Origin of the sequence: Labrenzia sp. PHM005, assembly GCF_006517275.1 — a bacterium.
GTDB lineage: Bacteria > Pseudomonadota > Alphaproteobacteria > Rhizobiales > Stappiaceae > Roseibium.
Map to the genome: position 1 here is coordinate 3,904,059 of NZ_CP041191.1, position 461,373 is coordinate 4,365,431.

At 54.7% G+C, this 461,373-nt stretch carries 405 protein-coding genes, 3 tRNA genes and 3 pseudogenes (2 of these 411 running past the window's edge); 196 read left to right on the top strand and 215 right to left on the bottom strand.

All coding sequences use genetic code 11. The features are described from left to right. The 4 genes from FJ695_RS17680 to tenA all read left to right on the top strand — a co-directional run. Positions 1-223 carry the final stretch of a cysteine desulfurase gene (locus FJ695_RS17680; RefSeq protein ID WP_141186673.1) on the top strand. 1,034 nt of this gene lie to the left of the window's left edge, so only the last 223 of its 1,257 coding nucleotides appear in the window; its start codon lies off the left edge, out of view; it ends in the stop codon at positions 221-223. 12 nt (positions 224-235) lie between these two features. After that, positions 236-631, top strand: coding sequence for an SUF system Fe-S cluster assembly protein (locus FJ695_RS17685; RefSeq protein WP_141186674.1), 396 nt, complete (start codon positions 236-238; stop codon positions 629-631). Positions 632-730: 99 nt separating this feature from the next. Beyond that, complete coding sequence (gene sufA / locus FJ695_RS17690; RefSeq protein ID WP_247653674.1) at positions 731-1,084, top strand: Fe-S cluster assembly scaffold SufA; 354 nt, start codon at positions 731-733, stop codon at positions 1,082-1,084. Between the two features lie 30 nt (positions 1,085-1,114). Beyond that, positions 1,115-1,777 (top strand): thiaminase II, encoded by a 663-nt coding sequence (tenA, locus tag FJ695_RS17695; RefSeq protein ID WP_141186675.1) that lies wholly within the window; start codon positions 1,115-1,117, stop codon positions 1,775-1,777. 33 nt (positions 1,778-1,810) lie between these two features. Here tenA and FJ695_RS17700 read toward each other — a convergent pair whose 3' ends face one another. The 3 genes from FJ695_RS17700 to parE form a co-directional block, all read right to left on the bottom strand. Further along, positions 1,811-2,860 carry a GGDEF domain-containing protein gene (locus FJ695_RS17700; RefSeq protein ID WP_141186676.1) on the bottom strand — a complete coding sequence of 350 codons (1,050 nt, stop codon included), beginning with the start codon at positions 2,858-2,860 and terminating at the stop codon, positions 1,811-1,813. 127 nt (positions 2,861-2,987) lie between these two features. Then, on the bottom strand, positions 2,988-4,427 hold the full coding sequence (locus FJ695_RS17705; RefSeq protein WP_141186677.1) for a DEAD/DEAH box helicase: 1,440 nt from the start codon (positions 4,425-4,427) through the stop codon (positions 2,988-2,990). Positions 4,428-4,874: 447 nt separating this feature from the next. Further along, positions 4,875-6,950 (bottom strand): DNA topoisomerase IV subunit B, encoded by a 2,076-nt coding sequence (gene parE / locus FJ695_RS17710; protein ID WP_141186678.1) that lies wholly within the window; start codon positions 6,948-6,950, stop codon positions 4,875-4,877. Between the two features lie 601 nt (positions 6,951-7,551). Between parE and FJ695_RS17715 the strand changes: the two genes are divergently transcribed. Further along, a complete protein-coding gene (locus FJ695_RS17715; protein WP_209010706.1) occupies positions 7,552-8,409 on the top strand; it encodes a tetratricopeptide repeat protein in 858 nt (285 codons plus the stop codon). 856 nt (positions 8,410-9,265) lie between these two features. Here the strand turns inward: FJ695_RS17715 and xth are convergent. Both xth and FJ695_RS17725 read right to left on the bottom strand, forming a co-directional pair. Beyond that, complete coding sequence (gene xth, locus FJ695_RS17720; protein WP_141186679.1) at positions 9,266-10,048, bottom strand: exodeoxyribonuclease III; 783 nt, start codon at positions 10,046-10,048, stop codon at positions 9,266-9,268. Positions 10,049-10,177: 129 nt separating this feature from the next. After that, complete coding sequence (locus FJ695_RS17725; protein WP_141186680.1) at positions 10,178-10,519, bottom strand: iron-sulfur cluster assembly accessory protein; 342 nt, start codon at positions 10,517-10,519, stop codon at positions 10,178-10,180. A 131-nt stretch (positions 10,520-10,650) separates the two neighbouring features. Between FJ695_RS17725 and FJ695_RS17730 the strand changes: the two genes are divergently transcribed. The 3 genes from FJ695_RS17730 (at position 10,651) to FJ695_RS17740 (ending at position 16,257) form a co-directional block, all read left to right on the top strand. Next, on the top strand, positions 10,651-11,889 hold the full coding sequence (locus FJ695_RS17730; RefSeq protein WP_371708789.1) for a deoxyguanosinetriphosphate triphosphohydrolase: 1,239 nt from the start codon (positions 10,651-10,653) through the stop codon (positions 11,887-11,889). A 98-nt stretch (positions 11,890-11,987) separates the two neighbouring features. Further along, complete coding sequence (gene argS / locus FJ695_RS17735) at positions 11,988-13,757, top strand: arginine--tRNA ligase (RefSeq protein WP_141186681.1); 1,770 nt, start codon at positions 11,988-11,990, stop codon at positions 13,755-13,757. A 73-nt stretch (positions 13,758-13,830) separates the two neighbouring features. Next, the gene (locus tag FJ695_RS17740) at positions 13,831-16,257 is read left to right on the top strand and encodes an SPOR domain-containing protein (RefSeq protein ID WP_141186682.1); all 2,427 of its coding nucleotides are present in this window, start codon (positions 13,831-13,833) and stop codon (positions 16,255-16,257) included. A 55-nt stretch (positions 16,258-16,312) separates the two neighbouring features. Here FJ695_RS17740 and FJ695_RS17745 read toward each other — a convergent pair whose 3' ends face one another. Next, on the bottom strand, positions 16,313-17,230 hold the full coding sequence (locus FJ695_RS17745) for a LysR family transcriptional regulator (protein ID WP_141186683.1): 918 nt from the start codon (positions 17,228-17,230) through the stop codon (positions 16,313-16,315). A 138-nt stretch (positions 17,231-17,368) separates the two neighbouring features. Between FJ695_RS17745 and FJ695_RS17750 the strand changes: the two genes are divergently transcribed. Beyond that, entirely contained in the window at positions 17,369-18,271 is a 903-nt protein-coding gene (locus tag FJ695_RS17750) for a DMT family transporter (protein ID WP_141186684.1), read from the top strand. A gap of 4 nt (positions 18,272-18,275) precedes the next feature. Here FJ695_RS17750 and FJ695_RS17755 read toward each other — a convergent pair whose 3' ends face one another. After that, entirely contained in the window at positions 18,276-19,289 is a 1,014-nt protein-coding gene (locus tag FJ695_RS17755; protein WP_141186685.1) for an alpha/beta hydrolase family protein, read from the bottom strand. Between the two features lie 130 nt (positions 19,290-19,419). Between FJ695_RS17755 and nagZ the strand changes: the two genes are divergently transcribed. The 13 genes from nagZ to FJ695_RS17820 all read left to right on the top strand — a co-directional run bounded on the left by nagZ (position 19,420) and on the right by FJ695_RS17820 (position 30,412). Further along, on the top strand, positions 19,420-20,439 hold the full coding sequence (nagZ, locus tag FJ695_RS17760) for a beta-N-acetylhexosaminidase (protein ID WP_141186686.1): 1,020 nt from the start codon (positions 19,420-19,422) through the stop codon (positions 20,437-20,439). A gap of 11 nt (positions 20,440-20,450) precedes the next feature. Then, positions 20,451-21,290, top strand: a complete 840-nt coding sequence (locus FJ695_RS17765; protein ID WP_209010707.1) for a ScpA family protein — start codon at positions 20,451-20,453, stop codon at positions 21,288-21,290. After that, the gene (gene scpB / locus FJ695_RS17770) at positions 21,283-21,990 is read left to right on the top strand and encodes an SMC-Scp complex subunit ScpB (RefSeq protein ID WP_141186687.1); all 708 of its coding nucleotides are present in this window, start codon (positions 21,283-21,285) and stop codon (positions 21,988-21,990) included. Before FJ695_RS17765 ends, scpB begins: the two co-directional genes overlap by 8 nt. Then, positions 21,990-23,105 (top strand): ABC transporter ATP-binding protein, encoded by a 1,116-nt coding sequence (locus tag FJ695_RS17775; protein ID WP_141186688.1) that lies wholly within the window; start codon positions 21,990-21,992, stop codon positions 23,103-23,105. Before scpB ends, FJ695_RS17775 begins: the two co-directional genes overlap by 1 nt. A 144-nt stretch (positions 23,106-23,249) precedes the next feature. Beyond that, positions 23,250-23,474: a twin-arginine translocase TatA/TatE family subunit gene (locus tag FJ695_RS17780; protein WP_141186689.1), complete on the top strand. Its 225-nt coding sequence runs from the start codon at positions 23,250-23,252 to the stop codon at positions 23,472-23,474. A gap of 41 nt (positions 23,475-23,515) precedes the next feature. After that, the gene (gene tatB, locus FJ695_RS17785; protein ID WP_141186690.1) at positions 23,516-23,935 is read left to right on the top strand and encodes a Sec-independent protein translocase protein TatB; all 420 of its coding nucleotides are present in this window, start codon (positions 23,516-23,518) and stop codon (positions 23,933-23,935) included. Then, positions 23,932-24,732 carry a twin-arginine translocase subunit TatC gene (gene tatC / locus FJ695_RS17790; protein WP_141186691.1) on the top strand — a complete coding sequence of 267 codons (801 nt, stop codon included), beginning with the start codon at positions 23,932-23,934 and terminating at the stop codon, positions 24,730-24,732. Before tatB ends, tatC begins: the two co-directional genes overlap by 4 nt. A gap of 67 nt (positions 24,733-24,799) precedes the next feature. Then, complete coding sequence (serS, locus tag FJ695_RS17795) at positions 24,800-26,080, top strand: serine--tRNA ligase (RefSeq protein WP_141186692.1); 1,281 nt, start codon at positions 24,800-24,802, stop codon at positions 26,078-26,080. 49 nt (positions 26,081-26,129) lie between these two features. Then, entirely contained in the window at positions 26,130-26,888 is a 759-nt protein-coding gene (gene surE, locus FJ695_RS17800; protein ID WP_141186693.1) for a 5'/3'-nucleotidase SurE, read from the top strand. A gap of 22 nt (positions 26,889-26,910) precedes the next feature. After that, a complete protein-coding gene (locus FJ695_RS17805; protein WP_141186694.1) occupies positions 26,911-27,603 on the top strand; it encodes a protein-L-isoaspartate(D-aspartate) O-methyltransferase in 693 nt (230 codons plus the stop codon). A gap of 98 nt (positions 27,604-27,701) precedes the next feature. Next, positions 27,702-28,283 carry a hypothetical protein gene (locus FJ695_RS17810; protein WP_141186695.1) on the top strand — a complete coding sequence of 194 codons (582 nt, stop codon included), beginning with the start codon at positions 27,702-27,704 and terminating at the stop codon, positions 28,281-28,283. Between the two features lie 36 nt (positions 28,284-28,319). Continuing rightward, a complete protein-coding gene (locus FJ695_RS17815) occupies positions 28,320-28,778 on the top strand; it encodes a hypothetical protein (RefSeq protein WP_141186696.1) in 459 nt (152 codons plus the stop codon). A gap of 209 nt (positions 28,779-28,987) precedes the next feature. Next, a complete protein-coding gene (locus tag FJ695_RS17820) occupies positions 28,988-30,412 on the top strand; it encodes a M23 family metallopeptidase (protein WP_209010708.1) in 1,425 nt (474 codons plus the stop codon). A 68-nt stretch (positions 30,413-30,480) separates the two neighbouring features. On the opposite strand, the gene hisC is transcribed toward FJ695_RS17820, so the two are convergent. Further along, positions 30,481-31,536, bottom strand: a complete 1,056-nt coding sequence (hisC, locus tag FJ695_RS17825) for a histidinol-phosphate transaminase (protein ID WP_141186698.1) — start codon at positions 31,534-31,536, stop codon at positions 30,481-30,483. A 109-nt stretch (positions 31,537-31,645) separates the two neighbouring features. After that, the gene (locus tag FJ695_RS17830; RefSeq protein WP_371708790.1) at positions 31,646-32,197 is read right to left on the bottom strand and encodes a TetR/AcrR family transcriptional regulator; all 552 of its coding nucleotides are present in this window, start codon (positions 32,195-32,197) and stop codon (positions 31,646-31,648) included. A 106-nt stretch (positions 32,198-32,303) separates the two neighbouring features. Here FJ695_RS17830 and FJ695_RS17835 point away from each other — a divergent pair, with 106 nt between their 5' ends. The 4 genes from FJ695_RS17835 to FJ695_RS17850 all read left to right on the top strand — a co-directional run bounded on the left by FJ695_RS17835 (position 32,304) and on the right by FJ695_RS17850 (position 36,541). Then, a complete protein-coding gene (locus FJ695_RS17835; RefSeq protein WP_141186700.1) occupies positions 32,304-33,497 on the top strand; it encodes an acetyl-CoA C-acyltransferase in 1,194 nt (397 codons plus the stop codon). Between the two features lie 126 nt (positions 33,498-33,623). Further along, positions 33,624-34,793, top strand: a complete 1,170-nt coding sequence (locus FJ695_RS17840; protein ID WP_141186701.1) for an MFS transporter — start codon at positions 33,624-33,626, stop codon at positions 34,791-34,793. 1 nt (position 34,794) lies between these two features. After that, positions 34,795-35,664, top strand: a complete 870-nt coding sequence (locus FJ695_RS17845) for an alpha/beta fold hydrolase (RefSeq protein WP_141186702.1) — start codon at positions 34,795-34,797, stop codon at positions 35,662-35,664. A 118-nt stretch (positions 35,665-35,782) separates the two neighbouring features. Beyond that, entirely contained in the window at positions 35,783-36,541 is a 759-nt protein-coding gene (locus FJ695_RS17850; protein WP_141186703.1) for a S9 family peptidase, read from the top strand. Here FJ695_RS17850 and FJ695_RS17855 read toward each other — a convergent pair. Genes FJ695_RS17855 through iolD form a run of 4 tightly spaced genes read right to left on the bottom strand, consistent with a single transcriptional unit; the run spans position 36,535 to position 41,071 of the window. Next, positions 36,535-37,380 carry a class II fructose-bisphosphate aldolase gene (locus FJ695_RS17855; RefSeq protein ID WP_141186704.1) on the bottom strand — a complete coding sequence of 282 codons (846 nt, stop codon included), beginning with the start codon at positions 37,378-37,380 and terminating at the stop codon, positions 36,535-36,537. The two genes, FJ695_RS17850 and FJ695_RS17855, sit on opposite strands and share 7 nt — an antisense overlap. Further along, complete coding sequence (locus tag FJ695_RS17860) at positions 37,377-38,219, bottom strand: 5-deoxy-glucuronate isomerase (protein WP_141186705.1); 843 nt, start codon at positions 38,217-38,219, stop codon at positions 37,377-37,379. Before FJ695_RS17860 ends, FJ695_RS17855 begins: the two co-directional genes overlap by 4 nt. Positions 38,220-38,231: 12 nt before the next feature. Next, entirely contained in the window at positions 38,232-39,206 is a 975-nt protein-coding gene (gene iolC / locus FJ695_RS17865) for a 5-dehydro-2-deoxygluconokinase (RefSeq protein WP_141186706.1), read from the bottom strand. Then, positions 39,206-41,071: a 3D-(3,5/4)-trihydroxycyclohexane-1,2-dione acylhydrolase (decyclizing) gene (gene iolD, locus FJ695_RS17870; protein ID WP_141186707.1), complete on the bottom strand. Its 1,866-nt coding sequence runs from the start codon at positions 41,069-41,071 to the stop codon at positions 39,206-39,208. The genes iolC and iolD overlap by 1 nt, the downstream gene beginning before the upstream one ends. A 144-nt stretch (positions 41,072-41,215) precedes the next feature. On the opposite strand from iolD, the gene FJ695_RS17875 reads away from it, so the two are divergent. From FJ695_RS17875 to FJ695_RS17885, 3 genes are read left to right on the top strand one after another with little or no spacing between them, the layout of a single operon-like run. Further along, positions 41,216-42,319 carry a Gfo/Idh/MocA family protein gene (locus tag FJ695_RS17875; RefSeq protein ID WP_141186708.1) on the top strand — a complete coding sequence of 368 codons (1,104 nt, stop codon included), beginning with the start codon at positions 41,216-41,218 and terminating at the stop codon, positions 42,317-42,319. Between the two features lie 21 nt (positions 42,320-42,340). Continuing rightward, positions 42,341-43,234, top strand: a complete 894-nt coding sequence (locus tag FJ695_RS17880; protein WP_141186709.1) for a TIM barrel protein — start codon at positions 42,341-42,343, stop codon at positions 43,232-43,234. Positions 43,235-43,245: 11 nt separating this feature from the next. Then, positions 43,246-44,403 (top strand): Gfo/Idh/MocA family protein, encoded by a 1,158-nt coding sequence (locus FJ695_RS17885; RefSeq protein WP_141186710.1) that lies wholly within the window; start codon positions 43,246-43,248, stop codon positions 44,401-44,403. Between the two features lie 33 nt (positions 44,404-44,436). Here FJ695_RS17885 and FJ695_RS17890 read toward each other — a convergent pair whose 3' ends face one another. Further along, positions 44,437-45,438 carry a LacI family DNA-binding transcriptional regulator gene (locus FJ695_RS17890; RefSeq protein ID WP_141186711.1) on the bottom strand — a complete coding sequence of 334 codons (1,002 nt, stop codon included), beginning with the start codon at positions 45,436-45,438 and terminating at the stop codon, positions 44,437-44,439. A gap of 187 nt (positions 45,439-45,625) precedes the next feature. On the opposite strand from FJ695_RS17890, the gene FJ695_RS17895 reads away from it, so the two are divergent. The 3 genes from FJ695_RS17895 (at position 45,626) to FJ695_RS17905 (ending at position 48,569) form a co-directional block, all read left to right on the top strand. Continuing rightward, positions 45,626-46,576, top strand: coding sequence for a sugar ABC transporter substrate-binding protein (locus tag FJ695_RS17895; RefSeq protein WP_141186712.1), 951 nt, complete (start codon positions 45,626-45,628; stop codon positions 46,574-46,576). Positions 46,577-46,657: 81 nt separating this feature from the next. Further along, a complete protein-coding gene (locus FJ695_RS17900) occupies positions 46,658-47,779 on the top strand; it encodes an ABC transporter permease (RefSeq protein WP_141186713.1) in 1,122 nt (373 codons plus the stop codon). Positions 47,780-47,810: 31 nt separating this feature from the next. After that, a complete protein-coding gene (locus tag FJ695_RS17905; protein WP_371708995.1) occupies positions 47,811-48,569 on the top strand; it encodes an ATP-binding cassette domain-containing protein in 759 nt (252 codons plus the stop codon). 322 nt (positions 48,570-48,891) lie between these two features. Here the strand turns inward: FJ695_RS17905 and FJ695_RS17910 are convergent, their stop codons facing one another. Both FJ695_RS17910 and FJ695_RS17915 read right to left on the bottom strand, forming a co-directional pair. Continuing rightward, a complete protein-coding gene (locus FJ695_RS17910; RefSeq protein ID WP_141186715.1) occupies positions 48,892-50,583 on the bottom strand; it encodes a phosphoenolpyruvate hydrolase family protein in 1,692 nt (563 codons plus the stop codon). Then, positions 50,580-51,257, bottom strand: coding sequence for a phosphoenolpyruvate hydrolase family protein (locus FJ695_RS17915; protein WP_141186716.1), 678 nt, complete (start codon positions 51,255-51,257; stop codon positions 50,580-50,582). Before FJ695_RS17915 ends, FJ695_RS17910 begins: the two co-directional genes overlap by 4 nt. A 145-nt stretch (positions 51,258-51,402) precedes the next feature. Here FJ695_RS17915 and FJ695_RS17920 point away from each other — a divergent pair, with 145 nt between their 5' ends. The 8 genes from FJ695_RS17920 to FJ695_RS17955 are packed head-to-tail and all read left to right on the top strand — an operon-like array spanning position 51,403 to position 60,542. Continuing rightward, complete coding sequence (locus tag FJ695_RS17920) at positions 51,403-52,407, top strand: branched-chain amino acid ABC transporter permease (RefSeq protein ID WP_141186717.1); 1,005 nt, start codon at positions 51,403-51,405, stop codon at positions 52,405-52,407. After that, positions 52,404-53,429, top strand: a complete 1,026-nt coding sequence (locus tag FJ695_RS17925; RefSeq protein WP_141186718.1) for a branched-chain amino acid ABC transporter permease — start codon at positions 52,404-52,406, stop codon at positions 53,427-53,429. The genes FJ695_RS17920 and FJ695_RS17925 overlap by 4 nt, the downstream gene beginning before the upstream one ends. After that, positions 53,426-54,670, top strand: coding sequence for an ABC transporter substrate-binding protein (locus tag FJ695_RS17930; RefSeq protein ID WP_141186719.1), 1,245 nt, complete (start codon positions 53,426-53,428; stop codon positions 54,668-54,670). Before FJ695_RS17925 ends, FJ695_RS17930 begins: the two co-directional genes overlap by 4 nt. 8 nt (positions 54,671-54,678) lie before the next feature. Further along, a complete protein-coding gene (locus tag FJ695_RS17935; protein WP_141186720.1) occupies positions 54,679-55,464 on the top strand; it encodes an ABC transporter ATP-binding protein in 786 nt (261 codons plus the stop codon). Continuing rightward, positions 55,457-57,658 (top strand): ABC transporter permease, encoded by a 2,202-nt coding sequence (locus tag FJ695_RS17940; protein WP_141186721.1) that lies wholly within the window; start codon positions 55,457-55,459, stop codon positions 57,656-57,658. Before FJ695_RS17935 ends, FJ695_RS17940 begins: the two co-directional genes overlap by 8 nt. Further along, positions 57,645-58,481, top strand: coding sequence for a phosphoenolpyruvate hydrolase family protein (locus FJ695_RS17945; RefSeq protein WP_141186722.1), 837 nt, complete (start codon positions 57,645-57,647; stop codon positions 58,479-58,481). Before FJ695_RS17940 ends, FJ695_RS17945 begins: the two co-directional genes overlap by 14 nt. An 11-nt stretch (positions 58,482-58,492) precedes the next feature. Next, the gene (locus FJ695_RS17950) at positions 58,493-60,115 is read left to right on the top strand and encodes a flotillin family protein (protein WP_141186723.1); all 1,623 of its coding nucleotides are present in this window, start codon (positions 58,493-58,495) and stop codon (positions 60,113-60,115) included. Then, positions 60,108-60,542, top strand: coding sequence for an SRPBCC family protein (locus tag FJ695_RS17955; RefSeq protein ID WP_141188794.1), 435 nt, complete (start codon positions 60,108-60,110; stop codon positions 60,540-60,542). The genes FJ695_RS17950 and FJ695_RS17955 overlap by 8 nt, the downstream gene beginning before the upstream one ends. Positions 60,543-61,073: 531 nt before the next feature. Here the strand turns inward: FJ695_RS17955 and FJ695_RS17960 are convergent. The 7 genes from FJ695_RS17960 to FJ695_RS17990 all read right to left on the bottom strand — a co-directional run bounded on the left by FJ695_RS17960 (position 61,074) and on the right by FJ695_RS17990 (position 67,556). Then, on the bottom strand, positions 61,074-61,610 hold the full coding sequence (locus FJ695_RS17960; protein WP_141186724.1) for a regulatory protein RecX: 537 nt from the start codon (positions 61,608-61,610) through the stop codon (positions 61,074-61,076). Beyond that, on the bottom strand, positions 61,600-62,442 hold the full coding sequence (locus tag FJ695_RS17965) for an MBL fold metallo-hydrolase (protein WP_141186725.1): 843 nt from the start codon (positions 62,440-62,442) through the stop codon (positions 61,600-61,602). Before FJ695_RS17965 ends, FJ695_RS17960 begins: the two co-directional genes overlap by 11 nt. Next, positions 62,439-63,251: a TatD family hydrolase gene (locus FJ695_RS17970; protein WP_141186726.1), complete on the bottom strand. Its 813-nt coding sequence runs from the start codon at positions 63,249-63,251 to the stop codon at positions 62,439-62,441. The genes FJ695_RS17965 and FJ695_RS17970 overlap by 4 nt, the downstream gene beginning before the upstream one ends. 84 nt (positions 63,252-63,335) lie before the next feature. Continuing rightward, positions 63,336-64,406, bottom strand: coding sequence for a DNA polymerase III subunit delta' (locus FJ695_RS17975; protein WP_141186727.1), 1,071 nt, complete (start codon positions 64,404-64,406; stop codon positions 63,336-63,338). Positions 64,407-64,408: 2 nt separating this feature from the next. After that, positions 64,409-65,092 (bottom strand): dTMP kinase, encoded by a 684-nt coding sequence (gene tmk, locus FJ695_RS17980; protein WP_141188795.1) that lies wholly within the window; start codon positions 65,090-65,092, stop codon positions 64,409-64,411. Positions 65,093-65,180: 88 nt separating this feature from the next. Further along, complete coding sequence (locus FJ695_RS17985) at positions 65,181-66,302, bottom strand: D-alanyl-D-alanine carboxypeptidase family protein (protein ID WP_141186728.1); 1,122 nt, start codon at positions 66,300-66,302, stop codon at positions 65,181-65,183. 153 nt (positions 66,303-66,455) lie between these two features. Then, positions 66,456-67,556, bottom strand: coding sequence for a septal ring lytic transglycosylase RlpA family protein (locus FJ695_RS17990; RefSeq protein ID WP_141186729.1), 1,101 nt, complete (start codon positions 67,554-67,556; stop codon positions 66,456-66,458). 771 nt (positions 67,557-68,327) lie between these two features. Between FJ695_RS17990 and FJ695_RS18000 the strand changes: the two genes are divergently transcribed. Next, positions 68,328-68,417: transfer RNA gene (locus FJ695_RS18000), tRNA-Ser, on the top strand. Positions 68,418-68,547: 130 nt separating this feature from the next. Here the strand turns inward: FJ695_RS18000 and FJ695_RS18005 are convergent. The 5 genes from FJ695_RS18005 to gntH (FJ695_RS18025) form a co-directional block, all read right to left on the bottom strand. Beyond that, positions 68,548-69,324: a transporter substrate-binding domain-containing protein gene (locus tag FJ695_RS18005; RefSeq protein ID WP_141186730.1), complete on the bottom strand. Its 777-nt coding sequence runs from the start codon at positions 69,322-69,324 to the stop codon at positions 68,548-68,550. A gap of 348 nt (positions 69,325-69,672) precedes the next feature. Further along, the gene (locus tag FJ695_RS18010; protein WP_141186731.1) at positions 69,673-70,335 is read right to left on the bottom strand and encodes a tetratricopeptide repeat protein; all 663 of its coding nucleotides are present in this window, start codon (positions 70,333-70,335) and stop codon (positions 69,673-69,675) included. A 156-nt stretch (positions 70,336-70,491) separates the two neighbouring features. Beyond that, positions 70,492-71,427: an efflux RND transporter periplasmic adaptor subunit gene (locus FJ695_RS18015; RefSeq protein WP_141186732.1), complete on the bottom strand. Its 936-nt coding sequence runs from the start codon at positions 71,425-71,427 to the stop codon at positions 70,492-70,494. A 73-nt stretch (positions 71,428-71,500) separates the two neighbouring features. Then, positions 71,501-72,019: a hypothetical protein gene (locus FJ695_RS18020; protein ID WP_141186733.1), complete on the bottom strand. Its 519-nt coding sequence runs from the start codon at positions 72,017-72,019 to the stop codon at positions 71,501-71,503. A gap of 124 nt (positions 72,020-72,143) precedes the next feature. Next, positions 72,144-73,457: a guanitoxin biosynthesis MBL fold metallo-hydrolase GntH gene (gene gntH, locus FJ695_RS18025; RefSeq protein ID WP_141186734.1), complete on the bottom strand. Its 1,314-nt coding sequence runs from the start codon at positions 73,455-73,457 to the stop codon at positions 72,144-72,146. 549 nt (positions 73,458-74,006) lie between these two features. Between gntH (FJ695_RS18025) and FJ695_RS18030 the strand changes: the two genes are divergently transcribed. Further along, positions 74,007-75,743 carry a tetratricopeptide repeat protein gene (locus tag FJ695_RS18030; RefSeq protein WP_141186735.1) on the top strand — a complete coding sequence of 579 codons (1,737 nt, stop codon included), beginning with the start codon at positions 74,007-74,009 and terminating at the stop codon, positions 75,741-75,743. A gap of 221 nt (positions 75,744-75,964) precedes the next feature. Here FJ695_RS18030 and FJ695_RS18035 read toward each other — a convergent pair whose 3' ends face one another. The 7 genes from FJ695_RS18035 to FJ695_RS18065 all read right to left on the bottom strand — a co-directional run bounded on the left by FJ695_RS18035 (position 75,965) and on the right by FJ695_RS18065 (position 84,474). Then, positions 75,965-76,837 (bottom strand): metal ABC transporter substrate-binding protein, encoded by an 873-nt coding sequence (locus FJ695_RS18035; protein ID WP_168206407.1) that lies wholly within the window; start codon positions 76,835-76,837, stop codon positions 75,965-75,967. Beyond that, positions 76,834-78,027, bottom strand: coding sequence for an ABC transporter permease (locus FJ695_RS18040; RefSeq protein ID WP_141186737.1), 1,194 nt, complete (start codon positions 78,025-78,027; stop codon positions 76,834-76,836). The genes FJ695_RS18035 and FJ695_RS18040 overlap by 4 nt, the downstream gene beginning before the upstream one ends. After that, complete coding sequence (locus FJ695_RS18045; protein WP_141186738.1) at positions 78,027-78,716, bottom strand: ABC transporter ATP-binding protein; 690 nt, start codon at positions 78,714-78,716, stop codon at positions 78,027-78,029. Before FJ695_RS18045 ends, FJ695_RS18040 begins: the two co-directional genes overlap by 1 nt. A 10-nt stretch (positions 78,717-78,726) precedes the next feature. Further along, positions 78,727-80,535: a hypothetical protein gene (locus tag FJ695_RS18050; RefSeq protein WP_141186739.1), complete on the bottom strand. Its 1,809-nt coding sequence runs from the start codon at positions 80,533-80,535 to the stop codon at positions 78,727-78,729. Positions 80,536-81,019: 484 nt separating this feature from the next. After that, entirely contained in the window at positions 81,020-82,183 is a 1,164-nt protein-coding gene (gene gntH, locus FJ695_RS18055) for a guanitoxin biosynthesis MBL fold metallo-hydrolase GntH (protein WP_141186740.1), read from the bottom strand. 57 nt (positions 82,184-82,240) lie between these two features. After that, complete coding sequence (gene gntH / locus FJ695_RS18060) at positions 82,241-83,539, bottom strand: guanitoxin biosynthesis MBL fold metallo-hydrolase GntH (RefSeq protein ID WP_141186741.1); 1,299 nt, start codon at positions 83,537-83,539, stop codon at positions 82,241-82,243. A gap of 86 nt (positions 83,540-83,625) precedes the next feature. Further along, positions 83,626-84,474: an outer membrane protein gene (locus FJ695_RS18065; protein ID WP_168206409.1), complete on the bottom strand. Its 849-nt coding sequence runs from the start codon at positions 84,472-84,474 to the stop codon at positions 83,626-83,628. A gap of 475 nt (positions 84,475-84,949) precedes the next feature. On the opposite strand from FJ695_RS18065, the gene FJ695_RS18070 reads away from it, so the two are divergent. Beyond that, on the top strand, positions 84,950-85,732 hold the full coding sequence (locus FJ695_RS18070; protein ID WP_141186743.1) for an ABC transporter substrate-binding protein: 783 nt from the start codon (positions 84,950-84,952) through the stop codon (positions 85,730-85,732). 289 nt (positions 85,733-86,021) lie between these two features. Beyond that, positions 86,022-87,125: an alpha/beta hydrolase gene (locus FJ695_RS18075; protein WP_247653876.1), complete on the top strand. Its 1,104-nt coding sequence runs from the start codon at positions 86,022-86,024 to the stop codon at positions 87,123-87,125. 87 nt (positions 87,126-87,212) lie between these two features. Here FJ695_RS18075 and FJ695_RS18080 read toward each other — a convergent pair whose 3' ends face one another. Further along, entirely contained in the window at positions 87,213-88,172 is a 960-nt protein-coding gene (locus FJ695_RS18080) for a helix-turn-helix transcriptional regulator (RefSeq protein WP_141186745.1), read from the bottom strand. Between the two features lie 536 nt (positions 88,173-88,708). Between FJ695_RS18080 and FJ695_RS18085 the strand changes: the two genes are divergently transcribed. The 4 genes from FJ695_RS18085 (at position 88,709) to FJ695_RS18100 (ending at position 94,244) form a co-directional block, all read left to right on the top strand. Then, positions 88,709-90,304, top strand: coding sequence for an aconitase X (locus tag FJ695_RS18085; protein ID WP_168206410.1), 1,596 nt, complete (start codon positions 88,709-88,711; stop codon positions 90,302-90,304). Between the two features lie 72 nt (positions 90,305-90,376). Then, positions 90,377-90,820 (top strand): aconitase X swivel domain-containing protein, encoded by a 444-nt coding sequence (locus FJ695_RS18090; protein WP_141186747.1) that lies wholly within the window; start codon positions 90,377-90,379, stop codon positions 90,818-90,820. Between the two features lie 76 nt (positions 90,821-90,896). Continuing rightward, positions 90,897-92,243, top strand: coding sequence for a carbohydrate porin (locus FJ695_RS18095; RefSeq protein WP_168206411.1), 1,347 nt, complete (start codon positions 90,897-90,899; stop codon positions 92,241-92,243). Between the two features lie 108 nt (positions 92,244-92,351). Beyond that, on the top strand, positions 92,352-94,244 hold the full coding sequence (locus FJ695_RS18100) for a DUF3604 domain-containing protein (protein WP_141188796.1): 1,893 nt from the start codon (positions 92,352-92,354) through the stop codon (positions 94,242-94,244). A 93-nt stretch (positions 94,245-94,337) separates the two neighbouring features. Here FJ695_RS18100 and FJ695_RS18105 read toward each other — a convergent pair whose 3' ends face one another. The 3 genes from FJ695_RS18105 to FJ695_RS18115 form a co-directional block, all read right to left on the bottom strand. Further along, a complete protein-coding gene (locus FJ695_RS18105; RefSeq protein WP_247653677.1) occupies positions 94,338-95,189 on the bottom strand; it encodes a HupE/UreJ family protein in 852 nt (283 codons plus the stop codon). A 158-nt stretch (positions 95,190-95,347) separates the two neighbouring features. Next, entirely contained in the window at positions 95,348-96,193 is an 846-nt protein-coding gene (locus tag FJ695_RS18110; RefSeq protein WP_141186750.1) for a peptidyl-prolyl cis-trans isomerase, read from the bottom strand. Between the two features lie 31 nt (positions 96,194-96,224). After that, entirely contained in the window at positions 96,225-97,268 is a 1,044-nt protein-coding gene (locus tag FJ695_RS18115) for a hypothetical protein (protein ID WP_141186751.1), read from the bottom strand. 399 nt (positions 97,269-97,667) lie between these two features. On the opposite strand from FJ695_RS18115, the gene FJ695_RS18120 reads away from it, so the two are divergent. Further along, the gene (locus FJ695_RS18120; protein WP_141186752.1) at positions 97,668-99,593 is read left to right on the top strand and encodes a DUF3604 domain-containing protein; all 1,926 of its coding nucleotides are present in this window, start codon (positions 97,668-97,670) and stop codon (positions 99,591-99,593) included. 203 nt (positions 99,594-99,796) lie between these two features. On the opposite strand, the gene FJ695_RS18125 is transcribed toward FJ695_RS18120, so the two are convergent. The 4 genes from FJ695_RS18125 to FJ695_RS18140 form a co-directional block, all read right to left on the bottom strand. Continuing rightward, positions 99,797-100,561 (bottom strand): DUF3750 domain-containing protein, encoded by a 765-nt coding sequence (locus FJ695_RS18125; protein ID WP_141186753.1) that lies wholly within the window; start codon positions 100,559-100,561, stop codon positions 99,797-99,799. A gap of 347 nt (positions 100,562-100,908) precedes the next feature. Next, positions 100,909-101,649 carry a phosphate/phosphite/phosphonate ABC transporter substrate-binding protein gene (locus tag FJ695_RS18130; RefSeq protein WP_141186754.1) on the bottom strand — a complete coding sequence of 247 codons (741 nt, stop codon included), beginning with the start codon at positions 101,647-101,649 and terminating at the stop codon, positions 100,909-100,911. 15 nt (positions 101,650-101,664) lie between these two features. Then, on the bottom strand, positions 101,665-103,359 hold the full coding sequence (locus tag FJ695_RS18135; RefSeq protein WP_141186755.1) for a lipopolysaccharide assembly protein LapB: 1,695 nt from the start codon (positions 103,357-103,359) through the stop codon (positions 101,665-101,667). Between the two features lie 676 nt (positions 103,360-104,035). After that, a complete protein-coding gene (locus FJ695_RS18140) occupies positions 104,036-105,457 on the bottom strand; it encodes an amidase family protein (RefSeq protein ID WP_141186756.1) in 1,422 nt (473 codons plus the stop codon). Positions 105,458-106,106: 649 nt separating this feature from the next. On the opposite strand from FJ695_RS18140, the gene cpaB reads away from it, so the two are divergent. Beyond that, positions 106,107-106,877 carry a Flp pilus assembly protein CpaB gene (cpaB, locus tag FJ695_RS18145; RefSeq protein WP_141186757.1) on the top strand — a complete coding sequence of 257 codons (771 nt, stop codon included), beginning with the start codon at positions 106,107-106,109 and terminating at the stop codon, positions 106,875-106,877. A 196-nt stretch (positions 106,878-107,073) separates the two neighbouring features. Here cpaB and FJ695_RS18150 read toward each other — a convergent pair whose 3' ends face one another. The 5 genes from FJ695_RS18150 to FJ695_RS18170 form a co-directional block, all read right to left on the bottom strand. Further along, positions 107,074-107,364 carry a pilus assembly protein gene (locus FJ695_RS18150; RefSeq protein WP_141186758.1) on the bottom strand — a complete coding sequence of 97 codons (291 nt, stop codon included), beginning with the start codon at positions 107,362-107,364 and terminating at the stop codon, positions 107,074-107,076. After that, complete coding sequence (locus tag FJ695_RS18155; RefSeq protein WP_209010709.1) at positions 107,339-108,862, bottom strand: type II and III secretion system protein family protein; 1,524 nt, start codon at positions 108,860-108,862, stop codon at positions 107,339-107,341. The genes FJ695_RS18150 and FJ695_RS18155 overlap by 26 nt, the downstream gene beginning before the upstream one ends. Positions 108,863-109,132: 270 nt before the next feature. Beyond that, the gene (locus FJ695_RS18160; RefSeq protein ID WP_141186759.1) at positions 109,133-109,720 is read right to left on the bottom strand and encodes a hypothetical protein; all 588 of its coding nucleotides are present in this window, start codon (positions 109,718-109,720) and stop codon (positions 109,133-109,135) included. Between the two features lie 30 nt (positions 109,721-109,750). Further along, positions 109,751-110,263, bottom strand: a complete 513-nt coding sequence (locus FJ695_RS18165; RefSeq protein ID WP_141186760.1) for a tetratricopeptide repeat protein — start codon at positions 110,261-110,263, stop codon at positions 109,751-109,753. Positions 110,264-110,557: 294 nt separating this feature from the next. Beyond that, positions 110,558-112,516 carry a GGDEF domain-containing phosphodiesterase gene (locus tag FJ695_RS18170; RefSeq protein WP_141186761.1) on the bottom strand — a complete coding sequence of 653 codons (1,959 nt, stop codon included), beginning with the start codon at positions 112,514-112,516 and terminating at the stop codon, positions 110,558-110,560. A gap of 405 nt (positions 112,517-112,921) precedes the next feature. On the opposite strand from FJ695_RS18170, the gene FJ695_RS18175 reads away from it, so the two are divergent. After that, entirely contained in the window at positions 112,922-114,586 is a 1,665-nt protein-coding gene (locus tag FJ695_RS18175) for an alpha/beta-hydrolase family protein (protein ID WP_141186762.1), read from the top strand. A 16-nt stretch (positions 114,587-114,602) separates the two neighbouring features. On the opposite strand, the gene FJ695_RS18180 is transcribed toward FJ695_RS18175, so the two are convergent. Beyond that, positions 114,603-115,544, bottom strand: a complete 942-nt coding sequence (locus tag FJ695_RS18180) for a patatin-like phospholipase family protein (protein ID WP_141186763.1) — start codon at positions 115,542-115,544, stop codon at positions 114,603-114,605. A gap of 301 nt (positions 115,545-115,845) precedes the next feature. Then, a complete protein-coding gene (locus FJ695_RS18185) occupies positions 115,846-116,259 on the bottom strand; it encodes an Rrf2 family transcriptional regulator (protein ID WP_141186764.1) in 414 nt (137 codons plus the stop codon). A 209-nt stretch (positions 116,260-116,468) separates the two neighbouring features. On the opposite strand from FJ695_RS18185, the gene FJ695_RS18190 reads away from it, so the two are divergent. Continuing rightward, a complete protein-coding gene (locus tag FJ695_RS18190; RefSeq protein WP_141186765.1) occupies positions 116,469-116,951 on the top strand; it encodes a protoglobin family protein in 483 nt (160 codons plus the stop codon). A gap of 33 nt (positions 116,952-116,984) precedes the next feature. Here FJ695_RS18190 and FJ695_RS28320 read toward each other — a convergent pair whose 3' ends face one another. The 13 genes from FJ695_RS28320 to FJ695_RS18255 all read right to left on the bottom strand — a co-directional run bounded on the left by FJ695_RS28320 (position 116,985) and on the right by FJ695_RS18255 (position 132,783). Next, complete coding sequence (locus tag FJ695_RS28320; RefSeq protein ID WP_141186766.1) at positions 116,985-118,412, bottom strand: globin-coupled sensor protein; 1,428 nt, start codon at positions 118,410-118,412, stop codon at positions 116,985-116,987. Positions 118,413-118,716: 304 nt separating this feature from the next. Further along, a complete protein-coding gene (locus tag FJ695_RS18200) occupies positions 118,717-119,781 on the bottom strand; it encodes a BMP family ABC transporter substrate-binding protein (RefSeq protein WP_141186767.1) in 1,065 nt (354 codons plus the stop codon). Positions 119,782-119,883: 102 nt separating this feature from the next. Continuing rightward, complete coding sequence (locus tag FJ695_RS18205; protein ID WP_141186768.1) at positions 119,884-120,798, bottom strand: ABC transporter permease; 915 nt, start codon at positions 120,796-120,798, stop codon at positions 119,884-119,886. Continuing rightward, positions 120,791-121,885: an ABC transporter permease gene (locus FJ695_RS18210; RefSeq protein ID WP_141186769.1), complete on the bottom strand. Its 1,095-nt coding sequence runs from the start codon at positions 121,883-121,885 to the stop codon at positions 120,791-120,793. The genes FJ695_RS18205 and FJ695_RS18210 overlap by 8 nt, the downstream gene beginning before the upstream one ends. Next, the gene (locus tag FJ695_RS18215) at positions 121,885-123,444 is read right to left on the bottom strand and encodes an ABC transporter ATP-binding protein (RefSeq protein WP_141188798.1); all 1,560 of its coding nucleotides are present in this window, start codon (positions 123,442-123,444) and stop codon (positions 121,885-121,887) included. The genes FJ695_RS18210 and FJ695_RS18215 overlap by 1 nt, the downstream gene beginning before the upstream one ends. A gap of 62 nt (positions 123,445-123,506) precedes the next feature. Then, positions 123,507-124,502: a xanthine dehydrogenase accessory protein XdhC gene (gene xdhC, locus FJ695_RS18220; protein WP_141186770.1), complete on the bottom strand. Its 996-nt coding sequence runs from the start codon at positions 124,500-124,502 to the stop codon at positions 123,507-123,509. Beyond that, the gene (gene xdhB, locus FJ695_RS18225; RefSeq protein ID WP_141186771.1) at positions 124,499-126,838 is read right to left on the bottom strand and encodes a xanthine dehydrogenase molybdopterin binding subunit; all 2,340 of its coding nucleotides are present in this window, start codon (positions 126,836-126,838) and stop codon (positions 124,499-124,501) included. The genes xdhC and xdhB overlap by 4 nt, the downstream gene beginning before the upstream one ends. Beyond that, a complete protein-coding gene (gene xdhA, locus FJ695_RS18230) occupies positions 126,822-128,303 on the bottom strand; it encodes a xanthine dehydrogenase small subunit (RefSeq protein WP_141186772.1) in 1,482 nt (493 codons plus the stop codon). The genes xdhB and xdhA overlap by 17 nt, the downstream gene beginning before the upstream one ends. 3 nt (positions 128,304-128,306) lie before the next feature. Further along, positions 128,307-128,657 (bottom strand): hydroxyisourate hydrolase, encoded by a 351-nt coding sequence (uraH, locus tag FJ695_RS18235; RefSeq protein WP_141186773.1) that lies wholly within the window; start codon positions 128,655-128,657, stop codon positions 128,307-128,309. Positions 128,658-128,758: 101 nt separating this feature from the next. Then, positions 128,759-129,709, bottom strand: coding sequence for a LysR family transcriptional regulator (locus FJ695_RS18240; protein ID WP_141186774.1), 951 nt, complete (start codon positions 129,707-129,709; stop codon positions 128,759-128,761). Positions 129,710-129,724: 15 nt separating this feature from the next. Continuing rightward, a complete protein-coding gene (locus FJ695_RS18245) occupies positions 129,725-130,702 on the bottom strand; it encodes a quinone oxidoreductase (RefSeq protein ID WP_141186775.1) in 978 nt (325 codons plus the stop codon). A 172-nt stretch (positions 130,703-130,874) separates the two neighbouring features. Beyond that, complete coding sequence (locus FJ695_RS18250; RefSeq protein ID WP_141186776.1) at positions 130,875-131,591, bottom strand: phosphatidylcholine/phosphatidylserine synthase; 717 nt, start codon at positions 131,589-131,591, stop codon at positions 130,875-130,877. 175 nt (positions 131,592-131,766) lie between these two features. Further along, positions 131,767-132,783 carry a DUF2182 domain-containing protein gene (locus FJ695_RS18255; RefSeq protein ID WP_209010710.1) on the bottom strand — a complete coding sequence of 339 codons (1,017 nt, stop codon included), beginning with the start codon at positions 132,781-132,783 and terminating at the stop codon, positions 131,767-131,769. 131 nt (positions 132,784-132,914) lie between these two features. Here FJ695_RS18255 and FJ695_RS18260 point away from each other — a divergent pair, with 131 nt between their 5' ends. Further along, positions 132,915-134,117 carry a UbiH/UbiF family hydroxylase gene (locus FJ695_RS18260; protein WP_141186777.1) on the top strand — a complete coding sequence of 401 codons (1,203 nt, stop codon included), beginning with the start codon at positions 132,915-132,917 and terminating at the stop codon, positions 134,115-134,117. A 19-nt stretch (positions 134,118-134,136) separates the two neighbouring features. Here FJ695_RS18260 and FJ695_RS18265 read toward each other — a convergent pair whose 3' ends face one another. Next, complete coding sequence (locus tag FJ695_RS18265; RefSeq protein WP_168206413.1) at positions 134,137-134,547, bottom strand: DUF1801 domain-containing protein; 411 nt, start codon at positions 134,545-134,547, stop codon at positions 134,137-134,139. Position 134,548: 1 nt separating this feature from the next. Next, entirely contained in the window at positions 134,549-135,526 is a 978-nt protein-coding gene (locus FJ695_RS18270; protein WP_141186778.1) for an AEC family transporter, read from the bottom strand. 257 nt (positions 135,527-135,783) lie between these two features. Between FJ695_RS18270 and FJ695_RS18275 the strand changes: the two genes are divergently transcribed. The 3 genes from FJ695_RS18275 to hspQ all read left to right on the top strand — a co-directional run bounded on the left by FJ695_RS18275 (position 135,784) and on the right by hspQ (position 138,238). Next, positions 135,784-136,680: a lysophospholipid acyltransferase family protein gene (locus tag FJ695_RS18275; RefSeq protein WP_141186779.1), complete on the top strand. Its 897-nt coding sequence runs from the start codon at positions 135,784-135,786 to the stop codon at positions 136,678-136,680. A 54-nt stretch (positions 136,681-136,734) separates the two neighbouring features. Then, positions 136,735-137,811: a CoA ester lyase gene (locus tag FJ695_RS18280; protein WP_141186780.1), complete on the top strand. Its 1,077-nt coding sequence runs from the start codon at positions 136,735-136,737 to the stop codon at positions 137,809-137,811. Positions 137,812-137,914: 103 nt separating this feature from the next. Continuing rightward, positions 137,915-138,238, top strand: coding sequence for a heat shock protein HspQ (gene hspQ / locus FJ695_RS18285; RefSeq protein ID WP_141186781.1), 324 nt, complete (start codon positions 137,915-137,917; stop codon positions 138,236-138,238). Positions 138,239-138,375: 137 nt separating this feature from the next. Here hspQ and FJ695_RS18290 read toward each other — a convergent pair whose 3' ends face one another. Next, entirely contained in the window at positions 138,376-138,987 is a 612-nt protein-coding gene (locus tag FJ695_RS18290; RefSeq protein WP_209010711.1) for an invasion associated locus B family protein, read from the bottom strand. A gap of 265 nt (positions 138,988-139,252) precedes the next feature. On the opposite strand from FJ695_RS18290, the gene FJ695_RS18295 reads away from it, so the two are divergent. The 4 genes from FJ695_RS18295 (at position 139,253) to FJ695_RS18310 (ending at position 144,794) form a co-directional block, all read left to right on the top strand. Further along, positions 139,253-141,139 carry an extracellular solute-binding protein gene (locus FJ695_RS18295; RefSeq protein WP_141188802.1) on the top strand — a complete coding sequence of 629 codons (1,887 nt, stop codon included), beginning with the start codon at positions 139,253-139,255 and terminating at the stop codon, positions 141,137-141,139. A gap of 24 nt (positions 141,140-141,163) precedes the next feature. After that, positions 141,164-142,798 (top strand): class I adenylate-forming enzyme family protein, encoded by a 1,635-nt coding sequence (locus FJ695_RS18300; protein WP_141186782.1) that lies wholly within the window; start codon positions 141,164-141,166, stop codon positions 142,796-142,798. Positions 142,799-142,831: 33 nt separating this feature from the next. Continuing rightward, positions 142,832-144,034 (top strand): response regulator transcription factor, encoded by a 1,203-nt coding sequence (locus FJ695_RS18305; RefSeq protein ID WP_209010712.1) that lies wholly within the window; start codon positions 142,832-142,834, stop codon positions 144,032-144,034. 85 nt (positions 144,035-144,119) lie between these two features. After that, positions 144,120-144,794, top strand: coding sequence for a DsbA family oxidoreductase (locus tag FJ695_RS18310; RefSeq protein WP_141186783.1), 675 nt, complete (start codon positions 144,120-144,122; stop codon positions 144,792-144,794). A 74-nt stretch (positions 144,795-144,868) separates the two neighbouring features. Here the strand turns inward: FJ695_RS18310 and FJ695_RS18315 are convergent, their stop codons facing one another. The 3 genes from FJ695_RS18315 to kdsA form a co-directional block, all read right to left on the bottom strand. Continuing rightward, positions 144,869-145,816, bottom strand: coding sequence for a hypothetical protein (locus FJ695_RS18315; protein ID WP_209010713.1), 948 nt, complete (start codon positions 145,814-145,816; stop codon positions 144,869-144,871). 211 nt (positions 145,817-146,027) lie between these two features. Further along, on the bottom strand, positions 146,028-147,302 hold the full coding sequence (eno, locus tag FJ695_RS18320; RefSeq protein WP_141186785.1) for a phosphopyruvate hydratase: 1,275 nt from the start codon (positions 147,300-147,302) through the stop codon (positions 146,028-146,030). A 127-nt stretch (positions 147,303-147,429) separates the two neighbouring features. Beyond that, positions 147,430-148,281 (bottom strand): 3-deoxy-8-phosphooctulonate synthase, encoded by an 852-nt coding sequence (kdsA, locus tag FJ695_RS18325; protein ID WP_141186786.1) that lies wholly within the window; start codon positions 148,279-148,281, stop codon positions 147,430-147,432. 364 nt (positions 148,282-148,645) lie between these two features. On the opposite strand from kdsA, the gene galU reads away from it, so the two are divergent. The 4 genes from galU (at position 148,646) to FJ695_RS18345 (ending at position 152,276) form a co-directional block, all read left to right on the top strand. After that, on the top strand, positions 148,646-149,539 hold the full coding sequence (gene galU, locus FJ695_RS18330) for a UTP--glucose-1-phosphate uridylyltransferase GalU (RefSeq protein ID WP_141186787.1): 894 nt from the start codon (positions 148,646-148,648) through the stop codon (positions 149,537-149,539). Between the two features lie 208 nt (positions 149,540-149,747). Next, entirely contained in the window at positions 149,748-150,182 is a 435-nt protein-coding gene (locus FJ695_RS18335; RefSeq protein ID WP_141186788.1) for a DUF4864 domain-containing protein, read from the top strand. A 172-nt stretch (positions 150,183-150,354) separates the two neighbouring features. Then, positions 150,355-151,149: an ABC transporter substrate-binding protein gene (locus tag FJ695_RS18340; protein WP_141186789.1), complete on the top strand. Its 795-nt coding sequence runs from the start codon at positions 150,355-150,357 to the stop codon at positions 151,147-151,149. Between the two features lie 320 nt (positions 151,150-151,469). Then, positions 151,470-152,276 carry an ABC transporter substrate-binding protein gene (locus FJ695_RS18345; protein ID WP_141186790.1) on the top strand — a complete coding sequence of 269 codons (807 nt, stop codon included), beginning with the start codon at positions 151,470-151,472 and terminating at the stop codon, positions 152,274-152,276. Between the two features lie 20 nt (positions 152,277-152,296). On the opposite strand, the gene tgt is transcribed toward FJ695_RS18345, so the two are convergent. Further along, a complete protein-coding gene (gene tgt, locus FJ695_RS18350) occupies positions 152,297-153,448 on the bottom strand; it encodes a tRNA guanosine(34) transglycosylase Tgt (RefSeq protein WP_141186791.1) in 1,152 nt (383 codons plus the stop codon). Beyond that, a complete protein-coding gene (gene queA, locus FJ695_RS18355) occupies positions 153,445-154,533 on the bottom strand; it encodes a tRNA preQ1(34) S-adenosylmethionine ribosyltransferase-isomerase QueA (RefSeq protein WP_141186792.1) in 1,089 nt (362 codons plus the stop codon). Before queA ends, tgt begins: the two co-directional genes overlap by 4 nt. Before the next feature lie 207 nt (positions 154,534-154,740). Here queA and FJ695_RS18360 point away from each other — a divergent pair, with 207 nt between their 5' ends. Next, complete coding sequence (locus tag FJ695_RS18360; protein WP_141186793.1) at positions 154,741-155,511, top strand: hypothetical protein; 771 nt, start codon at positions 154,741-154,743, stop codon at positions 155,509-155,511. Here the strand turns inward: FJ695_RS18360 and FJ695_RS18365 are convergent. The 3 genes from FJ695_RS18365 to coaD form a co-directional block, all read right to left on the bottom strand. Continuing rightward, positions 155,508-155,981, bottom strand: coding sequence for a peptidylprolyl isomerase (locus FJ695_RS18365; RefSeq protein ID WP_141186794.1), 474 nt, complete (start codon positions 155,979-155,981; stop codon positions 155,508-155,510). The genes FJ695_RS18360 and FJ695_RS18365 overlap by 4 nt on opposite strands. 36 nt (positions 155,982-156,017) lie before the next feature. Beyond that, positions 156,018-156,509: a peptidylprolyl isomerase gene (locus FJ695_RS18370; RefSeq protein WP_141188804.1), complete on the bottom strand. Its 492-nt coding sequence runs from the start codon at positions 156,507-156,509 to the stop codon at positions 156,018-156,020. 84 nt (positions 156,510-156,593) lie between these two features. Continuing rightward, a complete protein-coding gene (coaD, locus tag FJ695_RS18375) occupies positions 156,594-157,103 on the bottom strand; it encodes a pantetheine-phosphate adenylyltransferase (RefSeq protein WP_141186795.1) in 510 nt (169 codons plus the stop codon). A gap of 164 nt (positions 157,104-157,267) precedes the next feature. Between coaD and FJ695_RS18380 the strand changes: the two genes are divergently transcribed. Beyond that, entirely contained in the window at positions 157,268-157,657 is a 390-nt protein-coding gene (locus FJ695_RS18380) for a phosphopantetheine adenylyltransferase (RefSeq protein ID WP_141186796.1), read from the top strand. 288 nt (positions 157,658-157,945) lie between these two features. After that, positions 157,946-158,155, top strand: a complete 210-nt coding sequence (locus tag FJ695_RS18385; protein ID WP_141186797.1) for a hypothetical protein — start codon at positions 157,946-157,948, stop codon at positions 158,153-158,155. Positions 158,156-158,234: 79 nt separating this feature from the next. Here FJ695_RS18385 and gyrA read toward each other — a convergent pair whose 3' ends face one another. Then, positions 158,235-161,066 carry a DNA gyrase subunit A gene (gyrA, locus tag FJ695_RS18390; protein WP_141186798.1) on the bottom strand — a complete coding sequence of 944 codons (2,832 nt, stop codon included), beginning with the start codon at positions 161,064-161,066 and terminating at the stop codon, positions 158,235-158,237. A 213-nt stretch (positions 161,067-161,279) separates the two neighbouring features. Here gyrA and FJ695_RS18395 point away from each other — a divergent pair, with 213 nt between their 5' ends. After that, a complete protein-coding gene (locus FJ695_RS18395; RefSeq protein ID WP_141186799.1) occupies positions 161,280-161,915 on the top strand; it encodes a MarC family protein in 636 nt (211 codons plus the stop codon). Between the two features lie 4 nt (positions 161,916-161,919). On the opposite strand, the gene FJ695_RS18400 is transcribed toward FJ695_RS18395, so the two are convergent. Next, entirely contained in the window at positions 161,920-162,297 is a 378-nt protein-coding gene (locus tag FJ695_RS18400) for a hypothetical protein (protein ID WP_141186800.1), read from the bottom strand. A gap of 181 nt (positions 162,298-162,478) precedes the next feature. On the opposite strand from FJ695_RS18400, the gene FJ695_RS18405 reads away from it, so the two are divergent. Then, positions 162,479-162,805, top strand: a complete 327-nt coding sequence (locus tag FJ695_RS18405) for a TraR/DksA family transcriptional regulator (RefSeq protein WP_141186801.1) — start codon at positions 162,479-162,481, stop codon at positions 162,803-162,805. A gap of 4 nt (positions 162,806-162,809) precedes the next feature. Here FJ695_RS18405 and FJ695_RS18410 read toward each other — a convergent pair whose 3' ends face one another. After that, a complete protein-coding gene (locus FJ695_RS18410; RefSeq protein WP_141186802.1) occupies positions 162,810-163,343 on the bottom strand; it encodes a hypothetical protein in 534 nt (177 codons plus the stop codon). Between the two features lie 64 nt (positions 163,344-163,407). Beyond that, entirely contained in the window at positions 163,408-164,982 is a 1,575-nt protein-coding gene (gene guaA, locus FJ695_RS18415) for a glutamine-hydrolyzing GMP synthase (protein WP_141186803.1), read from the bottom strand. Positions 164,983-165,244: 262 nt separating this feature from the next. Here guaA and FJ695_RS18420 point away from each other — a divergent pair, with 262 nt between their 5' ends. Further along, positions 165,245-166,477, top strand: a complete 1,233-nt coding sequence (locus FJ695_RS18420) for a lipopolysaccharide assembly protein LapB (protein WP_141186804.1) — start codon at positions 165,245-165,247, stop codon at positions 166,475-166,477. Between the two features lie 18 nt (positions 166,478-166,495). Here the strand turns inward: FJ695_RS18420 and FJ695_RS18425 are convergent, their stop codons facing one another. From FJ695_RS18425 to FJ695_RS28050, 4 genes are all read right to left on the bottom strand, one after another. Continuing rightward, the gene (locus FJ695_RS18425) at positions 166,496-167,788 is read right to left on the bottom strand and encodes an RsmB/NOP family class I SAM-dependent RNA methyltransferase (protein WP_141186805.1); all 1,293 of its coding nucleotides are present in this window, start codon (positions 167,786-167,788) and stop codon (positions 166,496-166,498) included. A gap of 56 nt (positions 167,789-167,844) precedes the next feature. Beyond that, a complete protein-coding gene (gene guaB, locus FJ695_RS18430) occupies positions 167,845-169,347 on the bottom strand; it encodes an IMP dehydrogenase (RefSeq protein ID WP_141186806.1) in 1,503 nt (500 codons plus the stop codon). Between the two features lie 189 nt (positions 169,348-169,536). Then, positions 169,537-170,247 carry an RlmE family RNA methyltransferase gene (locus tag FJ695_RS18435; RefSeq protein WP_141186807.1) on the bottom strand — a complete coding sequence of 237 codons (711 nt, stop codon included), beginning with the start codon at positions 170,245-170,247 and terminating at the stop codon, positions 169,537-169,539. Further along, a complete protein-coding gene (locus FJ695_RS28050; protein ID WP_371708791.1) occupies positions 170,244-171,818 on the bottom strand; it encodes an exopolyphosphatase in 1,575 nt (524 codons plus the stop codon). The genes FJ695_RS18435 and FJ695_RS28050 overlap by 4 nt, the downstream gene beginning before the upstream one ends. Positions 171,819-172,271: 453 nt before the next feature. Between FJ695_RS28050 and FJ695_RS18445 the strand changes: the two genes are divergently transcribed. The 3 genes and pseudogenes from FJ695_RS18445 to FJ695_RS28055 all read left to right on the top strand — a co-directional run bounded on the left by FJ695_RS18445 (position 172,272) and on the right by FJ695_RS28055 (position 174,586). After that, a tRNA-Gln gene (locus FJ695_RS18445) sits at positions 172,272-172,345 on the top strand. A 141-nt stretch (positions 172,346-172,486) separates the two neighbouring features. Then, a pseudogene (locus FJ695_RS28495) lies at positions 172,487-172,651 on the top strand (DUF6538 domain-containing protein); the annotation flags it as partial. Between the two features lie 42 nt (positions 172,652-172,693). Further along, on the top strand, positions 172,694-174,586 hold the full coding sequence (locus tag FJ695_RS28055) for a tyrosine-type recombinase/integrase (RefSeq protein WP_168206415.1): 1,893 nt from the start codon (positions 172,694-172,696) through the stop codon (positions 174,584-174,586). Positions 174,587-174,639: 53 nt separating this feature from the next. On the opposite strand, the pseudogene FJ695_RS28500 reads toward FJ695_RS28055, so the two are convergent. Next, positions 174,640-174,747 (bottom strand): annotated as a pseudogene (locus tag FJ695_RS28500) (topoisomerase DNA-binding C4 zinc finger domain-containing protein); the annotation flags it as partial. Between the two features lie 975 nt (positions 174,748-175,722). Here FJ695_RS28500 and FJ695_RS18460 point away from each other — a divergent pair. Together FJ695_RS18460 and FJ695_RS18465 are read left to right on the top strand one after the other, a co-directional pair. Further along, entirely contained in the window at positions 175,723-176,340 is a 618-nt protein-coding gene (locus FJ695_RS18460) for a thermonuclease family protein (RefSeq protein ID WP_168206416.1), read from the top strand. A 36-nt stretch (positions 176,341-176,376) separates the two neighbouring features. Next, a complete protein-coding gene (locus FJ695_RS18465; RefSeq protein ID WP_141186809.1) occupies positions 176,377-177,021 on the top strand; it encodes a thermonuclease family protein in 645 nt (214 codons plus the stop codon). Between the two features lie 900 nt (positions 177,022-177,921). Here the strand turns inward: FJ695_RS18465 and FJ695_RS18470 are convergent. Beyond that, positions 177,922-178,560: an ABC transporter substrate-binding protein gene (locus FJ695_RS18470; protein WP_168206417.1), complete on the bottom strand. Its 639-nt coding sequence runs from the start codon at positions 178,558-178,560 to the stop codon at positions 177,922-177,924. Positions 178,561-179,215: 655 nt separating this feature from the next. Between FJ695_RS18470 and FJ695_RS18475 the strand changes: the two genes are divergently transcribed. Then, positions 179,216-180,226 carry an AraC family transcriptional regulator gene (locus FJ695_RS18475; RefSeq protein WP_168206418.1) on the top strand — a complete coding sequence of 337 codons (1,011 nt, stop codon included), beginning with the start codon at positions 179,216-179,218 and terminating at the stop codon, positions 180,224-180,226. 36 nt (positions 180,227-180,262) lie between these two features. Here FJ695_RS18475 and FJ695_RS18480 read toward each other — a convergent pair whose 3' ends face one another. From FJ695_RS18480 to FJ695_RS18500, 5 genes are all read right to left on the bottom strand, one after another. Beyond that, positions 180,263-180,613: a hypothetical protein gene (locus tag FJ695_RS18480; RefSeq protein ID WP_141186812.1), complete on the bottom strand. Its 351-nt coding sequence runs from the start codon at positions 180,611-180,613 to the stop codon at positions 180,263-180,265. An 80-nt stretch (positions 180,614-180,693) separates the two neighbouring features. Continuing rightward, on the bottom strand, positions 180,694-181,629 hold the full coding sequence (locus FJ695_RS18485; protein WP_141186813.1) for a hypothetical protein: 936 nt from the start codon (positions 181,627-181,629) through the stop codon (positions 180,694-180,696). Positions 181,630-182,131: 502 nt separating this feature from the next. After that, positions 182,132-182,380 (bottom strand): hypothetical protein, encoded by a 249-nt coding sequence (locus FJ695_RS18490; protein WP_141186814.1) that lies wholly within the window; start codon positions 182,378-182,380, stop codon positions 182,132-182,134. Next, the gene (locus FJ695_RS18495; RefSeq protein WP_141186815.1) at positions 182,365-182,901 is read right to left on the bottom strand and encodes a hypothetical protein; all 537 of its coding nucleotides are present in this window, start codon (positions 182,899-182,901) and stop codon (positions 182,365-182,367) included. The genes FJ695_RS18490 and FJ695_RS18495 overlap by 16 nt, the downstream gene beginning before the upstream one ends. Positions 182,902-183,047: 146 nt before the next feature. Further along, positions 183,048-183,476, bottom strand: a complete 429-nt coding sequence (locus FJ695_RS18500) for a hypothetical protein (RefSeq protein WP_141186816.1) — start codon at positions 183,474-183,476, stop codon at positions 183,048-183,050. Between the two features lie 269 nt (positions 183,477-183,745). On the opposite strand from FJ695_RS18500, the gene FJ695_RS18505 reads away from it, so the two are divergent. The 3 genes and pseudogenes from FJ695_RS18505 to FJ695_RS18515 all read left to right on the top strand — a co-directional run bounded on the left by FJ695_RS18505 (position 183,746) and on the right by FJ695_RS18515 (position 186,416). Beyond that, the gene (locus FJ695_RS18505) at positions 183,746-184,174 is read left to right on the top strand and encodes a hypothetical protein (protein WP_141186817.1); all 429 of its coding nucleotides are present in this window, start codon (positions 183,746-183,748) and stop codon (positions 184,172-184,174) included. A gap of 600 nt (positions 184,175-184,774) precedes the next feature. Continuing rightward, positions 184,775-185,371, top strand: coding sequence for a hypothetical protein (locus tag FJ695_RS18510; protein WP_141186818.1), 597 nt, complete (start codon positions 184,775-184,777; stop codon positions 185,369-185,371). 333 nt (positions 185,372-185,704) lie between these two features. Beyond that, a pseudogene (locus tag FJ695_RS18515) lies at positions 185,705-186,416 on the top strand (IS5 family transposase). Between the two features lie 135 nt (positions 186,417-186,551). Here the strand turns inward: FJ695_RS18515 and FJ695_RS18520 are convergent. Beyond that, positions 186,552-187,499 carry a helix-turn-helix transcriptional regulator gene (locus FJ695_RS18520; protein WP_141186819.1) on the bottom strand — a complete coding sequence of 316 codons (948 nt, stop codon included), beginning with the start codon at positions 187,497-187,499 and terminating at the stop codon, positions 186,552-186,554. 138 nt (positions 187,500-187,637) lie between these two features. On the opposite strand from FJ695_RS18520, the gene FJ695_RS18525 reads away from it, so the two are divergent. The 7 genes from FJ695_RS18525 (at position 187,638) to FJ695_RS18555 (ending at position 194,832) form a co-directional block, all read left to right on the top strand. Then, positions 187,638-188,906 (top strand): agmatinase family protein, encoded by a 1,269-nt coding sequence (locus tag FJ695_RS18525; protein WP_141186820.1) that lies wholly within the window; start codon positions 187,638-187,640, stop codon positions 188,904-188,906. A 317-nt stretch (positions 188,907-189,223) separates the two neighbouring features. Continuing rightward, a complete protein-coding gene (locus FJ695_RS18530) occupies positions 189,224-190,492 on the top strand; it encodes an arginase family protein (protein WP_168206419.1) in 1,269 nt (422 codons plus the stop codon). A 297-nt stretch (positions 190,493-190,789) separates the two neighbouring features. Next, positions 190,790-191,476 (top strand): hypothetical protein, encoded by a 687-nt coding sequence (locus FJ695_RS18535; RefSeq protein WP_141186822.1) that lies wholly within the window; start codon positions 190,790-190,792, stop codon positions 191,474-191,476. 132 nt (positions 191,477-191,608) lie between these two features. Beyond that, positions 191,609-192,205 (top strand): HupE/UreJ family protein, encoded by a 597-nt coding sequence (locus FJ695_RS18540; RefSeq protein WP_141186823.1) that lies wholly within the window; start codon positions 191,609-191,611, stop codon positions 192,203-192,205. 2 nt (positions 192,206-192,207) lie between these two features. After that, the gene (locus FJ695_RS18545; protein ID WP_141186824.1) at positions 192,208-192,816 is read left to right on the top strand and encodes a HupE/UreJ family protein; all 609 of its coding nucleotides are present in this window, start codon (positions 192,208-192,210) and stop codon (positions 192,814-192,816) included. A 128-nt stretch (positions 192,817-192,944) separates the two neighbouring features. Continuing rightward, positions 192,945-193,823 (top strand): peptidyl-prolyl cis-trans isomerase, encoded by an 879-nt coding sequence (locus tag FJ695_RS18550; RefSeq protein WP_141186825.1) that lies wholly within the window; start codon positions 192,945-192,947, stop codon positions 193,821-193,823. After that, the gene (locus tag FJ695_RS18555; RefSeq protein ID WP_141186826.1) at positions 193,816-194,832 is read left to right on the top strand and encodes a HupE/UreJ family protein; all 1,017 of its coding nucleotides are present in this window, start codon (positions 193,816-193,818) and stop codon (positions 194,830-194,832) included. Before FJ695_RS18550 ends, FJ695_RS18555 begins: the two co-directional genes overlap by 8 nt. A 448-nt stretch (positions 194,833-195,280) precedes the next feature. Here the strand turns inward: FJ695_RS18555 and FJ695_RS18560 are convergent, their stop codons facing one another. After that, entirely contained in the window at positions 195,281-196,711 is a 1,431-nt protein-coding gene (locus FJ695_RS18560; RefSeq protein ID WP_168206420.1) for a lytic transglycosylase F, read from the bottom strand. A 185-nt stretch (positions 196,712-196,896) separates the two neighbouring features. On the opposite strand from FJ695_RS18560, the gene FJ695_RS18565 reads away from it, so the two are divergent. After that, on the top strand, positions 196,897-197,829 hold the full coding sequence (locus FJ695_RS18565; RefSeq protein ID WP_209010715.1) for a cation transporter: 933 nt from the start codon (positions 196,897-196,899) through the stop codon (positions 197,827-197,829). 21 nt (positions 197,830-197,850) lie between these two features. Here FJ695_RS18565 and FJ695_RS18570 read toward each other — a convergent pair whose 3' ends face one another. Continuing rightward, positions 197,851-198,174 carry a hypothetical protein gene (locus FJ695_RS18570; protein WP_141186828.1) on the bottom strand — a complete coding sequence of 108 codons (324 nt, stop codon included), beginning with the start codon at positions 198,172-198,174 and terminating at the stop codon, positions 197,851-197,853. 367 nt (positions 198,175-198,541) lie between these two features. On the opposite strand from FJ695_RS18570, the gene FJ695_RS18575 reads away from it, so the two are divergent. After that, positions 198,542-198,883: a hypothetical protein gene (locus FJ695_RS18575; protein WP_141186829.1), complete on the top strand. Its 342-nt coding sequence runs from the start codon at positions 198,542-198,544 to the stop codon at positions 198,881-198,883. A 94-nt stretch (positions 198,884-198,977) separates the two neighbouring features. Here FJ695_RS18575 and FJ695_RS18580 read toward each other — a convergent pair whose 3' ends face one another. The 3 genes from FJ695_RS18580 to FJ695_RS18590 all read right to left on the bottom strand — a co-directional run bounded on the left by FJ695_RS18580 (position 198,978) and on the right by FJ695_RS18590 (position 202,412). Beyond that, a complete protein-coding gene (locus tag FJ695_RS18580; protein ID WP_141186830.1) occupies positions 198,978-200,915 on the bottom strand; it encodes an AAA family ATPase in 1,938 nt (645 codons plus the stop codon). A 40-nt stretch (positions 200,916-200,955) separates the two neighbouring features. Beyond that, on the bottom strand, positions 200,956-201,285 hold the full coding sequence (locus tag FJ695_RS18585) for a DUF6634 family protein (protein WP_141186831.1): 330 nt from the start codon (positions 201,283-201,285) through the stop codon (positions 200,956-200,958). Between the two features lie 182 nt (positions 201,286-201,467). After that, the gene (locus tag FJ695_RS18590; protein WP_141186832.1) at positions 201,468-202,412 is read right to left on the bottom strand and encodes a hypothetical protein; all 945 of its coding nucleotides are present in this window, start codon (positions 202,410-202,412) and stop codon (positions 201,468-201,470) included. A gap of 87 nt (positions 202,413-202,499) precedes the next feature. On the opposite strand from FJ695_RS18590, the gene FJ695_RS18595 reads away from it, so the two are divergent. The 5 genes from FJ695_RS18595 to FJ695_RS18615 all read left to right on the top strand — a co-directional run bounded on the left by FJ695_RS18595 (position 202,500) and on the right by FJ695_RS18615 (position 206,757). Next, positions 202,500-202,766 (top strand): helix-turn-helix transcriptional regulator, encoded by a 267-nt coding sequence (locus FJ695_RS18595; protein ID WP_141186833.1) that lies wholly within the window; start codon positions 202,500-202,502, stop codon positions 202,764-202,766. A 663-nt stretch (positions 202,767-203,429) separates the two neighbouring features. Then, on the top strand, positions 203,430-204,470 hold the full coding sequence (locus tag FJ695_RS18600; protein ID WP_141186834.1) for a hypothetical protein: 1,041 nt from the start codon (positions 203,430-203,432) through the stop codon (positions 204,468-204,470). A gap of 118 nt (positions 204,471-204,588) precedes the next feature. Continuing rightward, positions 204,589-204,912 (top strand): hypothetical protein, encoded by a 324-nt coding sequence (locus FJ695_RS18605; RefSeq protein WP_141186835.1) that lies wholly within the window; start codon positions 204,589-204,591, stop codon positions 204,910-204,912. A 140-nt stretch (positions 204,913-205,052) separates the two neighbouring features. Beyond that, entirely contained in the window at positions 205,053-205,505 is a 453-nt protein-coding gene (locus FJ695_RS18610; protein ID WP_141186836.1) for a hypothetical protein, read from the top strand. A 346-nt stretch (positions 205,506-205,851) separates the two neighbouring features. Then, positions 205,852-206,757 carry a GGDEF domain-containing protein gene (locus tag FJ695_RS18615; RefSeq protein WP_141186837.1) on the top strand — a complete coding sequence of 302 codons (906 nt, stop codon included), beginning with the start codon at positions 205,852-205,854 and terminating at the stop codon, positions 206,755-206,757. 386 nt (positions 206,758-207,143) lie between these two features. Here the strand turns inward: FJ695_RS18615 and FJ695_RS18620 are convergent, their stop codons facing one another. The 10 genes from FJ695_RS18620 to FJ695_RS18665 form a co-directional block, all read right to left on the bottom strand. Further along, entirely contained in the window at positions 207,144-208,079 is a 936-nt protein-coding gene (locus FJ695_RS18620; protein ID WP_141186838.1) for a 3-keto-5-aminohexanoate cleavage protein, read from the bottom strand. A gap of 9 nt (positions 208,080-208,088) precedes the next feature. Further along, a complete protein-coding gene (locus tag FJ695_RS18625) occupies positions 208,089-209,108 on the bottom strand; it encodes a branched-chain amino acid ABC transporter permease (protein ID WP_141186839.1) in 1,020 nt (339 codons plus the stop codon). 2 nt (positions 209,109-209,110) lie between these two features. After that, a complete protein-coding gene (locus FJ695_RS18630; protein ID WP_141186840.1) occupies positions 209,111-209,974 on the bottom strand; it encodes a branched-chain amino acid ABC transporter permease in 864 nt (287 codons plus the stop codon). Between the two features lies 1 nt (position 209,975). After that, on the bottom strand, positions 209,976-210,686 hold the full coding sequence (locus tag FJ695_RS18635; RefSeq protein ID WP_141186841.1) for an ABC transporter ATP-binding protein: 711 nt from the start codon (positions 210,684-210,686) through the stop codon (positions 209,976-209,978). Further along, positions 210,673-211,401 (bottom strand): ABC transporter ATP-binding protein, encoded by a 729-nt coding sequence (locus FJ695_RS18640; protein WP_141186842.1) that lies wholly within the window; start codon positions 211,399-211,401, stop codon positions 210,673-210,675. The genes FJ695_RS18635 and FJ695_RS18640 overlap by 14 nt, the downstream gene beginning before the upstream one ends. A gap of 60 nt (positions 211,402-211,461) precedes the next feature. Beyond that, the gene (locus tag FJ695_RS18645; RefSeq protein ID WP_141186843.1) at positions 211,462-212,748 is read right to left on the bottom strand and encodes an ABC transporter substrate-binding protein; all 1,287 of its coding nucleotides are present in this window, start codon (positions 212,746-212,748) and stop codon (positions 211,462-211,464) included. 41 nt (positions 212,749-212,789) lie between these two features. Then, positions 212,790-213,716: a 3-hydroxyacyl-CoA dehydrogenase family protein gene (locus tag FJ695_RS18650; protein ID WP_209010717.1), complete on the bottom strand. Its 927-nt coding sequence runs from the start codon at positions 213,714-213,716 to the stop codon at positions 212,790-212,792. Beyond that, positions 213,717-214,517, bottom strand: a complete 801-nt coding sequence (locus tag FJ695_RS18655) for an SDR family NAD(P)-dependent oxidoreductase (protein WP_141186844.1) — start codon at positions 214,515-214,517, stop codon at positions 213,717-213,719. Next, complete coding sequence (locus tag FJ695_RS18660; protein WP_141186845.1) at positions 214,517-214,864, bottom strand: cupin domain-containing protein; 348 nt, start codon at positions 214,862-214,864, stop codon at positions 214,517-214,519. The genes FJ695_RS18655 and FJ695_RS18660 overlap by 1 nt, the downstream gene beginning before the upstream one ends. Before the next feature lie 62 nt (positions 214,865-214,926). Continuing rightward, the gene (locus FJ695_RS18665) at positions 214,927-215,766 is read right to left on the bottom strand and encodes a cyclase family protein (RefSeq protein WP_141186846.1); all 840 of its coding nucleotides are present in this window, start codon (positions 215,764-215,766) and stop codon (positions 214,927-214,929) included. 175 nt (positions 215,767-215,941) lie between these two features. Between FJ695_RS18665 and FJ695_RS18670 the strand changes: the two genes are divergently transcribed. After that, positions 215,942-216,697 carry an IclR family transcriptional regulator gene (locus FJ695_RS18670; RefSeq protein ID WP_168206421.1) on the top strand — a complete coding sequence of 252 codons (756 nt, stop codon included), beginning with the start codon at positions 215,942-215,944 and terminating at the stop codon, positions 216,695-216,697. A 187-nt stretch (positions 216,698-216,884) separates the two neighbouring features. Then, positions 216,885-217,787 (top strand): nuclease, encoded by a 903-nt coding sequence (locus FJ695_RS18675; RefSeq protein ID WP_141186848.1) that lies wholly within the window; start codon positions 216,885-216,887, stop codon positions 217,785-217,787. A gap of 14 nt (positions 217,788-217,801) precedes the next feature. On the opposite strand, the gene FJ695_RS18680 is transcribed toward FJ695_RS18675, so the two are convergent. Both FJ695_RS18680 and FJ695_RS18685 read right to left on the bottom strand, forming a co-directional pair. Further along, a complete protein-coding gene (locus FJ695_RS18680) occupies positions 217,802-220,024 on the bottom strand; it encodes a peptidase domain-containing ABC transporter (RefSeq protein WP_141186849.1) in 2,223 nt (740 codons plus the stop codon). Then, positions 220,021-221,769, bottom strand: coding sequence for a peptidase domain-containing ABC transporter (locus tag FJ695_RS18685; protein WP_141186850.1), 1,749 nt, complete (start codon positions 221,767-221,769; stop codon positions 220,021-220,023). The genes FJ695_RS18680 and FJ695_RS18685 overlap by 4 nt, the downstream gene beginning before the upstream one ends. Positions 221,770-221,958: 189 nt before the next feature. Between FJ695_RS18685 and FJ695_RS18690 the strand changes: the two genes are divergently transcribed. Next, on the top strand, positions 221,959-234,474 hold the full coding sequence (locus FJ695_RS18690; RefSeq protein WP_141186851.1) for a cadherin domain-containing protein: 12,516 nt from the start codon (positions 221,959-221,961) through the stop codon (positions 234,472-234,474). Between the two features lie 341 nt (positions 234,475-234,815). Here the strand turns inward: FJ695_RS18690 and FJ695_RS18695 are convergent, their stop codons facing one another. Beyond that, positions 234,816-236,120 (bottom strand): HlyD family type I secretion periplasmic adaptor subunit, encoded by a 1,305-nt coding sequence (locus FJ695_RS18695; protein ID WP_141186852.1) that lies wholly within the window; start codon positions 236,118-236,120, stop codon positions 234,816-234,818. A gap of 268 nt (positions 236,121-236,388) precedes the next feature. On the opposite strand from FJ695_RS18695, the gene paaG reads away from it, so the two are divergent. The 3 genes from paaG to paaK are packed head-to-tail and all read left to right on the top strand — an operon-like array spanning position 236,389 to position 238,958. Next, positions 236,389-237,183 carry a 2-(1,2-epoxy-1,2-dihydrophenyl)acetyl-CoA isomerase PaaG gene (gene paaG / locus FJ695_RS18700; RefSeq protein WP_141186853.1) on the top strand — a complete coding sequence of 265 codons (795 nt, stop codon included), beginning with the start codon at positions 236,389-236,391 and terminating at the stop codon, positions 237,181-237,183. Further along, positions 237,180-237,605 carry a hydroxyphenylacetyl-CoA thioesterase PaaI gene (paaI, locus tag FJ695_RS18705; RefSeq protein ID WP_141186854.1) on the top strand — a complete coding sequence of 142 codons (426 nt, stop codon included), beginning with the start codon at positions 237,180-237,182 and terminating at the stop codon, positions 237,603-237,605. The genes paaG and paaI overlap by 4 nt, the downstream gene beginning before the upstream one ends. Positions 237,606-237,650: 45 nt before the next feature. Beyond that, entirely contained in the window at positions 237,651-238,958 is a 1,308-nt protein-coding gene (gene paaK / locus FJ695_RS18710) for a phenylacetate--CoA ligase PaaK (RefSeq protein WP_141186855.1), read from the top strand. Positions 238,959-238,966: 8 nt separating this feature from the next. Here the strand turns inward: paaK and FJ695_RS18715 are convergent, their stop codons facing one another. After that, on the bottom strand, positions 238,967-239,818 hold the full coding sequence (locus FJ695_RS18715) for a PaaX family transcriptional regulator C-terminal domain-containing protein (RefSeq protein WP_141186856.1): 852 nt from the start codon (positions 239,816-239,818) through the stop codon (positions 238,967-238,969). Between the two features lie 179 nt (positions 239,819-239,997). Here FJ695_RS18715 and FJ695_RS18720 point away from each other — a divergent pair, with 179 nt between their 5' ends. Continuing rightward, a complete protein-coding gene (locus tag FJ695_RS18720; RefSeq protein ID WP_141186857.1) occupies positions 239,998-241,272 on the top strand; it encodes a zinc ABC transporter substrate-binding protein in 1,275 nt (424 codons plus the stop codon). A 223-nt stretch (positions 241,273-241,495) separates the two neighbouring features. On the opposite strand, the gene FJ695_RS18725 is transcribed toward FJ695_RS18720, so the two are convergent. Both FJ695_RS18725 and FJ695_RS18730 read right to left on the bottom strand, forming a co-directional pair. After that, positions 241,496-243,469 (bottom strand): murein L,D-transpeptidase, encoded by a 1,974-nt coding sequence (locus FJ695_RS18725; RefSeq protein WP_141186858.1) that lies wholly within the window; start codon positions 243,467-243,469, stop codon positions 241,496-241,498. A 337-nt stretch (positions 243,470-243,806) separates the two neighbouring features. After that, complete coding sequence (locus tag FJ695_RS18730) at positions 243,807-244,364, bottom strand: single-stranded DNA-binding protein (RefSeq protein ID WP_141186859.1); 558 nt, start codon at positions 244,362-244,364, stop codon at positions 243,807-243,809. 461 nt (positions 244,365-244,825) lie between these two features. Between FJ695_RS18730 and uvrA the strand changes: the two genes are divergently transcribed. The 4 genes from uvrA to FJ695_RS18750 all read left to right on the top strand — a co-directional run bounded on the left by uvrA (position 244,826) and on the right by FJ695_RS18750 (position 249,816). After that, complete coding sequence (gene uvrA, locus FJ695_RS18735) at positions 244,826-247,750, top strand: excinuclease ABC subunit UvrA (protein WP_141186860.1); 2,925 nt, start codon at positions 244,826-244,828, stop codon at positions 247,748-247,750. Between the two features lie 85 nt (positions 247,751-247,835). Continuing rightward, entirely contained in the window at positions 247,836-248,642 is an 807-nt protein-coding gene (locus FJ695_RS18740) for a sulfotransferase (protein WP_141186861.1), read from the top strand. 322 nt (positions 248,643-248,964) lie between these two features. After that, positions 248,965-249,117, top strand: coding sequence for a DUF1127 domain-containing protein (locus tag FJ695_RS18745; RefSeq protein WP_141186862.1), 153 nt, complete (start codon positions 248,965-248,967; stop codon positions 249,115-249,117). 552 nt (positions 249,118-249,669) lie between these two features. Further along, positions 249,670-249,816 (top strand): DUF1127 domain-containing protein, encoded by a 147-nt coding sequence (locus FJ695_RS18750; protein WP_247653682.1) that lies wholly within the window; start codon positions 249,670-249,672, stop codon positions 249,814-249,816. A 123-nt stretch (positions 249,817-249,939) separates the two neighbouring features. Here the strand turns inward: FJ695_RS18750 and FJ695_RS18755 are convergent, their stop codons facing one another. After that, positions 249,940-250,575: a hypothetical protein gene (locus tag FJ695_RS18755; protein ID WP_141186863.1), complete on the bottom strand. Its 636-nt coding sequence runs from the start codon at positions 250,573-250,575 to the stop codon at positions 249,940-249,942. Positions 250,576-250,741: 166 nt separating this feature from the next. On the opposite strand from FJ695_RS18755, the gene trmFO reads away from it, so the two are divergent. Next, a complete protein-coding gene (trmFO, locus tag FJ695_RS18760) occupies positions 250,742-252,160 on the top strand; it encodes a methylenetetrahydrofolate--tRNA-(uracil(54)-C(5))-methyltransferase (FADH(2)-oxidizing) TrmFO (RefSeq protein WP_141188809.1) in 1,419 nt (472 codons plus the stop codon). A 61-nt stretch (positions 252,161-252,221) separates the two neighbouring features. Beyond that, entirely contained in the window at positions 252,222-252,848 is a 627-nt protein-coding gene (locus FJ695_RS18765; RefSeq protein ID WP_141186864.1) for an HAD-IA family hydrolase, read from the top strand. Between the two features lie 84 nt (positions 252,849-252,932). Here FJ695_RS18765 and FJ695_RS18770 read toward each other — a convergent pair whose 3' ends face one another. The 6 genes from FJ695_RS18770 to yajC all read right to left on the bottom strand — a co-directional run bounded on the left by FJ695_RS18770 (position 252,933) and on the right by yajC (position 257,734). Further along, positions 252,933-253,454 carry a GrpB family protein gene (locus FJ695_RS18770; protein ID WP_141186865.1) on the bottom strand — a complete coding sequence of 174 codons (522 nt, stop codon included), beginning with the start codon at positions 253,452-253,454 and terminating at the stop codon, positions 252,933-252,935. A 30-nt stretch (positions 253,455-253,484) separates the two neighbouring features. Beyond that, positions 253,485-254,336 carry a phytoene/squalene synthase family protein gene (locus tag FJ695_RS18775; protein WP_141186866.1) on the bottom strand — a complete coding sequence of 284 codons (852 nt, stop codon included), beginning with the start codon at positions 254,334-254,336 and terminating at the stop codon, positions 253,485-253,487. Between the two features lie 27 nt (positions 254,337-254,363). Then, entirely contained in the window at positions 254,364-254,750 is a 387-nt protein-coding gene (locus FJ695_RS18780; RefSeq protein WP_141186867.1) for an Mth938-like domain-containing protein, read from the bottom strand. A 2-nt stretch (positions 254,751-254,752) separates the two neighbouring features. Next, complete coding sequence (secF, locus tag FJ695_RS28325; protein WP_141186868.1) at positions 254,753-255,703, bottom strand: protein translocase subunit SecF; 951 nt, start codon at positions 255,701-255,703, stop codon at positions 254,753-254,755. Between the two features lie 17 nt (positions 255,704-255,720). Further along, positions 255,721-257,331, bottom strand: coding sequence for a protein translocase subunit SecD (gene secD / locus FJ695_RS28330; RefSeq protein WP_141186869.1), 1,611 nt, complete (start codon positions 257,329-257,331; stop codon positions 255,721-255,723). Between the two features lie 70 nt (positions 257,332-257,401). Next, on the bottom strand, positions 257,402-257,734 hold the full coding sequence (gene yajC, locus FJ695_RS18795) for a preprotein translocase subunit YajC (RefSeq protein WP_141186870.1): 333 nt from the start codon (positions 257,732-257,734) through the stop codon (positions 257,402-257,404). A gap of 241 nt (positions 257,735-257,975) precedes the next feature. On the opposite strand from yajC, the gene FJ695_RS18800 reads away from it, so the two are divergent. Further along, on the top strand, positions 257,976-258,848 hold the full coding sequence (locus FJ695_RS18800; RefSeq protein ID WP_141186871.1) for an ATP-binding protein: 873 nt from the start codon (positions 257,976-257,978) through the stop codon (positions 258,846-258,848). A gap of 60 nt (positions 258,849-258,908) precedes the next feature. On the opposite strand, the gene arfB is transcribed toward FJ695_RS18800, so the two are convergent. Beyond that, positions 258,909-259,370 carry an alternative ribosome rescue aminoacyl-tRNA hydrolase ArfB gene (gene arfB, locus FJ695_RS18805; protein WP_141186872.1) on the bottom strand — a complete coding sequence of 154 codons (462 nt, stop codon included), beginning with the start codon at positions 259,368-259,370 and terminating at the stop codon, positions 258,909-258,911. Beyond that, the gene (locus tag FJ695_RS18810) at positions 259,367-259,999 is read right to left on the bottom strand and encodes a TetR family transcriptional regulator C-terminal domain-containing protein (protein WP_141188810.1); all 633 of its coding nucleotides are present in this window, start codon (positions 259,997-259,999) and stop codon (positions 259,367-259,369) included. The genes arfB and FJ695_RS18810 overlap by 4 nt, the downstream gene beginning before the upstream one ends. Before the next feature lie 542 nt (positions 260,000-260,541). On the opposite strand from FJ695_RS18810, the gene FJ695_RS18815 reads away from it, so the two are divergent. The 12 genes from FJ695_RS18815 to FJ695_RS18870 all read left to right on the top strand — a co-directional run bounded on the left by FJ695_RS18815 (position 260,542) and on the right by FJ695_RS18870 (position 272,151). After that, positions 260,542-261,885 (top strand): aspartate aminotransferase family protein, encoded by a 1,344-nt coding sequence (locus FJ695_RS18815; protein WP_141186873.1) that lies wholly within the window; start codon positions 260,542-260,544, stop codon positions 261,883-261,885. 13 nt (positions 261,886-261,898) lie between these two features. Further along, positions 261,899-262,186, top strand: coding sequence for a cupin domain-containing protein (locus tag FJ695_RS18820; protein ID WP_141186874.1), 288 nt, complete (start codon positions 261,899-261,901; stop codon positions 262,184-262,186). Between the two features lie 12 nt (positions 262,187-262,198). After that, positions 262,199-263,455: a Zn-dependent hydrolase gene (locus FJ695_RS18825; RefSeq protein ID WP_141186875.1), complete on the top strand. Its 1,257-nt coding sequence runs from the start codon at positions 262,199-262,201 to the stop codon at positions 263,453-263,455. A 90-nt stretch (positions 263,456-263,545) separates the two neighbouring features. After that, a complete protein-coding gene (locus tag FJ695_RS28505) occupies positions 263,546-263,833 on the top strand; it encodes a GIY-YIG nuclease family protein (protein WP_141186876.1) in 288 nt (95 codons plus the stop codon). A 160-nt stretch (positions 263,834-263,993) separates the two neighbouring features. Then, entirely contained in the window at positions 263,994-264,827 is an 834-nt protein-coding gene (locus FJ695_RS18835; RefSeq protein ID WP_168206422.1) for an endo alpha-1,4 polygalactosaminidase, read from the top strand. Positions 264,828-264,895: 68 nt separating this feature from the next. After that, positions 264,896-266,353 (top strand): dihydropyrimidinase, encoded by a 1,458-nt coding sequence (hydA, locus tag FJ695_RS18840; protein WP_141186878.1) that lies wholly within the window; start codon positions 264,896-264,898, stop codon positions 266,351-266,353. Between the two features lie 139 nt (positions 266,354-266,492). Beyond that, positions 266,493-267,284, top strand: a complete 792-nt coding sequence (locus FJ695_RS18845; RefSeq protein WP_141188811.1) for an ABC transporter ATP-binding protein — start codon at positions 266,493-266,495, stop codon at positions 267,282-267,284. Positions 267,285-267,297: 13 nt separating this feature from the next. Continuing rightward, complete coding sequence (locus FJ695_RS18850; protein ID WP_141186879.1) at positions 267,298-268,221, top strand: ABC transporter permease; 924 nt, start codon at positions 267,298-267,300, stop codon at positions 268,219-268,221. Continuing rightward, positions 268,218-269,363 carry an ABC transporter permease gene (locus tag FJ695_RS18855; RefSeq protein WP_141186880.1) on the top strand — a complete coding sequence of 382 codons (1,146 nt, stop codon included), beginning with the start codon at positions 268,218-268,220 and terminating at the stop codon, positions 269,361-269,363. Before FJ695_RS18850 ends, FJ695_RS18855 begins: the two co-directional genes overlap by 4 nt. Before the next feature lie 271 nt (positions 269,364-269,634). Beyond that, positions 269,635-270,468: a nucleoside triphosphate pyrophosphohydrolase gene (gene mazG / locus FJ695_RS18860; RefSeq protein WP_141188812.1), complete on the top strand. Its 834-nt coding sequence runs from the start codon at positions 269,635-269,637 to the stop codon at positions 270,466-270,468. Positions 270,469-270,680: 212 nt separating this feature from the next. After that, complete coding sequence (locus FJ695_RS18865; RefSeq protein ID WP_141186881.1) at positions 270,681-271,385, top strand: ABC transporter substrate-binding protein; 705 nt, start codon at positions 270,681-270,683, stop codon at positions 271,383-271,385. A 37-nt stretch (positions 271,386-271,422) separates the two neighbouring features. Beyond that, positions 271,423-272,151, top strand: coding sequence for an ABC transporter substrate-binding protein (locus FJ695_RS18870; RefSeq protein ID WP_141186882.1), 729 nt, complete (start codon positions 271,423-271,425; stop codon positions 272,149-272,151). A gap of 48 nt (positions 272,152-272,199) precedes the next feature. Here FJ695_RS18870 and hflX read toward each other — a convergent pair whose 3' ends face one another. The 9 genes from hflX to dusB all read right to left on the bottom strand — a co-directional run bounded on the left by hflX (position 272,200) and on the right by dusB (position 283,843). Then, positions 272,200-273,486 carry a GTPase HflX gene (gene hflX / locus FJ695_RS18875; protein ID WP_141188813.1) on the bottom strand — a complete coding sequence of 429 codons (1,287 nt, stop codon included), beginning with the start codon at positions 273,484-273,486 and terminating at the stop codon, positions 272,200-272,202. A gap of 120 nt (positions 273,487-273,606) precedes the next feature. Beyond that, positions 273,607-273,861: an RNA chaperone Hfq gene (hfq, locus tag FJ695_RS18880; protein ID WP_055676098.1), complete on the bottom strand. Its 255-nt coding sequence runs from the start codon at positions 273,859-273,861 to the stop codon at positions 273,607-273,609. Between the two features lie 186 nt (positions 273,862-274,047). Next, the gene (locus tag FJ695_RS18885) at positions 274,048-274,911 is read right to left on the bottom strand and encodes a D-amino-acid transaminase (RefSeq protein ID WP_141186883.1); all 864 of its coding nucleotides are present in this window, start codon (positions 274,909-274,911) and stop codon (positions 274,048-274,050) included. A gap of 102 nt (positions 274,912-275,013) precedes the next feature. Continuing rightward, positions 275,014-276,390 carry a Trk system potassium transporter TrkA gene (gene trkA, locus FJ695_RS18890; RefSeq protein ID WP_141186884.1) on the bottom strand — a complete coding sequence of 459 codons (1,377 nt, stop codon included), beginning with the start codon at positions 276,388-276,390 and terminating at the stop codon, positions 275,014-275,016. Between the two features lie 51 nt (positions 276,391-276,441). Further along, the gene (locus FJ695_RS18895; RefSeq protein ID WP_141186885.1) at positions 276,442-277,809 is read right to left on the bottom strand and encodes a sigma-54 dependent transcriptional regulator; all 1,368 of its coding nucleotides are present in this window, start codon (positions 277,807-277,809) and stop codon (positions 276,442-276,444) included. Then, the gene (locus tag FJ695_RS18900; RefSeq protein WP_141186886.1) at positions 277,799-280,063 is read right to left on the bottom strand and encodes a PAS domain-containing sensor histidine kinase; all 2,265 of its coding nucleotides are present in this window, start codon (positions 280,061-280,063) and stop codon (positions 277,799-277,801) included. The genes FJ695_RS18895 and FJ695_RS18900 overlap by 11 nt, the downstream gene beginning before the upstream one ends. Positions 280,064-280,216: 153 nt before the next feature. Next, positions 280,217-281,656, bottom strand: a complete 1,440-nt coding sequence (ntrC, locus tag FJ695_RS18905) for a nitrogen regulation protein NR(I) (RefSeq protein ID WP_141186887.1) — start codon at positions 281,654-281,656, stop codon at positions 280,217-280,219. Positions 281,657-281,669: 13 nt separating this feature from the next. Next, on the bottom strand, positions 281,670-282,809 hold the full coding sequence (locus FJ695_RS18910) for a nitrogen regulation protein NR(II) (RefSeq protein WP_141186888.1): 1,140 nt from the start codon (positions 282,807-282,809) through the stop codon (positions 281,670-281,672). Next, positions 282,806-283,843 (bottom strand): tRNA dihydrouridine synthase DusB, encoded by a 1,038-nt coding sequence (dusB, locus tag FJ695_RS18915; protein ID WP_371708792.1) that lies wholly within the window; start codon positions 283,841-283,843, stop codon positions 282,806-282,808. The genes FJ695_RS18910 and dusB overlap by 4 nt, the downstream gene beginning before the upstream one ends. Positions 283,844-283,979: 136 nt before the next feature. Here dusB and FJ695_RS18920 point away from each other — a divergent pair, with 136 nt between their 5' ends. The 5 genes from FJ695_RS18920 (at position 283,980) to FJ695_RS18940 (ending at position 287,609) form a co-directional block, all read left to right on the top strand. Continuing rightward, positions 283,980-285,233 (top strand): bifunctional 2-C-methyl-D-erythritol 4-phosphate cytidylyltransferase/2-C-methyl-D-erythritol 2,4-cyclodiphosphate synthase, encoded by a 1,254-nt coding sequence (locus tag FJ695_RS18920; RefSeq protein ID WP_141186889.1) that lies wholly within the window; start codon positions 283,980-283,982, stop codon positions 285,231-285,233. A gap of 7 nt (positions 285,234-285,240) precedes the next feature. Then, positions 285,241-285,750 (top strand): CinA family protein, encoded by a 510-nt coding sequence (locus FJ695_RS18925; RefSeq protein WP_141186890.1) that lies wholly within the window; start codon positions 285,241-285,243, stop codon positions 285,748-285,750. A gap of 210 nt (positions 285,751-285,960) precedes the next feature. Beyond that, a complete protein-coding gene (locus FJ695_RS18930; RefSeq protein ID WP_209010719.1) occupies positions 285,961-286,431 on the top strand; it encodes a hypothetical protein in 471 nt (156 codons plus the stop codon). 164 nt (positions 286,432-286,595) lie between these two features. Beyond that, positions 286,596-287,075 (top strand): hypothetical protein, encoded by a 480-nt coding sequence (locus FJ695_RS18935; protein WP_209010720.1) that lies wholly within the window; start codon positions 286,596-286,598, stop codon positions 287,073-287,075. Between the two features lie 99 nt (positions 287,076-287,174). Beyond that, on the top strand, positions 287,175-287,609 hold the full coding sequence (locus FJ695_RS18940; protein ID WP_141186891.1) for a hypothetical protein: 435 nt from the start codon (positions 287,175-287,177) through the stop codon (positions 287,607-287,609). Positions 287,610-287,643: 34 nt separating this feature from the next. On the opposite strand, the gene FJ695_RS18945 is transcribed toward FJ695_RS18940, so the two are convergent. The 11 genes from FJ695_RS18945 to FJ695_RS18995 all read right to left on the bottom strand — a co-directional run bounded on the left by FJ695_RS18945 (position 287,644) and on the right by FJ695_RS18995 (position 296,323). Beyond that, positions 287,644-288,096, bottom strand: a complete 453-nt coding sequence (locus tag FJ695_RS18945) for a type II toxin-antitoxin system RatA family toxin (RefSeq protein ID WP_141186892.1) — start codon at positions 288,094-288,096, stop codon at positions 287,644-287,646. Between the two features lie 48 nt (positions 288,097-288,144). Further along, a complete protein-coding gene (gene lipA, locus FJ695_RS18950) occupies positions 288,145-289,119 on the bottom strand; it encodes a lipoyl synthase (protein WP_141186893.1) in 975 nt (324 codons plus the stop codon). A gap of 56 nt (positions 289,120-289,175) precedes the next feature. Further along, on the bottom strand, positions 289,176-289,610 hold the full coding sequence (locus FJ695_RS18955) for a thioesterase family protein (protein WP_141186894.1): 435 nt from the start codon (positions 289,608-289,610) through the stop codon (positions 289,176-289,178). Further along, positions 289,607-289,963: a gamma-glutamylcyclotransferase gene (locus FJ695_RS18960; protein WP_141186895.1), complete on the bottom strand. Its 357-nt coding sequence runs from the start codon at positions 289,961-289,963 to the stop codon at positions 289,607-289,609. Before FJ695_RS18960 ends, FJ695_RS18955 begins: the two co-directional genes overlap by 4 nt. Continuing rightward, positions 289,960-290,199: a GlsB/YeaQ/YmgE family stress response membrane protein gene (locus FJ695_RS18965; protein WP_141186896.1), complete on the bottom strand. Its 240-nt coding sequence runs from the start codon at positions 290,197-290,199 to the stop codon at positions 289,960-289,962. The genes FJ695_RS18960 and FJ695_RS18965 overlap by 4 nt, the downstream gene beginning before the upstream one ends. 17 nt (positions 290,200-290,216) lie before the next feature. Then, the gene (locus tag FJ695_RS18970) at positions 290,217-290,465 is read right to left on the bottom strand and encodes a GlsB/YeaQ/YmgE family stress response membrane protein (protein WP_141186897.1); all 249 of its coding nucleotides are present in this window, start codon (positions 290,463-290,465) and stop codon (positions 290,217-290,219) included. An 88-nt stretch (positions 290,466-290,553) separates the two neighbouring features. After that, a complete protein-coding gene (gene lpdA, locus FJ695_RS18975) occupies positions 290,554-292,002 on the bottom strand; it encodes a dihydrolipoyl dehydrogenase (protein ID WP_141186898.1) in 1,449 nt (482 codons plus the stop codon). A 71-nt stretch (positions 292,003-292,073) separates the two neighbouring features. After that, positions 292,074-293,396, bottom strand: coding sequence for a pyruvate dehydrogenase complex dihydrolipoamide acetyltransferase (locus tag FJ695_RS18980; RefSeq protein WP_141186899.1), 1,323 nt, complete (start codon positions 293,394-293,396; stop codon positions 292,074-292,076). 16 nt (positions 293,397-293,412) lie between these two features. Further along, positions 293,413-294,795 carry a pyruvate dehydrogenase complex E1 component subunit beta gene (locus FJ695_RS18985; protein ID WP_141186900.1) on the bottom strand — a complete coding sequence of 461 codons (1,383 nt, stop codon included), beginning with the start codon at positions 294,793-294,795 and terminating at the stop codon, positions 293,413-293,415. Positions 294,796-294,809: 14 nt separating this feature from the next. Next, entirely contained in the window at positions 294,810-295,847 is a 1,038-nt protein-coding gene (gene pdhA / locus FJ695_RS18990) for a pyruvate dehydrogenase (acetyl-transferring) E1 component subunit alpha (RefSeq protein WP_141186901.1), read from the bottom strand. Between the two features lie 179 nt (positions 295,848-296,026). Further along, a complete protein-coding gene (locus tag FJ695_RS18995) occupies positions 296,027-296,323 on the bottom strand; it encodes a septum formation initiator family protein (RefSeq protein ID WP_247653683.1) in 297 nt (98 codons plus the stop codon). A gap of 133 nt (positions 296,324-296,456) precedes the next feature. On the opposite strand from FJ695_RS18995, the gene FJ695_RS19000 reads away from it, so the two are divergent. Continuing rightward, the gene (locus FJ695_RS19000; protein ID WP_209010721.1) at positions 296,457-297,146 is read left to right on the top strand and encodes a protein-L-isoaspartate(D-aspartate) O-methyltransferase; all 690 of its coding nucleotides are present in this window, start codon (positions 296,457-296,459) and stop codon (positions 297,144-297,146) included. Positions 297,147-297,327: 181 nt separating this feature from the next. Here FJ695_RS19000 and FJ695_RS19005 read toward each other — a convergent pair whose 3' ends face one another. The 3 genes from FJ695_RS19005 to FJ695_RS19015 all read right to left on the bottom strand — a co-directional run bounded on the left by FJ695_RS19005 (position 297,328) and on the right by FJ695_RS19015 (position 301,814). Further along, positions 297,328-297,858 carry a DUF2867 domain-containing protein gene (locus FJ695_RS19005; RefSeq protein ID WP_141186903.1) on the bottom strand — a complete coding sequence of 177 codons (531 nt, stop codon included), beginning with the start codon at positions 297,856-297,858 and terminating at the stop codon, positions 297,328-297,330. 133 nt (positions 297,859-297,991) lie between these two features. After that, positions 297,992-301,477: a transcription-repair coupling factor gene (gene mfd / locus FJ695_RS19010; protein ID WP_141186904.1), complete on the bottom strand. Its 3,486-nt coding sequence runs from the start codon at positions 301,475-301,477 to the stop codon at positions 297,992-297,994. A gap of 19 nt (positions 301,478-301,496) precedes the next feature. Then, complete coding sequence (locus FJ695_RS19015) at positions 301,497-301,814, bottom strand: succinate dehydrogenase assembly factor 2 (protein WP_141186905.1); 318 nt, start codon at positions 301,812-301,814, stop codon at positions 301,497-301,499. 218 nt (positions 301,815-302,032) lie between these two features. Between FJ695_RS19015 and recG the strand changes: the two genes are divergently transcribed. Further along, a complete protein-coding gene (gene recG / locus FJ695_RS19020) occupies positions 302,033-304,135 on the top strand; it encodes an ATP-dependent DNA helicase RecG (RefSeq protein WP_141186906.1) in 2,103 nt (700 codons plus the stop codon). 231 nt (positions 304,136-304,366) lie between these two features. Here recG and FJ695_RS19025 read toward each other — a convergent pair whose 3' ends face one another. Next, positions 304,367-305,680: an MmgE/PrpD family protein gene (locus FJ695_RS19025; protein WP_141186907.1), complete on the bottom strand. Its 1,314-nt coding sequence runs from the start codon at positions 305,678-305,680 to the stop codon at positions 304,367-304,369. A 96-nt stretch (positions 305,681-305,776) separates the two neighbouring features. Beyond that, positions 305,777-306,511 carry a DUF502 domain-containing protein gene (locus tag FJ695_RS19030; RefSeq protein ID WP_141186908.1) on the bottom strand — a complete coding sequence of 245 codons (735 nt, stop codon included), beginning with the start codon at positions 306,509-306,511 and terminating at the stop codon, positions 305,777-305,779. Between the two features lie 123 nt (positions 306,512-306,634). On the opposite strand from FJ695_RS19030, the gene FJ695_RS19035 reads away from it, so the two are divergent. Continuing rightward, positions 306,635-307,081, top strand: a complete 447-nt coding sequence (locus FJ695_RS19035) for a YbaN family protein (protein WP_141186909.1) — start codon at positions 306,635-306,637, stop codon at positions 307,079-307,081. On the opposite strand, the gene FJ695_RS19040 is transcribed toward FJ695_RS19035, so the two are convergent. From FJ695_RS19040 to glmU, 3 genes are all read right to left on the bottom strand, one after another. After that, positions 307,064-307,501, bottom strand: coding sequence for a GNAT family acetyltransferase (locus FJ695_RS19040; RefSeq protein WP_141186910.1), 438 nt, complete (start codon positions 307,499-307,501; stop codon positions 307,064-307,066). The two genes, FJ695_RS19035 and FJ695_RS19040, sit on opposite strands and share 18 nt — an antisense overlap. Positions 307,502-307,503: 2 nt before the next feature. Then, positions 307,504-309,330 (bottom strand): glutamine--fructose-6-phosphate transaminase (isomerizing), encoded by a 1,827-nt coding sequence (glmS, locus tag FJ695_RS19045; RefSeq protein WP_141186911.1) that lies wholly within the window; start codon positions 309,328-309,330, stop codon positions 307,504-307,506. A gap of 121 nt (positions 309,331-309,451) precedes the next feature. Then, positions 309,452-310,807 carry a bifunctional UDP-N-acetylglucosamine diphosphorylase/glucosamine-1-phosphate N-acetyltransferase GlmU gene (gene glmU, locus FJ695_RS19050; protein ID WP_141186912.1) on the bottom strand — a complete coding sequence of 452 codons (1,356 nt, stop codon included), beginning with the start codon at positions 310,805-310,807 and terminating at the stop codon, positions 309,452-309,454. 184 nt (positions 310,808-310,991) lie between these two features. On the opposite strand from glmU, the gene FJ695_RS19055 reads away from it, so the two are divergent. Next, positions 310,992-312,206 carry a hypothetical protein gene (locus FJ695_RS19055; RefSeq protein ID WP_141186913.1) on the top strand — a complete coding sequence of 405 codons (1,215 nt, stop codon included), beginning with the start codon at positions 310,992-310,994 and terminating at the stop codon, positions 312,204-312,206. Between the two features lie 103 nt (positions 312,207-312,309). On the opposite strand, the gene FJ695_RS19060 is transcribed toward FJ695_RS19055, so the two are convergent. The 3 genes from FJ695_RS19060 to FJ695_RS19070 form a co-directional block, all read right to left on the bottom strand. Next, a complete protein-coding gene (locus FJ695_RS19060; protein WP_141186914.1) occupies positions 312,310-313,050 on the bottom strand; it encodes a cytochrome c biogenesis CcdA family protein in 741 nt (246 codons plus the stop codon). 176 nt (positions 313,051-313,226) lie between these two features. Then, a complete protein-coding gene (locus tag FJ695_RS19065; RefSeq protein ID WP_168206423.1) occupies positions 313,227-314,198 on the bottom strand; it encodes a TAXI family TRAP transporter solute-binding subunit in 972 nt (323 codons plus the stop codon). Positions 314,199-314,506: 308 nt separating this feature from the next. Then, positions 314,507-314,800, bottom strand: a complete 294-nt coding sequence (locus FJ695_RS19070) for a hypothetical protein (RefSeq protein WP_209010723.1) — start codon at positions 314,798-314,800, stop codon at positions 314,507-314,509. Positions 314,801-315,168: 368 nt separating this feature from the next. Between FJ695_RS19070 and FJ695_RS19075 the strand changes: the two genes are divergently transcribed. Continuing rightward, a tRNA-Lys gene (locus FJ695_RS19075) sits at positions 315,169-315,244 on the top strand. A gap of 368 nt (positions 315,245-315,612) precedes the next feature. On the opposite strand, the gene FJ695_RS19080 is transcribed toward FJ695_RS19075, so the two are convergent. From FJ695_RS19080 to tpiA, 6 genes are all read right to left on the bottom strand, one after another. Further along, entirely contained in the window at positions 315,613-318,771 is a 3,159-nt protein-coding gene (locus FJ695_RS19080) for an efflux RND transporter permease subunit (RefSeq protein WP_141186916.1), read from the bottom strand. Continuing rightward, positions 318,772-319,932, bottom strand: a complete 1,161-nt coding sequence (locus tag FJ695_RS19085) for an efflux RND transporter periplasmic adaptor subunit (protein WP_141186917.1) — start codon at positions 319,930-319,932, stop codon at positions 318,772-318,774. A gap of 659 nt (positions 319,933-320,591) precedes the next feature. Beyond that, positions 320,592-321,416: a VOC family protein gene (locus FJ695_RS19090; RefSeq protein WP_141186918.1), complete on the bottom strand. Its 825-nt coding sequence runs from the start codon at positions 321,414-321,416 to the stop codon at positions 320,592-320,594. Between the two features lie 30 nt (positions 321,417-321,446). Further along, entirely contained in the window at positions 321,447-323,075 is a 1,629-nt protein-coding gene (locus FJ695_RS19095; protein WP_141186919.1) for a CTP synthase, read from the bottom strand. A 133-nt stretch (positions 323,076-323,208) separates the two neighbouring features. Beyond that, entirely contained in the window at positions 323,209-323,592 is a 384-nt protein-coding gene (secG, locus tag FJ695_RS19100) for a preprotein translocase subunit SecG (RefSeq protein ID WP_141186920.1), read from the bottom strand. Between the two features lie 110 nt (positions 323,593-323,702). Further along, positions 323,703-324,461, bottom strand: coding sequence for a triose-phosphate isomerase (gene tpiA, locus FJ695_RS19105; RefSeq protein ID WP_141186921.1), 759 nt, complete (start codon positions 324,459-324,461; stop codon positions 323,703-323,705). Between the two features lie 48 nt (positions 324,462-324,509). Here tpiA and FJ695_RS19110 point away from each other — a divergent pair, with 48 nt between their 5' ends. The 6 genes from FJ695_RS19110 (at position 324,510) to FJ695_RS19135 (ending at position 331,388) form a co-directional block, all read left to right on the top strand. After that, positions 324,510-326,570 (top strand): SurA N-terminal domain-containing protein, encoded by a 2,061-nt coding sequence (locus FJ695_RS19110; RefSeq protein ID WP_209010724.1) that lies wholly within the window; start codon positions 324,510-324,512, stop codon positions 326,568-326,570. A 1-nt stretch (position 326,571) separates the two neighbouring features. Beyond that, positions 326,572-327,585, top strand: a complete 1,014-nt coding sequence (gene trpD / locus FJ695_RS19115) for an anthranilate phosphoribosyltransferase (protein WP_141186922.1) — start codon at positions 326,572-326,574, stop codon at positions 327,583-327,585. A 4-nt stretch (positions 327,586-327,589) separates the two neighbouring features. After that, complete coding sequence (trpC, locus tag FJ695_RS19120; RefSeq protein ID WP_141186923.1) at positions 327,590-328,402, top strand: indole-3-glycerol phosphate synthase TrpC; 813 nt, start codon at positions 327,590-327,592, stop codon at positions 328,400-328,402. A 7-nt stretch (positions 328,403-328,409) separates the two neighbouring features. Next, positions 328,410-328,922: a cyclic pyranopterin monophosphate synthase MoaC gene (moaC, locus tag FJ695_RS19125; protein WP_141186924.1), complete on the top strand. Its 513-nt coding sequence runs from the start codon at positions 328,410-328,412 to the stop codon at positions 328,920-328,922. Further along, on the top strand, positions 328,922-330,127 hold the full coding sequence (glp, locus tag FJ695_RS19130) for a gephyrin-like molybdotransferase Glp (protein ID WP_141186925.1): 1,206 nt from the start codon (positions 328,922-328,924) through the stop codon (positions 330,125-330,127). Before moaC ends, glp (FJ695_RS19130) begins: the two co-directional genes overlap by 1 nt. A gap of 307 nt (positions 330,128-330,434) precedes the next feature. Further along, a complete protein-coding gene (locus FJ695_RS19135) occupies positions 330,435-331,388 on the top strand; it encodes an alpha/beta hydrolase (protein ID WP_141186926.1) in 954 nt (317 codons plus the stop codon). A gap of 98 nt (positions 331,389-331,486) precedes the next feature. Here the strand turns inward: FJ695_RS19135 and FJ695_RS19140 are convergent, their stop codons facing one another. The 7 genes from FJ695_RS19140 to FJ695_RS19170 all read right to left on the bottom strand — a co-directional run bounded on the left by FJ695_RS19140 (position 331,487) and on the right by FJ695_RS19170 (position 340,637). Beyond that, positions 331,487-333,724 carry an EAL domain-containing protein gene (locus FJ695_RS19140; RefSeq protein ID WP_209010725.1) on the bottom strand — a complete coding sequence of 746 codons (2,238 nt, stop codon included), beginning with the start codon at positions 333,722-333,724 and terminating at the stop codon, positions 331,487-331,489. A gap of 7 nt (positions 333,725-333,731) precedes the next feature. Continuing rightward, positions 333,732-335,243, bottom strand: a complete 1,512-nt coding sequence (locus tag FJ695_RS19145) for a sensor histidine kinase (protein WP_209010726.1) — start codon at positions 335,241-335,243, stop codon at positions 333,732-333,734. Positions 335,244-335,952: 709 nt separating this feature from the next. Further along, positions 335,953-336,747 carry a response regulator transcription factor gene (locus FJ695_RS19150; protein ID WP_141186928.1) on the bottom strand — a complete coding sequence of 265 codons (795 nt, stop codon included), beginning with the start codon at positions 336,745-336,747 and terminating at the stop codon, positions 335,953-335,955. A gap of 299 nt (positions 336,748-337,046) precedes the next feature. Continuing rightward, the gene (locus FJ695_RS19155; RefSeq protein WP_141186929.1) at positions 337,047-338,393 is read right to left on the bottom strand and encodes a FliI/YscN family ATPase; all 1,347 of its coding nucleotides are present in this window, start codon (positions 338,391-338,393) and stop codon (positions 337,047-337,049) included. Beyond that, positions 338,362-339,117, bottom strand: coding sequence for a hypothetical protein (locus FJ695_RS19160; RefSeq protein ID WP_141186930.1), 756 nt, complete (start codon positions 339,115-339,117; stop codon positions 338,362-338,364). The genes FJ695_RS19155 and FJ695_RS19160 overlap by 32 nt, the downstream gene beginning before the upstream one ends. Then, positions 339,114-339,845 (bottom strand): flagellar basal-body rod protein FlgF, encoded by a 732-nt coding sequence (flgF, locus tag FJ695_RS19165; RefSeq protein ID WP_141186931.1) that lies wholly within the window; start codon positions 339,843-339,845, stop codon positions 339,114-339,116. Before flgF ends, FJ695_RS19160 begins: the two co-directional genes overlap by 4 nt. A gap of 3 nt (positions 339,846-339,848) precedes the next feature. After that, positions 339,849-340,637: a DUF1217 domain-containing protein gene (locus tag FJ695_RS19170; protein WP_141186932.1), complete on the bottom strand. Its 789-nt coding sequence runs from the start codon at positions 340,635-340,637 to the stop codon at positions 339,849-339,851. 437 nt (positions 340,638-341,074) lie between these two features. Here FJ695_RS19170 and motA point away from each other — a divergent pair, with 437 nt between their 5' ends. The 8 genes from motA (at position 341,075) to FJ695_RS19210 (ending at position 347,069) form a co-directional block, all read left to right on the top strand. Then, positions 341,075-341,968 (top strand): flagellar motor stator protein MotA, encoded by an 894-nt coding sequence (motA, locus tag FJ695_RS19175; RefSeq protein ID WP_141186933.1) that lies wholly within the window; start codon positions 341,075-341,077, stop codon positions 341,966-341,968. A 3-nt stretch (positions 341,969-341,971) separates the two neighbouring features. Further along, positions 341,972-342,931, top strand: coding sequence for a flagellar motor switch protein FliM (locus FJ695_RS19180; protein ID WP_141186934.1), 960 nt, complete (start codon positions 341,972-341,974; stop codon positions 342,929-342,931). Then, on the top strand, positions 342,912-343,475 hold the full coding sequence (locus FJ695_RS19185; protein WP_168206424.1) for a hypothetical protein: 564 nt from the start codon (positions 342,912-342,914) through the stop codon (positions 343,473-343,475). Before FJ695_RS19180 ends, FJ695_RS19185 begins: the two co-directional genes overlap by 20 nt. Beyond that, positions 343,475-343,867 (top strand): flagellar motor switch protein FliN, encoded by a 393-nt coding sequence (gene fliN, locus FJ695_RS19190; RefSeq protein ID WP_141186935.1) that lies wholly within the window; start codon positions 343,475-343,477, stop codon positions 343,865-343,867. The genes FJ695_RS19185 and fliN overlap by 1 nt, the downstream gene beginning before the upstream one ends. Positions 343,868-343,934: 67 nt before the next feature. After that, positions 343,935-344,999, top strand: a complete 1,065-nt coding sequence (locus FJ695_RS19195) for a flagellar motor switch protein FliG (protein WP_141186936.1) — start codon at positions 343,935-343,937, stop codon at positions 344,997-344,999. Positions 345,000-345,054: 55 nt separating this feature from the next. Next, complete coding sequence (flhB, locus tag FJ695_RS19200; RefSeq protein ID WP_141186937.1) at positions 345,055-346,131, top strand: flagellar biosynthesis protein FlhB; 1,077 nt, start codon at positions 345,055-345,057, stop codon at positions 346,129-346,131. Between the two features lie 26 nt (positions 346,132-346,157). Beyond that, positions 346,158-346,604: a hypothetical protein gene (locus FJ695_RS19205; RefSeq protein ID WP_141186938.1), complete on the top strand. Its 447-nt coding sequence runs from the start codon at positions 346,158-346,160 to the stop codon at positions 346,602-346,604. Positions 346,605-346,667: 63 nt separating this feature from the next. Continuing rightward, positions 346,668-347,069, top strand: coding sequence for a DUF423 domain-containing protein (locus FJ695_RS19210; RefSeq protein ID WP_141186939.1), 402 nt, complete (start codon positions 346,668-346,670; stop codon positions 347,067-347,069). Between the two features lie 8 nt (positions 347,070-347,077). On the opposite strand, the gene fghA is transcribed toward FJ695_RS19210, so the two are convergent. Genes fghA through FJ695_RS19225 form a run of 3 tightly spaced genes read right to left on the bottom strand, consistent with a single transcriptional unit; the run spans position 347,078 to position 349,543 of the window. Beyond that, positions 347,078-347,905 (bottom strand): S-formylglutathione hydrolase, encoded by an 828-nt coding sequence (fghA, locus tag FJ695_RS19215; protein ID WP_141186940.1) that lies wholly within the window; start codon positions 347,903-347,905, stop codon positions 347,078-347,080. A 32-nt stretch (positions 347,906-347,937) separates the two neighbouring features. Then, complete coding sequence (locus FJ695_RS19220) at positions 347,938-348,417, bottom strand: GNAT family N-acetyltransferase (RefSeq protein WP_141188821.1); 480 nt, start codon at positions 348,415-348,417, stop codon at positions 347,938-347,940. Positions 348,418-348,430: 13 nt separating this feature from the next. Then, complete coding sequence (locus FJ695_RS19225) at positions 348,431-349,543, bottom strand: S-(hydroxymethyl)glutathione dehydrogenase/class III alcohol dehydrogenase (RefSeq protein ID WP_141186941.1); 1,113 nt, start codon at positions 349,541-349,543, stop codon at positions 348,431-348,433. 398 nt (positions 349,544-349,941) lie between these two features. Here FJ695_RS19225 and FJ695_RS19230 point away from each other — a divergent pair, with 398 nt between their 5' ends. The 6 genes from FJ695_RS19230 to FJ695_RS19255 all read left to right on the top strand — a co-directional run bounded on the left by FJ695_RS19230 (position 349,942) and on the right by FJ695_RS19255 (position 357,311). Beyond that, positions 349,942-351,195, top strand: a complete 1,254-nt coding sequence (locus tag FJ695_RS19230) for a sarcosine oxidase subunit beta family protein (RefSeq protein WP_141186942.1) — start codon at positions 349,942-349,944, stop codon at positions 351,193-351,195. 15 nt (positions 351,196-351,210) lie between these two features. Beyond that, positions 351,211-351,516 carry a sarcosine oxidase subunit delta gene (locus tag FJ695_RS19235; protein ID WP_141186943.1) on the top strand — a complete coding sequence of 102 codons (306 nt, stop codon included), beginning with the start codon at positions 351,211-351,213 and terminating at the stop codon, positions 351,514-351,516. Then, complete coding sequence (locus FJ695_RS19240; RefSeq protein ID WP_141186944.1) at positions 351,513-354,515, top strand: sarcosine oxidase subunit alpha family protein; 3,003 nt, start codon at positions 351,513-351,515, stop codon at positions 354,513-354,515. The genes FJ695_RS19235 and FJ695_RS19240 overlap by 4 nt, the downstream gene beginning before the upstream one ends. Then, the gene (locus FJ695_RS19245) at positions 354,508-355,083 is read left to right on the top strand and encodes a sarcosine oxidase subunit gamma (protein ID WP_141186945.1); all 576 of its coding nucleotides are present in this window, start codon (positions 354,508-354,510) and stop codon (positions 355,081-355,083) included. The genes FJ695_RS19240 and FJ695_RS19245 overlap by 8 nt, the downstream gene beginning before the upstream one ends. An 80-nt stretch (positions 355,084-355,163) precedes the next feature. Continuing rightward, the gene (locus FJ695_RS19250) at positions 355,164-356,531 is read left to right on the top strand and encodes an HD-GYP domain-containing protein (protein WP_141186946.1); all 1,368 of its coding nucleotides are present in this window, start codon (positions 355,164-355,166) and stop codon (positions 356,529-356,531) included. Positions 356,532-356,597: 66 nt separating this feature from the next. Then, positions 356,598-357,311 (top strand): endonuclease/exonuclease/phosphatase family protein, encoded by a 714-nt coding sequence (locus tag FJ695_RS19255; protein ID WP_141186947.1) that lies wholly within the window; start codon positions 356,598-356,600, stop codon positions 357,309-357,311. 29 nt (positions 357,312-357,340) lie between these two features. Here the strand turns inward: FJ695_RS19255 and FJ695_RS19260 are convergent, their stop codons facing one another. The 11 genes from FJ695_RS19260 to FJ695_RS19310 form a co-directional block, all read right to left on the bottom strand. After that, positions 357,341-358,834, bottom strand: a complete 1,494-nt coding sequence (locus tag FJ695_RS19260; RefSeq protein WP_141186948.1) for an inorganic phosphate transporter — start codon at positions 358,832-358,834, stop codon at positions 357,341-357,343. A 127-nt stretch (positions 358,835-358,961) separates the two neighbouring features. After that, the gene (locus tag FJ695_RS19265; protein WP_141186949.1) at positions 358,962-359,438 is read right to left on the bottom strand and encodes an NUDIX hydrolase; all 477 of its coding nucleotides are present in this window, start codon (positions 359,436-359,438) and stop codon (positions 358,962-358,964) included. Between the two features lie 122 nt (positions 359,439-359,560). Continuing rightward, the gene (locus FJ695_RS19270) at positions 359,561-360,460 is read right to left on the bottom strand and encodes a nitrilase-related carbon-nitrogen hydrolase (RefSeq protein ID WP_141186950.1); all 900 of its coding nucleotides are present in this window, start codon (positions 360,458-360,460) and stop codon (positions 359,561-359,563) included. 78 nt (positions 360,461-360,538) lie between these two features. Then, entirely contained in the window at positions 360,539-360,730 is a 192-nt protein-coding gene (locus FJ695_RS19275) for a hypothetical protein (RefSeq protein ID WP_141186951.1), read from the bottom strand. Between the two features lie 84 nt (positions 360,731-360,814). Further along, positions 360,815-362,635 (bottom strand): single-stranded-DNA-specific exonuclease RecJ, encoded by a 1,821-nt coding sequence (gene recJ, locus FJ695_RS19280; protein ID WP_141186952.1) that lies wholly within the window; start codon positions 362,633-362,635, stop codon positions 360,815-360,817. 9 nt (positions 362,636-362,644) lie between these two features. Continuing rightward, complete coding sequence (glpX, locus tag FJ695_RS19285) at positions 362,645-363,640, bottom strand: class II fructose-bisphosphatase (protein WP_209010728.1); 996 nt, start codon at positions 363,638-363,640, stop codon at positions 362,645-362,647. A 47-nt stretch (positions 363,641-363,687) separates the two neighbouring features. Then, positions 363,688-365,031: a homoserine dehydrogenase gene (locus FJ695_RS19290; RefSeq protein ID WP_141186954.1), complete on the bottom strand. Its 1,344-nt coding sequence runs from the start codon at positions 365,029-365,031 to the stop codon at positions 363,688-363,690. A gap of 22 nt (positions 365,032-365,053) precedes the next feature. Then, positions 365,054-366,271: an LL-diaminopimelate aminotransferase gene (locus FJ695_RS19295; protein WP_141186955.1), complete on the bottom strand. Its 1,218-nt coding sequence runs from the start codon at positions 366,269-366,271 to the stop codon at positions 365,054-365,056. A gap of 230 nt (positions 366,272-366,501) precedes the next feature. After that, positions 366,502-367,359 (bottom strand): GGDEF domain-containing protein, encoded by an 858-nt coding sequence (locus tag FJ695_RS19300; protein ID WP_168206425.1) that lies wholly within the window; start codon positions 367,357-367,359, stop codon positions 366,502-366,504. A gap of 487 nt (positions 367,360-367,846) precedes the next feature. After that, positions 367,847-369,082, bottom strand: a complete 1,236-nt coding sequence (locus tag FJ695_RS19305; RefSeq protein ID WP_141186957.1) for a GGDEF domain-containing protein — start codon at positions 369,080-369,082, stop codon at positions 367,847-367,849. Between the two features lie 92 nt (positions 369,083-369,174). Then, the gene (locus FJ695_RS19310; protein ID WP_141186958.1) at positions 369,175-369,480 is read right to left on the bottom strand and encodes a hypothetical protein; all 306 of its coding nucleotides are present in this window, start codon (positions 369,478-369,480) and stop codon (positions 369,175-369,177) included. Positions 369,481-369,722: 242 nt separating this feature from the next. On the opposite strand from FJ695_RS19310, the gene FJ695_RS19315 reads away from it, so the two are divergent. Continuing rightward, entirely contained in the window at positions 369,723-371,528 is a 1,806-nt protein-coding gene (locus FJ695_RS19315) for an alpha/beta hydrolase (protein WP_141186959.1), read from the top strand. Between the two features lie 97 nt (positions 371,529-371,625). Here the strand turns inward: FJ695_RS19315 and FJ695_RS19320 are convergent, their stop codons facing one another. Beyond that, on the bottom strand, positions 371,626-373,980 hold the full coding sequence (locus FJ695_RS19320) for an EAL domain-containing protein (protein WP_209010729.1): 2,355 nt from the start codon (positions 373,978-373,980) through the stop codon (positions 371,626-371,628). Between the two features lie 262 nt (positions 373,981-374,242). On the opposite strand from FJ695_RS19320, the gene FJ695_RS19325 reads away from it, so the two are divergent. After that, positions 374,243-374,890: a hypothetical protein gene (locus FJ695_RS19325; protein WP_141186960.1), complete on the top strand. Its 648-nt coding sequence runs from the start codon at positions 374,243-374,245 to the stop codon at positions 374,888-374,890. Here the strand turns inward: FJ695_RS19325 and speB are convergent. Continuing rightward, on the bottom strand, positions 374,869-375,840 hold the full coding sequence (gene speB / locus FJ695_RS19330; protein WP_141186961.1) for an agmatinase: 972 nt from the start codon (positions 375,838-375,840) through the stop codon (positions 374,869-374,871). The genes FJ695_RS19325 and speB overlap by 22 nt on opposite strands. Positions 375,841-376,094: 254 nt before the next feature. On the opposite strand from speB, the gene guaD reads away from it, so the two are divergent. The 3 genes from guaD to FJ695_RS19345 all read left to right on the top strand — a co-directional run bounded on the left by guaD (position 376,095) and on the right by FJ695_RS19345 (position 379,090). Then, positions 376,095-377,402: a guanine deaminase gene (gene guaD, locus FJ695_RS19335; RefSeq protein WP_141186962.1), complete on the top strand. Its 1,308-nt coding sequence runs from the start codon at positions 376,095-376,097 to the stop codon at positions 377,400-377,402. Positions 377,403-377,507: 105 nt separating this feature from the next. Next, the gene (locus FJ695_RS19340; protein ID WP_141186963.1) at positions 377,508-377,861 is read left to right on the top strand and encodes a hypothetical protein; all 354 of its coding nucleotides are present in this window, start codon (positions 377,508-377,510) and stop codon (positions 377,859-377,861) included. Further along, on the top strand, positions 377,861-379,090 hold the full coding sequence (locus FJ695_RS19345) for an HlyD family secretion protein (protein ID WP_141186964.1): 1,230 nt from the start codon (positions 377,861-377,863) through the stop codon (positions 379,088-379,090). The genes FJ695_RS19340 and FJ695_RS19345 overlap by 1 nt, the downstream gene beginning before the upstream one ends. A gap of 16 nt (positions 379,091-379,106) precedes the next feature. On the opposite strand, the gene FJ695_RS19350 is transcribed toward FJ695_RS19345, so the two are convergent. Further along, complete coding sequence (locus FJ695_RS19350) at positions 379,107-380,387, bottom strand: MFS transporter (protein ID WP_141186965.1); 1,281 nt, start codon at positions 380,385-380,387, stop codon at positions 379,107-379,109. A 71-nt stretch (positions 380,388-380,458) separates the two neighbouring features. Between FJ695_RS19350 and FJ695_RS19355 the strand changes: the two genes are divergently transcribed. After that, positions 380,459-380,875, top strand: coding sequence for a helix-turn-helix domain-containing protein (locus FJ695_RS19355; RefSeq protein ID WP_141186966.1), 417 nt, complete (start codon positions 380,459-380,461; stop codon positions 380,873-380,875). Positions 380,876-380,909: 34 nt separating this feature from the next. On the opposite strand, the gene FJ695_RS19360 is transcribed toward FJ695_RS19355, so the two are convergent. From FJ695_RS19360 to glyA, 3 genes are all read right to left on the bottom strand, one after another. Continuing rightward, complete coding sequence (locus tag FJ695_RS19360; RefSeq protein WP_209010730.1) at positions 380,910-382,307, bottom strand: MATE family efflux transporter; 1,398 nt, start codon at positions 382,305-382,307, stop codon at positions 380,910-380,912. Positions 382,308-382,386: 79 nt separating this feature from the next. Continuing rightward, on the bottom strand, positions 382,387-383,697 hold the full coding sequence (locus tag FJ695_RS19365; protein WP_168206426.1) for a serine hydrolase: 1,311 nt from the start codon (positions 383,695-383,697) through the stop codon (positions 382,387-382,389). Positions 383,698-383,922: 225 nt separating this feature from the next. Further along, positions 383,923-385,248 (bottom strand): serine hydroxymethyltransferase, encoded by a 1,326-nt coding sequence (gene glyA / locus FJ695_RS19370; RefSeq protein ID WP_141186969.1) that lies wholly within the window; start codon positions 385,246-385,248, stop codon positions 383,923-383,925. A 106-nt stretch (positions 385,249-385,354) separates the two neighbouring features. Between glyA and FJ695_RS19375 the strand changes: the two genes are divergently transcribed. Continuing rightward, complete coding sequence (locus FJ695_RS19375) at positions 385,355-386,242, top strand: LysR family transcriptional regulator (RefSeq protein WP_247653684.1); 888 nt, start codon at positions 385,355-385,357, stop codon at positions 386,240-386,242. 70 nt (positions 386,243-386,312) lie between these two features. Here FJ695_RS19375 and FJ695_RS19380 read toward each other — a convergent pair whose 3' ends face one another. Then, positions 386,313-386,690 (bottom strand): DUF4345 family protein, encoded by a 378-nt coding sequence (locus FJ695_RS19380; RefSeq protein WP_141186970.1) that lies wholly within the window; start codon positions 386,688-386,690, stop codon positions 386,313-386,315. A gap of 34 nt (positions 386,691-386,724) precedes the next feature. After that, positions 386,725-387,648: an SDR family NAD(P)-dependent oxidoreductase gene (locus FJ695_RS19385; protein WP_141186971.1), complete on the bottom strand. Its 924-nt coding sequence runs from the start codon at positions 387,646-387,648 to the stop codon at positions 386,725-386,727. Positions 387,649-387,763: 115 nt separating this feature from the next. On the opposite strand from FJ695_RS19385, the gene FJ695_RS19390 reads away from it, so the two are divergent. Then, positions 387,764-388,681 (top strand): LysR family transcriptional regulator, encoded by a 918-nt coding sequence (locus tag FJ695_RS19390; protein ID WP_141186972.1) that lies wholly within the window; start codon positions 387,764-387,766, stop codon positions 388,679-388,681. On the opposite strand, the gene FJ695_RS19395 is transcribed toward FJ695_RS19390, so the two are convergent. From FJ695_RS19395 to sigZ, 5 genes are all read right to left on the bottom strand, one after another. After that, positions 388,678-389,955 carry a carbohydrate porin gene (locus tag FJ695_RS19395; RefSeq protein WP_209010731.1) on the bottom strand — a complete coding sequence of 426 codons (1,278 nt, stop codon included), beginning with the start codon at positions 389,953-389,955 and terminating at the stop codon, positions 388,678-388,680. The genes FJ695_RS19390 and FJ695_RS19395 overlap by 4 nt on opposite strands. Beyond that, on the bottom strand, positions 389,901-390,668 hold the full coding sequence (locus FJ695_RS19400) for a DUF3299 domain-containing protein (RefSeq protein ID WP_168206427.1): 768 nt from the start codon (positions 390,666-390,668) through the stop codon (positions 389,901-389,903). Before FJ695_RS19400 ends, FJ695_RS19395 begins: the two co-directional genes overlap by 55 nt. A 29-nt stretch (positions 390,669-390,697) precedes the next feature. Continuing rightward, the gene (locus FJ695_RS19405; RefSeq protein WP_141186974.1) at positions 390,698-392,083 is read right to left on the bottom strand and encodes an amidohydrolase family protein; all 1,386 of its coding nucleotides are present in this window, start codon (positions 392,081-392,083) and stop codon (positions 390,698-390,700) included. Positions 392,084-392,250: 167 nt separating this feature from the next. After that, positions 392,251-392,961, bottom strand: a complete 711-nt coding sequence (locus FJ695_RS19410) for a glutathione S-transferase family protein (protein WP_141186975.1) — start codon at positions 392,959-392,961, stop codon at positions 392,251-392,253. A gap of 76 nt (positions 392,962-393,037) precedes the next feature. Continuing rightward, positions 393,038-393,583, bottom strand: coding sequence for an RNA polymerase sigma factor SigZ (gene sigZ, locus FJ695_RS19415; RefSeq protein ID WP_209010732.1), 546 nt, complete (start codon positions 393,581-393,583; stop codon positions 393,038-393,040). A gap of 164 nt (positions 393,584-393,747) precedes the next feature. Here sigZ and FJ695_RS19420 point away from each other — a divergent pair, with 164 nt between their 5' ends. The 3 genes from FJ695_RS19420 to FJ695_RS19430 all read left to right on the top strand — a co-directional run bounded on the left by FJ695_RS19420 (position 393,748) and on the right by FJ695_RS19430 (position 397,250). Beyond that, positions 393,748-394,239 carry a MarR family winged helix-turn-helix transcriptional regulator gene (locus tag FJ695_RS19420; protein WP_141186976.1) on the top strand — a complete coding sequence of 164 codons (492 nt, stop codon included), beginning with the start codon at positions 393,748-393,750 and terminating at the stop codon, positions 394,237-394,239. Next, the gene (locus tag FJ695_RS19425) at positions 394,232-395,116 is read left to right on the top strand and encodes a serine aminopeptidase domain-containing protein (protein WP_141186977.1); all 885 of its coding nucleotides are present in this window, start codon (positions 394,232-394,234) and stop codon (positions 395,114-395,116) included. Before FJ695_RS19420 ends, FJ695_RS19425 begins: the two co-directional genes overlap by 8 nt. 712 nt (positions 395,117-395,828) lie before the next feature. Then, positions 395,829-397,250: a hypothetical protein gene (locus tag FJ695_RS19430; protein ID WP_141186978.1), complete on the top strand. Its 1,422-nt coding sequence runs from the start codon at positions 395,829-395,831 to the stop codon at positions 397,248-397,250. Between the two features lie 76 nt (positions 397,251-397,326). On the opposite strand, the gene rpsI is transcribed toward FJ695_RS19430, so the two are convergent. Together rpsI and rplM are read right to left on the bottom strand one after the other, a co-directional pair. Then, entirely contained in the window at positions 397,327-397,803 is a 477-nt protein-coding gene (gene rpsI / locus FJ695_RS19435) for a 30S ribosomal protein S9 (protein WP_141186979.1), read from the bottom strand. Between the two features lie 2 nt (positions 397,804-397,805). Beyond that, positions 397,806-398,273 carry a 50S ribosomal protein L13 gene (rplM, locus tag FJ695_RS19440; RefSeq protein WP_141186980.1) on the bottom strand — a complete coding sequence of 156 codons (468 nt, stop codon included), beginning with the start codon at positions 398,271-398,273 and terminating at the stop codon, positions 397,806-397,808. 354 nt (positions 398,274-398,627) lie between these two features. Here rplM and FJ695_RS19445 point away from each other — a divergent pair, with 354 nt between their 5' ends. After that, complete coding sequence (locus FJ695_RS19445; protein WP_141186981.1) at positions 398,628-399,857, top strand: GGDEF domain-containing protein; 1,230 nt, start codon at positions 398,628-398,630, stop codon at positions 399,855-399,857. A 132-nt stretch (positions 399,858-399,989) separates the two neighbouring features. After that, positions 399,990-400,712, top strand: a complete 723-nt coding sequence (locus FJ695_RS19450) for a hypothetical protein (protein ID WP_141186982.1) — start codon at positions 399,990-399,992, stop codon at positions 400,710-400,712. A gap of 5 nt (positions 400,713-400,717) precedes the next feature. Here the strand turns inward: FJ695_RS19450 and FJ695_RS19455 are convergent, their stop codons facing one another. The 3 genes from FJ695_RS19455 to FJ695_RS19465 form a co-directional block, all read right to left on the bottom strand. Next, positions 400,718-401,146, bottom strand: a complete 429-nt coding sequence (locus tag FJ695_RS19455; protein ID WP_141186983.1) for a PaaI family thioesterase — start codon at positions 401,144-401,146, stop codon at positions 400,718-400,720. Between the two features lie 101 nt (positions 401,147-401,247). Next, positions 401,248-402,591: a ferric reductase-like transmembrane domain-containing protein gene (locus FJ695_RS19460; protein WP_168206428.1), complete on the bottom strand. Its 1,344-nt coding sequence runs from the start codon at positions 402,589-402,591 to the stop codon at positions 401,248-401,250. Between the two features lie 166 nt (positions 402,592-402,757). Further along, positions 402,758-403,606: a TIGR02285 family protein gene (locus tag FJ695_RS19465; RefSeq protein WP_141186985.1), complete on the bottom strand. Its 849-nt coding sequence runs from the start codon at positions 403,604-403,606 to the stop codon at positions 402,758-402,760. 120 nt (positions 403,607-403,726) lie between these two features. Here FJ695_RS19465 and FJ695_RS19470 point away from each other — a divergent pair, with 120 nt between their 5' ends. Beyond that, complete coding sequence (locus FJ695_RS19470; protein ID WP_141186986.1) at positions 403,727-404,119, top strand: GFA family protein; 393 nt, start codon at positions 403,727-403,729, stop codon at positions 404,117-404,119. A 63-nt stretch (positions 404,120-404,182) separates the two neighbouring features. On the opposite strand, the gene FJ695_RS19475 is transcribed toward FJ695_RS19470, so the two are convergent. The 3 genes from FJ695_RS19475 to FJ695_RS19485 form a co-directional block, all read right to left on the bottom strand. Then, on the bottom strand, positions 404,183-404,551 hold the full coding sequence (locus tag FJ695_RS19475; RefSeq protein ID WP_371708793.1) for a VOC family protein: 369 nt from the start codon (positions 404,549-404,551) through the stop codon (positions 404,183-404,185). A gap of 68 nt (positions 404,552-404,619) precedes the next feature. After that, positions 404,620-405,651, bottom strand: coding sequence for a betaine--homocysteine S-methyltransferase (gene bmt / locus FJ695_RS19480; protein ID WP_141186987.1), 1,032 nt, complete (start codon positions 405,649-405,651; stop codon positions 404,620-404,622). Positions 405,652-405,977: 326 nt separating this feature from the next. Continuing rightward, on the bottom strand, positions 405,978-408,539 hold the full coding sequence (locus FJ695_RS19485; protein WP_141186988.1) for an FAD-dependent oxidoreductase: 2,562 nt from the start codon (positions 408,537-408,539) through the stop codon (positions 405,978-405,980). A gap of 375 nt (positions 408,540-408,914) precedes the next feature. On the opposite strand from FJ695_RS19485, the gene FJ695_RS19490 reads away from it, so the two are divergent. From FJ695_RS19490 to FJ695_RS19525, 8 genes are all read left to right on the top strand, one after another. Next, positions 408,915-410,456: a trimethylamine methyltransferase family protein gene (locus FJ695_RS19490; protein WP_141186989.1), complete on the top strand. Its 1,542-nt coding sequence runs from the start codon at positions 408,915-408,917 to the stop codon at positions 410,454-410,456. An 18-nt stretch (positions 410,457-410,474) separates the two neighbouring features. Continuing rightward, positions 410,475-410,843 (top strand): GFA family protein, encoded by a 369-nt coding sequence (locus FJ695_RS19495; RefSeq protein WP_141186990.1) that lies wholly within the window; start codon positions 410,475-410,477, stop codon positions 410,841-410,843. A 177-nt stretch (positions 410,844-411,020) separates the two neighbouring features. Continuing rightward, positions 411,021-412,190 (top strand): AGE family epimerase/isomerase, encoded by a 1,170-nt coding sequence (locus tag FJ695_RS19500; protein ID WP_141186991.1) that lies wholly within the window; start codon positions 411,021-411,023, stop codon positions 412,188-412,190. A 132-nt stretch (positions 412,191-412,322) separates the two neighbouring features. Then, positions 412,323-413,234 carry a bifunctional methylenetetrahydrofolate dehydrogenase/methenyltetrahydrofolate cyclohydrolase FolD gene (folD, locus tag FJ695_RS19505; protein WP_141186992.1) on the top strand — a complete coding sequence of 304 codons (912 nt, stop codon included), beginning with the start codon at positions 412,323-412,325 and terminating at the stop codon, positions 413,232-413,234. 295 nt (positions 413,235-413,529) lie between these two features. Then, on the top strand, positions 413,530-415,416 hold the full coding sequence (locus FJ695_RS19510) for an autotransporter assembly complex family protein (RefSeq protein WP_209010733.1): 1,887 nt from the start codon (positions 413,530-413,532) through the stop codon (positions 415,414-415,416). A gap of 5 nt (positions 415,417-415,421) precedes the next feature. Further along, positions 415,422-419,768 (top strand): translocation/assembly module TamB domain-containing protein, encoded by a 4,347-nt coding sequence (locus FJ695_RS19515; protein WP_141186994.1) that lies wholly within the window; start codon positions 415,422-415,424, stop codon positions 419,766-419,768. A 263-nt stretch (positions 419,769-420,031) separates the two neighbouring features. Beyond that, the gene (locus FJ695_RS19520; RefSeq protein WP_209010734.1) at positions 420,032-420,382 is read left to right on the top strand and encodes a helix-turn-helix domain-containing protein; all 351 of its coding nucleotides are present in this window, start codon (positions 420,032-420,034) and stop codon (positions 420,380-420,382) included. Positions 420,383-420,736: 354 nt separating this feature from the next. After that, the gene (locus FJ695_RS19525) at positions 420,737-422,194 is read left to right on the top strand and encodes an NAD-dependent succinate-semialdehyde dehydrogenase (protein ID WP_141186996.1); all 1,458 of its coding nucleotides are present in this window, start codon (positions 420,737-420,739) and stop codon (positions 422,192-422,194) included. A 65-nt stretch (positions 422,195-422,259) separates the two neighbouring features. Here the strand turns inward: FJ695_RS19525 and FJ695_RS19530 are convergent, their stop codons facing one another. The 5 genes from FJ695_RS19530 to FJ695_RS19550 form a co-directional block, all read right to left on the bottom strand. Next, positions 422,260-423,414 (bottom strand): MFS transporter, encoded by a 1,155-nt coding sequence (locus FJ695_RS19530; protein ID WP_141186997.1) that lies wholly within the window; start codon positions 423,412-423,414, stop codon positions 422,260-422,262. Then, entirely contained in the window at positions 423,411-424,217 is an 807-nt protein-coding gene (locus FJ695_RS19535) for a DeoR/GlpR family DNA-binding transcription regulator (RefSeq protein WP_141186998.1), read from the bottom strand. The genes FJ695_RS19530 and FJ695_RS19535 overlap by 4 nt, the downstream gene beginning before the upstream one ends. 137 nt (positions 424,218-424,354) lie before the next feature. Next, positions 424,355-427,132 carry an EAL domain-containing protein gene (locus FJ695_RS19540; protein ID WP_209010735.1) on the bottom strand — a complete coding sequence of 926 codons (2,778 nt, stop codon included), beginning with the start codon at positions 427,130-427,132 and terminating at the stop codon, positions 424,355-424,357. An 8-nt stretch (positions 427,133-427,140) separates the two neighbouring features. Then, positions 427,141-428,478: a FecR family protein gene (locus FJ695_RS19545; RefSeq protein ID WP_209010736.1), complete on the bottom strand. Its 1,338-nt coding sequence runs from the start codon at positions 428,476-428,478 to the stop codon at positions 427,141-427,143. 195 nt (positions 428,479-428,673) lie between these two features. Next, positions 428,674-429,396: a glycerophosphodiester phosphodiesterase family protein gene (locus FJ695_RS19550; RefSeq protein WP_141187000.1), complete on the bottom strand. Its 723-nt coding sequence runs from the start codon at positions 429,394-429,396 to the stop codon at positions 428,674-428,676. Between the two features lie 661 nt (positions 429,397-430,057). Between FJ695_RS19550 and FJ695_RS19555 the strand changes: the two genes are divergently transcribed. The 3 genes from FJ695_RS19555 to FJ695_RS19565 are packed head-to-tail and all read left to right on the top strand — an operon-like array spanning position 430,058 to position 431,860. Beyond that, positions 430,058-430,642: a YceI family protein gene (locus FJ695_RS19555; RefSeq protein ID WP_141187001.1), complete on the top strand. Its 585-nt coding sequence runs from the start codon at positions 430,058-430,060 to the stop codon at positions 430,640-430,642. Between the two features lie 55 nt (positions 430,643-430,697). Further along, positions 430,698-431,309, top strand: a complete 612-nt coding sequence (locus FJ695_RS19560; RefSeq protein ID WP_141187002.1) for a cytochrome b — start codon at positions 430,698-430,700, stop codon at positions 431,307-431,309. Next, positions 431,306-431,860, top strand: a complete 555-nt coding sequence (locus FJ695_RS19565) for a YceI family protein (RefSeq protein ID WP_141187003.1) — start codon at positions 431,306-431,308, stop codon at positions 431,858-431,860. Before FJ695_RS19560 ends, FJ695_RS19565 begins: the two co-directional genes overlap by 4 nt. Before the next feature lie 26 nt (positions 431,861-431,886). Here FJ695_RS19565 and FJ695_RS19570 read toward each other — a convergent pair whose 3' ends face one another. Further along, positions 431,887-432,513 (bottom strand): LysE family translocator, encoded by a 627-nt coding sequence (locus tag FJ695_RS19570; protein ID WP_141187004.1) that lies wholly within the window; start codon positions 432,511-432,513, stop codon positions 431,887-431,889. Between the two features lie 235 nt (positions 432,514-432,748). Here FJ695_RS19570 and FJ695_RS19575 point away from each other — a divergent pair, with 235 nt between their 5' ends. The 4 genes from FJ695_RS19575 to FJ695_RS19590 all read left to right on the top strand — a co-directional run bounded on the left by FJ695_RS19575 (position 432,749) and on the right by FJ695_RS19590 (position 437,619). Continuing rightward, entirely contained in the window at positions 432,749-434,386 is a 1,638-nt protein-coding gene (locus tag FJ695_RS19575) for a fumarate hydratase (RefSeq protein WP_141187005.1), read from the top strand. A gap of 167 nt (positions 434,387-434,553) precedes the next feature. Continuing rightward, positions 434,554-435,372 (top strand): hypothetical protein, encoded by an 819-nt coding sequence (locus FJ695_RS19580; RefSeq protein WP_141187006.1) that lies wholly within the window; start codon positions 434,554-434,556, stop codon positions 435,370-435,372. A gap of 519 nt (positions 435,373-435,891) precedes the next feature. After that, entirely contained in the window at positions 435,892-436,734 is an 843-nt protein-coding gene (locus FJ695_RS19585) for a DUF1989 domain-containing protein (protein WP_141187007.1), read from the top strand. Positions 436,735-437,025: 291 nt separating this feature from the next. Further along, entirely contained in the window at positions 437,026-437,619 is a 594-nt protein-coding gene (locus FJ695_RS19590) for a L,D-transpeptidase (protein ID WP_141187008.1), read from the top strand. A gap of 85 nt (positions 437,620-437,704) precedes the next feature. On the opposite strand, the gene FJ695_RS19595 is transcribed toward FJ695_RS19590, so the two are convergent. Next, entirely contained in the window at positions 437,705-438,274 is a 570-nt protein-coding gene (locus tag FJ695_RS19595) for a TetR/AcrR family transcriptional regulator (protein WP_141187009.1), read from the bottom strand. A gap of 296 nt (positions 438,275-438,570) precedes the next feature. Between FJ695_RS19595 and FJ695_RS28060 the strand changes: the two genes are divergently transcribed. From FJ695_RS28060 to FJ695_RS19610, 4 genes are read left to right on the top strand one after another with little or no spacing between them, the layout of a single operon-like run. Next, positions 438,571-438,744 (top strand): hypothetical protein, encoded by a 174-nt coding sequence (locus FJ695_RS28060; protein ID WP_168206430.1) that lies wholly within the window; start codon positions 438,571-438,573, stop codon positions 438,742-438,744. Then, entirely contained in the window at positions 438,737-439,207 is a 471-nt protein-coding gene (locus tag FJ695_RS19600) for a nuclear transport factor 2 family protein (protein ID WP_141187010.1), read from the top strand. Before FJ695_RS28060 ends, FJ695_RS19600 begins: the two co-directional genes overlap by 8 nt. 22 nt (positions 439,208-439,229) lie before the next feature. Next, positions 439,230-439,871 carry a pyridoxamine 5'-phosphate oxidase family protein gene (locus tag FJ695_RS19605; RefSeq protein ID WP_141187011.1) on the top strand — a complete coding sequence of 214 codons (642 nt, stop codon included), beginning with the start codon at positions 439,230-439,232 and terminating at the stop codon, positions 439,869-439,871. A 44-nt stretch (positions 439,872-439,915) separates the two neighbouring features. Next, entirely contained in the window at positions 439,916-440,818 is a 903-nt protein-coding gene (locus FJ695_RS19610) for a hypothetical protein (protein WP_141187012.1), read from the top strand. An 8-nt stretch (positions 440,819-440,826) separates the two neighbouring features. Here the strand turns inward: FJ695_RS19610 and FJ695_RS19615 are convergent, their stop codons facing one another. Together FJ695_RS19615 and FJ695_RS19620 are read right to left on the bottom strand one after the other, a co-directional pair. Then, positions 440,827-441,189 (bottom strand): gamma-butyrobetaine hydroxylase-like domain-containing protein, encoded by a 363-nt coding sequence (locus tag FJ695_RS19615; protein WP_141187013.1) that lies wholly within the window; start codon positions 441,187-441,189, stop codon positions 440,827-440,829. Between the two features lie 63 nt (positions 441,190-441,252). Then, positions 441,253-442,689, bottom strand: coding sequence for a deoxyribodipyrimidine photo-lyase (locus FJ695_RS19620; RefSeq protein ID WP_141187014.1), 1,437 nt, complete (start codon positions 442,687-442,689; stop codon positions 441,253-441,255). 165 nt (positions 442,690-442,854) lie between these two features. Here FJ695_RS19620 and FJ695_RS19625 point away from each other — a divergent pair, with 165 nt between their 5' ends. Together FJ695_RS19625 and FJ695_RS19630 are read left to right on the top strand one after the other, a co-directional pair. Continuing rightward, positions 442,855-443,961: a twin-arginine translocation pathway signal protein gene (locus FJ695_RS19625; RefSeq protein ID WP_141187015.1), complete on the top strand. Its 1,107-nt coding sequence runs from the start codon at positions 442,855-442,857 to the stop codon at positions 443,959-443,961. Next, positions 443,954-444,400 carry a MarR family winged helix-turn-helix transcriptional regulator gene (locus tag FJ695_RS19630; protein WP_141187016.1) on the top strand — a complete coding sequence of 149 codons (447 nt, stop codon included), beginning with the start codon at positions 443,954-443,956 and terminating at the stop codon, positions 444,398-444,400. Before FJ695_RS19625 ends, FJ695_RS19630 begins: the two co-directional genes overlap by 8 nt. A gap of 127 nt (positions 444,401-444,527) precedes the next feature. Here the strand turns inward: FJ695_RS19630 and FJ695_RS19635 are convergent, their stop codons facing one another. Continuing rightward, positions 444,528-444,962, bottom strand: a complete 435-nt coding sequence (locus FJ695_RS19635) for an SRPBCC domain-containing protein (protein WP_141187017.1) — start codon at positions 444,960-444,962, stop codon at positions 444,528-444,530. Continuing rightward, positions 444,959-445,300: a helix-turn-helix transcriptional regulator gene (locus FJ695_RS19640; protein WP_141187018.1), complete on the bottom strand. Its 342-nt coding sequence runs from the start codon at positions 445,298-445,300 to the stop codon at positions 444,959-444,961. Before FJ695_RS19640 ends, FJ695_RS19635 begins: the two co-directional genes overlap by 4 nt. Before the next feature lie 350 nt (positions 445,301-445,650). Between FJ695_RS19640 and moaA the strand changes: the two genes are divergently transcribed. After that, positions 445,651-446,640: a GTP 3',8-cyclase MoaA gene (gene moaA, locus FJ695_RS19645; protein ID WP_247653878.1), complete on the top strand. Its 990-nt coding sequence runs from the start codon at positions 445,651-445,653 to the stop codon at positions 446,638-446,640. 59 nt (positions 446,641-446,699) lie between these two features. On the opposite strand, the gene FJ695_RS19650 is transcribed toward moaA, so the two are convergent. The 3 genes from FJ695_RS19650 to FJ695_RS19660 all read right to left on the bottom strand — a co-directional run bounded on the left by FJ695_RS19650 (position 446,700) and on the right by FJ695_RS19660 (position 450,134). Continuing rightward, positions 446,700-447,944 carry a multidrug effflux MFS transporter gene (locus FJ695_RS19650; RefSeq protein WP_141187019.1) on the bottom strand — a complete coding sequence of 415 codons (1,245 nt, stop codon included), beginning with the start codon at positions 447,942-447,944 and terminating at the stop codon, positions 446,700-446,702. A gap of 106 nt (positions 447,945-448,050) precedes the next feature. Next, positions 448,051-448,959 carry a DMT family transporter gene (locus FJ695_RS19655; RefSeq protein WP_247653686.1) on the bottom strand — a complete coding sequence of 303 codons (909 nt, stop codon included), beginning with the start codon at positions 448,957-448,959 and terminating at the stop codon, positions 448,051-448,053. A 26-nt stretch (positions 448,960-448,985) separates the two neighbouring features. After that, positions 448,986-450,134: an Mrp/NBP35 family ATP-binding protein gene (locus FJ695_RS19660; protein ID WP_141187020.1), complete on the bottom strand. Its 1,149-nt coding sequence runs from the start codon at positions 450,132-450,134 to the stop codon at positions 448,986-448,988. 230 nt (positions 450,135-450,364) lie between these two features. Here FJ695_RS19660 and FJ695_RS19665 point away from each other — a divergent pair, with 230 nt between their 5' ends. From FJ695_RS19665 to glp (FJ695_RS19700), 8 genes are all read left to right on the top strand, one after another. Continuing rightward, a complete protein-coding gene (locus tag FJ695_RS19665; protein ID WP_141187021.1) occupies positions 450,365-451,045 on the top strand; it encodes an SDR family oxidoreductase in 681 nt (226 codons plus the stop codon). 46 nt (positions 451,046-451,091) lie between these two features. Further along, the gene (locus FJ695_RS19670; protein WP_141187022.1) at positions 451,092-451,682 is read left to right on the top strand and encodes a GNAT family N-acetyltransferase; all 591 of its coding nucleotides are present in this window, start codon (positions 451,092-451,094) and stop codon (positions 451,680-451,682) included. A gap of 206 nt (positions 451,683-451,888) precedes the next feature. After that, positions 451,889-452,347 (top strand): BLUF domain-containing protein, encoded by a 459-nt coding sequence (locus FJ695_RS19675; RefSeq protein ID WP_141187023.1) that lies wholly within the window; start codon positions 451,889-451,891, stop codon positions 452,345-452,347. A 105-nt stretch (positions 452,348-452,452) separates the two neighbouring features. Continuing rightward, entirely contained in the window at positions 452,453-453,622 is a 1,170-nt protein-coding gene (locus FJ695_RS19680; RefSeq protein ID WP_141187024.1) for a benzoate/H(+) symporter BenE family transporter, read from the top strand. A 66-nt stretch (positions 453,623-453,688) separates the two neighbouring features. Next, positions 453,689-454,567 carry a formate dehydrogenase accessory sulfurtransferase FdhD gene (gene fdhD, locus FJ695_RS19685; RefSeq protein ID WP_141187025.1) on the top strand — a complete coding sequence of 293 codons (879 nt, stop codon included), beginning with the start codon at positions 453,689-453,691 and terminating at the stop codon, positions 454,565-454,567. Then, positions 454,564-455,217: a molybdenum cofactor guanylyltransferase MobA gene (gene mobA / locus FJ695_RS19690; protein WP_141187026.1), complete on the top strand. Its 654-nt coding sequence runs from the start codon at positions 454,564-454,566 to the stop codon at positions 455,215-455,217. The genes fdhD and mobA overlap by 4 nt, the downstream gene beginning before the upstream one ends. Next, a complete protein-coding gene (mobB, locus tag FJ695_RS19695; protein ID WP_141187027.1) occupies positions 455,214-455,735 on the top strand; it encodes a molybdopterin-guanine dinucleotide biosynthesis protein B in 522 nt (173 codons plus the stop codon). Before mobA ends, mobB begins: the two co-directional genes overlap by 4 nt. After that, the gene (glp, locus tag FJ695_RS19700) at positions 455,732-457,009 is read left to right on the top strand and encodes a gephyrin-like molybdotransferase Glp (protein ID WP_141187028.1); all 1,278 of its coding nucleotides are present in this window, start codon (positions 455,732-455,734) and stop codon (positions 457,007-457,009) included. The genes mobB and glp (FJ695_RS19700) overlap by 4 nt, the downstream gene beginning before the upstream one ends. 241 nt (positions 457,010-457,250) lie before the next feature. Here glp (FJ695_RS19700) and FJ695_RS19705 read toward each other — a convergent pair whose 3' ends face one another. Beyond that, a complete protein-coding gene (locus tag FJ695_RS19705) occupies positions 457,251-458,249 on the bottom strand; it encodes an MBL fold metallo-hydrolase (RefSeq protein WP_141187029.1) in 999 nt (332 codons plus the stop codon). A 154-nt stretch (positions 458,250-458,403) separates the two neighbouring features. Here FJ695_RS19705 and FJ695_RS19710 point away from each other — a divergent pair, with 154 nt between their 5' ends. Beyond that, complete coding sequence (locus FJ695_RS19710) at positions 458,404-459,330, top strand: LysR family transcriptional regulator (RefSeq protein WP_141187030.1); 927 nt, start codon at positions 458,404-458,406, stop codon at positions 459,328-459,330. A gap of 5 nt (positions 459,331-459,335) precedes the next feature. Here the strand turns inward: FJ695_RS19710 and FJ695_RS19715 are convergent, their stop codons facing one another. Continuing rightward, positions 459,336-459,989 carry a glutathione S-transferase family protein gene (locus FJ695_RS19715; RefSeq protein WP_141188830.1) on the bottom strand — a complete coding sequence of 218 codons (654 nt, stop codon included), beginning with the start codon at positions 459,987-459,989 and terminating at the stop codon, positions 459,336-459,338. 214 nt (positions 459,990-460,203) lie between these two features. On the opposite strand from FJ695_RS19715, the gene FJ695_RS19720 reads away from it, so the two are divergent. Further along, positions 460,204-460,620 (top strand): hypothetical protein, encoded by a 417-nt coding sequence (locus FJ695_RS19720; RefSeq protein WP_141187031.1) that lies wholly within the window; start codon positions 460,204-460,206, stop codon positions 460,618-460,620. A gap of 248 nt (positions 460,621-460,868) precedes the next feature. Then, on the top strand, positions 460,869-461,373 hold the 5' portion of the coding sequence (locus FJ695_RS19725; RefSeq protein ID WP_168206431.1) for an ABC transporter substrate-binding protein. The gene runs 272 nt beyond the window's last position; the window shows 505 of its 777 coding nt (coding positions 1-505); its start codon is at positions 460,869-460,871; the stop codon falls past the right edge of the window.

A 461,373-nucleotide genomic window follows, 5' to 3' on the forward strand; every position in this document is an offset into this window, starting at 1 on the left:
AATTATCTCCTTCGAGATTGAAGGCGCGCATGCCCATGATGTGTCGACGATCATCGACCGGTCGGGTGTCGCGGTGCGCGCGGGAACACATTGTGCCCAGCCCCTCTTGGCAAAATACGGTGTAACCTCTACATGCCGGGCAAGCTTTGGCATGTACAACACGCGCGATGAAGTCGACGCGCTTTATGAGGCCTTATTGAAGGCCCAGAGTTTTTTCGGGTAAGGACGGACGTCAATGGAAAACGCCAACACCATCGACACAGCTGCGGACAGCACGGAACTGAAGGCGGACGTTCCGTCTGCAAGTGCGATTCCCACGGCAGAGCTGGAGCAGCTGACCACTGACATCATCAGCGCGATCAAGACGGTCTATGATCCCGAAATTCCTTGCGATATCTATGAACTCGGCCTGATTTACAAGGTTGATATCGAGGACGACCGCTCGATCAACATCGACATGACGCTGACGGCTCCAGGATGTCCGGTCGCGGGCGAAATGCCGGGCTGGGTGGAAAACGCAGTCGCTTCCGTGGCCGGCGTTGGTCCTGTGAATGTCGATATGGTGTTTGATCCGCCGTGGACGCCGGACCGCATGTCCGATGAAGCCAAAGTTGCGCTCAACTGGTATTGAGTTCTTTACTTTGGAATCTTAAGCTGAGTTCCTATATCAAGTTCTCTGATCGCGAACAGCTGTGAGGATATGATGGCGTCTGCCGGAAAATTCCAGGTTATGACATTGACCGATGCCGCGGCTGAGCGGGTAAACGAGCTTGTCGATAATTCCGATAAGCCAGCGCTCGGCTTGCGCGTGGGAATCAAAAAAGGCGGCTGTGCCGGCATGGAATACGCCATGGATTTGGTGGAAGAAGCCAAGCCAGGCGACGATGTGATTGAGGACAAGGGCGCCAAGATCTTTGTCGATCCGTCTGCTGTTCTGTTTCTGCTCGGTACGGAAATGGATTTCGAAGTGACCAAATTCCGGTCCGGATTCGTCTTCAAAAATCCAAATGAAGTCTCCGCCTGCGGCTGTGGTGAATCGGTGTCTTTGCAGGCTGCCGACCTCAGTGTCCACGCGAGATCCTGACCCTCTATTATCTTTCCCGAAGGTGGCAACGTGAAACTTTTTGAGCGGCTGAAAGCCGACGCGGCTCCGCAATGGGCCGACTATGTCGATCATTCGTTTGTCCAGCAACTTGGCACAGGCGAATTGCCCCTAGAGGCTTTCAAACATTATCTGGTGCAGGATTACCTGTTTTTGATCCAATTTGCCCGAGCTTACGCGCTCGGCATCTACAAGAGCCCAACTGTTGACGACATGAGGCAATCGCTGGAAGGTGTCAAAGCCATCCTTGATGTGGAGCTGGATCTTCATTTGGAACTGTGCGGATCCTGGGGCATGTCGCGCTCGGACATAGAAAGCGCGCCGGAAGACACGCCGACAATGGCCTACACACGGTTTGTGTTGGATGCGGGCATGGCAGGGGATTTGCTGGATCTGCAAGCCGCGCTGGCGCCCTGCATTATTGGATATGCGGAAATTGGTGCAGCGCTGAAAAACAAAGGTTCAGAGACAGAAGACAATCCCTATACGCGCTGGATCAACGAATACGGCAGCGACGAGTACCAGGAATTGGCGCAAGGATTTGCTGAATGGATGGATAAGACCGCCGAGGTCTATCTGACCAAAGCCCGCTATCCGCGTTTGTCGTCTCTCTTTGAAAAAGCCAGCCGCCTAGAATCCGGTTTTTGGCAAATGGGGCTAGATGCCGTCAAATAGTCTGAAAGTATAAAAAAACAGCGTCGCTTCACATCAGGCGACGTTTTCCTGCTGAAGATCTTTTTCAGTACGGACAAGGTTGCGGCCGGCGTTTTTGGCTGCATACATCGCCTCATCCGCGCGGGCAATTATGGAATGGGCAGAATCGTTCTGACCAAAAGCGGCAACGCCTGCTGAGATGGTAACGCGTCCGAGATTCTCACCGGTTGAACGTTTGACCAACTCCTTGGCCATAACCGCTGCCCGGATTTTCTCAGCAATCTCGACCGCCTGATCCAATTCGGTGTGCGGCAGGATAATCGCGAATTCTTCACCACCATACCGGCAGGCTATGTCCTGGCTTTTGATATTCTGTTTGACCGACAAGGCAACAAGACGGAGAACCTGATCACCTGTTTGGTGGCCATAGGTGTCGTTGAACTTCTTGAAATGATCGATATCAGTCATCAGAAGGCAGAAACCGCGGCGGCTTTCTTCCGAATTGCGAATGACCTTTTCAAGCGAGTTGTCGAAATGCTTGCGGTTGTTCAGTGTGGTCAGTTCGTCAATCAAGGACTCGTACCGGATCGCTTCAAGCGACGACTGCAAGTTTTCGATGTGTTTCTTCGATTCAAGCAGCTGACTCTCCAGCTTGCGATTCGAAGCGACCGCATTTTGCGTCGACTTCACCAAATGCGTGACATAAAGTTTCAGCTTGTCTGGGTCTGTGATGCTGGAAATTTTTAGACCGGCCTGCTCAAGCGCACTGCCGTAGTCTGAGGTCGCATCCGCACTGAGTTTCAGAGTTTCGACGATTTCTTCAACTTCGCGGGAAACTTTGTTGCCGACGTCATCCAAACGGTCGCCGAGGCGGGTCGGTGACAGGAAACGGCCATAAAGTGACAGCATCTCGTCGGTGCTGATACGTCCGTTTTCCTTGATGGTTTCGTTGATAGCCCGGTTGAGACCTTGATTGTAGCCGGCAGCGTACGTGTACCAGAGTTCGTACGATCTCGGATAGGCAGGTAAGGTGTTTTTTCTGATATACCCCACCGCGGACTCACCATATCCGATGGTCCTGTTGTGATCGTCCTTGTCCGACATCAAATTACTCTCGCTCAGAAGCTGAATTGTTAACCGCCCCACACGGCCTCAATTCTTAGCCTCTAAGATCTGACGTAAGGTTTAAAGTCGGGTTAAATCTCCTGTTAAAGTCACCAATATCCCAGAGTTAGGATGCTTTTTTCGGCCGGGGTTCGCGCAGCAAGAATGCTGGGATGTGCACACCTTCGCTGAAAGCAGGGGCGGATTTATCGGACCGGGATTTCTTGGAAGTAGATTTCTGAGAAATGGTGGAAACTCCTGCAGTTGACGGCTTTACTTCAACCGCTTCTTCAGCGGAACTTGTCTCATTGCGGCGGCGGGATTGACCCCGTTTTTTGGCGGGTTTAGCCTCTGCCGCTTCGTTGTCGTTGCTCGAGGCCGTTTTTGACGTTTTGGAAGTGCGGCGCTTGGCTTTGCGTTCTTTGGCAGCGGCTTCGAAGTCAATTGATTCGCCAATCCAATCAATGGATTGCTTTGTGAGCTCTTCAATTGCTTTCAGATATTTTTGGTCGCTGTCAGTCACAAGCGTGTAGGCAGTGCCAGAACGGCCGGCGCGTCCGGTGCGGCCAATCCGGTGGACGTAATCTTCCGCATTGATCGGAATGTCGTAATTGAAGACGTGGCTGACTTCCGGAATGTCCAACCCGCGGGCCGCGACGTCACTGGCCACCAATAGCTTGATGTTCCCTTTACGGAAATTCTCAAGCATCATCATACGGGTTCGTTGATCCATGTCGCCATGAAGCGCACCAACATTGTATTCGTGGCGCTCCAGGGACCGGAACAGCGTCGAAACATCGCGTTTGCGGTTGCAGAATACGATCGCGTTCTTCAGATCTTCAGCATCTTCCAGAAGTTCGCGCAGCGTGGCGCGTTTATCGTAGTCTTTGGAGGCAGATGCTTTCAGCCGCTGAGCGACGTTCTCAGATGTTGAAGATGTTGGAGCAACTTCAATGCGGGCTGGGTTCTGCAGGAATGTTTCCGTCAAACGTTGAATTTCCGGCGGCATGGTTGCCGAGAAGAACAGAGTTTGGCGGGTAAACGGGATCAGTTTGCAGATCCGCTCAATGTCCGGAATGAAGCCCATGTCGAGCATCCGGTCGGCTTCATCGATCACCAGAATCTCGACGCCCTGCAGAAGCAGTTTTCCGCGTTCGAAATGGTCGAGCAGGCGACCAGGTGTAGCGATCAAGACATCGGTGCCCCGGTCAAGCTTCTTATCCTGGTCGGCAAAAGAGACGCCACCGATCAAAAGCGCAACGTTGAGCTTGTGGTTGGTGCCGTATTTCTCGAAATTCTCTTCGACCTGAGCAGCCAGCTCGCGGGTCGGCTCCAAGATCAGAGTGCGCGGCATCCGTGCACGGGCCCGGCCTTTTTCCAAGAGCGTCAACATCGGCAAAGTGAAACTCGCCGTCTTGCCGGTTCCCGTCTGGGCGATGCCAAGAACGTCCCTGCGTTCAAGAACTTGCGGGATCGCACCTGCTTGAATGGCTGTTGGATCTTTATAACCTGCCGCATCAACTGCAGCGAGGACCTTCTCGCTCAGACCGAGAGTATTAAATGACATGGAGCACTTTGCCCGAATGTTGTGATGTAAAGGCCGCAGCTCATCTCGAGCCACCCTACGCCGATGTGCGCACACACTACATTTGTTCGCTTCCAAGTCAATGCATTGGCGAGGTTAAATGTTAGAAATGTTCAGTATTTCTGCGCGTGTTTTGCCATCTCAGTTAATAGGCTTTCTTAATTTGCCTTAAAATGCGGCTTCCACGATCAGTGAAAGTACTCAAATGACTTAATATTAGCGTATTCACTAATTTCAAAACCCAAAGCGTGTGGAGGTCCGGCTAGTGTAAATGGCGTTTGATTGAAATCGGTTTCCGCATTTTGAAATCACAGATTTTAGCGCTAAGCGTGATGCTTCCGTTTCCCAGAAAACGGGACACGCTCTCAACAGTCAAGGGAGTAGCGGTCTTGTATGGGCCCATTTGTCGGTTGGTTTATTAGAACCTTCCTAAATGTCCAAATCGTCCGCAAATTCGGCATTGTCCTGAATAAAGCGGAAGCGGGCTTCTGGTTTGTTGCCCATGAGCCGTTCGACCGTGTCATTGGTATCAGCAATTGCGGTTTCATCGACGCTGACTTTCAAAAGCGAACGTTTGGACGGATCCATCGTCGTTTCTTTGAGCTGCGCCGGCAGCATTTCGCCCAGACCCTTGAAGCGGCCGATCTCAACCTTAGACTTGCCTTTGAAGGCCTTTGCCAGAAGCTCATCTTTATGCATGTCATCGCGGGCATACAGAGTTTTTCCACCTTGGCTCAGGCGGTAAAGTGGCGGAACGGCGAGGTATAGATGGCCGCCGCGGATCAGCTCGGGCATTTCACGATAGAAGAAGGTGATAAGGAGCGAGGCGATGTGGGCACCATCGACGTCCGCATCGGTCATGATGACGATTTTTTCGTAACGAAGATCCGGTTCTGCATATGCGGATCGTGTGCCGCAGCCGAGGGCCTGGATCAGATCCGCTAGCTGCTGATTGGCGGCGAGTTTGTCGCGGCCAGCGTTGGCAACGTTCAATATCTTCCCGCGCAAGGGAAGGACCGCTTGATTGGACCGGTTTCGCGCCTGTTTGGCAGATCCGCCCGCCGAATCGCCCTCCACGATGAAGAGCTCGGTGCCTTCGGATTGGTTGGTGGAACAATCGGCCAGTTTTCCCGGAAGGCGCAGCTTGCGGACAGCCGATTTACGCGCAACATCTTTTTCCTGACGGCGGCGCAGACGTTCCTCAGCCCGGTCGATCACCCATTCCAATAGCTTGTTGGCTTGGTTGGGGGAGGCGGTGAGCCAGTGATCGAAAGCATCGCGGACTGCCGTTTCAGCGATCCGGGTCGCTTCGTTGGTCGCGAGTTTGTCTTTGGTTTGGCCGACAAACTCAGGCTCGCGGATGAAGACCGACAACATGCCGCCAGCGGACGTCATGACATCATCGCCTGTGATGATGGACGCCTTCTTGTTGTTGACCAACTCACCATAGGCTTTGAGGCCGCGCAGCAGCGCATAGCGGAAACCGGCTTCATGGGTTCCGCCTTCCGGTGTGGTGACGGTATTACAATAAGAGCTGATGAACCCGTCGCCGGCAAACCAGCTGACGGCCCATTCGACAGACCCGTGTTTTCCGGTTTTGTTGGTACGTCCGGCAAAAACCTCGTCAACGACGCGGCGTTCCTTGCCAAGCCGTTCTGCCAAAAAGTCCTTTAGACCGCCGGGGAAGTGAAAGACGGCTTCGGCCGGGGTTTCGTCTTTTTCGGAAATGAGTTCAGGTGCGCAGTGCCAGCGGATTTCAACACCGCCGAACAAATACGCCTTGGACCGGGCCATTTTCAAAAGGCGGGCAGGCAGGAATTTTGCACCTTTGCCGAAAATTGTTTCATCCGGCTTGAAGCGGACCATAGTGCCGCGACGGTTCTGGGTATCGCCCACAAGCTCCAAAGGACCTTGCGGATGGCCGCGCCGGAAAACTTGGCGGTAGAGTTTGCGGCTACGGGCGACTTCGACAACCAGCTCTTCGGAGAGCGCATTGACCACTGACACGCCGACGCCGTGCAAGCCGCCGGAGGTCTCATACACCTTACTGTCGAATTTACCACCCGCGTGCAGGGTCGTCATAATGACTTCCAACGCGGACTTGTCTTTAAACTTTGGGTGCGGATCGACTGGGATGCCGCGGCCGTTGTCAGTAATGTTCAGATACCCATCAGCGCCCAAGGCGACATCAATCCAGGTCGCGTGGCCTGCAACGGCCTCATCCATCGAGTTGTCGATGACCTCGGCAAAGAGGTGGTGCAGCGCCTTTTCGTCGGTTCCGCCGATATACATGCCCGGCCGCCGCCGTACGGGCTCCAGGCCTTCCAGAACTTCAATGTCGGCGGCCGAATAGTCGCCGCTGTCGGCAACAGCTTCTGGCTTCTTGCGGGCCGAGGCGATGTCGGTCACGGGCGCGGGCGGGGCCACGTCTGCCGGTGCGGTGTTTTCTTCCACCGGAGTGGAGATGGCCGCGTTGCCTGCAAAAAGATCGTCTTTTCCGCTCATTGCGTATCGCCTGATGGGTTTCTTGGTTCTGGTTACTGGGGCTATATGCCGTATTTCAAGGCCGGTCCTACACCGAATCACATTCAAGTTTGAAGTACAAACGAAGAACAGCCAAGGATTTTGGCGAAAAGCCCCCGTTTTCCCCAACGTTGACTGTTTTTTCGGCCAATGCGGGCCTTTTGCCGGGACAGAAACTGATCGTCAACCAGGTTGTGTTTTGATCACCGCGTGCTGGGGGAGGGACGATTGTGCTCATTTGGCAACAGTTGCCAGCAAAGTGCCGCCGTGCCTTCGCGGAACCACTTGATGCCAATGTTCGGCCATGTTTGCGGTACACCAGTTGCGGTTAGACGGAAGCAAACATTGTTTCCGGCGTTGGGACTTGTGGGTCTTCAAGGTCTTAGACCGGTTTGAGCTGATCGGTGCCAAAAGCCCAACTTAGGCCAGAATGATTGGCCATATATGAGTGAAGCAGGATGCGCGTTCAAAAAAGAACCAGTCCCGGCTTCTAAACCTCAAGCGGGTGCTTGGGATAGATTGTAAATGGGACAGAAACGCCCGTTACGGCAGGGGCCGTCCGGCGGAGAATAGTGTAAACGGGATGTACAATAAGAAGACAAAACGTCAGCACTTGACCAAGGCCGGTGTCCTGATAGGCGCTGCGGCGCTGATGTTGGCTGCTGTGCCGGTCCAAGCCTTCGATGGCAAGCCTGCTGCACCCGGTCCGATTAATCCATCGACACTGTCTCCCAATGAGGCTTTGCGGGCAGGTGCACGCCAGTATTATTCCGGCGATAAGACAGCTGCGATATCTTCTCTGCAATACGCTGCGGAGAATGGACAGGCGATGGCAGCTTGGAAGCTCGGCGACATGTATGCAAAGGGCGATGGCGTTCAAGAGGACGACTACAAGGCGTATCAATATTACAGCCAGATCGTCCGCGCCCACGGTGATGACGGACCGGAATCCCCGGATGCGCCCTTTGTCTCCAGCGCATTTGTGGCGCTTGGCACCTACTATCTGAACGGAATTGAGGGGGCCGTCCCGAAAGATATCGGTCAAGCCCGGCGGATTTTCACCCACGCAGCGTCTTATTTCGGTGATGCAGCTGCCCAGTATCATCTCGGCCGCATCTATCAGGAGAGCAATCGGCGGATGGCTGTGCGCTGGTACAATCTGGCTGCTCTGAAAGGCCATGTCGGAGCTCAGGCCCGGCTGGGCGAAACATTGTTCTCGCTTGGCTCATCGGACAAGAAAAAGGCGCGCGGCCTGATGTGGCTGACCGTGGCCCGTGAACAGGCCAGTGGCCATGATGCCAATTGGATCAATGATCTGCACGAACAGTTTTTTGCAGTTTCTCCCGAACCTGTCAGGGAGAAGGCGCGTTCCATGGCCGACACTTGGATTGAGCGCAATCGGCCGGACACACTGACCGCCCAACAAGTGCCGACGCAGTAGTTTTCTGATTTTTTGGGATTTAGTTCGGAAGCCCGAATTGGTGTGCGGTGTATTCCGCACATCATACCAGCGGCAATTTCCTCAAAACACTGGCTCGCTCATCAACGGATCAGGCGAGGCCTGTTGAATGAGCTTTTGTTCCAGTGGCGTCAACAACGCTTGCGGGCAGGGGGACTGGCTCATTTGCCAGGATGTGTTGTTGAGTACCATGGAGCAGGTCGCAATCCGGGTGCTCGTCCCACTTCCCAAACATATTGAATCGCCAATGCTGTAGTCTTGGCCTTTGTAGCGGCAAGTGCAGGGAACGTCTGGATTGGTCGCCTGCTGGGCGTGGGCGGTAGACATCAGCAAGAGCATAGCACCAAGAGCGGCCGCGAGTGATATTGCAAAAGCATCAGAGATGGGGTGGAGCCGCACGCGGCGCCAGTAGAAATGCCCGCGGATCGCCGGTGCGGGCGGAAGGCGTTTGTCCGTTATCCCATTCCCTAAAGGGTAGCATGAGCACAGCGTTCCGCAAAAGGTATATATTTGCGCCTATTTTCAATTTCGTTTGAGGATAGGCCGTGCGGACGAGATGGAGATGTATTTCGCCGGGGTCTGCTGAGTTCAAGACCAAGAAAATTTGACGCAGGTGATGCTGGTGCATCATCAAGGTGGATTTTCGCAGAGGTTTGAGCGCTGCAGGACCGACCCTTCGGGTATGACAAAGGGCGTTAATCTAGCGCAGACAATCCCTTGACCGTATCACCGATACCTTCTGCAGGTCTTTCCACTCTATCTTTCGCCCTTTGTCACACGAAATGCGTCTCCAATTCGTCCACACGGCCTAGCGCTGCGTTGAAACGTAGGCGCCGGTCTATGCCGCCAACTGGACCCAAACAGGCACGTGGTCAGAGGGTTTTTCCCACCCGCGGACATGTTTGTCGATGCCGCAGCCGAGCAGTTTGTCGGTAGCTTGGGCGGACATCAAAATATGATCAATGCGGATGCCGTTGTTCTTTTGCCAGGCTCCAGCCTGATAATCCCAAAAGGTGTAAGTGGCTGGTTCTGCGGTACAAGCACGCACGGCTTCGGTCATGCCAAGATGGGTGAGTGCCCGGAATTTTTGGCGGCTTTCGGGCTGATAAAGCGCATCCTCTGTCCAGTTTTCCGGGTTTCTGGCGTCAATTGGATCCGGGATGACGTTGTAATCACCGAGCAATAGAAATGGTGTCTCTTCCGCCAGACGCTTTTCGGCATGCACCAGAAGGCGATCCATCCAGCCCAGTTTATAGGGAAACTTCTCCGTCCCCAGCGGATTGCCGTTCGGAAGATAAAGACAGCCGAATCGGACAACCCCTTCACCGAGGGTGACACTCGCCTCGATATAACGGGCTTGTTCGTCCTCATCATTGCCGGGCAGGCGGCGTTGAACATCCTCTAGAGGTGTTTTGGAAAGAATGGCGACGCCATTAAATCCTTTCTGGCCGTGGGTTTCGACGTTGTAGCCAAGGTCTTCAAACGGCTGACGTGGAAAGTTCTCGTCGACTGATTTGATTTCCTGAAGACAGGCAACGTCTGGCGATGATTCTTTCAGCCATTCCTGGACAGTTTCCAGACGGGCTTTAACCCCATTGATGTTCCAGGTGGCGATTTTCATGAGCAGTCCCCGTGCATTGCTGAGCCGCATCATAGGCAATTGCGTTCACTTGTCGCCAGTGAACTGAAACTATGCCCAGGGGTTTTTGGGTTTGTGCTCAGTGCGTCCGGCAGAAAGGACCGCAAAAAGTCAAATTGTAAAACTGGTTCCGCAACCGCAGCCAGCAACGGCGTGCGGATTGTTGATTTGAAAGGCCTGGCCCATCAGGTCATCTACAAAATCTATCTCCGCACCGCCCATATATTGCAGAGAAATGGAATCGATCAGAACAGTTGCGCCGGGGTTCTCGATCACCAGATCATCATCTTCGCGGGAATTGACCACATCGTACTTGTATTGAAGACCCGAACAGCCACCGCCTTCTACGCTTACCCGCAGCATGCTACCGGGCGCTTCGCCGGATAAAATCTTGGCAATACGCTTGGCAGCGCTTTCGCTGACTGTTACTCGATTTTCAAGCATTTCGGTCATGGTCTACTGACTCGCTGGGACAGCCCCTTTAAAGGGTGCGGCAAATTGGACTTAACCGGATAGTTAAGATCTCAAGGCACAAGCGTCAATGTGTGGAGCTGGAAACGGCACTCTCAACAGGGGACGGGGCGGTGAACGACAATTGGAAGCAGATCCAGGCCGATATTGGGTATGGAGCGCAAACACTCGCCAAATTTGCCCAGAATCCGACCAAAAGCCGTGGCCGGCTTTTCCCTGAACCGGAAAGCCCGACTCGAACCCCGTTTCAGCGGGACCGGGACAGGATCATCCATTCTTCCGCTTTCCGGCGTCTGAAACATAAGACCCAGGTGTTTGTCTATCACGAGGGCGATCATTTCAGAACACGGCTGACACACACGATTGAGGTTTCTCAGATCGCCCGCTCACTGGCCAGGGCTTTGAGGCTTGATGAGGACCTGGCTGAATGCTTGGCTCTTGCCCATGATCTCGGGCACACGCCTTTTGGCCATGAGGGCGAGGACGTCATGCACGAATGTATGGCGCCCTATGGCGGATTTGATCACAACGCTCAATCGCTGCGTGTCGTGAGCCATCTGGAACACCGTTATGCCGACTTCGATGGCTTGAACCTAGCCTGGGAAACCCTGGAGGGCCTTGTCAAACACAATGGACCTCTCGTGGATGGCAGCGGAGCGCCGCTTGGCAAGTTCAAGGACAGCGAGCTGCCATTTGCGATCCGCGAATACCAAAAACAGCAGGATCTGATGCTGGACACCTGGCCGAGTGCAGAAGCGCAGGCTGCGGCCATTGCCGATGACATTGCCTATGACGCCCATGATCTGGACGATGGGCTTCGGGCCGGGCTGTTTGCCATCGATGATATGCGTGACGTGCCGTTCCTGGCCGAAATCCTGGCTGAGGTCGATCACAAATATCCGGGTCTTGAAGAAACCCGCCGTATTCATGAGATTGTCCGGCGATCGATCACCCGGATGGTTGAGGATGTGATCCAGGAGGGGTTCCGCAACCTTGCTGAGGTTGCGCCGGAAAGCGTTGAGGATATCCGCAATGCCGGCAAGTGCCTGGTGGGTTTTTCATCGTCCATGACACCGGCGGAGCGGGATGTGAAAAAATTCCTGTTTGCCCGGGTGTACCGGCATGAAGATGTTTTGGCCGTTCGCCGGCTGGTGGCGCGTGTGGTGCGGGAGCTGTTTGCAAAGTTCTTGGCTGAGCCGGATTTAATGCCAAGCCCGTGGGATGCGGGGCTTGCAGACCTGGATGAAGAGGACCGGGCAAGGCGGGTATGCGACTATATTGCCGGCATGACGGACCGGTATGCGATAGAAGAACACCGCAGATTGTTTGACGACACACCGGATTTGGGGTAGGCGCAGGGGCAAATTTTGGATCCCTGCCGCGCCAAAGCCCAATTCTTCGGTGCGTGCGGGGCCTTTGTGTTTGAAGAAACAAACCTGACCGGTGCCTAATGAACATCTTTGCCGAGTTCACGAAACGCGTGAAAAAGTGTCTGGAAGCTCTTGATCTAAAAGGACCGGATGGTTCTTCGCCCGATTTATCGCGCGTTGTGGTCGAGGCGCCGCGCGACCCGGCTCACGGCGACTTTGCAACCAATGCTGCGATGGTTCTGGCCAAGCCGCTCGGGATGAAACCACGGGATTTGGCCGAAAAACTGGTCGCAGAACTTGCCAAAGATCCGGAGATTACAGAAACGACCGTGGCTGGCCCCGGATTTATCAATCTTCGTGTGACGCAAAGCGTTTGGCAGAAGATTCTGGGCAGTGTTTTGGCCGACGGTCTTGGGTTCGGCGGCACCAAGTGCGCAAACCCGGCCAAGGTCAACGTTGAATATGTCTCGGCCAATCCAACCGGTCCCATGCATGTCGGCCACATCCGCGGCGCGGTGGTGGGCGATGCGCTCGCCAATTTGCTGGCTTTTGCCGGCAATGACGTTGCCAAAGAATATTACATCAACGATGCCGGGTCGCAGATTGATACGCTCGCCCGCAGCGCCTTCTTGCGCTACCGAGAGGCGCTTGGCGAAGACATCGGAGAAATTCCGTCAGGTCTTTATCCTGGCGATTACTTGGTCCCGGTCGGAACTGCGTTAAAAGACGAGTTCGGTTCCGAGTTGCTCAGCCAAGAGGAAAGCGAGTGGCTGCCGAAGGTCAAAGAACGGGCGATTGCCGCCATGTTAGACCTGATCCGCTCTGATTTGGCCGCCCTAGGCGTTGAACACGAGGTTTTCTTTTCGGAAAAATCGCTGCATGAGCGGGCAAATGGTGCGGCTTCGAAAATCGATCAGATGCTGGATGGTTTGCGCAGCAAGGATCTGGTCTACGAAGGCACATTGCCACCACCGAAGGGCCAGGTGCCAGACGATTGGGAAGACCGGGAGCAAACCCTATTCCGCGCTGCCGATTTTGGGGATGACACGGATCGGGCTTTGAAAAAGTCCGATGGGTCCTACACCTATTTTGCAGCCGATGTTGCGTATTTCGAAGACAAGTTTCGCCGCGGGTTCCAAGAAGCAATTTACGTTCTGGGCGCCGACCATGGGGGCTATGCCAAACGCCTTCAGGCCGTTGGGCAGGCGGTCTCGGGTGGCGACACCGAAGTAATTGTCCGTTTTTGCCAGCTTGTGAAGCTGATGCGGGATGGCGCGCCGGTCAAAATGTCGAAGCGTTCCGGCGACTTCATTACACTGCGGGAAGTGGTTGACGAAGTTGGCCCGGATCCTGTCCGCTTCATGATGCTGTTCCGCAAGAACGACGCACCGCTTGATTTCGACTTCAAGAAGGTGACTGAGCAGTCGAAAGACAACCCGGTCTTTTATGTCCAATACGGACACGCGCGTTGCTGCTCTGTTATGCGGCAGGCAGCAGAAGAGGTTGCCGGGCAAGATTTCTCAGATTCTGTTCTAGCCAATGCCGACTATTCCTTGCTCGATGACAGCGGTGAATTGGAGCTGATCGGCAAGATGGCCGAATGGCCGAAAGTTGTCGAAGCAGCAGCCGATACACATGAACCGCATCGAATCGCGTTTTACCTGCATGAGCTGGCAAGTTGTCTGCATGGGCACTGGAATAGAGGCAAGGAATTGCCGCATTTACGCTTTATTGATTCTAGTAACACGAAATTAACGCTAGCGCGTGTTGCTTTGGTTCGTGCAGTATCCTTGGTACTTGCGTCAGGCTTGGCGATTCTCGGTGTGCAAGCACCCGAAGAAATGCGCTGATGTGCCTATAGACGGCAACCGGCTGTATACTGTTTGAATACGTTGCGTAACAAAACCGATTCTTAGAGCGCTCATGTCAGAAGACGACGACAAAAAGCGGCCAGACCCGATAAACGTTTCCGGACAGCCCGGAAACGAACGGCCATCTGGTGAAGATCCGCTGATCGAATTGGCGCGCATCGTCCACAACAACAAGCAAGTGGGGGCGCCGGTGAGCAGCGGCCGGGTTGGGAACACAGACTATTTTGCAGGCCTGGATGATTTTGCCAGCGATCCACAGTCAGACGTCAGCGATGCGCACCAGCGCACCGAACCGGAATTTGGCAGCCCAAGAGAAGCTCTCAGCGCAGTAGAACCGCAGGAGGTTCCTGGCCAGCGGTCGGAGCCGGAATTCGGTGGCCAACAAAATGCAGCAAGCAGTCCGTCATGGCCCGACGTTCCAAGGCTGGATACGATTGAAAATACTGCGGCTCAAGCAATTGCCAGGCCCGCTGTTAATGCATTTGGCGGCCAGCCTACCTCTGCAAACGAGCCACAGGCATTCGCACCTGAATTCGAGAATGCAGGCGTGACTAATTTGGCGCCGTCGGTTGCAATTGACCTGGAACAGAATCTGACCGCTGAGCTGGAAGACGAACTGAAAGGCGCATTGCGCCATACAGATGACCAACCTGCCGATACTGATATCGCACCAGCTCCGCCGGTGACCCAGCCAGTTGGACAGTTTCACATCAGTGGGCTTCAAACGCCGGTGGCCGGGTACAACCAATCCATCAGTGCCAACAACGATGCACGTTTCGAGCAGCCTCAGACGCATACGGACAGTGGCGATCGGTATGCGGACTTTGGTCGCCCGAGGCCTGTCGACCCGGAGCCTCAAGTCACTTCGGATTTTGATCCAGCTCCGGATCTTGCTCCCAGCGAGCCTGAGGCGGCCCCTGCGCAAAGCCGTCCGGCCATCAATGAAGATGATCTCTTTGCGGCCTTAACAACGCCTCCAGCAGCTGCGTCTGCGACAGAGGCTGCGCCCGCTGACAAAGACACGAAACCTGCAATTGCCGGCATCGATACTTTGCTAGCGGATCTGGATTTCCCGGAAAGGGAACAACGGCACCAGACGGCATCCGATCATTTGCAGGAGCCTCTGGGATCTGAACCAAGTCAGCAAGTCCCGGCCAGTCGTCCGGACACTACCAGCGCGCCGGCTGCAGACGATATAGATGATATGGCTTGGCCAGCGGCCGCTGACGCCGTTCCGGACGTGCGTGACGAAGATACGCCTCCACCGCCGGAAGGATATGATCTCGATGCGGTGGCCCGCGCCATGCAGGAAAGTGACCCAACGCTGAAGGGCAGTGGGGTTCTACCGCCGCATTCGGCCGCAGAGCAGGCTGCCGTCCCGCATGCCGAAGAACGGTCCCGGCGCGGCCTCTTTGTTGCCGGCGGTGTTCTAGCTGTCGCTGCAATTGGCGCCGCCGGGTTCTTCTTCATGGACAGTGGCGGCATAACCGTGCCGGACGGGCCTCCGCCCGTCATCAGCGGGCTTCAAGAACCTTTGAAAATTTTCCCGGAAGCACAAGATCCGGGCACCGGCAACAATCAGTCGGCGAAACTCATCTACGACCGGGTAGATGGCACGTCTGAAAATGCACCGGCGCAGCTCGCTCCGCAAGAAACGCCGGAACCGGCTTCTTTACCGCCTGCACCAGCTGGAGTGCAATCGGGCGCGGATCTGGTGCCAGGCGCGACCAAACGTGTTCGGACAGTTGTGGTCCGGCCTGACGGAACAATTGTCTCCGGAGAAGATGCAGCTCCTGCGCCCACACCGGCACAGCCGGCGCCCACAGCACCGAGCGAACCAAGGGCTGTTACGACCCAGCCAATCATCGCCAACCCGGAACCGGCGCCAGCTGAGCCTGCGGTTGCGCCGCAGCCTGCCACTCCGGCAATTGCTACACCAGCAGCACCTGCTCCAGCGACACCGGCGCCTGAAACACCGGCGATTGTGGCTGGAACAGAACCTGTAGCTGCTGAACCGGAGCCGGCTGCACCAGTGGCTGTCATTCCGAGCGTGTTGCCGCGGAAAAAACCGGCTGCGCCAGTGCGTGTCGCGCAGGCACCGGCCGCAGTGGTCGATCCTGTTCCAGCTGCGACCAACAACAACGGCCCACTTAATCTGTCCCAGCCGGCTCCGACACCTGTGGCGACAACACCTGCAACAGGCGGGACTGCTACCGGCACGATCCCATCCGGCACCAACATTGTGCAGGTCACATCTCAGCGGTCGGCTTCAGCAGCCCGGGATGCCTATTCCGGTTTGCAGCGGCGTTTCCCGTCAATCCTGGGCAACCGGAACGCTGTGATCGTTCCGGCCGACCTCGGCGACCGGGGCACGTTCTACCGGGCGCGCATTCCGACAGGATCCCGTGAAGAGGCGGTTCGGCTTTGCGAGCAGCTGCAAGGTGCGGGCGGTGATTGTTTCGTCCGCCGGATGCCGTAAGCGCTTGTAGTCTCAAAAAATTACTTTGAAGAAAAGGCCGGTTTTGCCGGCCTTTTTATTCAGCCGCGTCCACGACAGGTTTTCCAGAAAGGCCTGTGAGGCGTGGAGCCATGTGCCGGTAGACGTCAGCAATTGCATCAATGGCCTGGCGGACAGCTGGCTCACGGCGGACATCCCGGTGAACGATGATATGTTCCGGATTTGTCAATTCTTCAAGGGGACCCATGACGCGGATCAGATCCGGATGCTGGTCACCGATGAAGACCGGCAGCAGTCCGAGACCGGCTCCGCTGACAATCATGTTCATGAGGGTTGTCATGGTGTTGCTGCGGAGGCGGGGCGGAACAGGTAGCCGGTCGCTCAGCCAACGATTTTGCGATGGATACCAAAGGTCGTCCGGTGTGAATCCGAGCCAATCACATTTGTGATACCGGGTGTCCGTTAGTGCGTCTGGGTGCGCGGCAACATAAGACCGGCTGCCATAGACACCATAGGCAAGGTCCCCCAGTTTCCGGGCAATCAGCGTGTCGGTTTCCGGCAGGCAATTGCGGATTTGCAATTCAATGCTGCGGCTTTGGTGGTCTGCATGGTTGTGGCTGGAAATTAGCTCCAGCTCGATGTCCTTTAGCCGTGTATCCAGCACATGGAACATGTCTGTCAGGACTTTAGCCCGCACTTCATCCACTGCAATCCGGACAACCCGTAAAGATGTTCCGGCAAGGTCCGGCATCACTCGTGCTGCAGCCTCAGCTTTCTGGCGCATTTCTGCAGCCAGTGGGATCAACCGCAGGCCAGCTTCCGTTGGTTTTAGACCTGACGGCATTCGGTCGAACAAACGTGCGCCGACCCTGTCCTCAAACGCTTTTAATCGCCGGCTGAGTTGCGGCTGGCTGATATCCAAGGACTTGGCTGCACCGGACAAAGAGCGCATCCGGGCAGCGGCATCAACGAGTTTAAGGTCATCCCAATTCATGATTTCAATTATACGTATTTGCACAGCCGGCCGCAATGGCATGCGTATTTGAATAGCCCTTATGGGGATTTGGCAGCTGATGAAAAGCGATCCTTGGTGATAGGGAAGTTATGTCATCACGTTCTTGGAACCAAATTCATGTCCCTGCCAGCAGCTGTCTCTCAACGCGAAAACATCCCTGTTGCCCTCTTATTGGCTGTGGCAGGTATGGCGGCTTTCACGCCGATATTTGCGGCCGGAAAACTGGCTGGCGGCTTGGTGCCGATCGCAGCACTTGTTTGGTTGCGGTTTGCTGGCGGCGCCGCAACCATTCTCTGTGTTGCCGGAGTGCGCAAAGTCCCGCTTCACCGGCAAATAAGCCCGCTTTGGAAACTGCACCTGATGCGGGCGGTCTGCGGCGTCGGCAGTCTGGCAACGGCGGTTTATGCGGCATCAGTCATGCCGCTCGCCGACGCGACCGCGATTGGTTTGACCAAAGGCATTTTCGCCATCGCCCTAGCGGGGCTGATTTTGAAGGAACTCGTTACCGGCCGGCATTGGTTGGCCGGGATCCTGAGCTTGGTTGGGGCCTATCTTGTTGTACAATCGGCCAATAGCGGGATGGTTCCAACTGGAATCGCCACGACAGGCGTCGTTGCGGCACTCGCCAGTGCATTGTTCATGGCAACTGAAAGCCTGATTATGCGGTATATCGCCCAACGGGAAGATACGGTAACGATCCTGGCCTACGTCAATGTTTTTGCCGCCTGTCTGTTGGCCGGACCCGTTGTGTGGCTGATCGCCGCCGAAGGGGTTGGCGTTTCCGATCTGCTCGCCTTCGCTTGGCTCGGGCCGCTGGCAATTTTCGGGCAATCCTTGAATATCGCAGCCTACCGGCGGGCTGGTGCGGCGACCTTGGCTCCGGCGTTTTATGCCACTGTGATCCTGTCGGCGATCTTTGGTTATGCGGTGTGGGGCGAAGTGCCTGGCCAGGGTGCGGTCTTGGGAGCGGTCCTCATACTGGCTGGCGGCGCAGTTCTGACACTGCGCCGGCCGTCCTAAAACTCTACTTCATCAACGCATTTGCCAAGAACGGCAGGCTTTCATCGAGGCGATAGTCGATCGAAGAATGCGTGTCGTTGAACTCCTGATAAATATGCTCAACTCCGGCGTCAGTGAGTTTTTTGGTGAACCGCCGCGCACCATAAAGCAAGTTGTACTGATCGATATCGCCGCAATCGATCCAGAGCGCTTTCAAGGATTTCAACGCGTCTGTGTGAGTGTCGACCATATGCACCGGATCCCAAGACAACCAGGTATTCCAGCGCTCTTCGATCAGCTCGCAGGTTTCCAGGTCAACTGGCAGACGAATGCCGCAGAAGATTTCCGGCGCCGGATCGGGATCATAGGTTGCGGCCATGGCAAAGGTCATGAGGTCATGAAGGGCGCTACCGGGATATTTGGGACCGGCTTCATAGCCCCGAACAAACGCCTCGATAGACCCGGTTTTCTGAATTGCGCGCAGAGCGCTCGGCATTTCGGGCAAGTAACAAAGCTCAAACGCCATATCACCTGAATGGCAAGCTGCGGCCGACCAGACATCGGCATGTTTCATGGCATGAACGAGTGAGCCATAGCCGCCGGACGACTTACCAAAGAGACCGCGTTTGCCAGAGCCTCCGCAGCCGAATTTGCTTTCAACAGCTTGCAGCATGTCCGTGGTAAGCCAGGTCGCCCAAGGACCCATCGCAGCGCTGTCGATATACTGGTTGCCGCCAAGGCGCGTGAAACAATCCGGGAAGGCGACAACGACCGGTGGCAGTTCGCCGTCATGGATCAGCCGGTCGAGGCGCTCCGGGACATTTTCGCCGAAATTTTTCCAGCTGACATGCGCCGGACCGCCTGAAGTAAAGCCGACGAGATCGACCAGAAGCGGGAGCCGGTCACCAGAATGGCCATAAGGCGTATAGACTATCACATCGCGCGTTGACGGATCTCCAAGCCGGTTGTGTTTTAGGATGTCTGAAGTCACTGAAATCCGGTGTAAAGTGCCTGCCGGAATGTCGGGACGCGCGCGCATGTGGTTTTTGCTCCAATAAGGAAAAGTGAGAGGAGCTTTTGATCGCAAGTTCAGCCCGTGTGCGCAAGTGCGCTATCGGATGCATGGACGCTTTCTTGACGGCGAGAGATCAGGCCGATAAGCCAAGTTCATGATCAAGGCATTCATTTCCGGTTGCGCCGGATCCGTCTTAACGGACGACGAACGGGCGTTTTTCAAGGATACCAATCCCTGGGGATTGATCCTGTTTGCCCGTAATATTGAAACCCCCGAGCAGGTTTCCGGCCTGACGGAGAGTTTTCGTCAGGCCGTTGGGCGGCAGGATGCGCCGGTTCTGGTCGATCAAGAAGGCGGCCGGGTTCAACGTTTGCGGCCGCCGCATTGGCGCAAATATCCCGCGCCGAAACTGTTCGGCGATATTTATAACCAAGATCCAGCAGCCGGACAGCGGGCTGCCTTTCTCGGAGCGCAACTGATTGCTGCTGATTTGAGTGCGGTTGGAATTACGGTGGATTGTTTGCCGTGTTTGGATGTCCGTTTCACGGAAACCGTTGATGCCATTGGGGATCGCGCGATGTCGGAAGACCCCGAAACGGTTGCGCTGCTCGGCCGCGACATGGTCAATGGCGCGTTGGCAGGCGGTGTTTTGCCGGTAATCAAGCATATTCCTGGACACGGCCGGGCCATGGTCGACAGTCATTTGGAACTGCCGCGGGTCCTAGACGACAAAAAAACGCTGGAAACTGTGGATTTTCAACCTTTCAAGGCCCTGCGGGATGTGTCCTTGGGCATGACTGCGCACCTTCTTTATGAGAGCATTGATCCCGATAATCCGGGAACTCAAAGCCGGACAGTGATTGAAGAAATCATCCGCAAGGAAATCGGCTTTGATGGGTGTTTGATGAGCGATGATATCTCGATGAAGGCCCTTGGCGGCACCGTTGGGGACAGGTCCCGTAAGATCTGGGATGCCGGGTGTGACGTGGTGTTGCATTGCAATGGTGAGATGGATGAGATGCGGGTTGTCGCTGATGCTGCACCGGATCTGGCGGGACGATCGTTGGAACGGTGTGAGCAGGCGATGGCTGGTTTGAAACCCATCGATCCGGACTTTGATAACGTTGCAGCTTGGCAAGAGTTCCAGTCCTTAACCGGCTGGGCAGGGGTGTAACCGGAAGTTTGATGGCGGAACAGGAAACACAACCGGTCCCAGTGCAGGAGCAGTCCTATGATCTGCTGAGCGCTGTGCATTCGGCAGAGGAACGGGCAACCTCCGATCCGCAACTGGTTGTGGATGTAGACGGGTTCGAAGGTCCGCTCGACCTCCTGCTTGGACTGGCCCGGACCCAGAAGGTGGATCTCGCCAAAATTTCTATTCTGGCTCTTGTTGAGCAGTATCTGGATTTCGTCGCGGAAGCGCGCCGCATGCGTTTAGAGCTTGCTGCCGACTATCTGGTGATGGCCGCCTGGCTTGCCTATCTGAAATCACGGCTACTGCTGCCGGAACAAAAAGATGAAGACGAACCAACGGGGGAGGAACTCGCTGCTGCACTTGCCTTCCGCCTGCGACGTCTGGAAGCCATGCGCGAAGTCTCAGAAAAACTTCTGGCACGCAGCCGGGCCGGACGGGATGTGTTTTTCCGGGGTGAGCCGGAAACCATGTCCGTTGAACATAAAAGCATTTGGGACGCGTCGATCTATGATCTTTTGTCGGCCTATGCGACCCAGCGTCAGCGCCAATCGGTCACGTCTGTCCGCGTGTTAAGGCGGACAGTTTGGTCGCTGCAGGAAGCGCGTGAATTGCTGACGAAACTTGTTGGCCGGGTGAGCGAATGGGCGCCCTTGAACGCCTATCTGCGCGATTATCTTTACGACAATAAAGATTGGGCGACGATTGTTGCCAGCAGTTTCTCCGCCAGCCTGGAAATGGTGCGTGAAGGACAAGTCGAAATCCGTCAGGGCGAACCGTTTTCTCCGGTCTATATCCGCGCCATAGAACAGGAGCCGGAAGAAGATGTCTGAACCGGACCAGCTGGATCTGGAAGATGGCCCAGAAGGCACCGAAGCTCCCAAAAGTGTGGATGACCTGTCTGGCCTCCGGATGGTCGAAGCCTTGTTATTTGCTTCCTCCGAGCCGCTGTCTCTGGAAGAGCTGACCTTGCGCTTGCCCGAAGGCACTGATGTGGTCGGGCTTTTAGAAGAGCTGCAGACCCTATATGCCCCCCGCGGAGTCAATGTCATCAGGGTAGCCGGGAAATGGTGTTTCCGGACAGCCGAAGACTTAAGTTTCCTCATGCACCGCAATGTGGAAGAGCAGCGCAAACTGTCGCGCGCGGCTCTTGAGACACTCGCGATCATCGCCTATCACCAGCCGGTTACACGGGCGGAGATCGAAGAGATCCGCGGGGTTTCCACCTCAAAGGGCACGCTGGATGTTCTGCTGGAAACCACCTGGATCCGCATGCGCGGACGCCGGCGGACACCGGGGCGGCCGGTCACCTATGGTACGACGGAACATTTTCTAATTCACTTCGGATTGGAAAATGTCAAAGACTTGCCGGGCCTTGAGGAGCTAAAAGGGGCAGGGCTGCTCGACAGCGCCATTCCGGCATCCTTTATGGTGCCGACACCCAATGATGATACGGCGCTTGCCGAGGATGAAGATCCTTTGGAAGACGGCACGCTGTTTGATGATGAGACGGACGAGACCGCGCAAACCTGATGTCCAAGAATTTCACTCTCAACGGCAACGGCCATGGATTGAGCTGGGGTGCACCGGGAACGGCGAGCGCGACCATTGCGGCCGGGCTCGTTTATGAAAATGTTTCCCATGATTATGATGGGGTTCCGTCTGTCAAAAACCTGAGCCTGTCGGTTGCACCAGGGGAAATCCTGTGTCTGCTGGGACATTCGGGCTGTGGCAAGACAACGTTGATGCGCATTGCGGCCGGGGTTGAACGCCAAAGCGCAGGCACCGTCCTCATCAATGGCATGCCTGTCGCCGGGCCAGATACGTTCGTTCCGCCGGAAAAGCGCGGCGTTGGCCTGATGTTTCAGGATTATGCGCTGTTTCCGCATATGACGATCCTCGACAATGTCATGTTCGGATTGAAAAAACTCGGCGCAACGGAAAGCAAAGCGGCTGCGATGACAGCCTTGGGCCGTGTAGGTTTGGCTGATTACGCTGGGGATTATCCGCATGCCCTTTCGGGTGGTGAACAGCAACGGGTTGCGCTCGCAAGGGCATTGGTGCCGCGGCCCGGCATACTATTGATGGACGAACCGTTCTCCGGGCTCGACAAGCGGCTGCGCGACAGTGTGCGCGAGGAAACCTTGGCGGTGATCCGGGAAACCCGGGCGACCTGCATCATAGTCACCCATGATCCGGAAGAGGCGATGCGCATGGGCGATAGAATTGCTCTGATGCGCCGGGGCGAGCTGGTTCAACATGGAACAGCTGCTGATCTTTATAATCGGCCAGCAGATCTGTTTGCGGCCCGGTTCTTTTCCGAACTCAATCAGATCGAAGGCAAGGTGACGTCCAGCGGTGTTGAAACCGCCCTTGGTATTTTGCCGTCAAATGGCATGCCTGAAGGGGCCGCAGATGTTTGCATCCGGCCGCAGGGCATTGTTTTGAGCAAGTCTGGTCTGTGCGGCGTAAAGGGCCGCATCCGGTCGAAACGATTCGTCGGGGAAGTAGATTTGCTGACGATTATCGTCGACGGACTGGAGCGTCCGTTGCAGGCGCGGGTGCGCGCCGGCAGCGAATGGACAACCGGTATGGACGTCGCTGTGACGACAGATCCGAAGGATGTGCTTGTCTTTCCGCGGTCGTGACCCCAAATCCTAGAAGAATTTACCAGATTATCCTTCTGTCTAGGAGTACAGAAACATTCCGACTATGTATTGTTGCGGCGAGACAAGCAGTTTTGTACAAGGGCTCAAATGAGCTGTTGAAGCCATGTATCAGGAGTTTGGCGTATGGGCATTAGTATCTGGCAGATTTTGATCATCGCGGTTGTGGTGGTTCTGCTGTTCGGACGGGGCAAGATTTCCGAGTTGATGGGCGATGTAGCCAAGGGAATCAAAAGCTTCAAAAAGGGAATGGCTGAGGACGACGTCGCCGATTCCCCGAAGACAATTGATCATCAAGCCGGTGAGACCGTCGAATCCACCAAGGCAGAAGATCAGACCAAAGCAAGCTGATCTTCATCTGCGTAACGTCTCCCTAAGGGGCGAAGGGTTTTATGTTCGATATCGGTTGGACGGAACTTATGGTGATCGCCTGTGTTGCGATCATCGTCGTGGGGCCGAAGGACTTGCCGCGCATGCTGCGCACGCTTGGCCAGACTATGGGCAAAGTGCGCAAGATGTCGCGCGAGTTCCAATCCACGTTTAATGAGGCTTTGCGCGAAGCAGAGCAGCAGGCTGATATTGCCGACATGAAAAAGACGGTCGAAGAAGCGGCCAACTTCAATCCCCTTGGCGATTTGAAAAAATCGATTGAGGAAGACGCGGCGCAGATAAAAAAATCGGTCGAGGTCGACACCAAATCTCCAGCGGAAAAGCCCGCAGAGGAGAAAACGGCTGACGCTTCAGCCGAGAATCCGGCTGAACCCAAAGTTCCACCGAAAGACGCGCCCGTCACGGAAGAAGCCAAGGCATGAGCCAGGAAGATATCGACGCCTCAAAGGCGCCCTTGATCGAACATTTGATCGAATTGCGCCAGCGGCTGATGTGGTCCATCGCTGCAATTCTTGTGATGTTCGTCGCTTGCTTCTATTTCGCGACTGATATCTACAACATTTTGACCGTGCCTTACTTGCGCGCAGCACCGGATCCGGATGCGGTGAAGATGATCTTCACCGCACCGCAGGAATGGTTCTTCACCCAGCTGAAACTGGCTCTGTTCGGTGCGCTTTTCCTGGCGTTCCCGGTGATCGCCAGTCAGGTCTATATGTTTGTGGCTCCTGGGCTTTACAAACATGAGCGCGGTGCGTTCCTGCCGTTTCTGGTCGCAACCCCGATCCTGTTCCTGATCGGTGCCTGCCTGGTTTACTTCCTAGTCATGCCGATGGCGATGGGCTTTTTCCTGTCGATGGAACAGTCTGGCGGGGCCGGCCAGGTGGCCATCGAACACCTTGCTAAGGTCAGCGAATATCTCGGTCTGATCATGATCTTGATCTTCGCATTCGGCCTGGTTTTCCAGCTGCCGGTGGTTCTGACGTTGCTCGGCCGTGCCGGTCTGGTGACAGCTGATGGCCTCAAACAAAAACGCAAATACGCCATCGTTGGAGCGTTTGCAGCTGCGGCTATTTTGACACCACCCGACCCGATCTCGCAGATCGGTCTTGCGCTGCCCACGTTGCTTCTCTACGAAGTCTCCATTCTGTCCGTCCGGATGGTGGAGAAAAAGCGCGCGGAACGTGATGCCGAGCGTGAAGCTGAGGATGCTGCGGCTTAAGCCTTAGCCCTGCTTTTCTTCCCGCGGCGGACTGTTCTTAACAACGACCGCCGTTCGGGAAGCGAAGATGTTTGATATCAAATGGATCCGGGAAAACGCAGACGCCTTTGACCAGGCTTTGGCAAAGCGGGGCTATGAAGCTTCAGCTGCCAAGCTGATTGCATTGGACGATTCCCGCCGCTCCCACATCACCAAGCTTCAGGAAGCCCAGGAACGGCGCAATGCTGCGTCCAAGGAAATCGGCAAGGCCAAGGGCTCGGGCGATGACGCGCGCGCGCAAGAGCTGATCGACGAAGTCGCCCAAATCAAAGCGTTCATCCAGTCAGGTGAAGAGGAAGAGCGGACGCTGATCTCCGGCCTAGAAGCAGCAATGGCGGTTATTCCGAACCTGCCGCACGAGGATGTGCCGCAAGGTGCGGATGAAGCCGACAATGTTCTTTATCGCACCCATGGCGAAAAGCCGGAACTTCAACTCGAAGGCGCGCCGAAGGAACATTATGAGCTTGGTGAAGATCTCGCCGGGATGGATTTTTCGACCGCCGCCAATCTGTCCGGCTCGCGGTTTGTTGTCCTGAAAGGGCAGATTGCGCGTTTGGAGCGGGCGCTCGGCCAGTTCATGATCGATCTGCACACTCAGGAAAACGGCTATACGGAAGTGTCGCCACCGCTCCTGGTCAATTCTGATCCGCTCTATGGCACCGGCCAGCTGCCGAAGTTTGAGGAAGATCTCTTCAAGACAACAACGGATCACTATCTGATCCCGACCGCGGAGGTGCCGCTGACCAATCTGGTTGCGGGCGAAATCATGGCGGAAGACCAGCTTCCGCTGCGGGTCACGGCTTTGACCTATTGCTTCCGCTCCGAGGCTGGATCTGCTGGCCGCGATACCCGCGGTATGCTGCGCCAGCATCAGTTCCAGAAGTGTGAGTTGGTGTCGGTCACAACACCGGAAGAGTCGCTCAACGAGTTGGAGCGAATGCTCGGCTGCGCTGAGATGATCTTGCAGAAACTTGGGCTGCATTACCGTGTCATGACGCTGTGTACCGGCGACATGGGCTTTGGAGCGCGCAAAACCTACGACATTGAAGTCTGGCTGCCGGGGCAGAACACATATCGCGAGATTTCATCTTGCTCGGTCTGTGGTGATTTCCAGGCACGCCGCATGAACGCCCGCTATCGCCCAGTGGACGCCAAACAGCCGGTACATGTGCACACACTGAATGGATCCGGTATTGCCGTCGGCCGGGCCTTGATTGCGGTTCTGGAGAATTATCAAAACAGCGATGGCACCATCACTGTGCCGGACGTTTTGCGGCCGTATATGAATGGTCTAGAAAAAATCGGGTGAGGGCGGCTGCCCTCCCTTCTTTCCCTTTGAGATTTTGAACGGGTTTTTCATGCGCATCTTGATTACCAATGACGACGGCATTCATTCGCCAGGCCTTGACGCTTTGGAGCGGATTGCCCGTACTTTGTCCGATGATGTCTGGGTTGTGGCTCCGGAAACAGATCAAAGTGGTGTCGCACACTCCCTGACATTGAACGATCCTTTGCGGCTACGTCAGATCGACGACAGGCATTTTGCCGTCAAAGGGACCCCGACCGATTGTGTCATCATGGGGGTACGCAATATCCTGCCTGGTTTGCCGGATTTGGTGCTTTCCGGCATCAATCGCGGGCAGAACCTTGCTGAAGATGTGACCTACTCCGGTACCGTTGCCGGTGCGATGGAGGGCGCTATTCTGGGCATCCGGTCCATCGCCGTTTCCCAAGCCTACGGCTGGAATACCAAAGCGGAACCCGACTATAGAACCTCCGAAATTCACGCGCCGGAGCTGTTTAAAAAACTGGTGAACTTCGATCTGCCGCCGTATTCGCTTTTGAATGTCAATTTCCCAGCCTGCAAAGCAGAAGACGTCAAGGGCGTGAAAGTGACGGTGCAAGGCCACCATGAGCAAAGCGGATTGTACATCGAAGAGCGGACCGATGGCCGCGGGCACCCCTATTACTGGCTGCGTTTTCAAGACCGGGGCAAATCGGTTCTTGATAATTCAGACCTTCACGCAATTGCCGATGGATATGTCTCTGTTTCCCCGCTACGCATAGATTTGACGGCGCATGATCTGGTTGAGCATTTATCCGGAGCCCTGCGTTAAGTTTTGAACCGGGGAGCAGCGGATGACCGGTTATGGTCCCGGCGGAGACAGCGGGGCGCAACAACCGAATTTACCGGACGAGGCCGAAGCGCGCGCAGCGTTGGTGCTTGGTTTGCGCCAACGTGGTATCGCTCCTGTTGAGATTCTTTCCGCGATTGAAAGGCTTCCCCGGCGGCTGTTCTTAGCCGCGCGCCATCACAAGCTTGCCTATGAGGACATAGCACTTCCTATGGAATGCGGACAGACAATGTCCGCACCGTCCGATGTTGCATTTGCCCTTCAGGCTCTGGATGTGAAACCCGATCACTTGATTTTGGAGGTGGGCACCGGGTCGGGATACCAGACTGCCGTTTTGGCTCAGCTGGCGCGGCACGTTTACAGTCTGGAACGCTATCAGACGCTTTTGAAACTGGCAGACCAGCGGCTCGCCGCGATGAAACAAGACAATGTGACTTTGCTTCATGAAGATGGTTTGAGCGGATTGGAAAAGAAGGCGCCATTTGACCGGATTATCCTGAATGGAGCTGTCACTGAAATACCAGATCAGCTGATGGCCCAGCTCGCTCCGGAAGGAATTCTGATAGCCCCGCTTGGGCAACCGGGCAGCGTACAATCGCTTGTGCGGCTGATTAAGACCGAAAGCGTTGGTGCCACCAAGACCTTGGGTGAGGTGCGGATGATTTCCCTCATGCGCGGTGTTGCCCATCACCTTTAACGTCGCGCTGCAGATGCATTTTGCACCTTAACCTGGCCAGTCATTGCCCATACCCTTACGTCATGCTACCCAATAAGCAATTTTCCGGAGGGGGTTTTATGAGTTTTATCGGGTTTCTTGGTCGTGTTTGGACGTTTATTTGCCTTAAAGATACCAGCACTAAGATGGCGCTCGCCGGTGCGGCGATCCTCTCAAGCAGTGTAACTTCGGCGGCCGATGAATTGCCGCTGGAAGACTATTTCATGAGTTTTCCCAATTGTTACGGCCGTACCTATAGCCTTCAGCACCAAAAAGCGCATCCAGAACAAAAAACGGTCGACATCGCGATCAGTCACTTTCCTTCGCGCCAGCAATTGCTGGGGATGGAAAGCCCTTATCAGCCTTATCCCGATACCCCCCGGTTTATCCTCAAGCTTGATGTCTGGATCAAAGGGGAGAATGAAGGCTGGCAAACAGACGCTTATTGTGAACCGGAGGGCAATCGGATTGCCTGCGGCATCGAATGCGATGGCGGCCGGTTTTATCTGGAGGGCCGAAAGGACGACAAACTGCGTCTGACCGGCGGTACGGATCTCGATTTCAATCAGTGTGATGCCGGCAATCGGATCTTTAACCGCGCGCCCGACGACAAGACCTTCCTGCTCAGCCCGATTCCGTTGTCTCACTGCAGGCCGCACTAAGGTGTCAATTCACAGCACCAACGCAAAGGACCGCCAATGAGTGAGGCGCAAGAAACCTCCGGCGAGGGGTGGACCGGGAACAAACCGCTGGTCATTGCCTGGTTGCTGATTTTCTTTCCGGTTGGTTTTTATGGACTTTGGAAGGGAGATGTTTTTGAGCGCAATTGGAAAATCGGCATCACTGTTCTTGTGCTGATTGCCTTCTTTCCGCTCGGCGTCCGGTTTGTTCATCCGGCCTATGTGCTTCTGGCTTATCCAGTTGGGCTTTACCTGCTTTGGCAAGCCCCTTCTGTGCGCCGGGCGACGTTTTACAAGTTCGCCGCCGCGTGGTGCGCTGTCTTTGTCCTCTTTGCCGTCAACAACTTGGCCGGGCCATCTGGCGGTTTTGAGGATTTTGGAGAGGAAGGTGGCAGCTGCGCAGCGGTCATGACTCAGAACAATTGCACGTACTATAGAGATTCGGATTGTAACGTGATCGCCCGCGAATGCAGCTGACGTTACGGAGATTTGTCAGGCCGCTGCAATTGACTTAATGCAGATAAACCGCAGAAATGCGCGGCCTACACAATAAAATAGCTGGATCGAGAAACTGAAATAGCCACTGATTTGAAGCCTCTTCTTTAGTCTTTATAAACCTTACTCGTTTCTAATCTTAACCAAAGCAGCCATTGTCAGCAGTTTGGGTTGAGACGATGAAAAAGCGGATGCGTTTCCTCCGCAGGGAACTTCTGGGAAAAGTCGCGACAGTCACACTTGGTGCCGCCGCCCTTGCAGGGTGTTCGTCGGCGAGTGAGCGGTTCGGGCCGGATCCTTATTACACCGCCAGCACAAAAAATCAGCGCGAGATCATGAATGGATCTGCGCCTGCTCAGCCATCCTATCAGGATATTATCAATGGTCCCGGGGGTACTGCGGCCGGACTGCCGCAAACTGCGTCCGCACCGGTGTCTACCGGCTCTATTCCAAGCCAGCCACAGCCCGTTTATGCTCCGGTCCGGCCGGCGCCGGTTACAACGCCAGCCGTTGTAAGTGCGCCAAAGCCGCAGCGAATTACAACGCCGCAAGTCGCTGCGCTGCCAGCACCTGAAGTGGCTGCAGCCGGCAAAGATTGGAAGGGCTGGACCGCTGCTGGCGGAACCCGGGTCAAAACACGTCAGGGCGACACGCTCGCATCGGTTTCTCGCCGCTATGGCGTTCCGGTCAAGGCTGTAGCCTCTGTGAATGGACTCAAGACATCGTCTCATATCCGTCCTGGTCAATCACTTTTGATCCCAACCTATGTTTATGCGGATCATTACGGCACATCGAGCGCGAGCAAGGTCAAGCTGCCGCCCGTCGCAAGCCGCGAAACCCTCGTGACAGGATCTATTCCGACTGTCGCACGGGCTGCACCGCGTCCGGACCGCAAACCTTATGAGCAACCGACCTTTGCCCAGCTGACACAAAACACACCGCCTGCAACTGTAATGGCTGCTGTACCTGCGAGCACTTTGCCTAAGCGAAAGCCCGGTGAAGCCAGCCAGCCAATTGTAACGGCCTCGGTTCCGGCAACAGGTTCGTCCAGTTCGGTTCCAGCGCCGCGGCGCCAGCCGGTCCGGCAGATTGCAACGGGTCCAGATAAGCCAATTAAGGTCGAAACCACCGCGATCACCACACCGGAAATCCAACCGGAAGCTCCGGCGAAAACGGAAGCAGCACCAGAAAAACCGATTGAAGTCGCCGCTGTTCAGCCCAAGGCCGACCAGTCTTCAGCCAAATTCCGCTGGCCTGTGCGTGGCCGCATCATTTCGGATTTTGGGGCAAAGCCGGGTGGTGGGCGTAATGAAGGCGTCAACTTGGCTGTACCGGAAGGCACGCCGGTGAAAGCAGCCGGTGATGGCACGGTGATTTATTCTGGCAATGAACTGAAGGGTTACGGCAATTTGGTGCTTGTGCGCCATGATGAGGGATATGTATCTGCTTACGCTCACAACAGCGTCTTGAACGTGAAACGTGGCGATAAGGTCCGCCGCGGCGATGCTGTGGCGCTTGCCGGTGCGACCGGCTCAGTCAACCAGCCGCAGGTGCACTTCGAACTGCGCAAGGGCAACAAGCCAGTGGATCCTTTAAAATACCTGCCGCGCCGCTAAACGGCGGACATGCCTTAGGAAATTGCCCGGCCATCGTGCCGGGCTTTTTGTTGGCGGAAACCAATCTGCTAGAGAATGCGTTTGAGGGCGTCCACAAGCCGTTCCGATTGGTCCGATGTGCCGACAGTGATCCGAAGCCAGTTTTCAATGCGCGGCTGTTTGAAGTGGCGCACCAGAATGCCCACAGCCTTGAGCGCAGCGTGAAGGCTGGCCGCTGTTTCTTTGGGATGGCTGACAAAAACAAAGTTGGTCGCTGACGGCAGAACGGTAAATCCTAGCCCGGTCAATTGGGCGGTGAGAGTGTCGCGTCCAGCCATCACTTCATGGCGTGTTGTTTCAAACCAATCTTTATCATCCCAGGCGGCGAGGGCCGCTGCTTGAGACAGGCGTCCAAGCGGATAAGAATTGAAACTGTCCTTCACCCGGTTGAGCGCCTCAATCAGGTGCGTTTGGCCAAGGGCAAACCCGACCCGCATGCCAGCCAAGCCCCGGGATTTTGAGAAAGTCTGAATGACGAGCAGATTGTCGTGATCCGGGATCAGGCTAGCCGCGCTTTCTCCGCCAAAGTCGACATAAGCTTCATCGATGATCACCACGCAATCGGGGTTTTGTGTCAGCAGGGCTTCTATGTTTTTCAACGGAAGAGCTATGCCGGTCGGGGCATTCGGATTGGCCAGAATGATACCGCCGCGCTGGTTCTGGTAATCGGCCAGATCAACTTCGAACCTGTCGGTCAGCGGCACCTGGCGGCACTCAATGCCGAACAAGAGGCAATAGGTGGGATAGAAGGAATAGGTGATGTCGGGGAAAAGGATTGGGTCCTTGCCGGTGAAAAAAGCGCGGAAGGCATGTGCTAGGACTTCATCGGACCCATTGCCGACAAAAACATGATCCTTGTTCAACCGGTGCGACCCACCGATTGCCCGTTTCAGTTCGACCGCACCCGGGTCGGGATAAAGCCGCAGCCGGTCATCGGTTTCTTCCTGGATGGCTTTCAGGGCTTGAGGCGAAGGGCCATAGGGATGCTCATTGGTGTTGAGCTTGATGACATCGGACGTTTTCGGCAGTTCGCCGGGCGTATAGGGCACCAGACGATCGACAATCGGGCTCCAGAACCTGCTCATGATCTTGTCCTATGTCGGAAAAACATTCGCTTATAGAACAGTAGTGGCAGTTTAATTCTTGTGCCAGCACCGAATGACTGGTGTAGAGCCGAGGAGGGGTGGAGTTACGTCATTCTTCAGCTGCAGCTTCCAAAAAAGCCGTCTTCAGGTCTGGGTCTTCTGCGGCGCGGGAGAGAACCAAAGCCCCCACCATGAGCGACAATTGCCTAAGGGCAGCCTTTGAACTTGCTGACTCCTTGCCACCAGCTTCTTCGTCCAAAAGCGTAAGCGTTTCGCGAAGGCCTTTATCAAAAGCTTGGCGGACTTCTTTGCCCTGGCGCGGAGCGTCACCGCCAAGGGCCGCAAAGGTGCAGCCTGTCGCCCGTTTTTCCTCGTGAGTTTTGGTCAGATACCACTTGGCAACAGATTCGCCTGGGGCGCTGTTTGGGGTCGATTGAATGCTGTTGCGCCAACGGTCAAGGTTTTCCGACAGGGCATGGGCAGTTGCCTCCGCAATCAGCGCGTCCTTGCTGGCAAATTGTTTGTAAAAGGCGCCATTTGTAAGGCCGGATGCTTTCATCAGGCCGGCAATTCCAATCCCGTCATAGCCGTGTTCGCGGAACAATCGGCTTGCTGTTTCGACAACACGCTGGCGGTTTTCTTGGGCGTCTTCGCGGCTCACTCTCACCGGTTTCCTCCTGTTTCCGACTTGGATTATAATCATAATCTTTTTATTGACAACAAAGATTACATTCATAATCTATGCGCAAATTGAACGAGGTGACAGAATGCCGGACACACAAGACATGCCAATCGTGATCAGCGCCGCCCGCCGCACGCCTTTGGGGGCGTTCATGGGATCACTGGCGTCGGTGCTAACAACAAAGCTTGGGGCGACCGCCATCGCGGAAGCCATGTCAGATGCCGGAATTGCGGCAGACAGCGTTAGTGAGACTATCATGGGCTGTGTTTTGCCAGCAGGGCTTGGCCAGGCTCCCGCGCGTCAGGCGGCCAGGGCGTCGGGTCTACCGGATGCCTGCGGTGCAACAACCATCAACAAAGTCTGTGGATCCGGCATGAAGGCTGTGATGCTCGGACACGATCTGCTGAAAGCCGGCAATGGCCAAATCATTGTGGCAGGCGGCATGGAATCCATGTCCGGCGCGCCATTTCTATTGCCTGAGATGCGCGGCGGACGGAAAGCCGGATCTGCGGAAGTAATTGATCACATGATGCGCGATGGTCTGGAAGATGCCTATGAAACCGGCCGCCCGATGGGCGAATTCGGGGAGGCAACGGCCAAAAAATACCAATTCAACCGGGAAGATCAGGACGCCTATGCCGTAGAGACATTAAAGAGGGCGCAGAGCGCCGTCGCGGGCGGTGCTTTTACCGGAGAAATCGCCTCGGTCGCGGTTCAAACCCGCAAAGGTACGCTTGTTGTCGATGCCGATGAACGTCCGCCGCAAATCAACCCGGAGAAGATTCCCGGGCTAAGGGCAGCTTTTGGAACTGACGGCACAATAACGGCCGCGAGTTCTTCAGCGAATGCAGATGGGGCCGCGGCCTTGGTCTTAACCCGTGAAGATGTTGCCGTGAGCCAAAATATGCCTGTGCTGGCCCGGATCGTTGGGCACACAACACACAGTCAGGCGCCCGAGTGGTTTACAACGGCACCGATCCCGGCCATCCAAAAGTTGCTAGAACAAACTGGCTGGAGCGCCGGCGACGTTGATCTTTATGAAATCAATGAGGCGTTTGCCGTTGTCGCGATGGCCGCTGCAAAAGAACTCGGCATTCCGCGCGACAAACTGAACGTCAATGGCGGTGCCTGTGCACTTGGTCATCCGATTGGAGCAACGGGCGCGCGTATTCTCGTCACGCTCATTCACGCTTTGAAAGCGCGCGGCCTCAAGAAAGGCATTGCCGCGCTGTGTATCGGCGGCGGCGAGGCGACGGCCGTTGCAGTTCAATTGCCCTAACACCTTTCCGGAATGAGTTTTCCGAACGGCGAGGTTCGGCCGTTCGGGTGCCATGTCCTGCAGTCGCCGGTCCTCTGGCCGATTACTTCGGACAAGGCGTTTCCCTGAATAGGAAAAAAATCCCCAATGATGAGTGTTGCGCTTCTCTTATGCCCCTTCGCCTTTACGATGGGCGCCTTCGTGTTTTCTGGTGTGCTTGCGCCAATGGCAGAGGCGTTGGGTGTATCTGTCGGGGCGGCGGCCGCTCTTCAGTCCGGCTTTGCAATTGCCTGTGCGTTGAGCGGACCGCTCCTTGCCCGGCTGACGGCGGCCCTACCACGCAAATCCCTCCTGCTTGGTGTTCTCTTTATCCTGACGGTCCTGAATGCAGGGTCCGCGGTTGCGCCTGATTATCCAAGCCTCTTGGTGCTGCGCATTCTGGTTGGCGGGCTGGGAGCTCTGGCGTTCCCTTTGGCAACAGCGATTGCCGCCACCAACGCGAGCGAAGAAGGGCGTCCGGCAGCGATTGCCAAGGTCTATGCCGGTATTCCTTTGGCGATGATCGCCGGTATTCCGCTTGGGTCCGTTTTGGGCAACGCTTTCGGCTGGCAGGCCTGTTTTGCCGCCACGGCGTTGTTTTGTGCGCTGGCCTTTGCCATGGTGCTTGCCTGTGTTCCGTCAAATCAGCCAGATCCGCAAAAAACGGCCGTAACGAACGGTGCCTTGAACAAAGGAGTTCTGGCCCATCTCGGCATCATGCTTCTGGCGTCGACCGCGCTCTTCACCCTTGTTGGTCTTTTGGGGCCGGTCATTCGCGCTTTGACTGGATTTGGCGGTCCTGGCATCGCGGCACTCCAAGTTCTGGCAGGTGTTGGCAGTCTCGTCGGGATCAAGATGGGGGCGCGGCAAGCCGGTGGTGGGCGGTATCTGCTCAGCGGACTGTTTGCCATTTTGGCGGCCTCGCTCGCCGTCACAGTGCCCTCGCTCAGCCTGCAACACGCGGGGACAGCCGGGCTCATTGCGATAACACTGAGTGTTATTCTGGGGCCGATCGCGCAATTTGCCATTGGCGCCACGGTCCAAGCGCGCCTTGCACGTTTGGCAGGACCATCGGCGACGTTGGTTTTCGCCCTGAATGCATCCATGGTTTATTTGGGGCAGGGGCTTGGAATTGCGTTGGGTGCGCTGGCGCTGGATCTGGCCGGCATTGCAGGTGCTCCGGCCATAGGAACCGTCATTGCCTTGATCGGCTGTCTCTTTGCGCTGCGGCTCGGCCGGAGCGCCGCACAACAAAATCTCCAAACTGCAAGAGGATAAGATGTCTCCAATCAACAAAGAGGCCGACTTGGCAGCCTTCGAAGCCAAAGTTAGTCATCACTATACCGACAACAACGGCACCAAGATCCATTATGCCAGTATTGGCGATGGTCCCTTGGTGGTGTTTATCCATGGCTTCCCAGACCATTGGCTCACCTGGTGGGAACAGATGAATGCGCTCAGCGCCAATTACCGCACAGTGGCCATGGATTTGCGCGGTTATAATTTGAGCGATCAGCCGGAAGACGAAGCGTCCTATACACCTAACCGTCTAGCCGCTGATGTCTGTGCGGTGATTGAGGACTGCGGCGAGAAAGACGCGATCGTCATCGGGCACGATTGGGGCGGTTTTGTTGCCTGGCAGACGGCCTTGCTTCGGCCGGAAAAGGTCAGCCGCTTGGGCATCGTCAACCTGCCGCATCCCTGGGCGATTTCCCGCGAACTTGCCAACAACCCGGACCAGCAAAAGGCCAGCGGCTATGCCCGTGTGTTTCAGCAGCCGGGTTCTGAAAGCAAACTGGATTTCGACCGGCTATCAACCTGGATTCATGACCCGGCGTTCCGCTCGCGCCATATAGCAGCCATGGAGGCGTCCAACCGGACCGGCATGCTAAATTATTACCGGGTGTGTTTTCCCGCTGAGCCGTATCAGGAGCGTAAGGACACACCCCCTAAGATCACTGTACCGGTGCTGATTATTCACGGCATGGAGGACCCCTATGTCCTGACCGCCGGCCACAATGGCGTGTGGGAGTGGGTGGCAGGCAGCCTTACTATCCGCACCTGGCCGGGTGTCGGCCATTTTGTGCAACAGGACGCCCCGGATCGGTTGACCGCAGCCCTCAGCAGCTGGCTTGGTGAAACGATCTAGTCGGACGCAAAATGAAAAACAGTGGACCACCAATGAGCGGTCCACTCATGAAATTCCCGCTAGAAACGCTCTTCTCATTCACCTATTCTGGGTTGTGCTTCGCAAGCTGGGAGTTGGAATGGAGCCAATCACACGACACCTGATAGACCGGGGTGATGGCGCGTCTGTCGAACTGTTTCAGGCTCACCCCGCTGGCGCTGTACCGTGTGGTGCTGTTTTGTTCGTTCACGGCAATCAAGGCGGCCGCCTTATTGGCGCAAAGGAAATTGCCGAGAAGGGGGCGCTCACACGGTTCGCTTCCGGGTTGAACATAACTGCGGCCGCTGTGTCGCAACCGGGTTTCGGTTCTTCTTGCGGGCCGGCAGATTTCTGTGGTCCGATAACTCAGAAGGCGATCATTGCAGCCCTGAATTTCCTGAAAAAACAGCCGTCTGTTGATCCTGCGCAGCTGGTACTATACGGCCACAGCCGGGGCGCGATCGCGGCAGCCATTGTCGCTACTCAAGTCTTTGACTTGCGGGCGGTTATTCTTTCCAGCGGTGTTTATGATCTGAAAGAGGTTTATCACCAAAGTTCGAGAGGTATCCGGCGTGCCATAGAAATCGAAGCGGGATTGTCGGAAGAAGCATTCCTGGCGCGATCGGCTCGCTTTCATGCAGATAAGATCCGGGCAGAAACCCTTCTCTTACACGGACGCTATGATGACCGGGCGCCCTTATCCCAAGCAGAGGCCATGTCTGATGCGCTCATCGAAGCTGGTTCTAATGCGATGCTCAAGATCTTCGACAGTGGACATGAGTTGCCTCGAAAGGAAGTTCAGGCAGCGCTTCGGCCTTTCCTGCAAGATGTCTTTTTAAAGGAGCCAACGGTTCACTGAGCAGCCGGGACGGATCTCCCAAAATCACGCAAGACCACACGCGTTGCGGCCGCCAGTGGATCGTGGATTTCAGAGAGTATCGCTACCCGGTCAAACCGGTCTGGATTGCGATTGACCGCATCTCTCAGCGCGGTCCCAAAAACTTTCCGCAGTTCGGTCCCGATGTTGAACTTGCAGATTTTGGATCCGGTGGCGAGTTTGCGCCGTTGAGCGGACGGAACCCCGGAGCCGCCATGAATGACGAGCGGCACATCCGTGACAGCTTCAATGGCCCGGATGCGCTCCTCCTCCAAGCCGCCTTCCTTGTTTTCTTGAAGATGCACATTGCCGACGGAAATCGCCATGGCGTCGACCCCTGTCGCTTCGGCAAACTTTCGGGCTTCTTCCGGATCCGTCCCCTTTGAGGTTGCGCCTTCTGCATAGCCAACAAAGCCGATTTCACCTTCGCAGGAAATGCCCGCAGCGTGGGCCATTTCTGCGATCCGACCAGTTTCGTCAATGTTCTGCGAAAGCGGTTTTTGGGAACCGTCATACATCAGCGATGTAAAGCCGCTGTCGAGGGCCTCCTGGCAGTCTTCAAAGGTGTAGCCGTGATCGAGATGCGCAACGACCGGAACGCTGGCGGTGTCCGCCAGGTGGCGGAACATTTTACCCAGGATCGGCAGGGGCGTATGCGCGCGGCAAGAGGGGCCTGCCTGCAAAATGACCGGAACTCCTTCCGCGTCTGCTGCGGCCACATAAGCGCGCATATCCTCCCAGCCAAGTGTGACAAGGCCGGCAACCGCATAACCGTTTTTCAATGCCGGTTGCAGCACAGCTGCAAGCGTTGCCAGGGTCATTTGAACTTGGCCACCATGTCCTTGATGCCGGGGATGGTCTCAACCTGATAGGCATGGGTTGGCTGAAAATACTGCACAAGGGACCGCTGGCTGAGCCCGCCCAGGATGGTGAAATAGTACATTTCATATCCCGGCATGACGGCGCAGGGGTGATAGCCCTTGTCGATGACAAAGGTCGAGCGGTCCATGATGTGGAACGCTTCGCCGGGAACACCATCTTCACGCTGCAGGATCTGCACGCCGGAGCCGTGGTTCGGACGGAAACGGAAGTTGTAGGTTTCGTCGTGCCGGGTTTCGTCCGGCAACCGGTCGGTATCATGTTTGTGTGCCGGAAATCCGGACCAGCCGCCTTGGCCAACCGTATAGAGCTCACTCACCAGCAGGCGGCCGACCTTGCTATGTTGTTTTTGGCCCAGAATGTGTTTGATTTTGCGATGGGTTTTGGTGTCGTCAGAGCCGTATTGCACCAAGTCGATGCCGTCGGTTCGGACGTCGAATGGGTCCAGAACCTTGTCGTACTTGGCCCCGGCTATGAAGGTTTCGGTTTCCTCAGACAGACACTCCAAAGTGACTTTTGCCCCAGCCGGCACATAAACGCCTTCCGGTTCTCCATCCCAAACATCAACGCCGCGATTGCCGAGGTTCTCGAAGGTAACGCCTTCGACGTTGACTGTGACGGTGCCGGTTGCCGGAACAATGCAGGTCTCATACCCGGGAACCTGATACTGAAAGGCTTCGCCCCTTTTTAGTTTGACGATGTTGAAATAGTTAAGGGGAACCGTTGAATTGTCAGCGTCGACGATCGGCTTGTTCTGATTGTCATGCGGCGCGATATGCATGGGGTTTTCCTCTCAAACGGATGTCGGGCCGGGGTGGGAAGACAAAAATTTTTCGAGTTCGGACGGATTGGGCATGGCTGGAGCGCAGCCGGGTTTGGCAACGACAATGGACGCACATGCTGACCCGCGCAGTACGGAGTCCTTCAGGCTGTGGCCGTCGGCTATTGATGTCATGAGGCCGCTCATGAAACTGTCGCCCGCGCCGTTCGGTTTGAGCGCGTCGACGGGATAGATGCCGGTCTTGAATTCCTCCTCGCGAGAAATGGTGATCGCGCCGTGTTCGCCCATTTTATAGATGACCAAAGAAGCGGTTGTCCGGGCGAGGTCGCGGGCTTTGTCGAGACCCTTGTCATAGCTTCCTGCCATGAAACCGAATTCCTCGTCATTGCCGACAATCATGTCGCTTTGTGCAGCTGCCCTTGAGAGCACGTCAGCTGCAACCTCTGCCGACGGCCAGGAATAGGGCCGGTAATCGACATCGAAGATGATGGGCAGGCCTTGCTCTTTAGCAAGGTCAAATGCCTTGAAACTGGCGCTGCGCGACGGTTCGGCAGCAAAGACGGTGCCTGCGGTGATCAGTGCGCCGAACGCGCTGTAATCGACCTTGGAAACGTCCTCAGAATCCATTTGAAAATCTGCCGCGCCGTTGCGGTAAATCACATTGCGGTGGCCGTCGACAACGGATTCGTAAAAGGCGAGGGAGTTGCGGTATTCGCCGCCCACCGGGGTCACATGATCGGTGTTGACGCCGTAATGGTTTAGCTGACCGGTACAGTAGCTGCCGACGCTATCGTCAGACACCCGGGTGACCAGCGCGGCCTGGCCGCCAAGTTTGCAAATCCCGGCAGCAATATTGGCTGCGGACCCGCCAAGTCCGACACTGACCCGCTCCGCGTCTTCAGCCCGAACCCCGGCATCGGTGTAAAAATCGATCCCGGCACGCCCGACGACGACGAAGTTGTTTTGAGCAATTGCGTCCAGAAGCATCAGATCCCCCGGCGCTGTTTGGAACGGGAGGACTCCCAATCGACATGGGCATCCCGAACCCTGGCGCTTTGGGTGATGTGCGGTGTGCCGACTTCCCACCAGGTGTGCCCTTCGGCGGTCCATCCGTCGTAGGCATCGACCTTCATGCAGATGACATAAGTTTTGTCAGCTGCCTTGGCGCGTTTGAAGGCTTCGCCGAGTTCAGCCGGATTGGAGACCGTTTCCGCATCTGCGCCCATTGCGGCCGCATGGGCTTCAAAATCAACCGCAAAAGCTTCGGGTACCGTCGGACAGTCTTCAATCAGGTTGTTGAAGCTCTCGTTGCCGGTGTTGTTCTGCAATTTGTTGATGACGGCAAAACCGCCATTGTCGAGCACCAGAATGATGAGCTTTTTCTGGCTCAGCACCGATGAATAGATGTCCGAATTCATCAAGAGATACGAACCGTCACCGAGGAAAATGATGGTGTCCTTGTCCGGTTCCCGTTCGGATTGGGCAATGCGCGCGCCCCAGCCGCCGGCTATTTCATACCCCATGCAGGAATATCCGAATTCCACATCAACGGTGCCGATATCAAGGGTGCGCCAATTGGCTGTCACTTCGGCAGGTAGTCCGCCGGCAGCCGTGACCACGCGGTCGCGTTTGTCGCAGAGCGCGTTGACCACGCCGATGGCCTGCGCATAGGAGTTTGGCCGGTTCCCGTAGGCCACATTTTCCGCAACATAGGCATCCCACGCCTTGCGTTCATCGGCTGCCTTTTGCGTCCAGGCTGCAGGGGATTGATAACCCGATACTGCTTCTTCCAGCGCCAGAAGGCCCAATTTTGCATCCCCAACAATGGGCAATGACATGTGTTTGCCGGCATCGTGTCGTCCAGCATTAAGCGAGATGAACCGGGCGTCTTGAGAAAAGGCGGTCCATGAGCCGGTGGTGAAGTCCTGAAGGCGCGTGCCGACTGCCAAAATGACATCTGCCTCTTCTGCTAGAGAGTTGGCGCTGTTGGATCCCGTGACGCCAATCGGTCCGGCATTTAATGGATGAGTAGCCAGGAGGTTGGCCCGCCCGGCGATAGTTTCGACGACGGGGATCTGATGTTTTTCGGCAAACGCCGTCAGTTCGGCAACGGCCCGGCTGTATTGAACGCCGCCACCTGCAATGATCAGCGGGCGCTCAGCGGATTTTAGCAGGGCCGCAGCGTCTGCAATTTCGTTTGCGTCCGGAGACGTCCGGCGGATCCTGTGGACGCGGCGCTCAAAAAAGCTCTCCGGGTAGTCATAAGTCCATCCCTGAACATCTTGAGGCAGTCCCAGGAAAGCAGGGCCGCAGTCGGCCGGATCCAGCATGGTCGCAAGCGCGGCGGGCAGAGATTGAATAATCTGAGCCGGGTGTGTGATCCGGTCCCAATACCGGCAAACGGATTTAAAAGCGTCATTGACGCCCAATGTCGGATTGTTGAAGTGCTCCAATTGCTGCAGCACCGGATCGGGCAGGCGGGTGAGAAAGGTATCTCCGCACAGCATCAGCATTGGCAACCGGTTAGCATGCGCCAAAGCGGCTGACGTCAGGAGGTTGGAGGTTCCAGGTCCGGCACTGGCGGTACAAAACATGAAACGCTGACGCAGCCATTGTTTCGCATAGGCTGCAGCGGCAAACCCCATGCTTTGCTCGTTCTGGCCGCGATAAAGCGGCAGGTCGTCCCGGTGATTATAGAGCGCTTCCCCCAGGCACGTGACATTGCCGTGGCCAAAAATGCCAAACCCACCGCCGCAGACCCGGATCTCTTCGCCGTCAATCTCGATCAACTGATTTGCCAGGTAGCGGATAATCGCTTGAGCGGTCGTGAGTTTCACCGTTTGGGTGCTCATGCTCGCCTCTCCCAATGAATTGTTTTCGTGCAAGTGCAGCCGATTGCCGCTTGCGCCATGTTGGAACTCAAGATACAAAAATTGCAACCGGTTGCAAATCATTTTCGATAGTGCAAATCGCAAAGCCGGAGATGGGACAAAGAAATGCCTGAAATCGGGATCGGAATCCTGGGCGGCGGCTATATGGGTAAGGCTCATGCGGTTGCCATGTCCGCGGTTGGCGCGGTGTTCGGCACCACGCTTCGGCCACGCCTGGAGATGGTCAGCGCCAGTTCGCATGCATCAGCTGAAAAATATCGGGCTGCCTATGGGTTCCAGCGGGCAGCGCGCGATTGGCAGGAACTGGTCGCCGATCCCAAGGTCGAGGCCATCGTAATTGCATCGCCGCAATCTACCCATCGCGCCGTGGCGGAGGCCGCATTTGCGCTGAACAAACCAGTCCTGTGTGAAAAGCCCATGGGGGCAACGCTGGAAGATTCTGAGGCCATGGTTGCCGCCGCTGAAAAGAGCGGCTGCGTCAACATGGTGGCCTATAACTACATCCGCACACCGGCGAGCCAATATGCACGTAAACTCATCCAAGATGGGGTTATCGGCGACGTAACCTGGTTCCGCGGTGAACATACCGAAGATTTTTATGCCGACCCTCAAGCGCCTGCCACCTGGCGGACGGATGGCGATGCCAACGGGACGATGGGGGATTTGGCGCCGCATATGATCAATGCCGCTTTGGCGTTGATCGGCCCAGTCTCTTCTCTGATGGCCGAGGTGGAACGGGTCCACGAAAACCGCCCGGGCGGCATGGTCACCAATGACGACCATGCGCAGATGATGGTGCGGTTCCAGTCCGGGGCCATGGGGCATATGTATTTCAGCCGGATCGCGACCGGCCGGAAGATGGGCTATGCCTACGAGATATCCGGCACAAAGGGCGCGATCCGTTTCGATCAGGAAGATCAAAACGCTTTGTGGCTTTACCGGATGGAGGATGCGGAAGCTGAACGCGGTTTCCGGAAAATCCTGACGGGACCGGCGCATCCCGACTACTTGCCGTTTTGCCAGGGGCCGGGCCACGGGACGGGATATCAAGACCAAATCATCATCGAGGCCAAGGATTTTCTCGAGGCAATCGCCAAAGGCAAACCATCTTGGCCGACATTCCGCGATGGCCTGGATGTCAAGCGTGTTGTGGAAGCGGCCATGACATCGTCTCGTACCAAGTCCTGGCAATCCGTTTTATCAAAGTAACCTACTGAAAGGCTCAGTGATATGAGCATCCGTATCGGCAATGCACCCTGTTCCTGGGGTGTTGAGTTTCCTGATGATCTGCGCAATCCGCCTTGGAAGCAGGTGCTTAAAGAGTGCGCTGAGGCCGGCTACAAGGGGATAGAGCTGGGGCCTGTCGGCTACATGCCGGAAGATCCGGCGGTGCTGGCTGAGGCCCTGGCAGAACAGGACTTGGAGCTCATTGGCGGAGTGGTTTTCCGTCCGTTCCATGATCCGGAGGCCTGGGACAACGTCTTGGACGGGACCCACCGGACTGGCAAAGCGCTGAGGGCTCATGGGGCAAAGCATATGGTGCTGATCGATTCCATTTCCCCGCGCCGTGCGCCGACGGCTGGCCGTCCGGAAGAGGCAGAACAAATGGATGCGGCGGAATGGGCCGCCTACAAAGACCGAATTGCAGAAGCGGCCCGCATCGGTACCGAAGAATATGGACTGACTGTCGGTATTCACGCTCACGCAGCTGGTTTCATGGATTTCGAGCCGGAGTTGGAGCGGCTGCTTAATGAGGTCGATGAAAAACATCTAAAAATCTGTTTTGACACGGGTCATCACTCCTATGCCGGATTTGACCCTGTCGCGTTTATGGAGCGCCACATCAACCGCATTTCCTACATGCATTTCAAAGATATAGACCCCAGTGTGAAGGCGGGTGTCGTTGCCAACCGGACGGGGTTTTATGACGCTTGCGGACAGGGGATCTTCTGCAATCTCGGCGAAGGTGATGTTGATTTTCCAAAAGTCCGTCAGATCCTGCTGGATAATGGTTTTGAAGGCTGGTGCACGGTGGAACAGGACTGTGATCCGACACTCGATGTCTCTCCGATCGACGATGCGCGGGTGAACCGTGAATATCTGGAATCCATCGGATTCAAATAAGGACAAGAAAAATGACACGATTGAATTGGGGGATGATCGGTGGCGGTGAAGGCAGCCAGATCGGTCCAGCTCACAGGTTGGGTGCCGGACTTGACGGCGATTTTACCTTTGCTGCGGGCGCACTCGATCACCGGCCCGAAGCTGGACGGGACTACGGGCAGCGTCTTGGCCTTGCCGCAGACCGGGCCTATGGAGATTGGCGGGAGATGCTGGACGGCGAGCGGGGCCGGGAGGATCGGATAGATCTAGTCACCGTAGCGACCCCCAATGCGACCCACTTCGAAATCACCAAGGCATTTCTCGAAGCCGGATTTCATGTCCTTTGCGAAAAACCGATGACGATGACGGTCGATGAGGGCGAGGAAATCGTCAAGATCGCAAAAGCCACCGGAAACATCTGCGCAGTTAATTACGGCTACACAGGCTATTCGCTCGTCCGGCATATGAAGGCGATGGTCGCGCGGGGCGATCTTGGAAAGATCCGTTTGGTCAAAGCAGAGTTTGCTCATGGGCATCATGCAGATGCTGAAGATGCCGACAATCCGCGGGTGCGCTGGCGCTATGATCCGGCACAGGCCGGTGTTTCAGCGCAATTTGCCGACTGCGGCATTCATGCGCTTCATATGGCGTCCTTTGTGACGGGGCAAGAAGTTGAGCGGCTATCAGCGGACACTGTGTCCTGCATTTCCAGCCGCGAGTTGGAAGACGATGCGATGGTCAACTTCCGCATGGATGGCGGTGCTGTCGGCCGGCTCTGGACATCGTCGGTCGCGATCGGGCGTCAGCATGGATTGACGCTCCAGGTTTTTGGCGAAAAAGGCGGCCTTCGCTGGTCGCAGGAGCAGCCGAACCAGCTCTATTGGATGCCGCTCAATGGGCGCCTGGAAACAATAGAACGGGGTGAGGGGAGCTTGTCGCCGGAAGCCGACAGAACGTCCCGTGTCACCATCGGTCACGCCGAAGGCATGCCGCTCGCCTTTGCCAACATTTATAAGGATCTGGCTGAGGCGATCCGGGCGCGCAAAGAGGGGCGCGCGATGGATCCGGCTGCAGATCTTTACCCGCGCGCAGAAGATGGATTGCGATCCATGGCTGCGGTCTTTGCGGTGGCTGAAAGCGGCAAGACGGAGGGACGCTGGACGGACGCCCGCCCGCGGATGTTCCGCTAGCTTGTATAAATTACTCTGTGGCCGACAAGAGCCTTACGGAGCCGGCCGCAGTGTGCCCCGTTCAACGACGGAGCAGGGAAAAAGGCGCGCTTCCGGATAGCGGCTTGGATCTTCCAGCATAGAGACAATCAACTCGACCGAGGAGTTGATGATCTGCTGAACCGGTTGGCGGATCGTCGTCAGATTGATGTTCTGCCAGCCCGCCATTTCCATGTCATTGAGGCCGATGATACCGATATCGCCTGGAACTTTTTGTCCGGCATCCTGAATCGCGCTTAATGCACCGATCGACAAAACATCATCCCCGCAGAAATAAGCGTCTGCCGGCGTTCCGTCCGCCATCAGCCGCTGCATTTCTTCGCGGCCAGCTTCGAACGAATATGCCTTTGCATAACTGTAAGTCATCTCAACGGACGGATGGCGGGTCAATTCTTCCTGAAACCCTTTGAACCGGTCCTGGGTGGACGTTGCCGTTTCAGGGCCGCCCAAAAAGGCAACGCGCGTATAACCCCGCTTGACCAATTCCTTGGCGGCCATACGTCCGCACTCGACGTTGTCGATCCCAACGATATGAAACTCTGGGGCTGTCGAATACCGGCCAAAACTGTTGACCACAGGAACGCCAGCCTCCTTGAAAGCCTTGGTGAAACCCGGCGGCAGGGTTGAAGAAGCAACAATGACCCCGTCGACGGAATACTGGCGCATCATCTGCACGGATGCATCCGCATCGGTCTCATCGGAGAGATTTACCAGAAGTGGGCGCAAACCGGATTCCTGGAGCTGCCGGGTAAATTGATCAAACACTTCCAGGAAAATGGGATTGTGGAAGTTGTTGGAGATCAGGCCGATCAGCTTGGTCCGCCGGGTTGTCAGGCCGCGCGCCAAAATGTTTGGCGTATAGCCGAGTTTTGCGGCGGCCTTTTCAACTTTTCGCCGGGTTTTGTCAGATACGGAAGCGCCATCGGTATAGGTGCGTGAGACTGCTGAGCGTGAAACGCCTGCAAGTTCTGCAACTTCTTTTAACGTGACGGCCATAGGTCCTGATCTAATTCGTGCTTTTCAAACGTCGGTCTTATCGCAAGTTTCTCGTGCGGACAGTATGAAATTTCATTTTTCAAATTGCAACCGGTTGCAAAAACTATCTCTTCATGGTTTCTTAAACCCTGAGAGAGGCGAACAGCCGCTCTGTGACCATGAAAATGGCAATCCTTGGGAGGAAGGAATGAGATCTACTCTTAAGTCGCTGATGTTGGCCGCTGCTGTTGTGGCTGCACCGCTGATCAGCGCGTCCGTCGCCTCGGCGGAAGGCGAAAAATACATTCTTGTCAGCCACGCTCCGGACAGCGACAGCTGGTGGAATACAATTAAAAACGGCATTGCCCTCGCGGGTGAACAAATGAATGTCGACGTCGAATACCGCAATCCGCCGACGGGCGATTTGGCGGATATGGCCCGCATCATTGAACAAGCTGCTGCGTCCGGACCAAATGGCATTATCACCACCTTGTCAGATCCGAGCGTTTTGTCCGGACCGATCAAGGATGCTGTGGCGTCCGGTATCGACGTTATCATCATGAACTCAGGCACGCCTGAACAGGCGCGCGAAGTCGGTGCTTTGATGTATGTCGGGCAGCCGGAATATGACGCCGGGCATGCTGCTGGTCTTCGTGCAAAGGGCGATGGCGTAAAGAGCTTCTTGTGTGTGAACCACTACATCAGCTCTCCGTCTTCTTCAGAGCGCTGCCAGGGGTTTGCAGACGGTCTTGGCGTTGAACTGGGCAGCCAGATGATCGACAGCGGTCAGGATCCGGCCGAAATCAAGAACCGGGTACTGGCCTATCTCAATGCCAATCCGGACACCGATGCGATTTTGACACTCGGTCCGACCAGCGCCGATCCGACTCTGCTGGCGTTGGATGAAAACGGCATGGCCGGCGATATCTATTTCGGCACCTTCGATCTTGGCGAAAACATCGTTGAGGGCATCAAGGCTGGAACGATCAACTGGGGCATCGACCAACAACCGTTCCTTCAGGCCTACCTGCCGGTCGTCGTGATGACGAACTACCATCGTTTTGGGGTTCTGCCGGGCAACAACATCAACTCTGGTCCAGGGTTCGTCACCAAAGACGGCCTGACGCTGGTTGAAAAATTCGCCGGCGAATACCGCTAAGCGGCCGGTGATCGGAAAGGGCGGCCATCCATGCTGCCCTTTTCATTCCCTACATCATAGACAGAGCCGGGGAGGGGCCAAATGTCTGAGGCCAGTGCGGCAGCGATAGCCGACGAACGGGTTAAACAACAATCCAAAATGCAAAAAGCGTTGATCCGCCCAGAGCTGGGTGGGATCTGCGGGACTGTGATCGTTTTCACCCTGTTTGCGATCTTTGCTGGCGACAGCGGCATGTTCAATTCCCAAGGAATTTTGAACTGGTCGACCGTTTCCGCGCAATTCATGATCATCGCGGTGGGCGCCTGTCTTTTGATGATCGCCGGTGAATTCGATCTCTCCGTCGGGTCTATGATCGGCTTTTCCGGCATGATGATTGCCATCTTTACCGTCACCCTCGGCTGGCCGGTTTGGCAGGCGATCTTGGTGACTTTTGCCCTGGCCTTGGCGATTGGTGCACTAAACGGCTACATCGTTGTACGCACCGGATTGCCGAGTTTTATCGTAACGCTGGCCTTTCTGTTCATCCTGCGCGGGTTCACGATCTTCCTGCCGCAACTCATTGAACGTAAAACAATTATTGGCGGTGTAGATAGAGCCGCAGAAGGCGATTGGCTTGCGTTTTTGTTCGGCGGCAAAGTCCTGACCGGCTTGTTCAGCTGGATGGGAGAGGCGGGTTTGATCGCTGTCTTCGAACGTGGATCCCGGGCTGGTCAGCCGGTCGTGGAAGGTGTGCCGATGCTGATTGTCTGGGCGATTGGCCTCGTGATTGTCGGCCACATTCTTTTGACCCGGACCCAATTTGGAAACTGGATTTTTGCTGCAGGCGGGGACGCTCAGGCCGCGCGTTATGTCGGTGTTCCGGTAAACCGGGTGAAAATCATGATGTTCATGTTCACCGCCTTTTGTGCCACCGTGTTTGCTACGTGTCAGGTGATGGAGTTCGGCTCTGCCGGTGCAGACCGCGGCCTCTTGAAAGAGTTTGAAGCGATCATCGCCGTTGTCATCGGAGGCGCGCTTCTCACCGGCGGTTATGGCTCCGTTGTTGGGGCGGCTCTCGGGGCGCTGATCTTCGGCGTTGTGCAGCAGGGACTGTTTTTCGCTGGGGTGGAAAGTTCGCTATTCCGTGTGTTCCTCGGTGTAATCCTGCTCTTTGCGGTTATCCTCAACACCTACATCCGCCGCATTATTACTGGGGAGAGATAAGATGACGTCCATTCACGCTCCCATCATTCAAATGCGCAACATCGAAAAGCACTTTGGTTCGGTGATCGCGCTCGCCGGTGTCTCCGTTGATGTATATCCGGGCGAATGTCACTGTCTTTTGGGCGATAATGGTGCGGGTAAATCGACCTTCATCAAGACTATGTCCGGGGTTCACAAACCCACCAAAGGCGAAATCCTGTTTGAAGGAAAACCGTTGAGTTTCGCCGATCCACGTGATGCCATTTCAGCGGGAATTGCGACGGTATATCAAGATCTTGCCATGATCCCACTGATGTCCGTCAGCCGGAATTTCTTCATGGGCAACGAACCGATCCGCAAGATTGGACCGCTGAAGCTCTTCGACCATGACTACGCCAATCAGGTGACGATGGACGAAATGCGCAAGATGGGCATCAATCTGCGCGGCCCGGATCAAGCTGTCGGCACCTTGTCCGGCGGTGAACGTCAGACGGTGGCGATTGCCCGGGCGGTGCATTTTGGTGCCAAGGTTTTGATCCTGGACGAGCCGACATCAGCGCTCGGGGTCCGCCAAACTGCAAATGTGCTGGCGACCATCGACAAGGTCCGCAAGCAGGATATTGCTGTGGTGTTCATCACGCACAACGTCCGCCATGCAATGGCAGTCGGAGACCGGTTTACGGTGCTCAATCGCGGCCAGACACTTGGAACGGCGCAGCGCGGCCAGATCACACCTGAAGAGCTGCAAGACCTGATGGCCGGCGGCCAGGAACTGGTGGCGCTCGAAGGTTCGCTTGGCGGGACGGTCTGAAGACTAGAGATACTTCCGTGGTGAAAACATGGTGGGATAGTCCTCACCGACGTAGGACTTAAAAATGATCAACTGAAAGCCTGGTCAAATTATCCAATCAATCCTTTCAGGATACGTTGGTTGGGCTTTCAAAACAAAGGCGCTGCGGTGTGCATTGGCCAGACCATTTAAAGCATGCATGCGGTCGTGCCACCGGCCCGGCTTACAGTCCCTTTAAAGTTTAGATCAGTGGGTAGAATTTCTAATGCAACTTCTGTCAAGACCATATGCGCATCTTTAACTCTTGTTTTTCAAGGGTTCTGCGCTTCAACTTAAATCTAGACTAAATAAAACCGTATTTTTTCATGCGGTTGTAGAGTGTTTTGCGGCTGATATTCAAAACCCTGGCGGTCTCTGTCTTGCGAAAACCGTTTTGGGTGAGCGCTTCGAGAAGTTGCTGGCGCATGGCTTCTTGTGCGGTCGGCATAAGAGGCGGCGCGCTTTGATTTCCAAGGACTGCTCGCATGTCGTGGGCTTCAAAAATGGTTTTCGTTGAATGCTGAGACAAGGCGATCACAAGGGCCCGCAGTTCCGCATCATTCTCCGCCCAGTCGTGGGCTGACAAGACCCGGAAAGCGGCCGGACGGATTGTTGGCATGCGCCCCTCAAGACCGAGGGTATTGACCATAGCGTTGAAGATCAGCCGCATGTCCAGGTGCCGCTCGCGCAATGTCGGCATGCGCAAACGCAGCACAGTGCTGCCTAGCCGATCGAGCAAATCTCCACTGTCCGTTTCGGTTAAAAAAATAAGACGCGCGGTCAGAGGCCTGGTCTGATGTCCACCGACCAGTTGGACCCGCCCGGAGCGCAACGCAGACGCAAACTTGCCCTGGACCAGTCTTGGCATCAGCTGGCTGTTTTGCAGAACGACAATCTCTGCCCCTTCATTCAGAAGCCCTGTGACCTTGGTAAGGTCGCCGTGACGTCCGAATATTTCGTCATTTGCGCGATGGGATGAAACACTTTGTGAGAAATCGAATTGCGATACCCGGCGGCTGCGTCGAAGAGGATCGAGAATAATGTTAAGTGCGGATTGAAGATCGGAGCCGGGCGCGCCGTTTAGGACAACAGGAACAGAGCTTGCCCGCGCTCCCAATAACTCGGTGGCGAATTGGGTGAAAGCTGGAGATTGGCCGACCAAGCCATACCTAGCAGCATTGGCGCGCGCTTCTTGGGCCACCCTGCTTTTCGTTCCAGAGGCAGCAGCGGCGGATTGATATTCAGCGATCTGATTGGTCACTGAGTTTTGGACGGGAAAGCGGTCAATTGTCGAACCGCCGACATATCCGTCGATTTTGGCAAACTGGATTACGAAGTGCAGATCTTCTGCCGTCAAAATCGGACCGCCTTCAAGATAGACCTCCATGTTGGGATTGATCTTTCGGATGGTGTGAGTGACTTCACGTGCTTTTTGTGCGGCTTCCTCCAAACTGATATCCGCGACATGGCTTTTTCCGCCACCGACATTCCAGCCGTAATTAAAAACAATGGCATTGAGACCTGCCGCAGCCGCATCTCTGGCGTGTTCGCGCGTACCGCAATAAAACAACCCGCGACCACCAAGTTTCTGAACGGTTCGCAACAGCTGTATTTCTGAATGCACCCCATTCCCGCTGCGCTCAAGCAGACGTTTCATCCCTGGGGTATAGTGCATGACACTTGGAAAATTGACCGCACCGACAAAACCGAGCCGAAGGATATTGCGGGCCATGTCTTCAATATTGAGTGCCTGTGACCAGCTGTTTAATCCAACATAGACCGGCACGCGTGCATTGGGGAGGACTTCCCGTTCAGCAAACTGCAATGTGATGTCGTTGGCGTCATGGATAGGCAGCATGCACGCGATTGACGGTGCTCCCATGTTCCGTAGTCGGCCGGCATTGAGAGCGAGCAAGAAATCCGCGCCACCTTCTTCTGCAGCTCTGGCAACTATGCCGCTTCCCACTGCTGCGCCGATCTTAAAGCGGTGTGTCATTTGACCAACTGTACCTCCACTGGCCGGATGACACCGGCATCGATTCCTGCTGGCCAGGTCCGGGGGTGAACACTTTCAGCATCGGTTAGCAAGCCAAGGACGTAACCTTGATAGTCGGGTATGGCTTTCCTGACTTTGAGGATTTGTTCCTGACGCATCCCGACGGATGGAAAACCCGTTTCGAAATGATCCACTGGTGGCAGGACGAAGAGGGCGTCGACACCAGCCTCCGCTGCAACCACAGCTTCTTCGGGCCGTCCAATGCTGACAATTGATTTCGCTCGTGTGCCGCAAAGACTGATCAAAGTGTTCAGTTCATTGGCAAACCCGAGATTGACATCGCTGAGCTGCTGCACAAAAGCATCGTCATACTGAATGATGGCCGGGAGATTGCTCAGCCAAGAAACACTGTTCGCCGTCAATTGATGTGTCAACACTGTTTTGTTCAGAAATGGATTTGTCAAAAAGATCCCTGCAGCATCGCTTGCCCCCATTACGTCCGCAGGCGGCAAATGCGTTTCTGGTTTGCGGGTTGGCAAGAGTAAGGAGACTTCAACCGGTAGTGAGCTTGGGGCTTCCGGTGTGCCAGTGGTCAGAATGCTGCGGGGCAGCAACTGATTGGACGGCTCTTTCACGGCAATACGCCAACGAAGATAGTTTTCATTATGGATCATTGTTACCCATATTTACCCATTATCTGAGCAAAGACAAATTGCAATGACGAGAGGGCAGGTGTCACTCTAACCAAACAGAACGACCGTTTGGGAGGATGATCGTCTTGCAGTTTTGTATTCACCACCGCTTGTTTGCAGGCGCGTCATGACACTCTGGCGCGAACATCCCTGGCGTGTATCCTTCGCCATTTTGTCTGCTTGTGTACTGGTGTGGCTCGTGCTGGCAGTTTGGCCTGAGTGGGTCAAAGACGTCCTCGGGCATAAGAAAACCTTCGTCAATACACTTTTCAACGGGCTAACCCTCGCCGGACTTTATTTCCTCGTCGCCAGTGGATTTACGCTCATTTTCGGATTGATGCGGAACGTCAATCTCGCTCATGGGTCGATGTACTTGCTCGGAGGCTATCTCGGCTATGAGGTTGCTGAATATACCGGCAATTGGATTATGGGAGCCGTTGCGGCTTTCGCGGTATTGGCAGTACTCGGGGCGGTGTTGCAAGTCGCTGTGTTTCAGCGAATGCAGGGCGACGACCTACGCCAAACCCTTGTAACGATCGGCATCTCGATAATTGCTGCGGATTTAATGCTGGCGGCCTGGGGCGGGACCACTTATCAGTTTGCGCCGCCAGAAGCCCTCTTCGGGGCCGTAGAACTGCCGATTATTTCCACGATCCGCTCTTTCGGTCAGGAAGTCTATATCAAATACCCTTTTTACCGGCTGTTTGTTCTCATGGCTGCGATTGCCATCGGAATAGCGCTTTGGCTGTTTTTGAACCGGACCCGGACCGGAATGATGATCCGTGCTGGTGTAGATGACCGCAGCATGCTCGCGGCTACCGGGGTCAATGTTGATCTGGTGTTTGTCTTTGTTTTCGCCATAGGGGCAGGTCTCGCGGGGCTTGCCGGCGTCATCGGCGGCACAGCACTTTCGATCGCTCCCGGTGAGGACGTCCGGTATTTGCTGGCCTCGCTTGTCGTGGTCATCGTCGGCGGTATGGGTTCGATCACGGGTGCTGCAATCGGTGCCATGCTCATCGGCCTCGCCGAGCAATTTGGACTGGCCTATTTCCCGACCTATGGGGTCGTGCTGACCTTCATCATCATGATCGCTGTTCTTGCAATCCGGCCACAGGGGATCATGGGACGATGACACGCATTGGTCAAATTCCACCTGCCTGGCTTGGCCTTGCTGCTCTGTTGCTGCTGTTTCCTGTTCCGGCCAATGAGTTTTTCCTGGTGCAGATCGGCGGCTATAGCCTGGTCCTAGGTACGATTTCGTTGTCGCTGATGATCCTTGCCGGCTATGGAGGCATGGTTAGCCTTGCTCAACTGACCGCCGCAGGCCTTGCTGCCTACACCATCCCAATCCTTGGCAACAATACCCAGGATGTCATGGGGTTAGGGTTCGGCTGGTGGTTGACTATTCCCATTGCACTCATCGTCGGCGGTGTATTCAGCGCTCTGGTTGGGTTAATTGCTGTGCGCACCAGCGGGATCTATATGATCATGATCACGCTCGCGGTTGCCGTATCGGTGTTCTTTTTCACCAGGCAAAACTATGGCCTTTTCAACGGTTTTACAGGCTTTGCAGGAATTGGTGCGCCCGAGCTCTTCGGCATTGATATGCGCGCGCCGTTGCCATTTTATTATCTGTGCCTGACCGTCTCGGGCTCATTATTTTGCGCAACGGTTTATTTGTCCCGATCGCCTTTCGGCCTCAGCTTGCAAGCCGTTCGAGATAATCCCCGCAGGGTGGCAGCGCTCGGGTACTCGGTGGTTTTTGTACGGATTTATGCCTTTTTCCTGGCCGGAATTGTGGCTGCGGCTGGCGGCATACTGCTTGTGATTTTGAATGGCCGCATTTCACCGGGAACCATTGGCGTCGACGTTGCCATCGACATTCTGGTGATTGCGGTTGTCGGCGGCCTGCGCCATCCGCTCGGACCCTTCATTGGCGCACTTGCCTTTGTCCTTCTGGAAAGTTTCGCCATCGATCTGATCGACCGTGAGCGGTTCAACACCGTCATTGGCGCCGCATTTCTTGTGGTCGTCTTGTTCTCACCTGACGGAATTTTGGGGCTTTGGGAGAAGCTCAGGAAGCGAATAGGGGCCGAAACCGCGATGCCGCGGCGTGGAAGTTTAAGTTCAATTCAAAGGGAGGAAGTATCATGAGGAAGTCGAAGTTACTTATCAGCGCATCAATGGCCGTGTTCCTAAGTGCGGGCAGCGCCTGGGCCGCGGATTTAAAAATGGGGGCAGTTGCCGTTCTTGAAGGTGCGTTTGCTGTGCTTGGAGAAGACAGTATGCGCGGCGTCGAACTCGCCCTGAAGGAATTCAATTACTCCGCAGGCGGGAAGTCGATTGAGCTGATAACCGGATCAACAGACGCATCGCCGGACAGCGCTGTGCGGACAACGCGGAAAATTGTGGAACAAGATGGCGCAAAGATCGTTATCGGTCCATTGTCCGGATCGGAAGGACTGGCAATACGCGACTACGCCAAGACCCAGCCGAATGCAACGTTCATCAATGGGTCTTCGGGTGCTCAGGATACCACTCTTCGCGAAAGTGCTGAAAACTTCTTCCGTTTCAATACGGAAGGCGCACAGTGGATGGCTGGCCTCGGCGAGTACGTGTACAATACCAAGGGCTACCGGACGGTAGCTGTCCTCGCAGAAGACTATTCTTTCCCATACACTCAGGTGTTTGGTTTTCTTGAGCCATTTTGCGCCGCCGGGGGAAAGGCACCTCAAGAAGCGCGCTTTTTCGTGCCAATCGGCAACAAAGACTACAGCTCGGTTATTGCGGCTTTGCCGGACGATGTTGATGCGATTTTTGTGGCGCTCGGCGGTGCTGACGCCGTCAACTTCCTGACCCAATACGAACAGGCCGGTGGCGACCTGCCACTGATCGCTGGATCGATTACAGTGGATCAAACCGTGCTCGGTTCCAAAGGCCGAACCCGGGACTTCATCATCGGCACACCTTCTTCAGGTCCGATCTCAGACACTTGGGATGATCCGCGTTGGTCGGCATTCGTAAACACATACAAGGAAACTTACCCCAAAGGATTCCCGTCCCCATCATTGTTCGCCCACGCCTACTACATCAATACAAAGGCGGCATTGTTGGCGCTTGACGAAGTCGGCGGCGATTTATCCGATGGCGGCGTGAAATACCGGGAAGCCCTGTCAAATCTGTCGTTTGAAACGCCGACAGGCATGGTCAGGCTTGATGAGAGGCGCAATGCGATCGCCGATGTATTCCTAACCGAAGTTGTTGAAGGTCCAGACGGAAACCTCGTAAATGCGACATTGAGCATTACCCCGCAAGTTACGCAAACGCTGGGAGCTTCCTACGAGGACTTTTTGAAGCACGGCCCGGTCAGCCGCGAAAACCCGGCCTGCGAGTAAATCCGAGTATGGAACGCAGCGACGCTCTTTCCCGGCTACAGTCTTCAGGGCAATACGCTCTGGAGCTGGAGGCAGTCAGCCGCCATTTCGGTTCTTTGGTGGCTCTCGCGGATATCAATCTTGCAGTGCGAGCCGGAGAGCGCCGTGCCATCCTGGGCTCAAACGGGGCAGGGAAAACGACACTTTTCAATGCGGTGACCGGAGATTTTCCGGTCACTACCGGACGAATCCGGTTTTTTGGAGAAGATGTCACCAGTCTCCCCGCTCAAGAACGGATCCGGCGCGGTTTGCGCCGGACCTATCAGATCTCACTGTTGTTTGAAACCATGAGCGTGCGTGACAATCTCTTCGTCGCCTGCCGGGGCGTGGCGCCGAACAGGGCGTCCCTCAAACGCTCTGGTCCGTCAGACCCAGCCGGTGAGTCAGCACAGATCCTCGCAGAGGCGGTCCACTTGGCAGAAGTTCTCGACGCGCCAGTCGGCACACTCAGCTATGGCCAGCAGCGCCAGCTTGAGATCGGCATGGCACTCGCGGGTGCGCCACGGTTCATATTGTTCGACGAACCGGCTGCCGGGTTGTCTCCAACTGAGCGATCAGAGTTGGTTGAAATCCTAACCGCTCTACCTCCGCATATCGGTTACGTGATCATTGAACACGATATGGATGTGGCACTGAGGGTCACTGAAAGGGTTTCCATGATGCACAACGGCCGGGTCTTCAAGGAAGGAACGCCTGAGGAAATCGAAAGCGACCCGGAAGTGCAAGCGCTCTATCTGGGAGACAGTCATGGCTGATTCCGGTCCGGTCCTGTCTGTTCATGGGCTCAATGTCTATTACGGTTCTTCCCACGCGCTTCAAGGTGTTGATATTGCGCTTGATCAGGGGGTGCATGCCGTCCTTGGCCGCAACGGCATGGGAAAGACAACGCTGTGCAACGCAATCATGGGGCTTGTACCCGTTCAATCCGGGTCGATCCGCTTTGATGGCCGGGACATAACCGGTCTGGCGCCGAACCGAATTGCCTCAATGGGCATCGGATATACGCCGCAAGGACGGCGGCTCTGGCCATCCTTGAGCGTTGACGAACATCTCCGGCTCTGTGCAAAAGCAAAATCGGCCTGGTCTGTTGAGCGTATCTACGAAACGTTTCCAAGACTGGCGGAGCGGCGGAACAATGGCGGTGGACAGTTGTCCGGCGGCGAGCAGCAAATGCTGGCGATTGCCCGTGCTCTTTTGCCGGGGCCGCGTCTTCTGGTGATGGACGAGCCCACTGAAGGCCTCGCACCAGTGATTGTTGATCAGGTCGTCGAACTGCTTTGTCAGCTTGAAGCCGAGCGCGAAGTCTCCGTCCTTTTGATCGAACAGAACCTCGCCGTTGCAACGTCATGTGCCGAAGACGTTTCAATCATGGTCAACGGCCAAATCAAACACGTGCTTGGCACTGCGGAACTTGCAGCGGACCGGCAATTGCAGGAGCGCTTGTTAGGGGTAGGGCGGCATTCACATGATGGCGACAACGGCTCGTCCGAAACGTCGCAGATTACCCGGCAGCAAAGCCCTTCTCGCAAAACCCCCGCAGTTTCAAAAGCAAGCAACAGCGTGCCGGAAGCCCGTGCAGTCCCGCTTAACGATTACACACCTCCGCCACGATGGTCAGCTGACAGTTGGAAGGATCAAGAAGCTCCAGTGAAACATTCTCCAAATTCAAATGGCCAGATACCTGAAGCCGTAAAAACTGCCCCTAAACCAACATCTTTGGGGGACGTCATCATCGTTGCAGGCACGTTTGACACCAAGGCACCGGAACTAAATTTTCTGCGCGAACGCCTTCTCGCGCAACGCTTGCCGGTTCGCACCGTGGATCTGTCCACATCAGGAAAACCGTCTTCTGCCGACATTCCACCACATCATGTCGCTGCGTTTCATCCGCATGGTGCAGCAGGTGTATTCACCGGTGACCGGGGAACTGCTGTTGCTGCGATGGCCGACGCTTTCGAAGCCTGGGTTAAATCGGCACAGGGGATACGGGGGATGATTTCCGCAGCTGGTTCCGGCGGCACGTCTTTGGTGACACCGGCTATGCGCGCGATGGCTGTTGGTGTGCCCAAAATGATGATCTCTACCGTTGCTTCAGGCGATGTCGGGCAATACGTCGGTCCATCTGACATTATGATGATGTATTCGGTTACGGATGTTCAAGGCATAAACCGCATCTCGGCGCAGGTTCTAGCCAATGGGGCCAATGCCCTGGCCGGTGCAGTCAACTATGCGCGGTCCAGTCCCCTCGAAATTGAGAATTCCAAGCCGCCGATCGGCCTAACAATGTTCGGGGTAACCACTCAGTGCGTCCAGAGCATCGTTTCAGATCTGGAAGATTCTTACGAGTGCCTGGTGTTCCACGCGACCGGGACCGGTGGTCAGTCGATGGAAAAGCTCGCCGACAGCGGCATGCTGACAGGCGTACTTGATATTACGACGACCGAAGTCTGCGACATGATGATGGGCGGCGTGATGCCGGCGACCGAAGACAGGTTTGGCGCAGTCATCCGTTCCAGGATCCCTTACGTCGGCTCGGTCGGTGCACTCGACATGGTCAATTGGCATGCGCGGAGAACCGTACCTGACAAATACAGGGATCGTCTTTTCTACGAACACAATCCGCAAGTGACGCTCATGCGCACGACTGTGGAGGAAAATAGAAAGATGGGCCGCTGGATCGCAGAACGGCTCAATCAGATGACTGGCCCAGTCCGCTTTTTGCTGCCGCTCAAAGGTGTGTCCGCACTGGATGCTGCCGGGCAGCCCTTTGACGATGCATCCGCCCGTCAAGCTCTGTTTGATGCGATCCGGGGAACATTTGTTTCCGCATCGAACCGCAAACTCATTGAAATCGATAACAACATCAACGATCCGGAATTTAAAAGGGCCGCTGTGGCCGCCTTCGCCGAGATCGCAGAAGGGAGGACAGCGCCAAATGCCAAGATTTGAACGCGCCGAGTTACTGTCGAAATTCCAGAAGATGAAGGTGGACGGTATCCCGATCGTCGGGGGCGGCGCCGGGACGGGCCTATCAGCAAAATGTGAGGAAGCTGGCGGGATCGATCTGATCGTGATCTATAACTCCGGCCGTTATCGCATGGCAGGGCGGGGCTCTTTGTCAGGGTTGCTTGCCTATGGCAATGCGAATGAAATTGTCATGGAGATGGCGAGTGAAGTCTTGCCGGTTACCATGCATACGCCTGTGCTTGCCGGTGTCAACGGCACCGATCCCTTTTGCAACTTTGACACCTATCTGGACGATGTGAAACGCGTCGGCTTCTCCGGCATTCAGAACTTTCCAACCGTTGGTCTTATTGACGGTACCTTCCGGGCCAACCTTGAAGAGACCGGCATGTCATATGCCAATGAGGTCGATCTCATCTCCCGGGCCAGATCCAAGCAATTGTTGACGACACCATATGTGTTTTCAGCGAAGGACGCCGACGCCATGGCCCGCGCGGGTGCGGACCTAATCGTCTGCCATCTAGGTTTAACGACCGGCGGGGCCATTGGTGCTGAGACAGCGCTGAAACTTTCGGATTGTCCGGCCATGGTGGATGAATGGGCGGACGCCGCTCTTTCGGTAAATCCCGACGTCATTATCCTTGTTCATGGCGGCCCGGTCGCCATGCCAGAGGATGCGGAGTTTATTCTCAATAATACCATGAATTGCCACGGTTTTTACGGTGCTTCGTCCATGGAACGCCTGCCAGCCGAAGTGGCACTGACCGAACAAACGCGTGCTTTCAAGGCGATCCGCGCCACTGCTTGAGGAAATCAGTTATGCCCAGCACAGCTTTAACTCTGCTCATAGGCCTGTTCGTCGGGATCGTTGTAATCGTATGCCTTTTGAATTGGTTTTACCTGCGCGGCGTCTCCGGCCGCGCATATGTGCGCACCGGATTTGGTGGCCGGAAGGTGATGATTGATTCCGGAATGTTGGTTCTTCCAATCCTGCACCAGGTCACTCCCGTCAGCCTTGGCCTGTCAAAAATGGCGCTCAAGTCTGAAAGAGAGGAGGGGCTTATTACATCTGACCGTATGCGTGTTGATGTCGACGCCGAGTTTTTTGTTCAGGTCGCTGCCACGCCCGAAGCAGCCGCATTGGCGGCGGCGTCACTGGGGGATCTGACCAACCAACCGGACTTGCTCGCAGCCTTTTATGAAAGCGAATTTCTGGGTGCATTGCGCTCTGTTGCAGCCGAACACACTTTGAATGGTTTGCATGAAAATCGCGCTGGTTTTATCGACGCTGTTCAGGCGCGCATTGCGCCCGTTCTTGCAAATAACGGACTGGAGCTGTCCAGCATCGCGATCAGAAACCTCGACCAGACAGCCTTGGAGCATTTCAATCCAGCCAACAGTTTCGACGCTGAAGGTTTGACCCAGCTGATCGGCACCGTGGAGGAACGCCGGCAGCTACGCAACTCTATTGAACAGAAATCGGCTGTTGCTATTCGCGAGGCCAATCTGGCGGCAGAAAAAGAAACGCTGACCCTCGAACGAGAAAGCCAACTTGCCCGCCTGGAACAGGAACGCGACGTTGAAAAACGCCGTGCGGAGCAGGGTGCCGAAATAGCCCGCGAACAAGCGGAAAGGTCCGCAGAAGCCGAAGCGGCCCGCATCACCGGCACCCAGGCTACAAATCAGCATGAGATCGCTGCCAAGGAAGAAGTAGAACGGAGCCGTCTGGCTTCAGAACGCGCACTGGATGAAAGCCGAATCCTCCGCGAACAGGAGCGGCGGCGGCTTGAGATCGAGCGGGAGCGGTTCATAGAATTGACGAAAATCGAGAAGGCGATTGCTGTCCTTTCGAAATCCGTCGAGGAAGCTGGCGTTCGCATAGAAGCGGAAGCGCAGCTCACGGCGGCGGCAAAGGCAGACGAGAATGTTGCAATGGCACAAGACCTTTGTGCCGCTGAACGGAGCGCTGCTGTTTCGCGGATTGAGGCCGACCGTGATGCCAATGCGGAACAGGTTCTTTCAGCTGCGCACGCAGAGGCCGAGCGCCTGCGCAACGAAGCTGAGAATATTCTCACACAAGACGCCCGCGCCGGCCGGTTGCGGAGCCAGTTAATCGCCAAACTTGAAACGGTGATCGCCGAAACCGTCAAGCCCATTGAAAAGATCGACGGCATCAAATTGGTGCACATGAGCGGCGGTGAAGGCGGTGGCGGCCGCACGCCAACGGATGAAGTCATCGACAGTGCTCTGCGGTACCGTGTTCAGGCGCCAATGATTGATGAACTGATGAAGGAAATCGGTGTCGATGGCGCCAATGTTTCCAAAATGGGGGATGTTTTCCGCTCAGCAAAAGATGCTCAGAGCCTGGCCAAGGGCATCGGTGGAAATGGCAATGTGAACGGCGCTGAAAAACAACAGCAAAAGGGTCATGACAATGGTTGAAGTGTTTGTTTCATCGGTTATTCCGGCTGACGTGGATCGGGTCTGGGAAGCTGTCCGCGACTTCAACGCCATGCCGATTTGGCATCCGTTGATTGCCGACAGCCGGATTGAGACCGGCGCACCGTCCGACCAGATCGGTTGTGTCCGCAATTTCACATTGACTGATGGCAGCCGTATTCGTGAAAAACTGCTCGCTCAATCGGACCTTGAGCACAGTTTCACGTACTCCATCGTGGAGGCAGATATTCCATTGCAAAATTATGTCGCTGGAATGTCTCTCTTTCCGGTCACCGATGGCGGCGTAACCTATGCCACATGGACGGCCAAATTTACATGCCCAGAAGGTCAAGAAGACGAACTACATAAGATGGTTTCCAACGATGTGTTTCAAGCCGGTTTTGACACATTGAAACAAAGATTTAGCTGACTTTCTATTGGGAAACGAAATGCGCCTGACGCTCATTTAGAAAACTGGTCGCAACTAATAGCCGGTCTTCAGAATGGGTGCAGGTTCGGCGATCATGCGTCTTTGATGGGGAATCCGAAAAATCTGGCCTGCGTCTTCAGGATGCGCCGGTCGCGTTTTGGGACACAACAAAATATGACTTCTTAGCTGCCTGAAACCCGCCGGTGCGGTTAATCAATCAATCTAAGGAGTCACTATGCCGGCGGCTTCTTATTATCGGCGGTAACCTGACTCATAATCGATGCGCCATTGTGAATGCATAAGGGGGTACCGGGGGCGGGTATTGTCCAATCCTTATGAGGTGACGGAATTATAGGTATGGGGCGTACTGCCATTCAAAATGAGGAGAGTGCCTTATGGGCTTGCCTATCTGGCCGATTCGCATAATCAATATTATGGAACATTTTTTATTCGGTAAAACCACGGCGTTTTCTGCTGTTTGGATGATTTTCGTATCAAGCCGCTTCACTTTGCCCAGCTGACAAACCGAACTCAGGTCTCGTTGGTCAACTCATCAACATCACCGTCGATTACACGCCGTGCGGTCTCATAATCAAATCCAGCCCGGCACATGGCTGCGAGATCTTTTGTTCGGCGGTCCGCGCGTTTGGCCGGGTCTGCGAACGGTCCGAAGCGCCGGCGTTTGGCGTATCGAGCTGCGGCGTCCAATTCATCGGATGTGTCTTCCGCCAGAACCGTCTCCAAGATCTGCGGCGGAACGCCTTTGGCTCTGAGCTGCGCTTCGATCTTCTTTTTGGATTGACCTCTACGGCGCAGGCTTGCGAATTTCATTTCGGCGAAACCCAGGTCATTGACCATGCCGGTGCGCACGCATTTCTCAACGATGGTGTCGAGCATCTCTGCGAAATCGCCAGGATCCAAGTCTAGAGCCTGACAAGCCCGGTAAACCTTACGGTCCAGAACTTTTCGCAAATTGGCTTCGGTGGACGCAAATCGTTCCAGATAATGAACTGCGGCTCTGAGTAAGCGCTCTTCAGTTGGTTTTTTGTAATGCCGTTCAGCCGGCATGAATGGCCGTTTCCTTGGCGGTTTTGTCTTGCTCAGCGTTTATGGAAATCTGAAGGCCATCATAGGCAGGTTCAATGCCCGCCGGCAGTTCTTCTGATAAGGCCTTATAATCTAAGTCATTGTGCAGATTTGTAAAAATCGCTTTCTTCGGTGCTAATTCCGCAGTCCATTCCAGCGCATCATCGAGATTAAAATGGCTCGGATGGGGTCTGCGCCGCAAACAATCCAGAATGAGAAGATCTAGGCCTTGCAAAGCTTTGAAGCTGGCAGAGGAAATGTCAGAAACATCCGGTACATAGGCCGCATCGCCAATCCGGAATCCCAAAGCCGGGATTTCCCCGTGAACCACTTCGATCGGCAAAAACTCAATCGGTCCACCCGGGCCGTCGATCGCAACCTTTTCCCCGGCCGTCATGACATGCCGGTCCAGGATTGGCGGATAACTTGAGCCTGGCGGTGTTTCGAAACAATAGCCGAATGCAGCCATGGCCTTCTCAAACGTCGGCGCATCCATATAAACGGGAATGCGGCGCCGGTCGCGCACCATGAAGGCCCGAAGGTCGTCAATGCCGTGCAGATGGTCCGCATGGGCGTGGGTATAGAGCACCGCATCCATCCGCTGGACATCGGCTGTGAGCAACTGGTCGCGCAGATCGGGGCCAGTGTCTATCAACACTGTTGTGCACCCGTTATCCCCAAACTTTTCCACAAGCAGTGCACAGCGCCGGCGCCGGTTTTTCGGCTCGTTCGGGTCGCACAGTCCCCAGTCATTACCAATGCGTGGAACGCCGCCTGAGGACGCACAGCCCAAAATCGTCAATCGAACTGTCATGCTGCCCCAGCCTCCTTGAGACTGGTGGTTTGCGGCTTGGGTACTTTCTTGAAAAGACGGAAGAAATTGGCCGTCGTCTGGCGGGCAATTTCCTCTTTGGAAACACCTCTTGTCTCGGCCAGAACCTCTGCCGTCATCGCGGTGTAGGCCGGCTCATTGCGTTTGCCACGGCGCGGCTGCGGCGCCAAATAGGGCGCATCTGTTTCCACAAGCAACCGGTCGGCAGGCAATTCACGGGCGATTTCACGCAACTCTTCCGACTTCTTGAAGGTCAAGATTCCTGAAAACGAGACATAGAGCCCGAGTTCAATCCCAGTCATCGCGAGATCCCGGCCGGAGGAAAAACAATGGAGCAGGGCCGGGAATGCCCCCTTCCCCATTTCTTCCCGCAATATGGTGGCCATATCCACATCGGCATCGCGCGAATGGATCACCAGCGGCAGGCCGGTTTGACGTGCGGCTTCAATGTGAATGCGCAAGCCTTCCGTCTGAGCGTCCCTCGGCGCCTTGTCGTAAAAATAGTCGAGACCGGCTTCGCCAATGGCGACAACTTTCGGATGACCAGACAGCCGGACAATTTCATCAACCGGAATGCCGCGTTCAGTGCCTGCATTGTGCGGATGGGTGCCGACCGAACAATAAACTTCCGGATACGTCTCAGCGATGGCACGGATCTGATCGAATTTTCGGATATGGGTGCAAATGGTCACCATCATCTCGACCCCGGCTTCTTTGGCCCGGGCAATGAGATCATCGCGTTCGCCGTCAAAATCGGGAAAATCGAGATGGCAATGGCTGTCTACTAACATGAAGGTCGATCTGATCTTTGGTTGGTTATTCAGTCAAGCGTACATAAGGCTTAGTGCCGCTTCTGGCCAGCAGGTCACGGCATATTATCCTTGTTGAAGCTTCCTTAGGTTTAAGAAGAAGTCGAGAACGACCTGTTTTCGATCCAGGTTGAGCGCGTCGCTATCGGAGATGGCTTTTTGGGTTTTCTCCCACAAGGATACATAGCGGTAGGCGATCCCAGTTCCAGCGGTAAGCGAGCGGCGCATCTGACCGTGCAGCCAGTTTTCGGCAACATGCTGGAAACTCTCCCAGTTATCGGATTGCCCGCGCGCTGCGACAAGATCCGACAGGGTATGCAGCGCTTTCAGATCCATTTGGGACGCATTTTCTGCAAGCTTGCGCGTGCCCTGCGCGATCGCAAGGCCATCTCCGGCCAGAAGCGTCAACGCGGCGCGTAAACTCCCGTCCGCTGTTTCTGAGATTTCGTTTAATCCTGCAGCATCCGGTAGGCCGGCAGGAGACAGTTCCCGCAATCCGTTTGCGATGTCGGTTGCGGACAGCGGCACCATGTCCAGGCGCCGGCAGCGGGAGCGGATCGTTGGCAAAAGCCGGCCTGGAGCATGGCTTAGAACCAGGAACAAACACCGTTCAGGTGGTTCTTCAAGTATTTTCAATAAGGCATTGGCAGAACTGGAATTCATGTCATCTGCAGCATCAACAATACAGACACGCCAAGCCCGGGCGGACGCCGTTGTTCCGAAGAAATTGACCGTCCGGCGCACCTCATCCACAGGGAGATCCGCCTTGAAGCGTTTTCCCTTGTCATCCCATGGGCGGCGCAGGTGTAAGATGTTGGGATGTCCCCCGGCCGCGATCTGCCGGGCGACAGGGTGATCTTCGGGAATACTGAGATCCGTTGCCATCGCCGTTTGGCTGCCGAACCGGTCTGGATGGGCAAGGACAAATTTGGCAAACCGGAAGGCAAGTGTTGCCTTGCCGATGCCTTTTGGACCGCCAAGGATCCAGGCGTGATGCAAGCGCTCAGACCGATAGGCATCTAGCAAAGCTTGTTCAGTCTGGCCGTGACCAATCAACCGGCTGCGTTCGTGCGGCAAGGGAATGCCGGGCAGCGCATCAACTTCAGGCGTCTCAACGGGTTCTGCCTTGCGCGCCACGCCTACGCCTCCTCAGAAACTTTTGTTGTGCCGTTGGCGGGGTTCAATACGTGTTCGAACGCAGCCTCAACAGCCTCCCGGATGGCAGTTTCCACTGCTCCCAAATCCTTTGCACCATCAATCACCGCAAACCTGTGGGATTCTTCTTCCGCCAATTCCAGAAACCGTTGCCGCCGCCGTTCATGCACCTGCATTGCTTCGCCTTCAAACCGGTCAGGTCCGCCGCTCGCATCCGTCTTTGAACGCTCTTGGACCCGGGCCATGCCTATTTCTGCTGGAACATCGATCAGGAGCGTGAGTTCCGGCCGGATGCCGGCGACAGCAGCCGTTTCCAGGAGCTTTAGGTATTCGAGATCGACACCGCCCTCACCTTGATAGACACGTGTAGAATCGGCATAGCGGTCGCAAAGCACCCAATCCCCGCGCTCCAAAGCGGGTTTGATCAGCGTGTCGACGTGATCTGCACGGGCAGCGGCAAACAACATGGCTTCCCCGCGCGGCCCAAGGTCCTTGGCTTCTCCGGATAAAAGCATGTTCCGGATTTTTTCAGCACCCGGCGATCCACCCGGCTCACGGGTCACAACGACTGTTTTTCCTTTGTTTTCCAAGAAAGTTTTCAGCCGCGCGATCTGGGTTGATTTGCCGGCCCCCTCGCCGCCTTCAAAGCTGATGAAATGTCCTTGCACCTGGATCCGGTTCCTGTTGGTCGTAAAGCGCTTATGGTCGTCTGCCTGGACGCTGAAAATATTGTAAAGAGCAGATAGACCGAAACCGCTATCCAATCCAGCCAAATAGCAATTCTTGCACGCTGTCGAGTGCTTTGCCGACCAATCCGCCTTCGGGCACGGCGTTTCCGGTTTTTAAGGGGGCGCGATGGACGATCCCGTCCTTGCCGACAACGCGCAGTTCGCCGACCGTGACACCTTCTTTAACCGGAGCAACCAAAGGCCCCTGATACACAACCCGCAGCCGGTATTCTAGGGCGCCATCGCGCGGTAGAAACACATCGATGTTTTCGGCAGCGACAAGGGGAACAGACCCGCTGGTGCCGCCATATACACGGCCATCTATCACTGTCTCTCCGGCGGCAAACACTGTTTGGACCGCATAAAACTCCCAGGCGCCTTCAAAGATTTCCTTCAATGTCGCCAACCGGTGTTTGTCTGATTTTAAACCGGCGACAGAGGCGATGATCCGGCGGCCGTTCCGGTCGATCGAGCCCAATCCGGAAAACCCATCGGTTGAATGCCGGCCACCGCCAAGGCCATCGAGATTTCGGATTTCTCCGAGAAGCGGGTTTTTGTTGCGCTGGAAAATCTTGTTCCAGGTGAACTCCGGAATTGCGAACATTTTGTAGAGCTCTGCGTGCTCTTCGATCACATATTCAGCGAGCCAGGCCTGGTCCCGCACGGTCGTGGTGTTGACCGCTTCTTCATACCCGGTTGGATTGCCAAACTGGCTGCTTACCATACCAATGTCTGCAGCCAGTTTGTTCATCCGATCGGCAAAGGCTTCCTCTGACCCATCCAGGCATTCGGCGAGGATAATGGCAGCGTCATTGCCGTTGTGGACCAGAAGGCCTTTTAAGAGATCTTCGACGGCGATTTCAGATTTGATCGCGGCAAACATGGTTGCGCCCCGTCCGGATGGCGCTCCGCCGGTCCGCCAGGCGTGTTCGCTCACTCTGCACAGTTGATCCAAGGTCATATCGCCATCGGAAAGCGCCTTGAAAACTGTCGCTGCCGTCATGACCTTGACCAGCGCACCCGGAGAAAACGGTAGATCGGCATCTTTGGCGAATAAAACCGTGCCGGAGCCCGGCTCATAAAGAAATGCTTTCGGCGCTTTTGTTGTCAGTTCTTCAGCGTGGGCGCCTGTGCTCCAAATTGCGCCCATGAGACCGGCACTTACCGCCCCAGCAATGGCTGCAGTGCGCTGTGAGACTTGCCAAATTTTGAAAGATGACCAGAAGGGCATACCTGATTGCCGTACCTTTGCCGGGTTGCTGAAGTGCGGCAACCCGGTTCAGATTTTCAGCAGAGGCCTGCCTCAGTCTTCAGCCGTACGCCGCGCAAGTGCTGATAACGATAGGCCAGAATCAACCGTATAAGCCAGCACCGCATGAGCATCCGACACACGTTTGTTGGCTGTATAAGAAGAAATTGCGCTGCCCGGCGTGAGTGTTGTGGCTGCAGGAGCCGGAAGAGTTCCAAGAATGCCCGGTTGCGGCGCTGTCACAGGAGGTGTCGGTTCGAAGCGATTATTGGCGGCCAGCTGAACTGTGCGGCTGCCAGCTTCAAACACAATGGCTGGATCGACGGTGGCCGCAAACGTAGACCCCTGCCCGCCAAGCGCTGCAAGCGATCCGGTCGGACGGTAGGGGCGCGGTGCCGGTGCTGATGTCGGGCCGACAACCAGCCGCGGCGCGTTTTGGGCAATCAAAGTTCCTGGACGGCTGGTTCCAGGCTGAACGGCCCCTGGTCCGGTGTAGGACGCCATCAAATACTGTTCGTCCTGGCCATGGAGCGGCGCCCGGCCGACATATTCGACTTTAACCTTGCCAACACCCTTACTCTTGGTGTCGAGCATTGTCGCCACACGTTCCGACAGGTCAATGATCCGGTTGCCATGGAACGGCCCGCGGTCGTTGACCCGTACGATCATGGACCGGCCATTTGCAAGGTTTGTCACCCGGGCATAGGACGGCAGCGGCATGGTTGTGTGGGCTGCAGTCAGCGCGTAGCGGTCAAAGATCTCGCCATTGGCTGTCTTGCGGCCATGGAAGGTCGGCCCATACCAGGAAGCAAGACCAGACTTTTTATAGTTCGGATCGTTTTTCGGATAATACCACTTGCCGGCAATCTTGTATTTTTTACCAACGACGTAGCGTCCGCCGCCCTTCGGAACAGGTTTCCCGGCAGCGACCATTTTAGGGCTGCCTTTAACACCATATTTTTTCGGGCTGAATTTGGCTTTTTCCTGGGGTGCAGATCCGCAGGCCGCGACAAGGCCGGCTGCAGCTGCAACAAGCAGTGCGGAGCGCACCTGTCGATACACCAAGCGCACACGGTTTGTTTTGGACCTATCTATGCCAGTGTCATCGATAGACGTTCCCGCGACGCGGAAAGTCTGTCCGCCGATCCCTTGCATCCTGCCATCCTACTCGTTACGCGCTGGCAGCCCCACAGCTCACGCGATTTTACATCCGGGTCTTACTGATCACCGGTTTTAAGACTGTGTCCGGCTCGTTTGCCGGTTCGTTTGCAGATGCATGCCCCCGCATTGCATCCCACACCACCGCCCATTTAAACAAAATCGTCTTACTTCAAAGTAAACCCGCCGTCGACACAACAATCCGCTCCAAGAACGCGCGGGCACCGCTTTCCACCGGAAATTGATTTTTTGGGTTTCAAGGAATGAGTTGTAACTCTCTGAAAATCCGTCCAGTTTTCGGTCAGTCGACTGCAAAATGCGGCTGTTGCACAAAGGTCACGCGACGGCACTTATTGCTAAGCGCGCAGGATGTGACACAGGTCACATCGGCAGTCACGAGCCCGGCCTATTGTGACTGCATTGCTGGTGACCGCCCTGTCACAAGCAATGCTGGACCCCACCTCCAGCTAAAGGCCGCCGGCTCGACCCCTGCCCACGACACTGGGTCGGCGGCCACTTTGAACCTCCCGGGCCTATGCCGAGACTAGCGGCCTATCCTGCCCCCCTACTCTGGGTCGCAATATCAAGGAGCGTCCGGGAGGTTCAAACAAGGCGTCAAATCCGCGCCCAACACCCCAACACAATCAGCTTCCCACATGATTTTTCAAAAGACTTGCCTCATAACGCAGTCCGGCTCTTGACATTTTTTGTCAGACCGGAGAAACGGGGTCTCGACGGAGGCGCTTTGCAGCGCACTCTATCTGCGCCGGAGGGGTGGCAGAGTGGTCGATTGCACTGGTCTTGAAAACCAGCGAGCGTGCAAGCGTTCCGTGGGTTCGAATCCCACCCCCTCCGCCACTTTCCGCTTTCGGTAGATTTTTCTCAACTATATTGATTGCTCATCAATGGCCTGCTCGTGGAGCCTGACCGGTGAACGGCACGGCTTCAACTCGGCATGCCCGGGTTCAGTTAGATGATTTGTTGGACGCTATCGATTGAGATAATTTCTGGGCGCAATTTCCTTATGGAGTTCGCTCGGAATTTCATTGTCTTCCAAAATCGCGCGCATCTTGCCGGGATCCTGAAGAACAGTACTGATCTTTTCGACCGCAAGCCTAATGCTTCGGCTTGCGTCGGTTCGATAGAGAAGGCCGACAGGGTTTTCGAGATAAGTTCTTTTGTATTGTTTGATATGTTTCTGGTCAGCTCTGAACGCTTCATCGTTCAGTAGCAGTTTGATGGGCACCATACTCATATGAATAAAGGCAACGCGACCTGCGGTGAGCACCCGCATTGCCTGTTTGGGTGTTTCCACCTCCCAGACATCAAAACCGTCTTTCCTCAAGGCTTCGGCTTCAAACTGAACCCCTCGTATGACCGCCACCTTTAGATCGCTCTTACTACGGTCCATCAGCTTAGCATCGATGTCCGGCGTGTGACGCTTGTCGAAAAAAAGCGCTGTGTCTCCACTGAACATTCTCAAAAGGGTAGAAGACCTGAGACGAGCCGGTGTTTGAGAAATCTTGCTTACAAAGGCCAAGTCAATTTTGCCCGCATCAAAACTTAGGAACAATCTCTTGGGAGGCAATAAGGAAATCGCAATCTCCTCTTTAAGGTTCGCCTCCTCAATCACACTGACAATCAAGCCTTTCTGATCGTCAGTCACATATGGCGGGTACACCAGCAAACCGATCCTCACTTCGGAAAAGGCATGGCTATTCATGCTGAGCAAAACCGCAACTGCACAAATCCAGACTGATCTCATCTCCAGAACTTTCTTCTCGAGCGGTTGCTATTTAGGCAAATACTGGCGGGCCTCAATTGGCGGGAATTTGCCAATTTGCGAAGTATCGTTCCATTGGATGAACACTCCGTAGCTAAACCTCAGCGGCTCCTGAATTGGTATGGTCTACAATCGCCTCGATCCAAGTTGGCTATGCCTTATTTCTGAATTTATAGTTTGCGCTTACTGGTAGATCTATAGAATAAGCCGATGTTTATTGCTCGCAGACGCACCTTAGCGCTGAAGTGATACCTGCCCGTCAAATATTATTTTTTATATTTGCAGACGATCGACGGCTGTTTTTGGGTATTTCCGTTCCATTTGCGAGATCTATTCAAACAGCGAATAGTCCGTTGTACTGAGTTGCTGAATCAGTTCTTCCGCTTCCGTCAGTTCCGCAGTACTCATAGTTGCTTGAATTTCTGCAGCCAGCGCTTGAGCTTGGTCGAGCCCGTTGTTGCTGGCCAGCTGAGCCAAAGCATACGCTCTTGGAACATTTTTCTCGCCACCTTTGTCGGTCAAGAACAACAACGCCAGTCTATATTGCGAGAAGGACGCAGCGCGTTTCAGGCCTTCGGCTTCGGCAGCAAGCGCGGAATTCGTATACCAAAGACGTGCGGCTCGAAGGTCCTGGTCAACACCGATGCCGTCTTCGTAAAGCCGCGCCAGCTTGTGTTGGGCCACGATGCCGCCATTTCCGGCAGCCTTACGATACCAGTCATAAGCTTTCTTATCGTCTTTGCTGACAACCCGCCCGTGCTCGTAGAGTGTGCCCAAATGTGTTTGGGCGCCAATGTGTCCTGAGTTGGCGAGTTCTTTTAGCAAGACAAGCGCTGTCTCGCTGTCGCCGTTCTGATGAGCCTTGATCGCTGCTGCGTATTTTTCGTTGGCGTTTGCAGGAAAATGGAGCAGCGTTAAAGCAACTATGGTCACCACAGCCAGGATACTTGAAGGCCCTGGTTTCACATTTCGCTCAAAGCACTTCGGTCGCATTATGTCCCCCGCTCGCTCTCGTGAAAGCCGCCTCTTAAGAGACTGGCTTTTTGGTCACTCGATCAACAATCCAACAAACCGTTCCTAGGCTACACTCAGCGGCGATGGGCGTCCGAGCAATTTGTGCGGCTTTGGAATTCGTTCTTGAACCAAGCCTTACAGATACGTCCCCAACATCTTCAGGAACAACAGAACAGTAGCCAAGATCCCCATCGCGCCGGCATCCGGGCCGAAGGCGGTTGCGGTTCCAACGCTGCCGGCTATGGCAAGGGACCGGTCAAGATCTGCCGGCCAGGCAAGGATAATCAGGATCTCGCCGCTGCTGCCGATATCGGCTGCGCCAAGAAGATTGGAGCCAACCGGGAGTTGACCGGATGATGTGCCGGGTACGATTTCGACAACTTCGCTTTCAAAAATCCGACCGGGCGCAACATCAAAGGCGATATTCACGGGTGTTCCGACCGGCATGGCCGCGAGGCCGTTTTGCCGAAACACGCCAATCAAGGTTTCAGAGCCATTCTTGATAAAGGGCAATACCGGATTTAGCGGTCGGGCTTGATCGCCAACTGTGGCGCCGAGCGCGGTTACAACACCGGCTGAAGGCGCTTTCACCACGGTTTGGTCCAGGTTGTACTGGGCTTGTTGAAATGCTGCTTCCGCTGCCTTGAAGGTGGCCTTGGCTTCATCGCGCCTTTGTTCCGAAACCGCCTGGCTGCCGCGATCCAAGACAGTCTCGATGCGATTTAATGTGATTTCGGCAATGCGCAAATTGGCTTCGGCTTCATTGACCGCGTATTGGAAGGGATCTGGGTCGAGTTCCAGTAGAACATCCCCTTCCTTGAGAGGCTGGTTTGCTTGAACCGGAATGTTTTTGACAACTCCGCCGACGACAGGCGCGATTTCGGTGACTTTTGCAACGACTGTGACCCGTCCCGACGGTGTTTTGGTGTTTAAAAGCCCGATCACCACGAGCACAATCACAAGTCCAACCAGCGCAACCACCACCTGCGAGGCCCGGTTCCAAGGCAAGACCTTCAGCTGGAAAAACAGCAGCCAAATCAAGACGGCATATATTCCCAGCACGATCAGCATTGCGAAATTTTTCCTTTATCAGAAAACAGGTTGGTCTGGTGACTTGAGCACGAGCTTGCGTAGGCGAACCGACTTAGTCGCCGTCGCAGTAATACCAATAGCCTTCTGTCAAAGCGTCGTTGGTCCAGGTCCAGCAAAGGGAGGGATCCGGTGGTGGCGGCGGCGTGTTGGCCGCAACGACAATGATGGTCCCGAGGGTTACGCCAAAAACAATGGCCCCCCAATGCGCACCACGCCATCCGACCGGCCGTCTGACAACGCGGACATTTCTGTTCACGTTGACATTCACATTTTTGTTGACGTTCACGCCAACATTTTTGTTGCTCCGCTGAGCTCCCGCAGGAGCCGCAGGCCTTTGAGCAGCTGGCGGCCTGGTCTTTGCCGGGGCGGCCTTACGTCCGCCAGCCCTGGCGCCGCCGGCCCGCTTAGGTTGCGCCAGTTGCATTAAACCAGAACCATTCGTGAATGATTTACCCCCTTTGAACTGATCCTGCTCAACCGGGGTGACTGATGCGCTGGATGTTGTTGGCACACCGCCAACCGAGACCACCAGGGCCAGAAGAACAGCTTTGTGTTTCAAGGTGCCAGGCATAATCCTATCCTTCCGGACTTGAAGCAGTCTGTTGTGTTCGTTCGACGAGAAGCGGCAACTCTTAAGGTGATGGGACCACGGTTTATGTGTTTTGAGTCCCGCTCTGTTTCGTCAAACAGTTGAATTATTGATCGCCAGGATACGGGAATTCCTGTCCCAGAGCTTCTTCAGCTTCCTTGTAGACCCCGCGCAGAGCTTCATCGACACCGTCCCAGCGCTGGCTTGAAATGAAGTCGCTGTTGGTCATGTTTTCGACCGGAACGCCTGAAGCCTCACTATAGATCTTCTGGTCGTCTTCACCGGGCAGCGCCGCTTTGCCGGCCAACGGCGGTGCCCAGGTAGCTTCTTCAACGACTGCCATGCGCACGCGGATATCATCCTTGGTGATGTTCCAGACCATGAAGTCTTCAGCAAGACTGAGTGGGCCATCATATGTGGTTCTAATGCGATCATTCACCTGCCCAGTTGTGTCGAAATCCTTGAAGAAATGATATGCGACCGCCATCCGCGGTTTGATCTCGGACATGATTTTGCCAAAGGCTTCAGGTGCGGTATGGACCTGTGTTCCAACAAGTAGGGCTTGCTCCGGAGTGAAGCGCATTTTTGCGACCAGGTCGGGCACAGCAACAAAACATTCATGGATCGCCAGATCGGCATCCTTGGCATATTCATTGAACCACTTGTTGGGATAGGTATCTCCGCCGTAAACGAATTTCAGTCCGTTCCACTCGAGACTGAAGCTGACTGGGCCGTCAATCGCGTGGATCGCAGGCCAGGAGCGAATGACGACACCGTTATCGTCGTAAACGATTTCGTTCTCACCCCGATAGTCAAACTCGTTTGCCTCAAGCTTGAACCCCCTCGCATCGACTAAGCCAATTCGCCCTGCCAGGTCCCACTTGTACATTTGCTCCATGCCTTCCAAAGCATGTTTTGTTCCAAGTTCCTCAACTTGTCCGGTGGCCCCCCAAACGCGCAGTGGCACCTGCCGGCCCATAAGTGCGCCGCCGATAAACATCTCACCAAGCGCGCCGAAGTGATCTCCGTGGAGGTGCGATAGAAAGATCTTGTCGAGGTAGCTGTAGGGGATTTGAAGCGAGGAAATGCGCTCCGCACTGCCTGAGCCAGCATCAAAAACGAACTTGTCGCCATTGCCCAATTCAACCAGAAAACAGGCGGCCGCTTGGGCTGCGCGTGTCGTTGGCATTCCGGTACCACAGGCAATCACGCGCATTTCGTTCGGATCAAGGTCCTCGGTGTTTGGGAAATAGACCTCGCGGTGCTCTGGGGCCTTTGTCGGTGAAACTTCCGAAGCCTCGGCGCTAGCGACGAACGGTATTCCAATTGCAAGCAGACTAGCAGCAAGAATACTGACCAACCCAAGGTGGCTCTTGTTTGGTGTTCCAACACGCATTTCTGAATTGTTGACTTTAAACACAACTACCTCCGTTGAGAGCCGCTATATCTCTTGCAAGTTTTCCGGCACGTTGATCCATTTTTGGGGCACGCGTATTGTTCTGTTAGTTCCTTTTCCTCTGTGGTGGCGGTTGGATATAGTTTCTGATTTCGCGCTCAAGCTCCAATCGAAGCTGAATAAGATCTGTTAGGTCTTTTGCGCTTTTGCCAAATGCGATTTCATGCTCGCCGATTTCGGCGATCACGTCCGAATAATCACGGCAGATGCTCGCGAACTCCGTATTGTCAGCGAGAAGCTCTTTGATGCGCGCTTCGTTCTGAGGAAATCGCTTAACCGCTGGAATGTCGCATTTCGAAATCACACCGGTAGTATCCCGTTTGCAATTGCGATGATGTCTCACAATCAACGCAGACTTCTGCGCGCGAAGAAAGGTAACATACTGTGCTGTAACGTAGCGTGTAACGGTTACATTGGACGTCTTAAATCCCAGAAACTTATTGAAACAAAGATGATAATCGGCTTGACTATAACCTAACCGTCAATGACAAAATAATTTTGCTCCCAAGGGATATGGACGACCAAACAAATACAAAAAATGTCTGTATCTCAAAGGATCAAGTGCTGGATGCGCTCAGTCGGATTCTACGCAGCGAAGAGTTTCGTGATGCTGATCGCTTGTCAGACTTCTTGCAGTATGTCGTAGAACAAACACTTGCCGGTAAGTCGGCCTCCATCAAGGCAACCACCATAGCGCTCGATGTCTTCGATCGTGAACTGGATAAAGACACGGGATCGGATTCGATCGTCAGGGTAACGGCCGCCAGGCTGCGTCGGGCCCTTGGTCACTATTATTCTGAAGATGGTACAGAAGACCCAGTCCAGATAGAATGGAAAACCGGGTCCTATGTTCCGCAGTTCGTATTACGGGTCTCGCCAAAGCCGCCAGCTGTCCAAACAGGATCGAGGTCCGCAGGCGATAAAACAAAAAGACATCCGGTCACCTTTTTGGCTGTCGCAGCATTTGCTGTGATCATGGCAGTTATTGGATATTCCTTCACGACATCGGAAACGCCTGCTTCTAAGGTTGCGCCGGAGAACAAACCTTTCATCGCCGTCTTGCCGCTCAAGACCGCTGAAAACGATGACCAGTCTCAAGCAATTGCGGAGAGATACCTCGAAGCCGTGGTAACGAGTTTGGCTCGGCTTCCCGATGTTTCAGTGATGGCGGCTCGTTCTGCAATTTCTGCTGCAAAAACCAACACACCTTTGGAAGTCCTGAACCAGAACCATGGTATTTCCCATGTTTTGCGTGGCTCTCTCAATAGCCAGGCTGACAGTGTTCGAATGAATGTCCAATTGGTAGATACCATCACCGGGACAATACTCTTTGCAGAGCGTTTTGGCGGAACAACGGCAAATCTATTCGAATTGGAAGATAAGATCGCGAATAGGCTGGCAACGGCACTTTCCATAACCACAGACAAAGACATCGTCCAACGGGTTTACTTGCCATATTCGAACAACAGCGACGCGATTAATCTGGTGCGTGAGGCGATCGTGCGCATAAATCCGCCGAACGAAAAATCCCGCGTAGAGGCATCAAAAGATTTGTTCCAGCGTGCACTTAAACTGGATCCGAAATTCGCGGGTGGATTTGCTGGTCTCTCTCAGGCGCATTCCTACATGGTGCTCTTTGATCATTCAAAGGACCCAATGCACGACTTGGGAAAAGCAATCGAATTTGCAGAAATGGCCGTGGAACTTGATCCAGCGTTTGGCAATGGCCACGCCATGCTTGGTCTCGCCCATTCGCTATCTGGCAATACCGACCAAGCCATGAGAAATGTCCGCCGCGCGGTTGTCTTAGAGCCGGGAGACCCGCTTTCATATCAATGGTTGGGCGGAGTTCTGATTTTCTCGGGCAGATCCCAAGAGGCCGTGGATGCGCTCCGAGAGGCGATCAGACTGGATCCCTTGGAGCCGGGCACGCCTTACTTAAACATTCTTGGAATGGCGTACTTCAACCTCGAACAATACGACGACGCCATTGAGGTCTTTGAACAAAATATTTTAGACGGCGGCCCAGATGCCCCCAATATGGAAGCCTACCGGGCAGCAACCTATTCAGCCCTCGGACGCGAGGCTGAAGCGCGACGCGTGCTCGCTAGGCTGAATGTCAGGGCTGGAGAAATTACTCCGGAGCGGTGGATCCGTAGTTGGACACCTTCCAGTGAACACGCCGAACGCGCCATCCAATCTCTTTATGATCTCGGGATGAAGAAAAGTCATTCAATCTCTTCTGACTAAGCATTCTGACTGTCGCGTTTGGGAGGAGGTTGGCGTCTTGATATCGATAATCGGTGCGCACATTACGGACGTTAATCGACCAGCGCTCCGATATCAGCAAATGGGCCAAGAGAGGCCTAGGTCCACTTAGGTAAACGCTTGCCGGTGTCAACGGTTTAGCTCGGAATAAACCAAAACACGGTCTGCTATTCGCGCCTGAATTCAGTAATGTGACAGGCGCATCACAACCTGTCAGAAGCCTCTGATAGCGTTGAAAGGAAATCGCCGGTTTCCGGCGTTTGGAATAAAGGGGGGAGGATCACGATCTTGAGCCCTTTTGATGCCAGGCGCTGCCGGGTTTCTTTGGTCGGTTCGGCTTCCCAAATCATCACAGTCACCGGAGTTTTCTGGAGTTTCCGGTCAAACTCTGCCCAGTCCGTTTCGGACGGCGTAGCATCCGGTTCCCAATGGAAACTTGTTGCCTTCAGCCCATGGGCCCTAGTCAGATATTGATAGACGGGATGGGAGGCAAAGACGTGGCTTCCCGTCATCGGAGCAAAGGCCTTTGTTAGTTTTTCTTCCAGAGCTTTCAGCTCTGCGTTTAATTTTTCATGCCGTTTTTCAAACCTCTCTTTTTGCTCCGGCCAGCGCCGGACAAAAGCTGTTTTAACGGCAAGAGCTTGTTCGCGGGCCAATGCAATATCGAGCCAGGTCGTAAACGCAAAACTACCGCCATGGGAGTGCTCGCCTTCAGGGCCGTGGCTGTGAACTGTTTTGCCCTCTGACGGGATCAAGCGGTCGTGAAAATTCTTGGAAGTATCGATCAGGCGGCTCCGCGGTAGGGAAGCCCTTGTCAGCCAGTTTGCATAACCCGCCCCATTCAAAAGCACGAGGTCGGCGGTTTGAAAGGCAACAAGGTCATCGACCGACGGCTCCCAATAAGCCGGATCGATATCGGCCGGGACTGGAAAAACGATATCCAGATCGTCCCCCGCGATTTGTTCAGCAAAGTACTGAAGTGGATAATTGACGACATAGACCGTCCCCTCGCCTTCTGCGGCCTGCGCACAGAAGCCCGCAGTCAGGAACATCCATAGAATGAGAAACTGTTTCATGACGCAATTAGACCCAAGTATATGGAATTGAAAAGAAAATCGCCCCATTGCTCTCCTGTAAGAGCAATCAGACTGCACAGACCCGCCGCCAACAAGATGAGCAGTGCCAACTCAAGGACAACTTGTGCTGGGACAGCAAACCGATCCGCCCCTATTTGACGGGCAACCTCGAACTCCCGCTTGCGCATGCGCAATGAAAGGCTGACGACCATCGAGACCGCAAGCAAGGCTGCGATTGAGATGATGGCGATCATAACCTGCAAGATGGTGCCGATCCGGAAGACGTCCTGGAGAAGTTCTTCGATAACCGCAACGGGTCTGAAGATTTGACGGGTATCGCCGTATTGATCAGCCACACGCCCCTGCAGAAAGGCAGCATCGCGGTCGCTATTGGGGGCAACAATGAGCGCACTTAACGGGAAATTCTCCGGCGCTCCGTGAAAATGAAATCCGGCGCGTGTCTCATCGGTGAACTCGATGAATTCCTTGAGTTTTGCATTGGCAACGACCTTATTACCGTCCCGCGACAGGATCACGCTTTGGTCCTTGACTGTCTCCAAGTCTAGATGGCCATGACCAAGTCCGGTCGCAATCCAACCCGTGCGCAGGTCGGTAAAGACGGAAAAGTCATCCGTCGTTCCGGTTTCCTGCAAGACGCCGACAATGTTCAAGCGGACCGGATAGGTTCCTGCGAGTTCAAAGATGCGGCTTGTGTCTGTTGTAATCTGGCTCCTGGGAGCTAAATCCAGCGTTTCTGCCACACGGGCCCCAACAACAGCATCCCCGAGCTGAACGAACTTGCGGCCCGCAGCCATCTCCAATTCGCGGAAGCTGAAATACTCAAGATCAGTTCCAACCACCGAATATCCGCCGGCAGTCCCGGACCTTAAAACTGGCAGCGGCAGCGCAAGATCCATTTCCAGAAGCTGATCATAATCCGCCATGGTGAGATTTGCGCCGGGCTCCCCTTTAAAGAACAACGCGCTCATTGCAGCATCCAACTGGCTGCCGGGAGCGGAATAGATCAAGGGGGTTTGCTGCGCCCGTGACAGCAAATGATCTTCCGCGATCCGAGAGGACAAATCCGCAAGAACCGGAATGGCCATCAAAATGGTAAAGATGACCACCAACAGCACAGAGCGGCCCTTGTGGAACTTGAGGTGCGCCAACGCCAAATGCACGTAGGCCATTATGCGGACACCTTCACGTTTTGCGTTTCTGCTCCAGCCCTCAAATCCCGAAAGTCGATCACGCGCTTAAACCGCGGCAACAGTTCATGATCATGGGTCACCGCCAGCACGGTCGCCCCTGTCTCGGCTGCAATTTCCTGAATGAGATCCAAAATGATGGTCTTGTTGTCCGGATCGAGATTGCCGGTGGCCTCATCTGCCAGGATGAGTTTCGGGCGGTGCAGAAGTGCCCGGCAGATGGCAACCCGCTGCTTTTCCCCTTGCGACAACGCCTTTGGGTGACGATGAAGCAGGTCGGCAATTCCGGCTGTCTTTGCCAGTTCGTTCAAGTACGCGTCGGTGTCCGGCGTTCGTTTCAAAACCGAGCAGACAGCATAAGGATAAAGGATATTTGCCCGCGCAGTTAGATACTCCAGCAGTCCAAAGTCCTGAAAAATGAACCCGAGTTGTTGCGCCCGCAGCCGTCTAACAACCCGTTCCGGCGTATTTTTGAGTGACTTGCCGAAGACATCGACAGAGCCACTTGCCGTAAACAGCAGTCCAGCGATGAGATGCAGCAGCGTGCTTTTGCCCGAACCGCTGGGTCCGATCACAGCAACCTGTTCGCCTTGGGATATGGAAAGTTCCTTGATCCGGAGCCCGAACCCGCCGCCAGCGTAGGTGAACGTCAGATCCTGGATGGAGATCATTTCGCCAGCCTCAAGACAAGCGCTCCTGTTCATGAACTTCAAAGCCGATGATTTTCCAAGCCCCCTCTTCCGGCGAAATCAACAAATCAGCATCATAAGAATTGACCCGCTGGTGGATGTGTCCCCAGTGGCCGACCGTGCCGACGATGGTCCATTTGGTCCGTATCTTGAAGTCTGCGGCCGTTCCGCCGATATGTTCAGGAACGGCGGAACTGACATTCACGGATTTGACACGCGCATCAGCGCCACCGGCCTTGGCGATGCGAAGGGCCTGTCGTTGATCGAGATAAACCTCTTCCAGCAGCTGGCCGTCGATGGTTTTGGCAAGCCTGTCGTAGACCTGCGCCTCCCCCCGAAAGTCAAAAGAGCGATAAACGTTTGACAGCAATTGCTGCGTCAAATTCTGCGCTTGTTCAGCGGGCAGATCTGCAGGTATCAGACCTGGTCGCGGCACAGAAATCGGCGCGCTCTTGAGCACCAGAAAGCCGATAGCCACTGCTGCAACTGCGGCAAAGGCAGCCGACGACCGTTTCAATCTTCCATTGATCACAAAGGAGCCAATACCGAGACCCAAGGCCGACAGCCAAAAAACGATACTCAGTCCAGGCAGCTCAATATCCGTCCAGGGACGTGCTTCGACCGTTTCAACGGCAGGGACTGGCGATTTCTTGAAATGATTGGTCCAGACCATCTTTGGGTCGTCTTGGGTCAGCGAATAAAGAAACGGCCCCGCCGCATCGATGGCATAGCCTGGTACTTGCGAGGCGTTTTCATCATAAAGCGTCCATTGAACCGTGGCTTCTTTTGGAAGACCATCGGTCGGCGCTGACCAGATCAGACCGAGAATTGCCGCATCGACATTCACCGGATCGGACGGCGCTAGAATTTCAAGTCCGCGCAAACCGATGCGCATGAAGGCGGCCCTATCAAAATCCGGGACGACCCCTTTTCCATCAATCGACATGGGCGATTGTTCTGCTATCAAGCTCGCGATTTTTGTCGTCAGCTCTTTCTTTTCGGTTTCTTCCAAAATTGGGCCGGCAGGTTTCAATCCGGCAAGTTCTGCGGCATCGCGCACCCGGATCAATGCCTCGTGGCGAACCTCATAGGGCTCAGCATAAAGGAAACTCATTCGCGGATATCTGTGATGCCGCGTGAGCGAAGCATTGTCGAACTTGGAAAACCAAGGATCATTCCGATCAAGCGTAAGGGTCGCTGGTCCAGAAAAGTACCGGAAATCTATGACTGGCACTTCGTCATGAAAAACGATCATACCGATGCTGGTTTTGGGCAGTCCCTCCTCGCCTTGTGGCGGAACAAACTCTACTGTGTCCGGCAATCCATCAGAAAACGGATAAAACAGTTCGGCAAAGACGACACGTTTGTCTTTTGGTGGGGCAGGAAACCGGCGTCCGCTATAAGGGTCGATCGTTCCGGCATAAGGCGATGCCCGTTCCTTGCGGAACCTGCGGTCGATGGTGCGGAGCTCGACCGGAAGTTTTTGACCGCTGGCAATGACACTCAAGACGTTTTGGCCGAAGTCCGCCAACCGTTTGTCTTCTGAGACCGATATTTGACCAGGATCTTTATACCAAGCATCCGGGATCAGGGCAGCAAACTCTTCCAGATCGTTGACGAAGATCTCCAGCGCTATCGTGACGCCGTCATCGGCAACGTAGATTTCCGCGATATTGGGAGCGACTTCCGCTCCAGTTAGGTTAATCCAGTCGGCTTTGGAAGTAGAGACCAATCCCAGCATCAGAATAGGAACTATTGCCCATATGTGTTTGATCCCACCCATTTTCAAAGCAGAAATCACGTCAGCAAATCCACTTGCAATTCCTTCCCCGGTAAATGCAACGTTTTAAGGTCATGAAACACAAACGAACAAAAAGAAGCTACTCCGTGATAGGCTCCGAAATTGAAATTTTAGCGTAACTTCATGATCTTAATTAGACAAGCCCGCACCGCGAATTGCCATAGAAACCCAAACCGGTGCAATTGGTGGTGTCACAATGGAGGCGAAAGGCGGGGCCAAACACCGATTTGTTGGATACCGGACTTGGGGCCATGTGCGAAGGCAGGGCAGACAATCTGACCGAAGAACACTGCGCCAAACGCCAGAACGTTCCGATAAATGGTTTCTATGGTCAGCTCAAAACCCCGATGAACTTCCGGAAACCGGTCTAGCCTGCTGGATGGACGAGATCGCCGGCATCGACACGACTACAGCCAAGTTGCTCGAGCCCAAGTCCAACTTGAAAAACGCTCCGTGAGAAGTGTCTGAAGGGGCGCATTCCTTGTTACTGTTCAGGCAAGGGTGGCGGCGTGTAGCCGTCCCATTTTCCGCCAATTATGAAGTCGGAATAGGACGCTTCGCCGCTCCGCGGCGCAGTCAAATATCCTTTTGTCGTGGGCGGTGGCTGGACCCGTTCAGCTGACACAACTTCGCGCTGCTGGATGCTGTCTTTAGTGATGTTCCAGGCCATCAAATCGTCTGCAAGAACAAGCGGTCCATCGTATACTTCACGGATCGCATCGGACATGCTTTGGACCATCTCCGGAACCAGGATCGAATGATAGCCGACAGCCAACCGCGGTTTGATTTCTGCCATTAATTTCCCAAATCCGCCTGGAGGAGTATGGATGTAGGACGACACTTGAACGGCTTGGCGCGGTGGGAAACCTAGATAGTTTTCAAGATCTTCCGGCCCATAGAAGCACTCATGGACCACAAAGTCCGCGCCTTTTGCATATTCAACGAACCATTTGTTGGGATAGCTGTCGCCACCAAAAACAAAGCTTAGGCCGTTCCAGTCCAAGCGGTAGCTGACAGACCCGTCAATCGAATGGACAGCAGGAAAGGAGCGGATCGTGACGCCGTTTTTCTCGTAGACGATCCCGTTTTCCTGGCGGTAGTCGAACTCATGCGCCACCAGCATGCCGCCGCGATCCGGCAGTGTTCCGGCCCGGCCTTCAATGTCCCAGGCATATGCAACCTTCAAGCCTTCAACAAAGGCAGCGGTGCCAAGACGCGGCTCGGAGCCTGACGGACCATAGATATGCAGCGGCTCATAGCGACCACTCAGCCAACCGCCAACCCAGAGGCCTTCCACGTCGCCGACGTGATCCGTATGCAGGTGGCTTAAAAAGGCTTTGTCAACCGTCGCAAAATCCGGCCGCAGCGCAAAAAGGTTTTCCATTGAGCCGGACCCGACATCAAACAAAAACTTGTCGCCGTTGCCGAGTTCGACATACCAGCCTGAAGATTTTTGTGCCCGTGTAATTGGGGTTGGCATACCGGTGCCAAGCGCCACAACGAACATTTCGTCTGGTCCAAGTTTTTCAGTACGCGGGTACCACGCATCCGGCTTTTTTTCTTGCGCATGCGCATCCGCTGAAAAGAGGACACTGAGCAACAAAAAGCAAAAGCTTGTTTTTAAACACTTCCAACACTGCATCCTCATCGCGGCACTCCCGAATTCATCCAAAAAACAGGGTTACAACTCAGTCCTCCAGCCGGATCATTTGTTGGGCTTGTACCAAGGCTTAGCGGGCCGCCAGTCCTGATCTTGTAGACTGTATTTTTCCATATGCTCGTCCAGCATCTCGTTTTGGGCATTAAAGCCAGGACCCCATTCGCCATCACGAATGAACTTACTTGTCGGGTTTGGCCAATCCGGATCCGGCGGTGGTTGGCGACTAGGGCCAGGCACTGCACTGGCGCGGTCCGGAGACACGGCCATGCGCTCAGTCACCCCGTCCTTGGTGATGTTCCATACCATCATGTCCATGGCGATGGAGAGCGGACCGTCATATGTAGAGCGAATAGCCAACAACAATTCTTGATGCGCTTCTTCCATTGTGTGATAGGCGACCGCATGTCCCGGTTTGACTTCACTCATGATCTTGCCGAAGGATGGCCCAGACGTATGGAATTCGCAGCAGGCACGCCAAGCAAGCTGCGGGGGCTGACCATAGTCTTTGGCGAAAAACTCCGGACTGGCGAAAGCTTCGTGGATCGCGAAATTTGCGTCCTTGGCATATTTGACGAACCACTTGTTCGGCGAGGAATCGCCGCCAAAAACAAGTTTCAAGCCGGCATATTCAATAATGTAACTGACGGGTCCATCGCCGGCATGAATCGCCGGAATGGACCGGACGACAATCCCATTTTGATCGTAAACGATTTCGTTTTCTGCCGTGTAATCGAATTCATTAACGGTGATCTGACCGGGAACTGGGGTGATTTTAAAGGCGCGGGTTTGATAATCCCAGTTGAACGCTTTTAAGAAATGCTCGATTGCATACGCCGTTCCCATGTCCTCTGTTTGCCCGCTCGGCCCCCAGACTTCCAACGGTCCCGGGCGCCCAGCAGTCCATCCACCCGCCCAAAGGGACGCAAGATCTCCCCAGTGGTCTGTATGCAGGTGGGAAATGAAAATCTTGGTCAAATATTCTGACGGGATCATCAACGCATTGATGTTACGCATCGAACCGGTTCCAAGATCGAAGATGATCTTCTCACCATTGCCAAATTCAAAAAGGAAGCACGCAGACGCCTGACCACGGCGCTGATCCGGCATGCCGGTTCCGCAGGCAATGACACGGACTTCTTCTTCCGCAAGGACTTCGGTTCCGGGATAATAAACATAGCGGTCGGGGGCGACGACATTGGGCCCCTCCACGACACCACCGGCCGCACGGGCCTGCATCCCCAAGCTTGAGCTGTCGAGCAAAGGAGCGCCTGCCACTATTGGATATGCGAGCATAAACGCCGAAGCAGCCAGAACACTGCGCATTTTGCGTTTTAGTCTGATCATGACCACTCCTCCAGAATTGTATCGCTTTACGGTGTTTTAGAAACGAAACGAGAAACGGCGCCCCAAGGGAGCGCCGCAGTTAAGCTTTAGAACCTGTAGCTGAGGCCCAAGAACGGGCCATGCTGCGTAATGTCATAGCCAAATTCATTGGCGCCCTGCCCTTCCGAATAATCGATGTCATAGACGCGGTATCCGAAGCGGAACGTGGCCTTTTCCGTAAATTTGTAGCCGGCAATTCCGCTTAGCGACCACGACAGATCTTCACCGGACACACCGAAACCTGACATGTCGCCACGCACGACCATGTTCCAGCGGTCATTGAAGACAAAATTCGCCCGAGCACCGACGAGCGGAGAAACCCAGTGCCGGTCGCCACCCAAGTTTTGGGTGAAGGGAGCCGGCAATCCCGGGATCACTTGGATCTTCTGGCGAATGTAATTGTAGCGCGCACCGGCGGTCACATCGAATTCAAGGCGCTGATGCGGGCTTGACCCGGTGGAGAGCGACGCGAAACGATAACCGACTGCCGCATCTATTATGCCCTGGCGGATATCAGCTTTCACCGTTCCCGCAGATGCAGGACCAATACCTTGATTGGATAGACCGAGGTTCACGTATTGTGCATCAAAGACAAACCCGAATGCGCTGCCATCATTTACATCTCGCCTGCGCCAGGCTTCGCCCCGCCCGGAGACAGCAAACTGAAGAAGATCAAAGATCTCGTCTGGTCCAAGATCGAGATCAACAGCGCCGCCGTCGACAGTTGAAGTTCCATCGATAGAGATCGGAATAAATCCATATCCCCCCAACTCAAATGTCCAAGGGGATACATTTTCGATCGGCTCATAGACCGGTGGTTCACCACCTGCCAGATCGGCGGCGTGACCGCCACCAGAGAGACTTCCGCATATCACCGCGGCGAAACCGAGTTTCATGATGTCTCTATTCATACCCCACAACCTTCCCAAGTCTTTCACATCTATTTGGAAGCACGGAGTTCAGCCAGACGTCCATCCGGATCATCACCTACCGGATGATGTGCGTTAGTCACACTATCTCTTTGTTGACGGCCGAGGTGCTACCAGCCCCGGAAACGATTTCCTTTACTGAAGTATCAGCGTCTTACAGTTTCCGCACAACCCCAATTTCTTCGTTTGGACCATGTTGGCTGGTCAGGGATGGCATTGCTAACGACAGGAATGACGCAATAATGGACGCAAGAACAAACGCTAGATGCTGCGGACTCAATTACTAATCTGAGGAACTGTTGGGTCAATGTGGACACATATCAGGAACTTGTGGGCTGCCGCTTACCTGAGCGTTAGACCGAATTGGATTTCGGGAAATTCGAACGTGGTTTTCTCTTTTGTTGTCCTTTGAGAGATCTGAAACTCTTGGTAGGATACTGGCATGTTCAAGCAATTGCCTTTCCGCAAAACGTTGGCGCTGCTTGCGTATGTCCATTTCGGATTTTTAACCTCCGCGTTGTTCCCAGCTGCTGCGGAGCCGTTGGTTTTGTCTGTCGGGACATTCCATTTGCCTCCATATGCCTATTCTGAAGACAATGGAAAGATAGCTGGTTCCAGCATCGATACCCTTCAAAAACTGGCAGGACTGGCCGGCTTGACCCTGGACCTGAAAATGCTGCCCTGGAAGCGGGCCATGGTCCAGGCTGAAGCTGGTGAATTGGATGCCCTTTATCCATGCGCGCCACGTCCGGAAAGGGCACGCGCCTTCCTATTCACCCAGACATTGGGCAAGGATGTCGTCAGCCTCGTGGCCAAACGGTCCGATGACAAACACTGGCAGATATCGAGCATCAACGACATCAAACGTCACGGAGCAAGCCTTGTTGTTCTTTCGGGGGGCGCTATTGAGAGCCTTTTGAAACGCGCTGGTATCAAAAACTACATTACCGTTCAGGAAAAAGACCCCATGGCGCTTATGGTTCATTTGGGCCGAGTGGATTTTGCACTTGAATATCAGCGCCGCCTCGATTTCGACAGCGGCACACTGGGCCTTGTCGACAACATTATTACCAAGCCACTCGCTGAAATGACCTATGGCCTATGTCTGAGCCGGCTTGCCCAGAACATTGACGGCAAAATGGTTCGCTTGAATGCAGCGATCCAAGACCTTCAGGATACTGCATCCCAAACCCGTGTAGCGCCGGATTTTTCAGAAGAACGCTAAGAAATCTGGATGCATTTACGGTGCTGTGCGGACCCAATAAGTAGGAGCTGCAGCTCTACTCTGAAACACTGGTCTTTAGAGGTTATATGTGGTTCCGGTTCCGAGACATGCCACGCCTTTGACCACAGCGATGGGCGCCGGACCGGCAGCTTCGTTGGCGGAATGCGGTTGTATTGTGTATTTTTCCCTTCTTAGACGTGTAGCTCGATGCTTCAGGAGAGCAGTAGGCGAGCAAATAGTTACACGGAGCTGGTAGAAAGGTGCGGAGGTGTTACGGAAGCTCTTGAGCGTGATCGCCTGTCTTACGCTAATCAGTTGTGGTTCCCCGCCTGCGAACATCATCGGGATCGACAATCCATTGATGCCGGCTGTTTCGGTGGCGGGAACGGCATTTCAGACCGTCTACATCGCGACGACCCGTCGGCGAGCAGAAGATCCGGCAGTTCTCTATTCCGCCGATCGCAAGCCTGCTGGCGCCAATTTTTCCAAGGTCGTTGTGTCGATACCGGCAAACCATAAGGTGGGGACCGTTCAACGTCCCGCAACACTTCCCCCTGACCCTAGACATGACTTCGTTATCTTGGATCCTGCCGCCTACGAAACACCCGGTTTATTTCGAAAGGCAATCAACACTGCTATCGCGCAGCGGCCAAGTGACGCCCGCGAGGTCATGCTTTTCGTCCACGGCTACAATACAGATCTCCCAGATGCTATTTTGAGAACCGCACAATTTGCGCATGATTCCGGTTTTACAGGTATTCCGGTACTATTTTCTTGGGCATCACGCGGCAAAACGCTTCAGTATGTTTACGATTTGAACAGTGCCTTGCATGCTAGAGATGAGTTGATTGACACTGCGGAACTGATTGCATCGACCAAAGCATCCGGTGTCAACATTGTGGCGCACTCGATGGGGAATCTATTGACGATTGAAGCCATGCGTCAGGATCAGTTACTCGGAAGCTTCAACAATTCGCAGAAAATCAAATCAATCGTATTGGCCTCACCAGATGTCGATGCACAACTCTTTGAAAAACAACTCCGTCCCTTTCCAAAACAAGCACGAAAATTCTATGTTCTCGTCTCGGACAACGACAAGGCACTGGCAGTTTCAAGAAAAATTGCTGGCGGGATAGACCGGGTTGGAGATGAGCCTGCGGATGAATTGGCCAAACTGGGCGTTACTGTGATCGACTTGACCAAGATCGACGACACATCGAGCCTCAACCATACTAAATTCGCCAATTCTCCGGAGATTGTTCAGTTGATCGGGCGGCGCATGAACGAAGGAGACTCCTTCCTTCAACCACCGAGCCGAGCTGCGCTGAGTACCATTCCCGCCGCTGTATCAGTCTTATCCGGACGCGGACAAGCTGTGATTGCGTTTCCATGACTGCAAAAGGGTGCAAACAGTACAACCAGCAGGAAGTCGCATGAAATACCCAATGCGCAAGATGTTGAACCGGTCTATCCGGCGACATTAAGCCAACTTGGATCGCGCTAAAGTTTCAGACGGCAACTCGTCAAACAGCTTCCGATAGTAGCCTGCGAACCGGCCGACATCCAAAAACCCCCACCGAAGTGCCGTTTCGGTCACAGAAGCCGACTTGCCATCCCTTATTTCTTCCCGAGCGCGTGTCAAACGCCAATGGCGCAAATAGGTATTTGGTGTGACGTCGCAGACATCTGTGAAAGCGCGATGAAGTGTCCGCCTAGAAATACCCAGCTCTCCACTAATCTTATCAAGCGTAGGAAGCTGCTCGGCGTGGGCAGACAAGAAATCCTCTGTCCGATTAACTGCCCTATGATGATCGATAGAAGTTTCCTGGACCCTGCAATTTATCTCGACCCCAAAGGATATCGCGTCCACGAAAACATCGATTAGGTGCTCAAAAACATAATCAAAAGTTTGCTCTGAGATCGACGCGGCGGAACTAACAAGCGCCCTCGTCTGTCGCTCTAGAGACCTGCATATGAGGGTTTGGGTGTCTTCTGGCAGTCTCAGCAAATTTCCATATTTGAATTCATCTCCGATCTGCTCGACACCGCGCCGTGTCAGCATCTCAGTCAATTCATCGTAACGCAGAAGCAACAAAACACCTTCAACCGGTTCTGCATAAACAGCAGCCCGCTCCAAATTTGCCGGGAGCCAGCCAATATCACCGCTGAGCAGATTTTCGTTGCCGATGGAATTTCGTGGTCCGGAGCGAAGGAAGGCGCCAATTGCAAAAAACTGATCTGAGACCAAACCTCGAACTCGAACATTTTTGCAGGTCGAAAACTCTATTTTTCGATTGTTGTGTTCAAAGATGTATGCGTCGCCGGAAATTGGTTCTTCCTTGATTTGAGTCGCTTCACTCAAAAAAGAACCCTTATTACGCTCTGCCCAAACACGCTCCAAATCATCCACGTTCCGGACTTGTGTTTCGAATATCCGCATAACCCCACCCCAGGCGGTGATTATAAACGTCTTCTTCAATAATTAATATGCTTCGCTCAGTGAATACGTAAAGTGAGACAGCACAAGCAAAAAGAATATCCCTTTTATTTAATTCACATTATCGCCAATGCCGAATACCAGTCTGTATTTGTACATATTTAATTGCGACAGTTTTGAGTTATTATTAAATATGGCAACCGATTACTGATCGTTATATATATAATGTATCATTATTGATCGAAATTATAGACCATTTGGGAAAATGCGCCTTATCAGTGTGCCTTAATCTCCACTAGCGCATAAATATTGACCCTTGTCACAAATCACGTAGAAGAAATTGTCACTCATCAATACGCTCATCGTGTAGGGCACTCAAAACACAACGGTTTTCTTGTTCTCGGGCTGTGACCTACAGCCGTGAAAGGATTTTGAATCCTGGTGAGGATACGAGCGGCGCGACTTCGCATCTCCGCCCGGTTTCTGCAGTGAAGACCCTGTGCCTTTGCATGCCCCAAACAGGCTTGAGGGGTGAGGTCATGAAACGCAGAGAATTCTTAAAATCCGCTGCGGCGGTTCCGGTTGCGGGTGCATTGGCACCTGCCCTTCTCGCCAAGGACGTCGCAGCGGCCGAACGAGCTGACGAGATCAAGGTTGCGCAGGCGACCACGGGTAGTCCGGCCGCAAAACCGACTGCGGGCTCCACTCCTGCAATTCCGCCTGATGAGTTGGGCAAGGCGCTCGTCACCACCGATATGAACGGCACGGGGCCGGATGGTGCCCACAATGGCCAGACGGCCACGTTCTCAGGCGAGTCCAAGGCAGGCACTGCGGCGGGTACGGCAACTGCCAAGATGGAGCTGACGGACGACGAGCAGGCGGTTCTCGATGACCGGGACGGTCCGGAAAAGGCCAAACTCATGCAAATCCTGGTGAAGTTTGGCGAGACATTCGGCGCGACCAAATTGGTAGATCTCGGCGGCGCGCCGCATTCGAACCTTTATATCGGTGCAGCTTATCTCGGATCGATCATTGATCTCCTAGAAGAATGCGCGAATGCAGGACTGAAGTCCTATGCGCCCTATACGGTGAACCCACGCCCCTATGACGTCTACAATGTTCAGAACAATCCCACGGACATTCAGCTGATCTACGAAGGCTATCCCCTTCAGATGAAGCTGGACTGGGTGCATTCACAACTCGGCGCCCCGGATCTCAATCAACGGTCCTGTGCCTGCTACCTCGCTGAAGTTGGTAATGCGCCAGAGCCCGGCACCAATGTTGCCTGGTGTGAATCGTCCGCCGTGAACTATGGCAATTCGGTGCTTGGTGTGCGCACCAACCGGTATGGCGCGGGCATGGAAATGGTCTGTGCCATGCTTGGCAAGGCACCTTATTATGGCCTGATGACCGACGAGGGCCGCAAAGCGAAGTGGCTCATCGACGTTAAAACGTCTAGCGAACCGGATTGGGGTGCGCTCGGGGCGGCGATCGGCCGGAACTGCGTTGAGGACATTCCTTACGTTGCTGGTGTTCAGCAGTACATCGGCGACGAGGTGACCGTCGACAACATGTGGAAGCTCAAGAAGATGGGCAGCACGACGGCGGCTGAAGGCGCCGTGGGGTGTTACCATGTCGAAGGCGTGACACCGGAGCCCAAAGAAAAAGGCCGGGATATGCTGGTCGAAGGGTTCCAGACCTATGTTTATGACGATGCCGAAGAGCAGCGTATCCTCGACACTTGGCAAAACTTGTGGCCTGAAAAGGACGGCGACCCGACAGCGGCCTTTATCGGTTGCCCGCACAACACGTATCAAGAGGTTTTGACCTGGTGTCAGAACGTCACCGACGCGCTCAATAAGGCTGGTCAAGAAAAAACGGCGATCCCTGTCTACATGTTCATGCCGACTGTCGTTCGCACACGCATGCTTCTTGAACATCCGGCCCTCGCCAGCAAGTCCCTGGACGCGGGCATGCACTACACCAACATGTGCGCGGTCAGCTACTCCGGCATGAAAGGCTTCTCGGAGCGTACCCGTGGCGTCACCAATTCCGCCAAGACGCGGGCCTATTCCACGATCCGTTACTTCCCGGACAAGAAGCTCGTGGACATCATCGTGACCGGCAAGGTCTAGGGCGTTTGAGCAACATTGCAGGTGATCGCGGATTACCCGATTGCCTGACCAAAAATCGAATGGAGAAGTGTTATGGCGACTTACAAAGGCAGAGCTGTCTTGCCGGGCGTTTTAGAGGGCGAAGCGCTGGTTTCGAAACAACCGTTCAACACTACCGCGTCCTATTTCACAAACATGTTCGCGGGCAATACCGAAACTGCCCCCTGCACAGACGCCAACAACAAGGAGCTTTTTGAAAAAGACTTGAAGGGCGGAATTCTCTGCACACCGCAAGCCATTGGGTCAACAATGGGCGCCGGTGCTCTCATGGGCATGAACCTGCTTGGCGTCGGCTTCAAGGCGATACTGTTCTCCAAACATATCGACAGCATCTCGGCCTGCGGCCTGATCATGGATTCAATCTGGAATGACCGGACGGTCATCACGATCGATTTGCTTGGCGATGAGTTCATGGAGGCGGTGAAAAACGGCGACAAGCTCTCCATCGCTGAGGATGGAACGGTCACGGTGGCATAAGTGAATTGGTCTTGCCGGGGTTCGCCTTCGGCAGGACCACGCGGCAATGACTGGCATCCGGTCACAGGGGGTTCTGATGAAAAGCAGTAAACAGATCACGCTGGCAACAAGCATTGCCAGCTTGCTGATCGGGGTCAATGTGTCCCTCGCAGAGGACGTGGCTGCCGAGGGCGTAAATCAGTACACAGCCATAACCCCGGCACAGCGCGTTTCGAGCGGATGGGTTGAGGGCGATCAGGACCCCGGCAACTTGCTCAATCAGATTGAAGCGCGTCGGACGCCCCGAACCGGATTGGTTCCGTTTTCGCCCATTCAGCCTCTTCGCAATGGCGTGACGTCGGTCACGGATAAAATCTATGAAGCGATGTACCTCAGATTGGGGTTCTCGTTCCATACAGTTGGCCAGTATACGACGAACAACTTACCCAACACTCTGAGGCACGGCGGGGCGACCGACTTTGACTTTGTCGGAACCTGGGAACTGTTCAACCGCGGCCAGCCAACCCAAGGTGAAATTTTCTTCGGTGTTGAAGGCAGGTGGGATTATGGCCCGATCGGCCCGCAGAATCTTGGGTTTGTCAGCCTTGGAACTTCCGGCGGGACTGCAAACTCGTTTTCGGCCTATTTCCCAGCGTTTATTCTCCGGAACCTTTATTACAGGATGGGAAGCCCCGAGGCTGGCTGGGCTTTCCGTTTCGGCAAAATCACAACGGATGCCATGTTGCTGACGAACCGGCATCTGACGCCCAACACGACATTCCTGTCCAATGCGGGAACCGGAATGTTCGTGGCCGGTTATCCAGATTCCGCACTCGGCATGGCAGGTGCTCTGTATTTCGCTGACCAAAGAGCTTATGTCGCTGGACTTGTTGCCGATTCCAATGGCAATCGGTTCGATTTCGGCCGTCTCTATCAGGGCGACTTTTACAAGGCTGCGGAAGTCGGACTGAAGATATTCCCACGTACGGACAGGGCCAGTTATTCCAAGTTCCTGGTTTGGCACACGGATGGAACCTTTGATGGGTCTCCGATCAATGCCAATACGGGCCGCCAAGGCTGGGGATACGGCGCAGTCCTGTCTCAAGAACTGACCGCAGATGGAAACACAGTTGTGGTGGCGCGCTATGGCCAAGCGTTCAACAACGCATCGATCTATGACCAGCAAGCCGCACTTGCCCTTCTGCGTTACCAGCCGTTCGGATCGTATTCCTTCGATGATGACGTCTTGGGGGTTCAAATCAATTGGATTGATTCCTCAACCACTGGGGCACGCAATGAAACCAGTCTGGAGACGTTCTACCGTTTTCCGCTGTTTCCAGACCTCGACACCACCCTTTCCTATCAAGCGGTTTTCAATCCGGCCAACACAACGAACTTCGATACGGCGCACGTTTTCTCGGTCCGGGCCGTGACCTCGTTCTGAAGTGAACGAAGTCGACCGGATTTGGTGTTTCAAGTCGTGTCCAGCGATGTCAATTGGGAGGAGCCCGCTGTGAAACAAAGAACATTCGGACTGCTCGTGTTCGCCCTGATGTGGCATGCTCCCGCAGTTGGTCAAGAATGGCAGGCCAACGAGCAAGCGCTTTCAAATCTATATGCGGGCAAAGCCTACTCGCCCTATGCAGGCCGGGATTTCCCATCCTATCCGCTGTGGGGGGACACTCACCTGCACACGTCATTGTCGTTTGACGCTGGCGGCTTCGGCAACCGCCTGTCACAGCGCGATGCCTATCGTTTTGCCAAAGGAGAAGAGGTCATCACGTCGTCCGGTCAGAAGGCGCGGCTTGCCCGGCCGCTCGACTGGATCGCGATCACCGACCATTCCGATGGCATGGGCTTCATCGACGACGTACTGGCGGCCTCGCCGCTGGTCACAGGATATGAGCAAGGCGCGCGGTGGTCGACGGGATTTCGTGCAGGCGGTCAAGAAGCCGTTGAAACGACACTCGACATGATCACAACCTTCTCGCAGGGAAAAGTTGATCCTGACATGTTCGCCAATTATTCACCCGGTGCGCGCCGTTACTCCACGGTCTGGGACCAAGTGATCGAAAATGCTGAAGACGCCAATGATCCAGGCACTTTCACGGCTTTCATCGCGTTTGAATGGACGTCCTTGGTCAAGGGCGGCAACATGCATCGCAACGTTATCTTTCGCGATGGCGGAGATCGGGCCCGTCAGATTGTCCCGCTGACCACCGCGCCACCGGTCGGCACCACCGACCCACTCGATCTCTACGCTTACCTTGAAGCATACGAGGAAAAGACCAACGGTTCTGTCATGGCCCTGGCGCACAATGGAAACTTGTCGAATGGCATCATGTTCCCGGTCGACGCGCAATACACCGGAAAAGCCATTGATGAGTTCTATGTCCAGCAGCGGGCGAAGTGGGAAAAGCTCTACGAGATCACTCAGATCAAGGGCGATGGTGAAGCCCACCCCTTCTTGTCTCCCGATGACGAATTTGCAGACTATGAGACGTGGGACGTCGGTAATCTCGATGTTTCCGAGGCCAAGACACCTGCCATGCTGCAGTATGAGTATGCGCGCGAAGCCCTCAAAAATGGTCTTCTGCTGGAAGCGAAACTGGGCACAAATCCGTACAAGTTTGGTTTCAGCGGGGCCACCGACAGCCACACCTCTCTCTCGACTGCTGAGGAGAACAACTTCTTTGGCAAACATGCTGGCACTGAACCCGCGCCGGAACGGATGCAACATCCTTTCATGAAGAATGAAATTGGTGAAATCGCCGGTTGGCAGCAGGTTTCCTCCGGCTACACGGCAGTCTGGGCACATGAAAACACCCGCGCATCGATCTTTGACGCGATGGACCGCAAGGAGATTTATGCGACGACTGGCCCGCGGATGATCGTGCGTTTCTTCGGCGGCTGGGAGTTCGAAGCGGCGGACGTGAACAGCCGCGAGCCAGCCTTCCGGGGATATGAGAAGGGCGTGCCTATGGGGGGCGATCTGCCGCCGGTGTCGGAAGGGGCACAAGCACCAAGTTTCATGGTGTTCGCGCTTCGCGATCCCATTGGCGCCAATCTTGACCGGATCCAGATTATCAAGGGCTGGCTGGATACCGATGGCAAAACCCATGAAAAGGTCTTTGACGTTGCATGGAGCGATGGTCGGCAGCCGAGCAGCGATGGCGATCTGCCACCGGTCGGCAATACAGTGGATGTTGCGTCTGCATCCTGGACCAATACGATTGGGGCATCGGAGCTTGCCACTGTGTGGACCGATCCGGAGTTCGATCCTGAGCAAGCCGCGTTTTATTATGCGCGCATCCTTGAAATTCCGACCCCGCGCTGGATCGTCTATGATGCGTTCCGTTTCGGTATAGACTTGCCGGATGGCGCAGAAACCACCGGTCAAGAACGGGCCTACACCAGCCCGATCTGGTACACACCCAAGGGCTAACTCAGTTAGGCTTAGAGACCGACGTTACTTCAGGTGAAACGGGCTCCGAGTTGGCAATTCCGGGTGTGGGAAGAAAACCAGCCAGCAAGATTCCTAGAACCCCGCGATCCGTTCAACGAACCAAAACGCAGATAGGCTGCCAATTCCATAAGCAACACTGGTCGATCCGATATGTCCTGGCGTGCGCATCGCACGTATAAGCGCCGGCATAAACATTTTGAGAAGCGCAGCAGTCACCAAGATACATGCGATAAACAGCAATTGCCCTGCTTCCACTCCCAGATTGAAAGACAGGAGCGCCAAAGGTACATCGTCGTCCGGAAGGCCGATTTCAGCGAGCGCACCGGCAAAGCCGAACCCGTGCAGCAATCCAAACGAAAACGACACGATCCAAGGAAACTTTTCCGTCAGACGATCTTCATCATTGTTTCTTTGCAGCAACTCCGATGCCAGGAACATGATAGATAGGGCGATCACAGCTTCGACCGGCGGTCCGGGCAACGTGAAGACACCCAGAGTGGAGATCGCCATTGTAATGCTGTGCGCTATGGTGAAGGCGGTCACGGCCCCGACAAGCTTCCACTTCTCCCGGATCAGCAGCAAAAGCGCAAAAACAAAAAGAAGATGATCGAGCCCTTCCAGGATGTGATCGACACCGAGTGCAAAATAGCTGCGGAGAATTTCGAAGAATCCGGGATCGGCTGGAATGACAAACGACGGCAGGCCTGGCGTCAGGCGTTGGGTTGCGCTTTTGTCTGAGGCAAGCTCAAACCGGACGAGGACATCAGTCTGGGTTGCATCAAGTCCTGGGATCGCAATAGTGCCACCGGCAAGTCCTCCCGGACATACCGTTACCCATTGTACAACCCAGGCAGTGCCATCGAATGCTGGATCCGGCGCAGACCTCCGATCACAATTCTCCGGAAGGTCAGTACCGATCGCCATTGGATGTCCGCGAACACCCGGCTTTCGCCATAGAACACGCCATTGGTCTCCATCTACATACTGGAGCTCCAGGTATCCGGGTTGTAGAGCGTGTCCGTGTACTTGCGGAGCGCCGATTGAACCAGACAACAATATGAGCAAGCCGAAAAAGAAACGCTTCATTCCGATGCGTCTCCAATCAATCCATTTCCCGGATAAGTAATTGTATATTGGGCCAGCAGACGCTGGTACTGCGCTTCCGCAAATGTATTGAACTGGTCTTCTCGCCAGTCCCGCACCAACTGCTCACGTATGGTTTCAAGGTCTGGCAAATCAGCGGGTTCATATTTAGCAACACGGACCAAATGCATGCCATATCCGGATTGAACCGGACCGTTCCAAGACCCGGGATTTAGCGTCCCAATCCGATCAAAAAAGCCTTGCCCAAATGTGCGATCCACCAAAGCGCCGGTCGTCAGTGGCAATCGCTTGGGCAGCATGATCGCTTTCCCCACTGACAGCGGATCAGCGCCCTCACCAAGAGCGGCTTGAGCCCGAGTGACATCTTCCTGGCTCGCAGTCTCTCCCAGATACACTTGTTCGAAACTTAACGAAGGTTCCGTCTGGTATTTCCCGGCATTGATCTCGAAATACGCCTTAAGTTCTTGATCTGATGGCGTGAGGCCCGCAGCTGCTGATCTGGTCAGGAAATCTATTTTTTGGCGCAGCCGACGACGGATAACCGTATCATCCTGATCAAGCGACAAAGCCAAAGCCTCGCGCACAAGGACCTCTTCTTTGATGTGGGCATCGACCAGTTGTTTCAATTCGGTCTCATTTGGTGCCCGGCGCCAGACGGATTGAAAACCCAAGGACAACCGATCCAGATCATTTTCGCTGACCACAATCGTCGCAGCCGGAAATTCAGGCTTTGAATCCTGAACAGCAGAGTAAAAAGCGAAAATGCCAATGCCGATGAGGAGAAAATGAAGCAGCGGTTGATTGATCATATTCTTGAAAAACATGGCAGATCAGAGAGTTCACTTTGTTAGGCAGCTAATTTCTGCTGGCTTTAGATTGGGCGATGTAGATAGCGACTTGCAACCGAGTTGCAGGTGTCAATTGTGTCCCGCTTTCCAGCATGGATTCTAGCTGCGGTCCAATGAACCAATTCCGGTGTGCTGAGAACTGCCGTGCAACAGCACCGGCACCGGCTGGACGACGTCTCACAAAGCCGATCAGTGTTTGATCAATGGTGCGCCGGAGTTGATGAGATCCAAGTTTGCTATGAATTGCCATGGCCTCCACAACCGTTTCAACCTTGTCCATTGGCTGATTGCGGTCCGCCAGAAAAAGCCTGTCGAGATGCTGGATCCCGTGCTCCCTCTCGACTTCTATCAAGGCAGTCGCAACAGCGCCAAGACTGCGGCTTGGTAAGTTTTGACGCATTCGGGCAATCTGCTGCCGAAGGTATTGGCCAGCTTCAGGCGTCCGGGACAATCCCAAAAGTAAGGTGTTGATGGGCTCATATTGATAGTCCCTAGCCGATTTGAGAGATGTCAAAAGCCTCTCGACCGGCACCGAAACCTTGAGTGCACTGAGTGTTTCGTACGGGACGCGATCTATCTCTTGCAGCGCCAGATTGTGAAGGTCCAGATTACTGTGATTGAGGTAAATGGAGAGCTTTTCGAGCCGGTCTGGATGATGTGTCTGACTGCGCCACATCCCAGCCTGTTGCAAAACCATATCCAAAAGGCGTTTCCGGTCCGCGTCAATGTAAGACAGATATCTCCAGTCTCCCTTTCCATTGAGAGCAAACAAAATGCTGTCTTGGGCGTTCTTTTCAAGTCGATGTCGCGTGGTGGTGTCAACTAGGAACGGTATCTCCGGATCTTTTACGTCGCCCTTTAGTACACTGGTTATTTTGAACCGGAAGGCTGTTTTCTTGCTCTGCCGGGCGAGAACCAACGCCTGACTTTCCAGTATTCTGTCCACCAGTGTTTTGGCTGGTTTATATGTATGGAAAGAACACGCCAATGCTGAGCGCGTAATTGCCATGACCAATAGAACCAGGATCGCAATTGAACCGGCTTGACGCATAACTGTTTTCAGCCTGGGCTTTTGCGGGGCTGTCATTTGAAACATCGCCTTTGGAGTTCAATTAACACGAAGAACCTACCTCATGAGTATCGTACTACGCTAACCAATGAAAACCTAAGCACAACCGAACAGCGCAATTCTAAGAACTGGGTTTCTTGTCCAAAGGGAAAAAAACACGGTTCATTCCTGCCATGGACAACCATTCACTGGGGACTTACGCTCATAGATTGAAGCCTTAAAAGATGCTTCAAATGAAGAATTGATAACCCGGCCTCAAAGAAGCGCTAACGGAATTTTATAAGCTTGAAACTTCAGGACAATCTTGAAGGATCCCATGGTGGGCATGTTGTAAGCTGAACGGTGTTTTGTCATTCAGAACAGAAATCTAAGGAAAATGAGATGAAGTTTATTTTGCTCCCAGCCGTTTCCTTAGCGCTACTTGCCGGAACAGCATTGGCAAATGACGGCGTGCCAAGTGAAGAAGCCGCAGAAGGTACGTTCAAGGCGGCGCCTTTTTCGCCTTATGCCAACCGAACCATTCCGGAACGCCCGTTATGGGGGGACACGCATCTCCATACCGGCTTGTCGTTGGACGCCGGGGCCTTTGGGAATACTTTGCTTCCCGACACAGCTTGGCGTTTTGCTAAAGGCGAGCAAGTGGTTTCATCGACTGGCCAGCCTGTCCGCTTGGCGCGCCCGCTCGATTGGATGGTCTTGACTGATCACACAGACCTCATGGGCTTTGCACCGGATCTTCAGGCCGGCAAACCGGGAGTTCTGGCCGATCCGAAAGGGCGGGAGTGGTATGAAGGCTACTCTAAAGGCGGAGCAGATGCAGGCAAAGCAGCCTTTGACCTGATCACGAACTTCTCTCAGATGACGCTCCCGGAACTGCTTTTGAAATCCTATAGTCCCGGCGCGGATGCGTTTGCATTTACTTGGGAGCATATTGTCGATGCGGCCGAGCGCCACAATGATCCCGGCAATTTCACAGCCTTTATCGGTTTTGAATGGACGTCCGTCCCCAAGGGGTTCAATCTGCACCGCAATGTCATGTTGCGCGACGGTCCGGTCAGGGCCAAACAGGTCGTGCCACCGGTAACACAACCTCCATATGGCGATACAAACCCGGAAAGCCTCTATAAGTGGCTGGAAATGTATCAGGAAAAAACCGGTGGGCGGGCCGTTGCCTTTGCTCATAACGGCAATCTGTCAAATGGCTGGATGTTCCCGACGGATGACACCTATCATGGTGGAAAGGTCGATCAGAACTATGTCGAGCGCCGTGCAAAATGGGAGCCCCACTACGAGGTCACCCAGATTAAAGGCGACGGCGAAGCCCACCCCGCACTCAGCCCGGAAGATTCATATGCAGATTATGAAAACTGGGATGTCGGCAATCTGGATCTGACCCAACTGAAAACTCAAGACATGTTGGGCGGTGAATATGCACGCGAAGCGCTGAAGCGCGGATTGATGCTGGAAGAAAAATTCGGTGTGAACCCTTACAAGTTTGGCATGGGGGGCGCTACAGACAGCCATACCGCCCTGGCGACCGCGGAAGAAGAGAACTTTTTTTCCAAGTCAGTCAGTGTCGAGCCCTCGCCGACACGCATTCAGCATCCGTTTGTTAAAAGCGATCTGGGCGAGATACCAGGTCATCTGCTGGTGGCCTCCGGTTACACTGCAGTCTGGGCAACAGACAACACACGGGCTGCAATCTTTGACGCCTTCAAGCGGCGCGAAACCTATGCCACGACCGGTCCGCGCATCGGGCTGCGGTTCTTTGGTGGTTGGGAATTCATCGATGACGATTTGCGCACCCGCATGCCAGCCGAAACCGGATACTCAAAAGGAGTTCCCATGGGCGGCGATCTTCGCCCGCGTGAAGGCGATGGCGCGCCAAACTTCATGATTTATGCATTGCGCGACCCGATCGGCGCCAATCTTGATCGCATCCAGGTGGTCAAGGGCTGGCTCGATGCTGACGGCAAGTTGAATGAAAAAGTCTATGACGTTGCCTGGTCCGGTGACCGGGGCGCCGACTCTGACGGAAATGTCCCGGCTGTTGGCAACACCGTGGATCTAGAAACAGCAAGCTGGTCAAATACAATCGGTGCATCAGAATTGGCGACGATCTGGTCCGATCCGGATTTCGATCCGGCTGAACGTGCCTTTTATTATGTGCGGGTATTGGAGATTCCGACACCGCGGTGGGTTGTCTACGACAAGGTTCGTTACAGCATCGACTTGCCGGAAGATGCAAAGTTGACACATCAGGAACGAGCCTATTCATCACCAATTTGGTACACCCCTAAGGGCTAACTCAGAATTTCTTGGAGGCCGACGTTGCTATTAATGAAACGGCCTCCGAGTTACCACGGCACGACCTCAAGTAGCTCCCGGGGCGTTCGCTAACGGGCCATGAGGGGCATTGCGGTCGATGGAGACCAATGGCCGCATTGGGGCCAATTGTGATGAAGGACTTGTCCCCCGCCCCCAAATGCTCGCCCGAACTGCAGTCGAATTCAGGCCCCGGGAGAGCGAAGTGGTGAAAGCTCTATACGGCCAACCATCGGAAGTTTTATAGAAAGGTCTTTTATGTCAACACCATAAGTAAGACCGAGTAGATTAACTTCAATCCCTTCTTCCCAGGCAATCAACACCCCCAGAAGGCCTAAAAAAGAGAGCTGATATCCTGTACCGCTCGGTGCTTTGGCCCACAGGCCTGTCTGCAGAAAGTCTTTGCCAACCGCCGTCGGCGGCAGGTCCAGTCTCAGCTCGGGCGCGACCCGGCCAAGGTGGGCGATGAATGTGTTAGAGTTGGGACCCGGCCATACAGTATACTCATCATCGTGGCGGTAGTGGCGGATGGCCTCCAGCAGCTTTGGAATCGCGGCTTCGGCTTCCTGGCCGCGAAACTCGGCAATCAAACGAGGCTCTGCACCGAACCAACGACTGTCCGGAGCGCGGCGAGATGAGGAAACGGCCTTCCCGCCATGGCGCACCCGCCAACCTGTGACCTCGTATGTGGTGAAGTGCGCTGCCTCTGGCGCTTTTATGGATATCCAGCTGTGGACTCCGAAATAGCCCCGCCAGCTAAATGCCCTTGCAGCGTAGACCTGGATGATGGCTTGCCGTTCGTTTCGCGGATCAGGCGCAATGCCGAGCGGTGCGCGACTGGCGGTGCTCCAATGTGCCGATGTCGTTTGCACGCCCGACAAGAGCGCAATGAGCCCGAGGCCAAGATTGAGGAGCACGAATCCCGCACTCCAGATCAAGATCCAACGCATTGGTTGTCCAGTGTTCCGTTCTATCGGTTGGTGGCGCCATCTTCCCAACCAGTTATTTCGAAAGCTAATCAAATTCCTGCGAAAGTGGTTGTTCAGCTGATTTAGTGATCGGCCATGGACACGTTGGATTTCGGCAAAAATCCCAATCGCCAAAGGAAACCGGTTCCAAAGAGGGCTAGCACTTCGATGCGAAGGGGATTGCAGAACCCAAGGATTTCGTTGCTGCTAATCGGTGAAACCGCGGTCATTGATGAGAACCGCAGCAAAGGTTTGTTCCGAGCCCAAAGAAACGATTGCTGCTCTCGCCCCAAAGGACTGCGATGCGAGAATTGGATGACCGCTGATTTCTATGGTGGGTTTGGAATTGCCAGGTAGTTTTCCTTGGCAATCATCGCGATCCCCTTCACACCTAGCAATGACCTATCTTCATCTCCCAAAGACGTTATCGCCTGTTCAACCGCTCCGAAAATCGCCGCGCTCTGATCCTTCAATGCTGTGATCAGAGGCAGTCCGGGGGTCGGTTCGGTCCAATCAAGTACACGCAGTTGTTTCGCAAACGGCTCATATCGTTCCATCAACCTCCAAGACTGGGCATCCAGGGACGCAATATCTGCCCGGCCCTCGGCCACTGCGTGCGCGGAATTCAAGTGTTGTTCAGTGTGCAGTCTGTTCTCAAACCAGAAGCCACGGGGCATCAGGTGCCAGTAGGGCGCTGCGTAACCGGATTGAGAGAAATGCTGATTGTAAGCAAAGCACGCATCTCGATAGGCATCCAACGTATCACGGGGATCATCGTCACGGACCACCAGCGCGCTGCGGTAATATCCCGGCGGGCATCCTTCAAGCCCGTAGTCCGGCGTTCCAACGAGCGCGACATCTTCATGCAGCCATGTCCGAAACGGCATACCGCAAGTCTGGCTGAGCACCAGTTTCGGGTCCCGCCAGACAGAAAACTCTTCGGCGTCCTGGGACAGGGTTTCGGGGCTGTCGATGCCACGTTCGCGTAAAGCGGTGCGGATCAAGGCCCAGAACCGGTTATGAGCACCGACCAACTGAGGGCGCTGATACATCATGAGGTTTGCGATCATTTCAGGCAGGCCCCTTCAGCCGGAACAACAGTTTGATTTTGAAAAATCTTCAACCTGTTTACGGCACAGGCAGGAGGATGTGATTGGAACGTCGGTTTTGGCCAATGCCTGGGTGAGCTTTTCTTCAAAGACCAACAATTCATCGATGTCGCCACGCTGACGCAGACATTCGACGAACCCGTGCAAAGCCCAGACATTGTCCGGGTGTTGCGCGCATCGTTGCAGTTCATTGTTCAGGCCCAGATCAGCTCGGTACACCTGCTCGGCCTCTTCAAAATGTCCCTGTTCGGACAACAGCGCCGCAAGCGCGTGGCGCGGCGGGTGCATCCAGGCCCATGGCTCGGTATATTCAAGGTTGTCATCACGCTGCACGCTTTCGCGCAACGCTGCAAAGGCCACTTCATAGTTGCCCTTGTGATACTCTAGCTCTCCCTCAAGCATCTTTTCGCCCACGGCCAACGTTGAACGAGCGGTATTGTTAAAGAACTTACGATCCAGGGGGATCCGATCGACAGCCTGAAAGAATTGTCGTTGCTCTTCCTCAGCGGCTTCAAAATTATTCAGTGCGGCGTGTGCAACACCTTTGGCGTAATGGTGCATCGCGGTTGAAACACAAAAGAGCACCTGATCGTCCGGCATGGGGGCGTCTACGATATCCTGCCATCGGCCAAAGCGAACCAACACATGCATCTTCATGGAGAAATATCCCTCCATCGTGATTGCCATTTGCGGGCGATCCGGTGCGCTTAAAACCTCTTTGGACAAGGTGGCGCACATCTGTTCAGCGGCAGCGATAGCGGGTTTGAATTGGCCAAGGTACATGCAGGTGTACATCATCAGATGCAGGTCATGGCATCGTGCTGTGGTGTAGAAATTAAACGGCCCTGCGTAATCAACATACATGTTGTCGGCCCGGATCGCCTTTTCGCTGGCGATCTTTGCTTTCTCATACTCACCACACAGCACATAAGTGTGCCCCGGCATGTGATTCATATGGCCTGCATCCGGGCAAAGTGTGCCCAGAATATCCGCGGACCGCATGGCGCGTTCAGGTTCATCCGACATTTCAGTTGCGTGAATGTGTAGATGCAAAATGGCCGGATGCTGAGGTGTTCCTGCGGCATCGTGCATGGCGATGGAACGCTCGATTACATCCATTGCTTCCAGTGTATCCGCATTCTGCGCTGGGATACCCTTTTTCACGTTCCACAATTGCCAGGGCGTGCGGGTCATGAGGGCTTCGGCAAAAATTGCCATGACATCATGATCATCGCGATTGGCATAATAGACCCGCCGCATCGCGCTGGCGTAGTCGTCATCCCAGCGATCGAATTCTTCACCCGATACCGCATACGGTTTTTGGAACCGCTGCGCCAATGCCTCCACAAGCTGGTTTTCAAGGGCACTCGCCCGGTCGGCAGATTTGCGTGCCAATTGGATATGATCGCAACACAGCCGCGTTGCAGCATTCGCTTCGGCTTCGCTGAATTGGCGCCAGACATTGTTGTAAAACGGCCCCGATCCATAGGCCACGCCCCAATGCGCCATGACGCAGTCCGGATCATGTTCAAGCGCCTTTAGAAAGCACTTCACACCTTCTTCGTGATTAAACCCGTAACACCAGTTCAATCCAATGTTAAACCAGCGCTGCGCCTCGTCGTTCTGAGTGGATATCTGTTTTGTGTGGGCGCCAAGATCAAATCTGTCCATAAAACCTCTCTAGGGCCTCGGTTTTAAACCCTTTCGTTTTCCCGTCACAGTGGATGAATTGAAGTAATTGGACAAGCAACCGGATTAGCGCCTGCACAAGTAAATGTCTGAGTGTATAAATTCTGATAAAACAAAGGGTTGTGTGGCATCATATGATCTTCACAAGCAGACATTGGAGAACTCGCGGCGAAAGTTAGTAAACTCCGCTAAACGAGCACTGAGACGATGCGCAACAAACGTCTACTTCCCGCCCTGATGAGCCTCTGACGAGCCGCAACGAACGGCAGCTATTTGGCTGTCCAACTTGGATCACCTATCTCCTAAATCGGAGTGCAAAGCAGATGTTCGGTGCAAACAGGTTTGTTGGCTACGATAGACAAAAAACCAAACGCGCCTCCTCGCCCCTCACCAATTTCGTCTAAAGGCATCCTTTGGAAGCCGGCTGGCAATTTTAGAGTTGGTATGGGGATACTTCGAAGGGTTTCAAAACACTCAATAATTTCGTTTGTGTGCGGTCTAAGCTCAATTTGAGCAGCCAACCTCTATATTTTGGAAGTTGCCGCTTTCATCTCGTTCAAATTGTTCATATCGACACTGCGCGACTGGATTCCAGGCATGCTTACAATTGGGAAAAGGACTTCCGAGCTGATTGCCCAAGTGGACAAACTCCCCACCGTCAGACTGATCCGCGCTCAAAAAGCTTTTTGGCCATAACCCCAACCCGGGTTTCAACGCTTTCAAGTGCGTCGAGGATCATGTCTTCACGGAACCGCCGGCCAACAACCTGGACTGAAACCGGCATTTCGTCATGCATGCTGGAAGAAACAATCCCGGCCGGAAAGCCCATGTAATTCATGGCGAAGGACCAGATCCCGCATCCGAGCACGTCCATGATGCCGTCCTTTCCTTCGGCATCCCGGTTCCAGGCATAGGTCGGTGACGGCAGGAAAGGGGTCAGGACGAGTGGATAGCGTTCCAGCAACAGGTTCCATTCGCGTATATAACGGGATCGTCTTGCCATTTGGCGCAGGAGTTCATCCCCCTCAAAGGGCGGAAAAAGCTCAAAATACTCATCAAACATCCGGTTGATTTCGGCGCTGCCGTATTTGCGGACATCGTCCAGCATCAAGACATTGACCTCACCCATCAAGGCCCGGTATCCCGCCTCGCCGATCTCACCAATGTCAGGTGTTTCGACCTCGACGACCTCATAACCAGCGTCGATCAGGCAATCGCGCGCCGTTTCCAGTGCCTTTATCACTGCCGGGTGCGTTTCGAACTGATAGGTGTTTTTTGTAAAGGCGACACGGATCGGCGCCTCCAAAGCAGGTCCTTCAAAGGGCACGGGTGCCTGCCAAGGGTCGTGCGGGTCATAGGAAATTGCCGACCGCATTGCGAGGCGCACATCGCGGACCTCACGGCAAATGATCCCTTGCACCGACATCAACTGCGCAAGCATGCCGCGTTCCGCCTTTTGTGATGGGTTCCAGGCCGGTGTTCTGCCAAGTCCGGGTTTGACCGTGACCGCACCCGTCGCGGCAGACGGAAACCGAAGTGATCCTCCAATGTCATTTCCATGGGCAATCGGCCCCATACCGCTCATGACAGCGGACGACGCGCCTCCTGAGGACCCGCCAGAAGAGGCCCAATCGTTCCAGGGATTGAATGTGCGGCCGTAGAGGTCATTTGTTGTCGTGGCGCGGAAGGAGAATTCCGGTGTATTCGTCCGGCCAATAACAATGGCCCCAGCGTTGGTCAGGTTTTTGACAAAGGGCGCGTCATCCGGTGCGATGACATCGGCAAATGCCTTAACGCCATTCGTGGTGGCTTTGCCTTTTTGGTCGACATTGACCTTAATGGTGACCGGTACGCCGTGAAGCGGTCCAACAAGTCCGGATTTGTTGAAAGTGGCGTCAAGAGTGCGGGCCTGTTCAATCGCTTCATCACCCAGATCATCGACGACAGCATTGAGATGACCATTTGTGGCGCGCATACGATCGACAGTCGCGGTCACAGCAGCTTCAGCCGATATCTGCTGTTCCGCAAGTCTCTCGACGAGTTCGCTTGCGCTCAATTGCCAAATTGGTTTTCCTGCCATACGTCACGCCCCCATTTGCACCCGATTTTCCGAACCGAGCGGTTGGTAAATGGTTGTTCTTGCCAATTGGTAGTGAAACCAGCCGTTTGAAACAACACCGTAGGTGCACGGTCTTCAGAGAGCGGATGAACCACTGTCACAATCGCGACTACCGGATAGAAGCTCTTACACAAACAGAGAAAAAGCTGAGGCATTTAAGCTGAACGAAACCATCCATTCCGGTCATTTGTGCAGCAAATAACGTCGCCTGAATTTCTGCGAAAGACCGGACCGGCATGGCACCTTCATCATTGGGCACATACTGGGTTACCCTCGTCAAAAAGTTTTGCCTTTAAGCCAATTCCAGTTTGAAGTTATTGCCGTCAGAACGGCTATTTCGTCCGAACTGGGTAGTTTTCTTTGAAGGGATCAACAATTTCGCAAGAAATAACCCGTACAAAATCTGCATATTCTCCTGATATGACGATATATAAAATTATCTTAAAATTATTCAATCAATATAATCTAATAATAATACAATAGACACGCCCTCCGCAGTACACTTGTTTAGTATTTTTTCAGTTACCCTAGCGTTATTCGATTCTCCGATTCTTTTAATACTTTGTTTCCGGTATGATGAAGCCACATCAACTGGAATTGGAATGTCATCATGTTTATGCTTCGTTTGGCGGTGTTAGCAGTAGCAATCGGCTCCGGATATCTGGCATTCCAGTTTGCCGGGGAAAAAGAAACTGTCGTTATTGAGCGCGAGCCAGTCGTGACAAAAGTCCTGGTGGCCAATCAGGATATCGGTCTCGGCGGAAAACTTGCAGCGGCAAACATTGCGTGGGTGAACTGGCCGGAAGAAACCGTTCCCGCAGGCGCCCTGACCTATCAAACCTCTCCCAAAGCAAAAGAAACCTATCAAGGCCGGATTGCCCGCAGCAAGGTGTTCAAAGGTGAACCGATCCGTGCAGAACGGTTCATTAAAACTGACAAGGGATACATGGCTGCCCTTTTGCCAAAGGGGAAACGAGCCATCGCAGTAGCGGTTGAACAAGAAACGGCCGCCGGCGGATTTATCCTGCCCGGGGACAAAGTGGACGTCATCCTGACTCGCCGGATGGAAAAGAAAAACGCCTTCAGCGAAGCTATCCTTGAGAACATCCGTGTTCTGGCGATTGACAGCGCAACCGCGGGAGATGGCAACTGGAAAAACCTGTCACCAAAACGGACCGCGACTTTGGAACTCTCGCTGGCGCAGTCAGAGGTAATTGCACGGGCTCAGCAGGTTGGTTCCATCGCACTTGTCTTGCGCAGCGCTGAAGATTCAATGGACGCATCACCGCAAGAACCGAGCCTGAAACGCAACGTTCAATTTGTTCAAGTTCATGCCGGCCGTTGGACGGTGTCGAACACCAGCGGTCACCTGCTGCAGTAACACAAGGTGCTTCAAACCCGGCTATTGCCGCGGCGCGAGTTACACTGACAATAAAGAGCGCTTCACGTTAACACCGTGAAGCGCTCTTTTTGTTTTCAGGGCGATAATTTTAGATGTTCTATGGTGCCTGCTGCAAATTGCCCGGAACACGCCGACCGTTCTCACCCGCACAATCGGGCAGGTTCTGATTGGATCGTTAGTCCAGTTTCAAACCATCGTCAGCCGCGGAGGCGTCAATATCAGGGTCGCCGGGTTCTAGATAACGTTCCTGGGCCTTCACCACGGATTTGCCATCGCGCACCATTTGGGTTCGATAGGCCGCCCGGGGGAACGGGTCCACTGTATGAATGCCGATGTTGGCTTCAACAGCACTGCCGGCGCCAAATGTCACGCCGTCTTTGTGGGCCATATGATCCGCGCATGCAGACAATTGAATGGCCGCTGCTGTGGCAGCCAACAGGCTAATTTTTCGAAGCGACATAGTCATTTGGGAAATCCAGATCAACGATATGACCATACGGGCCGATTAAACCTTCGCCATCCCTGAACTTGCGGATCATATCCTTATCGACCTCCAGCAAACCGAGCGCAAACAGTTCAACGTCATTTGTCGGCCGGGTTTTGTCGAGTGGGGATGCGAGGGGTTCATCCGGCCGCGCGGGCCGTACAAGGCGCGGAGTTACAACTATCACCAAGTCTGTTTCCCGCTTTTGGAAGCTGGTGGATCTGAACAAGGTGCCAAGCACCGGAACATTTCCGAGCCACGGGAGCTGCTGTATGTCGTTCTGATTGACCGTTTCCAGCAAGCCTGCCATCGAAAAGCTCTGACCGGCATGCAGCTCAATAACAGTTTCTGCCCGCCGCGAGGTGAACCCCGGATTTCCGTTTACATTGATACTGTTGTCGATGTCGCTGACTTCCGTCATCACGCGCAGGTTCACCCGGCTGCCATCAAGCACTGTCGGCACAAACTCCAGCCGGACCCCAAAGGCTCTGTAGTCGGTTTGGGTGGCCACGCTCGCCCCGGTGGTGATTGCGGTTTGAATTGGCACTTCGCCGCCGACGTGGAACCGTGCGGCTTCGCCGCTCATGGTGGTTAGATTTGGTTGTGCCAGGCGGCGGACGAGGCCCTTTCCTTCAAGCGCATCTATTAGGGTATCCAGACGAAAACCCGACGTTTCCAGAATTTTGGCGATAAAGGTACCAAACGGCAACGCCCCGCCCTGCGTCGCACTTGCTCCAGCTCCAAGGACAGAGATAAGCCCGCCTGTGTCTTCGTCTACGCCCGTTTGAACGCGTGATCCGGAAGTGCTGACATTGCCATTGGTTGAACGGCCGATCCAATTGACGCCAAGATCACGGCCAATGGACCTGCTGGCTTCCAGAACGCGCACTTCAAGGGCAATTTGCTGCGGGCTATTGACACCCATCGCATTGATAAGCGGCTCTTTGGAGAATTGCTGCGCGACTTCAAGTACTCTGGTCAATTCAGCGGCGTCATTTACCGTTCCGCTCAAACGTATCCGGTTCGCAACATTGGACACCTGGACATTGGAACTTGGAGCAACGGCCCGAACAGCGGCGGCCACATCAGCAAAATCCAATTGAACCTTTACCTCAATGACACCAAGCAGTGATTTGGAGGCATCATATATCGATATGTTGGTGAGGCCCGGCGCTTTCCCTTGAATATAGAGTGAATGCTCGGACAAGGGGACAATGTCTGCGACTTCAGGATCTCCGACCACAAGATCAGAAAATGCCCGGTTGGTTTTAACAGTCCGCGTGGTTCCTGGTGGCAACCTCAGTTTTGAAATATTGCCACTGTCAAAGACGATAGAGAGGCCATTGTCTTGAGCAAAGGCATTGTTGTTCATCGGTCCAAACAAGAGAGCCGCCCCGACGATCAGGCAAGCTATCGATCGCAAACTTGAAGTTTTTTGTCGCTTGCACAAAACCGCAATTCCCAAGTTGAATTCACCCATCAATTGGCCAGTATGCGATTATTGATCTGTTATTCTTTTTATATTGTTAAACAACAACCTAGAATGATAGATTAAGTATTGTCAGAATTGTCTATTTATCGACAATATCTCCGATATACTTTCATATTTTTTGTAATTTATCTGGTTGAATTTGCTGAGAACGCGCAACCATTCTGATGTCGCGTTGGCCAGACTGTCCTGCGGTTCAATTTTTAGAGCTGGCACAACAGTGCCGACTCGTCCTTGCTCTGCAGATGAATCAGGCAATGATCACCGTTTTTCGTACCGCACTTGGCCGTCTGGTGTCACGATACGGCGGAAAATGCTCTTAGCACTTGCAGACTGTGACTGCGCCGCAGCCGAGTTGATAGAAGTGCTCGATGTGGAAACAAATTTGTTGTTCAACGGCGCATGAAGGTTCGGAACAAACAGTCCTTCGGTATTTGCAGACCCAGGCCGAGTTTGCGAACTCTGTTTGAATCTGAACGCTGACTGGTTGTTTATGTTGCCTTGTTCCAAGTTCGCCATCATCAGCCCAACATCCGCTTGAATGAGGACGATACGCTGTTCCATCTTGGCGATGCGTTTTTCCAATGGTCCGACGATCGCTTCAATGCGCTCATAGTCCATCGAAGCAGCCGTTGGCCGCTGACCGGCTGGCGCGATCAGCAGATAAGCCAAGGTTGGTAAGAGCAGCAAAATTGCGATTAACGCGACTGCATTCAGCACGATCAAGGTCTGTATTTGCCGGCGCACACCTGCACGCACCGGCTGGCGCGCAAAACTCTCAGTGGCCCTTTCTTCAGCAACCGGCCCACTGCCAGGAATTACCCGGAAATCGTTTCTGGTCTTGGTCATTCTGATCTACACCGTTTTGGGACGTTTATGCTAACTGCGCTTTGCAAAAGCTCCACTGTTGCTCAATAGCTTAAGGTTGTTTGCCGTGGTTTGGTTGGCCGGATCAATCTCGTAGGCTTTTAGAAAGTACCGCCGGGCAGCTACCAAGTTGCCGCGCAGGAGATAGGAATAGCCTACGTTATTCAGATATTCGGGCCGGTTGGGGATCATGGTGGACAGCATCTTGTATCCGCGATCCGCATTGTCCCGGCGGCCAATCATGTCCGCGGAGGCAGCATAGCCTAGCCAAACTGCCGGATCTTTCGGAAATGCTTCAATGGCGCGTTTATAGTAGCTGTAGGCCTTGCCATAATTTTTGGATTTGAATTGTGTTTTTGCAGCCGTCAGAAGTTCGTCATTTTTGTAGTACGCGGTCTTAGACAGGTCGTTGACCGTCGACGCACGATCGCCAAAAGTGGACAGATCCGAAAACTCGGCAGATTGGCAGGCTGCTAACACCGCAATGGAGACAAAATACAAACAGGTTTTGCTGGCGGTACGCATGCCAATATTTCCTTACACCAGGGATATCTGACAGTAATTGTTGCACTGTAACTTAATACAATACCCTCATCCCATAAGTATTATTTGTTTGTTTTGTTTAAAATCCATTTAACTGTAATTCGTGTTTTTAATCGAATTGGCACGGACTGGGAGAAATTCGCTCCTTTAGGACACAAAGCGCGCACGCCAATCCCCATTCCGCTGGCAGCCAATTTCAATTGGTCTCTGTCGGTAGGCGTACAAATCGGTGCGTTCATAATGTTTGCTGGTTCAGTACCGGCTATCTACTCGAATTCAAATCATCAACTGCGCGATGTTTGGTTTGTCCGAGAAGAACAAAGCTTTTAAATCGTCGATCGCCATGGGACCGCCAAAAAGATACCCCTGCCCTGTTTGGCAGCCAAGGGACGTCAGCATGTCCCGTTGATCGATCGTTTCAATTCCCTCAATCAATGGACGTGACCCAAGGGCGCGCACAGATGTCAGCGCCATGGACATCAATTCGTGGCCGACTTGCCCGTCTCCACTGATCCCGGTGAGAGCGGTGTCGATTTTGACCTCATCCCATTGGTATTGCAGAACCCCGGACAATGTTGCGGACGGAGTGCCGAAATTATCGAGCGATAATTTCACATCCAGCTTTCTCAAAGCATCGAGAACATCTCGAACAAGATCGAAAGCTGCCGGTAGATTGCCTGCGGGGATTTCCAGTTTCAATCGGCTTGCCGGAAATCCTGATGCAGCAAGGCAATCTTCGACCATGGCTGGCACATCGTCATTCAAGAGATGTGCGACCGACAAGTTCACGGCAAGGTCCGGTTCGCCCGGCAACAATTGGACCTGCGCGCAGGCCGTCTCCAAGATTTTCCGTTCCAGCGAAATGATCAATCCATTGTTTTCTGCAATCGGAATAATTTCAGCCGGTGCAATCCAGCCCAGATCTGGATGATACCAGCGCGCCAGTGCCTCAACTCCGACGATTTTGCCGGTTGTCAGATCGAACTGCGGCTGAAAATGAGGTAGGCAATCTTCTTGGTCCAAGGCCTGCAACAACGCTTGCTCAATGCCCAAACGCCTTTCCGAACTAGCCCGAAGGGCCGGAGTGTATACTCCGACATGTCTTCGGCCTGTCTGAATTTCCTCGGCTACAGTGAGTTCCGCATTCTGAAAAGACACGCCCGGATCCCGTTCCTCCAGATCAACCGGCGCTATTCCGGCAATACTTGTCACCGGATAAGTTCCCGTTTTGACCACGACGGGCTGGTGGATCAACCGTCGCAGCCGATGCACAAATTCCGAAGGCGCTGCCTCGCTGCCAATCTCATGGACCAGAGCGACGAAGAAGCTGTTCCCGGTAGCTCGGGCACAATACCCGGACTTGAGGTTCAGGCTTACCAAGTTCTGGATTCGATCAGCCACTGTCGCCAATATGGAATCGCGGACAGTTACATTCTCCGAGCCGCCACCGGTCCAGGGAACAATGATCGCCAAATTGACGATTTGAATCTCTTGTTTGTCCGTTAATTCGGATTTGAGCTCCCGGACTTTGCCGATCAATTCTGACTGTGTCATTAATCCGGTGACTGGATCGCGGCGGAGTTGGGCATCAGCCTCAACCGTTTTTGTCCCCGCCTGCATTTTTTCAGTTCCAAGAGAATAAATCCGCCGGTAGAGGGAAACGATCCAAAGCAGAGCTGTTGCAAGCAGTGCTGCTATAATAGATGACTGAATATTCTGCCGAAACTTAAGATCGTTTGCACTTTTTTGCCAAACAGCGGCAATCCGGTTGCTGGTCATCTGCCGAACTTGATTGACCATCACACCAATATGATTGACCGTCTCCAAAGCATGTTCCACAGATCTGTGCTCATCGAGATCTGCGATCAACTTCTGAGTTTTTCGGGCTCTAATTTTTGCTTCAGCTAAGCGGCTTTTTATGAAGTCTGTTTCTGGCTCTAAACTCAATACTGGGTTGATCTGCCAGGTATCGAGTTCATTTAGGAACACAGCCAAGGCCCTTTTTACCGAAGCTTGCTTTTCGGCTCCTGGCTGTTTCAATAGTGTCATCAGTTGATTTTCTAAGCGGACAGTATCAAGACGAGCCGAGGCTTCAATGATCTCATGAAGCGCCTGATCCTTGGTTTGGGTATCCTGGCGTTGTTCAAACAAAAGTACGGTATTGACTGCAAGCGCGAGGCTTAGCGCGAAGAAGACCGCAGGCAAGACATAACGGCGGAGGTCGGATCGATGCATCTGCAATACTGCCTTAGGGGTCGGATCAGCTGCCAAAAGGAGCAAACCACTGGGCTTTCCAGTCTATCACGTTGCGTCAGGTAACCGCTTGGAAACCCCGGTGTCCAGCTGGAACCGGTTTTCCGCTAGTTCGGTGTCTATATAAACACCCTGACAAGTTCCCGCCCAAACCTGCTGCTGGCTTCACTATTCTACAGGCAGGTTAACTGCCGCTGAATCCTAAGCCGTATAGCCGAATTGGAGACGTCCTTCGGAAGGCAAAGGGCGAAAGACATCTCCAATTCGTCCAAACGGCCTAGATCCGGCTTTTTCTGTTGTAACTTGAATGACCGGCTGGAAAACTTGCCAAGGATAATGCTCAGTTAGGCTTCCGGCCAAATTTGTTCCGAACCTCCGGAGACATCAATGTTTCGAACTGCTCACAGGTTGCCCAATTGGATCCTTGGCAACTTATCCGCTTTTTCATTGGTCGTTGCTGTGGCGACATTCGGCGCTTCGTTAACGCCGTCCTTGATGCCCCGCGATCCAATCATTCAAAGCTTACTCTCAGGCATTGTTGCCAGCCTTGGATATGAAGCTGCGCTGTTGGTGCGGACAGTTTGGCGGTATATGGAAATACCTCAGCTTTCTGGACGGCTGCGGCGCGCCTGGACCATTTCAGGCCTGTTGGTTAGCGCCGCAATATTGATCTATTCCCTGTCGAAAGCCGCAAATTGGCAAAATGCAACCCGGGAGGCGGTCGGTCTCCCTCCTCTTGAAACAGGTGCGCCGCTATTCATCCTAGCTGTGGGGAGCGCTGTTTTTCTTGTTTTATGGGTCGTGTTTCGGTTGCTCGGGATCCTGCGCCGGCGGCTTGAAGCCCTGCTCACCAGAGTGGTTCCGGAACGGATTGGCATCGTTGTTTCGATTGCTCTCGTGGGCTGGCTGTTTTGGGCGCTGGTCGACGGGGCCTTGATCCGCAATGCTTTCAGAGCAGCCGATGCCTCTTTCATGGCTGCCGATCTCCTGCTTGAACCGGATATCACCAAGCCGACCGACCCAATGAAGTCAGGGAGTGCCGAATCTCTCGTTAAATGGGATGAAATTGGCCGTCGTGGCCGGCAATTCGTCGCCACAGCCCCAACTGCTGCAGAAATTTCTGAGTTTTCGCCGGATCAGACTATGGAACCGGTCCGCGTTTATGTTGGCCGCCTGTCGGCCGAAACTGCAAAACAACGGGCGCAGCTGGCCCTGGACGAGTTGATCAGGGCCGGCGGATTTAATCGATCAACCCTCATTGTGACCGTTCCGACCGGCACAGGTTGGATGGATCCCGGTGCCCACGACACGATCGACTTTATGCTGGGTGGGGATGTTGCAACCGTTGCGGTTCAATACTCCTATCTCACCAGTTTTCTCGCCTTGCTTGCCCACCCGGACTATGGCGTCGATCAAGCTGGCGCCTTGTTTGAGACTATCTATGACTACTGGACCAAGTTGCCGAAAGATCAAAGGCCAGAATTCTATGTTCATGGGTTAAGCCAGGGGGCTTTTAACTCACAAGCGACCATCCCCCTGCTCGACATGCTCGGTGATCCCATCCAGGGCGCCATGTGGGCAGGATCGCCGTTTTTCTCAAAATATTGGGCAGAGGTTCGTGACAATCGCAATCCCGATAGCCCGGATTGGCGTCCAACCTATGGCAATGGATCGCTGATCAGGGTCATGGACCAGTTTGGCGGACTTGACGGCGACTACACGCCTTGGGGTCCAATTCGGATCGTTTTCCTCAACTACGGCAGCGACCCGATCGTCAACTACACCTATGATAGTGCGATCTTCGAACCCGCTTGGCTCAGCCCGCCGCGGGCGCCTGATGTCTCACCTGATCTAAAATGGTTTCCGGTTGTGACAATGCTGCAGCTGGCACTTGATTCCATGTTTGCGCTCGGTGTGCCCCGGTTTGGGCATGACTATATCGCGCCCGACTATATCGATGCCTGGGCCGCTGTTGTGAAACCGGATGGCTGGACCAAGCAGCGAGCCGATACCTTAAAAGAAATCTTTGAGCGGCGTTCACCGCCTCGCTAAGCGGAAGACCTAAATATCAGATCTTTTTGCCCAGCAGTTGATCTATTCCGCGTTTGACGTCTTCACGGATCGGGTCGGCGGCTGCAAGAATGTCCTCGACATCGAAGAAATCCATTGTCTGGAAATGACCGATCCCTGGTTCCAGCAGGAGATCCGGCTGTTTGCAGGCCAATTTGGCTGCGACCAGTGAATGCAGCGTGATGGAAAACGAGCCGATCCAGGTTTCCATTCCGCTAGGCAGGCCATTGATCGATGAAAAATCGCTGCCCGTGACATCGACCGCGACAACTGGATAGTCGGTCTGCCCGAACACATCGAAGGGTGTCGGATTGACGAAACCGCCATCAATCAAAACCTTGCCGTCGATCTGGACCGGTGTCAGCAACATCGGCAAGGCTGAGGATGCCGCGATTGCCGGTAGCAATGGTCCTTCGGTTAAAACGACTTCGGATTGCCGGTGAAAGTCAGTCGCGATGACCTTCAAAGGAATAGTCAGATCTTCGAACCTGGCAGCCAAGCCATCAGGAAAGAGCGTTTCGAACAACACCAGCGGATCCATGATCGACGGGCGCATCATGTTCAAAAGTGAGCCCCAGGTGCGTCCATCGTTCAGGAATAGTTTTTGAAGGAGTTGGCCTTTTTGGGTCAGTAGGTCAACGGTGAAGGACCGGATCTCCTTGCCGCTCATGCCGCTGGCATAATAGCCACCGAGGATAGACCCCATGGATGTGCCAGAAATCGCTTCCGGTTTCACGCCCAGATCATCCAAGGCTTCCAGAACAGGGATATGGGCAAAGGCTTTCGCGGCACCACCGCCGAGCGCCAGCAGAAACCCGTCACTGCGTTTGGCAACCTGAAAGTCACATTCTTCAGGTTTGGCCGCAGCTGCCGGTCCCCCAGCCGTCAAAACAGTACCGCCAGAGGCTGCGGCACCAGCCAGAAATGTCCGCCGTTTCATTTGACCCTCTTTGGAAACACGCTCTCCATATTAAAACAAACGCAATCTTATATGGCTTTTACGTATTCGCCGACATGCATTTAGATGAGGTTGGCGTAATCGCCTAAACCTAGCGCCAGGTTTGTGAGCGCTCAGCTATCACGTGTTGAATATCTTATTTGAGTACATGCTAAGACACTGAATATGTGTTTATGGCATAATCGGTAGGCAAAATGTGTGCTTAATGGAAGAGAGCATTTAGATTTTAGTATTTACGAGTAGCAGCAACAAAGACCGTCTCATTTCAGGGCTGTTGATCATCCTAGAAGTGATAATTTTGCCCGTTTACGAGATCTGCAATACTAGATTGCTTCAAAGGGGCAAAAAATCCTTCAAGAGAATCCAAGAGTATACTTTTGAACCGGCATTGCTCACTTAGGTGACACTCTTTGGGATTCTTGCAACATTTTACGAGATTGAAGTCTGTTTCGAACATTTGAACGACTTCATAAAGTGAAATGTTTTTGGGATCTTCCTGAATCCAGATCCCCCCCTTCCGCCCAGTTGAAGAGGCAATCATACCGGCCTTGCGGAGCTCCTGAACAGCTGCAATTACCTGAGACCGATGGCCGATATAGTTGTCCACCAAATCATCTATCGAAATTTTCTGACCTTTTAGTATCGCCAAATGCATAAGTATCCGAACCGCAATATCTGTGCGTTCAGTGAGACGCATAATGTATTTCCTACTAGTAATTGTATTATTTCACCCCACCACCCCAAGCGCCTGCAAAAGATCGCTCGTAATCCAAGAATTAGATGAATAACATTGATTATAAAAGCATATATATCCAATATATATTTATATCCCTATATAAAGAATGTATTTTTTTAAATATATGGAGAAATGTATAATTGGATAATCTAATAATTTAGTTGAGGTTAATGATGACCAGAAACACAGTAAATGAGGTCAAAGAGTATATTGATTTTCTTGAAATTAGCGCCTCTGATGTAGTTTTTGCGAAGAAGGCGTGGGACTATATTTATCCACACGCAGAAGGCGCTTTGCATGAGTTTTATGCACATAAACTAATGCGTAGTTTTTCGAAATCGATTCCAACATTCAATGAATTTATACTGACAGGAAAACAAATTCAGTATTGGGACAGGCTTTTTACCTACGGATTCGACGATAAATATTTTTCAAATGTAAATAAAGTCAGCTTTTCCCACAAGAAGCTAAACATTCCGCTTAGCCACTACATTTCTTCCTATGGTGTCATTTTAAATGAATTTGAGAAAATACTTAAAGTCGAATGCGCAGATGATCCCAGATTGCTCGAGATGCTGTCAGGGTTGCGGAAATTTGTTTTCGTGGATGTTTCGATCGTCTGTAAGATGTACGACGCGGTATTGATTGATTGAAACAATGCGGTGCGTAAAAGCACCGCCTGTTTTCTAGTTTGCGGCTATTGCCAGCGTTTCCATGAATTTTTGCACATCACACTTCAGGTTTTCAGTGTGTTTTCCCATGTCTTCTGCAGACCCTTTCACCATTGAAGAAACGTCGGCAACTTGAGACGACGCATCAGCGATACCGCCGATAGAGTTTTTTACCGATTCTGTGCCTTCGGACGCTCTTTGAATGCTTGAGCTGATTTCCCCCGTTGCTTCTTTTTGTTGTTCAACAGCGGCCGCAATCGAAGCGGAAATTTCATTCATACGTGAAATTGTTTGGTTGACGTTTTCAATGGCTGATGCCGATTGCCCGGTTGCAGTCTGAATACCTTCGATCTGGCTGCTGATTTCCGACGTCGCTTTCGCCGTTTGTCCCGCCAGGTCCTTGACCTCAGTGGCTACAACTGCAAATCCCCTGCCCGCCTCGCCAGCTCTTGCAGCTTCAATTGTTGCGTTCAAAGCCAAAAGGTTTGTCTTCTCGGCTATATCGCTAATCAACCCTAAGATTTCACCGACCCGGTTAACAGCCTGTGTAAGTGTTTCCATTGAGTCAATCGCAACTGAGCTCTGGGAAACGGCAGTATCCGAAATCTGATATGAATCGTTCACTTGGCGTCCGATCTCGGCAACAGATGCGGAGAGCTCTTCGGCGGCGGCTGCAACTGTCTGCACATTCTCAGCTGCACCGTCTGAACTATCTCGTACCGTCTGCGTTTCGGTCTCAGTTCTTTCCGTTGCTGTCGTTAGCAAATAGGCTGCGTTGGATAAGTTGTTTGCCGAACCGGAAAGATCGTCTGTCGCCATGCCGACGGAATCGGCAAATTCTGACCCAAGTTTTTCAATTGTTTCACGCCGGTCGCGCTTGCCCGCTTCAATGTAGACTGAAAGCGCCAAATCCATATCAAGCATCGCAGCTTTGATAACGGCTGTTCGGAGGATCTGGGCTTCTTTCCGCTTTAAACCGCCAAAGCCTGGAAGCCTGGAGTTGGCGCCAAGAGCCGCGCACAATCCGGTCACCAGAAAACTGTAAGCGCCGATGTACCATCTTGGTTCGAGACCCAACTTGTTGTGGACCTCTCCGATCGCGGTTACGGACCGAAAATAGTCTTCGTCAAATTCCCCGGATAGAATGATACTCCAGTGGCGAAGTTGCGCAGTCTTGGCATGTTCAATGTGCGCGTCATTTCGGAAAAACCGCTTGGTCTCCGGAAACTGCACAACATGACAGTAAAAATTATCTAGTATTCCTGGAATTATATTTAGAATTGTTTTTGCATTCTTTTGTAATGCATGCCGATCTCCAATGTTCAGATCAATAAAATCCAAACGATGCGAACCTGTATCTACTTTCGATGAGCTTACCATTGCTTTGTTCTCCTTCGAGAAATTCAAGCCGTGGCGATTTCCGTATATTTTGATTAAGAACAATTTTATTCATATGAATTGTATAATTAAAAATACCTATACCTTCTCATAATATGAGAATAACTCATTGATAATATAGCGAAACTTGGTTTTTAGCGACTAATCTAAAGAAACAGCCAATGTAACCCTGGCTGTACATTGTATCAGTAATTCGCATGAGGGCGCTGCCAAAGCGCGTCGATTCTCTTCGAGATATCTATAGGGAAGGTGCAAGTCGTAGCAGGTGTTACTGGCTTTATGTCACCACATCCAATCAGATACCGGCCCGAAACATTTTCCGGGCCGGTAATTTGTTCGCTAACTTTGCTTAGTTCGGCAGTTTGTCGTCGACGCCCTTGATGTACCAGTTCATGCCGAGGATTGCGCCATCGTCGAGGGTCACGCCATCTTCAGCAGCAACAGAACCGTCCTGCTTGGTGATCGGACCGGTGAACGGCTCCCAGCCGCCCTTGATCTTGGCTTCGGTGGCTTTTGCCATCTCAACAACATCATCCGGCAGGTTGGTGTACGGCGCCATCACAACGTGGCCTTCGGTGATGCCTTCCCATGAAGAATGGCTTTCCCATTTGCCGTCCATAACGTCCTGAACACGGTGAACGTAGTACGGACCCCATTCGTCGATGATCGCGGTGTACTGAGCGTCCTTTGCAAAGTTGATCATGTCAGATGCCTGACCAAACCCATGCACGCCACGTTCCTGAGCAACCTGAAGCGGCGCAGTGGAATCGGTGTGCTGAGTGATGATGTCTGCGCCCTGATCGATCAGTGCCTTCGCAGCGTCAGCTTCTTTGCCCGGGTCGAACCAAGTGTTGACCCAAACCACTTTCAGCTTGAAGTCCGGATTGACGGACTGAGCGCCAAGAAGGAATGCGTTGATGCCGGCGATCACTTCCGGGATCGGGAAGGACGCAATGTAGCCAGCAACACCAGACTTGGACTGTTTTGCCGCGATTTGGCCCTGGATATACCGGCCTTCGTGGAACTTGGAGTTATAGGTCGCAACGTTGTCGGCAGTCTTATAGCCGGTCGCGTGTTCAAACTTCACATCCGGGAACTTCTTGGCGACTTTCAGCGTCGGGTTCATGTAGCCGAAGGACGTTGTGAAGATGATGTTGCAGCCTTCGCGGGCGAAACGTTCGATGGCACGCTCTGCGTCTGGGCCTTCCGGCACACTTTCAAGATAAGCGGTCTCGACCTTGTCGCCGAACTTAGCTTCGACGGCCTGACGGCCCTGATCGTGCTGGTAGGACCAGCCGAAGTCACCGACTGGGCCGACATAGACAAAGCAAGCTTTGACGTCAGCTGCGTTGGCTGCGCTTCCGGCTGCAACGAACGCGGCGGCTGCCACAGTTGCTTTCAATAGAGATTTCATCAGTTTAGTCCCCTCTGTTTGATCTCTGTTTTCATTACGATCTTTATTAGTTGATCCGGCCCTGATCGTGAAGGGCCGGATCCGCCCGATAACAGGGAGGTGTTACCGGTCCGGAACAAATGGCTTGCCGAGACAGGCCGGTGTATTGACCAGCGTCAGTCTGCGGTTTGCGGAGATGAGCACAAGTACTGCAATAGTCGCAAGATACGGCAAGCTGGACAGGAATTGCGAAGGAATTCCGAGCCCGATGGCCTGGGCGTGCAGGTTCAAGACACTGACCGCGCCAAAGAGATAAGCGCCAATGATCACACGTCCCGGCAGCCAGGAGGCAAATACCACCAGAGCCAGCGCGATCCAGCCGCGGCCTGCCGTCATGTTTTCCACCCACTGCGGTGTGTAGGCGAGCGACATATAGGCGCCCGCAAGACCGGCACAGGCCCCACCAAAGAGGACGGCCATAAAGCGGATCTTCAGAACCGAATAGCCGAGCGCATGGGCCGAACCGTGGTTGTCACCGACAGCGCGCAGGATCAAGCCGGCCCGTGTGCGAAACAAGGCATAGGTCACCCCGATGACCAGCGCGAAGCTCAAGTAAACGATGGCGTCTTGCTGGAAAAACACAGGTCCGATGAATGGGATTTCCGACAGCACCGGAATATAGAGTTCCGGCAAGCGAAGCCCTGGCACGCCGATATAAGCTTCTCCGATCATGCCCGACAGGCCAAGCCCCAGAATGGTCAGAGCCAGACCGGTTGCCACCTGGTTGGCAACAAGCACCAAGACCAGGAAACCAAACAAAGCTGACATGGCCATGCCTGCAATCACGGCACCGATGACACCCATGGCGCCCGAGCCGGTCTGGTTGGCAACCGCAAAACCAATCACCGCGCCCATAATCATCATGCCTTCCACACCGAGATTCAGAACCCCTGAGCGTTCGACCACCAGTTCACCGAGTGCGGCGATGAGAAGCGGCGTTGCCGCCGTTATGACAGTGAGTAGTACCGCCTCAAACATGAGAAACCTCCGCGGCCGGACCAGAAGCACGGCGGGAAACCATGCGGATGCGATATAGAATGAGCGTGTCACAGGCGAGCACGAAGAACAGCAGCAGCCCCTGGATCACACTGGCGATTTTGTTGGAGACACCAAGACCGGATTGAACGCCTTCGCCCCCGATGTAGGACAGGGCCAAGACAAATCCGGCGATGATGATGCCAATCGGGTTTAACCGGCCCAGAAACGCCACGATGATCGCGGTGAAGCCATAACCAGGTGAAATCGATGGCAGCAACTGGTTGAGCGAACCGGACACTTCCATGGTTCCGGCAAGTCCAGCCAAACCACCAGCCAGCGCAAAGGAGAACAGCGTCAAACGTTTTGCCGAGAAGCCTGCAAAGGCGCCGGCGCGTGGGCTTTCACCCATGACCCGGATCTCAAAGCCCTTGATGGTCTTTGCAAGAACCACCGCAAGGATGACCGCCACACCGATGGTGATCGGAGCCGACAGGCTCATCAGGCCGCCGAAGACATCCGGTAGCGTTGCCGCATCCGAGAAAATCCGTGATTCCGGGAAATTGAACCCATCCGGATCCCGCCAGGGGCCGCGCACCAGGTAATCGAGCAGGAGGCCTGCCACATACACCAGCATCAGGCTGGTCAGGATTTCATTGGTGTTGAACCGTGTTTTCAAAAGCGCCGGGATCAAGGCCCATAAGGCACCGCCGATCATGCCGCAAATGAGCATCAGCGGCAGGGTCAGCGCGTTTTCAAAGTTCGGGAACAGAATTGGCAGAACCGAGCCGAACATCGCGCCAACAACAAACTGGCCTTCCGCGCCAATGTTCCAGTTGTTGGAGAGATAACAGACCGCCAGACCACAGCCGATCAGAATAAGCGGTGTTGCCTTGTCAATGGTGGCTTCCAGCGACCATTGCTGGGTGAGCGGCTCGATGAAGAACTTATAAAGTCCCAGTCCCGGATTGACGCCCGAAATGGCGAAGATGATTGCAGCCGACAGAGCTGTCAGCCCAACCGCAATCAAGGGAGACGTCAGCGACATCAGTTCGCTGTGTTCCTTGCGTTTGACGAGTTCGATACGCATCAAGAGACCTCCCCTTGCGTTTCAGCACCACCGGCCATCAGAAGGCCAACCCGTTCCCGGGTCATTTCGGCAGCTGGTTCGGGCTCTGACAGATAGCCCCTGGAGATCACCGCGATGCGGTCGGCGATTTCAAAAATTTCATCAAGGTCCTGGCTGATCACCAGAACAGCAGATCCTCCGCGGGCCAAGTCGATCAATGCCTGACGGATCAAGGCAGCAGCACCGGCATCCACGCCCCAAGTCGGCTGGTTTACGATCAAGACACCGGGTTTGCGGTCCAATTCCCGGCCGACTACGAACTTCTGCAAGTTTCCGCCGGAGAGCGAGCGGGCCTCCGGATCATCGTGGGACATGCGCACGTCAAAGTTCTGCTTAATACGCTGCTCCATCTGGGCGGCATTGGCCTCGGAAACGAAACCGCCGTTGACCAGCTTGTCGCCCGTCCGATGGCGGGTCAGAACGATGTTCTGAGAGAGCTTCATGCCCGGAACAGCGCCATGACCAAGACGTTCTTCAGGAACAAAAGCAGCATCAGACTTGCGGCGCCAGTTCACACCCTTGGATCCACACGGAGTGCCATCGAGCGTTACCATGTCTGGCGCGACGCGCATTTCGCCTGAGATGGCGTCGAACAATTCGCCCTGCCCGTTGCCGGCGACACCTGCAATTGCGACCACCTCACCGGCGCGCAAGTCCAACGAGATGCTGTTGAGCGCAGTGGCAAAGGGCGTTGCAGCTGGGGCTGACAAGTGTTTCAAGCCAAGCCGGACATCGCCAATTGCGGGCTTCTGGGTGGCCGCGTTGACCGCGATCACCTCAGCGCCAACCATCATGCTGGCAAGGGTTGCCGGGGTTTCTAGCGTCGGATCGCACTCGTCAACGACCTGACCGTGGCGCAGGATGGTCGCGTGGTGGCAAATCCGCTGGACCTCTTCCAGTCGGTGGCTGATGTAGAGAACCGCACAGCCTTCATCGGCGAGCCGCTGCAGCGTCAGGAACAGCTGATCGGCTTCCTGGGGCGTCAGAACCGAGGTCGGTTCATCCATGATGATCAGCCGGGGCTCTTGCAGGAGGCAGCGGACAATTTCGATCCGTTGACGGATTCCGACCGGCAGATCGGCCACAATGTCTTGCGGATTAAGCGGCAGGCCGTATTCGCGCGATACCGTTTCGATCCGATTCGCGAGATCTTTCATGTTTCCGGGGTTTGGCAGAGCCAACGCGATGTTCTCAACCACATTCAGTGCTTCAAACAACGAGAAATGCTGGAAGACCATGCCGATGCCGAGTTCTCGAGCCGCGGCCGGGTTGCCAATGGAGACTTTCTTGCCGTCCCAATGGATTTCACCGCCATCCGGCTCAAGAGATCCGTAGAACATCTTGACGAGTGTGGACTTTCCGGCGCCGTTTTCGCCCAAAAGCGCGTGGATTTCACCTTTATTGATGGTGAGATCGACCTTGTCATTGGCAAGGATATCGCCAAAGCGCTTGGTCAGACCACGGGCGTCCAGCAAGGTATCCTTGTCGGATCTTGCGAGCGGGTTATCCGCCTTGTCCACTTCTGTATGGTTGTTCGTTGCCACACTGTCCCCCAGTTGGATGCCGCTTTATTGTTCATGTCTTATTGGTGTGCAAGCCTCCCGCTTGCAGCGGCTTGTTGATAACGGGCCTCATCCCGGGTGAGGAGTTCAACCGCGATTCCGGCTGCAATCGCAGCTGGTTGCTTGGATTTGATCGCAGTCATTCCAATCGGGCAGACCATGGTTGAAAGCACGGTGTCACTCAGACCCCGCGATTTGAGACGTTTGAGAAATCGGGTCCGCTTGGTTTTGGAACCAATGACACCGCAGTATTCGAATTTCTGGGCGAGCAACGCCCGCGCCATGATGTCTTCATCAAGCGCATGAGAATGGGTCATTGCCAGCACAAAAGCATTCTCCGGCGCGTCTTCGAGGACGGCAGCCGGATCGGGCACGCAGATTTTTGTGACATTTGCTGGCACCGCACCTGGAAACTGGTCAGCCCGGCTGTCGATCCAGAAAATCGAGAACGGTAACGGCGCGAGGGCCAGGACAAGGGCCTTGCCGACATGACCGGCGCCAAAGAGAAATAGCGGCCGACGGATTTCGCCGAATTGTTCGATCAGGATATCGGATTTGCCATCCGAACCGTTTATCAGCTCGAAATGGCTGGTGGCGGTGTCCTCAACCAGGTTCCGGCTCAGCACCATGCCGCCTTTGATTTCTGATCGGGTAGTGAACGGACCAGCGTTCTGTTCCGCTTCCGCTAACCGTTCGGCTTGACGAAGGTGCTCGCCTGTGAGGACTTCAAGGGCGATTTTTGCCCGGCCGCCACAACACTGGCCAAGGTCTGGTCCGAGAGAAACGGTCATCATCTCAAACCCGGCCTGACTTGTTGCCGCTGCTTTTGCCGCCTTCCGAATGGCTTCGAATTCCAGCGTGCCGCCACCGATTGTACCGAAAAAGCTGCCGTCAGGACGGACGACCATGCGCGCGCCGGTTTCCCGGGGTGTCGAGCCGCCTGTTTCGGCGACCGTGACAAGGGCACAGGCACCGCTGTTCTTCAAGCAGTTCGCTATGTGCCCCCAGACCTTCATGAATGCGCCTTTCTGGACCGCAGGTCCCTGACGGCTTTCATGATGGATTCCGGGGTTGCCGGGGCATTCAAATTGGGCACTTCACCCGGGTTCAAACTCGCTACTGCATCGTTGATTGCGCAGAAAACAGAGTTTGCCAGCATTACTGGTGGTTCGCCGACAGCCTTGGAGCGATAAACCGTCTCCTGCGGATTGCCACTGCCCTCATAAAGGTTGACGTTGAAATCTTCTGGAATGTCGGAGGCCGTTGGGATCTTGTAAGTCGACGGCGCATGAGTGCGCAGCCGACCTTGCTCGTCCCAGACCAATTCTTCGGTGGTGAGCCAGCCCATGCCCTGCACAAAGCCGCCTTCTATCTGGCCAAGATCGATGGCTGGATTGAGCGAGTGGCCAACGTCATGAAGAATGTCGACGCGGTCGACCGTCATTTCGCCGGTCATTGTGTCGATGGTGACTTCCGCGCAAGCACCGCCAAAGGCGAAATAATAGAAAGGCTGCCCGGTGACACTGTCCCGGTCCCAGGTGATGCCGGGGGTCGCGTAGAAGCCGGCATGGGACATCTGGATCCGCGCCATATGGGCGAGCTTTGCAACTTCTCCAAGTGAGAAACTCTGTTCGCCGATCAGGACTTTGTTGTCGCCAAAATGAATGGCTTCCGGCCCGCATTGGTGCCGTTCGCACAAGAACCCAACTAGACGGCCTTTGATTTCCTGCGCCGCCAATTTGGCCGCCATGGCGTTGAGATCCGTACCGGATGAGGCCGCGGTTGGCCCGGTGTTCGGCACCTTGGAGGTGTTGGTAGCCGTGATGCGGACCTTGTCGAGCGTGACCCCAAACTCCTCGGCAACAACCTGGGCAACCTTCTGGTAAAGCCCCTGCCCCATTTCCGTGCCGCCATGGTTCAGATGCACGGAACCATCGGTATATAGATGCACCAAGGCGCCAGCCTGATTGAGGTGTTTCAGCGTGAAGGAAATACCAAATTTGACCGGCGTCAGCGCCAGGCCCTTTTTCAGGACTGCATTGTTGGCATTGAACTCGCGCACCTGGTCCCGCCGAGCCCAGTATTCAGAACTTTCTTCCAGCTTTGCGATGAGGTCATGCATGACCTCATGTTCTTCAACCGGCATGCCGTAAGGCGTCAGATTGTGATCGCCGTCATAGAAATTCAGCTTGCGGATTTCCAGAGGATCCCGCCCTGTTTTGACGGCAATTGCATCAATCATCCGCTCAGCAGCTAACATGCCCTGCGGTCCGCCAAACCCTCGGAATGCGGTGTTTGAACAGGTGTCGGTTTTCAGGCGCCGGGAGCGGATGGCCGCATCTGGATAGAAATAGCTGGAATCAGCATGAAACAGCGTCCGGTCGTTGACACCGAGCGAGAGGTCAACCGAATAGCCGCAGCGGGCCAGAAATTCCATGTCGACAGCCCGAATCTTGCCGGTGCCGTCATGTCCGACTTTCCAGTCGACCCGGAAATCATGCCGCTTGCCGGTCATGATCATGTCGTCATCCCGGTCAAGGCGAACTTTACAGGCGCGGCCGGTGGCTTGCGCCCCAAGGGCCGCGAGGCTCGCCCATTGATTGGCCTGGGATTCCTTACCGCCAAAACCGCCGCCCATGCGCCGGACTTCCGCTGTTACCAAGGCATCAGGCACACCGAGGACTTTGGCCACTGTGTGCTGCACTTCGGTCGGGTGCTGGGTTGATGTGTGGACCAGCATGGCACCGCCTTCTTGCGGAACCGCCATGGCGATCTGGCCTTCCAGATAAAAATGCTCTTGCCCGCCAATCCGCATGGAACCTGAGAGCACTTCTGCAGATGCCGTCAAACCGGTTTCCGGCGAGCCTCTGCGGAACTGGTAATCCGGCAAGACCATTGTCTCCGCCGCCACCGCGTCTTCCTGGGTGAGGATCGGCGTGATCGGTGCGACATCAATCTTGGCTTTTAGCGCCGCCTTGCGGGCTTGATCGCGGGTTTCTGCGACAACCGCAAACACCACCTGACCGTGGAACAGGATTTCGCCATCGGCCAGCACCGGATCATCGCCAAAGCCAGACGAGCAATCATTGGTGCCTGGCACGTTTTCCGCTGTCAGAACCGCAACAACACCGTCCGAAGCGCTGACATCTGTCAGATCGATCGAACTGATTTTGCCGCGGACGGCCTGCCGGGCATATCCGGGAACAACGTGAAGGGTGCCAACCGCCTCGACCAAGTCGTCGATGTAAGGCGCGGTTCCTGTGACATGCATCTCGGCGCTGTCATGGGCCAGAGATTTCCGCACATGTTTGAGCGGTGATGTGACTTTGGCGGGATCAAGCGGCGCGGTCATGATCGGCCTCCCGCTTCTTCAGGACCCGCAGATTTTCAGCTGCCGTCCCGTCGGTTTCCATCAAGGCCTTTGCCAGCAGCGCCCGGGCTGTTTCCATCCGGTAGTCTGCGCTTGCCCTCATATCGGTCATAGGAGTGAAATCGCTGCTGAGCGCATCAAATGCAGCACCCCAAGTGGATGCATCTTCCAAGAGCGCACCTTTAAGCGCGGCTTCCGCGCCAGCCGCCCGCTTTGGTGTGCCGGCCATGCCGCCATAGGCGATGCGCGCTTCGATGATCCGTCCGTCAACAACCGTAAACCGGAAGGCCGCCATCACGGACGAAATGTCCTGATCGAACCGTTTGGAGATCTTGTAACACCGGTACGCCTGATTGGCCGAGGGCCGTGGCACGAACATTCCGGTGACAAATTCTCCCGGCAACCGGTCCTGTTTGCCGTAGTCGATAAAGTAGTCTTCCAACGGCAGAGTCCGCTCGCTGTCGGCCGACTGCAACTCAACACTGGCACCAAGCGCAATCAGTGCCGGGGGCGAATCCCCAATCGGCGATCCATTGGCAATGTTGCCGCCAACGGTTCCCGACGCCCGCACTTGTTTGGACCCGATCCGCTTCCAAAGTTCGCCAAGGTCAGGAGAGATCCTTGTCATGGCTGCTTCCGTCGCATCGAAGGTTGCTGTCGCGCCGATCAGAACGCCAGCCTCGGTTTCTTCAACACGGTCCAGCCCTTCAATTCGGCCTAGCCAGATAACTTTCGGCAAGTTGCGCAGGTGTTTGGTGATCCAAAGGCCGACGTCCGTTGCGCCCGCGACCAAGGTGGCATCCGGATGCTGCCCGTAAAGCGCCGCCAAACCATCCAGCGACGATGGTGAGGCAAAAAACGAGGCACTGTTGCCCAAGAAAATGTCCCGGCTGTCCGCCAAGGTTTTCAGTTGTTCCCGGGTTTCATTGGAGCGCCAGGTAAAAGCATCGTCCGCAGCATCAAAACAGGCTTCCAGCGCGGCATCGATGATCGGCCGGTAGCCGGTGCAGCGGCACAGATTGCCGGCAAGCCATTCGGTAACGGTCTTGCGGGATTTTTCCTGGCCCTCTGCATGATACAGCGTGAACAGGGTCATGATGAAACCGGGGGTGCAGAACCCGCATTGAGAGCCGTGCAAGTCGACCATCGCCTTTTGCACCGGATGGAGGCGTTTGTCCTGCGCCAGATCCTCAACCGTCACCAGCTCCGCACCGTCGATCATGCCGAGGAGCTGAATGCAGCTGTTGACCGGTTGATAGATCAGCTTGCCATTAACGAGCCGGCCGAGCGCAATGGTGCAAGCCCCGCAATCGCCCTCGCCGCAACCTTCTTTGGTGCCGGTTTCCTGCCGCCGCAGACGCAAATAATCCAGGACAGTTTCCGTTGGGCCGACATTGGTCAGCTCAACAACTTGTCCGGCTTTGATGAAACGGATGGTATCCCTCATGCCTCAGCTCCCCCGGTAGGTCGAATAGCCGAAGGGTGATAACAACAGCGGCACATGATAATGCGCATCCGCATCGGCCATGCCGAACCGGATTGGGACGAGGTCGAGGAAGAGCGGATCCGGCAGATCCTGACCGGTTGCCCTTAAGTAGTCACCGGCATGAAACCGCAGTTCATAGATCCCGGTTTCAAAGGTGCTTCCGGAAAGGATCGGACCGTCCACGCGGCCATCGTCATTGGTTTCATGGGTAGACATATGCTTCGGCTCATTGCCCACGGACCAGAGCTCTATCTTAAGCCCCTTGGCCGGGATTCCCAAAGCGGTATCCAGAACGTGCGTTGTTAAACGCCCCATGTTTCTCTCCCTCATGCAGCAATGCTGCAAAACCGTTCAGATAAAAAATGTGCATGATAAGCACGCAGATCCAAAGCGCTCATTTGCGCTCTTAATGATGCCTAATTGGCATCAATAGATGCAAGGCGTTCGTTTAGGGCGAGCACTGCGTGGTCGAAAAACATCGCCGGCGCCAAGGCTAACGCCCTTAGCGATGACGTGACCACACACAAGCGATCTGCTTGAAGCGGTTCATCTTTTAGCGGTTTGAAGACCAGATACCCCGCTTCCAAATCGTCTTCACAACCGATTTGTGTTTGGAAGCCTATGACGTTCTCATCACGGGCAAGCGCCCGCATCAAACGCAAGGAATTTGCCTCGACATATGTCAAAGATGCGCTGGGAATCCGGCTGCGGATGACATCGATCCTCGCCCGAATTGACAATCCTTCTGCCGGAAGAGCGACTGGATAGCGCAAACAATCGGCCAGGCTCAGTCCGTTTTCTCCCGCCAACGGATGGTCTGGCGCCATCAAAGCGCCGATCACCAGGTCATGGTGGAAGGCCGCTGTCAGGGTCGACATATCCGGCGGATCAAAGGTGAAACCGACGTCCGCTTCGGCGGCCTCAACTTTCCGAGCCGCTTCCTGGGATGAGGATATCGCCACACTCACATGAATACCCGGATAGGATTTCCGGAAGGAGCTGATTACAGCGGGAAGAAGCCGTTCGGCAACGCTCTCAACAGACGCTATGGAGACAGTTCCTCGTCGAAGGCCCTTCAACGCATCAAGCTCGGCAACCGTTCCTTCAAAATCGGAGTACGTCCGACGGATATGGGCAAGCAGCACTTCACCTGCTTGCGACAAGCGCATGCGCCGTCCAACCCGCTCAAACAGCTGAAGGCCAAGCGCCTCCTCCAGCCAAAGGATCTGCCGGTTGACTGCAGAAGAGGCGACATTGAGATTGCGGGACGCTGCCCGGATCGAGCCAGCCTCGGCGGCGGCCAGAAAATACCGCATCGCCGGGCTGTAAAGATTGCGCGAAAGATCCTGGGCGCGGGCTGAACGCATTTTTGCCGACCGGTCTTATGGAATGAGCACGGTCGTGCCGGTGGTCTTGCGACCTTCCAAATCCTGATGGGCCTGAACCGCATCCGCAAGACGGTATTCCTGATTGACCGAGATTTTGACAATTCCCCTGGAGACCACATCAAACAGGTCACCGGCCGTCATCTCCAGATCGTCACGGCTGGCAATGTAGTTGAAGAGTGTCGGCCGCGTAGCAAACAAGGACCCTTTCTGCGCCAGAAGCCCAAGATTGAAGTCCGGTAGCGGGCCGGACGACTGGCCGAAGCTCACCCAAAGGCCGCGGGGTTTCAAACATTCCAGCGATCCGGGGAATGTGTCCTTGCCGACGGAATCATAAACGACGTCACAGCCTTTGCCGCCAGTAATTTCCGCCACATGTTCAGCAAAGTTTTCAGTCCGATAATTGATGACATGCTGAAAGCCGTTCGCTTTAGCGAGATCCATTTTCTCCTGAGATCCAGCTGTTCCAATCACGGTCGCCCCAAGATGGGCAGCCCATTGACCGGCAATCAGGCCAACCCCGCCGGCAGCGGCATGGAACAACAGGGTCGTTTCCGGACCAACGACAAAGGTTTGGCGTAGTAGATATTGTGCCGTCATGCCTTTCAGCATCATCCCGGCGGCAACCTTGTCGGCTATACCTTCGGGAATTACCACCAGACGGTCAGCCGGGATAACCCGCTCTTGGGCATAAGCGCCGAGCGGACCAACATAAGCAACCCGGTCACCCGGTTTGATGTGGGTGACGCCCTCGCCGACCACCTGAACCACACCGGCCCCTTCATTTCCCGGAATGAACGGCAAACCATTCGGCGCGGGATAAAGGCCGGAGCGGAAATATGTGTCGATGAAATTTAGACCAATCGCGGTGTGCCGGATGCGGGCCTCACCCGGGCCCGGCTCCCCAACATCCACATGTTCCCAGTTCAAGACGTCCGCATCACCTGTTTCATGCACACAGATTGCCTGTACCATGCCGTCTCCCATCGGGTGTGTTAAGTGTTTGAAGTATCGGCGTGTTGGCCGAGTTCTTGATGCCAACAATATCCAGCGCAATGCGTTTGCGCCAGTGGCAAAGACTGGCCGCATGGTTTGCCGAACGCTGAGCTACGCTTTTAGAGGGCCGTTTCGGTCTCTATGCGAACGGTCAATCGACCCGGTCGATCAGCTGCTGAATGGCGGATACTGAAAAGAGATACAGACTGGCGAGCGTGAAGATCGTTGCAGAGAAAGTGTTCAACACCATGCCGTCTAAAATCGCCATTGCCGCCAGCGCCATCCACAGCAGTGTCACGGGCAGAGTGATCATACGCCAGCGTTTCACACGTACCGGATGGACAAAGCGGACCGGCGCAAAAGTCAAGGCACAGCACGCCAGAACAACGGCAATTGTAAAGCCTTCAGAGGGCGACAAGACTAGCAAGCCGAAGACGACCATGTTCCAGCCGGCCGGGAATCCCTTGAAGGATCCATCCGGTGTTTTCATGCCGTTGTCGGCAAAATAAAGCGCACCGGTGAAGACGACCAATCCACCGCAGATCCAGTTCCACGGATTGGACAGCATCAGGCTCCAGGACAGCGCAAACGCCGGCAGGAAGACATAAGTCGCGTAATCAATGACAAAGTCGAGCGACGCACCCGACCACCGCGGCAATCGTTCCGCCACGTTGAATTTCCGGGCGAGCGGACCATCAATGCCATCAACAAACAGGGCGAGGCCAAGCCAGGCAAACATTTCGTCCCACTTGCCTTGAGCACCGGCAAGAAGCGCAATCAATGCGATCGGAGCCCCGGAAGCTGTCAGAACATGAATCAAAAACAGCGCAGGTTCCGGCGCGAGTTTGCCAGGCGTTACGTCCGTCACGGGCCTAGTCCTCTTTAGACATTAAGATCCGCGCTGAAACCAATCTGCAATTCGCTGCGCGGTAGAAGCTCATGATGTGTATTCCCGACGGGAATTCTTTTGAGCCTGTCTGTTACTAATATTGCATATTGATGACAGTGTGAACCGGAAAACACCAGAAACACTCCCGGCATCATTAAGACGGTGTTGCCGGCCCACCGAGCACTATGCTCAAAGCCAGCGCTCCGCCCCAGATCAGCAGAAAAACGCCAATGGCTGTTGGAAAGAAACGGCTGGGGAATGTTTTCTCCAGAGCCATCACCACGCCAAGCAAGGCGATCCAGAGAATATTCATCAGTCCAACAGCAAACATGACAGTCATGACCGCCCAGCAGCAGCCAAGGCAAATCCAACCTTGCGCAATGCCCTCTTTGACCGAGTCGCTGATCCCATATCTCCCTGTATTTTTGGCGAAAGACCACCTTGGGTACCAGCACCTTTGAAGACAGGCTGTCTTGGCCGGTGTAAACTGATAAATCCCTGCAGCAATCAGAACGGATGCTGTCAGTGCCAGACTGACTGGGGCCATCATGTCGGAAAGCGCGCCCAACTTGGAGAGGCCAACTTGCGCCAAAGTTGCCACGATCGCGTAGCCGAGCCACACCGCCAAATAGCCGGAAACAACGAAAACCGTAGATATAACGTTCAAACCCGGCCCAGAGCGGTGTTTTGAAATGTGCCGGTGAAAGCTTTTCAACATGGGAGTGGCGGACGGCAGCATCATGGCCAGCGCCATCATCGCCCACATAAGGAAAATTTTCCCAACATCGACCCAAGTCAATTCCACGCTTGGCATGCCAAAGGTGGCACCAGCCGGCAAACACAGGACTGCCAGCGCTGCACGTGCATCATCCGGAAGCCCGCGGAAAATATTGAACTGATTGAGCAGACTCATACCAGGTCCGGCTTCCGCCATATCCATGACAGGCACCATGGCAGCAACCATGGCTATCAGATAAGCCCATCCGCTGATCGCAAGAGCGGCCACGACCACGATGACCAGCGGCCAGCCACGAACTGTTTCCGGTTTTTGAGCAGTCGACGTTTCATAAGTATTCAAGGCGGGCATAGTTCCAATCGTCAATGAGGCTTGTGACGGGGTTTTATCTACATGATACCGGCACTCATCCCTGAGCCAATTGATTTGTCTCATAGTCCGGGCCAATCCTGAACGCCATCAAAAGCTGGTTTGTTAGGTGCGTAATTTGGTCCTGTTGATCTTTCAGGTTAAATGACCAATTTCGAACAGACAGACAAATGCTGAGCAGTGAGCCTGGTAGATTTATGGCACGGACCAAAAAAGACGTTCTTTATGATGCAGTTGTTGTCGGCGGTGGGCCGTCCGGGCGGATCGCAGCCCTTGCCCTGGCACGTTCCGGCCTGCAAACCGCACTTATAGCCCCGCTAGAGGCACCGGCGGATGAACGCACAACGGCCTTGTGGCAAAAGTCGCTCGACCTTTTGAAAGATCTCGGCATTTGGAATGAGATCGAGCTCAATGCCGAACCTCTCAAAAAAATGCGTATGATCGATGGGACGGAACGGCTGATCCGGGCACCCGAAACAGTCTTCAACAGTGCAGAGCTCGGTGTCGAGGAATTTGGCTACAACATCGTCAATTCGAAAATGAACGACGTCTTGGCCAAGGCCTGCGCCATAGAAGCCAATCTGACCTGTGTGGATGATTTTGCAGAAGAAGCCGATTTCAGCGGCACCCAAGCTACGATCACCACGAAATCCGGTCTAGCAGTGACGGCTGCATTGGCCGTCGCGGCCGATGGCCGCAATTCGAAGATGCGGTCTGCAGCTGGGATTGAGGTCAAACGCTGGTCTTATCCGCAAACCGCGCTGGTTCTTAATCTGGACCACACCCTGCCGCATCATGGTGTTTCAACAGAATTCCACACCGCGACCGGACCGTTCACCCTGGTTCCCCTGCCCGGCCGCCGCTCCTCACTTGTCTGTGTGGAAACTGCAGAAACCGCGGAACGGCTCAAAACCATGAATAAGGCTCTGCTGGCCCGCGAGCTGGAAGACAGGGCCCGGTCCGTCCTCGGCAAATTCACGGTGATTTCAGAACCTCAGACGTTTCCGCTCTCTGGGATGACCGCTCAATCGGTAATTGCTCCGAGATTGGCTTTGCTTGGTGAAACCGCTCATGTCTTCCCGCCGGTTGGTGCCCAGGGGCTCAATCTCTCCATGCGCGATATATCTGACTTGGTTTCAACCGTGGCCACAGCGAAACAGAAAGGTCAGGACCTCGGCAGTCTTACGGCTTTGAAACCCTATGAAACCAAAAGGATGTCGGACATCCGCTCGCGCACAAATGCGGTCGACATGCTGAACCGCTCGCTTTTGACCGAATTTCTGCCAGTTCAGGCGGCCCGCAGCGTGGGGATGTATTTGGCCGGTAAGATCGGCCCCTTCCGCCGCCTGCTGATGCGCGAAGGCATGGCACCCGGAACCGGGTTCCAACTGCGTCCATGATGTTAAGGCAGGATGCCGGTTACTTGCCGGTGCTTTTCTTCCGGCTGTGGTAGGTCAAGGCCATCAGGATGATTTGGCGAAGTTGCGGGATCGGCAGCGGCTGGGCAAGCGAAAGATGGATGCTGCGGTCGCCGCCAAATGTCATTTCCGGAAATAGCCCGCGCCACTCCGACACAAGGCTGCTCTGACAATTCACATAAAGAGCGATGTCGCCTTGATCAGAGGTGTCCTTGTCGATCCGGATTGTCGTTCCAGACTTCGGCCGTTCAGTCAGATAACTGAGCTGCCCCCACTTCACCGTCTCAACTACCTTGCCGACGCCCTCGGCCTCTGACGCTGTCTCGTGAATAAGACTGCGGATCTCCAACAATGCAGTTTTGACGGCGTCCGGATACTTCTCGATGACCGCAAGCGCCGGTTTTTCACCCATGTCAGCCCCCGCTGATAATCTCTGAAAATCCTGTCGGCAGAACCCCGGTGGTAATCGCCCAAATGAAACCTGTCACCGTAACAATTGATACGACCGTTCCAATCAATACGAAACTCGAGGCCCGCTGCACATAAGTTCCATAGTGCTGGGCCAGCACAAAAACATTGGTAGCCGGAGGCAAGCAAGCCATCAGAACCGCTGTTGCAATCCACACCGGATCAATTCCGCCGATCCAGGTCAACAACAAGAAGATCAAAAGAGGGTGCGCAATCAATTTCACGCCCAGCACAATCGGCAGTTCCACCGGAATGCGCCCAATCGGACGGAGAGCGATGCTAACGCCCATGGCAAACAGCGCGCATGGTGCGGCGGCATTGCTGAGGTACTTCAGCAAGGTTGCAAAAGCCGTGGGCTGCTGCAGTTCGAAGGCAGCCGCCAAAACACCGGCAATCGTTGCCAGGATGAACGGATGAGTGAAAATCCGCCAAAGTATGTTTTTGACGGTCCCGACCAGTGTTTCATTTTCCGCCCCGGCGACAGCCATCATCATTGGCGCCAGAATAAACATCAATGCGTTGTCGAATGACAAGATCAGGGCAGTTGGAACGGTCGCCTCTTCGCCAAGCACCGCCAAAGTCAGGCCTGGCCCCATATAACCAACGTTGGAATAGGCGCCGGCAATCCCGAGGATCGTCGATTCGGCAATGCTTCCCCGGGTCGCGACCACACCGATGCAAAAGGAAACCGCAAACACAATGTAAGTAGTAAAGGTCGTTGCAGCGATGTAGGACAGATTGGCCAGCTCTTCGAACGGCGTTCCGGACAAGAGCCGGAAGAACAAGGCGGGAAGCGCCATATAGACAACGAAGAAATTCATCCAGCTGAGGCCAGATTCCGGAATTTTTTTAATTTTTCCGGCGGCAAAACCCAGAAAAATCAGTCCGAAAAACGGCAATGACAGTGAAATGACATTCTGCATGGTCGATCTGATAACAGTGGGTCGGCGGGTACAACGGTCGCAAGGGCTGCCCGGAGCTTGCATATTCTGCCGGGCTTCGATAAGCACCCGAGCATGCAGGACGGCGTGCCGGACAGCATACCAATCAGGTCTTGAGGCGAACCGCAAGGCCATAAACAATCACAAGGCGCCTATTCGTCTTCTTTCAGTAAACTGCGCGCTAAGAAACTGGCGGAAAAACCGCCGCAACTGGCACTCCCTGGATCCGTTCCTATCTGATGACTTTCAAAAACCACCTCGAAAGCCTGCTGCTCTCAATGGCAATCGGCCTGTTCCGGTTGTTTCCGGTGGATTTTGCTTCTTGGCTGATGGGACGCTGCTGGCGCCTGTTCGCACCTTTGAATGCCCGGCATAAACGCGCCCTTACCCATTTAAAGAACGCCTATCCGGATATGCCACTTGAAGAGCGCGAGAAAATTGTCCTTGGAATGTGGGACAATCTCGGGCGTGTGGCTGCTGAAACCTTTCACATCGACCGGCTACTGGCCGAAGACGGCCGTTTTGTTACCGACGCCGACGAGACGACACAAAGGGTGTTACGCGGTGAACAAGGCTGTCTCTTTGTCTCCTTCCACAGCGGCAATTGGGAAATGTGCGTTCAACCGGCCGTCCGCAGTGGAATAGAAATCACTGGTGTCTATCAGGCGCTTAAGAATCCCGAAGCCGACAAAGCTCTGCGATCCCTTCGGGAGGATCTTTATAAGGGCGGATTGTTGTCGAAAGGCCACCAAACTGCCCGCAAACTTCTTTCCACTCTGAAAGCCGGCGGTATAGTTGCCATTATGGGAGACTTGCGCGAAACCCGTGGCATTCAAGTGCCGTTTTTCGGGCAAATGGCCTATGCCAACCCAATTCCCGCCTCTATGGCGCGGTCTTGCAAAGTTCCCATCGTTCTCGGCCGGGTCATCCGCACCAATGGTGTGAACTTCCGTATTGAGGGCCGTGCGATCGAAGTTCCGGTCACGGACGACCGCCAAGCTGACATTGAAGTAGCCACAGCCCAGATCCACCAAATTTTTGAAGGCTGGATCCGCGAACATCCCGAACAATGGATGTGGATCCACAAAAAATGGGCTTCCGCCGGAAATGCTGCCCCTGCGCAAGACGCGGTCTAAGGATCAGTAAGTTTCGCCTTTCGGAGTATGGTTGCACCGCAACATTAAGGATATATGCTTAGTCCGACGAATGAGGAGGACAGCATTTTGACGAAGACCCCGAGCGCATTTTACAAGCCACTCGCCATTGGTGCGCCAGAGCCTTTCCGTGAATTGCCGGTGACATTGGAGCGCATGATCCACTTTGTGCCGCCGCACATTGAGAAAATGCGGGCAAAGGTTCCAGATTTGATCAAAAAGGTCGATGTTGTCCTTGGTAATTTGGAAGACGCAATTCCGGCTGATGCCAAGACCGACGCGCGCCGCGGCTTCATTCAAATGGCCCAGGACAACGATTTTGGCCAAACAGGTTTGTGGACCCGGGTCAATTGTCTAAACAGCCCCTGGTTTTTGGATGATCTGATGGAAATTGTTCCAGCGGTCGGTGAAAAACTGGATGTGATCATGCTGCCAAAGGTGGAAGGTCCTTGGGACATTCATTACCTCGATCAACTGTTGGCTCAATTGGAAGCCAAGGCTGGGATTTCCAAGCCGATCATGATCCACGCCATTCTGGAAACAGCGGAAGGCGTTAAAAACGTCGAGGCGATCGCAGCGGCAAGCCCGCGTATGCACGGCATGAGCCTTGGCCCGGCGGATCTTGCCGCGTCCCGTGGCATGAAAACAACCCGCGTCGGCGGAGGTCATCCGGACTATGCAGTTCTAGCGGATGCATCTGAAGGTGCAGCGCGGGCCGCCTATCAACAGGACCTGTGGCATTACACCGTCGCCAAGATGGTGGATGCGTGCCTGTCCTATGGTCTGAAACCGTTTTATGGCCCATTCGGTGACTTCTCAGATACAGATGCCTGCGAGGGCCAATTCCGCAACGCCTTCTTAATGGGCTGTCTGGGCGCTTGGTCCTTGCATCCGACACAGATCGATATTGCCAAACGGGTGTTCTCACCAGATCCTGGCGAAGTCGCCTTTGCTAAGAAGATTCTCGATGCCATGCCGGATGGGACTGGCGCCGTGATGATTGACGGCAAGATGCAGGATGATGCAACTTGGAAACAGGCTAAAGTGATTGTTGACCTGGCTAAACTTGTGGCGTCGAAAGACGCTGATTTGGCGGAAATCTACGGTCTTTAGACTTCGGCAAGTTTGCTGGCATAAAGTTGTGCACTAGAACGCTTGCATGTTGGTGGATGTAACTGTAATCCGGCGCGTGCAAGCAGTTGGTGAATGAGTAACCATGCGTACGGCTAAATTTAAAATCGGGCAGGTGGTCAAACACCGGATTTACCCCTTCCGTGGGGTAATCTTTGATGTCGACCCGACGTTCAACAATACCGAAGAATGGTGGGATGCCATTCCAGAGGATGTGCGTCCAAAGCGCGATCAGCCTTTTTACCATTTACTCGCCGAAAACGAAGAAACCGAATATGTCGCCTATGTCAGTGAACAGAACCTTGTTCCAGACATGACCGGCGAGCCCGTGCGGCACCCGCAAGTCGAGGAAATCTTCGAAGAACAGTCAGACGGGTCGTACCTGCCGCGTACTGTCGAAATGCACTGAGCAGATACCGGCAGCTTTTCCTACAATCAGAGACCGGGCTCAATTGCCCGGTCTTTTTCATTTTGGCGGCGCCCAGAATGGCAAAAAGGCCGGAACGTTTCCGCTCCGGCCTTCATATTTTTCGATTTCAGCCGATCTTACTGATTGGCTTTTTGAGCGTCGATCAGTTTCTGGCGGGCTTCATCAGCGCGTTTCTGCAGTTCGCTCTGTAGTTCTTCCTGGCGCTTCTGCAACTCGGCAAGGTTCATTGGTTCACCATCGTAAACCTTGGTGAAGCCAATCAAGGTCATCTTAAAGACGATTTCCTTGGCCTGCTGATTGAACGGGGTCACCCGCATTTCACCGCCTTGCTTCATCGCGTTGATGAAGTTGCTGTCAATTGCCAGCTCAGCATAACAAGCATTCGGTGCGCAGATGCTGTATTTTCCTTGAACCGGTTTGCTGTCATCAATCTGAATACGCAGACCCGGCTGGATCAAAACACCTGTCGGGACAGCAACAAGGAGCTTCTTACGGGCTTCGCCCTCAACTTCCTGAATAGCTATGTTGCTGAGAAATTGGCCGGTGTTGGTCCGCAACTCGATGGAAATAAAGCAGATTTCCTTTTTAGTTTGCGGATTGGTGTTACACGCTTTCGTCCAAGGGCTCTTTTCTTCCTGGGCGATTGCGGGAGCACCAGCGAAAGAAGACAGGGTCACGAGCGCACCGGCCGCGCCTGCGATCAATCCTCTTTTCAAAACACTCATCATCGAAACGTCCTCAATCGTGGGTGAGCAAATCTTTGCGCTGTTCTGTGACATTCCGGAAATAACCGCAAGGCCCGGCAGAACAAACCTGTCTGTTTTTATTGGTAAGACACCCAATTAGGGCAAGAGGGTGACCGATATGCAACGCACACCCTTAACTGCGAAACAAATCTGAATATCTCTGAGTTTCCCACTTGCGCGGGGCGCCCACCAAGTATCCTTGTGATAGGCTTTCAAAATGAGAATCAACCGGTTTGCCGTGACCGAAATGTCTGATCGGCGCAAAAACACACTGTTTTCTGGTTTGGCCAGGGCTGCTTTCGCATCTGTCGTTGCGGCTGGACTCGGTGCATTTTTGTGTGCCGCCTCCGGTCTGACAAATAATGCTTATGCCGACGATGAAACTGTTCCGTGGTCTCATGGGATATCCATGCATGGTACCCCAGCTCTTGGACCGGATGAACCTTTTCCGTACGCCAATCCTGACGCACCCGAAGGCGGAACACTGACCCTTGGCGTTCAAGGCACATTTAACAGCCTTAATTCCTTTATCATTCAGGGCGGTTGGACCTCGGCACGTGGGATGCGGGAACGCCAATTTGGCAACAATATCTTCGAAAGCCTCTTGGTCCGCTCATATGCAGAACCTTTTTCACTTTATGGCCTGCTTGCGCAAAAAGTTCGGATGCCCGACAGCCGGGAGTGGATCGAGTTTGAGCTTAATCCGCAGGCCCGGTTTTCAGATGGTTCTCCGGTGACGGTAGACGATGTGATCTTTTCCTTGGAGATCATTGAAGAAAAGGGCCGCCCGCCCTATCGGAATTGGTACGCTCAAATCAAAGAAAAGATTGTCACCGCGCCAAACCGGCTGAAACTTGTTTTCGAAAACGGCGACAACCGCGAATTGCCGCTGCTGATTGCCCTGGCTCCGGTCTTTTCCAAAAAACACACCGATGCGGAAAATTTCGACAAGTCGACTTTGACGCCACCTATTGCCTCTGGCCCGTATACGTTCAAAACAATCGAACCGGGACGTTTGGTCGTATATGAGAAGAACCCGGACTATTGGGCCAAGGATCTGCCTGTAAAGGCCGGGTTCGACAATTTCGATGAGATCCGTGTCGAATACTACCGTGATGAAACGACCCTGCAGGAGTCGTTCAAAAAAGGCCTCATTGATGTTCTGAAGTTTGGCGATCCAGTGCGCTGGGCAACCGGCTTCGATTTCCCTGCGGCCGAAAATGGCGACGTTATCAAACTGGAAATCCCGCGTGGCATCCCCGCCCCAACCCAGGGCATTGCCTTTAATACAAGGCGGGAACAATTTTCAGATCGAAAGACACGCAAGGCCTTGCGCATGCTGTTCGATTTTGAGTGGGTCAACCGCAATCTTTATTACGGCCTCTACAAGAGAACTGCAGGATATTGGGACAATTCAGAACTTTCCTCGATTGGCCGCCCGGCAAGCGTGCGGGAACAAGAATTGCTTGCCCCCTTCCCGGACGCCGTTGATCCAGACGTCATGGATGGGACTTGGCGGCCCGCGGATGCAGATGGGTCAGGCCGGGACCGAAAGGTTCTAAGGGCTGCTCTTAAAGAGTTTTCCAATGCAGGTTTTGCGCTGAAGGATCGCAAATTGATCCACACTGAAAGCGGAGAACAGCTCAGCTTTGAAATCCTCTCAAAAAATGAAGACGAGGAAAAACTGGCACTGGCCTATATCCGCACGCTTGGGCTTCTTGGAATTGACGCGAGCGTGCGCAGCGTAGACCCGTCTCAATTTGAAGACCGCCGCACCCGGCGCGACTTCGATATGGTCTTCAACACTTGGACTGCCTCGCTGTCGCCAGGGGCAGAACAATATGGCCGCTGGTCGTCTCAGGCGGCCGATGCGGAAGGCTCTTTCAATTTTGTTGGCGCCAAGGAACCTGTCATCGACGCCTTGATCGACGAAATCGTCGCGGCTCGCAGCCGGGAAGACTTTATCGATGCGGTGCGTGCGTTTGACCGGATTCTGATATCCGGCGCCTATTCTGTTCCCTTATATCATCTGCCCGATTACTGGGCCGCGCATTGGAAACGTATCTCACCTCCAGACCATCACTCCCTTTACGGGGATGAGTTGGACACCTGGTGGTCAACCTCAATCAACTGATCGGACCTACGGACGACTTGAGCCATGAAAGTAACGCCTGAAAGCCTGGTACAAGAACATCATGAAAGCGGAGCCTGGTCCGATGTGCCGCTTGATGAAATCTTCCGGCAAACCGCTGAAATGCATCCAGACCGGATCGCGCTCGTGGACGCACCCGACAGGGCAACCTGGACCGGCGGCGCACCGCGCAAACTCACCTATGCCCAAGCAGATCGCGAAATCGATCGGCTGGCTGCTTTTTACAATGCCGTCGGCTTGGCAACAGACCACGTCATCGGTGTGCAATCACCGAATACAGTCGATACTGTCATTGCCATTCTAGCTGCGTTCCGCGCCGACCTGATAGTCTCGCCACTTCCCTTGCACTGGCGGCAGAAAAACGTAGTGGATGCATTAAACTCCATCGGTGCCAAGGGTTTGATCGCCGCCGACCGGATCGAAACCCGGGACGTCGGCACAGCCGCGCGCGATGTTGCAGCAGAACTCTTTTCTTTGCGGTTTGTCTTTGGTCTTGGCAAGGATGTACCGGATGGTCTGATTGAACTCGGGCCGATGCTCGCTGAAATGGGCGATGATCTGCAGTTCGAGCCATCTGGTCCGCGTCCGGATCCGGCGGATCACACAGCGACTATCTGCTGGAGCCGAAGCGGCGAAGAGAATATGCCGATCAGCCGGTGCCACAACCATTGGACCTCCTGTGGCAACCTTGTGGTCAAAGAAGCGCACATCAAGGATGGCGGCAATATTCTGGTGCCCTACTCCTTAAGCGGTTTGACTGGTCTGGGTGGTGGTCTGGTGCCTTGGCTAATGACCGGGGCAACACTGCACCTTCATCACCCAACGTCCCTGGTCAATCTGGCCGAGCACGCAAAAGCGGTGAAGGCCGATGTCGTTATATCACCTGGACCACTTGCCCAGACGCTCGACCGGAAACTGGCCGGTGAGGACACTACAATCCTTGCGGCCTGGAATATCTCATCACCCCGTCCGGCCACATTTATTCCCCGGCGGCGATTGGTAGATCTCCACATTGCAGACGAATTTGCACTAACGGCCAGTGCCCGCGGACCATCGGCCAAAGCAAAGGCAATTCCGCTGGGAAAGCATAGCGGGCCAGACGGGTGTGAAAGCGGGCCAGCCCTTCTAGAAATCTCGGTCTCCGAAGCGGTCGAAGATCAATTGCCGACACTGCTCGTGAAGGGACCGATGGTTCCTGATATTGGCTGGCGGACTGTCAATGGAGAACAACGCCGTGTGCGCTGGGAGGGTACCGGTTATTTGAACACCAACATCAAAGTCCAAACTACAGAAGACGGTGTCGAAGGTTTCGGTGTTCCGGGTTTCTATGCGCTCGCAACCGGGAACCTTGAAACAATAGACGTGATATACTCTAGTTATCCGGGAATCAACGAAGCAGCAGCCTTCGTGGTTGAAGACCCGGTCTTGGGTGCACGCATGTACGCAGCGCTGGTTCCTGAAGCTGGACATGTGCCTGACGCCGGAGCGTTTTTCGCATATCTTGACGCAGAAGGTGTCGACCTTGCCAAAATCCCGCATAGGGTGTTGATATTGCAATCACTGCCGCGTAATCCGGATGGAACTGTCTGTAGGGACCGCCTGACGATGCGGACACAACGCCTGCCAGCCGCCGTGGCCTGAAAAGAATTTCAAGAGCCCGGCTAAGACGGGCCAATGATGGGAATTGGGATGGACGTGGAAACCTCGCTCTCTTGGCGCGGACCTTATTGGTATGTCGGACGGTGCCCCATCCGGCAGAACTCCAATGATATTGCGAGGGACCAGGACATTGCCCTCTTGGGTTTGTTCGAACGCTCAATTTCTCCGCCTGACCAGTTACCTGCCGCAATCATAATCGACATCCAACAGATTCATCCGCAAAACCGGCCTGGCTTTTTTGAGTGGCTTACAGATCATGTTCGCAGATTACCATGCGATGTTCCCCTTTATATCCTCACGGGAAGTCAGGATGCGCCGGTCGAAGGTCTACGCCCGATCGCGATCTTGGAACGGTCTGTACCAGACGACATTCTTGTGATGCTGATCTGTATCCATCAAAGGGCCCTGATGCGATCGGAAGAGGCTCGGATCCGGCGCCGGGTCTTTGGCCGGGTGCCCGGCTTTGGCGCAGCACCTCATTATTCGGGCGGAAGCGGGCTGATGGTCGTTGGCGTCAGCGGACGATTTTTGGAATGGCAAGCGGCCAGTGACCATAATGTTGAAGTCGTCGGCGCGTTTGACGGCAACATGGCCACTGAGTTCATGGCGCAACGGGCGTTTGATGCAGTCGTCATCGACAGCAGTGTTGAAGACACCATCGACTACATGCAACAAATCCGCAGAGATGCACGATTCGCGAGTTTGCCGGTGCTTGCGGTCTGCGAATATCAGGAAGACGTTGTTGCCCTATTCCGCAATGGCGCATCCGATGTGCTGTTAGGGCGCAATCGTCCAGAAACACTGAATAGGCGTCTTGCCTCTGCCATTCGCCTGGGTAAACGCCGGCGCCTTGCCGACCGAGTGCTTTCGGAAAGCCACATGTGGTTGCGCCAGCAAATTACAATCGGCGGCCTCGATCAGCAGCGTTATGAGGCCTATTTGGAAACAACAGCCAACGCCATGGCGGCCCGCGGATTAGACCTTTGGGAAATGCATTTGACGCCGGAGAATTTCAATCTTCCGGCTCCAACACCGGAAGATACAGCCGAACTCAATGGTACGCTATTGTCTGTGGCGGATGCCACCAGCCGTGATGAAGATCTTGTGTGCCTGGTGAAGGGCGTCGGACCCGTCGCTGTCCTCAAAAACGAAGCTGGCACTTTAAGGCTCCAAAAACGGATCCATTCAATCCTCGCGCATACGGTCATCAACCCATGATCGGTGTGCCCGCCCACTTGCTGGTGTACCGTTTGGCTCCATATCAGGGTCAGTCATCCAAATTCCAACAACCAGGTTCCCGCGTATGAGCACATCTCCCGCAATCACCGTCGATGTCGTATCAGATGTCATGTGCCCCTGGTGTTATATTGGCAAACGGCGGCTCGAAGCTGCGATCAAACAAGTCCCCGACCTGACTGTTGACGTGCGCTGGCACCCGTTTCAGCTGGATGCGACACTCCCGAAGACCGGGAAAGATCGGCAGCAGTATCTGAGTGATAAGTTTGGTGGTCTGGAACGGGCCAAACAGGTCTATGCACAGATTGAGGCCGCAGGCCGCGAAGAAGGCATTCCTTTTGCCTTCGATAAAATCAAACTGTCACCAAACACACTTGATTGCCACCGGCTGATCCTGTGGTCGCGCGTTGATGACGTGCAAAATGATGTGGTTGAGCGATTGTTCAAGGCCTATTTCATTGACGGCGAAGATCTGACCCAAACTGATCTGCTTGTCCGGATATCTGATCACGCCGGAATGGAATCTGATCTCGTTGAACAGCTTTATGAAACGGTGACGGATCTCGATAAGATCCAAGCGCAAATTGCCAAAGCTCAGGAAACGGGCGTCACTGGCGTCCCATGTTTCATAATAGATGGCCGGTTCGTTTTGGCAGGCGCAGAAAAAGCCGAGACAATTGCTGCCGCGCTTCAGCACGCAGAAGAAACCCGAGCCAATCCAGACGCAGAACCGGTTACTTGAAGAAAAACCCGGATTTGCAGTCACTTTGTGCAAATCCGGGTCTCAAATTTCAAACAACAAAATACCGTAACTGGTTACTTGGCGTAGGGTTCGATATCGACATAACCGAGCTCTGTGGATGGATCGAGGCGGAAATCAATCATCCGCTGAACCTTGCGCTTCTTCTCGAGTTTCAACCGTTTCCACGCCAACGCCGCAGCTGCCTTCGGATAGACTTGCCATCCCTTGGGTTCGGTCGACAGGCCCTTGAGGCCCAAAGTCCGCCTTAGAACACCATTGCCGTAGCGCACTGCGAATTCGTGGCGAATGTCCCGCGTCCAGTGTTCTGTGGTTACAGAAATGTTCAGGCAATCGTGGTTTTCGACCCGATGCGGCCCATAGAGCGGCCAATGCATCATCTCACCCGCCTCTAGATCATGCACTTCAGCATAATCGTCGAACCAAGGTTTGAACGGCACTTCCTCTTCGGTTTCCTGCATGAGGATTTTCTCGATCGACTCCTCGGTCAGGAATGCTTCACTGATCGGGTAGACATACACCCGCTTTTTGCCGTGCAGCTGCCAGAGGCTCTGCCCTTGAATATCTGCATGATAGTAGACTTGGATCTTTGGCGACGACACCAGAAGCGTCATGTTGCGCATAAAGGTTTTCAAACCCGGAACACGGGATTCAAACTCAGAAAAGATCTGGTTCAGAACCTTTTCGTATTGCGGGTCAATGTCCATGATCCGGAAAACATTGATCCAGAGACGTCCGTTGCGGATACAGTCGATAACTTCCTGACCGCTTAAGTTGCCGATTTCACCGTGGCGCCATTCCTTAACGTTCTTGTCATGCCCCATGGTGTTCAAGGTGTAATGCTGCAGTGGCAGCTTATCGATCAGTTTTCCAAGCGCCTCTTCGGAAAACAGTCCAGTCTCGGCCAGCCGATGCTTCAGTTTGACATTGTGCCGGTCAAACAACATGCTGTGTTTGTCCTGCCAATCGGCAATAATATCGTTGTTTTGAGAAAATGCATTCATGACGCAGCCTATCACCTAAAGTTGAACGCTGCCTTTTTATAGATCTACATTAAATATATTGTAAATATTTGCATTGTTTTCATGGTTAATACATTAACCTTCTTTCTTCCGTTATTTCAATATTATCAACACCGGCAACGTTATTGGTTAACAAAAGAAAATACCTCCCAGGTGACTGGGAGGCATTCATTCAATCCTAAAAGACGGTGGATTAGCCCTTCAGAATGGACCGGCCAGCGTAGATGGCTTGCGGGCCGAGCTCTTCCTCAATGCGGATCAGCTGGTTGTATTTTGCCAATCTGTCAGAGCGAGCCAGAGAACCGGTTTTGATCTGGCCGCAGTTGGTGGCAACTGCCAGATCGGCAATGGTCGCATCTTCCGTTTCACCCGAGCGGTGCGACATGACGGCGGTGTAAGACGCCTTGTGGGCGGTCTCAACGGCATCAAGGGTCTCGGACAACGTGCCGATCTGGTTGACTTTGACCAGGATCGAGTTGGCGACACCCATGTCGATACCCTTGCGCAAGCGCGTGGAATTCGTCACGAACAAATCATCGCCAACCAGCTGGCATTTGGTGCCGAAGAGGTCTGTGGCAGCTTTCCAACCGGCCCAGTCATCTTCCGCAAGACCATCTTCAATGGAAATGATCGGATACCGGTTGACCAGATCTTCCAGGTATTTGGCCATTTCGTCCGGGCTCAGGGTTTTGCCCTCGCCTTCCAGAACGTACTTGCCATCCTTGAAGAATTCGGTGGACGCTGCATCCAGCGCCAGGAACATGTCTTCGCCCGGCTTGTAACCTGCGCTTTCGATCGCCTTCATAACAAAGCCGATGGCGTCATCGGTCGAAGCAAGGTTCGGAGCAAATCCGCCTTCATCGCCAACGTTGGTGTTGTAACCAGCAGCAGACAAAGCCTTTTTAAGCGTATGGAAGACTTCGGAGCCCATGCGCACAGCTTCGCTGAGGCTTTCCGCGCCCACCGGCATGATCATGAATTCCTGGAAATCGATCGGGTTGTCGGCATGCTCGCCGCCGTTGATGATGTTCATCATCGGAACCGGCAAGGTCCGCGCGGACGTACCACCAACATACCGGTAGAGCGGCAAGCCCGAGGCTTGCGCAGCAGCACGGGAAACCGCCAGAGAAACGCCGAGAATAGCGTTTGCGCCGAGGCGGGCCTTGTTATCCGTGCCGTCAAGATCGATCATCGCTTGGTCAATCTGCAGCTGGTCTTCTGCTTCCAAGCCCCCGATGGTTTCAAAAATCTCACCATTGACCGCATCAACAGCATTTTGGACACCTTTACCCATGTAGCGGTCGCCACCGTCGCGCAGTTCAACGGCTTCGTGAGCACCTGTGGATGCACCGGACGGGACGGCGGCCCGGCCAAAAGAGCCATCTTCAAGGAAAACATCAACTTCAACAGTCGGATTGCCGCGGCTGTCGAAAATCTGACGGCCGGTGATGTCGATAATGGCGGTCATGAAAAACTCCTCAATTGCGCAGGCAGACAATCCTTTTCGCGTCTGCTGCGGATATGGCTGGAAATCAGCGGCCTGAAGGAAACCCGGATTTCCAAGTAAAACGGGCCGCATTCAGCGGCCCAAACGATCAGGCAGATGCGCCTGCAGATTTTTTAACGACGGCATCAATTGCCTTCAGTTCGCTCAGCAAAGCACCGAGATTTCGAAGGGCAATCATGTTCGGGCCATCAGATGATGTTGTATTTTCCGGATCCGGATGGGTTTCGATGAAGACACCGCCGACGCCCACGGCCACCGCCGCCCGGGCAAGGACCGCAACCATCGCTCGGTCGCCGCCAGATGATCCACCGAGTCCGCCTGGCTGCTGGACAGAGTGCGTCGCATCAAACACAACTGGCGCACCGGTTTCCGCCATAATCGGCAAGGAACGCATATCGCTGACCAGCGTATTGTAACCAAAACTTGCCCCGCGTTCGGTCAGAAGCACGTTCGGATTGCCCGAGTCCGTCACTTTGCGCAGAACATTTTTCATGTCCCAGGGCGCCAGAAACTGACCTTTTTTGACATTCACCACTGCACCGGTTTCAGCCGCAGCAACAAGCAGATCCGTCTGACGGCACAAGAAGGCCGGGATCTGCAATACATCGACGACCTCGGCAACCGGAGCACATTGCTCGGCATTGTGAATGTCTGTCAGGACCGGCAGCCCAAATGTCTCTTTAATTTCGGCGAATATCGGCAGGGCTTCGTTTAAGCCAATGCCGCGGGTGGCTGACAAGGACGTGCGGTTCGCTTTGTCAAAGGAGCTCTTGTAAACGACCGGAATGCCAAGACCGCCTGCGATTTCCTTAACTGCTGCCGCGCATTCCATCGCGTGATCGCGGCTTTCGAGCTGGCAAGGGCCGGCGATCAGGCTGAACGGCGCAGTGTTGCTGAAGGAAACGTCCCCCACTTTTACGGTGCGGTTTGCCTCGGTCATAAACGGTCCTTTTCAAGAAAACTGCCAACGAAACCGCCTGCAGGAAGTGCGTTGCGGCCAATGACGGAATTTTGCGTGTTCAATAGCCTTCTTTTCCGGAACCTGCAACATCAACGCGACCAGAACAGCGCTCCTGATTAAATCGATTTAACATCTCCGCATTATGCCGGTCAGGAACTCCACAGAAGTCGATATCGACGAGAACGTAATATTTAAGAAACATATGAAATTGTACTAAGGGCAAATCGACGAGTTGCCGTAACGGCTGGTCGACCTTTTGAATGGACACCAAATGGGCTATATCCCGCGTCGTGGAATTCCTTCGGCCGGTTGGCAGTATGTGTTTGAATTGGAATATAAAGATATGACGAAACCGATCCGCAAAGCCGTTCTTCCTGTCGCGGGGCTTGGCACACGTTTCCTTCCGGCCACAAAGGCAGTCCCCAAGGAAATGCTGACCATCGTTGACCGCCCGATCATTCAGTACGTGGTCGATGAAGCGCGGGCGGCCGGCATTGAGCATATCGTTTTTGTCACCGGCCGGAACAAACAGGTGATCGAGGATCACTTCGATGTCGCCTATGAGCTTGAAGACACCCTGAAGTCCCGCAACAAAACAGCTGCCCTGGATCTTCTGGAAAAACATCGCCCGGTACCGGGGTCCACAAGCTTCACCCGCCAGCAAGCCCCGCTCGGACTTGGTCACGCGATCTGGTGCGCGCGCGATATCATTGGCGACGAACCTTTTGCGATCCTGCTTCCGGATGTGATCATCAAATCGGAAGTCAGTTGCCTGAAACAGATGGTCGATCTTTATAACACCACTGGCGGCAACATCATCGCCGTTGAAGAGGTCCCGGAAGACCAGACGCAGAACTACGGCATTGTGGAATTGTCTGACAAGATCAACGGCAATGCGGACAAGATCACCAACATGGTCGAAAAACCAGCTCCGGGCTCAGCGCCGTCCAATCTAATGATCACCGGGCGTTACATCCTACAGCCGCAGATATTTGATTTGCTGTCCAATCAGGCCACTGGTGCCGGCGGCGAAATCCAGCTCACCGACAGCATGCTCAAACTCATGGAAGAGCAATCCTTTGCTTCAGTCAAATTCGAAGGCCGGAGTTTTGACTGCGGCTCTAAAGCCGGTTTTTTGAGCGCCAACATAGCGTTTGGCCTCGACGATCCGAAACTTGCCAAAGAAATCCTGCCTTTCATGCAAGAAATGATCGATCAACCGGCTGCGGCTGAATAAAGAATTATCCAATCTTAAGGGAAGCCGGTTGTGTTTTTACAATCGGGTTTTCTTTGTTTTCTGGACACATATTTCCGATTAGACCTGTAATAACTTTCAGTATTTTTAAGTTATTTCGCCACTTTCCGCAGGGGATTTCTCGGCATTTAAAATCTAGAAAGGATTCGGAGGCGTATACTGATCATGTTGGCGAAAGGAGACACTGATCATGGCAGCCTCTCAGTTCCAAAAAATCGCAGCAGCCGCACTGTTGGGCGCCTGCTTGTCGTTTAGCCCCGCTTCGGCAAGTGACAGCACAGACAGCTCGCTGTTTCAATCCATTATCAAAGACCAAATGAGCGCCTTCGCCGCTGGCGATGCCAAGGCCGCTTTTTCATATGCAACACGTTCGCTCCAACAAAAATTCCAAACGCCGGAATTCTTTATGGAGATGGTCCGTCAAGGTTACCGGCCAGTCTATGAGCCCCAAAGTGTGACTTTTGGCCGTTCGAAAGTGACGAAATACGGCCCGACGCAGGAAGTCTATGTCACTGGACCAAAGGGCCAGAACTGGCTCGCACTTTATGCCTTTGAACAGCAAAATGATGGCGGCTGGCGGATTTCCGGGTGCTATTTGACCAAATCCGAAGGTTTTGCGGCTTAACGGGCCGCAAACTTTTGTTCGCGTATACGGCGTAACGGGCTATCGGGCAGAGACGAAATTCCGATAATGTCATGCGGGCTCTTCAGCCAGCGAAACCAAATGACGGGATTTGAACGCTCTTGAAACACAGTCTTCCCCGCACAGCGGACCGTGCCCCAGAAGATTACGGCCGATGGTGAAGTCCGCGATCCTAATTAAAGGCGTTGTGTTTGCGCAGCTTCTGCTGACTCTGACAGGGCTCAGAGCCGCAGAAATTACGACATTCTATCAGGACAGTTATCCGAAATACATCCAAACCGACGGTGGATTTGGCGGTCTATGCATGGACTTGATCGCAGCGGTAGAAACAAAAATCGGCTCGAAAGTCGTCAACAAGGGGGTACCTGACAACGCCTTCCGGCCTCTGAAACGTATTCAGGTAGACATTGAACAAGGAAACATCGATGTCTTCTTTTGCCTGGCAAAAAACAGCAAACGGGAAAAGCTATTCGACTACATTTCCACGCCGCTCTACGAAGTCAATCATGTGGTCGCGGTTCGTTCCGGCGAACACGTAGACATTCAAAATCTGGACGATATTCGTGACCTTACATCGGCAACCATCTTAACAAATTTCGGCACTGCAACAGAACGGTTTCTAAACAGCCAGATTGGTTTGACTGTCGATGCGACTGCAGATTCTTTGGAACTCAATTTGCGTAAGTTACTGCTGGGCCGCGGTGAATTTGTCTATTTTCATGACATAGGGCTCTACAGCACGATCCGCCAGAAATTTCCGAAAGAGGAGCTGGACGTTCTTCCGGCCAAATTCCGGAGCTATTATCACTATCTGGTCGTCTCCAAGGAAGCGCCAAACGGCCTAAGGGAGACATTGGAAAAGGCTATACGGGAATTGAACCAGGACGGCACCCTCGCCACGATCATCAAGAAATACAAGACTATCGAAGAAAGTCCTGACGGCAGTTAAGGGCGTACTGTTACAATCCAACCCTGAAACACCAAATGAGTGCCACCCCAGCAGGCGACTTCACGCCCGTCTTTCCATTTGAAGCACCAGATAGACTATATCATCAATGTAAAATGAAACAATTATCTGTATTTTTGTTCGTTTCTCAAAATCCATTGAGAAAAATTTGAATAATTATAGGTTTTTGATGCGATTCGTTTAGTATTTACCTCCCCTCAATCAATGAATTTACATTTCGTTTAGAATTGTTTTGACACCATAAATCAAATCAAATGGAAAATTCATGACATAACTTGTTCAGTATCCAATGTGAGGGCTCCATGTGGAACAAACTTCGCCCAATCACACCGGCCATTCAGGCTGGTCTCTTCATCGGTGGCATGCTGATAACCTCAGGAGTGCAGGCGACCGAGGTTACTACAGTTTATCAAGACAGCTTTCCAAAATACATCGACTCTGGAGACAAAGTTTCCGGTTTGTGCATCGAACTAATACATGCAGTCGAAAAGAAACTTGGTGACGTCACTTTTGTTGGAAAACCGTCTGGAGATCAGTTCCGCCCTCTCAAACGAATTGAGGTCGAGGTCGCAAATGGAACCATTGATGTGTTTTTCTGCATGGCAAAAAACTCCAGGCGTGCGGATTTGTTCGATTACATACGAACACCCCTTTATGAGGTTAATCACGTTGTCGCAGTTCGCAAAGGTGAACATCAAAATATAAAGGAATTTGGAGATATCCGTAGGTTAGGAAACGTCTCTATTCTTACGAATTTCGGATCTGCCACCGCACGTTTTTTATCAAAACAAGGCGGGTTAAATGTCGACTCTAGCGGTCAAACCCTCGATCAAAATTTGAAAAAACTCATCGTCGGACGAGGCGAGTTTGTGTATTTCCATGACATAGGTCTCTACAGCACAATTCGCGAGAAATTCAAGGATGAACCGCTAGAAGTGCTGCCCGCCAGGTTCCACAGTTACCACCACTATCTTGTCATATCAAAGAAAGCGCCAGTGGGATTGAGAGACCGATTGGAAAGTGCCATTGCTGACCTACATAACGATGGCACACTTGAGTCTATTGTCCAGAAATATAAAACGGCGAAAACCGTCGCGGGTGGAGGTTGATTGTTGTATTTGGGACGGCTCTAGAGCGCTTCAATATCACCGCGGGCCCAGTCTTCCTTGGTCTTGGCATAGAAATCTTCGAAACGGCCTTCCTCAATCGCGTCGCGCATACCCTGCATCAGCGTCTGGTAATAGGCGATGTTGTTCCAGGTCAGCAGCATTCCTGACAGTGCCTCACCTGCGCGGAATAGGTGGTGCAGATAAGCGCGGCTGTAGGTGCTCGTTGCCGGGCAAGCAGCTTCTTCATCAAGCGGGCGCGGATCGTCCTGGTGGCGGGCATTCTTCAAGTTGACCTTGCCGAAACGCGTATAGGCCAGACCATGGCGCCCGGCGCGCGTCGGCATCACGCAGTCGAACTGATCGATGCCCCGTTTGACACTCTCCAAAAGATCATCCGGCGTACCGACTCCCATCAGATAACGGGGTTTGTCGACCGGCATCACCGGCGTTGTGATGTCGAGCATCTTCAGCATCACCTCTTGCGGTTCGCCCACAGCGAGACCGCCAACCGAGTAGCCTTCAAACGGCATCTTGCCGAGCTCTTCGGCTGAGCGAACACGCAAATCCGGCACATCGCCGCCCTGAACGATGCCATAAAGCCCCTGCCCTTTGCTGGGCCCGCCCATGGATTCGAACTGTGCGCGCGACCTTGCGGCCCACCGCAGAGACAGCTCCATGGCGCGTTGAACTTCTTCCTTCGGGCTCGGCAGTTTGATGCATTCATCCAACTGCATCTGGATGTCTGATCCCAGAAGGCCCTGAATTTCGATCGACCGCTCCGGTGTCAGGTGGTGCTTGCTGCCGTCGATATGACTTTGAAAGCGGACACCATCCTCATCCAGTTTGCGCAACTGTGCCAATGACATCACCTGAAAGCCGCCGCTGTCCGTGAGGATCGTATGCGGCCAGTTCATAAACTTGTGCAGCCCGCCGAGACGATCGACGCGCTCTGCGGTTGGCCGCAGCATCAAGTGATAGGTATTGCCGAGCACAACATCGGCGCCGGTTTCCCGGACATGATCGGTGAACATTGCCTTGACGGTTGCCTGCGTGCCAACCGGCATGAAGGCCGGGGTTCGCACCACACCATGCGGTGTTGTGATTTCACCGCGTCTGGCCAGGCCATCAGTCGCGATCAGCTTAAAACCGAATTTCTTCTGTGTATCTGTCATGAGGACATGTCCTGATCGGCGCCTTTTGCCGGGAACAACAAGGATGCGTCACCGTAGCTGTAAAAGCGGTATTCATTTTCAATGGCGTGGGTATAGGCGGCCCGCATGGTGTCCAATCCAGACAGCGCCGAGACCAGCATGAAGAGCGTCGACCGCGGCAGATGGAAATTGGTCATCAATGCATCGATCGCTTTGAACCGGTAGCCAGGCGTGATGAAGATCGATGTTTCTCCTGAAAAGGCCGCGATTACGCCTGTTTCCCGTGCCGAACTTTCCAGAATGCGCAAGGACGTGGTTCCAATGCTGACCACTTTGTTGCCCCGGGCTTTGACGGCTTGGAGAGCGGCCGCTGTTTCTTCGGAAACTTCGCCCCATTCTGCGTGCATATTGTGGTCTTCGGTGCTGTCCGCTTTAACTGGTAAAAACGTGCCCGCGCCAACGTGCAAGGTCACCCGGTGCATCTCGATGCCTCTGGCCTTGATGGCATCCAGAAGATCCGGCGTAAAATGCAGTCCAGCGGTCGGCGCAGCAACCGCACCGTCCTTCTCGGCAAAGATGGTTTGATAGTCCTTCCGGTCTTGTGCATCTTCACCGCGCTTTTGCGCGATATAAGGCGGCAGCGGAATATGGCCGACTTCTGCGATCGCCACATCCAGATCCGGGCCCGAACGGTCAAACACCAGCAGCACTTCGCCCCCGTCTGCCTTTTCGGCAACTGTCGCGGTCAAACGGGTGCCATTGCCTTCAAAAACAACCAGGTCGTCGATCTGCAGTTTTTTCGCCGGCCGCACAAAGGCTTTCCAGCGATCCGGACCGGAGCGCAAATGAAGTGTCGCACCGATACCGGCCTCGATATCACCGCGCAGCCGTTTTCCTTCCAGCTGAGCCGGGATTACTTTGGTATCGTTGAAAACCAGTGCATCACCAGGCTCTAAAAGGCTTGGCAAATCGCGCACGCCCTGATCGCCTAACACCGGATCGTTGTCTGGCCGGACTACAAGCATACGGGCGGCATCGCGTGGGCGGATGGGCCGCAACGCGATCCGTTCATTGGGAAGGTCAAAGTCAAACTGATCGACGCGCATGGTGGCTCGTGTAAACACCGCATTTGATGAGAGTAGAGCATACGGCGGTGGACTTAATGCTTAGCCATAGCTTGCGTCCGCTCTTATCGTTCAGCTGTTGCGGCGTCAACATGAGGACCATGATATGCTTGGGTCGAACCGACAATTCTGGCACAATTCGGCTTCAGCAGATTACAAGAATTATTGGTACGCACCGGAATAATCAGAATGCAAAGACCAATTGCCATCCACGCTCCGGTGATTTGGATTTTATTCTTTTTCGTTTTGACGCCGTTCAAGGCCACATATGCGGATGCACGTCCACCAACACGCCTAGATATAATCGCGATTGACTATCCGCCGTTCATTTCAAAATCAGCACCCGGCTTTGGCACCGCCTTTTTGCAATTGCAGGATTGGTTGGACCGCACGAATCTTAATATCGAGCCTAGGCTAAAACTGCTGCCTCCCGCCCGAGCTCACCGGACAGTCAATCAAGGAAGTTGGTGCGCCTCTTTCTATCCTCCGCACGATCGGGCGCAGAGGACGTTCATTCCGTTTAGTGAGACGGCAATCGAAATCAAACTGGTTCGAAGACAGGACGACGGAGATTTCGAATGGACTGCGAATTCCTATTTCAAAGACCGGAGCATTGCGGTGCTGAGGAATTATGGCCGGTCACCGTTGTTTGAAGGTTTTGCACGCGCGGGCGCTAACTTGATCCCTGTAGAGACTGTCGATCAGGGGATGGAGATGCTGCGCCTTGGCCGTGTGGATTATGCGGTAATCGATTCAGTTAAATTCAGCAGAGAATTCTCAAATGCCCCTGGTGGCGAGAAATATCAGTTATCCAAAAACAGTTTGGAAACGACCCGGGTCGGTATTTATGTCGGGCCCGAATGCTTGTCTGTGTTTCAGGACGTTATCTCACTGGAACAAAAAGGCGCGGCTGCAACACCTGCAACCACGCCTAATTCTAACTCAACACTTATCGATTAGGCTGCGTCAGCAGCGACCTTGATCGATACGATGTTGTCCGGGTTTTGAACCGGCTCGCCGCGCTTGATCTTGTCGACGTTTTCCATGCCCTCGATGACCTTGCCCCATGCGGTGTACTGGTTATCGAGGAAGGTCGCATCACCGAAGCAGATAAAGAACTGGCTGTCACCGGAGTTCGGATCTTGCGCGCGCGCCATGGAACAGACACCACGGACATGCGGTTCAGCGTTGAATTCGGCTTTCAGCTTCTTGCCCGATCCGCCGGTGCCGGTGCCATGCGGACAGCCGGTCTGCGCCATGAAACCTTCGATCACGCGGTGAAAAACGATGCCGTCATAAAACCCTTCACGCACCAGTTCCTTGATGCGGGCAACATGGTTCGGGGCCAAGTCCGGGCGCATTTCGATGACAACGGACCCTTGGGTTGTTTCCATCAGCAATGTGTTTTCCGGGTCTTTGTAGTCAGCCATTTTTGTCTCCGTAAAATGCTGGAATTGTCTGCTAAGTTAACCGGCGTCTGCGGCCACTTGCATCTTGATGATCTTGTCCGGGTTTGCCGGCGGCTCCCCCTTGGTGATGTTGTCGACGTGTTCCATACCCTTAACGACTTCACCAAACACGGTGTATTGGCCATTCAGCCAGTCGCCATTGGCGAACATGATGAAGAACTGCGAGTTTGCACTGTTCGGGCTGGAAGAGCGGGCCATGCCGAGCGTGCCGCGTTTAAACGGCGCAATGGAAAACTCTTCTTTCAAATCCGGCTTGTCGGAGCCCCCGCGTCCGGTTCCGGTCGGGTCACCCGTTTGAGCCATGAAACCGTCGATCACGCGGTGAAAGATGATGCCGTCATAGAATCCGGCCCGGGCAAGTTCTTTGATACGCGCAACATGATTGGGTGCGATGTCCGGACGCAAACGGATTTCAACCCGGCCATCTTTCAGGTCCAAATAAAGGGTGTTTTCCAGATCCTGAGCCTGCGCATTTACTGCAGGCAACATGATCAAAGACGCCAAAACGGCGAAGATTGCAAAAAATCGTGACACTGGAAACTCCTGCGGTTCACGTCAAAGGTTTGGTTACAGTCAAACTTGGCCCGGTTTTGCCCGCTGGCGCACCGGCTCGGCGACAGGGTCAGGCACAAAGTCCTTTATCTCTCCGCCCATCTTCGAGATTTGCCGGACCAACGTCGCGGTAATATGGCGGACAGTCGGAGATGCCGGCAAAAAGACTGTTTGAATGTCCGGCGCCATCGTCTGGTTCATGCCGGCCATCTGCATTTCGTAGTCAAGGTCGGTGCCATCACGCAGACCTCGAACCAGTATGGTCGCGCCATGTTCACGGGCCGCGTTTACGACTAGGCCGGAAAAGGCGATGATTTCGACCCGTTTTGCCTCATCTGCAGAAAATTCCGACGCCGCAGAGGCCTTAATCAAGTCCACCCGTTCTTCGAAGGAAAACAACGGCGTTTTGCCTGGGTGAATGCCAATGGCCACCACCACCTTGTCCGCCAGCGCAAGGGACTGACGCAGGATATCCATGTGGCCGTTGGTAACCGGATCAAATGAACCCGGGTAAAGCGCGATACGAGTCATGGCCTTTCCATACTCTGACCCAACGCGCTTCACAAGCGATCTGGCCAAAGCATGCGCTTTTTTCGCAAGACAACCAATTTGTGACGGCAATCACATTCTTCTTGGCTAAACCCGGGCAAGGTGGCCTCATCAACAAAGCGAAGGCGAGAGCAGGAGCCGGACCAATGAGGAGCAGTCACACCACCAACCAACCTTTTGCAACAGAAGCAAAAGCGATGGACCCGTTTGCCCATGTCAAAATGGCATCAATCTTTGTTTTAGCAGTGCTGACTGTTTTGCTTGCCGGAGTGTTCGGCATGAATGCCAGCAGCGCCTCTCAGGCTCAAGAAGCTGGTATGCCAGCGGCCCAGGGCATGATCGCCTCCAAGTCGGATCGCAAATCTGGCCCGGACGTTCAAGACTGCAAAAACCAGACCTGGGGTGCGTGGAGCGCAAAATGTGCCGCTGAACTGACCGGCGCTTCCAAGGTCCGTACCGTCTCTTTTGTCACGGTTGAAAAACAACCGATGACCGTCAATCAAACCATTCTGGCCCGCTACCCGGCCAACAACTGATCAATCCGACTTCCAAAACAAATATCCCCAAACGAAAAACAGCGGCCCAGTTTCCACCCTGGCCGCTGTTTTCGTTTGTCCGACCTGATGGCCGCGATTTCAAAAGAACATTCTGTTTTGCAAAATGGGAAATCTTTTCACTTATCGAAGAATTGCCACATCGGTCTTGGTTCGCATTTCGCGCACTTTGCCATTGTTTTTGTTTGGTTTTTTGTCAAATGCACGTTTGGCAAAACTATTGCACCACCAAAACATCAGCGCTTTAGGCGCCTTCACAAGGAGCTTGAAATGACCAAGACAATTGCTATTCGCCGCCCCCGTTCGTCCGGATGGACCGGGTCTCATCTGGCGCAGAACTATGAAAGTGTCGCTATTGGCGCCTTAAAGGCAGTCCTGGCTTGCAAAAGCCTCTGCACACAGGTGCCTCACTCATCGTCTGAAAGCTGGTTGGGCGCTCATGATATGCCGGGAATTCTTGCAGGAGTAGCAGAGAGCTGACGTGTCTCATGCGTCAAACAATAGCCCGCAAAGAAATTGGGCGGCCTCTCAAATCCTGAAATGCCGCCCAAAAACAATTTTATTCATCAGATCCTGAGGAGCTATCCGGTGTTTCTCCACCGTCCCCGTCGTCAGATCCATCGCTGTTCTCGGGCGCGCCATCTTCTTGCGCTTCGCCTTCGGCGCCCTCTTCCAGCTCTTCATCCTCGTCGACTTCAGAGATGCCTTCGACGGCGACGACCTTTTCATCCTTCGCGGTCTTAAAGACAATCACACCTTGGGTCGCGCGGCCGGCAATCCGGATACCATCAACTGGGCAACGGATAAGCTGCCCGCCATCGGTCACCAGCATGATCTGATGGCTGTCTTCAACAGGGAACGAGGAAATCAATCCACCGTTCCGGTCATTGACGGCCATTGCAGTGATGCCTTTGCCGCCCCGGCCCGTAACCCGGTATTCAAAGGATGACGTCCGTTTGCCGTAGCCGTTTTCCGAGATGGTCAGGATGATCTGCTCCGCCGCGCTCATTTCCGCATAGCGCTCCTGCGAGAGTTCACCGGCAACAACGCCATCTTCATCGGCACCACCGGCATTCTCATCCGCTTCACCACGCATCGCCCGGGAGAGTTTGAGATAAGCAGCCCGCTCTTCTGCATCCACATCAATGTGGTGCAGGATCTGCATGGAGATGATGCGGTCGCCATCCGCCAACCGAATGCCGCGCACCCCAACCGAATTCCGGCCAGCAAAGACACGAACATCGGTGACCGGGAAGCGGATGCATTGACCGAAGTTGGTGGTCAGCATCACATCGGAATGCTCAGAACAGGTGTCGACACCAACAATGCCGTCGCCGTCTTCCAGCTTCATCGCAATCTTACCGTTACGGTTGATGTTGACGAAGTCGGACAGCTTGTTCCGCCGGACTGTGCCGCGCACCGTTGCAAACATCACATCGAGGTTTGCCCAGCTTTCCTCATCCTCCGGCAGTGGCAGGATTGAGGTGATCTGTTCGCCCTGCTCCAACGGCAGCATATTAACCAGAGCTTTACCGCGGGACGTTGGTCCTCCAAGCGGCAGGCGCCAAACCTTCATCTTGTAGCAAATGCCGCGAGAAGAGAAGAACAGCACCGGTGTATGCGTGTTGGCAACAAAGAGGCGGGTAACAAAATCCTCCTCTTTGGTCGCCATACCAGAGCGGCCTTTGCCACCCCGACGCTGTGCCCGGTAAGTCGCCAACGGCACGCGTTTGATATATCCGCCGTGAGACACGGTCACGACCATGTCTTCGCGCTGGATCAAATCTTCTTCGTCGAAGTCCGGTCCGCCTTCGACGATCTCGGTCCGGCGCGGTGTTGCGAACTCTTCCTTGATCTCCAGCATCTCGTTGCGGACGATTTCCTGGATTCTCGCACGCGAGCGCAGGATATCGAGGTAATCGGAGATTTCCGCGCCGATCTTATTCAGCTCTTCCTCGATCTCGTCCCGGCCCATCGCGGTCAGGCGTTGCAGGCGGAGATCCAGAATGGCCCGGGCCTGCTCTTCCGACAGCTTGTAGGTGCCGTCTTCCTGCACCATGTGGCGTGGGTCATCAATCAGGCGGATCAGATCTTCAACGTCCTTGGCCGGCCAGTTCCGTTCCATCAACTGGGCGCGGGCTGTCGCCGGATCGGGCGCGGCCCGGATCAGCTTGATAACCTCATCAATGTTGGCAACGGCGATGCCCAAACCAACCAAGATATGCGCGCGATCGCGGCATTTCCGGAGAAGGAAACGGGTCCGTCGCTGAATCACCTCTTCGCGGAAGGACACAAAGGCCTTCAGCATGTCAGAGAGGTTCATCTGCTCCGGCTTGCCGCCATTCAACGCGACCATATTGGCGCCGAAAGACGTCTGCAGCTGACTGAAGCGGTAAAGCTGGTTCAGCACAACATCCGGCACCGCGTCGCGTTTCAGCTCGATGACCACCCGCATGCCGGAACGGTCACTTTCGTCGCGGATGTCGGAGATACCTTCGACGCGCTTGTCGCGCACCATCTCGGCGATCTTTTCGATCATCGTGGACTTGTTGACCTGATACGGGATTTCCGAAACGATCAACGCCCAACGGTCCTTGCGGATCTCTTCAGTGTCCACCTTCGCCCGCATGACAACCGAGCCGCGGCCGGTTTCAAAGGCATTGCGAATACCTGCACGCCCGAGGATCATCGCACCGGTCGGGAAATCCGGACCCGGCACGATCTGCATCAGTTCTTCCAGGCTCAAGGCCGGGTTTTCCATGATCGCGATGGCCGCGTCGATCACTTCACCGAGGTTGTGCGGCGGAATATTGGTCGCCATACCGACCGCGATGCCGCCAGCGCCATTGACCAGAAGGTTTGGAAATTTTGCCGGCAGGACAACCGGTTCAGATTCCGAGTTGTCGTAGTTTTCCTGAAAATCGACCGTGTCTTTTTCAATGTCGTCTAGGATCCGGTGAGACACCTTCTCAAGACGGCACTCGGTGTAACGCATCGCCGCGGCAGGATCGCCGTCGATGGAGCCGAAGTTCCCCTGCCCGTCGATCAGCGGCAGACGGAGGGAAAAGTCCTGCGCCATACGAACCAGGGCATCGTAAATCGCGCTGTCACCATGCGGGTGGTATTTACCCATAACGTCACCGACCACACGGGCCGACTTGCGGTAGGGTTTGTTCCACTCATAGCCATTTTCATGCATCGAATAGAGGATGCGCCGGTGCACAGGCTTCAAGCCGTCCCGGACATCCGGAAGCGCACGCGACACGATCACGCTCATGGCATAATCGAGATAGCTGCGCTTCATTTCATCGACAATGGAGACCGGCTTGATGTCCGACGGAAGCCCGCCTGAAGGGGTGCTGTTGTCCTGGTCAGCCAAGGAGACACTCATTTGTTTGTTATTGCTGAATACTTTATATCCGATTCAACTTCGCGCACCAAATTTGCCGACGTTTTTAAGCTTGCTAATAATCCATCAATATCAATAGCTTATAAAAGCTATGCACAGGCATACAGATTCATTTCTAAGGGCTTGTTCGCAGATGCGCCAAATGGCTTATAAAACGCTCGAAGAAAGACCTTCGCAGACAGCCGGAGACCCGGGATGATCGACTTCTACATCAATGCATTTGCAACGCTGTTTGTGACCATCGACCCGGTTGGATTAGCGCCGATGTTCCTAGCAATTACCGCGGGAATGAGCCCTAGTGACCGGCGCCATGTCGCAATCCGTGCCACCGTCACCGCCTTAGGTATTCTTGGCATCTTTTATTTTGCCGGCCAAACAGTGCTGAATGTTCTGGGCATTTCTGTCTCCGCCTTCCGTGTTGCTGGCGGCATCCTTCTCTTCCTGATCGCGATCGAAATGATATTCGGCAAACGCCAGGAGCGAAAAAGCGAAACGGCGGAAAAGGCGATAGAGTCTGCAGAATCCAATCATGCGACCATCAACGAACTGGCGATCTTCCCACTGGCAATCCCACTGATTTCTGGCCCTGCCACTATTTCGGCCATTATCCTCTTGTCCAGTCAGGCACCAGACACCCTCACCTATGCCGGCCTTGGTGGTGTCATCGTAGTGATCCTATTGAGCTGCTTGGGCGCTTTTTTGCTCGCCGACCGAATTGAGCGCGTCTTCGGAGACACGGCCCAGCTGGTCATCACCCGGCTGCTCGGCGTCCTCTTGGCGGCGCTGTCAGTGCAATTCGTTGCAGATGGGATCCTGGCGTTTTTGGCGTAGAGAACTAACGGGGCAATTTCAGCTCAAACTCCTGCGGCGACACACCGTGGACACTGTCGCGAGCCTTGATGATGACCTCATGTGTTCCGTCTGGCACTTCGACACCCGACAAGGAGCGGGTAAACGGCTGTTCATTGACGTGCGGATGCGCCAAAACGCGCTTGCCGAGCAAAGTGCCGTCGGGCGCATAGACTTCCCAAAGGTCGGCGTAGTGATCCCAGCCAGTATCGGCATGAAGGAGGGTCACATCGAACCGCCATGTTTTGTCAGCCGCCTGGCTGGCTTCCGCTTTGACGATCTTGACGTCACCTGCTCTGGCGTTGCTTAGGGCAGCCATCGTTCCAATCAGTGTCAATGCAATAAGGGCACTCAGAAAACGCATCTTTCAAATCCATAAAACACTCGAGGAAGCCAACCTTACGAGGCTACCAGAAGATGCAAAGTCACAACTCTGTTAGCAGGCCGCCCGAGCCTGGCGATGCACTGACTGTCATTTGAAACAGTCACGACTTGCAATTTGAGTTCGGGTTCGCGCACTCTTCTTGAAAACCATGGAGGGTGACATGAACGAAGAGGCCGTCCGTGAGACGCTACGTGGACTTCGTGCCGACCTCGTAGCTATCAGTGAGATCGCTGAAGAGGCCCGGGCAACGGTGATGCTTGATCAGCAGTCGGTCGGCCGCTTGTCGCGCATGGATGCGCTCCAGGGACAAGCCATGGCGCAAGCGTCAGAACGCCAGCGGCGGGCGGATATTCAGAGGATTGATGCCGCGCTCAAACGGCTCGATGACGGTGATTATGGCTATTGCGTCGACTGCGGTGAAGAAATTTCGGAAAAACGTTTGGGAGTTGACCCTGCGGCAGCCTTTTGTATCCGCTGCGCCAAATAGTTTTTTAAGATATAAGACCGCGTAATTGCCGAAGCCAGGTACTGACTTCCAAAGACACTGTTTCAATGGGAAATTCCGCCAGCGACGTCTCCGTCCAAGCCCGTTCGGGAGTCAGTTTCAATTCTAAGGTTTCAAGTTCGGCGAGCTGGTCAGAGGTCAAAGGTAACGACCGGGCAGCCCGCAGCAAGACTATCTGTTCATGAATGCGTCTGAGAACGGACAAGGCCGCGCCCATCCGGTGCATCAAGGCTGGGTTTCCCCGCCAACTCAGCCCGCCAAAAACTTCCTGTGAAATACGCTGTCCGGCTCCGTAACAGGTGTAGGTGACGCAGCCTTGAAACCCGCGTTCAGCCCGATTGGAAAAAATGGAACAGCCGTTGTCCGCACTGAGGTTGGGACAAACCTCGCCCGCCGCCTTGTCGATGCCAAAGGATTCCGATTTATCAAACGCAAACACGGCGCAGCAAAGTGCGGCACAATTGGAACAATCGGGTTCCAGATTGATCGTATCGACTGGATCGAACGAGCTGCCGCTCATGGTTTGACGGAGTCCTTCAAAAAACAAAAACCGCGACATGATCCCATATCGCGGTTCAAAAGTCCTATTCCCACTCAATTGTTCCCGGAGGCTTTGAGGTGATGTCGTAGGTCACCCGGTTGATGCCTTCGACCTCGTTGATGATCCGGGTCGCGGTTTCGCCAAGGAACTCGTGCGTGAACGGATAGTAGTCCGCGGTCATGCCGTCGACGGAGGTCACGGCACGGAGCGCACAGGCATAGTCGTAGGTCCGGCCATCGCCCATCACACCGACCGTGCGGACAGGCAAGATCGCAACAAACGCCTGCCAGATCTCGTCATAAAGGCCATGCTTGCGGATCTGGTCGATATAGACCGCATCTGCCTTGCGCAGGATCTCCAGCTTGTCGCGGGTGATTTCGCCCGGGCAACGGATGGCAAGGCCCGGTCCCGGGAACGGGTGGCGGCCGATGAAGCTGTCCGGTAGGCCAAGTTCGCGGCCAAGCGCCCTCACCTCATCTTTGAAGAGCTCACGCAGCGGCTCGACGAGCTTGAGACCCATTTTTTCCGGCAGGCCGCCAACATTGTGGTGGGACTTGATCGTCACAGACGGGCCACCAGAGAAGCTGACACTCTCGATCACATCTGGATAAAGCGTGCCTTGGGCGAGGAACTCTGCGCCTTCGATCTCGTTGGCGTGCTTTTGGAACACGTCGATGAACAGCTTGCCAATGATCTTACGCTTGGTTTCCGGGTCCGACTGGCCGTCCAACTCGCCCAGGAACAGATCGCTCTCATCAGCATGGATCAACGGGATGTTGTAGTTGTCCCGGAACATGGAGACGACTTCGTCTGCTTCGTTCTGACGGAGCAAACCGTGGTCAACGAACACGCAAGTTAGCTGATCGCCGATCGCTTCATGGATCAAAACGGCCGCAACTGAGCTGTCGACGCCGCCGGACAGGCCACAGATGACCTTCTTGTCGCCAACCTGCGCGCGGATCTTTTCGATCGCGTCGTCCTTATAGGCGCCCATGGTCCAATCGCCGGAGAACCCTGCGAGCTTGATGAAGTTCCCATAAAGCGTCTTGCCGTTCGGCGTGTGGTGCACTTCCGGGTGGAACTGAACCGCATAAAAGTTCCGGCTGGCGTCGGCCGTGATGGCATAGGGCGCATTTGGCGAGGTGCCATAGACTTCAAATCCGGGCGCCAATTCTGCGACGTGATCGCCGTGGCTCATCCAGACCTGTTCTTTTCCGTCTTGGAACCATCCTTTCAGGATAGACAGATCCGCCTCAGCCGGTGTCACGAAGGCCCGGCCGAATTCTGCCGTGCCGCCGCCACCGGAAATCTTGCCGCCTTCAACCCGGCCGCCCAGCTGCTGCATCATCACTTGCTGGCCGTAACAAATACCTAGGATCGGCACTCCGAGACTGTAAACCGTTTCCGGCGGGCGCGGGGATCCTTCCCGGGTCACGGAATCTGGACCACCGGAGAAGATCACGGCCTTCGGCTTGAACTCCGCCAAGAATGCGTCGGAAACGTTCTGATACGGGTGGATTTCACAGTAGACATTCAACTCACGCAGGCGCCGCGCGATCAGCTGCGTCACTTGCGAACCGAAGTCGATGATAAGGAGGCGGTCATGATGATGTGTCATGGCGAGCTTCTACCTGCCTTTTTATCGAAATTGAACCCGGTTTTTTGCCGTAGACAGCTCCCGCACAAGATTCTTGTTTTTTTGGGTAGGGCAGCAGAAAAAGCCGGATGCGCAGAACCCATGAAGAAAAACCAGCTGGAGAAGCTGTGTACGGTTGGATTTGGCGTTTGCGCGCGCCTTTGCCACTGCCGTAGGTTAACGAAAGCCTATTCGCTCACCGCTCAGGCTATCCAAAACGCCCGTTAGGACCGCAACACCCATCATGACCGCAGCAGCCCGCGAAATTTTTGATCAAGCCATCGCCCTGGAAACGTCAGGCGATCTTCAAAAAGCGCTCGCAGCCTATCTCCGGGCCAGTGAAATGCTGCCGCATGATACGGAAATCTCCTATCGCGCCGCGTCAGTCCTTCTGCGCACTGGGCAACTCGAAGAGGCCCAGTCCCGTCTGCGCCGCATTATCTTTGCCGAACCCACGCACCTCAATGCCCGGTCCAGCCTGGCCAATTGCCAGTTGCTGCTGAACGATCTGGATTTGGCCGAAGGCAATTTCCGGGAAGTGCTGGATCAAGTCCCCGATCACAAAAACGCTCTTTACGGCTTGGCGAGTGTGCTGTTGAAACGCGGCCGCGCAACTTCCGCAGAACCGGTCGCAAAGCAGCTGCTGGAGCATATGCCCGACAGCCCCGTTGCGCTCTCGCTCTTTGCCGACATTCAAGAGAAAACCGGTAAAGGCACTCAAGCCGTCGCGAATTACCGCAAGGTGCTCAAGACAGCGCCGAACCACGTTCCGGCTCTGCTCGGCCTATCCCAAGCCCTACTCAAAACCAAACGTTACGACGATGTCATCGCGTTTACGGTTCGTGCGGCTGAACAGTCTCCGGATGAAGCGGCAGCTTTCGATATGTTGAGCCAGGCTCTTGAGGCCCGTGGCGATTATCAGGATGCGCTTGAAGCCGGACAGGAAGCCTTGCGCCTCGCCCCTGATAATCCCGGCCAATTGACACGGCTGAGTGTCTTGACCCGCAAACTCGGCGATTATCCGAAGGCGCTGGCCTACGCACTTCAAGCCCACGATGCAGACCCTACAAACCGGGCGCCGCTGAACGCCCTTGGTTCCGCATTGGCTGCATTGAAATATCCGAATGAGGCCCGGTCAGTTCTCACCGGCACGACCGAACTCGACCAGAAAGTCCGCAAGCTCGCTGAAGAGCTGTCTGCGCCCGTTGAGACCGAAGCGGCTCAGGATGTTACTAGCGGATTTGAATCTCAGCAGGAGGCAGCGCCGGTCGGAATCGGATTGAACGATGCTGTCCGACCCTCAAGAGGAGCAGCTTCTTCAAAGATGTTATCCACGGACAACCTGGGAACGCTAAAATCCGTGCCGGATAGTGCACCAAAGCCAGCGGCAGCTGCAGAGGCTAAACCGGCCTTTGGTTCCGGAAGAGACGATCCCTTGCCCAATGTGCTCGGCTTGACCCGCCGGGATGTGTCCTAGCCCCGGTTCGGATTTTGTTTAAGAAACACGTTCCAATATCGCGACAAAGAAACCATCGGTGCCAGTTGATGCCGGTGTCAATGTGAGATCGCCTCGTCCGGTCACATATGCCGGTTCGGCTTTTCCTTCGAGCTGGTTCCGCCATACATCCTGGGCAGATACAGATTTAAACTCGGGATTATCCGTCAGGAATCGATCAACCTGGCCACTGTTTTCTTCTGGCAACACTGAACATGTCGCGTAGATTAGACGTCCGCCTACTTTCACATATTCTTTTGCGTTTGCAAGAACATGTTGCTGGTCTTTAATGCGATCATTTAACGCTTTTTCGGTCAACTTCCATTTGGAATCTGGCCGCCGGCGCCAAACGCCAGTACCGGTGCAAGGTGCATCGATGAACACAAGATCCATCTGGCCTTCCAGATCCTCAAGATTGGAGCTCGCCGGATCGCGCACTTGGATGTTCCTGACCCCTGCCCTCTGCAAACGCTCATGGATCGGCGCAAGCCGCAACCGGTCTGCGTCATAGGCGTACAGCTGGCCTTTGTTTTCCATGGCAGCTGCCAATGCCAAGGTCTTACCGCCGCCGCCAGCGCAATAATCCAGCACCTGGAAACCGGGTTCGGCCTTGGCCAGAAGAGCGGCCAATTGACTGGCTTCGTCTTGAAGGTCGAACCAGCCTTTGCGGTAACCTTCTTCGGCTTGAACATGCGGCATCCGCCCAAGACCCGGTTTGGCTTCAATCCGCATTCCAAGTGGCGACAGTTTGGTGGCTTCAGCACCTGCATGTGCAAGCTTTTTCAAAAGCTTACCGCGTTCAGACTTCAGTGTGTTGACCCGCATGTCGACCGGCGCACGCTCAGACAAGGCCCGGCCTTCCTCAACTGCCTTTTCACCGAACACATCTTCAAACTTCGGCCACAGCCATTCCGGTACATCTGCAGCCTGCCAAGGCTGCATGTCTTCAGATGTTCCGTCCGACAGCCGCGCGGTTTCATCTTCGCTCAAAGGTTCTGGAGCATGCCGATCATCGGTCATAACCGTGGTCAGCGCCTCAAGACCCTTGTCCCACGTTAGAACATAGGTTGCCAGTGCCAGCGCCCGGGGCGAATCGTCCTGCATGATGGCTGCAAGTGACGCGCGGTTGCGCAGTGCATCAAACACAAGATTACCGATGACGGTCCGGTCACCGGACCCGGCAAAGCGGTGCGCCGCGCCCCATTCTTTCAGGGCGACCTGAACCGGCCGGTGACGGCGTTCGACTTCTTCTAATACTTCAATCGCCGCCGCGAGGCGTCCGCCGTCTTTCATGGCACACCCTTTGGATAGAGCCGGTTTATACCGGCTCCACACTAAACAAAATTGATTTATACGTTGGACGGATAGTTCGGGCTTTCCCGGGTGATCGTCACATCGTGGGCATGGCTTTCGCGCAATCCAGCACCAGAAATCTGCACAAAGCGTGCTTTTTCCTGGAAATCCTGAACGGTCTTGCCACCGACATAGCCCATCGCAGCCCGCAGACCACCGGCCAGCTGATGCAACACACTACCAAGCGGGCCTTTATATGGAACCTGGCCTTCGATGCCTTCCGGAACCAGTTTCAGACTGTCAGTCACCTCAGCCTGGAAATAACGGTCCGCAGAACCGCGGGCCATCGCGCCAACTGAGCCCATACCGCGGTAGGATTTATAGGACCGGCCCTGATGCAGGTAAACTTCACCCGGGCTTTCTTCGGTGCCCGCAAGCAGCGAACCGACCATCACAGAGGCTGCGCCTGCTGCAATCGCTTTGGCCAAGTCGCCGGAATACTTGATGCCGCCATCTGCGACCACCGGAATGCCTTGTTTATTGGCTTCGTTAACCGATTCAATGATGGCGGTCAGCTGCGGCACACCAACACCGGCGACGATCCGTGTCGTACAAATGGAGCCTGGCCCGATCCCGACTTTCACGGCATCTGCACCCACGTCGATCAACGCCTTTGTGGCTTCAGGTGTGGCCACATTGCCCGCCAGTACCTGGACTGAGTTGGAGAGTTTTTTAACCCGGTTGACCTGATCCAGAACTTTCTGGGAATGGCCATGGGCGGTATCGACCACCACCATGTCCACACCGGCATCGATCAGGCGCTCAGCACGGGCAAAGCCTTCGTCACCAACGCTGGTCGCAGCTGCGACCCGCAACCGGCCTTGAGCATCTTTAGAGGCATTCGGATTAAGCTGCGCCTTTTCCATATCCTTAACGGTGATGAGGCCGGTGCAATTGCCGTTGTCATCAACCACAAGAAGCTTTTCGATCCGGTTTTGGTGCAACAACCGCTTGGCTTCATCCTGTTTGACGTTGTCATTGACCGTCACCAGGTTGGAACTGGTCATCAACTCGCGAATCTTCTGGTCCGGGTTGGAGGCAAAGCGCACATCCCGGTTGGTCAGGATGCCAACCAGCTTGCCAGTGACCTGTCCGCCTGATCCGCCGTTTTCAACCACCGGAACACCAGAAATGCCGAAGCGTTTCATCAGGTCTAGCGCATCCTGGAGGCTGGCATCCGGGCCGATGACCAAAGGATTGACGACCATGCCGGATTCGAATTTCTTGACCATGCGGACTTCTTCCGCCTGGCGGTCCAGGGACAAGTTCCGGTGCACCACACCGATGCCGCCAGCCTGCGCCATGGCGATCGCCAGCCGGCCTTCGGTGACCGTGTCCATCGCTGAGGATAGGATCGGGATGTTGAGTTCTAGGTCTTTGGTGACTTTGGTTCTAAGATCCACCTCACCCGGCATCACTTCCGAGTGGCCAGGGATCAGCAGCACATCATCAAAGGTCAGGGCTTGCTGCCCGGTCGATGGGACAAAAAAGGATGCCATTGCCAATTCCCCTTTAAAATAACAATTGAGACGCACGCTGTTGAGGGAGCCTGCATCTTGTCGAGTCGCTTCGGCTGTGCCGGAGAAGTTGGCGCGGGTGAATAACACGCAGGTGACAGAATGAAAAGAGCCTGCATCAACCGCACAAGCTCTTTCGATCATTTTCCGGAGTTTAGCTGCACCGGGCTATCAATCGCTTTCCAGATCGCTGCCGCGAAACCCTTTGGCGATCACATATAGTTCCGGGCTTTCCTTGCGGCTTGCCGGCGGTTTCAAATGCGCAACGGATTTGAACTCGCGTTTCAGGTCCTGAAGCATGGCGTTTTCCGTGCCACCGCGGAACACTTTGGCCAGGAACGATCCGCCCGGCACCAAGTTGCGGCGGGCAAAATCAATCGCGATCTCAAAAAGATGCGTTGTGCGCAAGTGATCTGTCTGTTTGTGACCGGTTGTCGGGGCGGCCATATCTGACAGCACGACATCCGGCTTGTGCCCGCCGAGGGCTTCCATCAGGAGTGCCGGTGCATCGTCATCCAGAAAATCTTTCTTCAGGAAGACGGAGCCGCGCACATGATCCATGTCGAGGTAATCAATGCCGACAACCTTCGGCGATTCGACGCTTGATTGCACACGTTCAACGGCCACTTGGCACCAGCCTCCCGGTGCGCAGCCCAAATCGACCACCCGGTAACCGGGTTTGAGCAGCTTATGCTTGTCATCCATTTCGATCAGCTTGTAAGCCGCCCGCGACCGGTAGCCATCAATTTTTGCCCGGCGCACATAAGGATCGTTCAGCTGACGGGATAACCAGCGCGTGGACGACTCGCGCCGGCCAGCGGACGTCTTGACTTTGACGTGGAGGCCACGGTCGCCGGAGCCTCTTTTTTTCGATCCACTCATTGCCTATTCCTTGGCCGGCTCCGGTAATAGCGCGATCCGTTTTTCTTGCGGGACCATACGCCATCGGCGGCCATCAGTTCGGTGAGGATGCCTTCCCGCAATCCGCGGTCGGCAACACGCAGGCGTGGACACGTCCAGCGCCGCCGGATCGCCTCAAGGATCGCGCAACCAGCCAAAACAAGATCGGCCCGGTCTTCACCAATGCAGGGGTTGTTGACGCGGGCCTCATACGGCATATCGCGCAACTGATCAATCATGCCGCCGACTTGGGCGTCTTCCAGCCAGGTGCCGTCCACCCGGCGCCGGTCATACCGCCGAAGACCCAGATGCACTCCAGCAAGCGTCGTCACGGTGCCGGAGGTGCCCAGCATATGGACCTTGCCATTGGCAATGGCCTCGGACAAATCATCGGCCAGATTAAACTCCGCCAAATGATCCGCGGCGTCATCGACCATCTTTTCAAAGATGTCAGGGGTCACATGCACACCGCCATGGCGCTCTGCAAGATTGACCACTCCTACTGGCAAAGAAATCCAGGAGCGGATGAACCGGGTCAACGCGTAGCCCCGCGCCCCGCAGCGGTTGCGCAGATCCAGCCAGACGATCTCCGAGGATCCCCCACCGATGTCGAATAAGATGACACCGTCAGCATCATGATCGACCAAGGAGGCACATCCGGCGACGGCGAGACGCGCTTCGGTTTCCCGGTTGACGACCTCCAGCGCAAGGCCGGTCTCCGCCTGAACCCGAGAGATGAAGTCCTCGCCATTTTCGGCTGCCCGACAGGCTTCTGTCGCAATCAGCCGTGAGCGTTCTACGCCGCGGTCAGCCAGTTTCTTGTGGCATTGTGCCAGCGCGTCAATGGCCCGGTCCATGGCCGCTTCGCCAAGATTGCGGTGAGCGCCGACCCCTTCACCAAGGCGGACGATCCTGGAATAGGCATCAATCACCCGGAAGCCCCGTTCTTCCGGCCGGGCGATCAAAAGGCGGCAATTGTTTGTGCCAAGATCCAGCGCTGCGTAAAGAGGGCTGTTTCCAGTGCTCGGAAGTGCCCGCCGGCGCAGCCCATTGCGCGGCCGGTCCCCGTTTTGCGGACGTGCTCGGCGGACCGTTTGACTAGGTTGATCAGCCCGATCGAGCTGGATCGGCGGATCTATTGCCTTCGGAGTTGCGGCGGATTGTGTACCGCCGGTGTGCGGCCGTTTGTTTTCAGCAGCTGCAGCATTTTTTTCACCAGGACGCTGACCATTTTGCCCACCGGATTTGCCGGCCTGCCAGCGCTTTCGGCCTCGGCGGTTCGCTGCCTTTTTTCCTTTTGCTGAAGGTGCGCAGTCCGGTCTGGCAGCATTGTCGACCGCCTGTTTAGGCTCACCTGCCCGCTGAGCTGCGCCAGTTCCTTGACCGGAGCGGCGGCGCCCACGCCGCTTTTTCTTGCGGTGCGCCGCAGCATTTTCAACCACACGAGGAGTGCCGTCCGCCAACGGATCTGCGGCGGATTGAGAGTGTCCAGTGGCAGTTGCAGGACGCGTGGTGTCAGAACCACTTTCCGGTGACTTGACAGTTGCAGACAACTTTCCCGTCTGCTGGCCGCCAGCACCAGGCGCTGTCCGGTTTTTCCGGCGCCGCCTGTTTCGTCCCTTGCGCTCCTTCGGAGCAGAACTGTTCCCGGACACATCAGGGGCACGTCGCCCAGCCTCGGGCGGTTCCTGACCTGAATGAGTCACGTATTTGCCTTTCGATGCCCCGGCATCCCGTCCGCGATGCGGCGGTCCGGCAAGCCGAAGCAAGTCTTTTAGTTGGGAAAACTGTAACAGGTTGACCGGCGCTCGAAAAGAACCCTTGGCGGCAATTTCTTAAACAGCCAGCAGGGTGTGTGCGGCAGGTGAAACCATACCGGGTCATAACCCATAAAAAAGTCACGGATGGCTCTTGCTTTTGAAAGAGGGTTGGATGTATATGCGCTTCACCAATCGCCACCGGCATGAACCGGCGGCCCTTCTGCGCTGTTACGCAGCAAGTAGGATTGGGGAATAGGTTAACGGTAGACCCGCAGACTCTGACTCTGTTAGTCCTGGTTCGAATCCAGGTTCCCCAGCCAACTAATTTACAAGTCATTGATATATAACGAGAAAACAGGCGTAAAAATCTGTACTCTCAGTCGAATCGACCAACTGGTGCCCAAAACTGGTCCCCGGAACTGGTGCCCAAATGCGCCATTTCGGAAACGGGATGACGGGTTATGGCTCGACGACACAATGTTCAAAATCTCCAGCGCCGCGGCAACATCTGGTACTGGCGCCCGCGCATACCATCGGTACTTTTTCAATCTGACCTTAACCGGAAGCTGTCATTCAGCTTGAGGCAATCCGATCACGAGCGCGCAAGGTTCATGGCGCGCCGCCTCAACACCATGCTCGCTGAATTGCGATTTCGACGGGATTTGAAAATGACACGGCAAGACGGTCTTAAGAAGTTGTTCAAGGCGGAAATCGATCGCATGAACGACCTGATGGACGACATCGTCACGGCCGCAAAAGCAACGGGAAGTCTCGACGACCCCAGGCACCTTGAAGCCGATCTGGCCTCTGGCTGGGCCTTCCGTATGCTCGAACGCTTCGGCACGGCAATGGACCTTTCATTCCAAGACAATTGCCCCGGGCGCCAATTCCTCGGCGAGAACGGTGTTCCGGACGAATTTATACCTGTCATCGCCGAGACGTTTGAGCAAGAAAGACAATTCGCCCGCTCCGCCATGTTCGAAAACACTCTCAAGCAGGAGATGGAAAACGCTGATGTAACCAAAAGCCGACTAAATCTGGAGCGCGCCCGTTCAGAGACATTCCGGGCCAAGGCAGACGTTCTCCTCAATACACGATCCCTCTACCTAATCGATTTCCGTGAAAGCGCAAACGATAGCCCGCTTCCCAATGCGACGGTCGAGGACCTCCCTCTTAAAGTCGTTGCAACGCCCGAAGAAGACGCCGGGACAGAAGCATCCCTTGGAGGCGATGACGAGCCACTAAACCAGACGACTGGTACTGGCACAGAAGCCCCGCAACAGGAAACCTTGTCCGACCCGGTTCAGGATGATGAACTCGCTGCCGGAGACAGGCCGGTCCTGCTTCCGGTTTCTCAATTCATGGAAATCTTCGAGATCTGGAAGCGAAACAAGGGAACCAATTGGACAAAGGAAACGGCACGCGATGCACGAAACGCCGTCAAGATGTTCTCGGAGGTTCTTGATAAATTCCATGTCCAGCACACCGGGCAAATCCGTCAGGCACACCTTGCCGCATTTCGGGATTTCCTTGGCCTATTACCGAGATACTACGGGCAAAGTCCTCGTATGAGCGCACTCACCGCTCCCGAACTGGAAGAACTCGGACTTAAGATGATCGATGAGGCCGATGATAACGAACCCGCCAAGGTTGGTCTTGCGGCCGGAACTGTCCGGAAGCACTTTTCAAACCTGACATCGTTCCGCGATGTCCTCGCAGGCCGTGGGCACAAAATCATTCAATTTGAAACCAAAGGATTGATGCCTACAAAAAGGGAGGCCAAAGAACAATCGGAACCAACGCCCAAACCCGGTCCGGACAAGACCGAGAGAATGTTTCAGATGCCGATTTTCACGGGCGTAGAATCCGAAACAGATCAGATGACGGCGGGACCGAGAACGATCCATAATTCCCTTTATTTCATCCCCTTGATGTTGGTCTACACGGGGATGCGCAGGGCAGAAGCAGCGGGTCTGTCGGTCAATGACATTGAAAAACTACCGGACGGCTGGGCGATTGAAATCAGGAAAAACAACATTCGCCGCCTGAAGAAAAAGCAGTCAGAAAGAACCCTGCCGCTTCCACCTGAGTTGCTGCGATTGAATTTTCTGGACTATGTCGAGGAGATCCGGTCTCTCGGTTACGATGCCCTCTTCCCGGAACTGATCAATCCATACAAGGGGCAAAGTACAGATCCCGGGGACCGTTTCTACAAGAATTTCATGCCGCTATTCGTAGACAATGCCGCAAAGGGTGGCCCTTACTGGAACAGGGCCATTCACTCCCTTCGTCACGGTCACGCGGATACGCTGAAACAAAACGGTGTTTCCCCGGAGCTCATCGAAGATATTCACGGGCGGCAAAAAGAAACCGAGACAGGGAGGAGATATACCAATCCAGCGGGCCTGCCTTTGGTGAGCAAACTTCTGGAAAAATATCCGGTTGTGACAGCTCATCTGGGACCCAAACCAATTGAGCTCTTGAGTTTCGTTGCAGCGAAGGAACCCGCACCATGGTTTGAAGACCCGGATAAGAAACGTGGTCGGCGTGGAAAACGCTAGTGGCTACTCCTGCCTTTTGAATTAGGCTTACAGGTTTTGTCGCTCTGCATCGCCTAAGCCGGTTTCGCCGGTTTGACTTTCCCCTTGCCCTCGCATTTCGGGAAATTCACGCATCCGAGAATTTCTCCGTAACGGCCGGACCGTTTGACCAACCACCCATCCCGGCACTCCGGTCAAGCCGGAAATTCCTCGCCGCAACTAAATCGGAGCGGTTCAGGATCGTTTCTTGTCCTCATGGGAGCGTCTTGACTTCATGCATTGCAAGGGGGACTGGCTTGTCCGCAAAGCCTTCGATGTTCGCAAACAAGATATGGCCGTCGGGATTTGGCAGAACCGGGCACCATCCGCCCGCCTAATTCACTGCGTTTCGCCTGGGGCGTGACTTCCCTGTCGTCGGAAACGACACCAAATGCTGCGTGAAGGCAGCATCGATGCAGGTAAAAACAATCCAAGCAACCAGCGTGTATAGCAACTTGCTCATTTGGTGTTTCATTCGTCTGTTTCGGTAGACATCAATCCACTGGAAAATCAGGCAGGTGCTACAAGCACAAACGCTACCAAGAGAAGCAGGGATACAGTCAGTACAGTTGCTGCCATCGTGTTTATGGACGTCTTTTCTTCGCAGAGCGTGCATCGGGATCTACCAGCTGGTTGCGCGGGTTCCACCTTCCAGCACATCCACACGATCAACCAGAGAAGCGGGTTTGCGATAAAGATGATTGTCAGGATCACCAGGCGGCACATGATCAACCTTTGAAGAAAGTCTTCCAGCTGTATTCTGGCTGATATTTTCTCTTACGGTTTTAATTAGATCGAAGTCGCCGCGTGAGATTGATTTCTGCTGCCATTCATTTGGGAAACGCCGCCAATTCTGTCGGAAACATCACAGAGCATCAAGCCGCAAGTCCAACCGGATCATCTCTACGTTCGAATTGCTACAAGTGTTTGTCAGCAAAGAACACGTGACTGGCATGAGCGAACAAAACACTCACCTCAACTCCGACTATCTCAAGGCTATCGACGCTGAAAGCTGAGTGTTTCTGTGAGCCTGGCTCACGGAACAACACCTCACTCTAAATCGTCAGTCGATGCGCCGGTTGTTCCGGCGTGAACCAATTCGTGATCGGAGGTTGGAAATGAGTGAAGCCGGAGCCATTGTGGTTGCTTGCATCATCTTTGTTTTCGGACTTGCCGTGGCTGCGATCCGCGGAAAGCGGTCGGCTGGCAACCGAGCCCATCTGGCACGCGTGCACCCCAAACCGGTGCCGCAAAAGACGCACAGTCCAAACTTTTCGGGTGAACCAGTTGTGAGGTCAACGACAGTACCTCCGCCGCGCTCGCCATCGCGCTCCGCCACTCGATACACCGAATCCATTTGCACCAAGGCCTTTTACGGCCGCGTGGTGTGGATTGTTGATGGAGACACCATTCATGTCAGGCGGAAACGTGAAGTTTTGAAAATCAGACTAAACGGCCTGGATGCACCAGAATTGGACCAGTATGGCGGGCTCAAGGCCAAAAGTTTCATGTTTGGTCTGGTCCGGGGTCAGACAATTCTGTGCCACCCCATTGAGCTCGATAACTACGGTCGTACGGTCGCGATTTGTTACCTAAATGGCAAGGATATCGCCGCTGAAGCTGTGAAGGCAGGCGTCGCACTCGATTGCCGCGTCTTTTCCGGCGGCCGCTATGCGCATCTGGAACAGCCCGGGGCCGCGAATAGGCTCGGTCGCAGAACTTACAGCCGCTCATAGCGGTCTGCCACTCCAACTTACCACAGTGAGGAAACAATGAATCGAACGCTTCAAGCGCTCACAGCATTCTTGCTGCTTCCCGTATCACACGCTTACGCCGCAGTAGAAGTCATTGATGGCGACACCCTTCTGGTAAATGGAGAAGCGGTGCGGCTTTACGGAATCGACGCCCTAGAAGCGCATCAGACGTGTAAGGAAGTGCGCGGCCAGATGTGGAACTGCGGGGCCGACGCCACCCGATATCTGAAAAAAATTGTGCGTGGCGGACATCTGACATGTGAAAGGATCGGTCAAGACTCGTATGGGCGGACGCTTGGTATGTGCTGGGTCGATGGTGTCTACCTAAACGCAAAAATGGTCAATGCCGGTATGGCGTGGTCCTTTCGAAAGTATGCATCTGACTATGTTCATTTGGAACAAAATGCGAGAAGCGCTAAGCGAGGTATCTGGCAGAACAACAACGTACCGGCATGGGAGTTTCGCGCTAAAACCTCGCAAACAACAGCGAAACAACAACAACGGTGCAACATAAAGGGAAACATCAGTCGGAATGGACGAATTTATCACCTTCCGGGACAGAAGTATTACTCACGAACACGCATAGATACATTTAAGGGTGAACGTTGGTTTTGTAGCGAACGGGAAGCCCGGTCCGCTGGTTGGCGGAGGTCAAAACGATGATCTCTATTTTCTGTTTGGTTTTGGGGCTTACGAATTACCAACCTGCATTCGAAATTGCAGAATACAGTCGCACTACAACTGAACTTCAACTTGTCAAAAAACGGGGGCGGAAGAAGAACAAGAAACGATCGAAGCCCTCAGTTGCTCCCTATGCCGTCGGTGCGATCCTCTTGTTCAACGGGCGCGAATACTGGTGCGAGAATGGTGCCAAGCCTTTTGTCTATCGGGGAAAAGTCTACTGTCCGGTGAACTGACCTGTTGTTAAGCGACACTTGGCGGCAAATCGAAACAAGTTGGCAGCAAACCGCAATTCTAACTCCAAAAAACAACTTATCTCAGTTTTGTTGCACTTACCCCATCGACGGCAACGAAGACAGGCAATAGACCCGTCAGCTCCAGACTACAATGCGCGGGACCGTTCAGGTCTCGCGTTTTTTATTCATTCTCGGCGCCCCTGTGAGATCGAGTGGCGCCAACCTCCAAATCCGCAGAAGAAGGTCTTCGTGAATTGAACGCTACGCTACGCCGCGTCTCAGTCCCTGTCACATTCACCCTTTCAAGCCCGATCCTCACCAGTGTCTAGTTTTGCTGCTAAACAAGAGCGAACGGATCTGCTGTGGGAACCGAAAATCGACGCTGTCTGGCGCGACTCGCGACGCTGGAGCTCGAACGATCTGGTCATGAACCAGCAGATCTCCTTATGACCTTCGGTTTTGAATTTCTGAGGTAAACGGAACTTGTTCAAATCTATATGCTCCGGACGCTTGCGCTGTATTGGCCTTTGGAACACGCGGCCGCGATTGCCTACCTTTGACCACACTCCGGTGTAATCATATCAGCGTCCGTGCTAGATTTGGGTGTTCGGAAAAAAGCGCCGCATCCGCTGCGTGCGCCACATGGTTACTCATAGAGATCAAGGAATTTTTGTTTCTGTCTAATCGGCAGCATAGTGTCTTCTGACCAATTGTTCTTGGACATAACATAATGAAGCGGAGTTCTATCGATCTCAATTGAGCGAACGTCTTGCAGTGTGAAAGTGAGTTTTTCTGAACTCGCAAAAGAAAAGCCATTTGACAAAAACCCGTCAATACGCCCTCGTTCCAACATTTGAATTAACTGGTCCTGGGTTTCAACCGTTTCCAACTGCTCTCTGGGCAACGCTTCGATCATGTCACGGAATTTAGCGGTGTAGTGCCAACCAATAACGATTCCAAGGCGAAGACCAGCTTCTACGAATTCGTCTGCCGTTTTGGCCCGGTTATCGTGTTTCGACACAAACAGATAATGATCCAACGTTTTGTACGGGCGGCTATACCAAAGGTACTCTGTGCGCTTTGAAACGAAGCTGGCCCCCATCGCCATGTCGATTTGGCCAGTCTTAAGTCCAATCAACGTTCGGCTCCATGGCATCAGGACGAAGTTAGCCCTGCAATTCACGGATTCCAGGAGTTGTCGAAGGTGTTCAGCGTCCCTGCCGACAACGGCGCCATCACTGTTCTGAAAATGGAAAGGCACTTCATCTTCAAAACCAATTTTCATGACGCACTGTGTCTCAGCACGAACCGATATTGATATGAACACAATCAGAAGGACACTGAGGAACAGTGTGGTTAGCATCCGGATCATGGCACCACCTCTAGGTTTTTTCGTTCCTGCATTTCATTGAAGGCTTCAGACATAGCCGAACTCTCATTCGGCATACGTGTCCATATCTGTTTAGTCCTGCTTTTGGATGCCAAATGATTGCGACCGGATGCCACTTTTTACCCGTGCGTACAGCCAGTTGATTTGGTTCGACCTCGATAAAGGCCGTGACCAGCCTTTGCTTTCAAGAGAACGTTTACTGACCCGGTAGAGCTCATGGGGTCAAAACAGTGTTTGGCAGCAAATCACAAAATCTTGGCATAAGATCATCATCCAAATGGTGCCGAATTGCCCACATAATTCCTGTCGCACTTATCCCACCAAAGGCGGCGAAGACAGGCAAGAGATCTGTTACCTCCAAACTCTCCTGCGCGGGACCGCCCAGGTCCCGTTTTTTTAATGATTTTGCGACGTAAAGTTGGATTTCCGTAAGTCACCAACTTTATAGATCGCATGTAGGGATATGAAGTCACTGGCATTACGGGTGATTTCATTCTTGCGTCTCAGTTCGAAACCAGTGTCTAATTACTGTCGGACTTGGAGGACCGGTGTGCACTGGGAACCAAAAATCGATGCTGTCTGGGTGCGACTGGTAGCGCAGGAACTTCAACGCCGGGGCCTTGATGCAACACCACTTCTTGCCGAGGCCGGAATTCCGCTACAACAGATCAAAGACGACACCGGTCGTGTCTCGTTGCGAAAAAGTGATCATCTCTTTGAGTTGGCAGCTCGAGCAACCAAAGATGATTTTTTTGGCTTGAGACTGGGTATGACCAGCGATCCAAGAGATCTGGGATTGCTGGCCTATCTCGGCCTGAACTCATCAACACTTCTTGAGGCGATGACCAACTTTGCCAGGTATGTATCGGTCTTGACGGACAATTATGCCATTCGGTTAGAGCCTATTCATAAAGGCATGATGATTCATGCGGCATTGGACAATCCAGCGGACTATGTTTCAAAGCAGGCAAATGAAGCTGGCATGATCCTTTTGCTTCAGACTTATCGCCTTTTTGCAGCACGCCAATTAACGCCCTTAGAAGTCCATTTCCGACATTTCAGGAAGGCATCTCCTCCCCCACACCGGAACGCCTTCGGCTGCAAAATCTTCTTTGGAAGCGATTACATGGGTTTTCTCTTAAAACAAGATGACTTGGACATCCCGCTCGCGACCGGAGACAGTCGCCTTCTCAAGGTTTTACGGCGCTATTGCGAGGCAATCCTTGCAGAACGCCACAGCAACGAACCGCCCTTTTTGACGGACGTTAAGAACCACATAGCCGGCCTTCTGCCAAAAGGTCGTGCGGGTGCGGATTTGATCGCCTCTGAAATGGGAATGAGTTCGAGAACATTTCTGAGACGCCTGCGTGAAGCCGGCACAACTTTCCATGAATTACGCGACAATCTGAGACGGGATCTCGCGCGAAAATATCTTGAGGATCCCAGCCTGACCACAACCGAAATTGCTTTCCTTCTCGGCTATTCAAGCCCAAGCGCATTCAGCCACAGTTTCAAACGGCTGACTGGAAAGACACCTTCACAGATGGCCGAAAAGCTCTGAGCCTCTGTTCTGATTCTCTGGAAAAACTCAAATGGCTTACCAGTCGTCGAAACCGCCGCCGAGATCATCAAATCCGCCTCCGAAATCGTCGAACCCACCGCCGACATCTTCCATCCCGACTTCGGGAAGCTCCGGCAGGGTTTCTGGTTCCGGCATATCGATAATTTCAGGCATGGGCTCGGGATCGATCTCAGGCAGGATCTCGGCTTCCGGAGCGATATCATCCCCCCCCTCCGGTAGCTGCTCTGCACCATCGGGAAGAGCACCGATGTCCTCCAGACCTGCACCATCTTCCGGTAATCCCTCTGCGGGAAGAAGATCGGAATCGTCGAGACCAAAGTCCGGATTTTCCAGATCCTCGGGTAGAACATCCGCTATCCCATCCAAATCAACATTGGCCTCAAGGTCGAGTACATCATCGATTTCCTGCTCCAGATACTCTTCTTGATGTCCACCTTAAACAGTGTCTATCGGTATTCGTCAGCTGAACAGACCCTCTGGATCCAGGTGGTCACAGCGGCGGCACAAAGCTGCTCGTGTTTAGCAACAAATATATCTTTCGGCTCCGCACTCCACATGAACGATATCACCGCTTCAGGGTCGGCACCCATTTCTTTGATGTAGCCGAAGATGAGCGAATAGATGCTGTCGTCCAATGGAACAGGTTCGAAATCAGTATGGACCTTATGGAAACCAACATCTTCGTACGGCGACCACATCACGCGGGATACGCCACCGAGAAAGACAAGTGGGCAAGCGGAGTAACAGCCGTTCCAGAGCGTTGTTTCCAATCCCCTCGCCCGGATATTAATACCCGCTTTCAATGCTTCCAATACATTGCCGCCATCGCTGCCAAGAGCGACAGTTTTGATGCCAGGGTTTTCATTGACGGCCTTATTGAGACGGTCTGCGTAGCCCTTAGTGACCGGCCCAAGAACGTGCAGTACACCATCTCTGATGTCGTAGAATTCATTCGCGTAAACATCCTTGATCCGTGCTGATGCTGGAATGCCAAGTTTGCCAGCACAGTCCGTATTCCACAGGCGAACCTTTTGCGGCTTTGAAAGCGTGATCAGATATTTTGCTGCCGTCGCCCAGTTTTCGAGGCTCTGCCCCTCGACCCTGAAATCGTGCCCGGTTTTAGGTTCTTCGACAGCGGGAACGTCGAGATGCGCCGATACCTTTTTCTTTTTCAACATTCGTCCGAGGATCGAGCAACGATGCTCGTTCGCATTGACTTCGTTGTATCCGGTTCCGAGGTATTCGGAATCAATGCTATCCGCGATGTTAAAATAGCGTTCGCTTTTAGCCTCAACGGCCGAGATCGCATCTCGCCAGGACATCTCGGCGAAAGCGGAGGAAATCGAAAAGAGTATGGCGAAGACGGAGATCAAGAGGCGCATGGGAAACATATGTGGCTTGGTTAGAAAAACAAAAGCCCAGATTAATTGTCCGGGTCTATTATCGCAACGGAGTTCTCACCTACACCTAGACAAACAGGAATTCATCCTAATGAAGACCAGCGACAAGCACATGCGCCAATGCAATGCTTTTGGTTGTATCAATCGTGATGGTGGTGTCAGTGCCTTTGTCGCTGGCCGCAGCCAGAACAGCGGCAGCATCAGAAATTTGTGACGTGTCAGACTTGAGCCGATCGTCAGAAGAAGTACCACCGACAAAGTCCGTGATCGTATCACGTCCAGTTTGGCCAGCAGTGAAAATAAACGTGTCGTTGCCGTTGCCGCCAGTAAGTTAATTGTTTCCAGCGTGAACCTTAATCACATCATCGCTTAAAAATCCAATAGTAGTGTCATCAGAATTACTCTCAGTCATTGCTAACAACCTAACATCAGTCGAAGTCCAGAATGTGCTATCGTCGAATACAATATGTTCAAATTGGTCCTGCTAAGAGCCTTCAAGCGTGCATTTGATGGTGACCTGATCGGCTGTCTCCGCCAATGAAAATACGGCATCACTTGATGAACAGGAACGCGTGACCTTTACCTCTTCAGCCGTATAGCCCTGAAGAACCAACTTGTCTGTGTCCCAAGCGCCATTGTCCCCAATGACATCAACACCGTCACTGCGCTGGAACAAATAGGTATGGTTGCCATCCTTTCCATGGAGCGTAACGTCACCTATTCTGCGTCCCAAGCATTTCGAAATTTCTCGTATGTGTACGGCGGATCCGCAGCCAGCCGTTTATCGATCCGGTAATTTCGATGTTTCTCCGCCTGCATCGCGGCAAAGTAATCCGACATCTTGTAAGGGTGAGAAAGAGTTTCGGAGAACTTCGGGCTCCCCAATTGCAGTGAATACACCGCCCAGCATTTTTCCTTGATATCCATGTCAACTGGGCTTGTAATTTCATTATACCATTTCCCGGCAAGCCGCATGAAGTCTGCATTCCGCTTTCGACAACTGTTTTGTGTCGAAAGCGACTTCTGAAACTCTTCTGCACCGCGATCATACGCAGCTTTGACTTCCGTACCGACTATGCCAATGACAGCGGCGATAGCTAGGGCGATAACGATCAGGATAGTTTTCTTCACTGTGCGTTTCGAAGGCGCAACGCTATACGCGGCACCGGCGGCATAACCTGCCGCCCTTACGCTTCGCTTTTTAAAGTCTTTCCCGGCTTCGAAGCCGTACTTGAACTCGGTGTTTTCGGTCATGCTTGTTACCTGGTAGGAGCTAAGCGCGCTGGTGAAGCTTGACATCGATATTGTTGATCGATGTCTAGTGCCGGTGAAATGATGCTGTTGCTCGGACGATCAGTGGTTCCCAATCTTCGGAGAACTACGATCAGAAGTATTCGAGATTACTTTTTGCCGAGCCCAGATTTCGCAATCCGTTTGGCATACGTCTCACAACCACCTCTGTTGCCGTTGTATTTAAAGTTCTCGGTTATGCCTTTGCTATTCACGATCATGTCGATGCGACAGTTGTAATCGTAATACTGTGTTTGAGAGCCTTGGGTGGTAACGGTCGAATACCCGTACCCAGTATATACTTGGCTCGTGCTGAACGTCGGTATCGTGTAAGCGCCGGTTTGCCGATTGCCCCAAGAGAAGACGCGCTTACCATCGATGCGGTTTTCTGCATCCGGAAAACCAAGGACATTGAATGCTTGCTTGTACGGTTTCCCGATCAACGATGAGAGACCGGTATCCATGGTTTCAAAGGTTTGACATCCAGCGGTTAGGAGCGTTGCCGCTGCAACAGCGGCCAAAGCGAGTTTATTGGTCATGGGCCTGCGCATTTCTTGTTTTTCGAATTGACCGAAATTTGATCAAAAAGGTATCCGACCGCCGAGCCAACCTGAGGTGTTGGTTGAACACAAAAGGCTCTCACCGACGACCGGATATCATAGTGACGACTTGGAGTCCGCCATGAGATGCAGCTGATCATTGCCAGTGCGTATTGTTATGTGGTCTTTATTGGGTGGTTGCCGTCAGGATTTCAAATACTTGAAGCAACGAGTTTATTTCCAACTCGCCAGATTGGAGAGATAAATCGGTGTTGAAAAACAGAAAGCGAAATCTGGAGTTGAGGCGCACTCAAGATGAAGGCTTGATGATGCGCACGCACTTTATGGTGCGCTTGCATTCTCGGCTTACAGATTTGCTCATGGAGGTCTCCCCCGGGCTTACCGTTGAAGAAATGATGATCCGGCAAGCGATCCTTCTAGGTGAGGAAGCAGGCACAGAGACAGATCTTGAGTACATTACCGAAACAGTCGGTGTTTCCGCAACTTCGGCTAATCGCAAGCTCTCTAAACTGATCGCGATGGACTACGTTGTTCGGGAGCGCAACGGCCGGAAGTTTATCTATAAAACACCTCCGGACATATCATCTGGGATATACTTTCGAGACGACGGTAGGTCGGTTCTGGATGACGGCGTGGAAGAAATACTCAGACAAATCGACAAGCTTGTTTTGCGATAAAGTCACCAAAAAAGTGAGATAATTCCGCAATTCAATTCTGACCATTCAGTCCAAGTATGGGTTCAAACGGCGTTAGCCGTCCTTCATGTCAATATTGTGCGAAGCAGCCAAGGATCCGCGGCGGCATTATACGTGCTTCGCAGTTTCCGCATAATCGGTGACGCCTGGTGGCTTACCGCGTTATTCACATCTCGCAATCCGTGAATTACTGGCAGATGCAGTTGTCCGCACAAGGATTGCGAATTGTCTCCAGCGAGAACAATCCATTGAATTAGATAACTTTTGCCAAGAGGCGTCGATTTCTGCTCCCGAGTTTGCAAAACCTATGGGTTTCACAGGCTTATGCCGATTTCGATGTCAAAAATATATGACAAATTCATGTGCTTCGGGCGGTGGTGGACTATGCTGTTCAAAAGCCGCTGACGGAGTACATTTTGAGTATTTACTGAATCCGGTCCGCTCAGTGTTTCTCAATTACGCTTCGACTATCTCGTTAATGAGAATCAAGGCGGTTACCGAAATCTAGTTTGCAATGCCAAACTGCGCGTCCTTCGACGTAAAATGGGTCCTTTGCCGAAAGGAAGTCAGAGGTGACTAATTATGGCGACTAAAGAAGATATCCTAGAGCAAATCGTCGAGGAATTCCTTATCCACCGGGGCTATTTTGTTCAGCACAATCTGAAGTTTTTACCGCGACGTGACCATCCCGATTTTATTTCGAACAAGGATTCGAACCACAGTGACATTGACGTCATCGGCTTTCACCCAAAGCTTGACGGTCCCGAGAAAGTCTTCGTGGTGAGTTGCAAAAGCTGGCAGAGCGGCTTCAGCCCCAACACCGAAATCGACGCAATCAATAACGACAAAACTCTACGCGGCCGGAAGGCTTGGCAAGCATTCAGAGAACTCACCGTTCCAAAATGGTCTGAGGCCTTCATTAAGGCAGTTTCCGACGCCACAGGAACGGACGTCTTCACCTACGTCACAGCCGTTTCTAAGGTGCGGGGCGATAGAAAGGTCTGGGAAGAGCACATCCCTTTCAGAGATGCAATTAACGGGAATCCGATACGCATTCTCACGTTCAAGGAGATGGTACTGGAAATCCAAGGAACCCTTACGACGACCCTGGCTGCATCTGAAGTCGGACGTATACTCCAAATGTTTCAGACCGCTGGAATTCATGTCAAAGCAGATTGAAGTTGCAATGGAGGGCTAGGACAGCTGAATGTTCAGCTAGGCGGCCGTAGTGTTTCTGACGAACCTTTTTTGAACTCTGCAAGTAGATTCAATGGCTACAAATCGTCTTGCCCAGATCAATCCCGAAAACCGCAATATCCATCAGATTGTTCCTTCTTTTCCACCAATATGCGCAACAATTACTGCGTCTCGGTGGGAAGGTAGGTCATCCCATTAGGCTTCGGACCCACAACACAGCTATGCAAATCAGTTCAAGTCAAATTCAAGCTCCTGAACAAGAGTTTTGCGATGTCAGATGGATTTTTCTGATTCACCAGTGAGCAGTTTTCAAAGTTGCAGCCGCTGTTGCCGGCCGATACGTGTGGCAAGGCCCGTGTCGATGATCGGCGAGTAATCAGCGGGATCGTCCATGTTCTATAGTCAGGCTATCACTGGGTCGATGCGCCAGAGGTCTATGGACTAAGGAAAACCCTTTACAATCGCTTTGTCCGCTGGTCGGAGAAAGGTGTCTGGACGGGTGTCTTCCATACGCTTTCGCAAACCGGCGGCCCCGCGCTCGAAGTGATGATCGATAGCACTGCCGTTCGAGTACACAGGGTCGTCCATCGCGGCATCGCGGGCTCAAGCCCATGCCTTGTGCCAAGCTCGTGGTGGTCCGGGAGCCATAATCCACGCTCTGAGCGATAATGAGGGGCCGCCGATTGCTTTTCACTTGACCGGAGCCAATGTCTTGGATTTCTCAGGAGCTGGGGCACTCTTGCCGCTCGTTCCGGCAAACGGCGTTCTACATAGCGACATCGGCTACGACAGTGATCGTATCCGCTGGACCGTGGAAACGCGTGGGCCCCTTCCCAACATACCACCACTCAAAACATGGAAACGGAAAAACTGCTCCTCGCCATACCTTAACAGGGGCAGAAACGTCATCGAGAGTATGTTTGGCACACTCAAGGAGTTCCGCAGGATTGCAACGCGCTACGATCGAAACACCACAAACTTTCTATCGGCCCTCTGCCTCGCAGCAATCGTCTGCTATTGGTTATGAGTCTGAAGCCTAGGTTAGGAAGAACCGAAGACGCTATGAAACTCAAGCCAATTTAAGGATTTTGCTATTTAGATTATAAAAGAAGGCCGATAGGAGGGGCCCCAGTGTTCGGTCTAATATTGATTTAAGGAGCTTCTAGTTGCTCTTGCCGAGCGTTTCGCTGGGTGTTTCGCCGAAGTGCTCTTTGTAGACACTGGCCATGCGGCCGAGTTGGGTAAAGCCGTGCAGATGCGCCAGGTTGGTGACCGTCTGTTCATCCCGATGGCTCTTTGCAAGGTCACGGCGCAGGGCGTGAAGACGGCGAAGTTCGAAGTACCGGCGCGGCCCAATTCCGAGTTCTTTCTGGAAAGAATAGAACAGGGTCCGGCGCGAAACGCCAAGGTTCGCTGCAATCTCATCGACATCCAGATCGAGGTCGGGATCAGCTGCATCAAACATTGCAACCGCGGATTTGATCATCCGAAACTTCCGAGTTGACGGGTTGGGAAGAATACCTGAAGACCGGGAATTGAGCCACGGCACAAGGACCTTGGACAAGGCCTCCAGTATCCAGTCGCGCCAGATCTGTTTGCGGATGGCGAGGACTTCGGGGACGCAATCGCTATTTGCATTAAGCCATTCGCTGGCCATCAGAGCCGAATGCGTCAGATTATCGAGATCAGCCTTAAAGACTTTCTGGAGTGGCGGGCCTTTTAGCTTCCATCCAAGCATGGCGGCGAGTTCATCGGGGATCGTGAATTCAACGCTGGTGAGCGGACCTTCCAGCAGATAGTTTATTTCTTTACTTGGCATCCAGACCATCGCATCGCATGAACCGACTTCAATACCGCCTGATACCACCGGTCCCTGGCTGTCTATCACATAGCCAAAATGCACTGCGCCTTCGTTTGCCGTATCATGCCAGAGTTGGCGCCCCTCACTTCGAACCCAGGTAACCGTCAGGCCAGCAAGGTCATGGGAGCAGACTTCAAAATTCAGGGAACCGGCAGATAGCTGAAGGAGCGCAGGTTCGACCCCCATATTCTCCAGCCAGAAGGCTTCGATTTCATCAAATATTCCGAACCGCAAAAAGTCTAAATTCATATTCCGCCCCAAGGGAAATTCGCAAATTTATTGCACAAAATGAACAGCCTCTCGCGAAGAATAATGGCAGTCTCGATTTGAAGGTCAAGTTCACTGCTTTGACAAAGCTATGTACGCTGCCGAAAAGGAGGCTCTTCAATGCGTATTAGAAAAATCGGTCTGCCACTGCTGGCGATGGGGCTAGCGGTTTCTTTTATGTCATCGGCGCAAGCCCAAATGCTGAAGGATATCGTTGAAGCCGCGCCGAAAGAAGAGCCGGCTCCCATGCCTCATATCGACCCAGCCAATCCAACAGTTCTTCCCGAGAAACAGGACGAGGCGACAAACATTTGGAGAACGCCGCGGGAACAGCGCTCAGACATTCCTCCGGGACCAATCGATATCCAACGTTACACTCTTCAATTTGAGCCTGTTGGCATAAAGACGTTCTTCCAATTGCCGGTGGCACGAACACCAGAGGACCTGAAAGCTGGGGAAGTCGATGTAGCAATTTTTGGTGCTCCGCAAGGGGCATTTCCTCACTCTGCGGGAAGTGCATGGGCGCCAGCGGAAGTACGTCACACTCGAGACTATGGTAGCTATGGCCCACCGTCATTTCCATTGGGTTTTATTGAATATGAAACCCTCATGGCCCCCTTCACAGTTCTAAATGCAGTGGACTATGGGGACACGGGATTCAATCCTATTAATTACGCCAGAACGTTGGAGGAAATCAGGAAAACTACAAGGGAAGTGGCAGAAACCGGAGCTATTCCCTTTATTGTTGGTGGCGATCACTCAATCCCGAATGCCACATTCAGAGGGATCGTCGATGTGTATGGCCGCAAAAACGTAGCGTTCGTGCATTTCGATGCTCACCTGGACAGATCGGCTGGAAAGCTCGGCGGATTCTACCACTCTGGGAGCTTCATGACACTTGCGGTACAGGAAGGCTTGGTTCGTGGCGATCGTGTTATTCAGGTCGGCATGAACAGCTACGCCTTTGGAGCTGACCTCTATGACGAAGTACTAGAAGAAGGTGGTTGGGTCTACCACATTCACGAGATTGATCGGGATGGGTTGGACAAAATTTTTGAGGAGATCTATGACACCTTGAGCGACACTGATCTGGTCTATGTCTCGTTCGACATTGACACCTTTGACATGTCTTATGCGCCTGGCACAGGATCTTCTACGCCGAATGGCCTGACACCGAGAGAACTCATGCCGCATTTGCGCAAGTTTGCCGCAACGAAGACAATCGTTGGCTTTGATATCGTTGAGTTCAATCCATTTTACGATAACAAAGGTCAGCAGACTGCGCGGCTTGTGCGCCGGACGATGCTTCAGTTCCTGACCGGTATCGCGATGAAAAAGGCTGGAATGGACCCTAATTATGTTCATCCCAGGGTTTCAGGACGCCCCTGATTTTTTAACAACAAAACGCATTCTGAGGCTGCGCTATGCGCAGCCTTTTTTTTGTTGGTGGTGCGCTTCAGTGTTGCCTGCGGCATTTCGCCAATATGCTGTCGCTATCCCTGAGCGTGATACTGTCAGTTGCTATAAATAGGCTTCACTGCCAAAAAATTTGCTACGGCGATAGCTTGTCCAAGTATGAGGGTTATTTGTATTTTTAATCAAATGACCACTCTTCCAACTTGCACTATTTGCATAGCGATTCAGGCAAGATTTATGCAAGCTACGACCACATGGGTATTCATCCAAGAACGGTTCAGAGAAGCGTGATGTCCAAGTTATCCTCGATCAAAACATTGCTTGCGGCCAGCACGATGTACACGGGCCTCACCATGATCGTGTTGGCGGAGGATCCCGCCTCTCCGGATCTTCAATCACAGCCGAAGGTGGACGGGCTTCCTGCTGACCTTGTCCCCTGGCGGGATCCGAATAATCCGAACGTTATTATTCTTGATGATGACTCGAAAGCTTTCCTGACCCGCAGGGATCGGTCGGAGGATTTGGAACGTACTCCTGGGCCTATCAATATGCAACGCTATGCGGAGCAATGGTCAAAGTGGGCATTTCCGACATACCTGGGAGCACCAGTAGCCCTAACACCGGAAGACCTGAAGGCCGGTGAAGTGGATGTTGCAATCGTTGGATTGCCGAGCGACTTTAATCCTTCTGGCGGCCAAGGCTGGGCTGCTAATCAAATGCGCATTATTCGGACGATCGATACTGCAAACAAAGGCGTCGACCCACACACCCATGTCAACTACATGAAAGAGTTGAATATTGTTGACTATGGAAACGCTGCACAAAATCCATTCCAGCTTGGCATGTCGCTGGGAGAGCATGCCAGAGTACTAACCGAAATCCTTGACTCGGGGGCTATTGCCATCGCGATTGGCGGTGATCACGGAACTGAAGCGGCTGGGCACATGGCTATGGTCAATCACTTTGGACCAAAGAATTACGCTACCGTTCATTTTGATGCGCATCAGGATGTCTATGACACTTCCCTCGGAGCCTTCACTCATGGTGGTCGCGCCCGTCGCTGGGCGTGGGAAAATGGTTGGATTAAAGGAAAAGACCTTCATTCTGTGGGTATGCGTAGCCCCTATGGCGATCCTAAACTTGTCGACTGGCAGCGTGAGGTTGGTGAACAATACCACTACATGCCTGAATTTGAGCGTAACGGTTTTGAAGAGACTTGGAAAAAGGTTCTCGAAGAAGTCAAAGGGAAACGCCTTCATATTTCTTTTGATGTCGATGCCATAGACCCGGCACATGTTCCTGGTGTTTCGAACCCAGACCCAGGCGGATTTACTGCATTGGAGGCCATAAGGATGGTACGAGAACTTGCCATCCAAAACGACGTCGCAATGATCGAATTTGATGAGTATTCGCCTTTGTACGACGATACCCATTACAATACAGCAATCGTGATTGATCGCATGATGCGCGCGTTTTTGGCGGGAGTAGCACTGCGCAAAAAAGGTATTACGGACCCGAACTACATGGATCCGGTTGTTCTTGATCATGGTGTGAAATGAAAATCTGAAAATACTTATGTTTTCGAGGAACACTAGCAATTAGTACGGCGTTCGATGATTGTTTCACCGAGAACTACCGTAAATTTTCTGAGACTTGAAGCGTCGGTCATGAACACTCATAAGAACGAAAGTTGGGTGGTTGGGCGTATTAGCCAATTCGCGGGAATATGCGCGCGCGTTTGCGTTGCAATGTTGACGTGTTTCTCAATTTTTCCGGCCGCAATTGCAGAAGACTGTGATGCGGTTTGTCAGGCTGCACGCAATGCGCAGGATCCGCTGGCAGATGTGAAAGCCATCATGACCGACAACACAATTGCCCTTGGATCTGCCGACGGCAAGGCCGGTTATGGTTTCCAGGTTCAGCCGGTCTACTCCATCCCGACAGCGATGGGCTTCAACTTCATCGCCCGTGGCATCGTGCCGATTTCCGGTGTGCACAGCGGAGCTGCTTTCCCGAAACTCGGACCCGGTCTTGTCGGCGGCACAGGATATACCTGGGGCCTGTCCGACATCATGCTCCAGGGCTTCTTCGTGCCGCAGATCGAAGGTCTGCCGATCAAGTTTGGCGTTGGCCCGCAGATCTCGCTGAGATCGCGAACCGATAGCGCGCTGGGTGGGCCCGGCTGGGGGGCTGGCGCTGCCGCAGTTGCATTCGGGTTTGTCGGAGATCTCTCCTACGGCGCCATTTTGGGCCATCACTGGGGGCAGGACAATTTCAACCTGTCGACCATCCAGCCGATTGTTTATTACAACACCAAATTATTCGGCGGATCCTATATCGGCTACAACAACTCCATCACTTATAATTGGACCGCCGACAGCAGCGATGCCTGGCAGGTGCCGGTTGGGCTAACCGTCGGCAAAACTTTCGCGCTGGATAACGGCATGGCGATTGACGCCAGCCTTGGCGGATACGGTCTGGCGGCACATCCAAAGGGTGGCGCGGATGCCCAGGTCAAATTCGGGATTTCTGTTTTCTTTTAATAACTTGCCAGTGAACACATTCATACTTTAAAAAATTTGCACGTTGCGTATTGCTTCCCTTTTAAGGGGATGCTCACCTATGCAACATAGGCGTTCCGCCTGAAAACTTCCTGCGCATTCAAAGGGTCTAAAATGCGGTCACAAAACTTTCTCATGATTGCCATGGCGGTTGTTGCCGTCGCATTTGTATCTTCACCGGCTCTGGCGCATTCGTCAGGCGGATATGGCGGCGGATTTATCAGCGGCTTTGTGCATCCGATCCTCGGCTGGGATCATGTTGCGGCCATGGTCGCTGTTGGCCTCTGGGGCGCATTTCTCGGGGCGCCGTCCATCTGGATCCTGCCGGTTGTCTTCCCGCTTGTGATGGCCCTTGGTTGTGTCATGGGCATTTTGGGCATTCCGGTCCCGGCTGTTGAAACCGGCATAGCTATGTCGGCCGTGGTTCTGGGCCTGTTGATCGCATTTGCGATCAAGGCGCCGGTCTGGGTGTCTGCCGTTCTTGTTGGCGCATTCGCGATCTTCCACGGTTATGCGCACGGAACCGAACTGCCGGCTTCCGCGAATGCCTTTGCCTATGCGGTTGGTTTTGTGATCGCGACCGGTCTTCTCCATCTGGTCGGTATCGGCTTCGGCCATCTCATCAAGTGGCCAGCCGGACGAGTCGCAGTACGCGGTGCGGGCGGGATCATTTCGCTGGCAGGCGTCGCATTCCTGGCAGGTGCTGTCTGAACATGGTCCGTGCCGGTCTCGGGCTTTTAGCTTTCGTTTTTTTCTCCAGTCCGGCACTTGCCCATAGTCCTATCCCGGGGATTGGCGGATTCTATCAGGGTCTGCTGCACCCGTTTTCAACGCCCGCCCAGGCACTTTTGATGCTGGGGTTGGGTGTTGTAGCCGCCGTCATGGACAGCAAATACACACGGTGGTTCCTGCTCACCTTCTGCATTTCCGTTGGCGCGGGGATGGCATGGCCTGAAAACAACATGCCTGACGCTTCGCTTTATGGGGTCGCGATTGCTGCGAGCGCACTGGCAGCGCTCGCCGTCAAGTCCCTCTATCCGCTTGTCTTTATCTTTCTTGTTATTGGCGGTGGTTTGATCGGGATTGTCTCCATTCCCGACGGCGGGCTGATGCGCGACCGTGTGATCGTCATGTCCGGCTCATTTGTCGGAGCCAACATCGCCTTTCTTTATATCTCCGGCTTTTTGCACCTGATTGCTGAAAGGTATCCGTTCTTCTGGGTCCCGATTGCCTATCGTGTTGCAGCGGCCTGGATTGCTGCCATCTCGGCCATCATGTTGGCGTTTCAGTTTGCGCCCGTTGAAGTTGTTCCAGGAGCTTAGGCGGTTATGGGTCTGTCGGAATTGATGTGGTGTGATCTGAAATCCCTGTTTAGGTTTTCGTGGGTCACCGCAGAGCTCCCCGCCCCCGACGTTACTTCTGATTTTCCGTGTCTTAAGGCAAAAGTGAAATGAACAGACAGTCTTCCTCTCAACAACAGACATCAGTCGATGGACAGAAAGTTTCTGGGATTCAGCGATTCGTTCGGGAGCCGCTCCTTCACTTCCTGTTGCTGGCAGCGCTGCTCTTTGTAGTTCAGGCCTATCTCGGCGGGGAAGAGAAGGAGCTAATTGTCGTTGATGCGGAGACCCAGAAATACCTGATCAAACAGGAAGAGGACCTGCGGCTTCGCCCTCTGACAGAAGACGAAAAACTGGGCGTGATCGACAACTTCATCGAAGAGGAAATTCTGGTCCGCGAAGCAAGGGCGCGCGGATTTACCGACAGCTCCCGTATTCGCGCGCTTCTTCTTCAAAACATGCGGTTCTTCATCGGCGGTGATGTTCCAGAGCCGACCGAGGAAGATTTGCGCGCGCATTTTGAAGCCAATCTGGCCGAGTTCACCAGCCCGCAGTCAATCGATCTCAACCACATCATGTTCCGCGATCCGAAAACTGTGCCGACAGGAATTTTGGAGAAGCTGAACGATGCGGAAGATCCCTCGAAATTTGGCGATCTGGATATGCAGCTCGGGTTCAATTTGAGGTTTCTGGATCAGCGCCGCCTTGTTGGACTTTTCGGCCCAGAGACAGCGACAGAGCTTCTGGCCATTGAGGAAGGCGATATGTCCTGGCGCGGGCCGATTGAAGCACCCGGCGGTTCGCAGCATTTTTTGAGGGTTTCCACTCACAATCCGCCACGCACGCCGGAATTTGAATCGGCCAAAGACTGGATAGCCACGCGCTGGCTTTCAACGAAATCCCGGGCTCTGGTGGATGAGTCTGTGGAGGAAATGCGGAAGAACTACCTGATTGATGTCCAACCGATTGAAAGCGCCGAAAATGGCTAAGTTGCGGCTGACCTTTCTGATGTTGATTGCATTGCTCTGCGGGCTGTTAGGTTTGTCATCAGCCGCGGCCCATACGCTTGGCGTTGACAAAGCCGACCTTATTGAAAAGGAGCCGGGCTTCTATGAGCTTGTTTCCAAAGTGCCGCCAAGACTCTCTGGCCTGATAACGACGCCGATCCTACCGGACCAGTGCGCCTTTGAAGGATCTCCGCGCGGCGAACGCGGCTCCTATCATGTGCGCTTCAAGTTCTCTTGTGAAACCAAGCTCACAGCCGACGATCAACTGGTGTTGCCATGGAAGCGCGAAGGGGCTCTTCTGACGGTCCGCTGGCACGGTCAAGAACCGGTGAGCAAATTGGCTTCGCGTGAGGGAAATGTGATCGTGGTGGAGCTCAGCGATTATCTGGCCGGCTCCGGATCGGTTCTGCGCGCTGCGAGCCGTTACACCGTTCTCGGGTTTGAACACATCCTTGAGGGGCTTGATCATCTGCTTTTTGTGCTTGCGCTTATGATCGTCGTTCGCGACGGCTGGCGGTTGGTGAAAACCATCACCGCCTTCACCGTTGCGCACAGTATTACGCTGGCATTGGCAACACTTGGCTATGTCAATCTGCCGTCGGCGCCGGTCGAGGCGTCCATTGCCTTGTCGATCGTTTTCCTGTGTGTGGAGATCGTTCACGCCGCGCGTGGCCGCAAAAGCCTGACCTATGCTTATCCCTGGATCGTCGCCTTTGCCTTCGGGCTTTTGCACGGGTTGGGCTTTGCAGGAGCGCTGTCTGAAATTGGCCTACCGCCAAGCGAAATCCCGATTGCGCTGCTGTTCTTCAATATCGGTGTCGAACTTGGCCAATTGGCGTTTGTATTCGTGATTCTGATCGTTCTCAGGATGACTGTCGTCATCCAGATCGGGATACCACGGTGGGCCGAGCTGGTGCCGACCTACATTATCGGTACACTCGCAATGAATTGGACACTCGAACGGTCAGCAGCTGTCTTCGGACTGACGTGAAGGAATAGCAACCGCTGCGGCCTATCTTCAAATATCAGCGGCCTTTTAAAGGGGTTGAGTTCCAATTCAACGGAATTGTCGGCGCGCCGTAAGTTCGTAGATCGGTCTGGAGATCGTGCGATAGAAGCTGGTGCCGTCCGATGAACATCCGGCAAGATAAAAGATCGATTGGGTCGACACGCCGTTTTCCTCAGACTGGACGCAACATGCCGTTTTTTGGATGGTCGGCTTTGCCGTGGCTATCCGCATGGACGAAAGTTGAAACGAAGGCAACAGTTGCCTCCAGTGAACAACTAATCTCCAGAACTGGAATATGGCAGGCTTTCTACATCGATAGGCGCCCCTGCTATCCGGTTAGATAAAGGTGAACAACAGCGAGCTGACCCAGTTTCATCAACAAGAGTGTGTCTTTAGATACGGTCAATTTTCAGGCAGTCCGTTGCAATTCCTATTCTTTTTTCATCCCCGCTTCCTGTCCAGCGCGGCGGCGGTCAAACTCCTGGAAACTGGCGAAGGTCAGATAGTAGATATAGATGTTTTTGACATATTTGATCGGTTCAGCTCCTGCCGCCTTGGCGACCTGCCATTCGACATGGCCGAACCATGTGTTCGGGTCATCTGCTTTCGTACGCACACGCGCCACCCGGTTGGGCCCTGCATTGTAGGACGCCAGAACAAACAGGATCTTTTCAAGTTCCGGGATGTCGGGATCGCCGAAATAGCTGTCGGCGACATGGCGATTGTATTTCGCACCCGCCTCGATATTGCCTTCCAACTCGCGGAAGTTCTTGATGCCGACGCTCCTGTCTCGAGCCGTTGACGGCAAAAGCTGCATAATGCCGACGGCTCCGACGCGGCTCTTTGCATTGTTGTTGAACCGAGACTCCTGAAACGCCTGGGCGGCAAGCAGCAGAGGGTCGATGTTGTGTTTTTCGCCCGCTGCGGTGAACAGATCCATCAGTTCAGCCAGCCGCTCCTGATACTTTTCCGTTTTGGGATTGATGATCTTCGTGATGTCGGAATTGTAGCGCCGGTCGAAAATATTACCAAGCGTTGTACCGATTTTGGCCTTGGCAATGAAAGCATTGACTACTTTTTTGAGCTGGGGGCTATCTCTCCGGAACGCCCAGGCAAGATCCGCACCTTCGCGCAGGGCAAACTCATTGTGTGCTTTCAACTCCTTGAAAAAGGGCAGCCACAGCTTGGTTTTGTAGTCATCGATGACGACCGCCGGAATCATGCCCGCGTTGGTCATCTCCAGAAGGTCTTCGTCTTCTAGGGATTCATCGACTTCAACGATAGTGATCGGGTCGAGACCGCGTTCTATTAGGTCTGCATTTGCTTTTTCCAGGCTCGAGAAATAGCTGGACGACCGGCGCGTGTGAATTTCCTTGCCGGCAAGCTGATCTAGCGATATCAAATCCGCTTCGCTTCTGGACGTAACAATGATTTCGCGAACGTTGGACCGGTATGGATCCGAGAAGTCGACCTGCTTTCGCCGCTCTTCGGTAATTGTCAGATTTGCAACAGCAATATCACCTTTGCCCTCAATCAGGCCTAGGATCAGATCGTCGCGAAAGGTAGGTAACAGCACAATGCGGATCTTGTCGAGTTCCTTGCGGATCCCCTTGTTGAGCTCTTTTTCAAACTCGCGAACATATTCTACAGACAGCCCCTTTTCCTGGCCGTTTTCCAGATAATAATCAGTGATGGAGAACGGGATAAGGACGCGGATAACTTTGTCCCGTTTCATGCCGTCAAAGTCGCCTTTGAAAGCTCTGAGGGCTTCGTCGATCAAAGGTTGGCCGCTTTGCTGCGCCAGTCCGCTGTTACCAAGGCAAAGCAGTAGAACAAAAGCAGCAAGAACCATCCTAATCATCGGACGCCCCGGTTGTGTCGTTTGATGGTTCATCATAAGTCATCGGCTTTCGGATTGAAACAAATGTATCTGCTTTAGCAAAATGTAACGTGTTTCTTCCGATTGGATATGTTGTGGCGTGCGGGTACGTTTAGGCTTGCAAGTTCGAGCAGGGTAAGCCGACCTAAACTCAGGAGGTCAAAAAATTGACGGCTACATTGGATGAAATCCAGGACATAGAAAAAACAGCGCTTAATAGAGGCAAATGGGCGAACCTGGTCATGGGTGTAGCCGGTGTGCTCGCTGCCTGGTTTTCACGGTCTGATGCCATGCTCGTTGATGGACTCTATTCAGCGGTAAACTTTTTTTCCGCAGTTGTTGCGGCAAAAGTTAGTCTCAGGGTTGGTCTCCCGCCGAACAAACAACGTCCTTGGGGGTATGGATTTGAAGAAACAATATATGTCACATTCCGCAGTCTGATTTTGATCGGAATTTTGTTGTTTGCTTTTTTTGTTAGCGGCACGAAAGTGTTGACATTTGCGACAGGTGGAGAAGTTCCGGAACTTGTATTCGGTCCAATTGCAATCTACGCAGTCGCGATGGTACTATTGTGTGGCGGACTGGCGTATTCGTTCAATCACGCCTACGTAAAATCAGGAAGAAGCAGCGCGCTTCTAAAAACCGAATCCCGTGCAGCGATCGTAGATGGTGCAATCAGCGCAGGGTCAGGTATTGCACTGTTGTCGCTTCCATTCCTTGCCGGGACTCCGCTAGAACCAATTGTCCCAGTTGGGGACGCCATAGTTGTTGTCGTGCTTGTGTCAATTATTATTTGGCAGCCTTTTTCAATGTTCCGATCAGCCATCGGTGAACTTGCAGGCGATAGCGCCCCCAATAAAACTGTCCACCAGGTTATGCAAGTTGCGGAAACGCAAGCAGATACTTCTGGATATTCTGTTTTGCGTGTAGTGGCTCAAAGAGCTGGGAGAGCTCATATCGTGGTTGTTTATCTGAATACCAATCACGCTGTATTTCCCAGACAAATTGATGAGTATCGAAACAAACTCAGTAGGATACTTGAAGACAAAATAGGGCCTGTACAGCTTGAAATCGTTCTCACTGAAAACACGGTAATATAGTTCTAAAAAGGGAACTGGAATTCACAACGATGCCGCTGCGTGATCGACCAAAAGGCAGGCTGAATGGTAACGCCTCGGCCTCCTCAGACGATCTACAACATCGGAAATTATGGAAACATCATCCAGGGCGCCACTGACAAACTTCTCAAAGTGTTCGCGCCAAGCCGTCCTAATCGCCGAGATCATTCGGTCAGCGTCTTTGCGCTTCACGCCAGCGCCCTTGACCTCGCCACCACCGACAAGCGGCAGGAACAACACCGTAATACCCAGTTTCTTGGTCAGGAAAGGCGGACCGGCGACTTGCGCATGTTCGATTGCGCGTGAAGATGAACCCGAGAATGTCATCCCTTTTCGTGAGAGGGTTGCGCCGCGATATTCGAAACCCAGGAGACGCAGAAGGGAACCGACGACTTTTCTGCGCGTAATTGTCGTTTGTAGCTCTGGGTCTAGCTTCATTGCTGTTCGCTCAACTTCCGTCTGGATCTTCGCCTCGCTTTTTTGGCAGAGATACCTGCTAAACTGTCGACATCCATATTTGCATTTGTTGTACCGGTTCGATCGTATTGCTTTTACCCTACGATCGTTTCCCCCGCGGACAAGATAAATTCAGCGTGTCAGTTTCCCGCTGTCTCCGGCGACATCGCCCGGATCAGGCAGTTCTTTCATGTCTTCCTACATTTGAACGAGCTGCCGTCAACAAGAAGGAATGCACATGACCAATTCTCGGAATGATATGGAGGAACTCCACACCGCAGCACAAACAACTATGAGCGATCCATGGGCCGTCGATATGGCGATGTCGAAACTCTTCGAGGTCCGCAGCTGCCTTTATGATCCGGCAGCAAACACAAACGAGAACACCGTCACTGACTTAATTGTTGCCGAATATGTTGCCCTGAAGTCCGTTACAGATGTCAAAGCCATGACCCTGGAAGCCGTGATGGAAAAGTTCGCACTGTTGTCATTCGAACTTAGCCGGGCTCCAGTTCCGCGCGCTGTCCGGTTGTTGGCCACTTCCCTGTGCTGTGATGTCGAAGACCTGCTGAACACCTGACTGTCTCTGCTTTTAAAAACAAAACCGCCAGGGTTTTGCCATGGCGATTTTGTTTTGTTTTAATTCGGTTTGCATGCTGTTGCCTTGCAAACCATTAGCCGGCCCGCTGAAGTTGACATCCAGCCGCGGAAATAATTTCCAGAACATCTGCCTCGTCCAACTTTTGACCCACAACGAGTGCATCAGCCAACGCATGGAGTGCTGTTTTATTTTCCTGAAGAAGCGCGCTTGCATCCTCAAAAGCCTTACCGAGGATTTTGTCGACACGGCTCCGCAGACCGGTATCTGACAACAACATATCCGGAACATGTCTGGAGCCACTTTGGGTAAGGAGAACAAGGCTGCTTCCCAAACCGTATGAGGCCTCCAGTTCAGTTGCGATCCGAGTTGCCGAAGCAAGATCAGAATGAGGTCCCCCACCTCCTCCGTCGGACATGTCTCCAAAGACGAGCTTCTCAGCGGCCAATCCCGCCAGATGAACCATCAACTTGCACTCATGATCTTTTCTCGTCATGCATTTCGGATTTGTGCGTTCAACAAGCAACGCACCAGCTGTAGCACGTGATCTGCCGGGCAAGAGGCCTGGCTCAATATGAAGACTTACAATCCGGCCCTCTCCGACAAGGGAATGCACAATGGCATGCCCTGCCTCGTGAATTGCAATGCGTCTCAGGTCCTCCTGTTCAAACAGGACCGGTTTTGGCAGCTGTCCAGTGAGATCATGTAGTATGAGATCCCGGTTTTCTTTGCGCGCTTTCCGCCTTGCATCACGAACAAGTTTTTCAATATCTGCGCCCGAGTGCCCCTCAAGGCGGTCGGCAATGTCTGCAAGATCTTCGCCTTCGAGCGTGCCTTTTAGATGCCATCGCAAGATCTGTTCGCGTGCGGGGTGATCCGGCAGTGGAATACGGATTGTCTTTTCTAACCGTCCGGGACGAAGAAAGGCAGGATCGACAAATTCCGGATGATTACACGCCGCGACGACAACAATGCCTTCCCGGTCTTCAACGCCATCAAGACATTCGAGCAGACCGTTGATCTTCTCTACAACGTAAAGCGCATTTTCTCCCCGGACGGTCCCGCGATCGCCAACGGAGTCGAATTCATCGAGAAACAGAATACACGGCGCTTTCTTCCGCGCCTCGGCAAATGTCCGTCGCATGGCTTTTAGCAGGTCACCCAAGTGACCAGCCGATTGCCATTGCGCTAGGGACGAAGCAATCAATTCGACACCGCAGCTCTTGGCAAGTGCCTTGGCATAGCTCGTTTTGCCGGTTCCGGGAGGACCGACGACGAGCACACCGCGGTTCACATCCGACCAAGGCAACTTTCCTGCCTGCCATTCCTTCAGATCCACCGCAAGCTCCCTGCCCCACGCCCCGGCTTCGCCAAGCCCTGCAAGGGTTTCTAGCGCAAGCTCACCGTCTACCGGACAGCCGTCGGACTTGGATTTATCATCCGAAATTACATCCAGCACCTTTCGCCACGACCTCCCTCTTGAAGCGGCCATGGTCAGATCGAAAAGGCTGTGGTTCGTCAGTTGCCCAGCCTCCTCCAGGCTGATGTCGACACCGACACAGTAAGCAAAGGCTGCTTTGATATGCCGAGGTGTCGGGCCTTGGAGATGAATGATCCTGTCCGCGATTTTCCTGAAGAGAACGGGCATGTCCTCTTCTTCTTCGGCAACCGCAAAGACGGCCTTTTTGCCCTTGAGAGCGATCAGAAACTCTTCTTCTGTCTTTTCGAGTTTCTTGGGCCTACTGGAGCTGGACGGTTCGCAATCAAGGAAAACGGTCAGTGGATCCGGAAACCGAGTTCTCAATACATCCAGATCGGGAAGCCGCAACAACGTTAGGGCGTCCTGGATCTCATCGACCGGTGGATTTTCTCCGGCGACGATCCCGATGACCGGCGGATCGGACAGATTCATTTCAGACACTGACCTCAGCGCCCGGCGGACAATGCAGTGCGCCAGGAATTGATGAAATCTCGGCTTTTCGAGTTGGAAGTAGCGACGGATTGCAGACGGCATGCGGATGTCCCTCGGTTGGTAAAACTGGAGTTGCGTTTGGTCAGCGAGACGCGCGTTCACCGAGGCGATACCAGCGTGACAATGTTCGGGCGGCGCCGATGTCTTTGAGAACAACGAAAAGCGGTGAGCTCAGCATAGGCTCATTGGTTCCGGAGATGATGGGGTGCCCAGTCACGTCTCCGGACAACACGGCAATGCCGCGAGTGATCACACGGTAGTCGTCCAGAAAAGGTGCATTGCGCAGAGTATCGCGGGAGGGGTAAGCTCCAGCCCGCAGAGATTTGAGATCGTCCAGCAGCACTTGCAGCTTTTCGATGTCACTCGACAGCAACTGCGCTGCGTTAAGGTCTTTCAGGTTTCCAATGAACATGGGTACAGCTCTCCTGTTCCCGCCGAAGGATTTTCAGGCGGGTGATGGGGTAAAGGATGGTGATCGGGTGTTGGCCTTCCCGGTACAGTCGGGAGTCAGGACACTTAATGCGTCACGGCGTTCTTCGGTGAATCGCCTTTGTTGCGTTCTGAATCGCTCGCTTCGGTCACGCCGTTTTCTGGCTAGGAAGAACAGACACGGCGCATTTGACGACCCTGGCGTCGGAGCGGCAGGTCGGACAAACATTCAGCCAATGAGGGCCGCACAGTGGGATTGGTCCTGACATACGCATTGTCACTCGTATCGCTTTTGCCCCGGAGTGGCGGGCGGCTCTCGTTTTCCATCGGCCTGTCTGTCATTTGACTTGTTCCGCCGATCGCTGTCATCAGACGTGGCATCATGCGTTGGGCGATGCTTGAACTCATGTACTTTGACATCGCCTCAACGAATCCGGAAATCTGAATTCCAAAATACTCATCGACTGTTGTTCGTGTAACCGTTGGTCGTCCCACGATCCCGGACCGGCCGTACCAGTCGACAAGAACTTGCCGAACAGCGAGCACAGGCAGCCCTTTTCGCAGCGTGTGGTTCTTCAACATGAGGCCGGCAGCCGTCAGGTCTTTTCGAGCGTTTCTTGCCTCGCTCCCTCCCTGAGCACCGCCTCCGCGTTTGACGGAAATAACATGCAAGTCCCCAGTTTCGTGATCGAACACTACGATGTCGATCCTGGCCTTCTTTCCGTGGGTGTTATCGATTGGAAGGTTGAGCCCTTCAAGCTTCGCAATTTGATTACTCTCAACAAGCGACATGGCTTCTCGGGAGACCTTCACTTCCACTTGGGTTTGAACCTCGTAACGGTCTCCGGCAGCGGCAACAAACGCGTGTGCGATGGCTTCTTCGAGAAGAATGCCATGCCGCTTTGACAAGCTGTCCAATGGCCCCTTTACCTGGGTCAATTTATTTCCAAGCAGCTCGTCCGAGCAGTAGATTTTGTCGAAACACTCCTGCAACGCGCTATCGACCGCTTCCCGGAGTTCAATGGGGAGTTTTGCAGTTTCAGGTGCATAAGCACCCTGGCTGCCGGATTGCGCACCGGATGTGGTGGAAACCTGAATTTGATTGTGCATGAGTAGTCCTCTCTCGTTGACTGACGAGATTTAAAAGTGCACTTTTAATGCACACATGCAATCTGATTCATCAATTGTGGTTAATGAATGATAAATGCAAAGCAATGCCGTGCCAGCCGCGCCTGGCTTTCCTGGTCTCAAGATGAACTTGCCAAAAGGTCGCTGGTCTCCAAGCGAGCAATAGCCGGTTTTGAATTGGAAAAAACTGTTCCACACGACCGGACACTGCGTGATTTGCAACGCGCGTTCGAAGACGCCGGGATCATCTTCCTGATGGACGGCAAGAGGGGAATAGGATTGCAGGAGGTTCAAGAGGGTGTGGTTCAAGATGTAAAACCATTGCCTGGAACCTAATTTGATCTGCATCCGGTTAAGGGCAACTGTTCCCAATTCGGTTCAAGTTACGCTCTATCGATTCATGGCTCCGAATTTGCGATTCAGACTTCTTGGCAAGTGATACCTGCGGGAACGCCGTATTCTATAGTTGCGATTCCAGATACCAGATTGGTGTTACATCACACCACTAAAAGAGACGTATTGTCTGCCAATAGAGGTCCGGCCATCGTCAATCTCAAAAATTGCCACAATTTTTTTTGCCTTCGGTCCCGGGCGCTTTGAGCACAAATGTTAACCAAATGGGAATTGTTGACTTTTTTCGGGCAAGGATTCAATCAGCGTTTAGCTCCTGGCAAAACCAAATATCGTGAATCCTTGCGTCCTCGATATCGCAATCGCGCGATCACGGGCATTTTCAATTTTTGGAGTCGATTTTGACGCTCGATCGAATCCTTGCACGAGTCCTTGGAGCGCATTTTCAACTCAAGGATTCGATTTGGACCCAACGGTCATCCGGTTCGAAGCACATTCATTTATCGCGCTGATTTTTTTGATCTTTTTGATGTCTCATCCATTAGCCATCCGAACTCTATCACCTTGTGACCCACGTAATTTCCTGATTTTTGAATGAAGAACAGCGCCTCAACCGAGCCGCTTCACAACCAATCAGGAGACATGACTTTGACGAACACAGATCAAAATTTCGCTATCGAAAACCTGAAGGACGATGACCAGAGCCGCATCAAGTTGATCGCCGATACCATCCGCGGACATCAGAAGAAAGACACGGATGCAACCTTCAAACTGGGCGCCCTGATCGACGAGGCGACAGAAGTGATCGGTGACGACAAGACCTGCGAGAACTGGCTGGAGAAAACACTCGGCATTACAGCCAGGCACGCTCGCAACTATCGTGCAGTGCATCGCAACCTTGCTCGGTTCAAACCAAGATGTACCCGATTGGCTGTCTCGCCGACCATCCTGTTCAAACTCGCCCATGCAGAAGCAGACCAAATCGACGAAGTTCTCAATGTCTTCGAAAGCGGTGGTCGGCCGCGCGTTCAGGATGTCGCGGCCATACTATCCGGAACCGCAGATCAGGCGAATACTGATTATCCTGTTGAAGACGGTCCCGGACTGACAGGCCTGGCCAAGTATGGTGCTCAAGTTCAGCGAACCCGGATCGCACGGCTTAAAGAGTTGCTGAATATCATCCTACTGGCTGTCATCGAAGCCTATGAACCAAAACTGCGTGGCAAGGCGGTCGTCAAAAGTCATCTGCGGGAGAAAGTCCGTCTGCAAGCTGAAGAGGCTTTCAGCACACTCAAGCACATGATTGGCACCTTGCAACGGGATGATCACTGGGCAGCAGCGATCGGACAACTTCATCTTGAAGAGCCGGACAATGACGGTGGCTGGGCGAAACTGCTAACGACGCTGCATGGTCTTGAGCGGTTTGAATATGTTCCAGCATCGGATGCTCCGGACTATTTGAAGGACCGCGCCATCCCTCAGCTCCAATGGGCTCTCGGACTTGATGATGAAAACATCCAAATGATGTTCGCAAAGGCGGCTGAGAAGAACAATCCGAAGATGGCAAAGAAAAGTCAGGGCAGTGCAACAAAGCGGAAGCCTCGACCGCGGGCGACGCAACAGCCGGTCGTTAACGCAAATCAAATCCCGGGTCAGATTGCTGAAGGGCAATCCGGAGCCGCCGCGTAACCCCGCATTATCTGTTGAACCCGGATGCGCGCCACTGCCCTTTCAGTATTCCTGGAAATTATTTCCGCGCTCCGGTGACTTCCTCATTCATTCCAAGCTGACCCACGAAAGATCCCTCATGTCATCACGTCCCTCATACAAGCAACGGCTTTCCATAAAGGCAGAGCGCCAACGAGCCTACCGGAAGCGCGTCAAAGACCAGAGACGCCCCTCACGGAACGACATCACCGCGACGCTGTTTCATTACTTCGTTCTCGAGACTGCCAAAGTCCGCAACTGGAAGAACTTCAACAAGGTTATGGAGAAGGTCACAGAAAAACTCGTCGACAGAGGGTTTGACAGAACGGCATCGGAAAAGGCGATTGATGCCCTTGTCGATAAATACGAAGACGGCTGGGAGTTTCAGCGGAGACGATCCGCAGATCATGACTTCGAAGAGTAACACCGTTCTCATGCCATGACTCGAGTCCCCCCGTTACTCCCTGGAACGGCGTTCCAGGTTGAATCGGGAGTTTCAGCCAAGACTGCCGTGCCCACGAGCTCCTCTTCAGACACCAATTTTAAGCAAAAGGAAGAACCAATATGGCCGACTACATTCTGAACCATGTGATCGTTGATGGAACCCGGAAACAGATCGATAATTTGCTTGTCGCCCATTTCAGGAAGTTATCCGGCGAAGAACTAAGGCATCGTCCATTCACCCACTACGATTTTCTTTGGCAGGACATAATTCCCATGCCCGAGGAGGTAGCGACATCCAGAGATGAAGATAAGATTAGAAACTGGCAATTATACAATTGGTCCTGCTTTGGCACCGGTAAAGAAGTGACTGAAACCAACTTCGGAAACAGGGGAACTCTCAATTTTCGGTTTCCGACCCTGGGAGCAGAACCACGCCCCGTTTACACAGAACTCGTGAAGCGGTTTCCGCGCTTGAAGTTCAACTTCGCGTCGATCTCGATGCCCAATTTCTGTTTGTTCATCGGGACCGGTATCGATGGGAAACTTTTGTACGTCGATGATGATTATGATTGAGGCACTTCCGGAGTAAGCCAATGGCTGAAATCTAATGTCCGCCCAGTCTACCTTATTCCGATGAGGCAAAGCATCGGTCTAATGCAGTTTTGAATATGCCTTGACTGACACCCAAAACCGCGGCACTAATGTGGTCCTCATCGGGCATCCTGAACGGTCATTTATTGTTTTATGTAAAAGGCTTGTTTTAATTGGCTGAGAATCCAGGTTCCCCAGCCAATTTTTTCTCATTTCTTATGATTACCCTCAGCAATGCCTGAGGCGCGGCACTTTCAGCTAGTGCAAGCAAGGTATTGGCGTTAGTCTCAGATCAGATAAAAGAATCCATGATCCGGTGCACTAGCTCATGCCGTTTGTTTGTAATCAGGTGGTGGCAGAGATCAATCGCCACGCACTCAGCTGTGACCCCAAAATCTTTCATGTGCTGCACCTATATTTGACGGCGCCCACCTCGCAGGTCGCCAAAGAAGTCGAGCGCTTGAAGGCAAGCGAAGAAGGCTTGACGGACAAAACACTGCATTTTGTCTATGAAAATTTGCTGCAGACTAAAGTTAGCCCCGAAAAACAATTTGAATCTATGCAGCGATCGCGAGGGCACTTAGACGCCATCCGGTCATCCGCAGAATCATCCGTTGAGATTTTTGCCAAATCTGAGCACACAAAAAAACAAGAAAAACTGGTCCGCGCATTGACTGAAAATCTCACGGAAATTTTGGACCGCACCAACGCATTGGAACAAGAACTTGCAGCCAGCCAGAATGAAGTCTTTACCGACTCTTTGACCGGGATCTCAAACCGCCGGTATCTGGAAGCCGAGTTTTCCGCCCGGAGTGCCCGGCATCACGGTCCGTATTATTTGGCGCTGTTGGACATCGACCATTTTAAACGGATCAATGATAGTCAAGGCCATATTGTCGGTGATCAGGTTCTGAAATTGGTCGCAACTGCCATCCAACACCTCATCAAGGGAGACGACATTTTGTGCCGGTATGGCGGTGAAGAATTCGCGATCCTTTTCAAGAGCGCAGATAAAGGCGCCTGTCTTTCCGTTGTCGATACGGTTCTTGTCAGTGTTGGAAAACAAAAATTGATCAACCGGCGGCAAGGAAACACCATTGGATCGGTTACATTATCTGCAGGGCTGGCACTGGTCGATCCTGAAGATGACTTCGAAGCCGCTTTAGACCGGGTCGACCGGTTGATGTATAAGGCAAAACAAAAAGGCCGGAACCAGCTGGTGGTGCAAAGCTGAAGCAAAACAGGCCGTTTGCACTCTTCCACACAGAAACAAAAAATGGGTCTCTATCGTGTTTATCGGCCCAACCCAATGCCTACTGGTGCGGTTGCCACTCCTTAAACTGTGCATGAACAGCATAAGCGGCTTCTTTGTATCGTGGGTCCGCCTTGAGTTTCCAGATTGCCGCCGAGAGTTTTTCGTTCAATTCAGCGCCCTTGCCGTTTCTTGCGACGATTATTGACGAATCCCACGTCCGGAAATGCGTCCGGTGAAGTGTGTCATAGCCGTTGAATTTGTTGGATGTTCCATCTGATCGCTTCACACTGCAGGGTCGGATTTCCCCCGAGAGCACCCAACTTATGCCTGAATGAAACCAGCTAACTGAAGGAACGGCAAGCGGATCAAAAAGCTGTCCGGTCTCCGCCCTTTAGATCCAGGATTTCCCGCGCCTCATCCGGTGTGGCAACTTCATTCCCAAGTTCTTCCACGATCCGCCGGATTTTCGAGACTTGCTGCGCGTTGGACTCTGCCAATTGCCCGCGGCTTATGAAGAGACTGTCTTCCAGGCCAACGCGGACATTGCCGCCCATCTGGCTGGCTGTTGTCGCCATTGGGATCTGGGCGTTGCCTGCCGCAAGAATGGACCAGCGGTAATCGTCACCGAAGAGCTTGTCAGCCGTCTTTTTCATAAAGAGAAGATTGTCGATGTCAGCGCCGATACCTCCCAGTATGCCCATGACGAACTGGATGAAAATCGGCGCCTTGAAAAGCCCGATGTCCATGCAGAATTTCAGATTGTAGAGATGGCCGACGTCATAACACTCATGCTCGAACTTGATGTCATGCGGCGCGAGTGTTTCGGCCGCTTCCTGAATGTCCTTGAAGGTGTTGCGGAAGATATTGCCATCGGAATTGGCTACATAATCCTTTTCCCAGTCGAATTTCCAGCTGTCGTACCGTTTGGCGAGCGGATGGAATGAGAAATTCATGCTGCCCATGTTCATGGAACACATTTCAGCGCTGAAAGTCGCCGCCGGGCGGATCCGGTCCTGGATGGAGAGCGTCAGCGAACCTCCGGTCGAAATGTTTATCACCGCATCTGTCGCCTGTTTGATGCGCGGCAGGAAGGGGGCGAAGTCCGCAGGATCGACCGACGGCGCACCGGTTTCATTGTTGCGGGCATGAAGATGCAGGATCGATGCGCCAGCTTCCGCGGCTTCAATCGCCTGCGCTGCAATGTCATCATAGGTATAGGGCAGCGCATCGGACATGGTCGGCGTATGGATCGCCCCAGTCACCGCACAGGTGATGATCGTCTTTTGTTTGTTGCGGGCCATGCGCCTCTCCTAGTCATTTTCTGTTTTGACGACACGGCGCGACAGCGGGAAGAGTTCCAGCCCAGTCCGGTCCTTGATGATGCCCCAGATCCCTTTGGGCGCCTTCAGCATGACGACAATGGCAACAAGCCCGAGGATCAGGAGATAGGTGGTGCCGAGGTCCGCCAGCAGTTCGCGCAGCAAGAAGAAGACAATCACCCCGATAATCGGACCTTCCAGCGTGCCGATACCGCCAATGACAACGATGAAAATGACGAAGGCTGTCCAATCGTTGACGCTAAAGGCCGCATCCGGCGAAATTCTCAACTTTTGCAGGAAGATCAGAGCACCGGTCATGGCCGTCAGACCGGCTGCACCGACATAGACGAAGAACTTGTTGCGCCAAATATCGATGCCGAAGCTCTGGGAGGCGACTTCGCTGTCCCGGATCGCCGTCAGTGCCAAACCTTTGCGGGATCGCAACAGCAGATAAATCGCCGTCAGCACCAGAACCGCCATGCCGAGCGCAAGCCAATAGGTGGTGGCTTCCCGCATCGACCGGCTGGAGGCCATCGATTTGACCACAGCGATCGGCAGACTGGTGCCGGACCCACCACCAAGCGCTGAGACTTGCGCGAAAGACAGGCGGAACACTTCCGCAATCACCCAGGTTCCAATAGCGAAATAGGCCCCGCGCAAACGGAAGATCAGCAGGGCGACCGGAACGGCAATCAACGCCCCGAGAACACCGGCAAGCGGAATGGCGGCCAGCGGCGACATGCCGGTGAACATTGCCAGGGCAAACAGCATGTAACCGCCAAAACCGACAAACGCCTGCTGACCGACCGAAACCAGACCGGCATATCCGGCCAAAAGGTTCCAAAGGCACGCCAAGGAAAGATAAAGGAATATCTCGCTGAAGAGGCGCAGGTCGGCTCGTCCGGCCCACCAGGGTGCGGCGATAAGGCCAACAAGGACCAGAACACCAATAACAGCGCCAGCCCGGCTTGCCGAAGAGGATCGCGAAATGGAGTAAGTTGCGTCTGACATGATCAGTCGATCCTCGGAAACAGGCCACGCGGGCGCACGGCAAGGACAAACAGGAAGGCGATATGGCCGGCCAGAAGCTGCCAACCCGGATTGATCTGAGCGCCAATGTTTTGGCTGACACCGAGGATAATCCCGCCGATCAAGGTACCCCAAAGGTTGCCGAGCCCGCCGATAATCACCGCTTCAAAGCCAAAGATCAGACGGCCTGGCCCGATTGACGGGTCAAAGCTGGTGCGGATGCCAAGAAACACACCTGCAATCCCGACAACAGCGAGCGCCAAGGCCATCGCTAGGCCAAAGACATGCGCCTTGTTGAGACCCATCAGCTGGGCAATGTCCTGTTTGTCGGACACCGCCCGGAACGCCCGCCCAAGCGCGGAGCGGTAAAACACCCATTGAAGTCCGGCGATCACCGCCACGGCGACAATAAACATCAGGAGCGGTAGCACGCCGATGTTGATCCCGCCGGGCACTGCGATGCTGGCTGTTTCAATGGCCCCGGCGCTCATCTTTTGCGGATCGGCGCTGTAGACTTCCAGAAGTCCGTTCTGGATGATCACAGACAGGCCAAAGGTAACGAGAAGCGGTGGCAGGATGTCGTCGCCGAGTGTCTGGTTGAGGACACCCCGCTGCAACACATAGCCAATCGCACCCATCAGCGGCACGACAAGAAACAGCGCCATCAACGGCGAAACACCCAGCACGGATGTAATTGACAGTCCAAGGAAAGCTGCCAGGACGATAAAGTCGCCGTGGGCGATGTTCACCAGGCGCATGACCCCGAAGATCAGGGAGAGACCGGCGGCAAAGAGCGCATAAAGCCCGCCAAGCAAGATCCCTTGGACGATGGCGTTGATCCAATCCATCTCAAACTCCGAAATAGGCAGCGCTAACCTGCTCGCGGGTCAGCGTTTCCGGCGCGCCTTCCAATGAAATGCGGCCTTCCTGAATGCAATAAACACGGCTTGAGACACTCAGAGCCTTGGCAATGTCCTGTTCGACGATAATCGCGCTCATGCCCTCGCCGATGATGGCTGGCAACGCGTCGTAGATGGACTTGATGACGATGGGTGCGAGACCAAGACTGATCTCGTCAAAGAGAAGAATTTCCGGATTGGACATCAGTGCCCGGCCGATCGCAACCATTTGCTGCTGCCCGCCGGACAGCGCGGTGGATGGTACGTTCCGCCGTTCTTTCAGGATCGGGAAGAGCTCAAAGACCTTCTCAAGCGACCAGGGTCCTTTGCGCCCCATTTGTCCGCCGATGATCAGGTTTTCCTCAACCGACAAAGACTGAAACAGCTGCCGGCCTTCCGGCACCATGGCAAGGCCGCGGTGGGCGACCTGGTCGGCCCGTAGCGCACCTATTGCCTCGCCGCGCCACTGAACCATGTCGGGCTTGTTCTGCAAAAGTCCGGTGATCGAGCGCATCAAGGTGGTCTTGCCGGCGCCATTGGCACCAATCACGGCGATCACTTCGCCGGGATACACATCGATGGAGATACCGAACAGGGCTTGGAAATCGCCGTAGTGCGCTTCCAACCCCATAGTCGACAAGAGAGCCTCAGGCATCAGCATCCACTCCCATGTAGATCTCCTGCACAGCCTGGCTGGCCATGGTTTCCTTGGGATCGCCTTCAGCAATCTTCTTGCCGAAGTCGATCACAATCAGCCGGTCAACAACGGAGAGGAGCGCATGCACGATATGCTCAATCCAGATGATGGACAGACCGGTTTTCCGGATGGTGTTGATGGTCTCAACCAGATCGTGGCATTCCTTTTCGGTCAGCCCTCCGGCGATCTCATCCAAAAGCAGAACTTTCGGCCTTGCGCAGAGGGCGCGCGCCAATTCCAGGCGCTTGCGGCCCAACAGTGTCAGCTTGCCGGAAAGGTCATTGGCCTTGCCGATCAGCCCCGTCAGCTCCAGAACCTCCAGGCAATGCCGGTTGGCTTCGGCCAAGCTGTTTTGTGTGCCGTGGGTCGCGGACACGAGCGTGTTTTCAAAAACGGTCATTCCGGAAAACGGCTGCGGAATTTGAAAGGACCGGGCCACCCCTGCCCTGCACCGTTTTGCAGCGGAGTGGCGCGTGACATCCTGTCCATCCAGGACCACCTGGCCGCTGTCGGCCCGGACAGTTCCTGTGATCAGATTGAACATGGAGGTTTTCCCCGCGCCGTTCGGCCCGATCACACCCAGTGCTTCGCCGTGACCAAGCTTGTAGGTCAGATCGTCGGCGACGGTGATCGCACCATATGCCTTGGAAACGCCGTTCAGTTCTAAAACCGCTGACATGGATACCTTCGACTTGACTGGCGGCGCACAGCCGACAATGGCTGTGCGCCAGTCCCGGAGTTAGGACAGGAGTTTCAGTTCACCTGTGGTGGGTATGAAAGGTGCACTGCGGTTCGCGGTGATGACAAGATCGAACCCGTCCGCGCCCTTTTGCCACTGACCGGCAACAAGAGGCGTTTTGGTTACGTTCCGCACCGGTCCGCTGCTCCAATCCACCGGGCCAACGACGGTTGACAGTTTTGTTTTTCTGATTGCATCGAGGATCGCCGCTGGATCTTCAAGGTCCGCCGACCGCCGGATGACGTCCGATGTCACTTCAAACAAGGCGTGTTTGAAGCCAATCGGTTGGGTCCATGGCCGGTTGGAAGCAGCCGTATAGCCATTCGCCAGATCTTTCGCGCTGACACCCGTCAGCGAGGAGGAGAACGGATGATCCGGCGACCACCAGATTTCAGAGGTCAAACCGTCCCCGCGATCGCCAAGCGATTCAATCACCGACGGGAACAGCAGTGCTTTACCGATGGTCACCACCTTCGGATGGAACCCCTGCTGCGCCGCTTGGGACCAGAATGTACCAAAGTCCGGCGGGATCATATTGCCGGTGACGATCTCACATCCGGCTTCCTTAAAGGCGGATATCTGTGATGTGAAATCATCTGTCAGGGGCTGATACCGGCCCGGATCAACCAACTGAAAGCCCTGCCCGGCCAGCGCTGGCGGGAACCCATGAATTTCGTCACCCCACGCATTGCCATCGGCATCATTCGGGAACAAACCGCCTACGGTTTTTGCGGCACCGCTTTGCCCCCAGAGGTCGAGGAAGGCATTGATGACGTCTTCCAGGCCCCAGAAGAAATGGTAGGTGTAGTCAAAGCCGACCGCTGGATCACCGTTCCGGCCAAAGAAGTACGGCTGCCAAGGGCAATCGGTGGTGATGCACGGAACTTCATTAAGTTCCGCCTGATCCGATACCGGATTGGTGGTGTCCGGCGTTGAAGCAGCAACGATGATATCGACTTCATCCCCGAGGATCAGCTCAGAGGCGACTTCCGCTGCCCGGTTCGGGTTCGATTGGCTGTCCTTTGACAGGATCTCCACCTGATAGGTCTTGCCATTGTTTTCAATCCCGCCTGAAAGCGCTGCCTTGATGCCTTCAAGCACGTAATCATCGGCTTCGGCGAATCCGGCCAGCGGCCCGGTGCGCGGGCTGATATGGCCAATCTTGATGACCGGATCGGCGGCATAGGCCCGGGTCCTAGTCAGGATGGCCGGTGCGGCCAATGCAGCTGTTGCTCCGCCCAAAAAACCGCGGCGGCTGATATTTAGTTTCTTCCCATTCAGCGTCATCGTCACTCCTCCCGGATGAGCCTGGTGTGGTGCGCAAACCGTTACGTTAAGATCGTTTCAAGCCTCCGCAGGTGAGCTGCAACACTTTGGCGGAGCTCCTCCGCCTCCTCCGGTGTCCAGCTCATGAAGCCTTCGCCGCTTTTCATGCCAAGCTTGCCGGCATCGACCAGCTCGCGCAGATAAGGGGAAGGTGCCGGCCGGCTGTCCAAGTCGGCCAAAACGTTTTCATGAATGTCGAGGGTCAGATCGGTGCCTACCAGATCCGCATTGGCGAGTGGCCCTAGAACCGATAGCCGGCGGCCAAAGCTGGCATTGACCACCTGATCAACCGCCTCCGCCGTACACACGCCGCTTTCTACGAGATAAATGGCCTCGCGCCACATGGCGTGCTGCAGACGATTACCGATAAAACCGGCAACGTCCTTTTCGACACGGACGGGGGTTTTGCCGACCGCGTCCAACAAGTTGACCGTCTCCTCAACAGTCGTCTCCGAGGTCCACTCCGTCCGGATCACCTCCACAAGCGGGATCATATGCGGCGGGTTCCACCAGTGGGTACCAACCGCCCGGCTCTTGTCCGTCAGGTCCGACATGATGGTGGTGATCGGGATGACGGAGGTGTTGGAGCACAAGATCGCGCTGAGCGGGGCATGTTGTTCAACATCCTTGAACAATGCCTTCTTCAGCTCCGGCTTTTCAGGCGCTGCTTCAAAGACAAAATCGGCCTCTGCGACACAGGCACTGACTTCGCCTTCGGCCTGAATGCGCTCCAGCGTTGCCTTGAGTTCCCCGTTGCCAACGCCCATTGCGTCCAGGCTGGCCGCCACCCGGCTTTGAAGTGTTTCCAGGCTCTCGGCGAAGGGGTCATAGACCTTCACCTTATGGCCGGCGCGGGCAAAGGTCAGGGCAATACCATGCCCCATCAGCCCGGCGCCAAGAACGGATATGTTGAGTGCCGCTGCCATCATCTAACCCGCCGTGTAACCGCCATCGGCATAAAGAATATGACCGGTGTAGAAATCAGACGCTTTGGAGCTGAGGAACAACAGCGGACCGATCAGGTCTTCCGGTTCGCCCAATCGCCCTTTCGGCACGCGGGCCAGGAAACCGTCACGGAATCCTTTCGCCTTGTCGTCGTCTTCAAACATCCAGGCGGTCAGCGGAGAACGGAAGACAGTCGGCGCGATGGCGTTGACCGTTATGTTGTCTTCGCCCAGCTCGCAGCCAAGGGCCTTGGTGATGCCGTCAACCGCAGCTTTTGAAGCGCAATAAGCCGTATAGCCGGCCGGGTGCCCTAATAGACCGCGGGCCGAGGAGACAAGAACAATCTTGCCGCCGGTTTCCTGGGTTTTCATCTGAACGGTTGCAGCGCGTGCCAGAAGCCAAGACTGGGTGACATTGGCGTCCATCACGCCTTCGAAATCGCCTGGTGTCAGCGCATCGATCTTAGCCACTTTGTTCATGCCGGAGGCGACGACCAGTATATCCAGCGCTCCGAACTTTTCCGTAGCCACATCCACTAGCCGAGTGCAGGCCGCTTCATCGCTCGGGCGGATTGCAACTTTAGCAACTTCCGCGCCCAATTTCTGACAATCAGCAGCAACGTCTGCCAATGCTGTTTCATTCCCGGCGGCCAGTACCAGTTTGCAGCCTGCTCCTGCCAGGGCTTTTGCCGCGACTGCGCCGAAGGCACCGGATGCACCCGTAATCAATGCCACTTTTCCGGCAACATCAAACATGCCTAAAGGATTTTTCCAGCTGTCTGCCATTAGTTTGCCTCCGGCGGATAGGGAATGACGACCAGCATCGTGCAAGTATGATTGGACCGATTTTCCAGGGTTCTCACTTCCCCCGGTGCGATGGTGCAGCTGTCGTATTTTTTCAAAACGGCTTCCGTACCACCTGTCTCAACGGTCATTTCGCCTTCAAGAACGACATAGACCTTTTCAAAGGGTGTTGAATCGGGTCCAGCACCGCCACTTGGAAGAAATTGACTTAGGCCCACCCATTGGTTTTCAGGGCCGCCCTCTTCAAATCCTTGCAGACGCAACCCGACAACATCGCGGTGGTTGGGCGCCTCATAGGGCGCAGCGTCTTCAAAACGCTTTATATGCATCTGCTCCTCCCAGAGACCGTGCCGAATGCCCGGCCGCTATAAACGGCCGGTACAATTTTCAATTAGAAGGATTCGCCCGCTTCAATGCGGTACTGCTGGCCCTTGTCGATCATTGCCACCAGGCGGATGATGCAGCCGTCGCCGCGATCCCAATTCCAGGGGAAGAACGCAAAAGTACAGCGTTTGCCGGTGACCGCATCCAGGTCGCCGCCAACATTCTCAATACCGAGAATGCCGTTACTGAAGAGCTTCTGATGGACCGGCTCCCACTCCGGGAAATCGTCTTTCCAGTCCCGGCCGCCGGACCATTCCTTATATTCTTCTTCCAGGTGCGGCAGGATGGGGCCATTGCGTTGCGGACCGATTGCGGTTGCCAGCGGGTGGTCGTTGGCCTGGGTGTCGTGGCCAACCACCTTGATGCCCTTTTCGACCATCCAGTCGGCGGCCGACGGAACAAGACCCGGGCAGTAGGCAAAATAGTCGCCATCTTCATATTGCTTGTGCCAGCCGGTGTTGATGATCAGCACATCATTCTTGCGGATGGCGTGACCGCATGCTTTTTCCAGATCGTCACCGGTGATCGGCTCCCATTTTTCTTTCGGGATTGAGACGACGAGACCTGAGCCAAAGAAGTGCGGCAGAGGCACTTCATCAATGAACGGTGTGCCCTGCACCACGTGCGCCGGAGCATCAATGTGGGTGGTCACATGCATGGTGGTGGTGATCGTCTGAGACAGCACACCGGACTTGGCCATGTAGTGCTTCCGGTCGATCTGCACATCTTTGAAATACGGCCAGTTCGGGCACTGGAAGCCGTAGCGGTGAGAGAGGTTATAGAACTCTACACCCATGTCATTGTTCAGGTTTTCCTGAAAATCGATCCCGCGAATCGTAACCGTCATCGTTTCCTCCCGGCGGTCAGAGCTAATCTGTATTGCTAAACGGTACAGATGTATCATATTGTGGTCAAGCGAATTTCTCGACAGGTCGGGAAAACTTGCCTATATGCAGGAAAGATCGTCTGTATCGCGGCAAGATCGATATGGGTGGACAGGGATGGTTAGAGGGCGGAAAACCATGAATATCGAGAGAAAACCACAATCGAATCAGGGTGTTCAGGTCATCTCCCGCGCAGCTGAGATTTTGCGCATCCTAAAGCTAGACAATTCCGGACTGAGCCTTGGGCAAATAGCCGAGCGCGTACATCTGCCCCGCTCTACGGTACAGAGAATTGTCAACGCGCTTCTTGCAGAACGTCTTGTCATGGCTTCTTCGGCAGAAGGTGGTTTGCGCCTTGGTTCTGAAATCCAGTCACTCGCTGCAGCCGGACGTATCAATATGGCCGAGCTGGTCAGGCCAGTGCTCACAGAACTGTCAAAAGCAACTCAGGAAACCGTCGACCTAGCCGTTTTCCGGGATGATCATATGGTTTTCGTCGATCAGGTGATTGGATCGCACCGCCTTAGAACCGTCTCTGCGGTCGGCGAGGTTTTTCCAATGACCACAACCGCCAACGGCAAGGCGGTTCTGGCCCTTATGGATGATGATCAGCTGGTCACAGTCGCGGCCCCGGAGCTTAAAGCTGCCGGCGAGGATGCCCGCCCCCTCTCCGCCTTTTTGAAGGAAATCGAGGATGTCCGGGAAACCGGCATCGCCTGGGATTTTATGGAACACACAGATGGGATCTCCGCGGCCGGTTTTGCGTTTTCTGATCCAATGGGCCTTATCTATGCGGTCTCGGTTCCGGTTCCGTCTCATCGGTTTGACGCCATGAAGGACAAATTGGCGGAGCTGCTCTTACAAACGCGTGAGGAAATAAAGCGGTTGATCTGAAGCATCCGGGACGCCCCTTTCACTCCGGCTTCGAAACAAACGTGACTAAGTTTGATACCAGTAGAGTTTGTTTTGAAAACAATGCTCCTGACTTAACAAAACTCGGCACCAGGCTCCCATCGCTGAGGTTGTCACAAGACTGCCACACAACTTTGCCCTTCTTTGTTTTTAAAAGAAGGTTCTCGTCATGTTTGATCCCATTCAAGTTCTCTGGTCCCCCGCCGGCGCGGTTATGCCCAATCTCGGCTCCCGCGCACTAACCGATGTCAGTGATGGCGACACGCCCAACATCCGCATGCCCATCCGGATGCTGTCAATCGACACCCCAGAAGTAACGGCCCGATCGGAAAACGGCGCGGCCAAGGTCGATGCCAAGTTTCTTGAACTTGCCGGCTGGATCGAAGACGGCAAAGCTCCGGTTTCAAGTAAGTTTGCTACCTACATTCTTCCGCGGTTGAAGACGGGTACTGCAGGTACGCTGCAGTTTGAACAAGGGTCGGCGGCCAGCGCCTGGTTCAAAAATCGGATCAACGAACGCCTGACCCGGCCAACCGGCAGCAAGCGCAAGCTTTTCATGGCAACCGCTGACAAGGCCTTCGACAACTATAACCGCCTGCTGGCCTATGTCTCGCCCTCCTATACACGCAAAGAACGGGACACCATGAGCCGCCGCGAGCGCGCAACCTTCAATCTCGATCTTGTCGGCAGCGGCTGGGCGGCGCCCTTCATCCTGTTTCCCAATATTCCTGGCGAATTGGACCTGCCGCTTTATCTGGATCTTGCAACAAAGGCAGAAAATGAAAATCGCGGGCAATATAGCACGGAAAATTTCCTGCCGGCCTATGAATACCGGATGTGCGAAAAACTCTATTCGATCACCAAAAAGATCGTCGACGGGGACAGCGTAACCGGCAAAGACCGCTACAAATGGCGCTCCCGCTATGCAGCCGACATGCGCGACCGCAAGCTTTATGGTCCAGAAAGCTACATGGACGTGCCGTTGCAATACCGCATCTGGATCTGGCCGGACGATGTTCAAAAAGCCATCGGCGCTTTGAATCTGATCCCCGAGCCTAATCTTGTAGACTGATCACTAAACGGCGTTTAGCCGGCTTTTGCCTGCTGGGGAGTCCCCATTATCACTGGAATGATCTGTTCCGGTGTGCCCACCATTGCAATCTGGCCAGACTTCATGATCGCCACCCGGTCCGCGATTTTCATGTGGCTGGGGCGCTGAGTACTCATGATCACCGTCGCCTTGCCATGAAGGTTCCGGATCATCTCCATGAACCGTTTGTCACCCTCAAAGTCGAGATAGGTTCCTGGATTGTCAAACAGGTAAAGCGGCGCCTTTTTGATAAAGGCCCGCGCCAGAACGATCCGCTGCTGCATGTTTTTAGGAATTCGTCGCAGAACCTCGCCATTCAACCGGGTTTCCAGGCCTTCGTAGTTTTCATTCAGGTATTGCAGCAGCCCCAACTCATCCGTCACCTGGTAAAGATCTGCATCCCGCGCACCTGGATCTGCCAAGAGAAGATTTTGTTTGACGGTGCCGTAAAAGAAATCAAGATCATCAGAGGCGTAGCCAATTGAAGCCCGCCATTCACCGGCGTCCAGCTGGCGCACATCCAGCCCATCAAACAGGATCGAGCCAACTTGAGGCTGGAACAAGCCAGTAATGGCTTGAAAGATCGCCGTTTTCCCAGAACCACTCGGCCCGGTCGTCGCCAGGGTCTCGCCGTCCTTTACAACTAGATCGAGCCCCTTCAGCGCCGCTTCGCTGGCGCCGGGATAGCGCAACACCAGCGACGAGATTTTCAGGTCGCCTTTTATTTCACGGGTGATCTTGGGCAAATGGCCCGGCTGGCGTTCCAGCGGAACTTGCATCAGATTGTTGATCTGCTCGATCACGGTCCGGCTTTGCGCCAATTGCGTAATGCTCAAGAAGGCCTGGTTCATGGGGTTGAGGACCCGCCAGGACAGTGCCATAGTCGCGATCAAAGCGCCCATGCTCATATCGCCGTTCATCACGGCAAGCGCGCCAATTCCCAACACCAAAATTCCACAGATGGTCATCATGGTCTGGGAAACAATCTGCAGCACCTGGGTCAAATGGCGCGCATGAATGTTGAGCCGGTTGAAATTGGCCGACATTGCTGAAAACCGGTCGAGCCATAGATCTTCTGCCGACATATTGCGCAAGGCGCGCTGGTTGCGGAACGTCTCGATGACAAAACTGTTCAGTTTGGACTTCTGTTCGCCAACGGCCGCAACTTCCTTTTGAACCTTCGGCAACACGTAAATCGCCATGAAGGTATAAATTCCGAGCAAAATCAAAGGTGGAGCTGCTGCTGCACCGCCGATCAGATAGATTGCCAGAATAAAGATCACGCTGAACGGAAGATCCACGATGGCGTTAAACAGCGAACTTTGAAAAATATCGCGCACGCTGTCGAAATAGCGCAGCCGCATGACTTGAGTGCCAATCGGCGCTTCGGAAAGCATCGAATACGGCAAATGCATGATCCGCTCGAACGTTTTATTGCCGACAATGGCGTCAATGCGGCCGCCCAAATAGGCCTGCAATTTTGATTTCGTCCGCCTTAAGGCGATTTCGGACAAAACAATGATGCCGATGCCAACCGCCATGGTCAGCAACACATCAAAGGCTTTTGCTCCCATGGCCCGGTCATAAATCGCCATGATGAAGAGCGGCGGCCCGAGAGCCAGCAGGTTGAGCACCAGTCCCATTCCAAGGATTGACAAGATACTGCCGCGGAACTGCCGGGTGACCTGGGAAAACCAACTGCGTTTGCTTGCAGTCTGCCGGTCCTCATCGCTCTCTTCCTTAACCGAAAAGAGCTGAGATTTGCCAAGCTCAACGGCTGTCACCAAGACAGCCCCGCCTTCCAGGCCAGAATACACCCGGTATTCGCCAGATTCCGTCCGATTGGCCACGACCTGAACGTCGTCGCCAACCAATCGCAAACAAGGAAGCTGGCTTTCATTCAGAACCGATGTCCGGGCTGTTATTTGCGCCGTTTGGATATTCAGCCGAGCCAAGACGGCGCGCAAATTCTGAATGGTCGCAACCCGGTCAAAGTGCGGCAGAGCTTCGAACAACAAGCGGTCATTGCCTTGCCAGTGCATTTCGCGCAAGAGCGGTATCAAACACTTTTCCGCAGGTGTTCGATCCCCGTCCCCAGCTCCGGGCAATGCGCTGTCCCAGGCGTCTTCTGCGTCATCCCGATCAATACTGGACAAGGAACTGAAACCAGCAGCGCCCTGCGGACCTGCGTCTTTCAGATCAAACAACGGCCGGCTCATGCGGACATCTCCAAGGAAACAGGCCGCATGACGGTTTCCGTTTTTGGCGGGTTTGCTTCCCGCGTTTTCAACGCACCGTTGGTAAATTCGAACTGCTGATCAGCAACGGCCAGCAGCGAAGGCCGGTGTGTGACGATTACAACCGTCAAATAGCCTTTGAGACGATGAAGAGCTGCAATCAGACCTTTTTCCGCATCCTGGTCCAGATGGGCATTGGCTTCGTTGAGAATAAGAATTTTTGGTTCACTTGCGAGCGCGCGGGCAATGGCCACCCGTTGCAAGGTTGACGTCGGCATCTTTCCGCCGAGATCGCCGCCAAGTGTGGTCTCATACCCCTTGGGCAAAAGGTGAATTTCTTTTTCAAATCCAATCAATTGAGCTGCCATGCGGGCATGGGAAATGTCGGCAACAGACCCGAACATTGTGATGTTCTCTAATATAGTTCCATTGAAAATCGCAGCTTCACTGTCAACACAGGCGACCTGGGCCCGCAAGGCGTGTTGCATCAAGCCTGAATAATCATGACCTCCAATCAGGATTTGGCCGCTTGTCGGCTGTAACTCCCCATTCAGGAGTTTCATCAAGTAGGAAAGACCACTGCCGTCGGTTTCTTTGATCCCGATAAATTTGCCCGGCTGAACCGTAAGGCTGAGATCGTTGATCAGAAGCTCCGCATCTTCCCCTTTGCTCTGATAAGAAACATTCTGCAGGACAATTGAACCGTCGTTTTCACCAAGAACCGGCTGGCGTTCTCCGGCTTCCGGAAGCTCAAAAAGATTTCGCACCTGGCCATAATCGTGTTTCAGCCGTTGCAAGTCCGTCCACTGATTGATAGCCCGCAAGAACGGCTGAATGAATTGGCCAGAAAGCAGTGTTGCAGCAGCCACACCGCCGATGCTGAACTGCCCTTCAATCACCATTGCAGCGCCGCAAAGAACCACAAACACGGTGGTCATGGTTCCGAACAGGGCCGAACCGTCGCGCGCCTGGCCCGCAAGCCGCATGTACCGGGCACTGAGTTCGGCAGCCGCTTTCTGCAACCGCTCGAACCGGCGCATTATGAGCGCTTCCATCGCCTGCGCTTTGACTGTCTTGGCTCCGGTCAGAACCTCCAGCACAAAATCGGACTTGCGGTCGTCTTGAGCGGCTCGCTCGGCAACAACCGTTTGCAGCTCTTTGTTTCGACGCAACGCGAACAACATGAAACCGCACAAAAGCACCACCGGCACAAACGCCAACGGTCCACCAATGAAGATTAAGACTGCAAGAAAAATCCCGCCAGCGGGCAAGTCGATTGCCAACAAGCGAGCCTGATCGCCGTAGTGGTCGGACACCGATTGCAAAGATCGCAGTTGGTGGACCTGTACGGAAACAGGTGTCTTTGCCAAGCTGTCCGGCTCGGCATCCAAAATGCGGCGGAACAATTCCATATGGGCCTGATGGTTAAACCCTGCCCCCAAACGCCCAACGACAGCGACCCGGGAAATCTTGATCGCAGCATCCGCAATCAAAACCACAACAACGCCGGACATCAGCACCAGCAAAGTGTCTGTCGCCATATTCGGCAAAACGCGGTCGTAAACCTGTAAAATCGCCAAGGGCATTGCCAGCCCCAGGACGTTCGCAAATATCGATGCAAAGATGACATCGGCCGGAAGTGAAGGCGACGAGATCCGTTGCCCCGTCAAAGAATGACGGATGCGTAGTTTTGGAAGAAAAAAACTCGACGAAACAAACTTCAACATACGACTGCCAGAATCACTTGCAAGCTGATTAAAGCTGGACCTTTCGGGTTTAAAAAACGTTTACCTTAGCAACGGGTTCTGCGGATTTTCCGAAAGCTTTCGCATTACTTACGGGTATATTTTTCCGCTTTATTAACGCTGAACGTATTGCTTGTCAGTATCGACAATTGTGTGAAAAGCGCGTTCGCAATGGCTACCGAAGCAGAAACCCGGAAACCGGCTCAAAAAGATAATTCTTCCTCTGGGGGAGAAAGCCAAACAACTTTGTCGTCAGACAATTACCTGAATTCCGGTTTTCTGGACACACGTGATCCGAAACTCGACAAGGCACATGACTATCATCTTGAGCAGGACCTCGGCGAGACCATGGAACAGGTCAACGCTAATCTGCATCTGGGCACTGATGATGACGCCAAGGATTACACAGCCTTCGTTAAGGATGGGACTTCCGATGTAAGCGGACAAGCGGTTGTCGATCCGCTTGCAAGCGCTGCCGCTTCGGAAGCCTTTGGTGTTGATGCAGGCCAGTCGGGCGGTCAGTCGTTCACAGTCGATGAAAACTCGTCATTTGCCGGGTCTGGTCCGTCACCTTCTTCAGGCGGCGGCCAGGATCAGACGACCCAAGGCGGCACAACGAGCCGGAGCCGGCTTGTGTCTGAAAGCGGGTCTGATCCTGCTCAAAACACAGATGCCGGATCCGATGGCGGTGCTTCTGCTTTCCCGGCCGCCTCTGCCGCGCTGCCGGACGCTGAGAGTGACGCCGCAGCTGGCCCAGTCGCTTCGGAACTGCAAGATGTGGTTGATGCTGACACAGCCGTCAATTCTGTCGGAGAAGACGCTGGCATCGGCGATGCAACCGGGATTCAAGCGTTTGCTGATGTTGCCGATGGCGCATCGGTCACCTACAGCCTGATTGATGACGCCGGCGGTTTATTCACCATCGATCCGGTGACAGGAATTGTTTCCGTTGCAGGTGAACTCGACGCGGAAACAGCCGGCAGCCACACGATCGAAGTATTGGTCACGGCTTCCGATGGCGCCACTGAAACCCAAACCTTCACGATTGTTCTTCAGGACGTCAACGAATTTGGCATCACTGATGTCGCTGACACCGATGGCGCTGTCGACGGTTTTTTGGAAGATGCTGAAGGCGGAACCTATACCGGTATAACCGTCGAAGCCTCGGACAACGATGCATCGGACAGCGTGACCTACTCTGTTAGCGATTCCCGTTTCGAAATCGACGAGAATGGTGTTGTCACGATCAAGGACGGAGCCAGCTTTGATGCTGATACCGAGCCTTCTGTGTCCCTGACCGTCACGGCAACATCAACGGATGGCTCGACATCGTCACAGACCTTCACGCTGACCATAGCGGATGTCGATGAATTTGACGTCGGTGCGGTGACGGATGTTGATGGATCCGTCAATCAGATTTCGGAATTCGCGGAAGCCGGTGACATTGTCGGCATCACTGCTTTTGCGAGCGATGAGGATGTATCAGCTACAGTATCTTATAGCGTTGACGATCCCCGCTTCACCATTGACGCAGATGGCACGGTTCGAGTTGCTGAAGGCGCGAGTTTTGATGCTGAAACCGAAGGCGCGATCAGTCTCTCAATCACCGCAACCTCCAGCGATGGTTCTACGTCGAGCAAAACGTTCTCCGTCAAAGTGTCGGATGAAAATGAATTTGGTGTTTCTGCAACGACAGATCTGGATGCGTCGGCCAACACCATCGCGGAAGATGCTGGTGCGGGAACAACCGTCGGCATAAAAGTAACCGCCACAGATAACGATGCCACCGACACGGTGTCTTACTCTGTCGATGACGGACGGTTTGAAGTTGCAGCCGACGGCACGGTGACAGTCGCAGACGGTGCAAGCTTCGATGCGGAAACCGAATCTTCCATTGACGTTACTGTAACGTCCACCTCGACAGATGGGTCAACGTCCAATCAGACCTTTACTATCGACGTAACCGATGTGAACGAATCTGACGTCTCCGCAACGACCGATACAGATGCGTCTGACAATACGATTGCAGAGGATGCGTCTGAAGGCACAGCTGTGGGCATCACCGCTAGCGCGACCGATGACGATGTGACTGACACCGTCTCCTATGCAGTCGATGACGGCCGCTTCACTGTCGATGCCGACGGAACGGTCCGCGTGGCGGCCGGTGCTGCCTTTGATGCAGAGACCGAAGGCTCCATCGATATCACCGTCACCTCGACCTCCACCGACGGCACGACGTCCCAGGAAACCTTCACCGTTGCTGTTTCCGATGTGAACGAGAGCGACGTTTCCGCGACGACCGATACGGATGCGTCCGACAATACGATTGCCGAAGATGCTTCTGAAGGCACAGCAGTCGGCATCACTGCCTCTGCCACAGACGATGATGTGACTGACACCGTCTCCTATTCCGTCGATGATGGCCGCTTCACTGTCGATGCGGATGGTACGGTCCGCGTGGCAGCTGGCGCGGCCTTTGACGCGGAGACCGAAGGCTCCATCGATATCACCGTGACCTCGACGTCCACCGATGGCACCACGTCACAGGAAACCTTCACCGTTGCTGTTTCCGATGTGAACGAAAGCGATGTCTCGGCCACGACTGACACAGACGCCTCCGACAACACAATTGCCGAGGACGCTTCTGAAGGCACCGCCGTTGGCATCACCGCCAGCGCGACCGATGACGATGCCACAGACACCGTCTCCTATTCGGTCGACGATGGCCGCTTTACGGTCGATGCGGATGGCACAGTTCGTGTTGCCTCTGGTGCAGCGTTTGACGCCGAAACTGAAGGCTCCATCGATATCACCGTGACCTCGACGTCCACCGACGGCACCACGTCCCAGGAAACCTTCACCGTTGCGGTTTCCGATGTGAACGAAAGCGACGTCTCGGCCACGACCGATACGGATGCTGCTGACAACACCCTTGCCGAAGATGCTTCTGAAGGCACCGCCGTTGGCATCACCGCCAGCGCAACCGATGACGATGCTACTGACACAGTCTCCTATTCCGTCGATGATGGCCGCTTCACTGTCGATGCGGATGGTACGGTGCGCGTGGCGGCCGGCGCGGCCTTTGACGCGGAAACCGAAGGTTCTATAGACATCACCGTGACGTCCACCTCCACCGATGGCACCACGTCGCAGGAGACCTTCACGGTGGCCGTCTCCGACGTCAACGAGAGCGACGTCTCGGCCACGACTGACACAGACGCCTCCGACAACACAATTGCCGAAGATGCCAGCGAAGGCACCACGGTTGGCATCACCGCCAGCGCAACCGATGACGATGCTACTGATACAGTGAGCTACGCCGTTGACGATGGCCGGTTCACCGTCGATGCGGACGGCACGGTTCGCGTGGCAGCAGGCGCTGCCTTTGACGCGGAAACCGAAGGTTCCATCGACATCACGGTCACCTCGACCTCCACCGATGGCACCACGTCCCAGGAAACGTTTACGGTCTCTGTCTCGGATGTAAACGAAGCTGATGTCTCTGCCACGACTGATACAGATGCCTCGGACAACACAATTGCCGAGGACGCTTCTGAAGGCACCGCGGTTGGTATTACCGCCAGCGCGACCGATGACGATGCCACAGACACCGTCTCCTATTCGGTCGACGATGGCCGCTTCACCGTCGATGCGGATGGTACGGTGCGCGTGGCGGCCGGCGCGGCCTTTGACGCGGAGACCGAAGGCTCCATCGACATCACCGTCACCTCGACCTCCACCGATGGCACGACCTCGAGCGAGACGTTTACGGTTGCCGTCTCGGATGTGAACGAGAGCGATATCTCGGCCACAACTGATACAGACGCTGCTGACAACACCATTGCCGAAGATGCTTCTGAAGGCACAGCAGTCGGCATCACCGCTAGCGCCACAGACGACGATGTCACCGACACCGTCTCCTATGCAGTCGATGACGGCCGCTTCATTGTCGATGCGGACGGCACGGTCCGCGTGGCAGCAGGCGCGGCCTTTGACGCGGAAACTGAAGGTTCCATCGATATCACGGTGACGTCCACCTCCACCGATGGCACCACGTCCCAGGAAACCTTCACCGTTGCTGTCTCGGATGTGAACGAGAGCGATATCTCGGCCACAACTGATACAGACGCTGCTGACAACACCATTGCCGAAGATGCTTCTGAAGGCACAGCAGTCGGCATCACCGCTAGCGCGACCGATGACGATGTGACTGACACCGTCTCCTATGCAGTCGATGACGGCCGCTTCACTGTCGATGCCGACGGAACGGTCCGCGTGGCGGCCGGTGCTGCCTTTGATGCAGAGACCGAATCTTCTATCGATGTTACTGTCACTTCCACATCCACTGATGGGTCGACGTCCAACGAGACCTTTACTATTCAGGTAGCTGACGTCAACGAGTCTGGCGTCTCTGCGACCACCGATACGGACGCCGCTGACAACACCGTCGCCGAAGATGCGAGCGAAGGCACGGCCGTTGGCATCACCGCCTCTGCCACAGACGACGATGTCACCGACACCGTCTCTTATTCTGTTGACGATGGCCGCTTTACCGTCGATGCGGACGGCACGGTCCGCGTTGCCTCTGGTGCAGCGTTTGACGCGGAAACCGAAGGCTCCATCGACATCACCGTGACCTCGACATCAACCGATGGCACGACATCGCAGGAGACCTTCACGGTGGCCGTCTCCGACGTCAACGAGAGCGACGTCTCGGCCACGACTGACACAGACGCCTCCGACAACACAATTGCCGAAGATGCCAGCGAAGGCACCACGGTTGGCATCACCGCCAGCGCAACCGATGACGATGCTACTGATACAGTGAGCTACGCCGTTGACGATGGCCGCTTCACTGTCGATGCGGATGGTACGGTCCGCGTGGCGGCCGGCGCGGCCTTTGACGCGGAAACCGAAGGTTCTATAGACATCACCGTGACGTCCACCTCCACCGATGGCACCACGTCGCAGGAGACCTTCACGGTGGCCGTCTCCGACGTCAACGAGAGCGACGTCTCGGCCACGACTGACACAGACGCCTCCGACAACACAATTGCCGAAGATGCCAGCGAAGGCACCACGGTTGGCATCACCGCCAGCGCAACCGATGACGATGCTACTGATACAGTGAGCTACGCCGTTGACGATGGCCGGTTCACCGTCGATGCGGACGGCACGGTTCGCGTGGCAGCAGGCGCTGCCTTTGACGCGGAAACCGAAGGTTCCATCGACATCACCGTGACGTCGACCTCGACCGATGGCACGACATCGCAGGAGACCTTCACCGTCGCCGTCTCGGATGTGAACGAAAGCGATGTCTCGGCCACGACCGATACAGACGCTTCGGATAATACGATTGCCGAGGACGCTTCTGAAGGCACCGCCGTTGGCATCACAGCATCGGCCACAGACGATGATGTGACTGACACCGTTTCCTACGCTGTCGATGATGGCCGCTTTACTGTCGATGCGGACGGCACGGTGCGCGTGGCGGCCGGCGCGGCCTTTGACGCGGAAACCGAAGGCTCCATCGATATCACCGTGACCTCGACCTCCACCGATGGCACGACATCGCAGGAGACCTTCACCGTCGCTGTTTCCGATGTGAACGAATCTGACGTCTCCGCAACGGCCGATACAGATGCGTCTGACAATACGATTGCAGAGGATGCGTCTGAAGGCACAGCTGTGGGCATCACAGCATCCGCCACTGATGACGATGCCACAGACACAGTCTCCTATTCCGTCGATGATGGCCGCTTTACCGTCGATGCGGACGGCACGGTTCGGGTCGCCGCCGGAGCTGCCTTTGACGCGGAAACCGAAGGCTCCATCGACATCACCGTGACTTCAACCTCCACCGATGGCACCACGTCACAGGAAACCTTCACCGTTGCTGTCTCGGATGTGAACGAGAGCGATATCTCGGCCACAACTGATACAGACGCTGCTGACAACACCATTGCCGAAGATGCTTCTGAAGGCACAGCAGTCGGCATCACCGCTAGCGCGACCGATGACGATGTGACTGACACCGTTTCCTACGCTGTCGATGATGGCCGCTTTACTGTCGATGCGGACGGCACAGTTCGCGTTGCCTCTGGTGCAGCGTTTGACGCCGAAACTGAAGGCTCCATCGACATCACCGTGACGTCGACCTCGACCGATGGCACGACATCGCAGGAGACCTTCACCGTCGCCGTCTCGGATGTGAACGAAAGCGATGTCTCGGCCACGACCGATACAGACGCTTCGGATAATACGATTGCCGAGGACGCTTCTGAAGGCACCGCCGTTGGCATCACAGCATCGGCCACAGACGATGATGTGACTGACACCGTTTCCTACGCTGTCGATGATGGCCGCTTTACGGTCGATGCGGATGGCACAGTTCGTGTTGCCTCTGGTGCAGCGTTTGACGCCGAAACTGAAGGCTCCATCGACATCACCGTGACGTCGACCTCGACCGATGGCACGACATCGCAGGAGACCTTCACCGTCGCCGTCTCGGATGTGAACGAAAGCGATGTCTCGGCCACGACCGATACAGACGCTTCGGATAATACGATTGCCGAGGACGCTTCTGAAGGCACCGCCGTTGGCATCACAGCATCGGCCACAGACGATGATGTGACTGACACCGTTTCCTACGCTGTCGATGATGGCCGCTTTACTGTCGATGCGGACGGCACGGTGCGCGTGGCAGCAGGCGCGGCCTTTGACGCGGAAACCGAAGGCTCCATCGACATCACCGTCACCTCGACCTCCACCGATGGCACGACATCGCAGGAAACCTTCACCGTCGCCGTCTCTGATGTGAACGAGAGCGACGTCTCGGCCACGACTGACACAGACACCTCCGACAACACAATTGCCGAGGACGCTTCTGAAGGCACCGCCGTTGGCATCACAGCATCGGCCACAGACGATGATGTGACTGACACCGTTTCCTACGCTGTTGACGACGGCCGCTTTACGGTCGATGCGGACGGCACGGTGCGCGTGGCAGCAGGCGCGGCCTTTGACGCGGAAACCGAAGGCTCCATCGACATCACCGTCACCTCGACCTCCACCGATGGCACGACATCGCAGGAAACCTTCACCGTCGCCGTCTCTGATGTGAACGAGAGCGATATCTCGGCAACGACCGACACAGACACCTCCGACAACACAATTGCCGAGGACGCTTCTGAAGGCACCGCGGTTGGTATTACCGCCAGCGCGACCGATGACGATGCCACAGACACCGTCTCCTATTCGGTCGACGATGGCCGCTTTACCGTCGATGCGGACGGCACGGTCCGCGTTGCCTCTGGTGCAGCGTTTGACGCGGAAACCGAAGGTTCCATCGACATCACCGTGACCTCGACATCAACCGATGGCACCACGTCCCAGGAAACCTTCACCGTTGCCGTTTCTGACGTCAATGAGAGCGATGTCTCGGCAACGACCGACACAGACGCCTCCGACAACACCATCGCGGAAGATGCGAGCGAAGGCACCGCTGTTGGCATCACAGCATCCGCCACTGATGACGATGCCACAGACACAGTCTCCTATTCCGTCGATGATGGCCGCTTTACCGTCGATGCGGACGGCACGGTCCGCGTTGCCTCTGGTGCAGCGTTTGACGCGGAAACCGAAGGCTCCATCGATATCACCGTGACCTCGACATCAACCGATGGCACGACCTCCCAAGAAACGTTTACGGTTGCTGTCTCGGATGTGAACGAGAGCGATGTCTCCGCCACGACCGACACAGACGCCTCTGACAACACCATTGCCGAAGATGTCAGCGAAGGCACCGCCGTTGGCATCACAGCATCGGCCACAGACGATGATGTGACTGACACCGTTTCCTACGCTGTCGATGATGGCCGCTTTACTGTCGATGCGGACGGCACAGTTCGCGTTGCCTCTGGTGCAGCGTTTGACGCCGAAACTGAAGGCTCCATCGACATCACCGTGACGTCGACCTCGACCGATGGCACGACATCGCAGGAGACCTTCACCGTCGCCGTCTCGGATGTGAACGAAAGCGATGTCTCGGCCACGACCGATACAGACGCTTCGGATAATACGATTGCCGAGGACGCTTCTGAAGGCACCGCCGTTGGCATCACAGCATCGGCCACAGACGATGATGTGACTGACACCGTTTCCTACGCTGTCGATGATGGCCGCTTTACTGTCGATGCGGACGGCACAGTTCGTGTTGCCTCTGGTGCAGCGTTTGACGCCGAAACTGAAGGCTCCATCGACATCACCGTGACGTCGACCTCGACCGATGGCACGACATCGCAGGAGACCTTCACCGTCGCCGTCTCGGATGTGAACGAAAGCGATGTCTCGGCCACGACCGATACAGACGCTTCGGATAATACGATTGCCGAGGACGCTTCTGAAGGCACCGCCGTTGGCATCACAGCATCGGCCACAGACGATGATGTGACTGACACCGTTTCCTACGCTGTCGATGATGGCCGCTTTACTGTCGATGCGGACGGCACGGTGCGCGTGGCAGCAGGCGCGGCCTTTGACGCGGAAACCGAAGGCTCCATCGACATCACCGTCACCTCGACCTCCACCGATGGCACGACATCGCAGGAAACCTTCACCGTCGCCGTCTCTGATGTGAACGAGAGCGATATCTCGGCCACGACTGACACAGACACCTCCGACAACACAATTGCCGAGGACGCTTCTGAAGGCACCGCCGTTGGCATCACAGCATCGGCCACAGACGATGATGTGACTGACACCGTTTCCTACGCTGTCGATGATGGCCGCTTTACTGTCGATGCGGACGGCACAGTTCGCGTTGCCTCTGGTGCAGCGTTTGACGCCGAAACTGAAGGCTCCATCGACATCACCGTGACGTCGACCTCGACCGATGGCACGACATCGCAGGAGACCTTCACCGTCGCCGTCTCGGATGTGAACGAAAGCGATGTCTCGGCCACGACCGATACAGACGCTTCGGATAATACGATTGCCGAGGACGCTTCTGAAGGCACCGCCGTTGGCATCACAGCATCGGCCACAGACGATGATGTGACTGACACCGTTTCCTACGCTGTCGATGATGGCCGCTTTACTGTCGATGCGGACGGCACAGTTCGCGTTGCCTCTGGTGCAGCGTTTGACGCCGAAACTGAAGGCTCCATCGACATCACCGTGACGTCGACCTCGACCGATGGCACGACATCGCAGGAGACCTTCACCGTCGCCGTCTCGGATGTGAACGAAAGCGATGTCTCGGCCACGACCGATACAGACGCTTCGGATAATACGATTGCCGAGGACGCTTCTGAAGGCACCGCCGTTGGCATCACAGCATCGGCCACAGACGATGATGTGACTGACACCGTTTCCTACGCTGTCGATGATGGCCGCTTTACTGTCGATGCGGACGGCACGGTGCGCGTGGCAGCAGGCGCGGCCTTTGACGCGGAAACCGAAGGCTCCATCGATATCACCGTGACCTCGACATCAACCGATGGCACGACATCGCAGGAGACCTTCACCGTCGCTGTTTCCGATGTGAACGAATCTGACGTCTCCGCAACGGCCGATACAGATGCGTCTGACAATACGATTGCAGAGGATGCGTCTGAAGGCACAGCTGTGGGCATCACAGCATCCGCCACTGATGACGATGCCACAGACACAGTCTCCTATTCCGTCGATGATGGCCGCTTTACCGTCGATGCGGACGGCACGGTTCGGGTCGCCGCCGGAGCTGCCTTTGACGCGGAAACCGAAGGCTCCATCGACATCACCGTGACTTCAACCTCCACCGATGGCACCACGTCACAGGAAACGTTTACGGTTGCTGTCTCCGATGTCGACGAATTCGATGTTGGTGCCGTCACCGACACCGATGCGACGGCAAACACGATCGCGGAAGACGCTTCAGCCGGAGCAACCGTCGGTGTCACCGCCTTCGCAGAAGATACCGATGCCGACGATACAGTTAGCTATACCGTCGACGACAATCGCTTCGAGGTCGCGGCCGATGGGACTGTGACGGTCGCGTCCGGTGCGACGTTTGACGCCGAAACCGAAGGTTCCATCGACTTCACTGTAACGGCCACTTCGACCGACGGCTCAACGAGCCAAGAAACCTTCACGGTCGACGTCTCCGACGTCAATGAAGAGGCAGTTTCTGCCGTTACCGACGCGGATGCTTCGGCCAACAGTGTTGATGAAGACGCAGCAGCCGGTACAACCGTCGGCGTGACAGCGATTGCCACAGACAGCGACAGTACCGACGAGGTTTCCTATTCTATCGACGACAACCGGTTTGAAGTCGCAGCAGATGGGACTGTAACCGTTGCAGAAGGCGCGAGCTTTGACGCTGAAACCGAAGGTTCCATCGACATTACGGTAACGGCCACATCAACAGACGGATCGACATCTCAGGAAACCTTTTCGGTCGGCGTGAACGATGTCAACGAAGCGTCTGTCGGCGCCACAACCGATGCCGATGCCGCCGCGAATACTGTTGCCGAAGATGCCGCAATCGGCACCGAAGTCGGCATTACAGCGCAAGCAGAAGACAGCGATGTCAGTGACGATGTGACCTACAATCTGTCTGATGATGCTGGCGGTAAATTCGCGATTGATGCTGATACTGGTGTCGTGACGGTTGCGGGCGATCTCGACTACGAGACCGCGACAAGTCACACCATTGAAGTGACCGCGACCAGCTCGGATGGATCCACGTCCACGCAGAATTTCACTGTCAATGTGTCCGATACGGCTGATGAGACGCCGACTGACATGACCTTTACCGGCAATGAAAATCTGAGGATCGAAAATGGCACGATCAGCGCCGGCAGTGTCGTTGCTGAAGTGGCCACTGTCGCGGATGCCGATGCCGGTGACACCTTCACCTATTCTCTAACAGACACAGCTGACGGCAAATTCGCGATTGATTCAAGCTCCGGCGAAATCACTCTTGTCAGCGACCACGACGCATCGACTGCCTACAACGACACCGTGACGGTTCAGGTCACAGATTCTGGCGGCAATTCCTACTCCGAAGATGTCGGGATTTATCTGGGTACAGATGACGCTGATACGCTGACCGGCACCGGTCTGACCGACATCATGTATGGCTTTGACGGCAGCGACACGCTGGATGGCGGCGCCGGTGACGATGCACTTTATGCAGCCGATGACGATTATGAAACCATTGGCGCCAGCGGCGAAGTCAGCAACAGCTATTCGCTGATAAAACTGGGGAACATGACGGACATCGACCCAGATGAATCCAACAGCTCATCGGAAAACTCTGCAGATCTTCTGGGCTCCTATGGCACCTCCGACGAACCCTTGTATACGCAAATCGTTGATGCCACAGCAAACAACACCAATGGCGATTCCATTCTTCAGGACGACGACAACAGCGCATCGGACGATGACGATGATGAGCTTGACGATGATGAGGCTCCCAGCTCTTCTGCAGAAACCTTCACGATTGGTGGTTCTGATTATGGGCTAGATTCAGTTCAAGGGTATGACGCAACTGTTACCTTTACAGACGGGACAACCGGCACATTTACAGCCGTGGTTGTCCAGTTGGACAATGGTGACGTTTATTTGGCGCCGGAGTACGCCTCCAATGACGACGCCACCCTTCTCACCAGCGGACCTATTCAGGGCATTTCGCTTGATACTGTCTTGGGTGATTACAGCCTTTATGCAAACCGTCTGGACACGGATTATGTCACGACTGAAGGCGATACGCTGATTGGCGGTGAGGGCAATGACACGCTCGTCGGCTCCATTGGTGATGACACACTGGATGGCGGTGACGGTAACGACACTTTGACCGGCGGAGACGGCACCAACACGCTGACCGGCGGTGATGGTGACGACACCTTCATCGGCGGCGCAGGCGTCGATGCGATCGACGGTGGCGCCGGCACAGACCATATTGACTACTCCAACTCCACGGAAGCGGTCCATCTGGCGATGCAGGACACAGATTCGTCCGGTATTGATGGCGAATACACGAACACCTCCGCCGGTGGCTTTTCTGGAGATGCAGCTGGCGACAGCTATTCAAACCTCGAAGAAGTCACCACCACGGACTTTGATGACAAGGTCTATGGCGGCGACACCGATATGACCTTCAACCTCGGCGACGGCAACGATGTTTTTGACACAGGCACGAATGCTGCGGTCGACACTGTCAACGCCGGAGCTGGTGACGACACGTTGTGGACCGGCGACGGCGCTGATGTGATTGATGGTGGTGCCGGGGCAGACCGGATCTACGGTGAAGCCGGCAATGACACGATCGATGGTGGTACGGGCAACGATTTGATCTTAGGCCAGTCGGGTGACGATACCATTACGGGTGGCACCGGCGACGATACGCTTTTAGGCGGCGACGGTTCTGATCTTTTCATGCATGGTCTGGGCGATGGCAATGACACCATTTCCGGCGGCACCGGCGGTGGCTGGACTGACGTTATCGAAATGAGCGGCAGTGATTCCGGTGGCGCTGTCGGCGACTATGGCACGGATTGGACAGAAACGATCTCCACTGGCTCGGTTGATGCGACTGACACAGAAAACCAAAGCCTCGACTTGTCGGATGACGCGGCCGGTGCTGTCGACTTCTCAGACTCGTCGCAAGTCAACTTCACCGATGTCGAAGAGATCCGCTGGTAGCTGATGTCACCGGACAGCGGGAACTAACGAAAAGCCCCTCCAAAAGGTGGGGCTTTTTATTGTTCAAAACTGACTGGTAAGGCGCGTGCCGTTTTACAGCAGAAAGTTGGTCAAACTATTTCCGTACCTGCAGGTGTTTAGAGCAATTCCCACGATAATATCGCGCGCGATAAGAGCGCGTAGAATGGCCTAATTAGTTATCGGACCTCGATGACTTACAGATATCGAGCGTTTAATAAAGCAGCAGATTACTAGAAAGATTAGGCGGCCGATTCGGTGCACATATGAACGGGCTGCACTATGATGCGCGTATGGTTTCAGACAGTTTTGGCTCCAAGAAATCAACGTTCGCTGAGCGGGTCGCCGATCGCGCGGGTCACCGGCTTTAGCAGATACTGCATCACAGACTTTGAACCGGTCACGATTTTGGCGTCCACGACCATGCCGGGCGAGATGGTTTCGGCGCGGCTTCCCTCACCGATCTGATTGGTTGTCAACGGCACCAGGGCTTTAAAATAATAGTCGCCATTCTCGTCCCGGAAACTGGAGGCGGAAATCAAGGAGACGGCACCGGTCAATGTCCCCTGAATGTTCGGATCAAAAGTGGTGATCGCGATTTCGGCTTCGTCGCCCACTTCAATATGACCGATATCGCGCGGCGAGATCTTCACCTCGGCGACCAGATCGCTGTCGGTCGGCACAATCTCTGCTACAACATCGCCGGGGGCGAGAACGCTGCCCGGCCCTTTTAAAGACAACGCTTTGACATGGCCGCTAATTGGCGCACGGACGAACAACCGGTCAAACCGGTCACGCTGTTTTTCAGCCTCAAAAGTCAGCTCGTTGCGTTCCTGGACGATCTGACTGCGTTCTTCGGCCATCTCTTCTTCGGCCTTTGCTTCAGACTGCGCCAGGCTTGCTTCGGCCTCTGCAAGTTGGGCGCGGGTCCGTCCTTCAAAACCAACCAGTTCTGCCAGCTCGCTTTGTGCTTCCTGCAGTGAAGATTTCGCATCCAGAAACCGGCGTTTTGACGTGTACCCCTGCTTGAACAGGGATTCCTGAATGCTGAATTTTTCCTGTTCGATTTCAACCTGGGTCCGTTGAAGCGCAGTCCGGTCAACAACACTCACAAGTTCGGCCTGCTTCTCGCTGATCCGCGCTTTAAGAGCCTGTTGTTCCTGCTCAAAGGCGCGTTGGCGGGCAACAAATGCAGCCTGCTGAGCTTCGCTGAAATCAAGCTTACTGCCACTCAGACTTTCTGCCCCGCCACGGGACAAACGCAGTTCTTCACGTGCTAAAAATTGCAAGCGTGTATTGACCTTCTCAAGATCGCTGGATGTCGCTGTCTGCTGCAACCGGATAAGAGGTTCGCCTTTTTCGACAAGTTCACCTTCCTGAACGAGGACTTCTGCGACAATCCCGCCCTCCAGGTGCCCGACTGTTTGGACTTTGCCCGCTGGAACGATCTCACCTGTCGCATTGGCAACTTCCCGTACCTGGCCAATGACAGCCCACGCCAAAAAGGCAGCCGCCCCAATGGACAGGATCCGCAGGACCCTGGAATAAGCGACCGGCGGCGGCCCCTCTTCCAATTCCAACGGCATATCCAGAGAGATATCTTCTGCTGACGCTTTCCGGCTGAACATGGTGTACTGGTTACTTGCCCTGTTTAATCGAAAAAAGTATCTCCCATTAATGTAAACATCACCTGAATCAAACAGCTGAATTTCCAAACATTTTAACGATACTGGCAGCTCAAATTTCAGAACAGTGATCGATCGCACCCTGATGGAAAGCGGGATCGGATAAAACATCATAATTTGATGTGGCCTTTGACCAGCCTGGCGTGCCATGCATAAATATCACGCAAGACCATAATATACTGATTTTAATGTGATGTTTCGGGAGGAATGCATGACGGAATCGCCTTCGGTGCTGTCTGAATTCAAAGATGGCGTTCAAACCATCACACTCAACCGGCCGGACCGGCTGAACGCCTTTAATGAAGATATGCACCTGGCCTTGCGAGGGCATCTTGCAGCAGCCGCAAAGTCGGTAGAGACCCGTGCCGTCCTTTTGACAGGTGCTGGACGCGCGTTTTGCGCAGGCCAGGACCTTGCGGACGAACAGATGGATGCAGCCGATGCCCCGCCGGATCTTGGGTACACGCTCGAAACATTTTACAATCCTCTGATCCGTCAGATCCGCGCTTTGGAAAAACCGGTGATTTGCGCGGTAAACGGCGTTGCAGCCGGAGCAGGCGCCAACATCGCCCTCGCCTGCGACATCGTCCTTGCTGCGCAATCCGCCAAATTCATCCAGGCCTTTTCCAAAATCGGCCTCATTCCGGACGCTGGCGGCAGCTGGCTCTTGCCAAGATTGATCGGGGAAGCCCGGGCGAAAGCCCTCGCCCTGACCGCCGAACCTCTTCAAGCGCAATCAGCTGCAGATTGGGGCCTGATCTGGAAAGCTCTGCCCGATGACAGTTTGATGGAGGAAGCGCAGACCCTTGCCAAGCAGCTTGCTGGCGGGGCCACCACCGGCCTCGCGCTGACGAAACAGCTGATGCAAGAGGCAGCCGGTCAAAGTCTTGATGAGCATCTGGACCGGGAACGGGACGCGCAACAGCAAGCCGGGCGAACGAATGACTACCGTGAAGGTGTCGCCGCGTTCATGGAAAAACGGCCCGCGAGGTTTTCCGGCACATGACCTCCAAAGAGCTTGCAAAGGCCTGCGCACAGAAGATGTGGGCTCAGGATACGGCCTCCCAGGAGTTGGGAATGGTCCTTAATGATGTGGATGCCGGTGAGGCTCGAATCTCCATGAGGGTGACAAAAACCATGGCCAACGGGCATGGCACATGTCATGGCGGCTATATTTTCACCCTCGCCGACAGTGCCTTTGCATTTGCCTGCAACACCTACAATCAGGTGACTGTTGCCCAGCAGTGTTCGGTGACGTTCCTAGCTCCAGCTCATGTTGATGACCGGTTGACGGCTGAGGCGCGCGAACAATCCCGTTCAGGCCGGTCTGGGCTCTATGATGTCACCATCACCAATCAGCACGGCGATAAAATCGCTGAGTTCCGAGGAAATTCACGCACAACCAAAGGCACGATATTGCCCGTTTGAGGATTTCGCACCGAGAGTAACTTGGTTGCGACTTGGGAGGATAGAATGGAAGATTTGGCGCCGAAACCCGGTGACTTGGATGCAATCGAAACGGCTTCACGTGATGAAATTGAAGCCTTGCAGCTCAAACGGCTCCAATGGTCATTAGCACATGCCTATGAGAACGTACCGCTGTTCAAAAAACGGTTTGATGTCAAGGGTGTACACCCCTCCGACCTGAAATCCTTGAAAGATCTGGCCCTGTTCCCGTTCACCGAGAAGACGGACTTGCGTGATCACTATCCATTTGGCCTGTTTGCCGTCCCGCGGGACCAGATCGTGCGCATTCATGCGTCTTCCGGCACCACTGGAAAGCCGACGGTTGTCGGCTACACTGCGGACGATATTGAAATGTGGGCCGATCTGGTTGCCCGCTCCATCCGCGCCTCCGGCGGACGGGCCGGCGACATTGTGCACATTGCCTATGGCTACGGCCTGTTTACCGGCGGCCTCGGCGCCCACTATGGCGCGGAGAAGATGGGCTGCACCGTTGTTCCCGTATCCGGTGGTATGACCGAACGCCAGGTCACCCTGATCCAGGATTTCAAACCCCGGATCATCATGGTGACCCCGTCTTATCTCTTATCCATCCTGGATGAATTCAAACGGATCGGGCTTGACCCGCGCGAAACATCACTTGCCTCTGGCATTTTTGGCGCCGAACCCTGGACCAACGCGATGCGCCAGGAAATCGAAGCGGCCTTCGACATGCATGCGGTTGATATTTATGGACTTTCCGAAGTCCTGGGCCCGGGCGTTGCCAATGAGTGTGTCGAAACGAAAGACGGCCTGCACATTTGGGAAGATCACTTTTATCCGGAAATCATCGATCCGGAGACGGGAGAGGTCCTTCCCGACGGCGAAATCGGTGAATTGGTCTTCACCACTTTGACCAAACAAGGCTTGCCTATGGTCCGCTACCGCACGCGCGACCTCACCCGTCTTCTACCCGGCACAGCCCGCTCCATGCGCCGGATGGAAAAAGTGACCGGGCGCTCGGATGACATGATTATCCTGCGCGGCGTCAATGTATTTCCAACCCAGATCGAAGAGCAGATCCTGAAATGCAGCGGCTTGTCTCCCCATTTCCAGATTGAACTCACCAAGGAAAACCGGCTCGACAGGATGACCGTGCATGTGGAAGCCGTACCGGGTGCGGCAGATGCCGACGTGCGATCCGCATCCGCCAAGGAATTGGCACATCATATCAAAAGCGTGATTGGTGTGACGGCTGCCATCAATGTGACCGAACCGGAAGCCGTGGAACGCTCTATGGGCAAAGCCAAACGTGTGGTTGACAATCGCAGGGAATAACCGGGACTTCAGGCCGATTGCCGCAGAGCTGTGAACCGAACGTCTAGTGCATCGGGATGAGCTGCAAGCAATGCGCTGCGACCCTGCAGAGTGTCTCCGATATAAGGATCTGCGGCTTCTGACAGCTGCAGATAGCTCTCTGCGAAAAGACTGCGCGCCGCGTGCCCCGGCCAGTCCTCCGGCAAAACCGAGGGCGGCAACTGCGGATCTTTCAATCGGATGGCCCGGTAGGCATGGACCATAGCAAGCCGGAGCGTCAGAGCTTGCAGGCCGTCGATGGTTTTCGCGGTCAGAACTCCGAACCGCTGAATGAAATCCTTATAGGCCCGTGCCAGACTCCCAAGATCAAACGCCCGGCTCAGCAGCGCCTGGGTTTCCAGATCACTGGCTCGGTCCGGAACCGCCCGAAACCGGGCGCCGGTTGATGTGCGTCCAGGCCGGTCCACCCCAAGAAAGAGACTGTCTCCGACCGCGCCAAATCCCTGTTCAAAGAGCTGATCCTGCGCTGACTTGTCAGGCTGAATCACCATCAATAGCTGACATTCGCTGTCTGGCGGACCAAAAATACGATCCGCCGCAGCGTGAAAATCGGAACGTGCCGAAGGCGTCAGGCTGTAGTAACTGCGCCGCCCTTCCCGCTCGCCTTGGAGCTGATCCCGGCTTACCAATCGGGATACGGCGGTGCGCACCAGCGATTCATTGACGCCAAATTTTCCACAGAGCGTGATCAGATCCCCAACCCACAAGCTGCCGCCGCGCGGCTCTACGATATCGCCATAAATGGTGACAATGAGAGGACCCGCTTTGGGCGGATAAGGCGACAGCAGAGACTTAAGGGAAGTGTCTTTGGGAGTTTGCATACATCAGCCGGTCAAGTGGTTCGCGGCACCATAATCGGACCGGTGCAATTATCCAAGGCATGTCGATTTCAGTCAAAAGACATGGCTTGCGCGTCTGATCAGTCAACGTTATACCATTACATGTTACATTGTAACACTCGCTCCCTAACCCTCCTGTCTGGATGTTTGATCTTTCCGCCATGCAAAACCGCACAAAAATTCACTCTGCCCTTGCCGTGTCCGCTGTCCTCGCCAGCACCGCTTTGACAGCGCCAGCTTTTGCAGACTCGCCTAATGTCGTGACCACCATCAAACCGATCCATTCCATTGCTGCTGCTGTGATGGAGGGTGTTGGAACGCCGCATATTCTGATTGATGGCGCTGCTTCCCCGCATGGGTTCGCCTTAAAGCCGTCGCAAGCCTTCCTGCTTCAAGGGGCCGATGCGGTGTTCTGGGTTGGTCCGGAACTAACCCCATCTCTTGAAAAACCGATCAGCTCCATGGCGGCCAAGGCTGCTCGTGTCGAAATGATGGATGTGGACGGCATAGAGCATCTCGGCCTGCGCGATAACGATCAATTCGACGGTCATGACCACGGCGACCACGAAGATCATGATGAACACGGCCATGACGATCATGAGGATCATGAGGATCATGAAAAATCAGCCGAAGAACATGATCATGATGATGATCACGATCATGAAAAAGAACATGCTCACAAAGATGAGCACGATCACGACGATGATCATAAGGATGAGCATGCCGAAGGGCATTCAGACGAAGATCACGACCATGACAAAGACCATGCGCATGATCATGACGACGACCACGAAAAAGAGCACGCGCATAAGGGCGAAGATCACGACCACGAAGAAGAACATGCGCACGATCACGACGATGACCACAAGGAAGAGCATGCCGAAGCGCACGATGATCATGGCCACGATCACGCCCATGGCAGCAAGGATGCGCACATCTGGCTGAACCCGGAAAACGGCATCACGATCGCGCAAAAAATCGCAGCGACGCTCTCAGAAATCGATCCAGACCATGCTGCGACCTACAAGGCAAACGTAGACAAATTTGCAGCCACCATTACCAGCCTGAACGCAGAAATCGCCGGCAAACTGGAGCCACTCAAAGGCGGCAAGTTCGTCGTCTTCCATGACGCTTATCACCATTTCGAACACCACTATGGCGTTGAAGCCAGCGGCGCGATTTCTGTGACACCGGAAGCTCTAGCCAGCGCCGACCGGGTATCTGAAATCCAGAACCGTGTCCGCTCCCAAAACATTACCTGCGTCTTCCAGGAACCTCAGTTCGATTCGAAACTGGTGTCTGTCGTCATTGAAGGCAGCGATGCAAAGGTTGGTACATTGGATCCGCTCGGTACCGAGCTGGAAAATGGACCTGGCCTCTACCCGGCCCTTTTGACCAGCCTCGCAGACTCCATTGCCGGTTGCCTGAAGTCTTAAGGCGAATTCATCAGTGCCCGCCGGGTGGGCTGGCGGGTTCAGCTTGTTGAAGATTTCACCTGGAAGTCCTTGGTCCAGAACCTGCCGTGGGTTTCTTTGTCCGCCCGATACAAGAAACTCCGGCATCGCAGACGAAAGTGATTTTCAGAGCACGCGATCTTCAGCAAAAAGCCCGCCGGTCTCACCGGCGGGCTTTTCTAATTTCCAGCAGGGAATTTGGATCTTATGACGCCCTGGCTTTGGCCCGCGCCTGTTCCGTTTTTTCGATCGCTTTCAGAAGGTACCGGTCGCGGTCATAAATATCGGTGTAGAAGCCAATGTTTCCGTCCGCTTCTGGCCAGGCTGTGAAATAAGACACATAAACCGGAATATCGCCGGTGACTTTCTCTTGCTCGTTCTGGCCCGCCGCAATGCGCGAAGTCACATAGTCTTTCGACTTTCCGAGAACCGCCGCGGCCATGCCTTTCGGATCATGCAAGCGGATACAGCCATGACTGAAGGCACGCACGTCCTTCTTGAACAAGCTCTTGGACGGCGTGTCATGCATGTAGATGTGATGTTTGTTCGGGAAAAGGATCTTCACCTCGCCCAAGGCATTCGACCGGCCCGGATATTGGCGCACATTGATCGACTGCTGCTTGGCAGCCACGGCATACCAGTCGACCGAAGCTGAGGACACCTTCCGGCCACCGGGTGTGGTGACTTCATAACCGGATTGGTCCAGATAGCTCGGATTTGCGGCCAGTTTCGGGATCATCTCGTTGACGATGATCGAATACGGCACACCCCAATAGGGATTGTATTCAACGACCTCAATCTTGTCGTAGAAGAAGTTGGTCTGGTTCGATTTTTTGCCAACAACCACCCGCATCGACATCGGGTCTGAACCTGGCTCGAAATAGGTCGCGGTGAATGCGGCCTGGTTGATGAACACCTTGCGTGCGCCCAGCTCTTCCGGAATCCAGCGGCTGCGCTCCATCGCAAGCTTCACCTTGGCGATTTTGGCCGCATTGGTTTCGCCAACCATGGCTTTGATGGTGTTCTTGCCGACAATCCCATCCGGCGTCAGCTTGGCTTCCTTTTGGAACCCTTTGACTAAGGAAACCAGTTCCGGCGCATAAAGATCGCTGCCGTCATAAGATGCCAACGTCTCAGCATGCGCCGTTTTCAGCTCATCGGATCCATGGCGCGCAATCGCTGCGACAATGTTTTTGGTTTCCGGGCTGGATTTGCCCGCTTTCAAAAACGTTCCTGGCGCAATGACGATCTGATCGGCTTCTTCGTCTTCGGCCTTGAGGCGCTTAAGTTCCGCCGTCAGCTTCTTGAAATGATCGTTCTGTGGCTGATGCGCTTCCAATGCGACTGCCACTTCATTTGAAGCCGTGAAATCCTCCAGGGCGGCGACCAGATCAACCTCATGGCGCGGCAGATCGTGATATTGCGAGATCCGGTTGGGATCGACACGGCCTCGAGTCGCATCCAGAACATAAGTGAGTGCCGCTGCACTCAGCTCCATCTCGAACCGCATGACGGCTGCATCAAGTTCATCGCCTTCCAGCGCCGATGTAGCCGGCAACGCCACCACGTAATCAGCCGGGTTCAAAGCAAACTCGGCTGCATTGCGCAGCGCGCGGCGCATTTGCGCAGCTTTTGCGGTCGGTTTGCCGTCCTTGACCCAAACGAAATCCGGATGTTCGCGGTAAAAAGCGATCAACGCTTCGCCAACTTCCGGAAGCACGGTCAGCTTCATGGTTTTCAGTGCCGGCCGGGATTCATCAAACGGTGTCAGTACGACCGGGATTGAGGTGCTGACATTTGCGTCACTGGTCGACGCTGTCGCCTCTTCTGCGGGCTCGGCAACTGCTTCGGCTGTTTTCTTTTCCGACAACGGCGCCAGTGAGACAGCTTTGAGTTTATCAGGCGCATAGGTCAAATAGCGCGGAGCGGACACCCGAACCTTCACGGCCTTGCGCTGCAGTTCCCGCCGTTCACGTTCCTGCTGGCGGCGATGGAATTCAGGGTCAAACAGCCGCTGAAAAAAGCCCTGGGCTTGTGCTTCGGCCACCGGCAAAGCGAAAAAGCTTGTTGCCAGCACGCTGGCCATTAGACCGGCCTTCAAACCAGCACTCAGCTTCTGGCTGACGGACACTGCTTCCTGGCGTTCCGAAACCTTGTTCGTTGGTTCCGCTCGTCCCATCGTGTTCACTCGCATTGTCAAAACCTGTATTTCAATATGTCTAACACAGTCCGGGAGTGCCCAATGCCCCGGTTTTATTCCCTGCCGTCATGAAGTCCGCCGGCCGGCTTCCATCACCAAACCCAACCGGCATTTAGCAACCCAAACAAGTCCTGCTCACGTGGAACAAGGCGATCAGAATCGCACAGCTTTCGGAAACAATACTACACCAAGCCCGTACGTAAGGTTAAGTGCACAGACTTGGCGCCAGTTTCCAAATCACGTCAGTGTGACGCATTTGCATGTTTTTCCGTGAGCCGCCCGTGATTTGAGCGGCTTAGGCAGATGATTTCACGAATTAAAACGGGATTTCGTCGTCCATCGGGCCGGCACCACCGCCGCCGCCGGACGGGCCGCCAAAGCCGCCACCGGACGAGCCGCCGCCGTATCCACCACCGCCGCCGCCACCAAAGCCGCCGCCGCCAGAGGATCCGCCGCCAAAGCCGCCACCGCCCTGGTCATTGCCGTAATCAGGCAAACCACCCGGCTGACCACCGCCCTCGCCGCGGCCATCCAGCATCGTCAAGTTGGAGTTGAAACCCTGCAGGACGACTTCGGTAGAATATCGATCCTGACCGGATTGGTCTTGCCACTTGCGGGTCTGCAGCTGACCTTCCAGGTAAACCTTGGAGCCTTTGCGCAAATAATTCTCAGCGACCTTACACAGGCCCTCATTGAAGATCACCACCCGGTGCCATTCGGTTTTTTCACGGCGCTCGCCGGAATTGCGGTCCCGCCAGGATTCAGACGTGGCGATCCGCAGGTTGGCGATCGGGCGGCCATCCTGGGTGCGCCGGATTTCCGGATCCGCCCCAAGATTTCCGACCAAAATGACTTTGTTGACGCTTCCCGCCATGCTCAACTCCTGTTTATGTTCTTGCACCCGGCCCCGCCAAGGCAGCTGGATGGCATGGCACTCCGTTTAAAGCGCCCAATTCTAAAGTCCACACCCTAGCGATCAGATTGTACAAACGCCGCCTTTTTTGGCCAGCTCCCCCCATTTTCCACAGTGTTGACCCCTGCCGGGCCATTAAGAGGCAAAAAAGCCACGCAACAAAATGTGCCATTGCAGCCGGTCTTGTTTCGCAATCCCGGTCTATCCACACCGAAAGTCATTCTGTACTTGTTTTGTTCTTATCATTTTTATACTCTTGATTCAATTCTCCTGCCAGGTTTGGCAGCAAACGGAATTTTGCAGAGACAGCCATCTGGAAGACGGGCTGGAAACTGCTATATCGGGTGCGAGCAGGACCGCGCCCGGGAGACATATTAAAAGCCCGGCCCGGGCTGTCTGCGCAAGATCAGGATGACGACAATATGACGACTGCGAAGGCTTCTGATAGCGACGCCTGGAAAAAAGACCCGACGAAAGTTCTCAGTGTGCGCGGGGCCCGCGAACACAATCTGAAGAACGTCGATCTAGATTTACCGCGCAACAAGCTGATCGTCATGACCGGGCTATCCGGGTCGGGAAAATCGTCTCTTGCTTTCGACACCATCTACGCGGAAGGCCAGCGCCGGTATGTTGAAAGCCTGTCCGCTTATGCCCGCCAGTTCCTGGAGATGATGCAGAAGCCGGATGTCGATCAGATCGACGGCCTGTCTCCGGCAATTTCCATTGAGCAGAAGACGACCTCACGTAATCCGCGCTCTACCGTCGGCACGGTCACGGAAATCTATGACTATATGCGCTTGTTGTTTGCGCGGGTTGGGATTCCGTATTCCCCGGCAACCGGCCTGCCCATCGAAAGCCAGACGGTCAGCCAGATGGTCGACCGGGTCATGGATCTGGACGAAGGCAGCCGCCTGTATTTGCTGGCGCCGATGGTCCGCGGCCGCAAAGGCGAGTACCGTAAGGAACTCGCCGAACTGATGAAAAAGGGCTTCCAGCGGGTTAAGATCGACGGAACCTTTTACGAAATTGCCGATGCTCCCGCGCTCGACAAGAAATTCAAACACGACATCGATGTGGTCGTGGACCGGATTGTCGTGCGCGACGATATCGCCGGCCGCCTGGCCGATTCACTGGAAACAGCGCTGAAACTGGCCGATGGCATCGCAATCGCCGAGTTTGCCGGAGAAACCGAAGAAAACGGCGTTCCAAAGCGGCTGATCTTTTCCGAAAAATTCGCTTGCCCGGTCTCCGGTTTCACCATCCCGGAAATCGAACCACGTCTGTTTTCTTTCAACAACCCGTTTGGTGCCTGTCCAACGTGCGACGGGCTGGGCACTACGCTCGCCTTTGAAGAAGATTTGGTCGTGCCCGACCATACCTTGTCTTTGCGCGAAGGTGCGGTGCTGCCCTGGGCGAAAACCGGCTCCACCTCACCCTATTACGCCCAGACTCTGGAAGCCCTTTGCCGCCATTTTGATGTGTCTATGGCGACACCCTGGAAGGATCTGGACGCGAAAGTTCAGGACGCAATCCTTCATGGCACCGGCAAGACGGACATCGAGTTTGTCTATGACGATGGCGTACGCAGCTACCGGACGGAAAAGCCGTTTGAGGGCGTCATCGGCAACATCGAACGGCGCTGGCGGGAGACAGAATCCACCTGGGTGCGCGAAGAACTCGCCCGGTTCCAGTCCGACCACGCCTGCCCAGCTTGCCAGGGCTACCGCCTGAAACCTGAAGCGCTTGCGGTCAAGATCGCCGATCGGCACATCGGCCATATCACGGAGCTTTCCATTCGCGATGCCGGGGCATGGTTCGACCAGCTTCCGGCAAAGCTCAATGACAAACAGACGGAAATCGCTGGACGGATCCTGAAGGAAATCCGCGAACGGCTGAAGTTCCTCAACGATGTCGGGCTGGAGTATCTCTCCATGGCGCGTTCGTCCGGCACCTTGTCGGGCGGTGAAAGTCAGCGGATCCGCCTTGCGTCTCAGATCGGATCAGGCCTCACCGGCGTTTTGTATGTTCTGGACGAGCCGTCCATCGGCCTGCACCAGCGCGACAACGCCCGGCTTCTGGAAACCTTGCGCCACCTGCGTGATCTCGGGAATACGGTGATTGTCGTTGAACACGACGAGGATGCGGTTCTGACCGCGGACTATGTTGTTGATGTCGGACCAGGCGCCGGTGTGCACGGCGGCCAGGTGGTTGCCCATGGCTCCCCGCAAGATGTCATGGCCAACGGCAACTCCTTGACCGGTCAGTACCTCTCCGGCGCCAAGATGATTCCACTGCCGATGGAACGGCGCAAGATCGACAAGAAACGCAAGATCTCTGTCAAAGGCGCGCGCGGCAACAACCTCAAGGATGTTGATGTCGACGTCCCGCTCAGCACATTTACCTGTGTCACCGGCGTGTCCGGTGGCGGCAAATCCACCTTCTTGATCGATACGCTTTATAAGTCGGCCGCGCGGCGTTTGAATGGTGCCCGCGACAACCCGGCGCCGCATGACCGCATCGAAGGCCTGGAGGTGCTCGACAAGGTGATCGATATCGATCAATCACCGATCGGCCGGACGCCGCGCTCCAACCCGGCCACCTACACCGGCGCTTTTACGCCGATCCGCGAATGGTTCGCCGGCATGCCTGAGGCGAAGGCCCGTGGTTATCAGCCGGGCCGGTTCTCGTTCAACGTCAAAGGCGGACGCTGCGAGGCCTGCCAGGGCGACGGTGTGATCAAGATCGAGATGCACTTCCTGCCCGATGTTTATGTCACTTGCGATGTCTGCAAGGGCAAACGCTACAACCGCGAGACCCTGGAAGTCGAGTTCAAGGGCAAATCAATTGCCGATGTTCTCGATATGACTGTTGAAGAGGCGGCTGACTTCTTCTCAGCGGTCCCCGCTGTCCGCGACAAGATGGAAACGCTGGCGCGGGTCGGGCTCGGCTATATCAAAGTCGGCCAGCAAGCGACCACGCTGTCGGGCGGTGAAGCGCAGCGGGTCAAGCTCGCCAAAGAACTCTCCAAACGCTCCACCGGCCGCACGCTCTACATTCTGGATGAACCGACCACGGGCCTACACTTCCATGATGTCGCCAAACTGCTCGATGTTCTTCACGAACTTGTCGATCAGGGCAACACCGTGCTGGTGATTGAACACAATCTGGAAGTCATCAAAACCGCCGACTGGATCATAGATCTCGGCCCGGAAGGCGGCGACGGAGGCGGCACAATTGTCGCCGCCGGACGGCCGGAGGACGTGGCTTCGAGAAAAGAGAGCTACACAGGCCAGTTTCTTGCAGAATTGTTGCACCGTAGGCCACACCGTGCTCCAGATGCTGCTTGAGTAACTTAGAGGCTCTTGCCATGAGTTTTCCGGGACAGTGCTTGTTGCGGCAAACGACGTATTCAGGCCAATCAAAGCGAATTCAATGGACAAACATTTCATACTGACGTTGGGAAGAAGCGGCAGCAATTCGCTGGTAAATATGCTCAACCAACATCCTGAAGTAATCAATTACGGCGAAGTATTAGGGGACTGGAATGAACTTCGCAGACTTCAAAAGCGCCTGGGCCTTTGGCGCCATGACGATGCTGCCTATCTGGACGCTCTCTTAGGAGATGCTCGGATTTTGCGAGGAGTCAACCTGGCTCGCACCGTGCGAAAGTTGTTACGCTTTCGTTTTCAGGAGATCAAGAATTTGTCAGGTGTCCGGACCGTGGGCATCAAGGACTTTTCTCTGAATCTTAGCATTCTGAACATCAAAGATTATTTTGAGAGCAGACCGGATATCAAGGTTATTGGTTTGTCGCGACCGCAAATCCTTGATCGGATGCTATCCTCGTTCCTACTAGGCAAAACAGGAGTTGTCGCGCGAACCGAGATCGCCGACAAACCGCCGCTCATCAGCTTGGACACCAATACATTGGTTCATGACCTGGAAACAATAGACAAAGAGAATCTAGAGCTCGATGCCATGCTGGCAACCCTACCTGCATCTCAGGTTTTGCGGATCGATTACAAAGAGCTCTATCGTTCAACTGAATCCCGCGAAGCTATCATGAGCGAGGTCTTCCGTTTTCTCAATGTAGCAGATGTTCAGGTAAACACCCGCATGCGGAAAATAGTAGAAAATGGGCCGCTCAAAGCTATCGAGAACCTTGAAGAATGCCGAAAAGCTGTAAGCGGAACTCGATTTGAGGACCTGTTTTACGCAGAAACACCAGACCAGTCGTAGTTTGGCTCTATCGCCATAGGCCGGATCAACTGGTAGGGCACCAACCTCGACAGAGATTCTGCAATGCATGCATCAACAGATGACTTTTGCAATCATTTTTTGGCAATTTTTTTGCACCGCATCTTTATTCGCCATCAGATTGTTTTTTCAACTATTATTTGCGCTTCGCGGTCAATTTTTTTCAGATATTTTTTGCATTGCACAAAATGCATGACAGACATGCAGAGACAGCGCTTCTTTAATTTCGGGTGATGAATTATATCATTCTCAACAACGACGCAGCGGGGCGCTTTTAGCGGCCTCGCCAAGAAGGAAAAACAAAATGTTCGACACTGTTGTGCGCAAATACAACAACTGGAAAAGCTACCGCCGTGCGGTGGATGAGCTTTCCGCCCTGTCCAGCCGTGAGCTGCAGGATCTCGGCATCAGCCGCGGCGACATCAAGTTTGTAGCCCGCCGCAGCTTCGAAGGCTGAACATAAAAGATTAGAGATCGCGTCCCGAGGCATCCTCCTCCCAGCCAACGGACGTGTGACACGCAGGGCATCCTCCTCCCAGCCCTGTCACGTCGAAACAACGCCTGCCAGCACCTCCTCCCGCTGGCAGGCGTTTGTTCGTTTGGTGTCCCAAAAACTATCCTTCTGAATTGAATTCAGTGTTGCAACGGCTTCAGGATAACTCCTGAGGCCTTTTTTCGTTTTTTGCAGTTCTTCAAGAGAATGCAGCCGGATGCAGAACCGTGTCAGTCTGCCGTTTGCGATTGCAAGGATTGATATTGCCGGTCAACCGGCATTACCGATACAGCCGCATACTTTTGCCCACCGGTCGTGATCGTTTCCCGCGTGCCGTGTAATGCTGCCCCGCACGCAACGTTAACCCTTCATAAACTTGCATTTTTTGCATATCTGCATCGCGTTTTCCCCTCTACCTCGCATCGCACAAGACGCCTATATCCCTGCCTGTAACGAGATGAACGGGCCAGACGCCGATCCGCGGTGCCATGGCCATGAGATATAAAGGCCAGAGCCATGATCGATATCGTACGGAAATTCAACAACTGGAAAAGCTACCGCCGGACCTACGACGAGCTGTCCAACCTGACCAACCGCGAGTTGGACGATCTGGGCATCGCCCGCACCGAGATCGCACGTTTCGCCCGCGAAGCTATTAAATAATACCCCTTAACGGCCAAAGGCATCCTCCTCCCAGCCAATGGCCGTTATTCTCTGCGCCTTAAACGCAGAGCTTTAAAAAAACGCTTGCCGGATCCTCCTCCCACCGGCAGGCGTTTTTTCTTTTCAGCTTCCTAGACGGCTGCCCTCTTCCATCCATTTCGCCAACGGCATGATATCCGGCTTTGCGCCATTTGCGCGGACCCAGGAGTCAATGGCGTACGCGGTCCCAGTTTTTTTCTCCGTGACGGTTGCTGTAGCATGCGGATACCGTCCATCCAGCAGAAAGCCGCGCGCGACCGGTGAACTGACCTTATGGTGTTTCAAAAACCCATTCTTTTCTGCAATTAACAAAAGCGACGTGGTGTTGGTGCTCTCGTCGATGCAGTCCATCTGTCCCGGTTTTCTGGAGTTTTCCGCATCAAACCCGCCGACATCGTTCTGCGAGCCGACTTGGGCCGCAACCCGTCTTTCCTGCCACTGCACCGCTTTTCCAATCGCTTTCCGTTCAGCTGCGGGGGATGACTTGCCGGACGCAAGAATGCTGCGGATCCTGTTCAGGTCCTTGCGGGAGTAATTTATTGGGGTTTTATAGGTGCAGCCGAAACCATGGCAGATGTAAACTTTGGCACTTTTGGGTGCCACACCATCCTGATTGCCATACCAACCACGGGCGTCTGATGTTGCTTGCCCCGCGCATCCGCCGAGCACTAGCAGCCCTATCAGTGCAAATAGGCGCCGACCCAATTGTTCCGTCCCCATTATCCCCCCAATGGCAAAACGACTCACTTCTGGTGACGTAGTGTAACCTGAAGATCGTGGATTGCGGCAACCGGCGGAAACCAGTATCTAGGGATCAAAGATGGGCCGACAGGAATTCAATCGCCAAATCGCGTTGGATACGGCCAAACTCCCGAAGGATGTGACCATGTCCCCCCTCCATGTCATTGGCGGCGGCCTTGCAGGTTCCGAAGCTGCCTGGCAAATCGCTGAAGCCGGTTTTGATGTCGTGCTGCATGAAATGCGTCCGGTCCGGAAAACCGACGCCCATCAGACCGATGGCTTGGCCGAGCTTGTCTGCTCCAATTCGTTCCGCTCCGACGATTCTGAGCAAAACGCGGTCGGACTGATCCACCATGAGCTCCGCCAGCTCGGCTCCTTGATCATGGCGTCCGCAGATGCTCATCAAGTTCCGGCCGGAAGTGCGCTCGCCGTCGACCGGCACGGTTTCTCTGATGCCGTCACAAAGGCATTGGAAGACCATCCGAGGATCACCATTTCCCGCGAAGAAGTTGCCGGTCTGCCGCCGGAAGACTGGGAGAAGGTCATCATCGCCACGGGCCCGCTTACGTCTCCGGCACTCTCCGAAGCAGTTCTTGCTAAAAGCGGTGAGGATGCCCTGGCGTTTTTTGATGCCATCGCGCCGATCGTCCACTTTGAGTCCATCGACCTCGACAAGGCCTGGTTCCAGTCCCGCTATGATAAGGTCGGACCGGGCGGCACCGGTAAGGACTATCTCAACTGCCCGATGGATAAGGAGCAATACGAGGCCTTTATCGACGCTCTTCTGGAAGGCGAGTCGACCGATTTCAAAGAATGGGAAGAAAACACGCCGTATTTCGATGGCTGTTTGCCGATCGAGGTGATGGCCTCCCGCGGCCGCGAAACCCTGCGCCATGGCCCTATGAAACCGATGGGTCTGACCAACGCGCACAATCCGGACGTCAAACCCTATGCAGTGGTTCAGCTGCGCCAGGACAATGCGCTGGGTACGCTCTACAACATGGTCGGTTTCCAGACGAAGCTGAAGTACGGCGCCCAAGGCGACATTTTCAAGATGATCCCGGGCCTGGAAAATGCACAATTTGCCCGCCTCGGCGGACTGCACCGCAACACCTTCTTGAATTCGCCGAAAGTCCTTGACGGGTCGCTCCGTCTAAAAGCCGATCCGCGCCTGCGCTTTGCCGGGCAGATCACCGGCTGCGAAGGCTACGTGGAATCGGCCAGTGTCGGCTGCATGGCTGGGCTGTTCGCGGTCATGGAACTCAAGGGGCAAGACATTATCACGCCGCCGGAAACCACCGCCATGGGCGCTCTGCTTGGTCATATCACCCAGGGTCACATCAGCCGCGATGACGGTGCCGGCAAACCGCGCTCCTTCCAGCCAATGAACGTCAATTTCGGCCTATTCCCTCCGGTTGAAGCACCGACTAAGGACGCCGATGGCAGGCGTATCAAGGGCAAGGAAAAAACCAAAGCTAAGAAGCTCGCCATGACAGAGCGGGCCAAGGCTGATTTCAAAGATTGGCAAACCCGCATCGGCGCAGTGCGCGAGGCTGCTGAGTAATTAGTAGAAAAGACGTGGTCACGCATATTCCATTTCGGAATCAATTCTTACAGGGACGAAAATGTTGCAATTGGATCGAGCTTATTCGGCTGTTCTTTTCGATATGGATGGAACGCTATTGGACTCCCGTGTAGCCGTTGAAAGAGTCTTGACGGATTGGGCTGAGGCCAACTCAATCGACCCTCCTGCATTACTCGCAGTTTCACATGGCCGGCGGACAATTGATGTCGTTCGTGAATTCGCGAAACCTGGTATGGATTGCGAGACCGAGGCAGCAAAAATCGAATCTGCTGAAATAGCCGAAGTCCGAGGGGTAGTTGCAATTCCCGGTGCTATAGATCTTTTGAACCGATTGCCGTCAATGCGTTGGGCCATCGTAACATCTGCCGGACATAAACTCGCAATTCGACGGTTAACAGCCGCAGGAATTCCCATTCCCGAAGTACTCGTGACCGCTGAAAACATCGAAAATGGAAAGCCTGATCCTACAGGCTACTTATTAGCCGCAGAAAAACTCGGTACTAATGCGAAGGATTGTTTGGTCTTTGAAGACGCGCCTGCCGGAATTCAAGCCGGGCTAAATGCGGGAAGTGACGTGATCGCGATCGGCTACGCCTCCCCAGGTGATAAGACACCGGATTGTCCAGTCATTACAGACTTCCGGGACATCACTTTCAGGCTCGATTGAAAATCGCGGGTCAGTCAATACCTTCGCCGCAGCAGGCATTGAACGAGACCCGAAATTTTCATTCGCAAGCCATGGTGGGGAGCCTCAAGCTCCCATTCTTGCGGACCACTCCAGCGCCATGCGTTCGGTGTCTTTGATGAACTTCTCTTTGCCAATCAGGTAACTGTCCCAGTCACCGTCATCGATAGTTACCAGCCGGAGTTTCAGATCCGCATAGGCTTTCGCGGCCTCCGCATGCGCAATCAGATAGTCCCGGAAAGCCAGATGCCGTGTGACATGATCGGAACCTGACAAAAACACATGAAGGTGGTGGGTTCTACGCCGCTCTGAATTGAATTTCCGATAGTAGCGCCGGCCTGGGATGCCATAGGCGTCCATCACCTCATACCCGAGAAACTGCATTTCGCGGTTCATGGCATCGGAGGCTTCCAGCGAATTGACTTCACCCATCAGATCAATAATCGGTTTGGCCACCAGGCCCGGCACCGCGGTGCTGCCGATGTGATGGATCGCAACCAGGTTCGGTCCCAGAACCTGGGAAATCCTAGCAGCTTCATCTTGGTACTGTTCCGCCCAAACGGTTTGGTAGTCGGTAAGCTCAACCATGGCTCACTCTTAAAGGGACGGTCTTAATATCTAAATAGCGGACAAAGATTTGTTTCTGGTGCGCCACAAAATCCACTGTCGGCGAAGCTGTGAAAGTTCCACTGTCTGTTTGAGTGGATCAAATCCTGGTGTTTCCATCTTCTTCAAGAACGGTTCAACCAGGGCCAGCGGCAAAAAGGCGTTCCGGCAAGGTTTCGGAACGTCGTCCACCGCTTGCCGGACGCGCTCGAGATGATGACGGATATGACCGCGCATTTCCGTCAAGGCCGCGCCGAGTTCTGCTGTCATTTGGCCCTTGAAGATGGTCTGCGGATCCACGCCATGGCGCTTCAGGAGATCCTTCGGCAGATAGAGTTGTTGCCGTGTCGCGTGCCACGGCAAAGCACGCAGAAGTCCCGTCATGCCATAGGCAACGCCCGCGTGCCCCGCAGCGGTCGCAACTTTGGGGTCCTCGCCGGAGTTCAAGACATAGCAGGCCAACTGGATCAGACCTGAAACCGTTTCACCGGTATAACCTTCCAGGTCATTGAGGCTCGGCATGGGATCATTATAGAGGTCAAAGATCCGCGCCTCGGTCATAGCAATCAAGCCATGTTTTGGCAGCTTGTAGCTCTCAATGGTTTGAAGAAGTGCATTCGCAATCGGATTGGAGGCAACGGCACCGTGTTCCGTTCCTTCCAGGAGATCGCGCCACCATTGCAGGCGGACTTCGCCGGGCAACGGCTCCGACACGCTTTCCCGGACACGGGCTATTTCCACATTGAAGGCATAAAGTGCCATCAGGCCGGGCCGGTGTGCCTCAGGAGCCAGCAAGGCGCTTAAGTAGCGGTCCTTGTCATACTGGCGCACGACCTCTACGGCGTGATCGAAGTCCTTGTCCATGTCCGCCTATATGGCTTTTGAGGAAGGTTAGTCCACAGCGAGCAGCGCTGCCGCGACTGCCCGTTCTTCGGAGAGTAGAACATTGTAGGTGCGCACCGCAGCGCCAGTGGACATGGGATCGGCCAAAATCCCGGCTTCGCGGAACATGGCTTTCAAATCCGCCGGGAGCGGCAGGAGGTCCAGACCGGTTCCAACCAGAAGTACTTCGATATCAGCACGTTCTTCCAAAACCTTTTCAAAGGCTTCGTGGTTGAATTCGGACGGTTTGTTCAAGTTCCAACCGTAGATGCCGCTTGGCACGCACAAAAGAGAGCCGCGATGCGACATTTCCGCAAAGCGGAACCCGCCGTCGCCGTAAGCGTCCAGAGGGGCCCGCCCCGGGAAATGGGCATCGCGAATTTCAAGTCCCTTCACGGTCAGACCGCCGCTTCCGACCCTTCGCCCTTTTCACCGTCTTCATCTTTCGGTGCCAGAGCATCGGACCGAAGGTTCAACAGGATTAGGAACGGAGCTGCAAGGAAGATCGACGAATAGGTGCCAATCACGATGCCGAAGATCATCGCCAATGTGAACGACTGGATCACTTCACCGCCAAACGCATAAAGCGCGATCAAGGCCAGCAAGGTGGTGACAGAGGTCATGGTCGTCCGCGACAGGGTTTCGTTGATCGAAAGATCCAGCAGCTCGGTCAGTGGCTTCTTCTTGTATTTCCTGAGGTTCTCACGGATCCGGTCATAGACAACCACGGTATCGTTGAGCGAATACCCGATAATCGTCAGGACGGCCGCGATACTCGACAAGGAGAAGTCCAGCTGCAACAGCACAAACAGGCCGACAGTGACCACCACGTCGTTGGCCGTGGTCAGGATCGCCCCAACGGCAAAGTGCCATTCGAAGCGGAACCAGATGTAGAACATGATCGCCAAAAGCGATGCGATCACCGCGATCGCGCCAGCCTGGGCCAGCTCGCCGGAAACGCGTGGACCGACCACTTCAACACGGCGGAAGTCAACATTGTCATCGGCAAAGATGGTCCGCACCTTGCCGACAACCGATTGCTGGGCAAGTTCACCGCCTGGCTGTTCTTCAACCCGGATCAGGATGTCGTCTGGCGCACCAAACTCCTGCACCTGAACATCGCCCAAGTTGAGGCTCGACAATTCGGAGCGGATCGCACCGATATCGGCCGGGCCATCGGTCTTGATCTCGATGATCGTGCCACCTTTAAAATCGATGCCGAAATTCAGGCCGACGGTGAAGAACCCCGCAAGTGAAGCAACCACCAGCAGGATAGACAGCGGAAAACTGATTTTCCGCAGCCACATGAATTTGAATTTCGTGTTGTCCGGAACAAGTCTCAGCAACATTGGTCTTTACTCCCGGATCAAATCGGCAAGACGGACGGACGGCGGAAGCGCACCCAGAGGGCGACCAAAAGCCGGCTGAACGTGAAGGCTGAGAAAACGGTGGTGAAAATCCCGATCGCCAGGGTCACGGCGAAGCCGCGAACCGGTCCGGATCCAAGCTGGAACAGGATAACGGCGGCAATCAGCGTGGTGATGTTGGCGTCCAAGATGGTGCCAAGCGCCCGCTTGTAGCCCGCATCAATCGCAGAAATGGCCGACCGTCCTGCCCGCGCTTCTTCGCGGATACGTTCAAAGATCAGCACGTTGGCGTCCACCGCCATACCGATGGTCAAAACGATACCGGCGATGCCCGGCAAGGTGAGCGTGGCTTGCAGGAACGTTAGGGCTCCAAAAATCAGGAACATATTCCCAACAAGTGCGATATCCGCAATGACGCCGAACCGTCCGTAGGCCAGGATCATGAACACAATCACCAGGACACCAGCGATGATGGAGGCCATCTTGCCGGATTCAATGGAATCGGCACCAAGACCCGGACCAATGGACCGTTCTTCGATGACCGTCAGCTTGGCCGGCAAGGCACCGGCACGAAGCAAGACAGCAAGGTCGTTTGCCCCATCAACGGTGAAGTTGCCGGAAATCTGACCCGCGCCGCCTGTAATCGGCTCGCGGATAACAGGTGCGGAAATGACTTCCTCGTCGAGTACGATCGCAAACGGACGGCCAACATTTTGCTGGGTAACTGTTGAGAATTTCCGGGCACCGGAGGTGTTGAAACGGAAATTGACAACCGGCTCATTGTTACGCTGGTCGAAGCTGACCTGCGCATCCACCAGATCTTCACCAGACAAAAGCGGTGCTTCTTCCAAGAGATATGGCAGCGGCGGATCATCCACCGACATCATGACGACAGTGCCAACCGGCGGACGGCTTTGCAGCGCCTGATCGCCGGACATGGAAGTGTCGACCATGTGGAACGTCAATTGTGCTGTCTGACCCACAAGATCCTTGAGCCGTTCCGGGTCATCTTCACCCGGAGCTTCCACCAGGATCCGGTCTGTGCCCTGACGTTGAATGTTCGGCTCCGTCGTGCCCAGTTCATCGACGCGGCGGCGGATGACTTCGATCGACTGCTGGACGATGTTGGTCATCCGGTCAGCAAGGCCTTGCTCAGAGTAGGTGAAGCGGACGAGGCCATCGTCAGTGACCGTAATCTCAAACTCATTCACCGGCTGACCGGCAAAGATGTTGGAGACCAACGGATTGACCAGCGGCTGCAGGCGTTCTTCTGCTTCAGCCAGGCGTGTCAGATCACGAATGCGGACCTGGGCGGCTTCGCCCTGCACCCCAAGACCGGTGTAGCCGATCCTTGGGCTTTCGCGCAGCGATCCCCGCATGTCGCTGACAAGCGCTTTCATGCGCTTTTGAATGTAATCCTTCTGGTCGATCTCATAGAGCAGGTAAGCCCCGCCCTGGAGGTCAAGCCCGAGGACCATCTGGTTCTTCGGCAGGAAGTCCGGCCAGCTTTCGATGGTTTTTGCGGAAAAGAAGTTGGGCAACGTCGTCACAAATCCCGCGACAACCACGAGGACGATGAGCGCAATTTTCCAGCGTGCGAAATAGAGCATGGTCAAGCCTTAAAAGCGGACGGGCCGAAACACTTCCGGCCCATCAAAACTGGTCTCAGCAATGTGCGCCTTAAGCGCCTTCTTTGGCCGGTTCGGTTTTGGACCGGACTTCCTGAACCATGGACCGAACGACACGAACCTTCACGCCTTCAGAAAGTTCCACCTGCAGTTCGCCGTCATCGACAACCTTGGCGACCTTGCCGATCAGTCCACCAGTCGTGACGATCGTGTCACCGCGGCGCAGATTGGCAACCATTTCCTGATGTTGCTTCATGCGCTGGCGCTGCGGCCGGATGATCAGGAAATACATGATCGCGAAGATAGCCACGAACGGCAGCAGGGACATGAGGAAATCAGGTCCGGCGGCTCCGGCACCTTGCGCATAGGCTGGGGTGATCAACATTCAACTCTCCTAAGGGGCGTTTCGCTTAAGCCCAGGCCTTTTTTCCGGCCCTTGGCAAAACGCTCAATTCTGGTGGCGCGGACTATAACGTTGGCGCGCCTCATTTCAAGCATAACCGGCAATTTGCTGCGTACCGGAATGGGAATAACTGCCATTTGCGTTGACAGCCCTTCATGATACTGCTCCCGCCACATCGCTTCCGGCCCTCAGGTGGGCCTTTTTGACTGAGGTTGCAAGACGAATGAGCGCGCCGAGCGACATTGCCGCATTAAACAAGAAACTCGATTCCTTGATCGAACTGATTGGCCGGGCTGTGCCTGCTGTTCCGGCACCAACGGATTTTGACTTGGCCGATGCTTTTGTCTGGCACCCCTCACCCGGCGAACTCAATCCTGTCGCTAAAGTGAACCGGGTCGATATCACACTGCTGTGCGCCGTCTCTCATGTCCGCGACCTCTTGCTCGACAACACCCGCAGGTTTGCCAGAGGGCTTCCGGCCAATAACGCGCTGTTGTGGGGTGCACGCGGCATGGGCAAATCCTCGCTGGTGAAAGCCGCGCAAGCAGCAGTGAATACAGAACTTGAATCCAACACGCTGAAACTGATTGAAATTCACCGGGAAGACATCGAATCGCTGCCCAAACTGATGGCTGAGATCAAATCAGCGCCCTACCGGTTTATCGTCTTCTGCGATGATCTCAGCTTCGATCACGACGACACCTCTTACAAATCCCTGAAAGCCGTACTTGAGGGGGGCATCGAAGGCCGGCCGGACAACGTTATCTTCTACGCCACCTCCAACCGCCGGCATCTGCTGCCACGCGACATGATGGAAAATGAACGCTCGACTGCGATCAATCCGTCTGAGGCAGTTGAAGAAAAAGTCTCTCTATCAGACCGGTTCGGCCTGTGGCTTGGTTTCCATAAATGTAGCCAGGACGACTATCTGGACATGGTTCGCGGGTATGCGGACCACTACGGCTTGAAGCTGGAAGACGGTAAGTTGCGTGCTGAGGCTCTGGAATGGGCGACAACCCGCGGCAGCCGGTCGGGCCGTGTCGCTTTTCAATTTATCCAGGATCTGGCGGGCCGAATGGGCAAGGCCTTGGATTGATTGGCTCTGTGACCTTGGCGCCGGCGTCCGAAGTCTTGCCGAGGCGACAGAACCAAAAATTTAGTCGTCAAATCCGGAGGAGCGGCCGCGCAGTTTTTTCACTTGGCCGCGTTGTTTTTTGGCATCCAGTCGCCGCCGCTTAGACCCAAGGGTCGGTTTGGTCGCCTTGCGCGGTTTTGGTTTTTCCGTTGCCCGTTTCAGCAGATCGATCAGGCGGTTCAGGGCATCTTCACGGTTCCGCTCACGGGTGCGGTGGCGGTCGGCTTGCAGAATGATCTCGCCATATTGGGTCAGCCGGCTACCAGCAATCTTGGCCGCACGGGATTTCACTTCCTGGGGCAGCGTCTGATTGGCGCGCAGGTTAAAGCGCAGCTGAACCGCAGTTGATACCTTGTTGACGTTTTGACCACCCGGTCCGGACGCCCGGATAAAGTCCTCACTTAAGTCATCGCGCAGGATGTAGAGGTTTCCGGTTACCGGAATTCGCGAGGATTGAGCTGGGCCAACCGGTTCGTCGTTCATGCGTCTTCCGGAGACTCTTCAGGCATCGAAAGGCCAATGCTGGCCAGAATCTGTTGCGTCACCGCGCGTTCGGTTTCCAGTTTAAAGTCTTCATCGCTCAAATCTTTACCGGTCAATGCGCGGACCTGAACGGAAAAGTCTGCGTAATGCTGGGTCGTTGCCCAAATGGCAAATATCAGATGAACAGCGCTGATCTCGTTGATTTTTCCGGCGTCGATCCAGCTCTCGATCACCTTGGCCTTTTCAGAGACCAGGCGCTTCAGATCGGTTTCCAGGATCGGCAGGATCTGTGGGGCCCCTTGCATCACTTCATTGGCAAAAAGCCGGGAGGCTTCGGGGAAGCTTGCAGAGATTTCAATCTTCTGCCGGATGTACTCAGACAGCTCCTGGGCCGGATCTCCCTCCGGATCGAGCGTTTTCAGGGGCGCCAGCCAGACATCCAGAATATGAGCAAGAGCTGCCGTATAAATCGCTTCCTTGGATGAAAAATAATAGAGCAGATTGGATTTCGACATGCCCGCTTCTGCTGCAATGCGCTCCACCGTCGCGCCGGAATATCCGAATTTGGAAAACTCCTGTAAGGCGGCATCCAGAATCAGGGTCCGGTTTTTCTCCTGAATCCGGCTCATGCCGCCGGACCTAGAATTCGCAGGCGCCTGCCCACCCACATCGGCCATATAAGTACCCCACTCTCGGCCCCCTCCGGGCCTTTTCCCTGCCATTCCAATAGGTTTGCGAACCTAAAGAACAGCGCCGTCCGTCGCCATTTAAATGCACCTTCAACGGACATGATCAGAAATTAGTCATACCGGCTGAATTTGCATCTTGACCATTTGGTCAAATCCGCCATAGGCTGAAATTGACCAGATGGTCAGAAGGCTAGACGATCCGCATCAGCGCCGCAATGGGGCAGACGGGATCAGAATCAGCCAGACCATTGCAAAACAATGGCCGGATAACGGCAAGGCCAATCGGCCGACAGAGGACATAGCTTCCGGCAAAAGAGGCAAAAGCCCGCGCGGGATGCATTTGGAACAGCCAGGGGGAGAGGACCCGGCATTTCAGGCAATTTCCTGCTTGGCGCGGGAGCCTGACCTATGCCTTACTCTCCTCCATTGAAACAACCAACAGTCGGCCCACGCCAATTTTTAAAGGGCCGCGAGGAGGACGCATGTCGTCATCGGCATCAGCAGCATCGAGCCAAGCTGCGACCAATAATCTTGAAGCGTTCTGGATGCCCTTCACTGCCAACCGCCAGTTCAAACAGGCGCCGCGGTTGTTCGTTGGGGCAAAAGACATGCACTACACCACCGCCGATGGCCGCCAAGTGCTGGATGGCACGGCAGGGCTTTGGTGCTGTAACGCCGGTCACTCCCGGCCGAAAGTCGTTGAGGCCGTTCAAAAGCAGATTGCCGAGCTGGACTATGCGCCCGCATTCCAAATGGGGCACCCGAAGGCGTTTGAACTGGCCGCCCGCCTGGCTGCCATGATGCCGACGCCGCTGGATCATGTATTCTTCACCAACTCTGGCTCTGAAAGCGTCGACACGGCCCTCAAGATCGCCCTCGCCTACCAGCGGACCATTGGTCAAGGCACCCGGACCCGTCTAATCGGTCGTGAACGCGGCTACCACGGTGTTGGTTTTGGCGGCATTTCCGTTGGCGGCATCGTTGCCAACCGCAAGCATTTCGGGACCATGCTGACTGGTGTCGACCACATGCGCCACACGCATGATTTGGAGCGCAACGCGTTCTCCCGCGGCATGCCGGAAAACGGTGCGGAGTATGTCGAAGATCTGATCCGCATCATCCAACTGCATGATCCCTCCACCATCGCAGCCGTGATCGTCGAACCTGTTGCCGGATCCACTGGTGTCTTGATCCCGCCGAAGGGATATCTGGAGCGTTTGCGGGCGATCTGTGATGAGCACGGCATTTTGCTTATCTTCGACGAGGTTATCACCGGCTTCGGACGCCTCGGTTCGCCGTTCGCAGTCGATCATTTTGGTGTGACGCCGGATCTCGTAACCACCGCCAAAGGTCTGACCTCCGGTGTTGTTCCGATGGGAGCAGTCTTCTGCTCGTCAAACATCTACGATGCGTTCATGACCGGTCCGGAACACATGATCGAATTGTTCCATGGGTATACCTATTCAGCGCATCCTCTGGCCTGCGCAGCCGCACTGGCAACCCTCGACACCTATGACGAGGAAGGTCTTTTGACCCGCGCAGCGGATCTTGCTCAATACTGGGAAGACGGCCTGCACTCGCTAAAAGATTGCCCGAATGTCATCGACATCCGCAACCTGGGCCTCATTGGTGCGATCGAACTGACGCCAATCGCAGGCGAGCCGACCAAACGCGCGTTCTCTGCCTTCTTGAAGGCCTATGACGATGGCCTGTTGATCCGCACCACTGGGGACATCATCGCGCTGTCACCCCCGCTGATCATCTCCAAGGAACAGATCGACGAGATCTTCGACACCTTGCGGTCTGTCCTAAACGCAATCGACTGATCGGAGGCCCGCTATGACACGGCAAGCCGCCACGAGTGAAACGCTTGTTGATGACGACCGCGTCCGGGTCACCCGGTTTGATTTTGAACCGGGTGCCGAGACCGGCTGGCATCGTCATGAATATGACTACGTCATCACTGCGATCACGAATTGCGAGATGCTTTTGGAAGAGCCCGGCGGAGAAAACCGGACAGTTACAGTTCCGGCAGGCACAGCTTACCGGCGCACCGAAGGCGTGGAACACAATGTAATCAACGGCGGAGACACACCGATGTCCTTCGTCGAAGTGGAACTAAAATAGGAGAAACCCACCATGGCAGCTCCGGGCGAAAACCTCAGGATCAACGCAGACCGGCTGTGGGACAGCCTGATGGAAATGGCCAAGATCGGCCCGGGCGTTGCCGGCGGCAACAACCGTCAGACCGTCACCGATGAAGATGGTGAAGGCCGCAAACTGTTCCAGAAATGGTGTGAAGATGCCGGCATGACCATGGGAGTCGACACCATGGGCAATATGTTCATGACCCGTGCGGGCACCGACCCGGACGCCCTGCCCGTTTACGTTGGCTCTCACCTCGACACCCAGCCGACCGGCGGCAAATACGATGGGGTACTCGGTGTCCTTGGCGGCTTGGAAGTCGTCCGCACCATGAATGATCTGGGCATCAAAACCAAGCACCCGATCGTGGTCACCAACTGGACCAACGAGGAAGGCACCCGCTTTGCCCCGGCCATGCTCGCTTCCGGCGTTTTTGCCGGCATCCATACGCTGGAAGAAGCCTACGCAAAAGAAGACCACGAGGGCCTCAAATTCGGTGATGAGCTGAAACGCATCGGCTGGGTTGGCGACGAAGAAGTTGGCGCCCGCAAAGACAAAATGCACGCAATGTTCGAATTGCACATCGAACAGGGCCCAATCCTGGAAGCGGAAGGCAAGGACATTGGCGTCGTCACCCATGGCCAGGGTCTCTCCTGGACGCAAGTGACCGTCACCGGCAAAGACAGCCACACCGGTTCCACACCAATGCCGATGCGCAAGAATGCTGGTCTTGGCATGGCGCGTATTCTGGATCTGGTGGATGAAATCGCCTGGTCGCACAAACCGCACGCTGTTGGTGCAGCCGGCCATATCGATGTCTACCCGAATTCGCGCAACGTCATCCCGGGCAAAGTGGTCTTCACCATCGACTTCCGCTCGCCCGATCTGGCGGTTATCACCGACATGGAAGAGCGGCTGAAAATCGGCGCCAAGAAAATCTGCGATGATATGGGTCTGGACGTCGAGTTCGAAAAGGTCGGCGGTTTTGATCCGGTGACCTTTGACGAAAACTGCGTAACGGCTGTGCGCAATGCTGCCGAACGTCTGGGATATTCCCACCGCAACATCATTTCCGGCGCTGGGCATGATGCCTGTTGGATCAACAAGGTCGCTCCGACCGCGATGATCATGTGTCCCTGTGTTGATGGCCTGTCGCACAACGAGGCGGAAGAAATCTCCAAGGACTGGGCTAAGGCCGGCGCGGATGTTCTGTTCCACGCAGTCGTCGAGACCGCGGAGATCGTGGAGTGATACGGGGTTTGGTCCCGGCTCAAGGCCGGGACTGCGTACTTAACTTGCTGCCGTCCCGGCCTTGAGCCGGGACCTCAAACACAAAAGGACATGGTCCATTACGTCTACATTCTCGCCAACAAACCACATGGAGCAATCTATATCGGTTCTGCGCGGAATTTGCGTAATAGAGTGGAGCAACATGCTGCAGGCATACCAGGAAGTCACACGGAGAAATACAACATCAAGACGCTGGTCTACTTCGAAGTATTCGATGAAGTGATGGACGCAGTGCATCAGGAAAGACGGTTGAAACGGTGGCGCCGCCAATGGAAGGAGGAGCTGATTTCCAAGGTCAATCCAAGTTGGCGAGACATATGTGATCAAATACCGTTTTAGGGAACTGTATTGGCCCCGGATCGAGTCCGGGGCGGCGTAGAAATAGAGGTTGGCAATTCTGGTCCCGGATCTAGTCCGGGACAGCGAAAAATCTAGTAGGCCGTCCCGGCCTTGAGCCGGGACCTCAAAGCAACAGCCTTTATGGTTGGGAGAAGAACGCGTGAAATCTGCAAAACCGAATGTCGCCGCTGTCTTTGGGAGCCTGACGAAACAGGTTCTTACAGGCGTCTGCGCGCTGGGTTTTGCGGCTGCCGTTTCCTCTTCACAGGTATCAGCCTCCCCCTTGGACGTTGGCGACCGGTGGGATTGGCAGCTTTCCGGCCCGGTGGACCTCAACCGCGATGTCGAAATGCTGGCCCTCAATCCCGACCTGGTGACGCCGGAGCAACTGCAGGTCTTGAAAACCCAGGGCATTATGACCGCTTGTTACGTCAGCATCGGGACTGTGACGGTCACATCTGCGGACAAAGCCGCGTTTCCAATATCCGTTGTCGGCAAAAACCGGGACGGCCACTCTGGCGAACAGTATCTAGACATTCGCCGCCTGGATGTTCTCGTGCCATTGATGACCAAACGCTTCTTGGCCTGCAAGGCTAAGGGATTCACAGCCGTCGAACCGGACAACATGGATGTCTATGAAAAAGACAGCGGATTTGCGCTCTCAGCCAAGGACGCGATCCAATACGCGACCACGCTCGCGCATGTTGCTCATGGCCTGGGCCTCAGGATTGCTCAAAAGAACGCGCCAGAGCTGACCGGCGCACTGCTTCCGCATTTCGATTTTGCCATCACCGACCGCTGTTATCAGGATGGGTGGTGTGAACAAATCGCCGCTTACCCACGCGCCGACAAGCCCGCTTTCAATGCCGAATACACAGATGCCGACATTGATTTTGGCAAGGCATGTGCGGAAGGCGCGCGGTTGAATATCAACATGATCCAAAAAGATCCGGATCTTTCTGCTCCAGTCATCACGTGCCAGGCAGAGATCTGAAGAAATCAATAGAGACTTATACAAACAGGCCTATCCGGATGGTGAGGCAGACAAAAAGGGGAACGACAATGGCGAGCAAAGTGATCAAAGGCGGTACCGTCGTCACCGCTGACCTTTCCTACGAAGCGGACGTCAAGATCGAAGGTGGTGTCATCACCGAGATCGGCCCAAACCTGTCCGGCGATGAAACGCTGGATGCGACCGGGTGTTACATCATGCCGGGCGGGATCGATCCGCACACCCACCTTGAAATGCCGTTCATGGGCACCTTCTCGTCCGACAACTTTGATTCCGGCACCCGCGCAGCCCTTGCCGGCGGCACGACCATGGTTGTTGACTTCGCCCTGCCGTCTCCAGGCCAAGGCCTGATGGAAGCTCTGCAGATGTGGGACAACAAGTCCACCATGGCGCATTGCGACTACTCCTTCCACATGGCGATCACCTGGTGGGGCGAGCAGGTGTTTGACGAAATGCAAACCGTCGTCCGCGAGAAGGGCATCAACACCTTCAAGCACTTCATGGCCTATAAAGGCGCCTTGATGGTGAACGACGATGAAATGTTCGCCTCCTTCCAGCGCTGTGCCGAGCTTGGCGCCCTGCCGCTGGTGCATGCAGAAAACGGTGATGTGGTCGCAACGCTGCAGCAAAAACTGCTCGCGGAAGGCAACAACGGACCGGAAGCCCATGCCTACTCCCGCCCGCCGGAAGTGGAAGGCGAAGCCACCAACCGCGCCATCATGATCGCCGACATGGCCGGAGTTCCGGTCTATATCGTGCACACATCGTCCGAACAGGCCCATGAAGCCATTCGACGGGCGCGCCAAAACGGTATCCGCGCATACGGTGAGCCGCTGATCCAGCACCTGACGCTGGATGACAGCGAATACAAACATGCCGATTGGGATCATGCTGCCCGCCGGGTGATGTCCCCGCCGTTCCGCGACAAGAAACACCAGGACAGCCTGTGGGCTGGTTTGGCGTCCGGTTCGCTGCAGGTGGTGGCCACCGACCACTGCGCCTTCACAACAGAACAAAAGCGCACAGGTGTTGGCGATTTCACCCAAATCCCGAATGGCACCGGCGGCCTGGAAGACCGCATGCCGATGCTCTGGACCTATGGTGTTGGTACCGGCCGCCTGACGCCAAACGAATTCGTCGCTGTGACGTCAACCAATATCGCAAAGATCCTGAATATCTATCCGAAAAAAGGTGCTGTTTTGGTTGGAGCGGATGCCGATCTGGTGGTCTGGGATCCGGCGAAAGAAAAGACAATCTCGGCGTCCAGCCAGCAATCGGCGATCGACTACAATGTCTTCGAAGGCAAACAGGTCAAAGGCCTGCCGCGCTATACGCTCACCCGTGGCCGTGTCGCCGTCGAAGACGGCACCGTCAACCACAAACAGGGCCATGGCGAGTTTGTTAAACGCGAGCCGTATCAGGCGGTGAACAAGGCGCTCAGCACCTGGAAGGAACTGACCGCGCCGCGCAAGGTCGAACGCACCGGCATCCCGGCAAGTGGGGTTTAATCGGCCCCTTTGAACTTTGCTGCCGCGTCGTTTACGCGGCAGCTCAAAATCATACCCGGCACTCCCGTTGAAATGACCGGTACTGGAAATAAGAAAAATGCTGACTGCCGCTGAAATTGAAGATGGACTGGAAGATGCCATGACTGAACAGGCGAACCGGGTGATCGATATTGATAATCTCTCGCTCACGTTCGAGACCAATGATGGACCAGTGCATGCGCTGTCAGACATTGATCTCAAGATCGATGAGGGCGATTTTGTCTCCTTCATTGGCCCCTCAGGCTGCGGCAAGACAACTTTGCTCCGGGTCATCGCCGATCTCGAACGGCCAACTGCCGGATCCATCACGGTCAATGGCGTTTCTCCAGAACAAGCCCGGCTCGACCGCTCTTACGGCTATGTCTTTCAAGCGGCAGCCCTTTATCCCTGGCGGACTATTGCCAAGAACGTTGCCCTGCCGCTCGAAATCATGGGGCTTCCGGCCGAAGAACAGCAGCAGCGGATCAAGAAGAATATGGAGCTGGTGAACCTTGCCGGCTTTGAAAAGAAATACCCTTGGCAGCTGTCCGGCGGGATGCAGCAGCGAGCATCCATCGCCCGCGCCCTTGCCGTGGAGCCCGACCTTCTGTTGATGGATGAGCCGTTCGGCGCGCTTGATGAGATCGTGCGCGACCATCTCAACGAGCAACTTCTTCAGCTATGGGCCAAGACCAACAAGACGGTTGTTTTTGTCACCCATTCGATCCCGGAAGCCGTGTTCTTGTCGACGAAAATCGTCGTGCTCTGCCCGCGCCCGGGCCGGATCTATGACGTGATCGAAAGTGACCTGCCGCGGGACCGGACCCTGGACATCCGGGAAACGCCGGAGTTCTTGAAGATCGCGCACCGCGTCCGCGACGGCCTCAAGGCCGGTCATTCCTACGAAGACTGAGGGAGGCGGACAAATGACAGATTCAGCCCTCGCACCTCCCCGATCCACCAATCCTTTCGCAGGACTGATGTCCGGCACAGTCGGACCGGTCCTGGTGGTTGTCCTGGCCATTCTGGCCATCTGGTACATCGCGGCCGTTGCGCTCAATACCCCGTTCCAAAAAGAGATTTATGAACGCTCCAGCCGCGCCGACGTGCCGTTCACCGAACTGGTTGGAGATACATTGGCACAGGAGCGCCCGGTTTTGCCGGCGCCGCATCAGGTCGCTCAGGAAATCTACAAAACCACGGTCCTCAAGAAAATCACCTCAAAGCGGTCCTTGGTGTTTCATACCGGCATCACCCTTTCAACCACCCTGCTCGGCTTTCTGATCGGCACTTTGCTCGGGATCTTGCTAGCTGTCGGGATCGTGCATAGCCGTGTGCTCGACAAATCCCTAATGCCCTGGGTGATTTCTTCGCAGACCATTCCGATCCTGGCGATCGCCCCGATGATTATCGTGGTTCTGAATGCTGTCGGCATATCCGGCCTCCTACCCAAAGCGATCATCTCGACATATCTGTCTTTCTTCCCGGTCACCGTCGGCATGGTGAAAGGCCTGCGCTCTCCTGAAGTCATTCACATGGATCTGATGCACACCTACTCCGCAACCCGGTGGCAGGCCTTCTGGAAGCTGCGTTTGCCCTATGCGGTGCCTTATCTCTTCACGTCGATGAAGATCGGCATGGCAGCCTCCCTTGTCGGCGCCATCGTCGGCGAGTTGCCAACAGGTGCCGTCGCTGGGCTCGGCGCCCGGCTGCTGGCCGGATCTTATTACGGCCAAACCGTCCAGATCTGGTCGGCACTTTTGATGGCGGCTTTCCTTGCCGGTTCTTTGGTTGCGCTCATTGGCGGCCTTGAAAAAATCACCCTCAAGCGCATGGGGATGGCCCGATGACGACGCAATCGATCAAACGACGCCGGTTCGATATGCCGGCTCTGCTCGCCTGGTTCGTGGTGGCGATGGTGGTCGTCGGTCTGTTCAGCACGGCCTTTTCGCCCGACATTGGCATCATGGAAGTTCCGCAGCTGGCGCTTTGCTTGGCTATGCTGGCCATTCTGGGCGTGCGTTATGAGCTCGGCTTTGCGCGCAATTGGATTGGCGACATTGCGCTTGGCGTTGTAACGGCCATAGCCGCATCCTTGCTGATAAGCGCCGCCAGCAATCATGTTGGCGAAGCGGCGCTGGGCTTTTGGGCTCTCATGGCGGCCACCTGGGCGGCATCCTGGCTGTTCGTGGAACGTCTCGCCATCTGGAAAAGCCACTCTCCTCTCACGACCCGGATCATCAATCTGCTGATCCCGGCCCTCTTCGGCATCACCATTCTGGTGCTTTGGGAATTGATCGTCACCGGCGCGGGTGTGCCTAAGGTTTTGCTACCGGCCCCGTCCGAAATCTGGGTCCGCCTGACCACATCCGTCCCGACGCTTTGGGCCGACTTTCAACAGACGTTCCTGAAAGCCGTGTTGGTTGGATACGCGCTGGGCTGCGGCTCCGGTTTCCTGATCGCCATTTGGGTCGACAGGGTGCCGTTCCTGCGCCGCGGACTTTTGCCGATTGGCAATCTGGTGTCCGCACTGCCGATCATTGGTGTCGCGCCAATCATGGTCATGTGGTTCGGGTTTGACTGGCCCTCAAAAGCCGCTGTCGTGATCATCATGACGTTCTTCCCGATGCTGGTGAACACGGTCTCGGGCCTTGCAGCCTCTGACTCGATGCAACGGGACCTGATGCGCACCTATGCCTCGAACTACTGGCAAACCCTATTCAAACTGCGCCTGCCGATGGCCATGCCGTTCATCTTCAATGCTCTGAAGATCAATTCCACGCTGGCCTTGATCGGCGCGATCGTTGCTGAGTTCTTCGGCACACCGATCGTTGGCATGGGCTTCAGGATTTCCACGGAAGTCGGTCGGATGAATGTCGACATGGTCTGGGCGGAAATTGCCGTTGCAGCGCTCGCCGGGTCTTTGTTTTACGGCATTGTTGCGCTTCTGGAACGCGCAGTGACCTTCTGGCATCCGTCCCAACGGGGCTAAGCAAAATACGCCGCCCCGGCCCAGAGCCGGGGCCAGCACTCCCTGTGCCTATCCCGGATAAAACCAGGATATGTTCAACGGACACTTTTGGTCCCGGCTCAAGGCCGGGACGGCACTAACGACAGGCAGCTTGTAGCCCCATCGTTAGCGCACTCTTTTCCGTTTCATCCCCGCTGACGTCCCGATCGTGAATCTGCTAAAAGCCGGTGCACACGGGTACGATTTGCTGGATCCGGCCGGCAGCGACGTAAAGGCGAGGACCAACAAGACCATGAAACCCAGCCGCGACATCTCCCGCCTGATCGAAATCATGGCCGCGCTTAGAACACCGGTTACAGGCTGCCCTTGGGACCTAGAACAGAGTTTTGAGACAATCGCTCCCTATACGCTGGAAGAAGCGTATGAAGTCGCCGATGCGATTGCCAAGTCGGACATGCTGGAACTAAGGGAAGAGCTCGGCGATCTCTTGCTGCAGGTTGTCTATCACGCCCGTATGGCGGAAGAGGATGAACACTTCAATTTTGAAGACGTCGTTGAAGGTATCACCAAGAAGATGATCCGCCGGCACCCGCATGTCTTTGGCGATGAAAACGGCGAAAAAGCGGATCATGTCAAAGGTATTTGGGAGCGGATCAAAGCGGAGGAACGCGCCGAGAAACTGGCAGAGCGTCAAGCGCTCGGTTTGACCGAAACCCAAAAGGGGTTCCTGGATGATGTCCCAACGGCATTCCCAGCCCTTCAAGAAGCCGACAAGCTGCAACGCCGAGCCTCAAAGGTGGGGTTTGATTGGAACGATGCCCGGCTTGTCCTCGATAAAATCCGCGAAGAAACACATGAGCTGGACGAAGAGCTTGCCAAGTCTGCACCGGATAAAGACCGGATTTCTGATGAGCTCGGAGACACTCTGTTTGCGCTGGCAAACCTCGCCCGGCATCTGGACATCGATCCGGAAGAAGCCTTGCGCCGGACCAACCGGAAGTTCCGCAAGCGTTTTGCTACTATCGAAGTAACCGCCGAAACGAATGGAACGACGTTGGATGCGATGAGTCTGGAAGAGATGGAGGCTGCCTGGCAGGCCGCCAAAAACTCGACCAACCGCGAGTAATTTCACTCGCACCACAAGAAATAAGGGTCAGATAATCCGTCGCCAACTTATCGACAACTCATTGAATTTTTTATTTCTTTTTATTGCAATTAGTCAAAAAGGCAAAAATGCCGGCAACAATTCGGCCAATGTAATTTTGGCAGGTTTTCCCAACTGCGTAAAAATGCCACACTCACTTCCGTAACGTTATCCATTTGTACAGTTGGAGCAAAATGGTTCTGTTTCGCCAATTCCTCTGGCTCTTCCTCGCCTTGGCCCTACAAATCGCCCCAACAAAGTCCGAAACTTGGCGTGTCGCAGCGCTTGAGTGGCCGCCCTATGCCAGTCCGGATCTACCAGGCGGTGGTATTGCCGTTGCGGAGCTCCGCAAAGTTCTTGAATCAGGCGGGATCGACCTTCAAATCGAGTATATGCCGTGGCCAAGGGCTCAGGCGCTGGCGCGCTCTGGTTCTTACGTCGGGTACTTCCCCGCATGGCCAGAAGAAGTGAAAGCCGGTTTCTTGGCATCTGAACCCTTGGTGATGTCTTATGTTGGCGTCGTCCAAATGAAAGAGACACCAGTTTCATGGGGCTCTTTAAAAGATCTCTTTAAAAAATACCGGGTCGGCTATGTCAGCACTTATGTCTATCCGAAGGAAATCCAAACGCTGATAGACCGGAACAGACCTCTGGAGGCTGGCTGTGATAATGAGCGGGATCTTACCCGCAAGATGGCAGCTGGACGGATGGACCTTGCGATTACAGACCCCAATGTCATGCTCTATTTTGCTCAAGAACTCGGCTTCGACAATTTGGAAGCAAATCCCAGTTTGATTACTGAAAAGCCGTTGGTTTTAGCGATTCCAAACCAACCGGCCTTCAAAGCCCGGCGCCACCTCTTGAATGAGTTAATCGAACAGCACAATGCAGCAAATTGACGGGGAAAACGGTAGGCATTACGGACCGGAAAGTTGAATGAAACATAGCCTTCTTTGGATAATCACTGTCACTTTGCTGACATTGACCGGCCAGTCGGTAGGTGCTGAAGTCTGGCGAATTGCTTCCGGATCATGGCCACCTTATTCAAGTCCAAATATTGAGAATGGTGGGATCGCCGTTGCCGCCCTACGGCGGTCGCTCAAAATAGTCGGCGTCCAGCTGGATATTGAATATATGCCCTGGCCACGAGCAAAACTGCTTGCCAAAAGACCTGAGTTCGATGGCTACTTTCCAGCCTGGCCGGAAGAGGTTGAAGAAGGTTTTGCCGCGTCAAAACCGGTTGCCATGTCGCAAATCGGTGTTATCCGGAACCAAAACCCGCTTGAATGGAGTTCGGCGTCAAATCTGTTTAAACGCTATAAAGTCGGGTTTGTACGCACCTATGATTATCCTGTGGACTTGCAGGCGCTGTTCGAAAAACATCAAGAACAGGCCGATGCCAACGAAAACGAACGAGAACTCAGCCGGACCCTCGCTGCCGGCCGGATTGATGCTGCGGTCACCGATCCGAATGTTCTCTTGCACACAGCCAAGGAATTGGGTCTCACCGGTTTGGTCGCCGAAAAACGGATTTTATACCGCAAACCACTGGTGGTCGCGCTTACCCAGAAGGATGGCTACAAGCGCAAACTGGCTTTGCTTAATCAGGCCCTGCCGCTGATGACTTTGCAGCAACTTTATTGCTGCCCACTTTTGACGGATTAAAACCAGCGTTTTCTTGTCTGCACCCGCGACGATCAGCTTCTGCCGAATTCATTCAGTCAAAAATGCAGAATAAACATCCCGGAACGGTCCGCGCTGCTTGTCAGAGACCCGAACCTCAGCTGAGACAAATTCTTCGCCGTCCGTTCGCTCTAAAACTTCTGCCATTTGGTAAAGCTTTGCAATCAAAGCCCCTTCAGCAACAGGTAGCTTGACCGACAAAATATCATCGTGCCGGGCCATATAGGCATCAATACGTGCACTCAGCTGTTCAATTCCGGCGCCGGTTACAGCGGAGAGCGCCACCGGTCCCTCGCCGCCTTCCTCGGCCAAGAGTTTATCCCGGTATGCTTCGTCGAGCAGATCGATCTTGTTCCAGACTTCGATGATTGGCGCTCCGGTCTGCGCATCGACTCCCAGATCTTCCAGAGTTTTTTGAACATCCTCCGCCTGCGCTTCCGTATCCGGATGCGAGATATCGCGTACATGAAGGATCAAATCAGCCTCTAGCACCTCTTCCAGCGTCGCGCGGAAGGCTGCAACCAAATGGGTGGGCAAATCGGATATGAACCCGACAGTGTCTGACAGTATGATCTCTCGGCCGTGCGGCAGGGTAATCTTGCGCAAGGTTGGATCCAGGGTCGCAAACAGGAGATCCTTTGCGAACACATCCGATTCCGTCAGCCGGTTAAACAGGGTCGATTTGCCTGCATTGGTATACCCTACCAGGGCAACAACCGGCTGTGGAATTTTCTTGCGTTTTTTCCGGTGCAGCTCGCGGGTCCGGCGGACACTGTCTAGCTGTTTTTGTAAGGCAAGGATCCGGTCCTGGATCTGACGGCGGTCGGCCTCAATCTGCGTTTCACCTGGGCCACCCATGAAGCCGGCGCCACCGCGCTGACGTTCCAGGTGGGTCCAGGAGCGCACCAGACGGCTTTTCTGCCAGCTCAGATGCGCCAGATCGACTTGCAAACGGCCTTCTTTGGTGCGGGCCCGGTCACCAAAAATCTCCAGAATCAAACCGGTCCTGTCGATCACTTTGGTTTTCAGATGGCGTTCCAGGTTTCGCTGTTGAACCGGTGACAATGGGTGGTCGATGACCACCAAATCAAGGTCCTCACTGGCCACAATGCCGGCCAACTCGGAAACCTTACCTTCGCCAAACAGAGTTGCGGGTTTGGGATTGTTGACCTTCACAACACCAGAATGCGCAATATCAAGATTGATGGCCGCACTCAGGCCCAATGCTTCTTCAAGCCGGGCTTCCGGACTGCGGTTGGCACGCAGTTCCGATTGGGCGGTTTCGGAACGCAGCTGGATCACTGGCTCCAAAATCATCGCACGGAAACGCTGGGGCAGACGATCCACCCCAGTGTCTTTTTGCCTTAGCGATTTCTGTCCAGGTTCTTCCGAACCGTTCGATTTCGAAAAGTCGTCTTCGCGAGACTTCGGTTTCAATCAGTTAGCCTTTTCCGCGTTTTCCTCAGCCTGATCGAACAGTTGAACAGGTCCGTTTGGCATAATTGTGGAAATAGCGTGTTTGTAAACCAGCTGCGAATGCCCATCGCGGCGCAGCAGGACACAAAAATTGTCAAACCAGGTCACAACACCCTGCAACTTGACACCGTTGATCAAGAAAATCGTCAGGGGTGTTTTTTGTTTGCGAACGTGATTGAGGAAAGTGTCTTGTAAATTTTGTGCGCGCTCAGCCATGTGTTTTTTTTTCCTGTTTGTCCGGATGCGGCCGAGCATCCGGCTTCTTCCTGGCCTGCAGTTATCGATACTAATCCATTTAGATTGCAGCGATACTAGCCTGCCCGCTTTTTGCGTTGCCCACCTTTAGGAGCCCTCTGCCCCAGCTCAATGTCACGCCCCAACCCAGCCAAGCGGGGCGTCGATTCACACCACCTTCAAATCAGTAGCAGTATGGAACAGTTCGCGCAATCGGGTTGCAACCGATCCGGGATGGCCATTGCCGATAACCCGCTCATCAATTCGTACTACCGGCATAGCGATATTTGTCGCAGCGGTAACAAATGCTTCGCGGGCATCATAGGCCTCTTCGAGGCTAAATGCCCGTTCTTCGAATGCCAGCCCTTCCCGTGCAACCAGGTCCAAAATACCCGCTCTGGTAATGCCGCGCAGGATGCCGTTTTCCGCGGGCCGGGTGACCAGCACGCCCTCTTTGGTTACGATCCAGGCATTGGTAGACCCGCCTTCTGTGACGTTTCCGTCCGCATCGACATACCATGCTTCTTTGCCGCCTTTTTCTTTGGCACTTTGCTTTGCCAAGCAGTTCGGTAGGAGAGCAATGGACTTAATATCGACTCGCGGCCAACGGTTTTCCGGATAACTGAAGACCGAAATACCGGTTTCGGCGAGAGCTTGGCCAGCGGCCGGGCTGGACGAGCGTGCCGTCACAACAATAGATGGTGCTACGGTTTCAGGCGGAAAGAAGTGGTCACGGCGAGATACACCGCGGGTGACCTGAATGTAGACAATGCCATTGTGAACTTTGTTCCGGCGCACAACCTGGCGCAGGACAAATTCTACAGCTGCCCTGCTCATTGGCCAATCAATCGAGAGTTCGCTAAGCGAACGTCCGAGGCGGTCCAAGTGGCGTGGCATATCTACAATCTGGTTATTCCAGACTTCGCAAACCTCATAAACGCCGTCCGCGAATTGATATCCCCTGTCTTCGATGTGGACAGCGGCATCAGCGTGCCGGACATACTGGCCATTCACATAGGCAATACGGCTCATGAATTCTCCTGATCCAAGCCGGTTCATTTTGAACCAATTGGTATTGTTATCGTTTTGACCGCTTGGTCAGAGAAATGCAAGGCCAGTTCTAAGCCAAAAGACTTAAAAGAAGTCGAGGCTGACCCGGAACATTTGTTCCACTTGGCGCACTCTGCTGGCAACTGCGAAGATGACGATGCGGTCTTTCGCCTGGATTTGCAGGTCGCCATTTGGCGTTAGAACCTCGCCATTGCGGAACACTGCGCCAATGCGGATACCAGAAGGCAGATCGATCATACGCAGCGGTTTGCCTACCAGCGGCGACGTATCGAGCGCTTCCGCCTCAACAATTTCCGCAGCCCCGTTCTGCAGGGTGTGGACACCCCGGATCCGGCCGCGGCGCACATGCTGAAGAATTTTTGAAATAGTCACTGCCCGCGGGTTTATGAAAGCATCAATTCCAAGCGCATTGGTGAACGCCGGATAACTTGGATTGTTGAGCAGAGAAAGCGAGCGCTTACAACCCAGCTTCTTGGCCATCACGGACGACAGAATGTTGACCTCGTCCTCATTGGTCAGAGCCACCATTGTGTCTGCGTCACCGGCGTCGGCTTCATTCAAGATCGTCAAATCCAGCGCACTGCCGTGCAAAATGACTGATCGTTTGAGATCATCAGCGACCGACATCGCCCGATCGCGGGAGGCTTCGATAAGCTTGATTTTTGTGCCCGTCTGACGCTGCTCCAATGCCCGCGCCACGTAAAGACCAATGTTACCGCCACCGCAAATGACGACCTTGCCGGCTTCGGGCTCTTCATGGCCGAAAATTCCAAGTGTCCTGCGGACCTGGTCGCGCTTGGCAACCACATAGGCAAGATCCCCAGTCAGAATGGAATCACTGCTTTTGGGAACAAACAACTTGTTGTTCCGGTAGAGACCGACAACCACCGCCCCTAGATCTGGAAACAATTCGGTCAGCTGATGCAGCGGTGTATCAACCACTGGACAATCTTCTTCACACATGATGCCAACAACGACCACATTGTCATCGGCAAAGCGGACCGTTTCGACGGCACCGGGCAGCGCCAGGCGGCGCAGAACCATTTCGCCCACCTCGATCTCAGGCGAAATGATCACATCAATTGGCATGTTGTCGCGGGAAAAAAGATTGCGCCAGCGCCCTTGCAGGTATGACTGAGCCCGAATCCTGGCGACTTTGGTCGGCACGTTGAACAGCGAATGCGCGACCTGACAAGCCACCATATTGACTTCGTCATAGAGTGTGACCGCGACAATCATGTCGGCTTCTTCTGCGCCAGCCTGGGCAAGAACATCCGGATGGGCACCATGCCCGACAAAACCACGGACATCGAGCTGATCGCCGATCGCGTTGATGAGTTTCGGTGAGGAATCAATCACCGAAACATCGTTCTGCTCTGCCGCCAAGCGCTCGGCAATCCCGTATCCGACCTGGCCGGCACCGCAAATAACGATCTTCATGGAAATTCCCTTTCCGGCTTTCGCAGGAGCAACTTACAAAGCGTTGGCGCCTCAGGTCATGCCCAAAGTCTTAAGCTTGCGGTGCAATGCAGAGCGTTCCATACCGACAAATTCAGCTGTGCGCGAGATGTTGCCGTCAAATCTTTTGATTTGAGCCTGAAGATATTCCCGCTCAAAGATTTCCCGCGCCTCGCGCAAGGGCACGGACATCAGGTGTTCGCCCGTACCGGATGACGGCAGGCTGGGCAACGTCTCACCGATTTCTGCCGGGAGCAGATCTGCGGTGATCGTGCTGTCCGGCTCTCCCCGGCTCAAGATCATCAACCGTTCGACATTGTTGCGCAGCTGACGGACGTTGCCCGGCCAGTCATGAGTTTGCAGAACGGCCATGGCATCATCACCAATCGGGCGTAGCGGAATACCGGAGGCTCCGGAGATCTGTTCCATGAAATGACGCACCAGAACCGGGATGTCCTCACGCCGTTCGGCAAGTCCTGGGACCCGCAGCGGGACAACGCTCAAACGGTGGTAGAGGTCCTGGCGGAACAGGCCCGTTGCGATGTGCTCTTCCAAATTCTTCGACGTCGAGGATAAGATCCGGATATCCACCTGGACCTTACCAGTGCCGCCAACTCGGGAAAAACTTTGTTCGACCAGGACACGCAGGATCTTGCCTTGGGTTTCGGCCGGCATATCCGCGACTTCATCGAGATAGAGCGTGCCGCCGTGTGCTTCCTCCAATGCGCCGATTTTGCGCAAGTTGCCGTTTTCGTCCTCGATTCCGAAGAGCTCTTCTTCCATGCGGGCCGGTGTGATTGTCGCAGCGTTCAAGACAACAAACGGGCTTTTGGCGCGCGGAGACATGTTGTGGATCATGCGCGCGGCTCGTTCCTTGCCCGAACCGGAGGGGCCGGCAATTAGAATCCGGCTGTTGGTTCCGGCAATTTTCTGGATCGTTTGGCGCAAGCTGTGCGTTGCGGAGGAATCCCCGACAATGTCACTGGTTTCCCCGCTGCGCTGGCGGAGATCACGCACTTCCCGGCGCAAGCTGGACGCTTCCAAAGCCCGTTCGACGATATGGACCAGCCGGTCCGCCTTGAACGGCTTTTCGATGTAATCGTAGGCCCCTCGTTTGATCGCCGAAACCGCGGTTTCGATGTTGCCGTGGCCGGAAATGATCACCACCGGCATGTCCGGATCGGTCTCTTTGAACAGGTCTAATAGGGCAAGGCCATCCAGCCGGCTGCCCATCAACCAAATGTCGAGAATGACCAGAGACGGCTTACGCTCCTTAACAGCGGCGATGGCGCTGTCAGAATCATGCGCGGTACGTGTGCCATAACCATCATCATCCAGGATACCGGCGATCATTTCGCGGATATCGGTTTCATCGTCTACAACAAGAATATCATGCGCCATGGGCAGTCACTGTTTCTTCATTGGTTTCTTCAATTGCCTGGCTGTCGGCTTTCATCGACAACGTCAGGCGAACAAGGGTTCCGGTGTCACCCGGTTCGTTTTTGGGGGCGTCTAGTAGATCAATACCGCCGCCGTGGTCTTCCAGGATTTTCCGGACAATCGCGAGGCCAAGCCCTGTGCCTTTTTCCCGGGTCGTCATATAGGGTTCCAGCAGCCGGGACCGGTTTTCCTCCGGCAGGCCGATACCATTGTCGATCACATCCACAATTACCCGCTCAGGAGCCTCTACCGGCTCACAGCGTAGGCGGACCTTTATTTCCCCCTTGGGCAAATCCTCTCCGGTGCGCGCCGCGACGGCTTCCGTGGCATTCTTGATGACGTTGGTGAATGCCTGGCCGACAAGCCGCTCGTCATAGGTTGCCAGGACCGGCGTTTCCGGCAAATCGGCGGTCACCGAAATCTCCGGGTTCGCGACCGACTGCATGAACGCCGCATTGCGGACGGCTTCACGCAAATCACTGGTATTTTTCTTTGGTTTGCGCATGCGGGCAAAGGACGAGAATTCATCGACCATCTGACCGATGTCCCCAACCTGGCGGACAATCGTATCGATGCACTGGTCGAACACCTGCCGATCCTCTTCGATCCGCTTGCCATACCGGCGGCGGATCCGCTCTGCAGACAATTGGATCGGGGTCAGCGGGTTCTTTATTTCATGCGCAATGCGGCGGGCAACATCGGCCCAAGCGGAATTGCGCTGGGCGGAGACCAGATCGGTAATGTCATCCAACGTCACCACAAATCCATGTTCACTGCGGGTGGACTGTTCACTCGTCGTGCGCACGTTGATGGTTCTTAGACGGCCACCGCGGGTAATTTCGATTTGAGTTTCCGGTAGCTTTTCTCCCGGATGCCCCAATACATCCGATACATAGTCTTTTAGCTCGGGAACAACCTCAGAAAGTGGCAAATTCAGCGTACTGATTTCATACACCTGCAACAGCACTTCTGCAGACCGGTTGATCAGGATAACCGAAGCCTCGTCATCAATGCCAATTACCCCGGTAGAAACACCCGATAGCACCGCTTCGTTAAACCGGCGCCGGCGGTCAATTTGCTCGTTTGCGGCGAGCAATGCATCGCGCTGGCCAACCAGCTGCCCGGTCATCTTGTTAAAAGTTTGACCAAGGTTTGCCAGGTCACCGCCTGCTTTTTCAGTCGGAACCGTGACTGAGAGATTACCGCTGGCAACCTCATCGGCGGCCGAAATCAGCGTTCTGATGGGTGAAACCAGCTGATTTGCGAAGCCAAACCCGATCCAGATAGCCGACAAGAGAAGAACCAGCGCAACGCCGAGATAAACGAGAGCAAAGGCGACTTGAACACCAAACCGGCTGTTTTCCATTTGCTGGTACTGCAGCGCGCCACTTTCGGCCAGTCCCATGTATTCCACTACGCGTGGATCGAGGCGACGCACAGCATAAAGCACAAACCCATCATAGGCGGAAAGGTTCATGACGCCGCCGACCAGATTGGATGTCCCCGGAGCAATGAGAATTGGATCGCCGGATTTCGCCTTGAACAAACTGTCTGCAGGCGGCAACGGAATTTCCGCGTTTGGGTCAAGAACAACCCGTGTAACCACTTCGCCTTTATCATTCAGGATATACGCGGCCAAAATCCCTCGAAGTGACACCTGAGTGCGGAAGAACTGGTCAAACCGCGTGGGCTCAAAGTCATAGACCGGCTTTGCCCTATCCAAATCGGTGGTCATCGCAATAAGGTCGCCGCGCAATACCCTCGCATGCTCTTGAAGATAGGCTTGCGCAACAGTCAAAGCGTTGTCGATGATCAGCCGGGTCCGATCCTCGAACCAACGGTCAAGCCCCCGATCAAGGGTGACAGCAGCCAGGATGGCCATCAAAATTGCTGGAACTGCCGCAACAACACTGAACAGTGCCACAACGCGTACATGTAGCCGCGCGGCGGCGCGGCCCCGGCGGCGCGCATGCAGAAGTTTTGCAATTTCATAACCGATCAGGGCCAGCAGAATAACCGCCCAGATCCCGTTGATCGCCATCGCCGTGACGATCACATCCAGGGTCGGATCAATCGACGTCAGCCCCATCAGAATGAAAAAGGTAACGGTGATGGAGATCAGGGCCAGGATCATGATGGCCAGACCGGCCCGCCGCCATAACTTGTTGGTGGCGCCCGATTGCGCAATGGAATGCTGAGTAGCTTCCAGTATCATTCCGCCTCTGGTGTTTGCCTGTAACTTATTGATTGGCGGTCTCTACCGCGTGATTGAGGCAAACTTACCACACAATGTTGCGAAATTACGACAAGGCAATTTCGTCCACCGAGAATTTTGACGGCGGACGAGTGTTTCTGCCTATGTGACGCCTCAACGGGTTGAGCGCATCACCTGGATATCCAAATCTCGGATTTTCTTTCGCAACGTGTTGCGGTTGACGCCCAAGAGTTCGGCCGCCTTGATCTGATTGCCCCGGGTTGCGGCCAGCGCTGCACTGATCAAGGGGTATTCCACTTCCCGCAAAATCCGGTGGTAAAGACCGGGTGGTGGCAACGCCTCGCCAAATGTGTCGAAATAACCTGACAGGTATTTCTCAACCGATCCGCCCAAATCTATCGACTCCGGAGCATCTTCCTCAAGCGGGTTGACAGTTGGTTGGCTCAGCTCATGGTCGAGCATTGCCTCACCGATAACATCCTGCGGGTAAAGCGCCGCAAGCCGGCGGACCAGATTTTCCAGTTCTCGCACGTTTCCCGGCCAGCGGTAGCGGCGCATCAGGTTCATGGCGTTCTGATCGACCTGTTTCGCCGGAAGGCCTTCTTTTTCTGCCATTGAGAAAAAGTGACGCACGAGATCTGGAATGTCTTCCACACGTTCGCGCAGCGGTGGGAGGCGGATCGGAACAACATTCAAGCGGAAATACAGATCTTCACGGAAAAGGCCCTGATTGATCAGATGCCGCAGATCCTTGTTGGTAGCTGCCACAATCCGGACATCTGTTTTGATCGGCGTACGGCCGCCAACCGTGGTGTATTCGCCTTGCTGTAGAACACGCAGCAGCCGGGTCTGCGCTTCCATTGGCATATCGCCAATCTCGTCAAGGAACAGCGTACCGCCATCAGCCTGCTCAAACCGGCCAGAACTCCGGTTCTGCGCACCGGTAAAGGCGCCCTTCTCGTGGCCAAATAGCTCCGCCTCGATCAGATCCCTTGGAATAGCGGCCATGTTAATCGCCACAAAGGGACCGTTGCGGCGCTTGCCATAATCATGGAGCGCGCGGGCGACCAGCTCCTTGCCCGTGCCTGATTCACCGTTGATCATCACGGTCAGATCGGTCTGCATCAAACGCGCGAGTACACGGTAAATCTCTTGCATGGCCGGCGACCGGCCAACCAGCGGCATGCCCTCACCGCTTTCTTCGACCTCAGCAACCGGCCGTTTTTTGGGCTCTTCAAGAGCGCGCTGGACGATGCCGGTCAGTTCTTTCAGATCGAAGGGTTTGGGCAGATATTCATAAGCACCTTTTTCGGATGCTGTAATGGCCGTCATGAAGGTGTTCTGCGCACTCATCACCAGAACCGGCAACTCGGGCCGCATCTTTTTGATGCGCGGCAGCACATCAAAAATATTCTCGTCCGGCATCACGACATCGGTGATCACCAGATCGCCGTCGCCGGAAGACACCCAACGCCACAGGGTCGACGCATTCGATGTCAAACGCACAGTATAACCGGCCCTGGACAGAGCCTGATTGAGAACAGTGCGAATGGCGGCATCATCGTCGGCAACTAAGATTGTGCCAGTCGGCATAGTCTATCAGCCCTTATGCTGGTCCGGTCCCAGGTCCGGAATCTGAAGTGTTGAACGCTGGCATCAGGATACGGAAAACGGTTTTTCCACGCTGGCTGTCGCACTCAATCACGCCGCCATGATCTCCGATGATCTTGGCAACAAGTGCAAGGCCCAACCCAGAACCGTTTGTTTTTGTTGTGATAAATGGCTCAAACAGATGCGGCAGCAAATCTTCGGGAACGCCCGGACCATTATCCTGGACGCAGAATTCTAACGGCAAGCTGACCATGTCTTCGGTTCCCGGAACCGACAAGCGGACACCTGGCCGGAAGGCAGTTGAGACCCGGATTTCGCCATCCGGATCATCACCGATCGCCTCGCTGGCATTCTTGATGAGGTTCAAGAAAACCTGGATCAATTGATCCTTGTTGGCGTAAACCGCCGGCAGCGACGGGTCGTAATTCTCCATAATCCGTTTGCCGCGGGCAAACCCGCTATCGGACAGGCGCTTCACATGGTCGAGAACGATATGGATGTTGACTGGTTCACGCTCGATCGGCCGCTCATCGGAAAAAACTTCCATCCGGTCGACCAGTTTCACGATCCGGTCTGTTTCATCCATGATCAGGCGGGTCAGAGCCCGGTCTTCATCCGGCGCAGATTGTTCCAGCAACTGGGCTGCACCGCGGATTCCTGACAAAGGGTTCTTGATCTCATGAGCAAGCATGGCCGCAAGCCCCGTAACAGTCCGGGCAGCCCCTCTAGAGGTCAGCTGGCGGTCAATCTTTTCCGCCATCGTGCGCTCCTGGAACATGAGCACAACAGCGCCAGGCCGATTGCTCACGGGAGCCGCATTGATATCAACGACTTTCGGCGCCCCAATCTTAGGCGACCCGATATCGACTTTATATTCATTCACTGGCGCGCCGCGCTCGCGCACCTGATCAATCAAAGTGAGCAACGGGCTGCCAAAAGGGATAAATTCGCTGATCGGATGCCGACGTAGGACCGAAATACTTGAGCGCATGAAAAATTCGGCCGCCATATTGGCCGATTCAATCACGCCATCTGGAGCGACAAGCAGGACCGGGTGCGGCAAGGCATCCAAAATGGTTGGGCCATCACTGGCGAGCGCTGCCTTGCGGCCTTTGGGAGAATCAAAATCCGTCAAGCTGCCGTCCGTGTGTTGCAGGAGGAAAACCAATCTGACGCGATCCGGATAACCTCATCCGGCTGGTTCGATGTCATGAGGGTCTTTTTCAAAGCTGCAGGCATGTCAGCACCGCCTTGATCGGCGGCGGTTTCCAAATACCAGCCAAGATGTTTGCGGGCTATCCGAACACCCGGCAGCACACCATAGTGAGACAGAATGGCGCCGTAGTGTTCAGCAACCAAATCTGCGAGATCAGAACCGGCCGGCGCTTCAAGACGCTCGCCGGTTTCCAGATAATGCCCGACATGACCAGGAAGCCATGGTTGGCCGTAAGCTCCGCGGCCGATCATCACCGCATCAGCGCCAGACGCGGTCAGCATCTGTTCAGCGCTTTCAAATCCGGCGCAGTCGCCATTGGATATCAAAGGAACCGAAATTTCCGATTTCACATCGGCAATCGCCCGCCAATCGGCTGTGCCCTTATAGAACTGGCAGCGGGTACGCCCATGAACTGTAATCAACTGGACGCCAGCAACCTCTGCCCGGCGCGCCAGTTCCGGCGCGTTGATGGAAGTATCATCCCAGCCAAGGCGCATTTTCAAAGTGACCGGCACATCAACGGCGGCAACTGTCGCCTCGATCAGGGTCAACGCATGATCGAGATCGCGCATCAAGGCCGATCCGGAATAGCCAGACGTCACCTTTTTGGCAGGGCAGCCCATATTGATATCAATGATATCGGCACCGAGCCCGGCGATCACCTTAGCCGCCTCGCCCATCCAGCACGCCTCGCGACCAGCCAACTGGACAACATGCAAGCCCTCATCTTGAGCCTCGGCCCGCATTTGGGTTTCAGCATCCCCTTTGACAAAGGATTCGCTGGCAACCATCTCGCTGACGACCATGCCAGCACCGAATCTTGCTGCCAGACGGCGGAACGGTAAATCGCTCACGCCAGACATCGGCGCAAGCACAGCGCGGTTCTTCAAAGTATGCCGACCAATGGTGATGGGTGTCATGCCGGGTGACGTCGCGGTTTCATAAATGCTCATTGTCTGTGCATTTTTCTTTCTGCCTATATACTAGACAATTTCAAAATGACAACAAGGGATAAATTGCGATCAGGCTTCCAAATTGGTTAAAGACGATTTCAACACCGGGCCATCGCCCGCAGGAGAAAATCTCGTTATGCCAGAAACCACCGCTGCTCTTGTTGTCGCTGCCGGACGTGGCAGCCGAATGGCGCAAGATGGCAGCGCCACCCCGAAGCAGTACCGGACAATTGCCGGTGCGCCGATCCTCTCCCATACATTGAATGCCCTTGGGAATCACCCCGGAATATCCCGTATACTCACAGTGATTCATGCGGATGACGCCGAAGCCTACCGAGATGCAACAAGCCAGCTTGAAATTGGTACGGCTGAAAAACTGTTCCCGCCGGTCATTGGCGGCAAGACACGGCAGCAATCAGTGTTCAATGGCCTCACAGCTTTAGAACCGCACGAGTTTTCTCATGTTCTGATCCATGATGCAGCCCGCCCCTTCCTCACAGGAGATGTGCTCAACCGGATCATAAAAGCCCTCCACTCTGGAAACCAAGGCGTATTGGCCGCCGTCCCCGTCGTTGACACGCTCAAACGGCAGACCAGCGGACAAGATCAATTGGAAACAGTCGACCGGAGCAATCTATTTGCCGCGCAAACCCCGCAAGCTTTCCAGCTTTCCCGGATCCTGGCAGCTCACCGGGCAGCAGCAGGCGCTGACCGCTTTGATTTCACAGACGACACCAGCCTTGCTGAGTGGCATGGTATGGTCATCACCTTAAGCGACGGCGACCCAGCCAATTTTAAAATCACAACACCAGCGGACATGATCCGCGCCGAACAACAGGCCAGCTTCTTTAAAATGACTGCAAACTTGACCCCTGCCCCCACTTTGGCCGACCTGCAGGATGTCCGCACAGGCATTGGGTATGACGTTCATGCATTTGAAGATGGCGAAGAAGTCATACTTGGCGGAATTTCCATTCCTCATGACAAAACGCTGAAGGGCCATTCGGACGCCGACGTTGTTTTGCACGCCATTACAGATGCAACACTTGGCGCTATTGGGGACGGTGATATTGGCCAGCACTTCCCACCAAGTGATCCGAAGTGGAAAGGCGCAGCCTCCGACCAGTTTCAGATTGACGCCGTCCGGCGCGTTCGTGACCTCGGCGGCCGGATCGCTCATATCGATGTGACCGTCGTGTGCGAAGCCCCTAAGATTGGGCCGCATAGGGAGGCAATGCGTAAATCTATTGCCGAAATATGCGGCTTAAGCTTCGCTCGGGTATCGGTCAAAGCGACTACATCGGAAAAACTCGGCTTCACAGGACGCAAAGAGGGCATTGCCGCCCTTGCAAGCGTGACTGTCCGCCTACCCTTAAACGAGGATGAATGAGACCTTCATGACCGATGCATCACTGACCAAGCTTGAGGATCTCTCCCCGCTGGCCATTAAAGTTCTGGACGCGCTCAACGCGCGCAAAAAAATGGTGGCTACCGCGGAATCTTGTACCGGTGGCTTAATTGCCGGGGCCTTGACCGAGATTCCAGGCTCCTCTGCAGTGGTAGACCGGGGCTTCGTTACTTATTCAAACGAAGCAAAAACAGAAATGCTCGGTGTCCCGGCGGACCTCATCGCAAAGGTTGGTGCGGTTAGCAAGGACGTTGCCATAGCCATGGCAGAAGGAGCTTTAAAAAGCTCCGGCGCTGATATTGCCGTTTCTGTGACCGGCATTGCAGGTCCGGGTGGTGGCAGCGATGAAAAACCAGTCGGAACGGTCCATATTGCAGTTGCACAAAAAGGCCAGCCTACGACCCACCTTCATTGCTGGTTTGCAGACCGAGGACGCCAATCGATCCGGCTTGAGACCGTCCAAACAGCGCTGACAGCAATACTTGATGCTTTAAATTAAATTATTGACAAATAATCGGATTTTCTTTTCCCGGTTCGGCAACACAAGCAATTCCGGGTGGTTCCACGCTGTCGCCAACAATACAAATCAAACTCACATAAAACAGTGTCGCTCGCACTAACCTCTGATTTACGTTGAGCAAGAAAGGCGCTGTACGGCAATTTTTGTCGTGTGTAGGTTGCAGCGGAATAAATCGAAGAAAAGCTGGCCATGACGATCCGCTACGCCGTATTGGCGGTAACAACTTTCCTGTTCCCACTCGCCGCCCAAGCTGGAGCAATTCCTTTGCCGGGTGACTTCTATTTTATTTCCCGGGATCAGTACGGCACATTTGTTGGCAGCCACAAGTTATACCTGGAACATGCCAAAGGGCTAAAACATGTGCAGTATTGTAATCGCGACTATTTTGTCCGCGCCAACTCTGTAGCGTGGACACAAATTGAAGCCGACCTCGGCCATCATGTGCAGATCGAGTTCAACTTCGGCCGCGGTTGGCGGCCAATCTGTCAGCGTCCTCAGGATCAGGTCGCCTTGCGGGACCTTGGCATCAATATGCCCGCAAGGGAATTCCTGCAACAAGGAGCCGATGATGACCAACCAGCCAGCCGCCTATCCAAAATCAGCGGTGTATTCGGCAAATCAAATAAAGAATCCCGACATAAAAGTTATCACACGCAGTGATGGAAATTATTTGAATTATCTAGTGATTTTCGGCCAATAGCACATTGTTTAAATTTAGAATCAATTTCGACGGCTTTATGTAATCACATCTAGAGGTGATCGTTCTATTACCCTAGCGTGCAATAGTGCTATCGCGAAATGAGTTCGCGGGTAAGGACCGGATTATGAGAATCCCAAAGACCGTTTTTGCTGCCGGGCTGGTATTTGCCTGCAGCGCGCAGTCACAGGCTCAGGAAGCGACGCCCAAGATCGGCGATACTCACATCATTTCACGAGATGACCATCGAGTTTTCCGGGGGTCTCACCGTATCTACAACCGGAAGGCAGACGGCCTCGTTGAAGTCACCTATTGCAACCGATCCTACTGGGTGCGCTATGCCACTGTCGCCTGGACCCAGTTGGAAGTTGACCGCGGCAATGAAGTGCGGGTCGAATTTAACCGCGGTAAAGGCTGGCGGCCGATCTGCGCCCACCCTGAAGAACAAGTAACCCTGGCAGATCTCGGCATCCACGAAGACCCGAGGATTATCGTCCAAGAAGACGGCCCGACCGAAAGCCGGATCAACCGGTTTGCTGCTATCAGTAAATCATTCAGTCCGACAGGAAACACATCAGGGAAATCCTCCTACCACGCCTCAGATTAAGTCCGAAAAACGCTTGGTAAGGCTCAGGCAAGACACTTGAGGTATAAAGGACAGACTTAGACGATCCTTCGAACCCCAGACTGCATAGGAGGTTGACACATGAAACGCTCTGTTTGCGTCGCGGCGCTGGTATTTCTACCCGCGGTCGTTTTGGCCGGTTCGAGTTATGCCCAAAGTGACTTTTATATCCGGTCGCAACACATCAACGGCGGGTTCACCGGATCTCATGAAATCTTGACCAACCCGCGAAAGGGTTACTACGAAGCCCAATACTGTGACCGGACATTCTGGGTCACATCGACTACGGTCGCATGGACCGAGGAAGAAGTTTCAGCCGGCCGCACGCTCGTCCTCGAAGAGAATTTCGGCGCATCCCGCACAATAGTGTGTTCGGATAACAAAGCCTTTGCGAGCTTGGATGACCTCGGATTGAAAAAGCGGGAAATTGAACATCTTCGGGAGACAAAAGGCAACTTTCAAACCCGCGCCAGCCGTCTTCACAATATCCGCGACGCTTTCAAACAATTTAAGTAGAAACTTGCGGGGCCGTGCCTGTCACGGCCTGAAATCAGCTGCCGTAGACCTGATCGGCGCGGGTTTCAAACGCGCTCGAAAACTTCCGGAACGCCTTGTCGAACATGGCACCCATCATCGAGCCCAGTGTGCGGCTGCGGAATTCATAATTGATGTAGAAGCCGACAGTGCAGGCACCGTCCTCCAACTCCTCAAACGTCCATTTGTTTTCAAGGTGCTTGAAGGGGCCATCGAGATATTCAACCAGGATCGTCCGTGTCTGCGGCTGCAGCTCCACCCGGCTGGTGAAGGTTTCCTTGAAGAGCTTGTAGGCGACCGTCATATCGGCAACCAAGACAGTCCGCCCTTCGCTCAGCTCTTTACGGCCACGCACATGCAGATCTTGGCACAGCGGCACAAATTTTGGATATTGCTCAACATCGGCGACCAGGCGGAACATGTCATCCGCCTTATGGTTGACCTTATGCGAAGATGAAAAACTGGGCATGGGTCAGTCTGATCCTATCGCCTTGCCGATTTCTTTATACCATTTCTATTAATGGCCGAGTTTTGCTTTCCGTACAGCCCGTAATTCCGCGAAATCCTCACCTGCGTGATGAGACGAGCGGGTCAATGGACTCGCCGAGACTTTCAAGAAGCCCTTGGCATAGGCAATCCGCTCATAACCCTTGAATTCTTCCGGTGTGACGAATGACATCACCGGATGGTGTTTCTTGGACGGCTGCAAGTACTGGCCGATCGTCAGGAAATCAATATCGGCGGCCCGGAGATCATCCATCAGCTGCAACACTTCGTTACGCTCTTCACCAAGTCCAACCATGATGCCCGATTTGGTGAACATCTGCGGATCAAGTTCCTTCACCTTCTGGAGAAGACGGATGGAGTGGAAGTACCGTGCCCCTGGGCGAACCTTCAGGTATTTCGACGGAACGGTCTCCAGATTGTGGTTGAAGACATCCGGCTGTGCTTCGACGACGATTTCTACCGCACCGTCTTTGCGCAGGAAATCCGGCGTCAGCACTTCCACGGTCGTGGACGGCGCTGTCTTGCGGATCGCCTTGATCACATTGGCAAAATGGGTTGCGCCGCCGTCGTCGAGATCGTCCCGGTCCACCGACGTGATCACGACATGCTGAAGTCCCATGGTCGCCACGGCGTCTGCGACGCCTTGCGGTTCGTTCAAATCGACCGGTCCAGGCATGCCTGTGCGTACATTGCAGAATGCGCAGGCGCGTGTGCAGGTGTCACCAAGGATCATGAAGGACGCATGTTTTTTCGACCAGCATTCCCCAATGTTCGGACAGCCGGCTTCTTCGCACACGGTGACAAGGTTGTTCTCTCGCACCGTGTTCTGCGTCTCTTTATAGACCGGCGACGTCGGCGCCTTGACGCGGATCCATTTCGGCTTCCGCTGAACAGGATTGTCCGGGCGGTGGGCCTTTTCCGGATGGCGCGGGCGCGCTTCGGATTGGTCTTTCGGGCGATTGAGCGTGTCGACGATCGTAACCATGGAGCCTTAAGTGTCTCTTCTTGCCTGTGAGGTCAAGCCACAAACCGGTATGCCAGTTAAGAGCCTGTTGCAGGGCTCATCAATTCACTGAGCCGCGATTTCGCTTTGTCCGTTAAAGGGTGAGATTTTCTTGTCTCATTGTTCATTTGAACAATCACAGTGACGGCGTTGGCCACCGGCTTACCATCCTGGAAGATTTTCTGGATGAGCTTAAACGAACTGCGTCCAACTTCCTTGACCGCAGTTCCGATCTCTACGTCGCCGGGCCAATTCACTTCCGCCAGAAAGTCCAGCTCAAGACGGGCGATAACAAAAGATGCCCCCACATCGGCCAGACCTTCATTGACGATGACTTCAACCCGGCCGGTTTCCAGAAAAGTGGCAAACACCGCGTTGTTGACATGGCCCTGCCTGTCCGTGTCGGCATAGCGGAGTTTGTCCGACGCGGTCATCGGAAAGTCAGAAATGCGGGCGAAAGCGTCTGGTGTCATGCGTCGGTCTCGTTTGAAATCACATAGATCGAAGCGGAAACGCAGCCAGCTGGTGTCTCTACATCGACTGAAACGCGTAGATAACCGCTACCTTCAAACGCGTCCAGCCTCTCCCAGTGGTCAACGAGGTCTTTTGACGTCAATAAGTGAACATCGATTGGGCCTTCTGCCGGATCCAGAACCAATCCTGGATAACCCAGCTCAGCGCCCCAGCCAGCTTCCACGAGGCGGCCCCGGATCACACCGCTGGTCCATTCGCCCTGCAGATCTTCAAGGTGATGATGGTTCACCCGGCCCGGCGCAAGAGTGCCATAGGTGGCAAGCCGGTGTTCCGCAGTGACCTCTTCAGTCACTTGAACACTTTCTTCCAGACAAACAGAAACAGGATAGCGCCAATGACAGCAATGATCAGCCGATCAAGAATGCCGCCGGTGACATTCAGATTGAGGATCGAGGCAAGTTCACCGCCTATCAATGCGCCAACCAGACCAACCACCAGGCTCCCAAGAAAGCCTCCCCGGCTGTTGAGCACCCGGTGGGCCACAGCGCCTGCAACGAGACCAATAATGACAGTGATAATCAATCCCATACCGGATCTCCAAAAAGTCAGGCAATCAGCCGCGCAAGAAGAACGACAACAATTGCGCCAACGGCTGCGACCACGATTTCATTTAAATAGGCGTTGCCGAGATTGATGTTGATGCCGACAGCCTTGAACAGGAAACCCCCTACAAAAGCGCCAACAAGGCCAATAATGAGATACCGGATCAGTCCGCCGCCGCCGACAACGATACTGGCAAGCCAGCCTGCAATGATGCCAATCGCGACCCAAATCAAAATTGCTTTTACATCCATAACCAAAGGCTCCTTATGCACCTTGCCCCAGACGACGATACGTTAGCCATTTCGCCGCCCGGGTCTAGTCATAGATTAGCAATTTCACTTAGGCGTTGAGGACACGCCCATAAGCGTCCAGCACACTTTCCTTCATCATTTCCGACAGGGTCGGATGCGGGAAGATGGTGTGCATCAGCTCTTCTTCGGTCGTCTCAAGGTTCATCGCGACAACAAACCCCTGAATGAGTTCGGTCACTTCTGCGCCGACCATATGGGCCCCCAGCAATTCGCCGGTCTTCTTGTCGAAGATCGTCTTGATCATGCCGTTGTCTTCACCAAGGGCAATCGCCTTGCCGTTGGCGTTGAAGGAATAGCGCCCGACACGGATGTCACGGCCAGCTTCCTTCGCCTTGGCTTCAGTCAAACCAACGGAAGCCACCTGCGGCGTACAGTAGGTGCAACCCGGGATCTTACCCTTGTCCATGGCATGAACACCTGGAACGCCTGCGATTTTCTCAATGCAAACAACACCTTCGTGCTCAGCCTTGTGAGCCAGCATCGGCGGACCGGCGACATCGCCAATCGCATAGAGACCTGGCACGTTGGTCTTTCCGTACCCATCAATGACAACGCAACCGCGGTCTGTTTTAACGCCAAGCGCTTCAAGGCCAAGATTTTCAATGTTGCCCTGGACACCAACAGCGGAAATCAGGCGGTCGGCCGTGATCTTTTCGATCTTGCCGTCCTTGGTTTCAACATGGGCTGTGATGGAGTTTGCAGCTTTGTCGACCTTGGACACTTTAGCTTCGGTGATGATTCTCATGCCGCGCTTTTCCAGCGCTTTGCGGGCGATCTTGGAGATTTCCTCATCCTCGACCGGCATGACGTTTTTCATCAACTCAACCACGGTGACTTCCACACCCATGGAGAGGTAGAAAGACGCGAACTCGATGCCGATGGCGCCAGACCCCATCACTACCATGGATTTAGGCATGACGTCCGGTTTCATGGCCTCGAAATAGGTCCAGATCAGTTTGCCGTCCGGCTCGATGCCCGGCAGCGCGCGTGGGCGGGCACCGGTTGCAACGATGATGTGTTTGGCAGTGTAAGTGCCCTCACCTTTTACGCCCTTTGGCACCGGGTGCTGTGGCTGAACCGCTGGTTTGGACGGCTTGCCGACGACCAGTTCACCCGGCTTGGTGAGTTTGGCCTCGCCCCAGATCACATCGATCTTGTTCTTTTTCATCAAGAAACCGATGCCGCCGTTAAGACGCGCAGAGACGCCGCGCGAGCGGGCAACCACGTCCTTGACGTCTGCGGTCATCTTGCCTTCCAGCTTCAAGCCGTAGCTCTTGGCGTGGTTGGCGTGGTCCATCATTTCAGCAGAGCGCAGCAGTGCCTTGGTCGGAATGCAGCCCCAGTTGAGGCAGATGCCGCCCAGGTGCTCGCGTTCCACGATTGCGGTTTTGAAACCGAGCTGAGCTGCCCGGATTGCAGTGACGTAACCGCCCGGCCCGGAGCCGATGATGATCACGTCATAATTGGTGTCAGCCATGGTGTTTTCCTAAGGCTATGGAAGTCTTCAAAGAAAACGGCGCGGCGTTGAGACCGCGCCGGAGAGATGCCTTAGACCAGCATGCTCATCGGATTTTCGATGTAGCCCTTGAAGGCGGCGAGCAGCTCCGCACCGAGCGCCCCGTCCACACAGCGGTGGTCGGTGGACAGCGTCACGGTCATGACGGTAGCAACAGCCAATTCGCCGTCTTTGACAACCGGGCGTTTTTCACCCGCGCCAACGGCCAGAATGGTCGCATGCGGCGGGTTCACAACGGCCGAGAAGTTTTTGACGCCCATCATGCCCATGTTGGAGACAGCCGTCGTACCGCCCTGATATTCTTCAGGAAGCAGCTTCTTGGACTTCGCCCGTGCACCCATGTCCTTCATCTCGTTGGAAATAACGGACAGCGGCTTTTCTTCCGCCCGGCGGATGATCGGAGTGATCAGGCCGCCCGGGATCGACACAGCCACACCAACGTCGGCATGTTTGTGTTTGACCATGTTGTCATCGGTCCAGGAGACATTGGCATCCGGCACATCACGCAGGGCCAAAGCCAGCGCCTTGATGGTCATGTCGTTGACCGACAGCTTGTAGGCCGGTTTGCCATCCTTGTCGGTGGCAGCTGCGCCATTCAGCTGAGACCGCAGCGCCAGAAGCGCATCCAGTTCACAGTCCACCGACACATAGAAGTGCGGGATGGTCTGCTTGGATTCTGTCAGGCGCTTGGCAATGGTTTTGCGCATGCCGTCGTGCGGAACCAGGTCGTAAGACCCTTCTTCGAAGAGCTTCAGAACCTGGTCTGAAGACGGACCGGCTGCCGGAGCTGGAGCCGCCTTCGGCGCTTCGGCGGCAGCTGGAGCAGCGGCCTTGCCGGTGCCAGACGCAACAGCCGCCTCGATGTCCCGCTTGACGATCCGGCCGTGCGGGCCGGTGCCGGAGAGCGCTGTCAGATCAAGGCCGTTGAGCTGCGCCAAACGGCGCGCCAACGGTGAGGAGAAGATCCGGTTGCCGTCGTTTGCAACCGGTGCAGGACCCGCAGGGGCGGCGGGCGCAGCTGCCGGTGCCGGGGCGGCCGCAGCAGGTGCAGCAGCTTCTGCCGGGGCAGCTGCCGGAGCGGCTGGTGCCGAACCGATCGCACTGGCATCTTCCCCGTCTTCCAGAAGAACGGCGATCAGCTCATTGACCTTCACGCCTTCAGTTCCTTCGGCAACAATGATTTTGCCGACGGTGCCTTCGTCAACGGCTTCCACTTCCATGGTCGCCTTATCGGTTTCGATCTCGGCGATCACATCGCCAGCCGAAACACTGTCGCCTTCCTTAACCAGCCACTTGGCCAGGTTGCCCTCTTCCATGGTCGGAGAGAGTGCCGGCATGGTGATATTAATTGGCATATCGGTCTCTCCCGCCTCAGGCTGTGTAGGTTACCGCTTTAACCGCATCGATGACTTCACCAACATTCGGCAAGGCCAGCTTTTCCAGGTTTGCGGCATACGGCATCGGAACGTCCTTGCCGGTGACACGCAGGATCGGCGCATCGAGGTAATCGAAGGCTTTTTCCTGAACCTGATATGCGATCTCAGACGAAACGGAACACATCGGGAAAGCTTCTTCGATGGTGACCACCCGGCCTGTCTTGCGGACAGAGGCCAGTACCGTATCGATGTCCAACGGACGGATGGACCGCAGGTTGATCACCTCAGCCGAAATGCCCATGGCCGCCAGCTCATCAGCCGCCTGCAGCGTGTAGGTCATGCCGATGCCCCAGGAGACCAGCGTGACATCTGTCCCGCCGCGCTCGATCTTGGCCTTGCCGATCGGCAGGACAAAATCATCCATATCCGGGATCTCGAAAGACTGACCGTAAAGGATTTCGTTTTCGAGGAAGATGACCGGATTCGGGTCGCGGATGGCAGCTTTCAACAGGCCTTTGGCATCAGCAGCAGAATACGGCTGAATGACTTTCAGGCCCGGCACATGAGCATACCAGGACGCATAGTCCTGAGAGTGCTGGGCACCAACGCGCGCTGCCGCGCCGTTCGGACCCCGGAAGACAATCGGCGCGCCCATCTGGCCACCCGACATATAAAGGGTCTTGGCCGCAGAGTTGATGATGTGGTCAATCGCCTGCATGGCAAAGTTGAACGTCATGAACTCAACGATCGGCTTCATGCCGGCCATGGCCGCACCAACACCTAAACCGGCAAAGCCGTGTTCGGTGATCGGCGTATCAATGACCCGTTTGGCGCTGAATTCATCGAGCAGGCCTTGAGTGATCTTATAGGCGCCCTGGTATTCGGCCACTTCCTCACCCATGACGAAGACTTCTTCGTCGCGGCGCATTTCTTCCGCCATGGCATCGCGCAACGCTTCGCGGACCGTCGATGCCTTCATCGGCGTGCCGGCTGGAATTTCCGGGTCCTCTGCAGGTTCGGATGTCACCGGTGCGGCCGGAGCAGCAGCGGCAGGCGCCGCTGGGGCTTGAGCAGCAGCGGGTGCCGGAGCAGCGGCCGGCGCTGCAGCCGCTGCATCAGCAGCACTTGCATCTTCACCGTCGGCCAACAGAATTGCGATTTTTTCGTTGACCTTGACGTTGTCGGTGCCTTCAGCAACCAAGATTTTGCCCAAGGTCCCTTCGTCGACGGCTTCCACTTCCATGGTCGCCTTGTCGGTTTCGATTTCGGCGATCACATCGCCTGCGGAAACACTATCGCCTTCGGCTTTCAGCCACTTGGCGAGTTTTCCTTCTTCCATTGTCGGCGAAAGCGCCGGCATCAAAATGTCGATCGGCATATTGTCCCCCGGCCTTAAAGCAAAACGTCGGTGTAAAGTTCAGATGGATCCGGCTCCGGATCGGTCTGCGCGAATTCCGCAGCTTCGGCGACCCGAGCGCGCACATCTTTATCGATGGCCTTCAGGTCGTCTTCCGTTGCCCAGCCTTTGTCCAGCAGCCGCTGGCGGACCTGCTCAATCGGATCATGCTCGGAGCGCATCTTCTGCACTTCTTCCTTGGAGCGGTATTTCGCCGGATCCGACATGGAGTGGCCGCGGTAGCGGTAAGTGTTCATCTCCAGGATGTATGGACCTTTGCCGGACCGGCACCATTCCAGTGCCCGGGCAGACGCTTCTTTGACGGCGCGCACATCCATACCATCGACTTTTTCGCCGGGGATGTTGAAGGATGCACCGCGCTGGGACAGATCGGTCACAGAGGAAGACCGCTCGATGCTGGTTCCCATGCCGTATTTGTTGTTTTCGATCACATAAATGACCGGCAACTTCCACAGCTCGGCCATGTTGAAACTTTCATAAACCTGGCCCTGGTTGGAGGCGCCGTCGCCGAAGAATGTCATACAGACATTGCCGTTCTCACGGTACTTGTTGGCAAAGCCGAGACCGGTTCCCAAAGACACCTGGGCGCCAACGATGCCGTGGCCGCCATAAAAATGTTTTTCCTTGGAGAACATGTGCATCGAACCGCCCTTGCCTTTCGACAGGCCGCCGCGGCGGCCGGTGAGCTCGGCCATCACACCTTTTGGATCGAGATCCATTGCCAACATATGGCCATGATCGCGGTAAGCGGTGATCATCTGATCGCCTTCGATCTTCGCCATTTGCATACCGACAACGACCGCTTCCTGGCCGATGTACAAGTGGCAGAAGCCGCCGATGAGGCCCATGCCGTACAATTGACCGGCTTTTTCCTCGAAACGGCGGATTAGAAGCATCTCGCGATACGCGTGGAGCTCATCGTCCTTGGTAAATTCGGCGATCGCAGGCTCGGCCTTCTTGGCAGATCTGCGGGTCCGGGTGGTACCGGCACTGGTCTTCTTAGCTGCAGCCATATCCCTCAACTCGGTGTGACGTTTCCCCTAAGACAGGTGAGAAGAACTTATCCTGTAACAAAGGGCAATCCAATCCGTGCAATTCCTACAGGGATACGGAATTAAAGCGATGTAATGTATGGATTATTTTCTACTTAACTGAAATTTTGTTAAGTTGCATAAATCAACTTAATTTCAGTTTATTGCTGCGCTGCTGCCGGACGCAGTACAACCAACTCGTCCGGGTGCACTAGGTTCAGATAAAGACGGGCCCGTTCGTCCAGCATATCCGGATCGAGGCTTTCCGGGCGGAGCAAACTGACCCGCGCCACCAGTTCTTCCCGCTCTGCCGTCAGCAACTCAAGCTCACCTTCAAGTTCTGCAACTTGGCGTTCGATCATGGCCCGTCCAACCAGGCCAAGCTCCCCATTCATGGCATGAAACCCAAAATAGGCGAGCACCGCAATAGCAATTGCGGGCGTGATTAACCGGCGCAAAAAGGATTTTTTTCGCTGACGCGTAGCTGCTCGGGGCACTCTTTGGACCTTAAACACGGAACACTTGGTCTCTTGGTTGTTCCACTATGCCGTTTCAGGCTTAATAGATTCTTGCGATCCGGATTAAACTTGTATGCTTATCCCCAACACCGGGACCCTGACCATGGAAGGTTTTGTAAAAGAGCGGCAACAGATGGTGGACCGGCAAATCCGGGCCCGGGGCGTGGATGATGTCCGGGTTCTCGATGCCATGGTCAGCGTGCCACGCCATCTGTTTGTGGCGCCAGACGACAAGGAGCGGGCCTATCAGGACTGCCCACTGCCGATCGGTCTCGGCCAAACGATTTCCCAGCCGTATGTCGTTGCTTATATGTGCGAGGCTCTCGGCCTGACAAAAACCTCCAAGGTGCTGGATGTCGGCACCGGTTCTGGGTATTCAGCTGCGGTTCTTTCCGAGTTGGCTGGCACGGTCATTGGCGTAGAACGCAAACCTGATCTAGTCGATCTGGCGAAAAACAATCTGGCCCGGGCCGGTTATGGCGCGATTGAAGTTCATTGTGCCGACGGCAGCATAGGGTATCTGAAGGAAGCTCCCTATGATGCCATCATGGTCGGTGCCGGCGCTCCGGCCACCCCGGACCAATTGCAGCAGCAGCTGGCGATTGGCGGACATTTGGTAATCCCCATTGGCCCGTCCCGCCATCATCAGATGCTCTGGCGGATCACCCGCATCTCCGAAGATGAATTTGACACCAAAAATCTTGGTGACGTCAGTTTTGTGCCGCTGATCGGCGAAGACGGCTGGGAAGCAGGCTTCGATTAGATTTTCGACATGATTTGGAGCGCCCCAAAATCATACCGATGGCCGCAAGTCGGGTTCTAGGTGAATGCCGATGCCTTGAAACCCACTCGGGACACCACTTGCCATGCCCCTCTGGTCTGCGTGGAACCTATAAGCCTTCATGTTGATGATCAGACCAACTATCGATGTCAATTTGAATGCTTCAGCCCCCTAGCGGCCGTTTCAATCCGTTCTCCAGGCTCTGCTTAACCAGCATCTTGTGAAACGGAAGGATCGCAGCGAGGTAGGCGTGTCCAAAAATATTGTGCCGCTGGCAGCAGGTGGACACATATACCCGTGGCGACGGCCCCCTTTTACGGAAAACCGACAGCCGGAAATCCTGATGCCAGTCATCTTCTCCTAAAAGAATTTCGTCCGCACCGATCTGATAGATTTTGAAAAACTGGATCCGGTCACCGGCCTGGAGGTCCAAAACAGGTTTCTTCACACCGTCTTTCGCCAAATCTTTGGTCGTCTTCAAACCCAAGGGGCGGACAACCTGATCCCTGAGTATTAGCAGTTTTTGCGCCCAGGCCATGTCGATGGTGGTGAAATGCACCCCAAATGCACGGATGTCACACTCAAGTAGATCCGGTCGCACTGACAGGTCACCGCTATAAACATCCATGAAATCTTTTGGCTGCCGATAGGCGTTGAGCTGACTATCCAGTGGCAAAGTATCGGCTGCAATCATGTGTCCGGCTCCTGACAAGCAGATTTGCCCGGATCATATAAGTAGAACCGCGTAACGCCACAGGCGCATTGCCGCAGGTACGGAACGGCGAAAAACAAGGAGATCGCCGACCCGCGATGACCAGCGGCCGCCCTTAGGCTGCCGCCAACCTTGCCAGTTTGGTCAGGATAGTTGCAGCACCTTTGAGGCGTTTGTCCGTCTGTTCCCAATCGCGCGTCAGAACAACTTTCTGATCAGGGCGGATTTTCGCCAAAACGCCTTGCTCGGCAATGTAAGAAACAAGACCTGCCGGATTGGCGAATTCGCTGTTTCGGAAGGAGACCACAACCCCTTTTGGACCCGCGTCGACCTTTTCGACATTGGCCTTGCGGCACAGCCCTTTGATATAGACGATTTTCAGAAGATGCTGGACTTCTTCCGGTAGCGGGCCAAACCGGTCGATCAGCTCAGCACCAAAGGCATCAATCTCTTCTGCTTCCGTAACATCGCCAAGGCGCCGGTAAAGCTGCAGGCGCAACTGTAGATCACCGACATAGTCTTCCGGGATCAGGACCGGCGTACCGATATTGATCTGCGGCGACCATTGTTCCTCGCCAAAGTCCGCTCCACCGTCTTTAAGCTGGGCAACCGCCTCTTCCAGCATTTGCTGGTAAAGCTCGAACCCAACTTCCTTGATATGGCCGGATTGTTCTTCGCCCAAAAGATTTCCGGCGCCGCGAATATCCAAATCGTGGCTTGCGAGCTGAAAGCCCGCGCCCAGTGTTTCCAGCGACTGCAAGACCTTTAATCGCCGCTCCGCAGTCGGTGTCAGGGTCTTGTTGGCCGGCACGGTAAACAGCGCATAAGCGCGGGTTTTGGAACGCCCGACCCGGCCGCGCAGCTGATAGAGCTGGGATAGGCCGAACATATCCGCCCTGTGCACGATCAGCGTGTTGGCTGTCGGAATATCAAGGCCGGATTCCACGATCGTGGTGGATAGAAGCACGTTGTATTTGCCTTCATAAAAGGCGTTCATGACGTCTTCCAGCTCGCCCGGCGGCATCTGACCATGGGCAACGGCGACTTTGAGTTCAGGAATATTGTCTTCCAGAAATTCCTTGCGCTCCGCCAAGTCCGACAGGCGCGGACAGACATAAAAACTCTGCCCGCCGCGGTAATGTTCTCTGAGCAGGGCTTCGCGCACCACCAGCGGATCAAACGGCGACACGAAGGTTCTGACGGCCAGCCGGTCAACCGGCGGCGTCGCGATCAACGAGAGTTCGCGCACACCCGTCAAAGCCAACTGAAGCGTGCGTGGGATAGGCGTCGCCGAAAGGGTTAAGACGTGGATGTCCGACTTCAGCTCCTTCAGACGCTCTTTGTGCTTCACCCCGAAATGCTGCTCTTCATCGATGACCAGAAGCCCAAGATCGCGGAATTGAATGGATTTTCCCAAAAGCGCATGTGTACCAACAACGATGTCAACGGAGCCGTCGGCAACACCCTTCTTGGTCTGGGTTAGCTGCTTGGTGGGCACAAGACGCGAGGCATGGGCGACATTAATGGGCAGACCATGAAAGCGCTCCGAAAACGTCTTGAAATGCTGGCGCGCCAGAAGTGTTGTCGGCACAACGACGGCGACCTGGCGCCCGGACATGGCGGCCAAAAAGGCTGCACGCAATGCCACTTCCGTTTTGCCGAAACCAACATCGCCGCACACAAGCCGGTCCATGGGGCGGCCGGCGGAAAGGTCTTCAAACACCGCATCAATGGCGTTCAACTGATCATCGGTTTCTTCATACGGGAATTTTGTGGCGAACTCGTCGTAGACCCCTTCCGGCGTTTCGACGACTGGCGCGGTTTTCAGGGCGCGTTCCGCCGCGGTTTTGATCAAACCGTCGGCAATTTCCAGAATGCGTTTTTTGAGTTTGGCCTTGCGCGCCTGCCAGGCCCCGCCGCCGAGCTTGTCGAGCTGCGCTTCCTGATCTTCCGATCCGTAGCGGGACAGAAGCTCGATGTTTTCAACCGGCAGATAGAGCTTGTCACCGCCGGCATATTGCAGTTCGAGGCAATCATGCGGTGCGCCAATGGCTTCCACGGTTTTAAGGCCAATGAACCGGCCGATGCCGTGTTCGACGTGCACGACAAGATCGCCTTCCGACAGGCCGGTTGCCTCGGTGATGACATTGGCACCCTTGGCCTTGCGGCGCGATTTGCGCACCAGCCGGTCGCCCAGAATGTCCTGCTCGCCGATGAAAGCAATGTCGGAGAGTTCAAAGCCGTGCTCGATGCCGAGCACACAGAGCGCCGAGGTCTTTTCCGGCAGTTTTTCGGCTTCCTGAAGCGTTTCCACGTTCTGGACGGCACCCAATCCGTGATCACCCAGGATTTGTCCCAGCCGGTCACGCGATCCATCAGACCAACAGGCGATAACGGTGCGTTTGCCGCCTTTTTGCAGATCGCGGACATGGGTTGTCAGCGCGTCAAAAATGTTGACGTCGCCAGCCGTGCGTTCGGCGGCAAAACTGCGGCCCTGGCGGCCGCCGAGTTCGATCACCGCTTTGCCGCTGCCCGGCGGCGGTGTGAAGGCATCAAGCGTCCCGGTTGCCCGGTCGGCGAGTGCGGCGGTCCATTCCTCAGGCGTGAAATACAAGAGATCCGGCGCAATCGGCATATAGGGCACTGTTCCGGCGCCAGATCCCATTTCCCGGGCTTCTTCCCGCGCCTTATAGTGCTCGCCGACCTGCTCGAGCCGTTCCCGAACGGCATCACCGCTGCTGGCATCCAGCACAACCGGGGCATCACCGATGAAATCGAACAGCGTTTCCAGCCGCTCATGAAACAGCGGCAGCCAATGCTCCATACCGGCATAGCGCCGGCCGTCGCTGATTGACTGATAAAGCACATCATCGCGGCTGGCGGCGCCAAAACTTGCCAGATACGACCGGCGGAACCGGGAAACGGCCTCCTCGGACAGCACTACTTCGCTCATCGGCACCAAGTCGAGGCGCTTCAGCTGTTTGGAGGTGCGCTGAGTTTCAGGATTGAAGGAACGGATCGATTCCAGCGTATCGCCGAAGAAATCGAGACGCACCGGCTCTTCAGCGCCCGGAGCAAAGAGGTCAACAATGCCGCCGCGGACTGCGTATTCGCCTGTTTCCCGAACAGTTGGCGTGCGCGAAAAGCCGTTCATTTCCATCCAGTTGGAAATCGCAGCCATATCGATCTGATTGCCTGGCGCCATGGAGAGCGTCTGATCAGCCATGAAGGCGCGTTCCGGCACGCGTTGGACGGCCGCGTTCAAGGTGGTGACCAGAAGAACCTTACGGCCCTCTTCGATGCCGCGAGCCAGTTGACCAAGCGCAAGAAGACGGCGCGCGCTGATCGCCGGGTTTGGCGACACCCGGTCGTAAGGCAAACAATCCCAGGCCGGCAGCTGGATGATTTCCGCGCCTGGATCAAAAAAGCTCAATGCCTCGCTGATCATCGCCATGCGCGTTGCATCGCGCGCAATAAAGACCAGCGCCAGGCCGCTTGCCGAACTCTCATTCAAAAGCCGCGCAAGTGCATAGCTTTCCGCACCATCGGGCACGCCAGCCAACGTCACATTGGCCTGGTCCTTCAACAAGCTGTCGAACACAGCAACCGTCCTTGTTTTGTTATTTTTTGAAGCCTGCCGGTCCGGCAGCTTCATGATAGGCTATAATCTGCCGGTAGAGTGCACTGTCCCATTCTTCCGGCAGCGGTTTGCGGCCCGTCATCCAGGCATACAAGTCCTGATCGTGCGCCGTCAGCAGATGCTCCAATTCCTTGAGCTGCTCTTCATTGAGGTCGTCGATCATGGCATCCGCAAACCCGCCGAGCAGCAAATCCATTTCCTTCATGCCCCGGTGCCAGCAGCGGAACAGGATTTTTTTACGCCGCACATCCCGGCCGTTTGTTTCGTTGTCATTTGTCGCGCTGGGATGATCGGACATGGAAGGCCTTTGGAAGCTGAACCGGAAAACGGCAAATGCGAGATACGCAAGCCTAGCGGATAGAATGAAATCTGGCGACTGTATAGCGCTGAAATTTGGAAAAGTCAGCGCCGAAGTTCACAGATTGTTCTAATTGTTGCACTTAAGATGGGGTTCATGTCAGAACAGGATATCAAATCCGCTTTGCGGCCTGTCTGACTTAAGGTTTCCTCCCCTGAATGCGCCCTCCGGTTCTAGATCCGCTGTTTGCTCCGGTCTCCACCCTTCCCGGCATTGGGCCGAAAATCGCCAAACTTGTCGCCGGGCTTGTTGGCAGCCAGCCGGATCGGGACGCGACTGTTGCCGATCTGCTGTTTCACATCCCGCACAGTCTGATCGACCGGCGTCACAAGCCGGGGATCGCCTATTCGGAAAATGGAGACATTGTCACGCTGGATGTCACCATCGGCCGTCACTCCGCTCCGCCCCGCCATTCCAAGGCGCCTTACAAGATCTCCGCTTATGACGAGACGGGCCAGATCACTTTTGTCTTTTTCCATTCCCGGCAAGACTGGCTTTTGAAAACCTTTCCGGAAGGCGAGAGGCGGATCGTCTCCGGCAAGGTGGAATGGTTCAATGACCGGCCACAAATGGTGCATCCGGATTATTCGGTCTCGCCGGAAGAAGCGGACCAGATGCCGCCGATCGAGCCGGTTTATCCGCTGACCGCCGGTCTTGCCTCCAAAACACTACAAAAGGCCATGAAGGCGGCGGTAGAGAAAATCCCGCATCTGCCGGAATGGCTGAACGAACCGCATTTGCATCAAACCGCCTGGCCGGATTTTGCTGAAGCTCTGGAAACCTTGCACGCGCCGAAGGAACGCCAGGATACCGAACCGCATTCGCCGTTTATGCAGCGCCTCGCCTATGACGAATTGCTTGCCAGCCAGCTTGCGCTGGCTTTAGTGCGGGCCAACATGCGCACGCTTGGCGGCATCGAACGGAAACCTCAAGGCCAGCTTCAGGCATCGGTGATCAAAGCTTTGCCCTTTGAGCTGACCGACAGCCAGAAAGACGCCATCAAGGACATCAACGCCGACCTGGCAGAGCCGGTCCGCATGCTGCGTTTGCTGCAAGGCGATGTCGGCGCCGGCAAAACCGTTGTGGCCCTGGCAACACTCGCGCAAGTGATTGAAACCGGGGCGCAGGGCGGCCTGATGGCCCCAACTGAAATTCTCGCCCGCCAGCACTACGCCTCCATGGCTCCGATTTGCGAAAAGGCCGGCATCCGGCTGGCGCTGATGACCGGCAAGGACACCCAGAAGGAACGCCGCCTGCTTCAAGAGAAGCTGGACGCAGGAGATATTGACCTGGTGGTTGGCACCCATGCGCTGTTTCAGGGTTCGGTGACGTTCAAGGACCTTGGGATGGTCGTGGTCGACGAGCAGCACCGGTTCGGGGTTCACCAGCGGCTGGCTCTATCCGCCAAGGGGCGCGGCGTCGATGTTCTGGTGATGACGGCAACGCCCATCCCCCGCACGCTGGTGCTGACCTGTTTTGGCGACATGGATGTCACCAAACTCACCGGCAAACCGGCTGGCCGCAAACCGATCAAGACAGTCTCCGTCTCGCTAGACCGGCTGGAAGAGATCATCGGCCGCGTCGGAGCTGCCACCCGGGACGGCCAGAAGGTCTATTGGGTCTGCCCGCTGGTTGAAGAATCAGAAAAAATCGACCTTGCCGCGGTTGAGGATCGGCAGCGGGTGCTGGAACATATGCTCGGCCAGAAAGTCTCGCTGGTGCATGGCCGCATGAACGCGGACGAAAAAGATGCCGCCATGGACGATTTCAAGTCCGGCCGGACCCGGATCCTGGTGGCAACCACAGTGATTGAAGTCGGCGTTGATGTTCCAGATGCCACCATCATTGTGATCGAGCACGCGGAACGGTTCGGCCTTGCCCAATTGCACCAGCTGCGCGGCCGGGTTGGGCGCGGCGACAAGCCCTCGTCCTGCGTCTTGCTCTATAAGGGCCCGCTTGGAGAAACGGCAGGCGCGCGCCTTAACATCATGCGCGAGACCAACGACGGGTTTCTGATTGCCGAAGAAGACTTGCGATTGCGCGGCGGTGGGGAAATCCTAGGCACCCGTCAGTCCGGCACGCCGGGTTTCCGGATTGCCCGGGCGGAGGACCATGCAGACCTGATGGAAATTGCCCGCGACGATGCCCGGTTGATCCTGGAAACGGACCCGGATCTAAAAAGCCCGCGCGGCGAAGCCCTGCGCTGCCTGCTTTATCTCTTCGGCCGCGACGCCGCGATCCAGCTGCTGCGCGCGGGATAGATTTTCGGTTTTTGATTTGATTGTGAGGCCGCCTATTCGGCTCTCAGACCCATCAGCTTATCATCCCGGGCGACGCCTAAGCGGAGACCCGGGATCGGAGGGCCACAAACTCACGGTTTCTTTGGCTCTCCGATCCCGGATAAAGCCGATGGCTTTTCCGGGATGACAATGAATAACTCGCCGAAAAAATTCATCCTCTTGGCCCGCCGCCGTGAATGGCCACAGACAAATCTATCCAGAAACAAGAGCCCCAATCTCGCGGGCGCTCATATGCTCCAGCTGATCGAGCATGGCCCAGATCCGTCCGCCATCGGAGCCGAGACAGTCCTGCGCCTTTGTCTTCAATTTCTTTTCCAAAATGGCAAGTGGCAGCGGCGCTGCGAGATCAAAGGAGATAGGACGGGTTTCGCCGGATTTCAGTGTCAAAACACCTTCGGCTTGGAGATCCGTTAGACTGTTCTCACCGATCACCGTGACTTTTTCCGCCAAAGCGGAGAGCTCCGGGTCTTGTGCCACGTCATCTGTGTAGAGGTTAGGTGCACCAGTCGCATCGCCGCGCAAGGTCATGCCGGCGAGCCAAGCGTAGCTGAATTTGACTTCCAATCCAGTGCGCGGATGTTTGATGTCGCAGACCTTCAGCCACCTCGGATTTGTTTTGAGCGACAGGGCCGCAACATCCGAAAGAGCAAAACCGCCGCCCCTGACAAGCAGCAAACCTTCGATCATGGCATGAAGCCCATGACAACAGGCGTGAAGTTTGTATTTGTTGTCCTCAAACAAAAGCTTTCCGCCCGCAAAATCGTCCCAGCCGGCCGTTTCCAGCGGCAGCCCGGCATGATGGGTTTCCGCAAATCCCTGGTTTCCCAACAAGCCGTCATCGCACGACGTCAGGCCGAGCGCTGCCAATTGTGCACATTCCACACCGTTGGACGCGGCTATGCCCGCATTATAAGGTTTGCCCATGGTGCCGAACTGCGATTTCAGGCCGGAAGCGCGGGTCGCGCAGAGGCCAATGGCCGCCCGCATCCGCTCTTGTGACAGGCCATAAAGGCGTCCGGCGGCAATCGTTGCGCCAAAAGCTCCGGCGGTCGCAGTCTGATGAAACCCCGTATTGTAGTGGCGCGCACCCAAAACAAGACCGATGCGGATCGCGGCCTCCGTACCAACTGCAAAGGCCGCGATCATGTCCGCAGCGCTGGCATCGACCTCTTCTGCGGCCGCCAAGGCTGCCGGAAAGATCCCGACCGACAGGTGGCCCACATGGGCGAAATGGGTATCGTCATAATCGAGCGCATGGCTTGCAGCGCCATTAACGAGCGCCGCCGTCCGTGCGGGCAGTTTCTGCCCCTGAAAAGTCGAGGCGGCTTCAATGCCCCCTTCCCGCGCTGCAAATTCCCGCAGTTTTTGGGAAACAGGTTCTTCCGCCCCGGCCCTGCCGCAGACCAGCCAATCGAGCAACGAGAACTGCGCCAGCTTGAGAGCCGTTTCAGAGATTTCTCCCGGAGCGATTTCGGAAAAGGAAATCAGATCATCAATGAAGGGCATGAAAGTTGGACCGGCTGAGAAAACTATGAATGGCTCCAACAAGCGGTATCGAAATTGAAGACAGATGTGAAGCTTTATGGTCTCAGCGACAGGCGCTTACGCATCCTCGGTCTTTTTCAAACGCTCTGCCTGTTTCGGGTCAACAACCAGATCTTCGACAAGTTCGGGATACTCCGGGCTGACGAGGCCTGCGGAGATCACCAATTTGGCAGCATCTTCAACACTCATGTTGAGCTCAATGACGTCTGCTTTTGGAACAAAAAGCAAAAAACCCGATGTCGGGTTCGGCGTGGTCGGAAGAAACACCGAAACGGTCTCGGCCATATTTTTGAGCTGCGACGACACTTCGCCCTTGGTTTCCGTTGAAATGAACACGATGGCCCACAAGCCCCGGCGCGGATATTCGATCAGGGCCGCTTTGTTGAAACTCGTCCCGCGCTGATCAAGTGCCGTCTGAAAAATCTGCTTTAAGCCACTGTAAATGTTGCGAACAAGCGGCATTCGACCGACAAGATTTTCACCGAAATTGATCAGACTACGGCCCAAGAAATTCGCCGCCAGAAAGCCAATGATCGTCAGCGCGAAAATCGCGACGATCAAACCAAAGCCTGGAATGGAAAACGGCAGATAGGTTTCAGGATTATAGTTGGCGGGCACGAAGGGTTTGACCCAGCCGTCGACCCACTTGATGAACGTCCAGGTGAGCCACAAAGTGATCCCGATCGGACCGGTGATGACCAAGCCTGTCAGAAAATAATTCCGCAAACGCGTCGCTGCACCCGGCCGGTGGGGTACCAATAGCTCATCATCTGCACTATGTTTCTTGCTCATCGGCGAAACCTGATCATCGTCTCTTAGAGTTCCCGTTTTGCATCCAGCCATAAGCTAGATAAGTATCATTGTCGCGGCGCGGTATCCTTCGTTCGAATAAATTTTCAGCGAAGTCCCCGCAAAATGCCGAAATCGGAGGCACGAGTGCACCGGAGCACGTTTATACTACTTGGATTGGCTTGTGTGGCGGTGGGCATCATCGGGGCTTTTTTGCCAATTTTGCCCAGCACGATTTTTTTCATTGCCGCGGCGGCCTGTTTCGCACGGTCTTCTCCCCGGCTTGAACAAAAAATTCTCGAACATCCCATCGTAGGCCCGTCGGTGGTCGCTTGGCGCCATCATGGCGCCATTCCGCCCATGGCAAAATTCTATGCGGTTGGCGGCATGACTCTCGGATTTGCAGTCTTTTATTGGTCCGCGGCGCCAGCAACTTGGCTTGCGGTTCTGGTCGCTCTTGGCATGGCGGCGTGTGCGATCTACGTGGTGACCCGACCGTCCGGTCCGAAATCAAACTCTGAGGAGCCAGCGGACCCTGGCACCAACAGTGCGCCTTCAGACGTCGGGAATTAGCCGTTTTCCAAAGGCTGCCGACGTTTCAAGCGCATAATCCATGTCCCCGTAAAACCTGTGCACGGCGTCATTGTCCTTGCGCACAAACAAATTGATCTTTGGGCAGCCAAGACCGGTCAAATAGTCTTCGCAGTGTTGCATGAGTTTGCGCCCATATCCGCCGCCCTGATGCGCCGGATCGACACTTAGATAATAAACCGCACCACGATGGCCATCATACCCGGTCATCACCGTGCCAATGACTGTCTGGTCTTTCATCAACACAAACAAGCGGCTGGAGTCCACACTGAGACACCGGTCAATGTCCTTGCCCGGATCATTCCAGGCGCGCACTAGACCGCATTTTTTCCAAAGCGCGATGACATCCTGCCGGTGCTGTTCCTCGAACAGAACGATGTCTGACTTGTCCGCAGCCGGCATGATTATTCCACCGTCACAGACTTGGCGAGATTGCGGGGCTGATCGACATCCGTCCCCATGAAAACCGCCGTGTGATACGCAATCATCTGGACGGGTAAAGCGTAGATGATGGGCGCGACAATGTCCGACATCTCTGGCAGGATCACTGTATCTTTCGCTGCATTACCGCTTTCAGACGCCCCTTTTTCATCCGTAATCAGAATGATCCGGCCGCCGCGTGCCGCCACTTCTTGCATATTGGAGACGGTTTTTTCGAAAATTCCGTCATGTGGCGCAATCACAAAAACCGGAATGTTTTCGTCGATCAACGCGATCGGGCCGTGTTTCAGCTCGCCGGCCGCATAGCCTTCGGCGTGAATGTAGGACAGCTCTTTCAGCTTAAGTGCTCCCTCCAGCGCCAGCGGATAGCTCGTCGACCGGCCGAGATAGAGCGCATTGGTCGCCTGCGACAGCGGCTGGGAGAGTTTTTCAATCGCGGTTTCACTGGCGAGTGCCTTCAAGGCCAGGCTTGGAACTTCTGTGAGTTCGGCCACCAGCTTTTTCTCGTCATCCGCGGACAAAACACCGCGCTCCCGGCCGGCCTGCAAAGCAAGCGCTGCCAATACGGCCAGCTGACACGTAAAGGCCTTGGTGGACGCCACACCAATCTCAGGCCCTGCAATCGTCTGGAAAACCACATCGGCTTCTCGGGCAATCGTGCTTTCCGGCACATTGACCACCGCCCCAATCGATGCCCCCTGCTCTTTACAGTAACGCAAGGAGGCCAGAGTGTCGGCTGTTTCCCCGGACTGCGAAATGAACAGTGCGCTGTCTTTGGCGCTCATCGGCGTTTCGCGGTAGCGGAACTCACTGGCGATATCGATATCCACCGGCAGGCGGGCATATTTTTCAAACCAGTATTTGGACACAAGGCCTGCCAGATATGCTGTGCCGCAAGCCGAAATAACCAGGCGGGACAAGCTCTTAAATTGCATCTTATCCGCACCTGGCACCTTTGCGGTCTGGGCACCGTAATCCAAATACCGCGACAGCGTATGGCCGAGGACCTCCGGCTGCTCATGGATTTCCTTGGCCATGAAGTGCTTGTAATTGCCTTTATCCATCAAGGCGGCCGTCACCGAAGACCGCGCCTCCGGACGGCTTACCGGCTGATTGTCCGCATTGTAGATCTGATGCGAAGTCCGGGTCAGCACCACCCAATCACCTTCATCGAGATAGGTGATCCGGTCGGTAAAGGGCGACAAGGCAATGGCATCGGAGCCCAGGAACATCTCTCCATCGCCATGACCGACAGCAAGCGGTGAGCCTTTGCGGGCGCCGATCATCAAATCCTGTTCGCCAGAAAACAGCATGGCCAGTGCAAAAGCGCCGTTCAGCCGCGGCAGAACTGTGGCGGCGGCATCTGTTGGAGAAACACCTTTGGCGATCTCAAGGTCCAGCAAATGGGCGACGACTTCCGTGTCGGTTTCCGTTTCCAGGATCGCACCGGCGGCAGATACCTCCTCGCGCAGATCAAGATAATTCTCGATAATCCCATTGTGGACCACAGCGACCGATCCGGCCTGATGCGGATGGGCATTGCCGACAGTCGGAGCCCCGTGTGTCGCCCACCTTGTATGGCCAATGCCGCTTGTGCCCGCCAATGGTGCGTTTTCAAGGGCTGCTTCGAGATTGCGCAGTTTGCCTTCGGCCCGACGGCGCATCAGAGCACCATCAACGAGCGTGGCAACGCCGGCAGAATCATATCCGCGGTATTCCAGCCTCTTGAGCGAATCCACCAGCCTTGGCGCCGCAGCAACCCCGCCCAAAATGCCTACAATTCCGCACATGCAGCTAATTCCTTACCCAAACACAATCGAGTGACCGCCCCGGTTTAGACGAGGCAGCGTTGAAAACTGAAATCAAACCCTGTTTCAGAAAATGACAAGGCTCATCCGGCCCAGACCACCGTCAGGAATTCTGATCCTTGGCTTTTTTGAGCTTTTCCCGGAGGACCTTTGCCATGCCGTCTTTTGCTTGCTGACGGCTACGGCCGAACGCCATGGCATCGCTTGCAACATCCTTGGTGATCACGCTGCCTGCGGCAACAAATGCGCCCCCACCTATGGAAATTGGAGCGACCAATGTTGAGTTCGACCCGACAAAAGTTCCTGAGCCAATTTCAGTCCGGTGTTTCAAAAAACCGTCGTAGTTGCAGGTGATCGTACCAGCACCAATGTTGCTTTTTGCGCCAACTCTGGCATCCCCGACGTAACTCAGATGGTTGGCCTTTGCGCCCTCACCGAACTTTGCATTTTTGGCTTCCACAAAGTTGCCAACCCGCACGCCCTTGCCAAGCTCGGTTCCGGGTCGAAGCCGGGCATAGGGCCCGACCACCGCGCCACTGCTAACTGCGGCACCTTCCAGATGACTGAATGCCCGAATGTGCGCACCTGAACGGATATTCACTCCAGGCCCAAAAACAACATTTTGTTCAATGATCACATCGGCTTGGATAACCGTATCATGAGCGAAGAACACGGTATCCGGCGCCAGCAGCGTAACGCCGCTATCAAGCGCTTCTGTTCGCTTGCGCGCCTGGAAATCGGCTTCGCAGGCGGCCAATTGCGCGCGGTTATTTATCCCTTGTGTTTCCACTTCTGAGCCCGCGACCGCGACCACTTTCAGACCACGTTCATTTGCGATCTCGACCGCATCGGTCAGATAGTATTCACCCTTAACATTGTCATTGCCGATCGCCCGCATCAGGTCCAAGGCATGATTTCCGGCAAAGCCCATGATCCCCGAATTGCAGAACGTGATCTGACGCTCTGCGTCGCTGGCATCTTTTTCTTCCCGGATCGCCAACAAGTGGCCGTCTTTCATCAACAACCGGCCATATCCGTGGGGCGTTTTGGTCTCGAACCCTAGCACAACGAGGTCTGCGCCTTCAGCCAAAGCATCACGGACCTTGCTGATGGTTTCCGACGTCACCAAAGGCGTATCACCAAACAGCACCAGAACATCATCGGTTGGCATTTCCATCGCTGATGATGCAGCAAGCGCAGCATGCGCCGTTCCGAGCCTGTCAGTCTGGACAAAACACTGTGCGGCAGCGGCCAGTTTGGCGACAAGGTCTTCAAGATCCGGCATGTCTGGGCCTGTAACAACAGACACCCGCTCCGATCCCGCGTCAGCAAGGACTTTCAGGACATGGCCAACAAGGGGCAGCCCACCGATCTCATGCATGACCTTCGGAAGATCCGATTTCATACGAGTGCCGAGGCCAGCGGCCAGAACCACAGAGTGACAGCTTCGCGATGTCATTGATGTCCCAACTCTTTCAACTTGTAAAGCAAAGATAGATGATTTGGCCTCTATATGCCCCGATCCACAGAACATTGAAAGATCAGAACTCCCTTCAGTGCATATTACCGTTTCATTAACCATATTCAGCGCCAAATAGACTACCTTTCGAAGGATTCGAAACGAGAATCGGGAAACAGGAACGTTGAAGGCGGCGCCGGCCAAAAAACCGATGCGGGATACAATCCGCGACACCCTCACGCCCTCGCGTGTCGGTCTGCTGTCTTGGGCATTTGCAGCGCTTGCCATGGGCACAGTCGGCATGGCGTCCTACAAATTCAGTTCCACATCACTTAGCACCACCCAGACTGCCTACCGACTATCAGGCATCCAATTGCCGCCTGAGGGAGACGTGACCGCAACCGGATCAATTCGCTCCGGAGCACGCGGCGAACCGATTGAAGTCTTGCGCCTGCCAGGAGAACCCTCCTCTGGCACGCTAAGTGCGCTGGAACAAAGCCAAATCACTGTGCTTCAAGAACAAATCGCCCGGCTGCGCCGCCGCTTGAGCACAATGAGCGCGCAGAACGATGCCTATTCACAGCGGCTAGCTGCTCTTGAAGCCGAAATTGCAAATCCGGCTGAGCTTGCTTCCAGCAACAAACAGGGCGTTAAAAGTCAAACAACGGCTTCTTTCCTTTCGGGATCCAGTTCTCGAGAATTGGCGGACGCCTCGCACGTTAAGCGGCCCATGGCACCTCTGCCCAAACCGGCAAAAATGGCGAATAATTCTACCGCCAAACCGGCAATCATGGCGTCTACAGAGACCATGAGGGATGAACAGGCTGCAGGACGCCGCCCGGCGTCCCGGCGGATCAATCTTCACACAGGACAGCGGGCCCCTGAGCTTCCCATAACAGCTTCGCAGCAAGCGCCGGTGAAAATTGTTCAGTTGCCTCCAGCAGACACCAACGGGTCTCTGGCGACCGGCTCAATTCCGCAACAGTCCGGACTGCAGCCTTTACAGGAATTTGACAGCACACCAGCCAGCACCACCTTGCGGCCAAAAGTTATCGCGCCGTCAGATGCGGCTGGCACCTTACGCGGCGGCGGCCGCAGTACGCTGAAGCGCAGTGATTTTGGTGCGATTGTTGGCCATTTCTCGTCGCTTGCCGAAGCTGCAAACGCCTGGTCGAAGTTCAAGGAACAAAACGAAGAACGCATGCGCGATCTGCGTCCGTTGATTAAAAACCGCTCGGCTCAAGGTGGTGTATCGCTTTTGGTCGGTCCGTTTGGCAATGCGGCCGATGCTGCAGCGGCCTGCTTCTATCTTCTTGATGTCACAGATCTGTGCCAACCGGCGCTTTATGCGGGTGCACCTATGATCGCGGCCTCGGACTTTCCGCAAACAACTTACTAAAATCTCTCGAGATTATGACGGTCTTGAAACAGTCTCGAACCGTGTTTCATGCCATTCCCAAAGTGTGTGATTTTTTTGGATCCCGCTAGGGCACCTGCCTCGTTTATCCAATGTATTGGAACGCTGGGAACGTTTCCAGCAGCCAGTAGGAAAACACGGCCATCTGACCTGTCAGGAACATGATTCCGGTGAGCACAAGAATCCCGCCCATGGTTTTTTCAACTGCGCCCATGTGTTTCCGGAACCGCTTCATGAAGCGCAGGAACGGTCCGGCAAACAAAGCCGCCAACAAAAACGGAATGCCCAGCCCCATGGCATAGGCGGACAGGAGAATGGTCCCTTGAAGCACGGTGTCCTTTGCCCCGGCAACAAACAGGATGGCGGCCAGGATCGGCCCCACACACGGCGTCCATCCGAACCCAAAGGCCAATCCGATCACATAGGCCCCGAGCGGACCTGCCGGCTTCTTGTCGACATGAACGCGCGCTTCCTTGTAAAGCAGCCCGATTTTGAAAACGCCTAGGAAATGCAGCCCCATCACGATGATGGCAGCCCCTGCAATGTATCCAAGGTAGTCGAGATAGGTCCGGATAAATTGGCCGAGGAAACTGGCTGTAGCGCCCAGCAGGACAAACACTGTCGAAAACCCGAGAACAAAGACGACGGCGCTGAAAAAGACGCGCTGTGATGCGTCACCGTCTGCGTCATCCTCACCGGTCAGCTGATCGAGAGACACACCCGCCAGATAACCAAGGTACGGCGGAACCAACGGCAAAACACAGGGGGACACAAACGACAAAATGCCCGCAAGCACAGCGCCGATAATGGTTACGTCCTGTATCATTCCTGCTTCCACCAGTTCTATTTATTGCGCACAGACAAGTACTTCTTCCAACGGGCGCTTCGAACGCTATGTACCCGGCTTCAGCAAAGTGCACAAACACGAACTGCTCACCATTTGGAGAGCTGCTCTCCAATTCGTCCACGCGGCCTAGGCACAGCCCTTTCAGGAATCTGCCGCTAATTCAAATAGCCTTGTTCGCGATAAAAATGTAGTGCGCCAAGATGAAGCGGGGCAATCGTCTTGGGATTGGCTAATTCTGCCCTTTGCAGGTACTCAAGTGCAGGATGGGCCGTGCGGAAATCTTCAAAGTCGCCAAATACGGACCGGACAACGGTGTCAACGACCGCTTCGGGCATGGTTTTGGTGGTCATGACCAACGCCGGCGTACCAAACGTCGCAACCACGCTTTGCCCTTCATAAGTCTCGTCTGGAACGACTGCTTTCCGATAAAATGCAGCATCTTCAAGCATGGCTGAGATTATCTGATCATCAAGCTCAATGAAGCGGACGCCGCATTGCTCCTGTGTATCTTCAACCACACCGGCTGGGTGGCCAATAAAAACAAAATAACCATCTATGGCTCCGGTGCACAGCGCCTCTCCCAGTCCCGACAAGTCTTGGCGGGTAAAGTGCTGTTGCTCAATATCAGTCCAACCAGACAGCTCTGCGATTTGCTTCCATGTTGCCGCTGAACCGGATCCCGCAGGGCCGATGTTGACCCGTTTTCCCTTCAAGTCTGTCAATGATTGAACATCGGAAGTTTCACGCACGACAATCGTCGCCAATTCCACGTGCAGCCCCAAAACAGTTCGAAGATCTGTAAATGGACCTTTATCTCCAAAAACCGAAGTTCCAGAATAGGCGTGATGCAGCCAGTCGGCCTGGATGATGGCAAAATCCGTTTTTCCGGATCGAAGGTCTTCCAAGTTGCCGATTGATCCTCGGCCGGTTTCAGCCGCGCAGCGGAGGCCGTGTTCAGAACGTGTTTCATTAATGCTGCGGCAGATGGCATTCCCGGTTGGAAAGTAGACACCGGTCACACTGCCCGTTCCAAGTGTCATGAACATCTGGTCCCGCGCCTCAGCATTGCCGCCAAGAAGGGCCAAACCTATCCCAATAAAGATCGTTAGATTTCGAATAAACAGCACGGCTGCTCTCATGACGGCAAACTGGAGCTTGAAGAAAACCGCTGTCAAACTGTTGCAATCACTTAGCACCACCGCCCCCAAAATATCTTTCGTAGCGTTAGCGGTAAGCCATACCAAACACAGCCACCAGAAGATAGTTGGCAAGCGCGATCACAGTTTGGTGCACAGTGATGTCAGATAAAGACGTTCAGGATGGGAAAGTTCAATTCTTTTTCAGGCAACCTTCTCATGGGTGCCAATTGGCTTTTTTTAATTTCAATAGGAAAGAAAAACACCGGCCGCCATTGGCCGGTGGCAATCGCGAGGCCTTAGTTGATCCGCCCTCCTTCGATCACCGCAAAAATCTCGCCTTTTAGCGTTTCTTCGGATTCGCCATTGCGCAGCCCTTCCCGCCATTGATCAATGATCAATCGCAGGCTTAACGTATCCCTGTTGTTGGGAAGGTCATCGATGAACCCTTTGAAGAATCCATCCAGGCGTTCTCTATCGACTGCCCCTTGATCGATCAGGGCGTGAATCAGAGTCATCGTCGCAGCGATGTGCCCTTTCACAAAATCGAACTCGATCGAGTTCATCTGTGTCTCTTTCGTTGTTGAATGCATGTCACCTCTCACAGTCCCATCAAGTTACATGACAATGCTTCGGGCCGCCACCTGACACTTTTAGCAGTACAACGGAATGTATTTTCTTAAAATTGAAATTAACGTCGAATTACGCAACGGTACTTTTCGACACTTTTATGCCACATACATCTTTTTACATAAATATTTACTTCCACCAAAGAATGAACACTTCATTGGTAGGATTTTTGACGCAAATTTCCGTTTTTCTAACTGCGCTCCCCGCATTTTTTGCAGGCCTGTTGAAAAAAACGAAATTGCCTCTTGCAATGTCCCCAGTGTCAGCATAAACACAGCGCCACCGACGCGGTGCGGCGCAAACGAAGCGCCTCCCAAGTTGGATTTGGTGGGAGCCGATAGCTCAGCTGGTAGAGCAACTGACTTTTAATCAGTAGGTCCAGGGTTCGAACCCCTGTCGGCTCACCAAATCTTCAAAAAAAATAGCAGAAATTTAAAAGCGTGCAATTCTCGGAAATTGCAATTTTTGCGCTTGGCAACGTCATTTTTGACATATTCCACAGAAATACACAGCCATTACCTGACATCGTCTAATAATAATTGACGTGTAATCTTTTTTGTCAGCCCATCGGCATTGGAATATTTAACTAGGCCGCTCACTTTTAAGAGTATAGCGTTACACAATTGGTCTTATGTGTTTTTGATCTTCCTTTGTTTCATCCTGCTCTTTGCGGACACCGCCGACGCACGCAAAAAGGCTCCAGATTTATCCGGAGCCTTCCTGTCTTAGGTCAGACATCCATGGCTACGTAAGCTGATTTGGTTTCCCTCGGTTTCTAGGAGGCTGTCTGGGACCTTTCTTCCCCTGGAACGCTCGGAGTGTCCCCAAACCAGCCTTTGACGGTTTCACGCATGGTCTGAAGCGATGCATAGAGGACAGGGATCAGCAACACTCCGATGGTCGTTGCGAAGAACATGCCGCCAAAAACCGCAAACCCGATCGCCTTTTGACTGGCAGCACCGGCACTTGATGCTGTCATTAGCGGAACAACACCCAGCAAGAAGGACAAGGCTGTCATCATCACCGCCCGGAACCTCAAGTGCGCCGCCTCGATTGCCGCATCCTTGATCGATTTGCCACTGTCTCGCTGCTCCATAGCAAACTCAACAATCAAAATTGCGTTTTTTGCCCCAAGACCGATCAGCATGATCATGCCAATTTGCGTGTAAAGATTGACATCCCCACCGGTAAGGAACACCGCGACAAGAGCGCCCAACAACGCAAATGTAACCGACATCAAGATCGCCACAGGCATTGTCCAGCTCTCGTATTGAGCAACCAGGAAGAGATAGGTGAAGATCACTGACAGCAACAGGATGAACATAACGATAGACCCCGCCCCTTGCTGTTGCAGCGCAGTACCGGTCCATTCGTATGCATATCCCGGCGGCATAGCTTCAACAGCAGCCTGATCGACAGCGTCGATCACAACCCCGGTCGAAGCGCCGGGTGCAGGATCAGCCATCAAGGCTGCCGAGCGGAACATGTTGTACCGCGTAAGAATTTGCGGTCCGAGCACATTTTCTGTCGTCAGAACACTGCGCAAGGGCACCATGGTGCCGTCTCCGGACCGGACATAAAGACTTCCAATATCACTGACCCTGTCGCGGAAACGACCCTCAGCTTGGATCATGACCTTGTAGACACGGCCAAATATGTTGAAGTCGTTGATATAAAACGACCCGAGATAGGCCTGTAGGGTCGTGAACACATCCGAGACATTGACTTGTAGTGTCTTGGCCTTTTCCCGGTCGAGATCAACAAAGACTTGCGGCACGTTCGCTCGGAATGTGGAATACGCCCTGGCGATAGACGGGTTCTGGTTGGCCGAATAGACCATCGACCCAACCGCTGATGCAAGGTCCTGCGGACTTCCGCCAGCCGTTTGCTGCAACATGGCTTGCACTCCGCCCGTGGTGCCAAGACCGGGGATCGGTGGGGGGTTGAAGGCAATAATGTTCGCACCTGGTATCGTCGAGAACTGGGCCCAGAACTTGCCCAGAATATCATTGATACTAAGACCTGGATCCTGCCGCTCATCCCAGCCGGTCATGGTTGCAATGACCAGAGCAGAATTCGAAGAGGTCGCACCATTCAAAATTGAATAACCATTGACCAGAACGATGTTTGCAACACCTGGCGTTGCGGTTGCCAGATCGACCACACGCTGGGTCACGCCTTCCGTACGGCCAAGAGCTGCGCCGTCCGGCAATTGGACATCGACCATAAGGTATCCTTGGTCTTCCAGCGGAAGAAACCCTTGAGGCAGCGTGCTTCCGAGCGTCATGATCATTGCGACTGCACCAGCAACGACGACAAGCGAAAGAACCGCGACCCGCACAAGCCTGCGCACAATCGACGTATACCCATCCCGGATGGACATAATCCCCCGGTCGAACATACCCATGACGCCTTTTGGCGGCCCGGATCTGGCTTTCAAGATGAGCCCGCACAATGCTGGAGACAGTGTCAAAGCATTGATCGAGGAAATAACAACCGATACGGAAATTGTAACTGCGAACTGGGAATAAAGCTGACCTGTGATCCCGGGCATGAAAATCGTCGGGACAAAAACGGCGAGCAGAACAAGAGTTGTCGCAACCACGGGCCCAGTAATCTGTTCCATGGCCTTAGCTGTTGCCTCTTTCGGGCCCAGTCCCTCGTCCGCGATGATCCGTTCAACGTTCTCTACCACGACGATCGCATCATCCACCACGATCCCAATCGCCAGCACAAGTGCGAACAGAGAAATCGTGTTCAACGACATGCCCAGAGCCAGGAGAACCCCAAAGGTACCAATCAGTGAAACCGGTATGGCGACAGTCGGAATGATCGTCGCCCGCCAGTTTCCGAGAAAAATGAACACCACCGACACCACCAAAAGGAAGGTCAGGAACAAGGTCGATATCACGTCATTGAGGGACTGTTGAACAAAGTCAGTGGTATCGAACGGCACAGCGTATGCCACGTCGTCCGGAAAATTTTGGGAAAGACTTTCGAGCCGTGCCTTCACCGCGTCTGCCACCGCGAGCGCATTCGCGCCCGGAGCCTGATAAATCGCCAGAACGGTCGACGGCTGACCATTAAACTGGCCACTCGCATTGTAGAATTGCGCGCCGCGTTCAACACGGGCAACATCTCCGATCGTAACAACCGCCCCATCCGAACCAGTTCGCAAAACGATTTTTTCAAATTGTTCTGCGTCGGCCAACCGGCCTTCAGCCTTGATGGTATACTGGAACTGCTGGCCGTCCGGCACCGGCGGTGCACCAATCTGCCCAGCAGCAACCTGGACGTTTTGATCCCTCACTGCGTTGATGAAGTCTGTCGGTGTCATGCCGAGACTTGCTAGCCTGTCCGGATCCAGCCAAATGCGCATTGCATATGCAAAGTCGGTCATTACATCCGCACGGCCTACGCCTTGGACACGCGCAAGCGCGTCCTTCATATAGATTGAGGCATAGTTCGACAGAAACAGCTCATCATACGTGCCCTCAGGCGAATAGAGCGTCACCACCAGCAGCATGTTGGTACTGGCCTTCTGGACTGTGACACCATTCTGCGTCACTTCGGACGGCAACTGGCTGGTTGCCTGGCTTACCCGGTTCTGAACGTTGACAGTCGCAATATCAGGGTCCGTTCCAACGGCAAATGTCACGTTCAGCGAATAGTTGCCGCTGTCGTTGCTCGTCGACTGCATGTAAATCATGTCGTCAACGCCGTTCACCTGCGCCTCAATAGGCGCAGCCACAGTTTCTTCCAAAACTTCCGCGTTTGCGCCCGTGTAAGTCGCAGCGACATTTACCACCGGCGGTGTGATATTGGGAAACTGCTCAACCGGAAGCGAGACATAGCCGAGCAAACCAGCGAGCGTTATGACAATGGAAATAACCAGCGCAAATTTTGGCCGGTAGATAAAAAAGCGTGAAAACATCTAGCTTTGCTCCGCAGGCTGGGAGGCAAGAACAGGATTGACCTCAACACCGGGCCGCACCTTCTGCAATCCCTCGGTGATTACTTCCGCGCCTTCGTCGAGCCCCTTGTTGACCACAAATTTGGTCTCAATCTGCTGTCCGAGATCGACATAAACCTGCTGAACTTTCTTGTCGGCCGTAATCAACAGCGCAAAATCGCCTTTCTGATCGCGTTGAATCGCTGATTGTGGGACGACGAGCGCCTCTAGAGTTTCCGGCGCCTCGAGGATCACGGTCACATATGTTCCAGCCAGCAAACGCACATCTTCGTTCTTGAATTGGCCGCGGAAAGATAACGTTCCGGTCGTCGGATCAATCGCGTTGTCGATGTAGACGATTTTTCCCTTCTCCTGGTATTCCTCGCCGTTTGGGAGCACCAGTTTAATATCGGGTGACTTGTCAGGTGAAATATCAGCAGGGTTGATGCCATGAGTTTTTACGGCATTCAGATATTCAGCTTCACTGACAGAGAAATTCACATAGACCGGTGCAAGGCGGATCAGCTTTACCAATGGCTGTGCGGTCGGACCGACCACCTCTCCGACACTGTAGGTCGTTTTACCGATCTGGCCCGGGAATGGTGCCGATATGTCGGTATAGCTGAGATTGAGCTCTGCCTGCTGCAAGGCGGACTGAGTGGCAGCGACAGATGCTTCCGCTTGTTGTTTTTGGGCAAGAGTTGCTTCGTATGCCGCTTCTGATACATGCCCCTTTTGGAGCAGGTCTTTGTCGCGTTTTTCGTCAGCAGCTTTTAAGGCCGCATCTGCTTTCGCGCTTGCGACATCGGCTTTGGCCTTAGCAAGGGCTGCTTCATATTCGGCTTTTTCGATGGTGAACAGCGCTGCGCCTTCTTTCACCATTGAGCCGTCTGGGACTTTCTTTTCTTCCAAGAAACCGCTGACACGAGCAATCAGGTCAACTTGATCGACCGCCGCAATCTGGCCGACAAACCGGGCGCTTTCACGCACTTCGGTCTTGACCACCTTTTCAACAGTGACGGAAGGAGGCGGCGGCGCGGCTTGCTGCTCTGCGCTGTTATCGGAACACCCGGCCAGAAATACTGCCGCCAGGACCGGCAGAATTGCAAAGCTGGATTTGAGGCCAGAACGCTCAGGATGCATACGAGTAGGCTCCGCAACTGATGGCCAGGGCGGCCATTATGATCAATTGCGTTCACTATAGAAGGACTTACGGTTTCAACAAGGGTTTATTCTCCAACGATGTGGAGCAAATGTGTGAAACCGCAGGGGTAGTTTCAACGCCTAAAAAAGATCCAGATGAATCCGGATTTGGCGAATTAGATGTATGGACCTATTAGGAAATTCAGCAGGCAAAAGGTCTGATACCAGTCAGAACAAGCGATTGGCTCTGAATTCCGATGGTTCATTACTGTCAAGGCGAAGGAATAGTAAGTACGCCATTCGGATCAACGGCCACCATGTCCTTGTCCAAACAATCGCGGCGGAGGTTCAATGTATTTGCCGTTGACATATGTGCCTGGAATTGGATTGTCCCGGGTGCTCGTGGTCGGTGAGCACGCGGCCAGAAAAGCAGACGCAAAAGCGGCTGTTAAAAACCACCGGAAAACGACCCAAAAACTCCGAACCGTCATACAGAGAAACTCCATAATTGAACGCGAGATCACATAATCCAATAAAACAAATAGGCTGATCACGCGGCTCAGCAAGTGTTTATACACTCGCAAAACGACAATGCCGCCGCAATTTCAACCTTTTTTTGCGAAGGCCCAGAAGTGCGGAGATTGCGTTACCTGCACGACTTAAGCGGCTGGCGAAAGGATGAGAGTTAACCCAAAAAGCTGACTGGCGGGAACAACACGCCGTTCTGTGACACCAGTGCAAGCAATTTCAATTGCCGCGATTTGTGGCAAGGGTCCAATCATCGCGTTAGCGGCGTCATCGCCGATGAGTGACCGGTAAGCCCGAGGGTTTAGGACAGAAATCTGGCCTCGGGCGGTGTCGAGTTCCAATCCGAGACTTGTCGCCCGCATTTCCCGTTGGCCGGTGAACCCACCCAAAAACTCATGATGATCTGAGGGATCTTCCGCAATCATATAAACCGCCTTGATCGCCTGAGCGCCATTTGCATGGTTTTGCAAAACAGGCTGCCAGAAGTTTTCAGGAAACTTGTTGCGGCAGGTAAAGTAGCCGATGTCCGGGCTTGCCGCATTTCCGACAAAGGTCAGATCAAAGCCAACCTCAGCGGTCGAGCCATCCGGCCTATTGGCAATTCGGCCGAAGGAAAACGGATCAAAGAGTGAAAGCCCCGCCTTTTCAAAATCGGCCCGGTCTTCTTCCGGATCAGAGCTGTCCAGGACCAGCATGCTGGCCCCTTCCCGCTTGTTCAAAAAATCCCTGTTGAAACCACCGAATGAAAAGGAAGATCCTTCACTGTCGGTGATCAAACTGTCGTCGGCAACGGTCAGAATTTCGAGAAAAAAACCATCCAATTGGATCAACCGGTTGGCCGTGCCCCAGGAATGCCGGTTTTCAGGCGACACTGTAAAGCCGAGCTTTTCAAACGCTCTGGCGGCGGCTTCAAGGTCATGAACAGGCATCACAACATGATCGAGGCCGCGCACCATTCTTTTCTCTCCAGGTAGTTAGGATTGGCCCTAAACCAGTCGGCTCTGCTGAAGTGCTGCGCCAACGAAAGACGCAAACAGCGGATGCGGTTCAAACGGCCGGGACTTCAATTCCGGGTGGTATTGAACCCCGATAAACCATGGATGGCCGGCAATTTCCACCGTTTCAGGCAGAACACCGTCCGGAGAGGTTCCCGCAAAAATCAGACCGCATTTTTCCAGCTGTTCCCGGTAGTCGATGTTGACCTCATACCGGTGCCGGTGGCGTTCTGAAATCGCTGCCGAACCATAAATCTCCGCGATCTTGGAGCCGGACTTCAGCGCCGCCGGATAGGCGCCAAGTCGCATGGTGCCGCCAAGGTCGCCGTCGGCAACGCGTTTTTCCTTTTCGTTGCCCTTGGTCCACTCGGTCATCAATCCGACAACCGGTTCATCGGTCGGTCCAAATTCCGTCGAGCTGGCCTCGGTGATTCCAGCCAGATTACGGGCTGCCTCAACCACGGCCATCTGCATCCCGAAACAAATTCCGAAATAGGGAATGTCGCGGGTCCGGGCATAATGCGCGGCAGCGATCTTGCCTTCCGCGCCGCGTTCACCAAATCCGCCGGGAACCAGAATGCCGTGTACGCCTTCCAGATAGGGGCTCGGATCTTCCTTCTCGAAGGTTTCCGATTCGATCCATTCCAGATTGACCTTTACCCGGTTGGCGATGCCGCCATGAACCAAGGCTTCGATCATGGATTTGTAGGCGTCCTTTAGAACGGTGTATTTGCCGACGATGGCGATCTTGACCTCGCCTTCCGGGTTGGCCACGGCTTCTGAAATGCCTTCCCAGCGGTCGAGCACAGGCGCCGGAGCGCCCTTGATGCCAAAGGCCGCCAGCACTTCATCGTCGAGGCCTTCCTTGTGATAGGCGATCGGCACATCGTAGATCGATTTGACGTCATAGGCCGGAATGACCGCGCCTTCTCTTACGTTACAGAACAGCGACAGCTTGCGGCGCTCGTTTTCCGGGATAGGACGGTCGCAGCGGACCATCAAGATATCCGGCTGAATGCCGATCGAGCGCAGTTCCTTCACCGAGTGCTGAGTCGGTTTGGTCTTCATTTCACCAGCGGCCGGAATATACGGCATCAAAGTGAGGTGAACATAAACCGCATCACCGCGCGGCAAGTCGTTGCCGAGCTGGCGGATCGCCTCGAAGAACGGCAAGCCCTCGATATCGCCAACAGTTCCGCCGATTTCGACCAGGACGAAGTCGTAGTCTTCGTTGCCGGATAGAACGAAGTTTTTGATCGCATCGGTCACATGCGGAATCACCTGAACCGTGCCGCCCAGATAATCGCCGCGCCGTTCCTTGGCGATGATGTCCTGGTAAATCCGGCCCGTAGTGATGTTGTCCTGCTGATTGGCTGGACGCCCGGTGAACCGTTCGTAGTGACCGAGATCAAGGTCAGTCTCCGCCCCGTCGTCTGTCACATAGCATTCGCCATGCTGATACGGGCTCATAGTGCCCGGATCGACATTCAAATACGGATCGAGCTTACGCAGCCGAACCTTATAGCCCCGGGCCTGGAGCAGAGAGCCCAGTGCCGCCGAAGCAAGACCTTTACCAAGCGAGGAGACCACGCCGCCAGTGATGAAAATGTATCGCGCCATGGAGCAATACCATATCCTTTCGAAGGGCCGTTTGACCATTCGGGAGTTACGTTCTTAACACATAAAAATGCCCTGCGATTTGAGCCGCAGGGCATATGTTAGGCGAATAGGCCGGTTTTCCGGCGCCGCTCCCTTATTGAGCGGCTGGAACCTGCGGCCCAGAAGGTTGGCTCTGTTGTTTGAGCGAATCAAGAATCCCGCCGCCAGTGCCGCCATCTACGTCAGCACCCGGGACTGCCGGCGCGCCGTCTGTTGCAACTGGAGCAGCATCGAGAATAGATGCTGGGCTTTCTTCATTTTTGGCGATCAAGCTGAGCGTCAAAGATGTTGCGAAAAAAGCGACCGCCAAAATGCCAGTAGCACGGGTCAGAACGTTTGCCGTTCCGCGGCTGGACATGACGCCACCGCCGCCACCGCCGCCAATGCCGAGCGCACCGCCTTCAGAGCGCTGCAGGAGGACAACAAGCACCAGGGCCAGGACGACCATCAGGTGGATCACGATGACTACGGTTTCCATCGGCTTCCGTTCAGTTCAAAATACAAGATTGGCGGCCTTCTACACCACAAGACCGCCGCTTTCTACCCTTGAATTGATGCTTCTTTCCTAAAGCGTCAAGGTTCAGCACATTATTCGTATGCCGCAAGGATGCCCAGGAAATCATCTGCCTTAAGGCTGGCCCCGCCAACAAGCGCGCCGTCAACGTTTTCCACTGCCATCAATTCGCTCGCATTGCCCGGCTTTACAGAGCCGCCATAGAGCAGCCGCATAGCGCTGCCTTCAGCAGCAAACCGGCCCGCCAGAGCAACCCGCATGGCTTCATGTATTTCTTCAACATCACCGGCCGTCGGCGTCAAACCGGTACCAATGGCCCAAACCGGCTCATAGGCAATAACCGTGTTGAGCGCAGTTGCGCCGTCCGGCACAGAGCCTTCGAGCTGACGTTCGACAACAGCGACTGCATCACCGGCCTTGCGTTCCGCTTCGGTTTCCCCAACGCACACAATCGCGATCAAACCTGCAGCCCAGACGGCTTCGGTTTTGGCTTTTACATCCGCATCGCTTTCGCCATGATCGGTCCGCCGCTCGGAATGACCAACGATCACAGCTTTGGCACCGGCATCAGCGATCATAGCTACAGAGATGTCACCGGTATGAGCACCCGAGGCCGCCGCATGACAATCTTGTGCACCAATTGCCATAAGATTGCCGGATATCTTGTCCGCAAACGATGAGATCAGAGTCGCAGGCGGGCAAATCATCACATCCACACGGTCGGCCAGATCTTCTGAAATACCGGCCAGCATCTTGTGGAGTTCGGCTTGACCGGCTTTCAGTCCGTTCATTTTCCAGTTACCGGCTACCAGCGGCTTGATCGGCGTGCTCATGCAATTCTCCTGAGTATTTTCCGCCTATAGACCAGAACGTTCGCCGCCATGCAACGCCTTATCATCAAGATGTTTGTTCTTGCCGTCTTGCTCGTATATGAAGGCCTCATTATGATCCGCCCGCTTCGTCTGAAGCCGGGCAGCGGCCCTACGTCCGGGCCGAATGAAAAGAAAGAAACGGGAGACGTCATGCTTGACGCATTGCGCAAGGGCGCTGGTACCTGGTTGGCAAAACTGTTCATCGCCTTGCTGATCTTCAGCTTCGCTATCTGGGGTGTGACCGACTTCCTGCAAGGATTCGGCCAAAACACAGCGGCCACGGTAGGAGAAACCGAAGTCTCCCTGATGGAATTCGACCGGGCTTACCGCCAGGATTTAAACCGGATCGGCCAGCAGCTTGGACGCCCCCTCACCCCAATTGAAGGCACGCAGCTTGGCATTCCGCAACAAGCTCTTGGCCGGTTGGTTGCAGAAGCTGCCATGAGCAATGCGGCAACCGACCTGAAGCTCGGTGTTTCCGATGACCGCCTCGCTGCCATCATTCAAGCGGATCCGGCCTTTGCCGGCGCCACAGGCCGCTACGAACGCGGTCGGCTGCAGCAAGTTCTCCGGGCCAACGGTTACCGCGAAGATGAATATGTCATCGAACGGCGCAATGGCGCAGAGCGTAACCAGATGGTCCAAGGCCTGTCTGGCGGCATGACTGCACCAACAGCCTATCTGGCCGCCCTGGATGCTTATCAGCGCGAAACCCGGGCCGTTGATTATCTGGTTATCACGGCAGATCAGATCGGCGAGATCGAAGAGCCGGCCGACGATGCGCTCGCGGCCTACTATGAAGACAACAAGACAGGTTTCCGCGCACCGGAGTACCGGGAAATCAAATATGTCGAACTTGTCCCATCCGCACTTGCCCGCCCGGAAGACATTACCGAAGAAGATGCCAAGGCAGAGTATGACCGCCGGATCGGCAACTACGCTGAACCGGAGCGCCGCCGCGTCCGTCAAATGTCATTCAACTCTGCAGACGACGCCAGAACAGCTGCCGATGAACTGGCTGGCGGCAAGTCCTTTGCAGATGTCATGGCTGACCGGAACCTCAGCAACAACGACGTCGCGCTCGGCGTGATGGCCCGGAACGATTTTCTTGATGAAGCCATTGGCGAAGCCGTCTTTGGACTTGGCGCAGGCCAATCCAGCGGGGCGGTTGAAGGCCGGTTTTCAACAGTCATTGTCAATGTTGAAGAAATTCTTCCGGCCAGCACGACACCGTTTGCGGATGTGAAGGCCGAGCTGATCGAAGAGCTCTCTCTTGAGCAAGCAGAGCGCGAAATTCTCGATCTTCTCGACGAAATTGAAGATGCCCGCGCAGGTGGCGCACTTCTTGATGAGATCGGGGAACGTTTTTCCTTACCGGTCAAATCCACTGGGTCATTTGACAGTGCCGGCAAATCCACTGTCGGGACGGACGCAATTCTGCCAGATGCAGATGGGCTCCTGGCTGGAATTTTTGAAAGCGACATAGGCGTTGAGAACGACGTCCTTCAAATCGGCTCACGTGGCTACCTCTGGTACGACGTTACCAAGGTAACCCCGGTTCGTGACCGCGATCTGGACGAAGTCCGCGCAGATGTCGTGACGGCCTGGAAAGAAGATCAGCTGAATGAACGCTTGAGCACTAAAGCCACGGACGTGCTGGCAAAGGCAGAAAGCGGCACATCTCTTGCCGATCTGGCCGCCGAAGAAAGCCTGTCTATTCAAAACGCACAAGGTGTGACCCGTTCAGAGCCGACCGGCGACCTTGGCCGGGAAGCCTTAAGCGCCGTCTTTGAAGGCCCAACAGGAACAGTTGCGTCCGCAGCGACGGCCGATGGCAATGGCCGGGTTATCCTGAAAGTCGCAGCCACATCCATTCCGGATTTTGATGCAGCTTCACCTGAAGCCCAGGCACTTAAAAATCAGTTGTCTGAGCAGTTCCAGCGGTCCTTGGTCAATCTGTTCGTTTCAGAACAGGAAAACCGTGCGGGCATTGAAATCAACGATGCCGGTATCGCTCAGGTCATCGGCCTCAACCAGGACGGCACCGCTCACAACAGCTACGGAATGTAGAATGCAGGGTTTTAAGGACTTTATTGCAAAGGTCGCTGATGGCGAGTCGCTGAGCTTCGATGAGGCGCGGAACGCCTTCGATATCATCTTGAGCGGTTCGGCCACCCCGTCTCAACTCGGCGGTTTCCTAATGGCTCTGCGCGTACGCGGCGAAACTGTGCCAGAAGTCACCGGCGCAGTCGCGACCATGCGCGCCAAGATGCTGCCGGTCGAAGCGCCTGCAGATGCCATCGATATCGTGGGCACAGGCGGCGACAACTCCGGCAGCTACAACATCTCGACCTGCACGGCCATTGTGGTCGCAGGATGCGGCGTTCCGGTTGCCAAACACGGCAATCGTTCGCTCTCCTCCAAGTCCGGCTCATCGGAAGCCTTGGTTGAGCTTGGCATAAACATTGAAATCGGGCCGGAAAAGATCTCTGAATGCATCGGCAAATCCGGGATCGGCTTCATGTTTGCGCCGCTCCATCATGCAGCCATGAAGAATGTCGGCCCGACACGAATGGAACTTGGCACACGGACGATTTTTAATCTCCTTGGGCCTCTTTCCAGCCCGGCCGGTGTCAAGCGACAGATGACCGGTGTCTTTGACCGCAAATGGGTTGAGCCGGTCGCTGAGGCTTTGAAAGAACTTGGCTCAGAAAAAGTCTGGATCGTGCATGGCTCCGACGGCATGGACGAGATCACCACGACAGGGCCGACCTATGTCTGCGAGCTAAGCGGCGGTGCGCTCCGGTCATTTGAAATCACACCATCCGATGCGGGACTGCCGGAAGCAAAGCTTGAAGATCTAAAAGGCGGCACACCAGCCGAAAACGCCAAGGCTTTGCGCGACGTTCTGGCGGGGGCAAAGAACGCCTATCGGGACATTGTGTTGTTCAATTCAGCAGCATCCCTTCTGGTGGCGGATAAAGTCGGCAGTCTGAAGGACGGTGTGGCCATGGCGGCACAGTCGATTGACACCGGCGCTGCCTCCGACACATTGGACAAATTGGTCGCGGCCTCGAACGGATAATTAGATGGCGGATATCTTACAGAAAATCGAGGCTTACAAGCGCGAGGAAATCGCGGCTGCCAAGGCTCAGACCTCTTTGGACGATCTCAAAGCCCGCATCAAGGACGTCAGTGCACCGCGTGGCTTTCAAAAAGCAATTGAGGCCAAACACGCAGCTGGTGACTATGCACTAATTGCCGAAATCAAAAAGGCCAGCCCGTCCAAAGGGCTGATCCGTGATGACTTTGACCCGCCGCTGCTGGCTAGAGCCTATGAAGACGGCGGCGCGGTCTGCCTCTCTGTCTTGACCGACACGCCGTCCTTTCAAGGCAAACCGGAGTTTTTGACAGCCGCTCGTGACGCTGTGTCCCTTCCGGCGCTGCGCAAGGATTTCCTCTATGACCCCTATCAAGTCTATGAGGCCCGGGCCTGGGGTGGCGACTGCATTTTGATCATCCTGGCAGCCATCGATGACGCGACCGCAAAAGCGCTTGAAGATACAGCCTTTGACCTCGGCATGGATGTTCTTCTGGAAGTACATAATGCAGAGGAGCTGGAGCGGGCGCTAAAACTCTCCTCCCCGCTTATGGGCATCAACAACCGCAATCTAAAAACCTTCGAAACCAAGCTGGAAACCAGCGAAGAGTTGGCGCCGCAAGTTCCGGATGAGCGGATAATCGTTGGCGAATCCGGACTGTTTACTCCGGTTGACCTGGCGCGGATGAACAAGGTTGGCATTTCGACGTTCCTGATCGGGGAAAGTCTGATGCGCCAGGATGATGTTGCAGGTGCGACCAAATCCCTGCTTGCCCGCGAGACGTTGTCCAAGGCAGTGTAATCGCAGAATGGCAGACCAAACTTCTAATTTGACCCATCTCGACGAAGCTGGCGCGGCCAATATGGTCGATGTTTCGGAAAAGTCCGTGACGCATAGAATAGCTGTCGCCCGTGGCAGCGTGTCCATGCGGCCGGAAACCCTGGACCTGATCCGTTCCGGTAATGCCAAAAAGGGTGATGTTATCGGAACTGCCCGGATCGCAGGCATTCTGGCGGCCAAAAGAACCCACGAACTGATCCCTCTCTGCCATCCGCTGATGTTGTCCAAGGTGAGTGTCGATATTGAACCAGATGATGCCCTACCCGGCCTGATCGTCACCGCGACAACAAAAGTCAGTGGCCAGACCGGGGTTGAGATGGAAGCGCTCACCGCCTGCTCTCTGACCTGCTTGACGATCTATGACATGGCCAAGGCGGTCGACCGCGGCATGGTGATTGGTGATATCCGCCTTGTTGAAAAGGCGGGCGGCAAGTCCGGTCACTGGACACTTGAAAAAGACGGCAGCGAGGGCGGCACTTGATGAGCCTGATGCCCGTTTCCGAGGCACTTGAGAAGCTTCTTGCCGGTGTCACACCGCTTGACGCGGAACATGTATCTTTGGCCGACGCCAATGGCCGTTTTTTGGGCGCGCCCCTCGCCTCCACCCGGACACAGCCCCCCTTTGCAGCCTCTGCAATGGATGGATACGCCATCAGGCATGAGGATTTAGTTGGATCTAAGCCCAGTCTTGAGGTCATCGGCGAAGCCCCTGCAGGACACGGTTTTGCGGGAAGCGTTGGACACGGCCAAACGGTTCGCATCTTCACCGGGGCACCAGTTCCAGATGGCGCTGATACAATCCTGATCCAGGAGAACGCTGAACGAGACGGCGACCGCATAACGGTTCAAATTGCTCCCGGCAAAGGGGCTTTTGTCCGCCCTGCGGGACTGGATTTTTCAAAAGACGATGTTCTTTTAAAGCCGCCGCTCAAATTGGATTACCGGCACTTGGCTCTGGCCGCTGCCATGAACCATGCTACGCTGCCCGTTGTCCGCAAACCCAAAGTCGCCATTCTAGCAACCGGGGATGAGCTGGTCCGGCCAGGTACTGAGCCCGGTCCCGACCAGATCATTGCATCAAACCATGCCGGCATTGCCGCCATGGTGGAGGATTGCGGCGGTGAACCGATTGATCTCGGCATATCGCCAGATGAACCCAAGGCATTGGCCGAACATGTCAATCGGGCGCTGCGGGAAGACGCCGATATTCTGGTGACCTTGGGTGGGGCCTCCGTCGGCGATCATGATCTGGTGCAAGATGTTCTTGGCAACAAGGGCATGGATCTCGCCTTTTGGCGGATTGCCATGCGGCCAGGCAAACCGCTCATGGCCGGACGCCTCGGTAAAACAAAGGTCCTTGGTCTTCCCGGCAATCCTGTCTCCAGTCTCGTCTGCGGTTTGTTGTTCCTAAAACCCTTGATGGCCGCCATGACCGGAATGCCACAACTGGACAGCCGCCCCAAAGAAGCCGTTCTAGCGATGGACTTGGGCGAAAACGACCGGCGGCAGGACTATGTGCGGGCAATACTGTCAGAAGACGATGACGGCCGGTTAGTAGCTTCGCCGTTCCCCAAACAGGACAGCTCTATGCTAGCGCTTTTGGCCAAATCTGGTGGACTGATCATACGACCGCCCCACGCTCCCGCCGAACCAGCCGGCGCGACCGTTCCAGTTCTGGTTCTTTGAAAGTTTGCAAAGAAGCCCCGTTTTTATGCGGACTTTGGCGTTTGTTTGGTAGATGTCTTGCAGCGTCTGAAACCTGCTACACGTAACCCAATTACGCAGCGGCACTTTTACAAAACCAATTCGCAAGCTAATTTGTTATCTCAATCCAACGATTGATCACGTTGAAGCCAGTCCATTTCCTCAAACAAGGGAAAACACTGAGAAATACAACAGAGTTGTGAGCAGTTACGGAGCATTCCCTCCCAAGACCTGACGGAAAAGGAACCATCGAAAAGGCCGACCCGTTTGATGCCACGGATCCTCGATCGTGCAATATGTTTTTACTCTCCATGCTTCAAAGAGTGGTCTTCTTGAGGGGGGCGTTGATAGTCATTCAGTTATTGCTTTTGCAGAGGATAGATGGATGAAACTACAGCATTTCATTTTGGGAGCTCTTGCAGCTCTAGTAATACTTGCCAACAACAGCGCACAGTCTTCAGACCAGGGATTTTCTATTCCCAGATCCCATATACACACTGTGTATTCCAAGGAAACTGGCCGCGACTATTCCATATTTGTTAAAACACCTCGCGGCTATAATACTGCTCAAGACAAAGAAAGATACTATCCGGTCGTCTATCTGAATGACGGCCCTTACACATTTCAGATCGCGTCCGGCATTACGCATACCCCTGATTATGAAAATCTATATGAACAGATAATTCTCGTTGGCATTTCCTATGCGTCTGGTGAAACCGGAAAAAGAAGCCGAACCTGGGATTATACGCCGAATGCCTCCGGTGTTTGGAAAACCGTTGTCGGACCAACAGGCGGCGCAGGTGAATACCTGACTTTCATTGAAAACCAACTGATCCCGTTTGTTGAAACAAACTACCGTGCAGATCCTTCTCAGCGGACGCTTGCGGGCCATTCATTCGGTGGTCTCTTTGCAACATGGGTGTTGTTCGAGAACCCAGGCCTATTTAGAAACTTCATCATCTCGAGTCCGTCCCTCTGGCTCAACAAAAAGGCAATGCTTCACCTTGAGAGAAGATACGCAAATGAACACAATGACCTAGATGCTACTGTCTACTTCGGCATAGGGGAAGCGGAGGCTGGAATGGTTGATGACCAGACCCAGTTCTTGGAAAACTTGCGAAGCCGAAACTTTCCTAGTCTAAAGCTGCGCGACAATATCATAGCCGACATTGATCACACGCTCGCGTTCCCAATCAATTTCACACGGGCGGTCCGCTGGCTGTACCGCGCAACACATCAATGAGTGGTCTGCTACGCTGGACCTACGTATCGCGGTCATTCGTTCATGGCTGGATTACAAATGTGTATTAGATTTAAGTTCGTGCGAAGCCAATTCTTCGATTACCCGTAGGCTACTCCAGGGCCGATAGCCTTACTAATGAAATTGTTCAAATCTGCAGTGTCCAGCGGTTTAGAATACAAGTACCCTTGCAGATGGGTACAGTTTAGTTCCTGCATGATTTGCCGCTGCGCAACATTCTCCACACCTTCGGCTGTGACATTGAGATCAAGTGCCTGCGCGACCGCAATAATCGATTTGACCACCGCCAAAGCATCTGGGTCCTGATCCATATACATAATGAAACTCCGGTCGATTTTTATGCCATCGACCGGCAGTTTGCGTAGATAAGCAAGCGACGAATACCCGGTGCCGAAATCATCGATCACCACTTTTGCTCCGCGATTTCGAAGCCAATGAAGCAGATCCAGAGTTACTTGATCATTGCTCAGGAACAACCCTTCCGTTACCTCAAAAACCAGACGGCTGAGGGGTAGAGACGCGTTGTTTGCGGCATCTTCAATGTCTTTGTAGATCCGTTTTGCATGAACTTGTCTCGGTGACAAATTGACATTGAGCGTCACATGGTCACCAACTCCATCCATTTTACTAAATTCCGCGAAAGAATTGCGGAACATCCATGCCCCGATTTCAGTGATCTGACCACTGGTTTCGGCCGCATCAATCATTCGTGCGGTGTTGAGGAATGCGCCTCCAGGATTACGGAACCTCATGAGAGCTTCAAAAGAAGCAATACTTTCGTCCCTGGCCAACATAATTGGTTGATAGTGAACAGAGAATTCTGTCTGATCCTCACCGCCAGTCAACAGAGACGCTAGGCGTAGACGCTCGAACGCTTCTTCCTGCATCTGAGGATTGAACACTGCGTGGCTCATGTTGGCGTTCTGACGGACATCATTCAGCGCAATCGAAGCCTGACTTGCGACAAGCTCCGCAGTATCGGCTGGGCCAGACGATTGGGCAAACCCAAGCCGCGGTCTAAGCATCAATTGAGTGTCATCAAGTCGAATTGGTTCTTGGAAAGCACGCTCAATCCGCGAGACCACGTCTTGAATATCCTCGTCGTCTCCACCTTTCAAAAGGATCAAGAATTCATCTTTTTCTTTCCGGGCAATTGACAGGGCGTCCGGGAACGTCCGCGACAGACGATGTCCTGTCTTTTTCAAGACGCCAGAAGCCTTCTCATCGCCGATACCGTCTACAATAATACGGAATCGCTGAATATCAGCATGGACCACGAGCAACTTCGAAGCGGTCAATGTGTTGCGGTAGTAGGCCTCCAAAAAACCAGAAAACGTGGACAAACCGGTCAATCGGTCGACATAGGCGAGGTTCCGGATGTGCTCTAAGAGCCCAGTTTTTTCGTACCCGAGAGCGGCATTGGACATAAATAGCTGCACAACTTCAGTGCCAATAGATTCCTCAAGGTTCGCGTAGCTCGTCCCCATAAAGAGTGCGCCAGACATGCCGTTACGGGTGACCAATGGAAGGGCTACACCGTCACTGCCAGAGCAAATCTCCTGAGTTTCAATACACTGGTGCACTGTCTGACGGATTTCCGTACTGCTTATAACATCCAACGGAAGATCAACTTTATCTTCGTGTACGCCGCGGGCAGATAACACACGAATATCGGCTTTATCTGCGCCGATGTATTCCGGCAGCGTTTCAAAACCGCACAGCAGGCAGTCAACCGGTTTATCGATAAGCGAAGTGAAATGTTCCAATACCGCAGCAGCAAATTCACTCAGGGCATTTTGCTGCACGATCTCAGCAAAATGATCGTTGAGTTCCTTCAATTTGCGGCGGTTGGTTTCAAGCGACATAACCAGTTTGTAACCGCGCAAAGCCGTGACAATCGCTGTGATTAGTTTGGTGCGGGACAACTCAGCTTTTTCTGCGTACCCGTCTATGTCGAACTTCATGATGACGTCTGTTTGCGGCGCATAACCGGGCTGCCCGGTCCGCAGAATTAGACGGGTAAACCGGTTGCCAATATCATCACGAATCCAACTTACCAATCCGAGACCGGCAGTATCGCTTTCCATAACCACATCAACAAGAGCGACTGCGATGTCGTCATGTTCTCGAAGAATTTCTTTGGCTTCATGCGCTGACAAGGCATGCAAAAGTCTGAAAGGCCGGTTTTCAAATTTGGTGCCGGAAACAGCAATGCGCGTGACTTCATGTACATCAGGATCGTCGTCGACGATCAACACCTTCCACGGCTTCTCCAGCTCATTGACTACTTTAGGCTCAGAAGGCGCCAAAAAATCCATTACCATCTCAGTGCACCTTCTTTCTTGTTATTTTTTGCGCCTTTTTCGCTTCAGGTTCTGTGACAGGGATTTCAATTGTGAATTCCGTACCGTGTCCAACTTTGGAGGACACCGAAATCATACCGTTCAAGGCTTCGGTTGCAAGTTGGTAACAAATTGCCATGCCGAGCCCCGACCCTCCCTTGCCGAATTTCGTAGTAAAGAACGGCTCAAAGACCTTCTTCAAATTTTTCTCCGGAATGCCGACCCCATCATCAAGACACTTAAACACAATGTGTTTTTCTGCCACGCCCCCGCCGGCAGGTTCTCGCTCTTCAACCCTCGACGACAGCCGGATTGTTCCGTGATCCCTGCCCTCGTAAGCATGTTTAACAGCGTTTTCGACAAAGTTGGAAACAAGCTGGCTCACCGCTCCGGGATAACTGTCGATGACTTGATCGGCATCCAGTTCAAGTTCAAGCTTATACGGTGTTTTCTGTAAGGTTGGCTGAAGCGTCGCCAACGTTTCACGAATGATGTGATCGAAATTAAACGCACGCATCTTCTCGCTCTGCCGATCGACAGCCACCTGGCGGAAGTTGCCGACGAGTTCACGGGCTCGGGCCAAAGTCTTTTCGATTATCGAAGCGGTTTCTGAAATCCGATTGACCTCTTCTTCCAAGACGTCCTTACTTAAGGTTTGCTTCTCGAGCTCATGATCCAAATGCGTTGCGGAATCCTTGATCGTGGTTGCAGCCATAAAAGCGTTGCCAAGCGGAGTGTTCAGTTCATGAGACACGCCGGCGACCAAGGAACCAAGCGCAGCAAGGTTATCTGCCTGGATCAGTTCTTCCTGCACCAATTTAAGCTGCTCCGTTCGGTGCGTTACAAGTTCTTCCAGGTTAGTTTGGTATTCTTGAATTTTTTGCAAATCCAAATGTCTACGCTGCACCATAGATTGGAGACTTGAGGCTAGAATACCGATTTCGTCGGCGCGGCCCGGCATCAGCGGTTGTGTAGGCGGATCTTCAATCAGACGCGGCGTGGATAAGTAAGCCACAATTTCCGACAACGGCAATCCAATCAATCGATGGAAAATCCCCCGGATCACGAAGGCCAGCAACAACAAGTAGACGATAATTGCAGTGACGATAAACCCAACCGTCGAAACGATTTCGTAAGATATTGAATTCCGGTCAATCAGGATAAAAACCTGCCCGATCATATCTTTATGCAGGATCGTACTTGGGGAATTGAGAGTATAACTCAAAGCCGACCGGCGCCTATCCACCGAAGGCGGATCACCAAAGTTGCCGGTATCTGGCGTTTCCACCCAAACCGTCTCAACAACCTCCAAACTCTCAAGTCCACGAATGAGTTGAAGTGTCGCATCTGCGTTCACAGTCCAGATCGCCCGTTCGAACGGCCGTTTTGTCGCTTGAAAAAATGCCTCGGTGACCCGGATAGCTCTGGCATGAGAAGAATCCCATGTGATCTTCGTCAATATGCCGATGAAAATCACACCCAGAACGGCAAACAAACCAAGGGTATAAACAATAAAGGTCCGCGACAGACTGTTGCGGCCCATCTCAGATGCAGCGAACGGCAAAGACGAACTGGTACTCGCGCTCAATTCAATGCTCCCCTGATCGGAGCCATGGACATTGGGACTGCTGTTTCCTAGAGTATGCCGCGTCTTGGACAAGCGCGGCTAGATTGAAACAAATGCCTAGGCAATTCACTCCATTTCCGTGAAAATAATCCCGGATCATTCTAACTCCAACAACGTTAGACAGGCCTTGGGGAACAGATTCGGCAAGTTTCTCAACCCCGGCGCTTTTAAAGAGCTTGAACTAGTTTTCTAAATTTTTCATAAAACACAATTGTTACTTACGCCTATATTCGGCATTCATTTCACTTTTTTTGGATGCGCGTTCGACATTATCACCTACGCTTGAGCTTGGCAGGATTATTAATCCGGTCTACAGAACGTTTTCCCGGACATCCCGGCAAGGCCCTGCAAACGTCGCAGTCTTACGAATACGTGCTACTGCCTCGAAGAAAAAATGGCAGTGTCGACCTTAAAGTCCTCAATTATGTACCCGAGCGCCGGTCGGATTACCGGTCGGATGGCACCTCCCGATTAGTGTCACTCGTGCTCGGAAGGTCCACAACAAGTAGCCGTGTGCCGCAGTCTAAAACACGCCAAGCTTTAGGGGGCAAAACGCTTGCTGCAACACAACGGCAGATCAACCCGCATTCTCGACAGCCAAAACCAGTTCGCGTTTGTTTAAGGCAGGCATGGGTGGGATAACTGCTTGCCGCATTGAAGTAGCCCGGGAGTGGTCGCTCACCAATCGTTTGGCCCCACCCCCATCCTTCAACATGTACCCGATATAACGGGTGGATTCGATCGCGTCGAAACCGAGTTCACGCTTAAGTTTCTTTCGCAGTTTTGAGATATGGCTTTCCACCACGCACTCATCTACACCCTCATTCATAACACCATAGACCGCATTGAATATCTGCGTCTTAGTCACCCGGCGGCCTTTGTTTTTTACGAGGTATTCGAGTATCCGGCGCTCACGGCGAGGCAACTCCATAACCTCACCGCCAACTTTTGGATCCCGGCCGTCGAAAAACACTTCAATTGCCCCGGCCTCAGATGAGGTATCCCGAGCCATTACACGGCGGCGGAACACGCCGAAACGGGCGATAATTTCACGAACATGCACTGGCTTTCTCAGAACCTCGTCAAACCCGGCTGAGAACAGATCAAGCGTGCCCTGCAAACTGGCAGCATCCTCCAGCGCAACAACTTGCGCTTCCGGACAGTGGCTTCTGATCTGGCCTACAAAGGTCGTCCGCTCCACGCATTCGCCAATCAAAATAGCATCAACAGAGGCAAGATCTTTAGAACACCCAGTTTCTAACCAGTCAGGCAATTCTGTGGGCAAAAGTTCAAGTGAAGCATAGCCTTCACGTTCGAATGCCGCGGCATATCCACTGGTGACGATCTCTCGCTCGTCAACGATAATAAACATAATCAAACCCCCTAAAGTTGCGATGCAATATGGGTAAAATTACCAAGTCGCGAGGTCAACATTTCTTCCGAGGGGATCACTTTAATTGCTCAGTATTAGTAAGCCAGCGGCTTATATCCACACAAAAAACTAAATAAATCTGAGACTATATTGCGTATAAAATAATAGAAAAATTGAATAAAATCAGTTAATAGCTCTATTTTCCACGCTTTCGGACTGCATTTGACAGTTTATATACGACAAGAGCCGCAAGATAAAGCGGCTCCCTGTCACTTTTACATGGAATATTGGAAATTGGTTTACGGGTCAGCGGACAAAGCATGCGCCAATTCTGCAAATGGGTCTGCAGGAATGGTCTGCTGGGCGCCCTGGCGCATGGCCTCATGGATTTTGGGCACCAATCGACAAGCTTTTTCCAACAGCTCGTCACCTTCGGCTTGGAAGCCGCCCATCATCCGAAGGTCCTTAGTGTCTTCATACTGGGAAATCAGTCCCTTGATCCTGTGGATCAGCTCTTGCTGTTCGCCGGTCCATGCGCGCGATGCTAGCCGTGACGTCGATTTCAAGATTTCGACGGGGGGGTAGCGGCCGGCTTCAGCGATTTTCCGGTCCAGAACAATATGCCCGTCGAGCAGCCCGCGGATGGTATCAGAGACGGGATCATTGTGGTCATCGCCATCAACCAGGACGGAAAATATCGCGGTGATTGAGCCTTCACCACTATGGCCCGGCCCTGCCCTTTCGATCAAACGCGCCAAATCTGCAAAGACACTTGGCGGAAACCCGCGTGCGACCGGTGGTTCGCCAGCGGCTAAGGCGACATCGCGGGCAGCATGCGCAAACCGGGTGGCCGAATCCAAAATGAGCAAGACTTTGTGTCCCTGGGCCCGGAAATACTCCGCAACGCTCATTGCTGTTTTGGGCGCAAGGCGGCGCTGCATGGCACTTTCATCGCCAGTCGAGGCAACAACGACAGAAGATTTGATCGTCTCTCCGAGAATGTCGTCAATAAACTCCCGGACTTCCCTTCCACGTTCCCCAACAAGGCCGACAACCACTGTGTCGAAATCACCGAACCCTGCCAACATTCCAAGCAATGTGGATTTACCGACGCCAGAGCCTGCAAAGACACCAATGCGCTGACCAACGCAAAGCGGTGTAAACAAGTCAATCACACGGACGCCGGTTTTTACTCCTTCGGAGATTTTTTCCCGGTTCATGGCCGGCGGAGGCGCCCGGTCTAGCAGAAATGCTTCAACACCGTGATGTAAGTTTCCCCTGCTGTCGATCGGGTCTCCGAGCGCGTTGATGACCCGCCCGCGCCAGCTCATATCTGGGTGAATAGCCAGGCCCCCCATGACAGATGCTGTGCTACCGATGCCAATATCGGACACCCGCTCCATTGGTTTGACCACAACATCTTTTTGTTCCAAACGGATAATCTCGCCCTGTCGCACACCAGAGCGGCCTTCAAATTTAACAAGATCTCCCAAACAAACGACACGCGACAGTCCGGAAACCCGGATGGCTTCGGCGGAGACTTGGGTTACCTGGCCACTCAATTTGACGTGACCGACTTCTGTTTCTAGGGCTGCCAAAGAGGCCGTGATCTGATCAAGACTGTTGAGATGCTGTGAGCTTTGCATGGCGCTCCTGAAGAACTTTCAAAACATCAAGGGACAAATGATTGGATTTATGTGTGGCAAGCCGAGCGAGTTCGTCTTGATCCGGCAATTTTTGTTTTACCGCCGCTTCAACACTTTCCAAATCTGGAACACTGCGGACCCGCCCCGGTTCCGGTATCTTCAATTGTGAGGCCGCCTCTAAAGCTGCGGTGCTCCCAGCAGTGTTCCCAAACTGGGTTAAATCGAACGGCAAACCGGCCGCGTCTTGCGTTGCAGCAGCAACGGTCTCACCCAATAAACCGGCGTTTGTAACAATTTGCGCCTGACCCGGTTTTGATGGAGATGTGTTTTCGGGGCCATCCGGCGAACTCTGATCATTGGCAAGCGGAGGTTCATCGCCGGCTGGCCCTATCTCCTGTGCACCGCCTTTTTGTCCACTCAAGGCATCAAAAGCCATCATCAAGCCGATACCGATAGGCCCACCCAATGCAAATCCGTAAAGAGCTTTGCCAGTGTAGCTGGCTTCCTCGGAAATCTGATCATTGACCGCAGCCCGGTAGAGTTGCGACACGCCCGGGAGGTGGTGCAGCGGATTGATGACATCGATAAAGTCGGCAAATCCGAAAGACGCGTCAGATGAGTTTGAAGCCATATCGCGCCGATTTGCGGTTGCAACGTACTGCCGATAAACGGCCTGCGGAGAAGGATCCTCAAACGCTGGTGCCACCCCGGCAACCGCACTCATGACGTTGCCCCAAGTTCACGGATCGCCTTTTCCTGGCTTTGATTGCCCATGTCGATCATCTTCGTCGCGCTTTCAAAAGCACGTGTAATCATGATCATCTTGGTCATTTCGCGGACCGGATTTATGTTGGCGCCTTCGACATAACCTTGCCGGACAGCGTTCTTGTCAAAAACCTGAACCGGCGTGACGGGCTTGTCCGGGATTACGGCTGAATTGTCCCTGCGGGTAAGTTTTGCGTCCTCCGGGATCAGGAAAAGACCGATTTGACCGGTAATATCACCATCACCTTGCACGATATCACCGTTCTGCGTGATCAAAGGCGCTCCGGCTTCGGGGTTTAGCTGGATGGGCTGACCGCCTGCGCCAAGGATCTGCTGGCCGGTCACTGTTTTCAACGTGCCGTCATTGGCCATTTGAAGCCGTCCGTCCCGTGTATAGGACAGTGTGCCGTTGCCATCACGAATGGCAAACCATGCCTCACCTTCGACAGCGAGATCCAAGGGATTGTCCGTCTTGTTGAGACTGCCGCCTTGGCGGGAAATATAGTTTTCGCCACCACTGGAAAAGCTGACTTTGTCCGGTCCAGCCTTGGAGACCAGTTCGGCAAAGTTTATTTCGTCCGCGCGGTATCCCGCTGTATTCATATTGGCGACATTGCGCGATACCGTTTCCAGGCGGTTCGACAAGGCAACCTGTGCTGACAGGGCGACATAAAGGGAAGATTGCATATCTTAGCTCCCGCCCAGCTTAAAGGATTGAAGGCTGGACAGAAGGCTTTCGCTCATGGAAACCATACCAGTGCCGCCAGCAAAGACCTCAAGCGTTGGTGACGAGACAGCCTGAGGTCCATTTTTGAGATCATAAAGCGCTGAAAACCGGCCGAGAAAGTCAGATAGATAGTCGGGATCGCTTAGTTTCTCGTAGTCAATCCGCTCATCAAAATAGGCAGCTTGTTTGTCGATATCGGCCAATGCAAATTCATCTGACATTCCCAGAGCGGTATAAACCACTTGGGACAGTGCTGGATCCGCGAGAAGGTCGTATGCGTTCGTGACGTCTGAAGCATTACGTTCGAAATAAAGTGCCAACCGCACGCCCTGATTGGACTCGCCCTCACGGGTCTCCAAGGTCTGGCGATGGAATTTATCGACAATACCTTCCTGAGTGCGCTCGAACGATGTGGCGGCCTCACCAAAACTTGCAAAATTGAAGGTCTCTGCAAAAGCCGCGTATCTCTTATCAACAAGCTGGTTCGCGAATGTATCGCTGGATGCAGTCCCCTCTTCCAGCACCTTACGTATAAAGGCCTTCGCGTAAATCATATCTTCTAGGCCCATCGCTGACATAGCGTACCGGAAGATGCGGTCATCAGCGAGAAAGTCATCCACGGACTTAATATTGCGGATGTTATCCCGGTAATACTCAGTTTGGCGTTCAACAGTTGGATCGGATGCGATTGTCTCGAGTGAGCGGTCCATGTTGCTTCGAACCAATTGAACTTGTGTGAGTGTGTTGATCATATCCGCGTCCTTTAAGCGGGGAATTTCTTCGATCGCACACTCACCGCGCTAGCTTACGCCAGGCTGACCGAATTTGGCCGGGCCGGTTTTTTTAGGGCGCCGGGCGAAAACGTGGAAGCGTTTGACCCGTCTCATTTGTTTGCTGGCAAGGCGGGACGCCCGCAGTGGTGCTGGCACCATTAGGGTGGGCCAACGCACGCCAGCTGGCCAATGAGACGAGGCCCTCCGGGTGGCTTTTGGCGTTCCGCCGGCTGCGTTGCACCTCTTGCCGATGCCCCGCATCGCGTTGCGTGCCGCGCCTATCCGGATAAACCGCCCAAAGCCACCAAACGTTTTCACGTTTACGCCCGGCGCTCTAATCGGTCAGCTTCAGACAAGTCTCAGCTCCTAGTTTCGTCATCAACACAGTCAAAACCTCACCCGATAGGAGCTGTTTGGTGACTATTATTCTCGGTCTTTTCATTGCTGGGGCATCGCTGATCGGCGGATTTGCGGCCATGGGCGGCAAAGTCCTGGTTCTCTGGCAGCCTTGGGAACTCGTGATTGTCTTGGGGGTCGCAATCGGCGCTTTCGTCGTCGCCAATCCCATGAAGACCATTCTTGGAACCACCGTTGCTGTCACCGACGCACTTCGCAACGCAGTTCCGTCCAAACGCGAATATCTCGATGTCCTCGCCCTTCTCTACGGCTTGATGCGGGAACTGAGAGCCAAGGGCCGCAACGCTGTTGAACCGCATATTGAGGATCCGAGCACGTCTCAGATATTCCAAAAATATCCGTCTGTGCTGCGCGATGCCAACATGACGACGTTTATCTGCGATTACTTCCGCCTGATCATCGTTGGAAACGCACGGGCGCATGAGATCGAAGCGCTGGTGGACGAGGAACTGCAGACCATTCACCGCGACCAGCTGAAACCGTATCACGCTATGAGCAGTGTCGCTGACGCCCTACCCGCTATCGGCATTATTGCTGCGGTTCTCGGCGTCATCAAAGCAATGGGTGCGATTGACCAGTCCCCCCAGCTATTGGGCAGTCTGATTGGCGCAGCGCTTGTCGGCACCTTTGTTGGAATTTTCTTTTCCTATTCTCTGTTCGGCCCAATCGCGACGAAGATCAAATCTGTTCGAGAAACCCGGTTACGGACTTACATCGTAGTCAAACAGACCCTGCTTGCGTTCATGAACGGCGCCGATCCACAAATCGCCCTGGAGCACGGCCGCAAGACCATTTCCGGCTACGACCGTCCGACAATCGATGAAGTTGAAAATGAAACCATGAGCGCCGGCGCTGCTGATAGCAGCACGCCCGACCTCCAGGGAGCTGCTTAAACCATGCTCGACGAAGCAATTGATACGTCTGCCGCGACCAATTCCGAACGGGCAATGATCACGGACCGCCTCCTGGATGCAGCTGGAATTTCGGTCGACCGGTTACCCATGCTGCCGGTGGTGTTTGACCGGATGGCCCGCCTGATGGCCGACGTGATGCGCCAGAAGTCTCCTTCACCGTCCTATATTTCGGTCAGTTATGTCGAAAATAGCCGGATCGGCGATGTTCTGGAGGAGTTTGAATCGAACGCTCTGGTCGCCGTGCTCTATTCGCCGGAATGGGACGCCCGGGTTCTCGTCGGCTTCGACCGGGATTTCATATTCACGCTCGTCGATGTCCTGTTTGGTGCCGACGGCACGGAACCTCCGGTTGACGAAGAACGTCCATTTTCCAACATTGAAACGCGGATTGCCCGGACAATATTTGAAGTCGCTGCCAAAGCTTTGGCGGAATCGTTCGCACCAATCGCAGAAACAACGCTGAAGATCGAACGGATCGAAAGCCGCATGGACTTTGCCGTTGTCGGCCGCAGCAACAATCCAGCAGTCGTCGGACGGCTCTTGCAGCAGGCCATCGGGCGCGGTGGTGAAGTCTTTGTCGTGCTACCGCATGCGACCTTGAACCCGCTCCGCCAACGCCTGTCACAAGTCTTGTCCGGGGAAATGTCCGGCCGCGACAAACAATGGACGCAGCATTTCCACAACGAGATCCAGAGAACTGAGGTCAAGCTGGAAGCGATCCTCGAAGAACGCGAAATGAACCTCGGGGACTTGTCCAATCTGGAAGTCGGCCAGGTGATTGAATTGCAGGCAACAGCCCGCACGCCAGTGACGCTGGCCTGCAACGAACAGCCGATCTTCACCTGCCAGCTCGGACAATTGGACGGATCCTACACCCTGCAGATCGAAGAACTCATCCACGAGGAAGAAAAGGATCTTTTCGATGATCTCCGCAATCGTTGACGGTGTGCTGCTGCTGGCACTGGTCGTAACCACCATCCGCATGGTGCAGATGCACAAAGATCTGCGCCGACTTGGGTCTTACCATGAAGACTATCAGCGCATCTTTGATCAGACGGCTCTGGCCCTGGACGGCATTGAAGTCTCCATTCAGGAAATCAACGTCAAGGGCGCTCAGATCCTAAACGCCCTCGGCAGCCGGATGGATGATGCACGCGATTTGATCGCAGAAATTGACGCGCTGACCCGCGAAGCCAAGCGCCAGCAGTCGGTCCTAAAGTCCGAACTCAAGGAACTCTCCAAGTCTACGGCGCTCATGCAGAAAGCGGACAGATTCACGCCAACCCGGGACGATTTGGAGCTTTATGGCGGCGATGTCGACCCAGCTCATCGTTCAGCACCAGATTCGGCAAGCTCCCCACAAGATGCACCGGTTATTCACCGGGGGACCGGCGGTCCTAAAACACCGACCCGGGTCCATAAAATCGACAACACACTTGGAAGCCCGTTCCGCTCCGTCTCAATGAACCAAAAGGATACTTTCTAATGTCCGACACGATTATCGAAAACGTTGATGTTGAAACCGGTGCAACCATTAAGCCGGCGGGAGCGGCCAATTTCGCCACCGTCGAAGCTCCGGAGAAAACCGGCGCAGATGACACAATGGGTGATGACCGCAACCTCGACACCATTCTCGGTATTCCGGTCAATATCCAAGTGGTTTTGGGCTCGGCAACAATGCTGGTTTCCAATCTTCTCAAACTTGGGCGCGGTGCCGTCATTCCGCTCAACCACCGGGTCGGTGAACCAATCGATATTGTTGTCAACGGCCGTGTTATTGCCCGCGGCGAAGTGGTTGTCGTGGAAGACGATAACTCCCGTTTCGGCGTGTCTCTGACCGAGATCATCAGCTCCCAGACTAGCCCTCTCGAAATCTGAGGTCTGGTTGCCAGCCAAGCCTTTAAACCTACAAATTGCCCAGGCTCCTTTTGAGGATCATGCAAGAATGACAAGCCCAGCCACAGCTGCCCCGGCGCCTGCCGCCGCCATACCCAAACCGCCGGCGCCACCGGTTCGGCGCCTTAATGGGGTTCAGCGTGTTGCCGCCCTGCTCTTGTCGCTTGGACGCACCAGTTCGCAACGGTTGCTGCGCCACTTCGATCAGGAAGAAATCCGTATGATAACGGTGAGCGCGGCCCAGCTTGGGACGGTCGCATCAACGGAATTGGACAAACTGGCGGAAGACTTTATCGATCAGTTTTCCAATGGCACTACTTTGTTCGGATCGGCCAATGAAGTCGAAAAAATGCTCGAGGGCGTTTTGCCTGACGAGGAATTGGCTGACATCATGTCGGATGTTCACGGCAACTCCAACCGCTCGATATGGGACCGGCTGACAACGGTCTCCGAAACCGTCTTCGCCAATTATCTGCTCAAGGAGCACCCGCAGACGGCCGCGCTCATTCTGACCAAAATCAAACCAAGCGCAGCCGCGAAAGTCCTCAGCCACGTCAGTGCCGATATGCGCAACCAGCTCGTCCGCCGGATGCTGTCGATCAAGGCTGTTGTTCCGGAAATTATGCGCGACGTGGAAAAAACCCTGCATGAAGACTTCATGCTCAATTTGTCCGGAACGCTGGAAGCCGACTCCCATGCCCGCATGGCTGACATCTTGAACAAGATGGAGCGCGATCACATGGAGGATGCACTTGAAAACCTCAATGAAATTAAACCGAAGACGGCCGAACTTCTGAAAGGTCTGTTGTTCACCTTCGACGACATCTCGAACCTCAACGCCCGCACCCGCATGGCGATCTTCGACCAGATCCCCGCCGACCGGATTGTTCTGGCCTTAAAAGGCACAACCGCGGAATTCCGCGAAGTGGTGCTTTCCTCCATGACTTCGCGTGCTCGACGGATTGCCGAGCACGAGCTGGCTGCCGGCGAGCCGGCGGCGCAGCGTGATGTCCTGGAGGCGCGCAGTTCGATCACCAACCTCGCGTTGGAAATGGCTGGGCGCGGCGAAATCGAGCTCAATCCGAAACAGGACGAAGGGGCGTTTTTTGCCTAAGCAATACCGCCTTAATGGCTCCGACGGTCTGCCAGTGTAGGGAAAACGCGGACCTATGTCGGAGGAAGCAGATAAGGACTCAAAAACAGAGGAACCTACTGAGAAGAAAATCCAGGATGCGATTGAGAAAGGCAACACGCCTGTCTCCAAAGAGGCACCGGTCCTCGCCATGTTTCTCGCAACCCTGCTGATCGGTGGTTTTGCTTTAACAGCTGGAGTGCGCCAGCTGGTTTCGGACTTGGCGCATCTCCTGGATTTATCGGGAGGATTGGACCTTGGTAACAGCGCAGATGCACTCATGCTGTCACACAGCCTGTCCATCAAAGTGGGCCTGTTCATGGCGCCAATCATCGCTATTCTGTCGGCAGCTGGCTTGGCATCGGCGTTCCTCCAGAACAAGCCGCGCATTGTTCCCAACCGGATCAAACCCGAACTCAGCAAACTGTCGCTCAAAAAAGGTTGGACGCGGATTTTCGGCGCCCAGGGCTTGGTCGAATTTCTTAAGGCCGTTTTCAAGTTCAGCGCGGTCAGCGCGGTGGCCTACGGCCAGTTCCGCACTCATGAAGCGGATTTGATCAACGCCATGTTCACCGACCCAAGCGCCCTTCCCGAAACCATCCTGCAGATCTCCCTGCGGCTGATTTCCGGCGTCTGCATCGTGACAATCCTGCTGGTGACCGTGGATGTGCTTTGGTCCAGATCGCATTGGCGGCGGAACTTGCGCATGACCAAACAGGAGATCAAGGACGAACACAAACAGATGGAAGGCGACCCGATCGTCAAGGCACGCCAGCGCTCACTGGCCCGCGACCGGGCCCGTAGCCGGATGATGTCAGCCGTGCCGGAGGCGACGTTGGTGGTGGCCAATCCGACGCACTTTGCCGTTGCGCTCAAGTATGACGGAGAAAAGAACCCGGCTCCAATGGTTGTTGCCAAAGGGCAAGATCTGATCGCCCTAAAAATCCGTGAAATTGCAGAAACGAACAACATTCCGGTGATTGAGGATCGTCAGTTGGCCCGATCACTTTATGCGGCCACAGAAGTCGAGCGGATGATACCGCCGGAGTTCTATCGCGCCGTTGCGGAAATTATCTGTTTCGTTTATTCACGCCAATCCAAGACCGCTGTATAAAGCGTTGAATTCTGGAGGGCTTGGACATGAGTAACCCGCGCGGGGCGGCCGCTGTGGAACCGGCTGTGGATCTGAGAAACCGCAAACGGCAGACCGCAATTGCGGAAACACTGACCGGCTTTATCGAGGATCTGAAGCTGGTCGATGTCCTAGATTTTGCAGCCTACATCCGGCTGGAACAGCACGCCAACATCGCGGATCTGGTGAAAACCTCCGCCGAGCTCTTCTTCAAAGAAGATACGCTGCGCTATTCCATGGCCGGCCAAGCTGATTTGGATTGGGCGACACGTCCGCAGATCAAACTGGATCTGGAGTTCCTGAACAAAGGCGTGTGGATTTACTTCACCGTCATATTGGCGTCGCCCGATAACTCGGTGACCGTGTCTTATGTAGAAGTTCCTGACGCTGGCGGCGACCCGGTACGGGAAACCGAGCTTATGCTCGAGGCTTTGAAAGATGCCCGCCTGAAGTAATTCCTCTTGCGGGTATTAGCCTATCTAATCGGGAAATGCTCTAGGAACGAGAAGCTTTTATCCATGACCGCCCAAGCGCCGAATTCAGAGCCCATACCAACTTCAAAACTCTTGCGAATTTCGATCATCCTCAGCGGTTTGATCGGCGCAGCGGGAGTGACGCTGCTCGCTCTGTCAGCGCATGCGGATTCAAGCGGTCTTTTAAAAACATCGGCTCAAATGCTGTTGTTTCACGCCCCGGTTCTTTTGGGTCTTGGCCTGTTGGCGCAAGCGCGGCGTGTGCCGTTTCTCCCGGTCGTTTTCCTATTGATGGTTGGCGGGATCTTTTTGTTCAGCGGCGATTTGATCGCGCGCGTCTTTGTCGGCGGCCGACTGTTTGCCATGGCGGCCCCAACTGGCGGCATGCTGATTATTTTAGGATGGATCGCACTAGCCTTAAGCGCGATCCGCGTCCGTCCGAAATAAACTCCGTATCAGCCTTTTAAGCGCTCCGCGTGCCAAGCAACATGATCGCGGGCAAAGGTCGAGACGAAGTAGTAGGAATGATCGTATCCTGCGTGTAGACGGAAGTTGTTGGCCGTTTTTGTCTCCGATAATGCCGCGGCCAGAGCTTCGGGCTTGAGAAGATCATAAAACTGATCGTCCGCGCCCTGGTCGACCAAGATGTCGTGCACCCAGCCTTTGGTCTTCAACAGGCTCACCGTATCGTGCGCGGCCCACAGGCTTTCGTCGTTGCCGAGATAGGCGCCAAGCTGTTTGCGGCCCCAATCGGATTGGCTCGGATTGGCAATCGGAGAAAACGCCGAGAGCGACTGATAATGCCCGGGGTATTTCATCGCCAAGGTCATCGCGCCATGACCGCCCATGGAGTGCCCGGTGATGCCGTGATGGATTGAGACCGGGAATTCCTCCTGGATCAGATCACGCAACTCACCGGCGATGTAGGTTTCCATCTGAAAGTGCGGCGCCCAGGGAGCCTCTGTCGCATTGACGTAGAAGCCAGCGCCCTGCCCCAGATCGTAGGCCTCATCATTGGCAACACCGTCGCCGCGCGGACTGGTGTCCGGGAATACAAGTGCAAGTCCAAATTCAGCGGCATGCGCCTGCAGCCCTGCCTTGGTCATGACGTTTTCATGAGTGCAAGTCAGGCCGGACAGGTACCACAGACAGGGTACCGGGCCTTTTTCTGCTTGCGGCGGTAGATAGACTGCAAAGGTCATTTCGCAGTCCGTTGCCGTGCTTTCGTGGCTGTAAACACCCTGCACACCGCCAAAACATTTGTTTTCAGAAAGGGTTTTCATGGAAACTCCATAAGAGATTAGCGCCAGGACCGTTAAAGCTTCCGGTACATGACAAGCGCATCGACATATCCGTCGCGCGGATGATGGAATGCCTCCGGCAACCGGCCGACGATTTCAAAACCGTACCGCTGCCAGATCTCCACTGCACGCGTATTTGACGAGACGACAAAGTTGAACTGCATCGCCCTGAACCCGTCGGCCTTCGCCGTTTCGAGCGAATGCTCCAGCATCAGTCTGGCAACGCCCAATCCTTGCGCGGAAGCGGCGGTGACAAACCCGCAATTGCAAACATGTGCGCCACCGCCCTTTTGGTTTCGAACGATGTAGTAGGTGCCCAGAAGCTCACCGTCCCGTTCAACCACAAAGACTTTTTTACCGCCAGTCCAATAGGACAGCGCACCTTCACGGTCGACATCAGGATCGACCGTGTAGGTTTCACCGGCCGCGAAGACGGGGTTCAGCATGTCCCAGATGCCATCCCCATCTTCCGCGCGGGCGGATCTGACAACCAAACCCGTCACGGGCTTAGTAGAGCACCACTGAGCGGATCGACTCGCCGGCATGCATCAGGTCAAAGCCCTTGTTGATGTCTTCCAGCGGCATGGTGTGCGTGATCATCGGATCGATCTCGATCTTGCCGTCCATGTACCAGTCGACGATTTTTGGTACATCCGTCCGCCCGCGCGCACCGCCAAAAGCTGTTCCACGCCAGGACCGCCCGGTAACCAGCTGGAACGGACGGGTGGCGATTTCAGCACCGGCAGGTGCCACACCGATGATGATCGACTCGCCCCAGCCCTTGTGGGCAGATTCCAGCGCAGTGCGCATGACATTGACGTTGCCGGTCGCATCGAAGGTGTAATCAGCTCCGCCCTTGGTGAGGTTGACCAGATACGGCACCAGATCTTCTTCAACCTCGGACGGATTGACGAAATCGGTCATTCCGAAGCGCTCCGCCATTTCCTTCTTCGCCGGATTGAGATCGACACCGACGATCTGATCAGCCCCTGCAAGACGAAGGCCCTGAATGACGTTGAGTCCGATGCCGCCGAGACCAAAAACAATCGCGCGCGATCCAATCTCGACCTTTGCGGTATTGATCACAGCACCAATGCCAGTGGTTACACCGCAGCCGATGTAGCAAACCTTGTCGAACGGGGCGTCCGGATTGATTTTCGCCAGTGCGATTTCCGGCACAACCGTGTAGTTGGCGAAGGTTGACGTGCCCATATAGTGCAGGATCGGGTCACCATCGAGCGTGGTGAACCGGGACGAGCCGTCCGGCATCAGACCCTGACCTTGCGTTGAACGGATTGCCTGACAGAGGTTAGTCTTCGGGTTGAGGCAGTATTCGCACGTCCGGCACTCCGGCGTATAAAGCGGTATCACGTGATCACCCGGCTTCAAGGTGGTCACGCCCTTACCGACTTCGACAACAACACCGGCCCCCTCGTGACCGAGAATTGCTGGGAAAAGCCCTTCAGGATCCGCGCCAGACAGCGTGAATTCATCCGTGTGGCAAATACCGGTGGCTTTGACCTCGACCAGCACCTCAAATGCCCGCGGGCCTTCCAGATTGACGGTGGTCACTTCAAGCGGCTTACCGGCGCCTACCGCCACTGCTGCGCGAACTTGCATTGGAGGATCTCCCATTTTGATGTTTCTCCAAAGAGTTACCCTCACCAGCCTCAATTGCAAGAACCGGGGCGACATCCGCTGTCGGATTTGCGCAACTCAACAGGTTTCGGACACTAAAGGTTCTCCATCAAAATGGTTCAATTTCGCTGTTTTTCGCCAATTTGGGCATCTCCTGCAGGCCCAGCAAAACATGGAAATGAATTATGTCGCATTCAGACCAACAAGCGACCGAAACCTGATATGCAGAAGGGAGCGCAATCGCGAAGATGCGCCCCAACGGACAAGTTCGATCCCCGTGTGATTTGGCTTGCTCTTTTAGACTTGAAGTTTAGGACCGGACCGCGGCCGTTTTCCAATTGAAGGACGGGCACGGTCCAAAACGTGCGGAGCCGCTCTTTATGAAGCGATATTCCTTCCTGGAACTGGCGAAAAACGCCTTTTCCGCGCACCAGAACTGGGGCCGCCAATGGCGGGCGCCGGAACCGAAAGCTGAATACGACGTCGTTATCATCGGCGCCGGCGGCCATGGCCTTGCCACGGCCTATTACCTTGCCAAGGAACACGGCGTTCGCAACGTCGCGGTTCTTGAAAAGGGCTGGCTCGGCGGCGGCAATACCGGCCGGAACACGACCATCGTGCGCTCCAATTACCTTTGGGAAGAAAGCGCGGCGCTCTATAACCACGCGATCAATTTGTGGGACGGTCTCTCGCAGGACCTAAACTACAACGTCATGTACTCCGCCCGTGGCGTAATGATGCTGGCCCACACGGTTCATGATGTTCAAGTCGCACAGCGCCACATTCATGCCAACCGGCTTGCCGGTGTCCAGAATGAATGGCTGACGCCGGAACAGGCCAAGGAATACTGCCCGCCGCTCAACATCTCCAAGGATATCCGCTATCCGGTCATGGGTGCAGCTCTCCAGCGCGTCGGCGGCACCGCCCGTCACGATGCGGTTGCCTGGGGTTATGCCCGCGGCGCAGACGCAATGGGCGTCGACATCATCCAGAACTGCGCGGTCACCGGCATCAAACGCGGTGCCGATGGCGCGGTCGAAGGCGTTGAGACTGCCAAGGGCTTCATCAAGGCCAAAAAGGTTGGTGTTGTTGCCGCCGGCCACACGTCGACGGTCATGGATATGGCCGGTGTCCGAGTGCCGCTAGAAAGCTTCCCGTTGCAGGCGCTGGTTTCCGAACCGGTCAAACCCGCTTTCCCGTGTGTGGTCATGTCCAACACGATCCACGCCTATATTTCCCAGTCTGACAAGGGCGAACTGGTGATCGGTGCGGGCACCGACCAGTTCATTTCCTACAGCCAAACCGGCGGCATTCACATCACCAACCACACAATCGACGCGATCTGCGAACTGTTCCCGCATTTCCGCCGTATGCGCATGCTCCGCAACTGGGGCGGCATCGTGGATGTGACTCCGGACCGCTCACCAATCCTGTCCAAGACCCCGGTTCAAGGCCTCTATGTCAACTGCGGCTGGGGCACCGGCGGCTTCAAGGCAACACCGGGATCAGGCCACGTCTTTGCGCACACCATCGCCAAAGACGAGCCGCATCCGATCAATGCACCCTTCACCATCGACCGGTTCAAAACCGGACGTCTCATCGACGAAGCAGCCGCAGCTGCTGTTGCGCACTAAGGGGAGAATTCAGACATGCTGTTGGTTTACTGCCCTTATTGCAAGGTCAAGCGTCCGGAAACTGAGTTTTCCTGCCGCGGCCAGGCCCATATCGCCCGCCCGGCGAATCCGTCCGAAGTTACAGACGAAGAGTGGGTTGAGTACCTTTACATGCGCGACAACACCAAAGGTGTTTATGCCGAGCGCTGGCGCCACATCCACGGCTGCGGACGGTTCTTCAACGCCGTGCGTGACACTGTGAGCGACAAATTCTTGACGTTTTACAAGGCCGGCGAACCATGCCCGGATCTTGAAGCATTGGCCAAGGAGGCCGGCAAATGAGCCAGCCATTCCGTACAGAAAAAGGCGGCCGCATCGACCGCGGCGCACAGCTGACCTTCACCTTCGATGGTGAGGAAATGCAGGGCCATAAAGGCGACACGCTTGCCTCAGCTTTGCTGGCAAACGGTGTTCACCTGGTCGGTCGGTCGTTCAAATACCACCGCCCGCGTGGCATCATCACCGCCGGGTCTGAAGAGCCGAACGCGTTGGTTGGCGTTTACCGCAAGGGCGACCAGACGCCGAACTTGCGTGCCACTCAAGTCGAGGTCTACCAAGGCCTGGAAGCAGTTTCTCAGAACCGCTTCCCGTCGCTCGGCTTCGATGTCGGCGCGGTCAATGATTTCATGGCGCCGCTGTTCCCGGCCGGGTTCTACTACAAGACGTTCATGTGGCCGAAGGCGTTCTGGGACCGGGTGTATGAGCCGGTCATCCGCGCTGCGGCCGGTCTCGGCAATCCGCCGAAAAACCCGGACCATGACAGCTACGGCAATATCTACGCCCATTGTGATGTGCTGGTTGCAGGCTCCGGCCCCGCAGGTCTCGCAGCCGCACTCGCAGCAGCTGAGACAGGCGCAAAAGTTATCCTCTGCGACGAACAAGCCGAATTCGGCGGCTCACTTTTGAGCGAAGAAAACGCCACCATCGACGGCAAAACACCGGCTGATTGGGCGCGGGATACAGTCGTGAAATTGCAGAGCATGGACAATGTCACGCTGCTATCACGCACAACCGCCTTCGGCTATTTCGCACACAATTACATCGCGCTCGCCGAACGCGTGACCGAACATCTCAGCGATCCCGACCCAAAGCTGCCGCGCGAACGTCTGTGGCAAGTGCGTGCCAAGGAAGTTGTCATTGCTTCCGGCGCCATTGAACGCCCGATGATTTTCCCGGAAAACGATCGCCCAGGTATTTTGCTGGCGGATGCCGGCCGGACGTATCTCAACCGTTATGGCGTCAAGGTCGGCCACAAGGTGCTGGTCACGACCGCCTGTGACACCGCCTGGCAAGCCGCTTTTGATCTCGCCGATCACGGCGTTGAAGTCGCTGCCATTGTCGACCTTCGGGAATCGCCGCCGGAAAGCCTGATGGCGATTGCCAAGGCTCGCGGCATCCGCGTCGACGTCGGCAGCGTTGTTACCGGTACGCTCGGCCGCAAGCGGGTGAAATCTGCACTGCTGGGCCGCATCATGCCTTCTGGCCAAGTCGCGTCCAGCGGACAAATCGGCTGCGACGCTATCCTGATGTCCGGAGGGTGGACTCCAACCGTAAGCCTCTATTCCCAATCCCGCGGCAAAGTCGTTTGGGACGAGCCAGTCGGTGCCTATGTTCCTGGCAAATCCGTTCAGAACGAACGTTCCGCCGGGGCTGCCAAGGGCCTTTACGGTCTGCAGGCAACACTGGAAGACGGTTATGCCGCCGGTGAGGAAGCCGCCAAAGCGGCGACCGGCAAGACGGCCAAGGTCACCTATGCGGCGGCCTCCGGCGGTGAAGCTGGCCACGGCGCGGTTCTGGGCGCCCTGCCCCATGACCGCAACGCGGCCCGCTCCAAAGCTTTTGTCGACTATCAGAACGACGTCACGGCCAAGGACATCAAGTTGGCAGCCCGCGAAGGCATGCAGTCGATCGAGCACATCAAGCGCTACACGACAACCGGCATGGCGACGGACCAAGGGCGTCTGTCCAACATGAACGCGCTTTCCATCGCCTCCAGCGCCTTGGAAAAGCCGATTGTGGACGTGGGCCTGACGACCTTCCGTCTGCCATACACGCCAACAACCTTCGGCCTGTTTGCTGGCGTTGCCCGCGGCGATCACTTTGATCCCGTGCGCAAAACTCCGTCCCACGACTGGGTGGTGGCCAACGGCGGCGTTTATGAAGACGTCGGCCAGTGGAAACGAACCTGGTACTTCCCGAAATCGGGCGAAGACATGCATTCGGCCGTTGCCCGGGAATGTGCAACGGTTCGTGAAAGCGTCGGCCTGTTCGATGCCTCCACACTCGGCAAGATCGAAGTTGTCGGACCGGATGCGGCCGAATTCCTGGAGCGGATGTACACCAACCCGTGGAAGAAACTCGCTCCTGGGCGCTGCCGCTACGGTCTCCTGCTCAATGATGCTGGTTTCATCGTCGACGATGGTGTTATCGGACGTCTGGCAGATGACCGCTTCCATGTGACAACGACCACCGGCGGCGCGCCGAGTGTCTTTGCCACGATGGAAGACTATCTGCAGACCGAATGGCCGGATCTGGATGTCTGGATCACATCGACCACGGAACAATATGCCGTGGCCGCGGTTCAGGGCCCGAAGGCACGCGACGTTATTGCCCCATTCATTGAAGGCATTGATCTTTCCGCAGAAGCTTTCCCGCACATGAGCGTCAAGGAAGGTACGTTCTGCGGTGTGCCGTGCCGCCTGTTCCGGATTTCCTTTACCGGCGAACTCGGTTTTGAGATCAACGTCTCGCGCCGCCACGGCAAGATGATGTGGGAAACACTCGCCGGTGAAATCGAGAAGCACAACGGCACGGCCTATGGCACGGAGACCATGCACGTTCTTCGCGCTGAAAAAGGCTACATCATCGTCGGTCAGGACACCGATGGGACTGTGACCCCACAAGATGCCGGCATGAGCTGGGCAATCGGCAAGAAGAAGCTCGACTTCGTCGGTAAGCGTGGCCTGGAGCGTCCAGATCTGGTGGCGGACAATCGCAAGCAATTCGTCGGCCTTTTGACCAAGAACCCGAAGGTGAAGCTGGAAGAAGGTGCCCAGATCACGGTTGCCCAGAACCCGGCGACCGGCACACCGGCCGAAGGTCACGTCACCTCGTCCTATTACAGCCCGGCCATGGGCCGCACCATCGCTCTGGCCATTGTGAAGAACGGCCATGCACTGGAAGGCAAATCCCTCTATGTGCCGATGCCGGAGGGCAGTATCGAGGTGAAAGTGACCAGCCCGATATTCTTTGACAAGGAAGGAGCGCGGCTCAATGTCTGATCTTCTGGCAAATGACGTGATCACGCCGGATGCGGGCGAAAGCCCGCTCCTGAGCCTGGCCGAAGTGTCGATCCTGAAAGCGGCTCCGATGACCCGCCTTTCCTTGCGGGTTCGCGAAGCAGCGATTGCGGCAACCGGTGACGCCTTCGGCGCCAAATTGCCAGTGACGCCAATGGGCAATGAGACCGGCGAGAAGCGCGCTGCACTCTGGATGGGCCCGGACGAATGGACCCTTTTGGCGCCTGAAGAAGAGCTTGATGCAGTCTTTTCCGCGATCGAAGACAAGCTGGCCGGTCAGCCGCATTCGCTTGTCGACATCTCGCATCGCTCCGAAGCTCTGATCGTCTCCGGTGAAAAAGCAGCCTGGCTTCTCAACACCGGGATCTTCATCGATTTCTCGCTGGAAGAGTTCCCGGTCGGCACGGTGACACGCACACTCTTCCACAAGTCCCCGGTGATGATCTGGCGGACCGGCGATGATACCTTTGTGGTCGAGGCTTGGGTGTCCTTCATGGACTATGTTGCCGGCATTCTGGTCGACAGCGCTCAGGAACTGGCCGCAGCTTGATTAGCTCCCCAACCGGGACAACATCATTTTAACGAACTTCAACGACCCTTGCGGAAACCACATCGCGAGGGTCGTTTCCGTTGACCAGCAATGCATCACAACAGTTGAGACTGGCAGAACTGCTCGGCGCGCTCAGCCATGCCCTCGACATTACCGAAGGCCAGCCGCGCGGGCATTGTGTGAGATGCTGCTGGATCGGCACCAAGATCGGCCGCCAGGTGGGTCTGCCCGACACGCAACTGAGCGACCTCTACTACACTCTCCTCCTGAAGGATCTCGGGTGTTCCAGCAACGCAGCCCGTATCTGCGAGCTCTATCTCACGGATGATCACACTTTCAAACACGGATTCAAAACAATCAGTGACAGTCTGCCTGCTGCATTGCGGTTCGTCTTGTCTCAAACGGGTCTCAAACACGGGTTCGCCGAGCGGGTCCGGGCGATCGTGAATATCCTTCAAAATGGCGGCGACATCGCCAAGGAACTTATTGAAACCCGCTGCCAGCGCGGTGCTGACATTGCCAGGCAAATGCATTTTTCCAATGACGTTGTGGATGGGATCTATAGCCTGGATGAACATTGGAACGGCAATGGACGACCACATAAGCTGAAAGAGCGCGACATTCCGCTGTTTTCACAAATCGCTCTTATGGCCCAGGTTCTGGATGTCTTTCAGGTCAACTCTGGAAAAACCGGGGCCATACACGAGCTAAAAAGCCGAAGCGGTACCTGGTTCGATCCCGATCTCGTCGCAGCAGCCGAAACCGCAGCCCGGGAACCTGGATTTTGGGAGGAACTCCAGTCAGACACGCTTGAAACTGTGGTCTACGGGCTTGAACCAGCTCAAAACACGCGGTTTGCCGACGAGAAACAATTCGACGATATCGCGCATGGCTTCGCTCAGGTCATCGATTCAAAAAGCCCGTACACGGCCGGCCATAGCGAACGGGTCATGCTCTATAGCGATATGATTGCGGAAGAACTTGGGTACAGTGACCGCGACCGGCAACTCTTGAAACGAGCCGCGCTCCTTCACGATATTGGCAAGCTCGGGGTCAGCAACTCTATTCTCGACAAGCCCGGTAAACTGGACAATTCCGAATGGGAGGCGATGCGGATGCATCCGGTCTATTCGGATGAAATCCTGTCACGCATCGGCGCCTTTAAAGACCTTGCCTCTATCGGCAGGGGTCACCATGAAAAGCTGGATGGACACGGATATCCCGACGGATTGACCGCCGGCCGAATATCCATGGAAACGCGGATCGTAACAGTTGCAGATATTTTCGATGCCCTGACTGCAGAACGGCCCTATCGCGGACCTATGCCTTTTTCCAAAGCACTCGGCATTATCGAAAGCGATACTGGCAGCGCGCTCGACCCGATGTGTTTTGAAGCCTTAAAACGTGCTACGCAGCGCATGGATCCGGAAAAAGGCCGGGCCGCATAATATCGCCACCTTCTGCGCGTCTATCTCCGACAGATCCTGTGCCCAATTGGTAATACTCAACGCCCCATGCTCAAAATTGGTTCCTACAACATCCAGAAGTCCATCGGAGTCGATGCCCGCCGCCGGCCAGACCGGACGCTGAAGGTTATTTGTGAGCTGGGTTGCGATGTCATAGCGCTGCAGGAAGCCGACAAACGATTCGGCCCGCGCAAGAGCACACTTGATCGCGACACGATCCTTGCCGAGACCGATTACCGGCCCGTGCCGTTTGCAGTCGGCGAACACAGTCTTGGCTGGCACGGCAATGCGATCCTGGTGCGAAACGGGATCGAGATCTTGGACTACCGGCGGATTGAATTGCCCAAACTCGAGCCACGTGGCGCGGTGGCAGTGGATCTTAAAGTTGAAGATCAAAAGATCCGCGTCGCGGCCATGCACCTGAGCCTGGTTGGCCATTTCCGCAAGAAACAGATCTCATCATTGATGCATCAGCTCCACGAGGACCTGACCTACCTGCCGACGGTTTTGATTGGTGACCTCAACGAGTGGCGCGATTCAGCGGGCAGCATTCGCCTGTTTGAACAGCATTACGAGGTCACGACACCGGGACGCAGTTTTCCCAGCCCCCTGCCCGTCGGCAGCCTGGACCGGATTGTTACGAGTCCGGAATTCACTGTTCAGAAAGCTGGTGTCCACAAATCCAAAACCGCCCGCGTCGCTTCAGATCATCTACCCGTCTGGGCAGAGCTGCGCCTGGAGCCCCTTGGGCACCTGGCTTGATAGTCTGGAACTGGATCCGCAGGCCGCGCTTACTTGATCAGATTGACCATCACGAAATAGAGCCCGCCCGATAGGATCGCGGCGGCCGGAACGGTGATCACCCAGGCGGCGACAATCGTCATGAAGTGCGCCCGGCGCACCAGACGCCGGCGGGCCTGTTCCTCACGATTGCGGATCGGACGCACCTTTTTCTGGCCACTCGGCTTGTGTTTGTTGACGTATTCCAAACGCCGCTTGGAGCGCTCCGTGTAACGTTCACGGAAAAAGCCAACGCCAAACACAGCGCCAACGGCAATATGCGTGGAGCTTACCGGAAGCCCGAGACCGGAGGCAATGATCACCGTGATGGCCGCCGACAAGGACACACAATAGGCGCGCATCGGGTTCAGCTTGGTGATTTGCTGGCCGACCATATTGATCAACTTCGGACCAAACAGCAAAAGTCCGAAGGAAATGCCAAACGCCCCAACGGCCATCACCCACAAAGGAATGCTCACTTTGGCAGCGACAGAACCGGATTCAGCGGTGTGTACAATGGCAGCCAGCGGGCCAACAGCGTTGGCCACGTCATTCGCACCATGAGCAAAGGACAGCAATGCGGCTGAAAACACCAGCGGAATTGAAAACAGGATCCGCAGCGATTGATTGCGGTTCTCCAAACCTTCCGACTGACGCCGGATGATCGGATGCACAATTGCCCAGGCAGCAACCCCAACCGCCGCTCCGATCAGCAACGCTGTCGGCATATCGATCTTGATGATCTTCTTCAGGCCTTTGAGTGCCAGATAAGCGCCAAAGGCAGCGGCCATGACGCCGATCAGAACCGGCACCCAGCGGCGCGCGGAGGCAATCTTGTCATCGGTATAGATGATGAACGTCTTGATGAAGGCCAGGAAACAAGCCGCAATGAGCCCGCCGAGGAACGGCGAAATCACCCAGCTGGCAGCAATGCTGCCCATTGTGCCCCAATCAACCGCGCTGAGACCTGCCGCAGCAATCCCTGCGCCCATAACCCCGCCGACGATGGAGTGTGTCGTGGAGACCGGTGCGCCGATCCAGGTGGCAAGATTGATCCAGAGCGCCGATGACACAAGCGCCGCCATCATGGCGGCCATGAATACCGACGGATCCGAAACCGAGTTCGGATCAATGATACCTTTTGAGATCGTGCCGACAACATCGCCGCCGGCAATCAGCGCGCCGGCACTTTCAAAGACAGCCGCGATGATCAAGGCAGTTACCAGGGTCATTGCCCGCGACCCAACCGCTGGGCCGACGTTGTTGGCAACATCGTTCGCACCGATGTTCAGCGCCATGTAGGCGCCGATCGCAGCCGCCGCGACAATCAAAACCCCACCCGGAGCATCGGCCATCGTCGCTGCAGCACCCAGGGCACAAAGCACGATGAAGACCAGCGCAACACCCGGCGCGATCAACCGCCGTGACAGTGTGCCCGCTGCCTCTTCCATATAGCTGAATTTATCGAGGTCTTTGTCGATGGTCGGCTTTTTGAGATCTTGCATGTTTTCTTGCGAATCCGGGACGTTTTGAACGCATGACGCAGCGGGCGCCAATTACGGCGCCTGCATTACCCAATCTTCACAAAAGGTCAACCGACCGGCAGTCGATCTCGCCAACAATTTTGCCAGCTTATTTAATTAAGCGCCTTAAGACCTTTGCAAGACCCGGTTCATCAGCCATTTTGATGGCCTTTTCGACCGGAACCCAAGTGACAGTCCGCTTGCCCTTTTCCGGATAATTCCGCACCATCTCGTCGACATCGACGCGGTAGACCAGAACATCGGTTTTAAGGCGAAGACCGGCGTCCGCTCCTTTGTAGGATTTGAAGGATGCAAATGGTTTTTTGCGGGCCTTGCCGACCACACCAGCTTCTTCATAAGCCTCAATTGCGGCCGTCCGGTGCGGTTTGCGCGACATGATCGGCCAGCCTTTCGGCAAGATCCACCGGCGGCTCGATTTTGACGTCACCATTAGAACTTCGCGGCCACCATTATTTTCCCGCACGCAAAGCGCTGCGATTTGCAGACGCGCAGGCCTGCGGAACATCGCTTGAAAACTCTGCAGCCAGCTTGACCGCTCATACAATGATGTGGGCGCGAAACTCATAGAGCACTTTCATTTGAACGTTGATTGCTTTCAACTGAACATCGAGGTTTGAAGGCATATACCTAATGTTCAAATATGTCCAGAAAAAGTGCACTTTGTGCGTGAATTTCGAAATTACCTTGTTATCGCTGTGAGTTGACCTTTAACAACACATGGTCGGCCTGCCAGGCCCCAGGCCAAACTTCGGCGGCTCCCTGGCGCAAATCCCGAATCGCGGCCACCGGGACAGCCGCAAATAGAAACGGCTCCTCATCCGCCTCACCGCCGGTTGGCGCAATCTCTGCTCCAATGCCGGTGAACCCCAAATCCTCTTCGCAAGGCAGATAAAGAGCTGCGCCAGAAACATTGGTTTCGTTTTGCGTCGTGCCCTCCGCCCGACCAACCACACCGCACACCGCAACAGCGCACATCAGTTCCACCGCCCGTGCCTTGGCGCAGCCATAAACCCGGTGATAGCCGGACAGCTTTTCAGTCATGGACGGCACAAGTAGGAGATCGACCTTCTCTTGTGCCAATAGACAACTCAATGCCGGCATTTCAATATCAAGGCAGATCAGGATTGCCACCTTTAAGCCGTCGAGCTCAAACACCTGGAGTTCGGTGCCCGGTGTCAGGTTCCAAGTCTCTGTGTCTTGTTCGAATGGTGTCAAACTGAGCTTGTCCTGCCGGATTTCCCGACCATCTGCCGCCAGAAGAACGGCTGTATTGGTGATACCGGCAGAGGTCTTCACCGGCCAGGAACCAGCAAGAAGAGAGACGCCATAGCGTTCAGGCAAATTTTTGAGCAACGGAAAGAGCTCTGCGCCCGCATCGGCCATAAAGGCTGTTTCTTCGCTCGGGGACAAACCATCTGGTTTAAACGCGAGACAGGTTTCAGAAATATATTCGGGAAGGACCAGCAGTTTCGCACCACCGTCTGCGGCCTTCTGAAGGCCTTCTTCAATCATCGCGGCCAGCGCCGCAGCCGAGCCCGGCGCCCGGCTGAGATTAAAGGACCAAAGTGCGATTGGATAGTTGTTCATGCCGCCCCACCTAGAAATTGAGCGGCTGAGATAATGGCATATTGCCGGTTGGTTCAAGCCAGAAAAGGCGGGAACCGGTCAGCTGACGAAAAGGGCGATGAAAAACGTCAGGAGAACCAGGAAGCCGGTGTTGATAAAAATCGGTTTCGGTTCCGCGGGAAGCGCACGCAGCTTGGCGGATCTCCGCACTTCACGAATTCCTTTCAGAGCTCGTCCGGTACGCAGGTCAATCTCTTGAAAATAGGGCGACAGCTCATTCTGAGTACGCATACTAAACCCTCACGATTCCTTCGTAGTTCGGACGCTACGGCAAGGGTGTTAGGGACGGGTTAATGGACGGAGCCAAAAACAGTATCAGATCCGAACCTTCTGCGGGTCGGCGACATCCAGAATGCGCAGCTGGACTTTTGGAGTGCCTTGCCACGTGTCGATGGAAAGAGATCCGGCCACGTGGAGATTCCGTTCGCGGCCTTCCAGAAGCATTTGTCCGTGCGGCTTGTCCTCGGCCTTAAAGCAGATACCCTTGAGCGCAGTCCCATCCCCAGCGGCAAGGGTTGCGCGGACATGACCTTTGCCGACCACATCGGCGAAGGACACCCGATGCGCTGGAAACGCAAATACCGGCTCGGAGTGGCCTGCGCCATAAGGCCCCGCCTTTTCCAACAGATCCATCAGATCCAGAGTTGCCCCGGTTGCCGTTAGGGCCGCGTCAATCTTCAGCTCCCGGTGCGCGGTTGCAGCCTCCACATCGTCTTTCAGGACATCATTGAAAAAGGCTTCCAGGTCTGCAGCCTTGTCCTGAAGAACGGTCAGTCCTGCAGCCATGGCATGGCCGCCGCCCTTCTCTAAAAGCCTATCCTCAACGGCCTGCCGGACCGCTTTGCCCAGGTCAACACCGTTGATCGACCGTCCGGAGCCAGTCCCCTTGCCGGTTTGATCATAGGCAATGGCGAAGGCCGGCCGCCGGTGCGCTTCTTTCAGCCGCGAGGCGATCAATCCGACTATGCCCGGATGCCAATCGTTGGAGCCTGTTAGCAGAACCGCCGGATCGCGCTGGTCAACGGCCATGGCCGCTTCGGCCCCCGCTTGCTCCAGCATCACAGCTTCCATCGCTTGGCGTTCGGAATTGAGCTGATCCAGCCGTTCGGCGATCGCGCGCGCTTCGTGTTGATCCGCTGTCGTCAGGAGGCGCGCGCCCAAGGCCGCGTCCCCAATTCTGCCGCCTGCATTGATCCGCGGACCGATCAAAAAACCCAGATGATATGGGGCCGGTTTGCCACTGACCCGGGCAGCATCTGAAAGGGCGGTCAAACCAAAATTCCGGCGCTGATGCATGACCGCAAGGCCGCGCGTCACATAGGCCCGGTTGAGCCCCTGAAGCGGCACCACATCACAGACAGTCCCAAGCGCCACCAAATCCAGAAGCGCCATTAGATCTGGCGGCTGTTTTCCATCGAATACGCCACGCTGACGCAGTTCCCGGTTCAAACCAACCAGGAACAGGAAGGTCACACCGACAGCGGCCAGATGCCCCTGCCCTGACAAATCGTCTTGCCGGTTGGGATTGACCAATGCCCGGACATCGGGAAGCGTTTCACCGACCTGGTGATGATCGATCACCACAACATCAAGATTGAGTTTTTGCGCGGTTTCAAAGGCTTCGAAGGATGTGCTGCCGCAATCCAGCGTGATCAGCAATTCAGCGCCGCCGGCATGAAGATTTTCGATTGCCGGGCCGTTCGGCCCATAGCCTTCGATAATCCGGTCCGGAATGTGGATCACCGGATCAAGACCAAGCCATTGCAGATATTTGGCTAAAACGGCGGAAGACGTCGCGCCATCCACGTCATAATCGCCAAAAATCGCAATCTTCTTGCCAGCTTGGACGGCGTCTGCCACGCGGGCGACGGCTGCATCCATATCAACCAGACTGCTTGGGTCCGGCATCAAGGTTTTTAACGATGGATCGAGGAAGGCTTCAGCGTCTTCTGCGGCCACTCCGCGGGCGGCCATGACCCGGGCGAGCACATCCGGCAGCCCGTGGTGCTGGGAGATCGCCATTGCCGCGCGGGCTTCGCCCGCACTCAGGCGTTCGCGCCAGGCGTTGTCATTGGCGGACCGGGCAACCCCGAGTACGAGGCGCCCCTTTTCTTCTTCGCCAAACCCTGTGCGCATCTACTTCGCTTAATCCAGGTGGAATTTGTCCAGCTGCGTGTGCTGGGCCTTGATGTAGCGGACAGTCCCGGTGGACGAACGCATAACAACCGTATGGGTCGTGATCTGGTTCCGGCCGAAACGGACACCCTGCAGCATGTTGCCGTCAGTGACGCCGGTTGCAGCGAACAGAACGTCCGGGCCAGCCATTTCTTCCAGGGTGAACTTGCGCTTGATGTCGTCAATGCCCATGCGGTGCGCGCGCTCAACCTGCTCGTCACGGGTGATCACCAGACGCGACTGCATCTGACCGCCGATGCAACGCAGAGCCGCAGCTGCCAGAACACCTTCCGGCGCGCCGCCGATACCGGCATAAAGGTCGATGCCGGTCTCATCCGGGTCTGTCGTATGAATGACGCCGGCAACATCGCCATCGCCGATAAGCCGGATCGCAGCACCGGTTGCCCGGATTTCTTCAATCAGACGTGCATGGCGCGGACGATCAAGAACACAGGCGGTGACTTCAGCGATCTTCACGCCCTTTTCTTTGGCAACGGCAGCCAGGTTGTCGGCAATCGGCGCATCCAGATCAATCAAGCCTTCGGAAAAACCCGGCCCAATGGCGATCTTATCCATGTAGCTGTCTGGCGCGTTCAGAAGATCTCCTTCCGGTGCCAAAGCAATGACAGCCAAGGAGTTCGGCAGGTTTTTGGCGCAGATGGTGGTGCCTTCTAGCGGGTCGAGCGCAATGTCGACTTTCGGGCCCTGTTTGGTACCAACGTTTTCGCCGATGTAGAGCATCGGAGCTTCGTCACGCTCACCTTCACCGATCACCACCGTTCCGTCGATCGGCAACCTGTTCAGCTCCCGCCGCATCGCGTCAACAGCAGCCTGATCTGCGGCCATTTCATCGCCGTGACCGCGCAGACGTGCTGCAGATACCGCTGCCCGCTCGCTGACACGGGCCAGTTCCAAGGTCAGGATACGGTCCAGGCCACTTGATGCCTGAGTTTCGGTTTTGGACATCAACATCTCCGCTTCTCCCCGCACTGCACGCCCGCGGGACGTATTACTTATTTGAGTTTTTCAATCCGAATCATCTGGGGCTGTTCTGCAACAACACCCTTCGACATGATCGCATCAAGCGCTTCCTTGATGGCGATCTCGGTTGTTTCGTAAGTGATCAGAATGACTGGTTGCGGTGAATCACCACCGGTCTTGTCATCTTCAGTGCCCGCAGCCGGATGCCGCTTCTGGACAATCGATTCCAGCGAAATTCCGGCGTCGCCCATGCGGCTTGCGATTTCGGCAAAAGCTCCCGGACGGTCATAAACCGACAAACGGATGTAGTAACCGCCTTCATGCAACCGCATACGGGCCCGTTCATAGGGCTGCAATTCAGCAGCTGGCATGCCCAGAACCGGAGTTTTGTCGCCACGGGCGATGTCTGTGATATCAGCAACCACGGACGAGGCGGTCGCATTGCCGCCGGCGCCCGGGCCAACGAGAACGATTTCGCCGACGTAATCGCCATCGACTGCTACCGCATTCAAGACGCCATCGATCCGGGCAATCGCCGATGTTTTCGGCACCATGGTCGGATGTACGCGTTGTTCAATGCCAGTATCGGTGCGGTGCGCCACACCCAGAAGCTTGATCCGAAAACCGAGTTCGTCAGCGGCCTGAATATCCGCCGTGGTGATGGAGGTAATCCCCTCCATGAAAATATTGTCGCTGGCGATTTCCGTGCCAAAGGCAAGGCTCGTCAGAATGGCCAGCTTGTGCGCCGTATCATTACCTTCAATATCGAAGGTGGGATCAGCCTCCGCATACCCAAGGCGTTGAGCGTCGGCCAAACACGCCTCAAAGCTCAAGCCCTCGGCCTCCATCCGGGTGAGGATGTAGTTACAGGTGCCGTTGAGGATGCCGTAAACACGGCTGACATCGTTCCCGGCCAGGGACTCGCGCATGGTCTTGACGATCGGAATACCGCCAGCCACAGCTGCTTCATAGTTCAGGCAGGCGCCGTTTTCTTCGGCAAGGCGCGCAAGATCAACGCCGTGTTTGGCAAGAAGCGCCTTATTTGCAGTGACGACATCAATACCGCGGCTGAGCGCAGCCCGCACACTGTCTTCTGCTGTGCCGCTATCTCCGCCGATCAGTTCGACAAATACGTCAAGATCGGCTTTTTCCGCCATTTCGACCGGATCGGTGTACCAAGCATAGCTGCTGGTATCAAAGCCGCGATCTTTGGTTTTGTCTCGGGCACTGACGGCAATTACATCAATCCCCCGGCCAGTTTTTGATGCAATCTGTGCTGCATGCTTATTCTGGCCTGCATGTTTGTTGAGAAGTTGCACCACGGAGGCACCGACCGTTCCAAGGCCAGCAACGCCGATTTTCAATGCGTCTGCCATTCGGGGATTAATCCAATTCTATTCAGCTAGATGTCTCGAGCGGGATGACGTTGTGCAGCTTTTGGTCCGCAGTTTCAAGGAACCGGCGAACATTTCTTGCAGCCTGCCGCAGGCGTTGCTCGTTTTCCACCAGCCCGATGCGGACGAAACCGTCTCCGTATTCGCCAAAACCAATACCCGGTGCAACCGCAACATCAGCGCGTTCAAGCAGCAGTTTGGAGAACTCAAGGCTGCCAAGAGACCTGAACTTATCCGGGATCGGAGCCCAGCAGAACATGCTGGCTTCCGGCGCAGGTATGTCCCATCCGGCCCTGCCGAAACTCTCCACCACCACATCGCGTCTTTTCTTGTAGATCTCGCGGGTTTCGCGGATGCAGTCTTCAGGCCCGTTCAAGGCCGCGGTTGCCGCTACCTGGATCGGTGTAAACGCGCCATAATCGAGATAGGATTTCACCCGGCCAAGCGCACCGACGAGGCGCTCGTTGCCAACCGCAAACCCCATGCGCCACCCTGGCATGGAAAATGTCTTGGAAAGCGAATTGAATTCCACGGTCACATCCATTGCGCCCGGCACCTGGAGCACGGACGGCGGCGGCGTTTCGCCGAAATAGATTTCCGAATAGGCGAGATCGGACAGGATGAAGATGTTGTGTTTGCGCGCAAAAGCAACAACATCCTTATAGAAATCAAGGTCCGCACAATAGGCCGTCGGGTTTGCCGGATAACACAGGATTATCGCAATCGGCTTGGGTACGGAGTGGATGACCGCCTTTTCCAGAGCCTCAAAGAACCCAGCGTTTGGTTCGGCGGGAATATTGCGGATCGAAGCCCCGGCCATCAGAAAGCCGAAGGTGTGGATCGGATAACTTGGGTTCGGACTCAAAATCACATCACCGGGCGCAGAAATCGCTTGTGCCATATTGGCAAAGCCTTCCTTGGAGCCGAGGGTCGCAATTACCTGGGTATCGGGATCAAGCTTCACTCCGAACCGGCGCTCATAATAGGCGGCCTGAGCCTTGCGCAGCCCCTGGATACCCTTCGAAGCGGAATACCGATGGCTGCGGGGGTCCTGCACCACTTCTGTCAGCTTATCGACGATGTGTTTGGGGGTCGGCAAATCCGGGTTGCCCATACCAAGGTCAATTATATCCGCACCCGCCGCGCGCGCTTTTGCTTTCAAGCGGTTGACCTGTTCAAAAACATACGGCGGCAGCCGTTTGATTTTGTGGAATTCCTCCATGGGTGCGGATCCTTGCGGCTTGGTATTTTGGAACACGATTTTGCCGGAGAGGCGGTCTCGCGCGCCCTTTTAACAGGCCTTTTTCATTTTCGCACCCATCTTTCATAGGCAAGCCAACTAATTGTGCATTTCACCAAGTTCCAAAATTTCGGTGTCTTTGCGTAACCCAACCGCAATCGGCAATACCAGTTCAACAAACACCCCAAAATGAGATTTTGACTGACCTCCGCTTAGGCCAAACCGGAATGTAATTGCATGAAGTTTTGTTGATCATTTTTTTCCGGGAGCTTGTCCGCAGGCAAGGCAATGATAACCGTTTGTCCACGCCCTCTGTTTTTCGCTTCGTAAGTCGCCTTGTCCGCAACTTCGAGGGCTTCATCAATACCGCGCTTGACCGGCACATAGCTGATACCGGCACTCAGGCTGACTTGGGCATCCCCATTGGTGGCCTGCAAACATGCATCGGCAAAACGTTGTTTTATCTGCACAACCAGGTGCTTAGCCTGTTTGGGTCCTATGCCTTGACACAAAATAGCAAATTCATCGCCTCCAAGGCGCCCTGCAACGGTATTGACCAGCTGCGTGTCCCGGCAGACGGATCCGAACATACGTAATACGCAGTCCCCCATAGCATGACCAAACGTATCGTTGATGAGTTTAAAATCATCGATGTCAAAGCGGATAACGGTCAAAAAGTCCGCGCCTGTGAGCCGCCGTTTCAGTGCCTCTGCATGTTCGAAAATGGCACGGCGATTTGGCAAGCCCGTTAGACTGTCCAAGTAAGCTTTCGTTTTAAACTGCAGAAGCGATCTTTCGATTGGCATGGACAGCGACGTGAACATACACAAGACCATGGACACCAAAATGACAAGCAAAGCGATGGTCACCACATAGCCTTTGATGGCTTCAAGAAATTCATTGCTGGCTCCTAAGCTCAGACAAATCATCAAACTGAAATGAGCGGTGGCTTCCAGCCCGGCACTGAACGCATAGATTTTCGGTGTCACCAGCTTTTCGGTATTGCTGCGCAAGCAGATGATCGCAGTCCATAGAATGAACAGGATCATGACAGATTGATTGTAACTCACGCGGTAACTCAAGGACTGGCGGAATTCCGGGATTTGACACAATCCAAGCCAGACCGCGCCAGCCAGTCCAGCGACCCAAAACAGCTTTGGTTTTTGAAAAAAAGCAGCGACACCGCTCCTGCGTATGCCAGTGCCAAACAGGATCAGGAAATTCGCCAAGAGTAGCGTTATGGCATCCGGCAGCGTTCCACGCAAACTGAGCAAACACGTCCCGATCGCGCCGAACAAAAACGCCACTGACCAGAGGCCGACTGACACATTTCCAGCACTGTCGCGGTGTTTCCAGAAAAAAAACAAAAAGCACAGCACGGCGCTGGCGGTCAGCTCCGCAACAACCAATGAAAACAAGATCGTCTTGGCATCAAGCATCTGTGCCCCCACCTACCGGGAACTACTAATGGGTAATTCATCTTAGTATTTCGCCTTCTAGTCGAGAAAAAAGTTTTTGAGTTATCCAAGGTTGTTTTTAGGTAATAATCGCAATGACTTAAGCTGCAGTTCGCTTGGTTATGGGCTTTGACGCGCTGCCGAATGCCAGGGTGCGGCCCTTGCCCTTGATCGCGTCTGTGACAATTATTTGGCCGCGTCCCAGCTTTTTCGCCTTCTGAAGTGCCCGAGCAGCTGTTTCCACACCACGTTCCGGCGGCATGCCGGCTCCAAAAACCGCGAGCCCAGCCCCTGCAGAGACTATAAGTTTGCCCCCGGTCGCCTCTTCACATTCAACACCAAACCGCCGGCAGACCCGTTGCGCAACCACCAGGCTGCCTTGCGCATCGAACCCTGGAAGAAAGATGACAAATTCTTCGCCATCTAACCGTCCGGCAAATGCGTTTTTGCCAATCGCTTCGCGCACGACGCGTCCAAACAACTGAAGAACCGCGTCCCCCATGGCATGACCGAAGCTGTCGTTGACCGATTTGAGCTGATCAATGTCAAAAAGGATCAGGCCATATCCCTTGGATTGCCCCCCGTCTTTCGAAAGCCATTTGTGACATGTGTTCCAGAATGCCCGCCGGTTGGGTAAACCGGTCAACGGGTCCTGATAGGCTTGTTCCTTATAGCGCAGGACCAGGATTTCAATGACCATGCCCACAGGCAAAACTATGGTCATCACCAAGGCCAACATGATCCAGACCAAATAGATGGCTGTTGCCGGATCGGCAAACATTTCAAGCGCATCCGTATTTCCGGCAAGGTTGTTGTAGGTCCAATACCAAAGATATCCGGATGCTTCTAAGGCCGAAGTGACACCTAACAACGTCACCGAATAAAGCCGGTCCCGATTCTGGAAGAATGCCATCCAGACGATCCAAATACAGAGCGTAATTAAACAGGGCTGGATAAAATTGATCCGCGCAATGAAGCTTTCAAAAAAGGGCGGATAACTGCAATACAGTATCCAAAGAATACCTGTTGCTGCAAAAACCCAAAGGTTTTGGGTTCGCCCCAAGATCGACGCCACACCAGCACGTTTCAATCCAACCGCCAGTATCAAAAGCAAATTGGAAACACCAATGCTCCAAAAGTCGCTGATTTGACCGCGCATCGCGATCAATCCAATCGAACTGGCACCAAGCAAAAGGCCTGCAATCCACCAAAGCAAACTGCCTGCTTGAATTTCCCCCCGCTTGGACAAGATCATCCAGAAAAGAACCAGTATGACGGCCCCTGCCATCTGGATCACGGAAATTGCGGCAAACAAAGTTGCAGTATCGAGCGTCATCAAGGTCTCTGCACCGGTCTATTCGGCACGAAAACTGTAAGGAGCAGTTGTAAAAAACTGACTAACCATCCGCATAACTATCAGTGTAATTATTATCTTCTTAATCTCAGCTCTTCCGCTGAAGGTGCCGCACGCGATTCAGCTTGGACCGATTCACCGTCGTTTGCGAGCGATTTCAAATATTCGGCGGTCTCTTTACGCTGCTGATTGTTGATAAGACCTTGGGACTCAATCGTGCCTTTCGGCGGGCCATAACCATCGGGCGGCTGAACCGTCCCTGATTTTGTCTCTTGCCCCGGGTTCATGGCCTCGAACAACGGTGTACCAGGCCCCACTCCACAGGCGCATAGCGTGGCTGCGAGAAAAAAACTGGTTGCCAGACTGGCCCATGCGCGCATCTTTTGAGGTTCCTCATTTGTTGCTCGCGACCGACTTCCACAGAAGTGTCACACAAGTCCACTAGCACATCGTCAAAGTGCGTAAGGGAAAGCAATCGACGGCGCCTGAACGTTGTGCCATAAAGGATTAACCGTTCCCAATACAAGCGCAAATAGAATTAGATAACGCTAAGGAACCAACCAAGAAGCTGCCGCCTCCAAATGGCAGCAACAAAGACCGGAAGTCGGAGGAATCCCTGCTTATGGCTGATGACCGCCAGCATCCCATGTTGCAATATATCATCAACAATCCGGAAGCATTTGCTCAAAATCTTGCAAAGACACTGGAAAATGCAGGCAAAGCGCTGGCCGCATATTTGGAACCGCGCGAACAAGGTAAAATCAAACACGATTCAACGGATGAGTTGACCGGTGTTGTTAAGACCCTGGCTCAGGTGGGCGAATACTGGGTGTCTGATCCGCAGCGCGCAATTGAAGCGCAAGGCCGATTGTGGACTGGCTATATAGACCTTTGGAACTCGTCCCTAAAACGGATGATGGGTGAACAGTCCGAACCAGCAGTTACGGCACCGGCAAAAGACAGACGATTCGCCGATCCAGACTGGGACAACAACCAGTACTTCGACTTCGTCAAACAGCTGTATTTGATTACCAGCCAATGGGCTGAAGAAATGGTTCAAGACGCTGAAGGTCTTGACGAGCACACCCGCCACAAGGCCGAATTTTACGTCACTCAGATTTCAAACGCCCTTTCGCCATCGAATTTCCTGCTGACGAACCCGGAGCTGCTGCGCCTGACATTGGAGAGCAATGGCGAAAACCTGGTCAAAGGCATGGAATTTCTGGCCGAGGACCTAAAGTCGGGCAAGGGTGATCTGAAAATCCGGCAGACGGATCTGACCAAATTCAAACTTGGCGACAATCTCGGCAATACACCGGGCAAAGTCATCGCTCAAAACGATGTTTGCCAGGTAATCCAATACTCGCCGACAACGGATAAAGTGCTCAAGCGGCCGCTGATGATCGTGCCGCCGTGGATCAACAAGTTCTACATTCTGGACTTGAATCAGGAGAAGTCCTTTATCAAATGGGCTGTCGATCAAGGCCACACCGTGTTTGTCATTTCCTGGGTCAATCCGGACGAACGGCAGGCGCAAAAAAGCTTCGAGCACTATATGAAAGAGGGCATCCTCAACACGCTCGACATCATCAAACGTGCCACACGGCAGGAAGAGGTCAATGCCATCGGCTACTGCGTTGGCGGCACGCTACTCGGTGTAACATTGGCCTATATGGCGCAAGTCGGAGATGAGCGTATCAAGACCGCGACCTTCTTTACCACGCAAGTCGATTTCACCTATGCGGGTGATTTGAAGGTCTTTGTTGACGAAGAACAGATTTCTGTTTTGGAAAAAAGGATGGCTGACAATGGCTATCTGGACGGCTCGAAAATGTCGTCTGCTTTCAACATGCTCCGGTCCAATGATCTCATCTGGTCCTATGTGGTCAACAATTACCTGAAAGGCAAAGAGCCCTTCCCCTTCGATCTACTATACTGGAACTCCGACTCGACCCGCATGCCGGCGGCAAACCACTCCTTTTATCTGCGCAACTGTTATCTCGATAACAAATTGTCCAAAGGGGAAATGGAAATTGCTGGCGAGAGGCTCGATCTATCCAAGGTGACAATCCCGATCTTCAATCTGGCCACCCGCGAGGATCATATTGCTCCGGCCAAATCGGTCTTCCTGGGCTCAGGCTGTTTTGGCGGACCGGTGGAATATGTGTTGTCCGGATCTGGCCATATTGCCGGTGTGGTCAACCCGCCAGCCAAGAACAAATACCAATATTGGACAGGTGGTGCTCCTAAAGGGGCACTCGAGAATTGGCTGAAGAACTCAGAAGAGCATCCAGGGTCCTGGTGGCCTTACTGGGATCAATGGATTCGCGAGAACGATGATGCGGAAGCCAAGCCGCGCAAGCCAGGGGCCAACAGAATGAAAATTCTAGAAGATGCGCCAGGCAGTTATGTCATGACCCGGGTCTAAGCAGAAAGTCATTACCACAGCTAAAATAACGTCGGCCGCACCACCAAATCGGGGTGTTTCCCCTGCCCTTTAAACGACACTGACTGGAGGTTGCCGTTTAGGCAACATCCAGTGGTGTGCGGGTCATGCCCAGAAGTTTGGCGAACTTGTCAGCTGCCATCGGCCGGCCGAAATGATAGCCCTGGGTGGTCTCGCATCGGCAACTGAGCAAAAACGCCTGCTGTTTTGCCGTTTCCACCCCTTCGGCCACGACATTCAGACCGAGCTCGCGCCCCAGAGCGATAATGGCGCGCACAATTGCCCGGTCACTTTCTTTATATTCAAGGTCCTGAATGAAACTCTGATCGATCTTCAGCCGGGTCAGCGGGAAATTCTTCAGTGCCACAAGACTGGAATACCCAGTTCCAAAGTCATCGATCGCCAGCTTGATTCCGATCCGCCGGAAATCCTCCATCAACTGAATTGCCTGTTCAACGTTTTGGATCAACAGGCTCTCAGTGAACTCGATTTCCAAATATTCCGAATCGAGACCGCTGCTATCAAGGGCGCCACTAATGTCCGATATCAGGCCGGTATCTTTGAACTGAACAGCAGAGACATTGACGGAGATGGTGATTTTAGGAAGATCGGCTTTTTGCCAGGCTTTGTTCTGCCGGCACGCTTCGTTCAATACCCAGCGTCCAAGCGGTACTATAGCACCGGTTTCCTCTGCAATGTCGATGAAATCTCCGGGCATGAGCCGGCCGCGTTGCGGATGGTTCCAGCGCACCAATGCTTCTGCGCCGATGATCCGTCCACTCATGAGGTCGATTTGAGGCTGATATTCCAAAAACAATTCATTGCAGGCGATCCCGCACCGCAGATCCTCAATCAGTTTCAGCCTGTTGATTTTTTCCGGAGCCGTTGTGCTGTCATAGATGAAAAAGCTGTCCCGGCCGATATTCTTTGCTTCGAACATGGCATGGTCAGCATTCTTGAGGAGGTCTTCTGCATCGTCGCCATCAAAGGGATAGACAGCCGCGCCAATCGAACAGGTGACGTGCAACGTCAGCGCGTTTAAGTGGATCGTCTCAATGATCTTGTTGCGCAAGTCGCTGAGAAAATCTTTCAATTCAGATTTGTGAGCAGACGGCCCGTCAACGATCAGGACGAATTCGTCTCCACCAAAACGGATAGTTTCGTGGGTTCCATTGTGGGACGCTACGATCCGCTGTGCGACCAGAGTCAACACTTCATCGCCGACCGTGTGACCATAACTGTCATTGACGAACTTGAAATTGTCCATATCAACAAAGACGACCGCAACCGGCTCTCCGGTCTTGCGGCTGGTTTTGACTTTTTCTTCCAGTTTGGCTTTAAATTCCTGGCGGTTGGGCAATCCAGTCAAGGGATCATGGTGCGCAAGATACCGGATCCGCCGTTCGGCCAAATCGCGGCCAACAGCAATTGAAGCCAGATGCGCAGCTTCATGGGCTATTTTGATTTCCCGCTCTGTTGGGTTGCGCACGTTTGTAGTGTAGAAGGCAAAAGTCCCTAATACTTCACCTTCATTGGAGAAAAAGGGAACTGACCAACAAGAACGCAAATCGAATTCGCGCATAATCTCTACGAAATCAGCCCATAGGTCGTTGTCGAATATGTCTTCGACAAAAACATCTTCTTTTCTGAATGCAGCCGTACCACAGGAACCAGCTCTGGGACCGATAGGGATGCCGCTACAGGCATCCAAATAGGATTCGGGCAAATTGGGACCGGCTCCCGGAGAAATATGCTCTCCCGTTTCATCAAGGAGCATCACCGACCCCATGACACCGTCCAGCTGCCCCTCAATCAAAAAAACAAGTGTTTCAAGGACATCTGGCAGGGGCACACCAGTAACAATATCTTTCAAGATCTGGTTTTGGCCTGCAAGGAGCTGCTCGGCTTTCTGGCGGCCGGTAATATCCCTGGATATACCGACGATACCGACGACCTCTCCGGCCGCATTCGGTATCGGATACTTGGAGGATGAGAACCACTTCTCTGTTCCATCGGGCAACAGAACACGTTCCTCGAAATCCACGCGAACCGTGCCCGTTTCCATTATCGCCTGTTCATCGGTGTAAAACACACCTCCGATGTGACTAGGGTGAAGTTCCAGGTCGGATTTTCCAATTAAATCCGAACTGTCCTTCAGGCCCATGTCTAAAGCGACCTGTTTATTCGCCATTACGAAGCGGGACCGTCTATCTTTGACGTAAACATAGTCTGAAACATCGTTCAACAATGCCCGGAGCCAGCCGTTGTCTCCGAACATGCCAGCAGTAGACCTAAACTCATCCGTGGCGTTCAGTTGTTCAAGTCCACTGGCCAGCGATTCGATCGCTTGCCAGTCGGCAACATCGCCGCGTCTTTTATTACCTTCCATCGTCATACGACGATCAGCCTTCAAACACGAAATTTTAGAAGTCACGATGCTTGGTCCATCGTGGTCCAATTGTATAAAAGGAGGGGCAACCGGCCAAAGGGAAAATTGACAATACCCCCTCTAACCATTTCGAAACCCTCTTGATTTTCAGTTAACTTCGGAGCCGGAAAAGGGGTAGCAAAACAAATATATAATAATGACACTGTAAATTGTTTGCAGATCGATCACTTTGGCGAATTCTCAAGAATTGCAATGCATGGTGAGGCTGGGATATAAACTCAGATCCACAGGAGCCAGTCCCAAGCCAATGCAAACGCCGCCTCCCCTTCAGCTGGACAAGAACGCATCCAGCAAGTGGTCCAAGGCCATGGGCACCCCGCGCTTTACGGCCCGCACTGGATCGCCGCCGCCGTGCCGTCCGCTGGTCATGGCCGCGAGGTTGATCATCCCCGTATTTGCAGCCGCTGCTGCTTGGTCGAGCCTTTGGATCGGGCCGTTGTTCGCCAGCATTTTTGCGCTCTGGACATGCTGGGCCGTGGTGGCGGTCGCGCGCCTTATTCGCGCCAGAGGTCCGGCGGTTTTCCGGCAAGCGGCGTTTGGTGAACGGATCTGGCTTAATCAACTCGCTCAGGTGCCCCGAACAAGCGGCATTGCCAAATTCGCTGTGCTGTATCTGACTGCATGGACCGGCCTGATCGTTACCATTCTTGGCGGTCTGTTTCAGTCACCAATGCTTACGGCAACTGGACTAATTGTTACATGGGCCGCGCACGCCGTGTGTATCCAGCGACTTGCAGGTTTCTACCGAATGCAGAAAAACTCTCATCCGCTCTACCGTTTCTGGGAAACACAGCCAGCGAATGATGACCGGCGAGATGCAAAAAGTGACCTGGACCAGGAAGAACCACTGGCAGGGAATCTTCCGAGGGAACGTCAGAGGCCTTCCATCCGTTGACGCTGTTTTTCCGCCAATAGGCCGATATACATTAAAGCGACACTGGCGCCCGCGATCGACGTGATATCCGCATGATCATAGGCAGGTGCCACTTCGACGACATCACCGCCGACAAAATCAAGTTCTCCCAAGCGGCGCAAGATCATCAAAGCTTCCCGGCTGGTGAGACCACCAGACACGGGTGTTCCCGTACCTGGCGCAAACGCAGGATCCAGGCAATCAATGTCGAACGTCATATAGGCCTTGGCATCACCGACCCGGTCACCGATCAGCTCCACAACTCCATTGACGCCCAGCAGCTCAACTTCTTCGCCATTCAAGATCTCGATGCCGCAGGTTTCCGGCGCATGAGTCCGGATGCCGATCTGGATAGATTTTTCCGGATCGATGAGGCCTTCGCGAACAGCCCGGCCGACAAAGGTGCCGTGATCGATCCGGTTGCCTTGATCGTCCCAAGTATCCTGGTGGGCATCAAATTGAACCAGCGCCAAGGGGCCGTGTTTTGCCACATGGGCTTTTAGAAGCGGATAGGTCACAAAATGATCGCCGCCAATGGAGAACAGATGCGTGCCGGTGTCCAAGATTTCACGCGCTTGTGCTTCGATGTGGCCCGGAATGTCAGGATTCAGGCCATAGTCGAAGGAACAGTCGCCATAGTCCACACAAGCCAGCGTTTCAAACGGATCGAACTCGAACGGATACTGCGGATCCCCGTCAAAGATTGCCGACGCACGGCGCACACCCTGCGGGCCGAAGCGGGCGCCTGGCCGGTTTGAGACCGAAGCATCAAACGGAATGCCCCAGACGGCCAGATCGACCCCGTTCAGATCCCGGCTGTAGCGGCGGCGCATGAAGGACAACACACCGCCATAGGTCGGTTCGTGCGACCCGCCTTTCACGGAGTTTCCCAAAAACGCATTGTCTGTCGGGCGGGGCAAATCAGAAGCCATGGAGCACCTTTTGTTTTTCGTCTGCCAGCACTTAATCTCAGTCGACCTGTAAGCTCAAGCGGGATCTAACGGCCAGGGTCTCCTCTGTCTAAGATCGAACAGCCTTATCGTTTCGATAGCGGCTTCAACTGAAAGCAGTGGAACACCTTCTTGAAATTCAGAGTGAAACGCGCGTTGTCCCAGCTCTTCACCAGGTTTAAAAGGCTTTGCTCCATGATGGAGTTCCGCCAACGCTTCGATCAGGGATTTCTTAAGTGGCAGACACATCGGCAAAACTTCTGCGCGGCAGGCTTCTCAGCTTTTCGTCTGCTCCAAAAGGCCCGGACGACACCGATGCCTACCTTTACGAAGAAGACGGCGCACTTCTGATTTCAGATGGCAAGATCGTTGCCCGTGGCCCCTATGCAGACATCGCTGCCGGAACTCCCGGCGGAACAGAAGAGATCGACCACCGGCCGCATCTTCTGGTGCCAGGCTTTATCGACACGCATCTGCACTTCCCGCAAGTTCAAGTGATTGCGTCCTGGGCAGATCAGTTGCTCGACTGGCTCAACGACTACACTTTTCCGGCCGAACAGAAATTCGCGGACAAGGCCCATGGTGACCGCATCGCCAAGGGGTTTTACGACACCCTTTTGTCGAATGGCACAACGACTGCGGTTGCCTATTGTTCCAGCCACCCAAACTCGGTCGACGCCTATTTCGAAGAGGCGGACCGGCGCGGCATGCTCATGCTGGGCGGTAAAACGATGATGGACCGCAACGCACCGGAAGCCCTTTGCGATACCGCAGATAGCGCCTACTCCGACAGCAAAGCGTTGCTGGAAAAGTGGCATGGCGCAAGGCGCGCCCACTACGTCATCACACCGCGGTTTGCGATTACTTCGACACCGGAACAATTGGAAGCGGCTGGGGCGCTGTTAAAGGAATATCCGGACTGCCACCTTCAGACCCACATCAACGAAAATCACAACGAGATCGCCTTCACCAAAGAGCTCTTTCCCGATGCTGCGGATTATCTCGGGGTCTATGAGGATTTCGGTTTGTTGGGCGGAAAGACCCTGCTCGGTCACTGCATTCATATGAATGACCGGGAATTGGGCGTGATGCGTGAAACCGGTTCCGTGGCTGTGTTTTGCCCCACCTCCAATCTCTTCTTGGGCAGTGGGCTGTTCGACAAGAAACGCACAGAAGGTGCGGGCATCAAGACTGCAATTGCGACCGACATTGGCGGCGGCACCAACTACTCCATGTTGCGCACGCTAGACGAAGGCTACAAGGTCCTGCAGCTGCAACGCCAGCGCCTGCATCCGCTAGAAACCTTCTATTGGACGACGCTCGGCAATGCCGAAGCGCTTTCATTATCTGACCGGATCGGATCATTGGACCCAGGCACGGACGCCGATATAGTCGTCCTCGACGCCAAAGCGACCCGGCCAATGGCTCTGCGCATGGAAACTGCCGAAACTCTGTCGGAAGAACTGTTTGTCCTGCAAACCCTCGGGGACGACCGGTCTGTGGTGGAGGCCTATGTGGCAGGCAAAGCCTCAAAACCGGTCTGATCCCTTTCCAAATTCTCTAATACAAACAAACCACACTGGGGGTCTTGCCTCTTGGGAAAGGACTTTGTCTAATACTCTGAAGGTTCTTGTTTTGGAGGGGCAACTGTGGACACGATCTCCGAAGGTATATTGCATGATCCCTTGCCGTTTTTCATTACGGCACCAGGGCAAACCGATGGTCTTTTTATCGCTGTCGGCATATTTCTCGTCTTGGTCATGGTTGGGTTTGGGGCGCTTTATTTCACGGTTCAGGCCTGGCCGGACCGGATGGCCTCCGGATTGGGTAAAACCCAGATACAATTTGTCGGATTGCTCGGCTTCATCTCGTTGATAACATTCAACAACGCCTTTTGGGTTGCTGCACTTCTTCTAGCGGCCATCCCGATTTCCCAGATTGTTCTACCCGTTAAGATAACCTCCCGTAGGCGCGGACGAACCGGCCAAAGAAGGACCGGATAATGCTGGAACTGATTTTCAGTGCCCTGATCACAATTGTTCCCGATTACCTTTATCGCCACTACAAACAGGGCAAACGGTTCGGCCATGAGATCAACCTGTTCACGGTCTGGTATGAACTGCGTTGGGGCATCACCTCTTGTGCGGTTTTAGCGATCACCTTGTTGACAGTGATCTTCTATTTCCATCCCACCACCACCAATGTGACCTCTCTCTTCCGCACAGTCTCGATCCTGAGTGACCGGCCTGGGCGGGTAGAAGAGGTTTACGTTTTAGACAATGAGTTCGTCCGCGCCGGAGAACCGATTTTCCGGCTCGACACTCAGCGCCAGCAAGCCGCCGCAGAAACCGCCCGCCGCCGGATTGCAGAGGTGGATGCAGCTGCTACAGTCGCGCAAGCGGAACTCGCAGCGGCGGAAGGCAACATCGTTTCGTCTGAAAGCCAGCTGAAACAGTCTCAAGATGAACTGACAAGGCGTCAGGACCTTGCTGGCAGAAACCAGAATGTGGTGAGCGAGCAAGAACTGGAACGCTTGCGGCTGACGGTTGACGGCCTGTCTGGCTCACTGGACGCAATTAAAGCTCAACGGGATGCAATTCAGGCCCGGCTACGAGTGTTGCTGCCGGCCCAACGGGCCAGCGCGGAGGCAGCTCTCACGCAGGCGGAAACCGAAATTGAGAAATCTACGGTTTATGCCGGTACCAACGGAACCGTCCGTCAGTTCAAGCTGAAACCGGGAGACCTGGTAAATCCGATCCTGCGGCCTGCTGGTATTCTTGTCCCTGAAGGATCGGGCCGCGGCCGGTTTCAGGCCGGTTTCGGCCAGATTTCAGCGCAAATCTTGCACCTCGGAACTATTGTTGAAATCACGTGTGCATCCAAACCGCTTGAAGTTATCCCAATGGCTGTCACGGAAATACAACGCGTCATCGCGGGCGGACAGCTACGGCCAACGGATCAACTCATCGACATTCAAGACCGAGCCCGGCCGGGCACGATCCTGACGGTTCTTGAGCCGATCTATGCCGGGCATGCGAATTATGTTCCACCTGGAAGCCGTTGTATTGGTGTCGCCTATTCGAACCACGACAAGGCGATCAAGGCGGGTGAGATATCCGGCTTCTCTGCCTTTCTCACCCGGATCGTGGATGGCATGGGGATCGCAAACGCCCTTGTTATCCGGATCCAGTCCCTCCTGCTGCCGGTTAAGGTGCTGGTTTTTCCAAACTAGAGCCTCCGAAAACTGTTCAGCTTTTGGCTAATCTGACGGCAGACTTCATCGGACCGTTAGTTGACGGAATATCTTGCTTCCGCGCCCAGCTTTGGACTGCCAGCGCACCGAGTGCCAGGACGCCAAATACTCCGCCAACGGTAACATAAACAGCGGAAAACCCTTGCGCTTGCAGCAAGGGCGTCAGAACAAACGGCGAGACGATCTGCCCTAAAAACAGGGATGTGGTCACCATTCCGGAAACCGTACCTCGGCGTGCGGCCGGTGCGATGTCCAGGGCCAATAGAAATAGTGAGGGCTGGACCAGCGCATAGCCGATGCCAATCAGGGCACAACCAGGCAGGATAAACGCCCAGGACGCCTGAACCGCCAAAGTGGCAAAACCAAATCCCATGATCAAAAATCCGGCAGCAAACGTCCGGGCCAGACCCAGGCGGTTGCGGATCTTTTGAAACCGGAGCGCCGTAAAGGCACCTGAAAGGGTCAAAGCTCCAAGGCCAAGCGCTGTACCTGTGGCGCTGTTATAGCCAGCGTACTCCAGATAGAATGGCAATTGGCTCGGCATCAGGAAGAACAGCATCACCGTGACCATCGACAAAGCCCCAGTTGAAAGCGCCGGCAGGCGCCACCTTTTGCTTTCTGCCGCCCGCTGGTCAGAGGACGATCCGTCTACCGGTTGCCCAAGATCCGGCAGCATTTTTCTCCGGTTTTGTTCCTGGCGGACAACCGGCCAAAGCAGCGGCAGCAACAGGATTGGCAGTGCATAGATCAGGAAAGGCAACCGCGGCGACAGGTCGGCCACCAACCCGGCACCGCCAATGAACAAAAACCCGCTGAAATTGATGGCAACCACCTGCCCGCCCATGAATGCACTCCGGCGCTCGCCCTCAAAGAGGTCACCGACCAGCGCCACTTGCGCTGTCATCGTGAATGCAAGGGCACCCCCCAATAGAAGCCGGCTCGCCATAATCGTATTCAGATCCGGAAGATAGGCTCCGGCGCTGCCGGACAAAGCGAACAGGGCAACGCCTGCCATTAACAGCCATCCCCGTCCAAACCGGTCTACGGCAAGACCGGCGAGCGGCGCGACCAAGACCACTGTCAAGGACGGCGCGGAGACCAAAAACCGGACCAGGTAAGCTGCGCCCGCCTCTGCAGAAAAACTGGCTTCCAAAGCAGGCAATGCCGGGCTGATGGTCGCATTTGCCATGATTTTTAGTGACGCGGTGAGAAGCAACGCCAAGGCGGCTGTATCCCGCCAGATCGATTGGTTTTGTGTTCTTTGCGACGGCTCCATTGTCAAAAACCTCTTGTCTAGAGACCGAATTGCTGCCAGCCTACAAACTCAAGTCGACTTGAGGTCAAGAGATGAAATTACTCGATATTTCAGAAGTTGCGCATCAATCCGGCGTCGCCGCGTCCGCTTTGCGCCACTATGAGGAAAAGGGTTTGATCCACTCGGTGGGCCGGCGCGGGCTGAAACGCTTGTTCGGCCCGGAAGTGCTTGACCAGCTGTCCATCATCCGCCTGGGCAAGCAGGCCGGATTTTCCCTGGAAGAAATCAAAGGCATGTTCGGTCCCGATGGCCGCCCGTCGCTGTCGCGCACCTTGCTGCTGAACAAAGCGGACGACCTGGATGATCAGATCACACGGCTGACTGCGCTCAGAGACATGATCCGCCACGTTGCGGACTGCACGGCCCCCCGGCACATCGACTGCCCGCGGTTTCAAAAACTCATTCGCGTCAGTGCACGAAAAAACGCACCGGTTTCAAACAAGTTCTAAAAATGAACTGTCTACTGCGGGCAGTTGCCCCCGGCTAACGCCGATCAAAAAACAAAATAAGCTGACGTGCCTGTCTCTGGAAAATGCCGGGTCCTTTTGGCGCGTCACCGCGCGTTTCAACTTCCCGGATAACGATACGCACCAACAAAACGGCTGCGACGCCAAACACAACGCCGCCAGCGGCCTGGCCGATCAAAACACCAGGAGCACCCAAATACGCCGCTCCGATCCACACCGGCAGGATGGTGCCAAGTGTGTGCCGGCCCCAGTTGAGCCAAGTCGAGTACAGTGGATGACCAAGATTGTTGAAACAGGCGTTTGCCACAAACAGTGCCCCATTGAAGAAGAACGCCAGGGCAAGCGGGCCGCAGAACAGGTAGATCAGATCCTTCGCCAGCCCTTGCGCCTCAAACAACGCAGAAATCGGTGCCCGCAGCACAAAGAGGACCAATGCAGCAAAGCCAACAACCAGGGCGGTAAAGAGCAGCGAATCCCGGAAAGTCGTGCGCACCCTGCCGAATTGTCCAGCACCGTAATTCTGGCCGACTATCGGACCAACGGCCCCCGACAAGGCAAAGATGGTGCCGAAGGCAAGCGGCGTCATGCGCGCGACAATCGCCATGCCGGCCACCGCTTCTTCGCCGTAATCCGCCATTGCCCGCGTAACAAACGCCTGCCCGACCGGAGTGGCCAGCTGGGTTAGGATTGCTGGAATGGAGATTGCGGCAATCGGTTTCAGATCTTCGGCAAACGCGGAGATTTTTGGCCAGACCAGCCCGCCGTGATGCCGGAAGATTGCAGCAATCGCGAAGTATCCCATGGAGATCCGGGCTGCGGCACTTGCCAGTGCGGCGCCCGTCAATTCCAGCTCAAAAGTGAAGATCAGCAGCGGATCGAGCACGGCATTGATGATGCCGCCGGTTACCGTGACCATCATCGCCCGCCGCGCATCGCCATGGGCGCGCAGGATTGCCCCGCCGGCCATCCCGAGCAGCAGAAACGGCAGCGTCGGCACCACAATCTGGAGATATTCAACAGCAAAATCTTTCGTCCGGCCTGTTGCGCCCAGCAATCCACTCAAGAAATCAAGCGACGTCCAAATCAAAATGGCAAACAGGCTGGAAAACAGGATCCCGGCGAGCAGTGCGTTGGAGGCACGTTGACGCCCTTGCCCCTTATCGCCCTCTCCGAGCGATTTGGCGACCAAGGCCCCGGCAGCAATCGCCACCCCAATGTTGAACGAGGTGGACAAAAACAGGATGGCGCCCGCATAACCGACCGCGGCGGCCAATTCTTCCTTGCCGAGCATCGAAATGAAAATCATGTCGATGAAATCAACGGCAAACACCGCCAACAGTCCGATGGAGGACGTGATCGACATCACCGTGACATGACGGAAGAGATTGCCTTCAAGAAACTTGGCTTGGGACATTTGCACAGTCGGTTGCGGGGAATCTCACAGTGTTCCCCCGCCCGCCTCTTGCCACGGGAAGCTGCTCAACTTCAACTTATCAATCGGAAAATGACCGGGAAATTGCGTCCATGGCCAGCCACCCAAGGACAATGTTGTCCTTGTCTGCACTCACTGGCAATGAGGAGTATTTCACGATCACCGTCCTGGTGGTCGGATTAATCCAAATGTGCTGACCGTTTACGCCGACAGCAAAAAAGGACCCGTGATCATCTTTTGTGACGTACCATTGGTTCCGGTAAAAACCGTTGGGCCAGGTTTCGGCGTAACTGGTCGGTTTCCAAGCAGAATTGTTTCCATTGAAACGGATGTCATCGATCCAACCGGATGAGACAATTTGCTGATCGTTGTAAAACCCGTCATCGAGGACCATCTGCGCAAAGCGGGCGAGATCTCTCAAAGTCAATACAAAGCCGCCATTTGCTGCGGCTGCACCTTTGTAATCCACTGTGATCTGACCATCATGATCTACGCCAAGTTTGGACCAGATCGCGTCACTGAAAAATTCCGCGAAGCGCTGGCCCGAAGCCCGTTCTATTAACCAGCCAAGGACATCCGTATTGATGGACGCATAATGGAATTGCTGTCCGTGCGGCCTCGACGGATTTTTCTCGATCGTTGTGGCAAAGGCGTAGACCCCTTCTTTTGCAAGCGGAGCTGTTTCGCCGCGCCAAGCCGTGGTGGCTTCATGAGCTACCACTTCCGCATCGGGATCCGCATAATCCTCACTGAAGACAATGGAGGTCGTCATATCGAGGACCTGGCGAACGGTGGTGTCCCCAAAACCCGGCGCGCCTGTCATTTCCGGAATATAGTCCGTGATCGCTGCCGTAGGGTCCAACCGGCCATCGTTGACAAGGATTCCTGCCAGAGTCCCGGTAACAGATTTTGATACCGACATCAGAAGATGCCGTGTACCAGGCGTCATGCCATTGAAATACTTTTCAAAAATAACATCGCCATCCTGCAAAACGATAAACCCGTCTGTGTAGGTGCGGACAAGCATTTCTGCGACTGTCAGTGTCTCATTGTCATGACCTTTGAATTCCAGGCCGGACAGATCGTCAAATGCTGTTTCAAGCGGAACTGCCGGACCTGAACCGCGGCTGATATTCGCCACATGTAGAAACTCACTGATATGCTGAAACGCCCAGCGATTGTCCGGACCTTTATCCCAGGCAGATATGTCGACAGTTCGCGAGGGCGGTGTACCCTTCATGATACCAAGTTCAGCCGCCGTTTTCGGACGGCCTTCTACCATCGTATCTTGGGCGTCCGCTTGCGGGAGACCGATACAACAAACAGATGCGAGAATGAGAGCCCTTTTGAAGTTCCAAATCGGATGTATCATTGCCGCTGCTCCAGACTTCAAAACAAAATGCCTGTCCATTCAATTCGAAAAAAATGCAATTGGCCAGCTAGATTCGCATTGATTCCGCAGCGTTATCTCTTTTTATCGTTCAAGGCTCCGTTTCGATTTCCATCTGATTTCATTTGCCGCTCAATACCAATCAATGCGGCGGCAGAGTGCAGGCTCAGCTTTCGCCCTCCGTCTGCCGGCAGGGGAAATAAAAGACTAGTCTTTGCGAATGAAGTGAAGGTCCTTGAACTCTGACCGGAACTCCTTGACCTCTTGTGCGAGCGATCCGAGGTCGTTCGTGGTCAGCGCCCGGGCGATCAATCCGGCAAGTTTTTCTGAATGATCTTTGTTTACTCCCCAGCGGACCAGTTCCGGCGTACCGATGCGAAGGCCGTTCATGTCCCCAGGCACGGGGTCAATCGGAAGCCCGATTCCGCAGGCCAGAAATCCGGCCTGGCGCAGCTTTTTGGACGCTGCCTGCCCGCCGCCAAATGGTGCAGCTTCAACTGCGAACTGATGCGACCCGGTAAAGCCCTTGTCCGCCCCGAATATTGTGAGCCCCGCCGCACTGAGGTCAGCCGCCAGCTGCTTGGAAAGGTCGATCATGGCTGTGGCGTAAGAATCTCCAAAGGCTTGCCAATCGAGCATGGTGATCGCCAGCGCTGCAGATTTGGCAGCGTCAAAATTCGCGGTCAAGCCCGGAAAGGCGATGGCATCCAGTTTCTCGGCCAGATCTGCCTCATTCGTGACAATCAGGCCGCCCGGAGGCCCGCCCAGGCTTTTGTAGGTGCTCATGGTCATTAGATGCGCGCCATCAGTGAGCGGGTTTGGCCAGGCTTTGCCGGCAATGATCCCGCATTGATGGGCGGCGTCGAACAGAACCTTCGCGCCGTGTTCATCTGCAATCTCACGGATTTCGCGAACCGGATGAGGAAACAGATTGAGGCTGCCGCCGATGGTGATCAGTTTCGGCTTTACCGTTCGTGCGAGCTCCCGAAGGCCATCAACATCAACGGTGTATCCATCCACGCTCACCGGCGCCTCGTAGATTTTAAGGCCATAGAGACCCGCACATCCCGCCTCATGATGCGTAACGTGACCACCAATTGACGCCGGCGGGACAATCACAGCATCCCCCGGCCGGCAGGTCGCCATGAAAGCATAAAGGTTACCTAACGCGCCGGACCCGACCCGGATTTCGACGTATTTGGCTTCAAACACGCCGGCGCAGAGTTCTGCACAGATCACTTCGATTTCTTCGATCGCCTCCAGGCCCATTTCATATTTATCGCCCGGATACCCAAGGGACGGGCGCGATCCCAATCCTGCGGCGAGCGCGGCCTCGGCCTTGGGGTTCATGACATTGGTGGCCGGATTGAGATTGAAACAGTCCCGCTCATGGATTTCGCGGTTTTGCGCGATCAGATCGTCGATCCGGGCCGCAGTGTCCTCAAGACTTGCCTGCGCGGTTTTTGCTGCCAGTTCTTGAATGTAGAGTTCGCATGCCTCCGGCACCCAGTCTCGTTTTTCCAATGCGGTCATACTCAATCTCCTGAACGGTTTCTCGAAAGAAACCAGAGCTGCCTGGTGCCCGCAAACGAGTTTTGCTATTTTGTAGCCCTAGTTTTTCTATGCCTATGGAAACATTATGCCGGTAGCGCCACCCCGTCCGAAAATGCCTCCACTGAATGCGTTAAGAGCCTTTGAGGCTGCAGCCCGGCTCAACAGTTTTGCAGCGGCTGCGGACGAGCTGTGCGTGACACCTGCCGCGGTGGCGCAGCAGATCAAATCTCTGGAAGAGTGGACCGGAAAAAAGCTGTTCAAACGGCACGCCAAAGGGGTTCACCTCACTCCTTTGGGCGCGAATGTCCTGCCCGGTTTCATGGCCGCCTTCGACGCGATGGCCGCCTCCGTTCAAACCTTGAGAAGCCTTGCCAATCCGCAGGACATCCGGATTGCGGCGACGCCAAGCATTGCACAGCTCTGGATTTCACCGCGCCTGCCATCTTTACGCACAGCCTTGCCGCAAATGTCCGTCTCCATCACAGCGATGGAAGCGCCCCCGAACCTTGCTCGCGAACCATTTGATCTGGCGATCTTTTTCCGACCCCAAGATTATATCGAGAACGATATTATCGCAGCTCCAGATATCATCTTCCCGGTGTGTGCGCCTGAAGTTGCGCAAGATCTGAAAGCGCCCGGCAGCCTCACGGCGCAGACCCTGCTCTTCGACACCACCTGGAAGTCCGACTGGGAAACCTGGCTGGATAAGGCAGCACCTGGCCAAAACCTTTTGAAAAGTGGTCCGGAGTATTCGCTCTATTCCCTCGCCCTGGAAGAGTGCAAAAACGGGGCTGGAATTTTGATCGGCCATGAAACGCTTGTGCGCCCGCTGCTGGAAAGCGGACAGCTCGTTGCACCATTTCAGACCGAAGTTACCTTGCCGTCTGCCCTGACTATCCGCTCCATGAAACCGTTTCAGGACGGAAGCCCATTGAAACAAGTCACCGATTTTCTGGTAGCCCTGACGCTGTAACCAAAACGAAAAGCGGCCGGAATAATCCCGCCGCCTTCGTGAAGTTCAGTTGTCGTTTTCGGATGAAAGATCAGATCATAGCGGTCGGTGCGTGGACATTGATCAGAACCGCGATGATGACAAGTTCGACGATAATCGGCGGAACCACGGACTTATCGAACCCATCTGCGACCAGACCAACAAACCGCCCGATAACAACCGCAGCCATCAGGAGCGCAACAGGAAGGAAGGCTTCCGTCTGACCGGTCGCAAGGCCAAAGGCGATGAGACCGAAGCTTGCCAGAAACAATCCGCCGGCAACCGAGCGAATTGTGCTTAATCCTGCAGTTCCGATCGGCTCGACGGAAAAGTTCTTGAGCATTTTGCTTGGAACAAACATGGATGTCATTCCAAGGCCGAACAGCATGATCGCGGCCAGAACGGTCATGATTTGAAGTGTAAATTCCATTGTACGTCTCCTAAACTTGAATGATCTGCGTCCGTTAAACCAGCTGGTGAACCGCCTGATTGGCGTTGTCTTGGAACTCTTCGTTGGCGAGCGCGGCAAACATCGGGAATTGATCGACGATCTTTCCGGTCGGCGAACCTTCTTTGCTGGCGTAAAAACCACCGCTTTTGAATTTCGTGTTGGTCAGAACATCGACGTAGCGTTTGGCGCCGGTTTCCACGCTGTGCATCATGCCGAAGAGTGGCATCAGGACTCCGCCAATGTGCTTGAACATCAGCTTTTTTAGGAACGGCATGTCGTCAAACCCGTTGGTGCCGGTGGTGCCGCCCGGGCTGACAGTCACAAAACGCAGATACGGGTTCTTACGGGCCATCGATGACATCCAGAGCGCCGCCGTCAGTTTAACGCTGGCGTAAGCGTCCATCGGATCGCTCTTTGCAGTGAATGTCCGGCCGACGGCAATGTTCAAGAACTCGTTGACCGACGCATCTTTGAGCGCCGGACGGGCAACTCCCATTTTCGGAATGCCGCGGGCGGCTTCCGACCCGGCATAAAGCACGGTCGACGTGATCAGCTGCCGGTTCAGCATTTCGTCGATCAGGACAACATGCCCCTGCACGTTGACCGCATAGATGTTCATGACGCCCTGCGGCGTCAGTGCAGTCGGGTGCCGTCCACCGGTGCCACCAGCATTCAGGATCACCGCGTCGACCGGTGCTTTCATGTTGGAAACCGCCGTCCGCACAGATCCTGGATCCATCACGTCGAGCAGAACAATTTCAAAAATATTGCGTCCGGTATCGGCAACCAAAGCGGTCAAGGCGGCTTCGGCTTTTTCACGGCTGCGGCACCCCAGATAGACTTTTTCAATTGTACTGGTCAGCGCCAGCTGGCGGGCGCACTCACGGCCAAGGCCGGCATTGGCTCCAGTGATCAGGACTGATTTGATGTTTTCCATTTCGAAAACTCCTTCCATTCGTTTCGTCTGACTGGAAGGTAAGGTGTTTGATTATTGCGCTGTAGATAGGTAAATTCAGACAAGGTGTTTCAATAATGAACCAGAGAAAATGGCCATGCCAACTCCGGAAAGTTACTCCCTCGATTGGGATGACCTGAAGTATTTTCTTGCCGTTGCCCGCAGCGGGACCCTCCGCGGCGGCGCAACTGCGCTGAAGGTCAACCACACGACCTTGTCACGGCACCTGGCAGTTCTGGAGGACCGTGTCGGCAGCCGCCTGTTCGACCGGTCAAAAGCCGGCTTGGCGCTGACGCAGCTGGGCGAAGACCTGATGCCCCATGCGGAGCGGATTGAGGAGGAAATGGCGGCGGCCTCCCGCGTCATCATCGGACGAGACACCCAGCCGAGTGGAACCATCCATATCAGCCTGCCGCATGGCTTTGCGATGACATCCATTATGGATGATTTCACCGCTTTCGCCGACGCTTATCCCGATATTGATCTGAACCTGCAGTTCAGCAATCAGGTGGCCGATCTAACCCGCCGCGAGGCTGACATCAGCTTCCGGATCGCCAGTGAGGTTACCGACGATGTGGTCGGCCGGCGTCTCGTCGACATGTCCCAAGCCGCCTATTGTTCCAGAGACTATGCCAACAGGGTTCGCGACAATGAGGGCGAAGGGTTGGAATTCATCGGCTGGCATGAACCCTTGGGCGACACGACGGCACCGTGGATCCTAAAAAGCTGGTATCCAAAGGCCACACTCCGGCACCGGGTCTCCGAGCTCGTGCCGCTGATAACCCTCGCCGCCTCCGGCCTCGGCATGGCTTATCTGGCATGCAATCTTGGCGACCGCCATCCAGACCTGATCCGCGCACCTTTCCAGAAGCCGTTGCCCTACCGCAGCATCTGGCTGCTGCTCCATAGGGATCTGAAAAACACGGCGCGCGTCCGCCTGTTTGTGGATTTCCTGGCCGGACGCATCACCGCCCGGCGCAATGAATTCTGGGTCTCTGGAACGGCGTCAATCTAAAGCGCAATCCGTCCGCGAAGGCCGAATATGGCCAGGTTCTCTTGGTCCGGATTGAGTGCCGGGTTGGCGATCAGCTGCAAGCTTGGCGTAATTGCAAGGTGCGGCGAAACTATAAATCTATAAAAGATCTCAGCTGTGTACTGATCCTCGTCAAAGGCATCTCCCGGATCGGACCAGTTCAGACCAATTCCGAAAAGATCCGTTTCGCGCGTATAAAGCCCAAGCCCCGCCGAAATTGTTTTCTTGTAAAGTGCGGCTTTTCCTTGAGAAATGCCCGCACGCAGGAACGGCATCCATCGATTGTCGAAGAACCAGGCCGCTGATCCGGAAATTCCCCAATCGTCCTTGCGAGACCCGTCGTCGGCCCCGTCGCTCTGCCACACGGTCAGGTGGATGTTGTCGAAATATATCCGGTCTTGGCCACTCATGAAGCCGAGTTCAAAACTCTTGAAGGTTTCACGCTTGTTGAAGACATTTAGATTTGGTTGGGTGGGATCACCATTTGCGTCCGCAACACTGGCGATCGCATAGATGTTTTTATGCAAACGGACACCGCCAGCAATTCCGAGGCCTTGGTTCGGCGCGTTGATCGTCGGATTGGTATTGAAAGCCAAGTTTTGAAAGGCCGTATATGGGCTGACGAGGCCATAGACATCAACGAAATCCGTTACATCGAGTTGCCCAGCCTGCAAAACCCAGGCCCCACCTTCCGCCCGCTGTGTCCAAAAAAGATTTGTGAGGGCCAGCTGGATGTCGTTGAATGCCGTGCCGGTGATTGATTGCGCGCCGCTGTCAAACCCAAAAAACTGCGGCGCGACAGAGGTGTAGGCCGTGCGATGTTCTAGCTTGGCCGTCAATCCTCCATTTTCAAACGCTTGCCATGTTCCATATATCCGGGCCATCCCGCCTACTGCGTGGCCCTGGCCGATATTTGAGTTCGACCACTGTCCTAAACTGAGATAGTCGATCTTGAAATCAATGTTTGCATTTGTTTTCAGTGTTTCCTTGAACGCAAACCAATGCGGCAGAAGTGGTTCTGGGAACCGGGATCGGAATTGCGGGTCGGTCAGTCCATCACCGTCAGAAAGATCCGATTGTACAGAGCTCGGTCCACCGAGACCTCCGCTGCCGTGATCCTGGGCCTGCGCCGAACCGAACACCAGGACAAGAAAGCCTACGCAGAGCCGTCTTGTGAGCGCCGGATGTCTGCCGCCGACGTTCAAGGGCGGCTCGTTCCGGCTTGGCGCCCTTGCCAATGAGGTCTCAAGGGCCACGGCTTACGTTCACTTGCATTTATGTTTGGGGATACCGTTACATCGATGCTGGCGACTTCGAGCCGGAATGTAGACGCCATGGAGACGGGTCCGTCAACAACACGAATGGTTCTCTGGCTGGGCGCGATTTCAAGTCTGCCGCTGACTTTAATCGGCTCATAAATGAACCGCGGATACCAGGCGTCTTCAAACACCAATCGAAGTAGTCGATTTGGCGGAGGCGGCGGCATGTGACTGCACATACCGCGCACTTCGACCAAATAGGCGGTGGATCTGCCTTCGGCATCTTGTGGAGCTGGGATTACAAATCCAGAGAAGGTGACCTCCCTCCCGTCCAAATCCGGATTGCCTGCCGTCGCAGCAAGCTTCCTTCGCTCGGCGACAACCCACCGCTGCTTAATCAGCCAATCGGGGTCACGACCGGACGTCTCCCAACTCTTAAGTAAATCAGTAAGCCGCGTCTTCAGGTCGTTGTGCACGTTGCCCGGTGCAGCCTCGCTTTTCAAGCGTGCTCGTAGTTGCGCGATTGTCCGTAAACTGTCGATCTGATCGTATGTGAGATCCCGATAAGGATCTTCATACTCCTGCACTTTCGCGTCAGGCAGATCACTCCAAGAGACTTCAGATGCCCAAGAAACACTTGCCGTTACCCAGAGACCGGCTGCTGCTCCGAGCAACACGCCAACAACAACCTTTCCTGCTATTTTTTTCATGACGACGATCCGTCCCGCAACGCTCAGCATCAGTTCAGCGTGTTCTTGAAGATCTTTCCGTCCTTCATGATCAGACGGATAGTTTCCGGGCTTTCCGGGCGCGGGTCAGCGCCAAACCATGTGTCACCTGTGCCGACAACCGAAAAATCCTCTAGAGGATTGCCGTCGATCAGGAGAATGTCAGCGTAGGCGCCTTCCTCAATCACACCGAGCTTGCCCGCCGGATAGGGATTCATGAAGTCGCCAGACAATTTGGCTATTTCACCACCGATCGAAGTCAACGTAACCATCGACTGGTAGGCGCCGAAGAACTCACCATTCAGGTGCTTCTCATAGGCAACCTGGATGTTGCAGGCCTCGACCGAGCCAACGCAGTCCGTCTGAAACCCCCGCTTCACTGGACACTTCTTCATGTTCGGAATGTAATTCTCGAAGGTTGCCGATGCCGAAATGGCCTTGGCCAGGCTCGAGGGTTGGTTCTTGACGGCTGGAATATCGAGAAGGCCCGGGTCAAAAGCAGTCAAGTTCGTGGTGATATAAGCCCCCTTCTCCGTCATGATTTCAGCGATTTCGCAATCGAACGAAAAACCATGCTCGATGGTCTTCACACCGGCATGCAGAGCATTCAAAATCGCTTCCTTGCGGTAGGAATGCGCCATCACGTAACTGCCGTATTCATTGGCGACTTGGACCGCGGCCTCGATTTCTTCCTTCGAACCAGCGAGCAGCTGCCACGGGTCAAAAGCCGAAACGACGCCGCCGGACTGCATGAATTTCAGTTGGGTCGCCCCCATCCGGAAGTTATTGCGCCCGTACCTGTAAACATCATCCACGCCACTGACTTCTTGCGACATGTTGAGACGGCTGAAGTTGGTCTCGATGCCTGGAGGGGCCGTAAAATTGGCGAAATCGGCGTGGCCACCACGGGTGCTTAAAAAGGCACCTGAAGGGTAGTAGCGCGGCCCAGGAATCTGACCGGCATCGATCGCCCGGCGTAAACCTCCATTGGCACCCCCGGCGTCACGTACTGTGGTGAAACCTTGCATCAGGTACATCTCTGCCATCCGCGTGGCATGGATGCCAAAGTCCTCCCACGTCACACCGGATTCCATCGCGCTCAAACTGGGACCCATAAGCATCAAGTGCGCATGGTTCTCGATAAAGCCCGGCGTCAGCGTGCGTCCGCCACCGTCGATAACCGTGGCATCCGGCGCTTCAATCACACCAGTCGACACAGTCTTGATCAAGTTGCCTTCTACCAGCACACTTGCGTTTTCGATCCGCTGCTCGTTCACACCGTCAAAGACGTGGATATTGGTGAACAAGGTCTGCTGGGGTGCAGCTGGTTCTTGGGCATGTGCAGCACTCGACACCGCAAAAGTTACAGCTCCGAATATCAGACTCTTCAATCGCATTTGTGTCCCCCGTTTCAATCCAGCTGAGCATATCTTTTATTACGCCCAGATCTGGACAAACGGATCAGTTCCAACAGCACAGAAGTATTGTTCACCGGGAGGACAAAGAAGGTTTGCCAGGAACCACCAGTCTTTTTGGCGGTTCCTGGCACTCTTTTCCACTGCGACTATCCGCAGCAACCGCCGCCTGCGGCGGCTTCAATTGTTGCGACCGGCTCATCTTCCGGCGCGCCGCGGCCGAGCCAGGTGCGTTCGTTTAAGTAAAACTTGGAAAACTCCGGTCCAAAGTCCGGGGACACAGAGCGGTCTGCAAGGCCGGTCTTAAGGACTGCATTCTGCCAGGCTTTCACCTTGGGAAAGCCATCCAGCATGTCAAAGCCGCTGTGCTCTTCAACAAGGGCAGATCTGTGAAGTAAGGGCAACCAGGCGATATCGACATTGCCGATGGTTTTGCCGGAAAAGAATGGCCCCTCCTGGATCTGGGCTTCTGCGCGGGCATAGGCTTTTTTGAGCTTTTCGTTCCGCGTTTCAAAGGTATCGCGGGAAGCGCTCTGCATGGTGCTGCATTGAACCAGGTGGTGTTTGGAGGCCTGATAGCTCCAGGCCCTGTTCAGTGCCCGGTCTTCCGGTGTCAAACCGTCCTGCAGCGGCGGCGTGGTTTCATCGATGTACTCAACAATCGCATCGCTCTCGAAAAGCGGCTGACCATTTTCAGTGATCAGCATCGGCACTTGGCCCGTCGGCGACAGGTCCAAAAACCACTGCGGTTTGTCCTTCAAACTGATGTAATCTATTTCATAAGGGATGTTCTTGGCTTCCAACAACCCGGTTACACGCTGCACGAACGGGCAGATTTTGAAGCTCACAAGTCTTATCATCTGTCTTTCCTGTTTTCATGGATCTACAGGTAAGACGGCGCAGCTCAGGAAAAGACGAAAAGAAGTTGCTCCCTGCTCAACAATTTTTGCAAGAACCGCCCTTCGGGCTGTAATCGGCAATATTGCCATTTGCATCCAGTGACATCCGGCAGCAGTCCTCAAACAGCCCGCGCAGGGATGACCGCGCTGTTTGAACCCGCGATTTCAGCGTCGAATAGCCAAGACCGTGTTCAGCGGCATAGGCCTTTTGCGGCTGGCCGTTCAGATCGATCGCGGTCAGGAGCTGGGCCGTCTCTTCGGGCAGAGCGGCAATAAACGGCCTGATACATCCCTCCAATTGCTGACGGACGGTTGTTTCATCCTTGTCATACCAGAGATCCTCGGCCGCCAGATCCTTGCCCCGTCCGTCCCTGCGATAGTGATCGACAATGGCGTTCTGGGCTGTTTGATAGAGCCAGGATTGAAGTTTGGATTCGTGCTTGAGCGATTTGAGGCCGGCAAATACCTTGATGGAAATCTCCTGCAGGAGATCATCCACATCCGCCGGGTTTGACACACGGGAATGCAAAAAGGCCTTTAGCTGCCCGCGGTATCCATTCCAAACATCTTCAAGGGTCATCATCACTCTCCAGCCAAAAGGATTGGGGCTTGTCCGGACAAAGTTCAATCCCTTAGGACGGAAACCAGCAGCAAAATACCCATCTTTCGTTTACGTAAAAATCATCTTGCTTGATGCATTTTTAATTCGTATATGAACTATAAATAATCCATATACGAACTAAATAAATGTCCAAAAAACTCCGCGTATTCTACCATCTGCAGGTCGCCTATACCGCGCTTTTCCGGGCCGCGGATCACCGTGCGCGCCAGAACACCGGTCTGACGATCACCCAGATCGCTGTTCTGTTTTTGCTCAATGAAAAGGATGGCCAGCCTGTTTCCGAAATTGCTGCCCGGCTCTCTATGGGTAAATCGAGCCTGACTGGATTGATCGACCGATTATGGGAAAAACGCCTTGTTCGACGCAGCCCCTGCCCGAAAGACGGCCGGGTCACGCTGGTGTTTTTGGAAGACGCCGGCCGGGAGGCTGCAAAAGACGCGGGTCACCACACACGTCACTATAACGCTGCCTTGCTGGCCCCCTTCACCGATACGGAACAAGAGGTGATCGGGCGCTTCCTCAAACACATTGCTGAAAACGCAGACACCATCATCAACGGGCAAGACACCGAATCTTCCGGGACATCAAACGTTAAGGAGACTTTCGGGAATGCCTGACGTTCAAAGCAAACCCATTACTTTTTCAGCTTCCGACGGCTGGCCCTTGGCCGGAGACCTTTTCATTGGGCCTGCACCTCGGATCGCGGTCATGATTTCCGCAGGCACAGGCTTTCCCCGCAGGTTTTACCGGCATTTGGCGGGCTATCTGGCCAACCAGGGCGCTGTCGTCCTGACCTATGATTATCGGGGTATCGGCGATTCCGTAAATGGGCCACTGAAAGGGTCTTCAATTGAACTGCCGGACTGGGGCCGCCACGACATGACCGCCGGGATCGAAACACTGGAAAGAGCAGCGCCCGGCCTACCAATCACGCATATTGGCCATAGTGTCGGCGGGCATTTTCTCGGCCTGATGCCAAACCACCACAAGATCGCCCGCAACGCTTTCCTAGCTGTGAGTTCGGGATATTTTGGCCACCACGCACTGCGCAACCGGCCGCTCGAACTGTTTTTCTGGTGGGGCCTTGGGTCTTACTCGCTAATGCGCCATGGCTACATCAAACCAGTGGGCGGCTGGCGCGGCGAAGCCCTGCCGCCGCGTGTCTTCAAAACTTGGCGGAAATGGAGCCATCGCCAGAAATACTTCCTGCCGGATCTCTGTGCCGCTTTAGCACCCCAGCATTATGAAGCCGTCCGCTCACCAATCCGGTCTTGGGTGTTCAGCGATGACCCGATTGCGACTCCGAAAGCCAATGAAGTCTTGTTGGAAGCCTATCCGAATGCCCCGAAATCCCTGACCGTCACCTCCCCTCAAGACCTCAATGTCAAACGCATTGGTCACGAAGGCGCCTTTAAACCAGAGTGTGCACCTCTTTGGTCAGAAGTCTATGAGTGGCTAGCGGATCGTACGAAAAAAGGCGGCGCTTCTGCATAACCATCGCCGCACGAGCTGGCTGTCAACCGGAGACACATTCTTCCCGGTTTCCGACCCTATCGCGTAGCGTATTGCCGGATCATATGGCCGCCGTCAACATCCAGAACATGCCCGGTCGTGAAAGTGTTCGTCATCAAAAAAACTGCAGCTCCCGCAGCTTCTCTCCACGCTTTCCCACATGCCCTGATTTCGCCGGATGGCGGTGGGTTCATTGGAGCCGCAGATCGTGTTCTCGAAAAAACCGGCCACAGGCGCCGCGTTGCGATCTCGTTGCCGAGTTTTCTGCTTGCGCCACACTCGTGCCAAGTTCCGACGCGCTGCGCATGATGCCAAACCGTCTCGCCCACCTTTACAGCAGCGATGTGGTCTGCAATCCGCCGCGCTTCCCGACACCCAGGTTTGACGTCCACCTGCTCTGGCACCCGTGCCGCCAAAACAACCCTGCGCATAAATTGCTTCGAGCGAAGGTTCGGCGCTTAACGCTAAGCTTTTGAGAAAGCACTTTCGTTTCGCTGAGTGAACCAGCACATCGTGCGCTTAAGTCCGGTCTTCTGAACCAAAGTCAGTCAAATACTCAAAATGTAAGCGCTTGCATTTTGATGAAAGCGCTTACATACTACTTTTGCGCGATACATTAGCGGTGCGCAATTGAATTGTTTCTACCTCTGAGTGCACTCGTGACCGTATCGCGCTCCTGATAGGAGGACATGGAATGACTACGACAACGACTCAAACCATCGGAAACAGGAATTTCAACACGTCCGGCAACTCACCATTTGGATTTGTGAATGGTAAGTGGACCGCCACGGACACTTCGGACGGGTACCTTGGAAACTACGGAGCAAATGAAGACGTCACGAAAACCGTAACAGTCCCTAACGGGACCAGCGAGCTCTCGCTGAAATTCGATTTCCTGGAAGTCGACTCCTGGGACAACGAACATCTTTATGTCGACATAAACGGGGTGACAGTCGACCTCGGTGCATTCCATGTTTATACAACGGAAGGGACACACGGCTGGCAGACCGCCGACGATAACATCACCTATCGCAAAACTGCCGCTAGCAGCGCGTCGGATTTCACCAATGCGGGTTGGGTCGATCAGCGCCATACCTACGAAATCGAATTACCAGGCAGCGTTGTCACGGATGGACAGTTGACAATCAAGTGGCATTCGTCATTGAACCAAGCATCCAACGACGAAGCCTTCGGCATCGATAACTTCCTACTAACTGCAACGATTTTGCAGGCCGATTCCAATGACTACAGTGATGCTCGTTCCGCAATCCAAGAAATCGATATGTTTTCAATTGGGAGCCAGCAACTAGGCTCTCTCTATGACACGTTTGCAACCCGTCTCGAGTTGATGAAGGACGGCGCATTCGACCTCGGCGAAGAAATGGGATTGGATCTCGGCAATCTGTCAAATAGCCAAGTATTGCAACTGGAAACCGACGCGACAGCCGCACTGAACACCTGGTCTGCTGCCAATAACGGGTTTGACGAATGGGGCGAATTGTTGTGGCAGGAAATGTATGACCAGTACGGCGTCATTAATGGCAACGATGGTGTCGATCTAATGAGAGGTTTAAGTATCTTAACAGCGACAGCCGGCTTTCTAACTGGCGGGCTGACCGGTGCTGGAGCTCTCGGCATCGCAACGACGTCGCTGAATGTTTTTGCAGCTTTCGTTGAAGAAACAGGGGAACACTACCCGTCGACACCTATCCCGCTACAAACGTTTACGATGGATGAGGCCCTTGAAAGCCTCTATTCAGAACTGACTGCCCGCAATTTCAATTCTGATGCCGCGACACTAAAAACTGCTGCAGATACCGCTGCGCAGGAGATGGTCGACTTCATGACCAATTCCCAGCTCGCTAATTATGTTGGAGAGATGATGGCAGGCGGCGTGAACCGGCTATCCTATAAATCAAAAATGGAAGCCCTGGGCTTCAGTGTTGAATCGGGATACCACCGCGCGGATATCGGACCCGGCGGCCCAATTGGCGACAGCTACTCCTGGATGCGGATCGAGGACGGTTCTGCCGACATCATCGGTGTTGATTCAATCTACTTTCGGTACAACGGCAGCAGCGGTGCAGGCTTTAACTACGATATCGACTTCACCTGACAACGCCTCCAAAAAAAAACCCGCCGGATCGCTCCGGCGGGTTTTTCGAATTTGAAAATCCAGAAGGATCCAGCAATTAACGCTTGGAGAACTGGAAGGAGCGGCGGGCTTTCGCGCGGCCGAACTTCTTACGTTCAACAACACGGCTGTCGCGGGTGATGAAGCCGTTCTTCTTCAGAACGCCGCGCAGCTCCGGCTCGTAGTGGGTCAGCGCCTTGGACAGGCCGTGGCGCACAGCACCCGCCTGACCAGACAGACCACCACCGGAAACAGTTGCGACGATGTCATACTGACCGTCACGCTCGGTGATCATCAGAGGCTGTTTCAAGATCATCTGAAGAACCGGACGAGCGAAATACTCGGTGAAGTCCTTCTTGTTGACGATGATCTTGCCGGTGCCCGGCTTGACCCAGACGCGGGCAATCGCGTCTTTACGCTTGCCGGTTGCGTAGGCACGGCCCTGTGCGTCCAGCTTCTGGACATGCACCGGAGCTTCAGGGGCTGCGGTTTCGACCGCGCCGCCCAGTTCTTCCAGGGATTGCAGCTCAGCCATTGTTAAGCCCTCTTGCCGTCATTCTTTGCGTTGAGGCCCTTCACGTCGACCAATTCTGGCGACTGAGCTTCGTGCGGGTGGGTCGGACCAGCGTAAACCTTCAGGTTGGACAGCTGCTTGTTGGACAGCGGACCGCCCGGCATCATGCGCTGAACAGCTTTTTCCAGAACGCGTTCCGGAAAACGGCCTTCCATGATGGCACGTGCAGTGCGCTCTTTGATGCCGCCCGGATGGCCGGTGTGCCAGTAGTACTTTTTGTTGTCGTACTTGCGGCCGGTCAGGACCACTTTGTCGGCGTTGATGACGACGATGTTGTCACCGGTGTCGACATGCGGCGTGTAGGTCGGCAGGTGCTTGCCGCGCAGATGGTTGGCGATGTAGGCAGCCAAACGGCCGACAACCATGCCTTCTGCGTCGATCAAGATCCACTTTTTCTCGACCTCGGCCGGCTTGGCAGAGAAGGTCTTCATGAGTTCGATCCATGATTACTGGTTAAAGAAAAGGCCCGCGCGGCTTTACAAAAAGCTCAGCGAACGGACCTTCAATTCGTTCGTTGGCGCTTATACGCCCACTCCCAGATGACGTCAAGAACCTTATTTCGCTGACCACTTATAATTTCTTATGTTTTTCAATGACTTAAAAAAACGGTATTATATTACCGCATATTTTCCGGTGACTCTACACTCCTTTCCGGCTTCACTAGAATGACCCAAAGGCACTTTCGGCGGCAGACAGCCTGCAGACCCTGTGCAAACGCACAAGGACTTTACACAGCCTTAAGTCCTTCCGGTTTAGGTTTTGGCGGAGTCTTGTAAGGATTTCGGATGAATCTTTGGCGCCTTTATGATCGCCACCGTTATACCGTCCTTGCCGCGGCGGCTGGCACGCTGGCGCTAATCGGTATTGTGTGGATCGCTCTCGATACACTGATCGACTGGCAGGTCCAGGAAGCGATCAAACGCAACGCGCAAGAACGCGCGCAGCACTGGTCCCAGAATTTCTTGGAAACGACCCCCTCTGCCGTCACCTTGATTCAGACTGGCGAAGGCGACATGGAGGACATCAACCGGCTGGAGGATTCCTTCGCGCTGGTCAATATCATCCGCTTTCAGCTTTTCGATCAAAATGGAAAGCAGACTTTCCTGTCAAACGGAAGTCTGGAACGTTCATATTCCGCAGAGGGTAAACCCAATAAGAACGCCTTGCTGGCGTTCAACACAGGGCAACCGGTCATCGAAGTTCACCACGATGACAATGACGAGCAACCAGATAGCGCGCGGACCGTACCGGAAACCTACATTGAGGCTTATGTCCCGGCCATCACAGCTTCTGGCGAGAAGGTCGGCACCATTGAGCTTTACGTCGACGCCACTGCATTTGAGGAAGCCCTGGAAGAAACCTTTCAGGAAGTTAGCCTCTATCTTGTCCTTGGCACAGTTCTGATTGTGTTGTTCCCGGTGGCCGCCTTTGTCCGGCGCACACAGCAGCTGATGCACAACGACAAACGCATGCTGGAATTGACCCGCTACGATCAATTGACCGGCGTTTTAAACCGCAATTCCGTGACACAGCATTTGAAGGCGCTGTTCATTGACCCGGACAGAGCTGACGGGACCGGGGTCCTGTTTGTCGATGTCGACTATTTCAAACAAGTCAACGATCAATACGGCCACGCTTGCGGCGATGTTCTACTAAAACACATCGCCAGTGTCTTGAAATCCTGCATTCGCTTGAAAGATGATGTGGTTGGCCGATACGGCGGTGATGAATTTGTAATCCTGTGCCGGAACATCACCCAGGACGAATTCCGCCTGCTCTATGACCGGGTGATGGAAAGCGCCAAAACACCCTGCACGCACGAGGGTAATACTTATACGCCGAGCCTGAGTGTCGGTGCATATCTCTCCCAGCGGGGAGACACGGAAAAAACAGCCCTCCATCGCGCCGATCTTGCCGTCTATGCCGCCAAACGTGGCGGCCGCAACAGGGTCGTTGAATATTCTTCGGATCTGGAAGGAACCTTCAAGGAAGACAGCGCTAAACAATCGGCATAGCGGCCCTTTTGAATAATCCCATAAACTTGCTTCAACGAGCCCTCCTCACCATCTAGAATTGTTTCGTTTTTCGAATACACTTCCGTTTTGCTCTCAGATTTTTTTTGGGGGAGCAAATCAAGGGAGGACGACATGCCTTGGCAACAAGATCTTCAAACAGCACACACCCAGATGACAGCTGTTCTCAGGGCACTGGAATCTGCCCGGAGTGAATTGGCTCAGACAACAGAGGCCTGCTCCAACGGCGGCATTGCCCCTGCCCTCAAAGACGATGTTGCATCAGGCTGGCGAAAATGGACACAGGACGTCAATTCTTTTGTTCAAGGTAAAGTCGCAGAAGTTGGCTCTTCTACGGAGATGTCTACAACAATCCTTGCGACTTCCGTTCACTCCGATGCCGACCGGACAACCGTGTTTGCCGAAAGCACCGGACTGCCGCCCTTGCGCCAGGAGTATAAAGTCGTTTCCGCCCCCACACGCACACAAGCCTCGGCTGTTCAGGGCATGATGCAAGATGCTGTCAACCAGCTGGGTGTCGCCGGCCGGGCGGATGCAGGCGATATGCAGCAGGCAGTTGTTGAAGTTCTCACGTCAGAGAATACGTGGCCCTGCAGCTATGCCCGCGAAGTCGAGGCGGTAAAAGCCGCAGCCATGCAGGCATCAAGTACCGCGCATTCTGGCGGTGAAGCGACCGCTTACAATTTCGCAAGATTAAAGATGCTGGAACAACATGCTCAGGGAAAACGGCCTGCCGGACTGCCCCCGGCGGGATCCGTTATCGTAAAGAGCATGTTCTGGGGGGTGTTCTTCCGGATCAACGGCACCAAGGTGCTGTGTTCAACGACCTTAGATTGATTGACTTATTTGCGGGGTGGGATCGAATAGGTCGCCGTGGCGTGCGCGACCAGTTCCTCTTGGCCGTCCCCCGCAATAAAACAATCCACCACGGCCAAGCGCTTGCCGAGTTTCAAAAGCTGGCAGGTCGCCAAAAGATCGCCCGGTTCGGGCTTACGTAGAAAATTGATGTTGAGGTTGGTGGTGACCGCCAGCGCCTCTGGGCCGATGTGCGCCAGAGTGACGACGTAAGCCGCAAAATCCGCCATGGCCATCATCGTCGGGCCGGAGACCGTCCCGCCGGGGCGCAGATGCCGCTCATTGGCCGTCAAACGCAGGACCGCTTTGCCGGGCGCGACACTTTCAATGGTATAGACCTTGCCGTCGGCATGGATCTGCGGAAACACCTCGTCCAGCATGTCCATGATTTCATCGGCAGTCATGACCGGCTGCATCCAAGATCTCCCAATTGGTTCAAATTTCGTCGTTTATACCGCTTGGTATTACGTAAACGTCAAAACGAACAAAATGCAAGAGACCTTGTATCCTGGAGTATCTATTCCGCTGGCTCGGTCTTTGCAGCCAACTTTTTTTCCACTTCCAATGTCCCCCGGTCCCACAACCAGGCAGCCAGAGCACCCAGACCAATGCCGGTGCGCATTTCGAATTCCTCGAAGTGGAAGCGCGAGGCGCGCAGACCTTTAAGCACCAGACCGGATTTCAGCGCCTTGCGCATTTGAACTGGGCCACAGAAGAACACATGGGCCTGCGAAACATCGCCGCCGAGATCAGAAACGATCCGGTCAGCGGTCAACCGGATACCTTCGGTCGTATTGACGATGATCACCTCCAACGTCTCGACGTCTTCTGCCAGCCGCTCCAGTTCGACCGCATAGGGAATGTCATCCCGCTCACGAACGCAATAGTAGAGTTTGACCGGGCCTGTATCGGACGTCTTCAAGCTTTCAGCGAAGGCCAAAAACGGCGTGATGCCAACACCTGCGCCGATCCAGACCTGCGGATCCCGCCCAGTGGGCATCTTGAAGTGCCCAAAGGGGCCGGAAACCGTTGCTTCCATGCCGGGCTGAACTTTCCGCTGAAGACGATCTGTGTAATCGCCGAGATCCTTGATCGAGAACCGCAAGGTTCGGTCATTCGATGGAGCGCCGCTCAAGGTGAAAGGATGCTCTTCTCCTAATCCGCCCCCATCAATCGACAGAAACGCAAACTGCCCAGCCTTGTGTTTCATGCCGCGCCCTTTGGGCAGCAGAACAAGTTCCGTCAGGCCACCGACACGGCGCACCAAATCCACTTCGTATTTGTGGCCGCGCGGCGCCATCGGCCGAAGCAGTGACATCCAGATATAGGATAGAATTCCCAGGACGCAGAAAGCAGAGATATAAAGCCCCAGCGGGTCGGCGTTGGAAAACGGCTTTTCAATGAAGAAATAGTGGAACGCACCGAGAAAGAAGAAGACGCCGATGATCCGGTGGCTCCACTTCCACAGATGATAGGGAATGAAAGTGATGACAGAAGCCAGAATCAGGATCATCAGTCCGTAGAGGCTGATTTCACCAATATCTTCAGCTATCCCGGCGAGTGGCCCGCCCCGCAGCCCGTTCATTTCTGCGTCAATAATATCGTGCAGCCCCATAGCGACAAGCGCCGCAATTCCAAGCCATTTGTGCAGAACATAAATCCGGTCGAGCGGGCCAAAGACAGTTTCCAGCCCCGGTACGCGTGTTGCCAAAAACTGATTGATCCCCATCAGGATCAGCGCGGCGGAACCAAGATATTGGCTAAAAAGAGCGATCACATCCCGGTTCGCCCCAAGCGGAATGTACCAATAAATCGGAACGAGTGTTGCAAGGACAATCAGGGTTAAGCCGATAGGGCGCATAAATCCAAGCTCCGGTTCTGGCTTGAGGCTAAAAGCGAAAGTGGGGTAGTCCGGGCGTTGCGGTAGACTGTTTTCGGGGACTCGGCAACCCGGAAGCACCGGAAGAGAACAAATACCAACTGCCGGAAGCCTCATATAAACAAATGGCATACAGCGGCCACAGACCCTAGTTCAATGACGCGATCAGTTTGTTGATGTCCATAAGCGCCTGATTGTCCAACCAGCCTTTGTAATACTGGAGATACTCGGGCGGGCGCCCCGCTTGGGTGATGAGTTGATTGATCCCGGCAACGACACTGCGCCCAACCGGCCCGTCTGAACACGCAAAGTACCCCGGAATGACAGCTGCATCCCCTTCTGCGCGAAAAGACAATAAATCGTTGCTCAAACCCAATTTCCGAAAATAGAAATTCGCTTCAAACGAGTAACCGGCAACCCAATCAATGCGCTCTCTTTCAAGCATCTTGAACATCTGAATGGTATCAGTGACTTCGGTAAAATGCGGTTGTTTGGCTAACAGCTGAACTGCGGCGTCAATACGTGGTGAATATGATCTCCCGCGAACGACAACACCGTTCAGAGTTTTGTCAGCCGCGAGCCTTTCCAGATCAACAGTCTCATTTTCTGTCAGGTGGCGATCAAACCGGCTTCTGTTTTTCGAAAGAAAGATGATCCGGTTCGCCTGGATCCAATAAACCTGGTCTGAGAAGACCATAACTTTCTCGCGATCCGGAGTTTTGAACATCGCCGCATCGCAAACACCGTCTCTGGTTTCCATCAGCGAAACCATCCGGCTGATCGACATGTCCAAATGCTGGTGATCGAACTCCGGAAGACGGTCCGTGAAATACTTCCGGGTCAAATCTCCATAACCCTGACCGGCATTTTCACCGATCGTAATGGTCACCGGCGGAAAATCCATTTTCGCCCAGGTGACAACATCACCGGAGTGCGCAACTTTTGAAATAGACAACAATGCAACTAGGATTAGTAATTGAACGAATCGATACATCATATCTAATTTCAATTGCTGCCAATCTTAGAGAATAACATACGACCATTCGACCAAATCATCAAAATGGAAAAACTGCGTATACTGTACTGTACTTATACTCGGCAATTATAAGGAAATCTCATGAGCAGAACCGGATCTTGCCTATGCGGCGCCGTCACGTTTGAAGCCGACGCTCTTCCATCGCTCCAGGCCTGCCATTGCCGGACCTGCCGGAAATGGAGCGGTGGGCCGTTTATGGCCGTGCCATGTAAATCGGCCGACTTCAAAGGTGAGATAAAGCGGTTTTCGGTTTCCAAACGTGCCGACCGCGGCTTCTGCCCGACCTGCGGCACCCATCTCTTCTTTTATTCCAAACCGGGCGACATGTATGGAGTCCCGGCGGGTCTCTTTGATGAAGATCCAGAATCGGTATTGCGGGCGGAATATTTCATCGACGAAAAGCCGGAAAACTATTGTTTTGCCGAAGACACCAAGAAACTAACCGGCGCCGAATTTCGGGCAAAATTCGGCTGACCGGTCAATGTATTTTGAAATCCAATCGTAATCATTCTTGCCTTCGAGGCGAAGAGCGTTTGTTCAGGCTGGTTCGAACAGTTCAATGGTATTGCCGGACGGATCACGGCACAGGACCTGTTTGCCGCCAGGGCCGCAAACAACATCGTTCAAAAACGTAACTCCATTCTCCGCCATGTTTTGAACTAGGGTCTCAATACCGGACACCATAAGAACGCACCGGTTCCAGCCGCCTGGTCCCGGTTGGGCTCCATTGGACATAGGTTTCGAGGCAGACGCCATTGGCCCTGCTAGCCAGAGTTCCAAATCGTCCCGCAGAAGAATTGCCATGGCTGGACCAAATTGCTGTTTCAGCGTGAAACCGAGCCGATCGCGATAAAACGCGATCGCCGCATCCACATCTTCTACCAAGTAGCGGAATTGTGCCATCATGCCCTCTTTGTCTAACAACGAGAAGAAGGCTAGCGTTTCAATCTTTGATTGTCATCCAACTCTTTACTTCAACCGCGCCGCCGCCCCCTTCGGCGGCCGGAACCTGCGCCCTCGCCGTCCGCTTCACGCGCCGCATCCGCTTCCTTGTTCGGAGGTGAGACCAGCGGGCCGATTTCGGCGATCACCTGATCGAGTGTCGGGCGGACGCCCTTCTTGTAAGTATCCAGTGCGACCCGCATGGCTTTCAAGTGATCTGGAGATGTGCCGCAGCAACCGCCAATGATGCGCGCGCCGGCATCCAGCGCCATGCGGGCATAGTCGGCCATCAGTTCCGGCGTGCCGGTGTAAACCACTTCATCGCCCTTGATCTGCGGAATACCGCAGTTGCCCTTGGCAACGACAATTGCGTCGGGAAAGGCCTCGGTGATCTCCATGATCGCTGCCAGAAGATCGGACGCTCCGACACCGCAGTTGGAACCGATGGCGACCGGTGTACAGGCAAATTGGCTTTGCAGATCACCCAGACCTTTTGGCGCCAGGCCCATCATGGTTTTTCCGGCGGTATCGAAACTTGCGGTGATCACCAGCGGCAGATCAAACCCCTTTGCAGCTTCAGCCGCTGCTTTCATTTCTTCAACTGCCGACATGGTCTCGGCCCACAGTATATCGACACCGCCCTCAACAAGCCCCTCGATCTGTTCTTTGAACGCCTCGACACCCTCTTCATAAGAGAGTGCGCCGAGCGGCAGGAACAATTCGCCAGTCGGCCCAATGGAACCGCCGATAAGGACTTCCCGGCCCGACTCCGCAATAACCTCCTTGGCGAGATTGACTGCGGCGATGTTGAGTTCCTTCACCCGGTCTTGCGCATTGTGCAGCTTCAAGCGGTGCCGGTTGCAGCCAAACGTGTTGGTTAGGATGATGTCGGAGCCGGCGTCCACAAAGGACCGGTAAAGAGATTTGATCTTTTCCGGCTCGTCCGTGTTCCAAAGCTCTGGTGCATCGCCGGAAACCAGGCCCATGTCAAACAGGTTGGTGCCCGTTGCCCCATCCGCCAGCAATGCCCCTTTGCGGGCCAGAAGATCTTCAAACTTCGACATCTCTTTGTCTTTCCAAACCGTCCTAAGGCCGCGCGGCCAATCTTAAGATCCTGCAATAGCAGACCCCGCGCAGATGTCCACGCGGGGTTTTTCTTTTCCCTACCTATGCAGGCCCGGTCTTGAACCGGGACCAGGAACCATAGGGCCCCGGCTCGAGGCCGGGGCGGCAAAGTACCTATCTCCAAGACCGGTCAACGTCATCCCGGACGAAACGGAGTCGAGACCCTGGATCGGTGAGCCACTTCACTTTGCGGATAAACAAAGTTCACGGGCACTCCGATCCCGGCTCGCACTTTCGCTTGGCCGGGATGACCAACGGAGATCAATCAGCTCCGCGGCTTGGCATTCTCCGGATCGTAGAGCGGCGCGTAGCCGACACCGGCCACTTCCACTTGATAGGTTTCAGAGAAATACTCCACCTGCAACTTTCGGCCGACTTCGCAGAATTCCTGTGGCAGATAGGCAAGCGCAATGTTCTTGCCGATGGTCGGACCATAGGCCACCGAGGTGGTGTAGGAGATACGGCCGAGTTCATCGACCAGTGTCTGGCCAGTCGCCGGATCCTGCACCGGCATGGCGCCAACCGGGAACCGTTCGACACCGCTGGCGTCGGTGTCTTCCAGCATCACCAATGTGCACAGCATGGCCGGTTGCTTGTCGCGCGCCCGGTATTCCAAATGCTTCGCCTTGCCGCGGAAGTCTGCTTCCTTAACCTTCGGGCGGGCCAGGTCCGCCTCATAGAGGTTATACTGGGTCAGAAGATCAGCGTTCTGCAGGCGCAAGGATTTTTCCATGCGGCGGGAGTTGGCATAGGTTTCAACACCAACGGCCATGATCCCTTCTGCGCGAAGCGCATCCCAGACAGCCAGACCGTCTTCATACTTCATATGAAGCTCCCAGCCCTGCTCACCGACATAGGACAGACGGAGCGCGGAGACCTTCTTGCCAGCAATCTCGATATTGCGGATGCCTGCGAACGGGAAGTTTTCCGGATCAAGTGCAGCCGGATCGGAAACGACCTTTTTCAGGTTCTCGCGGGCGTTCGGACCCCAGATACCGATGGTCGTGTACTCTTCGCTCACATCGGTGACGGTGACGTCAAAACCTTTGTCTTCGGCCATGCGCTTAACATAGTGATAATCACGCGGGCCTGCATCAGCGCCGTCAACGATGCGGCACCGGTCTTCCATGCGGAAGATGGTCAAGTCCGCACGGACATTGCCTTCATCATCGAGGAAGTGGGTGTAGATGCCCTTGCCGATGTTGTTGTCGCCGCCGATTTTGGCCGCACAAAGCCATTCCAGCAGCGCAACGTGATCAGGGCCTTCAACGTCGAACATATAAAAGTGCGACAGGTTGATGATGCCGCAGTCTTCGGACAGCGCCAGCTGTTCGGCATTGGAAACCCGCCAGAAGTGGCGGTTGTCCCACTCGTTTTTGCGCTCAGGAACCTTGTTGCCGTATTTTTCCAGCAGGTGCTCGTTGGCCGCATAGCCGTGCGCCCGCTCCCAGCCGCCAAGCTCCATGAAGTAGCCGCCGAGTTCCACTTCCCGCTCATAGAATGGGGAGCGTTTCACGCCGCGGCTGGAAACATAAGGTTCACGCGGATGGATCGCCGGGAAATAAATCTTCTGCGCGGCTTCATAGCAGCGGTCTTCGATGTATTTCTCAGTCATCTGGTGAGCGTAGAAGCGAGAGTAATCAATCGGCGCATGGTCGATTTCGGTCCGGCCATCGGTGATCCAATCGGCAATCAGCTTGCCGTAGCCTGGGCCGTCCTTGACCCAGATGGCAACGCAGTACCAGAGGCCGCGCACCTTCTGGCTTTCACCGCAGGACGGGCCACCTGCCGCAGACACCTGCAGAAGACCGTTGAAGGAATGGCTTTCGTTATAGCCAAGCTCCGCCAAGACCGGTGTCAGTTCCATCGCCTTTTCAAGCGGCTCGATAACCTGTTCCATTTCCAGATCGCGCTGAGACGGCGACAGGCGGGCTTCTTCCTTGGACTGAAGATCGCGCGGATGGCACATGCGCGGCTCATTCGGCTCGTAGTAACCCCATTCGATCTGACCGCCTTCTGTGGTCTTGGGGTCGCCCGTGTCGCGCATATAGGCGGAATTGCCCTGGTCGCGCAGGAGCGGATAGCCGATATCCTTGCCAGTGCCTTCAAATTCGTTGTACGGACCAAAGAACGTCAGCGGGTGATCGACTGGCATAACCGGCAGGTCTTCACCGACCATTTCCGCGATCTGGCGCCCCCAGAGACCGGCACACACGACAACATGGTCAGCCATGATCGTGCCGCGGTGGGTTACGACACCCTTGATCTTGCCGTCTTCGACAACCAGCGAGGTTGCCGGTGTGTTGGCGAAGGATTTCAGTTTGCCGGTTTTCTCTGCTTCATCGACCAGTTTGCCGCAAACAGTTTGGGACCGTGGAATCACAAGACCGGCATCCGGATCGAACATGCCGCCCTGCACCTGATCTTCTTCGATAAGCGGGAAGAGTTCCTTGATCTCTTTCGGATCCACCAGGCGCACATTGGTGCCGAACGCCTTGCCGGAGGTTACCTTGCGCTTGATTTCTTCCATCCAGGCATCGTCACCTGTGCGGGCGATTTCAAGACCGCCGACACGGGCGTAGCAGCCCATTTTGTCGAAGAAGTCGATGGAATACTGGGTGGTCCAGACCGACAGGTAGTCGTGGCTGGTGGTGTAGCAGAAGTCGGAAGCATGCGCTGTTGACCCGATATCAGTCGGAATGCCGGATTTGTCGATGCCGACAACATCCGTCCAGCCGCGCTCGATCAGGTGGTGCGCCACCGATGCGCCGACAATGCCGCCCAAACCGACGATGACGACTTGTGCCTTGTCAGGAAATGCTGACATTTCTCATTCCTCTTTAGTAGACTGGGGCGCTCAGCCAATCGCCCGCCCCTTTCTGCGTGTTCCATCCACGACGGATTTATCTATTCCGACCAATACTGATGGACACCCGACAAGGTGAACCAGCCTCGATCATTTGGCCGCCAGTATTGCGGCAGATCGACTGCCAAAATAGCTCAATTGCGGCATAGCGGCATGTTGCCACGACACCTGAATAGTTTTACCGACGAGACTAAGCCATCGGGCGACCATTCCATCGCTCTTCAGACTCTATGCCGGAAATAGAGTAGGTTAAGACGCATCTGCACAAAGGTTGCTGGTCAACCTCTCTAAGACTTGACATAACGACACAAATTTTACTGTTCAGGGAGCCCCACAATGTCAGACGCCGCCGCCAGCACTGGCCGCCGTGGCCGATCAGCACGCCGGGAACGGCGCAAATCCGGTTCAGGTCTCGTAGGCGCGCCCTATATCAGCCGGGGTATTCCAAACTACGAAGTTCTGAGCGATGAAGGCGCCGCCATCATCGAAGCCAATGCAGACCGCATTTTGGCAGAAATTGGCTTGGAATTCCGGGAAGATCCGGACGTCTTGAACATCTGGAAGATCGCTGGCGCTGAAGTCGATGGCGAGCGTGTGCGTTTTCCGAAAGGCATGCTGCGCGAGATCCTGAAAACGGCGCCATCGCAATTCACCCAACACGCGCGCAATCCAGCGCGTAACGTCGAAATTGGCGGCAACAACCTTGTGTTCGCGCCGGTTTATGGCCCTCCCTTTGTGACCGATCTCGATCAGGGCCGCCGTTACGGCACCATCGAAGATTTCCGCAATTTCGTGAAGCTCGCCTACATGTCACCGTGGATGCACCATTCCGGCGGCACCGTCTGTGAGCCGGTCGATCTTCCGGTGAACAAGCGCCACTTTGATATGGTCTATTCCCATATCAAATACTCCGACAAGCCATTTATGGGGTCTGTGACTGCTCCTGAGCGTGCCGAAGATTCGGTCCGTATGGCTCAGATCACGTTCGGCGAAGACTTCGTCGACCAGAACTGTGTGATGATCCAGCTGATCAACGCCAATTCCCCGCTGGTGTTTGACGCGACCATGCTCGGCGCACTGAAAGTCTACGCCCGCGCCAATCAGGCCTGTATTGTTTCGCCGTTCATTTTGGCCGGCGCGATGAGCCCGGTAACCGTTGCCGGCACGCTGGCCCAGGTTCTGGCTGAAGCGTTGGCTGGCTGTGCTCTCACCCAGCTGGTGCGCCCAGGCGCTCCTGTTGTGTTTGGCGCCTTTGTCAGCTCCATCTCCATGCAATCCGGTGCACCGACCTTCGGCAGTCCGGAAGGCTCGCTCCTGCTCAACGGCGCTGCCAAACTGGCCCGTCGGGCCGGCTTGCCGTTCCGCTCAGGCGGCTCGTTCACAGCCTCCAAAGTGCCAGATGCACAATCTGCTCAGGAAGCCGCGCAAACCATCACAGCAACCGTCCAAAGCGGTGTCAATTTCTGCCTGCACTCCGCCGGATGGCTCGAGGGCGGCCTGTGTTCGTCTTACGAGAAGTTCATCATGGACGCCGATCAGCTCGGCATGATGCATGTCTTGGCCAAAGGCATTGACGTCAACGACGAAACGCTCGCGATGGACGCGCTGGAAGAAGTCGGCCCGGGCGGCCACTTCCTTGGCGCCGCCCACACGCAGCGCAACTTTGAGAGCGCGTTCTACCGTTCGTCTGTTGCCGACAACAATTCTTATGAGCAATGGCTGGCGGACGGTGAATTGGATGCCGCCTGGCGTGCCAACAAGATCTGGAAAGAGCAACTGGCTGCCTACACCGGCCCGGAGCTTGATCCGGGCATCGACGAAGCCCTGCAAGCCTATATGGCAGAACGCAAGGCGTCGTTCCCGGACAGCAACGTCTGACCGGAAAGGTATGACACGATGAAAGGCAGCTGCCTTTGCGGATGTGTCACCTATGAGGTAACGGGGCCATTGCGCCCCGTTATTGCTTGTCATTGCGTCCAGTGCCGTAAGACATCCGGTCATTTCGTAGCCGCGAGCCAAGCGGCAAAAGGCGATTTACACATTACTGGCGGCGAACATCTCACCTGGTTCCGCTCATCTGAGACCGCAAAACGCGGATTTTGTGCGGTCTGTGGAAGCCAGATGTTCTGGGAGCCTGATGGCAAAGATGTCGTTTCCATCATGGCTGGGACTTTGGATGGGGCCACTGGCCTGCGCATTGCCAGCCATATCTATTGCGAGTCAAAGGGCGATTATTACGAGCTGCCGCAAACGGAATCCGACTAAAACTTTGAGAGCTGGTTTTTCCGGCTCAATCAGTGACCAGTAATTTCCCCCACGAATTACCACCAAAACCCACAATCTTGAAATGCAGGTTTGATTGCCGCTGCACCCTTGGTCTAACGTGCGCGGACTTCCCGTTCATTGGGCGCCCATTGCGCCCCATTATCTCGATAGGCCGCCATGTCTTCTGAAACCGCGCAAGTTAAAAAGCTCGCTGACGACCTGACCCAATGGTTGACGGAAGACGCGCTCCCCGCCTGGCATGCTGGTGGCATTGCGCCTGATACGGGCGAATGTTTTGAAGTTATCGACCTGGAAACGAAGGCTGGAGCTCCAATAGACCGCCGTGCCCGGGTCGCACCGCGCCAGATTTATTCATTCCTTGAAGGGGCCAGGCTCGGCTGGAGTGGCCCAGCTGAAGACATCGCCACTCGGCTTTGGGCCTGGTTGAGCGAAACTTACCGCTTGGCCGATGGCACTTTTGCCGCCGCAGTTTCAATTAACAACACTCTGACGGATTCCAGGTTCGATCTTTACAATCAGGCCTTTGTGCTGTTTGCCCTCGCCCAGATGGCCGATAAAATCCCGGCCTGTGCCAGCACGGCTGAAACCGAAGCCAAATCGCTCTTGGAAACCCTCTACAAAACTTACAAGCATCCCGACATTGGCTTCAGGGAAGATGTCCCGGACCGCATACCTTTACGCGCCAACCCGCACATGCATTTGCTGGAAGCCTGCATGGCCTGGGAAGCTGTCTCGAAGGACCCGGCCTGGTCAAACCTGACTGACGAACTGGCGGAACTCGCGCTGACCCGGTTGATTGATCCGGTGAATGGCGGTCTTCGCGAGTTTTTTGATCTACACTGGGCCCCATTACCGGGAGATGAAGGACGCACGATCGAACCGGGCCACCTTTTTGAGTGGGCCTGGCTGCTGGTCCGCTGGGGCACGTCGCGCCGCGATGCGGATGCGCTTGTGGCTGCGCGGCGCCTTTATGACATTGCTTGGACTTACGGCATCGATGAGAGCCGCGGCGCGGCTTTCATGGCCATCAATGACGATTTCAGCGTACGCGACCCAATCGCCCGCCTCTGGGGGCAAACCGAATGGATCAAAGCCGCCATTGCGCTGGCCGGAATCTCCGCCGGGCCGGAACGGGAGGCCTATGTTGCAGACATCTCTTTGTCCGTCGCAGCCCTCTCGGCCTATTTTGAAGATGTTCCAGCGGGCCTATACCGCGACAAATGGAATGTCGACGGCACCTTTGAAGACGAACCTGCACCCGCCAGTTCGCTCTATCATATCGTTTGCGCCATCTCCGAATTGAACGCCTTTGCCAAGTCGCTGTAACCAGTCAAACCGGTAAATGGCGAAAGCAGAGCATGATGCGACGTTTTCCGCAATTTACAGAACAGCTTGGCGCTCTATAGGTGAGCACCAGACATGAAACAAAAGACCGGTCTTTCGGTTAAGGGAGGCGGAATGCCAGAAGCTCAAATCATCGACGGCAAAGCTATTGCGGAATCTGTACGCGGCGAAATCACGGAACGCGCTGCCAAACTCTTGAGCGAAACCGGCAAGCGCCCGGGTCTTGCAGTAGTTCTTGTCGGCGAGGATCCAGCCAGCCAGGTTTATGTCCGCAACAAGGACCGCGCTGCGGAAGCTTGCGGTTTCCACTCCGTCAAACACACTCTGCCGGAAGAATCGAGCGAAGAGGCCGTTCTTGCGCTTGTTGATCAACTCAACAACGACGAAGACATTCACGGTATTCTGGTTCAACTCCCCCTGCCCGGCCATATTGATGAGAGCAAAGTGCTGCGCCTGATCAAGCCGGAAAAAGATGTCGACGGCTTTCACCCGGTCAATGTGGGCCTGCTGACTGCTGGCGAGCGCGACAGTGCGCTGGTTCCCTGCACGCCAGCCGGCAGCATGATCCTTTTGAAACGCACATTGGGTGACACCCTTTCCGGCAAAAACGCCGTCGTTGTCGGCCGCTCCAACATTGTCGGCAAACCGATGGCGGCCCTTCTGCTTGCTGAAAGCTGCACTGTCACCATCGCTCACAGCCGCACGAAAGATTTGCCGGACGTCGTCCGCGCTGCCGATATCGTTGTTGCAGCGGTTGGCCGTCCGGAGATGATCAAGGGCGACTGGATTAAGGCAGGCGCCACGGTCATCGATGTCGGCATCAACCGCATTCCGGCCCCGGAAAAAGGCGAAGGCAAGTCCCGCCTGGTTGGTGATGTCGCTTTCAATGAAGCAGCGGGCCATGCAGGCGCGATCACACCTGTGCCCGGTGGTGTTGGCCCGATGACCATCGCAATGCTGATGGTCAACACCCTGACAGCTGCCCGCCGCTTGATGGGTCTTCCAGACGACGAGCCGCTGTTTTAAAGCGCACAGTCGAGTGCCCGGATCTGCCGCCTTGCATTCAACCCGGGCCCGTGGTCTATCGACGTTGACAGCCTCTTAACCATGACGGCACTAAAATCCGTCTTGTAGGGGCTGCAAACGCGGACAAGTTGCCGATTCAAAACGGTATTTTCTGTTATCCAGATTGGCGGCTTTGAACCTGAACAGGCGGCAGTAAGTGAAGGGTCTACCGTCTCAGGGATCGGGTTTTATCCGGTCCAAGCGCTTCAGCGCATTTTACGCAAGCATTTTAGCAAAAAATGCGGCGTGTCTTGCTGTGTCTGCGCGCAGATTTCTGCCTTTATTCATCGCTTTGCCGTTGTTAGGCCTACCGGTTCCCGTAAATGCCGTTGAAATCTTCGGCTGGAAGTTTTTTGAAAGCGCCAAGGAAGAAGCCGAAGCCGTTCCGGATCCAATCTCTTATCAAGCCGAACTGTCCGTTTCGGACGGTGACGATGGTGAACTGGCATCAGAGCTGACGTCTGCATCCTTGCTGGTCCGTCAGCAGGAAAAGCCCCCTTCTGGAGAAGCCGGTCTGATCGCCCGTGCTCTGTCCGACCGGGAAAGGTTGATTGCCCGCCTTTATGCCGCTGGTCATTATGGCGGAACGGTCGATATCTCACTGAACCGATTGCCGCTGGAATCGGCGCTGGAGCGCGCTGGTTTGCCGGATGCACGGCCGGTGAATGTCCGCATTCTCGTTAACCCGGGCCCGGCTTTTACATTTGGCAAAGTCTCGATCGAAAGCCGCAACAGCGAACTTTCGACCGACCCGTCATTCTGGGGTCTCGCGCCGGGCGACCCGGCCGGTTCCGGAAAGATCCTGAGCGCCGAAAAACGCATCGTTTCGCTCCTGCGTGGCCGGGGCTATCCAAAAGCGAAAATCGCGGAACGCCGGATAACAGCGGACCACGCCACGAAGACCCTGGACGCAACGATTGTTGCCGATGCCGGCCCGAAGGCCCGCTTCGGTGCTGTGACGGTATCGGGAACCGACGTCACCAAACCAGGTTTCGTGGTTCAGCAAGCCATGATCCCGGAAGGTGGCACTTATTCGCCCGAGGATATTGCGAGAGCCCGCAAGCGGCTGAATGATCTTGGTATCTTTTCATCCGTGCGCTTTGTCGAGGGCGATGTCGCGGGACCAGACGGCACACTGCCAATCACCATCGAAGTCAGCGAGCGTAAGCGCCATGTGATCGGCGCCGGGGCCTCTTGGTCCAGTTCGGAAGGGTTCAGTGCGGAGGCCTATTGGCGTCGGCGCAACCTATTCGGCGGCGGCGAAACCTTGTCTGTCGAAGGCTCAGTTGGCCGCATTGGATCGGAGAACATTTCGAAACAGGAATACTCTGCACGGGTGGCCTTTGAAAAGCCTGGTGTCTTGGGTCCCTTGACCAGCTTCTCAACAAGCTTTGAAGCCCGGCAGGAAAATCCGGATGCCTATATCAGCCGGACGATGACTTATGATGCATATCTGAGCCGCGAGTTCAGCGAGACGACACGCGGAAGAGTTGGCGCAGAAATTCAATATGCCGATGAAGAAGATGCATTTGGCGAAAACCAGTACCTGCTGGTTGGCTTGCCTGCGGATCTGACATTCGACAACCGCGACAACAAGCTCAATCCGTCAGAAGGCATCTTTGCTGCCGTGTTCGGCGAACCGGCCTATGACGCCAAAAACTCTAACGGAATGGGATTCCTGAAGGGCACGGTTTCGACCTACTACGCATTGGATGACGCCAAACGGTTTATCCTTGCAGGCAAGCTCTCTGCTGGATCGATCATCGCGCCGTCGGTGTCCGCCGTTCCTGCGAACCGGCGTTTGATTGCCGGCGGCGGTGGCTCCATTCGCGGATATGCCTACCGCAATGTCGGGCCACGTTTGAACGGCGAAGTTGTCGGCGGCCGGTCGCTCGTAGAAATGTCAGGCGAAGTCCGGGTCAAAATCACGGATAAGATCGGCATTGTCGGCTTTGTCGATGCCGGTAATGCATATGAAGACACCATTCCCGACTTTTCTGACGGCCTGAAGGTAGGCGTTGGTGCTGGCCTGCGCTATTTTACCCCCATAGGACCGCTTCGCGTCGACGCGGCGGTGCCGTTGGATCCGGAAAAGGATGATCCGGATTTTGCCCTTTATGTCGGACTGAGCCAGGCCTTCTGACGCCAATGCGTTTTTTAAAGCTCTCCTTGCGGATTTTCGGACTGCTTGCCGCGGTCGCCGTCGCAGTGCCACTGTTTGTAATTGTTTGCCTGCAATTCCCGTCGGGACGGACTTTGCTTTCAAATGTGGTCAGTGACCTTGCCTCAAAACCCGGACAAACTGTCGAGATTGAAGACCTCTACATCGGCTTTGGTCTGGATGCTTCGGCAAAAAGGATTGCGATTGCAGATGACACCGGCCTGTGGCTGGAAGCAGAAGAAATCAATCTCTCCTGGTCGCCGTCACATTTGTTGTCCGGCTCTTTGGATCTTGATGCCGTCGCGCTGAAACGGCTTGATTTCAATCGGTTGCCGCACTCTACAGACGCGGCCGAACCCAATAATGACACTGCAAATACATCCCAATCATCCTTTGGGTTGCCGTTCGACATTTCTTTGAATGCGTTGACTGTTAGAGAAATCAATCTCGGCGAACCAGTTCTGGGAACTCCAATAGCCATGGCGCTCACCGGGTCCGGGACAGCTGCGCTGGAGCCGGCGGTGTTTGCAGCCGAGTTGAGCGTCAAACGGATCGATGGCGTTGACGGATTTCTGACCGCGAGCGCAGAGTTTGCCCCCGAAGATGAAACACTAACCTTCGACATCAAAGCGTCTGAACCACGCGGCGGTATAGCGGCCCGGCTTATGGATGTGCCCAATCTGCCGGCTTTGGGTTTGACGCTGACAGGCAGCGGGCCGATTGATGATTGGGCTGCGGATCTGGCCATTTCCCTGGACGGACATCAAACCGTCTCTGGTAACGCGAAACTGACCAAAACCCTCGCCATCCGGAACCTGACCTTTGATTTGGACGGCGATCTTGCGCCACTCGCTCCGCCGGAAATTCAAGCGTTTTTGCTCGGAACCACACGTGCGACAGGCAGTGCGGATTTTTCATTGAACTTTGCGCCGTATGAAGGTGAGATTGATCTGAAAACGCAGACCGTCACACTGTCGGGCAAGGGGGAAATCGTTGAGGATCGGATCTCCGCGAAGGCCGATCTGACGATCAATGCAGGAAACGACGCGCTGATTGCCGTTGACTTCGACGGACGCCGCGTTGCTTTTGGCCCCGTTCACGCTCAGCTTTCTGCTGATGGCCCGCTGACTTCCGCCGACTGGACCGCGGAGGCCGGGCTGCAATCGTTTCAGACAACAGAAGCCCAGGTTGACCGACTCACGTTGAAAGCCAGCGGTTCTGGAGCGGACTTTACCCCCAATATACTCGCGACACCGTTCAACTTCGATTTGGATGTCCATGGGTTTCAGGGGCTGGCACCCGAGACACAGGCGCTGTCCGGCAGGCTTTCGGCCACAGCCAATGGCCACCTCAAGGCCGCTGAGAAGTCTGTCAATTTGGTGACATTGGATGTGAAATCCAATGTGGCCGACATTGGCCTCTCAGACACAGTCCTTTCGCAAGACAAAGCCGCTGGGAACGGGAATGTTTCTGTTTTCGATCTCGCGTTTCTATCCCAATTGGCGGGCCGTGATCTCGGAGGAGCGCTTGCAGCCAACATCTCGTTTGATGTTAACCCGACCGCACTCTCCGGCACGGCCGAGTTTTCTGCTGCCGGGAACGATATAAAAACTGGCGTGCGCCAAGCAGATGCCCTCTTGCACGGCAAAACCGATGTCACCGGATCGATCGCACTCAACGGTCCAACGTCGATTTCAATCCAGGATTTGTCGGTCAAAAACGCCACTCTTAACGCCACAGCGGCCGCCGATTATTCAAATGGTGCCCTGACATCAAATCTGTCCCTGTCTCTGCTTGAGCTCGCCCGAGCCGATCCCCAGTTGGGGGGCGCCCTTGATTTGAGCGCTAAAACCACCGGACCAGTCGACAAGCTTGAAATCTCGGCGTCCGCCCGTTCAAAACAAATTCTTTTGGCCGGGACGCCGCTCGACAATCTGGATCTTAACGTCGACGCGATTGCCGACCGTACAGCGCCGTCTGCGGATATCAAGGGATCAGCCGATCTCAGCGGCCAGAATGTCTCAATTGATGTGGATTTGACGAGTGATAAGGGTTCTGCCGACCTTGATCCGCTCGCCATACGCCTTGCGGGCAACAGTGTGACCGGCGCTCTTACCGTCTCAGATCTGGATAAGCCGCTGGAGACCTTAAGCGGTGCGTTGAAGATTGATGCACCGGACCTGGCGTCAATCTCGCCGCTGGTACTCACAGATCTCAGCGGCAGCGTAAAGGGAACGCTGACGGCGGATCCGGACAAGACCAAGCTCCTGCTGGATCTGACGGGCGCCGATATCGACATCCCGTCCCTCAGTCTCGGGTCTCTCAGTTTAAAGGCGGATCTGACCCAGCCATACGATCCCAGAAGCCTTTCCGCCCATCTTCAGCTCACTGATCTCATCACACCGGCAACACCTGTGCGCAGCGCTGATATCACGGCCCGGCCAGCCGGCGACGGCACTGCTTTAAATGCGGATGTAAAACTCGAAGAAGGTGCTGAAGATGGCCTATCGCTGTCCGCGCACCTAAGCCAACCTTCGGCAGATAGCTATACGCTGGCCCTCAACCAGCTGGCACTGACGTACCAAGGCATCAAGAGCCAGCTCAAACACCCCGCGGCGATCCGCTATACAGACGGCACGGCGGACATTTCGCCGTTGGAGCTGGCTCTTGGCAAAGGATCTTTGTCGATTTCCGGCTCTGCGGGTCAAACACTCGGGCTACAGGCGGCTCTCAATGCAGTCCCCCTCTCGCTTGCCAACGCCTTTGTTCCGTCCCTTGATATCGGAGGCACCCTTTCAGGCTCAGTTTCTGCAACCGGCAGTGCCTCGGATCCGCAAGCGGACTGGACTTTAACCGGTGCTGGCCTGACTGCCGCCCCGCTTAAAGCAAATGGCCTCTCCGCTCTGGGGCTATCGTCCACCGGGACGCTCAAAAACAATCAAATCAACCAGCAGACCAAACTCACCGATGCCAGTGGCTTGTCGGTCAGTGCAGACGGCCGCATTGGTCTCAAATCGCCTCAGCCAATTTCGCTCTCTGTCGCGGGAACTATCCCGATGGCAGCCCTGAGACGCCCGCTGTTGGAAGCCGGGATCCGGGCAGATGGCGGTGTCTCCTTGAAAGGCACCGTGGGTGGCAACGCCCAAGCGCCTGCCTACACTCTCACGGCAGCCCCTTCGGGCTTAAAAATCACCAGCTTGTCGACCGGATTGACCGTGCAAAACATCCGGGGCTCTGCTGCAATCACTCAAGACCAGGCCTCTTTGAACGGCATCGCAGGTGATCTGGCAACAGGCGGATCGCTGTCGGCGACCGGAACGGTCGGCATGAAAAATGGATCTCCTGCCAATCTAACCTTGGCGCTTGATAGAGCCCGCTACATTGATCCCGGCCTCGTCAATGCCGAAGTCGATGCCAAGATATCCGTGACAGGGGCCCTGGCATCAGCCTCCGCCGCACCGCTGATTGGTGGAACGGTCACCATCAACAAAGCCGATGTTTCCATACCGGAGTCGCTCCCTGGTGCGATCGCGCCTGTGGAAGTGCGCCATCTGCATGCGTCAGCCGCAGTCCGCCGGCAGGCAGCCGAATTGGGCGGCGGTAAAAAGCAAAGCGCTACAGAGCAAAAGAGCAATCCCCCCCGCCTCGACGTCCTGGTCTCAGCACCTGGTCGGATTTTTGTTCGCGGCCGGGGTCTCGATGCGGAGCTGGAAGGCAATCTTAAAGTGGTGGGTACTACAGCGGATCCACAAGCCGTCGGTGCGTTTTCGCTGCGCCGAGGGCAATTCGACATCCTGACGCGACGTTTAACCTTCTCGTACGGGCGGGCAACCTTCGAAGGATCGATGACGCCGGTTCTCGATTTCGCCGCCACCTCAACGGTCAGTGACACCACCATCACGGTGAAAGTCTCCGGCGATGCCGACAATCCGGAAATTAGTTTCTCATCTTCGCCGGAACTTCCACAAGATGAAGTCCTTGCCCTGTTGCTCTTCGGCAAACGGGTGGGCAATCTTTCGGCATCGCAAATCGCCCAGCTTGGTGCTGCGATCGCCACGCTGACCGGTGGCAGTGACAGCGGTCCGCTCGCCCAAATCCGCAAGTCGCTCGGTCTCGATGCGATCGATATCGACACCTCCGGCGAGGACGGGCCTTCAGTTTCCGTCGGCCGCTATATCAACGACAACATCTACCTCGGTGTTGAACAAGGCACCCGCAGCGATTCCAGCCGGGTCAAAGTCGATATCGATCTCGACCGGGGATTAAAGGTTCGCGGCGAAGTCGGTGCAGACGGATCCTCAAAGGCGGGTATCTTTTTTGAACGTGAGTATTGAGGCGGCAATGGATTTTGGGGCCGTTTCTGGTTGTTTTCCGTCAAAACGCGTCAACTGCCACCGGTATTTTTAGCAGTTTTGCAGCAGAAAACCGCCACCCAGCTTTCTTTTTGCGACAATTCGCCTCCGGCCTGTTGCGGTGCACACCCAGAACGTGCGAGGTTCGCGCCATGACCCATCTTCACAAAATAGACTTGCCATCAGAGCCACAGGAATCCGTTTATCCCGCGGTCGAAATGCCTGAAGACAACGGATCAAATCACATGTCAAACCGCAGCAGCGACTACACTTTGGGTGAACGCATTTGTAAGGCACGCGACATCGCTGGTCTTTCGACCGCTCAGCTCGCCCGGCGCCTCGGCATCAAAACTGCAACAATGCACAGCTGGGAAAGCGACCGGTCCGAGCCGCGTTCGAACAAATTGATCCTGCTCGCCGGTATCTTGAACGTCAGCCCGACTTGGCTGCTCGTTGGACGCGGCTCTCCGCCCGTTGCAGAAGATGCAGCTGCTGATATCGACAGCATGCGCGTTGCCCTCGATCGGATCCAGAAACAAGCACAAGCGCTTGCCGACGAGATTTCCGTCCTTCAAAGCCGTCTCGGCGGAAGCTAATCCAGCCTTCTGCTCCCGATATTTACGGTCTACCGCCCAGCCAGGCGCATCAAGTCTTCTTAAATTGCGCCGGCGGGCAAAGCCGTTTTCCCGTGCCTTTTCCTCAGGGAGAGAGCCGCCGGTTACCAGGCGGCTACGCGCCATCTGATATTGCTGTTTCAATAAACGACAGCGCATGCCCTCAGAAATCTTGTCCTTATGCAGCAGGGCATTTGTAGGTTTCATATAAAAGCCCCCGGACATTGATTTTTCACGTGCGAATGGTCTTGCCAGACCCTTAGGCGAGCGCCTATCACATTGGCACTTAAGACCGGCACGCATCCGGATCCCGCCTCTTTAGCCACGGAGTTCTCCATGTCTCTCAACCCAGCGCTTTTGAAACAGCAGGTCTACATCGACGGTTCCTGGCAGGATGCCGACAGCGGCAAAACACTGGATGTTACCAATCCGGCGACCGGCGAAACCATCGGCACCATTCCGTTTTGCGGGCGGGAGGAGACAAACCGGGCAATTGCGGCGGCCCACAAAGCCATGCCAGCCTGGAAGGCCATGACTGCAGAAGCGCGCGCCACCATCATGCACAAGCTGTGCGATGAGATCATGGCCGTGATCGACGATCTCGCAGTGCTCCTGACCACAGAGATGGGCAAGCCGCTCGCGGAAGCCAAAGGCGAGATTGCGCTTGGCGTCAAATACATCCGCTTTTTTGCCGAAGAAGGCAAACGCATTTACGGCGACACCATCCCCTCCCCTTGGGCTGACCGGCGCATCCTGGTGACCAAGGAACCGGTTGGTGTCGTTGGTTCGATCACGCCCTGGAACTTCCCGAATTCGATGATCGCCCGCAAGCTTGGCGCTGCCCTTGCTGCGGGCTGCACCATGGTGATGAAACCGGCTGAATTCACACCGTATTCAGCGTTGATCTACGGCATTCTGGCTGAAAAAGCCGGTGTCCCGGCCGGTGTGATCAACATCGTCACCGGTGATGCTCCGGCAATCGGCGAGGAAATGTGCGAAAACCCGCAGCTCAAAAAGATCACCTTCACCGGATCGACCCGGGTCGGCAAACTGCTTGCCGGCAATGCTGGCAAGAACATGAAGAAGATCTCCATGGAGCTTGGCGGCAATGCGCCCTTCATCGTCTTCGATGACGCGGATCTCGACAAAGCAGTTGAAGGCGCGATCGCGTCGAAATTCCGGAACTCCGGTCAGACCTGCGTTTGTGCCAACCGGCTTTATGTCCAGGCAGGTGTCTATGATGCCTTTGCCGCAAAGCTGAAAGACGCCATCGCAGCCCAGCTGAAAACCGGCAACGGCCTGGAAAGTGGCAGCACACAAGGCCCGCTGATCAACGAAGCCGCTTTGGACAAGGTCGCCGATCACGTGGCAGACGCGCTCGCCAAAGGCGGCGAACTTGTGAGCGGCGGCAAACGCAGCGACGGACCGGGCACGTTCTATGAGCCAACCCTCATTACCGGCGCCACCGCCGACATGAAGGTGGCAAGCGAAGAAACGTTTGGACCGCTGGCAGCGCTCTTCAAGTTCGATACGGAGGCAGAAGCCATCGCCCGCGCCAACGATACAGAATATGGCCTGGCATGCTATTTCTTCACCAAGGATCTCGGCCGTACGTTCCGCGTCATGGAAAACCTCCAGTACGGCCTTGTGGGCGTGAATGAGGGTGTGATCACCACAGAAGTCGCCCCCTTCGGCGGTTTCAAGGACAGTGGCATCGGCAATGAAGGCTCAAAATACGGCCTCGATGACTACCTGAATATCAAATACAGCTGCCTAGGCGGTTTGGGGCTCTAACTCTAAAGGCGTCGTAACTGGTCTTTGACCGGATAACACAGGAAAAAAGTGGAAGAAAAGGTTGCCTACCCGGCAGCCTTTTTTGCAAAGAGCGGCACCAGCGCCAACAGCGCTGCCAAACCGGCAAAGGCTAGCGTCAGTCCAATTGCATCGGCAATGAAACCGATTGCGGCCGGGCCAAGCAAAATCCCGGCATATCCGGCGGTCGCGACGACCGCAATCGCCTGACCGGATGGCATCTGCCGCTGCCGGCCGGCAAGGCTGAACAGCACCGGCACGATATTCGACGCGCCGAAGCCAATGGCCAGAAACCCGATCATTGCTATAAAAATGTTTGCCCCCAAGGAGGCCAGTAGCACTCCGGCAATCGTCAAAGCGCCACCCCAGAACAAGGTGTTGCGGCTGCCCACAGCTGCAACGAACCGGTCTCCGAACAATCGGCCGATCATCATCGCAATCGAAAAGACCATGAACCCGATCCCGCCTTCTGAGATTGCCACAAGACCCTTTTCGGTGATCAGCAGAGCGCTCCAATCAAGGACCGCCCCTTCGATTAGAAATGTTATTGCAGCCAGAGCTGCCAGCAAAAGGATGGCACCGGGCGGGATACGCTTTCGGCGTGTCGTTTCATCGGCCAGGCCTTTGCAATCCAGAAGGTTCGGTCCTGCAAACAGCAAGATGAGTAACGCAAGGCCTGCCGTCAGCAGCGCCGCAATGGGCGGTGTCAGGCCAATCGCCAGAAACAGTGTCATACCACCTGCTCCAACAAAACCGCCGACACTAAACTGAGCATGAAAACCGGACATAAGCGGCCGTTCAGAGGCGCTTTCAACCACAACCGCGTGCGAGTTCATCGCCACTTCCAGAAGCCCTAGAAAGCCACCGATGAGAAACACCGCGGCGATCAGCGACGGGACAGAGGCCAGCACGCCTAAAGCCGGAAAAACGACGCACAGCCCGGCACCGCCATAAAGGATCACGTTTCTGGCGCCAAACCGTGTGCACAGCCCTCCCGCCAATGGCATGAAAACCACAGAGCCAATCCCTAGGCATAATAACAATAAACCGAGACCGGCCTCATCCAGCCCGGTGCGCAATTTGGCAAAGGGGATCAGCGGCGACCATGCGCCCATGATGAAACCAGGTACAAAAAACACCATCCGGGTGGCCAGGCGGGTTTCCGGCCGGTTGCTGGACACAGCAGCAGCGCGTGCAGTCATGACGATGTCCCTCCGGCCCGGTTTCTAGGCTCATCAGCGAATAGCAGTGTGTTTGTCCCACTGGAATAGTTTTCGCGCTCGGCCAAGGGCACGTCAGGCTCCAGAACAAGATAATCCACCTGTTCGAATGCAGCGACCTTATGCGCCAGGCATGTACCCAGTTTTTCGCTGGTGACCAGTGCGGCGCATTGGGAACTGTTTTTGAGCACCGCCCGCTTCAAGGCAGCCTCTTCGCCGTCATGAATGCTCAAGCCGGTTTTCCGGCTCAATCCGCATGCCCCCAGGAATGCCAGGTCAAACCTGTAGAGCGACACATCAGCCACCGCACGCACTCCAGTCATACCGCCGATCTGAGGATTTAAGAGACCTCCGAGCGCATAGACTGTGATCCCATCCCGCTCCATCAGTCGGGACAGCACGGGAACAGAATTGGTGACAACCGTCAGATCTAGATCATCCGGCAGCATGCCCGCCAGGGCGGCATTTGTGCTGCCGGCATCGAGATAAAGGCATTGGCGTTTGGTGATCAGTGGCAGGGCGGCTCTGGCCAAGGCTCGTTTTTGCCCCTGCCCGCGCTCAGCCCGTTCTGAATAAAGGCTTGGAACCGGCCGGAGCGGCATTGCCCCGCCGTAGACTTTTTCGCACAGCCCCTCGGCCGCGAGTTTTCGCAGGTCCCGCCGGATGGCGTCCTCGGAAACGGAAAACTCTCGGGCAAGATCGGCTGCAAACACCGGCTCACCGCCATCCAGGATTTTCAAGATCGCAGCGCGCCGTTGCTCTGGCAAATGAGAAACATTGGACATAAACACGCACTAACATGCACAAACATGCGCATCAATATGCAAACTCACTTGATCCAAAACTCAATTTCTATGAAATGTTAGTCGGGAGTATTTTTGTAGCCAAGACGATCAATTCATGGCTTGGCGACATTAGATACTCAAGCGCATTCCTTTATCATAAGGTTCAAGTCGCTGGCGCTCATAGGTTTTGCGAAGAGATACCCCTGTCCGATCCGGCAACCCAAATTGGTCAGTGTTCGGGCTTGCTCTTCCGTTTCAACACCCTCCATAACCGTTTCCATCCCGAATGCGTCCGCCATGTGAAGGACAGCTTCAATCAGGGCGACGTCTTTCTTGTTCTCTGAAACATTGGTTATGAACATTCGATCCAGTTTGATTTTGGAAAAAGGATAGTTCGGGATGTAGCCAAGGGACGAATACCCAGTACCAAAATCGTCCAGCGAAAAACGGCACCCCATTTCCCGAAGTTCCTCCATGCTTGACCGGAGGTCGATCGTCTCGTCGATAAAAAGGGATTCCGTTATCTCCAAATCGAGGCGTTGCGCCGGAAACCCGCTGGTATGAAGGGCGTCGTGAATCGTCGACACAATGTCGCCGCGGCTAAACTGAAGAGCCGAAACATTGATAGCCAACCGGATGGAGCTTCCCCAAGACGCTGCTTCGCGCATTGCCCTGTTGAGGACCCAAGTCCCCAATTCGACGATAAATCCATTCTCTTCGGAGATCGGAACAAACTCTGCAGGAGAAATCTCGCCAAGTTCGCCATGACGCCACCTAAGAAGTGCCTCAACACCAATGATGTTTCGGGTCTGCAAATCAACAAGCGGCTGATAGAACATTCGCAGTTCATCTCGAGAAATGGACTTGAAAAGCTCCATTTCCAATTCTCTCCGTCGATGCAGTTCCTCATTCATTTTTGGCTGAAAGGTTACAACCTCCACACGCTCATTTCTCCGCGCCCGCGCAAGAGCATTCCCCGACTTTTTCAGGAAATCATCAACCTCAAAGGTACCGTCATCAACGATATAACCGGCATTCAACTGAACGGCTATTCGCGACCCTTCAATCATATAGTCCTGACTAAATACCTCGCGAATTTCTTGGACGACGCCACCATAAAATGCTGAGTTTTCACGTTCAGGAAAGGCGCCTGCAAAGACATCCGCCGTGAGGGCGCCCCAAGTGTACCGCTGACCGAAATGCCGCTGCAGCCGTTGCGCAATTGCGGATCGCAACATGTCGCCATAGGAATAGCCCAGAGAAGCAATAATCTGATCAAGATTGGAAATAGCAACTTGGACCATACAGAACTGGTCTCCGGAAGCTCGCATCTCTGTAACGCGCTGCGCGACCACCTCTTCGAAGCCATTGCGGTTTACCAAACCGGTGACAGGGTCATATTTGGCGAGATAAGACAGCCTTTCGGTGGCTTCCTGTTGTTCGGTAATATCCCTGCAGGTCAGGCAGGCCAGAGCTTCCGTTTCTTGTGTCTTGCCGGTCGTTCGTCCTTCAATCGCTTTTTCCGAACGGGTGACCACATATTCAATAATCCGGTGGTTACCGTTTTCATCAATCAAGCTCATTTGCTTAGGTACTGGCCGGATACCGATGGGCAGGGACAAAACCGCCACAGCTTCTTCAACCAGCTCGTCAGGCAGCGCTTTTCCACCTTCCTCTCCGGCTACGTCATTCAGTCCAAAAAGGCTGCGGGCGACTTGGCTTGATGCCGTAACATTCCCTTTACGATCCAGCACAACGATCGCGTCGAAGCTATCGTCGAACACTTGTCCCAACATCCGGATACTGTTCCGTTGCCGGATTTGATAGATCTGCGACAATAGTTTCCGCAGCCCAAGCTCCCGGAAAACAATAATGATCGCCGATAGGAAGAGAAGAAGCTGCGCGCTTGCTGTTGAGATCTGAATAGGGCGTTCCTGCAAGATCAAATAGCTGGCAACTTCCAATGAAATCGATGCCAGAAGCAAAATTGCGATCTTGATCCCCAGACCTTCTGCTTTGCTAAGCATGAACAGTAAGAATATGCAGAAGACTGCAACGACTGCCAGCACATCCCCTTGAATTTGAAGGGCCCGGTCTTGCAGCAGCGTTTCGGCACCCAGTGCCTGAATGACAGCCCCCGGCAGCATGCCAAAGACTGGCGTTGGAAATAGATCTCTTAACTCCTGCGCGCTGGCACCGATGATAACTTTTTTGCCAAACAACTGTGTAATCGGCACGTTTCCATTCAATACGTCAATCATGGAAACGGTTGGGATCTGATCTATAGCTATGCTGTAGTCGAGCCAAAATGAACCCGAAGCATTGCCCGAATACTCACCCAAGTACGCAGCGGCGGAGACCTCCTGGTTACCGCTCAACTCGTAGCCATAAAGATTGCGCCAGATCCTGCTGTCAGCTTCCACCGGCACCATGACAACAACGGGCCACGCGACATCCAGAAACTTGTCAATCGGTTGATTTAGGACTTCTTTGCCGGTCGATTGAGAGCCACTTGCTGCTTGCCGAAAGGCAGCCAGGCTTACGTTACCGGCTTTTTCAATTGCATCCGCGAAGATCGCGTCTTCAGCGTGATTGGAAACGGAACTGAAGTCGATATCAAAAACAATATCCGACACATCCATTTCGGTGAGCTGGTTGATCAGCCTGGCGTACGTGCTGCGTGGTACTGGCCAGACGCCGAGCTCATCGAGACTCCGGGCATCAATATCGACAAACACGATATCCCCGGATACCGGGCGGTTCGAGGCCGAAAACCGCTGCTCCCATATCGTCCGGTCAAGTGCGTCTGTGATGCCTGAAGACCGAAGAGCCAAAAGGCCAGTCAGCATAACCAGCGCAATCAACAGCGCGCTAACCGTCCTTTTGTACCAGACCTGATTTGACCTAATGCGCATAGCGTAGCTTAGCTCTCGCCACTGGAGCCGTTGCCGTTTCCGTTGCCGCCGGAATTGCCGTTACCATTCCCGTTGTTACCGGAATTGCCGTTGCCATTCCCATTGTTACCGGAATTACCGTTGCCATTCCCATTGTTTCCGGAATTGCCGTTGCCATTCCCATTGTTTCCGGAATTGCCGTTGCCATTCCCATTGTTACCGGAATTGCCGTTGCCATTCCCGTTGTTGCCGGAATTGCCGTTGCCATTTCCGTTGTTTCCGGAATTGCCGTTGCCATTTCCGTTGTTGCCGGAATTGCCGTTGCCATTTCCGTTGTTGCCGGAATTGCCGTTGCCATTTCCGTTGTTTCCGGAATTGCCGTTGCCATTTCCGTTGTTGCCGGAATTGCCGTTGCCATTTCCGTTGTTGGCGGAATTGCCGTTGCCATTTCCGTTGTTGCCGGAATTGCCGTTGCCATTTCCGTTGTTGCCGGAATTGCCGTTGCCATTTCCGTTGTTTCCGGAATTGCCGTTGCCGTTGTTGCCGGAATTGCCGTTGCCATTTCCGTTGTTTCCGGAATTGCCGTTGCCGTTGTTGCCGCTGGATTCCCCGTTCCCCGAAGACCCATTTGCGCCGCCATTACTGCTGTTTCCGCCACCTGCATTGGTGCTGGTGCTTTGTCCTTGGGCATTTGCAGAGCCTCCGGAGAAAATACCGCCGAAAAGCCCGCCGGACCGATTAGTATTGTTCGCTGGTGCTGTATTCGGTACAGTTGGTGTATTGGGAGCCACAAAGGTTGAAGCCCTTGGCGTTCCTGGCGATACAGCCGGCGCATTGATGCCGGAGACAGACAATCCGGCTTTATTTCCAGGAGCGCTAGTCGCTGTATGTCCGGCGCTTAATGAAGCCCGCTGACCTGTTGCAAGGTCCGAGACTTCCACCAGTCCCCGCTGAACAGAAACCCGCGCTTCGCGGGAGCTAACTGAAACTCCAAACTTTGTGCCCTTTACAACAGCCGCCAAAAACGGCGTTTCGACAGTAAAATGTGGGCGGCGCCGTTTTTGAACATCAACTGTTACTTTGCCTTTGCGCTGCAGCAGCGTCGTTTTGCCGTTTTGGCTGCGATATTTTGAGATTGCGAACTTGGTGTTTGGACCCACGGAAATTGTTTCTGAACCGCGGGCAATCAGAGCCCGGCCGTTTGACCGTGTAGCCATGGTGTATCCAGGCTCAAACACCATCCCACGCTTGACCCGGAATGCCTTCACTTGAGGCGCGACAAAATAAACGACCCCGGACACGCGTTTTACAATCCACTGGGCACGCGCATCCGCTGACCCGGCAAGAAAAACTACAAAAGAAAACACACCAACCGCCAGTAGCGACGCAGTTTTTTGACAAATGCCCCTTACAAACGACTTCTTCTCAAAATTGCAAAACTTTGCAACCACCACCAAACACATCCCAAGTTACGAAGAGTGAACTTGAAATGAATATGCATTGATAAATTTAACACTAAGTGAAAACCACTTCGCAAAGCTGAAAACAAAATAAGAACACCGCTACTGCGCAGGCGCCAGCAGGCTTTCTTCGACGGAGCGGAACACATCGACATGGTCAATGTTCATCTGTTCAATGCCGCAACGGATGGCCAGTTCAAACACTGACCGGTCGTTGCCATCATAGAAAAGCTGCGTGATCAATCCGGCCTCTCGGGCAGATTCAGCAAGGTCCACATCAAGATTATGCGCCTGAAACTCCAAAATGGCGGCCCCCTGGGCAACTGCCCGCTCGACCGACCCAACATGATCGAAGAGCACCATCAACCGGAGGTCCGGTACGCGGGCCCGGGTCTCGGCGCGAATTGCCTGATCAAACGAAAAGGTCCAGGCAGCTTCCAGCATGTCCCGGGCTTGCAGCATATCGCGTACCTCGGCCGGATCCCCTTCCTTGATTTCCGCATAAACAGCAATCCGGCCTTTGCAGGCATCCAGAAACGATGAAAACCGGGGCACCCGCTCACCAGCAAAGTCTTTCGAAAACCAGGACCCGGCATCCAGCTGATCAATCTCGGAGGCAAACATATCCCCGAAACGCCCCGAGCCATTTGTCGTGCGGTCCACCGTTTCGTCATGATGGACATACAAAACTCCATCGCGCGATGGTCTCACATCCAGCTCGACCACCTCCACACCATCTGCGATTGCCACTTCAAGCGCAGCCAGGGTGTTTTCCGGGGCTTTCAAACTTGCACCACGATGGCAAACGATGGCAGCACGTTTCACAGTTTTACTCCTGAGGGTTCGAACGCACAGTTACACAGGTGTTCAAAGGGAAAAACACTTCCGAAGAAGCTCAGTTTCTAGGCCGTGTGGGCGAACTGGAGGTGTATTTCGCCGGGATTTGCTGCGTTCAAGATCAAGAAAATCTGGTGCAGGTGATGCTGGTGCATCATCAAGGCGGATTTTCGCAGAAGATTGGGCGCTGCAGGCCCGGGCCTTCGGGTGAGGCAAAGCACAGCAATCTGACGTGGACTGCCCCTTGACCGTATCACTGATACGCTCTGCAGGTCTTTCCACGTCATCTTTCGCCCTTTGCTTCACGAAATGCGCCTCTAATTCGTCCACACGGCCTAGCCATGCCTGAAAACCTTGATGGCATCATGACATCTGCGAAGATCAGGTTTTTCTTTAAAAAAAACAAGCAGCTATTTGCAATAGAGAGCCAACTCACCGAGGTTTCCGGCCATTCTTTGGCGGTTTCCATCCAGGTTTTCCGCTCTTTTTGGCTTCCCGATTCGTTCGACGTCTAACAATCGAACATCAAATCACAAATTGTTCACCCAGCGAAAACAGTCAGTCAAATTGCACCACGGAAAAATCACATTAAGTGAACCATCAGCGTTCCAGACGAGCGTCTTCGACATTTTCTTGATGAGGTTCAAACATGATCCGTCTTGCGACATCCGCTTTCGCGCTTTCCCTTCTGGCCGGCACCGCCTTTGCCGAACCGGTGGCCTTCGACTTCGACAAGTCGCACTCCAACCTGTCGTTCACCTACAACCACCTGGGATATTCGACCACCGACGGCCGTTTTGGCGACTGGGATGGGACGTTGAAGATCGACAAGGAAACACCAGCGAATTCTTCGGTCGAATTCACCATCCAGATCGGCAGCCTCGACACCTTCTGGGCGGACCGTGACATCCATTTGAAAAGCCCGGACTTCTTCGATGCGGCCAAGTTCCCGGAAGCCACCTTCAAAAGCACCAAGGTCGCACAAACCGGTGAGAAACAGCTTGAAGTCACTGGCGATCTGACCCTGAAAGGAATCACCAAGCCGGTTACTCTGACCGTCGATGTCACCGCTATGGGCGAACATCCAATGGCCAAGAAGGAAGCTGTTGGTTTTGCGGTCAGCACCGTGATCAAACGCTCGGACTTTGGCATGGACATGTTCGTTCCTTACGTGGGGGATGACGTCACAATCACGTTCCACACAGAAACGCTGACCACAACAGCAACGAACTAAACAAACACCGGGAAGTCTATCTGTAGACTTCCCGCCTGTTCCCTGAGGCAACGTCATGTACCGCAACACGCCCACCGGCTACGGCCGGATCGCCATTACGTTCCACTGGCTCATGGCTATGCTTATCCTTGGCATGCTCGGGTTTGGTCTTTATCTCGACCGACTGCCCCAATCAGATCCGCGATTGTTTGGACTTTACCAGTTGCACAAATCGTTCGGGTTTGTGGTGCTGGCGCTCGCTGCGCTGCGCCTGGTCTGGCGCCTGCTCAATCCGTCCCCGAAACTTCCGGACGGGATGCCTGTCTGGGAGCGGCTGGCCGCCCATCTGGGCCATATCGGACTATATGCCCTGATCTTTGCCATGCCGATCACCGGCTGGCTGATGGTGTCGGCGTCACCCTGGGGCATTCCAACCGTAATCTTCAACACCCTACCGGTGCCCCATCTGCCCTATCCGGAGATGCTTGGCACCAAAGAACAGGCAGAAGGCTTCTTCAAAGCGCTGCATGCCTATGGCGCCTACCTGTTGATCGCCTTGATCCTTGTTCATATCGCCGCAGCACTGAAGCACCACTTCATCGCCCGGGACGATACTTTGAAACGCATGGTATCGACCGAACCCGCTCGCAGTTCCGATGATCTATTTTCTGAGAAAGCCGACGCATGACACTGAAATTTCGCATTTTTGCTGCAGCAGCATTTTCTCTTCTGGCAGCCCCAACCGCGATAGCGGACGTTTGGACAGTCGATCCGGCACAGAGCACGCTGGCCTTTGAAGTTCAGCAAGGTGATACGGCCCTGACCGGGACCTTCGGCACTTGGTCCGCAGCCATAGACTTTGATCCAAACGCGCCGGAAAAGGCTCAGATTTCGGCAAGCATCCAGGCGGCCAGTGCCACCACCGGCAATGCCCAGTTCGATGGCACGCTGCCAAATGCAGACTGGTTTGATGTGGCCGCGTTCCCAGAAGCCAAGTTCATTGCAAGCGATGTCGAACGCGTTGAAGGCAACAGCTACCGGGCGACCGGCACGCTCGACATCAAAGGCCTTTCCCATCCGGTTGTTCTGGATTTCAAGCTTGATATCGACGGTGATATCGCCAAGGCCTCGGGCACTGCGACACTGAACCGGCTCGACTACAACCTTGGATCGGGTGTCGCCACCGATACCGTCAGCGATGCTGTCTCCGTTACGCTGGATTTGACAGCCACACGCTGACCAGCGGTCTAATCTGGGTTGCCGGTTTAACTGCGCGAAGCTGCCAGGCCGATGCCGCTGGCGACGAACAAGCCGCCAATGGTTTTTTGGACACGTGCCATGATCCGCCGCGATAGCTGAAGCGCACTTAACCGGCTGCCCAGGCAGCCATAGATCATGGCGACCGAAAACGACACAATGGCGATCACACCCACCATTCCGGCCAACTGGCTGCTCGCGGTTCCGGTCGGATCCAAAAACTGCGGGAAGAGCGCCGTGAAAAACACAATTGCCTTGGGATTGGCGGCTGCGACCAGAAATCCGCTCCGGAACAGGCGGAGTATCTGATCTGCCTCTGACCGGCTGGTCTGGTTGAGCTCAACTGCAGCGGCGGAACTGCGCCACATGGTAATCCCGAGATAGACCAGATAGGCGGCGCCAACATATTTGATGGCCATGAACAGGACTGCGGATTGGGCCAGAACAAGCCCAAGCCCGGCGCAAGCCAAAATGGCTTGTAATACTGACGCACAGGCGTTTCCAGAAGCCGTGCCAAGCGCCCGCTTCCAACCGAACTGTGCCCCGTGAGTAAAGGCCACCAGGGTACTTGGTCCTGGAATCAGTGAGGTCGAAAAGACAGTCACGGCAAACAAAGCCCAAAACGCAAAATCCATAAAGCCCCCAGCATTTCCTCAGACCAGCCGCTTCAATACGCTGGAAATCGATACACATTATCTATTTCACAGTCCGCCCGGCAGCTCAACGCTACGGACAGGAAACCGGAAACATCAAAATAATGCGTCTAATGGCGCCTTGGCCTTTTTGAAACTATTGCTTATGAACACGCCACAGACCTTTGCCAGGGATCGGCTTTCAGCCAGACCCAGCCAGATCAGGAAGGCTTTCCGCATGAACGCGCCCGTTACCCCGCCCGAATATCATCACAGCTCCCTTTTCCCGCAAGGCGAAGACACAACGCCCTATCGCAAGCTGACATCGGACTATGTGAAAACGGCCGAGTTCAACGGCGAAGATGTTTTGATGGTGGAACCGGAAGGCCTGCGCCTTTTGGCCGAAGAGGCGTTCAAGGACATCAACCACTTCCTGCGTCCAGGACATTTGGAGCAACTTCAAAAAATCCTCAATGACCCGGAAGCGACAGAAAACGACAAGTTCGTTGCCTTCGACCTTTTGAAGAACGCCAATATCGCCTCCCACGGCGTTTTGCCGATGTGCCAGGACACCGGCACGGCGATCATCATGGGCAAAAAGGGCCGCCGCGTGTGGACGTCCGGTGGTGATGAAGCCGCGCTGGGGGAAGGTGCGCGCGATGCCTATTTCAAAAAAAACCTGCGGTATTCGCAGCTGGCGCCCATCTCCATGTTTGAGGAGAAAAACACCAAGAACAACATGCCGGCGCAGATCGAGCTCTACTCTGAAGGTGAAGACGCCTACAAGTTCCTGTTCATGGCCAAGGGCGGCGGGTCTGCCAACAAGACCTTCCTGTTCCAGGGCACACCATCGCTGCTCACCCACGACCGCATGATCGAGTTCTTAAAGGAAAAGATCCTGACCCTCGGCACCGCTGCCTGCCCGCCATATCACTTGGCAGTTGTCATCGGTGGCACATCGGCGGAGATGAACCTGAAAACGGCAAAATACGCCTCTGCCCGCTATCTCGACGGCCTTCCGACCGAAGGCTCGGAAGACGGCCATGCCTTCCGCGACCTGGAGATGGAAGCCGAGATCCATAAGATGACCCAGGCGACCGGCGTCGGTGCGCAGTTCGGCGGCAAATACTTCTGCCACGATGTGCGCGTGATCCGCCTGCCGCGTCATGGTGCGTCCCTGCCGATTGGGCTGGCGGTGTCCTGCTCCGCCGACCGTCAGGCGGTCGGAAAAATCACCAAGGACGGTATTTTCCTGGAGCAGCTGGAAATGCATCCGGAAAAATACATGCCGGAAGTGACCGACGACCATCTGGGCGGTGATGTGGTCGAGATCGATCTGACCAAGCCGATGTCCGAGATCCTAGGTGAACTCACCAAACACCCGATCAAGACCCGCCTCAGCCTGACAGGCACCTTGATCGTTGCCCGCGACGCGGCCCACGCGAAACTCCGCGAGCGGCTGGAGGCCGGCGAGCCCCTGCCCGACTACATCAAGAACCACCCGGTCTATTACGCAGGTCCTGCCAAAACTCCGGATGGCATGCCATCCGGCTCTTTCGGCCCGACGACAGCGGGGCGGATGGATGCTTATGTCGATCAGTTCCAGGCCGCGGGCGGATCCATGGTGATGCTCGCCAAAGGCAACCGCTCCGCGCAAGTGCGCCGCGCCTGCCAAGCCCATGGCGGCTTTTATCTAGGCTCCATCGGCGGCCCGGCTGCCCGTTTGGCCCAGGACTGCATCAAGTCGGTTGAGGTGGTCGAATTTGAAGAACTCGGCATGGAAGCCGTTTGGAAAATCGAAGTCGAAAACTTCCCTGCTTTCATCGTCGTCGACGACAAGGGCAATGATTTTTTCAAAGAGCTGAACCTGAGCTGACGTAATATGCGGGGTGATTTTCCCGTCACCCCACCATCCCGGGCTCGCCCCGGGACCAAATTTTTTGTTGCAGGTCCCGGCTCGCTGGCCGGGACGGATATTACAAACTGCAAAAACGCTGTCCGTTCCCGCCTTTCGCTAAATTCGTTAAAACAAAGCGGTTCAACTTGGCTCAGACAGACTTCAAAAACGTCCCGCGGGAGATCAAAGAACCCGCACCGGGAACTCCGGTTTTAGATTGGTGGGACGGTATTTACGACAAGGTGTTCATCGCCCTGAACCCTTTTGTGAGATGGCCCGTTGTCGAAAGCGTTGTCGCCAATAAAGTGACAGTTATCGACGGCAAAAAATATGTGACCGCAAGCGTCTCTGGCGCTGATGGCTTTGACGAAGACCAGGCCACACATGCGAAGAAGTATGGCGAAACCACTCGATGGTCTGACGTACATGCAGCTGTCTGTCCAGAAGTCCCATTCGAGATATTCGCACAGTGTGTCTGGATCTCATCATGTTTGGGCCGCCGGAAGGACGTACCGTCGGAGATTCAGGAGGCAATCGGGGACTACTGTTTCACCCACGCACTATTCCTCCCTCAAGACGATATTCCGGAGCCTGCGCTCGAACCTCAAATAGGCCGCTTTCTCGCAGCACTCGATATAACTTCTGTTGATGTCTATGACGAATTCAGAGCAAACGTATTCCGTTGTGGCGTTGAAGCGTTTTCACAAGATAGTCCAAAGATACGCCTGCCGCAGGCGATCACAAGGGACACGTACTACTGCATCCACTCCAAGGAAGCTGGCTTGGTCATGACGTGGGAGTTCGATGGTGTCGAAGCCTTCATCGGATTAACAAAAAACGCCCTAACCAATGCACGGCCCGAAGACTACTTCGAAGGCTTTTATGCCGATGCAAACACGTACTCGGATTGGGCAAACCCGCTTGACTTCTGTCCGCGCAAACCTCCATCCAAACCGTTTAGTTAGCAATCAATTGATGGCGAGCATATTCAAAAGGGCCGTCTAGCATTTATCCATATCCCACCCCAGTCATCCCCGGCACGACCGGGGATCCAATCCCCTTCTCCCCACTGGCCAGAGATCTCCATTTCCTGGTGGAGCCGCGTCCGACCCGGTGAAAAAACACTCCGTTTGATGGATACGGGCATTGGATCCCGCATCATGTGCGGGATGACGGCTTCAAGTTGCCGTGAGACCTAACCAATTCCTTCGTCATTGCCCGGCTTGACCGGGCAATCCATGCCGTAACCTTGCCTCAAAGTGCACATGATCGAGTAGAAACGAAACGGGATAGATCACCGGATCTAGTCCTGTGATGACCGCGGAGGATGCGTTCCGGGACGCATCGCGGCGGAGGCAGACGGTATCAGATGGACCAGCCCGTCCTGCAATTCTCCGTGACCGGAAAGGCACCGGCTTGCCAAGCTCTTCGGCACGGTTCACATAGGATACTCCGAAATTTCAATCTGGTAGCAGGGACAGAAGATGTCAGAACCTCAAGATGCAGCTGCGCTGCGGGCCATTAAACCTGTCATCTGTTATCCGCCGGAAACCCTGCCCGCTCCCAATCTTGAGCTTTATGCCAAGGCGCGTGAAGGCGCTGAGAAAATCGGGGAAGTGACCGTGCCGCCGCGCGAAGCGGCCTCAATCGACGTCCCTGAGGGCTGTTTTTTGAAGATCACCTCGATAGAGGGACCCCAAGTCGGCGATCTCAATCTGTTCAACAGCGCAGATCTTTCTGAGCGGTTTTATTCGGGCAAAACCCGGGCGCTGCACGGCACTCATGTAACAACCGGAGACCGGCTCTGGTCGAATTTCCCGACGATGCGGCCTCTGGCGACGGTCACCACAGACACGCTCAATTGGTACGGCATCGATGAATTCGGAGGCTCGGTCCACGATGTCATCGGCACCCGCTGCGATCCCTATACCGGCCGGGCGCTTGGCGGACCCGACTATCACCACTGTTGCCACTCGAACCTCACTCGGGAACTCGCCCAGGCGAAAGGATTGAGCCTTGAAGAGGCCGAAGCCCACGTGCATGACGTCCTCAATGTCTTCATGTGCACCGGCTTTACCCGGGACACCGGCCAATACTTCATGAAAGCCAGCCCCGTGCGGCCCGGCGATTATCTGGAGCTCTTTGCAGAAATCGGACTGCTGGCGGTGATGAGCGCGTGCCCTGGCGGTGATTGCGGGTCGGAACACTCCAGCGACACCGCCCCCTGCCACCCGATGCTGATGGAAGTTTTTCGGCCTCAGACCGGCACTTTGAGCGGCTGGCAGTCCCCTGCTATCAATCCTTACGACCGCAGCCACGGCCTTTGACAGGCAGAATCACTTTTTGACAAAGCGGCAATCTGTGCTCTGCATCACCCTTTTTGCTGCCGTACAGTTGTAACTTTTGCGTGCGTGTCCGGGTTTTTCTTATCTTACGCGCGGTTTCTGTTGCCCAATTGGTACAAAAACCAGCGCATGAGCCGCGATCACGGACACGTGAGATAGGAAAATTGCTGTGCTTGCGCCATTATTGTTAACAGTGCGGCAAGGACGCTTTTTTATCTTTAGAGAATAGATTCGCACCTTCGTAAGAGGGCTGGGCGCTGATGGGGAAACACTATGAGAAAACTTTTTTATCTGGTAGCGGCGCTTGTGGCGGGAGCGGTGATGCTTCAAGCACCTGCGTTTGCACAAGGCACATACTTTGATCCGGTAGCCCAAAAATGGCTCACCATGAAATATCATCCGGGCGGACCGTCTCCGATCAAGCGCAAACGGGTACGCTATGATGGGCCGTACAGCCCTGGAACAATCGTAATCGACACATCTGAGCGCCGCCTCTATCACGTTCAGTCCAACGGCCGGGCCATGAAATACGGCGTCGGTGTTGGCAAAGACGGTTTCCAGTGGGCCGGTACACACCGCGTGACCCGCAAGGCCGAATGGCCGAGCTGGACGCCGCCGGCACAAATGCGGGCTCGTGAGCGCCGCAAAGGCCGGATCCTGCCGGCCTACATGGAAGGCGGCCCGAACAACCCGATGGGCGCGCGTGCGCTATACATCGGATCAACGCTTTACCGCATTCATGGCACAACTGAGCCGTGGACCATTGGTTCTGCCGTTTCATCCGGCTGCATCCGCATGGCCAACGAAGACGTCATTCATTTGTACAAGAATGTTGGTGTCGGCACGAAAATCGTCGTCAAGCGGTAACGCTTTTCCGACCAAGACCAGAAAAAGCCGGGCCATTTGGTCCGGCTTTTTTGTTTGGGTTCGCGGTCTAGAGTATCCGTTTTGATCAAGCTGGTTGGAGTTGGGCGTCTAGCAGGGCGACAGCTGCGGCCTTGGCCGCTTCGGCCGGATCTGGATCAAAACCCATATGGGCGGCAACGATGGCCCCTTCCTTCAAGACCAGGATCTGCCGCGCCAAGAGCTCAGGGTTACGGGCGCCCGCCTCCACTGCGATCTCGGTAAAGGCCTTTAACAGCAGCCGCTTGTGTTCGGCCGACTGAACATAGGCCGGGTGGTCGGGCTCCTGAAACTCAGACGATGCCTTAATGAACATGCAGCCGCGAAATGCCGGCTCGGAAAACCATTCCTTCAAGACATCAAAACACGCCGCGAGCTTTTCTTTCGGCGCGGCTAGTTTTTCGTCGAGACGGCGGAAAAACCAGTTGCGGAAATTTTCGTCACGCAGCCGCAAGACCGCAAGAATCAGTTCGTCCTTGCTGCGGAAATGCTTGAACATGGTGGTTTTGGAGATGCCAGTTTCTGCCACCAATCGGTCCATTCCGGTGGCGTGAAAGCCATCCCGGTAAAAGATCGTCAGTGCTTTGCGCACCAGTTCATCACGTTTGCTTGGCCGCATGAGGTTCCTTTCTGTACTAATCTGTAAATAGATATTTTCCTGCCATCTCGCAAGTCCCCTCAAAAAGACCGTGCGAAAATGACGACCGGATACCCCACGCCGCCAAGTACATTTTATCGAGATGACAAAGGCAAAATCTTCAAGAAACACGGACGCACACAGCCTCACGGTATTTGCCTTATCGGCGAAAATTTTCCGAACACACTCTTGACTATGTGTACAGATTTGTACATATAAAATTCATAACTGAACAAATCGGTACTTACCATTCTGTCCATTTACTGAAAGGCGTTGTCATGTTTTCGATGAGACCGGCCTACCCTCCCGGAATTTATGCGCTTGGCGCCGTGACCTGCCTTCTTCTCTTGACCCTTCACGTCCTGCGTCCAGCTGGCGAAGACCAGCCTGCAGACCATCTAACCACCGCCCCATTTCACCACATTCTCGCCATGGAGCTCCCACTTGACTGAGACCCGTCCCCCGTTGCCACCGTTCACCGAAGAAACGGCCCGGCAAAAAGTCCGCGCAGCGGAAGATGCCTGGAACAGCCGGCAGCCGGAAAACGTCGCGCTTGCCTACACCCCTGACACCCAATGGCGGAACCGCTCGGAATTTCCGCAAGGCCGCGCGGAGGTCGCCCGGTTTCTCACTCGAAAATGGCAACGCGAACTGGATTACCGCCTCATCAAAGAGCTTTGGACGTTTGCGGGCAACCGCATTGCGGTCCGTTTTGCCTATGAATGGCGAGATTCGGATGGCCAGTGGTTCCGCTCCTACGGCAACGAAAACTGGGAGTTTGCCGAGAGCGGCCTGATGCACCGGCGTTTTGCCAGCATCAACGACCTCAAGATTTCCGAAGCTGAGCGCAAGTTCCATTGGCCGCAAGGCCCACGGCCCGCTGACCATCCGGGCCTCAGCGATTTTAATCTCTAACCACCTCCGGGAGGGAGCATGTATGGCCCGCGCATTTTCAGAAATCGCCTTCACGAAAACGGTGCGGGCCATACAGGAGCAAAACGGTTCGCGGCGCAGCTACGCGCCCCTGGACGACCCTGAGATTGATCCTGGCAACCGGTTTACGACAAACGAGACCCGTTTTGTCGAAGCCAGAGACGGGTTTTATCAGGCCACGATTTCGGAAACCGGATGGCCCTATGTCCAGTTTCGCGGTGGACCAATCGGATTTTTAAAAGTCCTGGATCCCACCACCCTCGCCTATGCCGATTACCGCGGCAACCGGCAGTACATCAGCACCGGGAACCTGACTGATAACCGCAATGTCTGTCTGTTCTTGATGGACTATCCGAACCGCACCCGATTGAAAATCTGGGCGACAGCGGAACAAGTCCCGCTCAAAGACAATGAAAATCTTTTAGACCACGTGCACGACAGCACTTACAGGGCGCTTCCTGAACGTATCATCCGCTTGAAACTCCAGGCCTTTGATTGGAACTGCCCGCAGCACATCCCGCAGCGGTTCACGCTGGCAGACCTGGCTCCCGGCATCAACGAATTGCGCAGCCGGATCCGTGAATTGGAAGAAGAAAACGAAGAGCTCAAAAGCTTCCTGAACACAAAACAACCTGTCGCGGAATAAGCAATCTTTCAGTCTTTTCAAAAACCTGACATCAGGGGCAAACTATGTTTCTTGTTCCAATGCACCGCTGGATCCTAGTAGCGGGCTTTTTTCTTTTTGGCATCCTTCTTCCCGCGTCCGCCCTGGCTTCAGCGGATACCACTTGCCTTACCGGATCCCCTCTGAATGCAAGAGCTCGAACAACCGACAGCCCTCCGCTCAAGATCAGTGTCGCAGGCAACCCAGATGGCGCCACGCTATTGCTCCTCACACAGTCCGAAACCTCGCCCCTCAGGGCAACTGCTCGGCGCTTGTCGCGAGATCATCTGATTATTCGTCCCTGTGTCCCGGCAAATCTTGTGCTCGATCGCAAGGGCTTGGAACAAAATGCCCAACAGCTTGTAGAGACGTTCAGAGCGAATGGGTTTTCCAGATATGTGCTCGCCTTCGATGCTGAATTTTCTGATTTGGCAGCCCGCATATTGGAGATTTCTGGCCAAAAACTTGCCGGCCTTATCGGCAGTAAAGCGTTGGGTGGCTATCAGTCTCAAAACCGCTTGGCCAAATTGGTGCGCACCTATTGGCCAGACATCGAGCCGCATCTCTTCCAATCCATGCAAACCGTCATTACGGCCGAAGACGATCGGATCCAGGCGACCGTTGGTTTCCATCAGCCCACCGCGGCTGACCCGGATGCCACCTGGTCGGCTCAGTTTCTACTTAGAACCTATTCTAGTGCGGAGAGACACGCGCCGACTGGCACTACGGCTGGTTTGATCGAAATGCTCGGACCGGACTGGGCGGAATTGACTACGGCAAGAGTTTTGCCGGTGCTTATCTATCTGCCGGCAAATGCCTCTTCCTATGCAAATCAGACTATGCTGTTTTCACAAAAAGCATCTTCTTTTCTCAGCCGCCGGTCCAAGCCGGAAAGGGTTCCGGCAAAAATCAAGACCGCGTCCAACTAAGGCCAAGGTTAGCGGCTGAGGCCTTTGTCACCCAGTTCCTGCAGATATCCACCCCAGTGTTTGGAGCGTTCGGTCGCCAGTTCGTTCAAGTAGGTCCAGCTGAAAATTCCGGAATGATGCATGTCGTCGAAGTGAATGCGAACCGCATAGTTGCCGACCGGATCGATCTTCATGATTCCAACGTTCTTTTTTCCCGGCACCGTCTTTTTCTGGGATGGATCATGGCCCTGAACCTCGGCAGATGGAGAACACACACGTAGGTATTCCGCACTCAGATCATGGCGTTCGCCATCGTCAAACGCGACTGTGAGCGTCTTGCGGTCCTTGGAAACCCGCAGCTCAGTTGGCCAGGGCGTTGATTTGTCGGTCATCGTGTTTTTTTATCCGAAATCTCTAACAAAGGCTGCGCGACGATACCGGCACCGTGTTGCGGGTCAAGCGGCATTTTGTCCAGCTAATTTGACCGCTTCATACTCTGCAAGCGCAGCTTGACGGGCTTTGCAGTGATCGACGATCGGCAAAGGGTACGTCTCACCAAGCTGAACACCGGCTTCTGATAGTATTGAAGGCGGCGCTTCGAACGGCGCAAACAGATATTGGGTCGGCAAGGCTCTCAATTCCGGCACCCAGCGGCGCACATAGTCCCCATTCGGGTCAAACTTGTGCCCTTGCGAGATCGGATTAAAGATCCGGAAATAGGGCGCGGCATCCGCGCCGGATCCGGCCACCCATTGCCAGCTTGCTGAATTGTTGGCCAAATCCGCATCAACCAGTGTATCGCGGAACCAGGCTTCGCCGTGTTTCCAATGAATGCGCAGGTGTTTGATCAGAAAACTTGCCACAATCATCCGCACGCGGTTGTGCATGTAACCTGTCTGCCAGAGTTCCCGCATACCCGCATCCACCATCGGATATCCGGTCTGACCGCATTGCCAGCTTTCGAGATCTTTTACGCTGTCGCGCCAGGGATAAGCATCGAAGGCCGGACGCCAGTTTTTCTCCGGCAGATCCGGAAAATGATAGATCAGATGATAGGAAAACTCCCGCCAGGCGATTTCGGACAGGAATTTCATACCGTCCCCGGCCAAAGCCGGATTGTTGGCCATCGCATACTGCGTGGCCGACCAGATTTGGCGCGGTGAGATTTCGCCAAAATGCAGAGGCGCGGATAAACGGGACACATTCGGCAGATCTGGCCGGTTTCGTTTGTCTCCATACCCACCAAGACCGCTTTCCAAAAACGCAATCAACCGCTTCTGGGCACCCTGCTCTCCCGGTTGCCAGATTATCTCCCAGCCCGCTGCCCAGTTCGGCTTCTCCGGCTGCAAATCGAGTGCGCCCAAGCCTTCACCGTCGGCATAGGCTGTAAACACGATTTCTTCAGGTGCTGCGAGAGGCGCTGAAACGGCGAGCTGCTGCGCGGCCTTCCAAAACGGCGAATAAACTTTGAACGGGCTGCCTGTCTTAGTGGCCAGTTCCCAAGGCTCAAACAACAGTGACGCCTTGAAACTGCGCACGTCTATGAATTGAGCTTTCAGGTCCGCTTTCAGATCGGCATCGCGTGCAATGGCATGCGGTTCATAACAGCGGTTCCAATAAACGCTGTCCGCTCCGCTTTCCTGCATAAGCTGCGGGATCAGATGCCTTGCGCAGCCGCGTAGAATGATGAGACCCGGTAGGTCTGCTTTGAGCGCTGCCAGGCTGTGGTGCAACCACCATTTGCTCGCGCCACCTAAGGGATGGCTCTCGCCAATTTGATCTGGCGGCTCGTGAATGTAGACAGGCAGAACTGGGCCCCGCCGGGCTGCTTCAAAAAGTGCAGGGTTGTCCGAAACCCGTAAATCCTGCCGGAACCAAACGATTGTCGTCATTGAGCCTCTTTTCAGTTTGATTGATTACGCTTGCAAGCCGGATCGGATCATTTCCTTTCCACTTCTGCCCCCTGCTCGGTCCACAAAAATCAAATTTGTTGACACACTTGATTTGGTGCGACTTCGGACTATATAGTTCGATATCGCACTTTATAGGAGCTTGCCATGACTGTATCTCGCCGGAAAACCCTCGCCCTGCTGGGTGGCGGCCTAATCCTTGCCGCAACCGCCTCGGCTGGTGCGTTTGTGGCGACACGATCTCCAGAGAAGGCTCTCCAACCCTGGGAGAAGGCTGGTACCTATGATGACCCGCGCCTGTTTGCGTTGTCCTATGCCTTGCTCGCGCCAAACCCGCATAACCGCCAGCCCTGGCTGATTGAGCTAACTGGAGACGACGCCTTCCGCCTTCACCGGGATGAAACCCGCGACCTGCCGCACACCGATCCCCATCTTCGCCAGATTTTTGTTGGGCTTGGCTGTTTTCTGGAACAAATGGCGATTGCTGCAACCATCAAGGGCTTTGAGGCGCAGATCGACCTCTTTCCAGACGGGTTGGATGGCCCGATTGCCGATGTGCGTCTCATAGAAGGAGCAAAAGCCGACCGCTTGGCCGATCACATCATGGACCGGCGCTCGTGCAAGGAACCTTTTCAGGAAAAACCTGTTCCTACTGCTTTGCAGGATGAACTTCGCCAATACGGATCTGTCTGGACGAAACCTGGCGATGTTGCCCGGATCAAAACCTTGACCTGGGACGCCTGGATGACGGAAATGAACACCCACCGCACCTTAAAGGAAAGCGTTGAACTAATGCGCATGGGTAAAGCGGAAATCAATGCCAATCCCGATGGGATCGATCTTGGCGGCCCCTTCCTGGAGAGCTTGATGCTGGCCGGAATTCTTACACGCGAAAACCAGCTTGATCCGACCTCAACCGGTTTCCAGGAGGGTGTCAAAATCTACACAGAAATGTTGAATGCGACGCCGGCCTATATCAGTTTGACAACCGCGGGAAACACGCGTTTTGAACAGATTGATGCAGGCCGCCGCTGGCTGCGGCTGAACCTGGAAACAACCCGTCTTGGCCTTGCTTTGCATCCGGTCAGTCAGGCGCTGCAGGAATTTGAAGAGATGGCGCCGCATTATGCCGAGGCACATCGTCTACTTGCCAAACCCGGCGAAACAGTACAGATGCTGGGACGCTTGGGCTATGGTCCAGCAACACCCCGGTCGCCGCGCTGGTCGCTCGAAACACGGATAATGAATGGATAACAGCTCGCGGCATACGCTCTTCAGCTTCTTCAATGAAGTCGGTATCATTGCACAACTAAGCCGGGCCGCCATGGAAGCCCGGCTGCCGGACGGGCTGACCTTGCCGCATTTCAGTGTCATCAACCATTTGATCCGGGTGAAAGACGGCCAGACACCGCTTGCGCTGGCCAAAGCCTTTCAGGTTCCCAAAACCACTATGACCCATACGCTCAGCGGATTGATTGATCATAGGTTCGTGGATATCCGGCCCAACCCAAAAGATGGTCGGAGCAAAACCGTCTGGCTCACAGAAACTGGTAAAAACTTCCGGGAAGATGCGATCAGGTCGATCGATCCTGATATGGCCGCGCTCAAAGACGCAATTCCGGAAGAAAGAATCGCCGAGATCTTGCCGCTACTGGCCGAAGTCCGCGCCTTTATGGATGCGTATCGGGACTAAAGACCCCATTTTATTGGCACGCAAGATTATGTGCTGCCATGTAATCCCACCTTTGTACCGGACCGATTCAAAAGGATCCCCGGCGCAAGGCCGGGGAAACGTTCTGCAAACAATTGTAGCGGAAAGATTAGGCCGGTACCGGGATTTTGGCTTCTTTGCGCAAGCGGCCGAAATGCTCGTCCCAACCAGCATCCAACGCGCTTAACATCATAAAGGCTGCTTCGCCGGCTGCATTCTCGATGCCTTCGTGTGTCAAGGTGACCCGTGTCCCGCCAGCAGCTTCCTCTAGGACCCAGCTGACCGTCGTCAACGCACCCTGAAGCTGCTCAAAGGTAAACGAATAGACCAGCCGGTCGAACGGTTTCATCTCCAGGACCGTTCCCCAACACACGCGGGTCATATCCTTGTGCTGGTTAAGCAACGTATATTCACTACCTTCCTTCAAATCCTCTTCAGCTGGATGAAACCAGCGCGTCAGCTTGTCCTTCTCCGTCAGAAAAGCCCAGACCACATCCTTGGGGGCATCGAGAATGATTGTTTTGGTCAATGTTGTTGCAGTCATTCCTTGGTCTCCTTTTGCTCTTTCATGTCCTTGGCAATTTCACGCTGCAGTTTGGAAAGTTTGCTGTCCCAGAAGCGGTCGAAGTATCCCAGCCACTCGAAAGCCGATTTCAGCGGTTCGGGATTAAGTTCATTGCGCCGTTCACGGCCATGAACCCGGGTTTTGATCAACCCGCCCTCTTCCAGGATCGTCAGATGTTTGTTGATCGCCGTGCGCGAGATTTCGAAACGGTCGGCAATATCAGCTATCGCCAGATCCTCATCCGCCAAATGCAGAAGGATCTGGCGCCGGGTTTGATCCGAAAGTGCCCGGAAAACGGCTTGTGGTCCGGAATTCATATCGCCTCCACTATGTAACACCATTTGGTGTTATTTATATGTCACCTTTTGGTGTCACTTCAAGAGGTAGCAAAAAAAAATTCTCAATACCTCAATGTGCCGGCGTTTGATCGAAGTCACCGCCTGGAACGCGAATTCGTGCTTTAGGACAATTTGACAGACCGAAACTGGCAAGTTTACCGTCTGTCTGAAAAAGGATGGTCCGCTCCGCTTTCATTTGAACTCGGCGCGGAGAACTCCATATGATAGCCGGAAAGAACCGGTGGCGCGTGGGAGAGACATACGTGACAGACATTGAGGCTCAAAAGGCTGCTCAAGCCGCAACTGGCAGCCGGAAAACGGTTGCGCCGATGATCGATCCTTTCGGCCGTGCGGTTTCCTATCTACGGGTTTCAGTCACAGACCGCTGCGATTTCCGTTGTGTCTATTGCATGGCGGAAGACATGACCTTCCTGCCAAAGCGCGAAGTTCTCAGCCTGGAAGAACTGGACCGGCTATGCACAGCCTTTATCGAAAAGGGTGTACGCAAGCTGCGGCTGACCGGCGGCGAGCCGCTGGTGCGCAAGAATATCATGAGCCTGATCCGCAACCTCGGACGGCACCTGGACACTGGCGCGCTGGAAGAACTGACGATCACCACCAATGGCTCTCAGCTCGCCCGCTACGCCGATGAACTCTATGACTGCGGTGTGCGGCGGATCAATGTCTCTATCGACACGCTCGACCCGCAAAAATTCAAGGCCGTCACCCGCTGGGGCGATCTGGGCAAGGTTATGGATGGGATCCGGGCAGCGACTGAGGCAGGCCTGTCCATCAAGATCAACATGGTCGCGCTGAAGCAGGTCAATGAGCATGAAATCGTACCCATGCTGGAATGGTGCCACGAGCATGGCCACGACCTGACCCTGATCGAAACCATGCCCCTTGGCGAGATCAACGAAGACCGGACCGATCAATATCTGCCACTGTCGACCGTACGCGAGCGCCTCGCGCAGCAGTTCACCCTGACGGACATACCTTATAAAACCGGCGGCCCTGCGCGTTATGTCACGATTGGGGAAACCGGTGGCCGGATGGGCTTCATCACACCGATGACGCATAATTTCTGCGAAAGCTGCAACCGAGTCCGGGTAACCTGTACTGGCCAGCTTTATATGTGCCTCGGCCAGGATGATATGGCGGACCTACGGGCGCCTTTGCGGGCATCGGAAGGGAATGATCTTTTAAGCGATGCCATCGATGAAGCCATTGGCCGCAAGCCAAAGGGCCACGATTTTGTCATCGACCGGACAAGCAACCAGCCGGCAGTCTCACGTCACATGAGTGTGACGGGCGGGTAGTCTCCAAATTTCAGAGAATTCAATTCTACTAACCGGCGTACTGATGTGCGCCGGTTTTATTATGTATTGGCAAACTCATTTTGCTGTTTTTCGCCGGCATATACAGCTGCCACCGAAATGATGCCGCCAACTCCGCCGACGAACATGACCAAGATCATCGACATTTCATCACCGCCGGCGACACCTGCAGAAATCATGTAGGCCACAAGACTACTGACAACGGCCCCGACGCCAACTTGAAAGAAACTGACCAACCCGGCGGCCGTTCCGGCGAGCTCCGGCCGAACACTCACCGCGCCAGACTGCGCACTCGGAAGACTGATGCCATTGCCAAGACCAATAAAGAACATTGGAAGGAAAAAGAGCGGTCCGTTCAAACTGTCGGTTAGAGTGCCGGCAAGCAGCAACGACACACCAAAAAATCCAATCACAGCCCCGCCTGCGATCATGCGGATAATTCCGACCCGCGCGGCAATCCGTCCGGTAATATAGTTGCCGAGAATGTAGCCCAGCGACACCACCATCAAATAGAGGCCGATTTCCTTCGCCGTTAGTCCAAAGGAACTGACCGCAACAAAGGGTGCCCCCCCCAAATAGGCGAAATACAACCAAGCCATGAGGACGGCGACCGCGCTAAATGCCCAGAACATTTTTTCCCGGCATAGCAAATAGTAGCTGTTCCCGATTTTCTTCACACTGACCGGCGCCTTGTTGTGAATGGTTTCCGGCAGATGTGACCAGGAAAAAATGGCGACCCCAATCCCAAACACAAGCATCAAGATAAAGCCGCCCTGCCAGCCGTACTGCTCATCTAAAAAGCCGCCGACTGCTGGGCCGATAGTGGGAGCGACCGCCATACCCATTGTCACATAGCCGATCATACTGGCGGCTTGTTCCCTGCCGTAAACATCCCGCACCATAGCCCGTGCAAGCACAAGACCCGCACCGCCACCAAAAGCCTGAATTATCCGGGCGCCGATCAAAAACTCGACGGTTGGTGCCAGCAAGCACAACGTGCTTCCGATCACAAAGAGGAACATTCCGGCAACCACTACCGGACGACGGCCATATTGGTCCGAAATTGGCCCCAAAATGATTTGGCCGACTGCGATGGCAATAAAGTAGAACGCCATCGTCAGTTGGATTTCTCCCGCTGACGCCTCAAATGCCTTCATCATACCATCCATGGATGGCAGATAAATGTTCATTGCGAAGGGAGACAGGCTTGATATTGCCACGAGGATTGCAACGGACGGTATCCGTTTCGAATCGCCAGAGGGCTGTGCAGTCAGTTCAGTGGCCATAAAAAACGATCTTTCTACTGAACATAGACCTTAGAAACGACCGCTCAGGAAATCAATCTCAAAAATAGAATTCTAGCGCAATTACCGCATAGGTTGCAGGGCAGTTTTACTCCGCAACACCCAACCTGCGCTCGCGGATGAAACTATAGGTTCCGGAAAAAATAACAATAGTAATTCCGACAAGTGTCAGGACGTCCGGTATATCCCCCCAAACAAGATATCCCAGAGCAATTGCCCAGACGACTATCGAATACCGGAAGGGAGCCACAACGGCAATCTCTCCCAGCCTCATTGCCAAAATGATAAAAACATATCCGGCCAAAACAAAGCCTGCGGCACCGCTCAAATACCCGATTTCGGTGAGTGATATCGGCGTCCAACCGGAAGAAAGTGTAAGGGCTGCTCCGAGTAGAGTTACGGCCACAAAACTGATCAGCGCGACCCCCAGCGTCGGAACATCGGCCGGCAACTGCCGGGTTGCCAGATCGCGCAGGGCCATGCAGCCGACTCCAGCCAGAGCAATCAGCGAAAAGACATTGAACCCCTCAAGTCCGGGCCGGATGATGATCAAGACACCTGTAAACCCGACCATAATAGCGATCCAACGCCGCCAGCCAACCGGGCTCTTCAGGAAGACGGCTGCCGCTGCCGTCACGACAAGGGGCAACACCTGTAAAATGGCCGTGGCATTGGCAATCGGCAATTGGAACAGGGCTGTGAGATAAAGCAAAGTTGCCGCTGTTTCGGCAAAAGCCCGAACCAGAACCGCTGGATGCATCAACACCCGTGCATTTTGGAACATACCGGTTACATAACCGGCAATGCTCAGCACCGCGATACAGATCAGACCACGAACAAGAATGATTTGGCCCAATGGCACCGCATCAGACGCCATCTTAACGAGCGTGTCGTTCAGTATGAACCCGGCCATCGCGACAAGCATCGCAGCGATTGCCTGGCTGTTTTTCTGCCGTTCCATGAAGACCTTAAAAGAACCGGGCAGCCGCTCTGCCACTGCCCGGCCTCTCTTGAATGATTGAATTAATCAAAAACGATCGATGGCGCGGCCCTTCCGCCGCCATCGGTTCCAGCTTCGATACCAGCCACGACCTTGGCGGCGATCTCCTTATAAACTTGTGCCGCCGGGCCTTGCGGATCGGATACGACAATCGGTGTTCCCGCATCTGAAGTTTCGCGGATCTTCATAGCGAGCGGGATTTCACCCAGGAATGGAACATCTAGACGTTCAGCATCGGCGCGCGCGCCGCCGTGGCCAAAAATATCATGCCGGCTGCCGCAATCCGGACACAGGAAATAGCTCATGTTCTCCACGATCCCCAGAACCGGCACATCGACTTTTTTGAACATCGCCAGCCCTTTCCGGGCATCGATCAGGGCAAGATCTTGTGGCGTTGACACGATTACAGCGCCTGCGAGCGGCACCTGCTGCGCCATGGTCAGCTGCGCATCCCCGGTTCCCGGAGGCATATCGACAACCAAAACATCCAATTCACCCCAAGCGACTTCCCGCAGCATTTGGGTGAGCGCGGAAATCACCATCGGCCCACGCCAGATCATCGGCGTTTCTTCTTCCACCATGAACCCCATGGACATGACCTTGATGCCATAGCCTTCCAGGGGTTTCAGCATCCGCCCGGACAAGGCTTCCGGCCGGCCGGAGACATTGAACAGACGCGGGACCGACGGGCCATAAATATCGGCATCGAGCACGCCGACCTTCAGACCGTTTGCTGCCATGCCCAGCGCCAAATTGGCCGTTGTCGTCGACTTGCCAACCCCGCCCTTTCCCGAGGCGACCGCGATGATGTGCTTTATGCCAGGCACTCCAGGCTTGGCAGACGCCTGTTCCTCTGCCGGACGCTGCGGTGCCCGAGCTTGCGGCGCCGGACGGGACGGCTGGGTTGGAGCACTGCCTGGTGCCCGCTCAGCTGTCAGCGCGACCATGGCGTTTTCAACGCCATCAACCTCCTTGACGACCTTTTCCGCAGCCTGGCGCAAGGGCTCCAGTTCCTGAGCCCGATCGGCCGGGACAGTGATTGAAAAAGCCACGCGACCATCGGACACAAAAACGTCCGAGACCAATCCCAGGGAGACAATATCTCCCTCCAGATCTGGCCCTTTGATCTGGCGCAGCCGGTCCAGCACAGCGCTCTTAACGGATTCACTCATGGAAGCGTCCTGTCGTTCACAGGTGACAACGGCCCCTCCACCGCAAATGTCACCTTCTTGGAAGATGTGTGTCTTCGTTTCTTAGGGTCGTTGGGGTCTGGTTACAAGGTCTGGCGCCTGCGCGAGATTGTCTCCCTGACACTTGAAGGACAATGTTCTCCTTGACGCTTGGCTGTAGAGACAGAATAGTTTTCCTCCAACCAGATTCCGTTCTTTATTCGAGACACTTTATGACCACTTGTTTGATTACCGCAGCCAATCGCGGAATTGGCCGCGAACTTGTCCGCGCAGCCCTGTCAAAAGATTGGACTGTTTACGGCTCAGTGAGAACAGAAGACGCTGCCCGGGACGTTGCTGAAAGTTTCGGCGGAAAAGCTACGCCACTGATTTTTGATGTGACCGATCATGCAGCCGTCAAAGCTGCGGCGGATCATTTGGATGCTCCGATTGATGTCTTGATTAACAATGCCGGCATTATCGGCCCGAAAAACCAAGACCCGCTGAATATGGATTACTCCGGATTTCAGGAAACGCTTGCCGTAAACACGTTGGCGCCGCTCGCAGTTGCACAGACGTTCTTGCCTCATATCCTCAAAGACCGTCCCGGCAAGATTGTAACGATCTCCAGCCAGATGTCCTGGATGGGCTACCGCAAATCCGACCGGATCGCCTATCGGGCCTCAAAAGCTGCCGTCAACAAAGTCATGCAAGGATTGGCCACAGAGCTTGAAGACAAAAATGTTCCGGTCATTTTGATCGATCCGGGCTGGGTCCGCACCGATATGGGCGGCGATGGCGCCGACAATGATCCGGCCGATGTTGCCAAGGGTGTCATAGCCCTTTCAGAAAATCTAACGGTTAAGGACACGGGGAAATTCTTCAAGTGGACCGGTGAAGAACGCCCCTTCTAAAGCCCAAAGACCTAAGAACCACAAACTTCAGTAATCCGGAGTTCCCATGCCCTGGCCCTCCCCAATCACTTTGACCGGAACGCATGTCTTGCTCGTACCCTTGGCGATGCAGCACGCCGATGATCTAGCAGAAGCGTCTGCTGAAGGGGATCTTTGGAAGGCCTGGTATACGAGCGTCCCCAAACCGGACGGCGTGCGTGAGGAAATTGAACGTCGTTTGTCCTTGCAGGCATCTGGCTCCATGTTGCCCTTTACCGTGCTGACACCGGATGGCAAGGCCGTCGGCATGACCACCTATATGAACATCGACCCGATTCATAAACGTGTGGAGATCGGCTCCACCTGGTACCGCAAAGCGGTTCAACGCACGGGGCTTAATACAGAATGCAAACTGATGCTTCTGACCCATGCGTTTGAAGACCTGGAGTGTATCGCCGTTGAGTTCCGGACGCATTTTATGAACCGGCAAAGCCGAACAGCCATTGAACGCCTCGGAGCAAAACTGGATGGCGTCCTGCGGTCTCATCAGCGCACAGCTGATGGCGCCCTTCGGGATACCGCAGTTTATTCGATTCTACCGCACGAATGGCCTGCAGTTAAGAATGGTTTAATGTTTAAGTTAGAGGCCGCCCGATAAAGGAATTGCACACAGGAAGATCAACCAGTGTAATTTTACACAGTTTTCTTGCCCCTATCCCACAATAGGAAAGCACTGAATTCTGCACATATCTTTGAGAATGCCACAAATAGGTAATTTCTTCTTCCGCATTGACTCAGATTTTAAGCAAATGTGAGGAATTGAAGCGCAGGCTGGTTCTATCGGCAAACGGATAGGATAGACCAATGGAACTTTACCGCGCCTGCTTCCGCAGCAAGATCAAGTGGGACAAGATGCGCTTGCCTCTGCCTGATGAAATCGACAAGACTCTTTTGCGCATTCGCCGCATCAACCGCCGCGCTGGTGTGACCGGTGCGCTGCTTTTGGTTGACCAGCATATCATCCAGGTTTTGGAAGGTTATACCGGCCCCGTTCTTGATACAGTCTATTGCGTCATGAATGACCCGCGCCTGCACGACATCGAAGGCATTATCCACGAACCGGCGGATTACCGCATGTTCCCCAATTCGCTGATGTTCTTCCGTGACCTGACCGACGGTATCGCGGCATCCAGACATGAAGAACTGCGCCCGCTGCTGGATCATCCAGGCGACGTCACCCGGGATGAAACCTATCTGGCCCTCAGCCTCTTCGCTAAAGAATTGAGCGAAGGCCGGATGACCAACGATATGCTGATGATCTAACCGGGATTTATTCCCGTTTCTGGACGGATGCGCGCCGAACTGATCTGGCCATGTCCTATCCGAGCAGCCTAGTGTGCCTTTCCCCATATTTGGAATCGCACCTTCATGTTCGCCAAGCGTCCGTCTCTCCAGTCCTTTTCCGCAGGCCTGCTCGCTGCAATCGTCGGGTTTGCCAGCTCCTTTGCCATTGTCATTCAGGGTTTGCTTGCTGTGGGGGCAACCACCGCCGAAGCAACCAGCGGCTTGATGGCTCTCTCCATAGCCATGGGTCTGTGCGCGATCGTCGCCTCATTGTGGACCCGCATTCCCGTCAGCATTGCCTGGTCAACTCCGGGTGCCGCGTTGTTGGCGTCAGCCGGACCGGTAGACGGCGGTTTCGCGGCGGCCATCGGGGCCTTTCTTGTCTGTGCGCTCCTTATTGTGCTGGCGGGTTTGATCCGCCCCTTCGGACGCGCGGTAGCCGCTATTCCCAGTCCACTCGCAAATGCAATGCTGGCGGGCGTTTTGTTTGGGCTGTGCCTTGCCCCAGTCCGTGCTGTCGCTGAGATGCCCCTTTATGCGCTTGCCGTCATCCTGTCGTGGGCTGTGGCCTTTCGGTTTGCCAGGCTCTACGCAGTCCCGCTCGCCATGCTGATGACATTTGCCATTGCCTTTTACGCGGGCGGCGCACTCGATCTGGCAGAAACCCCGGCGATAAATCGGCCCATTGCGATCATGCCGGTCTTTACGATCGAAGCGCTCATCAGCATTGCCTTGCCACTCTTCATCGTAACCATGGCCTCTCAGAACATCCCGGGAATTGCTGTCTTGCGGGCTTATGGCTATCAGCCCAACAGCGGGCCGTTGTTCACGCTCTCTGGCATCTTCAGTTTGTTATCGGCACCCTTTGGTGGCCATGCCGTCAATCTGGCTGCCATAACGGCCGCCATGTGTGCAGGAGAAGATGCGCACAAAGATCCGGAAAGACGATATTGGGCGGCCGCGGCCTCAGGAGCTATCTACATCCTGTTTGGTCTCTTTGCCGGTTTGGTCATGGCTTTCGTCGCCGCAACGCCAGGGATTTTAATTGAGGCTGTTGCCGGTTTGGCTCTTCTTGGAGCGCTCGCCTTTTCAATCGGCGAAGCAACCAAAGCGGCCGAAACCCGGGACAGCGCCATCATCACCTTTGCTATTACCGCATCCGGTGTCAGCTTCTTTGGTGTATCAGGGGCGTTTTGGGGGCTTCTGGCAGGCGGTGCCTTTATGGCCTTGATGAAGTTGAGAATTGTAAACTAACACCTTGCCCTCAGCCATTTGCCTCCCATAGTGTCTGACTAGAAACAAATCTGGAGTTACGTGCCTGTGACGGCGCCTTACATTCTTCAACCCAATCCACTCAATCCGGCACTTTCAACAACGGTCACCGGTTTCGACCACACCGGCGCGCAAGTTGACACTAAAGTGGTGACGGAAAAGCCGCTGACCCTGTTCCTCAATTCCCAGGAAGTGGTCACGATGATGACCATTGGAGACCATCCGGATTTGCTCGCGGTTGGGTACCTGAAGAACCAGAACATGCTGGCGGACGATGATGTCATCACCGGCATTGATTACGACGAGGATCTGGAAGTAGTCATCGTGCGCACAGAGCGCGAAACCGACTATGAGGAAAAGCTGAAAAAGAAGGTCCGCACCTCCGGCTGCGCCCAGGGCACCGTCTTTGGCGATGTTATGGAAGGCTTTGAAACGGTTAGCCTGCCCAAAGACGCCAGGCTGAAAACCTCCTGGCTCTACAGCCTCACAAAGGCCATCAACACCACGCCGTCGCTCTATCTAGAGGCCGGAGCGATCCATGGCTGTGTGTTGTGCTGCGAAGATGCACCTCTGGTTTATATGGAAGATGTTGGCCGTCACAACGCCGTCGACAAGATCGCCGGGTGGATGCAACTCAACAATGTGCCAGCTGGTGACAAGATCTTTTACACCACAGGCCGCCTGACCTCGGAAATGGTCATCAAGACCGTAATGATGGGTATTCCTATCCTGGTTTCCCGGTCCGGTTTTACTGCCTGGGGTGTGGAACTTGCCCGCCAAGCCGGATTGACGTTGATTGGGCGCGCCCGCGGAAAAAGGTTCCTGACGCTTGCGGGCGCGGAACGGATAGATTTTGACATGGACCCGGCCCTTGCGGAGGATGAACCGCGCGGCTCGGAACGCAAAGGGAGTAACAAAGCGGAATGACCCCGGGAATAACCCCGCTGACACGGGACAAGGTGCTCGGCTGTGTGCTGGCCGGAGGACAATCCCGCCGGATGGGCGGCGGCGACAAGACACTGCTCGATCTCAACGGCAAACCCATGCTGGAGATCATTTTTGACCGCTTGTCCCCGCAGGTTCCGCAAATCGTGCTCAATGCAAATGGCGATGCCAACCGGTTCTCCAGGTTTCCTTTTCCCGTTGTTTCAGATTCGATCGCCGGGTTTGCCGGCCCACTCGCCGGTATTCTAGCAGGATTGGACTACGCGAGAGAAAATCTGCCGGATGTCTCGCATGTGATCTCCGTCGCAGGAGACACTCCATTTTTCCCAGTCGATCTCGTCGACCGGTTCCTGGCAACGACCCCTGCCGACAAACCTGTAATCGCGCTGGCGAGCTCCGCAGACAAACTCCAGCCTGTATTTGGCCTCTGGCCCGTAGCGCTTGCCGAGGATTTGCACGACTGGCTTGCCAAAGGTCAAAGCGGCAAGGTCCTCGCTTTTGTAGACCGTCATGACAGCATTGAAGTTGCTTTCGAATTGGATCAGGCAACCGGCCTTGATCCGTTTTTTAATGCCAACCGGCCGGACGATCTTGAAACGGCCCGAAGCGCGGCGAGTCTTTTAACCTCATGACCACCACTCCCGTTTTTGGAATCACCGGCTGGAAAAACTCTGGCAAGACACAGCTTGTCACCCGTTTGGTTGCTGAGTTCACAGCCCGTGGCCTCAAAGTGTCCACGGTGAAACACGCCCACCATAATTTCGATATCGATAAGCCGGGCGCGGACAGCTACCGCCACCGGGAAGCAGGCGCCGTTGAAGTGGCGCTGGTATCGGGCCGCCGCTGGGCCTTGATGCATGAATTGCGCGATGAAGAGGAACCGCCCTTGTCGGCGATCCTGCCGCGTCTTGCCCCTTGCGACCTGATCCTGATCGAAGGCTACAAACGGGAAAACCACCCAAAGATCGAAGCGCGCCGGACAGAATCGGCAGACAAAGGCCCCTTGGCGCCGGAAGACAGTAATATTCTCGCCATTGCTGCTGATCACATCGTGTCCGACACGGCACTGCCAGTCTATGATTTGAACGATGTCTCAGGCCTTGCTGATTTCATCACCGCGCATCTTGATTTGAAGAGACAAGAGCCATGACGGCCAAGCCAGACTTGAACGACTGTTTTTTGCACGACAAGGATAGGCTCAAACACGCCGAGGCTCTGGCGATCCTGAAGGAGCGCATCCAGTCAGTCGCTTCCATCGAAACCGTTTCCCTGGATGATGCCCTTGGGCGTATCCTTGCCGAAGACGTCACCGCGCCGCGCAATATTCCGCTCGCTGATAACTCAGCGGTCGACGGCTATGCGTTCCGGTTCTCCGATCATGATGAAGCCGGCGGGTTCTTTCGTCTGAGCCAACGCGTGGCCGCAGGTCACAAAAGCGACCAAACCCTTGCCCCCTGGAGCGCCGCGCGGATATTCACCGGCGCAGTCATGCCGCCAGGTGCCGATACTGTGGCCATGCAGGAAGATTGCGAAACGCATCAGCAGGATGGTCAGGACTTTGTCATTGTCCCGCAAGGTCTGAAAAAAGGTGCGAACTGCCGGCTGGCGGGTGAAGATGTTCAAGAAGGGGCCGCAATCCTAACGGTCGGCCACCGGCTCAGGCCGCAAGACATTGCCGCGATTGCGTCGACGGGTGTCGCTGAGATAGCCGTTTATCGCAAGCTGAAGGTGGCCTTGGTTTCGACCGGCGATGAACTCAGGCGTCCTGGCGATCTCATTACGGTTGGCGATGTTTATGATTCAAATCATTTCCTGCTGAACGGGCTTTGCTCACATCTCCCGGTCGACATCAAAGATCTTGGAATTTTAAAAGATGAAGCGCAGCTGATTGAAAACACATTGGCGTCCGCATCTCAGGAGTTTGACGTGATCCTGACCTCTGGCGGCGCCAGCCGCGGCGAGGAGGATCACATGCAGACAGCCCTGGCAAAACTCGGCCAGCGGCATATGTGGCAACTGGCAATCAAACCGGGTCGCCCTGTGATGTTCGGTCAGATCGGCTCTAGCATTTTCCTTGGCATGCCGGGAAATCCGGTGGCCGCGATGGTTTGCTTTATGCTCTATGCGCGCCCGGTCATCAGCGTGTTGGGTGGCGGCGCCTTTGTCGAGCCACAGCGTTTTCAAATTCCATCAGATTTCGAGGTGCCGAAGAAGAAGCCCGACCGGCGCGAATTCTACCGGGGCATTCTGGCGGCGGATGACACCGGACGCACAGTTGCACAGAAATTCGCCCGCGACGGGTCCGGATTGATATCCGGGCTTCGTGAAGCCGACGGTTTGATCGAGATTCCGGAAGAAACGACGTCCGTCAACCGCGGAGATCTGGTAACCTTCCTGCCATTCACTGGTATGGGAGTTCTTTAGTATTTTATCGGAGCCCCAAGGGCTGTGCCTCCCGCGCTTACATAAAGAGGGCTGTAGTTGGAGACCCAAAAGCCCCCGCTCAACAGACAGATCCCGGATCTCCGCTTCGCTGCGTCCGGGAAAGCTCAGTGGCCCAACCAACCAAACGTTCATTCCTGAGCCTCCTCGGCCTTGAGCCGGGGTCAACAAACTATGGTCCCGGATCAAGTCCGGGACCGCTGTTTTTGGGAAATTTTCCCAATCAGAACGTATAGGGCCAGTCGGCCGCAACAAAGCGGTAGGCCTCGCCCTCATTGGCGAGATAACCAAAGCCCGGGAACGGAATGTGCGCGCCTGCGAACATCACCCGGTCGGTGGCCACTTCGTCAAAAAACTTCTTACGCGTTTCAACCGCCTGTGCCGGATCAATATCGAAAGCAATGCCCCACTCCGGATAGTGGGTTTGATACAGAAGCGTATGAACGACATCTGCTGCAATGATCAACCGTTCGCCGTTGCTCTCCAGAACAAAACCGACATGACCCGGTGTGTGCCCGGGCAAGGCTTTGGCCGTGATCCCTGGCAGGATTTCTTTGCCGGGATTAAACAACGTCTGGCGCGCTTTATAGGCATCCGCGCTTTTGCGTGCGCCCAGGAAAAACGGCTTGAATTGTTCCGGCGCCGCATTCATCGCCCCATCGTCGAACCAGAATGCATTGTCCACTTCCGGAAGCAATAGTTCAGCATTCGGAAACATCTTTTCACCAGCCGGTGTCAACACACCAAACAAGTGATCGGGATGCATGTGAGTGATCAAAACCGCATCGATCTGCTCTGGTGTCACACCAGCGGCCGCCAGCGCTTTGCCGAGATGGCCCACAGTCGGCCCAAGGCTGTCGGATGTCCCCGCATCAATCAGCACCAACTTGTCGCCGGTGTTGACCAGATAAGCATTCACCGGACCGGTGAGCGCTTCAGTGTCAATAAACGCCGCTTTGCGAAGCTGGGATGCAGCCTCCTCGTCATATCCGAGGATCAGCTCAGGGCCCATACTCAAATACCCATCAAGAAGTGCGGTGACTTCAAAGTTCCCGATCTTGCGCCGGATGGCACCAGCCATCGGCGCACCAGCCATTGGTGCTGCGGCCTGAGCGCCCGTTGAAATCAGGTTCAAACCACTCGCAACACCAAGCGCAGCACCACCCGTTAGGGCTCCACCCAAAAAACCGCGCCTGTTCATCGCGCTCTTTTCAATCGTCATGTCTGTCTCCAAAGCCGTTTGCCAAAACGCCCCCTAGAAGAGGCCGTGCCCTTTAGTTCATTTATTCTTCTGGATTTTAAAGGCGGCTATTTATTATAAGAACCAAAAGCCGTTCTTATGAATGATGCGTATTTCCCGCATTTTGGAGACTTCGATGGATAAGTTGAGTGCTCTGACAAGTTTTGTACACGCTGTGCAATTGGGCAGTTTTTCCGCCGCAGCAAGCCGTCTGGGGGTTTCGCAGCCAGCCGTCAGCCAGCAAGTCCGCAGCCTGGAAGACAATCTCGGCACACGCCTGATCAATCGAACGACCCGGCGCTTGTCGCTCACCGATGCGGGAGAGCGATATTTCGCTTATGCCAGCGACATATTGGAAAAGCTTTCTGAAGCCGACCGGTCCGTACAAAGTGCAGAGGCTCAAATGAGCGGCCGCCTGACCGTCAGCCTGCCCTATGCGTTCACCGAGCCCGTTCTTGCCGACTTCCTGACGCAATTCAAGACAACTTACCCGGCAATTTTCTTCGATGTTCAGCTGTCGGATGCCATGGTGGATGTGCAAAAGGACCAGATCGACGTCGCTATCCGTATGGGCCACATTCTAGATGACCGGCTGATCGTCAAAAAACTCGGCGACATGCAACGCTGCCTCATCGCGTCCCCCGCCTATCTGGACAAAACCGGACGGCCGCAAACGATCGAGGACCTGAAAAACCACGACTTCCTGCTTTATCCGCATATAGCCGACGCCGGATACATCGAGCTAGTCAGCCCTTACGGAAAACCGACCAAGGTACCGGTGTCGCCGGCAATGGTGATCAACAACTCCGCAGCCCTAAGACGCGCAGCGGTTGCCGGGCTTGGTATCAGTACTGCGGTGACCTGGTTGTCCGAACCGCATTTCAACACCGGCGAACTGGAACTCATCCTGGAGGATTGGTCTTTCGGCGTGCATCCGGTGCATGCTGTTTATCCATCCTACCGGTTCATCCCGATGAAGGTCCGCCAATTTGTGTCGGACCTTCAAGCTTATATGGCCAATCAGGCGGCTTTCGTCCAAACGGCCGCCGTTGCAGCAGAATGATCCTCTTAGACTTCGACTTCGTCGACAGCCACGACCCAGGTTTCTTTCAAGGCCTCGGCCTCCCACGCCTGCCAAGCGGTTGTCTCGCGCAGAGCTGCGCTGTAGCGGGCGGCAACCGGCGCATCGGTCAACGCGTAGGTATCAAACCGGCTGACAACCGGCGCATACATGGCATCGGCGATGGTGAAATCACCAAACAGGAAGGGCCCGCCTGAAGCTTCCAAGCAATCATCCCAGATCTGAACAATGCGTGCGACGTCCGCTTTGACATCTTCACCGACTGCAAGCTTTTCCACTGGACGCCGCATGTTCATCGGGCACGCTCCACGCAATGCGGAAAAACCAGAATGCATCTCCGCTGAGATTGCCCGGGCAAGCGCCCTTTCCTTCTGCCCCTCCGGCCAAAGGCCTTTGTCCGGAAACCGCTCGGCGGCATATTCCAATATTGCCAGACTGTCCCAGACCGTCAGCTCTCCATCCTTCAAGACCGGAACTTTCATACTGGGAGAAAAATCCCGGAACTTCGGATTGCCGTTCTCAAAGTCAAACGGCACCAGGGTTTCCTTGAAGGCAATGCCCTTGTGCTTGAGCGCAATCCAGGGCCGGAACGACCAAGAAGAATAATTCTTGTTGCCAATGAAAAGCTCAATGTCCGCCATGATGTCCTGTCCACTTTGAATGAAGTCCGCTCGCGCCATACCGGTGCCAAGCTCCTGCCTGGCACTTCATGCCCGGTAAAAACTACCTAATGAGTTCAAGCGTCCGCTTCAAATTCAATAAGTTCATGAAAACCATAAGGAAGTTTCATGACCCAGCTGCGGCACAACCCTTGCATGCGATAACCAGCATCAAGCCAACCACTCTAGGTCCCAAATGATTGCCTCTGCCCCACCACCAACCTTGGCTCAAACCAACACACTTTCAACTGAGCAAAAGGCGGAAAACAAACCGGTTTTCGACATGAAGGAAATCCGTGCGGAACTTGCCCGCCAATACGAGGCCTGGAAGGAACTGCCGGAAGACCAGAAACTGCGCCACCTGAAGCTGGAAAAACACGGATTGAGCGAACAGGACCTGGATAACCTGCCTGACGCTGACCGGGCCCATTTTGAACAGAAGATTTCCGAGGCGACGAACCGCCCTGCGTTTACCGTCGATGCACAAGACTTGGACAGCGGAGACGGAGTGTTCCGCCCAGTTCTGTCTCTTGCATCGGTCTTGGCAATTTCTGGTTCAAACGCTCCAGAACAAACGAATGAGACCAAACCGCCGCTAGGTTCAACCGAATAACGGGCAAATCCTGGCCGGAACAAAAAGCAATGATCCGCCTTCTGCTGGCCTGAATTTGACTTAAAGGAAACACTGGTGAGGGAAAATTCTTTCCAGCAAGGGCCTTTGCGCGAAAAAAGGCAATTTTGCACTGTGTTTTTTTCCTAGGCCCGCTTGAAATTTGACTCGAAGTGTATGGAATAGGGCGGTCGGGCGAAATGGTGGGAGGAACCCACCCAAGACCCAAACAAAATACTAGGGGAATAAATATGCGTTTTGTGCGTATGGCCGCAGCTGCGGTTGCAGTCCTGGCCGCCGTCGGTGGCGCGGAAGCTAAAGACTGGTCCAAAGTCCGTATCGGTACCGAGGGCGCCTACCCTCCGTTCAACTCCCTGACCGCTGACGGTCAGCTGGTTGGTTTCGACATCGACATTGCCAACGCTCTTTGCGAAGAAATGAAGGTCGAATGTGAATTTGTCACCCAAGACTGGGATGGCATGATCCCCGCCCTTCAGGCTGGCAAATACGACGCCATTATCGCGTCCATGTCGATCACCGAAGAGCGTAAGCAGAAGGTCGACTTCACCAGCAAATACTACAACACACCACCAGCAATCGGTGTTCCGAAAGATTCGAAGATCGCAGGCGTTTCTGCTGATGATCTCAAAGGTGTCCTTTTGGGCGCCCAGTCTTCCACAACCCACTCCAACTATGCCGAAGCGCACTTCCCGGACGCTGAGCTGAAGCTCTATCCGACAGCGGATGAGTACAAGC

Excerpts from the sequence above, each read along its gene's own strand:
- FJ695_RS17685 (WP_141186674.1), top strand. The coding sequence starts at position 236 with ATGGAAAACGCCAACACCATCGACACAGCTGCGGACAGCACGGAACTG.
- sufA (WP_247653674.1), top strand. The coding sequence starts at position 731 with ATGACATTGACCGATGCCGCGGCTGAGCGGGTAAACGAGCTTGTCGAT.
- FJ695_RS17700 (WP_141186676.1), bottom strand. The coding sequence starts at position 2,860 with ATGTCGGACAAGGACGATCACAACAGGACCATCGGATATGGTGAGTCC.
- FJ695_RS17705 (WP_141186677.1), bottom strand. The coding sequence starts at position 4,427 with ATGTCATTTAATACTCTCGGTCTGAGCGAGAAGGTCCTCGCTGCAGTT.
- parE (WP_141186678.1), bottom strand. The coding sequence starts at position 6,950 with ATGAGCGGAAAAGACGATCTTTTTGCAGGCAACGCGGCCATCTCCACT.
- FJ695_RS17715 (WP_209010706.1), top strand. The coding sequence starts at position 7,552 with ATGTACAATAAGAAGACAAAACGTCAGCACTTGACCAAGGCCGGTGTC.
- xth (WP_141186679.1), bottom strand. The coding sequence starts at position 10,048 with ATGAAAATCGCCACCTGGAACATCAATGGGGTTAAAGCCCGTCTGGAA.
- FJ695_RS17725 (WP_141186680.1), bottom strand. The coding sequence starts at position 10,519 with ATGACCGAAATGCTTGAAAATCGAGTAACAGTCAGCGAAAGCGCTGCC.
- argS (WP_141186681.1), top strand. The coding sequence starts at position 11,988 with ATGAACATCTTTGCCGAGTTCACGAAACGCGTGAAAAAGTGTCTGGAA.
- FJ695_RS17740 (WP_141186682.1), top strand. The coding sequence starts at position 13,831 with ATGTCAGAAGACGACGACAAAAAGCGGCCAGACCCGATAAACGTTTCC.
- FJ695_RS17745 (WP_141186683.1), bottom strand. The coding sequence starts at position 17,230 with ATGAATTGGGATGACCTTAAACTCGTTGATGCCGCTGCCCGGATGCGC.
- FJ695_RS17750 (WP_141186684.1), top strand. The coding sequence starts at position 17,369 with ATGTCCCTGCCAGCAGCTGTCTCTCAACGCGAAAACATCCCTGTTGCC.
- FJ695_RS17755 (WP_141186685.1), bottom strand. The coding sequence starts at position 19,289 with ATGCGCGCGCGTCCCGACATTCCGGCAGGCACTTTACACCGGATTTCA.
- nagZ (WP_141186686.1), top strand. The coding sequence starts at position 19,420 with ATGATCAAGGCATTCATTTCCGGTTGCGCCGGATCCGTCTTAACGGAC.
- FJ695_RS17765 (WP_209010707.1), top strand. The coding sequence starts at position 20,451 with ATGGCGGAACAGGAAACACAACCGGTCCCAGTGCAGGAGCAGTCCTAT.
- scpB (WP_141186687.1), top strand. The coding sequence starts at position 21,283 with ATGTCTGAACCGGACCAGCTGGATCTGGAAGATGGCCCAGAAGGCACC.
- FJ695_RS17775 (WP_141186688.1), top strand. The coding sequence starts at position 21,990 with ATGTCCAAGAATTTCACTCTCAACGGCAACGGCCATGGATTGAGCTGG.
- FJ695_RS17780 (WP_141186689.1), top strand. The coding sequence starts at position 23,250 with ATGGGCATTAGTATCTGGCAGATTTTGATCATCGCGGTTGTGGTGGTT.
- tatB (WP_141186690.1), top strand. The coding sequence starts at position 23,516 with ATGTTCGATATCGGTTGGACGGAACTTATGGTGATCGCCTGTGTTGCG.
- tatC (WP_141186691.1), top strand. The coding sequence starts at position 23,932 with ATGAGCCAGGAAGATATCGACGCCTCAAAGGCGCCCTTGATCGAACAT.
- serS (WP_141186692.1), top strand. The coding sequence starts at position 24,800 with ATGTTTGATATCAAATGGATCCGGGAAAACGCAGACGCCTTTGACCAG.
- surE (WP_141186693.1), top strand. The coding sequence starts at position 26,130 with ATGCGCATCTTGATTACCAATGACGACGGCATTCATTCGCCAGGCCTT.
- FJ695_RS17805 (WP_141186694.1), top strand. The coding sequence starts at position 26,911 with ATGACCGGTTATGGTCCCGGCGGAGACAGCGGGGCGCAACAACCGAAT.
- FJ695_RS17810 (WP_141186695.1), top strand. The coding sequence starts at position 27,702 with ATGAGTTTTATCGGGTTTCTTGGTCGTGTTTGGACGTTTATTTGCCTT.
- FJ695_RS17815 (WP_141186696.1), top strand. The coding sequence starts at position 28,320 with ATGAGTGAGGCGCAAGAAACCTCCGGCGAGGGGTGGACCGGGAACAAA.
- FJ695_RS17820 (WP_209010708.1), top strand. The coding sequence starts at position 28,988 with ATGCGTTTCCTCCGCAGGGAACTTCTGGGAAAAGTCGCGACAGTCACA.
- hisC (WP_141186698.1), bottom strand. The coding sequence starts at position 31,536 with ATGAGCAGGTTCTGGAGCCCGATTGTCGATCGTCTGGTGCCCTATACG.
- FJ695_RS17835 (WP_141186700.1), top strand. The coding sequence starts at position 32,304 with ATGCCGGACACACAAGACATGCCAATCGTGATCAGCGCCGCCCGCCGC.
- FJ695_RS17840 (WP_141186701.1), top strand. The coding sequence starts at position 33,624 with ATGATGAGTGTTGCGCTTCTCTTATGCCCCTTCGCCTTTACGATGGGC.
- FJ695_RS17845 (WP_141186702.1), top strand. The coding sequence starts at position 34,795 with ATGTCTCCAATCAACAAAGAGGCCGACTTGGCAGCCTTCGAAGCCAAA.
- FJ695_RS17850 (WP_141186703.1), top strand. The coding sequence starts at position 35,783 with ATGGAGCCAATCACACGACACCTGATAGACCGGGGTGATGGCGCGTCT.
- FJ695_RS17855 (WP_141186704.1), bottom strand. The coding sequence starts at position 37,380 with ATGACCCTGGCAACGCTTGCAGCTGTGCTGCAACCGGCATTGAAAAAC.
- FJ695_RS17860 (WP_141186705.1), bottom strand. The coding sequence starts at position 38,219 with ATGCATATCGCGCCGCATGACAATCAGAACAAGCCGATCGTCGACGCT.
- iolC (WP_141186706.1), bottom strand. The coding sequence starts at position 39,206 with ATGCTTCTGGACGCAATTGCTCAAAACAACTTCGTCGTCGTCGGGCGT.
- iolD (WP_141186707.1), bottom strand. The coding sequence starts at position 41,071 with ATGAGCACCCAAACGGTGAAACTCACGACCGCTCAAGCGATTATCCGC.
- FJ695_RS17875 (WP_141186708.1), top strand. The coding sequence starts at position 41,216 with ATGCCTGAAATCGGGATCGGAATCCTGGGCGGCGGCTATATGGGTAAG.
- FJ695_RS17880 (WP_141186709.1), top strand. The coding sequence starts at position 42,341 with ATGAGCATCCGTATCGGCAATGCACCCTGTTCCTGGGGTGTTGAGTTT.
- FJ695_RS17885 (WP_141186710.1), top strand. The coding sequence starts at position 43,246 with ATGACACGATTGAATTGGGGGATGATCGGTGGCGGTGAAGGCAGCCAG.
- FJ695_RS17890 (WP_141186711.1), bottom strand. The coding sequence starts at position 45,438 with ATGGCCGTCACGTTAAAAGAAGTTGCAGAACTTGCAGGCGTTTCACGC.
- FJ695_RS17895 (WP_141186712.1), top strand. The coding sequence starts at position 45,626 with ATGAGATCTACTCTTAAGTCGCTGATGTTGGCCGCTGCTGTTGTGGCT.
- FJ695_RS17900 (WP_141186713.1), top strand. The coding sequence starts at position 46,658 with ATGTCTGAGGCCAGTGCGGCAGCGATAGCCGACGAACGGGTTAAACAA.
- FJ695_RS17905 (WP_371708995.1), top strand. The coding sequence starts at position 47,811 with ATGCGCAACATCGAAAAGCACTTTGGTTCGGTGATCGCGCTCGCCGGT.
- FJ695_RS17910 (WP_141186715.1), bottom strand. The coding sequence starts at position 50,583 with ATGACACACCGCTTTAAGATCGGCGCAGCAGTGGGAAGCGGCATAGTT.
- FJ695_RS17915 (WP_141186716.1), bottom strand. The coding sequence starts at position 51,257 with ATGATCCATAATGAAAACTATCTTCGTTGGCGTATTGCCGTGAAAGAG.
- FJ695_RS17920 (WP_141186717.1), top strand. The coding sequence starts at position 51,403 with ATGACACTCTGGCGCGAACATCCCTGGCGTGTATCCTTCGCCATTTTG.
- FJ695_RS17925 (WP_141186718.1), top strand. The coding sequence starts at position 52,404 with ATGACACGCATTGGTCAAATTCCACCTGCCTGGCTTGGCCTTGCTGCT.
- FJ695_RS17930 (WP_141186719.1), top strand. The coding sequence starts at position 53,426 with ATGAGGAAGTCGAAGTTACTTATCAGCGCATCAATGGCCGTGTTCCTA.
- FJ695_RS17935 (WP_141186720.1), top strand. The coding sequence starts at position 54,679 with ATGGAACGCAGCGACGCTCTTTCCCGGCTACAGTCTTCAGGGCAATAC.
- FJ695_RS17940 (WP_141186721.1), top strand. The coding sequence starts at position 55,457 with ATGGCTGATTCCGGTCCGGTCCTGTCTGTTCATGGGCTCAATGTCTAT.
- FJ695_RS17945 (WP_141186722.1), top strand. The coding sequence starts at position 57,645 with ATGCCAAGATTTGAACGCGCCGAGTTACTGTCGAAATTCCAGAAGATG.
- FJ695_RS17950 (WP_141186723.1), top strand. The coding sequence starts at position 58,493 with ATGCCCAGCACAGCTTTAACTCTGCTCATAGGCCTGTTCGTCGGGATC.
- FJ695_RS17955 (WP_141188794.1), top strand. The coding sequence starts at position 60,108 with ATGGTTGAAGTGTTTGTTTCATCGGTTATTCCGGCTGACGTGGATCGG.
- FJ695_RS17960 (WP_141186724.1), bottom strand. The coding sequence starts at position 61,610 with ATGCCGGCTGAACGGCATTACAAAAAACCAACTGAAGAGCGCTTACTC.
- FJ695_RS17965 (WP_141186725.1), bottom strand. The coding sequence starts at position 62,442 with ATGACAGTTCGATTGACGATTTTGGGCTGTGCGTCCTCAGGCGGCGTT.
- FJ695_RS17970 (WP_141186726.1), bottom strand. The coding sequence starts at position 63,251 with ATGTTAGTAGACAGCCATTGCCATCTCGATTTTCCCGATTTTGACGGC.
- FJ695_RS17985 (WP_141186728.1), bottom strand. The coding sequence starts at position 66,302 with ATGGGCGCAATTTGGAGCACAGGCGCCCACGCTGAAGAACTGACAACA.
- FJ695_RS17990 (WP_141186729.1), bottom strand. The coding sequence starts at position 67,556 with ATGCAAGGGATCGGCGGACAGACTTTCCGCGTCGCGGGAACGTCTATC.
- FJ695_RS18005 (WP_141186730.1), bottom strand. The coding sequence starts at position 69,324 with ATGAGATCAGTCTGGATTTGTGCAGTTGCGGTTTTGCTCAGCATGAAT.
- FJ695_RS18010 (WP_141186731.1), bottom strand. The coding sequence starts at position 70,335 with ATGCGACCGAAGTGCTTTGAGCGAAATGTGAAACCAGGGCCTTCAAGT.
- FJ695_RS18015 (WP_141186732.1), bottom strand. The coding sequence starts at position 71,427 with ATGCTGATCGTGCTGGGAATATATGCCGTCTTGATTTGGCTGCTGTTT.
- FJ695_RS18020 (WP_141186733.1), bottom strand. The coding sequence starts at position 72,019 with ATGCCTGGCACCTTGAAACACAAAGCTGTTCTTCTGGCCCTGGTGGTC.
- FJ695_RS18030 (WP_141186735.1), top strand. The coding sequence starts at position 74,007 with ATGGACGACCAAACAAATACAAAAAATGTCTGTATCTCAAAGGATCAA.
- FJ695_RS18035 (WP_168206407.1), bottom strand. The coding sequence starts at position 76,837 with ATGAAACAGTTTCTCATTCTATGGATGTTCCTGACTGCGGGCTTCTGT.
- FJ695_RS18040 (WP_141186737.1), bottom strand. The coding sequence starts at position 78,027 with ATGGCCTACGTGCATTTGGCGTTGGCGCACCTCAAGTTCCACAAGGGC.
- FJ695_RS18045 (WP_141186738.1), bottom strand. The coding sequence starts at position 78,716 with ATGATCTCCATCCAGGATCTGACGTTCACCTACGCTGGCGGCGGGTTC.
- gntH (WP_141186740.1), bottom strand. The coding sequence starts at position 82,183 with ATGAGGATGCAGTGTTGGAAGTGTTTAAAAACAAGCTTTTGCTTTTTG.
- gntH (WP_141186741.1), bottom strand. The coding sequence starts at position 83,539 with ATGATCAGACTAAAACGCAAAATGCGCAGTGTTCTGGCTGCTTCGGCG.
- FJ695_RS18065 (WP_168206409.1), bottom strand. The coding sequence starts at position 84,474 with ATGAAACTCGGTTTCGCCGCGGTGATATGCGGAAGTCTCTCTGGTGGC.
- FJ695_RS18070 (WP_141186743.1), top strand. The coding sequence starts at position 84,950 with ATGTTCAAGCAATTGCCTTTCCGCAAAACGTTGGCGCTGCTTGCGTAT.
- FJ695_RS18080 (WP_141186745.1), bottom strand. The coding sequence starts at position 88,172 with ATGCGGATATTCGAAACACAAGTCCGGAACGTGGATGATTTGGAGCGT.
- FJ695_RS18085 (WP_168206410.1), top strand. The coding sequence starts at position 88,709 with ATGAAACGCAGAGAATTCTTAAAATCCGCTGCGGCGGTTCCGGTTGCG.
- FJ695_RS18090 (WP_141186747.1), top strand. The coding sequence starts at position 90,377 with ATGGCGACTTACAAAGGCAGAGCTGTCTTGCCGGGCGTTTTAGAGGGC.
- FJ695_RS18095 (WP_168206411.1), top strand. The coding sequence starts at position 90,897 with ATGAAAAGCAGTAAACAGATCACGCTGGCAACAAGCATTGCCAGCTTG.
- FJ695_RS18100 (WP_141188796.1), top strand. The coding sequence starts at position 92,352 with ATGTGGCATGCTCCCGCAGTTGGTCAAGAATGGCAGGCCAACGAGCAA.
- FJ695_RS18105 (WP_247653677.1), bottom strand. The coding sequence starts at position 95,189 with ATGGCGATCGGTACTGACCTTCCGGAGAATTGTGATCGGAGGTCTGCG.
- FJ695_RS18110 (WP_141186750.1), bottom strand. The coding sequence starts at position 96,193 with ATGTTTTTCAAGAATATGATCAATCAACCGCTGCTTCATTTTCTCCTC.
- FJ695_RS18115 (WP_141186751.1), bottom strand. The coding sequence starts at position 97,268 with ATGCGTCAAGCCGGTTCAATTGCGATCCTGGTTCTATTGGTCATGGCA.
- FJ695_RS18120 (WP_141186752.1), top strand. The coding sequence starts at position 97,668 with ATGAAGTTTATTTTGCTCCCAGCCGTTTCCTTAGCGCTACTTGCCGGA.
- FJ695_RS18125 (WP_141186753.1), bottom strand. The coding sequence starts at position 100,561 with ATGCGTTGGATCTTGATCTGGAGTGCGGGATTCGTGCTCCTCAATCTT.
- FJ695_RS18130 (WP_141186754.1), bottom strand. The coding sequence starts at position 101,649 with ATGATCGCAAACCTCATGATGTATCAGCGCCCTCAGTTGGTCGGTGCT.
- FJ695_RS18135 (WP_141186755.1), bottom strand. The coding sequence starts at position 103,359 with ATGGACAGATTTGATCTTGGCGCCCACACAAAACAGATATCCACTCAG.
- FJ695_RS18140 (WP_141186756.1), bottom strand. The coding sequence starts at position 105,457 with ATGGCAGGAAAACCAATTTGGCAATTGAGCGCAAGCGAACTCGTCGAG.
- cpaB (WP_141186757.1), top strand. The coding sequence starts at position 106,107 with ATGTTTATGCTTCGTTTGGCGGTGTTAGCAGTAGCAATCGGCTCCGGA.
- FJ695_RS18150 (WP_141186758.1), bottom strand. The coding sequence starts at position 107,364 with ATGACTATGTCGCTTCGAAAAATTAGCCTGTTGGCTGCCACAGCAGCG.
- FJ695_RS18155 (WP_209010709.1), bottom strand. The coding sequence starts at position 108,862 with ATGGGTGAATTCAACTTGGGAATTGCGGTTTTGTGCAAGCGACAAAAA.
- FJ695_RS18160 (WP_141186759.1), bottom strand. The coding sequence starts at position 109,720 with ATGACCAAGACCAGAAACGATTTCCGGGTAATTCCTGGCAGTGGGCCG.
- FJ695_RS18165 (WP_141186760.1), bottom strand. The coding sequence starts at position 110,263 with ATGCGTACCGCCAGCAAAACCTGTTTGTATTTTGTCTCCATTGCGGTG.
- FJ695_RS18170 (WP_141186761.1), bottom strand. The coding sequence starts at position 112,516 with ATGCATCGATCCGACCTCCGCCGTTATGTCTTGCCTGCGGTCTTCTTC.
- FJ695_RS18175 (WP_141186762.1), top strand. The coding sequence starts at position 112,922 with ATGTTTCGAACTGCTCACAGGTTGCCCAATTGGATCCTTGGCAACTTA.
- FJ695_RS18180 (WP_141186763.1), bottom strand. The coding sequence starts at position 115,544 with ATGAAACGGCGGACATTTCTGGCTGGTGCCGCAGCCTCTGGCGGTACT.
- FJ695_RS18185 (WP_141186764.1), bottom strand. The coding sequence starts at position 116,259 with ATGCGTCTCACTGAACGCACAGATATTGCGGTTCGGATACTTATGCAT.
- FJ695_RS18190 (WP_141186765.1), top strand. The coding sequence starts at position 116,469 with ATGATGACCAGAAACACAGTAAATGAGGTCAAAGAGTATATTGATTTT.
- FJ695_RS18200 (WP_141186767.1), bottom strand. The coding sequence starts at position 119,781 with ATGAAATCTCTATTGAAAGCAACTGTGGCAGCCGCCGCGTTCGTTGCA.
- FJ695_RS18205 (WP_141186768.1), bottom strand. The coding sequence starts at position 120,798 with ATGTTTGAGGCGGTACTACTCACTGTCATAACGGCGGCAACGCCGCTT.
- FJ695_RS18210 (WP_141186769.1), bottom strand. The coding sequence starts at position 121,885 with ATGCGTATCGAACTCGTCAAACGCAAGGAACACAGCGAACTGATGTCG.
- xdhC (WP_141186770.1), bottom strand. The coding sequence starts at position 124,502 with ATGAAGGTCTGGGGGCACATAGCGAACTGCTTGAAGAACAGCGGTGCC.
- xdhB (WP_141186771.1), bottom strand. The coding sequence starts at position 126,838 with ATGACCGCGCCGCTTGATCCCGCCAAAGTCACATCACCGCTCAAACAT.
- xdhA (WP_141186772.1), bottom strand. The coding sequence starts at position 128,303 with ATGAGGGATACCATCCGTTTCATCAAAGCCGGACAAGTTGTTGAGCTG.
- uraH (WP_141186773.1), bottom strand. The coding sequence starts at position 128,657 with ATGGGGCGTTTAACAACGCACGTTCTGGATACCGCTTTGGGAATCCCG.
- FJ695_RS18240 (WP_141186774.1), bottom strand. The coding sequence starts at position 129,709 with ATGCGTTCAGCCCGCGCCCAGGATCTTTCGCGCAATCTTTACAGCCCG.
- FJ695_RS18245 (WP_141186775.1), bottom strand. The coding sequence starts at position 130,702 with ATGGTACAGGCAATCTGTGTGCATGAAACAGGTGATGCGGACGTCTTG.
- FJ695_RS18255 (WP_209010710.1), bottom strand. The coding sequence starts at position 132,783 with ATGAGACAAATCAATTGGCTCAGGGATGAGTGCCGGTATCATGTAGAT.
- FJ695_RS18260 (WP_141186777.1), top strand. The coding sequence starts at position 132,915 with ATGGCACGGACCAAAAAAGACGTTCTTTATGATGCAGTTGTTGTCGGC.
- FJ695_RS18265 (WP_168206413.1), bottom strand. The coding sequence starts at position 134,547 with ATGGGTGAAAAACCGGCGCTTGCGGTCATCGAGAAGTATCCGGACGCC.
- FJ695_RS18270 (WP_141186778.1), bottom strand. The coding sequence starts at position 135,526 with ATGCAGAATGTCATTTCACTGTCATTGCCGTTTTTCGGACTGATTTTT.
- FJ695_RS18275 (WP_141186779.1), top strand. The coding sequence starts at position 135,784 with ATGACTTTCAAAAACCACCTCGAAAGCCTGCTGCTCTCAATGGCAATC.
- FJ695_RS18280 (WP_141186780.1), top strand. The coding sequence starts at position 136,735 with ATGCTTAGTCCGACGAATGAGGAGGACAGCATTTTGACGAAGACCCCG.
- hspQ (WP_141186781.1), top strand. The coding sequence starts at position 137,915 with ATGCGTACGGCTAAATTTAAAATCGGGCAGGTGGTCAAACACCGGATT.
- FJ695_RS18290 (WP_209010711.1), bottom strand. The coding sequence starts at position 138,987 with ATGATGAGTGTTTTGAAAAGAGGATTGATCGCAGGCGCGGCCGGTGCG.
- FJ695_RS18295 (WP_141188802.1), top strand. The coding sequence starts at position 139,253 with ATGTCTGATCGGCGCAAAAACACACTGTTTTCTGGTTTGGCCAGGGCT.
- FJ695_RS18300 (WP_141186782.1), top strand. The coding sequence starts at position 141,164 with ATGAAAGTAACGCCTGAAAGCCTGGTACAAGAACATCATGAAAGCGGA.
- FJ695_RS18305 (WP_209010712.1), top strand. The coding sequence starts at position 142,832 with ATGATGGGAATTGGGATGGACGTGGAAACCTCGCTCTCTTGGCGCGGA.
- FJ695_RS18310 (WP_141186783.1), top strand. The coding sequence starts at position 144,120 with ATGAGCACATCTCCCGCAATCACCGTCGATGTCGTATCAGATGTCATG.
- FJ695_RS18315 (WP_209010713.1), bottom strand. The coding sequence starts at position 145,816 with ATGAATGCATTTTCTCAAAACAACGATATTATTGCCGATTGGCAGGAC.
- eno (WP_141186785.1), bottom strand. The coding sequence starts at position 147,302 with ATGACCGCCATTATCGACATCACCGGCCGTCAGATTTTCGACAGCCGC.
- kdsA (WP_141186786.1), bottom strand. The coding sequence starts at position 148,281 with ATGACCGAGGCAAACCGCACCGTAAAAGTGGGGGACGTTTCCTTCAGC.
- galU (WP_141186787.1), top strand. The coding sequence starts at position 148,646 with ATGACGAAACCGATCCGCAAAGCCGTTCTTCCTGTCGCGGGGCTTGGC.
- FJ695_RS18335 (WP_141186788.1), top strand. The coding sequence starts at position 149,748 with ATGGCAGCCTCTCAGTTCCAAAAAATCGCAGCAGCCGCACTGTTGGGC.
- FJ695_RS18340 (WP_141186789.1), top strand. The coding sequence starts at position 150,355 with ATGGTGAAGTCCGCGATCCTAATTAAAGGCGTTGTGTTTGCGCAGCTT.
- FJ695_RS18345 (WP_141186790.1), top strand. The coding sequence starts at position 151,470 with ATGTGGAACAAACTTCGCCCAATCACACCGGCCATTCAGGCTGGTCTC.
- tgt (WP_141186791.1), bottom strand. The coding sequence starts at position 153,448 with ATGACAGATACACAGAAGAAATTCGGTTTTAAGCTGATCGCGACTGAT.
- queA (WP_141186792.1), bottom strand. The coding sequence starts at position 154,533 with ATGCGCGTCGATCAGTTTGACTTTGACCTTCCCAATGAACGGATCGCG.
- FJ695_RS18360 (WP_141186793.1), top strand. The coding sequence starts at position 154,741 with ATGCAAAGACCAATTGCCATCCACGCTCCGGTGATTTGGATTTTATTC.
- FJ695_RS18365 (WP_141186794.1), bottom strand. The coding sequence starts at position 155,981 with ATGGCTGACTACAAAGACCCGGAAAACACATTGCTGATGGAAACAACC.
- FJ695_RS18370 (WP_141188804.1), bottom strand. The coding sequence starts at position 156,509 with ATGTTGCCTGCAGTAAATGCGCAGGCTCAGGATCTGGAAAACACCCTT.
- coaD (WP_141186795.1), bottom strand. The coding sequence starts at position 157,103 with ATGACTCGTATCGCGCTTTACCCGGGTTCATTTGATCCGGTTACCAAC.
- FJ695_RS18380 (WP_141186796.1), top strand. The coding sequence starts at position 157,268 with ATGAGGAGCAGTCACACCACCAACCAACCTTTTGCAACAGAAGCAAAA.
- FJ695_RS18385 (WP_141186797.1), top strand. The coding sequence starts at position 157,946 with ATGACCAAGACAATTGCTATTCGCCGCCCCCGTTCGTCCGGATGGACC.
- gyrA (WP_141186798.1), bottom strand. The coding sequence starts at position 161,066 with ATGAGTGTCTCCTTGGCTGACCAGGACAACAGCACCCCTTCAGGCGGG.
- FJ695_RS18395 (WP_141186799.1), top strand. The coding sequence starts at position 161,280 with ATGATCGACTTCTACATCAATGCATTTGCAACGCTGTTTGTGACCATC.
- FJ695_RS18400 (WP_141186800.1), bottom strand. The coding sequence starts at position 162,297 with ATGCGTTTTCTGAGTGCCCTTATTGCATTGACACTGATTGGAACGATG.
- FJ695_RS18405 (WP_141186801.1), top strand. The coding sequence starts at position 162,479 with ATGAACGAAGAGGCCGTCCGTGAGACGCTACGTGGACTTCGTGCCGAC.
- FJ695_RS18410 (WP_141186802.1), bottom strand. The coding sequence starts at position 163,343 with ATGAGCGGCAGCTCGTTCGATCCAGTCGATACGATCAATCTGGAACCC.
- guaA (WP_141186803.1), bottom strand. The coding sequence starts at position 164,982 with ATGACACATCATCATGACCGCCTCCTTATCATCGACTTCGGTTCGCAA.
- FJ695_RS18420 (WP_141186804.1), top strand. The coding sequence starts at position 165,245 with ATGACCGCAGCAGCCCGCGAAATTTTTGATCAAGCCATCGCCCTGGAA.
- FJ695_RS18425 (WP_141186805.1), bottom strand. The coding sequence starts at position 167,788 with ATGAAAGACGGCGGACGCCTCGCGGCGGCGATTGAAGTATTAGAAGAA.
- guaB (WP_141186806.1), bottom strand. The coding sequence starts at position 169,347 with ATGGCATCCTTTTTTGTCCCATCGACCGGGCAGCAAGCCCTGACCTTT.
- FJ695_RS18435 (WP_141186807.1), bottom strand. The coding sequence starts at position 170,247 with ATGAGTGGATCGAAAAAAAGAGGCTCCGGCGACCGTGGCCTCCACGTC.
- FJ695_RS28055 (WP_168206415.1), top strand. The coding sequence starts at position 172,694 with ATGACACGGCAAGACGGTCTTAAGAAGTTGTTCAAGGCGGAAATCGAT.
- FJ695_RS18460 (WP_168206416.1), top strand. The coding sequence starts at position 175,723 with ATGAGTGAAGCCGGAGCCATTGTGGTTGCTTGCATCATCTTTGTTTTC.
- FJ695_RS18465 (WP_141186809.1), top strand. The coding sequence starts at position 176,377 with ATGAATCGAACGCTTCAAGCGCTCACAGCATTCTTGCTGCTTCCCGTA.
- FJ695_RS18470 (WP_168206417.1), bottom strand. The coding sequence starts at position 178,560 with ATGAAAATTGGTTTTGAAGATGAAGTGCCTTTCCATTTTCAGAACAGT.
- FJ695_RS18485 (WP_141186813.1), bottom strand. The coding sequence starts at position 181,629 with ATGCGCCTCTTGATCTCCGTCTTCGCCATACTCTTTTCGATTTCCTCC.
- FJ695_RS18495 (WP_141186815.1), bottom strand. The coding sequence starts at position 182,901 with ATGACCGAAAACACCGAGTTCAAGTACGGCTTCGAAGCCGGGAAAGAC.
- FJ695_RS18500 (WP_141186816.1), bottom strand. The coding sequence starts at position 183,476 with ATGACCAATAAACTCGCTTTGGCCGCTGTTGCAGCGGCAACGCTCCTA.
- FJ695_RS18510 (WP_141186818.1), top strand. The coding sequence starts at position 184,775 with ATGGCGACTAAAGAAGATATCCTAGAGCAAATCGTCGAGGAATTCCTT.
- FJ695_RS18520 (WP_141186819.1), bottom strand. The coding sequence starts at position 187,499 with ATGAATTTAGACTTTTTGCGGTTCGGAATATTTGATGAAATCGAAGCC.
- FJ695_RS18525 (WP_141186820.1), top strand. The coding sequence starts at position 187,638 with ATGCGTATTAGAAAAATCGGTCTGCCACTGCTGGCGATGGGGCTAGCG.
- FJ695_RS18530 (WP_168206419.1), top strand. The coding sequence starts at position 189,224 with ATGTCCAAGTTATCCTCGATCAAAACATTGCTTGCGGCCAGCACGATG.
- FJ695_RS18535 (WP_141186822.1), top strand. The coding sequence starts at position 190,790 with ATGACCGACAACACAATTGCCCTTGGATCTGCCGACGGCAAGGCCGGT.
- FJ695_RS18540 (WP_141186823.1), top strand. The coding sequence starts at position 191,609 with ATGCGGTCACAAAACTTTCTCATGATTGCCATGGCGGTTGTTGCCGTC.
- FJ695_RS18545 (WP_141186824.1), top strand. The coding sequence starts at position 192,208 with ATGGTCCGTGCCGGTCTCGGGCTTTTAGCTTTCGTTTTTTTCTCCAGT.
- FJ695_RS18550 (WP_141186825.1), top strand. The coding sequence starts at position 192,945 with ATGAACAGACAGTCTTCCTCTCAACAACAGACATCAGTCGATGGACAG.
- FJ695_RS18555 (WP_141186826.1), top strand. The coding sequence starts at position 193,816 with ATGGCTAAGTTGCGGCTGACCTTTCTGATGTTGATTGCATTGCTCTGC.
- FJ695_RS18560 (WP_168206420.1), bottom strand. The coding sequence starts at position 196,711 with ATGATTAGGATGGTTCTTGCTGCTTTTGTTCTACTGCTTTGCCTTGGT.
- FJ695_RS18570 (WP_141186828.1), bottom strand. The coding sequence starts at position 198,174 with ATGACATTCTCGGGTTCATCTTCACGCGCAATCGAACATGCGCAAGTC.
- FJ695_RS18575 (WP_141186829.1), top strand. The coding sequence starts at position 198,542 with ATGACCAATTCTCGGAATGATATGGAGGAACTCCACACCGCAGCACAA.
- FJ695_RS18580 (WP_141186830.1), bottom strand. The coding sequence starts at position 200,915 with ATGCCGTCTGCAATCCGTCGCTACTTCCAACTCGAAAAGCCGAGATTT.
- FJ695_RS18585 (WP_141186831.1), bottom strand. The coding sequence starts at position 201,285 with ATGTTCATTGGAAACCTGAAAGACCTTAACGCAGCGCAGTTGCTGTCG.
- FJ695_RS18590 (WP_141186832.1), bottom strand. The coding sequence starts at position 202,412 with ATGCACAATCAAATTCAGGTTTCCACCACATCCGGTGCGCAATCCGGC.
- FJ695_RS18595 (WP_141186833.1), top strand. The coding sequence starts at position 202,500 with ATGATAAATGCAAAGCAATGCCGTGCCAGCCGCGCCTGGCTTTCCTGG.
- FJ695_RS18605 (WP_141186835.1), top strand. The coding sequence starts at position 204,589 with ATGTCATCACGTCCCTCATACAAGCAACGGCTTTCCATAAAGGCAGAG.
- FJ695_RS18610 (WP_141186836.1), top strand. The coding sequence starts at position 205,053 with ATGGCCGACTACATTCTGAACCATGTGATCGTTGATGGAACCCGGAAA.
- FJ695_RS18615 (WP_141186837.1), top strand. The coding sequence starts at position 205,852 with ATGCCGTTTGTTTGTAATCAGGTGGTGGCAGAGATCAATCGCCACGCA.
- FJ695_RS18620 (WP_141186838.1), bottom strand. The coding sequence starts at position 208,079 with ATGGCCCGCAACAAACAAAAGACGATCATCACCTGTGCGGTGACTGGG.
- FJ695_RS18625 (WP_141186839.1), bottom strand. The coding sequence starts at position 209,108 with ATGTCAGACGCAACTTACTCCATTTCGCGATCCTCTTCGGCAAGCCGG.
- FJ695_RS18630 (WP_141186840.1), bottom strand. The coding sequence starts at position 209,974 with ATGGATTGGATCAACGCCATCGTCCAAGGGATCTTGCTTGGCGGGCTT.
- FJ695_RS18635 (WP_141186841.1), bottom strand. The coding sequence starts at position 210,686 with ATGCTGATGCCTGAGGCTCTCTTGTCGACTATGGGGTTGGAAGCGCAC.
- FJ695_RS18640 (WP_141186842.1), bottom strand. The coding sequence starts at position 211,401 with ATGTCAGCGGTTTTAGAACTGAACGGCGTTTCCAAGGCATATGGTGCG.
- FJ695_RS18645 (WP_141186843.1), bottom strand. The coding sequence starts at position 212,748 with ATGACGCTGAATGGGAAGAAACTAAATATCAGCCGCCGCGGTTTTTTG.
- FJ695_RS18650 (WP_209010717.1), bottom strand. The coding sequence starts at position 213,716 with ATGATGGCAGCGGCACTCAACATATCCGTTCTTGGCGCCGGGCTGATG.
- FJ695_RS18655 (WP_141186844.1), bottom strand. The coding sequence starts at position 214,517 with ATGGCAGACAGCTGGAAAAATCCTTTAGGCATGTTTGATGTTGCCGGA.
- FJ695_RS18660 (WP_141186845.1), bottom strand. The coding sequence starts at position 214,864 with ATGCATATAAAGCGTTTTGAAGACGCTGCGCCCTATGAGGCGCCCAAC.
- FJ695_RS18665 (WP_141186846.1), bottom strand. The coding sequence starts at position 215,766 with ATGACGGTTACGATTCGCGGGATCGATTTTCAGGAAAACCTGAACAAT.
- FJ695_RS18670 (WP_168206421.1), top strand. The coding sequence starts at position 215,942 with ATGAATATCGAGAGAAAACCACAATCGAATCAGGGTGTTCAGGTCATC.
- FJ695_RS18675 (WP_141186848.1), top strand. The coding sequence starts at position 216,885 with ATGTTTGATCCCATTCAAGTTCTCTGGTCCCCCGCCGGCGCGGTTATG.
- FJ695_RS18680 (WP_141186849.1), bottom strand. The coding sequence starts at position 220,024 with ATGAGCCGGCCGTTGTTTGATCTGAAAGACGCAGGTCCGCAGGGCGCT.
- FJ695_RS18685 (WP_141186850.1), bottom strand. The coding sequence starts at position 221,769 with ATGTTGAAGTTTGTTTCGTCGAGTTTTTTTCTTCCAAAACTACGCATC.
- FJ695_RS18690 (WP_141186851.1), top strand. The coding sequence starts at position 221,959 with ATGGCTACCGAAGCAGAAACCCGGAAACCGGCTCAAAAAGATAATTCT.
- FJ695_RS18695 (WP_141186852.1), bottom strand. The coding sequence starts at position 236,120 with ATGTTCAGCCGGAAAGCGTCAGCAGAAGATATCTCTCTGGATATGCCG.
- paaG (WP_141186853.1), top strand. The coding sequence starts at position 236,389 with ATGACGGAATCGCCTTCGGTGCTGTCTGAATTCAAAGATGGCGTTCAA.
- paaI (WP_141186854.1), top strand. The coding sequence starts at position 237,180 with ATGACCTCCAAAGAGCTTGCAAAGGCCTGCGCACAGAAGATGTGGGCT.
- paaK (WP_141186855.1), top strand. The coding sequence starts at position 237,651 with ATGGAAGATTTGGCGCCGAAACCCGGTGACTTGGATGCAATCGAAACG.
- FJ695_RS18715 (WP_141186856.1), bottom strand. The coding sequence starts at position 239,818 with ATGCAAACTCCCAAAGACACTTCCCTTAAGTCTCTGCTGTCGCCTTAT.
- FJ695_RS18720 (WP_141186857.1), top strand. The coding sequence starts at position 239,998 with ATGCAAAACCGCACAAAAATTCACTCTGCCCTTGCCGTGTCCGCTGTC.
- FJ695_RS18725 (WP_141186858.1), bottom strand. The coding sequence starts at position 243,469 with ATGGGACGAGCGGAACCAACGAACAAGGTTTCGGAACGCCAGGAAGCA.
- FJ695_RS18730 (WP_141186859.1), bottom strand. The coding sequence starts at position 244,364 with ATGGCGGGAAGCGTCAACAAAGTCATTTTGGTCGGAAATCTTGGGGCG.
- uvrA (WP_141186860.1), top strand. The coding sequence starts at position 244,826 with ATGACGACTGCGAAGGCTTCTGATAGCGACGCCTGGAAAAAAGACCCG.
- FJ695_RS18740 (WP_141186861.1), top strand. The coding sequence starts at position 247,836 with ATGGACAAACATTTCATACTGACGTTGGGAAGAAGCGGCAGCAATTCG.
- FJ695_RS18745 (WP_141186862.1), top strand. The coding sequence starts at position 248,965 with ATGTTCGACACTGTTGTGCGCAAATACAACAACTGGAAAAGCTACCGC.
- FJ695_RS18750 (WP_247653682.1), top strand. The coding sequence starts at position 249,670 with ATGATCGATATCGTACGGAAATTCAACAACTGGAAAAGCTACCGCCGG.
- FJ695_RS18755 (WP_141186863.1), bottom strand. The coding sequence starts at position 250,575 with ATGGGGACGGAACAATTGGGTCGGCGCCTATTTGCACTGATAGGGCTG.
- trmFO (WP_141188809.1), top strand. The coding sequence starts at position 250,742 with ATGTCCCCCCTCCATGTCATTGGCGGCGGCCTTGCAGGTTCCGAAGCT.
- FJ695_RS18765 (WP_141186864.1), top strand. The coding sequence starts at position 252,222 with ATGTTGCAATTGGATCGAGCTTATTCGGCTGTTCTTTTCGATATGGAT.
- FJ695_RS18770 (WP_141186865.1), bottom strand. The coding sequence starts at position 253,454 with ATGGTTGAGCTTACCGACTACCAAACCGTTTGGGCGGAACAGTACCAA.
- FJ695_RS18775 (WP_141186866.1), bottom strand. The coding sequence starts at position 254,336 with ATGGACAAGGACTTCGATCACGCCGTAGAGGTCGTGCGCCAGTATGAC.
- secF (WP_141186868.1), bottom strand. The coding sequence starts at position 255,703 with ATGTTGCTGAGACTTGTTCCGGACAACACGAAATTCAAATTCATGTGG.
- secD (WP_141186869.1), bottom strand. The coding sequence starts at position 257,331 with ATGCTCTATTTCGCACGCTGGAAAATTGCGCTCATCGTCCTCGTGGTT.
- yajC (WP_141186870.1), bottom strand. The coding sequence starts at position 257,734 with ATGTTGATCACCCCAGCCTATGCGCAAGGTGCCGGAGCCGCCGGACCT.
- FJ695_RS18800 (WP_141186871.1), top strand. The coding sequence starts at position 257,976 with ATGAGCGCGCCGAGCGACATTGCCGCATTAAACAAGAAACTCGATTCC.
- arfB (WP_141186872.1), bottom strand. The coding sequence starts at position 259,370 with ATGAACGACGAACCGGTTGGCCCAGCTCAATCCTCGCGAATTCCGGTA.
- FJ695_RS18810 (WP_141188810.1), bottom strand. The coding sequence starts at position 259,999 with ATGAGCCGGATTCAGGAGAAAAACCGGACCCTGATTCTGGATGCCGCC.
- FJ695_RS18815 (WP_141186873.1), top strand. The coding sequence starts at position 260,542 with ATGTCGTCATCGGCATCAGCAGCATCGAGCCAAGCTGCGACCAATAAT.
- FJ695_RS18820 (WP_141186874.1), top strand. The coding sequence starts at position 261,899 with ATGACACGGCAAGCCGCCACGAGTGAAACGCTTGTTGATGACGACCGC.
- FJ695_RS18825 (WP_141186875.1), top strand. The coding sequence starts at position 262,199 with ATGGCAGCTCCGGGCGAAAACCTCAGGATCAACGCAGACCGGCTGTGG.
- FJ695_RS28505 (WP_141186876.1), top strand. The coding sequence starts at position 263,546 with ATGGTCCATTACGTCTACATTCTCGCCAACAAACCACATGGAGCAATC.
- hydA (WP_141186878.1), top strand. The coding sequence starts at position 264,896 with ATGGCGAGCAAAGTGATCAAAGGCGGTACCGTCGTCACCGCTGACCTT.
- FJ695_RS18845 (WP_141188811.1), top strand. The coding sequence starts at position 266,493 with ATGACTGAACAGGCGAACCGGGTGATCGATATTGATAATCTCTCGCTC.
- FJ695_RS18850 (WP_141186879.1), top strand. The coding sequence starts at position 267,298 with ATGACAGATTCAGCCCTCGCACCTCCCCGATCCACCAATCCTTTCGCA.
- FJ695_RS18855 (WP_141186880.1), top strand. The coding sequence starts at position 268,218 with ATGACGACGCAATCGATCAAACGACGCCGGTTCGATATGCCGGCTCTG.
- mazG (WP_141188812.1), top strand. The coding sequence starts at position 269,635 with ATGAAACCCAGCCGCGACATCTCCCGCCTGATCGAAATCATGGCCGCG.
- FJ695_RS18865 (WP_141186881.1), top strand. The coding sequence starts at position 270,681 with ATGGTTCTGTTTCGCCAATTCCTCTGGCTCTTCCTCGCCTTGGCCCTA.
- FJ695_RS18870 (WP_141186882.1), top strand. The coding sequence starts at position 271,423 with ATGAAACATAGCCTTCTTTGGATAATCACTGTCACTTTGCTGACATTG.
- hflX (WP_141188813.1), bottom strand. The coding sequence starts at position 273,486 with ATGATTTTGGAGCCAGTGATCCAGCTGCGTTCCGAAACCGCCCAATCG.
- hfq (WP_055676098.1), bottom strand. The coding sequence starts at position 273,861 with ATGGCTGAGCGCGCACAAAATTTACAAGACACTTTCCTCAATCACGTT.
- FJ695_RS18885 (WP_141186883.1), bottom strand. The coding sequence starts at position 274,911 with ATGAGCCGTATTGCCTATGTGAATGGCCAGTATGTCCGGCACGCTGAT.
- trkA (WP_141186884.1), bottom strand. The coding sequence starts at position 276,390 with ATGAAGATCGTTATTTGCGGTGCCGGCCAGGTCGGATACGGGATTGCC.
- FJ695_RS18895 (WP_141186885.1), bottom strand. The coding sequence starts at position 277,809 with ATGGCGCATGATATTCTTGTTGTAGACGATGAAACCGATATCCGCGAA.
- FJ695_RS18900 (WP_141186886.1), bottom strand. The coding sequence starts at position 280,063 with ATGATACTGGAAGCTACTCAGCATTCCATTGCGCAATCGGGCGCCACC.
- ntrC (WP_141186887.1), bottom strand. The coding sequence starts at position 281,656 with ATGCCGACTGGCACAATCTTAGTTGCCGACGATGATGCCGCCATTCGC.
- dusB (WP_371708792.1), bottom strand. The coding sequence starts at position 283,843 with ATGAGCATTTATGAAACCGCGACGTCACCCGGCATGACACCCATCACC.
- FJ695_RS18920 (WP_141186889.1), top strand. The coding sequence starts at position 283,980 with ATGCCAGAAACCACCGCTGCTCTTGTTGTCGCTGCCGGACGTGGCAGC.
- FJ695_RS18925 (WP_141186890.1), top strand. The coding sequence starts at position 285,241 with ATGACCGATGCATCACTGACCAAGCTTGAGGATCTCTCCCCGCTGGCC.
- FJ695_RS18930 (WP_209010719.1), top strand. The coding sequence starts at position 285,961 with ATGACGATCCGCTACGCCGTATTGGCGGTAACAACTTTCCTGTTCCCA.
- FJ695_RS18935 (WP_209010720.1), top strand. The coding sequence starts at position 286,596 with ATGAGAATCCCAAAGACCGTTTTTGCTGCCGGGCTGGTATTTGCCTGC.
- FJ695_RS18940 (WP_141186891.1), top strand. The coding sequence starts at position 287,175 with ATGAAACGCTCTGTTTGCGTCGCGGCGCTGGTATTTCTACCCGCGGTC.
- FJ695_RS18945 (WP_141186892.1), bottom strand. The coding sequence starts at position 288,096 with ATGCCCAGTTTTTCATCTTCGCATAAGGTCAACCATAAGGCGGATGAC.
- lipA (WP_141186893.1), bottom strand. The coding sequence starts at position 289,119 with ATGGTTACGATCGTCGACACGCTCAATCGCCCGAAAGACCAATCCGAA.
- FJ695_RS18955 (WP_141186894.1), bottom strand. The coding sequence starts at position 289,610 with ATGACACCAGACGCTTTCGCCCGCATTTCTGACTTTCCGATGACCGCG.
- FJ695_RS18965 (WP_141186896.1), bottom strand. The coding sequence starts at position 290,199 with ATGGGATTGATTATCACTGTCATTATTGGTCTCGTTGCAGGCGCTGTG.
- FJ695_RS18970 (WP_141186897.1), bottom strand. The coding sequence starts at position 290,465 with ATGGATGTAAAAGCAATTTTGATTTGGGTCGCGATTGGCATCATTGCA.
- lpdA (WP_141186898.1), bottom strand. The coding sequence starts at position 292,002 with ATGGCTGACACCAATTATGACGTGATCATCATCGGCTCCGGGCCGGGC.
- FJ695_RS18980 (WP_141186899.1), bottom strand. The coding sequence starts at position 293,396 with ATGCCAATTAATATCACCATGCCGGCACTCTCTCCGACCATGGAAGAG.
- FJ695_RS18985 (WP_141186900.1), bottom strand. The coding sequence starts at position 294,795 with ATGCCGATCGACATTTTGATGCCGGCGCTTTCGCCGACAATGGAAGAA.
- pdhA (WP_141186901.1), bottom strand. The coding sequence starts at position 295,847 with ATGGCTGCAGCTAAGAAGACCAGTGCCGGTACCACCCGGACCCGCAGA.
- FJ695_RS19000 (WP_209010721.1), top strand. The coding sequence starts at position 296,457 with ATGCTTATCCCCAACACCGGGACCCTGACCATGGAAGGTTTTGTAAAA.
- FJ695_RS19005 (WP_141186903.1), bottom strand. The coding sequence starts at position 297,858 with ATGATTGCAGCCGATACTTTGCCACTGGATAGTCAGCTCAACGCCTAT.
- FJ695_RS19015 (WP_141186905.1), bottom strand. The coding sequence starts at position 301,814 with ATGTCCGATCATCCCAGCGCGACAAATGACAACGAAACAAACGGCCGG.
- recG (WP_141186906.1), top strand. The coding sequence starts at position 302,033 with ATGCGCCCTCCGGTTCTAGATCCGCTGTTTGCTCCGGTCTCCACCCTT.
- FJ695_RS19025 (WP_141186907.1), bottom strand. The coding sequence starts at position 305,680 with ATGCCCTTCATTGATGATCTGATTTCCTTTTCCGAAATCGCTCCGGGA.
- FJ695_RS19030 (WP_141186908.1), bottom strand. The coding sequence starts at position 306,511 with ATGAGCAAGAAACATAGTGCAGATGATGAGCTATTGGTACCCCACCGG.
- FJ695_RS19035 (WP_141186909.1), top strand. The coding sequence starts at position 306,635 with ATGCCGAAATCGGAGGCACGAGTGCACCGGAGCACGTTTATACTACTT.
- FJ695_RS19040 (WP_141186910.1), bottom strand. The coding sequence starts at position 307,501 with ATGCCGGCTGCGGACAAGTCAGACATCGTTCTGTTCGAGGAACAGCAC.
- glmS (WP_141186911.1), bottom strand. The coding sequence starts at position 309,330 with ATGTGCGGAATTGTAGGCATTTTGGGCGGGGTTGCTGCGGCGCCAAGG.
- glmU (WP_141186912.1), bottom strand. The coding sequence starts at position 310,807 with ATGACATCGCGAAGCTGTCACTCTGTGGTTCTGGCCGCTGGCCTCGGC.
- FJ695_RS19060 (WP_141186914.1), bottom strand. The coding sequence starts at position 313,050 with ATGATACAGGACGTAACCATTATCGGCGCTGTGCTTGCGGGCATTTTG.
- FJ695_RS19070 (WP_209010723.1), bottom strand. The coding sequence starts at position 314,800 with ATGCATTCAACAACGAAAGAGACACAGATGAACTCGATCGAGTTCGAT.
- FJ695_RS19080 (WP_141186916.1), bottom strand. The coding sequence starts at position 318,771 with ATGTTTTCACGCTTTTTTATCTACCGGCCAAAATTTGCGCTGGTTATT.
- FJ695_RS19085 (WP_141186917.1), bottom strand. The coding sequence starts at position 319,932 with ATGCATCCTGAGCGTTCTGGCCTCAAATCCAGCTTTGCAATTCTGCCG.
- FJ695_RS19090 (WP_141186918.1), bottom strand. The coding sequence starts at position 321,416 with ATGGTGCGCGGCCTCGATCATGTTGTGATGCCTGTTCATGACCTTGAA.
- FJ695_RS19095 (WP_141186919.1), bottom strand. The coding sequence starts at position 323,075 with ATGGCGCGATACATTTTCATCACTGGCGGCGTGGTCTCCTCGCTTGGT.
- secG (WP_141186920.1), bottom strand. The coding sequence starts at position 323,592 with ATGGAAACCGTAGTCATCGTGATCCACCTGATGGTCGTCCTGGCCCTG.
- tpiA (WP_141186921.1), bottom strand. The coding sequence starts at position 324,461 with ATGAGCACGCCGATCAAGCCGCTGGTAGCCGGTAACTGGAAAATGAAC.
- FJ695_RS19110 (WP_209010724.1), top strand. The coding sequence starts at position 324,510 with ATGCAACGCCTTATCATCAAGATGTTTGTTCTTGCCGTCTTGCTCGTA.
- trpD (WP_141186922.1), top strand. The coding sequence starts at position 326,572 with ATGCAGGGTTTTAAGGACTTTATTGCAAAGGTCGCTGATGGCGAGTCG.
- trpC (WP_141186923.1), top strand. The coding sequence starts at position 327,590 with ATGGCGGATATCTTACAGAAAATCGAGGCTTACAAGCGCGAGGAAATC.
- moaC (WP_141186924.1), top strand. The coding sequence starts at position 328,410 with ATGGCAGACCAAACTTCTAATTTGACCCATCTCGACGAAGCTGGCGCG.
- glp (WP_141186925.1), top strand. The coding sequence starts at position 328,922 with ATGAGCCTGATGCCCGTTTCCGAGGCACTTGAGAAGCTTCTTGCCGGT.
- FJ695_RS19140 (WP_209010725.1), bottom strand. The coding sequence starts at position 333,724 with ATGGATTTTTTGGCGCCTTCTGAGCCTAAAGTAGTCAATGAGCTGGAG.
- FJ695_RS19150 (WP_141186928.1), bottom strand. The coding sequence starts at position 336,747 with ATGTTTATTATCGTTGACGAGCGAGAGATCGTCACCAGTGGATATGCC.
- FJ695_RS19155 (WP_141186929.1), bottom strand. The coding sequence starts at position 338,393 with ATGCAAAGCTCACAGCATCTCAACAGTCTTGATCAGATCACGGCCTCT.
- FJ695_RS19160 (WP_141186930.1), bottom strand. The coding sequence starts at position 339,117 with ATGAGTGCGGTTGCCGGGGTGGCACCAGCGTTTGAGGATCCTTCTCCG.
- flgF (WP_141186931.1), bottom strand. The coding sequence starts at position 339,845 with ATGCAATCTTCCCTTTATGTCGCCCTGTCAGCACAGGTTGCCTTGTCG.
- FJ695_RS19170 (WP_141186932.1), bottom strand. The coding sequence starts at position 340,637 with ATGATCAACACACTCACACAAGTTCAATTGGTTCGAAGCAACATGGAC.
- FJ695_RS19180 (WP_141186934.1), top strand. The coding sequence starts at position 341,972 with ATGCTCGACGAAGCAATTGATACGTCTGCCGCGACCAATTCCGAACGG.
- FJ695_RS19185 (WP_168206424.1), top strand. The coding sequence starts at position 342,912 with ATGATCTCCGCAATCGTTGACGGTGTGCTGCTGCTGGCACTGGTCGTA.
- fliN (WP_141186935.1), top strand. The coding sequence starts at position 343,475 with ATGTCCGACACGATTATCGAAAACGTTGATGTTGAAACCGGTGCAACC.
- FJ695_RS19195 (WP_141186936.1), top strand. The coding sequence starts at position 343,935 with ATGACAAGCCCAGCCACAGCTGCCCCGGCGCCTGCCGCCGCCATACCC.
- flhB (WP_141186937.1), top strand. The coding sequence starts at position 345,055 with ATGTCGGAGGAAGCAGATAAGGACTCAAAAACAGAGGAACCTACTGAG.
- FJ695_RS19205 (WP_141186938.1), top strand. The coding sequence starts at position 346,158 with ATGAGTAACCCGCGCGGGGCGGCCGCTGTGGAACCGGCTGTGGATCTG.
- FJ695_RS19210 (WP_141186939.1), top strand. The coding sequence starts at position 346,668 with ATGACCGCCCAAGCGCCGAATTCAGAGCCCATACCAACTTCAAAACTC.
- fghA (WP_141186940.1), bottom strand. The coding sequence starts at position 347,905 with ATGAAAACCCTTTCTGAAAACAAATGTTTTGGCGGTGTGCAGGGTGTT.
- FJ695_RS19225 (WP_141186941.1), bottom strand. The coding sequence starts at position 349,543 with ATGCAAGTTCGCGCAGCAGTGGCGGTAGGCGCCGGTAAGCCGCTTGAA.
- FJ695_RS19230 (WP_141186942.1), top strand. The coding sequence starts at position 349,942 with ATGAAGCGATATTCCTTCCTGGAACTGGCGAAAAACGCCTTTTCCGCG.
- FJ695_RS19235 (WP_141186943.1), top strand. The coding sequence starts at position 351,211 with ATGCTGTTGGTTTACTGCCCTTATTGCAAGGTCAAGCGTCCGGAAACT.
- FJ695_RS19240 (WP_141186944.1), top strand. The coding sequence starts at position 351,513 with ATGAGCCAGCCATTCCGTACAGAAAAAGGCGGCCGCATCGACCGCGGC.
- FJ695_RS19245 (WP_141186945.1), top strand. The coding sequence starts at position 354,508 with ATGTCTGATCTTCTGGCAAATGACGTGATCACGCCGGATGCGGGCGAA.
- FJ695_RS19255 (WP_141186947.1), top strand. The coding sequence starts at position 356,598 with ATGCTCAAAATTGGTTCCTACAACATCCAGAAGTCCATCGGAGTCGAT.
- FJ695_RS19260 (WP_141186948.1), bottom strand. The coding sequence starts at position 358,834 with ATGCAAGATCTCAAAAAGCCGACCATCGACAAAGACCTCGATAAATTC.
- FJ695_RS19265 (WP_141186949.1), bottom strand. The coding sequence starts at position 359,438 with ATGAGTTTCGCGCCCACATCATTGTATGAGCGGTCAAGCTGGCTGCAG.
- FJ695_RS19270 (WP_141186950.1), bottom strand. The coding sequence starts at position 360,460 with ATGAACAACTATCCAATCGCACTTTGGTCCTTTAATCTCAGCCGGGCG.
- FJ695_RS19275 (WP_141186951.1), bottom strand. The coding sequence starts at position 360,730 with ATGCGTACTCAGAATGAGCTGTCGCCCTATTTTCAAGAGATTGACCTG.
- recJ (WP_141186952.1), bottom strand. The coding sequence starts at position 362,635 with ATGCGCACAGGGTTTGGCGAAGAAGAAAAGGGGCGCCTCGTACTCGGG.
- glpX (WP_209010728.1), bottom strand. The coding sequence starts at position 363,640 with ATGTCCAAAACCGAAACTCAGGCATCAAGTGGCCTGGACCGTATCCTG.
- FJ695_RS19290 (WP_141186954.1), bottom strand. The coding sequence starts at position 365,031 with ATGGCAGACGCATTGAAAATCGGCGTTGCTGGCCTTGGAACGGTCGGT.
- FJ695_RS19295 (WP_141186955.1), bottom strand. The coding sequence starts at position 366,271 with ATGGAGGAATTCCACAAAATCAAACGGCTGCCGCCGTATGTTTTTGAA.
- FJ695_RS19305 (WP_141186957.1), bottom strand. The coding sequence starts at position 369,082 with ATGACGCTCGATACTGCAACTTTGTTTGCCGCAATTTCCGTGATCCAG.
- FJ695_RS19310 (WP_141186958.1), bottom strand. The coding sequence starts at position 369,480 with ATGCGCGCATGGGCCAGTCTGGCAACCAGTTTTTTTCTCGCAGCCACG.
- FJ695_RS19315 (WP_141186959.1), top strand. The coding sequence starts at position 369,723 with ATGGCTGATGACCGCCAGCATCCCATGTTGCAATATATCATCAACAAT.
- FJ695_RS19325 (WP_141186960.1), top strand. The coding sequence starts at position 374,243 with ATGCAAACGCCGCCTCCCCTTCAGCTGGACAAGAACGCATCCAGCAAG.
- speB (WP_141186961.1), bottom strand. The coding sequence starts at position 375,840 with ATGGCTTCTGATTTGCCCCGCCCGACAGACAATGCGTTTTTGGGAAAC.
- FJ695_RS19345 (WP_141186964.1), top strand. The coding sequence starts at position 377,861 with ATGCTGGAACTGATTTTCAGTGCCCTGATCACAATTGTTCCCGATTAC.
- FJ695_RS19350 (WP_141186965.1), bottom strand. The coding sequence starts at position 380,387 with ATGGAGCCGTCGCAAAGAACACAAAACCAATCGATCTGGCGGGATACA.
- FJ695_RS19355 (WP_141186966.1), top strand. The coding sequence starts at position 380,459 with ATGAAATTACTCGATATTTCAGAAGTTGCGCATCAATCCGGCGTCGCC.
- FJ695_RS19360 (WP_209010730.1), bottom strand. The coding sequence starts at position 382,307 with ATGTCCCAAGCCAAGTTTCTTGAAGGCAATCTCTTCCGTCATGTCACG.
- FJ695_RS19365 (WP_168206426.1), bottom strand. The coding sequence starts at position 383,697 with ATGATACATCCGATTTGGAACTTCAAAAGGGCTCTCATTCTCGCATCT.
- glyA (WP_141186969.1), bottom strand. The coding sequence starts at position 385,248 with ATGACCGCATTGGAAAAACGAGACTGGGTGCCGGAGGCATGCGAACTC.
- FJ695_RS19375 (WP_247653684.1), top strand. The coding sequence starts at position 385,355 with ATGCCGGTAGCGCCACCCCGTCCGAAAATGCCTCCACTGAATGCGTTA.
- FJ695_RS19380 (WP_141186970.1), bottom strand. The coding sequence starts at position 386,690 with ATGGAATTTACACTTCAAATCATGACCGTTCTGGCCGCGATCATGCTG.
- FJ695_RS19385 (WP_141186971.1), bottom strand. The coding sequence starts at position 387,648 with ATGGAAAACATCAAATCAGTCCTGATCACTGGAGCCAATGCCGGCCTT.
- FJ695_RS19390 (WP_141186972.1), top strand. The coding sequence starts at position 387,764 with ATGCCAACTCCGGAAAGTTACTCCCTCGATTGGGATGACCTGAAGTAT.
- FJ695_RS19400 (WP_168206427.1), bottom strand. The coding sequence starts at position 390,668 with ATGAAAAAAATAGCAGGAAAGGTTGTTGTTGGCGTGTTGCTCGGAGCA.
- FJ695_RS19405 (WP_141186974.1), bottom strand. The coding sequence starts at position 392,083 with ATGCGATTGAAGAGTCTGATATTCGGAGCTGTAACTTTTGCGGTGTCG.
- FJ695_RS19410 (WP_141186975.1), bottom strand. The coding sequence starts at position 392,961 with ATGATAAGACTTGTGAGCTTCAAAATCTGCCCGTTCGTGCAGCGTGTA.
- sigZ (WP_209010732.1), bottom strand. The coding sequence starts at position 393,583 with ATGATGACCCTTGAAGATGTTTGGAATGGATACCGCGGGCAGCTAAAG.
- FJ695_RS19420 (WP_141186976.1), top strand. The coding sequence starts at position 393,748 with ATGTCCAAAAAACTCCGCGTATTCTACCATCTGCAGGTCGCCTATACC.
- FJ695_RS19425 (WP_141186977.1), top strand. The coding sequence starts at position 394,232 with ATGCCTGACGTTCAAAGCAAACCCATTACTTTTTCAGCTTCCGACGGC.
- FJ695_RS19430 (WP_141186978.1), top strand. The coding sequence starts at position 395,829 with ATGACTACGACAACGACTCAAACCATCGGAAACAGGAATTTCAACACG.
- rpsI (WP_141186979.1), bottom strand. The coding sequence starts at position 397,803 with ATGGCTGAGCTGCAATCCCTGGAAGAACTGGGCGGCGCGGTCGAAACC.
- rplM (WP_141186980.1), bottom strand. The coding sequence starts at position 398,273 with ATGAAGACCTTCTCTGCCAAGCCGGCCGAGGTCGAGAAAAAGTGGATC.
- FJ695_RS19445 (WP_141186981.1), top strand. The coding sequence starts at position 398,628 with ATGAATCTTTGGCGCCTTTATGATCGCCACCGTTATACCGTCCTTGCC.
- FJ695_RS19450 (WP_141186982.1), top strand. The coding sequence starts at position 399,990 with ATGCCTTGGCAACAAGATCTTCAAACAGCACACACCCAGATGACAGCT.
- FJ695_RS19455 (WP_141186983.1), bottom strand. The coding sequence starts at position 401,146 with ATGCAGCCGGTCATGACTGCCGATGAAATCATGGACATGCTGGACGAG.
- FJ695_RS19460 (WP_168206428.1), bottom strand. The coding sequence starts at position 402,591 with ATGCGCCCTATCGGCTTAACCCTGATTGTCCTTGCAACACTCGTTCCG.
- FJ695_RS19465 (WP_141186985.1), bottom strand. The coding sequence starts at position 403,606 with ATGATGTATCGATTCGTTCAATTACTAATCCTAGTTGCATTGTTGTCT.
- FJ695_RS19470 (WP_141186986.1), top strand. The coding sequence starts at position 403,727 with ATGAGCAGAACCGGATCTTGCCTATGCGGCGCCGTCACGTTTGAAGCC.
- FJ695_RS19475 (WP_371708793.1), bottom strand. The coding sequence starts at position 404,551 with ATGATGGCACAATTCCGCTACTTGGTAGAAGATGTGGATGCGGCGATC.
- bmt (WP_141186987.1), bottom strand. The coding sequence starts at position 405,651 with ATGTCGAAGTTTGAAGATCTTCTGGCCCGCAAAGGGGCATTGCTGGCG.
- FJ695_RS19485 (WP_141186988.1), bottom strand. The coding sequence starts at position 408,539 with ATGTCAGCATTTCCTGACAAGGCACAAGTCGTCATCGTCGGTTTGGGC.
- FJ695_RS19490 (WP_141186989.1), top strand. The coding sequence starts at position 408,915 with ATGTCAGACGCCGCCGCCAGCACTGGCCGCCGTGGCCGATCAGCACGC.
- FJ695_RS19495 (WP_141186990.1), top strand. The coding sequence starts at position 410,475 with ATGAAAGGCAGCTGCCTTTGCGGATGTGTCACCTATGAGGTAACGGGG.
- FJ695_RS19500 (WP_141186991.1), top strand. The coding sequence starts at position 411,021 with ATGTCTTCTGAAACCGCGCAAGTTAAAAAGCTCGCTGACGACCTGACC.
- folD (WP_141186992.1), top strand. The coding sequence starts at position 412,323 with ATGCCAGAAGCTCAAATCATCGACGGCAAAGCTATTGCGGAATCTGTA.
- FJ695_RS19515 (WP_141186994.1), top strand. The coding sequence starts at position 415,422 with ATGCGTTTTTTAAAGCTCTCCTTGCGGATTTTCGGACTGCTTGCCGCG.
- FJ695_RS19520 (WP_209010734.1), top strand. The coding sequence starts at position 420,032 with ATGTCAAACCGCAGCAGCGACTACACTTTGGGTGAACGCATTTGTAAG.
- FJ695_RS19525 (WP_141186996.1), top strand. The coding sequence starts at position 420,737 with ATGTCTCTCAACCCAGCGCTTTTGAAACAGCAGGTCTACATCGACGGT.
- FJ695_RS19530 (WP_141186997.1), bottom strand. The coding sequence starts at position 423,414 with ATGACTGCACGCGCTGCTGCTGTGTCCAGCAACCGGCCGGAAACCCGC.
- FJ695_RS19535 (WP_141186998.1), bottom strand. The coding sequence starts at position 424,217 with ATGTCCAATGTTTCTCATTTGCCAGAGCAACGGCGCGCTGCGATCTTG.
- FJ695_RS19540 (WP_209010735.1), bottom strand. The coding sequence starts at position 427,132 with ATGCGCATTAGGTCAAATCAGGTCTGGTACAAAAGGACGGTTAGCGCG.
- FJ695_RS19555 (WP_141187001.1), top strand. The coding sequence starts at position 430,058 with ATGATCCGTCTTGCGACATCCGCTTTCGCGCTTTCCCTTCTGGCCGGC.
- FJ695_RS19560 (WP_141187002.1), top strand. The coding sequence starts at position 430,698 with ATGTACCGCAACACGCCCACCGGCTACGGCCGGATCGCCATTACGTTC.
- FJ695_RS19565 (WP_141187003.1), top strand. The coding sequence starts at position 431,306 with ATGACACTGAAATTTCGCATTTTTGCTGCAGCAGCATTTTCTCTTCTG.
- FJ695_RS19570 (WP_141187004.1), bottom strand. The coding sequence starts at position 432,513 with ATGGATTTTGCGTTTTGGGCTTTGTTTGCCGTGACTGTCTTTTCGACC.
- FJ695_RS19575 (WP_141187005.1), top strand. The coding sequence starts at position 432,749 with ATGAACGCGCCCGTTACCCCGCCCGAATATCATCACAGCTCCCTTTTC.
- FJ695_RS19585 (WP_141187007.1), top strand. The coding sequence starts at position 435,892 with ATGTCAGAACCTCAAGATGCAGCTGCGCTGCGGGCCATTAAACCTGTC.
- FJ695_RS19590 (WP_141187008.1), top strand. The coding sequence starts at position 437,026 with ATGAGAAAACTTTTTTATCTGGTAGCGGCGCTTGTGGCGGGAGCGGTG.
- FJ695_RS19595 (WP_141187009.1), bottom strand. The coding sequence starts at position 438,274 with ATGCGGCCAAGCAAACGTGATGAACTGGTGCGCAAAGCACTGACGATC.
- FJ695_RS28060 (WP_168206430.1), top strand. The coding sequence starts at position 438,571 with ATGTTTTCGATGAGACCGGCCTACCCTCCCGGAATTTATGCGCTTGGC.
- FJ695_RS19605 (WP_141187011.1), top strand. The coding sequence starts at position 439,230 with ATGGCCCGCGCATTTTCAGAAATCGCCTTCACGAAAACGGTGCGGGCC.
- FJ695_RS19610 (WP_141187012.1), top strand. The coding sequence starts at position 439,916 with ATGTTTCTTGTTCCAATGCACCGCTGGATCCTAGTAGCGGGCTTTTTT.
- FJ695_RS19615 (WP_141187013.1), bottom strand. The coding sequence starts at position 441,189 with ATGACCGACAAATCAACGCCCTGGCCAACTGAGCTGCGGGTTTCCAAG.
- FJ695_RS19620 (WP_141187014.1), bottom strand. The coding sequence starts at position 442,689 with ATGACGACAATCGTTTGGTTCCGGCAGGATTTACGGGTTTCGGACAAC.
- FJ695_RS19625 (WP_141187015.1), top strand. The coding sequence starts at position 442,855 with ATGACTGTATCTCGCCGGAAAACCCTCGCCCTGCTGGGTGGCGGCCTA.
- FJ695_RS19630 (WP_141187016.1), top strand. The coding sequence starts at position 443,954 with ATGGATAACAGCTCGCGGCATACGCTCTTCAGCTTCTTCAATGAAGTC.
- FJ695_RS19635 (WP_141187017.1), bottom strand. The coding sequence starts at position 444,962 with ATGACTGCAACAACATTGACCAAAACAATCATTCTCGATGCCCCCAAG.
- FJ695_RS19640 (WP_141187018.1), bottom strand. The coding sequence starts at position 445,300 with ATGAATTCCGGACCACAAGCCGTTTTCCGGGCACTTTCGGATCAAACC.
- moaA (WP_247653878.1), top strand. The coding sequence starts at position 445,651 with ATGATCGATCCTTTCGGCCGTGCGGTTTCCTATCTACGGGTTTCAGTC.
- FJ695_RS19650 (WP_141187019.1), bottom strand. The coding sequence starts at position 447,944 with ATGGCCACTGAACTGACTGCACAGCCCTCTGGCGATTCGAAACGGATA.
- FJ695_RS19660 (WP_141187020.1), bottom strand. The coding sequence starts at position 450,134 with ATGAGTGAATCCGTTAAGAGCGCTGTGCTGGACCGGCTGCGCCAGATC.
- FJ695_RS19665 (WP_141187021.1), top strand. The coding sequence starts at position 450,365 with ATGACCACTTGTTTGATTACCGCAGCCAATCGCGGAATTGGCCGCGAA.
- FJ695_RS19670 (WP_141187022.1), top strand. The coding sequence starts at position 451,092 with ATGCCCTGGCCCTCCCCAATCACTTTGACCGGAACGCATGTCTTGCTC.
- FJ695_RS19675 (WP_141187023.1), top strand. The coding sequence starts at position 451,889 with ATGGAACTTTACCGCGCCTGCTTCCGCAGCAAGATCAAGTGGGACAAG.
- FJ695_RS19680 (WP_141187024.1), top strand. The coding sequence starts at position 452,453 with ATGTTCGCCAAGCGTCCGTCTCTCCAGTCCTTTTCCGCAGGCCTGCTC.
- mobA (WP_141187026.1), top strand. The coding sequence starts at position 454,564 with ATGACCCCGGGAATAACCCCGCTGACACGGGACAAGGTGCTCGGCTGT.
- mobB (WP_141187027.1), top strand. The coding sequence starts at position 455,214 with ATGACCACCACTCCCGTTTTTGGAATCACCGGCTGGAAAAACTCTGGC.
- glp (WP_141187028.1), top strand. The coding sequence starts at position 455,732 with ATGACGGCCAAGCCAGACTTGAACGACTGTTTTTTGCACGACAAGGAT.
- FJ695_RS19705 (WP_141187029.1), bottom strand. The coding sequence starts at position 458,249 with ATGACGATTGAAAAGAGCGCGATGAACAGGCGCGGTTTTTTGGGTGGA.
- FJ695_RS19710 (WP_141187030.1), top strand. The coding sequence starts at position 458,404 with ATGGATAAGTTGAGTGCTCTGACAAGTTTTGTACACGCTGTGCAATTG.
- FJ695_RS19715 (WP_141188830.1), bottom strand. The coding sequence starts at position 459,989 with ATGGCGGACATTGAGCTTTTCATTGGCAACAAGAATTATTCTTCTTGG.
- FJ695_RS19720 (WP_141187031.1), top strand. The coding sequence starts at position 460,204 with ATGATTGCCTCTGCCCCACCACCAACCTTGGCTCAAACCAACACACTT.